We start from the raw sequence: 452644 nt of genomic DNA, 5'->3' as shown, positions 1-452644 counted from the left end.
CCGAGAGCGGCGTACTGGGCGCCGGCGACCTCCCGGGCCGACCTCACGACCCGCCGGAGCAGGTCGTCCAGGGTCAGCTCCGCGACGATGGCGTGGTTGGCCTCCACGAGCTTCTGCAGGCGCGCCGCGGAGGAGTCGTGCGTCCCCGCGGCGGCGTCCAGCACGTCCACTCCTCAGCTACCCAGGTCCTCGACCGAGCTCTGGCTGCTGATCCCCGCATCAACGCCCGCGCATGGTGCGCGTGCCCCCACCTTACGGTTCCCCGGGCAGGGCTGACGACAAACCAGCGGAGTGCCTCGGTCCGCGCGGAAGCGTGGGCGCGACCTGATCGTGCACCCACTTCTCCGGGCGGTCAGGAGGACGGACGGACGTGCGGGAGCCGGGGCAGGTGCCGGCCGCCCGGGCGCGCTCCTCGACCGGCGGTGGCGGCAGCGGGACGTCACCCGGCGGGATCGCTGCGCGCCGCCTTGACCGCCCGCGTCGCCTCCGCCATCGAGACGGGGCGGCAGCCCAGCGCGAGGGCGCGTGCCCGGATTCCCGGCTCGGCCCGCCACAGCGCCAGACCGCGGCGGACGAGCACGGGCAGCGGCTTGCGCCGCTCGGCCACGTCGCGCAGGAAGCGGCGGAGCAGGGTCGCCGTGCGCGAGCGGTCGAGGTAGACCGCGTCCATGGCGACGCCGCTGGCTCGGAGCGGGCCGACGACCTCCGGTGCGAAGACGCCCTCGGCCACCAGCACGGGCGCGTCCTGCAGGTCGACGAGGCGGTGCCCGCTGCGCCGGTTGTGCCCGATGTCGTAGACGGGGACGTCGGCCACGCCGGTCCGGCACAGCGCCACCACCACGGCCACCGCGGCCTCGCCGTCCCAGGAACGGGGGTCGTCCCAGTCGACGATGCCCAGGGTGTGCGGCAGGTCCGGGTGGTCGCCGTCGTGGTAGAAGTCGTCGAGGTTGAGCCGGGGACAGCCGGTGGCGGCGGCCAGCCGCGACTTCCCGCTGCCCGACGCCCCGGCCAGCAGGATGACGGTGCGGGACCCGCGTCCGCGAGCCTCCGGGGCGCCGCCGGCCGGGGTGGTCGGGTGGTCGGCGGCCATCCCCCGATCCTACGGTCGGGTCTCGCGGGGCGTGCCGCCCGTTCCACGGGCGCCCGGTGGACCCCCGTCCGCGGCCGCGTTAATTCTCGGTGACGAACGGCGCGTCGCCGCAGCGGACGACTAGGGTGGCCACAGCTCGGGGTGAGTGTTCTAGGAGCGCGCGATGTCCCGTCCCCCCCGAGCTCTACTCCCGCTGCTCGTCGCCGTCGGTGCGGTGGCCGGCCTGGTCGCGGTGCCCGGCGCCAGCCCGGCCGCGGCGGCCGTGGCCGTGTGCAGCGACCTCAGCACCCCGGTGCAGCACCGCGTCAAACCGGCCACCGGGACCGGCCTGTTGACGACGTCGTCCACCGAGGCCGACCGCGCGGTCAGCGCCTACGGCTTCACCGGCGACCGCGGCACCGCTTTCCGTGCCTCAGCGACGGCCCGGTCGGGCCTGGCCGGGCTGCACCGCCTCTACGCCGCCCGCACGGGCGACTTCCTGTACAGCACCGACGCGAGCGAGGTGCGGCAGGCGGTGTCCGACGGCTACGCCGACCAGGGGGTCCGGTTCCACGTCGCGACGAGCGCGGCGTCCTGCCTCACCCCGGTCGAGCGCTGGACGAAGGGCGGGCGGCACCAGATGGTGACGGCGCCCGCGTCGACGAAGGCCCTGACCGCGGCCGGCTGGCGGAGGGAGCGCGTCGCCTTCTACGCCCGCCCCGCCACCACCGCGACCACCCCGGTCAGCGGTCAGCCGGGCCTGGTCACCAAGCCGATCGCCACCACCAAGGGCACGACCTTCTCCTTCGCCGCGGTGCCCGACACGCAGCAGGAGGTGGTCGGCGCCGGCGACACCCGGATGACGAACCGCTCCAGCTGGGTGCTGCAGCAGAAGCAGATGAGCTTCGTGCTGCAGACCGGTGACCTGGTCAACTGGGACACCCCCGACCACGCCCAGTGGGCCCGCGCCAAGCGCGGCCTCGCCCCCCTGGAGAAGGCGAAGCTGCCCTACACGTTCGCCGTCGGGAACCACGACACGATGGCCACCGGCGTGGGCGGCAGCGCCCGTGACGCCACCCGCAGCCACACCTTGCTGCGGGACACCGACACGTTGAACTCCTACTTCGACGCGGCCGACTTCCGCGGCGTGGGCGGCGCCTTCGAGGCCGGCAAGGTCGACAACGTCTACACCCTCTACAGCGCCGGTGGGCTGAAGTGGATGGTGCTGACGCTGGAGTTCTGCCCGCGGGCCGCCGTGGTCGCCTGGGCGAAGAAGGTCGTCGCGAGCCACCCGACCTACAACGTGATCATCTCCACGCACTACTACCTGACCAAGGCCGGGAAGATCGGCACCACGAACTCGGGCTACGGCGACACCAGCCCCGACTACGTCTGGAAGAACCTGGTCCGGCAGTACCCGAACATCAAGCTGGTCTTCTCCGGCCACGTCGGCAAGGCCCGCAAGGCCCGCGTCGACACCGGGCTGAAGGGCAACAAGGTCTACTCGTTCCTCACCACCATGCACGACCGGGACACCAACCCCACCCGGCTCGTCACCATCGACACCAAGGCGCGGACCCTCAAGACGAACGTCTACGCGCCCAAGGACAAGAAGAGCTGGGCGGAGTACACGCAGACGATCAAGGGGCTCACCTTCGTCCGGTAGGGCCGCCGGAGCTGGTCGTGCGACGTGGCGAGGCGTCCTCACCTCGCCAGGTCCCACGCCGGCCTGGACCACCCGTCAGCTGAAGGCGCTCTCCCCGGTGAGGGCCTGCCCGATGACCAGCTGGTGCACCTCGGAGGTGCCCTCGTAGGTCAGCACCGACTCCAGGTTGGTGGCGTGCCGCATCACCGGGTAGTCCAGCGTGATGCCGTTGGCGCCGAGGATCGTGCGGCACTCGCGCGCGATCTGCAGGGCCTCCCGGACGTTGTTCAGCTTGCCGAGGCTGATCTGACGGGGCTCCAGGCGGTGGTCGTCCTTGAGCCGGCCGAGGTGCAGCGCGAGCAGGAACCCCTTCTGCAGCTCCAGCGCCATGTCCGCCAGCTTGGCCTGGGTCAGCTGGAACGACGCCAGCGGCCGGTCGAAGATCTCCCGGGTGGCCGCGTAGTCGAGCGCGGTCTCCAGGCAGTCCCGGGCCGCGCCCAGCGCGCCGAAGATGATGCCGAACCGGGCCTCGTTGAGGCAGGACAGCGGTCCGCGCAGCCCTGCGACCCCCGGCAGCACCGCGTCGCCGGGCAGCCGCACGTCCTCGAGCACCAGCTCCGAGGTCACCGACGCCCGCAGCGACAGCTTGTGGCCGATCGTCGGCGCGGAGAAGCCCGGCGTGCTGGTGGGGACGACGAACCCGCGGATGCCCCGGGCGCCCTCCGCCTCGTCCGTCGCGGCCCACACCACGGCGACGTCGGCGATCGAGCCGTTGGTGATCCACATCTTGGTCCCGTCGAGCACCCAGCCGTCGCCGTCGCGCTTGGCGCGCGTCCGCATGCCGGCCGGGTTGGACCCGAAGTCGGGCTCGGTCAGCCCGAAGCAGCCGACCAGCTCCCCGCGGGCCATGCCCGGCAGCCAGGTCTGCTTCTGCTCCTCGCTGCCGAAGGCGTGCAGGGCGAACATGGCCAGCGAGCCCTGGACCGAGACCATGCTCCGCACCCCGGAGTCGCCCGCCTCCAGCTCGAGGCACGCCAACCCGTAGGAGACGGCGTTCGTGCCCGCGCAGCCGTAGCCCTCCAGGTGCATGCCCAGCAGCCCCAGCGAGCCCGCGTCGGTGAGCAGGCCGCGGTCGATCTCGCCCCGCTCGAACCAGCCCGCGACGTGCGGCCTCACCCGGGTGCGGACGAAGTCGCGGACCGCCTCCTGGACGTCCCGCTCGTCGTCGCTGAGCAGGTGGTCCACCGCCAGCAGCTCCAGGGGGGTGGTGCGGGTCATCTCGGTCCTCCGGTGGTGGTCGTCGGGCGGGTGGGCGTCATGGCTGCGGTCCTCGGGCGGGTGGTCCTCATGGGCCCGCCCCGCCGCCGGCGAGGGTGAGCGCCGCCTTCTCGATCTCGTCCTCGTCCAGCAGCACGTGCGCGGCCGCCGGCCCCAGCGGGACGAAGCTGTCCGCGCTCGACACCCGGGCGACCGCCCCGCCGAAGCCGTGCTCGACGAGGGCGGTCACCACCCCTTCGCCGACGCCGCCGGTGTGCCGGGTCTCGTCGACCACGAGCACCCGCCCGGTGGTCCGGGCGGCGGCCAGCAGGTCCTCGACGGGCAGCGGGGCCAGCCAGCGCAGGTCCAGCACGTCGGCCCGGACGCCGTGACCGGCGAGCCGGCGGGCCACCCGCAGGCTCATCGGGACGCCGTTGCCGAAGCTGACCAGCGTCAGGTCCGCCGTCGCCGCCGCCCCGGCGGGGTGCAGCCGGGCGGCGCCGACCGGGACGTGGCCGGCGTCGTCGGCGCTCAGCCAGCCGCCGTCGCCCGGGGCGTGCAGGTCGCGGCGGTGGTACAGCGCGATGGGCTCGAGGAACACCGCCACCGTGCCGTCCGTGGCCGCGGCGGCGACGCAGGTGCGCAGCATCGCCGCGGCGTCGTCGCCCCGGCTGGGGCAGGCGAGCACCAGGCCGGGGATGTCGCGGAGCACGCCGAGGGCGTTGTCGTTGTGGAAGTGGCCGCCGAAGCCGCGCTGGTAGGCCAGCCCGGCGACGCGGACCACCAGCGGGTTGGGGAAGCGGCCGGAGGAGAAGAAGCGGAGCGTCGCCGCCTCGCCGCGCAGCTGGTCCTCGGCGTTGTGCAGGTAGGCGAGGTACTGGATCTCGGGGACGGGCACCAGCCCGGCCAGCGCCGCACCCAGCCCCATCCCGAGGATCGACTGCTCGTCGAGGACGCTGTCGAACACCCGGGCGGCGCCGAAGCGCCGGGCCAGGCCACCGGTCACGCCGTAGACGCCGCCCTTGACCCCGACGTCCTCGCCGAACACCAGCACCCGACGGTCGGCCTCCAGGATCGCCGCCAGCGCGGCGTTGACGGACTCCGCCAGGGTCCGGCCGGCCGCACCCGGCGAGGGGCGGTACGCGCGGGCCGCCACGGCCACCCGCTCGGGCCGCCGCGGGGCGAGCGGGGCCATCACCTCCGGCGCCGAGCCGAGCCGGCGGCCCCCGCGCAGCCGGGTGGCCTCGGCGTCGACCGCCGCGCGGGCGGCGGAGTAGCGGCCCAGCAGCTCCGCCGGGGTCCGGCCGAGGCCGGCGAGCACCCGGGCCGTCCCCAGCAGGGGGTCGCGGGCGTAGTCGGCCTCGATGGCCCGTGGCGTCCGGTAGCTGACCTCGGCGTCACTGCCCGCGTGGCCGAGGTAGCGGACGGTCCGCAGGTGCAGGAACAGCGGTCGGCGGCGGCGGCGGACCCGGGCGGCCGCCTCCGCGATCCGCGGCCAGGCGGTGGCCGGGTCGGAGCCGTCGACCGCCCGGTAGTCCAGGCCGGGGCGGGAGCCGTAGGCGTGCTCGACCCAGCCCGCCGGCGTGGGCACCGAGATGCCGTACCCGTTGTCCTCGCAGACCAGCAGCAGCGGGACGTCCAGCCCGCGGTGGGCGGCGTTCAGCGCGGTGCCGACCGCCCCGGTGAGGGTGGAGTGGTTCGCGGACGCGTCACCGAAGGACGCGACGACGACGGCGTCCCGCGGCCAGGGGCAGTCGACGCCCAGGCGGTGCGCCCGGTGCAGCGCGAGGGCCAGCCCGACGGCGCGGGGGAGGTGCGAGGCGATCGTCGAGGTCTGCGGGATGACGGCCAGGTCGGGGTGGCCGAAGACCTTGTGCCGGCCGCCGGCGATCGGCTCGTCGGCCAGGCCCATCACGCCCTGCAGCACGTCCCGCACGGGCGTGCTGCCCGGGACCTGCGCGGCCCGGGCGGCGTAGAAGCCGCCCGAGCGGTAGTGCAGCAGGGCCGGGTCGGTCGGCCGCAGGGCGGCCGCGACGAGGGCGTTCGCCTCGTGCCCCGCCGAGCCGATCGTGTAGAAGCCCTCGCCCTCGGCCTGCAGCTCCCGGGCCACGAGGTCGAGGTGCCGGCTGGTGGCCTGCGCGTCGAAGACGCCCTCCCACCACTCCGCCGACGTGTCAGCGTCGGTGGTCGCCGGGGCGACCACGGGCGCTGACACGTCGGCCAGGGCGGCGCGCAGGTAGGCGTCGAGCGGGTGCACGGGGCTAGCCGGGCAGCCGGAAGGTGGTGTCGGGGACCAGCTCGACGACGTCCATCTGGGCCTTCTGCAGCCGGCCGGAGTAGTCCCAGTTGACCGACTGCCAGCGGGTGAACTGGTCGAGCACCCAGATGCCGGACTGCCGGGAGCCGTTGCCCGACTTCCCGTTGCCGCCGAAGGGCAGGTGCGCCTCGGCGCCGGAGGTCGAGTTGTTGATGCTGACCATCCCGGCCCCGATGCGGTCCCGGAAGGTGAAGGCCTCCTGGGCGTCGGAGGTGTAGATCGCCGACGACAGCCCGTACCCCGGCGCGTTGGCCAGGTCGACGGCCTCGGCCAGCGTCGTGTAGGTGGTGATCCCGACGATCGGGCCGAACGTCTCCTCGGCGAAGAGACGATCGCCCGCGAGCACTCCGTCGACGACCACGGGGTGGTAGAACAGGCCTGCCGCCGGGTCGCCGACGAAGCCGACCCGGGGGTTGTCCGCCGTGATCCGCCCGGCGGCGCCCTGCACGCGGTGGTGGGGCTGCAGCCAGGTCAGGTACTCCTCGTAGCGCTCCGCGAACTTGGCGTCCAGCATCGGCCCCATCAGCACCTCACCGCGCGGGTCGCCCACCGGGGCCGCCGCGACGGCCGCGTTGAACCGGCGCAGGAACTCCTCGTGCACCGACGCGTGCACGATCACCGTGCCGAGTGACGTGCACCGCTGACCGGCCGTGCCGAAGCCCGAGAACAGCGCCCCCTCGACGGCGAGCTCGAGGTCGGCGCTGGGCGTGACGACCAGGGGGTTCTTGCCGCCCAGCTCCAGGCAGGCGGTCTGCAGGTGCCGGCCGGTCAGGGCGCCGATCTCGCGCCCGACCGGGCTGGAGCCGGTGAAGCCGACCTTGTCGACCAGTCCCGCCTCGAGGGCCCGCGTCAGCCCGTCGTAGGTCGCGGCGCCGTCGGCGTGCACGACGTTGAAGACGCCGTCGGGCAGCCCGCCGCCGCGCACGAACAGCTCGTGGAACGCCGCGCTGACCACGGCGGAGTACTCGGCCGGCTTCCAGACGACGGTGTTCCCCGCCAGCAGCGCGGGCACGACGTACCACGACGGCACCGCGACGGGGAAGTTGCCGGCGGTGATGATGGCGACCGTGCCGACGGGCTTGCGGAAGGTGAACAGCTGCTTGTCGGGCATCTCGCTGGGCACCGTCTGGCCGTAGAGCCGGCGGCCCTCGCCCAGGAAGAAGTCGCACGTGTCGACGATCTCGCGGACCTCGCCCAGCGCCTCCGCGAAGGGCTTCCCGATCTCGTCGGTGACCAGCCGGGCGAGCGCCTCGGCGTTCTCCTCGACCAGCCGGCCGATGTGCGCGATGGCCCGGCCGCGGACGGGCGCGGGCACCGCCGCCCACCCCTCCTGGGCCTTGCGGGCGGCCTCGGCGCCCGCCACGAAGGCGTCCGCCTCGGCCAGCACGACCTCGCCGACCACCTGGTCGAGGTGGGCCGGGTTGGTGCTGGCGACGGTGCGGCCGCCGGGCACCGCCGCGCCGGCGACGACCGACGTGACGGGGGTGGCGGGGGCGGTGCGGGTGGTCATCGGGCGGACTCCTGGAGCTGGCGGGTCGAGGCGGCGGTGCGGGCGAGGGACCGGCCGACGGCGGCGACGGCCTCGTCGATCTCATCCTCGGTGATGGACAGGGCCGGACGGAAGCGGAGCGACCGCGCGCCGCACGGCAGGACGATCACGTGCTCGACGTCGTGCAGGTCGCTCAGCACGGCGGCCCGGGTGGCCGCGTCGGGCAGGTCGCAGGCCGCGAACAGCCCGCGGCCGCGGACGTTGTCCACCAGGCCGTGCGTCGCGGCCTGCCGCCGGAGGCCCGCCAGGAGGCGCTCGCCCTTGGGACCCGCCTGCTCGATCAGACCCTCGGCCTCGATGATCTCCAGCAGCCGGCGCGAGCGCACCATGTCGGTCAGCCCACCACCCCAGGTGGAGTTGATCCGGCCGGAGACGGTGAAGACGTTGTCGGGGACCTCGTCGATCCGGCCGCCGGCCATCACCCCGCCCACCTGGGCCTTCTTGCTGAACGCGACCAGGTCCGGCTGGACCCCGAGCTGCTGGTAGGCCCAGGCCGACCCCGTGGTGCCGACGCCGGTCTGCACCTCGTCGAAGATGAACAGAGCGTCGTGGGCGTGCACGATCTCGCGCAGGGCGGCGAAGAACTCGGCCCGGATGTGGTGGTCGCCGCCCTCGCCCTGGATCGGCTCGGCGATGAAGGCCGCGATGTCGTGCGGGTGCGCCGCGAAGGCCCGCCGCGCCTGCTCCAGGGCGTGCCGCTCGGCGGCCTCGACCTCCTCGAGGTGGTCGGCCAGGGGGAAGCGGACGGCGGGCACGTCGATCCGCGGCCAGTCGAACTGCGGGAACCGGTCGGTCTTGCCGGGGTCGGTGTTGGTCAACGACAGGGTGTAGCCCGAGCGGCCGTGGAAGGCGTGCGTCAGGTGCAGCACCTTCGTGCCCAGCCGGCGGTCGCGGCCGGCCGCCTCGTTGTGCCGGCTCTTCCAGTCGAAGGCGGCCTTGAGCGCGTTCTCCACCGCGAGCGCCCCTCCCTCGACGAAGAAGAGGTGGGGCAGGGCCGGGTCGCCCAGGACGCGGACGAAGGTGGCGACGAACTCGGCGTAGGCCGTCGTGTACATGTCGGGGTTGGCCGGCTTGTTGGCGGCGATCTCGCCCAGCTCGGCGAGGAAGGTCGGGTCGTCGGCCAGCCCGGGCGGGTTGATCCCCAGCGGCGCCGAGGCGAAGAACGTGTAGAGGTCGAGGTAGCGCTGACCCGTGCGGGCGTCGACCAAGCAGGACCCACGGCTGCGCCGCAGGTCGACGACCAGCTTCATGCCGTCGGTCAGCACGTGCCGACCCAGCACCTCGTGCACCTCGGCGGGGGAGACGTGCGTCTGCTCGGCCATGGACCCTCCTGACGACAAGATCTACGGCGCTCGGCGAGCGCTGACGCAGATCGTAGCGTCAGACCGGAGAAGCGCGAGACATCGACCCGCCTCCTCAGAGGTCGGCGAGGGCCTGCCCGCGGAGCTCGGGCAGCGCGGCCGCGGCCACCGCGGCCAGCCCGAACACGGCGGCGAACACCACGAACACCAGGCCGGTGCCGCCGGCGCCGCTGAGCAGCGGCACGCAGAGCGGCGCCACCACCGAGGCGATCCGCCCCACGCCGGCGGCCCAGCCCGACCCGGTGCCCCGGAGCGAGGTGGGGTAGAGCTCCGGCGTCACGGCGTAGAGGGCGCCCCAGGCGCCCAGGTTGGAGAAGGACAGCAGCATCCCGGCCGCCAGCACGGTCGCGGTGCTGCCGGCGGTGGCGAAGAGCGCGGCCGCGGCGGCCGAGCCGACCAGGGCGGCGACGAGGGTCCGGCGTCGTCCCCACCGCTCGACGAGCAGGGCGGCCACCGCGTACCCCGGCAGCTGGGCCAGCGTGATCAGCAGCGTGTAGCCGAACGAGCGCACCAGGGAGAAGCCCGACGCGTAGAGCAGGCTGGGCAGCCAGATGAAGGCGCCGTAGTAGGAGAAGTTGACGCAGAACCAGACCGCCCAGAGCGCCGCGGTCCGGCGGCGCAGCGGGCGCGACCAGAGCGCGGCGACGCGGCTGCCGCCCGCGGGGGGCCGGACCCCGGCAGGCTCGGGCTCGGGGGGTGCGGCGGCCACCCGCCGGCCACCGGCGGAGTCCTCGAACCGCCGGACGACCGCCTCGGCCTCGTCGTGGCGGCCCTTCGCCTCCAGGAACCGGACCGACTCCGGCAGCCCGAGCCGGACGAGCACGGCGTAGAGGGCGGGGACGGCGCCCAGCGCGAGGGCCCAGCGCCAGCCGTCGTCGCCCCGCGGCACGACGAGGAAGCCGATCAGGGCCGCCAGCGTCCAGCCGACCGCCCAGAAGGACTCCAGCAGCACGACCACCCGCCCGCGGATGCGGGCGGGCGCGAACTCGCTGACCAGGGTCGACGCCACCGGCAGCTCGGCGCCCAGCCCGAGGCCGACGAGGAAGCGGGACACCAGCAGGGCCGCCAGCGACCAGGAGAGCGCGGACACCCCGGTGAGCAGCCCGTACACCAGCAGCGTGAGGGCGAACACCTGACGGCGCCCGAACCGGTCGGCGAGCAGCCCGCCGACCGCGGCCCCGATCGCCATCCCGGCGAAGCCGATCGAGGCGATCCAGGACGCCTCACCCGGCGACAGCCGCCACTGCACGGTGAGCTGGGCGATGATGAACGACACCAGGCCGACGTCGAGGGCGTCCAGCGCCCAGCCCGCCCCCGAGCCCAGCAGCAGGCGCCGGTGCTCCCCGGTGAACGGGAGGACGTCGAGCCGCTGGGCCCGCGTCGGGGTGGTGCCGGTGGTGCTCACGCCGGCGTCCTCGGCCGGTCGCGCTGCGGCGTCACCCGACCTGCAGCTCGCCCATCGTGTCCCAGCCGCTGCCCTCGACCTGCCGGCTGACAATCCTGGGCGTGCTGGCCAGGGCCGGCTGCAGGTCCTGCATGGCCTGCGCGAAGTGCGGGCTGCTGACGTGCGGGCCGGCGCCGTCGTCGGTGAAGGCCTCGACGAGCACGAAGGTGCGCGGGTCCTCGACGCTGCGCGACCACTCGAACCACAGGTTGCCCGGCTCCTGCCGGGTGGCGGTGGTGAAGTCCTCGACCAGGTCCAGCCAGCGGTCGGTCCACTCCGGCCTGGTCTCGAACTTGACGACGATGAAGTACATGGGGCTCCTCCTGCTCGGGACGGTCGTCCGGGTGTGGCGTCGACGGCTCAGAAGCCGAGGACGGTGCTCATCTCCGCCCGGACCCGGCTCATCCGGTCCTCCGCACGACGCCGGGCCGTGCTGACGTCGGTGCCCGGCGGCTCGCGCACTTCGAGGTAGCACTTGAGCTTCGGCTCGGTGCCCGAGGGCCGCACGACCACCTGGGTCGCGTCGCCGCGGAGCACGACGGCGTCGGTGGGCGGCAGCCCGGCCGAGCCGGGCGCCAGGTCCTCCACCTCGACCGGCTCGCCCGCCAGGGTGGCCGGCGGGGCCGCGCGCAGCCGCGCCATGGCGTCGCGGATGAGGCCGAGGTCGGCGACGCGGACGGAGAGCTGGCTGGTGTGGTGCACGCCGTGCACGCGGGCGATCTCGTCCAGCCGGTCGACGAGGGTCAGGCCCTGCGCCTTCAGGTCCGCCGCCAGCGCGAGCACCCGGACCAGGGCGGAGATGCCGTCCTTGTCGGGGACGGCCTCCGGGTCGACGCAGTAGCCGATCGCCTCCTCGTAGCCGAAGGCGAGGCCCGGCACCCGGCCGATCCACTTGAACCCGGTCAGGGTGGCGACGAAGGGCTGCGCCGACGCCGCCGCCAGCCGCGAGAGCAGCGTGCTGGAGACGACGGAGCAGGCGTAGGTGCCGCGGACCCCGCGACGGAGGGCGTCGTCCCCGAGCAGGGCGCCCAGCTCGTCGCCGGACAGCATCCGCCAGCGGCCGTCGACGACGGTGGCGGCGGCGCAGCGATCGGCGTCGGGGTCGTTGGCCACCACCAGGTCGGTTGCGGCGACCCCGGCCTCGGCGAGGGCCAGGTCGATCGCGCCCGGCTCCTCGGGGTTGGGGAATCCGACGGTGGGGAAGTCGGGGTCGGGCTCGGCCTGGGCGGCGACGACGCGGGGTGCGGGGAAGCCGGCGTCGGCGACCACCTGCGCGACGAGCGACCCGCCGACGCCGTGCATGGGCGTGTAGACCCAGCTCAGCTCCCGGGGCGCGTCCGGCGGGACCAGCGAGGCGACGCGCGCCCGGTAGGCGTCCAGCAGCTCGTCCCCGACGACGCGGTAGGCGTCGCTGCGCGGGACGTCGGCCAGGTCGGTGGCGGCGACCCGCTCGATCTCCGCCGCGATCTCGGCGTCGGCGGGCGGGACGATCTGGGAGCCGTCGCCCAGGTAGACCTTGTAGCCGTTGTCCTGCGGCGGGTTGTGGGACGCCGTGACCACGACGGCCGCCGCGCAGCCGAGGTGCCGGATGCCGAAGGCGACGACCGGGGTGGGCGTGGGCGCGTGGGTCAGCAGTGTCTCGAAGCCGGCGGCGGCGAGGACCTCCGCGGTGTCGCGGGCGAAGACGGCGGAGCCGTGCCGGGCGTCGTAGCCGACGACGACCCGCTGCCCGGCCGCGTCGTGCGCGGTCAGGTAGGCGGCCAGCCCGGCCGCCGCCTGGCCGACGACCACCCGGTTCATCCGGTTGGGGCCGGCCCCCAGCGCCCCGCGCAGGCCGGCGGTGCCGAACGCGAGGCGGCGGCCGAAGGCGTCCTCGAGCGCGGCCCGGGCCTCCGGGTCTCCCTGGCGCGCCCGGCCGACCAGCTCCTCGGCCTCGCGCCGGGTGCCCGGGTCGGGGTCCTGCGCGGTCCAGGCACGGACGGTCCGGGTGAGGGCCTCGAGGTCGGCGTCGCTCACGTCCACGACCTCAGAGGACGGCCGCGAGGCCGGCGAGCAGGCTGCGGAGCTCCGGGCCGGCCGCCCGGCCCGCCTCCAGCACCTCGGCGTGGTGCAGCGGGGTGGGGGAGATGCCCGCGGCGAGGTTGGTGACCAGCGAGATGCCGAGCACCTCCAACCCGGCCTCGCGGGCGGCGATGGTCTCCAGCGCCGTCGACATGCCGACCAGGTCCCCGCCCAGCACGCCGGCCATCGCGACCTCCGCCGGCGTCTCGAAGTTGGGGCCGTGGAACTGCACGTAGACGCCCTCGGGCAGCCCGGCGTCAACGGTGCGGGCCAGGTCGCGCAGCCGGGGGGCGTAGGCGTCGGTCATGTCGACGAACCGGGCGCCGACCAGCGGCGTCGCCGCCGTCAGGTTGATGTGGTCGCGGATCAGCACCGGCGTGCCGGGCGCCCAGTCGCGGTTCAGCCCGCCGCAGCCGTTGGTGAGCACGAGGGTGCGCGCGCCGGCCGCGGCCGCGGTGCGCACGCCGTGCACGACCTGGGCGACGCCCCTGCCCTCGTAGTAGTGGGTGCGGCCGGTGAACAGCGCCGCGGTCTTGCCGTTGGCGGTGCGGACGACGCGCAGCTCGCCACCGTGCCCGACGACCGTCGGCTGGGCGAAGCCGGGCAGCTCGGCCAGCTGGCAGCTGCCGGTGACCTCGCCGAGGTCGTCGGCGGCGGCGGACCAGCCCGAGCCCAGCACGAAGGCGAGGTCGACGCTCTCCAGCGCGAAGCGGTCGCGGAGCGCGGCGGCGGCCTCCTCGGCCAGGGCGTACGGGTCAGTCGGCATGGCGGCAGCCTACGGGTGGGGCCCCGTCGGGCCGACCGGCCACCGGTGGGGTGGTCGGACCGGCAGGGGCTGGGGCCGCCGTCACCAGCCGCTGGTGCAGGGCCGGCCGCGGAGCTCGGTGAGGTAGTCCTTCGGGGCGCCCGCGGCCTCGGCGGCGTCGGCGAGCAGCCCCAGGGTGCGGGCGCTGGGCAGCCCGCCCTCGAAGTCGTGCAGCACGTAGATCCAGGTGGAGAGCTCGCCCTCCAGGGTGTCGACGCGGACGCGCACCTTCTCGTACAGCCCGGAGTTGGCGCTCTCCCAGATGTCGAGGGCCTGCTCGTCGGGCGCCGTGACGTCGTAGAGCCCGACGAAGACGTGCTCCCCGGGCTCCTCGACGACCGTCGGCAGGGGCCCGTCCCAGCCCTCCCCGCCGAAGGTGATCCGCCAACCCTGCAGCCAGCCGGTGCCCCGCAAGGGGGAGTGCGGGCAGCGCTCGGCCATCTGGGCGGGGTCCAGGTTGCTTCCGTAGGCGGCGTAGAGCACGAGCAGGAGGCTATCGGCAGCATCTGGAACACTGGGCAGGTGACTCGCGTGGTGATCGTCGGTGGTGGACCTGGTGGGTACGAGGCCGCCCTCGTGGGCAGCCAGCTGGGCGGCGACGTCACCCTGGTCGACACCGACGGGCTGGGCGGCTCGGCCGTGCTGACCGACTGCGTGCCGTCGAAGACGTTGATCGCCACCGCCGAGGTGATGACGGAGGTCCGGGAGTCCGCCGAGCTGGGGCTGCGCTTCGGCGACGGCGAGACCGGGCAGGCCGACGCCGTGGTCAGCGTCGACCTGGCGGCGCTGAACCACCGGGTGCTCGAGCTGGCGCGCAAGCAGTCCGAGGACATCTGCGAGCGGATCCAGCGCGAGAACGTCGAGCTGGTCATCGGCCGCGGCCGGCTGGACGGGCCCGACCGGGTCATCGCCCAGACCGCCGACGGCGAGCGCAGCTTCGACGCCGACGTGGTCCTGCTGGCCACCGGGGCCCGGCCGCGGCAGCTCGCCTCGGCCCGGCCGGACGGCGAGCGGATCCTCAACTGGACCCAGCTCTACAACCTCACCGAGCTGCCGGAGCGGCTCATCGTCGTCGGCTCCGGCGTGACGGGCGCGGAGTTCGCCAGCGCGTACGACGCCCTGGGCTCGGAGGTCGTGCTGATCTCCTCCCGCGACCGGGTGCTGCCCGGCGAGGACGCCGACGCCGCCCAGGTGCTCGAGGACGTCTTCGCCCGCCGCGGCCTGACCGTCCTGCAGCGCTCCCGCGCCGAGACGGTGACCCGCGACGGCGACTCCGTCACGGTCACCCTCAGCGACGGCCGCGAGGTGGTCGGGTCGCACTGCCTGGTGGCCGTCGGCTCGATCCCCAACACCGCTGACCTGGGCCTGCAGGAAGCCGGGGTCGACGTCAGCGACGCCGGGTTCGTCACCGTCGACCGGGTCTCGCGCACCTCGGCGCGCAGCGTCTACGCCGCCGGGGACTGCACCGGGGTGTTCCCCCTCGCCTCGGTCGCGGCCATGCAGGGCCGGATCGCCATGTGGCACTCCCTCGGCGACGCCGTCTCGCCGCTGGACCTCAAGACCGTGTCGTCCAACGTCTTCACGGCCCCGGAGATCGCCACCGTCGGGGTCAGCCAGACCCAGGTCGACTCCGGCGAGGTGATGGCCCGGTGCGTGACGCTGCCGCTGCGGGGCAACCCGCGGGCGAAGATGCAGGGCAGCCGCGACGGGTTCGTCAAGCTCTTCTGCCGCAGCGTGACCGGCATCGTCATCGGGGGCGTCGTCGTCGCCCCGCGGGCCAGCGAACTCATCTACCCGGTGGCCATCGCCGTCGCCGAGCGGCTGACGGTGGACCAGGTCTCGCAGTCCTTCACCGTCTACCCCTCGATGACCGGGTCGCTGGCCGAGGCCGCCCGCCGGCTGCACGGCACCCGCTCGATCATCAGCTGACCCCCGCCCGGCACGGCGCCCCGAGCCGTCGACGGGCTCACGACGGGCTCGCGGACGCCGGTCCGGTTGCCCCGGCTGGGTACCTTCGCATCCGTGAGCGTGCTGCCGGACGTCGACGCCGCCGCGGCGGTGGCCGACCTGCTGCGGGGTCGGCGCTGGGTCGCCCTGACGGGCGCCGGGATGAGCACGGACTCCGGGATCCCCGACTACCGGGGGCCGACGTCGGTCCGCGCCACCCCGATGCAGTTCCAGGAGTTCGTCGGCTCGGAGGAGGCGCGGCGCCGCTACTGGGCCCGCTCCTACCTGGGCTTCCGCCGGATCGGCGAGGCGGCGCCGAACGCCGGGCACCTCGCCCTCGTCGAGCTCGAGGACGCCGGGCTGCAGGGCGTGCTGACGCAGAACGTCGACGGCCTGCACGCGGCCGCCGGCAGCCGGGAGGTCATCGACCTGCACGGCCGGATCGCCGACGTCGTCTGCCTCGACTGCGGCCACGTCAGCTCCCGTCCGGAGCTGCAGCAGCGGCTGGCCGCGCTCAACCCGCACCTGGACGAGCCGCCGGTGCTGGAGCGCGCCGGGCCCTCCACGGGGGGACGGCGCCCCCAGGCCCCCCCGGTCCATGCGGAGATGCGGCCCGACGGCGACGCCGTCGTCGAGGACTGGAGCGGTTTCGTGCTGGCCGGCTGCGCCGGGTGCGGTGGCCGGCTCAAGCCGGACGTGGTGTTCTTCGGGGAGTCGGTGCCCAGGCCGCGCGTCGAGCAGGCCTACGCGCTGGTCGACCGGGCCGAGGTGCTGGTGGTGCTGGGCTCGTCCCTGACCGTGATGTCGGGCCTGCGCTTCGTGCGGCACCAGACGAAGGCGGGCCGGCCGACGGTGGTCGTCAACCGGGGCACGACCCGCGGCGACGACCTGGCGACCCTCAAGCTCGAGCGCGGCTGCTCCGAGACGCTGACCGGCCTGGTCAGCCGGCTCTGCTGGCGCTGACCGCTGCTGGGTCTCGCACCCCGGCCGTGTGGCTGGCCGGCTGGCTCACCGGCCCGGCCGGAACCCCCGGGCCCCGGTGGGTCCCCCACTTCACACCCCTGGCGACGACTTCACACCCGTTGCACGGGGTGTGACGTGCACCGCAGGGGTGTGAAGTGGGGGACGGACGGGGCCCCGGACGTCCGCCCGCGCCGGACCGCGCCGACCGGCGCTGGCCGCCGCGGGGTGGTGCGACGGGGTAGCGCCGCGGGGTGGTGCGACGGGGTAGCGCCGCGGGCGGTGCGACGGGTCGCGCCGCGGGTGGTGCGACGGGTCGCGCCGCGGGGGCGCGACGGTCAGTCGCCGCCGAAGAGGCCGCCGAACATCTCGCCGATGCCGTCACCGATGCCCTCGAAGCCTTCGCCGATGCCGTCGCCGAGACCTTCCAGGCCCTCCCCGAGGCCACCGAGGCCCTCGCCGACACCGCCGAAGACGTTGCCCATGCCGCCGAAGAGAAAGCTGCCGATCAGCATGCCGGAGAGCATGTCGCTGCCGCTCCACCGGCTGTAGTAGCCCTGGGCCCAGGGGGCGTAGGCCTGGCCGCCCTCCCAGTAGGGCACCCGCTGGGCGCCGACCTGGACGGTGCGGATGTAGGGGTCGGCGCCGGCGAGGACGCGCTCGGCGTCGGCCGGGCAGGCCGGGATCGCCCGCAGCGCACCGCCGGGCGGGGCCCACTGGACGTCCTGGGAGGAGGGTCCGTGGGCGGGGTTGAAGAAGCACGGCGGGCGCTTGGCCGGCAGCGGGCGGCCGGCGACCCGGGCCTTGACGCAGGCGACCGCGTAGCGGCCGTCCTCGAGGATCTCGGTGACGTGCTTGATCTCGTCGGGCCTCTGCACCGCGTCGAGCGAGCTCTTGGAGTCCTCGTAGGCGTCCAGCGCTCGCTGGTAGTCCTGCTGCATCGCCTCGTCCAACGGGTGGCCCGCGACGTCGACGTCCAGGCGCTGGAGCTCCTCGCCGAACTTGGTCACGTCCTCGTCGGCGGCCCGCTTCGACGTCGACAGCTGGGTCTCCAGCTCGGCACGCTTCTGGGACTCCCGCTGGGCGATGGCGCGCCGACGGTACAGCGACGCCCCGCCCACGACCAGGAGGACGATGACGATCAGCACCAGGAAGTCACCCACGGATTCCAGTGTGCCCCGCGGGCCCTCAGCCCTCACCACGGGGCGAGGGTTCTTACCCAGTTTTCAAGGCATCCCCCTGGCCTTCGCGACCCCGCGCGCCCCCGTGGCCCGGGCCGCTGGGGGCCCGCCTCAGGCGTCGACGATGTCGCAGAGGGTGGAGCCGCTCGTCACGGTCGCGCCCACCTCCGCCGCCAGCCCGGTCACGACGCCGCTGCGGTGCGCGGTCAGCGGCTGCTCCATCTTCATGGCCTCGAGCACGACGACGAGGTCCCCGGCCGCCACGGTGTCGCCGTCGGCCACGGCGACCTTCACGATCGTGCCCTGCATCGGCGACGTCAGCGCGTTGCCCGACGGCGCCTTCGACGCCCCCGCGCCGCCACCCCGCCGGGCCGGCTTCCGGGTGCCCTTCGCGGGGGCTGCCGCGACGCCGGCGCCCAGACCCGCCGGCAGCACGACCTCCACCCGCTTGCCGTTGACCTCGACGACGACGGAGGAGCGCTCCGCCGGCTCGTCGGTGCCGGGCGTCCCCGCCCAGGGCTCGATGCCGCCGGCGAACTCGGTCTCGATCCAGCGGGTGTGCACGCCGAAGGTGCCGTCCACGGCGGTGAAGGCGGGGTCGTCGATCACGGCGCGGTGGAACGGGACGACGGTGGGCATCCCCTCGACGACCAGCTCGGCCAGCGCCCGGCGCGAGCGGGCCAGGGCCTCGGCGCGGTCCCGACCGGTCACGACGACCTTGGCGACCAGCGAGTCGAACGCGCCGGGCACGGTCATCCCGGCCAGGTAGCCCTCGTCCACGCGGACGCCCGGGCCCGACGGGGGGCGCCAGGCGGTCAGCGTCCCGGGCGCCGGCATGAAGTTGCGGCCGGCGTCCTCGGCGTTGATGCGGAACTCGATGGAGTGCCCGCGGATCTCGGGGTCGTCGTAGCCGAGCGCCTCGCCGTCGGCCACCCGGAACATCTCCCGGACCAGGTCCAGGCCGGTGACCTCCTCGGAGACCGGGTGCTCGACCTGCAGCCGGGTGTTGACCTCGAGGAAGGAGATGGTGCCGTCCTGGCCGACGAGGAACTCGCACGTGCCGGCGCCGACGTAGCCGGCCTCGCGGAGGATCGCCTTCGAGGCGGTGTAGAGCCGCTCGCGCTGGTCGTCGGTCAGGAACGGCGCGGGCGCCTCCTCGACGAGCTTCTGGTGCCGGCGCTGCAGCGAGCAGTCCCGGGTGGAGACGACGACGACGTTGCCGTGGGTGTCGGCCAGGCACTGGGTCTCCACGTGCCGCGGCCGGTCGAGGTAGCGCTCCACGAAGCACTCGCCGCGGCCGAAGGCGGTGACGGCCTCCCGCGTCGCGGACTCGAACAGCTCGGGGATCTCCGCCATCTCGCGGGCCACCTTGAGCCCCCGCCCACCGCCGCCGAAGGCCGCCTTGATGGCGATCGGCAGGCCGTGCTGCTCGGCGAAGGCCACGACCTCCGACGCGTCGGCGACCGGGTCGGCCGTGCCGGGCACCAGGGGGGCGCCCACCCGCTGGGCGATGTGCCGGGCGCGGACCTTGTCGCCAAGGTCCTCGATCGCGGCGGGGGGCGGGCCGATCCAGACCAGACCCGCGTCGAGGACGGCCCGCGCGAAGTCGGCGTTCTCGGCGAGGAAGCCGTAGCCGGGGTGGACGGCGTCGGCGCCGCTGCGGGCGGCGACGTCGAGGATCTTGGCCACGTCGAGGTAGGTCTCGGCGGGGGTGGCCCCGCCGAGGGCGTGGGCCTCGTCGGCGAGGGAGGCGAAGAGGCTGTCCCGGTCCGCGTCGGCGTAGACGGCCACGCTGCCCAGGCCGGCGTCCTGCGCGGCCCGGATGACGCGGACGGCGATCTCGCCCCGGTTGGCGATCAGCACCTTGCGAATTCCCACGGATCCTCCTCGGACGTCATCGACCGGTCGAGCGGGACGCGGCCGGCAGCTGGTCGCGGCAGGGACCACCTGCGACCGGGCCCGAGGAGTCTAGGACATGACCTCCGCCCCCTCCCCAGGTGCGACGACCGGGGGAGCGAGACCGGGCCGGGGGCGACGAGCGCGGGCGGTCAGCCCACGAAGCGGACCGGGTCGCCCGGGCGCAGCTGGGCCGCCGCGTCCGCGGCCGACGAGGTGAGCACCGCCAGCACCGGGTAGCCGCCGGTGACGGGGTGGTCGGGCCCGAACAGCAGCGGCTGCCCCGACGCCGGCACCTGGACCGCGCCGCGGACCAGCCCCTCCGACGGCAGCTCGGCGGTCACGGTGCGGGCCAGCGCCGGGCCACTCAGCCGGACGGCGACGCGGTCGACGTCGGCGGTGACGGTCCAGACGGTGCCCAGCAGCGTCGTCCAGGCGTCGGCGGCGAACCAGTCGCGGCGCGGCCCCGGCCGGACGGCGAGGCCGGCCGGCGGCGTCGGGGCGGGAGCCCGGTCGGCGTCGGGCAGGGGAGCGGTCGGGGTGCCGACCGGCAGCACGTCGCCGACGGCCAGCGGGGCTGGCCCCAGCCCGGCCAGCACGTCCCGGCTGCGGCTGCCCAGCACCGCCGGCACCGCGAGCCCACCGCGCACCGCGACGTGGTTGCGCAGCCCGCGGGGCGGCGGCTCGACGAGCAGCCGCGAGCCGGTGCGGAGCACGAGGGTGGTGTGGGACGCCGTCGGGGCGCCGTCGACCCGCACCGTCGTCGGCGCTCCGGTGACGGCCACGAACACCGTCGCGGTGGCCCGGACGACGAGGCCTCCCAGGGTGACCTCGAGCGTCGCCGCGCCCTCGTCGTTGCCCACCAGCCGGTTGGCCAGCCGGTGGGCGGCCCGGTCCGCCGCCCCGGAGGGGGAGACGCCGAGGTGCGCCAGCCCCGGCCGGCCCAGGTCCTGCAGCAGGGCCGCCGGGCCGGTCGCCTCGACCACCAGCGCGGCGCTCACCGCGCCTCGAAACGGACCCGGGTGCCGGGCTGCAGCAGGGCGGGCGGCTCGGCGTCGAGGTCCCACAGCCGGGCCGACGTCCGGCCGAGCAGCTGCCAGCCGCCCGGTCCGGCGCGCGGGTAGACGCCGGAGAACGCGTCGGCCAGCCCGACGGCGCCCGCGGGAACCCGGGTCCGCGGCGTCGGCCGGCGGGGGACGCGGAGCCGCTCGTCCTCGCCCACCAGGTAGCCGAACCCCGGCGCGAAGCCGCAGAAGCCGACGGTCCAGGTCTGCCCGGTGTGCGCGGCGACCACCCCGTCGACGCCCAGCCCGGTCAGCGTGCCGACCTCGGCCAGGTCGTCGCCGTCGTAGACCACGGGCAGGGTGACGGTGCGGGCGGCGTCGGGCGGCGGAGCCGTCGACGCCAGGGTCAGCAGCAGGTCCCGCGCCCCGGCGGGCAGCGGGGCCGTCAACCGGAGCAGCAGCGTGCGCGCCCCGGGGACGACCTCGCCGACCTCGGGGACAGCGGCCCGGACCAGGGGCGCGAGTCCCAGCGCGTCGCCGAGGTCGGCGCACTCCAGCAGCACGGCCTCGTCGCCGTAGTCGAGCAGCCGGCGGGCCACCGGGTCAGCCGCCGTCCGGCGCGACGAACGCGGCCAGCTGCACGCCGGCCGACGTCAGGGCGGCGCGCACGGTGGCGGCCATGGCGACCGCGGCGGGGGAGTCGCCGTGGGTGCACAGCGACTCCAGCCGACCCTCCTGCGCCACGGCGACCGCGCGCTCGGCGGCCTCGTCGGGGTCGTGCAGGACGGCGCCCGGCAGCCGGCGGTCGACCAGCCGGCCGTCGTCGGTGTAGGCCCGGTCGAGGAAGTACTCGGGCACCGGCCGCAGGCCCGCCGCGGCGGCCAGCCGGAGCAGGGCCGAGCCGGGCAGCCCCAGCACGGGCAGGGCGGGGTCGTAGGCGAGGACGGCGTCGACGACGGCGCGCGCCTGGCCCTCGTGGTCGACGGTCGCGTTGTACAGCGCGCCGTGCGGCTTGAGGTAGCGGACCCGGCTCCCCGCCACCCGGGCCAGGCCGTCGAGCGCACCGAGCTGGTAGAGCACCGCCGCGGTCAGGTCGTCGGGGGCCATGTCCAGGAAGCGGCGGCCGAAGCCGGCGAGGTCCGGGTAGCCGACCTGGGCCCCGATGGTCACCCCGGCCCGGACGGCGGCCTCGCAGGTGCGGCGCAGCGTCAGCGGGTCGCCGGCGTGGAAGCCGCAGGCGACGTTCGCGCTGGTCACGAGGCCCAGCAGGGCGTCGTCGTCGCCGAGGGTCCAGCGGCCGTAGGACTCCCCGAGGTCGGCGTTGAGGTCGACGCGGGAGGCGGTCACGACGTCATCATGACCGAGCCGGGGCCGGGCCGCCCCCGCTACCCTGAGGCCGTGGCCGACGTGGACCCGGTGATCCCGGACGAGAAGGACTGGACCTGGACCCTGACGCGGCGCTGCGAGGAGTGCGGGCTGGCGGCCGGTGCGGTCGACCCGGCCTCGGTCGCCGAGCGGGCCTACGTCGCCGCGGAGGAGTGGGTGCAGATCCTGCAGTCCCACCCGGCGGTCGAGGCCCGACCCGAGCCGGGCGTGTGGTCGCCGCTGGAGTACGGCGGCCACGTGCGGGACGTGTACCGGGTCTTCGACGTCCGCCTCGCGCAGATGCTCGCCGAGGACGGCCCACGCTTCGCGAACTGGGACCAGGACGCGACGGCGGTGCTCGAGCGGTACGCCGAGGCCGACGCCGAGGTGGTGGCCGGTGAGCTGGAGGAGGCCGCGCAGACCTTCGTCGAGCACGTCCGGGCCCTCCGGCCGGCCCAGCTGGAGCGGACCGGCAGCCGCTCCGACGGCGCGGAGTTCACCGTCGCCACCTTGCTGCAGTACTTCCTGCACGACGTCGTGCACCACCTCTGGGACGTCACCGGGCAGCAGGACGGGGCGGCCTCGCTCCTGGAGTGAGACCGCCCCGACGGACACGGGTCCTAGCGGACGTCGACGCAGTCGGTCGCACTGACCGCCTTGGCGGTCGTGGAGCTGCCCGGGAACACGTACCGGAAGCAGCCGTCACGGCCGGCCTCCACCGTGGTCGCGAGCTTGCCGCCGCCGCTGCTGGTCGCCGTCCCCACGGTGGCCCACGCGCCGCCCGCGGGCTTGAACTGCAGCCGGACGTCGCGCCCGGTGTACCCGGCGTAGCGCAGCGTCTCCCAGTTCGCCCGGGTCAGGGTGCCGGCGACGGTGACCGGCTTCCCCCGGCGGACCGGCTCGGGCGACGCGTTCGCCGTCAGCCGGGCGGCCCGCAGCAGCCGGAACGTGGGTCCGTCGTCGGAGACGACCTTCTTCCCCCAGCGGACGTAGACGCTGGTCCGGAAGGTGCCGGCGTCGCTGTTGGGGAAGGCGCCGGGGTTGATGCGGGCGCCGGCGACGTAGGTGGTGACGCCGCCGGAGGTGCCGACCTCCTCCATCGCGAGCGTGTCGACGAAGTCGGTGGCGGTGAAGACGTCGGTGTCGACGTGACTGACGGCACAGCCGTGCTCGCGCACGGCGACGGTGATCTCCACGCCCTTCGGCTGGCTGGTGCCGAGCACCACGGTGCGGGGGGTGACGGTGGCGTTGACGAGCTCGGGGGCCGTGCACGTGGCGGCCGAGGCGCTGGGCAGGGCCAGCAGCGGGGCGGCGAGGATCGGCAGGGCGGCGAGAGCGGTCAGCGGTGAGCGCATGGCGGCGGTCCTTCTGGGTCGGGTGGCGGTGTCTCCGGTGACCCAGGAGTCCTGGTGGCGGCCGCTGATACACGTCCCGGGCGGGGGCGATTCGCCCGGGACATGCAGATCCAGGGACGGCTCAGCGCACGTCGACGCACTCACCCGGGCTGGCGACGGCAGCCACGGTGCGGCTGCCACCGAACCGCACGCGGTAGCAGCCGTCCTGGGTGGCCTTCACCCCGACCGCGAAGGTGCCACCGGCCTTGGTGGTGACGGTCTTGAGCTTCTTGTAGGTGCCCTTCGGGGTGCGGAACTGCACCTCGACGCGCTGCTTGGCGTAGCCGGTGGAGGTGCCGGCCTCCCAGCGCGCGCGGGTCAGCGTGCCCTTCACCGTCATCGCCCTGCCCTTGGCGATCCGGCCCTTCTTGAGCGCGGAGGAGGTGGCGTCGGCGGTCAGGTCGGCGTCGGCGAGGACGGACGCCGTGGTCGAGCTCCGGGCGGTCTTGGCATCCGGAGCGCTCAGCCCCGCCTCGTCGGCGGCCCAGGCGCTGCTGGACCGGATCTTCCAGGTGCCGGCGTCGGCGTCGTCGAGCTCGGCGGCGGTGAGGTCGAGCCCGCCGACGTAGAAGGTGGTGGTCGCGTTGCCGGCCTCGGCGCTGAGGTCCAGGGTGGCGGTGCCCTTCGTCGGCGAGGTGACGACCGCCCGGACCGGGCCGATGGCGCAGCCGTGGTGCGCGACCGCGACGACGACGTCGAAGCCGCTGGTGCCGGTGGTGTCCACCACGACGGTGCGCGGGGTGACCTGGGTCGTGGTGGTCGGGGTGCTGCAGGTGGCGGCCGAGGCGGGCAGGGCCGTGACGGCGACGGGGGCGGCCACGAGCACGGCGGCCGTGAGCAGCGGGGTGAGACGCATGGGGGTTCCTTCGGCGGGGTCCGGGGAGGGGGGAGGACCGGTCGGGGGAACCGTAGGCGTCGCCGGACCGGGCGGGCCAGAGGCTTGCGACCCGGGTCGGACGGCCCCGCCGGCGCGGAAAAGCGCTGGCCGCGGCCATCGGCGGGGCGTGGGATGGGCGCATGATCCCGCAGGACTGGACGCCGGTGCACCGGCCCGACGACGACGAGCTGGTCGGCTACCTCGTCCCCGGGCGCGAGGGCTGCACCCCGGTGACCCTGTTCGGCCACCCGCTGAGCGGGCCGACCGACGGTGACGAGGCCGAGGCCCTGCTGCTCCGGCGCGGGCTGCCCGTGCTGGCCGACCCGTGGTGGCTGGACGGCGGGGAGGGCGGGGACGGCGAGGGCTACCGGGTGCAGATCATGTCGGCCGACCCCGGGTCGGTGGTGGTGGCGCGGGCCGACTTCGGGTTCGTCGCCCCGGACAGCGAGCGGCACCGGCTGCCGGTGCCGACGGACCGGCTGCGGCCCCACCGCTGAGCGGGCCCGTCGACCGGGCGAGCGGGGTGCTCGGACCACGTGGGTGGAGTACCCGGGAGCAGCACGAAGCGCTCGGTCGACGCGGTGCCGCAGTCATCCGCGCGGACCGGCAGCCTCGGTGCCGGCGCGGACGACGCTGGCCTCACGGGAGGCGGCCTCGAGGCCCGTCCGCGTCGGTCGAGGCGACCGCGACAACCGTGCCGGTGGTCCTGGGCGGAGCGGCCCGCCGGCCTGGGCCGGCGGGCCGACCCCTCAGCGGACGTCGATGCAGTCCCCGGCGCTCGTGGCCGGGGCCGTCGTGCGGCTGCCGCCGAACACGACCCGGTAGCAGCCGTCCCGGGTGGCCTTGACCGGCTTGGCGAAGGTGCCCCCGGCCCGCGTGGGCAGGGAGGTGACCTTCTTGTAGCGGCCGCCGGGCGTCCGGAACTGCAGCTCCACCCGCTCCTTCGCGTAGCCCGCCTCGGCACCGGTCTCCCAGCTGGTCCGGCGGAGCGCGCCCTTGACGGTCAGAGCCTTGCCCTTCTTGATCTTGTTCTTCTTCGACAGGGCCGACGACGTGGCCTCGGCGCTGACCGACGAGGCCCGGAGCACGGCGACCTTGCCCTCGCCCTCCACGGCCTCGTTCTCCAGCTCGTCCTCGCCGTCGTCCTCGCCCTCGTCCTCGCCCTCGTCGTCGCCACGGGCGGGAGCGGTCGTGACCTCGGTCGCGACCGGGGCGTCCCCAGCGGTCCAGCTGGTGCTGGTCCGGACCTTCCAGGTACCTGCCGCAGCGTCGTCGAGGGCCGAGGCGCTGACCGGGACGGAGCCGGTGAACACGGAGATCCCGTCAGCGTCGGACAGCAGGGTCAGCGGCTGGTCGACCTTCGCCCTGGTGGGCAGGGTGAGCAGCGCCTCGGTGCCGGTGAGGACGCAGCCGTTGGCGCGGACGGAGACCTGGACCGCGAACGTGGCGGTGCCGCCGGGGGCGAGGACGATGCTGCGGGGGGCCACCGAGGTCGCGATGACCTCGGGGTTGGTGCAGCCCGCGGCCGATGCGGGCAGGGCGCCGAGAGCGAGCGGCGCGGCCGTCAACAGGGCTGCGGTGACCAACCCGGTGATGCGTGGGGACAAGAGTTCCTCCAGGGGACGGGGTCCGGCGGGGGCCGGACCCGTGGATGCCACCGAGCAGCCTCGTCCCGGTCGACCTGCCGCCCCCAGAGTCCTTCGGCCCCCGGTCCCCGGGCGGAAGTCCCGAGCGATCGGGGTCCTGGGTCAGATCGGCAGCTTGCGGAACAGCGGCCGCGGCACGTGCCGCAGCCCGCTCATCACGAAGCGCATCGGCCTGGGCACCCAGACGAGGTCGCGCTGCTCCCGGACGCCCTCGACCACCGCGTCGGCGACGTCGTCGGCGGTCACCGCGAGCGGGGCCTCCGACAGCCCGGCCGTCATCTTGGTCCGCACGAAGCCCGGACGGACCACCAGCACGCGCACGCCGTGCTCCCGCAGCGCCTCGCCGAGGCCCAGGAAGAAGCCGTCGAAGCCGGCCTTGGTGGAGCCGTAGACGAAGTTGGAGCGGCGCACCCGCTCGCCCGCCACGCTGGACAGGGCCACGATCCGGCCGTGGGCCTGCGCCCGCATCCGGTTGGCCAGCAGCACGCCGAGGTGCACGGGGGCCGCGTAGTTGACCTCGGCCAGCTCGAGCGCCAGCTCCGGGTCGGTCCAGTCCTGCTCGGGGTCGCCGAGCAGGCCGAAGGCCAGCACCGCGACGTCGACGTCCCCGCCCGCGAAGGCCGCCTCGACCGTCGCCGCGTGGGAGGTGTGGTCGCGGGCGTCGAGGTCGACCTCCTCGACGTGGCAGCCCAGGGCGGCCAGCTCGGCGGCGGCGGCCGTCCGCCGCTCGCTCGGCCGGGCCGCCAGCACCACCCGCAGGCCGGGGGCGCGTCCGGCGTACCGCCGGGCCACCGCCAGCGCGATGTCGGACGTGCCGCCGAGCAGCAGCAGGGACTGGGGGGTGCCGAGGGCGTTGATCATCGAGCTCCTGTACGGGGTGGGGGCGGTCCGGGATGGGGCCGGGGTCAGAGGTGGAGGCGACGGGCCAGGTCGGAGTTGAACAGCCCGCTGGGGTCCACCTCGCGACGGACGGCCAGGAAGTCGTCCAGCCGGGGGTACATGGCGCGGAAGGTGTCGGCGCCCAGCCGGGAGTCCTTGGCCAGGTAGACCCGGCCGCCGGCGCCGACGACCTCGGCGTCGAGGGCGTCGCACAGCTTGTCGAGGCCGTGCTCGATCGGCAGGTCGACGGTCAGGGTCCAGCCCGGCATCGGGAAGGACAGCGGCGACGGGTTGCCCGGGCCGAAGCGCTTCAGCACGTTGAGGCACGAGAGGTGGCCGGAGGTGACGATCATCTCGAAGCAGCGGCGGAACGCCTCGGCCTCGGTGAACGGCACGACGAACTGGTACTGCAGGAAGCCGTGCGGTCCGTAGACCCGGTTCCACTCCGCGACGATGTCCAGCGGGTGGAAGAAGGACGTGATGTTCTGCAGCTCGCCCACCCGGTGGGCCGGTGCCTTGCGGTACCAGAACTCGCTGAACGCCTTCGCGGTGAGCCGGTTGACCATCCGGTTGGGGAAGACCTCGGGGATGGTGCCGAAGGACGGCGCGACGAACTTCAGCGGGTCGCGCCGCTTCTTGGGGTCGAGGTCGGCGAGCGTCGCCTTGTCGCCGCGGGTCAGCACGGCGCGGCCCATGTGCTTGCCGCGGGTGACGGCGTCGAACCAGGCCACCGAGTAGGTGTAGGCGTCGTCGCCGTCGGTCATCTTGGCCATCAGGTCGTCGATGTCGCTGCAGCGGTCGGTGTCGACGCTGAAGTAGGCGGTCTCGGTGCGCTGCACCGCGACGGTGGCGCTGATGATCGCCCCCGTCAGCCCCATCCCGCCGATGGTGGCCCAGAACAGCCGGCCGCCCTCGTCGACGCCGGGACTTCCCGTCGGGGTCAGCGTGCGCACCTCGCCGTCGGCGGTCAGCAGGTCGAGGGAGAGCACGTGGTTGCCGAAGCTGCCCTGGGTGTGGTGGTTCTTGCCGTGCACGTCGGCGGCGATCGCGCCGCCGATGGTGACCTGCCGGGTGCCCGGCAGCACCGGGACCCACAGGCCGAAGGGCAGCAGGGTGCGCATCAGCGCGTCGAGGCTGACACCGGCCTGGACGGTGACCGTCGCCGGCTCGGAGGCGGCGTCGACGGCGAGGACCTTGTCCAGCTTGGTGAGGTCGAGGGTGACGCCGCCCGCGTTCTGGGCCGCGTCGCCGTAGCTGCGGCCCAGCCCGCGCGGGGTGACGCCCCGCCCGCCCGAGGTGCGCAGGGCCGACACGGCGTCGGCCAGGGAGTCGATCTGCGCCAGGTGCGACATCGACGAGCCGGCCCGGCCCCAGCCGTGCAGCTCGACGAACTTCTGCGGGATGGCCGGCTGCGACTCCGGCAGGGAGGGGCGGATCGCGGGCACGTCCGGGTCGGCCGCCGTCGCGGGGAAGTCGTTCATCCGAACACCGCCAGGGAGATGGTCACGAGCCACACCAGTCCGATTCCTTGTAGTACGTGGTCGTGCAGGACGACGTCCTCGGGCTCACCGGCGTTCCCGGTGTCCACCTCCAGCGCGTACTGCAGGAGGCCGAGGGTGAACGGCGCGATGGAGATGGCCGTCCAGGGTAGCCCCAGCACGCCGTCCCCCCGGTTCTCGAACGCCCACAGGCTGTAGGAGATCAGCACCATCACCGCGGCGAGCATCCAGGCGAAGCGCAGGTAGGACTCCGAGTAGCGGGTCAGGCTGCGACGGGTGCCGGCGTCGGCCCCCACCGACTTGAGCTCGGAGTAGCGCTTGCCGGCGATCATGAAGAACGAGCCGAAGGCGGCGACCAGCAGGAACCACTGGCTCAGCAGGGTCTCGGTGGCCACCCCGCCCGCGATGGCGCGGAGCAGGAAGCCGCTGGCCACCACCGCCAGGTCGACGACGGGCAGGTGCTTGAGGAACGCCGAGTACAGCACCTGGACGACGAGGTAGACGGCCAGCGTCAGGCCCAGCGCCCCGGAGGTCCAGAAGCCGACGGCGAACCCGAGCACCCCGGTGACCGCGGCCAGCAGCAGCGCGGTCGACGGGCGCAGCTCGCCCGCCGCGATCGGCCGGAACCGCTTGCGCGGGTGCAGCCGGTCCTCCTCGACGTCGCGGACGTCGTTGATCAGGTAGACGGTCGCGCTGATCAGGCAGAACGAGACGAAGGCCAGCACGCAGCCGCGCAGCACGGCGGGCTCGAGGATGCGGCCGCCCGCCAGCGGGGCGGTGAGGACCAGCACGTTCTTGACCCACTGCCGGGGGCGGACGGCCCGCACCGCCGCGGGGACCCGGCTGGGTCGGAGGGCGAGCTGCTGGGTCTCGGTGGTCACGTCGACCAAGGCTATCCGGCCGAGCGCCGGTGACCGTCGCGGCCGCGGCTAGGGTGGTGCACCGTGCGCAGGCTCAGGGCCCCCGGCGGTCCGGGTCGGTGGATCGCCCCGCTGGTCCTCGTGCTGGCGGCGGCCGGCTGCGGGGCGGCGCCGGGCCCCGTCCCGGTGCCCACCCCGGCGGCCACCGCCAGCGCTCCGGCCGCCGTGCCCGCGGACGGGCTGCCGCTGCGGGCCTTCGGCTACACGCACGGGCCTCTCGACGCCTTCTCGCTGCCCCGCAGCGCGCTGCTGGTGGCCTCGGTCGACCAGGCCGACAACGTGACGGCCGTGCTGTCCGCGCCCTCGGGGGCCGAGCTGGCGGCCTACCTGCGGCGGGCGCTCCCCGCCGCCGGCTTCACGGTGACGGCTGGGGCCGACGGCTCCGACCCGACGCTGACCTTCGCCGGCCGGGGTTGGACGGGCAGCGTCACCGCCGCCGACGGCACGGCCGCCGTGCTGCTCCGGCCGGCCTGAGCCGCCTCCTCCCGTGCGGCCTCGCGGTCGCGCGCGCCGGCGACCGGCCGGGACGCGGCGTTGACCACGGCGGCGAGCCGGTCCAGCGCGGCGTCGCCCATCTCGGGGTAGGCGGGCAGGTAGACGACCCCGGCCATCGCCGCCTGCGCCCGCGCGCAGGCCGGGTCCAGGGCGACGAGCGTCGACGAACCGCGGGTCAGGTCGAACCCCGCCGCGCGCCCCGCCAGCACCAGCCCCTCGGGGTCGTCGGCGACGACGGGGAACAGCCAGTGCGTCCGGCGGGAGGCCCGCGCGCCGAGGCGGCGGACGTGCGGGTCGAGGGCGTCCGCCAGCCGTTCCCCGGCCCGGGCGCGGCGCTGGACCCGGACCGGGTCGTCGTGCTCGAGCCGGTGGGCGAGGAGGGCCAGCAGGGCGGTCGAGGGCCGGTGCCGGAGCTGGCCCAGCAGGTCGTCGTCGGCGTAGCCCCGGCTGAGCCGGCGGACGAGCACGTCGTGGTCGCCGGCGACCCTCGCGGCCAGCCGGACGAAGTGCGGGTACACCCGGGGGTGCGCGAGCGCCAGCATGAGGGCCCCGCGGACGAGCTTGGCGGCGTAGGACCGCGTCGGCTGGGTGGGCCAGCCCCCCTGCGCCGCCCGCATCCGGGCCCGCAGGACCGGGTCGCGGACCAGCAGGACCCCGCCGCCGCAGCAGGTGAGCGTCTTGATGGTCCCGAAGCTGTGCAGCACGACGTCGGCGTGCAGGCCCAGGGCGCGGTCCCGGCCGTCGTAGGCCTGGGCGCGGTCCTCCACGAGGAGCAGGCCGTGCCGGCCGGCCACGGCCGCGACGTCGGCCAGGTCGTCGGACGCCCCGAGGAGCTGCGCGTGCAGCAGCGCGCGGGTCCGCGGGGTGATCGCCCGGCGGACCGCGTCGGGGTCGAGCTGCAGGGTCGCGGGGTGCACGTCGACCGCCACCGGCACGTAGCCGTGGCTGCGGACCAGCAGCGGCAGGTGCGGGATCGAGAGCGCCGACAGCAGCACCTCCGAGCCCGCCGGCCAGTCGACGGCCGCCAGCAGCAGGTCGAGGCCGCTCCGCGCGGAGAGGCAGGCCACCACGGCGTCCGGCGGCGACCAGGTGGCGGCGAGCCGGCGCTCCGTCCCGGCCCGGTCGGGCGGCCGCAGGCAGGCCCGGAGGCCGTACCTCAGGGCCGGCAGGTCGACGTCCAACCGCTTGCGCGCCACGCGCACCGCCGTCACCACGGACCTCCCGCCGTCGCCGTCCCCGGCGCGGCCCCGCGCCGGAGGCTCAGCATGGCCCGCGCGGGGCACGGGCGCCAGACCCGGGCCGGGGCGGGGTCCCCCGCCCGGCACCGCGGCGCTACCGTGACCCCGCACGCCGGGACCGCCCCATCCGGGCTCGCCCGCCGGGACCCAGCCGAAGGACCAGCGCATGCCGGACGCCCCCACTCCCGTCGACCCGTTCATCCTGCGTCAGCTCGCCGCCGAGACCGAGGCCCGGGCGCGGGCCACCGAGGCGCCGGTCTCCACCGCCGCCGGCGCTCCGGCGGAGCTGCTGGCCGCGCTGGCCGCCGCCGTCGACGAGCTGGCGCCCACCCTCGTCGCGGCCTCCCACGACCTGGCCGAGCACCCGGAGGTGGGCTTCGCGGAGCACCGCTCGGCCGCCGCGCTCGCCGACCTGGTGGAGAGCCGTGGCATCCCGGTCACCCGGGGAGCCCACGGCCTGGAGACCGCGCTGGCCGCGGAGGTGACCGGGTCCGGCGACGGGCCCACCGTCGCCGTGCTGTCGGAGTACGACGCGCTGCCGGGCATCGGGCACGGCTGCGGCCACAACGTCATCGCCACCGCCGGGCTGGGCGCGTTCCTGGCCCTGGCGGCGACCCGCGACCGCTGGCCCGGCCGGGTCGTCTGGCTGGGCACGCCCGCGGAGGAGGGCGGGTCCGGGAAGGAGCACATGGCCCGGGCCGGCGCCCTCGACGGCGTGGACGCCGCCGTGATGGTGCACCCGTCGAGCTACGACCTGGCGGAGTCGGTCTTCCTCGGCCGCCGGCAGCTCCGGGCGACCTTCGCCGGCATCACCTCCCACGCCTCGGCGCAGCCGTTCATGGGCCGCAACGCCCTCGACGCCGTCAACCTCACCTACACCGGCGTCGCCCTGCACCGCCAGCAGATGCCGCCGAACGACCGGGTGCACGGGGTGGTCACCGACGGCGGCGAGCGGCCGAACGTCATCCCCGAGCGCGCCGAGATCTTGTTCTACCTGCGCAGCGAGTACCCGCAGAGCCTCAAGATCCTGAGCGGGCGGCTGGCCGACATCGCCGCGGGGGCGGCCCTGATGACCGGCTGCGCGGTGGAGCTCAGCTGGGACGACGCCCCGCCCTACCTGCCGCTGCGGACGAACGGGCCGCTCGCCGCGGCCTGGAACCGGCGCTACGGCGACCTCGGTCACGCCATGGTGGCGCCCGACGTGGTGCCCAGCACCTTCGCCGGCTCGACCGACTTCGGCAACGTCTCCTACCGGGTGCCCGGGCTGCACGCCATGGTCAAGATCGCCGACAGCGACGTCTCGCTGCACACCCGGGAGTTCGCCGCAGCCGCGGTCACCCCGACGGCGGACGCCGTGCTGGCCGACGCGGCGCGGGGACTGGCCGCGGTCGCCGCCGACTACCTCGCCGACCCCGACTTCCGCCGCTCCGTCGACGACGACTTCGCCGCCGCCGGGGGCGTCCTCGACGTCCCCGCGTTCTTCGACTGACCGAGGGGCTGGGGGAGCGCGCCCGTCGCGCCCCTTAGGCTCGGTGTCCGGCCCCCGACCAGGAGAGGCGGAGCCGACACCCATGGCGATCGTGCAGCACCTCGAGCGGTACCGCGTGATCGCGGAGACGCTGGCCCGGCACGGGCTGGGCGTGCTGCTCGGCGCGTCCGGCATCGAGCGCTACATCCCGTTCCGGCACAGCATCGCCCGGGTGGCGCACCGCTCGCAGCACAGCTACTCGACGGCCGCGCACGTCCGGCTGGCGCTGGAGGAGCTGGGCCCGGCCTTCGTGAAGCTGGGGCAGCTGCTCTCGACCCGCCCCGACCTGCTGCCGCCGACCTACCTGGGCGAGCTGGCCAAGCTGCAGGACGCGGTGCCCGCGGTACCCGAAGCCACGATCCAGCAGGTGCTGGAGGCTGAGCTCGGCGCGTCGGTCGAGTCCCTCTTCCAGGAGTTCGACCTCAGCCCGCTGGCCAGCGCCTCCATCGGCCAGGCGCACGCGGCGACGCTGCACGACGGCACCGAGGTGGTCGTCAAGGTCCGTCGGCCGGGGGCGGTCGAGCAGGTCGACGTCGACCTGGAGATCCTGCAGAACCTCGCCGCGCAGGCCGCGCGTCGCTGGGAGGATGCTGCCGACTACGACCTGCCCGGCCTGGCCGAGGAGTTCTCGCGCACGCTGCGGGCCGAGCTCGACTACCTGGCCGAGGGCCGCAACGCCGAGAAGTTCGCCCAGAACTTCGCCGACAACCCCGGGGTGCACATCCCGAAGGTCTACTGGGAGACGACGACGACCCGGGTGCTGACCCTGGAGCGGATCCGCGGGCTCAAGGTGAGCGACCTGGAGGCCCTCGACGCGGCGGGCATCGACCGGCCGGCGCTGGCCGCCCGGGCCACCGAGGTCGTCGCGCAGATGATCTTCGACGACGGCTTCTTCCACGCCGACCCGCACCCCGGGAACCTCTTCATCGAACCCGACGGCCGGATCGGCCTGATCGACTTCGGCATGGTGGGCGTCGTCGACGCCGAGCTGCGGGAGCGGCTGGGCGTCCTGCTGGTCGCGCTGACCCGGAAGGACCCGCACCGCATCGCCGCGGCGCTGGCCCGCCTCTCCACCTCGACGCAGCGGGTGGACCTCGGCGAGCTCAGCCGTGACATGCAGGCCATCGTCAAGCTGTACGACGACCTGCCGATCGCCGACATCGCGGTCGGCAAGCTGATCCGCGAGGTGCTGTCGGTGATGCGGCGACGGCACCTGCAGCTGCCGCGGGAGTTCTCGCTCGTGCTCAAGATGGTGGTGATGACGGAGGGGATGGGCGTCTCGCTCGACCCGTCCTTCAACATCGAGGAGGTCCTCGGGCCGTACGCGCAGCGACTCGTCGCCGCCCGGTACTCACCGGCGTCCGTGGCCCGGCACCTGGCCGAGGCCGGCGTCGACGCCCTGGAGATCGCCACCCAGCTGCCCGTCCAGCTGCGCCGGCTGCAGGCCATGCTCGACGAGGGCGGTCCCGAGGTGCACCTGCGGACCGGCGACCTGGAGCCGATCGTCGAGCGGCTCGACTCCATCTCCAAGCGGGTGATGCTCGGGGTGGTCGGCGTCGCCGTCGTCCGCGGGGTCGTCGAGATCGTCACCACCACCCTGCGCCGCAAGCGCGGGGGCGTGCTCCGCTAGCGGCGGGCGGCGGCCCGGGCCAGCAGCTGCAGGGTCGCCTCGCGGGCGGGGGAGCGGTCGGCGGGGTCGGACTCCGACGAGCCGGCGACCGGGTGGACCATCACCTCGTCGACACCGAAGCGGGTCGCCAGCGCGGTCAGCTCGGCCAGCGCGGTGTCGGGGGTGCCGATCACCCAGCGGGTGCGCATCTGCTCGGCGAGGGCGGCGTGCGACTCGGCCAGCACGGTGCGCTCGGCCTCCTCGACGCTCAGCTGCGCCTTGAGCTCGCCGCCGGTGCGCAGCGCGACCATGGCCAGCAGCTGGGGGCGGGCGAGCCGCTCCGCCTCCTCCTGGGTCTCGGCGACGACCACGTTGACCGTGAGGAAGGTCTTCGGGGCGGCCAGCAGCTCGGAGGGCCGGAAGCCGGAGCGGTACAGGTCCATGATCTGGGCCGTGCCCTCGCCCGAGAAGTGGTGGGCGAACACGTAGGGGAGGCCCTTGGCCGCGGCGAGCCGGGCCGAGTAGTCGGACGAGCCGAGCAGCCACACCTCGGGGACCCCGACGGCCTGCGGGGTGGCGCGCAGCGGGTAGCTGCGGCCCTGCACCTGGAGGCCGACGCCCTCGGGCTCCAGCATGGCCAGCACGTTGTCGACGACCTCGTCGAACCGGTTCGCGTCGGCGGTCTCGGGCCCGTTGTGGCGCAGCGCGTAGCTGGTCACCGGGTCGCTGCCCGGGGCGCGGCCGATGCCCAGGTCGATCCGGCCCGGGTGGGCGGCCTCGAGGAGGGCGAACTGCTCGGCGACGACCAGCGGGGCGTGGTTCGGCAGCATCATCCCGCCGGAGCCGATCTTCATCCGGGCGGTGGCCGCGGCCAGGATCGCGATCAGGACGGGCGGGTTCGTGGACGCGACCGCGGCCATGTTGTGGTGCTCGGCGACCCAGTAGCGGTGCACGCCGGCGGCCTCGGCGGCCTGGGCCAGCGCGATGGTGGCCCGCAGGGCCTCGGCGGTCGTCTGGCCCCCGCGCACGGGGATCAGGTCCAGCACGGAGAGCGTCAGCGGCCGGTCGCCGGTCGGGGTGCCGGGGGGGTTCGGGGCGGAGTTCAGCAGCGTCGTCACCCCAGGGCCAACCGGAGGCCGGGAACCGCTATTCCCCGCCCCCGGTGGGCGCGGCGGAGGTCAGACGTCCGAGCGACCGGCGCCCGTCGGCTCGTCCATGCCGTCGGTCCGCACCCCGGCGGTGCCCGGGGGCAGCGGCGTCGGGTCGAGCGGGTCCACGGAGGCGACGGGGGTGGCCGGGGCCTCGGTCGCGTCGAAGGAGGTCGTCACCGGCTCGTGCACCGGCGGCGTGACCGGGACCGCGGCCTCGGCCTCGGCCGCCGACTTCTTGGCGCTGGCGGCGGCCGCGCCGGCCGCGACGGCCGCGGCCGCGGCGGCGATGCCCACCCCGGTGGCGACGGCCTTGCCGGTCACACCCGCCTTGCCGTCGTCACCGCGCGAGGCGGCGGCGCGCTCGACGCCGGGCGTCCCGACGTGGCCCTCGCCGGCGACGGTCCCGCGCCAGGCGCCGGTGGCGTAGCCCTCCGCCTCGACGAAGGCCTTGAAGCGCTCGAGGTCGTTCTTGGCCTGGCGCTCGACGACGTCCAGCTTGTCGCCGATCTTCTCGACCACGCCCTCGGGCTCGTACTCGAGGAACAGGTTGACCCTGGTGCGACCACCCAGGTCCTCGAAGGTGACGGCGCCGGCGTTCGTGGCGCCCTCGACGGCCGCCCACGCGACGCGTTGGTCGGGGACCTGCTCGAGGACGCGGGCGTCCCACTCACGCCTGATGCCGGCGATCTCGGCGACCCAGTGCATGCGGTCGTCGCCGAGCTGGGTGACGCTCTCCACGCCGCCCATGAAGTGGGGGAACTCGGCGAACTGGGTCCACTGGTTGTAGACCGTGCGGACGGGGAGGTTGACCTCGATGGACGTGTCGACGGTGGTCGTCATGTCGCTCCTTCGGCTCTGCGGATGATCTTCCCAGGATCACCTACCCGGTACCCGCACGGTCATCGGGGTCAGCGCCGGGCGCCCGCCTCCAGCACGTCCTTGGCGATGCGGGCCAGGGTGACGGCGCCCACCGCGCGGAACGGGTGCAGCGGGTCGGGGTCCACCGACCCGGTCGGCCCGCCGAGCTCGGTCGGCGCGAGCGCGCTCATCACCACGTAGGCGTCGTGCGGGTCCCAGCCCCGCTCGTCGACGAGCACCGAGAACAGCGACTCGTACGCCATCGTGATCGACTCCTGCACCGGGTCGCCGAGGCCGACGCAGACGTACTCGGTGCCGGTGTCCAGCTGCGGGCCCCGGATGCTCCGACCCTTGACCACGTCGACGCTGACGGTGGCCCGACCGGCGATCTCGATGGCCACGAACGAGGACTCCCCGCGCGCCATCACCGCGTGGATGTCCCCGACGCTGAGCAGGGCCCCCGGCACCTGCACCGGCAGGTAGACCGTCGTCCCCGGGCCCGCGTCGGTGAGGTCCATGTTGCCGCCGGTGGGCAGGGTCGGCATCACCGTCGAGCCGTCCCGGTCGGCCGGGGCGAGGCCCAGGCAGCCGATCATCGGCGCGACGGCGCAGTCGAGGGTGGACGTCAGCTGCGCGCGCCCGTCGACGACGGGGATGCGCCGGACGAAGAAGTCCGGCCCCATCCGGGCGGCGAGGGCGCCCGCGCCCGGGATGGACACCGACCAGCCCTGCTCGGCCAGCGCGATGTCGTGGATCGTCACGGCCAGCACGTCGCCCGGCTCGGCGCCCTGGACGAAGACCGGACCGGTGACCGGGTTGATGGTGGCGGTGACCCGGGCGAGGTCGCCGAACTCCTCCATCTGCGCGTAGGCGAGGTCGTCGGTCTCGAAGGTGATCCGGTCGCCGGCGCCGGCGGTCACCGTCAGCACGGGCGGCTGCGCCGCGCTGAAGGCGGCGGAGGCCTGGTCCTTGGTGAGGAGGTGCTCGCTCACCGGGCGACCTCGCTCTCGGCCTCGCGGAACGGGTCGGCGGCGTGCTCGGCGAGCACGCCGGTGCCCTTGCGCGTGTAGTAGAGGAGGACCAGCGCGCCGACGGCGAGCCAGATGACGCCGCCGATCTTGGCCAGCGGGTCGGCGTTCCACAGCACGAACCCGATGATCGCGAAGCCGAGCACCGGGACCACCCAGTGCAGGAGCACGTTGCGGCTGCGGCGCTTGACCGCGTAGTAGCCCACCACCGAGACGTGCAGCAGCAGGAAGGCCGTCAGGGCGCCGAAGTTGACCAGCGCGGAGATGACGTCGATCTGGCCGACGAACAGCAGGCCCAGCACCAGGGTCAGCCCGCCGACGACGAGGATCGCGCGCTGCGGGGCCTTGGTCTTCGGGTTGATGTGGGCGAGGAAGCGGGGCAGCCGGCCGTCGCGGCTCATCGAGAAGAGCAGCCGCGAGGTGGCGCTCTGGGCGGCGACCGCGTTGGCGATGCCGACGGCCAGCGCGTTCATCGCCAGGAAGGCGACCTCCCAGCCGCTGCTGCTGATCGAGCCGACGATCGAGAAGAAGGCGTTGTTGACCTCGTCCTCGCCGAACTCGGTCACCCCGGGCACGAGCATCGCGGCCAGCCAGGTCTGCGTGACGAAGAACAGCGCGACCAGGACGAGGCCCGTGATCATGGCGATGCCGGCCGAGCGGCGGCCGCCCTTGGCCTCCTCGCTGAGCGTGGCGATGCCGTCGAAGCCCAGGAAGCTCAGCACGGCGATGGACAGGGCCGCGGCGGCCAGCCCGGGCGTGAACAGGTCCGCGTTGAACAGCGGCGTGGTGGTGAACTGCGCTCCGCCGACGTCCTTGGCGATGGCGACGACGGCCATGATCACGAAGATCACGACGAAGATCAGCTCGGCCGCGAGGAACAGGCGGTTCACGACCGCGGTGAAGGAGATGCCGACGTAGTTGATCGCCGTGTTTACCAGCAGGAACACGACGATCCAGACGGGCTTGGGCACGCCCGGGAAGATGCCGCCCATCGACTCGGCGGCGAACACGTACAGCAGGGTGGGGACCAGCAGGTAGTCGAGCAGGATCGTCCACCCGGCGAAGAAGCCCAGCACCGGGTGCAGGCCGCGACCGACGTAGGAGTAGACGCTGCCGGCGATCGGGAACGCCTTGGACATCTGGGCGTAGGACAGGGCGGTGAAGATCATCGCCACCAGCCCGATCAGGTAGACCAGCGGGACCATGCCCTTGGACTCGTTGTAGACGACGCCGAAGATCGCCCACGGGGCGATCGGCACCATGAACACCAGGCCGTAGACGATCAGGTCGGTGGTGGAGAGCGTGCGGTTCAGCTCCTGGCGGTAGCCGAACTCGGCCAGGTCACGAGAACCCTGGTCGGTGGGGTGAGCGGTCATGGACGTTCCCTCTCGAGGGCGGGCGGACGGGTCACCGGTCGCTCGACAGCGGGTCGGCCGGTGCGGGTGGGGCGGCGTGCGGACGTGCGGGTGGGGGAGGTCAGTCGTGCGAGCGGAGGAAGCCGCCGACCACGCGGCGGAACTCCTCGGGCTCCTCGACGTGCGGCATGTGGCTGGACTCGGCGAAGACGTGGCTGCGGACGTCGGGGATGCGCTCGACGAAGGGCGCCCAGACCTCGGGCGTGGCCTCGTCGTGGCGGCCGGCGACGACGAGGGTGGGGACGCCGATGCCGCCGAGGCGGTCGACGACGCTCCACTCCCGGAGGCTGCCGATGACGTGGAACTCGCTGGGCCCGTTCATCGTGTGGTAGACGGTCGGCTCGGCCTCGATCTGGTCGAAGCTGGCGGTCACCTCCAGCGGCATCGGCTGCACCCGGCAGACGTGCCGCGCGTAGAAGACGTCGACGGCGGCGTGGTACTCCGCCGAGTCCGTGGTGCCGGCCGCCTCGTGCTCGTCCAGGGTGCGCTGCACCTCCTCGGGCAGCCGGGCCCGCAGCCCGTTGGCCGCCGCCAGCCACAGCGGCATCGAGGCCGGGCTGTCGCAGATGGTCAGCGAGGCGATGCCGGTGTCGTCGGCCAGCACGACCTCGGGGCCGAGCATGCCGCCCCAGGACTGGCCGAGCAGGTGGAACCGGGAGATGCCCAGCGCCTCGACCACGGCGCGCAGCTCGCGGACGAAGAGGTCGACGGTCCAGAACCCGGGGTCGGCGTCGGGCAGGTGGCTGCTCCGGCCGCAGCCCAGCTGGTCGTAGTGCACGACCGCGCGGCCGTCCTCGGCCAGGTCGGCGATCCGCAGCGTGTAGTCGTGGGCGGCGCCCGGGCCGCCGTGCAGCACCACGAGCGGCGCCCGCTCGGCGTCGGGATCGAGGTGGCCGGTGACCCGGTACCAGGTCTGGTGGCCCTCGAACGCGACGTGGCCGGTGGTCACCGACAGCTCTTCTAGACTGCTCATCCCTGCCCTCCCGAGGAGCGGTCGCTCATCGCCGCGCAGTCAAACACGCCAAAGGTGTGGTCACAATACCTTTAGAGCCGGAGGACCACCTGGTGGACACCGACGACCACCGGCCGATCGCCGACCCGGACCCGGGTCTGGTCGGCCTGACCCGCGCGACGATGGCCGGCAGCGTCGCGGAGCGCCTGGTCACCGCGATCGCCGTCGGCACCTACTCACCGGGCGAGCGGTTGCCGCCCGAGCGGGAGCTCGCCACCCGGTTGGCCGTCAGCCGGGACACCGTGCGCCAGGCCCTGCAGCGGGTCGCCGAGCTGGGGCTGGTGGAGTCCCGGCGCGGCCGCGGCGGTGGCACGTTCGTCACCGCGGTCGCCTGGCACGAGGTCGCGCCGGCGGAGGCGCGGCGCACCCTCGAGGTGGAGCTGCCGCGGCTGCGGGAGCTGTTCGACTACCGCTGCCTGGTCGAGGGGATGATCGCCCGCGCCGCGGCGGAGCGCCGGACCGACGAGGACGTGGTGCAGCTGCGCGCCACGCTCGAGGAGTTCCGCGCGACGGCGGACGACATGGCCGGCGCGCGGGCCCTCGACCGGCGCCTGCACGGCCTCGTCTGCGGCGCGGCGCAGAACCGGCACCTGGTGGCCCTCAGCGCCCACCTCACCACCGCGGCGACCCTCGGCTTCGGCGCCGAGCCCTACGACCCGGACTTCTTCGTCCGGGCGCTGCACGAGCACGAGGAGCTGATCGGCGCCGTCGTCGACCGCGACGCGGAGCGGGCGCACGCGGTGGCCTCGGCCCACTTCGCGCTGACCTACGTGACCATGGAGCACAGCCTGCGGCGGGCCGTGGAGGGCTGACGCGGACCGGAGCGCGCGGCGCGGCAGGATGGGAGGGTCAGCCTGCGACCGAGGAGGAAGCGTGCCCAAGACGACGAAGACCGGCAAGGTGATCACCGACGAGCTGCCGAGCACCCTGCAGCGCTCGGACGAGAAGGCCCAGGCGACCTACGCCAAGACCCACGACTCCGCCCTCGGCACCTACGACGGGGACGAACGGGCGGCCAACCAGGTGGCCTTCGCCGCGCTCAAGCACACCCACGAGAAGGTCGGCGACCACTGGGAGCCCAAGGACGAGAACGGCCCGTCGGACGCGCAGGCCGAGGGCAACCGCGACACCCACCGGGAGACCGCCGGCGGCGTCGACGCCAACGCCTCGAAGAAGCACCTCTACGAGCTGGCCACCCGGCTGGAGATCAAGGGGCGCTCGACGATGAGCAAGGACGAGCTGGTCGAGGCGCTGCAGAAGGCGAACGACCGGGCGAGCGCGAAGGCGCTGCGGGACGCGTCCAGCTCGTGACGCCCGGTGTCCGCCCGCACCAGCTCGTCCTCCTCGGCGCCACCGGCTTCGTCGGACGCCTCGTCGCCGCCCACCTGGCGCGCTACGCCCCGCCGGGCCTGCGGATCGCCCTCGCCGGCCGGTCGGCGGACCGGCTGGAGGCCCTCCGCGACGAGCTGGGCGGCCGGGCGGCTGCGTGGCCGCTGCTCACCGTCGACGTCGACGACGGCCCGGGCGTGACCGACCTGGCCCGCTCGACCCGCGTCCTGCTCAGCACCGTCGGGCCCTACCTGCACCGCGGCCTGCCCGTGGTGGAGGCGTGCGCCGGGGCGGGCACGGACTACGCCGACCTCACCGGGGAGACGCTGTTCGTCCGGCGCAGCATCGACGCCGCGCACGCGGCCGCGCGCGCCAGCGGGGCCCGGATCGTGCACGCCTGCGGTTTCGACTCCGTGCCCTCCGACCTCGGGGTCGGGCTCACCGCCGCGCGGGCCGCCGCCGACGGCGCGGGCACGCTGACGGCCACCGTCCTGCACGTCCGGTCGATGCGCGGCGGGTTCAGCGGCGGGACGGTGGACTCGCTGCGCCAGCAGGTGCTGGAGACGGTCGCCGACCCCGGGGCCCGGGCCCTCGTCGGCCGGGGGGACGCCCTGCTCGACCAGCCGCGGCGGCGTCCACGGGCGGTCCAGGGCCGGCACCGGCCCGTCTCCCGCGACGCCGGCACCGGGCAGTGGCAGGCGCCGTTCGTGATGGGCTCGTTCAACCGGCAGGTGGTGGTGCGCAGCGACAGCCTGGCCGGCTTCCCGTACGGGCCCGAGTTCCGCTACCGGGAGGTGGTCGACACCGGCCGGGGCCTCCGCGGGGTGGCCGGGGCGGCGGCGCTGTCGGGCGGTGCGGCCGCGCTGGTGGGCGGCCTCGCGCTCCGCCCCACCCGGGCGCTGCTCGACCGGCTGCTGCCGGCGCCGGGCGCCGGCCCGCGCAAGAGCACCCTGGCGGGCGGCCGGTTCCGGGTCGAGATCGAGGCGGGGACGACGAGCGGCGCCCGTTACCGGACGGTGGTGGCCGCGCCGCTGGACCCCGGCTACCAGGGCACGGCGGTCATGCTGGGGGAGTCCGGGCTCAGCCTGCTCCTGGACGAGCTGTCCGGTCCGGGCGGTGTGCTCACCCCCTGGGTGGCGCTGGGTCCGGCGCTGGCCGCCCGGCTGCGGCACCACGACTTCGTGCTGGAGACGACGCGGCTCTGACCCTCAGCGCCAGAGGTCGGTCCAGGCCACGCCGAGCCCGGCGAGCATCTCGCGCAGCAGCGGCAGGCTGAGCCCGACGACGTTGTGGTGGTCGCCCTCGACCGCCCGGACGAAGGGGCCCCCCAGCCCGTCGACGGTGAACGCCCCCGCCACCTGCAGCGGTTCGCCGGTGCCGACGTAGGCGTCGACCTCGGCGTCGGTGAGGTCGGCGAAGTGGACGGTGGTGGACCCGACGGCGCTGCTGGTGCGGGCGGGGTCCCCGAGGACCAGGACGTGGTGACCGGTGTGCAGCACGCCCGAGCGGCCGCGCATCGCCCGCCAGCGCCGCGTCGCCTCCGCCGCCGTCCCGGGCTTGCCCAGCGGCTCCCCGTCGAGCTCCAGCATCGAGTCGCAGCCGAGGACCAGCACGGGGCCGTCTCCCGAGGGGGGCAGGGTCGCGGCGACGGCCTCGGCCTTCAGGACGGCGAGCCGGCCCGCCAGCGCGGCCACCGACGCCGCGCTCACGGTGCTCTCGTCCACGCCGGAGACGACGACCTCCGGCTCGACGCCCGCGGCGCGCAGGGTGGCCAGCCGGGCGGGCGAGGCGGAGGCCAGCACCAGCCGCGGGGGCGTCGTCGCAGGGGTCGTCACGGCGGTCAGCGTAGTTCGTCGGCCCAGGTCGACCACCGGCCGTCGGGCGCCCGTCGGCACCTGGTTAGCGTGAGGCCATGGACTACGTGAACCTCGGGACGACGGGGCTGCAGGTCTCGCGGATCTGCCTCGGCTGCATGAGCTTCGGCGAGCCGGAGCGGGGCAACCACGCCTGGACCCTGCCGGAGGACCAGAGCGTGCCGTTGCTGCGGCAGGCCGTCGAGGCGGGCATCACCTTCTTCGACACCGCCAACGGCTACTCCGCCGGCAGCAGCGAGGAGATCGTCGGCCGGGCGCTGCGCGACCTCCTCCCGCGTGAGCAGCTGGTGCTGGCCACCAAGGTGTTCGGTCAGATGGCCGACGGGCCGAACGGGGGCGGGCTGTCGCGGAAGGCCATCCTCTGGCAGGTCGACGAGAGCCTGCGCCGGCTCGGCACCGACTACATCGACCTCTACCAGATCCACCGCTGGGACCCCAGGACGCCGGTCCTCGAGACCCTGGAGACCCTGCACGACCTGGTGCGGGCGGGCAAGGTCCGCTACCTCGGGGCGTCGTCGATGTGGGCCTGGCAGTTCTCGAAGGCCCAGTACCTGGCCCGGATCCACGGGCTCACCCCGTTCGTGTCGATGCAGGACCACTACAACCTGCTGAACCGCGAGGAGGAGCGGGAGATGCTGCCGCTCTGCGCCGACCTCGGCGTCGGGGTCATCCCGTGGAGCCCGCTGGCCCGGGGCAAGCTCACCCGGGCGTGGGACGCCACGACGGCACGCAGCGAGACCGACGAGTTCGGCAAGAGGCTGTACCGCGACGAGGACCGCGGCATCGCCGAGACGGTCGCGGCCATCGCGGAGGAGCGGGGCGTCTCGCGGGCGCAGGTGGCGCTGGCCTGGGTGCTGGCGAACCCCGTCGTCACCGCCCCGATCATCGGGGCGACCAAGGCCGGCCACCTCGACGACGCCGTCGCCGCCGCCGAGCTCGTGCTGAGCGACGAGGAGATCACCCGGCTCGAGGAGGGCTACCAGCCCCACGCCGTCGCCGGGTTCTGATCCGCGGGCCGCCGGGCCGGTCGGCGTCAGGCCACGATGTCGCGCACGGCGCCGGCGAAGCCCGGGAGGGACGTCACCAGGACCACGCCGACGCCCACCCGGAGGAGCAGGACCAGCGTCCGGGTCGGGACGAGCGAGGAGCGGACCAGCCAGCTGCCGAGGAGGAGCAGGACCGCGACGCCGAGGAGCACGGCCGCCGCGTCGAGGGGACGAGCCGAGGACATCGCGAGGGTGACGACCAGCACCAGCGGTGCCCAGACCAGCGCGCTCCACCGGGGCAGGGGCAGCAGCCGGCTGAGCCGTGCGGTGAAGGCGGCCGCGGCGACGCCCGTGGCCAGCGCGAGCAGCGCGTAGACGGCGACGGCGAGCCACCCCGGCCCGAGCAGGGCGAAGTCGACGTTGTCCGGCCGCAGCGGTTCGAGGACGGAACCGAGGGCGATGAGCAGCACAGCGCCCAGGCACAGCCCACCCAGCACGCCCCGCGGGAGCGCCCGGTGCAGGAGGAGGTGGGCGAGGGCCGCGAGCAGGCCGGCCGGGACCGCGCCGAAGACGACGAAGCCGAGGGTGCCCTCGAGCGAGATGTCCCCGACCACCTCGCCGGCCTCGGTCAGCCGGCCGCGGGCCCCCGGTGACGTCGCCGCCAGGAGGCGCATGGCGAGCCGGCCGCCCGGACCGACGACGAGGACCGCGACGGCGAGACCGCTGAGCAGCACGAGCGTCGCGAGCCAGAGGTAGAGCCGCAGCTGGGCGACCAGCGACGGGGCCGCGCCGCCCGGCCGCCAGCCCGCCGGCAGCGTCACCGAGAGGTGCCGCCACCGTGCGGCGAGGACGAGGGCCGCGAGCAGGACAGCACCGAGCACCAGCATCAGCGCCATGGCCCCACGATGGCACCCGGCGGGCCGGGCCGCACCCGATCCGACCGACTGGTCAGCGCAGGGTCAGCGGCGTCCGCCGCCGAGCAGGCCGCCCAGGAGGTCCGTCACCCCGCCGCCGCCCGCGCCCTGACCGGGCTGGCCGCCGCCGAGCAGACCGCCGAGCACGTCGGCGACGCCACCACCGCCGCCGGCCGCGCCACCGGTGAGGCCGCCGAGCACCGACCCGAGGAGCCCGCCGCCGGCCCCGCCGCCCATCTGCTTGGCGAGGTAGGACAGCACGATGGGGGCGAGGATCGGCAGCAGCCGCTGCACGAGGTCGCTCTGGCTGCCGCCGCCCAGGGTCCCGCCGAGGGTCTGGGCGACCCCGTCGGTGTGGCCGCCGAAGATGTTCCCGACGATCTTGCGGCCCTCGCCCTCGTCCACCTGGTCGAGGTCGACGCCGCCGTCGACCAGGGCGGACGAGTGCTGGCCGAGCGCACCCTCGAGGGAGGCGGCGCCGGCGGGGTCCTGGGCGTTCGCGTGCAGTCCGCCGAGCAGGGCCGGGATCGCCTGCCGGGCGGCGGCGCCGGCGGTCTGCTCGTCGGTGCCGAGCTTCGCGGCGAGCTGGCTGAGGGGGATCTGCTGGAGGATCTCGTCGACGGCGCTCACGCTCGTCCTTCCGGTGGGCTGCCCGACTGGCAGCGGACCGGGCCACGCTAGCGAGGGCCCGAGCCCGGTCCCCACCGGGTCAGCGCGGCCGGGCCGACCCCACCCAGGCGCCGGGTCCGGGGGAGAGCGGCGGCCGGCCCTCCCGGGCGGCGGCCGCCCAGGCCGACCGGACGGGCGGGACCGCCACCGGCGCAGCGGCGGCGGCGCCGGCGGCCGCGGTCAGGGCGACGACGAGCGCCGCCAGCTCCTCGTCGCTGGGTGAGCCGGCGACGACGCGCCACCGCGGTGCGGTGTCCTCGGGGCCGCTCACAGCGGGATGTTCCCGTGCTTCTTCGGCGGCAGGGTCTGCCGCTTGGTGCGCAGCAGCCGCAGGACCCGGGTCAGCTCGACCCGCGTCTCGTGCGGGCTGATGACGGCGTCGACGTAGCCGCGCTCCGCCGCGATGTAGGGGTTGGCCAGCTCGTCGTCGTACTCGGTGATCAGCTCGGCGCGGCGGGCGTCGGCGTCCGGGTGGTCGGCCAGCTCGCGGCGGTGCAGGATGTTCACGGCACCCTGGGCGCCCATCACCGCGATCTGCGCGGTCGGCCAGGCCAGGTTGAAGTCGGCCCCGAGGTGCTTGGAGCCCATGACGTCGTAGGCGCCGCCGTACGCCTTCCGGGTGATGACGGTGACCAGCGGCACGGTGGCCTCGGCGTAGGCGTAGATCAGCTTGGCGCCTCGGCGGATGATGCCGTTCCACTCCTGGTCGGTGCCCGGCAGGAACCCGGGCACGTCGACGAAGGTGAGCACCGGGATGTTGAACGCGTCGCAGGTCCGGACGAAGCGGGCCGCCTTCTCCGACGCGTCGATGTCGAGGCAGCCGGCGAAGTGCAGCGGCTGGTTGGCCACCACCCCCACGCTGCGGCCGTCCACCCGGCCGAAGCCGATCAGGATGTTCGGGGCGAACAGCTCCTGCACCTCGAGGAAGTCACCCTCGTCGAGGACGCGGCGGATCACCTCGTGCATGTCGTAGGGCTGGTTGGGGGAGTCCGGGATCAGCGTGTCGAGGTCGCGGTCCTCGTCGGTGACGTGCGGGGCCGGGTCGTGCTCGACGACCGGGGGCTCCTCCAGGTTGTTCTGCGGCAGGAACCCGATCAGCGCCTTCACGTACTCGATGGCGTCGGGCTCGTCGACGGCGAGGTAGTGCGCGTTGCCCGACCTGGTGTTGTGCGTCCGGCCGCCGCCGAGCTCCTCCATGGTGACGTCCTCCCCGGTGACGGTCTTGATCACGTCGGGGCCGGTGATGAACATCTGCGACGTCTGGTCCACCATCACGACGAAGTCGGTCAGGGCGGGGGAGTAGACGTGACCGCCCGCGGCGGCGCCCATGATCAGGGAGATCTGCGGGATCACCCCGCTGGCGTGGGTGTTGCGGCGGAAGATCTCGCCGTAGAGGCCGAGGGAGACGACACCCTCCTGGATGCGGGCGCCGCCGCCCTCGTTGAGCCCGATCAGCGGGCAGCCGGTCTTGAGCGCGAAGTCGATGATCTTGACGATCTTCTCGCCGTACACCTGCCCGAGGCTGCCGCCGAAGATCGTCACGTCCTGGCTGAACACGCAGACCGGGCGGTCGTCGACGGTGCCGAAGCCGGTGACCACGCCGTCGCCGTAGGGCCGCCGCTCGGCCATCCCGAAGGCCGTCGAGCGGTGCCGGGCGAACTCGTCCAGCTCGGTGAAGGAGCCCTCGTCCAGCAGCAGGTCGATCCGCTCGCGGGCCGTCAGCTTGCCCTTGGCGTGCTGCTTCTCGACGGCGGCGGCGGACCCGGCGTGGACGGCCTGCTCGATCCGGGCGTCCAGGTCGGCGAGCTTGCCCGCGGTCGTGTGGATGTCCAGTGCGGGGTTGGCGTGGTCCATAGGCGGCACCCTAGCCAGTCACCGCGGGCCGCCGCGCTCCGATCCCGTCCCGGGACGGCCGGTGGCCGGGGCGTCGAGCGGGTGCTCCGGCGGCGCTAGGGTCGGCGCGTGCGGGGTGCCGGGTGCTGAGCGGGGACGTGCTGGACGCGGACGTGCTGCGGCGCGAGCTGGTGCGCCCGGGCGGGCTGTGGAGCACCGTCGACGTGGTCGAGCGGACCGGCTCCACCAACGCCGACCTGGCCGCGCGCGCCCGGGCCGGCGCCCCCGCCGGGAGCGTGCTGGTCACCGACTTCCAGGACGCCGGGCGGGGTCGGCTGGGCCGGACCTGGGTGGCGCCGCGGGGGACGAGCGTCGCGATGTCGGTGCTGCTGCGGCCCGCCGACGTCGACCCGGCCCGCTGGACCTGGCTGCCGCTGCTGGCCGGGCTGGCCGTGGTCGAGGCGCTGCGCCGGGCCGCCGACGTCCCCGCCCTGCTCAAGTGGCCGAACGACGTGCTGGTCGACGGCCTCAAGGTCTGCGGCATCCTGGCGGAGCGGGTCGAGACGCCGACCGGCCCCGCCTGCGTGCTGGGGATGGGCGTCAACGTCTGGCTGGCGGCCGACGAGCTGCCGGTGCCGACCGCGACCTCGCTGGCCCTGCTGGCCCAAGCCCGGGACCCCGGCTCGCGGCCCCCGTCGCGGAACCTGGTGATCGCGACCGTGCTCGCCGTCCTCGAGCTGCTCTACCAGCGCTGGGAGGGGCTGGACGACGACGCCCCCTTCGCCGCGTCCTACCTGCAGCGCAGTGCCACCCTGGGCCGTCAGGTCCGGGTGCACCTGGCCGACGACGTGACCGTCGAGGGCCGGGCGGAGGCGCTGGACGCGGCCGGCCGGCTGGTCGTGCGGACCGCGACCGGGGTGAGGACCTTCGGCGCCGGCGACGTGGTGCACCTGCGCAGCTGAGCGGGCGTTGGTCTCCATCGGGTCTCGGTGGGCTGTCGGATTGCGCGGATGCCGGCCCGGGTGGCTAGCCTTCCGAGAACACCGCGGTCGGGGCTCCTCGGCGTCTCCCGCCCGGGTGCCCGGACCGTCGACCTTGGAGCTGTACCGCTGTGCGACCTCGCAACCGTCTGATCCCGGCCCTCGTCGGCGCGCTCGCGCTGGCCCTGGTCACGCCGGCGCTGTCGCTGGTGGCGCCGTCACCGACCCTGCCGGAGGCGGTCGCGGCCACCGACACCTACAAGGTGGCGCCCGGTCTGACCTTCAACGACCCGACGGGCAGCCTGGCCAAGCACCGCCGGATCATCGACAAGGTCGAGGACGCGATCGACCACGCGCCGACCGGGTCCCGGATCCGGATGGCCCAGTACCTCTTCGACCTCGACAGCACCGCCGACGCGCTCGTGCGGGCCTACGCCCGCGGCGTCAACGTGCAGCTGCTGATCGACGACTACCCGATCTCCCCGCAGACGCAGCGGATGCGCAAGACCCTCGGCACCAACAAGAAGGCCAAGAGCTACGTCGCCCGGTGCGTGAACAGCTGCATGTCCAGCAGCACCTCGGTCATGCACGCGAAGTTCTTCCTGTTCTCCCAGTCGGGGGTCTCCAAGACCATCTCGATGGTCAGCTCGGCGAACCCCTACACCGGCAACAGCAGCGTCAGCTGGAACAACATGCACACGATGGTGGGCGACGCGAAGCTGTACGCCTCGCTCGACCAGTACTTCACCGACATGCTGGCCGACCGCGACCGGCCGAACTACTACCGGACGACGACGAGCGGCAAGAACAAGCTCTACTTCTTCCCGCGCCTCGCGGTGAAGGGCACCGCCGACGTCCCGATGCTCGACGTGCTCAACCACGTGCACTGCACCGGCATGTCGAAGAGCTACGGCAGCGAGGGCCGCACGGTGGTCCGGATCGAGCAGTGGGGCTGGAGCGCCGCCCGGCTCGACATCGCCCGCCGGGTGTGGAAGCTGCACGACCAGGGCTGCAAGGTCTCGGTGATCATCAACGGCTTCAACATCAGCCCGAAGGTCCTGCAGGTGCTGCTCAAGCGGAGCACCCGCACCGGCCAGATGACGGTCTACGACGCCGGCATCGACCAGAACAAGAACGGCAAGCGCGACAAGTACATGCACCACAAGGTCCTCATGGTCAACGGCCGGTGGTTCAGCCAGAGCAAGAAGGTGGTGTACACGGGATCGGCGAACTTCACCGGCACCGCCCTGCTGGCCAACAACGAGCTGATCATGCGGGTGATCGACAACAAGACCTACGACGCCTACCACAGCAACTTCAACTACATCCGGAACAACTGGGTCAAGCGCATCACCAAGGCCCCGCCGGTGCCGGCCACGACGTCCTCGAAGGTGGCCGCGACCCGGGTGGAGCGCTCGCTGGAGAGCCGGCTCGCCACCGCGCCGGACACCGTCGACCCGGCCCAGGTCCCCGTCGACCCGGCCCAGGACCGGGCCCGGCTGGCGCCCACCGAGCCCGCGGCCGCCGAGCCCGGCGGGAGTCGCTGACCCCGCGCGGACGGCCCCGGGGTGGTGCGCTGTGCCACCCTGGGGACGTGGGACTGCCGCCGAAGCTGCTCGGGACCGACGAGTACGAGGTCCTGCACACGCGCACGCACGCGAAGGCGATGGTGCTGCCGGCGGCCGCCCTGGTCCTCGTCGGCGCCGGGGTCGGAGCCGGCGCCGCGCTGGTCCCGGGGGAGTGGCGGCCGGCGGGCCAGCTGGGGATCGCGCTGCTCGGCCTGCTGCTGGCGCTCTGGTGGACCGTCCTGCCCCTCCTGCGCTGGCGGACGACGACCTACACCCTGACCAACCGGCGGCTGGTCACCCGCAGCGGGATCGTCAGCAAGACCAGCAAGGACCTGCCGCTCAGCCGGGTCAACGACGTCTCCTCCCAGCGCAGCCTCAGCGACCGGCTGCTGGGCTGCGGCACCCTGAACGTGCAGACGGCCAGCGAGGCCGGCGTCATCGCCCTGGTGGACGTCCCCGAGGTGGAGCACGTGCACCAGACCATGACCCAGCTGCTGTTCGGGGCCGACGACGAGAGCCGGCCGGCCCACGCCTGAGCGCGCCCCCCACCCGCGCCACGCGACGCCGGGGGCGTCGGCCGGGCGACGTTACGATGGCCGCGGCCGGCCGGTCGCCGACGGCCGGGACGCACCGACCCCGAGGACGCCCGTGGCCGACCACCTCCCGCTGCCGCAGCCGGTCGCGCTGCCGCTGCGCGAGCCGAGCACCCCGCTGGGCCTGCGGACCCAGCTGGTCCGCTTCGTGCTCACCGGTGGGCTGTCGGCCGTCGTCGACTTCGGGCTGCTCGTGGCCCTGATGGCCCTCGGCCTGGGCCACACCGCCGCGAAGGCGCTGTCCTTCGTCGCCGGCACCACCACCGCGTACCTGATCAACCGGCGCTGGACGTTCCGGGCCGAGCCGTCCCGGCGCCGCTTCCTGGCCGTCGTCGTCCTCTACGCCCTCACGTTCGCCCTGCAGGTCGGGCTGTTCAGCGTCCTGTTCGACCGGCTGACCGCGGCGGGGCTCAGCCGGCTGGCCGTGCAGGTGGCCGCGTTCGTCGTCGCCCAGGGGGTCGCCACCACCGTCAACTTCGTGGTGCAGCGGACGCTGATCTTCCGGCTGCCCTGACCGCTGTCGGGTGGTCCCCCGGTGGTCGCCGCCGCGTTGGCTAGGCTTCCGGCCCGTGACCACCCCCACCAGCCCCGGCCCCCGCCCCTTCGTGGTGGGCATCATCGGCGGCGGCCAGCTCGCCCGGATGATGTACGAGGCCTCCATCGGACTGGGCGTCGACGTGCGGCTGCTGGCCGAGGGCCCGGACGTCTCCGCCGCCGGCGTGGTCCACGACGTGACCGTCGGCGACCACACCGACCCGGCCACCGTGAAGGCCTTCGCCGTCGGGTGCGACGCCGTCACCTTCGACCACGAGCACGTGCCGGCCGGGCTGCTGCGCGAGCTCGAGGACAGCGGCGTCGTCGTCCGGCCGGGGCCGGCCGCCCTGCTGCACGCCCAGGACAAGGCCGTCATGCGGGAGCGGCTCACCGCCCTGGGCCTGCCCTGCCCGGCCTACCGGGTCGTGCCGGACGCGGCCGCGCTGGTCGCGTTCGGGGACGAGCAGGGCTGGCCGGTCATCGCCAAGACCTCCCGGGGCGGCTACGACGGCAAGGGCGTCTGGAAGCTCGCGTCCGCGGAGGACGCCGACCTGCCCTTCGCCGGCCTGGCGCCCGGCGTGCAGGTGGTCGCCGAGGAGTTCGTCGACTTCGCCCGGGAGCTGAGCGCCCTCGTCGTCCGCTCGCCGTCCGGGCAGGCCGTCGCGTACCCCGTCTCGGAGTCCGTGCAGCGCGACGGCGTCTGCGTGGAGACGGTGACGCCGGCCCCCGGCCTCGACCCCGAGCAGGCCGTCGCGGCCGAGCTGCTGGCCCTCACGGTGGCGCACGAGCTGGAGGTCGTCGGGCTGCTCGCCGTCGAGCTGATGCAGCGCCGCGACGGCAGCGTGGTGGTCAACGAGCTGGCGATGCGACCGCACAACACCGGTCACTGGACCATCGACGGCGCCCACACCTCCCAGTTCGAGAACCACCTGCGGGCGGTGCTGGACCTGCCGCTGGGCGACCCGGCCACCCGGGCGCCCTGGACCGTGATGGCGAACGTCCTCGGCGGGGCCGTCGACGACCTGCCCTCGGCCCTGCTGCACTGCTTCGCCCGCGACCGGCGGCTCCGCGTCCAGCTGTACGGCAAGTCCGTGCGCCCCGGCCGCAAGGTCGGCCACGTCACCACCTACGGCGACGACCTGGACGAGACGCGCAAGCGGGCCCGGCACGCCGCCGCCTACCTGATGGGGGACCCCGATGCCTGAGACCAGCAGCGCGCGACCGGCGCCGCGCGGGGCTCCACGGGTCGGGATCGTCATGGGCTCCGACTCCGACTGGCCGGTGATGGAGGCCGCCGCGGCCGCGTGCGCCGAGTTCGGCGTGCCCTACGAGGCCGACGTCGTCTCCGCCCACCGGATGCCTGACGCCATGCTCGCCTACGGGCGGGACGCGCACCCGCGCGGGCTGCAGGTGGTCATCGCCGGCGCGGGCGGGGCCGCGCACCTGCCCGGCATGCTGGCCGCCGTGACCCCGCTGCCCGTCATCGGGGTGCCGGTGCCGCTCAAGCACCTGGACGGGATGGACTCGCTGCTGTCCATCGTCCAGATGCCCGCCGGCGTGCCCGTCGCCACCGTCTCGATCGGCGGCGCCCGGAACGCCGGGCTGCTCGCCGTCCGCATCCTCGCCGCCGCGGACCCCGCGCTCGCGCAGGCGATGCTCGCCTTCCAGGACGCGCTGCGGGCGGCCGCCGAGGCCAAGGGGGCCCGCGTCCGCGGTGCCGCCCCGGGGGCCTGAGCCGGTGGCGAGCCCGGTCACGGACGGCCTCGCCGGCGTCGGGCTGCTCGGTCGCGGGCTGGCGCTGATCGCGCGGCGGCCGCGGCTGTTCCTGCTCGGCGCGCTGCCGCCGCTGGTCACCTCGACGCTGTTCGTGGTGGTCCTCGTGCTGCTGGCCACCCGGGGCGACGCCGTCGTCGGCGCGATGACCGGCTTCGCGGACGGCTGGTCCGCCGGACTGGCCGCCGCCGTCCGGGTGCTGGTCTCGCTGGGCCTGCTCGGTGGCGTCGTGCTGCTCATGGTCATCTCGTTCACCACGCTGACGCTGACCCTCGGCGCCCCGCTGTACGACCTCATCTCCGAGTTCGTCGACCGCGAGCTGCCCGCTCCGCCCACCCCGCCGGAGGACGGCTGGGTCTCCTCGCTCGGCCGCGGCCTGCGCCAGTCGGTGGGACTGATCGCGGTGTCGGCCGGCTGCGCGGTCGCGCTCTTCGCCGCCGGGTTCGTCCCGCTGGTGGGCCAGCTGGCCGTGCCGGTCGTCTCGGCCCTGGTCGGCGGCTGGCTGCTCGGGATCGAGCTCGTCGGGTCCGCCCTCGAGCGGCGCGGGGTGCTCACCCTCCGCGGCCGACGGGAGCTGATGCGACGGCGACGGTTCCGCGTGCTGGGGCTGTGCGTGCCCACGTTCCTGCTGCTGGCGGTGCCCTTCGTCGGTGTGGTCGTGTTCCCGGTCGCCACCGCGGCCGGCACCCTGCTGGCCCGCCAGCTGGTGGGCGAGTCGACGACGGACAGCCAGCCGCCGCGGTCAGCCGGCTGAGGGCGGCGGGGCCGTGCTGCCCCGCACCACCAGCTCCGGGGTGGAGTCCAGGTGGGCCGACGGCGGGGTGCCCTCGAGCAGGTCGAAGAGCCGTCGACCGACGTTCGCGCCCAGCCCCATGACGTCGTGGCTCATCGCCGACAGCTGCGGGTGGGTGATCTCGCAGAGGGCCGAGTCGTCCCAGGCCAGGATGCTGACGCCGTCCGGCACCGCGACCCCGAGCTCGGCCAGCGCGGACAGCGCCGAGACCGCCATCAGGTCGTTGTCGAACATGATCGCGGTGGGGGCGTCCGGGGCCTCGAGCAGCGCGCGGGTGCCCTTGCGGCCGCCCTCGGCGGAGAAGTCGGCGACGTGGATCTGCCCGGCGGCCCCGTGCGCGGCGGCCGCGGCCAGGAAGGCCCCGTCCCGGATCTGCACGTGGCTGAGGTCGTCGAGGCCGCTGACCCGGGCCACGCGCACGTGCCCGAGCGAGACGAGGTAGGCGACGGCCGCGTCCATCGCCGCGGTGTCGTCGGTCCAGACGGTGGTGAAGGAGTCCGTCACGCTCGGGTCGCCCACGAAGACCGCCGGCAGCTCCAGCTCGGTGAGCAGCGGCAGCCGCGGGTCGTCGCCCCGCACGTCGACGACGACCACGGCGTCCACCCGCCGCTCCGACGACCACTTCCGGTAGGTCTCCAGCTCGCTGTCGAGGTCGACGCACACCTGCAGCAGGAGGGCGTAGGACCGCGTGCTCAGCACCGACTCCAGGCCGGCGACGAACTCCATGTAGAACGGCTCGCTGGCCAGCGTGCGGGGGTCGCGGGCCAGGATCAGGCCGAAAGTGTCGGTCCGGGAGCCGGACAGCAGCCGGGCGGTCCGGTTCGGCGCCCAGCCCAGCTGGTCGGCGACGGCGAGGATGCGCGCCCGCGTGGCGGCCGAGACCCCGGGCCGGTTGTTCAGGGCGTAGGACACCGCTCCCTTGGACACGCCGGAGCGGCGGGCGATCTCGTTGATCGTCACGCGGCTCACAGGCACCGTCCCTCTCACAGCTCGGTGCCGACAATGTACCGACTGAACCGGTTTTGGTAACGTCGCCCGCGATCGGCCCCCGCGCGGGACCGCCGCGGCCGGACGTGGAAGAGTCGGGGCAGGCCTCCTCAGCGCGGAGTGCCGACCGACGTGTCCGTCAGTCGAAAACTGACCCCCAACGCAGGAGGACCATGACCGACCAAGACCTGTCCGTGCAGCTGTACACCGTGCGGAACGCCCTGAACGAGGACTTCGACGGCACCCTGGAGCGCATCGCCGGCTTCGGCTTCACCCAGGTCGAGCCGTTCGGCTTCACGAACTACCTCGACGGTCTGCGCAAGCTCGGCCAGCACGGCCTGACCGCACCGACCACCCACATGGGCCTCGTGGTGGACGCCGACCTCGACGCGATCTTCGCGGCGGCCTCGGAGCTGGGCATCGGCACCGTCATCGAGCCCGCCGTGCGCGCCCCGCAGTGGCAGGACGTGGACGGCATCAAGGCCACGGCCGACAGCCTCAACGCCGCCGCCGCGAAGGCCGCCGAGCACGGCCTGAAGGTCGGCTACCACAACCACTGGTGGGAGATCGAGAAGGACTTCGACGGCCAGCGCGGTCTGGAGGTCCTGGCCGACCACCTTGCGCCCGAGGTCGTCCTCGAGGTCGACACCTACTGGGCCCACGTCGGGGGCGCCGACGTCCCCGGCCTGCTGCAGCGGCTGGGCGACCGGGTCGTCGCGCTGCACGTCAAGGACGGCGACGGCAGCACCGACAACAAGAAGCAGGTGGCCGTCGGCGCGGGCTCGCTGCCCGTCTGGAGCTTCATCGACGCCGCACCGGACGCGCTGCGCGTCATCGAGCTCGACGACTCCGAGGGCGACCTGCTGGACGCCGTCCGCGACAGCCGCGCCTACCTCACCGCCGGAAAGGACGCCTGACATGACCGCCACTCCCACCACCCGCACCGGGCCCGTCGGCATCGGCATCATCGGTGCCGGCGTCATCTCCGGGACCTACATCGAGAACCTCACGAGCTTCGCCGACACGAAGGTCGTGGCGATCGCCGACAAGATCACCGAGAAGGCGCACGCACGGGCCGAGGAGTTCGGGATCCCGGCCGCCGGTGACAACGCGGTCGTCCTGGAGCACCCGGACGTCGAGCTCGTCGTCAACATCACGACCCCGGACGCGCACGCCGAGGTGGCCGCCCAGGTCATCGCCGCCGGCAAGCACGTGTGGAACGAGAAGCCCCTGGCCCTGGACCGCGAGGCCGGGCGGGGGACCATCGAGGCCGCGGAGAAGGCCGGTCTGCGGGTCGGCTGCGCACCCGACACCTTCCTCGGCAACGGCCTGCAGAAGAGCCGCGAGCTGCTGGAGTCGGGCATCATCGGCACCCCGCTGACGGCGCTGGTCCTGCTGCAGAGCCCCGGCCCGGAGTCCTGGCACCCGGACCCCGCGTTCCTCTTCCAGTACGGCGCCGGCCCGCTGTTCGACATCGGCCCGTACTACCTGACGGCGCTGGCCCAGTTCTTCGGGCCCGCCCGCCAGGTCGCGGCCACCGCCTCCAAGGCGCGGGCGACCCGCACCATCGGCTCGGGCCCCAAGGCGGGCGAGGTGTTCGACGTGACGGTGCCCAGCCAGTACTCCGCGCTGGTGCAGTACGAGTCCGGTCAGTCGGCGACGATGATCTACTCCTTCGACTCCGCCCAGACCCGGACGCTGCTGGAGATCACCGGCACCGAGGGCACGATGCTGGTCCCCGACCCCAACATGTTCGAGGGCGAGATCGCCGTCCGCCGCCTCGGCGAGGACGACTTCACCGTCGTCGCCGAGACCACCGCCCTGTCCTCGCGGGGCACCGGTGCGCTCGACATCGCCCGGGCCATCCGTGAGGGCCGGCCGCACCGGGCGCAGGGCGCCCAGGCGTTCCACGTCCTCGACACGATGGTCGCCATCGCCGAGTCGGGCGAGCGGGGCGAGTTCGTCGCCGTCGACAGCAGCTTCGAGAAGCCCGCGCTGCTCCCGGAGGACTGGGACCCCAAGGCCGCGACGGTCTGAGGTCAGCAGGACGCCCGGTCGCCCGTGAGGGGTGGCCGGGCGTTCGTGCGTCCGGGGGTGCGGGGTGAGCCGGTTCCCGTGCCCTGAGCCTGTCGAAGGGCCTTCGACAGGCTCAGGCACGGCAGGGCTCAGGCCGCGGCAGCAGGCAGGCCGCGGGAGGGCGCTACCGCCCGACGACGTCGTTGACGGAGCGGAGCACCGGCTTCGTGGTCAGGGCCGCCTCGTCGACGTCGGGGCCGGTGACGTGGAAGGTGTGCCGCTCGCCGGCCAGCAGGGTGACCAGGCCGGAGTCGACGCGGGCGCCGGCGTCGAGCCGGTCGGGGAACAGGGCCAGGTCCTTGGCCAGCGCCGACGCCGTGACGGTGACGGTGCAGCCGCCGGACGCGTGCGCCACCTCCACCTCGTAGGCGCGGTCGGGCTCGGCCAGGACCAGCTCGGTGTCCTCGACGAAGTAGCCGTACGCCGTCGTCATCCCCTCGGCGCTGGCGGTCAGCACCTCGGCCCGCGGGTCGGCCGGGGCCAGCAGGTCGGCGTCCAGGGCCACCGCGACGGCCGAGCGGGCGTCCAGGTGGAACGGCACGCGCTGCTCGGCGAGCACCGGCGTGCCGGCGCCGGTGGAGCGGCGGGTGAGCACCAGCTCGCCGTCCCAGACCCCGCTGCTGTCGTTGTGCGCGACCAGCGTCAGGACCGGCACGCCGTGCTCGTCCGGCCGGGGCTGGAAGGTGGCGAGCCGGTCCGCGTAGACCCGGCGCAGCGCGTACCACAGCGGTTTGCGGATGCCGTGGCTGTCGACGGCGGCCCAGGAGACCACCGGCCAGTTGTCGTTGAGCTGCCAGACGACCGCACCGCGGTTCAGCGGGTAGAAGCTGCGGAAGTGCTCGATCCCGAAGGCGACGGCGCGGGCCTGGTTGAGCGAGGTCAGCCAGTGCCAGTCGTCCATGTCGGCCCGGCCGTCCCCGTCGACGGGCCACCGCGGCAGGTGGGCGCCCAGCCCGCGCTCCAGCTTGAGGTTGCCCTCGTGCGCCTTCTGGTGGACCAGCATCTGCGCGCCGTAGGGGTCCAGCGGCTCGTCGTGCACCACCGAGGTGAGCGTCGACCAGGCGGCCGGCCCCTGGAACCCGAACTCCGAGACGAAGCGGGCCGGGTAGTCGCGGTAGTGGTCGTAGTCCAGCTGGTTCCAGACGTCCCAGATGTGCAGGGTGCCGTTGCGGTGGTCGTTGGGGTGCGCGTACTCCATGAACGAGTACGGGCTGCCCGGGCTGTAGGGCGTCCGCGGGTCCAGCTCGGCGACGATCGCGGGCAGCAGCCCGGTGTAGTAGCCGTCGCCCCAGGTGCGGCCGGCCAGCGGCGTCCGCCAGCCCCACTCGACGTAGCCCCAGAGGTTCTCGTTGCCGCCGTTCCACAGCACCAGGCTGGCGTGCTGCGAGAGCCGGGTGACGGCCTCACGCGCCTCGGCCTCCACCTCGCTGCGCAGCGGCTCGTCCTCGCTGTAGGCGGCGCAGGCGAACAGGAAGTCCTGCCAGACCAGCACCCCGGCCTCGTCGCAGGCCCGGTAGAAGTGCTCGCTCTCGTAGATCCCGCCGCCCCAGACCCGCAGCAGGTTCATCCCGGACGCCACGGCCTCGGCGACCCCGGTTCGGTAGGTGTCCGCGGTCAGCCGGGTGACGAGCGCGTCGTCGGGGATCCAGTTCGCGCCCTTGACGTAGACCGGCTCGCCGTTGACCGCGAGGACGAACCCGGTGCCGTCGGGGTCCGGCTCGGTGGTCAGCGTGACCGCGCGGAACCCGACCCGTCCCGACCAGGTCGCCAGGGTTGCGTCGGCGCCGCCGAGCTCGACGGTGACGTCGTGGACGGCCTGCTCGCCGTACCCGCGCGGCCACCAGGCCGCGACGTCGGCGAACCGCTGCACGACGACGACGCTGTCCTGGCCCGGCTGGGCCAGTGCCTCCGCCTGCTCCGTGCCCACCCGCACGCTCACCGGCACGGGTGCGACGGCGCCGCCGGCCCACTGCAGCTCGACGTGGGTCTCCAGGACGCCCTCGGTGCCCTCCAGCGTGGCCAGGGGGCGGACCGCGGCCAGCCGGACCCCGCTCCAGGACTCCAAGCCGATCGACTTCCAGATCCCGGCGCCGGCGAGGTCGGGGCCCCAGTCCCAGCCGTACTGGCTGGCCGCCTTGCGCAGGGCGTTGAAGGGGTGGCCGTAGGCGCGCGGCCGGTCGCCCAGCTCGGCCGCCAGCCGCTCGGCGCCCGTGACCGGCGCCTCGAAGCGGACCTCGAGGGTGTTGGTGCCCTCGACCAGCACGGCGCCGACGTCGACGCGGTGGCTCCGGTGCTCGTTCGCCGTCCGGGCGACCTCGGTGCCGTTGAGCAGCACCGTGGCCAGGGTGTCGAGCCCGTCGGCGACCAGCTCGTGGTGGTCCTCGGGGCCGCCCGACCAGGTGAACGTGGCGCGGTAGGACCAGCCCGTGCGGCCGATCCACGCCAGCGCGCCCTCGTGGTCGCCGTCGAACGGGTCGGGGATCAACCCCGCAGCCAGCAGGTCGGCGTGCACCTCGCCGGGGACGGTCGCCGGCACCGGCGCGGCCCCGACCGCGGCCCAGCCCTCGGGCACCGGCCCGAGCGCGGACAGGGTCCAGGCGGTGCCGCCGACCGAGTCGAGGGTGGTCCGGCGGAGGGGCCGCGCCGTCGCGGTGGTGGGGTTCGCAGTCACCATCGGCACGTTACTTGACCGGTTCAGCAGGCGTCGAGCGTGCCCGGGCCGTCGCCCCGGACCCGTCCGCCTCCGCCCACGGCTCCACGGCGCCGACGGGCGGCGACCGGGCCGGGTCGGGCGCCCGCGACTCAGTCCTCGGCGACGCCCAGCCCGGCCAGCACCAGGTCCGGGTGGTTGCGGCGGACGGTGGCGAGCCGCCAGGTGTTGGTGAAGAGGGCGATGGTCGTGCCGTCCGAGCCGGTCGCCACCTCGACGTTGCTCTCGGACCCCAGCACGTCCAGGGCGGCGGGCACGGTGCGCTGGGCGACGGTGTGCGCCAGCGGCTCCAGGCTGACCGGGCAGTTGAACTCGTGGGTCATCCGGTCCGCCACGACCTCGTACTGCATCTGCCCGACCGCCCCGAGGATCGGCTGCTGGGGGCCGCGGAGCTGGGAGGTGAGCAGCTGGATGACCCCCTCGCGGTCCAGCTGGCTGAGCCCCTTGTGGAACTGCTTGTGCTTGCTGGTGTCGCGGGCGTTGACCACCTGGAAGTGCTCGGGCGCGAACCGGGGGATCGGCGGGAACTCCACCGCCCGGTCCAGGTACAGCGTGTCGCCCGGGCGCAGCGCGTTCGCGTTGACCAGGCCGACGACGTCGCCCGGCCAGGCGAGGTCGACCGTCTCCCGCTCCCGGCCGAAGAACTGGTGCGCGTACTTGGTGGCGAACGGCCGGGCCGTCGGCTGGTGGGTCAGCGTCATGCCCCGCTCGAAGACACCGGAGCAGACGCGGATGAAGGCGATCCGGTCGCGGTGCGCCGCGTTCATGCCCGACTGGACCTTGAACACGAAGCCCGAGAACGGGTCGTCGACCGGGCGCGGGTCGCCGGCGGTGTCGCGCCGGGCCTCGGCCGCCGGTGCGTGCTCGACGATCACGTCGAGCAGCCGGCCGATGCCGATGTTGAGCACGGCGGCGCCGAACAGCACCGGGGTCGTGGCGGCGGCCAGGAACAGCTCCTGGTCGTGGCCCTCCAGCAGGCCGACCTCGTCCTCCGCCGTCGCCCAGCGGGGCCCGACGAGCTCGGCGGCCCCGGACGGGTCGACGAGGTGCTCGGCGGCGATGGTGGCGCCGCCGGCGGTGCGGGTGAACTGCGCGAGCTGCCCGGTGCGGCGGTCGACCAGGCCCGCGAAGTCACCGGCGATGCCCACCGGCCACGTCAGCGGGGTGGGGACCAGCCCGGTGCGCGTCTCGATCTCGTCCATCAGGGCCAGCGCGTCGAGCCCGGGCCGGTCCCACTTGTTGATCATGGTGATCACCGGGAGCTTGCGGCGGCGGCAGACGTCGAACAGCTTCATCGTCTGGGCCTCGAGGCCCTTGGCCGCGTCGACCAGCATGATCACCGAGTCCACCGCGGCGAGCACCCGGTAGGTGTCCTCGGAGAAGTCGGCGTGCCCCGGGGTGTCCACCAGGTTCACGACGACGCCGTCGTGCTCGAACTGGACGGCGGCCGAGCTGATCGAGATGCCGCGCTGCTGCTCCATGCTCATCCAGTCCGAGACCGTCGCCTTGCGGCCGGCCTTGCCGTGGGTCGCCCCGGCCCGGCCGATGGCGCGCGCGTGCAGCAGCAGGGCCTCGGTCAGGGTGGACTTGCCGGCGTCGGGGTGGGAGATGACGGCGACGACGCGGCGCCGGGCCGCCTGACGGCCGACCTCGCCGGCGTCGGGCAGGACAGCAGTCGCGGTATCGAGCACCGCACGACTCTACCCGTCGGGGACGACCGGCGACCGGTCAGCGCGGGCGGTCAGCGGGAGGTGGTGGGCGCCGGCGTCCGGCGCGTGAGCTTGTCGATCGTCGCCTGGTCGGCACCGAGCCGGCGGAGCGAGGACGCGAGCTTGCGGGTGGCACTCACCGACTGCACGGCGGGTCGGGTGATGACCGACGCGCGCGCCTTCTTGATGTTGCCGGGTGACATGGGTGTCGCCTTCCCTCCGGGTGGCTCCGATGGTACGCCTCAGCCGACCTGCTGGAGGAGGGCCTGACCCGTGAAGTTCAGCAGCCCCAGCACCTCGTCGCTGCTGAGGGCGTCCAGCCGTCCCTCCGGGCCGTCCAGGGCGAGGCAGCCGACGACCCGCGAGCGCGGACCCGAGTCGTCGATGATCGGCGAGGCGACGACGACGGCGTACTTGTCCCGGACGTCGAGGTACTCCTCGTGCTCCAGGCCCATCCGCAGGTCCTCGGGCACCTGCCGCCACTCGGCCGCCGTCGGCTGGCCCAGGTCGGCCGACATCTGCGCCAGGTCCACCGCGACCACCTCGCCCTGCGTCACGCACGCGCCGATGACGCCCTTGCCGGGCCGCCACGCCACGTCGGAGCTGACGGGCCGGCGGGAGGCGCGGACGCGGTGCACCCGCCGCAGCTCGGGGCGCCAGGGCCACCACCAGGCGTGGTCGGTGCGGTAGACGGCGATGCCGAGGTCGCGGTAGTCCAGCGGCGGCACCACCTGGTCGACCACCGCCCACAGCGTCGCCGTCAGGGTGATCTCGGCGAGCTCGCGCCGTCGGCCCGACCGGCGCTCGCGCCAGTCCCGCCAGGCCGCGCCGATCGTGGCCACCGCGGCCAGGGTCGCCGAGACGACGACGCAGGCGAGCACCACCGCGGCGGGGACCGCGAGCAGGTCGGCGCCCTCGAGGCCCAGGACCACCGCCGCCACGGCCGCGAGCAGCGCCGCGACCGTCTTCGCCACAGCCTTGGTCATCCGCGTGCTCCTCGATCCGTGCTGCCCGAGCCGGGGGAGGAACGGGCACCGAGGACGCTACGGGGCGGCACTGACAGGGCACCCGACCCGGCGGCCAGGGCTCAGCGCGCGTACCGGTCCAGGTCGGAGGTGTCGCCACGGGCGATGTCGTCGAACATCGCCCGGGCCTCCTCCTCGTCCCAGAGCACCGCCGAGCCGGCCGACGTCGAGGCGTCGGGGTCGGCGATCGGCACGGTGAGCGTGAGGCCGTCGCCGGCGGCGACGGTGCGCATGGCCAGGGCCAGCGTGCCGACCTGCCACAGCGAGGTGTCCTCACCCAGCCGCACCGACCGGGCGGACGCGTTGCAGAGCCGCCAGTACCGGACCGGGTTCAGCACGGTGGCCGGTGAGGCCGCCTTCGAGGCGACGGCGGCGAGCATCTCGCGCTGCCGCTCCACCCGGCCGAGGTCGCCGCGCGGGTCGGCCTTGCGCATCCGGACGTAGCCGAGCGCCGTCGTGCCGTCCAGCTCCTGGCAGCCCTTCTCCAGGTCGAGGTGGCTGTCCTCGTCCTCGATCGCCTTCGGCAGGCACATCTCGATGCCGCCGAGCGCGTCGATGACGTTGACGAAGCCGCCGAACCCGATCTCGAGGTAGCCGTCGACCCGGAGCCCGGTGCTCTGCTCCACGGTCTGCTCCAGCAGGGGGGCGCCGCCGAAGGCGAAGGCGGCGTTGATCTTGTTCTGACCGTTCCCCGGGATGTCGACGAAGGAGTCCCGCGGGATCGAGATCAGCGCCGGCTGCCCGCCCGGCGGCACGTGCAGCAGCATGATCGTGTCGGTCCGCTGGCCCTCCGTGCTGCCCGTGCCGAGCTTCTTCTGCTCGGCCTTGCTCAGGCCCTCCCGGGAGTCGGAGCCGACGAGCAGGAAGGTCTGGCCGGGCTGGTGGCCCGGGCGGTCGCCGCCGGGGGTGTCGTCGACCCGTCCCACCTGGCTCCAGGCGTAGGCCGGCACGCCCACCAGCCAGACCAGCGCCAGCACCACGAGCAGGGCCAGCGTCCGCAGCGTCGTGCGGGCCGGGTGCCGACGCCGTCCGGTGCGTCCGGTCCGTCCGGGCGGGGCGGCGGCCGGCGCCGGTGGTGGTGCGGCCGGCGGTCCGGACGGCGGGGCCCAGGGCGTCCGGCCGGGGTCGGGCGCGTCGTGGCCCGGTGTGGTGGCCGGGCCGGGCCGGGGGGCCGGGGCCGGCGCGGGCGGCGTCCAGGAGGGGGCCGGGCGGGCGTCGACCGGGCCTTCCGCGTCGGGCGGCAGCACCCGCGTCGGCTCGGGCCCGTCCGGCCGCGGCGAGCGGCCGTAGAGCCAGTCGAGGTCCTCGTCGCGGCTGCTCGGCATGCCCCGAGGGTACCGGGGGGCCCCCGCACCGAGGGTGCGAAAGGAGCCTCGCCCCGGCGTGGCACGGGCGGCCCGACCGCCGGCCGCGCCCATACTGACTGCGGCCTCGCGCGCCCTGCACGCCCGTCGGGCAGGTCGTCGCGCCGGTCGCCTTCCCCGCAGCCCACGAAAGGCCCCCAGGTGTCGATCAGCACCGCGGAGGACCACCTCCCGACCACCCTGCACACCCCCCAGCAGCGCAGCGAGCGCGTCAAGCTGCGCCGGGGGCTCACCTTCCTCGGCATGACCCTGGTGCTGCCCGGGTCCGCGCAGATCGCGGCGGGCAACCGGGCGGTCGGCCGGATCGCGCTGCGGGTCTGGATCGGTCTCTGGGTGCTGCTGGCCCTGGTCGCGCTGCTGGCGCTGGTCTGGCGCAACGGGGCCATCGCCCTCGTCACCAGCGGCGTCACGCTCCGGCTGGTCCAGGTGGCCCTCGTGGTGCTGGGCCTGGGCTGGGGCCTGCTCCTCGTCGACGCCTGGCGGATCAGCCGGCCGCCGGAGCTGGCCCGACGGCACCGCCTCGGCTTCGCCGTGCTGAACCTCGCCCTGGTCTTCACCGTCGTCGGCGGGCTCCTCGCCTCGGCGTCGATCGTCTCCTCCCAGCGGGACCTGATGGCCTCGGTCTTCGCCGGAGGCGGTGACCAGGAGGTCAAGCACGGCCGCTACAACGTGCTGATGCTGGGCGGGGACGCCGGCGCGGACCGGGTGGGGCTGCGGCCGGACAGCATGACGGTGGCGAGCGTCGACGCCGAGACGGGCCGGACGGTCCTGATCAGCCTGCCGCGCAACCTCGAGGACGTCCCGTTCCCGGAGTCCTCGCCGCTGCACGCGGAGTTCCCGCACGGCTACACCTGCGCCGACCACTCGTGCATGCTCAACGCGGTCTACACCTACGCGACGGAGCACCCCGAGCTGTACCCCGGCGTCCGCAACCCGGGCGCCCAGGCCACGGTCGAGGCGATCGAGGGCGCGACCGGGCTCCAGATCAACTACTGGGCGCTCATCGACCTCAAGGGCTTCGAGGACCTCGTCGACGCCGTCGGCGGCATCACCATGGACGTCTACCGCCGGGTGCCGATCGGCGGCGGCAGCACCAAGATCCACGGCTACGTCGAGGCGGGCAAGGACCGCCACCTCACGGGCCGGGAGGCGCTGTGGTTCGCCCGCTCGCGCGCGGACTCCAGCGACTACGACCGGATGGTGCGGCAGAAGTGCGTGATGAACGCGATGCTCGACCAGATGGACCCGGCCACGGTGCTGACGAACTTCAACAAGATCGCCGCGGCGGGCCAGGAGGTGGTGGCCACCAGCGTGCCCACCACCGAGGTCGGGACGATGATGGACCTGGCCCTCAAGGCCAAGAAGCTGCCGACGTCGAGCCTCGCCGTGGTGCCGCCGCTGATCCAGCCGGGGGCTCCCGACTTCGACGTCCTCCGCGGTGCCGTGGCCGACAAGATCGCCGCCTCGGAGGCCAAGGACGCGCCGAAGCCGGTCGCCACCGCCACCGCCAGCAGCCCGGCCCCCAGCAGCGCCAGCACCGCGCCGAAGAAGAAGAAGCCGGCCGCCAGCAAGGGCGCGGACACCGACGACCTGACCGCGGTCTGCTCCGCCTGAGCCGGACGTCCCGAGCGGCGACGTGGGCCCGCCGGGGCGCGTGCTCCGGGCCGCACCCGGCGGGGCTGACAGGATGACCCGATGAGCGCACGCAGCTGGCCCGGGGTCAGCGTCGTCATGCCCGTGCTGAACGAGGAGCGGCACCTCGCGGCCGCCGTCCAGCGGGTCCTCGACCAGGACTACCCGGGCGAGCTCGAGGTCATCCTGGCCGTCGGGCCGAGCCGTGACGCCACCCACGAGATCGCCGCGCGGCTCGCGGCCGACGACGACCGCATCCGGGTCGTCGACAACCCCGCGGGGCGCACCCCGCACGCCCTCAACCTGGGTGTCGCGGCGGCCCGGCACGACCTGGTCGTCCGGGTCGACGGGCACGGCGAGCTGACCGACGGCTACATCGCCCGCGCGGTCGAGCTGCTCGAGGAGACGGGCGCGGCCAACGTCGGCGGGGTGATGGACGCCCAGGGGCACTCGGCCTTCGAGCAGGCCGTCGCCTCGGCCTACACCACCCGGCTCGGCCTGGGCGGCACCGCCTTCCACCTGGCCGACTCACCGGCCGGGGAGGCCGAGACGGTGTTCCTCGGGGTCTTCCGCAAGGAGGCCCTGGCGGCGGTGGGCGGCTTCGACGAGACCATGCACCGGGCGCAGGACTGGGAGCTCAACTACCGGTTGCGGGGGAGCGGGCGGCGGATCTGGTTCTCCCCGGAGCTCCGGGTCACCTACCGGCCGCGCTCCTCCCTGCGGGCCCTGGTCCAGCAGATGTACGACACGGGCAAGTGGCGCCGCGAGGTCGTGCGCCGTCACCCCGAGACGGCCAACCTGCGCTACCTGGCGCCGCCGGTGGCGGTCACCGGCATCGCCGTCGGCACGGTCGCCGGCCTGGTCGGGGAGCTGGCGGGGTCCCGGCTGCTCAAGGTCGGCTTCGCCGCCCCCCTCGGCTACCTGGCGATCGTCGTCGTCGGCGCCGCGACCGCCGGGCCGATGCCGGCCCGGGCCCGCGCCTGGCTGCCCGTGGTCCTCGCGGCGACCCACCTGTCGTGGGGGACCGGCTTCCTGGTCGGGCTGCGCCGCACCCGTCCCTGACGTCGCGCACGAGCAGGCACGCCACCGGGCTCCGACCCTCCCGGGAGCCGTGCGGCCTCTCGTCCGCAGCGGCGTCCAGACCGGCCGCGACGCCGACCAGCAGCGGGCGGACTGGTCCTCCGGGCCAGGCCGGGTGCGGTTCCCCGAGGGCGGCCGCTGACGTCGCTGAGGAGCCAGACCCGCTCTTGACCCTTTGTCCGAACAATTGATTGACATCGGCCGGAGGCAAGCCCTAGGTTCGACGAGGACCGCGCTCACCGAGCCGGTCCGTCCCGGAGGAGAGACATGAGCAGCGACGCCCAGCCCGCCTCCCTGCCGTCGCAGGGCCCGGTGGACGGACCCCTGGAGGTGCTGACCTTCGGGCGGGCCGGGGTGGACATCTACCCCCTCCAGGTCGGTGTCGGGCTGGAGGACGTGCAGACCTTCGGCAAGTACCTCGGGGGCACCACCGCCAACGTCGCCGTCGCGGCCGCCCGGCTGGGCCACCGCACCGGCATCATCACCGGCGTCGGGGACGACCCGTTCGGCCGCTACGTGCGCCGGGAGCTGCGCGACCTCGGCGTCACCGACACGCACGTGGTGACCAACCCGACCTACGCGACGCCGGTCACCTTCTGCGAGATCTTCCCGCCGGACGACTTCCCGCTGTACTTCTACCGCAAGCCGACCGCGCCGGACCTGCAGGTGCGCCCCGAGGACCTGGACCTGGACGCCGTCCGCGCCACGGCCCTGATGTGGCTCTCGGTCAGCGGCCTGAGCGAGGAGCCGAGCCGGGCGTCCCACTTCGCCGTCCTGGAGGCCCGGGCCCGTCGGCCGCACACCGTGCTGGACCTCGACTACCGCCCGATGTTCTGGGCGACGCCCGGGCACGCGAGCGAGCAGGTGCAGAAGGTGCTGCCCCAGGTGACGGTCGCCGTCGGCAACCGCGAGGAGTGCGAGGTCGCGGTGGGGGAGACGGACCCGGAGCGGGCGGCCGACGCGCTGCTCGCCGCCGGCGTCGAGCTCGCCGTCGTCAAGCAGGGGCCCAAGGGCGTGCTGGCCAAGACCCGGTCCGGCGAGCGCGTGGAGAGCCCGCCCCTCCCGATCACGCCGCTCAACGGCCTCGGGGCGGGCGACTCGTTCGGCGGCTCGCTCTGCCACGGGCTGCTGGCCGGCTGGCCGCTGGAGAAGGTGCTCGCGCACGCCAACGCCGCCGGAGCCATCGTGGCCTCGCGGCTGGAGTGCTCGACCGCCATGCCCACCGAGGCCGAGATCGAGACCCTGCTCGCCGGCGGTGACCCGAACGCCGACCTCGACCTCGCCCACGCCAACCACGTCGTGGCCGGCCGGTGAGCGCCGTGACGACCGCGCTCCGCCCGGGCTTCGTGGCCTCGGTCGGGGAGATCAACGAGGTCCGGGCCCGCGAGCCCCAGCGCATCGCGCAGCTGCTGGCCGGTCGGAGCCGGCGGCCGGAGGTCTTCGGGGTCGACGGGCGGCTGATGATCCTGGCGTGCGACCACCCCGCGCGGGGTGCCCTGGCCGCCGCCGGTCGACCGACCGCCATGAACGACCGGCGGGACCTGCTGGCACGGCTCGCCACCGCTCTCGCCCGGCCCGGGGTCGACGGACTGCTCGCGACGGCGGACATCGCCGAGGACCTGCTGCTCCTCGGCGCCCTGGAGGACAAGCTCGTGTTCTCCTCCATGAACCGCGGCGGGCTGCAGGGCGCCACGTTCGAGCTGGACGACCGGCGCACCGGCTACGACGTCCAGGGCACCGTCGAGGCCCGCTTCGACGGCGCCAAGATGCTCACCCGCATCGACCTCGACGACCCGGGCACCGTGGCCACCCTCGAGCAGTGCGGCCAGGCCGTCACCGAGCTGAACCGCGCCCGGCTGGTCGCCCTGGTCGAGCCGTTCATGTCCCGGCGCGTCGACGGCAGGGTCGCCAACGACCTCAGCCCGGACGCGGTGATCAAGTCGGTCCACATCGCCCAGGGCCTCGGGGCCACCAGCGCCTACACCTGGCTGAAGCTGCCGGTCGTCGAGGAGATGGAGCGGGTCATGGACGCGACGACCCTGCCCACCCTGCTGCTCGGCGGCGACCCCGACGGCGCGCCGGACGAGACCTACGCGCGCTGGCAGGCGGCGCTGGCCCTGCCGTCGGTCCGCGGTCTGGTGCTCGGCCGGACCATGCTCTACCCGGGCGACGACGACGTGACCAAGGCCGTCGACACCGCCGTCTCGATGGTCCGGTGAGCGGAGTGGGCGACCTGTTCCTGCCCGCCGGCCGTGCGGCCCGGGGCGACTACGACGTCGAGGTCACCCCGGCGTCGGCGTCCTGGGGCTACTCCAGCCTCCGGGTTCTGACGTTGCCGCCGGCCGGCACGCACACGCTGCACACCGGCGACGCCGAGGTGGTCGTGGTGCCGCTGAGCGGCGCGGTGGCCGTCGAGGTGGACGGGGCGCACCTCGAGCTCGACGGCCGGCCCGACGTGTTCGCCGGGCCCACCGACTTCGCCTACCTGCCCGTCGACCAGGTGGCCACCCTGCACTCCGCGGCCGGCGGCCGCTTCGCGCTCTGCGGCGCCCGCACCGACCGGGTGCTGCCCGTGCGGTACGGGCCGGCGGCACAGGTGCCCGTCGAGCTCCGGGGGGCCGGCCAGTCCAGCCGCCAGGTCCGCAACTTCGCCACCCCCGAGGCCCTGGAGGCCGGCGCGATCATCGCGTGCGAGGTGATCACGCCCGGCGGCAACTGGTCGTCCTACCCGGCGCACAAGCACGACGAGGCCACGGCCACCGAGTCCGAGCTGGAGGAGATCTACTACTTCGAGATCGCCTCGGGCCCGCACGGCGAACCCGGGCTGGGCTTCATGCGCACCTCCTCCTCGCCGGGGCACCCGATCGACCTCCTCGAAGAGGTCCACGACCGGGACACGGTGCTGGTACCGCACGGCTGGCACGGTCCCTGCGTCGCCGCCCCCGGCTACGCCATGTACTACCTGAACGTGATGGCTGGTCCCTCGCCGGAACGGGCCTGGCTCATCTCCGACCACCCCGACCAGACCTGGGTGCGCGGCACCTGGGCCGAGCAGGACGTCGACCCCCGACTCACCGCTGCCGAGGAAGGCTGAGCATGTCGCCCGTCGAGACCGTCCCACCCGCGGGGGGACGACCCCCCCGAGCGCCCCCGCGACGACGATCAACCTGACCGTCGCCCAGGCGATGGTGAAGTTCCTCAGCGTCCAGTACTCCGAGTCCGACGGGGTGGAGCAGAAGCTCTTCGCCGGCTGCTTCGGCATCTTCGGCCACGGCAACGTGGCGGGGTTCGGGCAGGCGCTGCTGCAGGCCGAGCTCGAGGAACCCGGCGCCCTGCCCTACGTGCTGGGGCGCAACGAGCAGGCCATGGTGCACAGCGCCGTCGCCTACGCGCGGATGAAGGACCGGCGTCAGACCTGGGTGGTCTCCACCAGCGTCGGCCCCGGCGCGACGAACATGGTCACCGGTGCGGCCCTGGCCACGATCAACCGGCTGCCGGTGCTGCTGGTGCCCGCCGACACCTTCGCCGACCGTGCGGCCTCGCCGCTGCTGCAGGAGCTCGAGCAGCCGTCCGCCGGCGACCTCACCGTCAACGACTGCTTCCGGCCCGTCTCCCGCTACTTCGACCGCGTCTGGCGGCCGGAGCAGCTGCCGGCGGCGCTGCTGAGCGCCGTGCGCGTGCTCACCGACCCGGCCGAGACCGGCGCCGTCACCGTCTGCCTGCCCCAGGACGTGCAGGCCCAGGCCCACGACTGGCCGGTGGAGCTGTTCGAACGCCGGGTCTGGCACATCGCCCGGCCGCTGCCGGAGCGCTCCGTCCTCGCCCGGGCCGCCGACATCATCCGGGACGCGGAGCGGCCGCTGGTCGTCGCCGGCGGCGGGGTGCACTACTCCGGTGCCGTCGACGCCCTCGCCGCCTTCTGCGAGGCGACCGGCATCCCCGTCGGTCAGAGCCAGGCGGGCAAGGGCACCCTCCGCTACGACCACCCCCAGTGCCTGGGCGCGATCGGGTCCACCGGCACGACGGCCGCCAACGCGGTGGCCGCCGAGGCCGACGTGGTGATCGGGATCGGCACCCGCTACTCCGACTTCACCACCGCGAGCCGGACCGTCTTCCGGGACCCGGACGTGCAGTTCGTCAACGTCAACGTCGCCGGGCTGGACGCGGTCAAGCACGCCGGCCTCGGCGTGGTGGCCGACGCCCGCGAGGCGCTGGAGTCCCTGACCGGGCTCCTCGACGGCCACCGCGTCGACGACGCCTACCGGGACCGGTACACCGCGCTGGACGCCGCGTGGGACGCGCAGGTCCAGTCGGTCTACCTGCCGGCCACGCCGAACGCGGGCGCCGACGGGAAGCTCACCCAGGCGGAGGTGATCGGCCTGGTCAACGAGCTGTCCGACCCCCGCGACGTCGTGGTCTGCGCGGCCGGCTCGATGCCCGGCGACCTGCACAAGCTGTGGCGGACGCGCGACCCGAAGGGTTACCACGTCGAGTACGGCTACTCCACGATGGGCTACGAGGTCGCCGGCGGCATCGGCGTCCGGCTGGCCTGCCCGGACCGGGACGTCTTCGTCATGGTCGGCGACGGCTCGTACCTGATGATGGCCACCGAGCTGGCCACCGCGGTCCAGGAGGGGGTCAAGATCATCGCCGTCCTGGTCCAGAACCACGGCTACGCCTCGATCGGCTCGCTCTCGGAGTCACTCGGCTCGCAGCGCTTCGGGACGCGGTACCGCTACCGCAACCCGGCGTCGGGCCGGCTCGACGGCGACGTCCTGCCGGTCGACCTGGCCGCCAACGCCGCCAGCTTCGGACTCGAGGTGATCAGGACCTCGACCGCCGCGGAGCTCGCCGACGCCGTCAAGGCCGCCAAGGCGTCCGCGGGGGCCTGCGTGATCCACGTCGAGACCGACCCGCTGGTCAGCGCCCCGGACTCCGAGGCCTGGTGGGACGTGCCCGTGAGCGCCACCTCGACGCTGGACTCGACGCAGCGGGCGCGGCAGGTCTACGAGCCGCACAAGGCCACCCAGCGGCCGTTCCTCCGTCCCACCCGCTAGCACCCCGAGATCACCTTCAGCGCAGAAGCAGGAGACGCAGTGGCATCGAAGATCACCATCGGCACGGCCCCGGACTCGTGGGGGGTGTGGTTCCCCAGCGACCCGGAGCAGGTGCCGGCCAGCACCTTCCTGCGGGAGGTGGTGGAGGCGGGCTACGAGGCGATCGAGCTGGGCCCGTACGGGTACCTGCCGAGCGACGCGGCCGAGCTCCAGGAAGCCCTGGACGAGCACGGCCTCACCGTCCTGGCGGGCACCGTGTTCTCCCACCTCCACCAGCCCGGCGCGTGGGACTACACCTGGAAGCAGGTGACCGACGTGGCCGCGCTGACCCAGGCTGTCGGTGGCGAGCACATCGTGGTCATCCCCGAGCCGTGGCGGGACCACAAGAGCGGTGCGCCCAAGGAGGACCCCGAGCTCAGCCCCGAGCAGTGGGACCTGTTGACCAGCCAGACCGACGAGCTCGGCCGCCGGGTCCTCGAGGAGTACGGCCTGCACGTCCAGTTCCACTCGCACGCGGACAGCCACGTCGGGTACCAGCCGGAGATCGAGCGCTTCCTCGAGGGCACGGACCCGGCGTACGTGAACCTCTGCCTCGACACCGGCCACGTCGCCTACTACGGCGGCGACTGCCTCGAGCTGATCGGGAGGTACCCCGAGCGGATCGGCTACGTGCACCTCAAGCAGGTCAACCCCGAGATCGTCGCACGCGTGCTGGACAAGGACCTCTCGTTCCCCGAGGCGGTCCGGATGGGCGCCATGATCGAGCCGCCGCTCGGCGTCCCGGCGATGGGCCCCCTGCTCGACGCGCTCGGCGGGCTCGGCCGCGACATCAGCGGGATCATCGAGCACGACCTGTACCCCTGCGCCCCTGACGTGCCCCTGCCGATCGCCAAGCGCACCCGCACCTACCTGAGCTCCTGCAGCGGAGCGCACCTCGAGATGGGAAACCGCTGATGCCCGCGACGAGCACGGACCTCCGCATCGCCGTCCTGGGCGTGGGCATGATGGGCGCCTTCCACGCCGACGCCCTGAGCAGCCGCATCCGCGGCGCGCAGGTCACCGTGGTCAGCGACTTCTTCGCCGACAAGGCGGCCGAGGTGGCCGGGCGGGTGGGTGCCCGCGTGGACAGCGACCCGATCGCGGCGATCCACGCCGACGACGTCGACGCGGTGCTGATCGCGAGCCCGGGCAAGGCCCACGACGAGCAGGTCAACGCCTGTCTCGACCGCGGCATCCCGGTGCTGTGCGAGAAGCCGCTCACCACCGACGTCGAGTCGGCCTACGGGATCGTGCAGAAGGAGGCGGCGCTGGGCCGGCAGCTGATCCAGGTCGGCTTCATGCGCCGCTACGACGCCGAGTACGTGGCCCTGAAGAAGCTGATCACCGACGGGGAGCTCGGCAACCCCCTGCTGGTGCACTGCATCCACCGCAACCCGGACGTGCCGGAGCACTTCAACTCCGAGTTCATGATCCGCGACTCCGTCGTGCACGAGGTCGACGTCGCGCGCTTCCTGCTGGACGAGGAGATCGCGAGCGTCGAGGTGATCGCCGGTGTCGCCACCAGCGCCGCGCCGGCGGGCACCCACGACCCGATGCTCGTGGTCTTCCGCACGGTGTCCGGTCGGGTGGTCACCGACGAGATCTACGTCCGCTCGGGCGTGGCCTATGAGGTGCGGACCGAGGTGGTCGGCGAGCGCGGCAGCGCCCTGATCGGGCTGGACCAGAACCTCGTGGTCAAGCGGACCGACGGCCGCTGGGGTGGCTCGATCGCGCCGGGCTTCGTGGAGCGCTTCGGCGCCGCCTACGACCTCGAGCTGCAGCGCTGGGTGGACGCCGCCCGCCGCGGCACCGTGGACGGGCCGGGCGCCTGGGACGGCTACGCCGCGGTCGCGGTCTGCGAGGCCGGGGTCGAAGCGGTCCGGACCGGCCAGAAGGTCCCGGTCGTCCTGGGCCCCCGTCCCGACGCCGCCGGGTCGGACGCCCCGTCGGCCGACATGGGGACCTCCAGCCAGCCGGGCATCGCCGAGTCCAGCGCCGGGATCACCGCCCCGGACCTGGAGGCCGCCCGATGAAGCTGGCGCTGGACCCGCAGATGTTCTTCGCCACGCACAGCGTGTGGGAGCTGCCCGACGTCGTGGCCGGCCTCGGCTACTCCTGGATGGAGCTCTCGCCGAAGGCGGACTTCATCCCGTTCTTCAAGCACCCCCGCGTCGACGACGCCGGCGTGCGGAAGCTGAAGAAGGTGGCCGCGGACGCCGGCGTGGGCATCGCCTCGCTGCTGCCCGTGCTGCGCTGGTCCGGCCCCGGTGAGGACGAGCGCGTCGCCGCCGTCCGGGCCTGGCGGCGCACCATCGAGATCGCCGTCGACCTCGGGGTGGACACCCTGAACACCGAGTTCAACGGGCGACCGGAGGCCGCCGAGCACGCCGAGGCGCAGTTCTGGAGGTCGATGGACGAGCTGCTGCCGCTGTTCGAGCGCGAGGGGATCGCGCTCGTCCTGGAGCCGCACCCCGACGACTTCGTCGAGGACGGCCTGGACGCGCTCGGCCTGGTGCGGGGGCTCAACCGGGACTGGGTCGGCTTCCTCTACTGCACCCCGCACGCCTTCCACCAGGGCCACGACCCCGCGACGGTCATCGCCGCGGCCGCCGAGAAGCTGCGCCACGTGCACCTGGCCGACGCGTTCGACCACACCGCCTCGCACGGCCTGCGCTACATCACCAACCCGCCGGGCAACGCGGTCCGGGTGCACCAGCACATGGAGATGGGCCGGGGCGAGGTCGACTTCGACGCCGTCTTCGCCGCCCTGGCCGCCGTCGGGTTCGACGGCGTGCTCTCCAGCTGCGTCTTCGGGTTCGAGGAGGACGCCCGGGGGGTGTCCGAGCGACAGCGGGACAGGACCGTCGCGCTGGTCGAGAAGCACTTCGGGGACGGCGCGGGCACCGCGCTGCTCCCCACCGCCAACTGAGACCGACGAAGGGCTAGGACATGGCAACCACGCTCCACCACTGGATGAACGGCGCGACCTTCGAGGGCAGCGGGGGCCGTTTCTCCGACGTGACCGACCCCGCGACCGGTGAGGTGAGCGCGCAGCTGGCCCTGGCCGCTCCCGAGGACGTCGACGCCGTGGTCGGCGCGGCGGCCGCCGCCTTCCCCGGTTGGCGGGACACCTCGCTGGCCCGCCGCACGCAGGTCCTGTTCGCGTTCCGCGAGCTGCTCAACGCCCGCAAGGGCGAGCTCGCCGCCATCATCACGTCCGAGCACGGCAAGGTGCTGTCCGACGCCCTCGGCGAGGTCAGCCGCGGTCAGGAGGTGGTGGAGTTCGCCTGCGGCATGCCGCACCTGGTCAAGGGCGCCTTCACCGAGAACGCCTCCACGAAGGTGGACGTGCACTCGGTCCGCCAGCCGCTGGGCGTGGTGGGGATCATCTCCCCGTTCAACTTCCCGGCCATGGTGCCGATGTGGTTCTTCCCGATCGCCATCGCGGCGGGCAACACCGTGGTGCTGAAGCCGAGCGAGAAGGTGCCGACGGCGTCGCTGTGGATGGCCCAGCTGTGGAAGGAGGCCGGCCTGCCGGACGGCGTCTTCAACGTGCTCAACGGCGACAAGGTGGCCGTCGACGGGCTGCTGACCCACCCCGACGTCGCCTCGATCTCGTTTGTGGGCTCGACGCCCATCGCGCGGTACGTCTACGAGACGGGCACCAGCCACGGCAAGCGCGTGCAGGCCCTCGGCGGGGCGAAGAACCACATGCTGGTGCTCCCGGACGCCGACCTCGACCTGGCGGCCGACCAGGCGGTCAACGCGGGCTACGGGTCGGCGGGGGAGCGCTGCATGGCGATCTCGGCCGTGCTGGCCGTGGGCACGGTCGCCGACGAGCTGGTGGCCAAGATCAAGGAGCGCACGGTCGGGCTGCGGACCGGGGACGGTCGCCGTGGCTGCGACATGGGTCCGCTGGTCACCGCTGCGGCCCGCGACCGCGTGAGCGGTTACGTCGACGCGGGCGAGGCCGAGGGGGCGACCCTGGTGGTGGACGGGCGGACGGTGCAGCCGGACAGCGACGGTGCCGGCTTCTTCGTCGGGCCGACGCTGTTCGACCACGTCACCCCCGACATGAGCATCTACACCGACGAGATCTTCGGGCCGGTGCTGTCGGTGGTCCGGGTGGACAGCTACGCCGAGGGGGTGGCGCTGATCAACGCCAACCCCTACGGCAACGGCACGGCGATCTTCACCAACGACGGCGGGGCGGCCCGCCAGTTCCAGAACGAGGTCAACGTGGGCATGATCGGGATCAACGTGCCCGTCCCGGTGCCGATGGCCTACTACTCCTTCGGGGGCTGGAAGAACAGCCTGTTCGGTGACAGCCACGCCCACGGGGTGGAGGGCGTGCACTTCTTCACCCGCGGCAAGGTGATCACGTCGCGCTGGCTCGACCCCAGCCACGGCGGCCTCAACCTGGGCTTCCCCCAGAACGACTGACGGGCCGGTCCTCAGGCGTCGGCGCGCTCGTCGGCCTGGATCCTGGCCAGGACGGCCTCATCCGCCGGCCCGTCGACGACGACGCTCGAGCCGCCGGCCACGAGCGGTCGCAGGACCGCGGCCAGCGCCGTCGGCCAGGGAGCGGTCGGACGGACCAGCCGCCGACCGGCCGGGCCGGCGTCCACCGCGACGAGCTCGGCCTGGCTCAGCCGGCGCTCGGGGTCGGACCAGGCCGCCGAGGGGCCCGGCTGGGCGACGGCGGCGTACACGTCGGACTGCCCCCGGACCTCGAGCGCGTAGTCGAGCACGGGGGCGGGCAGGGCCGCGCCGAAGGGCAGACCCAGCGGGTGCAGCGAGCAGGCGACCACGTCGACCGCGGAGCCGGCGTGCTCCTCCCAGGCCGGGCCGGTGACCACCAGGGCGGCGCCGTCCGCGTCGCCGGCGGCGACCTCCGCCCCCACCTGCCAGCAGGCGAGCTGCCACACCGCGGTCACCCAGTGGCCGGGCGCCTCGCCGGCCAGCACCAGGTGGACGACGTCGCCCGCCGCGACGCCCAGCTCGTCCAGCAGGTGGCTGGTCTTGTCGACCCAGTTGAGCAGGGTGACGGCCGAGAGCTCGGTCCGGGCCCCCGTCGCCGGCTGGTACCAGGTGAGCAGGGGGTCGGCGCCGGCCGTCCGCGCTCGTCGCCGCAGCAGGCCGCTGACCGTCTCGCTCATCGGAGGATCCTAGCGACGGCGGCGCAGATCACAGGGCGTTGTGGTCGTCGTGACCCCGGACCGCCGCCGGCGCTCGCTAGGGTTCGGCCCATGCGTCACGTCCTGATCATGGCCGGCGGCTCCGGCAAGCGGCTCTGGCCGCTGTCCCGCCAGGACATGCCCAAGCAGCTGCTCAAGGTGCTCGGCGGCAAGAGCCTGCTCCGCATCGCCTTCGAACGGCTGGACGGGGTGGTGCCTCCCGAGCAGGTGCTGGTCTGCACCGGCGCCGACTACGCCCACGTCGTCGCCGCGGAGCTGCCCGAGGTGCTCGCGGAGAACATCCTGGGCGAGCCCGAGGGCCGCGACTCCCTGAACGCCGTCGCCTGGCCGGCCGCGGTGCTCGCGGCGCGGGACCCCGAGGCGGTCGTCGCCGTGGTGACGGCCGACCAGATCATGCACCCGGTCGAGAGCTTCCGGGCGGCGCTGGAGGAGGGCTTCGCGGTGGCCGAGGAGGACCCGCTGGCCCTGGTCACGTTCGGCGTCGTGCCGACCTCGCCGCACACCGGCTACGGCTACCTGCGGCACACCGACGCCCTGCCGGGTCGCCCGGAGGTGCGGGACGTCGCCGAGTTCAAGGAGAAGCCGGACCTGGCCACGGCCGAGGCCTACCTGGCCTCGGGCAGCTACTGGTGGAACGCCGGGATGTTCGTCTGGCGGGCGTCCACCCTGCTGGAGCAGCTGGCGCTGCTGCACCCCGACACCCACGCCCAGGTCGTCGCGCTCGCCGCCGAGCCCGACCGGCTGGCGGAGATCTACCCGCGGCTGCTCAAGATCAGCGTCGACTACGCCGTCATGGAGCCGGCGAGCCAGGGACGCGGGTCCGGGCACGTGGTCGCCGTCCGGCTGCCCATCACCTGGCACGACGTCGGCGGCTTCGCGTCGTTGTCGGAGCAGCTGCCCCGCGACGCGCACGGCAACGCCACCCAGGGGGTCAGCGTGCTGGTGGACGCCCGCGACAACGTGGTGATCAACCACGCCGAGGACGGCCGGCTGGTCGCCGTCGTCGGGCTGAGCGACACCGTCATCGTGCAGACGCCGCAGATCACCCTGGTCTGCCCGGTCGACCAGGCCGAGCGCATCAAGGAGCTGGTTGCCGAAGTGACGGGCCGCTTGGGGCGCGAGTACGCGTGATCGCCTGACCCCGCTGCAACTCTGACCTCGCTCCGCCCGGTCGCGGATCTCGCTCGGGCCCGCTGACTTCCTCCCTCCCGGGCAGGACTAAGAGCGTGTCCTGCCCGTCCGGTCGTCTCGACAGGCGTGAGATCCGGGTGCATGGTCCGGCGGGCCGCGGGCTCGGCGAGCGAGGAGCAGCCGACCTCAAGCTCCGTTGGGCTCCGGGGAGTTCGTGACCGGGAACTGGGTCATGAAGTCGGCGATGGCCGCGCCGCTGACCTGGCCGCAGGCCTGCCGGACGCCCTGCTGCTTGGTGGTGTCGGCCGGGTTGGCCCCGTCGGCCGTCCAGCGGGTCATGACGACCTCCTTGCCCTCGGGGAAGGGGCCGCCGTCGGCCTCGGACCAGGGGGCGGCGATGAACTTGTCCGCCGGGTCGTAGTCGTCGCTGCCGAAGGTCTTGGCGATGTCGCTGAGGGCGTCGACCTGGTCCTGCGGGGCCTCCGCGCGGTACCAGACGACGGTGTAGCCGTGCTCGAGGTTGTGCACGAGCGTCTCAACCGCGGGCCGGTCGGCGGTGGTGTAGAAGTGCTTCGTGAACGGGGCCGGCGTCGCGTAGTGCGAGCCGGAGTCCGGCGGGAACCGGTCGTAGGTGACCTGGGTGCCGTCGGCCACGTGCTCCTGGTTGCCGGTCGCCGGGTTGGTGGCCACCGGGTCGCAGCCGGCGGCCGCGGCCGCGGGGCCGAAGTCGGTGATGGTGGCGTTGCGGGCCCGGTAGTCGTCGACGAACAGGTAGATGGGGTAGGCCAGCAGGGCCAGGGCCAGCACGCCGCAGATCGCGAACAGGCCGATGCTGCGGCGGCGCTGCTCGGCCTTGCGGGCCACCTCGAACGAGGCCAGCCGGTCGCGACGGCTGGCGCCGGGCGCGGGCGTGGGGGACTTGGCCACCGGTTCTCCTCCAGGGCCCACCGGTGCGCGGGGGCGTGGTGGGGTCGACGGTTCACGAGCGGCAGGACGGGTGCCCCGCGCGCTGGACGGCCGAGTCTAACCGCTGGACCTGGGTGGGGGCCCGCTCGCGAGCGCGCCGACCGGCACCGTCCCGGCGCCTCTCAGCGGAGGTCGGCGGCCAGCAGGGCGCGGACCAGCGCGACCGCCTGGGCGCCCAGGGGCTCCCCGTCCGGCGCGGTCCCGGCCAGCACCGCCGCCGTCCGGTCGGGCTCGTTCAGGGCCAGCACCTGCTCGTAGCGCGCGGCCTGCCCGGTGGCCGTCAGGGCGGCCAGCAGCACCGCCTCGCGCGCGCCGTGGGAGAACATGTCCAGCTCCGGGTCGCGCACCAGAGCGCGGGCGGTGCCGTCCGGGCCGCCCGCCGGCTCGACGAGGTGGCCGAGCCCGCGGACCACCGCGACCGGCCGGCCGGCCAGCTTGCCCTTGACCAGGTCGGCGGCCCCGGCCACCTCGTCGGCCACGGCCATGGCGGTCACCTTGAGGTCGTTGCCGTAGTCGTCCTGCCGGCCGGCGTAGCGCAGCAGCACGCGCAGTCCTGCCGCCCCGATCGCCTGGTCGGTCTGGCCCTCGCGCCAGGCCCGGCCGGCGGTGTCGGAGACGACGACGGCCAGCGCCAGGCCGGTCCGTGCCGTCAGGGCGGCCAGCAGGGCGGCGGCCTCGGCGTCCGGGTCGGCCGGCAGCACCAGCACCGTGCCGGCGGCCACGTTGGAGGCGTCGACGCCGGCGGCGGCCAGGGTGAGGCCGTGCCGGGTGCGGACGATCCGGGTCGGGCCCCGGCGGGCGACGGTGCGCACGGTCTGCTCGTCGACAGCGGCCTCCCGGTCGGAGCCGGGCCGGGTGAGCCCTGCCGCCTTGCTCAGCACCTTGGAGGTGAGGACGACGACGTCGCCGTCGAGGAGGGGGCCGTGCTCGTCGGCGGCGACCGTGCGCAGCACCAGGTCCGCCAGGTCGGTGCCGGCGGCGACCTCACCGGCGCCGTCCGGCGCGAAGACGGTGATCACGCCGCGGGCGCCGATCCCGTCGGCAGCCGGTCCAGCGCGTGCCGCACGAAGGCGGCCGTGGCGTCGGCGTCGGCCATCACCAGGTCGGTGGTGGTCACGGCCAGCCCGCCGCCGGTGACCTCGGCCGCCGAGCCGGCGTCGCGGTCGTCCATCACCCACAGGTCCAGCACCCCGCCGGCGTCCCGCGACCCGTAGTGCAGCCCGACGGCGGCGGCCTCGACGGCCACCCCGATGGCCGGCAGCAGCCGGTGGGCCATCCCGAGCACCGGCGCCCCGCCGAGGATGCCGGCGAACCCGACCACGGGGGCGGGGGTGGCCCGCAGCGCCGCCCGCAGGCCCGGGACGGCGAGGATCGGGCCGATGGAGACGACGGGGTTGCTCGGCGCGACCAGCACCAGGTCGGCCGCCGCCAGCGCCGCCAGCACCGCTGCGGTCGGGCGGGCCGCCTCGATGCCGACGCGGACCACCTCGAGCGCCTCGGGCACGGCGTGCAGCCGCACCCAGTACTCCTGGAAGTGCACGGCCCGGCGGCCGGCGGGGGAGTCCGGGTCGGGGATGACGACGTGGGTCTCCACGCGGTCGTCGCTCATCGGCAGCAGCCGGAGGCCGGGGTCGTCGGCCAGCCAGCGGGCGCAGAGCGCCTGGGTGACCTCGGTGAGCGGGTAGCCGGCCTCGAGCATCTGGGTGCGGACCAGGTGGGTGCCGAGGTCCAGGTCGCCGAGGGAGAACCAGCTCGGCTCCAGCCCGTAGGCGGAGAGCTCGCCGAGCACCCGCCAGCTCTCGTCGAGCCGGCCCCAGCCGCGCGCGTCGTCGCCGCCACCGCCGAGGGTGTACATCATCGTGTCGAGATCGGGGCAGACCCGCAGCCCGTGCAGGGTGATGTCGTCCGCGGTGTTGCCCACCACGGTGATCGTGGCCTCCGGGTGAGCCCGGCGGACCCCCTGCACGAACTTCGACCCACCCACGCCACCAGCCAGCACCACGATCTGCACCGACCCAGTCTCCCAGAGCGGCCGGCCCCCGCCGGACGGGCGGCCGCGGCCGGGCCCAACGGCCCGGGAGCGCCGCACTACTGTGACCGGCATGGAACGGGTGCAGCGGTGGCGCGAGCCCGCGGTCGTCGTGCTGTTGCTGGTGCTGCTCGTGCGGCTGCTGCTCGTCGCGGCGTTCGCCGTCGCCACGCTGCGGCTCGGGGTGAACGCCGCCCCCGACGCGGCCTACCTGGCCAGCCGCCAGCTCGCGGACCCGACGCCCTACGTCGTGCTCGCCGGGCTGGTGCTGGCCTGCCACCTCCGGCCGGTCACCGCGCACGCCCGCACGCTGGCCCGGGCCGGTCTCGGGGTGGCCGGGGTGGGCCTGCTGCTCGTGCTGGTCCTGGCCGTCTACGGCTACACCACCTACGCGGCGCCCTTCAGCCAGCTCGACCTGGCCGACCGGCTGGCGGCGGCCGTCGTCCCGCTGCTCTCGGTGCTGCTGCTCGGGCTGCTGGCCACCCGGCCCCGGCCGGCCGGTCAGCCGGCCCTCACCGCCGGGTCGGAGCCGTCCGAGGGGCGGTCCGAGGAGGACGGGACGGCCGCGACGCCAGCTCCCGACCCGGCCCTGGCGCCCACCTGGTCCCCGGACGTGGCCTCCGGCGCCGCCTGGACCACGGCCGGCGACGCCGCGTCCGGCCGACCGGCGACGGGCTGGGGGACCCCGACGGGGACCGGCTGGGAGGTGCCGCCCGCCCTCGGGGCCCCGGCCCCCGACGCCGAACCCGCTGACCAGGGCGATCCTGCACCGGCCCCCGGGGAGGCCCATCCCTGGGGCCGGCCCGCCCCGTAGCACGTCGGAGGGCCCCGGTACAGCCGGTCCCTCTACCTCATCCGCACTTGACGAACCGGTATTGACAGGCATGTAATTCCACCAGTGTCATTCACCGTACTGGCCCGGCTCGCCCCTCTGGTCCCCCGACCGGAGACGACGCCGGTGGGGGCTGCCAGGGTGGGTGGGTGGCCGCGCCGACGCCCTCACGGCCCGCGAAGTCGTGGTGGTCGGGTGCACACACAGATGCGGGGTCGAGGAGACACAGATGACAGAACTGGCACAGCTCATGCCGGAGCTGGTGGACGACGTTGACGACGAGGGCGTCCTCGGCTGGCAGGAGCGCGCACTGTGCGCCCAGACGGACCCCGAGGCGTTCTTCCCGGAGAAGGGCGGCTCCACCCGGGAGGCCAAGAAGGTCTGCCTCTCCTGCGACGTGCGCGGCGAGTGCCTGGAGTACGCGCTGCAGAACGACGAGCGCTTCGGCATCTGGGGTGGCCTGAGCGAGCGCGAGCGCCGCAAGCTGAAGAAGCGCGCCGTCTGAGGCGGGGCGTCTGACGCCGGTCGCCCGGAGTCGTCGTCCGTGGTGACGCACGGCTCCATCGCCTAGGGTGGGGGCCGCCCGACCGGGCGCCCCGGCCCGTCGCTCCTCCTGCGGAAGCGCGCTGACCAGGGGTAACACTGCGACGAGGACCAGAGGCAGCGCTCAGCGGATGGACAGCACGACTGGCAGCGGACCTCGGACGGACCGGCGGCGGAACGGTGACGAGGATGCCTTCGCCGCCCTGCGCTCCGGCCCCTTCGGCGCCTCGGCCGACGACTCGGACCCCTGGTCCTGGGCTGCCGAGGAACCGCTCCCCGCGGCCACGCGGGACGTGTCCTCGGCCCACGTCACCGCTGTCCTGGTCGCCTTCGACGCGGCCCGGTGGCTCGGTGCCACCCTCGACGGCCTGGAGGCCCTGACCCGACGGCCCGAGCGGCTGATCGCCGTCGACAACGGCAGCGACGACGCCACCCGCACCCTGCTGGAGCGGGCCCGGGACGCTGGCCTGCTGCACGCGGTCTACGCCGGCCGGCGGGGGAGCGGGTTCGGCGACGCCGTCCGCTCGGCCCTCGAGCAGGACCGCGCCGCCGTGCTCCAGGACAGCGGGACGCGGCTGCTCCGCCCCGGCACCGGCCACGAGAGCCGCTGGCTCTGGCTGCTGCACGACGACGCCATCCCCGCCCCCGATGCGCTGCAGCAGCTGCTGGCCCACGTGCTGGGCGAGCGGATCGACATCACCGGGCCGAAGCTCCTGCTGCCCCGGCGGCGGCAGGCCGGCCAGCAGATCAGCGAGGTCGGCGTCAGCATCTCGGGCACCGGACGGCGCGAGCTGGGCGTGGACGTCGGGGAGATCGACCAGGGCCAGCGCGACGAGCCGGTGGAACGGTTGGGCGTCTCGACCTGCGGGCTGCTCATCCGGACGGCGGTCTGGAACGACCTCGACGGCCTGGACCCGGCCCTGCCCGTGTTCCGCGACGGCGTCGAGCTGGGCTGGCGCGCCCACCTCAACGGCTACCGCGTCGTCACCACCCCCCAGGCCGAGATGACCCACCGGCAGGTGGGCCGGGCCGGGCTGCGGCCGCGTGGCGTCGCCGGTCGGCGCCCGGGCCGGCTCGACCGGCTGCTGGGGATGGTCGTCGTCGCCGGGCACGCGCCCGCCCGCTCGCTGCCGCTGGTCTGGCTCCGGCTGGTCTGGAGCTGCCTCGTGCACGCCGTCGGCTACCTCGTCGGCAAGGTCCCCGGCCGCGCGCTGGACGAGGTGCTGGCGCTGGCCTCCTTCGTCGCCCACCCCGGCCGCATCCACGCCCTGCGCAAGCGGACGGCCACCATCGAGCCCGCGCCGGGCACCGCGGAGGTCGTCCAGGCACTCCGGCCGCCCTGGTGGAGCAGCCTGCGGGTCGCGGCCGAGGCCGTGAACGGTGCGCTCTCCGACCGCTACCGCTCGGTCGCCGGTGACGTCGAGGGCACCAGCCTCGACGAGCTCACCGGGGACGACTTCGCCACCGTCGCCGAGGACCGCTCCCGCAACCCCTGGCTGAGCCCGGTGGTGCTCACCCTGCTGCTGACCGTCGTCGGCAGCCTCGTCGCCGCGCGGGGCGTTCTCGGCACGGGGTCGCTGGCCGGGCCCGCCCTGCTGCCCGCGCAGCAGACCCTCGGCGCGCTGTGGGCCTCGGTGTGGGACCCGGTCCCCGGCGCCCCCGGCCAGTCGAGCCCGCCGTGGCTGGCGCTGGCCGCCGTGGCCTCGACCGTGCTGGCGGGACGCCCCGAGTGGTTCACCACGCTGATGGTCGGCGCGGTCGTCCCGCTGGCGCTGCTCGTGGCCTACCCGGTGGTCCGGCGGGTGGTGGCCGACCGCCGGCTGCGGCTCTGGGTCGCGCTGACCTACGCGCTGCTGCCCGCCCTGCTGGGCGGCACCAACCAGGGCCGGCTCTCGCTGAGCGTCGTCGCCCTCACGCTGCCGCTGCTGGCCGCCGCCGCGCGGGCGCTGGTGCTGCGCCGGGTCCGCACCCCCGAGGCGTGGCGCGGCGCCTGGGGCGCGGGCGTCGCGCTGGTGGTCCTCGTCGCGTTCGAGCCGTCGCTGATGGTCTTCGCCCTGGTCGCGGGCGCCGCCGGGGCCATCGCCCTGCGCCGCACCCCGCGCAAGATCGGCCGGATCGGCATCGCGCTCGGCCTGCCGCTGGTCGTGCTGCTGCCGTGGTGGCCGAGCCTGATCCTGGAGCCGGGCCGGCTCCTCGTCGGACCCGACGCCGCCCTGCAGGGCGCTCCCGCCGCCCCCGAGGTGTGGCAGCTGGCGCTGGGCCGCGACGTCGGGCCCGGGCTGCCCCCGCTGTGGCTCGGCGCCGTCGTCTTCGGCGTGATCTGGGCGCTCGCGCTCGGTGGCCTGCTCCGCCGCTCGGAGCGCAGGCTCGTCGTCGTCTGCTGGTTCGCGGCCCTGCTGGCGCTGGCCCTGGCCGTCGTGCTCTCCCGGCTGGTCGTGCCGGTGCCCCCGCTCGGCGCCGAGGTCCGGCCGTGGGTCGGCCCGCACCTGCTGGTCGCCTTCGGCGCCCTCGCCCTGGGCGGCGCCGCGGGGGTGGACGGCCTCTCGCGTGACGTCGGCCGGCGCAGCTTCTCGTGGCTGCAGCCGGCGGCCGTGCTGGGCGGCGTCGCCGTGGCCCTGGTCACGGTCGGCGGCGCGGCCTGGTGGATCTGGGCCGGACTGGCCGGACCCGTCGACCGGGTCGGCCTGGAGGCGCTGCCGCCGTACGTCCGCAACGCCATGGTGGGCGACACCCGGGCCCGCGTGCTGGCCGTCGACCTCGCGGGCGACGACGCCCGCTTCGCGGTGCTGGCCGACCGTCAGCTGCGCCTCGGCGACGCCGACCGCGGCGGCACGTTCGGCGGGTCGAGCGCCGCGCAGCAGCAGGCGCAGGACCTCGTCGTCCGCCTCGTGGCCGGCACGGCCGACTCCGACATCGCGCCGCAGCTGGCCGACCTGGGGATCGGCTACGTCTGGGTGCGGGGCGCGACCGAGGAGGAGGGGGCCCGGATCGACAACACTCCCGGCCTCGGCGCGGCCAGCGGCGACGACGGCGCCGTCGTGTGGCGGCTGGAGCCCCCGGTGAGCCGCACCACGGTCGTCGACGGGACCGCTCGGACCCCGGTCGCCGGCGCCCCGCTGGTGCTGCCGCCCGGGGCCGAGGGCCGTCAGCTGCTGCTCGGCGAGGCCGCCGACCGCCGGTGGGAGGCCAGCCTGGACGGGCGGCCGCTGACCCCGGTCGTGGCCGGCTGGCAGCAGGGGTTCGTCCTGCCGGCCGCCGGGGGCCAGCTCACCTGGTCGCTGCCCTCGGTGTCCCACTGGTTCCTGTTCGCCCAGGGACTGCTGCTCGTCGTGGCCGGCGTGCTGGCCGCGCCCGCGATCCGACGTCCCGAGGTGCGCGACCCGGCCAAGTCGGCCCGGCGTGCCGCCACCCTGGCGGAGGTCAGCTGATGTCGGACTACACCGGGTCGCGGCTGCGCGACCGGCCCTCCCTGCGCCGGGCTGTGATCTGCCTCGTCGTACTGCTCGGGCTTGCCCTGGTGGTCGGCGGTGGCACGCTGCTGGACGCGCGCAGCGCGAAGCCCGCCGCGGCACCGACCGCCGCCGTCGGGCGGACCAGCTCCGTCTGCACGGTCGGCTCCGCCGACGCCCTGCCCACCCCCTCCCCGGCGCCCGGCGACACCGCCAGCCCGTCCCCGGAGCCGGGCAGCACCCCGTCCGACCCCGCGTCCACCCCCTCGGACCCCACGTCCACCCCGTCCCCCAGCACCTCCGCCGACGAGGACGCGCCCACCAGCACCGTCTCGGCCGTCACCGTGCGCCGCGGCGCGACGCCCGGCCCGGGCACGCTGACCGGCGCCCCGCTCGCCGGCGGCAGCGGCGACCTCGAGGTCACCGCCGCCGGCACCGGCGCTCAGCAGGCCCGCGTCCGCACCCCGCTGCTGCTGACCGGGGAGGGTGCGCTGGCCACCGCCGGCAGCGGCGCGGTCACCAGCCTGACCGGGGAGGGGGAGAGCTCCGGCCTGATGGCGGCGCCCTGCCTGCTGCCGGGCACCGAGCAGTGGTTCGTCGGCGTCGGGTCCTCCGACAGCGACCGCACCGAGCTCGTGCTCAGCAACCCCGACGACGCCTCCGCCGAGGTCGACCTGCGCTTCTACGGCCCGCAGGGCCGGGTCGTCGTGCCGGGCAGCCCGGGCGTGGTGGTCGCCGGCCGGTCCTCCCGCGCCCTGTCGGTCTCCAGCCTCGTCGACGACGACGGCCCGCTCAGCGTGGCCGTCCGGGCCAGCGAGGGCCGCGTCAGCGTCGCCGCCCGGCGGATCCGCACCGACGACCTCAAGCCCGCCGGCGCCGACTGGCAGATCCCCTCGGTGACGCCCGGCCCCGCCGTCGTGGTGGCCGGCGTGCCGGGTGACGCGGGCCCGCGCTCGCTGGAGGTCGTCAACCCCGGGCCCGACCGGGCCTCGGTCTCGGTCGAGGTGCTGGGGCTCAGCGGCCCCCTCGCGCCGGCCGGGGCGGACGTCGTCGAGGTCGCGGCGGAGAGCACGGCCAGCGTGCCGCTGGAGTCGGGGCTGGCGGGGGAGTCGGCCAGCGTCCGGCTCAGCAGCACCACCCCCGTCAGCGCGGCGGTCGTCTCCACCAGCCGCCGGCCCGACGCGCAACCCGACCTCGCCGTCCAGTCGGCCCTGCCACCGCTCGTCCGGCAGGGCGTCAGCGCGGTCGCCACCACGACGGACTCCGCGGCCAGCGAGCTGGTGCTCAGCAACGGCGGCGACACCGACGCCGCGACCACCTTCTCGGTGGTCAGCTACACCGGCGTCGTGCTCCGCGAGGACGAGATCCTGCTCGCCGCCGGCAGCACGGCCACCCGCCGGCTCACCTCACCCGGGCCCAGCTACGTCGTGGTCGACGTGCCCGACGGCTCGGCCGTGGTCGGCTCGGTGACCCTCACCCAGCCCGACGGTGACGTCGCGGGTCTCGCCACCCTGCCGCTGGTCTCGCCCGACGTCGCCAGCCGGGCGCCCTCGGTCGAGCAGGACCCGGCCGTCGCCCGCTGAGGTCCTGGCCCGGAGGCGGGCCGGACCTGCCGAGGTCTGAGCTCCCCGGGGGCCCTTCGACAGGCTCAGTGCACGGGGTGCGGCTCAGTCGTCGTCCTCGTCGCTGAGCCCGTCGGGGTCGAGCTCGTCGACGCTGCGGCCGGTCAGGGCGGCCAGCTGCTCGACGACGGTGCGGTGCACCAGGAGCTGCAGTCCGCGCCGGCTGCTCGCCCGGTGCTCGAGCGGGCGCCGGTAGACCACCAGCTGGGCCGCCCGGTCGGGGGTCGCCTCGACGGCCAGGGCGAGCGGCACGTGCGGTCCGGACCAGGACGGCTCGAGGGTCGGCACGTCCTCGATGCCGAAGGCGACGTCGGCGACGGCGTCGGGACTGGCCCGCGCCACCCGCTCGACGGCGGCGTGGACGGCCTCGTGGAAGGCCTCGGCGGGCGTCGCGGGCCGGGGCGGGTTGGCCCGGCGGCCGGCCAGCGGGTTCGGGGCGGCGAGGGGCCCCCGGAGGCCTCGGCCGTGACGGTCCCGGCGGCGGTTCGACATGGCCCTCACTCTAGGTCCGCAGCGCGGCGCGGGAGCTCCGGACGGGCGCGGCGGGGACGCGCGTGCCCACCCCGCGGCGCGTCCTCGGCCGCGCGGCGGTTGCTCAGGGCGCGGCGAGGAACGGCCGTGGAGTGGCGCGCGGCCCCCGGCCTCCGGGGTCTCGCCGACGGCCGCCCCGAGGACGCGGGCACGCGAGCCTCCCGCCGCCCCGGACCGGGGGCGGTAACGTCGCGGAGGTGAGGTCACGAAGGTGTTCGCGGTCGGGGTGCTCGGAGCCGGCGACCTCCACCCTGACCTACGTCTACAGCGACTCGACGGCCGTGCTGGGCCCGCTGGCCACCCAGCGCGAGCCGCACTGCTACGACCTGTGCCGCCCGCACGCGTCGGCGCTGTCCGCCCCCCGCGGCTGGGAGGTCATCCGGCTCGCCGCCGACCCGGACCCCCGGCCCAGCAGCGACGACCTGCTGGCCCTGGCCGACGCCGTCCGCGAGGTGGGGCTGTCCTACGACCCGCTGCCGGCGGGCGAGGAGCCCGTCCGGGCCCGGCCGGGCATCGTCGAGCTGCGCCGCCGCGGGCACCTCACGGTGCTCGCCGACCCCGACGCCTGAGGCGCCACCCGCGGAGAGGGGGCGGCGAGCGCGAGCCGCGGGAATCAGTAGAGTGCCGCTCGATGATCACCCAGGAAATCTTCAAGGCGAACGACATCCGCGGCATCACCGAGGGACCGGACCCCCAGTGGGACGAGGCGGGGGCGTTCGCCATCGGTGTGGCACTGGTCGACGTGCTCGGGCTGCCTCCCGGCGCCCAGCTGGTCCTCGGCCGGGACATGCGCGTCAGCGGTGAGCGGATGTCGGCCGCCTTCACCGACGGCGTGCTGAGCCGGGGCGTCGACGTCCTCGACATCGGCCTGGCCAGCACCGACGAGCTGTGGTTCGCCTCGGGCCGGCTGGACCGGCCGGGCGCGATGTTCACGGCCAGCCACAACCCGGCCGCCTACAACGGCATCAAGTTCTGCCTCCCCGGCGCCCGGCCGATCGACCCGGCGCAGCTGGTCGAGATCGCCGAGCGCGCCCAGGGGACCCCGCCCGGGCCGGCCGCGGCGCGGGGCACCCGGACGGAGCAGGACCTGCTGCCGGCCTACGCCGAGCACCTGCTCTCGCTGGTCGACCTCAGCGGCATCCGCCGGCTCACCGTGGTCGCCGACGCCGGCAACGGGATGGCCGGCCACACCCTGCCCGCCGTGCTGGGCACGCTGGACCTGGAGCTCATCGGCCTCTACACCGATCCCGACGGCACCTTCCCCAACCACCAGCCGAACCCGCTGGAGCCGGAGAACCTCGTCGACGCCCAGAACGCGGTGCGCGAGCACGGCGCCGACCTCGCCCTCGTCTTCGACGGCGACGCCGACCGCTGCTTCGTCATCGACGAGCGCGGCGAGGTGGTCACGCCCTCGACGGTGACGGCGATGATCGCGCGGGCCGAGCTGCAGCGCGAGCCCGGCAGCACCGTCGTCTGCAACAAGATCACCTCGTGGTCGGTGCCCGAGATCGTGCAGGAGCTGGGCGGGGAGATCGTCATCACCCGCGTCGGCCACACCTTCGTCAAGGCCGCGATGGCCGAGCACGACGCGATCTTCGGCGGCGAGCACTCCGCGCACTACTACTTCCGCGACTTCTGGGGGGCCGACACCGGCATGCTCGCCGCCCTCCACGTGCTGGCCCTGCTCGGCCACGGGGACGAGCCGCTGTCGTCGCTCAGCGCCGCGTACACCCGCTACGTGCCCTCGGGCGAGCTGAACTCCACCGTCACCGACGCCCCCGCCGCGATCGCGCGCGTCGAGGAGGCCTTCACCGGCCGGGGCCAGGCCGACCACGTCGACGGCCTGACCGTCGCCGGGGACGACTGGTGGGTCAACGTGCGCCCCAGCAACACCGAGCCGCTGCTCCGGCTGAACGTGGAGGCGCGCACGGGGGCCATGATGGAGTCGCTGCGCGACGAGGTCCTCGGGCTCATCCGGCGCTGACCGGCGCCGCGCCACCGAGCACGCGCAGCACCGAGCACCCGTCACCGGGCCCACCGCACGACCGAAGGAGAACGATGGCTGTCGAGCTGGCTCCCGAGCTGCTGGAGATCCTGGCCTGCCCCAACTGCCACGGCGCCCTCGCCGTGGACCACGAGCGCGAGGAGCTGGTCTGCCTGGCGGCCGACTGCGGCCTGGCCTACCCCGTCCGTCAGGGCATCCCCGTGCTGCTGATCGACGAGGCCCGTCGACCCGACGCGGGCTGACCGCCGTGTTCGAGGACGCCCTGCTGGAGGACCGCTCCGCGCTGGACGCGGCCGACCCGGTGCTGCGCCGGCTCGCCGAGGCCGGCGCCCGGGTGCGCCGCGAGGCCGCCGACGCCGAGCGCCCGCTCGCCACCCTGACCAGCGACGTCCGGCCGCGGGCCGTCATCGCCGCGGGGTCGGAGGCCCGGCTGGTCCGGGCGGTGCTGGAGCCGGTCTGCCCGGTGCCGTTCGTGGCCTGGCCGGCCTACGGCCTGCCCGGCTGGGTGGGCGCGCTCGACCTCGTCGTGGTGATGGCCAGCGGCGGCGCCGAGACCGGCCTGGTCGCCGGGGTCCACGAGGCCGTCCGGCGCGGCTGCCAGCTGCTCATCGCCTGCCCCGAGTCCTCCCTGGTCGCCGAGCACGCGGCCTCCCGCTTCACCGTGCTGCTGCCCACGTCGGCCGCCGACCCGCTCTCGGCCGCCGTGGTCACGCTCGCCGGCCTGCACCGGCTGGGCCTGGGTCCCGCCGTCGACCCCGACGCCGTCGCCGACGCGCTGGACCAGGTGGCCGCCGACTGCTCGCCCTTCCTGGACGTGTCCGAGAACCCGGCCAAGGACCTGGCCGTCAGCCTGGCCGAGGCCCAGCCCCTGGTCTGGGGCGGCACCGTGCTCGCGGCCCGGGCGGGCCGCCGGGTCGCCGAGGCGCTGCGGGCGGCCAGCGGCCGGGCCGCGCTGGCCGCGCACGCCGACGAGCTGCTGCCGATCCTGGAGTCGCAGGTGCCGCGCGACCCGTTCGCCGACCCGTTCGAGGACGCCGCCGACGCCGACCGCCGGCCCGCCCTCGTGCTGCTCGACGACGGCAGCCAGGAGAGCCTGGTGCGCCGGGACCTCAACCGGCTCCGGGCCGCGGCCGAGCACCAGGACATCCGTGTCTGCACCGTCAGCCAGCACCACGGCTCGGACGTCGAGCGCTACGCCCGGCTGATCCAGACGGGCATGTTCGCCTCGGTCTACCTGGCCGTCGGGCTCGGCCGCTACGTCGAGGTCTGAGCTCACCCTGCGACAGCACCCCCGCCGGGTCTGAGAGGATCCGTGCGTGAGCACCGAGGGTGGGACCAAGGCTGTCGTCGCGGCGCTGGCCGCGAACCTGGCGATCGCCGTGACCAAGTTCGGCGCGTGGCTGCTGACCGGCGCCTCGTCGATGCTGGCCGAGGCCATCCACTCGCTGGCCGACTCCGGCAACCAGGTGCTGCTGCTGGTCGGCGGGAAGCGCTCCCAGCGGTCCGCGACGGCGGAGCACCCCTTCGGCTACGGCCGCGAGCGGTACATCTTCGCGTTCCTGGTCTCCATCGTGCTGTTCAGCATCGGTGGTGTCTTCGCGCTCTACGAGGCCTACCACAAGTACGAGGAGGTGCACGCCGGCGAGGGCGGCGACCTCGTCGACAGCCGCTGGTGGTGGGTCCCGCTGGCCGTCCTCGGCGCCGCGATCATCGCCGAGTCGCTCTCGTTCCGGACCGCGGTCCGCGAGGCGAACAAGGCCCGCGGGCAGCAGAGCCTGGGCCGGTTCATCAAGTCGGCCAAGGCCCCGGAGCTGCCGGTGATCCTGCTGGAGGACTTCGCCGCCCTGCTCGGGCTGGCGTTCGCCCTCTTCGGGGTCGGGCTCACCCTCATCACCCGCAACGGCATGTTCGACGTCGTCGGCACCGCGGCGATCGGTGTGCTGCTGGTCGCCGTGGCCATCACGCTGGCGTACGAGACCAAGAGCCTGCTGCTCGGAGAGTCGGCCAGCCCGGACGCGGTGGGCCGGATCGAGGGCGCCATCGCCGGCACGCCGGGCGTCGAGCGCCTCATCCACATGAAGACCCTGCACATGGGCCCCGAGGAGATCCTCGTCGCCGCGAAGATCGCCGTCCCGGCCGCGGGGACGGCCGCCGAGATCGCGGACGTGATCGACGCGGCCGAGCGGGCCATCCGGCAGGCCGAGCCCATGGTCACCTCGCTCTACCTCGAGCCCGACGTCTTCCGCGCCGACTACACCCCCGACCCGCGCCCCGACCGGCCCGGCGCTCCCGCCCACTGAGCCGGTCCGGCCGTCCGGCCGCGGTGCGCCGCTGTCGGTGGCAGCCCCTAGGCTGGTCGTCATGGACTACCGCGTCGCAGATCTGACCCTGGCCGAGTACGGCCGCCTCGAGATCAAGCTCGCCGAGCACGAGATGCCGGGGCTGATGGCCATGCGCGAGCAGTTCGGCGAGTCGAAGCCCCTGGCCGGCGCCCGGATCGCCGGGTCGATCCACATGACCACCCAGACGGCGGTGCTGATCGAGACGCTGGTGGAGCTGGGGGCCGAGGTGCGCTGGGCCAGCTGCAACATCTTCTCCACCCAGGACCAGGCCGCGGCGGCCGTCGTCGTGGGTGACGGCACCCCCGACGCCCCGGCCGGCTCGCCGGTGTTCGCCTGGAAGGGCGAGTCGCTGGAGGAGTACTGGGACCAGACGCTGGAGATCCTGCGCTGGCCCGACGGCAAGCTCGCCAACATGATCCTCGACGACGGCGGAGACGCCACCCTGCTCGTGCACCGCGCGGTCGAGGCGCTCAAGACCGGCGAGGTGCCCGAGGCCGAGGACGACGACCCGGAGGAGCTGCACGTCATCATCGCGCTGATCAAGCGCAGCCTCGCCGAAGGGGTCGACTGGCTCGCCATCGGCAGCGCCATCCAGGGCGTCACCGAGGAGACCACCACCGGGGTGCACCGGCTGTACGAGATGTTCCGCGGCGACCAGCTGCTGTTCCCGGCCATCAACGTCAACGACTCGGTGACCAAGTCCAAGTTCGACAACAAGTACGGCACCCGGCACTCCCTGGTCGACGGGCTGAACCGGGCCACGGACGTGCTGATCGGCGGCAAGACGGTCGTCGTCTGCGGCTACGGCGACGTCGGCAAGGGCTGTGCCGAGGCGCTGCGCGGCCAGGGCGCCCGGGTGATCGTCACCGAGGTCGACCCGATCTGCGCGCTGCAGGCGGCGATGGACGGCTTCCAGGTCCTCACCCTGGAGGAGGCCCTGCCGAGCATCGACATCTTCGTCACCGCCACGGGCTGCCTCGGCGTCATCACCGCCGACCAGATGAGCCGGATGAAGAACCAGGCGATCGTGGCCAACATCGGCCACTTCGACAACGAGATCGACATGGCCGGGCTGGCCAAGCGGTCCGACACCACCCGCGTGCGGATCAAGCCGCAGGTCGACCAGTGGGTCTTCGACGCCGGGACCGAGGACGAGCGCTCCGTCATCGTGCTCAGCGAGGGCCGGCTGATGAACCTCGGCAACGCCACGGGGCACCCCAGCTTCGTCATGAGCAACTCCTTCACCAACCAGGTGCTGGCCCAGATCGAGCTGTACACCAAGCCCGACGAGTACCCGATCGGGGTCTACGTGCTGCCCAAGCACCTGGACGAGGCCGTCGCCCGGCTGCACCTCGACGCCCTCGGGGTGAAGCTCACCGAGCTGACCGAGAAGCAGGCCGACTACCTGGGCGTGCCGCTGACGGGGCCCTTCAAGTCCGACCAGTACCGCTACTGAGGCAGGCTCGCAGGTCCGGACGGGGCCGGACGTCGTCGTCCGGCTCCCGTCCCCGTCTGTGCCCGCCGGGCAGGTCAGGGAGGTCGTCGTTGAGCACCAAGGTCGCGCTGGAGCACCGCACCACCTACCGGTTCGACCGGGCCGTCGGCCTCGGCCCGCACGTCATCCGGCTGCGGCCCGCGCCGCACACGCGCACCCCCGTGGTCGCCTACTCCCTGGCCGTCAGCCCGGCTGACCACTTCCTCAACTGGCAGCAGGACCCGTTCGGCAACCACCTCGCGCGCGTGGTCTTCCCGACGCCGGCCGACACCCTCGACATCACCGTCGGTCTGGTGGCGGACCTCGCCGTCCTCAACCCCTTCGACTTCTTCGTCGAGCCGTACGCCGGCACCTACCCCTTCCGCTACGACGACGAGCTGACCGCTGACCTGCAGCCCTACCTGGGCCGGCCGGACACCGCCACCAGCCCGGCGCTCTCCGGCTGGTTGGACACCCTGCGCGCCGGCACCCCCGCCGGCCGGTCGACCGTCGACGTCGTGGTCGCGCTCAACACCGCGGTCCACACCGGCGTCGCGTACTCGCTGCGGATGGAGGAGGGCGTCCAGACGCCCGAGGAGACCCTGACCCGGGCGGTCGGCAGCTGCCGCGACTCCGCCTGGCTGCTGGTCGCCGCGCTCCGGCACTTCGGGCTGGCGGCCCGGTTCGTGTCCGGCTACCTCGTCCAGCTCGCGCCCGACGAGCCCGCCCCGGGTGCCCCGGCGGAGGACGTCGCCGACCTGCACGCCTGGGCCGAGGTCTACCTGCCCGGTGCCGGCTGGATCGGGCTCGACGCGACGTCGGGCCTGCTCGCCGGCGAGGGCCACATCCCGCTGGCGGCGACCCCGCAGCCGTCGTCGGCGGCCGCGATCACCGGCGCGACCGAGCCCGGCGACACCCGGCTGGAGTTCTCCACCACCGTCGTCCGGGTGCAGGAGGACCCACGGGTCAGCCGCCCCTACGCCCCGGACCAGGTGGTGCACCAGCAGCGGCTCGGTGAGCACGTCGACGAGCGGCTGACGGCCGCCGGGCTGGAGCTGACCATGGGCGGGGAGCCCACCTTCGTCTCCCTGACGGACCGCACGTCCCCGGAGTGGACCGTCGCCGCGGACGGGCCCGACAAGCGACGGCTCGCCGACGGGTTGGCCCGCCGGCTGGCGGAGCGGTACGCGCGCGGTGGTCTGGTGCTGCGCAGCCAGGGCCGCTGGTACCCGGGCGAGGAGCGGCCGCGCTGGGAGATCGGCCTGGTGTGGCGCAGCGACGGCCAGCCGCTGTGGCGCGACCCGGCCCTGCTCGCCGACCCGCACGCCCCGAGCTCGCCGACGGCGGACGCCCCGGCCCGCGCCGCCGCGCTCGCCGCCCGGATCGCCACCGGGGCCGGGCTGCCCGCGGCGCAGGCCCAGCCCTGCTTCGAGGACCCGTTGGCCGCCCTGGTCGCGGAGGTCCGGCAACCGGCCGGGCCCCGTCCGGACGCCGACGCCCCGACCCCCGACGCGGCGCTGGTGGCTGCGCTCGACGCCGGCGAGACCGGGCCCGTGGCCTGGGCGCTGCCGCTGGCCCCCTCCTGGTTCGGCGGCGACTGGGCCAGCCCGACCTGGCGGACCCGGCGCGGCCGGCTCGTCCTGTCGCCCGGCGACTACCCGGCCGGGATGCGGTTGCCGCTGGACGGGCTCTCCTGGCGGGACCCGGACTTCCCCGGGGAGGCCGGCTCCACGAGCCCCGACGAGCCGCTGCCCGACGCGACCGAGGGCCTGCGGGCCGTCGCCGCCGACCCCGACGAGGTCACCGTCCGGACCGCCCTCGTCGTGGAGGCCCGCGACGGCGCCGTGCACGTCTTCCTGCCCCCGCTGGAGCGGCTCGACCGGTTCGTCGAGCTGGTCCGGCTGGTGGAGCAGTGCGCGGCCGAGCTGGGCACCCCGGTGGTGCTCGAGGGCTACGGACCGCCTCCCGACCCGCGGGTCCGCACGCTGGGCGTGACGCCCGACCCGGGCGTCGTCGAGGTCAACCTGCACCCGACGTCGAGCTGGGCCGAGCTCAGCGAGCTCACCCGCACCCTGCACCGGCTGGCGCACGAGGAAGGGCTGGGCGCCGACACGTTCGCCCTGGACGGGCGGCACACCGGGACCGGCGGCGGCAACCACCTGACGCTCGGCGGTCCCACCCCGGCGCGCTCGCCGATGCTCCGCCGGCCCGACCTGCTCGTCAGCATGCTCACCTACTGGCAGCACCACCCGTCGCTGTCCTACCTGTTCTCGGGCCGCTTCGTCGGCGCCACCAGCCAGGCCCCGCGCGCCGACGAGGGCCGGCCCGAGGCGGTCTACGAGCTCGAGACGGCGTTCGCCGAGATCGCCGCGCTGCCCGCCGACGACCTCCGGCCCTGGCGGGTCGACCGGGCGCTGCGGCACCTGCTCACCGACCTCACCGGGAACACGCACCGCTCCGAGTTCTGCGTCGACAAGCTGTGGGACCCCGACGCGACCCGCGGCCGGCTCGGGCTGCTCGAGCTCCGCGCCTTCGAGATGCCGCCGCACCCCGACATGGCGCTGGTCCAGGCCCTGCTGGTCCGGGCGCTGGTCGCCCGCTTCGCCGAGGAGCCGTACACGGGACCGCTGGTGCGCTGGGGACCCGCCCTGCACGAACGCTTCCTGCTGCCGCACTTCGCGCTGGCCGACGCGCACGACGTCGTCGCCGACCTCCGCGCCCACGGGTTCGACGTCGACCCCGGCTGGCTCGCCCCCTTCGCCGAGTTCCGCTTCCCGCGGGTGGGCGTCGCCGTCGTGGGGGCGGCCGACGGCAGCACCGTCGAGCTGGAGCTGCGGCAGGCCATCGAGCCGTGGGCCGTGCTGGGCGACGGGGCGGCGTCGGGCGGGACCGCCCGCTACGTCGACTCCTCGACCGAGCGCCTCCAGGTCGCCGTCGCCGGTTTCGTGCCCGAGCGGCAGGTGCTGACCTGCAACGGGCGCCCCGTCCCGCTGGCGCCGACCGGTACCTCGGGCCGCTACGTCGCGGGGATCCGCTACCGGGCCTGGAAGCCCTGGTCGGCGCTGCACCCGACCCTGGACGTGGACGCCCCGCTGCACCTCGACGTGGTGGACCGCGCGGCGCGCGTCTCCCTCGGCGGCGCGACCTACCACGTCGTCCCGCCGGGCGGGCGCGCCTACTCGTCGCCGCCGGGCAGCGCGCCGGAGGCGGAGGCCCGCCGGGCCCGCCGGTTCGAGGCCCTCGGGCACACCCCGGGCACCATCGACGTCGCGGCCCTGGACGCCGAGACCGGCTGGCGGGCCACCACGCCGCAGGACCACCCGTTGACGCTGGACCTGCGCCGACGGCCGCCGACCGGGCGGGAGCGGCGACCGTGACGCTGCTCGACCGCTACCTGGCCACCGCCGGCCAGGGCGACGTCCTCTCGCCCGAGCCCGGCTTCGACGAGCTGGCCGCCCCCGACGGCACGGCGCGACGGGGGTGGACCAGCCTGCTCGGGGGCCTCGACCGCTTCGTCGAGGGCGACCTGGCGCACGCGCAGCGCGAGGTCGCCCGGCTCCTCGAGGACGACAACGTCACCTACACCCCCAGCCCGGGTGCGTCCACGTCGGTGGTGGACGACCCGGCCCCCACCGCGGCGACGGCACTCACCCAGCCCCGGCCGTGGCGGCTCGACCCGGTGCCCCTGGTCCTCGACGACCGCGAGTGGGCGGTGCTGGAGGCCGGGGTCGTGCAGCGGGCCGAGCTGCTCGACGCGGTGCTCGCCGACCTCTACGGCCCGCAGCGGCTGCTCGCCTCCGGCGACATCCCCGCCGCCGTCGTCCTCGACCACGCCGAGTACCTGCGGCCGGTGGTGGGCACCACGGCCCTGGAGAACCAGCGGCTGTTCCTCACCGCCGCCGACCTGGGCCGGGACGGGACGGGCGGTTGGAAGGTGCTCGCCGACCGCACCCAGGCGCCGTCGGGGGCCGGGTTCGCCATGGTCAACCGCCGCGTGGTCTCACGGGTGGTGCCGGAGCTCTACCACGCCGCCCACCTGCACCGGCTGACCCCGTTCTTCCAGGCCATGCGAACGGCGCTGGTCGAGTCGGCACCCCCGACGGTGGAGGCTCCGCGGGTCGTCCTGCTCAGCCCCGGCCCGCACAGCGAGACCGCCTTCGACCAGGCCTTCGTCGCCTCCCTGCTCGGGTTCCCGCTGGTCGAGGGGAGCGACCTCACCGTCCGCGACGGCCGGGTGTGGATGCGCGGGATCGGCCGGCCCGAGCAGGTCGACGTCATCCTGCGCCGGGTCGACGCCGTCTGGACCGACCCGCTGGAGCTGCGCTCGGGCTCGCGGCTCGGCACGAGCGGGCTGCTGGAGTGCGTGCGCCGGGGCACCGTCAGCGTGGTCAACACCCTCGGCTCCGGCATCCTCGAGAACCCGGCCCTGCTGCCGTTCCTGCCCCGGCTCAGCGAGCGGCTGCTCGGCCAGCCCCTGCGGCTGCCGTCGGTCGACACGTGGTGGTGCGGCGACCCGGAGGGCCGCGCCCACGTGCTGGCCCACCTCGACGAGCTCGTCGTCCGGCCCATCAGCCGCGACGCCGGCCGCAGCGTCGTCGGCGCGGCCCTGACCGAGGTCCAGCGGCAGCGGCTGCTCGCCCGGATCGACGCGGCACCGCACCGCTTCGTCGGCCAGGAGGTGCTGCCGCTGTCGTCGACGCCGACCGCGGCGTCCGAGCGGCTGGTCCCGCGCGACGTCGTGCTGCGCTCCTTCGTCGTCCGCAGCGGCACCTCCTACACGCCGATGCTGGGCGGGCTGGCCCGGGTGGCCGACCAGGATGGTGACCGGCACGGGCCGCTGGTCACCGCGCCCGACGGCGGGCTGGCCAAGGACGTCTGGGTGGTGAGCAGCGAGCCCGTCGTCGCGACCCGGGTGGTCGTGCCGCGGCAGGCCGCCGGGCACCCGCGGAACGCCCAGGCGCCGGCCGCCATGGTGCCGCGCGTGCTGAGCGACCTGTACTGGTTCGGCCGCTACGCCGAACGGGCCGAGGACCTGCTGCGCCTGGTGCTGGCCGCCCGGACGCTGGCCATCGAGACCGACCTGGACACCACGCACGGGCGGGCGCTGGAGGTGCTGCTGCAGGCCGTGACCCACGTGAGCACCGCCTACCCGGGCTTCCTAGCCGGCGCCGAGCTGATGCCCGAGCTGCGCGCGATGCTGCTCGACCGGCACCGCCTCGGGACCGCGGCGCAGTCCCTGGCCGCGCTGTCGCTGGCCGCCCAGGGCGTCCGCGACCAGCTGTCGGAGGACGTCTGGATGGTGCTGGCGGAGATCGACCGGGCGCTGGCCGCGCTCGCCGCCAACCCCTACGACCAGGGCCTGCAGCTCGTCGACGCGAGCGAGCGGGTGCTCTCCAGCCTGCTGGCGCTGGCGGGGATCGTCAGCGAGAACATGGTGCGCGACGCGGGCTGGTCGATGCTCGACTCGGGTCGGGGGATCGAGCGCGCCCTCCAGGTCGTCGCGCTGCTCCGGGTGACCGTCGGGGAGGTGCGGGCGTCCGAGACGGAGCGGATGGTCGCGGAGGCCGTGCTGACGGCCTCGGAGTCGATCGTCACCTACCGGCGGCGCTACCGCGGCCGCTCCGGGGTCGAGGCGCTGGTCGAGCTGCTGGTCGTCGACCAGCACAACCCGCGGTCGGTGGCCTACCAGCTCGCCCGGGTCCTCGCCGACCTGCAGGGGCTGCCGGCGACGTCGCCGACGGCCCGGCCCCTCCGGCTGCTGGAGACCCTCGTCGAGAGGGTCCGGACGGCGGACCCGGCGGCCCTGGTGGCGCCCGAGCGCGGGCGGCGGCCGGGACTGGAGCAGTTCCTCGCCGACCTGCACGACCAGCTCCGCGACGTCTCCGAGGCGGTCCGGACCCAGTACCAGCAGCAGCCGCCGACGCAGCAACCGCTCGCCGACACGACGTGGGGAGGCGGGGCGTGAGGCGCTACCGGATCCAGCACAGCACCACCTACACCTACGAGGCCGACGTCACCGCCAGCTACGGCCAGTTCCACCTGCGGCCGCGCGACCTCGGCTGGCAGCGCTGCCTCAGCCACGAGATCACCGTCGACCCGGCGCCGGGCGACCTGTTCGTGCACGACGACCTGTACGGCAACGCCAAGTCCTACTTCCACGTCACCGAGCCGCACCGCCGGCTGGTCGTCACTGCGGTCAGCCACGTCGAGGTGGATCGCGGTGGGCCCGACGAGGAGTCGCTGGCCGTCCCCTGGGAGCAGGCCCGTCCGGCCGTCCGGCCGGAGCAGCCGGACGCGTGGTCGGCCACCGACTTCACCTTCGCCTCGCCCTACGTGGAGGTGCCGCCGGGGATCGAGGAGTACACCCGGGTGTCCTTCACGCCCGGCCGGCCGCTGGGGGAGGCCGCCGTCGAGCTGATGCACCGGGTGCACGACGACTTCACCTACAAGTTCGGCTCGACGTCGGTGGGTACCACCGTCGCCACGTTGCTGGAGCTCCGGACCGGCGTCTGCCAGGACTTCTCGCACGTCATGCTGTCGGGGCTGCGCTCCCTCGGCCTGGCCGGGCGCTACGTCAGCGGGTACCTGGCCACCCGTCCGCCGCCCGGCAGGCCGCGGCTGGTCGGCGCCGACGCCAGCCACGCCTGGGTGGGCTGCTGGGTGCCCGGTGGCGGCTGGCTCTACCTCGACCCCACCAACGCCAAGGTCATCGACGAGTCCCACGCCACCGTCGCCTACGGCCGCGACTACGGCGACGTGCTGCCGGTCAAGGGCGTCATCTTCACCGAGTCCCAGCACTCGACGATGAAGGTCTCCGTGGACATGGCGCCGCTGGACCCGGCGGGCTGAGGTCGGCCGGGGCCAGGAGCAGCCTGGCTCGGGCGCCGCCGCGGCAGCCCTGCGCGGCGAGGTGTGGTCGCCCACGCACGTCGCTCGCCCCGACCCCTCGGGAGGTCGTCGAGCGCCGGCCCTGGAGCGGCGGCGCGCAGGGGCGGGTGCCTCGGACGCGGAGCCCGGTCCGGTAGACCCGGGCGAGAGGTCGGTGAGCGCGGCCCACCAACCGGGCCCAATGCCAGATCGCCGGGGACGAAAGCCTCTCTGCGCCACCTCTGGATCTCCTTAGGGTCGAGTCAGGGATGAGCGCTTCGTCGATGGCGCCACCTACTCGGGGCGCCCGGCGGCACCAGCGCCGGCGCGGACAGCACCACTCCGAGAGGTCTCGCCATGCCGCCCTTCCGCGCCTCCGCGCCGTTCTCCCGACGCCTCGGCCTCCTGGCCACCGGTGCCGTCGCTGCTGCCCTGGTCGTGCCCGCACCGGCGGCCGAGGCCGTGACGACCTACAGCCTCGTCTCCCTCGCGGCCACGGTCTCGGGTACGAGCGTCCAGGCCACGACGACGGTCAAGGCGGCCAGCACCACGAGCGCGCAGAGCTTCGGCGTCTGCGTCCGCGACAGCGCCGGGGCCGACCGGGACTACCCGGGCCGCGCCGCGACGATCACGAGGACGGGGACGACGTGGAGCGGGAACCAGGTCCTCAAGCCCGGGACCTACACCTACTTCGCCTGCCTCCAGGTCGCGGGCCGCTGGTACAGCGCTGGCACCTCGAAGTCGTTCACCGTGGCCGGGGCCGCGGCCACCCCGACGCAGGCCAGCCCGACGCCCGCCCGTCCGTCGCCGACCGTGGTGCCGACGGTCTCGCCGTCTCCGACACCGCCGCCGACGGTGACCCCGTCCCCGACGGTCGCGCCGACGCCGGCCCGTCCGTCTCCGACGGCGGCGCCGACGGTCTCGCCGTCCCCGACGGTCGCGCCGACGACTTCCACCCCGTCGTCGGCCCCGGTGCCCACGCCGACCCCGACGTCCGGTCGATGGAGCCAGAGCTACAGCCAGACCTTCGACACCCCGGCTGCGCTCGGACAGGTGGGCGCGGTCTACGGCGGCTCGATGCGGGGGTACTCGGGCTTCAAGGACACCAGCGGTAAGGGGACCTACGCCCCCGACAAGGTGCTCAGCGTGTCAGGCGGCGTGCTGGACTACCACCTCCACTCCGAGGGCGGCGTCCCTCTGGTGGCTGCGCCCGTCCTGGACGACTGGAACGGCCAGACCTACGGCCGCTACAGCGTGAGACTGCGACACGACGACCTCCCGGGCTACAAGATCGCCTTCCTTCTCTGGCCCAGCTCTGACCAGTGGAACGACGGTGAGATCGACTGGCCGGAGGGTGACCTCAGCCGCGGGACTCGGATGTCGCCGGCCTCGGCGGTCAAGGGCAGCTACGCCGCGTCGACCGGCACCATGACGTTCGACCCGCCCAGCCGGGTGTACGCCCCGACCGACGCCAGCGGGTGGCACACGGCCACGACGGAGTGGACTCCCGGGCTCGTGCGCTTCCTCTGGGACGACGTCGAGGTCGGGAGGACGACGCTCCCGTCGGGTGTCCCGACCTCGGCCTTCCGCTGGACCCTGCAGGCCGAGACGTCGATCTCGGGTCCTGCGCCGGCTGCGACCGTGGCCGGTCACCTGCAGATCGACTCGGTGACCAGCTGGAAGTACCTCGGCTGAGCAGGCCACCACGCCGCAGGCCTGCGGTGCGCGTCGGCGCAGGGGTCGTGCCCACGGGGCGCCGGTGGGTCCGCCACGGGTCCGCCCGAGTGGCGGACGGGGGATCAGCGGTCGGCGGGCCCGGCCGCGAAGACGTGCGGGCAGAAGCGCTCGGTGAGCGTGGCGAGCGGACGCCCGCTCCCGGCCGACCGCATCAGGTAGGTCCGGCCGAGGACGCGGGAGGTGGGCCGGAGGTCCGCGTCGAGGCGGTCGGCGCGGGGTCCGGCGGCCAGGAACCCCCAGCGGTGCAGCTCGCGGAGCACCGGCACCTCGTGGTCCCGCAGCAGCCGGCCGATCGGCTGGGCCGTCGTCGCCAGCGCCGTGACCACCGCCGGCGGCAGCGCGTCGTGCAGGGCGACGACCTCCGCCCCGCCGTGGACCCGGCCGCTGGTCCCCCTCAGCAGCACCTCGCGGACGAGCAGCCTGGTGCCGGGCCGAGCCCCGAGGTCGGTCACGGCGGCGGTGACGTAGCCGTCGAGGTCGGGGCCGTCCTCCTCGGCGAAGGCGAGGGAGCTGACCGGCTGCCGCGGCTCGTCGCCGTCGGGCACGATGACCGGCCAGTTGCCGTCGACCACGACGTCGATGCGTTCCCCGGTGAGGATCTCCAGCGAGGTCGTCGTCAGGCCGTCGCCGCGCAGCACCAGCTGCTCGACCCGACCCAGCCCGGGCACCGCGTCGCTGGCGCCGCCGCTCGCGGGCCGCTCAGGGCGCCGTCGGGCGTGCTGGCGGTCGTCCAGCCGCGCCGCCCTCGACGTCACGGTGCCGTGCCGAGCTCGCCGTCCAGGACCTCGGCCAGCTCGGTGGCCCACGGCTCGCGGAGCAGCGAGCTGTGCTCCGCGGGCAGGTCCACGAAGCGGGTGGGTCCGGTGAGCACCGACGTCCAGCTGTCGGGGCCGTCCGGGTTGCCGTCGGCGCTGACCACCAGAGCCCGGTGCCCGTAGGGCCGGAGCTGGTAGCGCCGCATCGCCAGGTTCCCGTGGTCGAAGAAGGCGTCGAACTGGTGCTGACCCGAGAAGGGGACGATCCCGGCGGCGTAGGCCCGGGCGTGCCGTCCCCAGTCCGCCAGCACCGGGAGCCCGTCCGGCAGCACCCGGTCGCGAAGGGCGCGGAGCCGGCGGCGGACGGGTCCGCCGGCGGGCGGCGTCGGCTCGGCGAGGGTCTCGTAGACGTAGGTCGGCTGCTGCCCGGCGCTGCGCGGCAGGTAGGTGTCCAGCAGCGCGACCAGCGCGACCTCCTCGCCCGCGGCGGTCAGCCGCTGCGCTGCCTCCAGGGCCAGCAGGCCACCGAACGAGTGACCCACCAGGACGTAGGGCCCCTGGGGCTGGATGACGCGCACCAGCTCGAGGAAGCGGTCGACGGCCGACTCGACCGTCCAGTCCGGGAAGCCCCGCCGCTCCAGCCCGTGCGCCTGGAAGGCGTACACCGCGTGGTCCTGCAGGTGCCGCGACAGCGGCAGGAAGCTCAGACCGAGGGCCCCCGAACCGGCGAAGCAGAAGACCGGACCGCGGGAGCCGCCCGAGCGGAGGGTGACCACGTCCGGGTGGGTCGGCAGCGTGGCCGCCCCCAGCGTCGCCCGCCGGGTGAAGGCGCGCAGCGTGGGCGCCTCCACCACGTCGGTCGAGACCAGCGCCACCCCGAGGTGCTCCTGCACGCTCTGCAGCATCTCCTCGACCGAGAGCGAGTCCCCGCCCAGCGCCATGAAGTCGTCGTCGAGACCGATGGTCTCCAGCCCCAGGACCTCCGACCACAGGTCGGCGACGACGATCTCCCACTGGGTGACCGGGGGCGCCGACGGCGCCACCAGGGCCGCCGCGGGCAGCTGCGCCCGGTCGACCTTGCCGCGCTCGTTGCGGGGGAGGGCCGGCAGGTTCACGACCGTCGTCGGCACCATGTACTCGGGCAGCCGGTCCCGCAGCCGGCGCCGCAGGGCCGCGGGCGACTGCGTCCGGGTGCTCGACTCCGGCACCACGTAGGCGACCAGCCGGGTGGCCGCCGGGGGCTGGGCCACGGCGACGACCACCGCGTCGGCCACGCCCTCCTCGGCCATCAGGGCGGCCTCCACCTCGCTCGGCTCCACCAGGTACCCGCGGACCTTGATCGCCGCGTCGGCCCGGCCGAGCAGCACGAGGCCGCCGTCCTCGTCGAGGCGGGCGAGGTCGCCCTGGAGGCAGCTGGGGCGCCCGTCGGACCAGACGCCGAACTTCGCGGCGTTGCTGACGTCGTCGCGCCAGTAGCCGCCGGACAGGTAGTCGGAGACCACCACGAGCTCGCCGGCCTCACCGGGCTCGGCGGGGGTGCCGTCCTCCCGTCGGATGACGACCTCCTTGCCGCCCATCAGGGTGCCGGCCGGGACCGTGCCCACCGGCGCCGGCTCGCCCGGCGGGAGCTCGAACATGGAGAGCGTGCCCACCTCCGACGAGCCGGTCCAGTTGACGTAGGTGGTGCTCGGCAGCAGGTGGGCGCGGGCTGCCGCGACGTCACCGCCGCTGATCGCCTCACCGACGGTCGAGACCAGCCGGAGCGAGGACAGCACGGCGTCGTGGTCGAGGGCGCCGACCAGCGAGCGGAGCAGGTGGGGGGTGCAGGCCAGCACACTGAGGCGCTCGTCCTGGACCCAGCGGACGAGGCCGCGGGTCCCGCCGTCGCGCGGGTCGTAGCTGAACACCCCGGCGCCGTTGAGCAGCGCCACGAAGAGCAGCGAGAGCCCGGCCGCGAACCCGTACGGGAGGACGAGGGCGACCCGGTCCTCCGGCGTCAGCCGGAAGCGGCCACCGTTGGTGGTGACGTCGTTGAGGAGCTGCTGGTGGGTCTGCAGGACGCCCTTGGGGCGGCCCGTGGAACCGGAGGTGAAGACGATCGCCGCGGCGTCCCGGCCCGCCCGGAGCGGGGCACGGTCGGGGGCCCGGTCCTGCGGCTCCGCGGACGGGGCGACCAGCCCGTCGAGGTCCAGGACCCCGCCCGCGGGAAGACCCACCTCGACGGCCGTGCCCACCAGGTCCGCCGCCGCCAGGCAGGCGTCCGCCCCGGCGAGCTCGACGACCGTCCGCAGCCGGTCGGGTGGCAGGTGCGGGTCCAGCGAGACGACGACGCGGTCGGCCTTGAGGATGCCCAGCAGCCCGACCAGCCCGGCCGCGTCCTGGCGGGACAGCAGGGCGACCCTGCTGCCCGGCCCGCCGGCGTCCAGCGCCAGCAGAGCCGTCGCGACCAGGTCCGAGGCCCGGTCGGCCTCGGCGTAGGTGTAGCTCGCGCCCGGGGACCGCAGCGCCGGCCGGTCGCCGAACCGTTCCACCGCCCCCGCCCAGCTCTCGACCAGGGACCCCCCGGTCGTCGTGCCGGTCAGCGTTCCCACCGTGCTCGTCGCTCCCACGACCCACCCAACTTCCCCACAGACATCTCACAGGACGTCGACATCCTAGGAAGAAGGACCGGCTCCCGCCGCCGTTTGGACTGTGACCTGGTCGGCGCTGCGCCGCCCGGTCGCCCGGGCGCCGGGCGGGCCTCAGTCCTCGTCGCCGCCCTCGGACATCCCGGCCCAGATCTCCTGGCACTCGGGGCAGACCGGGAAGCGCTCCGGGTCGCGGCTGGGCACCCAGACCTTGCCGCACAGCGCGACGACGGCGGTGCCCATCACCATGGCCTCGGTGAGCTTCTCCTTGGGCACGTAGTGCGAGAAGCGCTCGTGGTCACCCTCCTCGAGGCGCAGGTCTTCACGTTCGGCGACGCGCTCGTCGACGATCGTCTCGGCTCCCGGGCTCAGCTGCTGGCTCACGCCGTCAGTCTAGACAGGAAGCCGCTGAGGTGGAGGATTCCCGGAGCCGGCCCGGGAGGTGGTGGACTGGGCCGGTGACGACCCGCGGTACCGAGCACCCCGACTCCGACCAGACGTCGACGGTGCGCCCCGCGGGAGCTCCGGCAGCGCCGGCGGTGTCCCAGCGCCGGCTGGTCGTCGGGGTCTGCGCCACCATCGTCGCGGTCGCCTTCGAGTCGATCGCGGTCGCGACGGCGATGCCCGTGGCCGCGCGCGACCTGGACGGCTTCGACTACTACGCCTGGTCCTTCTCCGTGTTCGTCATCGGCATGCTGTTCGCCACCGTGGTCGGCGGTCGCCTGGGGGACCGGATCGGACCGGCCAAGCCCCTGCTGGTGGGGCTGGCGGTGTTCGCCGTCGGCCTGCTGGTGGCCGGTTCCGCGACGACGATGGGCCAGCTGATCGGCGGCCGCTTCGTCCAGGGCCTCGGCGGCGGGGTGCTCAACGTGTCGATCTTCGTCTGCGTGGCCCAGGTGTTCGGACCGCAGGACCGGCCGCGGATGTTCAGCTACATCTCGACCGCCTGGGTGCTGCCCGCCTTCGTCGGCCCCCCGGTCTCCGCCTGGTTGACCCACCAGCTGAGCTGGCACTGGGTCTTCTTCGCGGTGCTGCCGCTGGTCGTCCTCGGCGGGGCGCTGGTGCTGCCGACGATGCTCCGGCTGATGCGCTCCTTCGAGCCCACCGTCCCGGCTCCGGGCGCCCGCCCGCCCGCGCCGCTCTGGTCCGCCGTCGTGGTGTCGCTGGCCGCCGCCGCGCTGCAGCTGGCCGGGCAGCGGCTGGACCTCGGCGGCCTGGCGCTGCTCGTCGGCGGCCTGGCCGGCCTGGTGGCCGGCCTGCCGCGGCTGATGCCTCCGGGCTTCCTGCGGTTCCGGCGGGGCATCTCCGCGGTCATCGTGGTCCGCGGCCTGCTGCCCGGTGCCTTCTTCGGCGGCGAGGCGTTCATCCCGTTGATGCTCGTCGAGCAGCGGGGCGTGGCCCTCGTGCTCGCGGGTGCGACGCTCACCGTCGGCGCCGTCGGCTGGACCACCGGCTCCTGGATCCAGTCCCGGCCCTGGCTCCGGCTGCGGCGGGACCGGCTGATCACCGTCGGCTGCCTGTCCGTGGCCCTCGGGCTGGCCTCCGTCGGCACCCTGGCGTTCCTGCCGGTCGTGCCGTTCTGGCTCGCCGGCGTCGGCTGGGTGTTCGCCGGCTTCGGGATGGGCCTGTCGGTCTCCAGCACCTCGCTGGCCGTCATGACCCTGTCCGAGGAGGCCGAGCAGGGCCGGAACGCGTCCTCGCTCAACCTCTTCGACGCCCTCGGGTCCAGCGTCTTCGTGGGCATCGCTGGCTCGCTGTTCAACGCGCTGCGGCCCGGCGGCGACCTGCCGCTCACCTTCGGTGTGCTGCTGCTCACCATGATGGTGATCGCGGTTCTCGCCGCCCTGACCAGCCTGCGGATCGGCGTCGTGCGGAACGAGTTCGCGCCCCGCTGAGGGGCCCTCGACGCGCGCGCGGGGTGCGGGACCGGCCGCCCTCAGGTCCTAGACTCTGGGGAATGTCTGCCCGGCCCGATCCCGCGTCCCCCGCGGGGGCTGCCGCAGCCATCGCCGCTTCCGGGCTGCCCCCGGCCTTCCCCGCCCGAGCCGCCTGGGGCACCGCCAAGAGCCTCCGCGCCTGGCAGGCGGCGGCGCTGCAGCGGTACTTCGACGAGGACCCCCGCGACTTCCTGGCGGTCGCCACCCCGGGCGCCGGCAAGACCTCGTTCGCCCTCGCGCTGGCCCAGACCCTGCTGACCCGCCGCCAGATCGACCGCATCATCATCGTCGCGCCGACCGAGCACCTGAAGACCCAGTGGGCCGAGGCCGCGCACCGCGTCAACCTCGCCATCGACCCGAGCTTCGGGGTCAAGCAGGGCCGGACCAGCCGTGACTACCAGGGCATCGCGCTGACCTACGCCGGCGTCGCCGTCAACCCGCTGGCCCTGCGGATCCGCACCGAGGGCTTCAGGACCCTCGTCATCCTCGACGAGGTGCACCACGCGGGCGACGCCCTCAGCTGGGGCGAGGCCGTCCGGGAGGCCTTCGAGCCGGCCGCCCGACGGCTGATGCTGACGGGGACGCCCTTCCGCTCCGACACCAACCCCATCCCGTTCGTCCGCTACGAGGCCGACGGCGCGGGCGTGCTGCGCTCCAAGGCCGACTACGGCTACGGGTACGGGGAGGCGCTCGCCGACGGCATCGTCCGGCCCGTGCTCTTCATGGCCTACTCCGGTGACCTGCACTGGCGGACCAGCGCCGGCGACGAGATCTCCGCCCGTCTGGGCGGCCCGCTCACCAAGGACCTGGCCAGCCAGGCGCTGCGGACGGCGCTGGACCCGCAGGGCTCCTGGATCCCCGCCGTCCTGAAGGCCGCCGACACCCGGCTCAGCGAGATCCGCGCCCACGTCCCCGACGCGGCCGGCCTGGTGATCGCCACCGACCAGACGGCGGCCCGGGCCTACGCCTCGCTGCTCAGGTCCATCACCGGCAGCGCGCCGACGCTGGTGCTGAGCGACGAGCCGCAGTCGAGCAAGAAGATCTCCGCGTTCACCGAGGGCGACGCCCGGTGGATGGTCGCGGTCCGGATGGTGTCGGAGGGCGTCGACGTGCCCCGGCTGGCGGTGGGGGTCTACGCCACCTCCACCGCGACCCCGCTGTTCTTCGCTCAGGCCGTCGGCCGGTTCGTCCGCGCCCGCAGCAAGGGCGAGACGGCCTCGGTCTTCGTGCCCAGCGTGCCCAACCTGCTGCTCTTCGCGTCGGAGATGGAGAAGGAGCGCGACCACGTGCTGCGCTCCCCGAAGGAGGTCGACGAGGCCGACCTGCTGGTGGAGGCCGAGCGGACCGAGAGCGAGCGGGACCTGCCGGAGGGGGAGTTCACCGCCCTGGGCAGCGAGGCCGACTTCGACCGCGTCGTCTTCGACGGTGCCGACTTCGGGCTCACCACCCAGTCGGGCAGCGACGAGGAGATGGACTACCTCGGGCTGCCGGGGCTGCTGGAGCCGGACCAGATGAAGGACCTGCTGCGCCGGCACCAGGCCAACCACCTGTCCCGGGCGCCGCGCGAGGCGGCGACCGAGCAGGCGCCGTCGGCCAGCACGCACGAGGAGCTCCGCGCCCTGCGCAAGGAGCTGAACGGCCTCGTCGCCGCCTGGCACCACCGGACCGACCTGCCGCACGGTGTGGTGCACGCCCAGCTGCGGTCGTCCTGCGGGGGTCCGCCGACCGCCATCGCCAGCGCGGACGAGCTGCGCGAGCGGATCGAGCGGATCCGCGCCTGGGCCGTCACGGGGCGGCGCGCCTGAGGGCACCGCCGGCCCGGACCTCGGGCCGCGGTCAGAGGCCCGCCTGGGCCAGGTCCGCGACCCGGTGCTCCCAGATCCAGTCCACCCCCTCCTGGGCGCGGTCCTGCAGGTAGTCGAGGTCGACCGCGTTCCCCAGCAGCAGGAGCCGCCGGAGACCGGGATCGGCCACGGGCCGCAAGGGCACCCGGGGCACCAGCCGTCCGTGCGGGTCCACCCGCAGGTCCCGCGGCCAGACCTCCTGCAGGGCCACCAGCCGGGGACCCCGACCCGCCGGGGCGACGAGCAGGTCCGCCTCCAGGCCCCGGCCGCCGGCCGCCGGCTCGACCCGCTGCGGCCCGAAGCGGAACGACCCGGGAACCAGCGCGGGGGTGGAGCGGGTGCCGGGCTGCTGGGTGTAGCCCCGGTCCTCCAGCCAGCTCCGCAGCAGGGTGCGCCGGTGGTCGCGCAGGGCCTGCCGCAGGATCTGGTCCGCGACGGCGTCGCAGCGCCGGTCGGCGACCAGCATCGTGACGTGGTCCCGGTCGGCGGCGGTGCGCCCGGCGCCCACCAGGACCGGGTCGACGCAGTGCGTCAGCACGCGGCAGATCCGGCCCAGCTGGGCGTCCAGGTCACCCGAGGAGATGCTGCTCGGCAGGCGCCCCTGCTCCAGCGCGTGGATCACCGGGCGCTCGGCCCGGGCGAGCTCCGCGAGCCGCTCCCGCGCCATCGGCGGTGCTGTCGTCATCCGCAGCGTCGCGAGGTGCTGCGGTCGGCGCCGCAGCAGCGCCGGGGACAGCGCCTGCAGGCCGTCGGTCTCGTCGAGCAGGGCCGTAACCTCGTCCCGCGCGGCCTCCCGGGCCACGCGGTAGGCCAGCCGGCCCCCGGTCGCGTACCAGGCCTCGAAGGCGAGCTGGGCCGCCGTCAGGTCGGGTCGCCACCGGGCGGGTGTCCCGCTGTTGATCATCGTGCCGCTCCTCCGTCGCGTCGCGTCGCACTGCTCCGTGTCGGGGCCTCGTCCCGGCGCGCGACCGCGCAGGGTCGCCCCGGCCGCGTCGGGACGCAGCCGGGATGCGGCCCCTCGTCGGGAACCCATCCTCAGCGGCTCCGGGACGACCTGACGGGCGTTCGGGTGAACGTTGGATAACGCTTGTCGTGGCCTCGGGGGAGCCCGCCGGACACCTGTGGTTTGTCTGTGTGAGGCAGGACACCTCATCGGGCATAAAACTCACCTGAGAGATCGACCGTTGAAGGTTAGAGTTTCGGCAACGGTGTCAACGGGGGTTGGGCACCGCAGCTGGAGCGAGGACGTGCGGCCCGGACAGGGTGGCGTGCCGGCCCGGCGAGGGACGGGGTGGTCCCGCAAGAACCCCCGCGGGGACTTACACGGGGGATTCAGATGTTTCGACGCAACACCACCGCGCCCACGATCACGATCGTGGTGCCGGTGAAGAACGAGGCGGCCAACCTGCGCGAGGTGCTGCCGCAGCTGCCGGCCGTGCACGAGGTCATCCTCGTCGACGGCAACTCCGTCGACGACTCGGTGGCGGTGGCCCGCGAGGTCCTGCCCGCCATCCGGGTCGTCCGGCAGACCCGCAAGGGCAAGGGCAACGCGCTGGCCGCCGGCTTCCTGGCCGCGACCGGCGACATCATCGTCATGTTCGACGCCGACGGCTCGGCCGACCCGGCCGAGATCCCGGCCTTCGTCCAGGCCCTGGTCGACGGCGCCGACTTCGCCAAGGGCTCGCGCTTCGCGGCCGGCGGCGGCAGCGAGGACATCACCCGGCTGCGCTCCGCGGGCAACCTGGGGCTCAACCTGGTGGCCAACCTGGCGTTCCGGACGAAGTTCTCAGACCTCTGCTACGGCTACAACGCCTTCTGGCGCGACCTGGTCCCGCAGCTGGACCTGCCCGCCCTCGAGCTGCCGGCGCCGGAGTCGGGGATGCTCTGGGGCGACGGCTTCGAGATCGAGACGGTGATCAACTGCCGGATGGCGGCCGCGAAGGTGCAGATCACCGAGGTGGGCAGCGTGGAGCTGTCCCGCATCCACGGGGAGAGCAACCTGCGCACCTTCTCCGACGGCTTCCGCGTGCTGCGGACCATCGGGGCCGAGTACCGCCGCGCCCGTCGCCAGGGCCGGCAGACCGACGTCATCGGCATCGAGGCCGCGCGGAGCTACCTGCACCCGCGCACCGACCTGATCGAGGACGCCTCGCCCGTGCTCGTCGCCGTCCCCGCCGGGGAGCAGACAGCCTGAGGGCCCCTGAGCCGACGTGCCTGAGCGCAGCCATGCCGCTCGGCACGTCATCGGCCGCGCCCCGGCCCCCCCGGCTGCGCGGGGACCTGCCCCCAAGCCAGGTCCGACGAGGGTCCGCTGTGCAGAGGCGGACCCTCGTCCCGTACCCCTCGCCGGGCCAGGGTGCGCGTGGAGCGGGCCGGTGCCCCTGAGCACATCCGGCCGGTCCGGGCCGTCGTGGTGCCGTGGTCGGTCGTCGCCGTGGTAGAACCGGACATGCCGATCGTGGTCCGACGGCGGGGCACGGCTGCCGAGAGGCGGACGCCCGGTCCAGGACCGAGGTGCTCGGGGGAACGGGCGTCCACCTGGACGCGTGCTCAAACAGTCTGCAACCCGAGAAGGATCCTCCCCATGACGTCTGTCACTGCCGCTGTGGTGGTGTGCGCCTACACCCTCGAACGCTGGGACGACATCACCGAGGCCCTGGCGTCGGCTGCCCGCCAGGATCGAGCGCCCGACGAGCTCTGGCTCGTCGTCGACCACAACGACGAGCTGTTCGAGCGAGCCGGACGTGAGCTCGTCGCGGTGCACCCCGAGCTGAAGGTGCTGCCCAACCTCAGGACCCGGGGACTCTCCGGAGCCCGCAACACCGCTCTCGAGCACGTCACGACCGACATCGTCGTGTTCCTGGACGACGACGCGGCTGCCGCGACGACGGACTGGCTGGGACGGCTTCTGGAGCCCTACCGCGACGAGAGGGTCATCGCCGTGGGGGGGTCGGCCGTCCCGCGGTGGCCCGAGGGTCAGGGACGACCGCGGACGCTGCCGGTGGGCCGCGGGACCGCCCGTGGAGAGCTGGACTGGGTGGTCGGCTGCACCTACCGGGGGCAGCCGGAGACGCAGCAAGGCGTCCGCAACCTCATGGGGTGCAACATGTCCTTCCGGCGGGAGGTCTTCACCGCGGCCGGGGGTTTCGGCGAGCACCTCGGACGCGTGGGCAAGACCCCCCTGGGATGCGAGGAGACCGAGCTCTGCATCAGGGCCCAGCGGACACGCTCGGGCAGCTCCATCATCTTCCAGCCGACAGCCGAGGTGCGTCATCACGTCAGCCTCGACCGGCTGACGTGGCGGTACCTGCTGCGTCGCTGCTATGCCGAGGGTCTGTCGAAGGCGGCCGTCTCCCGGATGGTGGGTCAGGACCAGGCGTTGAGCACGGAGCGTCGCTACGCGTCGCGCGTGCTGCCCGCCGCCGTGCTCCGAGAGGTCGCCTCAGCCGTCAGCCCGGGACCGGGGCACCGCGGTCCTCACCTCCACGGGGCCGCCGCGGTCGTCCTCGGTCTTGCCGCCACCACGATCGGCTACGTGCGGGGTCGGGCGAGCTCGCTCGACGCGGCCGCAGCACCCGTCCCCGTGCTGCGGCTCCACGACCGCGCGCCCACGGAGCCGGCTTGAGGCCGGGGGAGCGGGCATGCCCCGGCTCGAGCCGGCCAGACCGCGACGGATCCGCGCCGGGGGGTGCCGGCTCCTGGTCCTCGCCGCGCTGCTCAGCGCGTCCGCCTGCGCCACCACCGGTCCCAACGTGGCGGGAGCAGCGGTGGTGACCGCATCCTCGTCCGAGACGGCTGCCGGGCAGACGCCCGATCGGGCGGTGGACGGGATGGTCGGCGGCGACCCGACCAACCCGACGACGGCGTGGGTGTCGAGGACGACCGACGGGAGCTGGCTCGAGCTCCGGTGGCCGACCCCGCAGACCATCGACCACGTCCGTCTCCACGACCTCCCCAGCGACCAGGACGGGATCACCGCAGCCTTGCTGACCTTCGACGACCGGAGCGCGGTGCGCGTCGGCGCCCTGCCCAACGACGGCGCCGGCCTGACCGTCCGCTTCGCCCCGCGGACGACCGCCACCCTGCGGTTCAGCGTGGAGCAGACCGTGCCGGGGACCGCGCACGCGGGACTCGCCGAGATCGAGGTCTACACGACGGACCGCTCGACGGCCCCTGCGACGACGGCAGGGCCGGCCTGCCCGAGAGGATCCGTGGTGGACGTCCTCGCCCACGCCGACGACGACCTCTTGTTCATGAGCCTCGAGCTGCAGGCTGCGCTCGAGGCCGGCCAGTGCCTGCGGACCATCATCCTCACCGCTGGCGACGCCGGGCTCGGGCCGGAGTACTGGCGGGAGCGGGAGGCCGGGTGGAAGGCCGGGGTCAGCGAGCTCGCCCAGGTCCCCGACCAGTGGACCAGCACCGAGGTGGACCTGGCCGGGGGGTCGGTGACCCTGGAGACGTTGCGGGCCGACCCCCGCGTCACCGTGTACTTCGTCCGCCTCCCGGACGGCAACCTGGACGGGTCCGGGTTCCCGGCGCACGGCTCCACCAGCCTGGCCCAGCTCTGGGACGGAGACGTGGATGCCGTGTCCACGGTCGACGGGACCTCCACCTACTCGCGCTCCGACCTCGTCGAGGTGCTGACGGCCCTCGTGGACGACGCCGCCGCCACGGAGGTGAACACGTTGGACCCCCGTCGGAGCCCGACGGACCACAGCGACCACCGCTCCAGCGCCCTGTTCGCGCGTGCGGCGCTGGACGAGGTGACGGCGCGCCCGCAGGTCACCGGCTTCCGGGGGTATCCCATCGCCGAGGAGCCGTCGAACGTGGGCGGGTCGGCGCTCAGCCGGAAGAGGACGGCGTTCTGGGCCTACGCGGCTCATGACGACCTGACCTGCGGCAGTGCCCAGGCGTGCGAGGGCAAGCCCGAGTCCGCCTGGCTCACCCGCGAGTACCGGGTGCCGCAGTGAGCCCCGAGTCGAGCACGACCGCGCCGCGGCTCGCGTGCGTCGTGCTGGCGCACGCCGACCCGCGGCACGTCAGGCGGCTGGTGGCGGCCCTCGACCCGTTCCCGGTCTTCCTGCACTGCGACATCTCCGCGCCCGAGGCGGTCTTCGCGGAGATGACGTCCGATCTGCCGGCGCGCTGCCGGGTGCTGCCCCGGATGCGCACCGGATGGGCACGCTGGGAGAACGTGGCCGCCGAGCTGGAGGGGTACCGGGCGGCCCTGGCGACGGAGGCCACCCACGTGGCGGTGCTCACCGGCAGCGACTACCCGTTGGCCTCGACCGACGAGATCGACGCGCTGCTCGCCCGCCATCCCGGCCGGTCCTTCGCGCGGTACCACCCCTTGCCCTATGACCAGTGGGGTCGCAGCGGCGGGATGGACCGGCTCCGGTACCGGCACTGGGTGAGGGGGAAGCGGATGCTCCGCCTCCCGGTCCCGCGGCGGCTGCCCCGGGGCCTGACCTTCGCCGGCGGCTCGCAGCTGAAGGTGCTGGCCCGCGAGCACGCGGCGGCCGTGCTCGAGGTGGCTGACCGTCGTGCCGACCTCGTCCGATTCTTCCGGCGCAGCTGGATCGCGGACGAGAGCTTCGTCGGGACGGTGCTCTCCACGCCGAGCCTCGTCCCGGGATGGGACCGGGAGCACGTGGCGAGCTGGCTCTGGTACATCGGCTGGGACGGGTCCAGGCGCAAGAGCCCGCCCTGGCTGGGACGCGAGGACTGGCCGGCCCTGGAGCGGCACGCCCGTTCGTCGGAGGGTGGGGTCCACCCGGTCTTCGCGCGGAAGTTCTCGAGCGACCAGGACACCGGGGTGCTCGACCTCATCGACCGCGAGCTGCGCCACGCAGAGCCCGGGGAGGTGTCATGACGGTCCCGGACTCGAGCGCCGAGGCGGGGGCCGGTCTGCCGCCCAACCCGGCTGCGGCTGAGATAGGGCTCACGGAGGGGTCCAACCGGCAGTCGGGCCTCTTCGGCCGTGGTCTGCTCTACGTCGTCGTCTTCTCGTTCCAGACGTTGGCGGCGACCATCGTCTCGCCCGTGCTGGCCCACCTGATCGGGCCGGAGGAGTTCGGCCGCCTGGCCTCGGCGATCGCGCTCTACCAGCTGCTGAGCGTGCTGTGCGTGCTGGGGCTGGACCAGGCGCTGGTGATCCAACGGGCCGAGGACGGCGACAGCCGGTCCGCCCGGTCCCTGATCGCCATCAGCTTCGCCCTCACCACCGCCGTCGTCCTGGTCACCGCGCTCACGTCCCCCCTGTGGAGCGAGGCGTTCGGGTTCACGTCGTCCTCCTCGTTGCTGGTCGCGACGTTCCTCTGGACCGGCCCGGGTGCCGCGGTCCAGGTCATGCTCTCCATGCTGCTGTCGGAGGACCGGCTCAAGGTCTTCACCGTCGTCAGCGCCATCTCCGCCATCGGTGGACAGCTGGTCGGCGTCCTCCTCCTGGTGCTGGTCAGCCGGGACGCCACGACCTACGCCTGGGGCGGGGTGGCCAGCCAGTTCGCCGCCATGGCGATCGGCATCGTGATCACCCGCCCTCGCCCGCGCGGACTGCTCGACCTCCGGTTGGCCCGGCGGGCGCTCACGCTCGGAGCCCCCCTGGCGGTGGGGGCGATCGCGGCCTTCGTCCTCAACGCGGGCGACCGGATCGTGATCCAGCGGTTGCTCGGGCCCGCCGAGGTCGGCAGGTACCAGGTCGCGTACACGGTCGGCTACGTCGTGGTGCTGCTCATGGTGTTCGTCAGCCAGGCCTGGACGCCCCGCTTCGCGGCCATCCGTGACCGGGAGGAGCGGCTGGCCCTGGCCGAGACCGCCCGGAACGAGCTCTACCGCCTGCTGCTGCCGCTGGTCCTCGGGATCAGCCTCGGCGCCCCGCTCGCGCTCCGCGTGTTCGCCCCGGCCAGCTTCGCCCCCGAGACCCTGACGCTGGTCGTCTTCCTGGTCGCGGTGTCGGCGTTCCCGGTCGCCGCCAGCGGGGCCAGCGGCCGCGAGCTGATCACCCTGCGTCGCGGCAGGTCGATCGCGGCCGTCGCCTGCATCGCCGCCGTCGTCAACATCGGTCTGAACCTGCTGCTCGTCCCGCGCTTCGGCATCGAGGGCTCGGCCGCGGCGACGGTGCTCGCCTTCGGCCTGACCGCGCTGCTCCAGGCGCGGTGCCTGCCGCGGTCCCCGCGCTGGCCCCGCACGTCCGGCCGGATGGCGCTGGCCATCCTGGGCTGCTGCCTGTTCGCGGCGGTGACCACGCAGCTGCCGCAGACGTCGGGCTGGATCATCGCCCGCATGGTGCTCGGCCTGGCGTGCGTGCCGTGGCTGCTGCACCGGCTCCGGATCGCCCGCAACCCGCCGCCGGAGATCGCATCAGCCCCCGGAGCGGAGTCCTCGACCGCCGACGCCCTGCCGTCCGGCCGGCCGACGGAGGGCTGACGATGACCACCGATCCACGAACTCAACCGGAGGAAGGTGCTGCTGTGGCGGCCACTGCTGGACCTGGACCCATCCGCATCGAGATGGTCGATCTTGAAGGCCCGCTGCCCGATCTCCGGGTGGAGGGAGACGTCACCCAGGTCTGGGTGGTCGGGCGGAGGGCCGGTGTCCCGCAGCTCATCGTCGAGGTGGACCTCAGCGAGGGTCCCGAGGCCGTCGCTGAGCAGCTCCGACCGATGGCGGAGTCGGTCGGCGCGCTCGGCCTGCTGCCCGGCGGCGTCGACGAGTCGGCTCTGCCGCGGATCTCCGTCGTCGTCCCCTCGATCATCGCCCGCACGGATGAGCTGCGCACCTGCCTCGACGGGTTCGGGAGCCTCGAGTACCACGACTTCGAGATCATCCTCGTCGACAACCGGCGCGAGCTGCCGGCCGACGACCCTCTGCCGGGTCTGCTCGCCGGGCGGGAGGGGGTGCGGTCCGTCCGAGCACTGCGGCCCGGGATCTCGGCTGCCCGCAACGCCGGCATCGCGGCCGCCACGGGCGAGATCGTGGTGTTCACCGACGACGACGTCCACGTCGACCGCCGGTGGCTGCGGGCGCTGGGCGAGCGCTTCGTGCGCCAGCCGGAGCTGGAGGCCGTGACGGGACTGATCCTGCCCGCCGAGCTGGAGACCCCGGCGCAGATCTTCTTCGAGCGGTACTACGGGGGCTTCAGCGGCGAGCGGACCTTCGCCCCGCTGACTCTGACGGCCACCCGTCGTCCCCTGGGTCGGAGCCGGGTCGTCGTGCGTGACGTCACCGGCCACGAGGTGCGCACCTTCGCCATCTACGGCGTCGGCGCCTACGGCGCGGGCGCCAACATGGCCTTCCGCAGATCGACGCTGCAACGCCTCGGCGGGTTCGACCTCGCCCTCGGGACCGGGACCCAGGCGCGCGGGGGCGAGGACCTCGCCACCTTGATCGACGTCCTCTGGGACGGAGGCTCGATCGGGTACGAGCCGGCGGCCGTGGTGCACCACAAGCACCGGCGCGAGTACGACGAGCTGGTGCACCAGCTGCGCGGCAACGGGCTCGGGTTCACCGCGATGCTGACGTCGCTCGTCCTCCACGACCCGCGCCATCTCCTGGCTCTGGGCGGTCAGCTGCCCCTGGCCCTCCGTCGGATGGGGAGCCAGACGCTCGCCCGGCTGAGCGGTCGGCGCGCCGGCGCCGAGGAGGCCGCCGGGGGCCCGGATCTCTACCCGAAGGAGCTGGTGCTCCGCGAGCTGCAGGGGATGCCACTGGGGCCCTCGGCCTACGTCCGGAGCCGGCGGTCGGCGACGCGCTGGTCCGCCGAGCACCCTGAGGTGGCGGAGGCGGAGAGGTCGAGTGCGCTCGGGGCCGCTGGGACCAGGCGCTGATGGCCGACCGGTTGGCGGAGCTGGCGGGTCACCTCCGTCAGGACGCCCGCATCGCGGGCTCCCACCTCCTCCTCACCGTCCTGGGGGGGTCGATCTACCTCCCGCCGACGGTCCGGAAGCTGATCTACCGCCGTGCCGGCGCTCCGGTGGAGTCCCCGCCCGGGTTCGGTTTCCGGTTCGCCGGCCGTCCCGCCAACCTCCGCGTGGGCCCCGACGTCTACTTCAACCAGCGCGTGTTCATCGAGGCCGTCGGACCGGTCGTGATCGGCAGCGGCTGCGCGTTCGGGATGGAGGTCATGGTGGTGACCAGCCACCACGAGCTCGGCACCGACGGGCGGTGGTCGATCGAGGCCACGGGTCGTGGGGTCACCATCGGCGACCGGGTGTGGGTCGGTGCGCGGGCGATGATCCTGCCGGGGGCGGTCGTCGAGGACGACGTGGTGATCGCCGCCGGGGCGGTGGTGACGGGCCGGTGCCGCTCCGGCGGGGTGTACGCCGGGGTCCCCGCGCGTCGGATCCGCGAGCTCGTGCCCGCACAGGCCCCGCCCCGGGCCTAGCGGCGGTACTGCTGCAGGACCCCCTCGAGGGCGTCGACGTGGGCCTCCGCCGGGAAGCGCTCCGCCACCCACCGCACGCAACGGTCCTGCAGGTCGGGGTCGCGCGCCCGCCAGCCCAGCGTCGACACGAGGGTTGCGGCGAGCGCCTCGGCGTCGCGCGGTGGGACCAGGAGGTGCGCCATCGGCCCGGTGAGGAGCTCTCCGACGGCGCCGACGTCCGACGCGACCACGGGTCGTCCGGTGCTCAGCCCTTCGAGCACCACCCGGCCGAACGCCTCGGGCAGCCAGCTGGGGAAAGCCACGACGTCGCTGGCGTGGAGGAAGGGGACCACGTGGTCGGTGATCGGGAAGCGCCGGTAGGACGAGACCGGCAGTCGTCGGAGCTCCGCCTCGACCGCTGCATCCGGGCGGCCGGAGCTGGCGTCGACGAGCACCAGGACCGCTGCTGGCTCCGCGGTGAGGACCTCGTGCCACGAGGCCAGCAGCGTGAGCAGGCCCTTGCTCGTGGTCATCTGCCCGTAGGACAGCACGACGGGCACCCCGGGCTCCAGGCCGAGCTGTCGGCGAGCCTGGTCCTGCTCGGTGATCCCTCCCGCCGGGTACACCCGGGGGTCGACCGCGTTGTGGATGCGTGTGATGCGTTCCGGGGCCACCCCGCGCTCGATGTAGCTGTCGCGCACGAAGTCCGACACGGCGATGAAGTGGGCGACGCCGGCTCCTGCGACCCTCATCCTGCGGTAGACCGGTGGCCCGTGCAGATGGGCGACGACCGGCGCACCGGCTGCGCGCGAGGCGACCTGGGCCCACACCAGGTGCTCGGCCCGGTTCAGCCACACGACGTCCGGCCGCTGCTGTCGCACCCAACGGGCGGACCGCCGGAAGCCCGCCAGGTCCCGCACCGCGTGGCGAGGGGAGAAGTCGAACGCGTAGGGACCGGCCAGCTCGCTGCCGAGGGACTCGTAGGCGGGACGCAGGCTGCCCTCCTCGCTGAAGGCCAGGTCGACCCGGTGGCCGCGGGCGCTGAGCGCGCGGCTGTCCTCGAGCGTGCAGATCTCCACCCCGCCCAACGGATCCAGGCTCCTGGCGTGGGCGACCACGTGCAGCGGCGGGCCCGCGGCCGTCCCGTGGCGGTCGCCGACGCCCGCGATGGGATCCTCGGCCCTCACGAGTCGGCTTGGCGCGAGGCCGGCGTGGTGGACGGCCCGGTGCCTCGCGCGTGGTCCTCGTCGACCCGGACCAGACGAGCCGGGTTGCCCACGACCACGCCGCCGGCCGGCACGTCAGCGAGGACGAGGGCGAGAGCCCCCACCCGGGCCCGGTCCCCGACGTGCAGGGCGCCGACCACGACGGCACCGGCGCCGAACTCGACGCCGTCGCCGGCACTGGCGACGCCCTTCTCGCTGCCGTCACGCCGGACGACGTTGCCGATGGTCACGTTCTGGCGCAGCACGCAGTCGGCTCCGAGCCGCACCCCCGGGTTGAGCACGATGCTGTGGGGGTGGAAGACACGCAGCCGAGGTCCCACTTCCAGCTCGGCGGGCAGCTCGACGCTGCAGACGAGCGAGGTCACCAGCCGGTACACCACGTTGAGCCGGCGCCCGGTGGCGCCCCAGCGTCGGTGAGACCACTGGGCGAGCCTGAACCAGGCGAGGATCAGCTGGGAGTCGCGGTAGCCGTCGTTGACCTCCCAGTCCTGGAAGACCCATCGACGCAGCTCCCGGGCCGTGCCGGTCTGCGGGTTCCTCATCCACCACCTCGTCGGTCCGCTCGGCCCCCGGAACGCGCTCATGCTAGCGCGGGTGTTCCCCGCGCGGCCCCGATCAGGGCGACGACGCCCCGGGAGCCTCGGGAGAGCCACTATCCTGGGTGCCGGCGCGGGGGAACCGCGTCGTCCATCCTCGGGGGGCACACGATCGCGCGCTCGGCCGACACCGTCGTCAACCGGCGATGGACCTGGCTGGCGGCCGCGGTGGTCGGGCTGCTGGTGGTCATGGTGCTCCTGCCCCGCTACATCGACCCGAGGACGAGCTTGCCGGTGGACGACCTCCCGGGCTGGCGTCAAGTGGTCGCGGAGGACTTCGACGCCGAGGTGCCCCTCGGTGGGTTCTCGAGCTCGCCCTACAGCCCGGGGTTCTCGGCCTACGACGGCTTCGCCGACACCTTCGGCCATGGTCGCTACGACCCGGCCGAGGTGCTGTCGGTCCAGGACGGGTCCCTCGACTGGGACCTCCACACGTCCGAGGGGGTCCACCACGTCGCCGCGGTCGTCGTCACCGTGCCCGGGAGCGGCTGGGGCCAGACCTACGGCCGGTACTCGGTCAGGTTCCGCAGCGACGCCGTCCCGGGCTACAAGCTCGCCTTCTTGCTGTGGCCCGACACGGACCGCTGGGGCGAGGGCGAGATCGACTTCCCGGAGGCGCACTCGCTGGACTCCGACGCGGAGATCGTGGCCAACCTCTACCGCACGGGCGACGGGGCCGACACGCCCGGCACCAGTGCGGGCTTCGACAGCGGCGTCGCCGTCGCGGACAGCGGCTGGCACGTCGCGACCGTCGAATGGCTGCCGTCCAGCCTCACGTTCGAGCTCGACGGCGTCGTCCTCGGCACCAAGACCGCCGGGGTGCCGAGCACCTCCATGCACTGGGTCCTGCAGGTCGAGACCGCCGAGTCCGGCCCGGACGACTCGGCCCGGGGCCACGTCCAGGTCGACTGGGTGGCGGCGTGGTCACCGGAGTGAGGTCTGGTCAGCGCAGCTCGTAGATCCGCACGGCACCGGAGTCGTAGACCTGCCGGTCCTGGGCCTCGGCGCCGATCCGGGCCTCCAGCGCAGCCAGCTCGCCGGGAGCGTAGGTGCCGTGCTCGGTGTCGTAGCGGTACTGGTTGTCGGAGAACACCACGAAGAGCCGGTACGGCTCGCCGGGGTCGGACAGGTCGGCCGCGATCCGCCGCAGGTCCTGCTCCTCGAGGGGCTGGGGGAAGTAGCGCTTGTAGTCCCCGAGTGAGCCGTCGAGGCTGAGGTTGTCGTAGCGGGGACCGACCAGCAGCGGGAAGGCCGGCGAGGTCGTGAGGACGACGTCGCCGCGGCGCACCTGGCCGTCGATCCACTGCGCTGCGACGACGTCGGACCGGGGCACCCGGTAGTCAGCCTCGGGCTGGAAGTAGCTGAGCACGAACAGAGCGGTGAGCACCCCCACGAGGGTCGGCAGCACGACGCGGGTCGGCAGACGCGGGGCCCGCTCGGTGGGCCAGAACGCCCAGGCAGCGGCCATCGCGCACCAGGGGAGCGAGAACAGGTAGACGCGCAGGCGACCCTCGCCGCCGTAGGACTGGCCCGCCAGCACCAGGACAGGGGCCACCATCAGCCAGGCCACGACCAGGGCGGAGCGGACGCCGCCCCAGCGGACGCGGCGCACGAGGCCGACCAGCGCGGTGAGGTAGACGACGGCGGAGATCAGCTGGGTCCCTCGCGCCTGCCAGACCGCGCCGGGCAGCAGGGTGGAGCGGTCGACGGCCGAGTACACCGCGTTGGCGACGGGGTCGAAGCCGCTGAAGAGTCCGAAGTGGGACTGCACGTAGTCCAAGTTGGGCACCAGGTAGGCGAGCGTGATGACGCCCATCCCGACCACGAGGAGGACCGGTCGCAGGTAGCCCAGCACGAACAGCGGGCCCAGCGCCAGCAGGATGAGGTAGGGCGTCAGCTGGTGGCTGGCCACCACGGCGGTGAAGGCGCCGAGCACGGCGACCACGACCCAGGCACGGTGCACCAGCGCCGGGGACCCCAGGGCGACTCCCAGACGGTCGTCCGGAGCTCCGTCGACCGCCGGCCGCGCACGCAGCACTCTGCCGACCGTGCGCTCCAGCCACAGGCCCAGCCGCCCGGGCGGGCGGCTCATCGTCGTGATGACCATCAGGCCGATGAAGAGGTAGAGGGTGTAACCCAGGGCCTGGGGCGCGAAGTAGTTCTGCGCCACCCAGTTGGTGGTGCAGAAGAGGGTGGTCGCCGTCCAGCACCAGCGTCGGTCGCGGGAGAGGGCGCGGGTGAGGGTGAGCACCAGCAGTGCGTCGACCAGGGCGAACCCGGGTTCGGCCAGGCCGGCCCAGTCGACCGGGTCCTGCAGTCCCATCATCTCGCCCAGCTGGGCTGTGAGGGCGAAGAAGCCCGGCCAGCGCTGGTAGATGTCGATCGCGGGGTTGACCGAACCGTTCGCCTCGAGGTAGCGCGTGACGGCGATGTGCTTGTAGACCCAGGGCAGCCGCGGCGCGTCCTCGATCAGGGCCGCCGTGCCGTAGAGGATGAGCACGACGAGGGCGAGATGGGCGGCCATCCAGCCGTCGCGCAGCGGTCGCCGGCTGAGCAGGCCGGTCACCACGCTGCCCAGCGCCAGGACGAGCGCGACGAACCAGGCGACCGGGAAGGCGGCGAGGAGACCCCACTGGTCGAGGTTGCCGGTTCGAGTCTGGCGCAGCGCCACCAGCCAGAGCCCGGCAGCGACCACCAGGAGAACACCGAGGACGACGTCTGCGGTCCAGCCGGGGCGACCTCCGGGGGGCGTCGACGTGGCCCGGACCGGCGGTTGCGCCTCGGTGGGACGGGTTGCGGCGGTCATCGCTGCCCCCGGGTGACTCTGACCCAGTGGCGGCCGAAGGAGACGATGTCGTCGACGTCGACCGGGGTCCGCAGATCGGGCGAACAGCGCCGAGGTGCGCCATCCGGTCCGGTCACGCTGGTGCCGTTCGCCGACCCGAGGTCGACGACGTAGAGGTGGGCAGCGTCGAGCTCGAACCGCAGGTGCGAGCGCGAGACCGTCCGGGTGTCGTCGCCGATGCCCAGAACCCGGCCCGCACGACCGTCGGGGTCACGGCCGATGAGCAGCGAGTCGGTCACCTCGACCACCCGGCCGTCGTCGAGCACGACCGCCCAGGGCCGCTCGACCAGGGGTGCGGCGTCGGGGGCTGTCGTCTCGACCGCGCCGGCGGGTCGGACCCTCGACGCCGGGGGAGCCCCTGCGGCCGACCGCAGCTCTCGGACGAGGATGACGCCGGCGCTGAGGGCGAGGACCGTGCAACCGGCCACGACGGGGTGCCACGTCCTGGTCCAGATCATCGCCAGCGCCACGAGCGTCTCGACGGCGAGGCTCAGGGACACCGCGGTGGCCGCCCGGACCCATCCGTCGACGGCGCCGACCCAGGGCAGCAGGGCCAGTCCTGGGGCGCTCAGCAGGGCCGCGGCGACGACGACCGCCCGCACGGGACCGGACACGTCAGCAGCGGCGAGGACGAGTGCGACCAGCGCGAGGAGAGCCACCACGAGCGAAGCCCTGCCCTCGCCGCGGGCGATGTCGGACGGCGGTCTCCACCGCGCAGCTGCCGTGCTCAAGGCGATCGTCACTCCTGTCGCTCGTTCCGAGGTCCCCGAGCGCCGCGATCACCGCCGACCTGCGGAGCGGTCCCGTCGCCGTTCGGCGGGTCGCTCACGTGGCCCAGTATGACCCACCCGCCGGCCGTGACGGCCGTCCGCACCAGATGTCAGGGCGCGTACGCGTACATCGTCACCCAGTCGACCTGGACATGGCCGCTGACGGCGCTGCTCGGGGAGGGCCCGCCCACCGCTGTCTCGACCTGCAGCACCGGGTGGAAGCTCGTGGTCGGGACGCCCGTGGTGAGTGTGCCCAGGGCCTTGCCGTCGAGGTAGTAGGTGAGCTTGTTCGGAGACCACTCGGTCGTCGCGACGTGCCAGCCGGAGCCCGCGGCGTCGGTGGTCGTCCTGAAGCCCGTGCTCGGACCCGGGGTGCCGGTCGCCGTGTTCCCGCGCTGGTAGAGGTTGGCGTAGATCCTGTTGCCCTGCTCGAGAGAACCCACCTCGGGGAAGTCCACCTCGCCCTCGCCCCAGTTGTCGGAGTCGGGCCAGAGCATGAACGCGAGCTTGTAGCCGGGCAGCTGGTCGCTCCGGAACCGCACGGAGTAGCGGCCGTACCGCTGGCCCCAGCCCGTCGAGGGGTTGATCGGCACCATCGCTGCGACGTTGTGCTGTCCGCCGGCGGTGTGCACGTACCAGTCGAGGGCCCCGCCCGTGGTCGACATGACCGCGGCCGGGTTGTACCGGCCCCGGCCCGAGGTGTCGTTGTAGCCGGAGTAGGAGTACCAGCGACGGCTGTACGCGGGGTTGGACAGCAGGGACCCCCGCCCGGCACTGGTCGCGAAGTCGTCCTTGAAGACCTGCCGCCATCCCGGGAGGTCACCCGTGGGCATCGTCCCCGTCGTTCCCGCCAGGGCGCCGCCGACCGTGAAGCTGACGACATCCCCGACCGCGGACCACTGCGTCCCGACCTGGACGCATGCGAAAGCGACGTAGGAGCCGGCGCTGAAGGACCTGCTCCCCGAGTAGGCGGTGCCCGTCGTCGTGATCCGGGTGTTCTGCTGGTAGGGGAAGTCGACGACGGCGCCCGCGCTGCTGCGGGCGCAGACCGTGAAGCGGGAGGCCGTGACAGCAGGCGACGCCTTCAGCGTGACCCGAGCCGTGACGGAACTCCCGTTGACCGTCGTCCCCAGACCAGAACGGGTGAAGCTGCTGGCCGCCTGCGCCGGGTCGGCGGCGGAGGCCACGAGCAAGCCGGCGACGGCTGTCCCCAGCATCCGGGGCCAGAGCCGCCCACGTGGTCGGGCAGGACGCTGCGGGTCGGTGCTCGTCATCCAATCGCTCCCTCGAGTGTGGAAGACCCGTGTTGCTGCTCGAGCAGCACTGCTTCGCTTCGGCACAGCCGCTTCCGTGGACAGTGTGTCGACCGGCCATGGCGATGTCGAGTCCCGCACGCCGCCGTCTCGGGGTCCGAGCCGGTGATCCCCGGCTGTCCGGGGCCGCCGTGCGAGGATCGAAGCGTGCCTGACAGAGACACGCAGCCAGCGCCCCCCTTCCTCCCCGTGCCCGTCGGCGACCTGGACCTGAGCCGTCCCGGCGAGGCCCCGACGCCCAACGCCGCCGGCCAGGTGCTGGCGCTCGTCCGGGTCCACGGCGTCCCCGTCGGGACCCTGGCCCTCCTCGAGCCCGGCGAGGGCGGGCCCGTCGACCTGCGGGCGCTCGCACTCGAGCGGCTGGGCGACGCGGTCGCCGCGCACCTCGCCGCCGACGGTCTGGCGGGGGCCGGCCCGGACGCCCTCCTGGACCCGACGGTGGTCTGCGCGGCCGCCCCGGTCGCGGACGACGTCCGCGTCAGCGTGGTCGTCTGCACCCTGGGCGAGGACCCCCGGCTGAAGCAGACGGTGGCCTCGGTGCTGGCGCAGACCCATCCCCACCTCGAGCTGGTGGTGGTCGACAACCAGCCCGCGTCCGGCCTGGTGCCCGCGCTGCTGCAGGACGTCGACGACCCCCGGCTCCGCGTCGTCGACCAGCCGCGCCGAGGGCTCTCCGCCGCGCGCAACGCCGGCGTCGCCGCGGCCACCGGTGAGCTGGTGGCCTTCACCGACGACGACGCCTTCGCCGACCCCGGGTGGCTGGCCCGGCTGGTGCGGCCCTTCGCCGTCGACCCGGCGGTGGTGTGCACCACGGGGCTCGTGCTGCCGGCCGAGCTCGCCACCCCGGCGCAGCTCTGGTTCGAGGAGTTCGGCGCCTTCGACAAGGGCTTCGTGCCCACGGTCTGGTCGACGCGACCGCCGCCGCCCGCCGTGGCCGCGCTCGGCGCCCGCGGGGACGGCGGCGTCCTCTTCCCCTACTCCGCCGGCGTGTACGGCTCGGGCAACAACATGGCGTTCCGGCTCGACTGGCTGCGCGGGCAGGCGCTCTTCGACGAGGCCCTCGGCGCGGGCAGCCCGACCCGCGGCGGGGAGGACCTCGACGCGTTCCTGGCCGTGATGTTCGACGGCCGCGCGCTGGTGTACGAGCCCGCCGCCGTCGTCCGCCACCACGCCCGGGCGGACATGGCCGCGCTGGAGCGCCAGATGTACGGCTACGGGAGCGGGATGGCCGCCGTGGTGGTCAAGCACGCCCTCCGGCCGCGACGGGCCCTCGAGATCGGCCGCCGGCTGCCGGCCGGGTTCCGCAAGCTGCTCGCGCCCGGCTCGGAGAAGAACGCGGGCCGCAGCGACCAGTTCCCGGCCGAGCTGGGCCGCTCCGAGCTGCGGGGGTACGCGGCCGGCCCCCTGCTCTACGTCCGGGCCCGGCGCGCGGCGCGGCGCTGAGCAGGACCTACGGGGGCGTCCCGCGGTCCCGGTCCGAGCCCAGCACGGCGCTGAGGCGCTCGCGCCACGTCGGGTGGGTGCGGAAGTGGCGGCAGGCTCCGGGCGCGCACAGCGCGCAGTCGGTGCCGCGACGGTAGTGCTCGTGCGCGGCACCGGGGTGCCCGCAGACGCAGGTGCCGGTCAGAGCACGCATGGACAGGCCTCCTCAGGTCCCCGCGGTACTCGAGGCGCTCAGAAGCATAGGGCAGCCGAGCCCGCTCCCGGACCGGTCGACGCCGGGTCCCGGCCGGCCCGTCCGACGGGTGTGCCGGACACCCGTGGAGCGTCCGGGATCGGCTAGTTTGTGCCGTCCCGTCCCGACCAGGTGACCCTGCCGGGAGCACCGGCTCCGACCCTGAGGACGCACATGAGGATCTCCGTCATCGGGTGCGGCTACCTCGGTGCCGTGCACGCCGCCTGCATGGCCCAGCTCGGTCACGAGGTGGTCGGGGTGGACGTCGACGCGGCCAAGGTCGAGGCCCTCGCCTCCGGCTCCGCGCCCATCTTCGAGCCGGGCCTGGAGGACCTCCTGCAGGCCGGGGCGGCGTCCGGGCGTCTCACCTTCGCGACCGGCACCGCGGCCGTCCGCGGGGCCCGGGTGCACTTCGTGGCCGTCGGGACGCCGCAGCGCCGCGGGGAGAACGCGGCCGACCTCAGCTACGTCGACGCCGCGATCGAGGGCCTCCTGCCGCACCTGGCTCCCGGCGACCTGGTCGTCGGGAAGTCGACGGTGCCCGTCGGCACCGCGGCCCGGCTGCAGGAGCGGCTCGACGAGGCGGGCAGCGGGGCGGTGCTGGCCTGGAACCCGGAGTTCCTGCGCGAGGGCTTCGCGGTCCGGGACACGATCAGCCCGGACCGGCTGGTCTACGGCGTGCCGGCCGGGGAGCCCGGCGAGCGCGCCCGGACGCTGCTGGACGAGGTCTACGCCGACGCGCTCGGCCGCGGCACCCCGCTGATCGTCACCGACTACGCGACGGCCGAGCTGGTCAAGGCCGCCGCGAACGCCTTCCTGGCCACCAAGATCTCGTTCATCAACGCGATGAGCGAGATCGCCGACGCCGCCGGCGCGGACGTCACCGCGCTGGCCGACGCGCTCGGCCACGACGTCCGCATCGGCCGGCGCTTCCTCAACGCCGGCATCGGCTTCGGCGGCGGCTGCCTGCCCAAGGACATCCGCGCGTTCACGGCCCGGGCGGAGGAGCTGGGGCGCGGGGAGTCGGTGGCGTTCCTCAAGGAGATCGACGCGATCAACCTGCGGCGCCGCCAGCAGATGGTCGACATGGTCGTCGAGGCGCTCGACGGCAGCGTGTTCCAGAAGAAGGTGACCGTCCTCGGCCTCGCCTTCAAGCCCGAGTCCGACGACGTCCGGGACTCGCCGGCGCTCGACGTGGCGGTCCGGCTGCACGGCCTCGGGGCGCACGTCGTGGCGACGGACCCGGCGGCGATCCCCACCTCGCTGCGGCTGCACCCCCAGCTGGGCTTCGCGACGGACACCCGGGACGCGCTGCGCGGGGCCGAGGCCGTCGTGCTGGTGACGGAGTGGCCGCAGTACCGCGACCTCGACCCCGTCGAGGTCGGCGGCCTGGTGGCCTCGAGGCTGGTCCTCGACGGCCGCAACGTGCTGGACGCCGCGGCCTGGCGAGCGGCGGGCTGGACCTACCGGGGGATGGGCCGGCCCTGACGGCGGCCGCCCGGGCCCCTTCGCGCGCCGTGCGCTCCCGGATGCGTGACCCTGCCCACGGCCCCGCGGTCGTCTGAGGTCGCACCGGTCGGGTACTCGAGCAGGTCCGCACCAGCTACAGGAGCACCCATGCAGACCAATGTCATCTCCCGCTCGCTGCACGACGTCGGCCTCTCCGCCTGGTTCGGCGGCACCCTCGCCAACGCCGTCGCGTTGAACCGTGCCGCCTCGGCCGCCGGCGACGCCCGCTCCACCGGCGCCGTCTCGAACGCCGGCTGGGACGCCTGGACCCCCGTCAACGCGGCCGCCATCGGCGCCCACCTCGTCGGCTCCGTCGGCCAGCTCGTCGGCAACAGCGAGCGCCTGGCCAGCCAGAAGGGCGTCCTCGCCATGTCGGTCGTCAAGACCGTCGTGACCGTCGCCGCGCTCGGGGCCACCGGCTACAGCCGGGTGCTGGGCCGCAAGGTGTCCGACCACGGCGCCGTCCCGGCCGCGTCCGGCACCGAGCCGGCCGCCACCACCCCGCCGGAGGTCGCGAAGGCGCAGAAGCAGCTCCAGCTGCTGCAGTGGGTCATCCCCGCCCTGACCGGCACCCTGCTGGTCGTCAGCAGCTACGCGGGCGAGCAGCAGCGCCCCACCTCGGTCCTGTCCGGCGTGACGGACCGGCTCAAGCTCGGCCGCTGACCACACCCCACCCGACGGGCGGAGGCACCGGACCCATGTCCGGTGCCCCCTGTTTGGGCCACCCGCACCCGGGTAACCTGCAACATCGGGACGGCGTTTACACCGTAAACAGCGGTGACCGCGAGGCCGTCCCAGGAGGAGCACCATCGTGAGCTTGACCACTGACCAAGCACGCACGCTCGCCGGTTCCGGCGGCAACGTCGTCTCCACCGACGGTGGCAAGATCGGCGGGATCGGCCAGATCTACCTGGACGACTCCACCGGTGACCCGACCTGGGTGACCGCGAAGACCGGTCTGTTCGGCACCAAGGAGTCCTTCGTCCCGCTCGAGGGCGCCAGCGTCCAGGGCGACGACGTCGTCGTGGGCTTCGACAAGGACAAGGTCAAGGACGCCCCGCGCGTCGACCCCGACGGCAACCTCTCGCCCGACGAAGAGGACCAGCTGTACGCGTACTACGGCCTGGGCTCCGGCTCCGGCGGCGCCGGTTACGCCGACTCCACCTCCGGGACCGGCACCGAGACGGGCATCGCCAGCGGCTACGTCGAGAACGCCTCCGACGCCGACTACACCGAGACCGCCACCACCGGCGGCAGCGGCACCGGGACCGGCTTCGCCGCCGGCACCGGCACCACGGACCGTGACGACGACGTCGACAGCAGCCGCGGCGCCGTCGGCCACGACACCTCGGGCCCGACGACCGACGAGGCCATGACCCGCTCCGAGGAGCAGGTCAAGGTCGGCACCACCACCCGCGAGACCGGTCGGGCCCGGCTGCGCAAGTACGTCGTGACCGAGAACGTCACCGAGACCGTCCCGGTCAGCCACGAGGAGGTGCGGCTCGAGCGCGAGCCCATCACCGAGGCCAACCGCGGCGACGCGTACGACGGTCCCGCCATCAGCGAGGAGGAGCACGAGGTCGTCCTCCACGCCGAGGAGCCGGTCGTCCAGAAGGAGGCCGTCCCGGTCGAGCGCGTCCGCCTCGACAAGGAGACGGTCACCGACCAGGAGACCATCTCCGAAGAGGTGCGCAAGGAGCAGATCGAGCTCGACGGCGACGCCGACACGAGGCGCTGACCTCGGTTCTCGGAACCGCAGATGCTGCCGTCGCTCCCCTACCCTTGGGGAGCGGCGGCAGTTCCGCGTCCGGAGCCGGCACGAAGGGCCCGGCACGAGCGAGGACCGCGCCACGGATCACGAGGAGAACCCATGAGCAGCGCAGTCAACCCCGGTCCCGGCACCGGGGAGCGCCGTCCCGGCACCCCGGGCGGCGCGACGGGCCACCAGGAGCTGGTGGCCCGGCAGAAGGAGCAGTTCGGCGGGATGAAGTTCGGCTGCTCGTTCTTCGGGTGGCTGACCGCCACCGGGACAGCCGTCCTGCTGACCGCCCTGCTGGCGGCGGTCGGCGCCGCGCTGGGCGTCAACGGCATCTTCGGTGCCCAGCCGGCCGACAGCCAGATCCGCACCATCGGGCTGGTCAGCGGCATCGTGCTGCTGGTCGTCGTCCTGGTGGCCTACTTCGCCGGCGGCTACGTCGCCGCGCGGATGGCGCGGTTCAGCGGCGTCAAGCAGGGCCTCGGCGTGTGGCTCTGGGCGCTGATCTTCACCATCGTCGTCGGGGTGCTCGGCTTCATCGCCGGCAACCAGGTCGACCTGCTGAGCCGGGCCAGCGGCCTGCCGCGGCTGCCGGTGGACGGTGACGCGCTGGCCGGTGGCGGGATCATCACCGTCGCGGCGATCGTCCTGATCAGCCTCGTGGGCGCCCTGCTCGGCGGGCTCGCCGGCATGCGCTACCACCGTCGCGTGGACCGGGCGGGCTTCGAGGAGGCCTGAGCCCCGCACGCCCGACGCACGACGCGCCGGTGGTCCCCGCGGGGACCACCGGCGCCGGCGCGCCCGGACCCCGGCGGGCTCAGCCCGAGGGCAGGACGGACGAGCGGACCCGGGGCCGGGCGGCAGCGGCGAACCAGCCGCGGCAGAGCAGGACCGCCAGCGCCAGCTCGACGGCGTCGCCCGCGTAGTACATGACCATCGCCCCGGCCTGGACGGTCGCCGGGTCGACGGCGGTCGGCGGCGCGGCGTACAGCGACTTGGCGAGGACCCCGTGCGCGGCCATCGCGACCACCAGGGCGATGGCCCGGTGGCGGTGCGAGCGGCGGTGGGGGAGCGGGTCGCGGCCCACCAGCACCGCGGCCAGCAGGTAGCCGGCCAGCACCAGGTGGACGTGCACCAGCAGGTGCACGCCCGCAGACGTGTGGGTCCAGCCCAGCAGCGGCGTCCGGTAGAGGAGCCACAGCCCGCCGAGGTCGAGCAGCACCACGGTGGCCGGCTCGGTCAGCACCCGCAGCGGCCGGCTCCGCAGCACGCCGCTCAACCGGCGGGCGGCCGGCACCGGCAGGGCCCGCAGGGCCAGGCTGACGGGCGACCCGAGGGCCAGCAGCAGCGGTCCCAGCATGCCGACCAGGACGTGGGCGACGGCGTGGGCGCGGAAGTCGCCCGGCCCTCCACCGTCCCCGTGCGCGGCCGCGGCGAGCGGTCCGCTCGTGCCGACCGCGACGGCGAGGGCACCGGCCAGCCAGCACAGCGTCCGGCCACGCGGCCAGGACCGCCGTCCGGCCTCGCGCCGCACGGCCACCAGGTAGCCGGCGACGGCGGGCACCGCGAGCAGCAGCACGAGCACGGCGGTCGGGTCGGGACCGTGGCTCCCGTGCTCACCCACCGGCAGCGGCGCGGCGGTCCCGCCGGCCGACGACGACCCCGGCCACCACCAGCGCGACGGCGACGACGTCCCACGCCAGGTCGTAGGGCGCCAGGTCGACGTCGTAGCGGATCTGGTGCAGGCCCAGCAGCTTGTGCTGCACCGTGCCGTCGTAGAGCTGGAAGGCTCCCGCGCCCACCAGCAGCCCACCGACCCAGCGCGCGGTCACCAGCTCCGCCCGCCGGCGCAGGGCGGCGAACCAGAACAGCCCCGCCACGACGGCGAACCACCCGAAGGCGTGGAACAGCCCGTCGGAGACCAGGCCGGCCTCGGGCGTCGAGCGGTCGTAGAAGTGGTGCCAGTGCAGCAGCTGGTGGAAGACGGTCTCGTCGACGAAGGCGGCCACCCCCACCCCGACCAGGGCCCCCGACCACCAGCTCGCCGCACGCGGCGTGCGGGTCGGTCGGGTCTGCGGGACGGCCTGGCTCACGGGATGCTCCTCGGGTGCGGTCGGTGACGCTCGGTCTACCCGGTGCCTCCCGGGCCCAACCTCCGGCGAGCCGACCGCGCGCGACCCCGGCCCGCGGCGCCACCGGTCCGGTGACGCCGCCCGGTCACACCGCCCGGGCCGGCGCCATCAGCCGCTCCAGCGTCACCCGGGCGCCGTGCTCGTGCAGCGAGGTCAGCGTCTCCAGGTAGGGGCCGGTGAAGCCCGGCTCGTCGACCAGGTCCCCGAACAGCCGCCGGTTGGCCACGAAGGCCAGCGGTTCGTCCTGCTGCCGACGGGCGGTCGCCGTCAGCTCCTCGGCCAGCCGGTCGACCACCTGGATCGGCTCGCCCTGCTCGTCCACCGCCTCGGCGTACCGGGCCCAGCTGGCGACGACCGCGGCCGCGAGCCGGGTGCCGCGGCCGGCCGCCAGGTTGATCCGGATCACGGGCAGCAGCCACTTGGGGATCCGGTCGGAGCTCTCGGCGCACAGCCGCGCCACCGTGTCGCGGACCGCGTCGTTGGAGAAGCGGGCGATCAGCTCGCTCTTGTAGGCCTCGAGGTCCATGCCGGGCACGGGCGGCAGGGTCGGCGTGCCCTCGTCGTCCATGTAGGCGCGCAGGAACCGGGCGAAGAGCGGGTCCTGCGCCACCTCGTGGACCAGCCGGTAGCCGGCGAGGTGGCCGAAGTAGCAGAGCGCCTGGTGGCTGGCGTTGAGCAGCCTCAGCTTCATCAGCTCGTAGGGTTCGACGTCGGCGACGACCTGGACCCCGACCTCCTCCAGCGGCGGTCGGCCCAGCGTGAACTGGTCCTCCAGCACCCACTGGGTGAACGGCTCGCACACAACGGGCCAGGCGTCGTCGAGGCCGAAGCGGGCGGCGATCTGCACCTTGTCGTCCTCGGTGGTGACCGGGGTGATCCGGTCGACCATCGAGTTGGGGAAGCGGACCTCCTCCCGCACCCAGGCGCCCAGCCCGGGGTCCCGGAGCTCGGCGAAGGCCGCGAAGACCTGCTGGGCCATGTGCCCGTTGCCGGGGATGTTGTCGCAGGACATCACGGTGAACGGGGGCACGCCCCGGTCCCGGCGGCGGGCGAGCGCCTCGGTGACGAGCCCGAACGTGGTGGCCGGCGCCGCGCCGGGAGCGAGGTCGGCCTGCACGGCCGGGTTCTCGGCGTCGAACTCGCCGGTGACGGGGGAGAAGTTGTAGCCGCCCTCGGTGACCGTCAGCGAGACGATCCGGGTGGCGGGGTCGGCCATCTTCTCGATGACGGCCTCCGGGTCGTCCGGGGCAAAGAGGTAGTCGACGATCGAGCCGACCACCTTGGGGGTCCAGCTGCCGTCGGGGGCCTTGAGCACCAGGGTGTAGAGGCAGTCCTGCGCGGCCATGGCGTCCCGCATCCGCGCGTCGGCGGCCATCACGCCGACGCCGCAGATGCCCCAGTCCAGCGCCTTGCCCTGGTCCATCAGCCGGTCCAGGTACATCGCCTGGTGCGCCCGGTGGAAGCCGCCGACCCCGAAGTGCACGATCCCCGCCGTCACCGCCGACCGGTCGTAGCCGGGCACGGGCACCTCGAGCGCGCCCAGCTGGGCGGTCTCGAGATGGGTGAGGGCACCAGCGGTCATCGTCGACTCCTCGGTCACGGGCGGGCAGAGCCATGTATAACGCAGCGGCCCCTCCGATGCCCACCCCGACGGGCCCGGGTTGCTCCGGCTGCCCGGACGGCCGGGCACCCCGACCGTCCGGCCTCGCGGGCCCCGCCGACGGCTGGCGGCGGGCGCTCGGGGGACCGCCGGCGGCCCGTCGCGTCGGGCGGCCGGAGCGGCGTCGCTCCCTAGGATGGAGGGGTGTCTGGTATCCCCGTCGGCAGTCCTCCGGTCCCGCCCGGCCGCCACGCGGCCCCGTCCGGCTGGTACGCCGACCCGCTGGACGGCGCTCAGGAGCGGTACTGGGACGGCTGGCAGTGGGCGCGCACCACCCGGCCCCGCGAGGGCGCCGCCCCGGCGGGCCCGTCCCAGCCCGGGTACCCCCAGGGTCAGCAGCCGGACCAGCCCCAGCAGCAGGGCCACCCGCCGCAGCAGGGCTACCCGCCCCAGCAGGGGTATCCGGCCCAGCCGGGCTACCCGGCCCAGCCGGGCTACCCGGCCCAGCCGGGCCACCTGCCGGCGGGCTACCCGGGCCAGCCCGGTGGGCGCCCGGGGCAGGCGACCTTCACGGCCGACGGCGTCCCGCTGGCCGGCTGGTGGTGGCGGGTGCTGGCCGCGGTCGTCGACGGGTTCGTCGTCGGCCTGCTGGTCACGCTGGCCACCCTGCCGTTGCTGCTGCCGGTGCTGGAGCGGGTCTCCGCCTACTTCGCCGAGGCGGTGGCGGCAGCGGAGCGGGGCCTGCCGCAGCCGGTGCTCGACCAGCAGAGCCTGATGTCCACCGGCGACCAGCTGCTGCTGGCGCTGGCCTCCGTCGGGCTCACGTTCGTCTACCACGCGGTGTTCCTGCGCTGGCGCGGAGCGACGCCCGGGAAGCTGCTCTGCTCCCTGCGGGTGGTCCCCGTCGACGCGGGCCGCAGCCCGGGCGGGCTGGACTGGCGACGGTCCCTCACCCGGGCCCTGGTCTGGGCCGCCCCCGGGCTGAGCCTGCTGCTGGGGCCCTTCCAGCTGCTCGACGCGCTGTTCCCGCTCTGGCAGCCCCGGCGCCAGGCGATCCACGACCTGCTGGCCCGGACGCAGGTCGTCCGCCGCTGAGCCGTGGGGCCCCGGCCGACGACGGTGGCACCGACCTCGGCGTCCGGCGTGCCGGGGGCCACGGTCGTGACTATATTGAGCGCAGGCCGGGGCGCCGGGAGGTCGCACGTCCCCGCCGTCAGCCTTCCCCTTCCGTCTGCCCGTCCAACCAAGGGTGCCCGTGCCTCGACCGCGTCGTGTGCTGCGTCCGGCCTGCCTGGCCGCCGTCGCCGCGCTGGCCTGCGCCCCGGCTCTGACGACCGCGCCCGCGCTGGCCGACGTCACCGACGGCACCCTGAGCGTCACGGTGGCCGTCGACCTGGACGCCGACGGGAGCTACGACCCCGAGACGGACGGCCGGCAGGCCGGCGTGCACGTCACGGTCGCCGACGCCGGCGGTGGCACCGTGTCCGGCAGCACCGACGACGAGGGCCGCTTCGTGGTGGAGCCGACGGCCCAGCTCGCCGGGGGCCGCTACTTCGTCACCGCGCAGGTGCCGGACGGCCTGGGGTTCGTGCCGGCCGCGCCCAGCGACTCCTTCGCCCCCTTCAGCTCCACCGTCGACGTGAGCGCGGGTAGCCAGTCCGTCACGCTCGGCGTGGTGGCCGCCCCTCCGACGGCCGAGCCCACCCCCACCGAGCCGGACCCCACCCTCCAGGTGAGCGAGGAGCCGGAGCCCGCCGTCCCCGAGACCCGGCGGGTGGTCGAGGAGGAACCGCGCTTCGCGGTCGGCGACCGCGTCTGGGACGACGGTGACGGGGACGGCCGCCAGGACGACGGCGAGCCGGGGCGCGGCGGGGTGAGCGTCCAGCTGCTCGACGGGGACGGCGGTGTCGTCGGGTCGACCACCAGTGACGGTGACGGCCACTACCTCTTCGACGACCTGCCCGCCGGCACCTACGCCCTCCGCTTCGCGGGTCTGGGGGGCGGTTCCAAGCTCAGCCCGGCCGGCGTCGGTCCCGCGGCCGCGGACTCCGACCCCGACTACACCGGCGTCACCCCGTCCTTCACCCTCGACCGCGGGGAGGGCGACGTCCGCCCCGTCGACGCCCGGGACGGACTCCGCGCCGACTACCTCAACGCAGCCGTCGACGCCGGGGTGGCGCCGTTGCGCTTCGCCATCGCCTCGGTCGTCTGGCAGGACCTCGACGTCGACGGCCTGCTCGAGCCCGCCGAGCCCGCCGGCCGCGCCCGGGTCCTCCTGCTGGACGGCACGCGCGTCGTGGCGACCACCACGACCGACGACCAGGGCCGCTACCGGTTCTCCGGGCTGCGGGAGGGCTCCTACCGGGTCCGGTTCGCCGACCTGGGCGCGCACCGGGTGCTGACCCGGCAGCGGGTCGGCAGCAACCGGGCCGTCGACTCCGCCCCGGACCCGGTGACGGCGACGTCGGAGCCGTTCCGGCTGGCGCAGGGCACGGCCGACCTGGTACCGGGCTCGGAGGTCGGTGACGCCGACGCGGACTTCGTGCTCACCTCGGTCAACGCCGGCACGGTCGGCAGCTACACCATCACCAACCGGGTCTGGCGCGACCGGAACGGCAACGGCGTCCGGGACGCGGGCGAGCCGGGCGTCGCCGGAGTCGTGGTGGAGCTGCTGGACGGCGCCGGCGACGTCGTGGCGACGACCCAGACGGCCGCCAGCGGACGCTTCAGCTTCGACCGGCTGCCCGAGGGGCAGTACCGGCTCCGGTTCCCCACGCTGCCGCGCGGTCTGCACTTCACGACCCCCCGGGCCGGCACGGATCCCACCACCGACTCCGACGTCTACGGCAACGCGCTGACGGCCCCGATCAGCGTCGGCGAGGGCAACCCCGTCGAGACGCAGGTGGCCGCCGGGCTCACGACGTCGGCGACGGCCGCCGCGGGGACCGCACCCCCGCCGGCGACGCCGACCGCCACCGCCGCCACCGCCGCCACCCCGACCGTCGCCAGTCCGGCGGCCGCGGTCGCCGGCAGCGGCGCCAGCCCGCTCCTGCCGGCCCTGGCGGGCCTGCTGCTGGTCGCCGTGGGCGCCGGCGTCCTCCTTCGGGCCCGGCTCCGCCGCCGCTGACCCTCAGCCGGCGTGGAGCGCGCCCAGGGCGGTGAGGTCGGCCAGGGCCGCCCCCAGGTCGGTGCTGACCGCCCGGAGCCGCCGTCGGACCCGGGTCGCGGTGGCGGCGTCCCAGCGGGCCAGGCCGGCCCGCACTCGCCCCGGGTCCGTCCCGCTCAGCAGCGCCGCGGCCTCGGCCGGCTCGGCGCCGTCGACCAGCGCCTCGACCAGCATGGCCAGCCCGAGCACCGCGAGCCCCGGCCGTCCGGTCCCCGGCGGCAGGACGACGGCGAACGGCAGGTCGGCCTCGACCAGGACCGACAGCCGGTCGGCGAGCGCGACCGCGTCGGCGCCGGCCGCCGCGGTCACCCGGGCGAGCAGCCCGGCCGCCTCGACGGCCTCCACCGCCCGCACCCAGCCGGGGACCGCCGGGAGCTCGACGAAGACCGCCACGTCGGTCAGGGTGGCGGCCGCCGCCGCGACCCGGCCGACGGCACCGCTGAGGTCGTCCAGGTCGCGCAGCACCGTCTCCACGGCCTCGACGCGCAGCCCCGACGCCGACCGGCCGGCCAGCGCGGCCACGCCGCCAGCCCCCCCGGAGGCCTCGACGGTCACCGGCCAGGCCGCCGACCCGGGCAGGGTCGCCCGGACCCGGCCGGTGGCGACGAGCGCCGTGTCGGGCACGACGAGACGGCCGACGGCGGCGGCGTGCCCGCCGTCGCGGTGCCGGGCGTGCTCGGCGACGACGGTCGTCGGGTCCGTCCCCGGGGCCGGGCGGTCGTCGAGCAGGTGCTCCAGCAGCGTTGTGGTGACGGCGTCCATCTCGGCAGACTAGAGCCGGGCCGGGCGTCGGCCCACCCGCGGGAGGAGCCGGGATGGGCGCGACGTACGACGCGGCGCAGGCCGCGGCGGCGCTGGAGCTGCTGCGCGGGCTGTGCCTGGCCCTGCCGCGGGTGACGGAGCGGCCCAGCCACGGCGGTCCCGCGTTCTTCGCCGATCCGCGCTGCTTCGCGATGTTCCTCGACGACCACCACGGCGACGGCCGGCTGGCGCTGTGGTGCGCGGCGCCCGACGGCGTCCAGGCCGAGCTGGTGGTGCTGGAGCCCGACCGCTTCTTCCGACCGCCCTACGTGGGTCACCGCGGCTGGCTCGGCGTGCGGCTGGACCAGGTCGAGCGCGACGAGCTGGCGGCCGTGGTGCTGGACGCGTACCGCTGCACGGTGTCGGCGCGCGGCCGCCGTGAGCTGGACGCGCGCACGTCCCAGCAACGCCGCGGCCCGAGCGCTCAGCCCGGCAGGACCGGGTAGCGGACCCCGGTCAGCTCCTCCGACGCGGTCCAGAGCCGGGCGGCCAGGGTGCTGTCGCTGGCTTCGGCGCTGCGGCCGACGAGCGTCGGGTGGCCCCGCATCTCCGACCGCCCGTCCGGACCGACGTAGCTGCCGCCCGGGAGGTCGGCGACCGCGGCGTAGAGGGTGGGCAGCGCGCCCTGGGCGTCGGACTGGGCGAAGATCCGGTTGGCCGCCCCGGTCAGCAGGTCGAGGAACCGGCCGTGCCCGCCCTGCAGGTTGGTGGCGGCGTAGCCCGGGTGCGCGGCCAGCGCGCGGACGGGGGAGCCGTCGGCCACCAGCCGGCGCTCGAGCTCCAGGGTGAACAGCAGGTTGGCCAGCTTCGACTGCCCGTAGGCGCCGTAGGGGCTGTAGCGGCGGCGCTCCCAGTTGAGGTCGTCCAGCACGACCCGGCCCCGGCGGTGGAGCCCGGAGGAGACGGTGACCACCCGGTCCGTCACCGCGGGCAGCAGCAGGTTGGTCAGCGCGAAGTGGCCGAGGTGGTTGGTGCCCAGCTGCATCTCGAAGCCGTCGGCGGTGCGCTGCTGCGGCACGGCCATCAGCCCGGCGTTGTTGACGAGCACGTCCAGCGGGCCCGACCAGCCGTCGGCGAAGCGGCGGACCGAGGCCAGGTCGGCCAGGTCCAGCACGCGGACCTCCACGTCACCGGTCATCGCGCGGGCGGCCTCCTCGCCCCGGCCCCGGTCCCGGACCGCCAGCACCACCCGGGCGCCGACGGCCGCCAGGGCGGCCGCGGTCTGCCGGCCGAGCCCGCTGTTGGCCCCGGTGACCACGTAGGTGCGGCCGGTCTGGTCGGGCAGGTCGTCGGTCGTCCAGCGCGTCATGGCGCCACTGTAGGTCGGCCGGGACGGCCGGTCCCGTCGTCGTCGGCGAGGCGTGGACGGGTGGTGGGTCTGCCCGCCCCCGTCCACGGCTCTCCGGCGGGGAGGGGCCGAGGCTCAGCGGCGCACCTCGACGCCGGCGGCCCGGAGCTGGGCGAAGGTCGCGTCGAGCCGTTCGGGGGCGACGGCGGCGGTGAGGCCCAGCAGCACGGTGGTGCGGAAGCCGGCGGCCGCCGCGTCGAGCGCGGTGGCCCGGACGCAGTGGTCGGTGGCGATGCCGCAGATCTCGACCTGCTCCACCCCGCGCTCCCGCAGGAAGGTCGCGAGCGCGGTCCCGTCGGCGGACCGGCCCTCGAAACCGGAGTAGGCGGCGGCGTGCTCGCCCTTGTCGAAGACGGCGTCGAACGGCCGCGCGGCCAGCGCGTCGTGCAGCTCGGCCCCCGGGGTCCCCACGACGCAGTGCGGGGGCCAGCTGTCGACGTAGTCCGGGGTCGCGGAGAAGTGGGCACCCGGGTCGACGTGGTGGTCGCGGGTGGCGACGACGGTGCCGTAGCCGGGTCCCGACGCGAGCAGCGCCTCGATCGCGGCCGCCACGGCGGCACCACCGGCCACCGCCAGCGCACCGCCCTCGCAGAAGTCGCGCTGGACGTCGACGACGAGCAGCGCGGTGCTGCTCCCGCCCGCGGCGCCGGTCACCGGCCCGCCGGCGCGTACGGGTTGCCCTGCACGGCGCCGGCCCCGGCGTAGACGGTCTCGACCACCGGCTCCCCGCGCGACATCTTGAGGGCCTCGAGCGGCAGCTCGGCGCGGGCCCGGCGGTGCCGGTCCCGCGCGGTCTCCAGGGACTCCCGGCCGACGATCTCGCCGTCGGTGACCAGCGGCACCAGCAGCTCCCGGTCGTCGGAGTCGTGCCGGGAGACGGCGCCGATGCCGACCAGCTCGGCCTCCGCCACCCCGGCCCGCGACAGCCGGCGGACGGCGTACTTCCGGCCGCCGACGGAGATCTTGTCGGCGCTCTTCTTGGCCACCGGCGTCATCGGGGCGCCGGGCTCGTCGGACTCGGCGCGGGCCACCAGCTTGTACACGAACCCGCTGGTCGGCGCGCCGCTGCCGGTGACCAGGGCGGTGCCCACGCCGTAGCCGTCGACGGGGGCACCGGACAGGGCGGCGATCGTGAACTCGTCGAGGTCGCTGGTGACGATGATCCGCGTGCCGGTCGCCCCGAGGGAGTCCAGCAGCGCGCGCACCTGGGTGGCCATCAGGGCCAGGTCCCCGGAGTCGAGCCGGACGGCGCCCAGCCGGCCGCCGGTGAGCTCCACCCCGGTCCGGACGGCGGCCTCGACGTCGTAGGTGTCGACCAGCAGGGTGGTGTCCTCCCCGAGCGCGGCGATCTGGGCGGCGAAGGCGGCCCGCTCGTCGGCGTGCAGCAGGGTGAACGAGTGGGCCGAGGTGCCGCGGGTGGGCACCCCGTAGCGGCGACCGGCCTCGAGGTTGGAGGTGGCCTCGAACCCCGCGACGTAGGCCGCCCGGGCGGCGGCGACCGCCGCCAGCTCCTGGGTGCGCCGCGAGCCCATCTCGATGCACGGCCGGTCGCCCGCCATCGCGGTCATCCGGGAGGCGGCGGAGGCGATGGCCGCGTCGTGGTTGTAGATGCTGAGCAGCACCGTCTCCAGCACGACGCCGGCGGCGAAGCTGGACTCGACGACGACGATGGGGGAGCCGGGGAAGTAGATCTCGCCCTCCGGGTAGCCCCAGATGCTGCCGTCGAAGCGGAAGTCGGCCAGCCAGTCGGCGGTGCGGTCGTCGACCACGGACGCCCCGCGCAGGAACTCCAACGACTCGGTGTCGAAGCGGAAGTGCTCCAGGGCCCGCAGCGCGCGGCCCACCCCGGCGACCACCCCGTAGCGGCGGCCGGGCGGCAGCCGTCGGGCGAACAGCTCGAACACGCACGGCCGGTCGGCCGTCCCCGCCTGCAGGGCGGCCTGCAGCATGGTCAGCTCGTAGTGGTCGGTGAGCAGGGCGGTGGTCGGCACCTCGCGGGGGCCCCACGCGGCGACGGCGGCGGGCGCCGGGTCCGGGACGGTCACGGGGGCAACCCTAGCCAGCCCGGTGCCGGTGCCGGTGCTGCCCGGGGTGGGCCACAATGGGGGCCATGTCCGGAACCGAGGGGGTGCCCGTCGTCCCCGCCGGGGGGACGGCGGTCGTCGAGCGTCCGCTCGAGCAGACGACGCCGCAGACGCCGTGGGTCACCATCGTCTGGGACGACCCCGTCAACCTGATGTCCTACGTCACCCACGTCTTCGTGACCTACTTCCACTACTCCAAGAGCAAGGCCGCGAAGCTGATGATGCAGGTCCACAACGACGGCAAGGCGATCGTCTCCAGCGGCTCGCGCGAGGAGATGGAGCGCGACGTCGGCGCCATGCACGAGTACGGCCTGTGGGCGACGATGGACCGAGCCGATGACTGAGCCGGCCCGGACCGCCGGGGCGACCGCCGCGTGAAGAAGTTCAGCCGCCGTCGCGGGGTGGTCAGCACCTCGCTCAGCAGCTACGAGGTCGAGCTGCTGACATCCCTGGTCAACCAGCTCGTCGAACTGGTCTCCGACGGCGAGCCCGAGCACTTCAGCGCGACGGGGGCGAGCAGCGACCCGTTCGAGCGGCTCGTCCGCGACCTGCAGGCCGAGCCCGACGCCCCCGAGGTGTCCGACGACCCGGTGCTGCGCCGGCTGTTCCCCAACGCCTACCCGCACGACGCGTCGGCCTCGTCGGACTTCCGCCGCTTCACCGAGCGCGACCTGCGGGGCAAGAAGGTGGACGACGCCCGCGTGGTGCTCCGCGACCTGGAGCAGACCGCCGGCGGCAGCCGCGACCTGCGGGTCGACCCGGCCGACGCGGGGGCCTGGCTGCGCACCCTGACCGGGGTCCGGCTGGCCGTCGCGACCCGGCTCGGCATCACCGACGCCGAGAGCGCCGAGGAGCTGGCCGAGCTGCCCGACGAGGACCCGCGCAGCTACATGATGAGCGTCTACGACTGGCTCGGCTTCGCGCAGGAGACCCTGATCGCGTCCCTGTGACCACGGGTCCCGCGGCGGGGGCCGGCACCCGGCACCCCCCGCTGGCCCCCCACTTCACACCCCTCCGGTGGTCCGCGCACCCTCGGCACGGGGTGTGAAGTACGTCGACGGGGTGTGAAGTGGGGGACGAGGCCCTGCCCCGGCACCAGCCCCCGGCAGCAGCCGCGGGCGCCCGGCCGGGCGCCCGGACCGCGGCGCGGTGAGGTCGCCCGCACCCTCGACCTCACCGGGCGCCGGGTGACCTCTCGGGAATGGTGAGGCCCGGAACGCCTCTGTAACACATCTCACAGTAATGTCTCGCCATGACTACTCCAGCGGTCGAGGACGTCCAGCGGCACAGCGAGCTCAAACGCTCGATCACCGGCAAGCAGCTGTACTTCTACGTGGTCGGCGACGTCCTCGGCTCGGGGATCTACGTGCTCGTCGGCCTGGTGGCCGCGGCCGTGGGCGGGGCCTTCTGGATGGCCTTCCTCGCCGGCGTCGCGATCGCCGCCATCACCGGGCTCGCGTACGCCGAGCTGGTCACCAAGTACCCCCAGGCGGCGGGGGCGTCGCTCTACATCAACAAGGCGTTCCGCAGCCCCCTGCTGACCTTCTTCATCACGATCTGCATGCTGTCGGCCAACATGGCCGCGGTGGGCTCGCTGGCCTCGGGCTTCGTGCGCTACTTCAGCGGGGTCGTCGGGTTGTCCGAGGAGTCGATCTGGGGCGCCACCGTGGTCGCGCTGGTCTTCGTCGGCATCATCACGGTCATCAACCTCATCGGGATCACCGAGTCGGTGGTGGCGAACGTCGTGATGACCTTCATCGAGCTCACGGGCCTGGTCATCGTCGTGATCATCGGGGTGATCGCCCTGGTGGAGGGGGTCAACAGCCCGTCGGTCCTGCTGCAGTTCAGCGCCGAGGGCTCGCCGGTGATCGCCGTCCTGGCCGGCGTCTCGCTCGCCTTCTTCGCCATGACCGGGTTCGAGAACGCGGCCAACGTGGCCGAGGAGACCATCAACCCGTCCCGCGCCTTCCCGCGGGCGCTGATCGGCGGCATGCTGACCGCGGGCGTGGTCTACGTCCTGGTCTCCATCGCCGCGGCCCTCGCGCTCCCCATCGACGTGCTGGCCGGCAACACGCTGCTCGAGGTCATCCGCGCCGACCTCTTCTTCATCCCGGCGACGATCATGATCGTCGTCTTCGGGCTGATCGCCATGGTCGCCATCAGCAACACCACGCTGGTCACCGTGGTCGCCCAGTCCCGGATCCTGTACGGGATGGCCCGCGAGGACGTGGTGCCGTCGGTGTTCGCCAAGGTCCACCCGACGCGGCGCAGCCCCTACGTGGCCCTGCTCTTCGGCGCCGCGGTGGTCGGTGCCCTGCTGGTGATCGGCGCGGCGATCCGCGCGAGCCAGGCGGGGCTCCCCGAGGAGCAGCAGCTGGACGTCGTCGACCGCCTGGCCACCATCACGGTGGTGTTCCTGCTCTTCATCTACGCGCTGGTGATCGTGGCCTGCCTGAAGCTGCGCGGCCAGGACGAGACCTCCGACACCTACCGGGCCAGCACCCCGCTGCTGGTCATCGGCATGCTCGGCAACCTGGCCGTGCTGGCCTACACCCTGATCGACGACCCGGCGGCGCTCCTGTGGGTGGCCGGCCTGCTGGCCGTCGGTCTGGTGCTGTTCCTCGCCGAGAAGTTCTTCGGCCACAAGAAGGACGGACCCCGCGGCCCCGGCGCCGCGGACCCGCAGGCCGTCGACCCGTCCTCCTCCACCCACCAGGAGATCTGAGCCATGCACTGCATCGTCACCACCGACGGCTCCCGCGCGTCCCTGGTCGGGGCCAAGCAGTTCAAGTGGATCGCCGACTCCCGCGAGATCACCGACGTGACCGTGATCGCGGTCGTGAGCCCGTTCGCCGCGGTGCCGTTCGCCAACGAGATCGGTCCGCAGGGGTCCACCGAGCTGACGGACCTCAGCTTCCAGCACGAGGCGCAGACCGCGGTCGACCTCGTGGCGGCCACGTTCGACGGCTGGGGGCCGGCGATCCACAAGCAGGTGCGCAGCGGCTCCCCGGCCCAGGAGATCGTCCGCGCGGCCGAGGACCTCGGCGCCGACCTGATCTCCATGGCCGCGGGCAGCCGGGGCCTCACCCCGACGATCCTGCTGGGCAGCACCGCCTCGCGGGTGCAGCACTCGGCGCCGTGCCCGGTGCTGATCTGCCGGCCCACGCCCCGCAGCGAGCGCGCCACCGGCTGAGCCGGGCCGCCCGGCCGGGCCCGTGGGCGGACGGGCCCGGTCTAGTGTGCTCGGCATGAGCGACGCGCTGGACCTGCCCGGCCTGGGTTTCCCCCTGACCCCCTCGTCGCCGGGGGTGTGGCGCACGGACGAGGACGGCACCGTCGTCGCCGAGGCCCCCGGGCACACCGACCTCTACGTCAACCCGGGCGGGTCCGGCTCGGCCGACGCCGAGTCGCTGCTGAACGCCGCCACCCTGCTGGGCTCCCCGCCGGCCGGGGACTTCCAGCTCAGCGCCCGGGTGTCGGTCGACTTCGCCGCCCAGTTCGACGCCGGCGTGCTGCTCCTCTGGCTCGACGACACGCACTGGGCCAAGCTCTGCTTCGAGCGGTCACCGGCCGGCGAGCCGATGGTGGTCTCCGTGGTCACGCTCGGGCTGTCCGACGACGCGAACTCCTTCGTCGTCCCCGAGCGCTCCGTGTGGCTGCGGGTGTCCCGCGTCGACCGGGTCTACGCGTACCACGCCTCCACCGACGGGATGGACTGGGCGCTGGTGCGGGTCTTCAGCCTCGGCGACGCGCTGGCCGAGCACCGGGTGGGCCTGGAGGTCCAGTCGCCCACCGGTGAGGGCTGCACGGTCCGGTTCGAGTCCCTGCGCTTCGTCGAGGACCGGTTGGCCGACCTCCGCGACGGCTCCTAGCTGTCGGTCCTCGCTCCGCGTGGCCGGTCCTCGCCCCGAGCGGAGCAAGGACCGGCTGCACCCCGTCGCCGATCCGTGGACTGGAGTGGGCATCCGCGTCCGAGCGGGGCGAGGACCAACCACTAGGCTCGCCGCCGTGCTGAGGATCGCCCGTGCCCACGTGGACGCCATGGTGGCCCACGCCCGTGCCGACCACCCGGACGAGGCGTGCGGGGTGGTCGTCGGACCGGCCGGCTCCGACGTGCCCGCCCGGTTCGTGGCCATGACGAACGCGGACCGCTCGCCGACCTTCTTCCGGTTCGACCCCACCGAGCAGCTGCGGCTCTACCAGGCGATGGACGACGCCGACGAGGAGGTCGTGGTCGTCTACCACTCCCACACCGCGACGGAGGCCTACCCGTCGCGCACCGACATCGCCTACGCCTCCGAGCCGCAGGCCCACTACGTCCTCGTCTCGACCGCCGAGTCGGGAGCCACCGAGGGCCCGGTGTCGGTGCGCTCCTACCGCATCGTGGACGGCGTGGTCACCGAGGAAGAGCTCACCATCACGGAATAGGCCCCTGGCGGCCGCTGTTGGACCGGAGGTCGTGCGCAGCGCGGCTGTGCGGCGAGGAGAGGTAGGACCATGACGGTAGAGGTGCGGATCCCGACGATCCTGCGGACGTTCACCGGCGGCGAGAAGGCCGTCCAGGGTGCGGGCGCCACGCTGGCGCAGGTGATCGACGACGTCGAGAGCCGCCACCCCGGGCTGAAGGCCCGGCTGGTGGAGTCGGACAACCTGCGGCGCTTCGTCAACGTCTACGTCAACGACGAGGACGTCCGGTTTACCGGCGGGCTCGAGGCCCCCACCGTCGACGGCGACATCGTGGTCGTCCTGCCGGCCGTGGCCGGCGGCGCCTGAGCCGCGGCCACCCCGTGACGCGCTACCACTCGCTGGCCGACTCCGTCGGGAACACCCCGATGGTGGGCCTGCCCGCGCTGTCCCCGAGCGACCGCGTCCGGCTGTGGGCGAAGCTGGAGGACCGCAACCCGACCGGGTCGATCAAGGACCGCGCCGCCTTCAACATGATCCGGGTGGCCGAGGCGTCCGGGCAGCTGAAGCCGGGGGCGACGATCCTCGAGCCGACCAGCGGCAACACCGGCATCTCGCTCGCCATGGCGGCCAAGCTCGGCGGCTACCGGATGATCTGCGTGATGCCGGAGAACACGTCGGTGGAACGTCGCCAGATCCTCGCCATGTGGGGCGCGGAGATCGTGTCCTCCCCGGCCGCCGGCGGCTCCAACGAGGCCGTCCGGGTGGCCAAGGAGCTGGCGGCCGAGCACCCCGACTGGGTGATGCTCTACCAGTACGGGAACCCGGCCAACGCCGAGGCGCACTACCTGACCACCGGCCCCGAGATCCTCGAGGACCTGCCCGAGGTCACCCACGTGGTCGCCGGGCTCGGCACGACCGGCACGCTGATGGGGATCGGCCGCTTCTTCGCCGACAAGAAGCCCGACGTGAAGATCGTCGCGGCCGAGCCGCGCTACGGCGAGCTGGTGTACGGGCTGCGGAACCTCGACGAGGGCTTCGTCCCCGAGCTGTACGACCCGCAGTACGTCACCTCGCGGTTCTCCGTCGGCTCCCGCGACGCGATCCGCCGGGTTCGGGAGCTGCTCGAGCGGGAGGGCATCTTCGCCGGCCTCTCCACCGGCGCCATCGTCCACGCCGCGCTGGCCCAGGCCGCCCGGGCCGAGAAGGCGGGGGAGTCCGCCGACATCGTCCTGATCATCTGCGACGGCGGCTGGAAGTACCTCTCCACCGGCGCCTACACGACGGACCTGGACGCGTCCGAGGACTTCCTCGACACGCAGGTCTGGGCCTGACCCTCCGCTCCCCGGGCCCGTCGAGCGCCGTTCCCTGAGCTCGTCGGGAGGGCCTCGCTCGTCGAGCCGGACCACCGCTCCCCGAACTCGTCGCAGGGCCTCAGCGGGGTCAGCCGGAGCCGCGCCGTCTCAGCCAGCCGGCCAGTGCGGGTCGCGGCCGGCGCCGCCGAGGAGCCGGTCGAGGAGGGGCGCGTCGGCGGGGACCGGGACGACGGGGCCGAAGAGGCCGTCGCGGGCGGCGGGGTCGTCGGGGGTGCCGGACACCAGCTGCCAGGCGGCCTCGAGGTTGGCCGGGGCGACGTGGAAGGACTGCCCGGTCGCCACCGCGAGGTCCCAGCCGTGCAGGACCAGCTCGTCGTTGGCCACCAGGCCCAGCACCGCTCCCGGCATCTCGACGCCGCCGGCCACGGCCGTCCCCGACCAGGCCTCCGGCTGGTGCCAGGCGGTGACCAGCGCGTCCAGCCGGGCCGGCAGCTGCTCGCGCCAGGCGTCCGGCAGCCGCAGCGCGGCGGGCGACGGTGCGGTCCGGGTGGTCGGGCCGTCGACCTTGGCCGCGGCGTCGGCGAAGGCCACCGACAGGCCCAGGACGTGGGCCAGCAGCTGGTGCACCCGGATCTGGCAGGGCGTCTCGCCCCCGAGCTGGTCGTCGGTCAGGTCCGCCGCCAGACGGGCGATCTCGGCCGCGGGCGCGCGGAGGTCCAGCAGGGTCGTCTGCGGTGAGGTCATGCGGGGTCAGACCGGCCCCTAGACTCATCGCCCGTGACCGTCGACGCCGGACCCGCAGCCGGGCGGGGCACCGAGGCGCCGGTCGGGATCTTCGACTCCGGCTTCGGGGGGCTGACCGTCGCCCGGGCCGTGATCGACCAGCTGCCGCACGAGGACCTCGTCTACCTCGGCGACACCGCGCGGTCGCCCTACGGCGAGCAGCCGATCGCCAGCGTCCGCGAGTTCGCCCTGGAGTGCCTCGACCACCTCGTCGACCAGGGCGTCAAGGCCCTCGTCATCGCCTGCAACTCCGCCAGCGCCGCCGTGCTCCGGGACGCCCGCGAGCGGTACTCGGTGCCCGTCGTCGAGGTGATCCTGCCCGCGGCCCGCCGGGCGGTGGCGGCCACCCGCAGCGGCCGGGTCGGCGTCATCTGCACCCAGGCGACCGCGACGTCGGAGGCCTACGACGACGCGTTCGCCGTCGCCCCGCAGGTCGAGCTGCTGACCGTCGCCTGCCCGCGCTTCGTCCCGTTCGTCGAGGCCGGCGTGACCGGCGGGCCGGAGCTGCTCGCCTGCGCCGAGGAGTACCTCGCGCCGCTCCGCGCGGCCCGGATCGACACCCTGGTCCTGGGCTGCACCCACTACCCGCTGCTCACCGGTGTGCTGTCCTACGTGCTGGGCGACGGCGTCACCCTGGTCTCGAGCGCCGACGAGTGCGCCAAGGACGTCTACGCCGTGCTGACGCGGCGTGGCCTGACGCACGACCAGCCGCGGGCCGCGTCGCACCGCTTCCTCACCACGGGCGACCCGGCGGCCTTCGAGGGCGTCGGGCACCGGCTGATGGGTGGTCTCGTCAACGGGGTCGAGCAGTTCGCATGAGCGAGGAGGCGGCGTGGAGCTGACGGTCGTGGGCAGCAGCGGATCGGTGTCCGGCCCGGACTCCCCGGCGTCCAGCTACCTGGTCCGTGCCCCCTTCGAGGGTGGCACCTTCGCCCTGGTGCTGGACCTCGGGCCGGGGTCGATGGGGGCGCTGTACCGCTACCTGGACCCGCGGGACGTGGGCGCCGTGGCGCTCAGCCACCTGCACACCGACCACTGCCTCGACCTCTGCGCGTTCTACGTGGGCGCCCGCTACTCACCGTCGGCGCCCTGGCCCTCGATCCCCTTGCTCGCCCCGCCGGGTGCCCGGGAGCGGCTGGTCGCGGCCTACCGGGTGCCCGGGGAGGACGCCGTCGAGGACGACCCGGAGACCGGCATCGGCGCGCACTTCCAGCACCGGGACTGGGCGCCGACCCAGCGGGTGGGCCCGTTCCGCCTCGACGCCGCACGGGTCGTCCACCCGGTCGAGACCTACGCCGTCCGGGTCACCGAGGAGGTGCCCGACGGCGGCAGCCTGGTGTTCAGCGGCGACACCGGGCCCTGCGAGGCGCTGGTCGAGCTGGCCACCGGGGCGGACCTGCTGCTGGCCGAGGCCTCGTTCCGCGACGTGCCCGGCAACCCGCCCGACCTGCACCTGACGGGCCGGGAGGCCGCCGAGGCCGCCCACCGGGCCGGCGTCGGCAGCCTGGTGCTCACCCACATCCCGCCGTGGCACGACCGCGACGCGGTGCTGGCCGAGGCGCTGCCGCACTTCGACGGCCCCGTCGCGCTGGCCGCGCCGGGGGCCGCCTGGACCATCGGGCCACGCTGACGGCCGCGTCGGGAACTGTCGTCGCGTCGAAATAGAGTGCGGGCATGACCTCACGAGCCGACGGACGCGACCTCGACCAGCTGCGGGAGGTGCGCTTCACCCGCAACTGGCTCAGCCAGGCCGAGGGCTCCGTGCTGGTGGAGTACGGCCAGACCCGCGTGCTGGTCGCCGCCAGCGTCACCGAGGGCGTCCCGCGCTGGCGCAAGGGCTCGGGGCTCGGCTGGGTGACCAGTGAGTACGCGATGCTGCCCCGCGCCACCAACACCCGCAACGACCGGGAGTCGGTGAAGGGTCGGATCGGCGGCCGGACGCACGAGATCAGCCGGCTGATCGGCCGCAGCCTGCGCGCCGTCATCGACTACAAGGCGCTGGGCGAGAACACGATCGTGCTCGACTGCGACGTGCTGCAGGCCGACGGGGGCACCCGGACGGCCTCGATCACCGGCGCGTACGTGGCGCTCGCCGACGCCGTCGCCTGGCTGCGCGGGCGGGACGCACTGGCCGGCGAGCCCCTGGTGGACAGCGTCGCCGCGGTCTCGGTCGGGGTCGTCGGGGGCACGCCGATGCTGGACCTCTGCTACACCGAGGACTCCGCCGCCGACACCGACATGAACATCGTGATGAGCGGCGCCGGCACCTTCATCGAGGTGCAGGGCACGGCCGAGGGCGCACCCTTCGACCGCGGCGTCCTGGACGAGCTGCTCGACCTCGGCACCGCCGGGTGCACCGAGCTGGCGCGGCTGCAGCGGGCTGCGCTGGAGGCCTCCGTTGCCTAGCCCGGCCGGAGCGCAGGTCGTGCTGGCCACCAACAACGCCAAGAAGCTGACCGAGCTGCGGCGGATCGTGGCGGGGGCGGCGCCGGACGTCGAGGTATTGGCCCTGGCCGACGTGCCCGGCTACCCGGAGCCGGCCGAGACCGAGCAGACCTTCGAGGGCAACGCGCTGCTCAAGGCCCGGGCCTGCGTCGCCGCCACCGGCCTGCCGGCCGTGGCCGACGACTCGGGCCTCGCCGTCGACCGGCTGAACGGCATGCCGGGGGTCCGGTCGGCCCGCTGGTCGGGGGCCGACGCGACCGACGCCGCGAACAACGCGCTGCTGCTGCGCCAGCTGTTCGACCTCGAGGGACCCGAGCAGCGGCGCGGCCAGTTCGTCTGTGCGATGGCGCTGGTGCTGCCCGACGGGACCGAGCACGTCCGGCTGGGCGTCATGCCGGGTCACCTCCGCAGCGCACCGGCGGGCGAGAACGGCTTCGGCTACGACCCCCTGTTCGTGCCCGACGGGCACGACCGGACGACGGCCCAGCTGGAACCGGCCGCCAAGGACGCCATCAGCCACCGGGGCCGGGCCATCCGGGCGCTCGTGCCCGTGCTGGTGGACGAGCTGCGCCGGACCGGTGCGGCCGTCCCGGAGGAGGCGCGGTGAAGGCCTACCTCGACCTGGTGCGGCACGTGCTGGAGACCGGGGTGCCCAAGGGGGACCGCACGGGGACCGGCACGCTCAGCACCTTCGGCCACCAGATGCGCTTCGACCTGTCCGCGGGGTTCCCGCTGGTCACCACCAAGAAGGTGCACGTGCGCTCGGTGGTCGCCGAGCTGCTGTGGTTCGTCTCCGGCTCCACCAACATCGGCTGGCTGCACGAGCAGGGCGTGACCATCTGGGACGAGTGGGCCGACGAGGACGGTGAGCTGGGCCCGGTGTACGGCTCGCAGTGGCGTTCGTGGCCCACGCCCGACGGCCGGCACGTCGACCAGCTGGCGGCCGTGATCGGCTCCCTCCGGTCGAACCCGGACTCCCGCCGGCACCTGGTGAGCGCCTGGAACGTGGCGGAGGTGGACCACATGGCCCTGCCGCCGTGCCACACGCTGTTCCAGTTCTACGTCGCCCCGCCGCCCGCGGGGGTGCCGGGCGGCCGCGGCCGGCTGTCGTGCCAGCTCTACCAGCGCTCGGCCGACGTCTTCCTCGGCGTGCCCTTCAACATCGCCTCCTACGCGCTGCTCACCCACCTCGTCGCCCAGGTCTGCGAGCTCGACGTGGGGGAGCTCGTCCACACGCTCGGCGACGCGCACCTCTACGTGAACCACCTGGACCAGGCCCGGCGGCAGCTGGAGCGGGAGCCCCGACCGCTGCCGCGGCTGGTGCTGAACCCGGACGTCCGCGACATCGACGGCTTCACGATGGCCGACGTGGCCGTCGAGGGCTACGACCCCCACCCGGGCATCAAGGCCCCGATCGCGGTCTGAGGCGTGGACCAGCAGCGCGCGCAGGTGGTGGCCGTCGTCGCCGTCGCCCGGAACGGCGTCATCGGCGCCGGCCCCGACATCCCCTGGCACGTGCCGGGGGACCAGGCGCGGTTCAGGCGGCTGACGCTCGGCCACCCGCTGGTGATGGGCCGGCTCACCTACGACGCGATCGGCCGTCCGCTGCCCGGCCGCACCACCCTGGTCGTCAGCCGGGACCCGTCGTTCGCCCCGGCCGGGGTGGAGGTGCACGACGACGTGGACGCCGCCCTCGACCGGGCCCTCCAGCTGGACCGCGAGCTCGTGGTGGTGGCCGGCGGCGGCCAGGTCTACCGGGCGGCCTGGGGGCGGCTGGACGCGCTCGAGGTCACCGAGGTCGACGCGGAGCCGGCGGGCGACGTCTTCTTCCCGGCGGTCGACGCGGGGGAGTGGGCCGAGACCGCGCGCGAGCAGCACGAGGGCCACGCCTTCGTCCGCTTCGAGCGCCGGTCCACCCGCGCCCGGGGGTAGGCTGCCGCCCGCGCCGGAGTGGTGGAACTGGCAGACACGCAGGATTTAGGTTCCTGTGCTCCATGAGCGTGAGGGTTCGAGTCCCTTCTCCGGCACACCGACTCCTCGACCGCCTCCGGCGTCGACCGGCGGAGGGATCAGAGGCCGAGCTCGCGCCGCAGCTTGGCGACGTGGCCGGCCGCGCGCACGTTGTACTGCGCCACCGCGACGGTGCCGGTGCCCTTGGCGTCGACGTCCACCACGAAGGTCGAGCGGATGACGCCCTCGACGAGCTTGCCGTAGAGCAGCTTCTCCCCGTAGGCGCCGTAGGCCCCGAGGGTGGTGCGCTCGGGGTCGGACAGCAGCGGGAAGACCACGGACTGCTGGTCGCGGAACTCGGCGAGGCGGGCCGGCGCGTCGGGGGAGATGCCGAGGACGTGCAGACCGGCGGCGCTGAGGTCGTCCATGGCGGCGGTGAAGTCGACGGCCTGGGTCGTGCAGCCCGGGGTCATGGCGGCGGGGTAGAAGTAGACGATGACGCGCTGCCCCGCGAAGTCCGCCAGGGACACGTCCCGGCCGTCGGCGTCGGAGAGGGTGAAGTCCGGTGCGGTGTCGCCGGCCGACAGTCGGGTCGTCATGGCTCGACCTTAGCGAAGGACCGCCCGGCCCTCGAACGCGAGGCCGGCCGCCGGAACGGGGCGTGCAGCGCCCCCGGACCCCCTGCAATACGCTGGCCCCCGGACACGGCAGCCGCCGCGTCCGTGACCGCACCTCCGAGGGGATCACCCACGTGGCCAGCAGCCGACCGGACCGGGACGCCGACCAGATCCAAGCCGACCTGGGGGCCACCCGCGACCGTCTGGCCGCCGGTATCGAGGCCCTGATCGACCAGGTCCACCCGCAGCGGGTGAAGCAGCGCCAGGTGGACGGCGCGAAGCGCTTCCTGCACACCGAGATCGAGAAGGCGAAGAGCCTCGTCTTCAACGCCCGCGGCGACCTGCGCACCGAGCGGGTCGGCATCGTCGGTGGCGCCGTGGCGGGTGCGGTCACGCTGCTCGTCGTGCTGCGCACCGTGGTGCGCCGCCGCCGCGGCTGAGCCTTGCCCTCCTCGGAGACGTCGGCGGAGGAGCCCCTGCCGCTGCGGATGCTGCACGACCGGGTCCTCGTGTCGACCGACGCCGAGGCCGGGGAGCGGCGCAGCGGCGGCGGCATCCTGATCCCCGCCACCGTCGCCATCGGCCGGCGCCTCGCCTGGGGCCAGGTGGTCGCCGCCGGCAGCTCGGTGCGGGTGGTCAAGGTGGGCGACCGGGTGCTCTTCGACCCCGAGGACCGCGCCGAGGTGGAGCTGCGCGGCCGTGACTACGTCCTGCTCCGCGAGCGTGACCTGCACGCCGTCGCGGAGGAGCGCCGGGCCGACGGCCAGACCGGTCTGTACCTCTGACCCGGGCGCCCTCCTCCCGACCGCGGGTGGGCATGGTGGCCGCTCCGGCAGGAAAGCGTTACCCCGGCCCGCCGATCGGTAACGAATCGCAACGTTCCACCCGAGGACTTGCCGAATTAGGACGTGCACCATCTAGATTGGCGCCGTGGTGCCACCGTATGGGCGCCATCTCGACAACGAAGTGAGGCCTGTATGACTTCCGCTCGTCCCGCGCGGCGCGTCCTGATCGCCGCTGCATCTCTCACCGCCCTGCTCGCTGCCGCCGCGTGCGGTGGCAGCAGCGACACCCCTGCTGCCGGCGGCTCGTCCGCCCCCGCGGTCGACCTGTCCAAGAAGGGCCCCATCGAGTACTGGCAGGGCAAGGACACCTCCGGCAACGTCAAGAACATCATCGCCGCCTGGAACAAGGACCACCCGGACGAGAAGGTGACCCTGCGCGAGCTGCCGGACAACGCTGACCAGCAGCGCCAGCAGATGATCCAGAACACGCAGATCAAGGACACCAAGATGGCCGTCCTGAGCGTGGACGTGGTCTGGACCGCCGAGTTCGCGGCCAACGGCTACGTCATCCCGCTGCCGGCCGACCAGTTCCCGACCGACGACTTCCTCCCCACCACGGTCGACAGCGGCACGTACTTCAACAAGCTGTACGCCTACCCGACGTCCTCCGACGGCGGCCTGCTGTACTACCGCAAGGACCTGCTGGACAAGTACAGCCTGAAGCCGCCGACCACCTTCGACGAGATGAAGACGGCGTGCAAGACGATCAAGGACGGCGAGGGTGACGCCAACCTGAACTGCTTCGCCGGCCAGTACCAGAAGTACGAGGGCCTGACGGTGAACTTCGCGGAGGCCGTCAACGGCGCCGGTGGCGTCGTCGTCGACGACGAGGGCAAGGCGAACGTCAACACCCCCGAGGCCAAGGCCGGCCTGGACGCGCTCAAGGGCATGTTCGACGACGGCACCATCCCCAAGGGTGCGATCACCTGGCAGGAGGAGCAGGGACGCCAGGCGTTCCAGGACGGCGAGCTGATCTTCCACCGCAACTGGCCGTACATGTACGCGCTGGCGCAGAAGACCGACGGCTCGTCCAAGGTCGCCGGCAAGTTCGACGTGGCCCCGCTCCCGGGTGTCACCGGTGCCGGCGTCTCCAGCCTCGGTGGTCACAACTTCGCCATCGCGGCCAACGCCGAGAACAAGGGCACGGCGGCCGAGTTCATCAAGTACTGGGGTTCGGCGGAGGTGCAGAAGTCCAACGTCATCGCCACCTCGGCGGCGCCGACGCGGAGCGCGCTCTACACCGACCCCGACGTGCTGAAGAAGTACCCGTACATGCCGATCCTGCTCAAGTCGATCGAGACGGCGAAGCCGCGGCCCAAGGCCGTCAAGTACGGCGACGTCACCCTGGCGATCCAGGACGCCGCGTACGGCGCCCTGCAGGGCCAGACCGACAGCGCTGCCGCCCTCTCCGGGCTGCAGACCAAGCTCGAGGGTCTCGTCAAGTAACCAGTGGTTCCCGACGGATCCCGGTGCCGCTCCGCGCGGCACCGGGATCCGCCGCCTTTCGCAAGGGGAGGTAGGCAGCATGGCAACCGCAACCGCGGAAGCACCCGTCCGCTCGGCACCGGGGGACGGACACAAGCGGAAGAAGAACGCGCTCAGCGACGGTCAGGGCCGGTTGGCCTGGATCCTGCTCGCACCGACGCTGCTGGTCATCATCGTCGTCGCGGGGATCCCCGTGCTGATGTCGATCCGCGAGTCCTTCTTCCAGACCAACTCCGGGGTCGACCCCAACACCGGCCTGGTGGCCGGCGGGGAGCGCTTCTCCGGGCTCGAGAACTTCACGGCGATCTTCAGTGGTCAGGACACCGTCAGCGGGTCCTACGGCCAGCTGGGCCGCTTCATCAACGCCTTCCTCAACACCACGCTGATCACCGTGGTCGCCGTGCTCGCCGAGACGATCCTCGGTGTCGCGATGGCGCTGATCATGGCCAAGGCGTTCAAGGGCCGCGGCATCGTCCGCGCGGGCATCCTCGTCCCGTGGGCCATCCCGACGATCGTGTCCGCGCTCATGTGGAAGCTGATCTTCGACGAGGCGGGGGTGGCGAACCGGATCCTCGGCACGCAGATCCTCTGGCTCGCCGACTCCGCGTCCTCCTTCTGGGCCGTGGTCATCGCCGACGTCTGGAAGACGGCGCCGTTCATCGGTCTGCTGACCCTGGCGGGCCTGCAGACGATCCCGGCCGAGGTCTACGAGGCCGCCAAGGTCGACGGCGCGACCGCGTGGCAGCAGTTCGTCCGGATCACGCTGCCGATGGTGCGGCCGACCCTCGTGGTGGCCGTGCTGTTCCGCACGCTCGACACGCTCCGGATGTTCGACCTGCCCTACGGCATGATCGGCCCGGGCAAGTACCGGGTGGAGACGCTGTCGATCTTCGCCTACCTGGAAGCCAACGCGGGCCGGTACGGGCCGGCCGCGGCCTACGCCATCGTGCTGTTCGTCTACGTCCTCCTCATCGCCTTCCTCTTCGTGAAGATCCTGGGGGCCGACGTGATCGGTGACAGCGCGCCGAAGAAGGCCAAGAAGAAGAAGGGCGACCAGGACGCCGCGACCGGCGCCGTCCCGGCGCTGCAGCAGATGGGGGGGAACCACTGATGGCCACCGCAGTCGGAACCACCACGGAGCACACCTCCCCGGACCAGGTCGCCGTGCTCGCACGGTCCAAGCCCAGCGGGAAGGCCCGGTTCGGGGTCGTCGCCAGCTACATCGGCATGGGCCTGATCGTCCTCTACTGCATCCTGCCGTTCTACTGGATGGTCGTCTCCTCGCTGCGGCTGCCGACCGAGGGCCGTAGCACCGAGTTCATCCCGAACCCGGTCTCGGTGGACAACTACGGCGGCGTCTTCGCCGGCGGCAACAACTTCGGGCGCTCGCTGATCAACTCGTTGATCGTGTCGGGGACGACCACCATTTTGACCCTGGTGTTCGGCATCGTCGCGGCCTACGCGCTCGCCCGCCTGCAGTTCCGGGGCAAGGGCGCGGTGCTGTGGGTGATCATGGCCTGCTCGATGTTCCCGCTGATCATCCTGATCCCGCCGCTGCTCAAGATGTTCTCCTCCACGGAGCCGTTCACCTGGTTCCCGTACTGGGTGAACACCTACCAGGCCGTGATCATCCCGGGGCTGAGCTTCGGCCTGCCGCTGGCCGTGTGGAACCTCACGGCGTTCTTCAAGCAGCTGCCGGTCGAGCTCGAGCAGGCAGCCATGGTCGACGGCTGCACCCCGGGTGTGGCCTTCCGCAAGGTGATCCTGCCGCTCGCGGCGCCGGGTGTCTTCACCACGGCGATCATCGTGTTCATCGGGGCCTGGAACGAGTTCCTGGTCGCGCTGACCTTCCTGCCCGACCCGGCCAAGCAGACCGCCACGGTGGCGATCAGCAAGTTCACCGGCGTCACCGGCTTCGACACCCCCTACGGCACGATCATGGCCGCCGGTGTGGTCGTGACGGTGCCCCTGCTCGTCGCGGTGCTGATCTTCCAGCGCCGCATCGTCGCCGGCCTCACGGCAGGTGGCGTCAAGTAGCTCCGGTCGCACCCTGACCAGCAGGCTGGCGCCGACGCGGACCCCCGCGTCGGCGCCAGTTCTGCGTCCGGGGCGGCTCGTCCTCGGGCGCGAGCCGGATCACTACGCCCGTTCGACGGGGTGCGCGCCGCTGCGGGCGGGGTCGAGGTCCGGACCCTCCTCGCCCTCGGGCGTCGGCAGGGGCCGGGCGGCCTGCCGGGCGGTGCGCCGGTCCCGGTGCCAGCCCCAGAGCCGGTGCAGCTGGGTGACGAGGAGACCCACCGAGACGGCGAACGCGATGGCCACGACCATCGCCCACACGGGGTGGTTCGCGATGCGGCCGCCGATCGAGCCCAGGGTGGAGTAGATCCCCGCCCACAGGGCGCAGGCGACCATGTCCATCAGCATGAAGCGGCGCACCGGGAATCGGGACAGGCCGAGCGCGATGATCACCGGGGTGCGGCCCCCGGGGATGAGCCGGCCGGTGACCACCGCGTTGAACGCGTTGCTGGTGAGCGCCTCCTGGGCGGCGGTGACCCGGCTGCCGAAGCGGTGCCGGCTCAACCAGGCCTGCAGCCGACGCCGTCCCCAGCGGGCCTCGAGCAGCATCACCGTGTCACCGAGCACCGAGCACACCCAGGTGATCACGAAGATCAGGAGGATGTTGAGCTCGGAGTGCGCCGCGTAGGCGGCCGCCCCGCTGACCATCTCACCGGTGGGCACGAAGGGCAGCGCGGACCCGATCAGGACCGACAGCGCCAGCACCAGGTGCGCCTTGAGCCCGTTCACGCCCACACCGTACGCGCCGGTACCGCCGGGGACGTCCAGGACCGGCCGGCGGCACGACGGGTCAGCGCTCGACCTGCACGTAGCGGTGCCAGGACTCCGTGCGGTAGCTCGTGCGCCAGCCCAGGGCGAGGTAGAGGCCGTCGGCCCCGGTCGAGGAGTCGGCGTCGACCTCCAGTCCCACCCGGTCGCGGTCCCGGCGTGCGGCGTCGGCGATGACCGTGTGCAGCAGCGCCTTCGCCACCCCGCGGCCCCGGGCACGCCGGTGCACGCCGATGTAGTCGACGTAGCTGCCGTAGCGACCGCCGGCGTCGGGGGGCAGCACCGAGCTGATCAGCGCCCCGCCCGCCTGCTCGACGCCGTCCACCTCCACCAGCGCGATCCACCAGTGGTCCCACCGGTGCCAGGGGTCCTCCTGCAGCCGCACGACGAACTCGGCGAAGCCCTCGCGGTAGGAGTTGAAGTGGTCGGCGAAGGACTCCTCGAGCACCTGGTGCACCAGGTGCAGGTCCTCGGCCACCGGCAGCCCGTTGGCGTGGGCGCGGACGCGGCGGACGGTCACGCCCGGTCGCGGGCCGGGCAGCACGCCCGGCTCGGCCTCGCCCGGCTCGACCGGACGGCTCATCTGCAGCCAGGTCCGCACGCAGCGGTAGCCGGCCCGGGCCAGCCAGCGACGCTGCCGCTCGTCGTCGGCGCGGGTGCCCGAGTCGAGCTGGGTGGAGGGCACCCGGCGGAGCATCGCGGTCGTCACGCCGGCAGTCTCGGCCCAGGCGAACAGGGCCGCGGCGACCTCGTCGTCGTGGGGCGTCCCCGGGAGCACCATCACCTCGACCTCGGTCCGGCCGGCGGCACGGTCGTGCACCACGGCCCAGGCGACGGCCGACCCCTGCGGGTCGGTGACCATCAGCTGGCGGCGGGTCCAGGACGCGGGGCCGACGACGACGGCCTCCACGGTGGAGGTGTCGGCCGGCGCGGAGGTCGCCGGTGCGCCGTCGGGGCCGCGGCGGGTGGCCTCCCGCAGGCGGGCCAGTGCGGCGACGTCGTCGTCCCCGGGGGGACGCGCGCCCCAGCCCGTCGGGAGGGCAGACGCGTCCAGCGGGACGCCGAGAGCAGTCACCGGACCAGTCTCGCAGCCGGGGCGCGGGCCGCCCTCAGGCCGTCCAGCCGAGCAGGGCCTCCCCGAGGCTCATGGCCCCGAACCACCCCAGCGCGGCGACCACGGGCAGCGGGACCACCCACCACGGGCGCCCGCGGAACCAGACCGTGCCGAGGACCAGCAGGGCGGCCCAGAAGGCGATGAGCAGCACGACGGCCCACAGCGGCGCCAGCAGGCCCGAGGCGAAGAAGAACGGGGCCAGCGCGAGGAGGGCCAGCAGGGCCACGGCGGCGATCACGTGCCGGGTCGTCAGGTAGCTGCGCAGCGGGCTCTCCCGCGGAACCGTCCTGTCCACGCGATCAGTGTGGCAGCGGACGGGCCGCGGCGTCGACGTCCCGAGCGGCCGGGGTTCGCCCGGTGACCGGCCGCTCGTTCCCGGGTGCGACAGCCGGGAATAGGACGGTCGGTGGGGCGCTTGGTGCTGACGTGGAGACACCTGCCTGGGCGACGTTCCCGCATCCGGTCAACGAGCTGGCCGCCCGGACGGTGGCGGGCGGCGTCGCGCTGCTGACGGCCGTGACGCTCGCGACCCAGGCGTGGTGGCTGGTGCCGCTGCTCGTGCTGGGCTTCGCCGCGCGGGTGCTGGCCGGACCCCGCTTCAGCGTGCTCGGCCGGCTGGCCACCCAGGTGGTCGCGCCCCGGCTGGGGCCGGCACGGATGGTGCCGGGACCGCCGAAGCGCTTCGCCCAGGCCATCGGCCTGGTCCTGACGGCCGTCGCCGTGGTGGCGGCGGCCGCCGGGACCACCGCCCTGACGGCCGTGCTGCTCGTGATCCTGCTGGTCTTCGCCCTGCTGGAGTCCGTCGTCGGCTTCTGCGCCGGCTGCTGGGTGTTCGGGCTGCTGATGCGCTGGGGATGGGTCAGCGAGGAGACCTGCGCCGACTGCCAGGACATCGGGGCCCGGTACGGGCGGCAGCCGGCCGGGCGGTCCTGAGCCCGAGCCGGCCGACCGCCCGGTCGTCCGGACGGCTCAGCTGACCCCGGCGTCGCGCCAGCTGTGGCTGGGCGTCCAGCCGAAGAGCTCCCGCATCCGGTGGCAGTCGAAGGCCGAGCGCGGGTCCTCGTAGTCGTCGGCGAAGCGGTCGTACCCGTCGTAGTACTCCGCCATCAGGTCGCGGAGCCCGCGCTTGGCCCGGGTGTCGGCGGCGGCGATCAGGCACACCTCGTGACCGCTGCTCGTGCCCTCGAGGGCGGCACGGTAGGCGGTGCCGACGTCGCGCGCGTCGATGTAGCTCCAGAAGTTGGCCTGGTTGCGGCTCGGGTCGTCCCACTCGGCGGCGAACTTGCCGTACTCGTCGGGCGGGATGACGTTGTTGATCCGCAGCCCCACCCACGCCGTCTGCGGGAAGCGGACGGCCAAGGAGTCCGCGATCACCTCGCTGAGGTACTTGCTGAGGGCGTAGGCGTTGGGGGAGGCGTGCCGCTCGCCCTCGTCGAAGGGGATCCGGGCCGGCACGACACCGTCGGTCAACAGCCCGGTGGCCATCTCGCTGGAGGCGTAGACGAACCGGGAGACGCCCGCGTCGCCCGCCGCCTGCATGAGGTTGTACGCGCTCAGCACGTTGTTGCCGAAGACGTCGATCTGGGCCTGCCCGCTGGGGGCCGGGTTCGCGGCGAGGTGGCAGACGGCCTCGGGGCGGAACTGGAAGAGGGCGTCGTAGACCTTGCCCGCGTCCGTGAGGTCGACGCGGCAGAACTCGCCCGGGAGCTCCAGCTCCGGACGGGTGGCGACGTCGAAGTTGACCACCTCGTGCCCGGCGTCGGCCAGCGAGCGGACCACCCACTGCCCGGCCTTGCCGGTTCCTCCGGTGACGACGACGCGCATGCTGAACTCCTCGAGATGGGACGGACGTGCTCCTGGCCTGGCACGTTAGCCGGAGGGCCGGGCGGGTGCGTCGGCGCCCGGTCCCCAGGGCTTCGCGGTCGCCTCCGACGGCGTCGGCACCGCGGTGAGGATCGCGGCCGCGAGCGACACGACGACGGGCAGCGCGATGAGGCCGAGCCGGTCGGCGCGGGTGGCGACGGGGTTGTCGATCCCCGGTCGCGCGCCGAGCCACCCGACGGCGGCGACGCCCGTCAGCAGGGCGGCGATCACGCGCACGCGCTGGTGGCGGCGTGCGCGGGCCGGCAGGACCGGGGGCGGCAGGACGACCGCCACGACGGCCGGCTGCACCGCCGCGACGCCGAGGTTGAAGCCGAGGAGGGCGGACGCGAGCCGGGTGCCGGTGAGGTCGAGCTCCAGGAGGGCTGCGGAGAAGGCGTGGCCGTGGACGAGGCCGCAGCCACAGGCGACGAGAGCCTCGCGACCGGGAACCGGGGCCGCGCGGCGTGGGCGGCGGCGACCAGGATGCTGACGGCGATGAGGGCCCCGAGCGCCAGGGTGACGGAGTGGCCGAGGGTGGTGCCGCCGACGCGGCGGACAGCCGTCCTGACGCCGGCGGGGCGGGCCCAGCGGCGACCGGTCGCCAGCAGCGGGAGCAGGACGACCACGTCCGGGCCGACGGCCCCGGGCGCGCTCTGTCGTGCTGGTGAGGATCGGCGACGAGGCCGGACCGACGGGGCGGTGACCGCTCCCGGTGTGAGGAGGACTGCTGGTGCGCCGCGAGGGAATCGAACCCCCAACCCGCTGATTAAGAGTCAGCTGCTCTGCCTGTTGAGCTAGCGGCGCGCGAGGTCAGACATTACCAAACCCGGCCGCCAGGGTGAAATCGCGTCAACCGCGGGCCCAGCGGGAGTCCACCGTGATGCGGACGAGGTGCCCGATGAGCAGCCGCGGGGCCCGGACCCCCAGCTCGCGCCGGTCCAGCACCCCGGTCGCACGGATCCCGGCCTGCTCCCGCCCCGCCTCCGTCGCGGTCACGGACACGGCGAGCGGCGTCGAGGTGCCCCGGGCGCTCAGCCGGCCGTCGACCCGCCACCCGGACCCGGCCGGCGTCATCGCCGTCGCGTCGAAGGCGAGCTCTGGGTGCCGGTCGACGTCGAGCAGCCGCGGCCTGCGGAGGTCGGCGTCGCGGCGCCACGAAGCCGTGTCCAGACCGTCGAGGTCGAGCACGACGTGCACGCCGTCCACCACGCCGCCGGCGTCGACGTCCACGGTGCCCTCGCGGAGGGGGATCGTGCCGGTGACGGTGCGGAACCCGAAGTTGGCGACGGCGAACACGGCGGTGCTCGCCTCCGGCAGCAGGTGCCACCGCCCCGTCGGCAGTCCGGTGGTGGTGGTGACCTGCGGCTCAGCGGACACCGGAGGCCCCCACGGAGGAGTCGAGCAGCGCGGTGACCGCCTCGCCGGCGGTGGCGTCGACGACCGACCAGGTCTCGATCCGGCTCGGCCCCGGCAGCAGCACCGGGTCCTCGCCCGGCAGCAGCTCGGTGGCCATGATCAGCTCGCCCCCGCGGTGGAGGGCCTCGGTGCTCTGCGCGACCGTGATGATCATCTCGGCGCCGTCAGGGCGGCGCAGCACGAGGTTGACCGCGAGCGCCTGCTGCAGCTGCGCGTCCTGGCGCAGCGCCGGCTGGATGCGCTCGCGGTTGGCGACGTCGCTCGCGGCGACGAGCTCGGCGCTGCGGGGGCCGTCGAAGGTGGTGATCTGGGCGTACATCGGGACTCCTCTGGGGTGGTGGTGGGAACCGCTCGGTCAGGCCACAATGGCGCCACGGGCGCGCGCCCCACATCCGTGCAGGTACGCAACCCGGTACTGGTTCCCGCTGCTGAGGAGGCGGTCGGGTGGGGGTCCTGGTGGGGCGGGAGGCGCCGCTGGCGCTGGTGCAGCGGGCCCTGGTCGACGCCCGGGACGGGCACGGCGGGCTGCTCGTGGTGAGCGGCGAGGCCGGGATCGGCAAGTCCCGGCTGGTCGAGGCCGCGGAGGACCGGGCGCGGGGGCTCGGGCTGGGACTCGCCCGCGGGCGGGCGGTGGACGACCCCGGCTGCCCGCCGCTGTGGCCGTGGACCCGGCTGGCGCGGGACCGGCCGGCGCTCGAGGCGGCGCTGGCCGCGACGCCGCTCGAGGGCGTCTCCGGGGCCCAGGCGCGGTTCCGGCTGTGCGTCGCGGCCACCGATGCCCTCCTCGCCGAGGCGCGGACGGCCGGGCTGCTGGTCGTCCTCGAGGACCTGCACTGGGCCGACGCCACGTCGTTGCTGCTGCTCCGGCACCTCGCGCCCGAGCTGCCGCACTCCGGGGTGCTCGTGCTCGGCACCCACCGGGACGGGGCGGCGCGCGGCCTCGGCGAGCTGCTGCCCGGCCTGGCGGGTGCCGCCACCCACCTGCGGCTGGACGGACTGACCCCGACCGACGTGGCGCAGTGGGTGGCCGCCGAGCCGGCGCTCGCGGGACGGCCCGCCCTGGCCCCGGCGCTGCACGCACGCACCCGGGGCAACCCGCTGCTCCTCCGCCTGCTGGCCGACGCGCTGGCCGGGTCGGACGTGTCGACCGGTCCGGACCTCGACCAGCTGCTCGCCGCCCGTGCCGACCTCCGTTCGCTGGTGGCGGGCCGGGTGCGGGCCCTGACCCGGGACGCCCGCAGGGTCGTCGAGGCGGCGGCGGTCACCGACCCCCTGCTGGAGCCGTCGCTGCTCGCCGCGGCGACGGGGCTGTCCCCCGGCGCGGTGCAGCAGGGCCTGGCCGAGGCCGGCCGCGCCGGCGTCCTGCGGGTCAGCGGCAGCGGCGAGGGGTGGGCGTTCACCCACGCCCTCGTCCGGGACGCCGTGCACGGCGACCTACCCGCCGCCCGGCGGTCCGAGCTGCACCACCGGGCGGCCCGCGCGCTGGAGGCGGTGGTGCCGGCTGCCCCCGCGAGCGTGGTGGCGTCGCACTGGGAGCGCACGGCGGTGCCGGCAGCGGTGGAGCGCCGCGCCGACCACTGGGCCGACGCGGCGCGGGCCGCCCTGGCCGCGCACGCCTTCGACGAGGCGGCGACGGCGGCCGACCGTGCGGTGGCCGCTGCCCGGGAGCTGGCCCACCGTGGGGAGCCGGCGCGGTTGGGGGCGGCGCTGCTGCTGCAGGCCCGCTGCCTGTTCGCCGCGGCCCGGGTGGACCTCGACCTGCTCGCCTGCCTGGACGAGGTGGTGGCCACGGGGGAGCGTGACGGCCGGCTGGACCTCGCCGCGGCCGGCGCCCTCGTCGTGCACGGCGTCGGGACCCCGGCGGTGTGCGCCGCCGTCCGGGGTCTCGCCGAGCGGGCGCTGGCCCTGGGCCTGCGCACGATGCCGCTGCCGCCGGACTGGCCGGTGCTGCGGTCGCGGCTGATGGCGCAGGTCGCCGTCGGGGCCGCGGAGGCAGGTCTGGGACCGCCCGCTGCGGACCTCGCCGCCCGGGCCCTCGCCGCCGCGGAGGCCACGCAGAACCCCGAGGCGGTGCTGGAGGCGCTCGCCGCCCGGCACCTGAGCATCACCGTCCCCGACCGGGTCGAGGAGCGGATCCGGCTGGGCCGGCGGGCCGTCGCCCTCGGCGTCTCCTCCGACCAGCCCCTCGGCGAGCTCTGGGGGCACCTGTGGCTGGTCGACGCCGCCCTCCAGCTCGGCAACCTCACCGAGCTGGCCGCGGAGCTCGACCAGGTCGACCGGGTCGCGGAGCGTCGCCAGTTCCCGGTGGCGCGGTGGCACCACCGGCGGCTCTGCGCCACCCGGGCCGCGCTGCTGGGTGACTTCTCCGCCGCCCGGGCGTTCAACCGGGAGGCCGGGGCGCTGGCGGAGCGGATGAGCGACCACGCGGGCGCGGGCCTGCACCACGCCTTCGCGAGCGAGCTCGCGGTGCTGCGGGGCGATCCGGCCGAGCTGACCCTGCCGCTCGAGGAGGTGCTGGCCGGGGCCCCGTCGATGCCCCTCGTGACGGTCTCGATGGCGCTCGTCTTCGCGGCGACGGGAGACCGGGAGCGGGCGGTCGCCCTGCTCGCCCCCTGCCGGGACCTGCCCCGGACGCTGGCCGTCGGACCCCGGTGGGCGCCCACCCTCGCCATCCTCGGGTTCTGCGCGGTGCGGCTCGAGGACGCCGGTCTGGCCGGGGAGGTGTACCCCCTGCTGCGTCCCTTCGCGGCCTACTACGCCGCCGACGGCTCGGGCGCCGTCTGGAGCGAGGGGGCGGTGGCGCGTGAGCTCGGCGACCTGGCCCTGACGGCGGGCCGGCCGGCCGACGCCGTCCGGCACCACCGTGACGGGCTGGCCCTCAACCTGCGGATCGGCGCCCGGCCCTACGTGGCGCTGAGCCGCGCCGGGCTGGCCGAGGCGCTGCTCGCGGACGATCCGGGTGCTGCCGAGCGGGTGGAGGCCGGCCGGCTGCTGCGCCAGGCGGGCGCCGAGCTGGCGGCCCTCGACATGCCGGGTCCCGCCGCCGCCGTCGCCCGGTCCCTGGCCCGCCTCGACGCCGCAGCCCCGTCCGGGCCGTTGTCGGCGCGCGAGGAGGAGGTGGCCGGATGGGTGGCGGCGGGGCTGTCGAACCGGGCGGTCGCCGCGCGCCTGCACCTGTCCGAGCGGACGGTCGAGACCCACGTCCGCAACATCTTGACCAAGCTGGGTCTCCACAACCGCACCCAGGTGGCGGCCTGGCACAGCAGCCGGGAGGTCGCGGGGCGTCGGGGCTAGCCGGCCTCCTCGAGGACGGCCATGGCGGCGTCGTGGCCCCCGAGCCCGCTGACCGCGCCGCCCCGGACGGCGGCGGAGCCGCAGAGCAGCACGCCGGGGTGCCTGGTGGCGACGCCCCAGCGCTCGGCCGCCGTTCTCGGGGCGGCGCCCTCGGCCAGCCAGGGCCAGGCCAGGTCGCCGTGGAAGATGTGCCCGCCGGGCATCCCGAGCTCGACCTCGACGTCGAGGGGCGTCATCACCTCGACGCACGACCGCCCGTGGGCGTCGCGGGCCAGGCAGTCCTCGAGCGGCTCCGCGAGCACGGCCTGCAGCGAGCGCAGCGCGGCGGCGCCCACCTCGGCGCGCCGGCCGTCGGGGTCGGCGGCGAAGAGCCGGGCCGGGGTGTGCAGGGCGAACAGGGTGAGGGTGTGGGCCCCGGCGGCCCGGAGCTCCGGGCCGAGGATCGTCGGGTCGGTGAGGCTGTGGCAGTAGGCCTCGACCGGCAGCGGGTCGGGCACCCGACCCGACTCCGCCTCGGCCCAGGCCTCGTCGAGGCGGGCGTAGCCCTGCGCGAGGTGGAGGGTCCCGGCGAAGCCCGTGGCCGGGTCGAGCCCGGAGCGGAAGCGGGGCAGCCGTGCCAGCACGAGGTTGACCTTGGTCTGGCTGCCCTCGGGTCGGACGGCGGCTCCCGCCCCGAGGCCGGGCAGCGCGGCCGGCGCGCAGCCGACCAGCACGTGCGGGGCGTGCACGGTGCTGCCGTCGGCCAGCGTCACGGTCGCCCCGCCCTGCGTGTCGGGTTGCAGCGCGGTCACCCGGGCGCCGGCCCGGAGCTCGGCGCCGGCGGCCCGGGCGACCCGTTCCAGCTCGGCGGCGACCCGGCCCATCCCGCCGACGGGCACCTTCCACTCCCCGGTGCCGCCGCCCACCACGTGGTAGAGGAAGCAGCGGTTCTGCCGGAGGTCGGGTTCCCCCGCCCGGGCGAAGGTGCCGATCAGGGCGTCGGTGAGGACCAGCCCGCGGAGGGCGTCGTCCACCAGGCTCGCCTCCACCAGCTCCCCGACCGGGGTCTCGACGAGAGCCCGCCACAGCGCCGGCTCCACCTGCGCGCGGACGTCCTCCAGGCGGGGGAGCGGACCGGTCAGGGTCGGGGCGACGACCCGGGCGAAGGCGGTCAGCCGCTCCTCGAGGTGCTGCCAGCGGGCGTGGTCGCCGGGGGACCAGGCGGCGAAGGACGCGTCGGTGGCCGGACCCGGCACCCGCTCGACCAGCAGGCCCCGGTCCTCGACCGGGGTGTAGGACGCCACCCGGCGGGACGCGAGCTCCAGGTCCAGGCCCAGCTCGTCCACCAGCGTCTGCGGCAGCACCGAGACGAGGTAGGAGAAGCGGGACAGCGACGCGTCGACGCCCGGGAAGGGCCGGCCGCTGGCGACGGCGCCGCCGAACCGCTCGGCGGCCTCCAGGACGACGACGCGCCGACCGGCCCGGGCGAGGTACGTCGCGGCGACGAGGGCGTTGTGACCCCCGCCGACCACGACGACGTCGTGGCGGTCCGGGTCGGTCGGCGTCACCGTCGGACCGTCAGGCCAGCCCGCGGGTGCCGTTCAGCCGCTCGAGCTCGTCGGGCGACAGCTCCAGGTCGGCCGCCTTGGCCGAGTCGGTGATGGACTCGGGCCGGCGGGCGCCGGGGATCGGGATGACGTGCTCACCCAGCGAGAGCTCCCAGGCCAGCACGACCTGCTGCGGGCTGACGCCGTGGGCCTGCGCCACCTCGGCGAAGGGGGCGAAGTCCTCACCGACCTTGCGCGCGCCGCCGCCGGTCCCGCCCAGCGGGCTCCAGGGCAGGAAGGCGACGCCGTGCTCACCGCAGAAGTCCAGCTCGTCCTTCGAGGAGCGGAACCGGGGCGAGAACTCGTTCTGCACGCTGACCAGGCCGCCGTCGCCGAGGACGTCGATCGCCACCTGGATCTCCTCGACGTTGGCGTTCGAGATGCCGATGCTCGTGACCAGGCCCTCGTCCCGCAGCTTCGCGAAGTGGCCGATGACCTCGCCGTAGACCATCCAGCGGTCGGGGCGGTGCCACTGGTAGAGGTCCAGGACCTCGACCCCGAGATTGGTCAGCGACTTCTGCACGGCCGATCGGAGGTACGCGAGGCTCCCGTCCCGCCCCCACTGCTCGCCCTCGCTGCGGGTGATGCCGCCCTTGGTGCCGATGACGACGCCGGAGGTGTCGCCGCCCCAGCTCTTGACGGCCTTGCCGACGATGAGCTCGTTGTGGCCCATCGTGTCCCAGGTGGGGCTGTAGATGTCCGCCGTGTCGATGAAGGTGACACCGGCGTCGAGCGCGGCGTGGACCGTGGCGATGGCCTGGTCCTCGTCGGGGACGTTGTTGTCGCTGTTCATCGAGACGGGCATGGCGCCGAGGCCGATGGCCGACACCGTGAAGGGTCCGAGTTTCCTGGTCTGCATGCCGGCGAGGCTAGCCAGCCCTTCGACGGGCTCAGGGCGCGGGGGTGCGGGCGGGGCTCCGGGCGCTGGTCGGGTGGCGGTCCCGGCTCAGCGAGCCGTCCGCCGCACCGCCGCCAGCCGCTGCCGGCGGAGCTCGGCGATCTCCGGCCGGTCGAGCGGGGCCAGCGGCTCGCCGAGGGCCAGCTCGAGGACGTGGTCGGCCAGCGCCGGGTTGCGGGCCAGCACCGGGCCGTGCGGGTAGGTGCCGACGACCGTCCCGGCCACGGCGCCCTCCGTCCCGTCGCCGCAGTTGCCGACGCCGACCTCGACGGTGGCCAGGGGTGTCGCCCCGGGCCCCAGGACCGTGTAGCCGCCGTGGTTCTCGAAGCCCGTCAACCACTGGGCCTCGCCGTCGCCCTCGTGGCCGCGCCACCGGCTGAGGACCTCGCCGACGGCGCGGACCGGCCCGCGGGTGGTGGTGACGTCGAGGAGTCCGAGCCCGTCGATCTCCCGGTCGTCGGGTCCGTCGGCGACGGTGAACGAGCGCCCGACGATCTGGTACCCGGCGCACACGGCCAGCACGGCAGCCCCGCGGTCGACGGCTCGGTGCAGCCCGCCGTCGGCCCGCAGGGCCTTGACCGCCGAGATCTGGGCCGCGTCCTCACCGCCGCCGAGCAGGTAGACGTCACCCGTGTCGGGCAGCGGCTCGCCCGGCTCGACCGTGCTCAGCACGGCGTCGAAGCCGCGCCACGCCAGCCGCCTGGCCAGCACGGTGGCGTTGCCGCGGTCGCCGTAGATGCCCAGCAGCGACTGGTAGACCAGCACCACCTCGACCCGGCGACCGCTGCCGGGCTCGACGCCCCGGACTGCCGTCATCAGACGCCCCCCATCTTCCGCAGCCGCTGGAACGGCGTGTAGGTCGCGACCACGTCGACCGGTTCCGGATGCCCGGCCAGCGCCTGCGCCAGGTCGGGCACGGCCCGGAACTCCACCCCGGCGTAGGACAGCCGGACGGCGAGGTCCTGGGCGCGCGGCCCGGTGGCGACCACCGTCCGGCCGGCGAGCTGCTCGTACTCGACGTCCCAGAGCCAGGACACGTCCCGGCCGTCGGCGGCGGCGGAGTCGATGGCCAGCACCACCGTCGAGCTCTGGGCCAGCGGCAGCGCCTCGGCCCAGCCGGCCGGGTTCTTGGCCAGCAGCAGCCGGGCCGTCGTGCCGCCCACCTGCATGGTGGCGAACCGGCCGGCCGGCGCGGTGACGGTGCGCATGCCCGCGAGGGCGGTGGCGGCGGGCACGCCCAGCAGCTCGGCGGCGGCCAGCGCGCAGGCGGCGTTGCTGACGTTGAAGGAGCCGGGCACGTTGAGCTCGGGCAGCCAGACCTGGCCGTCGGGACCCACGATCGTGCCGTCCTGCACCCGGTAGCTGGCGGTGGGCTGCCGCAGCTCGCAGCCGGAGCAGTGCCAGTGCCCGCCCCGGCCGCCGGTGTGGTCGGGCTGCTCCCGGACCAGAGCCGAGCCGCAGTTCGGGCAGAGCGACGCGTCCTGCGTCCAGGTGGTGGCCGTGTCGACCCAGACGACCCGGCGCGCGGTCTCGGCCGCCCACACGATCAGCGGCTCGTCGGCGTTGGCGACGACGACCGGACCCTCCTCGCCGGCGGCGGCGAGGGCGTTGCGCCAGCTGCGCCCCAGGCCCTTGATCTCGTGGTGGCGGTCCAGCTGGTCGCGGCTGAAGTTCAGCAGCACCAGCACCTCGGGCCGGCCCAGCCGGACGACCTCGGCGACGACCCGCTCGTCGGTCTCGAGCACGGCCGTGGTGGCGCGGGGGTTGGCGCTGAGCGCGGAGGCGATGCCGAAAGCTAGGTTGGCGCCGTCGGCGTTGTGCACCAGCCGGGAGGCGTCCTCGCCCAGCTGGGCGCGGACGGCGGCGGCGAGGAAGTGCGTCGTCGTCGTCTTGCCGTTGGTGCCGGAGACCATGGCCACCCGCTTGCCCCGCAGCAGCTTGGCCAGCGCCGCCGGGTCGAGGCGCATCATCACCTGCCCCCGGATCGACGCCCCGGTGCCGCGGCCGGCGACCCGGCTGGCCACCTGCGCGAGGCGGCCCGCGGTCGTCGCGGCGAGCAGCCGGGCCCGGCCGGCGCGCCCGGGAGGCGCCTGGAGGGCGTGCTGGGCTGGCGGTGACGCGGACATGGTCACCATCATCGCCGGGACCGGACCCGGCGGACGACGCGGCGCGGCGGCGCCGCCCTGTCGGGTGGCTCACGTCCTGCCGCGGCCGGCCCGTGGGCGCTGGCTAGGGTGAGCACGACGAAGGGGGGAGAGCCGTGGCCGGTGTGGCCTGGGTGTTCGTGGGCGCCGCGGCGGTGGCGCTGCTGGTGGCGCTGCTGGTGTTCCTGGTCCCGCTCGGCCGTCGCGGCGGTCCGTCCCGCGGCGCCCCGGGTCCCGGGAGCACCGCTCCTGTCGGTCCGGCCGACTCGCTGGCCCGCGGGTTCAGCTACCTGCACGTCTCGCCCCGCACGGCCGTCCGCCGGGCCGGCGTGCACGAGCGGCTCGCCCGCGCGTTCGTCCGGATCGACGCGGTCGACCCGCACGAGGCGCCGCGCCGGATCGGTGAGGCGCTGCTGCAGGCCGGCCTGGCCGACACCCCCGCTCCCGCACCTGCCGTCCCCGCACCTGCCGCCCGCCCCGACGCCCCGTCCCGCACCGACCGCGGCCCGTCCCGTCCCCGAGAGAGCCCGCATGAGTGAACGACCCACCGGCAACGACCGCTACAAGGACCCGTTGCAGGTCTACGCCGAGGCGGACCCGCAGACCCGGGCGGTGATCGAGAAGGAGCTGGACCGCATCGACCTGCTCGACCAGCGCGACGCCCAGCTGAACGCCCGCGGGCTCAACTACGGGGTCGTCGTCACCCTCGCCTTCCTGTTCTCGTGCGTCTACCTGGTGGCCACCGGGCACGGGGTCGAGGGCACCGTCCTCGGCGTCATGTTCATCGCCGCGCTGGTCGCGATCCTGGCGGTCGGCCGCCGCCGCTGACCCGGGGCCACCCGGCGGAGTGGACAACGTCCGGCCCGGCCAGGAGGGTTGAGGCCATGAGCCCTGACCGCCTGCTGTCCGAAGTCCCCGACGCCGACGTCGAGCCGGCCGCCCCGGCCGCCCTGGTCGTGGGTCACGACGGGTCCGACTGCGCGTCGCGGGCCCTGGAGACGGCCCTGCAGCTGGCGACCGAGCTGGGCGCCGCCGTCGCCGTCGTCCGGGCGTGGTCGATGGTGACCGCACCCCGGCCCGAGGGGTGGACCTTCGGCACCGTCCCCTCCACCGACGAGCTGGCCGCGGCCGTCGAGGCGGAGCTGCAGGCCGACGTGGCACCCCTGCTGCAGCGTTTTCCCGACGTCGAGGTCACCCACCGGGCCTACCACGCGGGGCCGGTCCGGAGCCTGATCGAGGCGTCGCGGGACGCGCGGATGCTGGTGGTCGGTTCGCGCGGGGTCGGGGGGCTGCGCGAGATGGTGCTCGGCTCGGTCAGCGACCAGTGCGTGCGCTACGCGTCCTGCCCGGTGCTGGTGGTGCGCGACCGGTCGGAGGACTGAGCGGGCACCGGCCCCGGCGCACCGCCCCTGGACGCACGCAGCCCCTGACCGGAGCGGTCAGGGGCTGTCGTGCGCATGGGGTGAGTGACGGGACTTGAACCCGCGGCCACCTGGACCACAACCAGGTGCTCTACCAACTGAGCTACACCCACCATCGCCCCGGCACCAGGCGCAGGGGCGTCGAGAAGTGTAACGGTGACCGACCCGGAAGCCGAAATCAGCCGGACGCGGCCCCGCCGGCCCGGGTCAGGGCGCCCTCGTGCCGGCTGGCGATCTCCTTGGCGGTGGCGCTGTCCGGGCCCGGCCGCGGCACGAACACGGCGTCGCGGTAGTAGCGCAGCTCCTCGATCGACTCCTGCACGTCCGCGAGCGCCCGGTGGTTGCCGGACTTCGCGGGGGAGGAGTAGTACGCCCGGGGGAACCAGCGGCGGGCCAGCTCCTTGATGCTGGACACGTCGACGTTGCGGTAGTGCACGTGGCCCTCGAAGGCCGGCATGTCGCGGGCCAGGAAGGCCCGGTCGGTGCCGATCGTGTTGCCGGCCAGCGGCGCCTTGCGGGGCTCGGGGACGAACTCGCGGACGTAGGCCAGCACCCGCTCCTCCGCCTCGGCCATCGTGAGCCCGCCGGCGAGCTGCTCCAGCAGGCCGGACGAGGAGTGCATGGTGCGGACGAAGTCGCCCATCTGCTCCAGGGCCTCGTCGCTCGGCTTGATGATGACGTCCACGCCCTCGCCCAGGACGTTGAGCTCACCGTCGGTGACCAGCGCGGCCACCTCGATGAGCGCGTCACCGCCGAGGTCGAGGCCGGTCATCTCGCAGTCGGCCCACACCATCAGCTCACGCATCCCTGCAGCCTACGGCGCAGGAGGGCGGCGCCCACCTCGGCCGCGCCGCCCGGCGCCCGGACCGGCGGCGTAGGCGGGGACCCAGCGGGCCAGCCAGCCCGAGCCGACGACGGTCAGCGCGCCCATCGCCATGGTCGCCACGGCCAGCGGCGCGACCAGGCTCACGGCGCTGATCAGCAGCGGCCCGGACGCGTTGCCGAGGTCCGCGCACAGCCGCCAGCCACCGAGGAACTGGCTCTGGTGACCGGCGGGGGAGGCGTCGGCCCCGAGGGTCATGACGATCCCCGCCGAGATGCCGTTGCCGAGGCCCATCAGGCAGGCGACCGCCCCGATCCCGACGGCGGTGCTGGTCAGCGGGAGCAGCAGGAAGCCGAGCCCGAGCACGAGCATCGACGGCACGGCGACGAACACCCGGCCGAACCGGTCCATGATCGCCCCGCCGGGGTAGAACAGCAGCATGTCGACGCCGGCGGAGACGCCGTAGATGATGCTCGTCGTCGCGGCGTCGAGGCCCTGCGACTCCGCCCAGAGCGGGACGATCGACTGCCGCGTCGACCGGGCGGCCGAGATCACCATCACCCCGAGGCCCAGGGTGAGCAGCACCCGCCGGTACTCGGCCAGCACCGACCAGACGGAGCGGTGCCCCAGCCCGGCGGCGGCCCGCTCGGTGCGGCTCGCCCGGGTGACGTCGGGCAGGAAGGCGGTCAGCACCGCGGCGGACAGGCTCATCAGGGCGGCGAAGCCGTAGCCCGCCCGGATGTCGAAGGCGGTGACGAGGGCCGCGCCGATGAAGGGGCCGATGAACAGCCCGATCCGGAAGGTGCCGCCCAGCGTCGAGAGCGCCCGCGCCCGCATCCGCACCGGCACCACCTCGGTCAGGTAGGCCTGCCGCGCCAGGCTGAACACCGCGCCCGCCAGCCCCGTCACCAGCACCGCGAGCGCCAGCAGGACCAGGGAGCGGGCCAGGAACGCGCCGACCAGGGCGACGGCGTCCAGGGCGCAGGCGCCGATCAGCGCGCGCTGCTCCCCGACCCGAGCGGCGAGCGCGCCCGCGGGCAGGTCGCCGAGCAGCTGACCGATCCCGGCGAGCGCGACGACGAGGGCGGCGACGGTGACGCTGGCGCCGAGGTCGCGCGCGGACAGCGCGACGAGCGGCAGGATCGCGCCCTGCCCGATGGACACCAGCACCGTGGGCCCGTAGGCGGGGACGGCGAGCGAGCGCCAGCTGACGGTCTCGGGTGGGGCGTGGCCGACCGGCGGGCGCTGGGGAGGTCGATCGGGCCCGCTCATGCGGCCGAACCTACGTCGCGGGCTCCGCCGTGGAACCAGCCGCGTCCCGGGCCCCGCGCAGGAGCAGCCGCTACGATGCCCGGACGGACGAGGGAGCAGGAGCTCACCCGGCCCCCGTAGCTCAGAGGATAGAGCAGCAGCCTTCTAATCTGACGGTCGTAGGTTCGAGTCCTACCGGGGGCGCAGATCCACCCTGTTCCGGCTCAGCGGCGTCCACCGGTCGGCGTTCACCACACGCGGACGCGTGAGGCGCCGGAGACGAGGGTGCTGAGCGGCCCAGCCGGGTACGCGTTCGACGAGGTCTTGTCCGCCGCGACCAGATCGGTGGCCAGGACGGCCGGGGAGCCGTCGGGCTCCTCGAACTCGGCGTCGACGAAGCGGACCCGCTCGAGGTCGAGCCCGCTGACCACCGGCACGCGGGCGTCGTCGAACGCCGCGGGCAGGTGGCACTCGAGGAAGACCTCCCCGCCCTCGTCGACGACCCGGGCGGAGGCATCGCCGTCGGGGAGGACGGTTGCCCCGGTCTCGGCCTCGAAGGGCCGAGCTCCGGAGGCGTACACGTTGTCGCGGATGTAGACCGGCTGCTTCACGCCGGTGAAGCGCTCGTGGTCGCCCTTGGTGGGGTCGGACACGAGCTCCAGGTAGGCCTCCAGCGAGGCCGGGTGGCCGTCGTAGCCGGATGTGCCGTACCCCACCTGTCGGCGCCCCGGCCGGGTCGACCCCGGTCCGTAGGCCCGGGCCGGGTCGTCGCCGAGGAAGAGGTTGCCGATGTAGCGGTCGTCGCCGCCGACGATGGCGGCGTAGCCGGCCACCTGGGTGCTGTGCGGGACGTGGTAGGGCGTCGGTCGCTCGACGATCGGGTCGAGCGACACGGTGCCGCAGAAGAGGTTGTTCACGAAGGCGCCACCCTGGCTGAACAGCTCCAGGGACACGCGCGACGCGAGGACGTTGTGGTCGACCAGGTGGGGGCCGTGGCTGACCTCGATGAACAGGTCGCGGCTGTTGGCGTAGTACAGGTTCCGCGTCACCCGGGTGCCCTGGGTCTGCCAGTCCAGCCAGGTTCCCAGCGAGCAGTCGTGGATCCGGTTGTGGCGGATGACCACGTCCAGGGCGGCGTGGAGCTTGATGCCGCCGATCTCGTAGCCGTAGAACTCGCGCTTGACGGCGATGTTGTAGATGTGGTTGTCCTCGATGGTCGAGAACGCGCAGCCGAGGTGGCCGACGACGCCGTTCTGGCCGCAGTCGTAGATGGTGTTGCGTCGCACGACGTGCGAGCCGATGTGCTCGCGGTCCCAACCGATCTGGATCGCGGCGAACACCGACTCGAGCTGGTACTGGTAGCCGGGCTTGTCGCGACGCAGCGTGGCGAAGTTGTGGCCGGTCGACTTCTCCTTGCCGAGGGAGACCGCCGAGCACTTGGCGTCGTGGATGACGTTGTCCTCGATGATCCAGCCCTTGGCCCAGTTGGGACCGATCAGGCCGGGCTGGTCGGCGGTCGGGGGAGCCCAGGGCGTCGCCGCCTGAGCCAGCTCGAAACCGCGGACGGTGATGTAGTCGACGTGGTGCTCGGTCGGGTAGAAGACCGAGCGCCGGACGTTGACCTCGACGAGCTCGTCGTTCGGGTCCGTGCCGGGGAAGTTGGCCCAGATCGTGGTCTCCTCCGCGCTGACCTCGGCGTACCAGACCAGCTGGGTCTGCGCGGTGTCGCGGACGCGGTCGAGCGTGCCGGTCCAGTGGTCGACCACCTGGGTCCGCAGTGGCGGGTCCGTGACCTCGTCGACGCTCGCGACCTCGTAGAAGCTGGTCCCGTTCAGGTACACGTCGCCGAGGTGCTTCTTGGGGACGGACTGGTCGGCGTAGACGATCCAGTCGCCGTCGACCTCCTCGGCGAACGGGTTGGAGGCGCCGAACAGGGTGTTCGGCACCGCGACCGTCCACACGTCGCCACCGACCCGCTCCCAGCCGGTGACCGGTTCGGAGCCCTTGATCACGACGTGCTCGCCCGGGGCGGCCGTGTAGGTGATGCGCCGCCGGTCGCTGAGCCCGCCCCGCCGGGGCTGCACCCACTCGCGGTACTCCCCGCCGTGGACCACGACGGTGTCGCCGGGCCGGGCCAGCTCCGCGGCTCGGTTGATGGTCCGGAACGGTGACTCCGCGGAGCCGTCGGCGCGGTCGGATCCGGTGGTGGCGACGTGGAGGTCAGAGCGCACGTGAGCGCCTTTCGTGGTCGGTCTCCGCAGGGTCGGGACGCCTGGGTTCGAGGTCGGCGGTCGGTCCAGCGGTGGGCGGTGGTCGTAGTGTCTGGTGCCATGCCCGGCGACGAGCCCGTTCTGCACACGACGACGGGGCCGCGGCGACGGTCCGAGCTGGGGCTCATCCTCCCCCACGAGCACGTCTTCGTGGACCTCCGCACCCCCGATCACCCGGGCCACGGGGAAGCGGTCGAGGCCGAGGTGGTCGCGTTGATGGCGCCGCAGGTCCGGGCCGCCCGGGATCTCGGGGTCACCGCACTCGTCGAGTGCTCGACCGGGGGCGTCGGGCGACGCGTCGACCTCGACCTGGCGGTCTCGAGGGCAACCGGCCTGCCCATCGCCGTCGCCACCGGCATCTACCGGGAGCCGTGGGTGCCCGGCTGGGCGCGCGCGGCGTCGTCGGTCGAGCTCGAGGAGTGGATGAGCGGCGAGCTCGACGACGAGGTCGCCGGGACCGGCGTCCGCGCAGCCTGGATCAAGCTCAGCGCCGGTGACGACGGCATGACCGCGCTGGAGGAGCGCATCCTCCGAGCCGCCGCCGCCGCGGCCCGGCGGACGGGCGCGACGATCGGGAGCCACACGATCCGCGGCCGGGTCGCCCGCGAGCAGCTGGAGGTCCTCGACCGCGCCGGGGTCCCCGCCGGACGCTTCATCTGGATCCACACCCAGGTCGAGCCCGATCACGCCCTGCACCTGGAGCTGGCGCGCCGGGGCGCCTGGCTGTCCTACGACGACGTGGGGTCGCGCGACGACGCCACGGTGGTCGCGATGGTGCTGCGCGTCCTCGAGGCCGGCTTCGGGTCCCAGCTGCTGCTGAGCCACGACTCCGGCTGGTTCGACCCGGCCCAGCCCGGCGGCGGTACGCCGCGCGGGTACACCCACCTGATGACCAGCCTGATCCCCGCCCTGCGGGCCGCGGGCGTCGACGACGCCACGATCGACCAGCTGACGCGCGACAACCCGTTCGCGGCCTACGCGCGCTGAGCGCGACCGCCAGCCGGTCCGCGGCCCGCCGCCACCGGGCGGACCTCGGCACGGGGCGGGGCGGGGCGGGGCGGGGCGGGTCCCGGCCCTGAGCTCCGCGGCGCTCCCTCGTCCGCGCGGCGCCAGCAGCCGCCGCGGCGCCGAGCAGACGCCGCGAGGTCGCCGGGCGCTGCACCGCTACTGTGCAGCCATGGCGACCTTGACGCTCCCGGGCGGGCCCACGCTCAGCTACCGCGAGTGGGGCCGTCCCGACGGGGCGGTGGTCCTGCTGCTGCACGGGCTGGGCAGCTCGAGCTCCAGCTGGCGGCACCTCGCCCCCGTCCTCGGCCGGCACTTCCGCTGCATCGCCCCCGACGCCCGCGGCCACGGGGAGTCGGAGTGGACCGCCGAGTACTCCTTCGAGCTGTTCCGCGACGACGTGGTCGGCCTCATGGACGGTCTCGGCATCCTGGGCGCGATCCCGTACGGGCACTCCATGGGCGCGCTGACCGCCTACCTGCTGGCCGCCACCCATCCCGACCTGGTGCGGATGATGGTGCTGGAGGACATGCCGCCGCCCGACCCGGCCGAGCCCCGCCGCCCCATCCCGCGGCAGCACGACCCGGCCGCCGACCACGACTGGCGGGCCGTCATCGCCGTCAACCGGTGGCGCAACCAGCCCGCGCCCGGCTGGTGGGAGCACGCCGACACGATCGGCACCGAGACGCTCGTCCTCGGCGGGCTGCGCAGCCACCTGCCGCAGCAGCGGCTGCGCGAGCTGGCCGAGCGGCTGCCGAACGGGCGCTACACCTCGCTCGACCTCGACCACAGCATGCACGAGCAGCGCCCCGGCGAGGTGCTGACGGTCGTCGAGCCCTTCCTGCAGCCCTTCGCCAAGTAGCGCGGGGGCTGCCCGCCCGTTGGGTAGCCTGGCGCCATGTCGGTGGCCAGCAGCGAGAGACGGGCGCTCGCGCGCGGTGACCGGCGGGCCTTCGCGCGCAACGGCCTCCCGGCCGAGGTCGACCCGGCCACCCCGCTGCCCAAGCGGCTGCTGCGCAGCCGGCTCTTCTGGCTCAGCGTCGTCGTGCTCCTCGGCTACCTCGCCTGCGCGGCGCTGCTGTACCGCCAGGTGGTGCCCGACCAGGAGGTCCCGGGCGGGACCGTCCCCGGGCTGGGCACCGAGGCCCTGCCCATCGCGGCCAAGTACGCGGCCATCACCGCCGTCCCGCTCTCCCTGGTCTTCCTGTGGGCCGACCGCTTCCGCCCGCAACGGATCTGGGTCTGGCTGATGACGTTCGGCTGGGGCGCCTTCGTGGCGACGTTCATCTCCGCTCAGGTCAACACCTGGGCGGCGTCCCAGCTGAGCATCGCGGGCGACGGCGACCCGGCCACCGGGCCGCGGGCGGCGATCTTCGTCGCGCCGTTCGTGGAGGAGGCGGCCAAGGGGACCGTGCTCTTCTGGTTGGCCATCCTGATGCGCTACCAGTGGGTGAGCCGGCTGAGCGGGATCGTCCTCGCCGGCCTGTCCGGGGCGGCCTTCGCGTTCGTCGAGAACATCCTCTACTACGGCCGCGCCTACCGGTACGCCGCGCGGACCTTCGGCCAGGTCCCGCCGCTGGAGGCGCTGCAGCAGCTGTTCCTGCTCCGCGGGGTGCTGACCTTCTTCGGCCACCCGCTCTTCACGTCGATGCTGGGCATCGGCCTGGCCGTCGCCCTGCGGTCCAAGAGCAAGACGGTGCGGGTGGTCGCACCGCTGGCGGGCTACCTGGGCGCCGTGTTCCTGCACATGGCCTTCAACACGACGGCCTCGCTGACCCAGGGGCGCAGCCAGTTCTTCGTCTACCTCTTCGTGGCCCTTCCCCTGGTCGTCGGCCTGGTCGTGTTCGTCGTCCGCCAGCTCCTCCGCGAGGGCCGGCTGATCCGCGACCGGCTGGTCGACTACGTCCGCGTCGGCTGGCTGCCCGAGGGCGACCCGGCCGCCCTGTCCCGGCTGCGGACGCGCTCGAAGGCGGTGTGGCACGCGCTGTTCCTCGGCCCGGACCCGCTGCTGGCGACGCTGCGGATGCAGCGGGCGGTGACCGAGCTGGCCTACCTGCGCGACGCGATGGTGCGCGGGCTGGTCGACCAGACCGGTGTGCAGCGCGAGAAGGCGCTGCTGGGCCGCATCCGCGCGCTCCGGTCGCTGGCCGTCACCCAGCCGACCGGCCGGGCCGCGTACCCGTCCTTCCGGCGACGCCGCGCGGCCGAGGCCGTCGGCGGCTACGCACCCGCCAGCTACCCCGGACCCGCGGGCCTCGGCGGCAACTACCCGGCCCCGGTCATGACGGCCGCCGCGCCGCCGCCGGGAGTCCCCCCGTCAGCCACCGCACCCCTGGGGCAGACTGCTACCCAGTACTCCGAGGTCGACCCGACCTGGAAACCCCCCGGGGAGTAGCACGCAGAGGAGCCCGATGGCCAGCAGGCAGCCGACGCCGCTGGAGTCTGCGCTCTCCGACCTCCGACAGGCGGTCGGCCCGGTCACGTTCCCGCTGCCGCTGGCGCGGGCGGCCGAGCAGCAGCAGGCGGTCGCCGAGATCACCCGGCAGCTGGACGACTACGTGCTGCCCCGGCTGGCCACCATCGACGCGCCGCTGCTGGCCGTCGTCGGCGGCTCGACCGGCGCCGGCAAGTCGACGCTGGTCAACTCGCTGGTCGGCCGCCGGGTCACCACGCCCGGCGTCATCCGGCCGACCACCCGGGCTCCCGTGCTCGTGCACCACAGCAGCGACGCGCGCTGGTTCGCCGACGACCGGATCCTGCCGGGCCTGGCCCGCTCGACCGGCAGCCGCAACGACGCCCAGTCGCTGCAGCTGGTGACCGACGACTCCATCCCGGCCGGCCTCGCCCTGCTGGACGCCCCGGACATCGACTCGGTGGTGAGCGAGAACCGCGCCCTGGCCTCCCAGCTGCTGGCGGCGGCCGACCTCTGGCTCTTCGTCACCTCGGCCGCCCGCTACGCCGACCAGGTGCCCTGGGACTTCCTGCACGCCGCCGCCGCCCGCAGCGCCGCCGTCGCCGTCGTGCTCGACCGGGTGCCGCCGCGGGCGATGCACGAGGTGCCGCCGCACCTCGGCCAGATGATGAGCGAGCGGGGCCTGCAGGGCTCGCCGCTGTTCGCCGTCCCCGAGACCAGCGTCGACGCCGACGGCCTGCTGCCCGTCGCCGCCATCCAGCCCATCCGGGGCTGGCTGGCCGCCCTCGCCGCCGACCAGAGCAGCCGCATCCAGGTGGTGCAGCGGACCCTCGACGGGGCCATCGGCGCCCTGGTCACGCGGACGCCCGAGCTCGCCACCGCCGTCGAGGACCAGGTGGAGGCGCTGGACCGGCTGCGGGCCGAGGTCGACCACTCCTACGCCGAGGCCGTCCGCACCGTCCAGGTCCAGACCACCGACGGCACCCTGCTGCGCGGGGAGGTGCTGGCCCGCTGGCACGAGTTCGTCGGCACCGGGGAGTTCTTCCGGGCGCTCGAGCAGAAGGTCAGCTGGCTGCGGGACCGTGTGGTTGCCGCGTTCAAGGGCCAGCCGCCCGAGGTCGACAACCTCAAGGTGGCCGTCGAGTCGGGCCTGGAGTCGCTGGTCCGGGGCGAGGGCGACGCCGCCGCGGAGCGTGCCGAGGCGTCCTGGCGGGCGAACGCGGCCGGCCGGGCGCTGCTCGAACGCAGCCGTGACGACCTGACGCGCGCCTCGCCCGCGTTCGACCGGGCCGTCGAGCGGACCATCCGCGACTGGCAGGGGGCCGTCCTCGACCTCGTCGCCGACGAGGGCATGGGGCGGCGCTCCCAGGCCCGCTTCCTGGCCTTCGGCGTCAACGGCATCGGCGTCGCGCTGATGATCGTCGTGTTCGCCCACACGGGCGGCCTGGTCGGCGCCGAGGTGGGCGTCGCCGGCGGCACCGCCATCCTGGCCCAGCGGGTGCTCGAGGCGGTGTTTGGTGACCAGGCCGTCCGCCGGCTGGCCGAGACCGCCAAGGAGGAGCTCGACAACCGGATCGAGGGGCTGATGGCCACGGAGCTGCTGCGCTACCACGCCCTGCTGGACGCCACGCCGGTCGACCCCGCCGCGCCGGCCCGGCTGCGGGCAGCGGCCGACGCCGTCCAGCGCGCCCGCGCCGACGGGCTGCCCTCGGCGTCCGTCCGGGACGAGGCGGAGCCCGCGCTGGGTGCGGCGGAGGAGCGTCGGGCCATCGCGGCACCGACCGTCAGCCAGGTGCCCTACACCGCCGACCTCGAGGCCGACGTCCTCGACGCCGAGCTGGTGGAGCCGGCTCCGGTGCGGCGCGAGGACCTGCGTTGACGGCGAGGACGCGCTGATGGCCGGCAAGGGCGTGGCCCTGCTGCGCCGACCGGACGAGACGGCCCGGCTGGTCACCCGGGTGCGCGCGCTGGGGGAGGCCGCCGACCTCTGCGAGGGCCGCGTCGACGCCGACGCCGTGCTCGAGGCGCGCCGCGTCGTGACCCAGACGGACCGTCGGCTCGCCGTCTCGGGCGCGGCCACCGTCGTCGCCCTGGCCGGCGCCACCGGCTCGGGGAAGTCGAGCACCTTCAACGCCCTCACCGGCACCGACCTGGCCACCGTCGGGGTCCGGCGCCCCACCACCTCCACGGCGCTCGCCTGCAGCTTCGGCGACGACTCCGCCGAGGAGCTGCTCGACTGGCTGGCCATCCCGCGCCGGCACGCCCTCGAGGCCGACCCGCGGCTGGCGACGGGGCTCGACGGGCTCGTGCTGCTCGACCTGCCCGACCACGACTCCACCGAGGTGGCGCACCGGATGGAGGTCGACCGGCTGGTCCAGCTGGTCGACATGCTGGTGTGGGTCGTCGACCCGCAGAAGTACGCCGACGCCGCCCTGCACGAGCGCTACCTGAAGCCGCTCGCCTCCCACGTCGACGTGATGATGGTCGTCCTCAACCAGGTGGACACCCTCACCCCCGAGCAGCAGGACCAGTGCCTGCGCGACCTCCGCCGGCTGCTGGCCAGCGAGGGCCTCGGTGCCGCCGAGGTGCTCGGCGTGTCCGCCCGCACCGGCGAGGGCCTCGACCAGCTGCGCGCCCGGCTGGGCCGGCGGATCGCCGACAAGCGGGCCGCCGCCCGACGGCTCGCCGCCGACGTCGAGGCCGCCGCCGCCGGGCTGGTCCGGGCGTCGGGGGAGGAGAAGCTGCCGACGCTGTCCGCCGGGACCGTCGACACGCTGACCACCCAGCTGGCGCAGGCGGCCGGTGTCCCCGTGGTCGTCGAGGCGGTGGACAAGGCCTGGCGGCTCCGCGGCGGCCTCGCCACCGGGTGGCCCGTCCTCGCCTGGCTGGCCAAGTTCAAGCCCGACCCGCTCCGCCGCCTGCACCTGGACCGGCTGGGGGCCGGCGGCCGCCGCAGGGAGATCGACCCGTCGGGCGTCGGACGCACCTCGCTGCCCGCCACCACCGGGGTGCAGCAGGCCCGCGTCGACACCGCGCTGCGCTCGCTGGCCGACACCGCGTCGGCCGGCCTGGGCCGCGGCTGGGTCGACGCCGTCCGCTCCGCTGCGCGCTCCGGCCAGGGCGAGCTGCCCGACGCGCTCGACCGCGCGGTCGCCGGCACCGACCTCGACCTGGCGGGGCACCGGCGCTGGTGGCAGGCCGTCCGGGTGCTGCAGTGGGTGCTGGTCGCGGCCGTCGTCGCTGGGCTGGTCTGGCTGGGGTCGGCCTTCGTGCTGGCCTACCTGCGGCTGCCCCCGCTGCCCGACGTGCTGTGGTGGGGCCTGCCCGCGCCGACCGTGCTCACGCTCGGCGGGGTGGTGGCGGGACTGCTCGTCGCGGCCCTGTCCCGGATCGGGGTGGTGGTCGGCGCCCGGCGCCGCGCGCGCCGTGCCCGCCTGGCCCTGCGGCGTTCCGTCGCCGCCGTGGCCGACCGGCTGGTGGTCGAGCCGCTCCGGCTGGAGCGGCAGCGCTACGACGACGCCCGCGTCGCGCTCGACCGGGCCCGGAACGCCCGCTGAGCCTGCTGCCCGGAACGCCCGGGTCGGCCACCGCTCCCTGGACCTGTCGAAGGGCCGTCGCGCCCCGGGCGCAGGACCGCAGGGGCGGGGTATCAGTCCCGGAGGCCCGTCGACCGGCTCCGGGAGCGGGGCCCTTCGACCGGCTCAGGGAACGGGCGCGGCGAGGATCCGGCGGGCCGCCTCGACGGCGGCCGCGCGCTGCTCGGCGGGGGAGGAGACCTGGTCCTCCGGCCGGACCGGTGTCTGCACCCAGGCGTGGGCCACGGAGAACAGCAGCTCGAGGAGGTCCTCGGGCCGCCAGCCGGGGTCGACCCGGCCTTCGCGCTGGGCCTGCTCCAGGGCCTCCAGCTTGCGGCGCGGGACGGCCTCGTCCGGCAGCCGGTACGGGATCCCCTCGAGCCGGGCCCAAGTCAGCATCCGCAGGTGCTCCGGGTGCCGGGCCGACTCGTCGAACACGGCGCCGACGAAGCCGGCGACGTCGGCCGGGTCGAGGGTCACGGCGGCGTGGAACTCCGCCGCGTCGGCGTCCAGGACCGCCTGGAAGAGCGTGACCTTGTCGCCGAAGTAGGCGTAGAGACGTTCCTTGCTGGCACGCGCCTCGGCGGCGATCCGGTCGACCCGGGCGCCGGCCAGCCCGCGCTCCGCGAACTCGGCCCGGGCGGCCAGCAGGACGCGGCTCCGGACGTCGGCGGTCGTGGCGGTCATGGGTCCAGGCTAGACCAGTCGAACTAGTTCGTTTGACCCGCGGCGGTGGGTCCCCCTACGCTGAGGTCTCCGCCTGCTCTACCCGAGGGATCCCCGTGTCCGTTTCCACCCGTCTCCGCACGTCCAGCGACGGGACGGACACCGCAGCTCCGGCCGGTCGGCGCCGCTGGCTCGTCCTCCTCGTCGTCGCCCTCGCGCAGCTCACCGTCGTGCTCGACGCCACCATCGTCAACATCGCGCTGCCGGCCGCGCAGGCCGACCTGGGCATGTCCGACGGGCAGCGGGGCGCGGTCGTGACGGTCTACGCGCTCGCATTCGGCGCCCTCCTGCTGCTCGGCGGCCGGATCGCCGACTTCTGGGGGCGCAAGCGCTCGTTCATCGTCGGCATGGGCGGTTTCGCGCTGGCCTCCGCCCTCGGCGGGGTGGCCACCTCCGGAGAGATGCTGCTGGCCGCCCGCGGGCTGCAGGGCGCCTTCGCCGCGCTGCTCGCCCCGGCGGCACTGGCCGTCCTGTCGGTCACGTTCCCCTCGGGCCGCGACCGCGTCCGCGCCTTCGCGGTCTACGGCACCATCGGCGGCGGTGGCGCCGCGGTGGGCCTCGTGCTGGGCGGCGTGCTGACCGAGTTCCTGAGCTGGCACTGGTGCCTGCTGGTCAACGTCCCGATCGCGGTGGTGGCCATCGTGGCCGCCCTGCCGCTGCTCCAGGAGAGCCGGGCCGAGGGTCACAACCGCTACGACGTGCCGGGCGCGGTGCTGGTGACGGCCGGGCTCGCGTCGCTCGTCTACGGCTTCTCCCGCGCCGAGGGCGGCTGGGGCCGCTGGGACACCGTGACCTTCCTGGTGCTCGGCGTCCTGCTGCTCGCCGCGTTCGTGCGGGTCGAGAGCCGCACCGCGCACGCGCTGCTGCCGATGCGCGTCCTGGCCGACCGCACCCGGGGCGGCGCCTACCTGGTGTCCGTCCTGGTCGGGGCCGCCCTCATCGGCGCCCTGCTGTACCTCACCTTCCACTTCCAGCTGGTCCTCGGCATGACGCCGCTGCGGGCCGGCCTGTCCTCGCTGCCCATGACCGGCGCCATCGTGTTCACGGCGCCGGTCGTCTCGAAGCTGCTGGGCACGGTCGGGCCGCGCGTCCTGATGACGGCGGGTCCGCTCGTCGCCGCCACCGGCCTGCTGGTGATGAGCCGGATCACCGTCGACGGCTCCTACGCCGCGCAGGTGCTGCCCGGCCAGCTGCTGCTGGGCGTCGGCATGGCGCTCGTCTTCGTGCCGCTGCAGAACGTCGCGCTGCTCGGCATCGAGCCGCGGGACGCCGGCGTCGCCAGCGCCGCCGTGACCGCCACCCAGCAGATCGGCGGCTCGATCGGCACGGCCGTGTTCACCGCGGTCTACGCCGCCGTGGTCACCGCGGCCGCGGGCGCGCAGGGCCCCGACCTCGCCGCCCTCGTCGACGGCTACGCCTGGGTGTTCCGCTCCGCCGCGATCGGCCTCGTCGTCGCCGCGCCCGTGGCCTGGACGATGATCCGGGTCGACCGGCGGAGGTTCGGCGCGACCGAGCCGGCCGCGCACCTCGGCTGAGCCTCCCGGGCACCCCGTCGCCGTCGAGGCACCCTCTCCAGGGGGTGCCTCGACGCGCACCGGGTGCCCCGCGCGCGGCCGGCCGGCTCGAGGTCGAGCCGGTCACCTCGCGCTGGCATACTGGGCGGCTGCGGGTCGCCGTCCACCGTCGCGCCCCGACCCACGACACGGCCCCGCCCCCACGACACCGCACCACCCCCGCACGCGACAGCAAAGGTCCGGCTCCTCATGCCTGAGTTCATCTACTCGATGCACAACGTCCGCAAGGCGCTCGGTGACAAGGTCGTCCTCGACAACATCACCCTGTCCTTCTACCCGGGCGCGAAGATCGGCGTCGTCGGCCCCAACGGCACCGGCAAGTCGACGCTGCTCAAGCTGATGGCCGGGATCGAGAAGCCCAACAACGGCGACACGATGCTGGCCAAGGAGGCGACGGTCGGCATCCTGCTGCAGGAGCCGCCGCTGACCGAGGGCAAGACGGTGCTCGAGAACGTCGAGGAGGCCGTCGCCGACATCAAGGCGCTGCAGCGCCGGATGGACGAGCTGGGGGTCGCCATGGGCGAGCCCGACGCCGACTTCGACGCCCTGATGGCCGAGATGGGCGACGTGCAGACCGAGCTCGACAACCGCAACGCCTGGGACATCGACTCCCAGCTGGAGCAGGCGATGGACGCGCTCCGCTGCCCGCCGCCGGACGCGCTGGTGGACATCCTCTCCGGTGGTGAGCGCCGCCGGGTGGCCCTGTGCAAGCTGCTCCTGCAGCAGCCCGACCTGCTGCTGCTCGACGAGCCCACCAACCACCTGGACGCCGAGTCGGTGCACTGGCTGGAGGGCCACCTCAAGTCCTACGCCGGCGCCGTCCTGGCCGTGACCCACGACCGGTACTTCCTGGACAACGTCGCCGAGTGGATCCTCGAGATCGACCGCGGCAAGACCCACCCCTACGAGGGCAACTACTCGACCTACCTGGACTCCAAGCGGGCCCGGCTGCAGGTCGAGGGCAAGCGGGACGCCAAGCGCGCCAAGATCCTCGAGCGCGAGCTGGAGTGGGCCCGCGCCAACCCGAAGGCGCGGCAGGCCAAGAACAAGGCCCGGCTGGCCCGCTACGAGGAGATGGCGGCCGAGGCCGACCGCAACCGCAAGCTGGACTTCGAGGAGATCAACATCCCGGCCGGCCCGCGGCTGGGCAGCACCGTGCTGGACGCGGACAAGCTGGTCAAGGGCTTCGGCGACCGGCTGCTGTTCGACGGCCTCAGCTTCTCGCTGCCGCGGGCGGGCATCGTCGGCGTCGTCGGCCCGAACGGTGTGGGCAAGTCCACGCTGTTCCGGATGATCGTGGGGGAGGAGACCCCGGACGCCGGTGCGCTGCGGATCGGCGAGACGGTCAAGTACTCCTACGTCGACCAGAGCCGCTCCGGCCTGGACGAGACGAAGAACGTCTGGGAGCTCGTGTCCGACGGCCTCGACTACATCAAGGTCGGCAGCTTCGAGGTCCCGTCGCGGGCCTACGTCGCCTCCTTCGGCTTCAAGGGCCCGGACCAGCAGAAGCCCTCGGGGGTGCTCTCCGGCGGTGAGCGGAACCGGCTGAACCTGGCCCTGACGCTGAAGATGGGCGGCAACCTGCTGCTCCTCGACGAGCCGACCAACGACCTGGACGTCGAGACCCTGCAGTCGATGGAGGACGCGCTGCTCGAGTTCCCGGGCTGCGCCGTGGTGATCTCGCACGACCGGTGGTTCCTGGACCGCGTCGCCACCCACATCCTGGCCTGGGAGGGCGACGACGAGGACCAGGCCCAGTGGTTCTGGTTCGAGGGCAACTACGCCGACTACGAGGCCAACAAGATCGCCCGGCTGGGTGCCGAGGCGGCCCGACCGCACCGGGCGACCCACCGCCGCCTCACCCGCGGCTGAGGTTAGGGTCGACCTGTCGACCCCACCGAGGAGCCCCGCGTGCCCGACGTCCCGCCCGAGGACCTGCCCGACCCCGACCACGTGACGCCGGACGGGGTGGACGACGCCACGGTCGACGCGCTGGGCCAGCTCAGCGAGGCGCTCGAGACGGTGGAGCGGGCCCGCGGCCACCTGTACTCGTTCCACCAGCTGACCGGTGAGGCGGACATCGCGCTGCAGGGCGCTGTCGAGGCCCTGCGCGACGCCGGCCACGGCGAGGTGGCCGAGCGGGTCGACCGGGAGCTGGTCGGCCGGAACGTGCTCCAGGGCCGCTGGACGTTCCAGGTGGTCGAGGACTACGACGACGGCTACTGGTCGCTGTTCCGCACGCTGGAGAAGGACGCCCGCGACCGGCTGGCCGGCGGTCGGCGGCACCTCTTCGAGGCCCGGTTGAAGCAGGCCGGGCGCACCCGCGGCGAACCCGGTCACGAGGCGACGCCGGCCGGCTGACGCGGCACGGGGTGTTCCTGCACCTGTCCGCCCGGCGCGGCCGTGGCTAGCGTGCGGCTCACCGACGACCGAGGAGCGGCCATGACCCCGTCCGGAGACCTGTCCCTGCTGCGCGACCCGGTGGCCCAGGAGCTGCTGGCCTCGAAGGTCCCCGCGCGGCTGGCCTACACGTGGACGGACGGCTCACCCCGCGTCGTGCCGATCTGGTTCCACTGGGACGGGACGGCCGTCGTGATGGGCACGCCCGGCCGGGCGCCCAAGCTGAAGGCGCTGCGGCGGCGACCGCAGGCGGCGCTGACCATCGACACGGAGGGCTTCCCGGCCCACGTGCTCTCGCTGCGGGGTGAGGTGGAGGTCCAGGCGGTCGACGGCCCGCCCGCCGAGTACGTGGCGGCGGCCTGCCGCTACCTGGGGGAGGAGCAGGGCCGGGCCTGGGCCGCGCAGCTGGAGGGCAAGCCGATGGCGCGGCTCCGGTTCGTGCCCCGCTGGGCCACCGTCCTCGACTTCGAGACCCGCTTCCCGAGCGCACTCTCCGCCTGACCGGCGGGCCGGGCAGGACCGGCCGGCGCGACCGCACCGAGGCCGATGGGTCGCGCGCGACCGACATGGCTACAGTGGCGGCCGGACCCACTCCCGACCCCACACGAAGGACCACAGCCTTGAGCGACCTCGCCCCCCACCAGAACGTCAGGTTCGACCGCAACGGCACGACGATCAGCGGCTACCTGCAGCTGCCGCCCGGGGGGAGCGGTCCCGGCCTGATCGTGATCCAGGAGTGGTGGGGCCTGGACGACCACATGGTCGCGATGGTCGACCGGTACGCCGCGGAGGGCTTCGTCGCCCTGGCCCCGGACCTCTACGGCGGCCGGGTGACCCACGGCGTCGACGAGGCCGGCGAGCTCTCCGGCGCCCTCTCCGAGGTGGAGGCCGCGGCCGCCCTCGCCGGGGCGGTGGACTACCTGCAGGAGCAGCAGGCCGTGACCTCGGAGAAGGTCGGGGCCGTCGGCTACTGCATGGGCGGCGGGTTCGTCCTGCTGCTGGCCACGGAGCGGCCGGACGCCATCGGCGCCGTCGTGCCCTACTACGGCGTCGGTCACCTGCCGGGCTCCTACGCGGCGATCAGCGCGCCGGTGCAGGGGCACTACGGGGAGGAGGACGCCATGTACCCCGCCGACCAGGCCCGCGCCCAGGAGCAGCAGATCCGCGACGAGGCCGGCGTGGAGGTCGAGTACTTCTACTACCCGGCCGGGCACGCCTTCGCCAACGACGACGACCACCTCGGCACCTACGACGCCGAGAGCGCCGCCCTCGCCTGGCAGCGCACGCTCGAGTTCCTGCACCGCCACCTCGGCTGACCTCCTGGCGGATCGACCACCGTCAGGGTGGTCGGTCCGCCGGCAGGGCCTCGACCCGCGGCGTGCGGGCTCACCTCCTGACGGTGACGGCCACCTTCGCGGTCCCGGCCGCCACCTGGGAGGTGCCGCCGTAGGACACGGTGTAGGTGTGCTTGCCCGCGGCGACCTTGGTCGCCGTCCAGGTCGCCTTCCCGCTCGTGACCACGAGGCCGGACTTGAGCGTCCTGGTGCCCTCCCTGACCGTCACGGTCCCGCCCAGGCCGGTCTGGCCGCTGGCCTTGACCGCGATCGCGACGGTCACCTTCCGCGACGACGGCGAGCTCGCCCGGAGGGTCAGGACGGGCGCGACCTTGGCCTTGACCGTCGTGGCCAGCGTCGTCGTCGCCGGCTTGACCGCGGTGGTGCCGCTGTAGCGGAGCGTGTAGGTGTGCCGGCCGCTGGTCAGGCGCTGGCCGGTCCAGGTCGCCCGCCCGGCGGTCACCGGCAGCCCGCTGACCACGGTCTTGGTGCCCTCGGCGATCGTCACCGTCCCGCCCGACGCGGGCTGGCCCGCCGCGGTGACGGCCGCGGCGACGGTCAGGACGCCGACCGACGGTGACGTCGCCGAGGCGGCGACCGTGGTGGTCGCCCGGTCCCCGACGGTGGCCACCGTGGTCACGCTGGCGGGCGCGACACGGCTGGAGCCCAGGAACCGCACGGTGTAGGTGTGGGCCCCGGGCCGGAGCCCGCTGGCGGTCCAGGCGGCGCGGCCGTCGGTGACCGCGACCGGGGCGCCGACGAGGGCGGTGCCCTCCCGGACCTCCAGCCGGCCGTCCGGGCCCTGCTGCTCACCCTTCCCGGTGACGACCACGTCCAGCGCGAGCCGGCCCGGGGCCGGCGAGGCGGTCCGGACCTCGAGCTCGGCCTGGACGGGCCCGCCCACGCTGACGGCGGCGGCGGGGGAGGTGGCGGGGCTGACGCGGGCCGTGCCGCGGAAGCGGACGGTGTAGCTGCGGTCGCCCGGCGTGACCCCGCTCAGGGTCCGGGTGGCCCGGCCCGCGGCGAGGGGGACGGCCGGCGCGACGACCGTCTCGCCCTCGAGGATGTCGACGGTGCCGCTCGGGGCCGGCTCGCCGGCGGCCGCCACGGTCACCGACAGCCGGACCTCGCCCTGGTCCGGGGAGGTGGCGGTGACGCTGACCGAGGCGGGCGTCGTCACCAGCGTCGTCGGCTCGGAGCGGTCGACCACGGGTGCCCGCCCCGCCACGCGGCCGGTGGCCTCGACCCGGATCGCGGACCCGGTGTCGGCGGAGGTCAGCAGCAGCGCCGTCCCGGTGGCGTCGGGGATCGCCAGGTCGCCGCGGAACCACTGGTAGGTCGTCGTCGTGCCGGGCAGCGACCAGGCGGGCGCCACCGCCGTCAGGACCTGGCCGACCTGCGTGGTCCCGGTCACCGCGACCTCCGTCGTCGCCTCCAGGGGCAGGTCCGCGTCGGGGTCGAACAGGGCCACGGTGTAGCGGTAGGGGGAGATCGGCTCCCCGCGCTTGAGGATGCCGGTGACGGTCACGGTGTAGTCGCTGGCCGCGGAGCCCTCGGGTCGGGCGATCGCGCCGACGTCGAAGACCAGCGAGCCGAAGGTGGGGTCGACCGGGGCCTGGGTGACGGCGACCTCGCCCGCCGGCCCGGTGACGCCGACGGTGGCCCGGCTCAGGTCGTAGTCGGGGTCCCAGGTCGTGAACGACCAGCGGCCGCCCGGCTCCAGGGGGGCGGGGACGTAGCCCGCGGAGGGCCAGCTGGTGTAGCGGGGAGCGGTCGTGAAGCTCTTCTCACCGGCCACCCACAGCGCGTTGGCCGTGCCCACCGTGCCGTTGCCCATCGTGGCCGTCCGGGGGTTCTGCAGCCACCAGCGGTGACCGGCGGCCCGGTTGCCCTCCCCGGCGTCGTCCATGTAGCCGCGGACGACGTCGGCCCCCGCGTAGCCGAGGGCGAGGTTGGAGCGGGCGGCGGCGTCGGCCCCGTCCTCGCTGAAGCAGACGGCGCTCCGCGCCGGCGCGTGGCTGAGCTGGTTGTTCGCGTAGCCGATGAGGGCGGCCTTCTGGGCCCGGGCCGAGTAGTCGGCGTCGAAGGTGACCGGGGCGACGCCGCTCAGGGCGCGGAAGTAGTTCACCAGGTCGCGGGTGGCGTTCTGCAGCGCCGCGGGTGTGCCGCCGGCCCGGCAGGTGGTGCGCAGGTCGGTGGCCGCCGCCGGCGCGCGGACGGCCATCGCCGGCAGGTAGACGTCGTGGTAGACCGCCGCCACGGAGGCGCGGTCGCGCGGGTCGACCGCGGCGACGGTCGACGGTGCGGGGGCAGGCGCCGCCTGGGCGGGGGCCGGGCTCAGCACCAGCAGACCGGTGAGCAGGAGGGGCAGGCCCAGGGCCAGGGAGCGCGCGCGAACAGGGATGGCTCGGGGGATCGCCAACATGGCCCGAAGTCTGTCAGCGAAGTGGAGGAACGCCGCCATCCGGCCGAAGAGTCAGGACCAAAGTCCCGGCCCTGGTCAGGAGGGGTGAGGGCGGGTCAGGAGCTCCGCCAGGGTGACGGCTCGGCGGCCCGCGAGCTCGGCCAGCTGGGTCCGGCAGGAGAACCCGTCGGCCAGCACCACCGCGTCCGGTCGGGACTCGACGGCGGGCAGCAGGTCGTGCTGGGCGACCTTCACCGAGACGTCGTAGTGGCCCTTCTCGGCACCGAAGTTGCCGGCGAGGCCGCAGCAGCCGCCGACCGTGGTCACCGTCGCGCCCGAGGCGGCCAGCAGGTCCGCGTCGGCCTTCCAGCCGATCACCGAGGCGTGGTGGCAGTGCGGCTGGGCGACCAGCTCGACCCCGCTCAGGTCGGGGGGACGCCAGCCCTCCGTGCGGGTGAGCAGCTCGGCCATCGTCAGCACGCCGGCGGCGAGGTCGCCCACGCGCGGGTCGTCCGGCAGGAGCTCGGCGGCGTCACTGCGCCACACGGCCAGGCACGACGGCTCGAGCCCGACGACGGGCGTCCCGGCGGCGACGTGGGGGTGCAGCACGTCGAGCGCCTCCCGCAGCTGCCGACGGGCCCCGTCCCGCTGACCGGTGCTGATCCAGGTCAGGCCGCAGCAGGCGTTGCGCTCCAGGAACTCCGGGGCGTACCCGGCCTGGGTGAGCAGGGCCACCGCGGCCTCGACGCCCTCACCGGTGAAGCAGTCGGAGAACGAGTCCACCCAGAGGACGACGCGTCGGCCGCCGCTCGCCGGCACGTCGACCCGGTCGCGGGCGGCGCGGGTCGCGAACCGGGGGAGCGCGCGGCGCTGGTCGACGCCGGCGCTCCAGCGCACCACCCGGCGCAGCCCCGGGGTGGCCATCGTGGTGTTGATCAAGGTCGAGAGCGCGCGGTTGCGGGTGATCATGCGGCCCCAGCGCGGCAGCCAGCCCAGCGTGTAGTGGCTGCGCGGCCTGATCTTGCCGCGGTAGGTGTGGTCGATCACCTGCGACTTGTACGACGCCATGTCGATCCCGGTGGGGCAGTCGCGCGCACATCCCTTGCAGGACAGGCAGAGGTCGAGGGCCTGGTGCACGGCGGGGGACTTCCACCCCATCGTGATCACCTCGCCGTTGATCATCTCCTGCAGCACCCGGGCGCGCCCGCGGGTCGAGTCCTTCTCCTCGCGGGTGGCCTGGTACGACGGGCACATCACGCCGAGCCCGGGGGTGGTGTTCGCCAGGCACTTGCCCACCCCGGAGCAGTTGTGCACCTCCTGCGCGAAGTGGTCGACCTTGCCGACGAGCGCGACGGCGCGCAGGTCGGCGTCGAAGGGGCGGGGGTCGACGAGGACCCCCGGGTTCAGCAGGTCGTCGGGGTCGAAGGCGGCCTTGACCTCGCCGAAGAGGCGGATGGCGTCGGCGGAGTACATGGCCGGCAGCAGCGACGAGCGGGCCCGGCCGTCGCCGTGCTCGCCCGACATCGAGCCGCCGTAGCGGGCGACCAGGGCGGCCGCCTCCCGCAGGAAGGCGCGGTGCACGGCGTCGCCGCCGGCGGTGGTCAGCGGGAAGTCGATGCGGACGTGCACGCAGCCGTCGCCGAAGTGGCCGTACGGCAGCCCGTCCAGCCCGTGGCTGGCGAGCAGGGCGTCGAAGTCGCGCAGGTAGCTGCCCAGGTGCTCGGGCGGGACGGCCGCGTCCTCCCAGCCCGGGTAGGCCGGGGACGCGAGGCTGACGCCCGCCAGCCCGGCCCCGTCCTCGCGGATCTTCCACAGCGCCAGCGCCTGCCGGGGGTCGTCGACCACGAAACCGTCGAGGGCCTGCCCGTCGGCCAGCACCCGCTCGGCCCGGGCGCGGACCTCGGCCGCGTCGTCGCCCACCACCTCCACGAACATCCAGCCGTCGCCCCGGGGGAGCGGCGGCACGGCCGCCTCGCCGTGGGTGCGCCGGACGACCTCGACGATCCGCCGGTCGAGGCCCTCGGCCGCCGTCGGCCGGTGCGGCAGGATCGCCGTCGCGGCGTCCCCGGCGTCGGCCATCGAGGCGTAGCCGAGCGCGACCATCAGCTTGTGCGGGGAGTCCTCGACCAGCCGGACCGTCGCGCCGAGGATGACCCCCAGGGTGCCCTCGGTGCCCGCGAAGAAGCGGGCGACGTCGAAGCGACGCTCCGGCAGGAGGTGCTCCAGGCTGTAGCCCGACACCTGCCGCCCGAAACGGCCGAACTCGGTGCGGATGGTGCCGAGGTTGGCCCCGACCACCTTCTTCAGGGCGGTCAGGCTGGCGAAGGCGTCGACGCTCTCGGTGCCGTCGAGCCGGAGGCGCTCGCCGCTGCCGGTCAGCACGTCGAGGGCGACGACGTTGTCGGCGGTCCGGCCGTAGCCGAGCGCCCGCGGCCCGCACGCGTTGTTGCCGATCATCCCGCCGATGGTGCAGCGGTTGTGGGTCGACGGGTCCGGTCCGAACCGCAGCCCGTGCGGGGCGGCCGCGACCTGCAGCGAGGACTGCACGACGCCGGGCTCGACGGTCGCGGTCCGGGCGCCGGGGTCGAGCGCGGTGATCGCGGTGAGGTGCCGGGCGGTGTCCAGCACCAGCCCCGGACCCACGGCGTTGCCGGCGCACGAGGTGCCCGCGCCGCGGGTCGTCACCGGCATGCCGACGGCCCGGGCGGCGTCGAGCACGGCGACCGCCTCCTCGACCGTGCGCGGGTGCGCGACCGCCTGCGGCACGACCCGGTAGAGGGAGGCGTCGGAGGAGTAGAGCGCGCGGGTGAGCTTGGTGGAGTCCAGCGTGTGCGGGACCCGGCGGCGGCGGAGCTCGGCCCGGAGGTCACCGACCTCGGGCAGCTCGGCGACCGGGTTCGGCAGGCTCACGGCGTTCGGCATGTCGACTGCATGCTAGTCGCCGGCGTCGTGCCCACTCCGGCCGCGAGCGGGGGTGGACGACGAGCCCGGGGTCAGTCGTCGCTCGCGGCCAGCACCGCGGTGAAGGCCCGGCCGACCGCTCGGTAGTCCTCCGCGGTCATCGCCTCGACGAAGTTCCGGCGCACGGCCTCGACGTGGGTGGGGGCCGCGGACTCCAGCAGCGCGAAGCCCTCGTCGCTCAGGTGCGCCCAGACCCCGCGCCGGTCGGTCGGGCAGCTGGCCCGGTCGACCAGCCCGGCGGCCTCCATCCGCGACACCGTGTGGGTGAGGCGGGACCGGGACTGGTGCACGGCGTCGGCCAGCTCGGACATCCGGACCCGGCGCTCCGGCGCCTCGGACAGCGTGACGAGGATCTCGTACTCGCCGAGGTCGAGGCCGAACGCGCGCAGGTCGGCGTCGAGCCGCTCGGCGAGGCGGGCGCTGCCCAGCAGGTAGGCGCGCCAGATCCGCTGCTGATCGGCGTCGAGCCAACGAGGTGCGGTCTGGGCGCGGGGCATGACCGCGAGTCTAGCCGAGATGTAGTTGACATTTCAATCAGACGGGGCCACACTGGATCTCAGTTGAACCATCAACTCAGTGCCGGGCTCCGTGTCGGCACCCCGTCCCTCCTGAGGAGAACAGCATGACCACCGAACTCGTCGGATCCGGCCTCGTCGCCGGCACCTGGACCGTCGACCCCAGCCACTCCACCGTCGGCTTCACCGTCCGGCACCTGATGAGCAAGGTCCGCGGCACCTTCACCGACTTCTCCGGCACGATCGTCACCACCGACGACGCGACCGCCAGCTCCGTCGAGGTCGCCATCACGAGCGCGTCCATCACCACGAACAACGAGCAGCGCGACGGCCACCTGCGCTCCACCGACTTCTTCGACGCCGAGGCCGGCCAGCAGCTGGTCTTCGTCTCCACCGGCGTGGTCGAGGGCCCGGACGGGCACGTCATCACCGGCGACCTGACCATCAACGGCCGCACCCGCCCCGTCGAGCTGGCCGCGGAGTTCCTCGGCGTGGCCGTGGACGCCTACGGCGTGACCCGGCTCGGTGCCGAGGCCAGCACCACGATCAGCCGCAAGGACTACGGCGTCGACTTCAACGTCCCGCTTGAGGGCGGCAAGCTGCTCATCGGCGACAAGATCGACATCAACCTCGAGATCGAGGCCGTCCTCGCCTGAGGACCGCCGCCCGCGTCAGCGTGCGAGCCGGCGAGGTGACGGCACCTCGCCGGCTCACACGATCTGCAGCGAGTCGACGGCGGCCAGCACCTCCGCGACCGTGACGGCGAGCAGCGCCGGGTCGGGCTGGTCGGTGAAGGGGGAGGAGCCGCGCAGCGCGGCATGGGTGAGGGCGACGTGCGGTCCCGGCGGCGGGCCCCAGTGCTCCGGCGGGGCGGGCCCGAAGACGACGACCGAGGGCCGCGCGTAGGCCGAGGCCAGGTGCCCGGCACCGGTGTCGGCCGTCACCACCAGCCGGGCCCCGGCCACCAGGGCCGCGAAGTCCAGCAGCGGCAGCCGTCCGGCGAGCACCGCGGCCGCGGGCAGCCCGCCGACCTCGGCCACCCGGCGGGCCCGCTCCACGTCCCGTGCGCCCCCTGTCACGACGACCTCCAGGTCCCGCGCCCGCAGCGCGGCGGCCACCGCGCCGAACCGCGCCACGGGCCACTCCCGCGAGCCGAAGGCGGCACCGACGTGCACGACCACCGCCCCGGGGTGCGGGCTCGGCAGGTCCGGGGGCCGCAGGGCCAGGTCGAGCGGGTCGGCCGGCATCCCGTGCGCGGTGACCAGGCTCGCCCAGCGCTCGCGCTCGTGGACGTCCTCCGGGTGCTCGGGGCCCTCCCAGCCCGGCGCCCGCCAGCCGACCAGCCGCTGCGGCCGGACCGCCTCGCAGACCGCCCGGCTGCGCGGGCCGTGCCCGTGCAGGTCGACCGCCGCCTCCACCCGACCGGGTGCGAGGTCCAGCGGGGCCAGCTCCACCGTCGGGAGCAGCACGTCGACGGCGTCGGCGAGCTCCACCACCGGCTCCAGCCAGGCCGACGTCGCCAGCACGACGCGCGCGTCGGGTCGGGCCCGGCGGATCCCGCGCAGCGCCGGGACCGCGACCAGCAGGTCGCCCAGCCCCAGGGCGCGCAGCACCAGCAGCTCCGGGCGCCCGTCCGGCTCAGCCAGCCTGTCCACGTGCGCCTCCCGTCCTCGCGGCCGCGCGCCGTTCCTGCACCGCATCGGCCAGCAGCGCCCGCACGTCGGTCAGCACGCGGCCGGGGTCCACGTCCGCGACGATCGACGGGTCGTGCTCGCAGCGCTCGGCCGTCCAGCCCGGCTCGCTCAGGTCGCGTCCGCAGACGGGGCACCGGGTGGTGAACCCGACCTGGATCCGGTGCCGGCTGCGGCTCAGCGGTGCCGCGGTGACGACGTTGCCCACCCAGTAGACGCCGGCGGTCCGGGTCCCGACGGCCGCGGCGACGTGCCGGGGGCCGGAGTCGTTGCCCAGCACGACGTCCGCCGCGGCGAGGGTGCCCACCAGCTCGCCCAGCGTCTGCTCACCGGCGCGGGAGGTGAGCAGGCCGGCCGGGTCGGCGACGCTCGCTCGGAGCTGCTCGGCCAGGGCGACCTCCGCGGTGTCCCCGACGAGCTCCACCCGGACGCCGTCGGCGACCAGGGCTGCGACGACGGTGGCGAAGCGCTCGACGGGCCAGTGCCGGCGGGGGTCGCTGGCGCCGGGGTGCACGACGACGGTGGGCGGACCCGTCCGCGTCGCGTCCCGCTGGGCCCGCTCGACCGCGCGCAGCCGGAGCCGTGGCTCCAGGCTGGTCGGCACAGCGCCGGCCAGCGCCACCACCTCCAGGCCGCGCAGCACCTCGTGCTGCAGGTGCAGGAAGGGCCGGGTCCGCTCCAGGGCCGGCGCGTCCTCCGTCGCGCTGCCCACGGTGTGCCGGGCGCCGAGGCCGAGCAGGAACGGGTTGGAGTTGCGGCCCCCGCCGTGCAGCTGGACGGCGAGGTCGACGTGCTGCTCGCGGAACCACCGGCGGAAGGCCGTCGTCGCCGCCGGGTCCTCGGGTCCCGCTCGCAGGCCGGGGTGCACCGGTAGCTCGACGAGGGCGTGGAACGGGGAGGGCCGGCCCCCGAGCAGGGCCAGGTGGGCGGGCGTGCCGATCAGCGTCAGCTCGGCGCGGGGGTAGGCCGCGGCCAGCGCCTCGGCGGCGGGCAGCGACTGGACGAGGTCACCGATGCCGCTGCCGCGGAGGACGGCGATGCGGCGCACGCCGGGGAAGCGGGGTCGGCCGACCCCCACCCAGCTCTCGGTCCCGTCCACCCGCACCTCCGCTCGTCGCCGACGCAGGGGGATTCTGGTGCACCTCCGCTACGGTCGCTGCACAGGGCCACCCACTTCTCCTCCTCGGGCCCGTCGAGGCGCGGAGAAGTGGGTAGGAGGAGGGGACATGGGGAGCGAGACCAGGACCGGCCCCGCCGTCGCCGGTCGCGGATCGGCGGCGGCGTGACCACCCCCTCGGCTGCGGCGGACGCCGTCACCCCGGACCTGCCGCTGACGCTGCGCGACCGCGCGCCGCGGGTCGTCGTGGTGGGCGACGTGATGCTCGACCGCTGGTGGGTCGGCTCCAGCCGCCGGCTGTCGCGGGAGGCCCCGGCGCCGGTGGTCGAGGTCAGCGGACGGCACGAGGCGCCGGGCGGGGCGGCCAACACCGCGATGAACCTCGCCGCGCTGGGGGCCGACGTGCGGCTGGTCGGCCTGGTGGGCGCGGACGAGGCCGGTCGGGCGCTGCGCGCGCTGCTGGAGCGGGCCGGCGTGGAGGTCAGCGGGCTGCTGGACCCACCCGACGTGGCCACGGTCACCAAGACGCGGGTGGTGAGCGACGACCAGATGCTCGTCCGGATCGACGACGTGCCGCCCCTGGTGCTCACGCCGGCGCTCGAGGAGGAGCTGGCCACCGCCACGGCGAAGGCGCTGGTGGAGGCCGAGGCCCTCCTCGTCTGCGACTACGACTCGGGGGTGCTGCTGAGCGCCGTCCAGTCCGCCGTCGGCCGGCAGGCCCGGCCGCCCCTGGTGGTGGTCGACGCCCACGACCCCGCGCCCTGGGCGGCGCTGCGACCCGACGTGGTCACGCCGAACGCGGAGGAGGCGTTCCGGCTGCTCGGCCGCGCGGTGCCCCACGACGGCACCCGGATGGCGGCGCTCACCGCGGCGGCCGCGGAGCTGCGCACGCGGTCCGGGGCGGCGTCCGTGCTGGTCACCCTCGACCGTGACGGCTCGATGCTGCTCACCGGCGACGCCGACGGCCGGCCCTTCCGCACCCCGGGCTCGCCCCGGGCGGAGAAGCAGGCCGCCGGGGCGGGGGACACCTTCGTCGCCGCCCTGACGCTGGCCCGGGCCGCGGGCACCTCGCTGGAGGTCGCGGCCCGGCTGGCGCAGGCCGCCGCCGACGTCGTCGTCCAGCGGTTCGGCACCTCCGTCTGCTCCACCGACGAGCTGGTCGAGCACCTCGGCGTCGGGGACGCGGCGCTGGACGAGGAGACCCTGCTCCGCCGGGTCGCCGCCGACCGGGCGGCGGGCCGCCGCATCGTGTTGACCAACGGCTGCTTCGACGTGCTGCACCGGGGCCACACCACCTACCTGCAGCAGGCGGCGCAGCTGGGGGACGTGCTGGTCGTCGCCGTCAACAGCGACCGCTCGGTCCGCCGGCTGAAGGGGCCCGAGCGGCCGATCAACGGCGAGGCCGACCGGGCCGGCGTGATCGCCGCCCTCAGCTGCGTCGCCCACGTCACCGTGTTCGACACCGACACCCCGGTGCCCCTGCTGGAGCGGCTCCGGCCGGACGTCTACGCCAAGGGCGGCGACTACCGGCCCGAGCAGCTGGTCGAGGCCGCGGTCGTCGAGTCCTACGGCGGCGAGGTGCGGATCCTCGACTTCGTGCCCAGCCAGTCCACCACCGACGTGGTCGGGCGGATCCTGGCCCGCCGCGGCCAGCCGCTGCCCGACTGAGCCGGACTTCTGGCGGCTGGACCACCGGGACGGTGGTCAGACCGCCAGAAGTCCCACCGGCCTCAGCCGCGGGCCAGCATCCGCGCGATGTCGTCGGCGAAGCGCACCTCGGAGTCGTCCTGCGGCGCGTAGCCGACGACCTCGCGGGCGTTCGTGATGCTCCAGAAGGTGCGCGCGTTCGCCGAGACGCCGTAGAAGATCTGGAACGGCACGCCGAAGCGGTCCTCGACCGAGGGGGCCTCGACCGAGCGCGTGAACAGCTGGGCCAGGTCGCGGGCGCTGATGTAGCCCGCGATGTCGCGCAGGTAGCGCTCCAACGGCCGGTCGGCGAAGTCGGCGGCGTCGATCTCCCGCGGGGCGACGATGCGCACCAGCACCACCTCGACGGCCCTCCCCAGCGCACCGCAGGCGTAGAGGAAGCCCAGGGACTCGTACGCGGCCTTGGCCCAGCCGTAGTAGGTGTCCGGGCGCGGGTAGTCCTCGGGCCCGACCCGGTCGATCCGGTGCTGCGCCCACGGCTGCTCGTACCACTTCGACGCCTGGTTGGTGCTGGCCGCGACCACCCGGCGGACGCCCGCCGTCCGGGCCGCCTCGAAGACCCGCTGGGTCATGTCGACGTTGCGCCGCTCCTCGGCGTAGCTGGGCTCACCGGCCGGCCGGACGTAGCCGCAGTGCACGACGGTGTCCACGCCCTCGAACAGCGCGTGCAGCTCCGTGTCGTCGACGGCCAGCAGGTCGACGAGCTCCACGCCCTCGACGACCTGGCCGTCGCGGTCGGTGGCGCGGACGTCGACCAGCCGCAGGTCGTAGGCCTCGCGCAGCGCCGGCAGCAGCTGCCCCGCCACCGTCCCCGTCGCCCCCGTCAGCAGGACCCGTCGTCTCCCGGTGCTCATCGGGCGACCGTAGTGCAGCGGCCGACGACGGCGCTCCCGGGGCGTCGGCCGGCCCCCGCGGAGGCCCGGGAGCGAGTAGTGTCGCTCCTACCTACTGACGGGTAACTTGGAGGCCGCGATGAGGCGCACCATCTTCGACGAGGACCACGAGGCGTTCCGGGACACCTGCCGGACGTTCGTCGACCGGGTGCTCCGGCCCGACCAGGAGAAGCACATCGCCGACCACGGCTTCGGCCGCGACGTCTGGCTGGAGATGGGCCGGCTCCACCTGCTCGGCCTCGCGGTGCCGGAGGAGTACGGCGGGATGGGCCTGGACGACCCGCGGTTCTCCATGGTGCTCAGCGAGGAGCTCTCCAAGCTGTCCTTCGCCTACCCCTCCTGCGTCGGGATCCACGCCGACTGCGTCGCCCCCTACCTGGTCGACCTCGGCACCGAGGAGCAGAAGCGGCGCTGGCTGCCCAGGTTCTGCACCGGCGAGCTGCTGACGGCCATCGCCATGACCGAGCCCTCCGGCGGCTCCGACCTGGCGGCGCTCAAGACCCGGGCCGTCCGCGACGGTGACGGCTGGGTGCTCAACGGCTCGAAGACCTTCATCACCAACGGCTGGTCCGCCGACCTGGTGGTCGTCGCCGCCCGGACCAGCCCCGAGAAGGGCGCGCGCGGCATCACCCTGTTCGCCGTCGAGACCGGCATGCCGGGCTTCGAGCGGGGTCGCAAGCTGGACAAGGTGGGCCAGCCCGAGTCCGACACCGCCGAGCTGTTCTTCGCCGACGTGCGGCTGGGGCCTGAGCAGGTGCTCGGAGAGGTCGACGGCGGGTTCGTCGCGATGATGGAGCGCCTGGTCACCGAGCGGATCGGGGCCGCGGTCTACAACCTGTCCCACGCCCGGCAGATCCTCGACGAGACGCTGGTCTACGTGCAGGAACGGCAGGCGTTCGGCCAGCCGATCGGCACGTTCCAGGCCAACCGTTTCACCCTGGCCGAGCTGGTCACCACGGCCGACGTCACCCAGGCCTTCGTCGACGCCTGCGTGATGGAGCAGGTGCACGGCCGGCTCACCGCCGTCGACGCCGCCAAGGCGAAGTGGTGGACGGCGCAGGTGCAGAACGACATCCTCGACGCCTGCGTCCAGCTGTGGGGCGGCTACGGCTACATGAACGAGTACCGGGTCACCCGGGCCTGGGCCGACGCCCGGGTGTCGCGGATCTGGGCCGGGTCGAACGAGATCATGAAGGAGCTGATCGGTCGCGACCTCGGGCTGGGCGGCCAGCCCGTGAAGGCCCGGGCCCACTGATGCCCGACGCCGTCATCGTCGCCGCCGGCCGGACGCCCATCGGCCGGGCCGTCAAGGGCTCGCTCGCCTCCGTCCGGCCCGACGACCTCGCCGCCGGGGTGGTGCGGGCCGTGCTCGACCAGGTGCCCGCCCTGGACCCCGGCACCCTCGACGACCTCTACCTCGGCTGCGCGGAGCCGCGCGACGAGCACGGCGGCAACCTCGCCCGCCGGGTCGCCGTGCAGCTCGGTCTGGACGGCGTCCCGGCCGCGACCGTCAACCGGTTCTGCGCCTCGAGCGTGCAGACCGCGCGGATGGCCTTCCACGCGATCAAGGCGGGGGAGGGCGACGCCTTCGTCTCCGGCGGCGTGGAGTGCGTGTCCAGGTACCGCGGCTTCGGCTCGGCCGGCGTCGACGCGCCCGAGACCCACCACCCGGCCTTCGCGACGGCCGAGCAGCGGACCCTCGACTCCGCCCGCGACGGCCGCCCCTGGCACGACCCGCGGCAGGACGGCGAGCTCCCCGACGTCTACATCGCGATGGGCCAGACGGCGGAGAACGTGGCCGGCCTGCGCGGGATCACCCGGCGCGAGCAGGACGAGTTCGGGGTCCGCTCGCAGAACCGGGCCGAGCAGGCGATCGCCGACGGCGTCTTCGACACCGAGATCGTCCCGGTGACGCTGGCCGACGGCACCGTCGTGCGGACCGACGACGGCCCGCGGGCCGGGGTCACCCTGGAAGGCGTCGCGGGCCTCAAGCCGGTCTTCCGTCCCGACGGCACGGTCACCGCGGGGAACTGCTGCCCGCTCAACGACGGGGCCGCGGCGGTGGTGGTCATGAGCAGCACCCGCGCCGCCGAGCTGGGCCTCACCCCGCTGGCCCGGATCGTCGCGACGGGCGTCAGCGCGCTCAGCCCGGAGATCATGGGCCTCGGGCCGGTGGACGCCAGCCGCCGCGCGCTCGCCCGGGCCGGCATGGCGATGTCCGACGTCGACCTCGTCGAGATCAACGAGGCGTTCGCCGTCCAGGTGATCGCCTCCCAGCGCGACCTCGGCATCGACCCCGACCGGCTCAACGTGCACGGCGGCGCCATCGCGCTCGGCCACCCCTTCGGCTCGACCGGGGCGCGGATCATGACCACCCTGCTCAACGCCATGGTCCGCCGGGACGCCCAGCTGGGGCTGGAGACCCTGTGCGTCGGCGGCGGGCAGGGGATGGCGATCATCCTCGAGCGGCTGTCCTGACCGAGCTCCGGCCGTCGGCCGCAGCCTGAGAATCGGCTGTGGTCGGCGGCGCGGGCCGGCGTGCGCCGCCGGGCCCGATACGCTCAGGGGAAGCCCTCACCGTGGCAGGCCCGATCCTGAGCGTGCGCGGGGGGCGCCCAACTCAGCGAGGTGGAACACCATGACCGAGTCAGCGCTGCTGGCCTCCCGTCACCCCAGCGTCGCAGCGATGCTGGTCGACCAGGTCCGGGCCAAGGGCGGCCGGGAAGCCCTGCGGTACCTCGACGGTGACCGGTGGGTCTCCCTGACCTGGCAGCAGACCCAGGACCGGGTGTTCGCGCTGGCGGCCGGACTGCTCGCCCTGGGCGTCGGCCCCGAGGACCGCGTCGCGATCAACAGCGGGACCCGGGTGGAGTGGATCCTCGCCGACCTCGCGGTGATGTGCGCGGGTGGCGCGACCACCACCGTCTACCCCAACACCCAGCACGAGGACGTCAGCTACATCCTGGCCGACTCCGCGTCGAAGGTGGTCTTCGCCGAGGACGAGCTGCAGGTGTCGAAGGTGCTCGACCACCTCGACGAGCTGCCCGAGCTGACGACGATCGTGCAGATCGACGGCTCGCCGGCGCACGAGCGGGTGATCAGCTGGGACGACCTCGCCGAGCGCGGCCGCGCGCACCTCGCCGACCACCCTTCCGCCGTCGACGACGCCATCGCCCCGATCGGGCCGGAGCACCTCGCCACCCTCATCTACACCTCGGGCACCACCGGCCGGCCGAAGGGCGTCCGGCTGGTGCAAGACAACTGGACCTACCTCGGCGCTGCGCTCGAGGAGTTCGACATCATCGAGGCGGACGACCTGCAGTACCTGTGGCTGCCGCTCAGCCACGTCTTCGGCAAGGTGCTCATCGCCGCCCAGCTGCGGCTCGGCTTCGCCACGGCGGTCGACGGCAACATCGAGCGGATCGTCGAGAACCTCGGGGTGGTGCAGCCCACCTTCATGGCCGGCGCCCCGCGCATCTTCGAGAAGGTCCGGGCCAAGGTGATGACCTCGGCCAGCTCCGGCGCCAAGGCGAAGATCTTCGACTGGGCCTTCGCGGTCGGCCGGCGGACCACCCCGGTCCGGCTGGCCGGGAAGAAGCCGACCGGGCTGCTCGCGGTCCAGTACGCGCTGGCCGACCGGCTGGTGTTCAGCAAGATCAAGGCCCGGATGGGCGGCAAGATCAGGTTCTTCGTCTCCGGGTCGGCATCGCTGAACCGGGAGGTGCAGGAGTGGTTCTACGCCGCCGGCCTGCTGATCCTCGAGGGCTACGGGCTCACCGAGACCGGGGCCGCCACCTGCGTCAACAACCCCCGCGCGACGCGCTTCGGCACCGTCGGCCCGCCTCTGCCGGGCACCGAGGTCAAGATCGCGGACGACGGCGAGATCATGATCAAGGGCGCGGCGGTGATGCGCGGCTACCACCACCTCGACGAGGCCACCGCCGAGGTGCTGCACGGCGACTGGTTCGCCACCGGCGACATCGGTGAGCTGGATGATCATGGCTACCTGCGGATCACCGACCGCAAGAAGGACCTGATCAAGACCTCCGGCGGCAAGTACGTCGCGCCGCAGAAGGTGGAGGGCACGCTCAAGGCGGCCTGCCCCTACTTCAGCCAGGTGCTGGTGCACGGCGAGGGCCGCAAGTACATCACCGCGCTGATCACGCTCGACCCCGAGGCGCTCGAGGGCTGGGCGTCCGAGCACGGGGTCGAGCACGGCGACGGCCAGGACCTGGCGCAGCACCCGCAGGTGCGGGAGATGGTCGAGGGCTACGTCGCGACGGCGAACAAGCGGCTCGAGCGGTGGGAGACGATCAAGAAGTTCGAGATCCTGCCCGACGAGCTCAGCGTCGACGGGGGCGAGGTCACGCCCAGCATGAAGATCCGGCGCAAGGCCGTCGAGGGGAAGTACCACGACCTGCTGGAGAGCATGTACGACAAGGTCTGAGCCCGCCCCGGGACCCCCTGGCCCGGGCCGGTCCTCGTGGCCTGAGCCTGTCAAGCCCTTCGACAGGCTCAGGGAGCGGTGGCCGGTCAGGGAGCGGTGGGCCGGACTAGGACCCGCCCGCCTCGGTGAAGATGACCGAGCGCGCCTCGACGGTGCGGTCGGGCACCGTCGTCGGGGCTTCCAGGTGCACCGCCCCGCTGGGCAGCAGACCGGCCGCGCCCCGGCGCTCCATCACCCGCCACTGCGCGGCGACGTCCTCCCCGGCGTGCGCGGGGGGCAGGAGGTGCCAGAAGTCGAAGCCGCCCGACTCCACCAGGGCCGAGCGGCGGAACAGCGTGCAGGCCCCGATCCAGGCGATCTTGTAGGGCAGCCAGCCCTCCCGGGGCACCGGGACGCGCTCGGCCACGTGCACGAGGTTGGCGGCGCCGTGCAGCGAGGCCCGGGCGATCTCGGGGCTGTCGTCGCGCAGCCGCTCGGGCTGCACGGGGCCCTCCCAGGGCTCGAACGGGGTCTGCTGGTGCGGTCGCCGGTCGTCGAGGAAGCTGAGGCCCATCGGCGCGGTGCCGACGAAGCCGCAGCCGAGCCGCTCCAGCGCGTCGGACAGCCGGGCCAGCGTGCCGGGCTCCAGCCACACGTCGTCGTCGAGGAACAGCACCTGCTCGGCGGCGGAGGAGTCCAGCAGGAACTGGCGGTGCTCGGCCAGCCCCCGGCGGGGGAGGTGCTGGACCACCCGCACCTCGCGGCCCTGCGCGCGCAGCACGCGGACCATGGCCTCCACGGCCGGGGCGTGGTGCGCGGAGCCGTCGTCGGACTGGTCGCTGATCGTCACCCGGAAGGGCGGGTCGTCCTGCGCCGCCAGGCCGGCGAGCGTCACGGCGAGCTCGGCCGGCCGGTCGAACGTCGGCACGAGCACGTCGACGACCGGGCGCTGCGGCACGACCGGACGCGACCAGTCGCCCGACCAGCGCCGGGACGGCTCGGGTCCTGAGGTCGACATGCCCAGCCCCTCCCGCGCTGGGGCCCGGCGGCCCCTCCAGGGGGGCGGTACCTCTTCCGCCCGGGCCCAAACCGCCGCGGCGACGGGGGAGCGCGACGCCGGCCGGGTCAGCGGCCGCTGAGCCGGGCGAGCACCGCCGGGTAGTGGCCGTCGACCTCCGCGAAGCGCAACGGCTTCACGCGCTCGACCAGCACCTGCTCGACGTCCGGCTGGTCGGCCAGGATCGCCATCACCTCGTCGAGGAACGCCTCGAGCGGCATGGCGGTCGGGTCCTCGGCGAGCCGGTCCATCAGGCCCGTCTGCACCGCGGGCGGCACCAGCTCGACGACGGCGACGCCGGTCCCGGCCAGCTGGACGCGCAGGCTCTCGGTGAGGGAGTGCACGGCCGCCTTGGTCGCGCTGTAGGTGGGCGTCCCGGGCAGGGGCACGAAGGCCAGGCCGGAGGAGACGGTCATCACCGTGGCCGTCGGCTGCCGGCTGAGCACGGGCACGAAGTGGCTGAGCAGCCGGAGCGGGCCGAGCAGGTTGGTGGCCACGGTCCGCTCGGCGGTGGCCAGGAAGTCGGGTGAGGTCAGGTCCTCGGTCTGCATGATCCCGGCCATGATGACCAGGCCGTCGACCGCCGGGAACCGCCTGGTCACCTCGGCGGCGGCGCTGGCCACCGACGCCGGGTCGGTGACGTCGATCTCGACGGCGGCCAGCCGCGGGTCCTCGGCCACCACGGCGTCGAGCTGGGCGCGCCGCCGGCCCCCGACGACCACGGTGTTGCCCGCGTCGGCGAAGCGCCGGGCGAGGCCGAGGCCGATGCCGGAGGTGGCGCCGGGGATGAACAGGGTGTTGCCGGTGGTGCGCATGCGTCGTCCTTCGGGTCGGGGCGGTGAGCGGCTGCTCGGCACCGACTCTCCGGCGGCCCGCGACGCGGGACAAGGGGAGCGCTCATCCAGGGACCGGCACTCCCTGGTCCGGCGTCGGGATCGGCACCAGACTGGCGGCGTGGACCGGGACGGGCTGGCGGACTTCCTGCGACGTCGGCGCGAGACGTTGCGGCCCGGCGACGTGGGCCTCCCCGAGGGCGCGCGGCGGCGGGCGCCGGGGCTGCGGCGCGAGGAGGTCGCCGGGCTGGCGGGGATGTCGACCGACTACTACGCCCGCCTGGAGCAGCGCCGCGGTCCGCAGCCGTCGGGTCAGCTGCTCGCGGCGCTGGCCCGGGCGCTGCGGCTCACGCTCGACGAGCGCGACCACCTCGTCCGGCTCGCCGGGGAGAACGCGCCCGCGCGGGTGCGCCGCGGCGAGCACGTCAGCCCGGCGCTGCTGAGGGTGCTCGACCGGCTGGAGGACACCCCCGCCCTGGTGCTCTCCGACCTCGCGGACACCCTGGTGCAGAACCGGATGGCCGCGGCCCTGCTGGGCGACCACAGCCGCCACACCGGCCTGGCGCGGAGCGGCTACCACCGCTGGTTCACCGACCCGGACGAACGGCGGCTCTACCCCGAGGCCGACCACGCGCACCAGAGCCGCCTCCAGGCGGCCGGGCTGCGGGCCGCCCTCAGCCGCGGGGGGCCGGACCGGCGGGCCGCCGAGCTGGTGCGCCGGCTGCTGGCGACCAGCCCGGAGTTCGCCGAGGTCTGGGAGCGCCACGAGGTGTCGGTCCGCTTCGACGACCACAAGACGCTGGTGCACCCCGAGCTCGGGGAGCTCGAGCTCGACTGCCAGGCGCTGTTCACCGAGAACCAGGCCCAGGTGCTGCTGGTCCTCACCGCCGCGAACGGGACGCCCACCCACGACAAGCTGCAGCTGCTCTCGGTGATCGGCTCGCAGTCCTTCGCCTGAGCGCGCCCGGGTGCCGGTGCTCAGGTGCGCGGCCGGTGCCCCCTGATGGCCGCGGCCACGGCGGTGGCGTAGGCCTGCTGGCCGCGGGCGTTGGGGTGGAACGTGGCCGGGTCCGGCTGCAGCGGCGTCGTCGACGTGAGCAGCACCCCGTTGAGCCAGCGGGCGCCGGAGCCGCAGACGTTGTGGCTGGTGAAGGCGTCGGCGACGTCGACGAAGGTGGCCCGCACGCCGCGGTGGCGGGCCTGCTCGACCCCGGTCCGCAGGGCGGCGTTCAGGCCGTCGGCCTTCGACCGGATCCAGCGGACGTCCGCGCCGCTCACGTACAGCGGGGCCTGCACCGCCCCGGCCTGCACCGAGCCCACCCGGCAGCCGTAGGTGTCGAAGCCGGTGAGCCCGAACAGCCGGGGGTAGCCCGTCACGTACACCTGCGCCCGCGGCGCCCTGCGCTGGACCTCGACGAGCACCTGAGCCAGGCTCAGCCGGCCGGGCCCGGTCGGGGCGGCGCCGGCCAGCCCGGCGGTCGCCGCGGCGACCCGGCCGTCCAGCAGCTCACGGCACCCGGGACGGCCCGGGACCACGGCCTGGAGCTCGGGGACCGGGGTGTAGGTGCACGCCCCCAGCACCGAGGCGAAGCCGACGTCGTTGCCGCCGACGGTCAGGGTCACCGTCCGGGTGCGCCGGCTGAGCGCGGTGACCTGGGCCGGCACGCCGTCGCCCGGACGCAGGTCGGCGACCACGTCGCCGGTCACCGCCCCCGAGCAGGCGACCGAGCGGATCCTCCGGACGGCGGGGCGCCGGCCCTCGTCGAGCAGCTCTGGGTAGGCCAGCGGCGAGCGGTGGCAGCGGTTGGTGGCGGTGTCGGTGCCGGCCCGGTAGGGGGCCAGACCCTCGCCCGAGGCGAAGGAGTCCCCCAGGGCGACGGCCCTCGGTGGGGCGGCCTGGGCCGGTGCGGCCACCACGGCCGAGCCGGCCAGGGCCAGGGCGACGGTCGCGACGACGGCCCGGAGCGGGCGGGTGCGGCGGGTGGGGTGGGATGCGGGCAGCGGCACAGCAGATCCGTTCGTCAGCGGTGAGGAGCACGGGGCGCGGCGCGCCTCAGCATCCTCGTGGCCGGCGCGTCGCGCAAGAGCGAGCCAGCCGGGCCCGGGCGGTGCTGGGGTCGGGCCGCCCCGGCCGGGTCTGGCAGCATGGCCCGGTGACCCGGCACCGCTACCGCAGCCCGATCCGCTGGGGCGACCTGGACGCGCAGGGGCACGTCAACAACGCCGCCTTCCTCGACCACCTCCAGGAGGCGCGGGTCGACTGGCTGCTGGCCGGCCCGCCCGAGATGGCCCACCTGCTGCAGGCCGGGGTGCTGGTCGTCAGCCACCAGGTGGAGTACCTCGCGCCGGTCGGCTACGGCGAGGAGCCGCTGCTGGTCGAGCTCTGGGCCGACACCGTCGGCGCGAGCCGCTTCACCATCGCCTACGACGTCTGGGACGGCGAGGTGCTGGCCGCGCGTGCCCGCACCGCGGCCACCCCCTTCGACCTGGCCGGCGGCGGGCTGCGGCGGCTGGACCCGGGGGAGCGCGCCGCCCTCCAGGCGGTGCTGGAGCCGCCGGTGCCGCTCCGCCCCCTGACCCGTTCGGCCGTCGTCGAGCCGGCGTCGCACTACCCGCTGCTCGTGCGCTGGTCCGACCTCGACTCCTACGGCCACGTCAACAACGTCAAGTACTTCGACTACGTCCAGGAGGCGCGGATCGTCCTGATGCACGCCACCCTCGACTGGCAGCCGGAGGACGTCTGGGTGGTGGCGCGGCAGGACCTGGAGTATCGCCGGTCGATGGACCTGCAGCCGGAGCCGTACGACGTCGTCACCTCGGTGAGCGCCGTGGGGACCCGCTCGTTCACCCTGGCCGTCGAGATCCGGAACTCGCGCGACGGCGGGCTGCACGCGACCGCCCGCACGGTCGTGGTGGGGGAGCGGCCGCTCACCCCGGCGCAGCGGGCGGCGCTGGCCCGCTGGGCGGCCGTCGGCGTGGCACCGCACCACTAGGGTGGCGATCATGACCACCACCTCGGCGCCGAGCGACCAGACCCGATCCCTGCTGCTGCGTGAGCACGAGGTCGCCGTGGAGCCGGCGCCCGTGCCGGAGCCCGGGCCCCACCAGGTGCTGATCGAGGTCGCCGCCGTCGGCATCTGCGGTTCCGACGTGCACTACTACGAGCACGGCCGGATCGCCGACTTCGTCGTCGAGGCGCCGCTGGTCCTGGGCCACGAGGCGTCCGGCACGATCCGCGCGCTGGGGGCCGAGGTCACCGACCGGACGGTCGGCCAGCGGGTGGCCATGGAGCCGCAGGAGACCTGCGGCCGCTGCACCCAGTGCCTGGCGGGCCGCTACAACCTCTGCCCGCAGGTCCAGTTCTTCGCGACCCCGCCCGTCCACGGAGCCTTCGCCCAGTACGTCGTCCTCGACTCCTCGCGCGCCCACCCCGTGCCGGACGAGATCAGCGACGAGGCCGCGGCGCTGATCGAGCCCCTCTCGGTGGCCGTCTGGGCGGCTCGCAAGGCCCGCATCGAGCCGGGGGACCGGGTGCTCGTCACCGGGGCCGGACCGGTCGGCCTGCTCTGCGCCGACGTGGCCCGGGCCCGGGGTGCGTCCTGGGTGGGGGTCAGCGACACCAACGACACGCGGCTCGAGGTCGCCCGGCAGCGCGGCGCGAACCAGGTGGCCAACGTCGCCTCCGCCCCGCTGGACCAGCAGGTCGAGCCGGTCGACGTCATCCTCGAGTGCAGCGGCGCGACGCCGGCGGTGCAGGCGGCCTTCGGCGTCGCCGCCCCGGCCGCGCGGATCGTGCTGATCGGGATGGGGGCGCCGGACATGCAGCTGCCGGTGGCCACCATCCAGATCAAGGAGCTCGAGGTGACCGGCGTCTTCCGCTACGCCAACTGCTACCCGGCCGCCATCGGGCTCGCGGCCAGCGGTCTCGTCGACCTCGACGGGCTGGTCACCGGCAAGTTCGGGCTGGAGCAGGTGGAGGCGGCGCTGACGGCGTCCCGGACCGACCCGCACAGCTTGAAGCCGGTCGTCTACCCGGGGACCGCCCGCTTCTGAGCGGTTCGTGTGGCGAGTTCGGGGTCGATGTCGACCCCGAACCCACCACACGACCGGTTGCCTACAGCTGCAGGCCGCGGGCCGCGCCGGCGGGGCCGTCCATCCGGTTGACCATCGAGTACGCCGCCCGCTCCAGGTAGCTCCAGAGCTCCTGGGACTGGGCCGGCGTGAGGTGGTCGAGGGAGTCGACCGCGTCCCGCATGTGCCGCAGCCAGCGGTCGCGCATGTCGAGGGTGACCTCGAACGGCATGTGCCGCATCCGCAGCCGGGGGTGGCCGCGCTGCTCGCTGTAGGTGGTCGGGCCGCCCCAGTACTGCTCCAGGAACATCCGGAAGCGGGTCTCGGCCGGGCCGAGGTCGTCCTCGGGGTACAGCGCCCGCAGCGGTGGGTCGCCGGCGACGCCCTCGTAGAAGCGCTTGACGAGGGCCACGAACGTCTCGTGCCCGCCGACGGCGTCGTAGAAGGTCTGCAGGGGCGGTGCTGACTCGGTCATCGCCCCCATCATCCCCCACCGGACCACCCCGACTTCCTGGCCGGCCGGCCCGTGGCCGCGGGCGGGCTGGCAGGATGAGTCGCGCCCACCCGACCTGAGTCGGTCGGGTCCGACACACACGAGGAGATGCCATGGCTACCGTCCGCACCGCAGAGGCCCACTGGGAAGGCTCGCTGATGGAGGGTCAGGGCGAGGTCGAGCTCGTCACCTCCGGCGTCGGCAGCTTCGAGGTCAACTGGGCCTCGCGCGCCAACGAGTCCGACGGCCGCACCAGCCCCGAGGAGCTCATCGCCGCCGCCCACTCCACCTGCTTCTCGATGGCCCTCTCGCACGGCCTCGCGCAGGCCGGGAACGCGCCGACCTCCATCGACACCACCGCCGACGTGACCTTCCAGGCCGGCGAGGGGATCACCGGGATCAAGCTGACGGTCAAGGGCGTCGTCCCCGGCCTCACGCCGCTCCAGTTCGAGGAGGCGGCCCAGGACGCCAAGAAGAACTGCCCGGTCTCGCAGGCGCTCACCGGCACCACCATCACCCTCGAGGCCAGCCTCGTCGAGGCCTGATCCTCCTGTCACCGGGGTCCGCGTCCGCCCCCGGGCCCCGGCCGGCGCCCGAGCCCGTGCCCGCCGCCCGAGCCTGTCGGAGGCCCTTCGACAGGCTCAGGGCGCGGGTCGGGCTCAGGGCGCGGACGGGCTCAGGGCGCGGGTCGGCTCAGGGCGCGGGTCCGGGCTCAGGGCGCAGGGGTGGCCGGCTCCTCGACCACCGGCGGCCGGCCGGCACCGCCCTGGGAGTAGTTGCCCACCCGGAGCACCTCGCCGTTGCGCACGTACCAGACGGTGCCGTCGTCGTCGCGGAGCGAGGTCACCCGCAGCCCGATCGCCTCGACCGTGCCCGAGGCCTTCTCCAGGTCGACCCAGTCGCCGACGCCCAGCTGGTCCTCGATCAGCATGAACACGCCGGAGATCAGGTCCTTGATGATGTTCTGCACCCCGAACGCCACGGCCACGCCGGCCACCGACGCGCCGGCCACCAGCGTCGTGATCTGGTAGCCCAGCTCGGTCAGCACGGTCAGCCCCGTGACGAGGATGACCACGAAGGTCACGAGGCTCTTGGCCAGGCTGCCCAGCGCGCCGATCCGCGCGTCCCGGCGCTGGGGCACCGCGTCCGGCGCCTCGAACAGCACCTGGGCCGCCTTGAACCGGGTGACGGGGGCCCGGCCCACGGACTGCCGGACGGCGCGGTCGACCAGCCGGTGCACCACCACCCGCGCGACCACCGCCACCAGGAGCAGGAACGCGATCCGCAGCGGGACGAAGGCGGCGACCTCGGCCGCGGTGTCGGGGAACCAGGTGGGCATGGCGGCCAGCCTAGGGTCGCGGAACTGTCAGCGGCGGCACCGACAATGCGGTGGTGAGCAACCACACCGTCGGCCAGAGTGGGGCCGTGCCCCCTCCCGCCGCACCCTCGTCCTCGCGGGCCGACGCCGGCGGTCGTGCCCCGGTGCAGGACGGCCCACCCGACTGGCGCCTGCTGCTCGCCGTCACCACGACCGTGCTCGCCTGGGCCTCGGCCTTCGTCGTCATCCGGTTCGTCGGGCCCGTGTTCTCCCCGGGCTCGCTGACGCTGGGCCGGCTGCTGGTGGGCAGCGCCGTGCTGAGCGTGGTGGTGGCCGGGCGGCGCAGGGTCCGGCTGGGCCGGCGGGACTGGGGTCTCGTCGCCCTGATCGGCGTGGCCTGGTTCGGGGTCTACAACGTCGCCCTCAACGCCGGTGAGCAGCACGTGGACGCAGGCACGGCCGCGATGCTGATCCAGGTCGCGCCCATCCTCATCGGCGTGCTGGCCGGGTTGCTGCTGGGAGAGGGCTTCCCGCGGGCGCTCGTGGTCGGCGGCCTGGTCGCGTTCGCCGGCACGCTCCTGATCGGCGTCGCCACCAGCACCGGGGACGCCGACCTCGTCGGCGTGCTGCTCGTGCTGCTCAGCGCCGTCGTCTACGCGGTCGCCATGGTGGCCCAGAAGGTGGTGCTGCGCCGGGTGCCCGGGCTCCAGGTCACCTGGCTGGCCTGCCTGGTGGGCACCGTCGCCACCCTGCCCTTCGGGCCCACGCTGGTGACCGAGGTGCGGCAGGCGCCGACGTCGGCCCTGCTCGGCGTGCTCTACCTCGGCGCGGTCCCCACCGCGCTCGCCTTCTCGACCTGGGCCTACGCCCTCAGCCGCACCAGCGCGGGCCGGCTCGGCGTGACGACCTACGTCGTGCCGCCGATCGCCATCGCCCTCGGCTGGCTGTTCCTGGAGGAGGTGCCGGCCCTGCTCGCCGTCGCGGGCGGCGTGATCTCCCTGGTCGGGGTGTCCCTGGCCCGGCGGCCGACACGTCCTCCCGTTCCCGGGACCGCGGCCTGAGGGCTACCGGGCCTGCCCGGACCAGAGGTCCTGCAGGGGGCCCGCGGCCCCGGCCGGGCCAGCTCCTCGTGCAGGCAGGTGACCGCGATGGCCGGTTGCCGGTCCTCGGCGACCACCAGCCGACGGCGCGGGCACGGACGACGCCACCGGCGTGCAGGCGACCAGGCCCAGCGCGGCCACCAGAGCGACGGCCCTGCGCCGTGCCGGCCCGGTCATCCCCACCCCCGAGCACGAGCATCGTCGCCTCCCCGGGCCCGGGGAACGGACCGGAACTGGTACTTGCGCTCGGCGTCGGGGAGCGCGTCCCGGCAGCGCCCCCTCACGCCGTCCCGGGCGGCTGGTCGGCCCGTCGACCCGGCAGCCGGGCTGCGGCGCTGGCCACGCCGAGCCAGCTGTGCGGGTTGCCGTCCCAGCACCAGCCCAGCTTGGGGCTGCGGCCGGAGATCCAGAGCGCCGGCACCCGCCGGTCGCCGCGCCGGGAGCCCGACAGCATGAAGCAGCGGTTCTTCTCCAGCACGGCGGGGAAGGCGCGGACCAGGGCGATCCCGTCGCCGATGGTCAACGGCGTCCGACCGCGGCCGAGCAGGACGGGCAGCGCCTCCTCGGGCCGCACCCCGCAGAACTCCTCCCCGCGCTCGACGCCGACCAGCGCGCAGAGCCGGGCGGGCGGCGGACCGACCTCCGCGATGGGGCGGTAGCGGGCGAGCCCCTCCTCGCCGTGGTTGCGGTCCAGCACCCCGACGTCGCTCCGTCCGGCCAGCCGCAGGTCGAGCACCTGGCGCTCCGCCGCCGCCAGGTCGTGGGCCAGGTCGCCGCTGGAGGGCACGAGCACGAACGGCACGGCGGACGTCGTCGCCGCCGGCAGGTGCAGGGCGCGCAGAGCGGGACGGAGACGGTCCAGCGCCGCCGCCAGCGCGTCGGCGTCCAGCCGGGCGTCGTCCGCGGCGCCGCTGTCCAGCAGCAGCTGCCGCTGCCGGTCCAGCTCGGCGTCCAGGTCGGTCCCGGCGGGTGCTCCCAGGGTGGCGTGCGGCATCGTGCTCCTCCTCGTGGACGGGTGGGTCAGCGATCAGGTCCGGGTCCGGGCTGGCAGCGGGGGCACCACCAGGTGCGGCGCCGCTCCGGGTCGCCGGTGACCTCGGCGGCGACCTCGACCGGGGTGCGGCAGCGTCGGCAGGGCTGGCCGCTGCGCCCGGCGACCCAGTGGTCCTCGCCGCGGCGGCTGTGCCCGGTGGTCACCTGGTAGGCGCCGGGCACGAGGGCGGAGTGCTTGAGCGCGCGGGCGGCGAGCCGCAGCAGCGCGGGCAGGTCGACCTCGCCGACCGGGGTCCAGGGGCTGTGCCCGCGCAGGAAGCAGAGCTCGTTCACCCAGAGGTTGCCGAGGCCGGCGACGTTGCGCTGGTCGAGCAGGGCGGCGGCCAGCGGGCGGGCCGGGTCGGCGGCCAGCCGGGCCGCGGCCTCGGCGGGGTCCCAGTCGGCGCGGAGCGGGTCCGGTCCGAGGTGGCCGACCACCCCGTGCTCGTCGGTGGTGCGGACCAGCTCGACGACGGGCATGGAGATCCCGTAGGCCGTCGAACCGGCGCGGGTCTCGAGCAGCACCCGGACGTCGGGCAGCAGGTCCCGCGGCAGCCGCCGGCCCGGCCGGGTGACCGTCCAGGAGCCGTCCATCATCAGGTGGGTGTGCAGCGTCAGCCCCGAGTCGAGCCGGGTGAGCAGGTGCTTGCCGTGCGTGTCGATCCCGGTGACGGTGTGCCCGGCCAGGTCGTCGGTGGCGTGGGCCGGCACCCGGAGCTCGCCGCGGACCAGGGGCTGGCCGACGAGGGCCGGCTCCAGCTTCCGGGCGACCTGGTAGACGCTGTCACCTTCAGGCACCGCGCCATTGTCCTCGCCGGGCCAAGGGGCCGCGTGCCCGCTCCACCGGGGCGGCCGTGCCGGGGCCGGCACGCTCTGGCTACGGTGAGCACCCACCGAGCGAAGGAACGCAGCCGTGACCAGCACCACCCCCGCCACCGAGACCGTCGTCGTCGTCGCCGTCTTCACCGCCGCCCCCGGGAAGCTGGACGCCCTGCGCTCCGCCCTCGTCGAGGCCATCCCCGGCGTGCACGCCGAGGCGGGCTGCGAGCTGTACGCGATCCACGACGCCCCCGACGACCAGATCTACATGCTCGAGAAGTGGACCAGCGTCGACCTGCTGGACGCCCACGGCCACGGTCCGGCCGTCGCCCGCCTGCAGGAGCTCACAGCGGGCCTCACCGTCGCCCCGCCGCAGGTCCTGCGGATGACCCCGATCCCCGCCGGCACCGCCGAGCAGGGCCTCCTCTAGCCCGCCCGTGCCCGCCCGCGGCCGGCCTAGTTGGGCGGCACCTGGCGCAGGGACGCCGCGGGCGCCGGTGCCTGCGCGGTGAGCGTGCCCGCGTCGCCCAGCGGCGCGCCGTAGCAGCCGAGCAGCTGCCCGGCCGCGGGCCAGAACCCGTCGTCGACCGCCGGCAGGTACCAGGCGAGCGCCGGGTCGGACCCGTCGACCTCCGCGGACGCCGGCGGGTCGGCCGGCGGCCGGTACGGGTCCGGACCCGCGGGCGTCGGGTCCGCCTGCTCGGCGAGCGCCCCGACCATCCGGCTGACGGCCGCCCGACCCGCCTCCCGGCCGCGGGTGAACTGCGCGTACTGCGGGTCGCGGAGGGCCGCCTCCACCCGGGCGTGCAGCCGCGCGAGGTTGTCCAGACCCGCCCGCAGCCGCAGCCACTGGTGCCGCTGCCACTGGCCGTCCGCGGCGAAGCGGCGGCGCAGCCGGGCCCCCGCCACCGCGCCCCGCAGGGCCAGCGCCGCGATCCGGTCGCGGGGCATGAAGAGGTTGGAGCCACCCTCGTCGGGTCGCTGCCGCACCCACGCCACCCGGCCCTTCGAGGCGGGCAGGAACGTCTGGGCGGTGTCCCGCCAGGTGCGGGCCGTGTCCACCACGGCCGCCAGGAACCCGAGCAGGCCGGCTCCCATCGGGGCCGGCACCCCGTGGGACGCCTGCTGGTCGCTCGGCAGGTAGACGTCCTGGTGCCCGAACCCGCGGGGGTGGGCCCCGAGGTTGATGCCGACGGTCGGCCAGCGCGGCAGCACGCTGTCGAAGAAGTGGATGGGGAAGTTCGAGGTCACCCCGCCGTCGGTGAACCACAGCTCCTGCACCCAGGTGCTGCCCGGTCCGTCGGCCGGCCCGGCGGGGTACCGGAGCCGGGTGCCGGTGTGCCGCAGCGCCCCGCCGAAGTCGTCGCGCACCGCCACCGGCGCCGCCGCCCGGTAGAGGTGCAGGGCCTCGAAGAGGCCGGGGAAGGCCAGGCTGATCCGGACGGCGAAGACCACCGGGAGGTCGGCAGCGGCGGGCAGCGGGTGCAGGTCGCCCAGCAGGGCGCCGGAGTCGAGGTCCCGCCCACCGCGCAGGGGCGGCCCGGCGGTCAGGGCGTCGACGACGTCGGCCGGGAACACCCCGGTGAGCTCGCCGCGCGACACGTAGAGCTGCTCGCCGCCCGGCGGGAGCGGGAAGCGGTAGGGCACCCGGTGGACGAGCTCGCTGGCCATCAGCTCCAGGTTGACCATCCGGTGGTCCGGCTCCGCCCCGGCGCGGTCGAGGGCCGCCGCCAGCGCGGCCGGCCGCTCGCCGGCCGCGGCGTAGCGCGCGTCCCAGAGGTGGCCGAAGCGCAGCACCTCCGAGGTACCGGCCAGCTCCCGCAGGCAGCGGTCCAGCCAGTCGACGAGGTTCAGCGGGACCGTCACCCGAGGCATCCCCATCAGCCGCGCGAAACGGCCGTCCAGGTAGCCGGTGTCGGCCGACCCGTCCGGGCGGGTGCTGCTGCCGGCGACGAGCCCGAAGCGGTGGGTCTTCGCCCGACCCAGCAGGCCCAGCACGCTGACGGCGACGCTGCCCAGCACCAGCAGCGCGCCCGCCAGCCAGGCCAGCACCGAGCGGGCCAGACCCAGCCACCGCCAGGTGTCCGAGGCCAGCGGGAGCCCGACGACCGCGACCAGCCCGACGGCGGCCAGTCCCAGCAGCAGCGCGGTGCTGCGGTTCACGGGGGGCCGCGGCGGAGGGGGCAGGGGCTCGCGCAGCGCGGCGGGCGCGGCCACCCGACGGGGCGGCGTGCGGGAGACCAGGGCCGCGGCCAGGCCGAAGACGGTGAGGGTGAGCCCGAGCAGCCAGCCGGCGGCGACCAGGTAGGCGGTGCCGGGGTCGGGGGCCGGCGGGCCCTCCACCAGCCAGGTGCCGACCGAGAGCAGGGCGGGCAGTCCCAGCAGGAAGACGAGGCAGACCGCCCGGTTGCCGGCGCCGAAGCTGGTGGCGGCCAGCAGGGGCAGGGCCCAGGACCGCCGGCGCATCACCGCCGCGACGAGCCGGAACAGGGGCAGCGCCGCCCGCTTGGGCTTGAAGAGCTGGGCCGTCCGCAGCTCGTCGGGCGCGCCCGGCGGGTCGTCGACCTGGCTCAGCCAGGCGATGACGTCCGCCAGCCCGGCGAACCCACGGCGGACGTGGCCGGCCGCGGCCGCCGACGGGGCCGGCCGGGCCGGGGGTGGGGGCTCGTCGCGCAGGTCGGCGGTCGCGCGGCCCACCTCCGCGGCGGCGGCGAAGGCGGCGGCGATCGCCCCGGCGGAGGCACCGCCCACGTTGCGCAGCCGGAAGTCGCGGGCGATCTCGCAGAGCGCCAGCGGGTAGATCACGCCACTGGTGGTGCCGCCCTTCATCGTCACGTCGATGCTCGTGCGCAGGTAGGCCTGCTGCGCGGGGGTGGCGCTCCCCGACCCGGGACCGACCGCGGCCAGGGCCTCCGCGGGGGAGAGGTGCAGCACGGGGCGGAGCACCGGGTCGGCGTGCAGCGTCGCCGTGTAGGCGGCCGGGTCCCGCAGCCCGGGCCGCACCGGCCCCGTCGCCCACAGCCAGCCCGGCGGCTGCTCCCGGTCGTGGCCGGGCGGCAGCGGGGCCTCGGCGAACGGCTGGTCCGGGTGCCCCTCGTCCAGCAGCCGGCGCAGCTCCGCCAGCGCCGCCGTCCCCGTCATGACCGCCATCGGACCGCTCCCGCCCGACCACCCCCGTGGCCTCCCCCCAGCAGAGCACGTCGACGCCGCCGGGGATACCGGTCGGACCGGCCGTGCTCAGCAGGTGACCGGTCAGCCCTGGGGGGCGACCCGGCCCAGCAGGGCCAAGGTGGCGGCCACGACCGTGTCCCGGCGGTAGGTGAGGGCGTACTCGAACTCCCGCTCGTCGTCCGGGCCGTCGGTGTGCAGGTCCCGGGCCAGCAGGGCGGCGCTGAAGTGCGGGCTCAGCACGGTGACGTCCCACTCGTCGCGCAGCGGGTCGCCGGGGTCGAGCGTGGCGCCCCGCACGCCGGGGGCCGGCTCGGTCGCCAGCCCGTCGCCGAGGGCGCAGACGAAGGCGGTCTCGCGGGCCAGCGCGGCGTAGCGCCGGGCGGTGTCGGGCGTGAACTGCCGGCGGTGCTGGAAGGTGGCCGCCACCACGCACGTCTCACCCAGCCGGCGGGCCTCGCGCTCCAGCTGGATGCTCAGCTGCACCAGCAGCCGCTTGGTCGAGCGGCGCAGGACGGTGCCGGCCGGGAGCAGGTCGAAGGGCGTGACGGCGGGCTCGTCGGCGGCGACCGGCGCCGCGGCGGGCAGCGCCAGCGGGCGGACGTCCACCCCGCCCGGGCCGGTGGGCCGCTCCGTGCCCCGGCCGAACAGCCAGCCCTGGCCGAGCGTCGCCCCGAGCGCCTCCGCGGCCCGCCGGTGCTGCTCGGTCTCGATGCCCTCGGCGAGCAGCAGGGCGCCGCTCCGCTCCGCGTAGGCGTTCACGGCGTTCATGATCTCGGCGACGGCCCGGTCCGGTCGCTGCTGCACCAGCCGGAGGTCCAGCTTGACGACGTCGGGCCGGACCACCTCGAGGAACGCCAGCGACGCCGACTCGGCCCCGACGTCGTCCAGGGCGACGCCCCAGCCCAGCTCGCGGACGCGCTGCACCGTCTTCAGCAGCTCGGCGGGGCGGGCGGTGAGGGCCCGCTCGGTGATCTCGAGCACCAACCGCAGGTCGCCGGGCGCCCGCTCCGCCAGCGCCACGAGGTCGGCCAGCGGGGCCCGTTCCAGCACCTCGGGCTCGACGTTGACGAACAGGGTGAGCGGCGCGACCAGCCCGTGATCGACGCCGCCGCGCACCGCGGCCAGCCGGCAGGCGGCGTCCAGCTCGGCCAGCAGGCCGTGCCGGCGGGCGGCGGCGAAGAGGTGGTCGGGGCGCTCCAGCGGGCCGACGGGCCCCCGGGCCAGCGCCTCGTAGCCGACGAGCCGGCCGGTGGTGAGCTCCACGAGGGGCTGGTACACCGAGCGCACGGCGCCCTCGTCCAGCACCCGCTGCAGGACGGCCAGCGAGGTGGCCGGGTCGTCGGTGCCGAGCAGCGCGGTCATCGGGGTCCTCCAGGACTGGCGACGATCCCGAGGGCTCTCAGCCTAGGCGGTCGCCGTCACCGGCGGCGCCAGCGCGCTCAAGTCCGGCGGTAGGTGGCGCGCCCGGCCCAGAAGGTGGCCACGACGGGGTCCGGCAGGTCCCGCCCGTGCCACGGGTTGTTCCGGGACAGCGAGGCCGAGGCGGCCCCGTCGACGACGGCACGGGCGGCCGGGTCGACCAGCGTCAGGTTGGCCGGCTCCCCGAGGGCCAGCGGCCGGCCCTGCCCGCTCAGCCGGGCGATCCGCGCCGGGACGGTCGACATCCGCGCCGCGACCTCCGCCCAGCCCAGCCGGCCGGGCAGCACCATCGTCTCGAGGACCACCGCGAGCGCCGTCTCCAGCCCCAGCATGCCCGGTGCCGCGTCGGCGAAGGCGTGCTCCTTGTCGTGCCGGGCGTGCGGGGCGTGGTCGGTGGCGACGACGTCGACGGTCCCGTCGGCCAGGGCGTCGCGCAGCGCGACCACGTGCTCGTCGGGGCGCAGCGGCGGGTTCACCTTGTAGGTCGGGTCGTAGCCGGCCAGCTCGTCGGTGGTCAGCAGCAGGTGGTGGGGGGCGACCTCGGCCGTGACGTCGACCCCGCGGGCCTTGGCCCAGCGGAGCACGTCGACGGTCTCGGCCGTCGAGACGTGGCAGACGTGCAGCCGCGAGCGGGTCAGCTGGGCCAGCTGCACGTCGCGGGCGACGACGGTGGACTCGGCGACGGCGGGCCAGCCGGGCAGACCGAGCCGCCCGGACAGCTCGCCCTCGTGGCAGCAGGCGTCCGGGCCGGCCAGCCGCGGGTCCTGCGCGTGCTGGGCGATGACGCCGTCGAAGGCGCGGACGTACTCCAGCGCCCGCCGCATCAGCCGGGCGTCGGTGACGCAGTGGCCGTCGTCGGAGAAGACCCGGACGCCCGCGGCGGAGCGGGCCATCAGCCCCAGCTCGGCCAGCTCGGCCCCGGCGAGGCCCTTGCTGATGGCGCCGACGGGCACGACCTGGGCGTGCCCCTCGCGCCGGCCGAGGGCGGCGACGTGCTCGGCCGCCTCGGCGGTGTCGGTGACCGGGTTGGTGTTCGCCATGGCCAGCACCGCGGTGAAGCCGCCGCGGGCCGCGGCGTCGGTGCCGGTGGCGACGGTCTCCGCGTCCTCGCGGCCCGGCTCGCGCAGGTGCGTGTGCAGGTCGACGAGGCCCGGCAGCGCGACCAGGCCGTCGGCGTCCACCCGCTCGGCGTCCGGGCCGGCGGTGGCGGGGTCGGCGAACCGGCCGTCACGCAGCAGCAGGTCGGCGCGGCCGGCACCGAGCAGGTCGGCGCCGGTGACCAGCACGTCGGGCATCAGAGGTCTCCTCGAGGGGTCGCCGGGGCGTCCTCGCCGCCCAGCAGCTGGTACAGCACGCTCATCCGGACGGCGACACCGGCCGCCACCTGGTCCAGGACCAGGGAGCTGGCCGCGTCCGCCGCGTCGGCGGAGATCTCCAGCCCGCGGTTCATCGGCCCCGGGTGGCAGATCGCCGAGCCCGGCCTCATGGTGGCGAGCCGCGCCCGGGTGAGGCCGTAGCCGACGGTGTACTCGCGCGGGGTGGGGAAGTAGCCGCCCGACATCCGCTCCCGCTGCACGCGCAGCATCATCACCGCGTCCGCCTCGGGCAGGACGGCGTCGAAGTCGGTGCTGGTGGTGACCGGCCAGCTCTCCACGCCGGACGGCATCAGCGTCGGCGGCGCGACCAGGGTGACGTCCGCGCCGAGGGTCTGCAGCAGCAGCACGTTGCTGCGCGCCACCCGGGAGTGGGTGACGTCGCCCGCGATGACGACGTGCTTGCCGGCGAAGGTGTCCAGCCCGGGCTCGGTGCTGCGGAAGTGCCGGCGCAGCGTGAACGCGTCCAGCAGGGCCTGCGTGGGGTGCTCGTGGGTGCCGTCACCGGCGTTGACGACGTGCGCGTCGACCCACTGAGCGGCCTGGCCCGGCGCCCCGGACGCGCCGTGCCGGATCACCAGGGCGTCGACGCCCAGGGCGGCGACGGTGAGCACGGTGTCGCGGAGCGACTCGCCCTTGGAGGCGGACGACCCCTTGGCGCTGATGTTGATCACGTCGGCGGAGAGCCACTTGCCGGCCAGCTCGAAGGAGGAGCGGGTACGGGTGGAGTCCTCGAAGAAGAGGTTGACGACGGTCCGGCCGCGCAGCGCCGGCAGCTTCTTCACCGGCCGGGCCTGCACCTGGGCCATCTCCTCGGCCAGGTCCAGCACGTCGGTCGTCTCGGCCAGGCTCAGGTCGGCGGCGGACAGCAGGTGCCGCATCAGCGGGTCCCCTCGTCGTCGGGCGTGCTGAGGTGGGCGCCGGCACCGTCGGCCCCGCCGTCGGTGCCGGGGGAGATGGTGACCTCGTTGACGCCGTCGGTCTCCTCGAGACGGACGCTGACGCGCTCGTCGGCCCGGGTGGGCAGGTTCTTGCCCACGTGGTCGGCGCGGATCGGCAGCTCGCGGTGGCCGCGGTCCACCAGCACCGCGAGCCGGACGGCCCGCGGGCGGCCGAGGTCGCCCAGCGCGTCGAGGGCGGCCCGGACGGTCCGGCCCGAGAAGAGCACGTCGTCGACCAGCACGACGACGGCGTCGTCGACGCTGACCGGCAGCCGGCTGCGGCCGACCGCGCGGGTGGGGTGACGGCGCAGGTCGTCGCGGTAGAGGGTGATGTCGAGGGCGCCGACGGGGATGGCCACGCCCTCGACGTCGGCCATCGCCCGGGCCAGCCGCTCGGCCAGCGGGACGCCGCGGGTGGGGATGCCGAGCACGAGCAGGCCCTCGGCGCCACGGTTGGCCTCCAGCACCTGGTGGGCCATCCGGGCGCAGGTCCGGGCGATCTGGTCGGCGTCCAGGACCAGGCGTGACGCGGTCGCAGCGGGCTCAGCCACCGACGTGATCCTCCTCAGGCACCGTGCTCGGGGTCTTCCCGCCCGCAACGACCGCAGGTGTGCTCGGCGGGGCTGGCCCTCCCGCTACGGTAGGAGGGTGAATCAGCTCCTGAGCATGCTAGTGCCTCTGGACACCCTGCCCGGTTGGCCCGAGGCGCCCAGCCCCTCGGTCCTCCAGGTGCTGGGGCTGCTGGTGGGGGCGCCGCTGCTGGTCATCGCCGTCATCGCCGTCCTCTCACGGGTCCACCACGCCGTCAAGGGCAACGTGGGCACGCCCGGCGTGGCCAACCAGCCGATCTGGGTCAACGGCGAGCGGGTCGAGCCGTCCATCCAGAGCCAGGACGCCCGCGACTCGATCGAGGCCGGCCACCGCGCCGTCACCGACCGGGCCGAGCGGGACGCGCGCGAGCAGGACGAGCGCGACGGCCAGGACGAGCAGCTCGGCCAGGCCCGGCGTGCGCAGCGGGACGACGAGGCGACGACGGGTGGCGCCGGTGCCCGCTGGTGAGGTCCTCGACCACGTCGAGAAGCGCCGCCTGCAGCGCGCCGTCGAGGTCGCGGAACAGCTCTCCGGCCTCACCTTCTCCGTCTACGTCGGGCCGGGCGAGATCCCGGTGCGCCGGCACGCAGAGCGGTTGCACGCCGCCCTGAGCGACGCCGACGACGCGGTCCTGGTGTTCTGCGACCCGGCCGGCCGGGCCCTGGAGATCGTCACGGGCCGCGACGCCCGGCGCGTGCTGGACGACTTCGACTGCCGGTTGGCCGCGGTGTCGATGCAGACGTCCTTCCTGGCCGGCGACGTCGTCGGCGGACTGGTCAACGGCGTCCAGCAGCTGGGCCAGTCCGCCCGGCACCCGGAGACGCTGCACACCTCCCGCCTCTCCTGAGCCCGCCCGCCGGCCTTCGACAGGCTCAGGCCGCAGGGTCGACGTCGCCTGCGCGTTCCCTCGACCCGCGAGAGCCCCGGTGGTCGCGTCCCCGCGCACTCGCGGGGTGCAGGGCGCCGGCCGTGGGGGCTCCGACCCGCTCCTCGTTCCCTGAGCTCGTCGCAGGGCCGTCGACCGGCCCGGGCCGCGGGGGTCTCAGCCCGGCGTGCGCTGCAGGAAGGCGTGCCAGAGGTGGAGGGTCGCGTAGGAGCGGTAGGGCGACCAGGCGTCGGGGTCGGCCGAGCCCAGGGTGGCGAGCTCGCGGCCGACGATGAGGTCCGAGACCAGCAGCACGTCGGGGGCGTGCCAGACCCGCATCAGCACGTAGTCCGCGGTCCACGGGCCGATGCCCGGGCAGGCCAGCAGCTGGGCGCGGGCCTCGGCGGGGTCGAGGGCGGGATCCAGCACCAGCCGGCCGTCGAGGAGCCGCTCGGCGACCCCGACCAGCGCCCGGCCGCGCGCCCGCGGCATCGGCAGCGTCGTCGGGTCGACCGCGGCGAACTGCGCCGGGGTGGGGAAGAGGCGGTCCAGGCCCGGCCGCCCCGCCGGCAGGGCCGACCCGAGGCGTCCGCTCAGCGCCGCACCGTGCGTCCGGGCCGCGGCCAGCGAGATCTGCTGCCCGATCAGCGTGCGGACCAGCATCTCCGCCGGGTCGAGGACGCCCGGCACCCGCAGCCCCGGGGTGGCCGCGACCAGGCCGGCGAGCGCCGGGTCGCGGGCCAGGTGGGCGTCGACGACGGCCGGCTCGGCCGCGGCGTCGACCAGCTGCTCGACGCGACGGACCGCCTCGGCGTGGTCGCGGGGGTCCGCGTCGACCGCCAGCGCCAGCCGGCCGTCGGCCCAGCGGAGGTCCAGGGTCGCCGGACCGTGCGCCAGGCCGAGCGTCCGGGCGTAGTGCACGGAGCCGTCGGGCGCGACACCGCCGTCCTCCACCCCGGCCACCGCGTGCCGGAGCAGGAAGTCCAGCAGGGCGCCGCCGGCGAAGGGGGCGGGGACCCCGACGGCCACCGCCCGGTACCGGTCCGACGGCGGGTCCTCCGCCGCCGGACCCGCCGTGGTGCTCAGGCGGCCTCGACCTGCTGGCAGGCCAGCGCCCGCACCGTCTCGTCGCGGCGCTCGAGGATGATCCGGCGGACCGACGGCGCGATCTCGGCGTCGGCGAGCCAGCCGTCGAGCCGCTGCAGGAAGGGCTGCTGGTCCGTCGGCCACGGGAACAGGTTGCGCAGCGCGCTCTTGCGCAGCGCGACGCCCTTCGTGGCCCAGACGCCGCGGCTCGCGGAGATGTCCTCGGCGAGCTGCAGGTAGCGCTCGACGTAGGGCGCCAGCACCTCGTCCTGCTGGCGCTGCCAGAAGCCGAGGCAGATCGCGCTCTGCTGCGCGTTGGGGATCGTGTCCTCGTCGACGGCCAGCCGCCAGGCCTCGGCCTTGGCCTCGGCCGTCGGCCGGGCAGCCCGCGCGCCCGCGGCCCGCTCCTGCCCCGTCACCGACCCGTCGGAGCGCTCCTCGGCGGCGATCAGCGCCGCGTCGGCGCGGCCCAGACCGGCCAGCCGGCTGACGACCGCCCAGCGCAGGTCCTGGTCGACCTCCAGCCCGGCCGGGACGCCGCGTCCGTGCAACCAGCCCTCGACCTCGTCGGCGCACTCCGGGTCGCGCGCCGACCCGACGTAGGCCCGGGCCAGCGCCAGCTGGTGGTCCGAGCCGGCCGCGGCGGCCTGCAGCAGGGCGCGGAGGCCCTGCTGCCAGCTCGTCGCCGTCGCCGTGCGGGTCGACAGCGGGGTGTAGCTGCCGACGACGGCGGCCGCCTGGCCGAGCAGGTTGTTGACCACGGTCAGGTCGGACTCGTGCGCCAGCCCGCGGAGCACGAGGTCGAGGTGGGCGGCGCCGGGCAGCTCGGCGTCCCGGGTCGCGTCCCACAGCGCCTGCCAGCCGACGGCCCGGGACAGCGGGTCGGCCAGCCCGGGCAGCGCGGCGAGCGCGGTGCGCGTGGAGTGGGCGTCCAGCCGGACCTTGCTGTAGGTCAGGTCCTCGTCGTTGGTGAGCAGCAGGTCGGGCAGCGGGCGGCCGACCAGCGCGGGGACCTCGGTGAGCTCGCCGGACACCTCGACCTCGACCCGGTCGGAGCGGGTCAGGGTGTCGCCGTCGCGGCGGTAGAGGCCCACGACCACCCGGTGGTCGCGCAGCGTCGGCCAGGACGGGTGGGCGCTCTGCCGGAGGGCGGCGGAGGTGATCCGGCCGTCCTCGGTGCCCAGCTCGAGGGCCAGCAGGTTGACGCCGGGCTGCTCCAGCCACTGCGCCGACCAGGCGCCGAGGTCGCGCCCCGAGGCCTCCTCCAGGGCGCGGAGCAGGTCGTCCAGCGAGGTGTTGCCGAAGGCGTGCTCGGCGAAGTACGTGCGCAGGCCCGCGAGGAAGGTCTCGCGGCCGACGTAGCCCACCAGCTGCACCAGCACCGAGCCGCCCTTGGCGTAGGTGATCTGGTCGAAGTTCGACTCCACGGCCTCGAGGTCGGGGATGTCCGCCGCGACCGGGTGGGTCGAGGGCAGCTGGTCGCCACGGTAGGCGTTGGTCTTGAAGCCGTGCAGGAAGCGCGCCCAGACGGCCGTCTGGTCCGGCGCCAGCTCGCTGACCGCGAAGTTCGACGCCCAGGTGGCGAACGACTCCTTGAGCCACAGGTCGTCCCACCAGCGCATCGTCACCAGGTCGCCGAACCACATGTGCGAGAGCTCGTGCAGGATCGTGTCCTGGCGGCGCGAGCGGGATGCCGCGGTGACGCGGCTGCGGAAGATGTACTCGTCGCGGAAGGTCACGCAGCCGACGTTCTCCATGGCGCCCGCGTTGTACTCGGGCACGAAGACCTGGTCGTACTTGCCGAACGGGTAGGGGAACGCGAAGCGGTCCTCGAACACGTCGAAGCCGTCGGTGGTGATCCGGAAGATCTCGTCGGCGTCGAGGTGCTCGAGCAGGGAGGCGCGGCAGTAGATCGACATCGGCAGCTCACCGGCCACCGCGGCGTAGCTGGAGGACACGCTGACGTAGTCGCCCGCCACCAGCGCCGTCAGGTAGGTGGAGATCGGCGCGGTCTCGCTGAAGCGGTGCCGGTCGAACCCCTCACCCGCCGGCTCCCGCTCCAGGGCGTGCCCGTTGGACACCACCACCCAGGGCGCGGGCGCGACGACGCTGATGGTGAAGCGGGCCTTGAGGTCGGGCTGCTCGAAGCAGCCGTAGACGCGGCGGGCGTCGGAGGACTCGAACTGCGTGTACAGGTAGGTGCGGTCGTCGACCGGGTCGACGAAGCGGTGCAGGCCCTGGCCGCTGCGGCTGTAGCGGCAGACGGCGACCACGGTCAGTTCGTGCTCGCCGGGGGTCACCTCCAGCGGCAGCCGGGACTCCGCGAAGCCGGCCGGGTCCAGCGCGACGCCGTCGAGGGTGGCGCTGCGGACCGACGACGCGATCAGGTCGAGGTGGGTCGAGCCGGTGCCCAGACCGGTGAAGGCGATCGTGGTGGTGGAGACGAACTCGCGCACCGGGTCGGGCAGGCCGGCCCCGGAGAGGTCGACCTCGACCGCGTAGCGGGAGGTGCGCAGCAGGCGGGATCGGGCCTGCGCCTCGGCGCGCGTCAGGTTGTCGGGGAACATGCGTGCGATCTTGTCACGCGCCACCGACGGCACCGCCCGCCCCGGGCGGGCTCGGCTCAGTCCCGGCCGCGGGCCGCGGCGGCGGTCATCAGTCCGGTCCAGCTGCCCGCGGCCCCCAGGTCGTCGTCGAGGCCGAGCGAGTCCAGCACCGCCGCCACCCCGCGCCGGGTGGCGGCGTCCCAGCGCCCGGTCAGCTCCACCGGCTGCGCCCACAGGTAGCGGCAGACCGCCTGCACGACGTCGACTTGGACGCCGGACCGGGGGCTGAACGTGGGGTCGCCGTCGCCGGAGCGCCCGTTGTCCACGTGCACGTGGTTCGCGTGCTGGGCGTCGTAGAGGTAGGTGAGCACGTAGGAGAAGCGGGCGTGCAGGCCGGCCGCCAGCGCCCAGTACCGGCGGCGGGCCTCGTCCAGCCGTGCCCCCTCCAGCGAGCGCCAGCGGTCCTGGCGGCAGGAGACCTCGGACCCGTCGGCCAGCCGCACCCGGGCCAGGTCGAAGGCCCGGCCGGCGTGGTGCCAGGAGTCGCAGGCGGTGCCGCCGTCGGTCCAGCTGCCGTAGGTGCGGAGCTCCTCCGGCGCTGCCGGCAGCACGTCGGCCAGCCCGCCCGCCCAGTCCTCGAGCCGGGTGAAGAAGCCCGTGTCGAAGCGGAAGGCGCTGCGCCGCTGGTCGGGCTCGTAGACCAGCGGCAGCCCGGCCACCGTGCGGTGGGACGCCAGCGCCGACCGGGGCACGCAGGTGGCGCTCGCGCCGCGCTCGGGGACGCCGGCCCCGGGGTCGGGCACCGTGCCGCAGGCCGCCGTCGCGCCGATCGCCAGGGCGGAGCCGAGCCCCGCACCCAGGCCCAGCAGGCGGCGACGGGTCAGCGGCTCGGGCACAGGGCCAGGGTAGGGAGCGGCCCAAGCGCGGAGCGGGTGAGCGCGTCGCTCAGAGACCGAGGAAGGCCCGCACCCGCGTGCCGAGGTCGGCGGCGCCGGCGTCGCTCGGGTGCAGGAGGTCGGCGTAGCGGGGCGGCTGCTGGGCCGACGCCTCCTCGAAGGTGTCGCCCCAGACCCGGCTGAGGTCGCAGAAGCCGACGTCGACGTCGGCGGCCACGGCGGACCAGCGGTCGGTGTAGTCGGTGTACGTCGGGGTGCCGGCGCGGTGCAGCGTCGGGCTCGAGACGGGCGGGAAGCACAGGGCGACGTCCCCGCCGGTGGCCTGCTGCCGGGCGACCAGCCGGCGCAGGTCGGCCTCGACGGCGTCCAGGGGGCGGCCCGCGTTGTAGTCGTTGGCCCCCAGCTCGACCAGCAGCAGGTCCGGGGCCAGGGTGTCGACGAAGGGCAGGCCGAAGAAGCTCTCCCGCGCCGGGTCGTCCGGGCCGAGGAACGTCTCCAGCGACTCCCCGGCCACGGCCAGCCCGTCGACGACGTACGGGGCCGTCCCGGTCGTGGTGCCGAGGGCGACGAGGTGGACCGGGCCGCCGCGGGCCCACACCCGGACGGTGTGGGTGCCGGGGGAACCGAGGTCGACCTCGCTCACCAGGTGGCCGGGGACGCGCCCGCCCCGGGGCTGGACGTCGGGCGCCGGACCGCCGCCGACGACGTTGCGCAGCGCCACCGGCTCGCCGCCGTCGACCGAGACCAGCTGCTGGCTGCGGCCGCCCGGCTGCGCCAGCACCAGCGTGGTGAGGGTGCGGCCCTCGGCCGTGAGCTCCACGTGCGCCCGCGCCCCGTCCGTGCCGCCGTCGGGCAGGGCGGCGCAGGTCCGCCGGAAGAGGCCGGCGGCCACCTTGGTGACGGGACCGTGCACCACGAGCCGCGGGTCCCAGCCCCGGTTCTGCGGCGTGACCGGCCACTGCTGCTGGTTGAGTAGCAGCCAGCCGGTGCCGCCGGCGCCGTAGGTCCGGTCCAGGTCGGCCCGGAGCACGCCGACGAAGCTGTGCAGCGGTTTGGGCGAGGAGCTGCCGGAGCCGAAGGCCACGGAGTCCCCGAGCACCGCGATCCGCCGGGGCCGGCCGGGCGTCGCCGTCCGCAGCCGCTGCTGCCAGGGTGCCGGCTCGGCGGGGGGACCGGCGGTGCAGCCCACCAGCCCGGCGGCGGCCAGCGCCCCGCCCCAGCCGAGCAGTCGGCGCCGGTCCAGGCGCAGCGGGGGAGCGGGCACGGCGACCACCCTAGGCACGAGGAGCACCCGGTGGGGGCGGCGCAGCGCCGACCGGGGCCCGGCACCCGTCTGCCAGACTGCGGGCATGCGCGTACACATCGGCACCGACCACGCCGGCTTCGACCTCAAGAACTACCTGGTCAGCGCCCTCGTGGCCGACGGCCACGACGTGGTCGACCACGGTCCCGACGCCTACGACGCCGAGGACGACTACCCCACCTACTGCATCCCCGCCGCCGAGGGCGCCGTCGCGGAGCCTGGCTCGCTGGGCATCGTCATCGGCGGCTCCGGCAACGGGGAGCAGATCGCCGCCAACAAGGTGGTCGGCTCCCGCGCCGCGCTCGCCTACGACCGCGACACCGCCAGCCTGGCCCGCCAGCACAACGACGCGAACGTCGTCGCCATCGGTGCGCGGATGCACACCGAGGAGGAGGCGCTGGAGCTGGTCCGGCTGTTCCTGGCCACCCCGTTCAGCGGGGACGAGCGGCACGCCCGCCGGATCGCCCTGCTCGCCGACTACGAGCGCACCCGGACGGCCTGAGCCGGCCGTGGACGCCCGGTCGGACCGGTCCTCAGGCGGGGGTGCGGCTGGGCCGCCGCCCGTCGACCCGGGCCATCAGGTCGGCCAGCACCTCCAGCGCCAGCTGCTCGTCCCCCGCGTCGGGACGCGACACGTCCCGAGCCCGCAGCGCACGGTCGAGGGTCACCAGGCCGGAGACACCGTCCCGCCCGAAGTCGCGCGGCCAACCGTCGCGCCACTCGTGCTGGTGTCCGCCATGGGCTCCCCCGCCGTGCGCTCCCGAGGGCCTGGCCCCCGGTGCCACCGCACCACTCATGACCCCCACGCTAGGCGAGCGTGCTGGAGCCCCCGGGGATCGAGACCAACTCGTTACGCCGCGCGTCGCGCCGGACCGGGGCCCGGGGTGGAGCGGTGAGCGCCCTCACGTTCCCCTGCGGCGCGGCCGAGGTCGCCGTGGGGCCCGACGGCACCGTCACCGCGACGCTGCCGGGGGCGGCGCCGACCCTGCTGGTGACCGGCGGCCTGCTGGTGCACGCCGCCGACGGACGCCCGCTGCTGCCCGGGCCGCCGGAGGTCCGGGCCGACGAGGACGAGGTCGAGCTGGCCTGGTCGACCGGGGCGCTCACCCTGGTCGTCCGGCACACCTTCGCCGTGGGCTGGGGGCTGCGGGTGGCCCTGAGCGCCGGCGGGGAGCAGGCCATCGACCTCAGGGACCCGCTGCTCACGTGGCGGACGCCCGACGACCGGCCCGCCTGGGCGCTGGCCGCCGGGGCCGCGGGCAGCTACGCCGTGCTGCCGGCCGACGGCGCCGGCCCGCTGCTCGGCGGGGTGCTGCGCAGCGGTGCCCTGCCCGCCGTCGACCCGGCCGGGCTGCACCTCGGGCCGGTCCGGCTGGCCGCGGGCGCCCGCTACGTCGTCCAGTGGCAGTGGGACCTGCACCCGGGACCGCGTGGCCTGAGCCGCGGCCGCCACCCGCAGGTGCCGCGCCGGCTCGACCTCGCCGTCGACGAGGTGGTGGTCGTCGAGGCGACCGAGGACGAGGCGCTGGTGCTGCCCGACGGGCTGGAGGCCGAGCACGCCCGCGGTCAGGTGGAGCTCAGCGGCGTCCAGCCGGGCCGCTACCCGGTCGAGCTGCGGGCGGCCCGCGGGACGACCGCCTACGAGCTGCGCGTCGGGCCGCCGCTCGAGACCCTGCTGGCGGACCGGGCGCTGGTGGCGCTGGAGCAGCCGCGCACCGCGGCCGGGATCGTCCGGCTGGCCGACGGGGACGCCGCGCTCGCGGTCCAGCGCGCGCTCGCCGCGGCCGTCCTGCCCGACACCGAGCTGGCCGAGGAGGCGCTGGACCTGCACACGGCCAGGCTGCCGGACGGGGACGCCCTGGACCCGCGCACCGTCGGCTACCTGTGCGGTGAGCACACCCGGACCGGCGACCCGGCCCTGCTGGAGCGGGCCGAGCGGGCGGTCCTGGTGGCCGCGTCACCGGAGCCGGGGCTCGGCCTGGCCGCCACGCAGCTCTGCCTGGCCCTGCTGCTGGCCGGCCGGCCGGTGGCCCCGGTGCTGCAGCACCTCGCCGGGCTGGCGGCCGCCGCTGACCGGCGGGCGTCAGCCGCTCCGCTGGTGGCCCAGGCGTCGCTGCTGGAGCTGGAGGTGGTCACCACGGCCCGCCGTGGGCCGGCCGACGGCGCCGCGGGCTCCGTCCGCGTCCGGGAGCGGGTGGCGGCCCTCGGCGGCTGGCTGGGCGCCGGCCTCACCGGGCGGGCGGTCCGGCCCCTGCCCGTCGACCAGCTGGCGCACCTCTGCGCGGTGCTCGCGCTGCTGCCGGAGCCGGCCGCCGCCGTGCACCGCACCCGCTGGGGCTGCACGGCGCACGTGCTGGCCGCGGGCGGTCGGGTGTCGGTCCTGGAGCGGGTGGCCTGGGACGGGGGTCCCGAGGCGGGACCGGCCCTCTCGTGGCTGCTGCTCGGCACCCGGGCCGACTGAGCCCCGTCGGGGCGTGGGGGAGGATGCTCGGCACCGGACAAGACGATCTGCCCCGGCGGTGCCCGCCGTGGGGCGCGGCCGGCCTCCGAAGGGACGAGAGCGATGACGAACCCGCCGAGCACCGGTGCGGGGGCCTCCGCGGGCCTCGCGCTGGTCGCCGAGCTCTGGTACCCCGAGGCGCCCGACCTCGGCGACCCCGCCCTGCTGGCCGCGCTGCGGGCGGTCCGGCCGGGCACCGAGCAGCAGGAGGGCTCGTTGAGCGTCCCGCACCCGCTGGCGGACCCCGAGCTGCCGCCGCTGGTCACCGTCGTGCTGCCCGGCTCACCCCTCGGCCAGGAGGGCAAGACGCTGCCGGACGTCAGCCAGACCTGGGCCTGGGCCGACGCGGAGGCGGCCGTCGCCCCCTGCCGCAGCAGCGTCCTGGTGACCGAGGTGCTGGCCGCCGGCCGCACTGCCGCCGAGCGGGTGACGTCGCTCGGGGAGGTCGTGGCCGTGCTGGTCGCCCACACCGCGCCGCGGGCCCTGCACTGGGCGCGCAGCCAACGGGTCAGCGACCCGGCGACCTTCGGGGCCGGCGACCTGGACGGGGTGATCAACGTCCGGATGGTCGGCGACGCCCGGGACGAGGACGCGCTCGCCATGGACACGCTCGGCCTGCACGTCTTCGACCTGCCCGACGTCCAGTGCCACTTCCGGGACCGGGAGCCCGGCGAGATCGCCGAGCTCCTCTTCGCCACCGCCGTCTACCTGTTCGACACCGGCGACGTGATCGAGGACGGCAACACCATCTCCGGGACCGACGGCGAGGGCCGCTACGTCTGCTACCGCGAGGCCTCGCTGCTGGACCCGGCCCGCCTCGTCCTCGACGTCGACCTCGGCGAGCCCTGGTCCGCCGGCCGACGGGACCGCACCGCCTGAGCCGAGCGCCGCCCAGGGCTGCGCGCGGTTGCGTGACGAGGCAGAGTGGGGCCGTGGACGTCAGCATCCGATCGATCGAGACCGTGGTGCCCGCCACCGTCCTCACCCAGCCCTCCGTCCGCGACCTCTTCGCCGCCCAGCCCGGGCTGTCCCGGCTGCGGCAGCGGATGGTGGGCGTGGTCTTCGACGCGGCGGCCATCGAGACCCGGCACACGGTGCTCACCGAGCTGGCCGGCGACGGGACGGCCGGTGCGGGATTCCTGGACCCGGCCACCGGCGCGCTCCGGCCGCTGCCCACGGGCCGGCGCAACGCCGTCTACCGGGAGGCCGCCGGCGAGCTGTTCGTGGCCGCGGCCAAGCAGGCCCTGGCCGCCGCCCCGGGGCTGCTGCCCGCCGACGTCACGCACGTCGTCACCGTCTCCTGCACCGGCTTCTACGCCCCCGGCCCCGACATCGAGGTGGTCCGCGCGCTGGGCCTCGACCCGGGCGTGCAGCGCTACCACCTCGGCTTCATGGGCTGCTACGGCGCCTTCCCGGCCCTGCGGGCGGCCGCGGACTTCTGCCGCGCCGACCCCGCGGCGGTCGTGCTGGTCGTCGCCGTCGAGCTCTGCACCCTGCACCTGCGCAACCCGGAGGACGCGGACACCGTCCTCAGCTGCTCCCTGTTCGCCGACGGCGGGGCGGCGGCGGTGGTGACGGCGCGGCCCGCCCCGGCCGGCACCCCGCTGCTGGACCTCGACGCCTTCGGCTCGGCCCTGGTGGTGGAGGGCGAGCACGACATGGCCTGGACCATCGGCGACGAGGGCTTCGAGATGGTGCTCAGCGGCCAGGTGCCCCGGCTGGTCGGCGCCCACGTCCGTGACGCCCTCACCCCGCTGCTGGGGCCGGGCGGCGACGGCTACCCCGGCGTCGACCGGTGGGCGGTGCACCCCGGCGGGCGGAGCATCCTCGACCGGGTCGAGGCGGCGCTGGAGCTGGCGCCGGAGCAGCTCGCCCCCTCCCGGGAGGTGCTGCGCCGCTACGGCAACATGTCCAGCGCCACCGTGCTGTTCGTGCTGCGGGCGCTGCTCCAGGAGGCCCCGGCCGGGGCCGGCCGGGTCTGCGCGCTGGCCTTCGGGCCCGGGCTGAGCGTGGAGAGCGCGCTGCTGACCCGGCGGGACGCCGCATGAGCGCCCCCGGGCCGCCGGGTGCGGGGCCGACGGTGAGCGTGGACCTGCGCCGGCGCGACACCGCCGTGCTGGAGCTGATGGACGACCCAGCCTGCGACGAGCAGGCGCTGCGCCGCACCTACGCCCGCTTCCGGACCGTCAACCGGCTGGTCGCCGGTTGGCGGCGCACCTACCGCGCCCTGCTGCGCCCCCGGCTCTCCACGACCCGCACCACGACGCTGCTGGACGTCGGGTTCGGCGGCGGGGACCTCGCGCGGGCGCTGGCGGGCTGGGCGCGCGCCGACGGTCTCCGGCTCCTCGTCGACGCCGTGGACCCCGACCCGCGCGCGCTGGCCTTCGTCCGCGACCAGCCGCCGACCGCCGGGGTCCGCTACCGCGCCGCGGACACGACGGGGCTCGTGGCGGAGGGGGAGCAGTTCGACCTCGTCACCTCCAACCACCTGCTGCACCACCTGGGTCCGGACGTGCTGGCGAGGGTGCTCGACGAGAGCCGCCGGCTGGGGCGGGAGCTGGTCGTGCACAGCGACCTGCGGCGCAGCCGGGCGGCCTACCTGGGCTGGTCCGTCGCCGCCCGGCCGGCGGCCCGCGACTCGTTCCTGCACACCGACGGGCTGCGCTCCATCCGGCGCAGCTACACCCCGGCCGAGCTGGCCGCCGTGGTCCCCGACGGCTGGGTGGTGCAGCCGCAGCTGCCGTTCCGGCTGCTGCTCACCTGGGGCGCGGGTGGCTGAGCTGGCGCGCCCGCTGCTGCGCGCCGCCGGGGCGAGCTACCTGGCGAGCTGCGCGCTGGGCACCGGCGTCGCGACCGGCGTGCTGCGCACCGGCCGGGCCCGCTGGGTGCACCACGCCCTCTACGTCGCCACGTCGACCCTGACGGTGGCCGCCCTCGCCGCCACCGGCCGGGAGCGGGTCCGGGCCGGCTGGTGGTTGCTGCCCGTCGTCGTCCCGCTGGCGGTCGTGCCCTACGCGGGCACCCGCTCCTGGCGGCACGTCGCCGTCGCGGCGTCGGCCGCACCCTTCTACGCGGCCGCACTGGCCGCAGACCGTGAGTGAGCATGGAGTTCCTCGACGTCGTCCGCCGACGCAAGACCACGAACGGGCCGTTCCTGCCCGACCCGGTCCGCCCCGAGCACCAGCAGCTGCTCATGGAGGTGGCCGGCCGGGCGCCGTCGCAGCTGAACAGCCAGCCGTGGCGGTTCGTGATCACCGAGGACCGCGCCGTCGTCGCGCAGGTCGCGTCGATCAGCGGCGAGAGCATGACCGAGGCCATGTCGAACGGCACCTTCTTCGAGCGCTACAAGCGCTACTTCCGCTTCTCGGCCGAGGAGATGGAGTCCCGGCGCGACGGGATGCTGTTCGACAAGCTGCCGGCGCCGCTGCGGCCCTTCACCAAGCAGGTCTTCACCGCGCGCGGGCAGCGGCTGATGAACACCCTGCGGGTGCCGCAGACGCTGGGGGAGGAGAACCGCAAGCTGGTCGCCGGCTCGCCGCTGCTGCTGGGGGTGATGCTCGACCGCGCCGAGTACCGCCCGGGCGAGCTGTCCTCCTTCTACTCGGTGTTCAGCATGGGCGCGGCCCTGGAGAACGTCTGGCTGACCACGGTCGAGCTGGGCATGGGCATCCAGTTCATCTCCTTCCCGATGGAGGTGCCGGGCCAGTGGGCGCGGATCGAGAAGATCTTCGGCGTCCCCGACGAGCTGGAGCTGATGGCGGTCTACCGGCTCGGCTACCTGCCTGCCGAGCAGCGCCGGCCCGCCATCGACTGGTCCAGCCACCAGCGCAAGCTCATCTCCCAGTACGTCTTCCGCGACTCCTGCGCGACCCCCCAGCAGGGCTGGGACGACGTGGGCCGGCCACCCCGCTGAGCCCGGTCGACGGGCGACCGCTCCCGGAGCCTGTCGAAGGGCCGCTAGTCGTCGCCGGCGCGCAGCCGGCGGCGCGCGGACAGCAGCTCCATCTCGGGACGGGCGGCGACGCTGCGCTCGACGGCGTCGAGGACGTCGACGAGGTGGCCCTGCTCGCCCGCCACCGCCACGACGCCGACGACCGCCCGACGGTGCAGCTCGACGTGGTCGACCTCGGCGACGGCCACCTCGAAGCGCCGTCGCAGCTCCGAGAGCAGCGGCCGGACCAGCGACCGCTTCTCCTTGAGCGAGTGCACGTCCCCGAGCAGCAGGTCCAGCTCCAGCGATCCCACCCACATGGCCACGCGCCGATCGTACGAGGCCTACGGTGCCTCCATGGCGCGCTACGCGGTCGACGCGGTGACCCTCCTGCACGTCGTCACCGCCGGGGTGGAGGTGCACGCGGCGCACCAGCTGGTCGCCCCGAACGCGGTGCGCTCCCAGGCCCTGGCCCTGCTGCTGACCGCGGTCCGGAGGGGCGAGCTCGACGAGGAGTCGGCCCTGCGGCGCCACGACCGGGTCACCGAGCTGAAGCTGCGGCTGCTCGGGGACCGGGTCTCGCGGCGGACCGCCTGGCGGATCGCCCGCGAGCAGGGCTGGGACACCCTCGTCGAGGCCGAGCACCTCGCCGTCGCCCGGCTGCAGGCGGACGCGCTGGTCACCGTCGACCCCGCGCTGCGCCGCCGGGCCGAGGGCATCGTGCCGCTGGCCCCGGTCGAAGCCCTGTCCCGCCCGCAGCTGTGAGGAGTCCGGCACGCCCTCACGCGGTGACGGTGTGGTGAGTTCGGGGTCGTCATCCACCCCGAACTCACCACACGATGCGAGGGACGGGCCCCGGCCCCGGCTGGCAGACTCCGGCAGATGGAGCTCCCCGCCGACGGGCACGTGCACAGCGAGTGGTCCTGGGACGCCCTGCAGGGCTCGATGGAGGGCACCTGCCGGCGGGCGGTGGAGCTGGGGCTGCCGGCGGTCACCTTCACCGAGCACGTCGACCTCACCCCGTTCCGGGCCGGCTCCCTGACGGAGTCCTTCGCCCCGCTGGTGGCCGACGGGGTGCTGACCGCGCCCCGGCTGGACGTCGCCGGCTACCTCGCCTCGGTCGAGCGCTGCCGGGACCGGTTCCCGGACCTGCGGGTCCGCACCGGGATGGAGGTCGGCCAGCCCCACCGGCACGCCGCCGAGCTCGCCGGGCTGCTGGCCGAGGGGGCCGTCGACCGCGTCCTCGGCTCGTTGCACTGCCTGCCCGACGGCGACGTCTCCGCCGAGCCGTTCACCCTGATGGTGGACCGCCTCGCCGGTGACGTGTTCCGGGAGTACCTGGCCGAGATCCCACGGATGGTGGCCGGTTCGGAGGCCTTCGAGGTGCTCGCGCACCTCGACTACCCGGTCCGCTCCTGGCCGCAGGACGGCCCGCCCTTCGACCCCCGCGACTTCGAGGACGAGCTCCGGCAGGCCCTCCGCGCGGTCGCCGCGGGCGGTCGGGCCCTGGAGATCAACACCACGCTGCCGCTCCACGACACCGTCCTCGGCTGGTGGGTCGACGAGGGCGGGGAGCGGGTGACCTTCGGCAGCGACGCGCACGAGCCCGAGAAGGTGGGGTCCGGGCTCGCCGCGGCGGCCGCGCGGGCGCGGGCGCACGGCTTCCGGCCCGACACCCGCCCCGAGGCGCCCTGGTTCCGGACCTGACGCCAGGTCTCCCCGGTGCGGCATTGGTATGAGTCCGGACCATTGACGGCCCGGACGGCCGCCGCCAGACTGAGCGCGTCGTCGCCGCCCCCTTCGAACGGAGCCCGCATGAGCGTCGAGAGCAACCCTCAGCACGCCGACCTGGACGACGACGCCCGGCACCTCGCGGAGCTGGGCTACACCCAGGAGCTGCACCGCGGCATGTCCGCGTTCTCGAACTTCGCCGTCTCGTTCTCCATCATCTCGATCCTGGCCGGCTGCATCACCTCCTACGGCATCGCGCTGCGCTCCGGCGGGCCGTCGACGCTGGTGCTGGGCTGGTTGATCGTCGGCGTGCTCGTGCTGGCCGTCGCGGGCGCCATGGCCGAGGTCTGCTCGCGCTACCCGACCGCCGGCGGCCTCTACTTCTGGGCGGGCCGACTGGCCAAGAAGAACAAGCGCGAGTGGGCCTGGTTCACCGGCTGGTTCAACTTCCTCGGGGAGGTCGCGGTGACCGCGGCCATCGACTTCGGCTGCGCCACCACCTGGATGGCGTTCATGAACCTGGTCTGGGGCGTCGAGGCGACACCGGTCCGGACCTTCGCCCTGTTCGTGGCCATCATCGTCGTGCACGGCCTGCTCAACACCTTCGGCGTCAACCTGGTCAGCCTGCTGTCCAACGTGTCGGCCTGGTGGCACGTGGGCGGCGTGCTGGTGATCGTCGCGGCGCTCTGGGTCCTGCCCGAGAACCACCAGTCGGTGTCCTGGACGCTGACCGGCTTCCACAACGAGACCGGCTGGACGTTCCTGCCCTACGTCTTCCTGATGGGCCTGCTGATGGCCCAGTACACCTACACCGGCTACGACGCCTCGGCCCACGTGGCGGAGGAGACCAAGAACGCCTCGGTGGCCGCACCCCGGGGCATCGTGACCAGCGTGCTGGTGTCGGTGATCGGCGGGTTCATCCTGCTCTACTCGATCACCGCGTCGATCACGGACCGCAGCGAGGAGGGTCTGGCCAAGCTGTCGGAGTCCGCGACCGGCCTGCCGCCCGCGCAGATCTTCCTCGACTCGCTGGACAACCCGACGGTCGCGAAGTTCCTGCTGTTCATCGTCTGCGTCGCCCAGTTCTTCTGCGGGATGGCCTCGGTGACGGCGAACTCCCGGATGTCCTACGCGTTCTCCCGCGACCACGCCCTGCCCGGCTCGCGGATCTGGTCCAAGGTCAACCCCCGCACGGGGACCCCGACCAACTCGATCTGGCTCTGCGTCGCGCTGTCGGTCATCCTGGCCTCCCCGGCCCTGGTCAGCACGACGGCCTACTTCGCCGTCACCTCGATCGCGGTGATCGGCCTCTACATCGCCTACGTGGTCCCCGTGCTGCTGCGCCGGCTCAACCGCGACTTCACCCCCGGCCCCTGGAACCTCGGCCGCTTCAGCGGGCTCGTCGGCTGGGTCGCCGTGGTCTGGGTGGTGGTCATCTGCATCCTCTTCGTGCTGCCGCCGGTGGCGCCGGTCGACGTCAGCACCTTCAACTACGCGCCGGTGGCCGTGCTGGTGGTGCTGGCCTTCGCGACGATCTCGTGGTTCGTCGGCGGCCGGCACACCTTCATGCTCGACGCCAAGGACACGCCGACCAGCCCCGAGGCCGAGAAGGTGCTGGACAGCTGAAGCGTGAGCGCGGAGCAGGGGGCCGGGGCCGGCCTGGCGGCCGTCGTCGTCGGTGCCGTCCGGAGCCGGCACGCGTTCGAGGACTGCGTCGAGCGGCTGGCGACGGCGATCCGGCTGGGCGTCTACCCGCACGGGACGGCGCTGCCGCCGGAGCGGGAGCTGGCCGTCGCCCTGGGCGTCTCCCGGGCCACCCTGCGGGAGGCGATCGCCGGGCTGCGGGCCGCCGGGATGGTCACGACCACCCGCGGCCGCGGCGGCGGGACCGTCGTGCTGCACGAGCCGGCGACGCCGGGGGCGGGGGGCCGCGCCCGGCTCCGGGGCCGCCGCGACGAGCTGCTGGACGACCTGGTCTTCCGCCGGGTGGTGGAGCCGGGGGCGGTGCAGGTGGCGGCCGGCCGGACGCTGAGCGGATCGGAGCGGGCGCTGGTCGTCGGCTCGCTGGCCGAGGTGGCCCGGGCGAGCGACCCGGCCGAGCACCGGCAGGCGGACTCCCGGCTGCACCTGGCCCTGGCCACGGTGGCCGGCTCGCCGCGGCTGGTCGAGGCGGTCACCGCGGTGCAGGCCGGGCTGCACGACATGCTCGTCGCGATCCCGGTGCTCCGGGTCAACATCGAGCACTCGAGCGCCCAGCACGCGGCCATCGTGGCGGCGGTGCTCGAGGGTGACGGCGTGCGGGCGCGGCGGGAGATGGAACGGCACTGCGACGACACGGCCGCGCTGCTGCGCGGACTGCTGGACTGACCGGCGACGCGGGACGAGGACGAGGGCGGGGACATGGAGAAGGGGACGGCGGACATGAGCCAGCTGAGGAACGACCGGCACCTGAGCGTGCACGACCTCCGGCGACGCATCGCGGAGGGCGACCTGGACACGGTGCTGGTGGCGTTCACCGACATGCAGGGCCGGCTGCAGGGCAAGCGGATGCACGCCGCCTACTTCGTCGACCACGTGCTCGGCGCCGGCACCGAGGGCTGCAACTACCTGCTCAGCGTGGACATCGACATGAACACCGTCGACGGCTACGCCATGGCCAGCTGGGAGTCCGGCTACGGCGACATGGAGTTCGCCCTCGACCTCGACACGATCCGGCTGCTGCCGCACCTGCCCGGGACGGCGATGGTGCAGTGCGACCTGGTGACCCTCGACCACGGACCGGTGCCGCAGTCCCCGCGGACCATCCTGACCACCCAGCTGGCCCGGGCCGCCGAGCTCGGCTACGTCGCGCTGGCCGGGACCGAGCTCGAGTTCATCGCGTTCAAGACGCCGTACGAGGAGGCCTGGAGCTCCGGCTACCGCGACCTCGTCCCGCTCAACCAGTACAACGTCGACTACTCGGTGCTGGGCACCTCCCGGGCCGAGCCGCTGCTGCGGGCCATCCGCAACCACATGTACACGGCCGGGATGGACGTCGAGTCCGCCAAGGGGGAGTGCAACCTCGGCCAGCACGAGATCGGCTTCCTCTACGCCGACGCCCTCACCACCGCCGACAACCACGCGGTCTACAAGACGGCCGCCAAGGAGATCGCCGCCCAGCAGGGGATGTCGCTGACCTTCATGGCCAAGTACGACCAGCGGGAGGGCAACTCCTGCCACATCCACCTGTCGCTGCGCGGTGCGGACGGCGAGACGGTGTTCTGGGAGGACGGCGCGCGGAGCGAGCTGTACGACCACTTCCTCGCCGGCCTGCTGGCCACCATGGCCGACTTCACCCTGCTGTACGCGCCGAACGTCAACTCCTACAAACGGTTCGCCGCCGGCTCCTTCGCCCCGACGACGATCGCCTGGGGCCAGGACAACCGGACCTGCGCCCTGCGCGTGGTGGGCGCGGGGAAGGGCGCCCGGGTGGAGAACCGGGTGCCCGGCGGTGACGTCAACCCCTACCTGGCGCTGGCCGCCATGATCGCCGGCGGCCTGCACGGCATCGAGCACCGGCTGGAGCTGCCGCCGGAGCTGACCGGCAACGCCTACACGTCGGGTCTTCCGACGGTGCCGCGTACGCTGCTCCAGGCCCGGGACGCCTTCGCCGGCTCCGCGGTCGCCCGCCAGGTCTTCGGCGACGAGGTCGTCGACCACTACACGAACATGGCCGACGTCGAGCTCGCCGCCTTCGACGCCGCCGTCACCGACTGGGAGCTGCGCCGCGGCTTCGAGAGGATGTGAACCCGATCGTCGAGACGAGTGCCGCCCCACGCGCGGCAGCGAGCAGCTTCACGCTGGTCGACCCCGCCACCGAGCAGCGCATCACCGAGGTCGCGATGGCCGACCTGGCCCGGACCGACGCGGTGATCGAGGCCGCGGCGGCCGCCGCTCCCGCCTGGGCCGCCGTCGCGCCGGGGGAGCGGGCCCGGCTGCTGCGCCGCTTCGCGGCCGTCGTCGACGACCACGTCGAGGAGCTCGCCCGCCTGGAGGTCCGCAACGCCGGCCACACCATCGGGAACGCGCGGTGGGAGGCCGCCAACGTCCGCGACGTCCTCAACTACTACTCCGCCACCCCGGAGCGGCTGTTCGGCCGGCAGATCCCGGTACCCGGCGGCATCGACCTCACGTTCCACGAGCCGCTCGGCGTCGTGGGCATCATCGTGCCCTGGAACTTCCCGATGCCCATCGCCGCCTGGGGGTTCGCGCCCGCGCTGGCCGCGGGCAACACCGTCGTGCTCAAGCCGGCGGAGTACACGCCGCTGACCGCGCTCCGGCTCGCGGAGCTGGGCCTCGAGGCGGGGCTGCCCGAGGGCGTCCTCACCGTCCTGCCGGGGGCGGGTCCGGTGGTGGGTCAGCGCTTCGTCAGCCACCCGCTGGTCCGCAAGGTCTGCTTCACCGGCTCCACCGCCGTCGGCAAGCAGGTGCTGGCGGGGTGCGCCGAGCAGGTCAAGCGCTGCACGCTGGAGCTCGGCGGCAAGAGCGCCAACATCGTCTTCGCCGACGCCGACCTCGCCCAGGCCGCCGCCGCGGCCCCGGGTGCGGTGTTCGACAACGCCGGCCAGGACTGCTGCGCGCGGTCCCGCATCCTGGTCCAGGCCTCGGTGCACGCGGAGTTCCTCGACCGGCTGCAGAGCGCCGTCGAGGCCTTCGTCGTCACCGACCCGTCCGACGAGGCGGCCGAGATGGGCCCGCTGGTCTCGGCCCGGCAGCGGGACCGCGTGCAGGGCTACCTCGACGAGGTGGACGTCGCCTTCGCCGGCTCCGCGCCGTCGGGGCCCGGCTTCTGGGTGCCGCCGTCGGTGGTGCTGGCCACCGGCCCCGGGCAGCGGATCTGGCGCGAGGAGGTGTTCGGCCCCGTCGTCGCCGTGCTGCCGTTCGCCGACGAGGCGGAGGCCGTCGCACTGGCCAACGACTCCGAGTACGGGCTCTCCGGCTCGATCTACACCGCCGACCTCGGCCGGGCCCTGCGGGTGTCCCGGGCCGTCCAGGCCGGCAACCTCAGCGTCAACTCCCACTCCTCGGTCCGCTACTGGACGCCGTTCGGCGGCTTCAAGCAGTCCGGCCTCGGCCGCGAGCTGGGGCCCGACGCCCCGCACGGCTTCACCGAGGAGAAGAACGTCTTCCTCAGCGACGGATGACGACGACCATGATCACGCGGGCCCGACCATGATCACCGATCATGGTCGGCCGCGCACCCCCACGACGCACGACGAAGGAGCACGAGCATGACCGGACGGGTCCAGGACCGGGTGGCGGTGGTGACGGGCGGTTGCTCGGGCATCGGCCTGGCCAGCGTGCAGCGCTTGGCTGCCGAGGGAGCCCGGGTGGTGATCGGCGACCTCGACGACCGCCGCGGGCCCGACGTCGCGGCGTCCGTCGACGGCCTCTACCTGCGCACCGACGTGACGAGCGCGGAGGACGTCGACGCCCTGTTCGCCGCCGCCGCGGACACCTACGGCTCGGTGGACATCGCCTTCAACAACGCCGGCATCTCCCCGCCCGAGGACGCCTCGATCCTCGACACAGACCTCGACGCGTGGCGCCGGGTCCAGGAGGTCAACCTCACGAGCGTCTACCTGTGCTGCAAGGCGGCCCTGCCGCACATGCTGGCCCAGGGGCGCGGCTCGATCATCAACACGGCGTCCTTCGTCGCCGTGATGGGGGCGGCCACCTCGCAGATCTCCTACTCCGCCTCCAAGGGCGGCGTGCTGTCGATGAGCCGCGAGCTGGGCGTGCAGTTCGCCCGGCAGGGCGTCCGGGTGAACGCGCTGTGCCCGGGACCGGTGAACACGCCGCTGCTGCAGGAGCTGTTCGCCTCGGACCCCGAGCGGGCGGCCCGCCGCCTGGTGCACGTGCCGCTGGGTCGGTTCGCCGAGCCGGTCGAGATCGCCAACGCCGTGCTGTTCCTGGCCTCCGACGAGTCCAGCTTCATGACCGCCAACACCTTCCTGGTGGACGGCGGGATCAGCGGCGCCTACGTGACGCCGCTGTGAGCACCACCGCCCAGGCCGGGCTCCCGCCGGTGATCGGGCTGAGCTCCTACCGGGTCCAGGCCGACTGGGGCGTCTGGCACGCCCAGGCCGACCTGCTCAACTCCCTCTACGCCCGCTCCGTCGAGGCCGCGGGCGCCGTCGCGGTGCTGCTCCCGCAGCACGGGGACCGCGCGGCGGGGGTGGTCGAGCGGCTGGACGGGCTGATCATCAGCGGCGGCTCGGACGTCGACCCGGCCCGCTACGGCGCGGACCGGCACCCGCAGACGCAGGCCGCGCGGCCGGAGCGGGACGCCTGGGAGCTGGCCCTGCTGGACCGCGCGGCCGCGCTCGGCACGCCGGTCCTCGGCATCTGCCGGGGGCTGCAGGTGATGGCCGTGCACGCGGGCGGGACGTTGGAGCAGCACCTGCCGGACGTCGTCGGGCACGACCAGCACTCGCCGGGCGGCGACGCCTACGGCTGGGTCCCGGTGGTGACGGCCGCGCGGTCGACGGTCCGCGCCCTGGTGGGGGCCGAGCTGCAGGTCAACTGCCACCACCACCAGTCCGTCGTGGCGCACCCGGGCCTGGTGGCCACGGCGCACGCCGCCGACGGCACCGTCGAGGCGCTGGAGGACCCGGAGCGGCCCTTCTGGTTGGGCGTCCAGTGGCACCCCGAGCACGGCGACGACCACGGCCTGTTCCGCGGCCTGGCCCAGGCCGCTCTCCGTCACCGCGAGGGCTGACCCTGCGCCCGAGCTCGTCGGAGGCCCGCCGACGCTGAGCCGGCGGCCCCTCCTCACGCCACCGGTGTGCCGCCCCGGAGCCGCAGGTGCGGGTCGTCGACGCCGAAGGTGCGCACGGGGCCCGGTCCGCTGGTGCGGGTCTCGAAGCGGACCGTGACGCGGCCCAGGCCGGAGCCCCAGACCCAGCCCGGCCCGTGCTCGTCGTGCTCGACGTCGGCGCCCGGGGTCCAGCCCGACCGTCGTGGCGGCTCGGGGTGCTCGACCGGAGCGGCTCCGGCGAGCCCGGCCGGGTCGGCGGCGGCGCCGGCGGCCGCGACCTCGGCCTCGGCGAACAGGTCCTCCTGCAGCACGTCGGTCAGCCCGGCGACGCCGACCCCCAGCAGCCGGACGCCGTCGGTCACGTCCACGCCCGCCAGCAGCGACTGCGCCACCGACGCGATCACGTCGGCGCGGTCGGTGGCGCTGAGCACGGTGCGGGAGCGGGTGATCGTCGAGAAGTCGTGCCGGCGCAGCTTGAGGGTGACCGTGCGGGCGAACAGGCCGGCGGCCGTCAGCCGGCGGGCGACCTGGCGGGCGTCGCGCTGCAGGATCGCGGTGAGCTCGGCGACGTCGGTGAGGTCGCGCTCGAAGGTGTCCTCGGTGGAGATGGACTTGGCCTCCCGCTCGGCCTCCACCGGGCGGTCGTCGCGGGCGTGCGCCAGCGCGACCAGGGCGGTGGCGGCGTTGCGGCCCAGCACCTGCGCCAGCTCGTCGACGTCGACGGCCTGCAGGTCGCCCACCCGGTGCAGCCCGACCCGTTGGAGCTTGTCCACCGTCACGGGCCCGACGCCGGGGATGACGCCGACGGCCATCGGCGCGAGCAGGGCGACCTCGGTGCCCGGCTCGACGATCCAGCTGCCGTCGGGCTTGGCCAGCTCGCTCGCGATCTTGGCCATGAACTTCGAGGTGCCCACCCCCACCGAGGCGGTGAGCCCGTCGGTGGCCTCGCTGATCGAGGCCCGCAGCGCGTCCACCAGCCGCTGCAGGGTGGCGGTGTCGTAGTCGGGCACCGACTCGGCGGTCCGCAGGTCGACGAAGGCCTCGTCCAGGCTCAGCGGCTCGACCAGCGGGGACAGCGCGCGCAGCCGGTCCATCACCCGGCCGCTCGCCTCCCGGTAGGCGTCGAAGCGGCCGCCGAGGAAGGCCGCGTGCGGGCAGCGGCGGCGAGCCTCCCCACCGGGCATCGCCGACCTCACCCCGAACACCCGGGCCTCGTAGGAGGCGGTGGCGACCACGCCGCGCGCCCCCACCCCGCCGACGACCACCGGCTTGCCCCGCAGCGAGGGCTTGTCGCGCTGCTCGACCGAGGCGAAGAACGCGTCGAGGTCGAGGTGCAGCACGGAGGCCTCGGGTCGCACGGGGCCATTCTGCCGTCCCCGGGGCGCCTGGCCCGCCGATCCCCGGTGGCGACGTCGCGCCGCGGCCGGGGAGGATGGGCGCGACATGGACCAGACCGCGCACCTCCTCGCCGCCTACGACGACCAGCTGCGCACCGACGCGGAGACGACGGGGGCGCTGGCTGTGCGGGTCCTCGGCCCGCTGCACCTGGCCACCTTCGCCGGCGGCCGCGGCTTCGTGACCTACCGCGACCTGGGCGGCGCGGGCCCCACGACGATCGGCGCGCTGGTCGCGGAGGCGCTCGACCACCTCGTCCGGGACCCCGCCGTCACCCGGGTGGAGTGGAAGACCCGCGGTCATGACCAGGCGCCGGGACTGCACGACGCCCTGCTCGAGCACGGGTTCCGGCCGGAGGAGCCGGAGTCGATCATGGTGGGCGCGGCCGAGCTGCTCGCCGTCGACGTGACCCTGCCGGTGGGCGCCACGCTGCGCCGGGTCAGCACCGAGGCCGACGTCCGCGCGGCCAGCGCGGTGCAGGACCTGGCGTTCGGGGACCCGGTCTCCGACGAGCGGGCCGGGGACCTGCTGCGCCGGCTGGACCTCGACGACGAGCTGGAGCTCTGGGTGGCGGAGGTGGAGGGCCGGGTCGTGAGCGCCGGCCGGCTGGAGCCGGTGCCGGGCTCGGAGTTCGCCGGGCTGTGGGGCGGGGCGACGCTCGCCGGCTGGCGTGGGCGGGGCCTCTACCGGGCGCTCACCGCCGCCCGGGCCCGGTCCGCGCTCCGGCGGGGGCAGACCCTGCTGCACAGCGACTCGACCGCGTCCTCGCGGCCGATCCTGGAGCGGGCCGGTCTGGTCCGGGTGTCGACGACGACGCCCTACCAGTGGCGCCGCTGACCCGGACCGCCGGACCGGCCCCCTCAGCCGCCCTCGGGCCGGCGGGCCGCGAGCCGGTCGTGCCGCTGCTGGGCGGCCTGCGCGCTGCCCAGCCCGAGGCCCTCGGCGATCTGCACCCAGGTGAGCCCCCGCCCGCGAGCCATCACCAGCAGGCCGAGCTCGGTCTCGTCCAGCTCGGCCCGGACCTGGGGCAGCAGGGTCAGGGCGGCCAGCAGGTCCTCGCCGTCCACCCGCGTCTCGCCCTCGAGGTGGCCGACGGTGCCGGCGGCCAGCAGCTCGACCAGGCGGACCGCCTCCTGGGGCAGCAGGGTCGCCGAACCGGCCTGCCGGGCGCGGGCGCCGTCGGTGGCGGCGTGCCGTTCGGCCAGCCGGAAGAGGGCGGCCGGGGCGCGTCGGCGGCGGCGGTCCTCGGCGGTCGGGGCGGTCCGGGGGTCGGTCATGCCGACAGCCTCGCGTTTCAACACATCGTTGTCAACGAATTATTGAGGCTCGCGAGCTCGGGCCGCCGGGCGGGCCGACCAGTGCGCTGCTGGTACGCGGTCCGGCCGGCCGTCCACTGCTACCGTGGCGTCCTCGGGGACCGACACTGGCGCCACGCGCCTGAAGGAGCCCCGGTGACCCCTCGATCCACCTCCCGTCTGGCCGCGCTGGCCCTGGTCACCTCCCTGGTCGGAGGCACCCTGGCGGGCTGCGGCACCCCGCCGTGGGACGAGGGCGAGGAGCAGGCCGCCCCGGCGCCGTCCGCGTCGGCCACCCCCACCGCCAGCCCGAGCCCCAGCCCCACGCGGTCGCTCGCCAACGACCTGGCCAAGGGCTCGGCCAAGCGGACGCTGAACGCCGGAGGGGTGGAGGTGGCGGTCAACTACTACTCCGACGTCCCCCTGGACCAGTGGAGCCCCGAGGCCACCAAGCCGCTGAAGGTCTCCCTCACCGCCTCGTTCCCCGACGGCAGCGAGCAGGACATCTACCTGCGCTCGGTCCAGGCGCGCGTCGACGTCGCCGGGGCGGACGGCCCGTTGCCGGCCGCGGAGTCGATCACCGACCAGGCCGACGTCGACCCCGGGTACCTGGTGACCGAGCCCAGCTCCTACAGCGACGTGCTGACCCTCCCGGCGGTGGACGCGGCCGCGCGCTCGGTGACGCTCAACCTGACCTACGAGCTGCTCGCCCAGAGCGCCCCGAAGTCGAAGCGCTACCTCAAGCAGACGGCCAGCGACACGCTGCGGATCGCGCTCGCGCACGATTAGGACGGGCCGGAGCAAATCCTGAGGTCCATGGTCGATACTTCAACTCATGCGCACGGCCGGGCGGGCGCTGCCGACCTCGTCGGCGTCGCCCGGCCCGTTCACCGCCGGGGTGCGCTGAGGCGGTGCGGCCTAGGGGTTGGTGGGGGCGATGAGTCGGGGCGCTCCCACCAGCCCCTTCCTGTTCCCGGCGCGGCCGGAGCCCGCGGCCCGGCTCAGCCGCGCCGACCGCCGACGGCGGTGAGGACGGCGTTCGCGTCCCGACCCTTCATCCGGGCCATCGACCGCGCGGTGCTGCCGTACTCGATGGTGATGGCCGCACCCGCGTGGTGGGCGTTGAACCAGCCGGTCATCGTCCCGTGGCACGAGCCGTGGCAGTCGAGCCGGCGGGTCTTGATGCCCAGGCCCTTCGAGAGCCGGTTCATCAGCCGCCGGTCCTTCACCCCGTAGCTGTCCACCCCGATCAGCGGCTGGTGCCAGGAGACGACGTAGCGCGGGTCCACCCGGTCCAGGAAGCGCATGGTGACCTTGGTCTCCTGGGCCGAGACGGCCTTCGGCCCGGAGTTCGCGCGCTCGATCCAGCGGTGCGGGAAGTTGCGGTTGAGGTCGACGCCGCCCCGCAGCCAGCGCCGGTCCCGCACCAGCCCGTCGGGGTTCAGCACCGGGACCACCCACAGGTCGACGCCCTTGATCTTCCTGCCCTCCAGCAGCCCGCGGGCGACGTACTGGCCGAAGTTCTCCTCACCGTGCATCGTGGCCAGCACCACGACGACGGGCTTCCCGGGCTGGCCGGCCCGGTACGCGCGGATCGCGCGGCCCTCGGCGGACGTGCCGATCGTCTCGCGGTGGTACCAGGTGCGGGGACCGGTCGCGGCGTCGACGGCGCGGTCGAGGGCCCGGTCCGTCGCCGCGGTCACGGTGCCGCTCGCGCTCAGCCCGGCCTTGCGCTGCAGCGCGCGGACGGCCGCGCGGGTCGAGTCGCCGAAGAAGCCGGTGTTCAGCTCGGCCTTCAGCAGGCCGGCGGCGATGAGCCGGTTCTGCAGCGCCCGGACGGCGCTGCTCCGCTGGCCGTAGCGGGGGGCCGCGGAGGCGGCGGCGACCGCGCTGACCGGTGCCGGGGCGGCCGGGGCCGGTGCAGCGGGAGCGGCGCCCGCCGGACCGGTCGGCAGGCTCACGGCCAGGCCCAGCAGCAGGGCGGTCACGGCCGTGCGGGCACGGCGGACGGGGGCGGGACGGTGCATGGTTTCCTCTCGGCAGGCGCCCCCCGGGCGACGGTGTGCTGGCAGTATCGCCGAACCACGCCCGCTCCGCTGCCCGCGCTGCACGCCAGCGTGCCGCAGGGCCGGCCACGGACCCCGCCGGGACGGCGAGGCGGGGGTGGGGGCCGCAGGTCGGTAGGTTGACCCCGCGGCGCCGGGGTAACTCCCCGGGGGGCGGCGCTGCCCGCGACGCATCGAACGACCACGAGTGCAGAGGTTTTGAGACATGGATATCTGGCCTGGAAGGCCCTACCCGCTGGGTGCGACCTACGACGGCAGCGGCGTGAACTTCGCGATCTTCTCCGAGGCCGCCGACAAGGTCGAGCTCTGCCTGATCGACGAGTCCGGCGCCGAGACGCGCCACGAGCTGGTGGAGGTCGACGGCTACGTCTGGCACGCCTACGTGCCGAACGTGCAGCCGGGCATCCGCTACGGCTACCGCGTGCACGGCCCCTACGACCCCGCCCACGGTCACCGGAGCAACCCGGCGAAGCTGCTGCTCGACCCCTACGCCAAGGCGATCGACGGGCAGATCGACGGCGACGAGTCGCTGTTCAGCTACCGCTTCGACGACCCGGACGCGTTCAACGCCGACGACTCGCTCGGCCACACGATGCTCTCGGTGGTCACGAACCCGTTCTTCGACTGGGGCCACGACCGGCCGCCGCGCCACGAGTACCACGAGAGCGTCATCTACGAGATGCACGTCAAGGGTCTGAGCATGACCCACCCCGACGTGCCCGACGACGTCCGCGGCACCTACGCGGGCATCGGGCACCCGGCGATCATCGAGCACCTGACGTCCCTGGGCGTCACCGCGGTGGAGCTGCTCCCCGTGCACCAGTTCGTCAACGACTCCCACCTGGTGGACCAGGGCCTGTCGAACTACTGGGGCTACAACACGATCGGCTTCCTCGCCCCGCACAACGGCTACGTCAGCTCGCCGGCGACGGGCGCGCAGACCACCGAGTTCAAGGCGATGGTCAAGGCGCTGCACGCGGCCAACATCGAGGTCATCCTCGACGTGGTCTACAACCACACCGCGGAGGGCAACGAGAAGGGCCCGACGATCGCGTTCCGCGGGATCGACAACGTCAACTACTACCGGCTGGTGGACGAGGACAAGAGCCACTACTACGACACCACCGGCACCGGCAACAGCCTGCTGATGCGCAGCCCGCACGTGCTGCAGCTGATCATGGACTCGCTGCGCTACTGGGTCACCGAGATGCACGTCGACGGCTTCCGCTTCGACCTCGCCGCCACGCTGGCCCGGCAGTTCCACGAGGTCGACAAGCTGAGCGCCTTCTTCGACATCATCCAGCAGGACCCGGTGATCTCCCAGGTCAAGCTGATCGCGGAGCCCTGGGACCTGGGCGACGGCGGCTACCAGGTGGGCAACTTCCCGCCGCTGTGGACCGAGTGGAACGGCAAGTACCGCGACACCGTCCGCGACTTCTGGCGCGGGGAGCCGGCCGCCCTGGCCGAGTTCGCGTCCCGGATCACGGGGTCCAGCGACCTGTACAACCACTCCGACCGCCGCCCGACCGCGTCGATCAACTTCGTCGTGGCGCACGACGGCTTCACGCTGCGCGACCTCGTGTCCTACAACGAGAAGCACAACGACGCCAACGGCGAGGGCGGCAACGACGGCGAGAGCCACAACCGCTCCTGGAACTGCGGGGTCGAGGGCGAGACCGACGACCCGGCGATCCAGGCTCTGCGGCTGCGGCAGCAGCGGAACTTCATCACCACGATGATGGTCAGCCAGGGCGTGCCGATGCTCGCGCACGGCGACGAGCTGGGCCGTACCCAGGGCGGCAACAACAACGTGTACGCGCAGGACAACGAGCTCTCCTGGGTCGACTGGGACCTCGACGGCGACCAGAAGGGCCTGCTCGACTTCACCTCGGCCGCCATCGCGCTGCGGAAGGCCCACCCGGTGCTGCGGCGCCGGCGCTTCTTCGGCGGCGACGCCGCCCGTGGCGGGCAGAGCGAGCTGGGCGACATCGAGTGGCTGCGCAACGACGGCAACGCCATGGACGACGGCGACTGGAACTCCGGCTACGCCCAGAGCCTCATGGTGTTCCTCAACGGGGACGCCATCCCGGAGTCCGACGCCATGGGCCGCCGGGTGGTGGACGACCACTTCCTGCTGATGTTCAACGCCTCGGGCGAGGACATCTCGTTCACCGTGCCGCCGGAGCCCTTCGGCAACCACTGGGTGGTCCAGCTCGACACCGGCGACGGCCTCGTCGGACCGATCGTCGACGCGCCGTGGGACGCGGGCACCGAGCACGTCGTCGCGCCGCACTCGATGGTGGTGCTGTCCACCGAGGTGGTGCCTGAGTCCGAGCGCCAGGCGGCCGCCGACCGCGCGACGGCGGCGTCCTCCAGCGTCGCCAAGCGGTCGGAGAACCCGCCGCACGCCATCAAGCCGACCCCGGCCCAGCCCTAGGGGAGGCGCCCGGGCCCGACGACCGCGGTCGGACCGGGGCACCGACGAGCAGACCAGCAGGGCCCGGGCGCTCCGCCCGGGCCCTGCTGGGTCTGACGGCGTCGGGCTCGGACGGCCTCGGGGTCAGAAGGCGTCGCCGGTCCGCCAGGCCATCTCCTGCAGCGTCCAGGTGTTGCCGTCGGGATCGCCGAAGTAGGCGTACCGCACGCCACCGCCGACGTCGACGACCTCGTCGACCGCGACGCCCCGGGCCACCAGCTCCGCGCGCACCCGCTCGATGTCGGCCACCACCAGGTGGAGGGCCTTGACCGTGCCCGGGGGCATCTCCGTGATCGGGCCCAGGCCGGTCCCCACCACGATCGAGCAGGCCGAGCCGGGCGGGGTGAGCTGCACGACCCGCATGCCCGGCGCGGGCTGGACGTCGACGTCGAGGGCGAACCCCAGCTGCTCGGTGTAGAAGGCCTTGGACCGGTCGACGTCGGCGACCGGGACGGGGACGAGCTCCAGCTTCATGTCCATGCGGGCGACCCTAGAGCCCCTCCCCGGTGCGCGGGCGCGCCAGCCCTCAGCCCACGTGCACGTGCGGGCGCCGGCTCCGGTCCCGCTCGGCCTGCCGCAGCACCTCACGGGTGACGGGGGCGATCTCGCCGTTGCCCAGCAGCAGGAACCGCGCGAGGTTGACCAGCGGGTTGCCCTCGGTCCACTCGAAGTAGACGTGCGGGGAGCGGCCCGTCTGGTCCCGGATCTCCAGCAGCAGCGCGGCCAGCGCGTTCGGGACCGTCGAGCTGGTGGCGGTGAGCACCCGGTAGCGGCCGTGCCGGACCTCCCCGTGCACCTCGAGGGTGCTCTCGAAGTCCGACGCGTCGGCCACGGTGATCTCGACGAAGACCACGTCGTCCGCGCTGCCCAGGTCGTTGTCGCGGCTGACCTGGCGCAGCTTCTCGCTGTACTCGGCCCGGTCGCGCCGGTCCGGCTCGTGGGGCACCAGCCGGATGGTGCGGCGGGCGCAGTCGCGGACGAAGCGCTGCGCCGGGGCGTCCAGCACCACCGCGTCCACCCGCAGCTCGAAGGAGCGGCTGAGCCGGGAGACCAGCGAGACGGCGACGATCGCCGCGATGAACACGGCGGCGATCCGGACGCCGTCGGGGCGCTCGACGACGTTGGCGGCCGTCGTGTAGAGGAACACGAGGGCGATCACGGCGAAGGCGACGGTCCGCTTCCGCTGCCGGGCCCGGCGGGCGGCCAGGGTGACGGCGATGGCCGCGGAGGTGATCAGCACCAGCACGCCGGTGGCGTAGGCACCGCCCTGGGCGTCCACGTCGGCGTCGAAGATGACGGTGATGGCGAAGGCGGCGGCGGTGAGGATCAGCACCAGCGGCCGGACCGCGCGGGCCCAGTGCGGGGCCATCCCGTAGCGCGGCAGGTAGCGGGGGATGAGGTTGAGCAGCCCGGCCATGGCCGACGCACCGGCGAACCAGAGGATGGCGATCGTGGAGGCGTCGTAGACGCTGCCCACCACCCCGCCGAGGTAGTCGTGCGCGAGGTAGGCGAGCGCACGGCCGTTGGCCCCGCCGCCCGGCTGGAACTCGGCCGCCGGGATCAGCAGGGTGGTCACGAAGCTGCTGGAGACCAGGAACACGCTCATGGTCAGCGCGGCCGCGGTGAGCAGCCGCTTCGCACCGGCGACCCGGCCGCGCGGGTGCTCCTCGTCGTCGCCCGGGGCGCCCTGGATGTGCGGCATGACGGCGACCCCGGTCTCGAAGCCCGAGAGGCCGAGCGCGAGCTTGGGGAAGACGAGCAGCGCGACGGCGACCACCACCAGCGGGCTGGCGTGCGACGTCGTGAGGGCGGTCTGCCAGTCGGTGACCAGGGACGGCTGGGTGACGACGTGGTAGAGGCCGACGCCGATCACCACCACGTTGAGCGCCAGGTAGACCGCGACGAGGCCGACGGCGATGCCGATCGCCTCCTTGAACCCCTTGAGGAAGACGCCGCCCAGCAGGGCCAGCAGCACCAGCGTCACGGGCACCTCGTGCCCCTCGAGCAGGGCGGAGAGGTGCGGGTTCTCGACGAGGTGGGCCGAGGCGTCGGCCGCCGACAGCGTCATGGTGATGAGGAAGTCCGTCGCCGCGAAGCCCAGCAGCACGAGGACGAACAGCTTGCCGCCCCAGAACGACAGCAGCCGCTCCAGCATGGCGATCGAGCCCTCGCCGTGCGGGCTCTCCTCGGCCACCCGGCGGTAGACCGGCAGCGCGCCCAGCAGGGTCAGGGCGACGAGCACCAGCGTGGCCAGCGGTGACACCGCGCCGGCGGCCAGCGCGGCGATGCCGGGCTGGTAGCCGAGGGTGGAGAAGTAGTCGACACCGGTGAGGCACATGACCCGCCACCAGGAGTGCTTCCGCTCGGTGTCGGCCGGGTGCGCGTGCGGGCCGGGGTGGCCGCGGTGGCGGTCGGCGAGACCCTCCAGCAGCCAGGCGCGGACGGGTCCGCGGGGGGTGGGGGGCGTGGCGGCGGTGGTGGTCCGCGCGGCCGGTGGGGCCGTGGTCGTCATGGTTCTCCTGCGTCGGTGGTGCCTGCTCTCCGACGCTAGGCCGGGCGGCCCGCGCAGCACGGGTCGTCGGCGTCAAGATCGCGTCAAGGTTCCAGGCCGGCGTAGAAGGCCAGGTGTGCGCGGGCCGCGGCCGCCCAGGTGTGGCCCCGGGCGAAGGCCTGCCCACCGGGCAGCGGGCCCGCGTCGAGGGCCTCGCGGAGCGCGGCCGCGATCGTGCCGGGGTCGGAGCCGTAGCGGACGTGCGGCCCGAACACCTCGGTCAGCACGGGCAGCTCGCGGACGACCACGGGCACCCCGGCGGCCAGTCCCTCCATCGCCGCCAGCCCGAACCCCTCCTGGGTGGAGACGAAGCCCAGCGCACCGCAGCCGGCGACCAGGGACGGCAGGGCGTCGTGGTCGACGGGGCCGAGGACCTGGGGCCGGACCCCGAGGGCCTCGGCGCGCTCGTCGAAGGCGGCCCGGTAGCCGCGGTAGTCGAACAGGGTCTCCCCGCCGGCCACCACCAGCTGCAGGTCCGGCTCGTCCCTCCGCAGCAGGGCGACGGCCTCCAGCAGGTCGAGGCTGCCCTTGCGCGGCTCGATGCCCCCGACGGCCAGCACGTAGCGCCCGCCGACCTGCTCCCGCCAGCGCCGTCGGCCGGCGGCGTCGTGGGCGGCGGCGGCGAACCGCTCCGCCTCGACGCCGTTCCCGATCACGGTCGGCCGCAGGCCCCAGCCCTGCTCGACCTCCCGCGCCACCGCGGCGGAGACGCAGACGTGCGCGAAGGGCCGGACGACGGCGCGCTCGTGGCAGGCGGCCAGCTCGGGGGTGGTGAAGTGGTCGAGGTGGTGGATGGTGCGGACGCAGCGGTCGACGGCGTTGGCGCTGATGCAGTCCTGGGCGTGCACGACGTCGTAGCGCCCGCCGGCGGCCCGGTGCTCGTCGAACGCGGCGCGCAGGGTGGCGATGGAGCGGACGATGCGCGCCCCGACCTCCTCGTCCTCGAGGGCCGGGAGGTCGACCACCCGCAGCCGGACGGCCGGGTCGACCGGCCGGAAGAAGGCGGCGTCGCCGCCGCGGCCGAGGGTCCACACGGTGACGTCGACGCCCAGGGCGGCGAGGGCCTCGGCCAGGGCCAGGGTGTGCACGACGCCGCCGCGGGGCCGGGTCGAGTAGGTGAGCAGCGCGACCCTCACGCGGGCACCGGGCCGTCCAGCCGGTAGGCGGAGGGCCGGCGCTCGTCCAGGTGGGAGAGCACGCGCCGGGCCCGGTCCACCTCCGCGTCGACGTCGACGTCGGCGCGGGCCAGCGCGCCCTTCGACCAGGTCCGGGCCAGCACGTCGCCGCCGGGCCCGACGACCTTGGCCTGGCCGAGGAAGCGGAGGTCGCCGAGCACCCCGGTCTGGTTGGCGGAGGCGAGCACCACCTGGTTCTCCGCCGCGCGGGCCGCGTCGTACAGGTCGAAAAGCCGGGACTGCCGGTCCTCGGTGATCCGGGCGGCACGGTCGGTGACGCTGGCCGGCCAGGCGGAGAGGGCGGCCACGACGCGGGCGCCGTCGAGGGCGAGCGTCCGCGTGGACTCGGGGAACGTCTTGTCGTAGTCGACGAGCAGGCCCAGCCGGCCGACCGGGGTGTCGAAGGCGGCGAAGCCGTCGCCGGCCGCGTAGGCGAAGTGCTCGCCGGCGGGCTGGTGGACCTTGCGGTGGTGACCGAGGACGCCGTCGCCGCTCAGGCAGACGGCGGCGTTGTAGCGCAGCCCGTCGGCCAGCTCGCAGAAGCCGACGCAGACGGTGAGCGGGCCGGCCAGCCGGCGCAGCGTCGCCAGCTCCGGCCCGTCCAGGGTCAGCGTCGGCGGCAGGTCGTCGAGGCCGGGGTGGCGCAGGTCGGGGATGTAGCCGCCCACGGTCGCGCCGGGCAGGACGAGCAGGTCCAGCCCGTCGCGCCGGGCGGACGCGATGATGCCGGCCAGCTTGGCCAGGGTGCGGTCGACGTCGCGGCCGAAGTGGCCGGCGACCGCGCCGATGCGGGTGAGCGCCACGCTCAGCCCAGCGCGGCCTGCGGCGTGCGCGCCCGAGCCGCGAGGTGGGCGACGACGTGCTCGGCGTCCCGGTCGACGCCCGCGAAGCGGCCCGAGCCCCAGGTGTGCAGCCACGGCAGACCCAGGAAGTAGAGCCCCTCGACGGCCGTCACCCCGCGCTCGTGGCACGGCTGGCCCTCGCCGTCGAACACGGGCACCCGGAGCCAGCGGTAGTTGCTGGTGAACCCGACCGCCCAGACGACCGACGTGACCCCCTCCGCCGCCAGGTCGAGCTCCGTCGACTCGACCTCGGGACGCCAGACCGGGGTGTAGCGGGGCTCCGTCGGCGCCGCCAGGCCCAGCGCGGCGATGTGCCGGTCGATGGCGTCCTTGATCGAGTCCGCGACGGCGTCCGCGGCGTCCAGCGACGCCTCCAGGGTGGGCGCGATCTCCAGCCGGCCGCCGGTGCAGCCGACGAGCCGGCCGTGGAGCCGCATCCCGTCGAGGGCGAAGGCGCGCAGGTCGATGTCCCGGCCGCCGTCGCGGCCGGTCACGTAGTGGTTCGTCTTCTCCCGGGCCGCCAGCCCCCCGGGCTGCTGCTGGACGGGGACGTCGTAGGTGCCCATGTCCTCGAGCCAGGCGACGCAGTCGCGGCCCCGGTAGAACCGGGCGACCCGCGGCGCCGAGCCGACGACGAGGTGGACCCGGCGCCCCTCGAGGTGCAGGTCCTCGGCGATCTGCGCGCCCGACTGGCCGGTGCCGACGACCAGCACGGCCCCGGGCGGCAGCGCGTCCGCGTTGCGGTAGGCGGACGAGTGGACCTGCACCAGGTCGGCGGGCAGCCGGTCGGCCAGCCGCGGCACCCGCGGGTCGTGGTAGCCGCCCGTGGCCACGACCACCTGGTCGGTGTGCAGGACCTCACCGGCCCCTGAGCCTGTCGGGCCGTGCCCTGAGCCTGTCGAAGGGCGCAGGCCCACCAGGAAGCCGCCGTCCGCGTCCTGCTGCACCGAGGTGACCGTGACGTGCTCCCGCAGCGGGGGGTCGACCAGCCGCACGTAGTCCGCGAGGTAGGCCACCACCTGCTCCCGCGTCATGAACCCGTCGGGGTCGGGACCGGGGTAGGGGAAGCCGGGCAGCCGGCACTGCCAGTTGGGGGTGACCAGGGTGAAGTGGTCCCAGCGGCTGTCCTGCCAGGCGTGCGCGGCGGTGTCCCGCTCCAGCACGACGTGCTCGACCCCGTGCCGGCTGAGGTACCAGCTGGCGGCCAGGCCGGCCTGGCCGGCGCCGACGACGACGACCGGGACGTGCGACGGGCTCGCGTCGAGGGTGCTCACGCCGCCCGCTCCGGTCGCAGCGCCGTCACCTCGACGTCGCCGTCCAGGCCGGCCGCGCGGGCCTCGATGGCGGCGAGCGAGGCGGCGGCCCGCGAGCAGGGCACCCCGTAGCGGGCCCGGACCCGCTCGCTGGCCGTCTCCAGGGCCGTCCGCGAGCGGGCGACGAACTCCGCCACCGGGTACCGGCCGCCCGCCTCCAGGTGGTCGTGCACGACCAGGGAGGGGGAGTAGCTGACGAGCTCGTGGCCGTCGGGCCAGCGGCTGGTGAACGTCATCTCAGGCATAGGACGGCTCCGGTCGCGCGGCGGGCTGGTAGTCGCCCAGGACGGCGTCGAGCCGGTAGGCCGAGGGCCGGCGGTCGCGGAGGGCGTACATCCCGCCGCGGGTGGCGGCGAGCTCGCGCTGGACGTCGACGGTGGCCGTGGCGAGGCCGGGGCCCACGCCGGTCGCGGCCAGCACCTCACCGCCCGGCCCGACCACCTTCGCGTTGCCCACGAAGCGCAGCGAGCCGAAGGTGCCGGCCTGGTTGGAGGCCACCCAGACGACCTGGTTGTCCAGGGCCCGGGCCTGGTCGTAGAGGTCGTGGCGCTTCTTCCAGCGGTCGTCCTCGAGGTCGGCCGCCGTGGCCGTGCGGGCCGCCGGCCAGGCCGACAGGGCGGCGATGATCTCGGCGCCGTCCAGGGCCAGCGTGCGGGAGGCCTCCGGGAACGCCTTGTCGTAGCAGATCAGCATGCCCATCCGGCCGACGGGGGAGTCGAAGGCGGCGAAGCCGTCGCTCGCGGCGTAGCAGAGGTTCTCCCCGAGCGGCTGGTGGACCTTGCGGTGGGTGGCGAGCACCCCGTCCCCGGTGAGCGCGACGGCGGTGTTGTAGGTGTCGGCGCCGGCGGCCTCGCGGAGGCCGACGAGCACCAGCATGTCGCCGGCGAGGCTCGCCACCCGGCGCAGCTCGGGGCCGTCCAGCTCCAGGGCGGGGGGCAGGTCGCGGGCCCGCCGGGCGCGGGTGGCGGCGTCGTCGCCCGCGTTGCCGAGGCTGGGCAGGTAGCCGCCGAGGCACGCCTCGGGCAGCACGAGCAGGTCGGTGCCGCGCTCGCGCGCCTCGATGGCGATCGTGGCGATGGCGGCGTAGGCCTCGTCCAGGTCGCGGCCGAAGGCGGCCGAGACGGCGGTGATGACGGTGGCGCCCCGCGCCGGGGCTGTGACGGTGGCGCCCCGCGCCGGGGATGTGACGGTGGCGCCCCGCGCCGGGGATGTGACGGTGGCGCCCCGCGCCGGGGATGTGGGCGTGGCGCCGTGCGCCCGGTTCGTCGTGGTGCTCATGCGGGTCCTAGTCCGGTGACGTGGGGGGAGAGGGCCTCGGTGAGCCGGCCGTCGGGCCAGCGCAGGGTGACCCCGGGGGAGTCGTGCAGGGTGCCGCAGACCCGGGAGGTGGCCGGGCCCGCGGGGGCGGGCTCGGTGCCGGGGACGTCGACGGTGAGCATCGCGGAGCCGGGGAAGCAGGTCAGCCAGTCCCCGGCCGTGGTGCCCTCGGGGCGGGGGACGTCGGCGACGTCGAGGGTGGCCCCGCAGCCGCTGGCCTCGGCGAGCATGCCGAGGGTGCCGACGACCCCGGCCATGCTGACGTCCTTGGCCGCGGCCGGAGCGGTGCGGGCGACGAAGGAGCCCATCGCCTGCAGCTCGGCGGTGGAGCGCCCGCTGGTGGAGTCCCACTGCAGCCCGGTGTAGCCGTGCCTCCAGCGGCCGCCGAGGTCGGCGGTCAGCCGGACCTCGTGGCCGGGCCGGCCGCCGCCTCCGGGGACGGGCGTGGCCGTCCGCCCCAGTGCGGTGACGGACAGCGCGGCGGGCACGCCCAGCTGGGTGTGGCCGCCCAGCACCGGGACGTCCCAGGCGCGGGCCGCGGCGGCGAGCCCGTGCACGACCCTCGTGGCGAAGGAGCGGTCGCGGGCCCCGAGGCTGTCCAGCAGCCCCACCGGCTCCGCGCCCATGGCGCCCAGGTCGTTGAGGTTGACCAGGACGGCGCACCAGCCCGCCCACTCCGGGTCACGCTCCACCATCGACGGGATGATCGCGTCGGTGACCGCGACCAGGTCGCTGCCCGGCACCGGGGCGCCGTCGTCACCGCGGAACCCGGGACCGCCGAGTGCGGCGTCCCCCCGGGCGAGGGCGCCCAGGGTCACGCCCAGCGGGGCCTTCGTCCGCGCGACCAGGTCCGCGACCCGGCGCACCGGCCAGGTCATCAGCACGTGCGGGTGCCCGTGCACCAGCGCGTCGTCCAGCCGCAGCCAGCCGAGCCGGCTGAACAGGCGGGAGTTCTGGGGCTGCACGTGGGCGTCGAAGCGCAGCACCCCCCGGGCCTCGGCGTGGGCGCAGGCGGCCCGCACCAGGGCCGAGCCGACGCCCAGGGCGTGGCCGCGCGCGTCCGGCCGGACGGCCAGCCGGCTGCCCGTCCACCAGCCCGCGTCGACGGCCGTGGCGGGGGCCAGCCGGACGGTGCCGAGGACGCTGCCGTCGTCCGCCCGGGCCACCAGGGTCACCGCCCGGGGGTCGTCGTCGACGTCGTCCCGGTCGTGCCGGGCGAAGAGCCCCTGCTCGGCGACGAAGGTGGCGTGCCGGAGCCGGGCGGCCGCCTCGAGCTCGGCCGCCGTCCCGGCCTCGGCCACGGTGACGGCCGGGGCGGCCGGTGCGGCGCCGACCAGCCCGCGGGTGAGCACCTCGACGTCGAAGGTCATCAGGCCCCCGCGCTCTTGAGCGTGCTGCACGCCCCGCAGGCCGCGCAGCCGGCCTTCTGCCCCGCCGACGTCATCCCGGCCGCGACCAGCAGCCGGGCCACCCGGTCGGTGACGTCCGCGACGACGGCCGGGTCCGGCGCGGTCGCCCCGTCCACGGTGGTGGCGAGCGTCCCGGCCAACGGCCGGAACGGCACGACGAACGGGTACACGCCCAGGGCCACCAGCTCGGCGGCCCCGGCGACCAGGGCGTCCGGGTCCTCCCCGAGGCCGACGATCAGGTAGGTCGAGACCTGGTTGCGGCCGAACACGCGGACCGCCTCGGCCCAGGCGGCCCGGTACTCGTCGAGGCTGACGCCGCCCTTGCCCGGCATCCAGCGGCGGCGGACCTCGTCGTCGAGCGACTCGACGTGGATGCCGATGGAGTCGGCCCCGGCCTCGCGCAGCTCGGTGATCGTCGCGAGGTCCCCGGGCGGCTCGCACTGCACCTGCACCGGCAGCCAGGGCACCGCGGCCTTGACCGCCCGGACGCAGCGGGCGAGGTGGGTGGCGCCGCGGTCGCGGCCGGCGGAGGTGCCGGTCGTCATCACCATCTGCCGGACGCCGTCGTGGGCGACCGCGGCGGCCGCGACCTCGGCCAGGTCGGCCGGCTTCTTGACCGCCACCGTGCTGCCCGCGGCCAGGGACGCCTCGATGGCGCAGAACCGGCAGCGCTGGTCCTCGGCGTAGCGGACGCAGGTCTGCACGACGGTGGTGGCCAGCACGTCCCGGCCGTGCAGCCGGGCGATCTGCTCGTAGGGGACGCCGTCGGCGGTGGCCAGGTCGTAGAACCGGGGGCGTTCGACGAGGTCGACGTCCAGGCCGATGTCGGCGCCGTCGAGGGTGATCCGGCCGCGCTCGTCCAGGAAGTAGGGGCTGGTGTCGTTGATCGGCAGCGCGGCGCTCAGACCGTCGATCAGCACGTGGCCGTCGTCGCTGGGGCCGGCGCCGGCGACCCGGCTGACCGGGGTTCGGCCGCGGACGCCCAGGACCGCCAGGTCGACGCGGGTGCTGGTGCTCATGGCTGCTCGGCTCTCCTGCGGAGGCCGGCGCTCAGACCATGTAGGTGGAGTTGATGATGGCGCCCTTGTTGGCGTAGTGGATGACGGCGTCCTGCACGTCCAGCGGGTGGCAGGGGATGACGCCCTCGATCAGGTCCTCCTCGCGGCCGCCGTGCAGGGCCAGGCCGAAGCGGCAGCAGAAGACGGTGCCGCCCTCGCCGATGAAGGTCTCGATGGAGTTGTTGAGGTTCTGCTCGCCCGGGAAGGCGGAGTCACCGGTGGTGGGGAAGCCGCGGGTGGCCAGGCAGTTGATCGAGCCGGGACCGTAGAAGTAGAGGACGGACTCGAAGCCCTTGCGCAGCGCGCGGGTGGCCTGCAGGACGGCGACGAAGCTGACCGAGGACTCGTGGGCGATGCCGTGCACCAGGGTGAAGTAGGACTGGCCCTCCGACGCCTGGTAGTCCGGGAAGACCTTGGTGCCGCCGTAGATGCTGCTGCCCTTCGGCAGCGACGGGTGGGGGATCTCGGCGAGGGACGTGGCGATGTTCGCGGTGACGGTGTCGTCGAACTGGGGCATGGCGGGGCCTCCTGAGGCAGGTGCGGGAGAGCGCGGAGCGGCTGGGCGGGCACGCCGGAGCGGCGCGGGCGGCGGGCGCCCGGCCGTCCGTCGGCCCGGGGGAGAGGAGCGGTCCGGGCGAGGCCCCGGGCCGTACGTCCATCGTCGGCCCGCACCGATGTCCGGGTGGTTACAGCCGGAACAAGCCCCCGTGACGGCGGTGACGATCCCGCGTCGGACGGCTCACCGGCCGCCGCCGGTCCCGTCGTGGAGGCGTGAGGGGGTCGCCGCGGGCCCTCTCCCCAGGAGGTCGCGCGGGTCAGGCGGTGGGCAGGCCGACGCCGGTCAACCGGGCCACGGTCGCGAGGAACTGCTCCTGGAGGTCGACGTCGGTGGCGGCCGGGTGGGGCTCGCGCAGCCGGCGGCGGTGGAGGTAGCGGCCGGTGACCCGGGCCTCGGCGTCGTCGCTGGTGGCCAGCCACACCGAGGTCTCCGCGCCGGCGGGCAGCTCGTCGGTCGCGCCGGAACCGCCCATCCGGGTCTTGATCCACCCCGGGTCGACGGCGTTGCTCAGGGTGCCCGGCCAGTGCCGGGCCACGGCGAGGGCCAGCACGACGTCCCAGAGCTTCGAGTCGGAGTAGGCCTGCATGCCGTTCCAGGGCCGGCTCGCGAAGTCGAGGTCGTCGAGGTGCGGCTCGCCCTGGGCCTGGAGGCCGGAGGTGAGGTAGACCAGCCGGGCGGGGGGCGGCGCCAGCGCGGTCAGCAGGTAGGGCGCCAGCACGTTGACCTGGAAGATCAGCTCGTGGCCGTCCTCGGTCAGCCGGCGCTCGTCCTGACCGCCGACCCCGGCGTTGTGCACGACGGCGTCCAGCGGGCCGAGCGCCGCCACGGCCTCGCCCAGCGCGCGGGTCGAGGCGAGCGAGGCCAGGTCGCCGACGACGACGTCCGCCGCCCCGGGCACGGCGGCCCGGGCCTGCTCGGCCCGCTGGTCGCTGCGCGCGTGCAGCACCACCCGGTGCCCGCCCGTCACCAGGTCGAGGGCGGTCTGCCGCCCGATGCCGTCGCTCGAACCCGTCACCAGCACCGTCGCCATCACGCCACTCCCGTCCGTCGTGCCTCGGCCATCACGCGGGCAGCCTACGAGACGGCCGACGCCGACGTGTCAGACGCCAGCGGGGCCTGGCCCCGCCCCGCTCCGGCCGGTCGGGGCTCAGGCGGAGGCGACGACCGGGACGTCGGCCCCGCGGAGGCGGACCTCGTCGACGCCGCGGTTGGCCAGCTGGTCGGCGCGCTCGTTGCCCGGGTCGCCGGAGTGGCCCTTGACCCACACCCAGGTGATGGTGTGCCGGGCGACCTCGGCGTCGAGGGCACGCCACAGGTCCTCGTTCTTGACCGGCTTCTTGGCCGAGGTGCGCCAGCCGTTGCGCTTCCAGCCGGGCAGCCAGTCGTTGAGGCCGTTCATCACGTAGGTGGAGTCGACGTGCAGGGTGACGTCGGAGGGCCGGGTGAGGGCCCGGAGGGCCTCGATGACGGCGGTCAGCTCCATCCGGTTGTTGGTGGTCACCTGCTCGCCCCCGTACAGCTCGCGCTCGAGGTCGCCCGACCGCAGCCAGGCCCCCCAGCCACCGACCCCGGGGTTGCCCTTGCAGGCTCCGTCGCTCCAGATCTCGATCGCACTCACCGGCTCATGATCGCAGGTCGCGACCCCCGGACCGTCGCTCGCCGGGCCCGGCTCTTCCGGTCGGCGTCCGGCTGCGCGAGCATGGCCGGATGAGCACCTTGAGCGGGCAGCAGGTCGCCGACGCCGGTCTGGAGGGCTGGGCCAACCTGCTCGGCGGGCTGCAGACCCGGGTCGTCACGCCGGACTTCGCCGCTGGGCTGGCCCTGGTGGACGCCATCGGCGCGGCGGCGGAGGAGATGGACCACCACCCCGACCTCGGCCTGCGCTACGCCCACGTCGACGTCCGGCTGACCAGCCACGACGTCGGCGGCATCACCGACCGCGACCTCCGGCTGGCCCGGCGGATCACGGAGCTGGCCGCCGCGGCCGGGCTGCGCACGGCCGCGGCCGGGGCCACCCGGCTGGAGCTGGGGCTGGACAGTCCCGACGCGGCCGCCGTGCTGCCGTTCTGGGGTGCCGTCCTCGGGCTGGCCGACCAGGCGGGCCGCGGCGACGAGCTGGTGGACCCCGCGGCGGCGCTGCCGACCGTCTGGTTCCAGCGGTCCGGCAGCGAGGAGCCGCGGCAGCGCTGGCACCCCGACCTGTGGGTGGACCCGGCCGAGGTGCGACCGCGGATCGCGGCGGCGGTCGCGGCCGGCGGCACCCTGGTCGACGACGCGGAGGCCCCCGCCTTCTGGGTGCTGGCCGACCCCCAGGGCAACCGGGTCTGCCTCTGCACCTGGCAGAGCCGGGACTGAACTCGACGCCCGGCCGCAGTTCCCGGGTGCCGCCCTCGCGGCCGGCGGCCCGCGCCTCGTAGCGTCGGGTCATGCGCCTGGTGACCTTCAACATCCTGCACGGACGCAGCCTCCGGGACGGGCAGGTGGACACCGGCCGACTGGCGGAGGCGATCCGTCGCCTCGACCCCGACATCCTGGCCCTGCAGGAGGTGGACCGCGCCCAGGAGCGGTCGCACCACGCCGACCTGACCGACGTCGCGGCGGCGGCGATGGGGGCGGTCGACCAGCGCTTCGTGCCCGCCCTGGCCGGCACCCCCGGCGCGGCCTGGGTGCCGGCGGCCGACCCCGACGACCCGGGCACCGCCGGGTACGGGGTGTCGCTGCTGTCCCGCCACCCGGCGACGGCCTGGCGGGTGCTCCGGCTCCCGCGCATCCCGTTCCGGGTCCCGCGGACGGGGCCGCACCGCTGGCCGCAGCGGCTGGCCCCGGAGGAGCCGCGGGTCGCCGTGGCGGGCCGGTTCGCGACCCCGGAGGGCCCGCTCACCGCGGTGTCGACGCACCTGTCGTTCGTGCCCGGCTGGGGGCAGCTGCAGCTGCTGGCGCTCCGCCGGGCGCTGGCCGCGGTGGACGGACCGGTGGTGCTCCTCGGCGACCTCAACCTGCGGGGCCGCCAGCCCGAGCGGCTGACCGGCTACCGGCCGCTGGGACGTCGTCCCACCATGCCGGCGGGCCGGCCGGACCACCAGATCGACCACATCCTGCTGCGCGGCGAGCTGGGTCCGGTCCGCCTCGTCGACAACCCGGAGATGGAGCTGTCCGACCACCGCCCGCTCGTCGTCGAGCTCGGTGCGCGGCGGGGGTGAGCGTCGCGGGCCGCACCCTGCTGGCTAGGCTGGACGACCGTGCGGGGCGAGCGCGCCGGAACCGGCGCCGCCTCCGACGACGAGGAGGAACCACCATGGGGACCGTTCCCACGATCGACCTGAACAACGGCCAGACCATCCCGCAGCTCGGCTTCGGGGTCTACCAGATCGACCCGGCCGAGACCGCCGACGCGGTCCGCCAGGCGCTGGAGATCGGCTACCGGCACATCGACACGGCCGAGATGTACGGCAACGAGAAGGGCGTCGGCCAGGGCGTCCGCGACGCCGGCCTGGACCGCGACGAGGTGTTCATCACCAGCAAGCTCAACAACGGCTTCCACGCGCCCGACGACGCCCGCCGCGCGTTCGACCAGACCCTGGTCGAGCTCGGCACCGACCACGTGGACCTCTTCCTCATCCACTGGCCGCTGCCCACCCTCTACGACGGCGACTTCGTCTCCACCTGGAAGACGCTCGAGGAGTTCTACCACGACGGCCGGGCCCGCTCCATCGGCGTCTCCAACTTCCAGGTCAACCACCTGCGCCGGCTCGCCCAGGAGGCCGACGTGGTGCCGGCGGTCAACCAGATCGAGGTGCACCCCTACCTGCTGAACGACGAGGTGCGGGCCTACGGCGCCGAGCACCACATCGCGACCGAGGCCTGGTCGCCGATCGCGCAGGGCGGGGTGCTGCAGGACCCGGCGATCGTCACCATCGCGGAGCGGGTCGGCAGGACGGCGGCTCAGGTGGTGCTGCGCTGGCACGTGCAGCGCGGCGACATCATCTTCCCGAAGTCGACCACGCCGTCGCGGATCCGGGAGAACTTCGAGATCTTCGACTTCGAGCTGACCGCCCAGGACGTGACCACGATCTCGCTGCTCGACCGCGGCGACGAGGGTCGCACGGGTGGGCACCCCGACACCATGGACTACGTGCCGGCCTGAGCCCCGCTCAGCGCAGGTGGTCCCGACCCTCGTCGCCCGCGGGCGACGGGGGTCGTGCGTCGTCCGGGGCCAGCGGGCGGACCGTGCCGGCGAGCAGCGCGGCCAGCCCGAGCAGCGCGGCCGTCACGGTGAGGGCGCGGAGGACCCCGACGTGGTCGCCCAGGAAGCCGATCAGCGGGGGCCCGGCGAGGAACGCCGTGTAGCCGATCGAGGCCACGACGCTCACCCGGCCGGCCGCCCGCCGCGGGTCGTCCGCCGCCGCGCTCATCCCCACGGGGAAGCCCAGCGCCGTCCCGAGCCCCCACAGCACCGCCCCCACGGCGGCCAGTGGCAGGACCCCGCCGAAGACCACCAGCAGCAGGCCCACCAGGGCGACCAGGGCCGACGTGCGGACCGTCGCGACCCGGCCGAACCGGTCGATGAGCCCCGGTCCGAACCAGCGTCCCGCCGTCATCGCGGCCAGGAACGCGGCGAAGACGAGGGGTCCCGCGACCGGCGGCGCGCCGTACCCGTCGAGGACGGCGACCGCCAGCCAGTCGTTGCCCGTCCCCTCGGTGAAGGCCATGCAGAGCACGAAGACGCCGACCAGCAGGGTGCGGGGCTCCGTCCACGCCGCCAGCGGGTGGCGCGCCCGGTCGGCGCCGTCGCGGTCGGCGTCGGGGGTCCGGGTCTCGACCGGCAGGAAGCGCCGGGTGCCCAGCGGGACGGTGAGGCCGACGACGAGCGCCGCGGCGACCAGGTGCACGGTCACGGGGACGTCGAGGGCGACCATCGCGGCCCCGCCGAGCGCGCCGACCACCGTGCCGACGCTGAAGCCGGCGTGGAAGCGCGGCATGATCGCCTGCCCGAGGCGCTGCTCGACGGCGGCGCCCTCCACGTTCATCGCCACGTCCCAGGTGCCGTTGCCGAACCCGATGAGGAACAGCCCGAGGACCACCGGCAGCACCCCCGCCCGGTAGCCCAGCCCGACGACCACCAGGCCCGCCGCGACGCAGCAGGCCATCGCGGTGACCGTCCGCGCCGTGCCCAGCCGGGTGACCACGACGCCGGCGAGCGGCAGCGCGACCAGCGAGCCGAGGGCCACGGCCAGCAGCACGAGCCCGAGGGTGGAGGGGGACGCCGCCAGCGCGTCGCGGACCTGGGGGATCCGGGACGCCCAGCTGGCGAACCCGAAGCCGCTCCCGATGAAGGCGATGTAGGTGGCGTTCCGCGCCGACAGCACCTCGGCGGGGTGGGTGGGGAGGGTGCGGGTCGGTTCCATGTCCGGAGCGACGCTACCGGTCGGCGTCGACCGGGCGGCGTCGACCGAGCGGGCGGCCGGGGCGCGCCGGGGGCGCCCGCGAGCCGGCCCTGCCACGATGGGGACGTGCGCCGGCTCCCGATCCTCGACCTCCTGGTGAAGGTCGCGCTCGTGCTCCTGCTGGTCTCGGCCCTGCTCGTCCCCGACCTGTCCGGGGTCAAGGAGAAGGCGGGCACCGCACGGCTGGTCGTGTACCCGCTGGGGCTGCTCGCCGTCCCGCTGTGGTGGTGGGCGTGGGGACGTCGCCGGGCGGCGCGCACCGGCCGGCCCGGCTTCCCCTGGTCCGCTGACCTCCTCGTCAGCCTGCCCTGGCTGCTGGACACCCTCGGCAACCGGCTCGACCTGTTCGACTCCGTGAGCTGGTGGGACGACGGCATGCACTTCCTCAACTGGGCGCTGCTGACCGGCGGTGTCCTGCTGGCCTGGGCGCCGCGCGGGGTCCCCCGCGGGCTGGTGGTGCTGGCCGGGCTGGCCTTCGGGATGGCGGCCGCGCTGCTCTGGGAGCTGGGGGAGTACGCCACCTTCCTGCGCACCTCCCCGGAGCTGCAGACCGCCTACACCGACACCCTCGGGGACCTGAGCCTCGGCTCGCTCGGGGCGCTGGTGGCCGGGCTGGTGGTCGCCTGGACCCGGCCGCGCGCCGAGGCCGCCGCGCCGGTGCGGGAATCTGCCGGCGCCCGTCCGACTTGAGGGGGACGTGACCCAGCGAGCAGCCGAGCAGACCGCCGGCGCGACGACGGCGGAGCCCTCCTGGACGCCGCGGCTGGCCGCCCTCGCCGTCGCGGCCGCGGTGGCCGTCAGCGTCATCTACATCCCGCAGTCGCTGCTGACCGACGTGGCGGGCGACCTCGGCGTCAGCCCGGGGGCCGCCGGCCTGGTCGCCACGGCCGTCCAGGCGGGCTACGCGCTGGGCATCCTGCTGCTGGTGCCGCTGGCCGACCGGGTGCACCCCCGCCGTCAGGTCACGGTGCAGTCGCTGCTGCTGGCGGCCGCCCTGGCGCTCTCGGCCGTGCTGCCCACGGTCGCCGCGGTCGCCGCCGGTTTCGCCGTCGTCGGCCTGGTGGCCAACATCGCGCAGGTGATCATCCCGGCCGCGGGCCGGCTGGCCCCCGTCGCGCGTCGCGGCACCACCACGGCCACCATCGTCGGCTCGTTGTCGGTCGGGATCTTCGGCGGCCGGATCGCCGCCAGCCTGGTCGTCGAGGCCTTCGGCTGGCGCTGGGTCACGGTCGGCTTCGCCCTGCTGGTGCTCGCCACCGTGCCCTTCACCCGGCGGGCGCTGCGGGACGCGCCCGTCCCGGCCGAGGCCGGCACCCCCTACCCGCGGCTGCTGCTCGACACGCTCGCGCTGGTCCGCCGCAGCCCGGAGCTGAGCCAGTCCGCGCTGCTGCAGTTCTTCGTCTTCGCGACCTTCAACTCGGCCTGGACGGTCATGGTGCTGCACCTGACCGCGGAACCGTACGGCTGGAGCGTCCGGACCGCCGGGCTCTTCGGCCTGGTCGGCCTCGCGGCCGGGCTCACCACGCCGTTGGCGGGCCGCCTGGTGGACCGCTTCGGCACACTGCCCGTCGCCGGCGGGGCGCTGGCGGTGATGCTGGTCGCCATGGCCGCGGTCGTCGTCGACGCGGACCGGCTGGTGCCCTTCGCCCTCAGCATGTTCGCCGCGACGGCGGCCAGCCAGCTGCACCAGTCGGCGCACCAGAACCGGGTGCTGGCGGTGGACCCGGGGCGGGCGGCCCAGGCCAACACCGTCTTCATGTTCTTCGTCTTCCTCGGTGGCTCGACCGGGGCGTTCCTCGGCCCGGCGGCCTACGCGGCCGGCGGGATGGCGCGCGTCGGGCTGGTCTGCTGCGGGCTGCTGGTGCTCGCCCTGGCGGCCTGGGCCGCCCTGACCCTGCACACCCGGCGGGTGGCGCGGGCGGCGGTGCTGGCCGGCTGAGACCGGCGGAGAGCGGGTGACGAGAATCGAACTCGCGTAGCCAGTTTGGAAGACTGGGGCTCTACCATTGAGCTACACCCGCGGGGCTGACGAACCCGGTCATCCAACCACACCGGCCCGCCCCCGAGCACATCCGCGGAGGCCGGGGCCGCACGGTCCTGGTCGGGGCGACAGGACTCGAACCTGCGATCTTCTGCTCCCAAAGCAGACGCGCTAGCCACTACGCTACGCCCCGGTGACGACCGTCGGGGAGACGGCGTCGAGGCCTGAGTGTAGGGCACCCGCGGGGGTCGACCAATCCTGGTTTTGGCCGGTCCGGCCGCCCGGAAGTAGGATGACCGTTGCTCTAGACGAGCCGTGACTCGGGGCGCTGTCTGACGACGCCCTGGGACGAAACCCCAATCCAGGAGTGACAAGAGTGCCCAGCACTGTCGAGCAGCTGAGCCCCACGCGGGTCAAGATCACCGTCGAGGTGCCGTTCACCGATCTCAAGCCCAGCATGGACAAGGCGTACGCCGAGATCGCCAAGACCATCAGCATCCCCGGCTTCCGCCGCGGCAAGGTGCCCCCGATGGTCATCGACCAGCGCTTCGGGCGCGGCGCGGTGATCCAGGAGGCGTTCAACGACTCCTGGATGCGCTTCTACGGCGCGGCGGTGGCGGAGAACCAGCTCGCCCCGCTGACCCAGCCCGAGGTCGAGGTCACCAAGCTCGAGGACGGTGACCTGATCGAGTTCACCGCCGAGGTGGACGTGCGGCCCGAGTTCGACCTCCCCGACTTCGCCACGCTGACCGCGACCGTCGACGCCCTCGAGGTGCCCGACGCCCAGGTCGACGAGCAGATCGACGTGCTCCGCGGCCGCTTCGGCTCGCGCGAGACCGTCGAGCGCGCGGCCGCCGACGGCGACATCCTCACCATCAACCTGGTCGCCACCCAGAACGGCGAGGCGCTGCCCGACGCCACCGCCGAGGACCTCGAGTACACCGTCGGCTCCGGCCAGATGCTCGACGGCCTGGACGAGGCCGTCACCGGCCTGTCCGCCGGGGAGTCGACGACCTTCACCTCCACCCTCGTCGGCGGTCCCCTCAAGGACGAGCAGGCCGACATCGAGGTGACGGTCACCAAGGTGCAGGCCCAGGAGCTGCCGGAGGCGGACGACGAGCTGGCCCAGCAGGCCTCGGAGTTCGACACCATCGGCGAGCTGCGCGCCAGCATCGCCGACCGGCTGACGGCGATGGCCCGCCTCGACCAGGCCGGCCGCGCTCGCGACGCCGTCCTCGAGGAGCTCATCTCCCAGCTGGAGATCGACGTGCCGGAGAACATCCTGGCCTCGGAGACCGACGCGCGGAAGCAGCAGATCACCGCCCAGCTCGCGCAGGCGCAGCTCAGCCTCGAGCAGTACCTGAGCGAGGCGGAGGAGGGGCAGACGGAGGACGAGTTCTGGGCCGACGTCGACACCCGCTCCACGCAGGCGCTCAAGGCGCAGATGATCCTGGACAAGGTCGCCGAGGAGCGCGCGGTCAGCGTGGACCAGAACGACCTGACGCAGCACATCATCCGCAAGGCGCAGCAGGACAACGTGCCGCCGCAGCAGGTCGCCGACCACCTGCAGGAGCACCCGCACCACATCGACGAGTACATGACGGAGATCCGTCGCGGCAAGGCGCTCGCGCTGATCGTCGAGTCGGCCACGGTCACCGACAGCAACGGCGCCCCCGTCGAGCTGGCCAACCTCCGGGAGGACGGCACCATCGCCGAGCCCGGCGAGGAGACCGAGGTCGTCGAGGGCGAGGTGCTCGACGGGACGGCCGGCAGCACCGACGTCGAGGACGCCCCCGTCGCCGAGGAGGAGCAGGCCCAGGCCTGACCCCCCGCTCCACGCGCAGCACCGCAGAGCCCCCGTCCGGCAACGGACGGGGGCTCTGTGCTGTTGGTCCTCGCTCCGCTGTGCTGTTGGTCCTCGCTCCGCTGTGCTTTCTGTCCTCGCTCCGCTGTGCTTTCTGTCCTCGCTCCGCTCGGACGCGGATCGGGCTGTAACCGCTGTCGACGTCGTCGTGCGTGAACGAAAAGCGTGTTCACGCGCTCCTCCTCTCGACAGCGGCGCCCGCTCCGTGTGCCCCGGCCGTCTGTGCTTCCTGTCCTGGCTCCGCTCGGGGGCGGATCGGGCTGTGACCCCTGTCGACGTCGTCGGACGTGAACGAAAAGCGTGTCCACACCCTCCTCCTCTCGACAGCGGCGCCCGCTCCGTGTGCCCCGGCCGTCTGTGCTTCCTGTCCTGGCTCCGCTCGGGGGCGGACCGGGCTGTGACCCCTGTCGACGTCGTCGGACGTGAACGAAAAGCGTGTTCACACCCTCCTCCTCTCGGCAGCGGCGCCCGATCCGTGTGCCCCGGCCGTCTGTGCTTCCTGTCCTGGCTCCGCTCGGGGGCGGATCGGGCTGTGACCCCTGTCGACGTCGTCGGACGTGAACGAAAAGCGTGTCCACACCCTCCTCCTCTCGACAGCGGCGCCCGATCCGTGTGCCCCGGCCGTCTGTGCTTCCTGTCCTGGCTCCGCTCGGGGGCGGATCGGGCTGTGACCCCTGTCGACGTCGTCGGACGTGAACGAAAAGCGTGTCCACACCCTCCTCCTCTCGGCAGCGGCGCCCGATCCGTGTGCCCCGGCCGTCTGTGCTTCCTGTCCTGGCTCCGCTCGGACGCGGATCGGGCCTTGACCCGGTCCGTGCACGCGGTGTCGGGGTGACCTGAGGGTGGCCGCACAAGCCTGCGCAGATCCTGAGCCGGGGCCGACGTCGGCCACAGCCCCCGCCGAGGTCGGACCGGCATCGTTCTTCTTGCCGGTGGACGAGGGGGATCCCCGGCGAGAGGCCCGCAGGAGCGCAGATCAGGGGGAGCGCCACCGAGGGCCGAGGAACGGCGCAGGTGCAGGACGGACCAGGTCAGGGGGAGGCCCGTCCGCACCGACGTCGAGGCGGACGGCGCGGCCGTGGCTCCGATCAGGGGGAGAGCCACGCCCGCCCTCCCCGGCCCTGCGCGCGGGCCGCGGCACGCTGCGCCGACAGCGAACAACAGCGGCGGGCACCCCGGGTTGTCCGTGCTGCGCGGTAGGTTCGTCGACGTGAACGCACACTCCGAGTACCCAGGGCAGGCGGGCGTCATCCAGCCCCGAGCAGCCAGCCGCAACGGCATCGGCCTCGACGACAACGTGTACCAGGCGCTGCTGCAGAACCGCATCATCTTCCTCGGCTCCGAGGTCCGCGACGAGAACGCCAACGCGATCTGCGCGCAGATGCTGCTGCTGAACGCCGAGGACCCGCACCGCGACATCTACCTCTACATCAACTCCCCGGGTGGTTCGGTCGACTCGGGCATGGCGATCTACGACACCATGAACTGGATCTCGAACGACGTCGCGACCGTGGCCATGGGTCTGGCGGCGTCGATGGGTCAGTTCCTGCTGTGCGCCGGGACCAAGGGCAAGCGCTACGCCCTGCCGCACAGCCGGATCATGATGCACCAGCCCTCCGGCGGCCTCGGCGGTACGGCGAGCGACATCCGGATCCAGGCCGAGCAGTCGCTGCACATCAAGACGGTCATGCAGAAGCTGATCGCCGAGCACACCGGCCAGACGCTGGAGCAGATCGAGGCCGACTCCGACCGCGACCGCTGGTTCACCGCCGAGGACGCGCTGAAGTACGGCCAGATCGACCACGTCTACGCCTCGGCCGCGCAGATCCCGTCCTCCCAAGCCCCCAACCAGTAAGGAGCGTGCGATGAGCAACGCATCATTCGGCGCGCCCCGTGCCGAGGGTCAGCCGTTCGCGCCGACCATGGACTACTACATCCCGCAGTGGGAGGAGCGCACGTCCTACGGGATGCGGCGCATCGACCCCTACACCAAGCTGTTCGAGGACCGCATCATCTTCCTCGGCACCCCGATCTCGGACGAGATCGCGAACGCGGTGATGGCCCAGCTGCTGTGCCTGCAGCAGATGGACGCCGACCGCGACATCGAGATCTACATCAACTCCCCGGGCGGCTCGTTCACCGCACTGACGGCGATCTACGACACGATGCGCTACATCAAGCCCGACGTGCGCACCGTCTGCCTCGGGCAGGCCGCCTCGGCCGCCGCGGTGATCCTGGCCGCCGGCACCAAGGGCAAGCGGCTCGCCCTGCCGAACAGCCGGATCCTGATCCACCAGCCGGCCACCGAGGGTGGCTACGGCCAGTCCTCCGACATCGAGATCCAGGCGCGAGAGATCCTGCGCATCCGGTCCCTCATGGAGGACATGCTGGCCACCGACACCGGCAAGAGCACCGCCGAGGTCAGCAAGGACATCGAGCGGGACAAGTACCTGACGGCCGAGCAGGCCCTCGAGTACGGCATCATCGACGAGATCCTGACGTCCCTCAAGGCCGTCGACGCCTGAGCCCAGGCCGGGTCCCGCGCCCGGCGACGAGGTCCTCCACAACGTCGTCGGGTCGGGTTAACCTGACTCCTCCGGCCGACCCGCGGGTTGCCGGGCAGCACCGAGGAAAGGAAGCACCGTGGCGCGCATCGGAGAGAGCGGTGACCTGCTCAAGTGCTCCTTCTGCGGGAAGAGCCAGAAGCAGGTCAAGAAGCTCATCGCCGGTCCAGGTGTCTACATCTGCGACGAGTGCATCGATCTCTGCAACGAGATCATCGAGGAGGAGTTCTCCGAGGGCACCGAGGTGGGCCTGCTGGAGGAGCTGCCGAAGCCGCACGCGATCCGGGCCTTCCTCGACGGCTACGTGATCGGCCAGGGCGGCGCGAAGAAGGCGCTCGCCGTGGCTGTCTACAACCACTACAAGCGCGTCCAGGCGCAGGCGGCCAACCCCGCCCGTCGCGTCGAGGACGACGGCGTCGAGCTCGGCAAGTCCAACATCCTGCTGATCGGCCCGACGGGCTGCGGCAAGACCTACCTGGCGCAGACCCTGGCCAAGATGCTCAACGTGCCCTTCGCCATCGCCGACGCGACGGCGCTGACCGAGGCCGGCTACGTCGGCGAGGACGTCGAGAACATCCTGCTCAAGCTGATCCAGGCGGCGGACTTCGACGTGAAGAAGGCCGAGACCGGCATCATCTACATCGACGAGGTCGACAAGATCGCCCGCAAGAGCGAGAACCCGTCGATCACCCGGGACGTCTCGGGCGAGGGCGTCCAGCAGGCGCTGCTCAAGATCCTCGAGGGCACCTCGGCCAGCGTGCCGCCGCAGGGGGGCCGCAAGCACCCGCACCAGGACTTCATCCAGATCGACACGACCAACGTGCTGTTCATCGTCGGCGGTGCGTTCTCGGGGCTGGACCACATCATCTCCAGCCGGGTCGGCAAGCGGCCGCTGGGGTTCAACAACGACTCGGCCACCCGCCGGCCCGAGTCCGAGGACCCCTTCGAGGACGTCCGGCCCGAGGACCTGGTCAAGTTCGGCCTGATCCCGGAGTTCATCGGCCGGCTGCCGATGATCGCGTCGGTCAGCCCGCTGGACCACGACGCGCTGGTCCGGATCCTCGTCGAGCCGAAGAACGCGCTGGTCAAGCAGTTCAAGAAGCTCTTCGAGCTGGACGGCGTCGAGCTGGAGTTCAGCGAGGACGCCATCGAGGCGATCGCCGACCTCGCGCTGCTGCGCGGGACCGGCGCCCGCGGCCTCCGGGCCATCCTCGAGGAGGTCCTGCTCAACGTCATGTACGACGTCCCGAGCAGTGACGACGTCGCCCAGGTGATCATCACCGCCGAGGTCGTCAAGGACGCCGCCCTGCCGACGCTGGTCCCGCGGGAGAAGCTCGCCAAGCGCGAGCGCCGCGAGAAGTCCGCCTGAGCGCAGCTGCCCTGACGACCTGGTCGGTCACCGGCCCCGGCCGGCACGTCCCCGCACCCGCGGCGGCGCGCCGGGCGGGGCCGGTGCTGGTTCAGGTCCCGCCCTCGAGGTGCTCGAGGAAGTCGACGAGGTCGGCCCACAGGGCGGTCCGCGAGGCCGCCATGGCGTTGTTGGCGCCCGAGGGTCCGGGGAGCACGAAGGCGGGCACGCCGGCTACGGCCCAGCCCAGCTCGCCGTAGCCCCGGGGGAGCCGCTCGTCCGCGCCGCGGGCGTACCAGGTGGCCGCCGTCTTGCTGACGAACGCGACCACCCGGGGGCCGGCGGCCCGGACGGCGGCGTCGAAGGGTGCGCGGTGGACCGCCATCTCCGGCTCGCGACCGGCGATCTCCACCCGCTCGATCACCAGGTCGGTCAGGCCGACCCCGTGGTCCAGCAGGCGCTCGGCCCGGTCCGGGGAGAGACGCTCGGTGACCAGACCGCTGTCGTGGGCGAGGGCCCAGAACTGGTTGCCCGGTCCCGCGTAGTACCGGGCGGGACGGCGGCCGCGGCCGGTGGTGCCCGCGACCAGCACCCGGAGCCCCGGGCGCAGCAGGGAGCGGTCGGGGGCGGTGCTCATCGGGTCAGGTGCGGCCACGGTCGAGGTCCGCGGGGTGCAGGAGGACGACAGCCGAGGACGGGCCGTCGGCCGTCGTCCTCCCGCAGTTCCGCTGGCGTCAGCCGTTGACGGCCGAGGCGAGCGAGGCGAGGGAGGACTCCATCGCGTCGGCGCTCACCAGCGGGAAGCCGATCTTCTTCAGCAGGTCCTTGTCCGTGACGTGGGTCCAGTCGTAGGTCAGCGACACCTCGGTCTGGTCCGAGCCGTCGGCCTTGAGCTCGTAGAGCCACTCCCACCCGGGGGGCTCGGTGCCCGCCGGGGCGGTCTTCCAGGCGATCAGCGTGTTGGGCTGGAAGCCGGTGACGTGGTTGTCCACCTGGTACTCCCCGCCCATGTGGTCGCCCTCCATGTTCATCCGGAAGGTGTCGCCCACGGCGCTGATCCGCTGCGGCTTCACCGCCGAGCGGATGAAGCCGGAGCCGTCGAACTCCGTGTGCCGCCCGGGGTTGCTGAGCAGCTCGAAGATCTGCGCCGCCGGGGCGTTGATGGTGCGCGTGGCCGTCTGCGTCGTCGTCATACCGGCCAGTCTGGCCCGTGCCCGGGGACGCCGGTGCACCGGGGCCTGTCGTGCACGACCCATCCACCTGCTGGACGGTCGGGAAGAGGACCGACCCCCGCCGGGGTTGCACCCGACATGAAGGCCATCGTCTACACCACCACAGGTACCCCGTCCGTCCTCGACCTCGTCGACCGGGAGCTGCCCGAGCCCGGGCCCTCCGAGGTCCGGGTCAAGATCGCCGTGTCCGGCGTCAACCCGACCGACTGGAAGTCCCGGGTCGGCGGCGGTCCCGGCCAGGAGCTGCCGTTCCCCGAGGTCACCCCGAACCAGGACGGGGCCGGCACCGTCGACGCCATCGGCGCGGAGGCCGCCGACCTGGCCCCGCTGCTCGAGGTCGGTGACCCGGTCTGGACGTTCCTGTCCCAGCACCAGCGCGCGACCGGCACCGCCCAGGAGTACGTCGTCCTGCCGGTCGAGCACGTCGTCGCGCTGCCGGAGGGCGTCTCGCTCGACGTCGGCGCCTCGCTCGGCGTCCCGGCGATGACCGCCCACCGGGCGCTGACCGTCTCCGAGCAGGGTCCGTCGCGGCTCGCTCCTGGGGCGCTCGACGGCAAGGTCGTCCTGGTCGCCGGGGGAGCGGGCGCCGTCGGGCACGCCGCGATCCAGCTGGCCCGCTGGGCCGGCGCCACCGTCGTCACCACCATCAGCAGCGACGCCAAGGCGGCGCTGGCCACCGCGGCCGGTGCCCACCACGTCGTCAACTACCGGACCGGGGACGCCGTCGCCGAGATCCAGGCGGTGGCCCCCGACGGGGTGGACATCGTCGTCGAGGTGGCGCCCGGGCCCAACGCGGCACTCAACCTCGCCGTCCTGGCCAACCACGGGACGGTGGCCTACTACGCCAACAACAACGGCGACGGGGTCACCCTGGACGTCGTCCCGCACTTCGCGAAGAACATCCGCTACCAGGGCCTGCTGCTCTACACCGTCGGCGAGGACGCCCTGGCCGTGGCCGCGGAGGACATCACCGCCGCCCTGCGCGACGGCGCCCTGCCCGTCGGCGAGGAGTTCGGGCTGCCGCTCACCCGGTTCCCGCTGGAGCAGACGGCGGAGGCCCACGCCGCCGTCGAGGCCGACACGGTCGGCAAGGTGCTCATCGACGTCGCGGGCTGATCTCCGGCGCCGCTGCCCCTACGCTGCCGTCCGTGGTCGATCACCAGGGGCGGGAGCGGTTGGGGCGGACGGGCGTGCGGGTGACCCCGCTGGGATTCGGCGCCGCGGCCCTCGGCAACCTCTACGCGCCCGTCACCGACGAGGACGCCCGCGCCGCGGTCGACGCCGCCTGGGGCGCGGGGATCCGCTACTTCGACACCGCCCCGCACTACGGGCTCGGGCTGTCCGAGCGACGCCTCGGGGCGGCGCTGGCCGGCCGGCCGCGGGACCAGTTCGTCGTCTCCACCAAGGTGGGCCGCCTGCTCGTGCCCAACCCGCACCCCACCGGGTCGGACCGGGAGCACCAGTTCGCCGTCCCGGACACCCTGGCGCGGGTGCGGGACTACTCCGCCGACGGCGTCCGGCGGAGCCTGGAGGCCAGCCTGGAACGGCTCGGGCTGGACCGGGCCGACGTCGTCCTGGTGCACGACCCCGACGACGCCCTCGACCAGGCCCTCGGCGAGGCCGTCCCCGCCCTGGCCGCGCTGCGCGACCAGGGCGTCATCGGGGCGGTCGGCGTCGGCATGAACCAGTGGCAGGCGCTGCGCCGCTTCGTCCTCGAGAGCGCGGTCGACGTCGTCATGGTCGCCGGCCGCTGGACCCTCGTCGACCGCAGCGCCGAGCCCCTGATGACCGCGGCGGCGGAGCGCGGCGTGTCCGTGCTGGCGGCGGCGGCCTACAACTCCGGGCTGCTGGCCTCGGCCCGGCCCGCCGACGACGCGACCTTCGACTACGGCCCGGCGCCGGCGGAGGTGCTGGCCGACGCCCGCCGCTGGGCGGACCGCGCCGAGCAGCACGGCGTCGCGCTGCCCGACCTGGCCCTGCAGTTCCCGCTGCGGCACCCCGCCACCGCCGCGGTGGTGGTGGGCCTGCGCTCAGCGGCGGAGGTGGCCGCGGCGGTCGAGCGGATGAACCGGCCGATCGCCGAGGCGGTCTGGGCGGAGGGCTGACGGTCAGCGCGACCGGCGGTCGTCCCCGTGAGCCCGTCCCCGGCCCTCCGGCCGGCTCAGGAGCCCGTGGTGCGGAGAGGGCTCAGGCGGCGGTCGCGGCCCGGAGCCCGTCGACCAGCGGGGTCGTCGGCCGGCCGATGAGCCGGCGCAGGTCGCCGGTGCTGGTGTCGGCCAGCGTCCCCTCGGCGGTGTTCGCGTCGAGGGCGGCGACGAAGCCCGCGGTGGCCTCGTCCAGCCCGGCCGCGGTGAGGGCGGCGACGTGCTCGTCGGTGCTGAGGTCGCGGTACTCGACCGGGCTCCCGGTCACCTCGGTGATCGCCGCGGCGAGCTCCGGCCTCGTCCAGGCGACGTCCCCGGCCAGCTCGTACACCCGGTCGTCGTGCCCGGCGCCCAGGGCGACGGCGGCAGCCGCCTCGGCGTAGTCCTGCCGGGCGGCGCTGGCGGTCCGGCCGCCGTGCGCACTGCCCAGCAGCACCCCCGACTCCGCCGCCTGGCTGACCTGATCCGCGTAGTTCTCGTGGTACCAGTTGTTCCGCAGGATGGTGAAGGCCAGCCCGGAGCCGACGATGACCTCCTCGGTCGCCTTGTGCTCCGGGGCGAGGACCAGCGGCGTGGTGTCGGCGTGCGGGGCGCTGGTGTAGACCACCCGCGCGACGCCGGCGGCGCGGGCCGCCTCGACGACGGTGGTGTGCTGGCGCACGCGCTGGCCCACCTCGCTGCCCGAGACCAGCACCAGGACGTCGACGCCCGCCAGAGCGGCCTCCAGCGCCGCCCGGTCGTCGTAGGACGCCACCCGGGTCTCGACGTCTCGACCCAGCACCTCGGCCGCCTTGGCGGGGTCGCGGACCAGGGCGACGACGTCGGCGCCCTGGGCGCGCAGGGACGCGACGACGAGGCGGCCGAGGTGGCCGGTGGCTCCGGTGACGGCGGTGGTGGGCATGGGCGGGCTCCTCGGTCAGTTGAAACTTATACTGACCGCCAACCGGCAGACGGCGGGCGTTATTCCGCCGGCCGGTCGTCCTCCGCCAGCGTCACCCGGACGGCCAGCGCGCCGGCCCCCTCCACCCAGCGGACCGGACCGCTGATCCGGCCGACGGCCCGCAGGTCCGCCTCGACCGCCTGCAGCCGTGCCAGGGCGTCCGACGGTCCCGAGAACTCGGCCGCCGCGACGTCGGTGCGCATGGACACCTTCGCCTGCGACTTGGCACCCCGGATCTCCACGAGCGCGCTCGAGACCGCCGTCAGCACGGCCGGGTCGCCGTCCACCGCCAGCTCGGACCGGGTGGGCCAGCTGGCCGTGTGGATGGAGCCGTCCTTCCACCACGACCACACCTCCTCGGTCGCGAACGGCATGATCGGCGCCAGCAGCCGGAGCATGACGTCGAGCGCCAGGGCCAGCGCGGCCTGCGCCGAGCGGACGGCGGGGTCGGTGGGGTCGCCGTAGGCCCGCTCCTTCACCAGCTCGAGGTAGTCGTCGCAGAACTGCCAGAAGAACTGCTCGCTGACCTCCAGCGCGCCGGTGTAGTCGAAGGCGTCGAAGGCCCGGGTCGCCGCCCCCACCACGTCGGCCAGCGCGGCCAGCACCGCCCGGTCGACCGGCTCGGTGACGGCGGCCAGGTCGGGGTCGCTGCTGATCCCCAGCACGAACCTCGACGCGTTGAGCACCTTGGTCGCGAGCCGGCGCCCCACCTTCATCTCCCGCTCGTCGAACGGGGAGTCCAGGCCCGGCCGGGCCTTGGCGGCCCGCCAGCGCACGGCGTCGGAGCCGTAGCGCTGCAGGATGTCGGTCGGCACCACCACGTTGCCCTGGGACTTGCTCATCTTCTTGCGGTCCGGGTCCATGACGAAGCCCGAGATCATCGACCGCCGCCAGGGCAGCGAGTGGTTCTCGAAGTGGGCGCGGACCACGCGCGAGAACAGCCAGGTCCGGATGATCTCGTGCGCGTGGGTGTTGAGGTCCATCGGGAAGGTGAGCTCGAACAGCTCCGCGTCCCGCTCCCAGCCGCAGACGATCTGCGGGCTGAGCGAGGACGTCGCCCAGGTGTCCATGACGTCGGGGTCGGCCATGAACCCGCCGGCGACCCCCCGCTGCTCGGCGGTGTAGCCGGCCGGCACGTCGGAGCTGGGGTCGACCGGGAGCTGGGCCTCCTCGGGCACCAGCGGGTGCGCGTAGTCGGGCTCGCCGTCCGCGTCGAGGGCGTACCAGACCGGGAACGGCACCCCGAAGAAGCGCTGCCGCGAGATGAGCCAGTCGCCGTTCAGCCCGCCGACCCAGTTGTCGTAGCGGTACTTCATGTGCTGCGGGACCCAGGCCAGCTCGTCGCCGCGCTCCAGCATCGTCGCCTTGAGCTCGGCGTCGCGCCCGCCGTTGCGGATGTACCACTGCCGGGTCGACACGATCTCCAGCGGCTTGTCGCCCTTCTCGTAGAAGCTCGCCTTCCGCTGCGTCGGCTTCGGCTCCCCGACCAGGTCGCCGGCGGCGCGCAGGGCGGCCACGACGGCCTCGCGGGCCGAGAAGGTCGTCTTGCCGGCCAGCTCCTCCCAGTCCACCGTCTCGGGCAGCCACGCGGGCTTGTCCCGCAGGATCCGGCCGTCGCGGCCGATGATCACCCGGGCCGGCAGCTGCAGCTCCCGCCACCAGGTGACGTCGGTCAGGTCGCCGAACGTGCAGCACATGACCAGGCCCGAGCCCTTGTCGATCTCGGCGGCGGGGTGCGCCAGCACCGGCAGCTCGACGCCGTAGACCGGCGAGGTGACGGTCTGGCCGAACAGGTGCGCGTAGCGCTCGTCGTCCGGGTGGGCGATCAGGGCCACGCAGGCCGGGATCAGCTCCGGCCGCGTGGTCTCGACGTGGACGGGCCCGCCCCCGGCGTGGAAGGCGACCCGGTGGTAGGCGCCCGGGTAGTCGCGGGCCTCCAGCTCGGCCTGGGCGACCGCGGTCTGGAAGGTCACGTCCCACAGCGTCGGGGCCTCGGACATGTAGGCCTCGTCGCGGGCGACGTTGCGCAGGAACGCCTTCTGCGCCACGGCCACCGAGTCGTCGGAGATGGTCGTGTAGAGCGAGGACCAGTCGACGCTCAGCCCCACGCGACGCCACAGGTCCTCGAAGCTGCGCTCGTCGACGTGGGTGAGCTCGTGGCACAGCTCGACGAAGTTGCGCCGGCTCACCGGCACCTGGCGCTTGGCGTCTGGCTTCTCGGGCGGGCTGAAGTCCGGGTCGTAGGGGACCGAGGGGTCGCAGCGCACGCCGAAGTAGTTCTGCACCCGGCGCTCGGTCGGCAGCCCGTTGTCGTCCCAGCCGATGGGGTAGAACACGTGCTTGCCGGTCATCCGCTGGTAGCGGGCCACCAGGTCGGTGTGGGTGTAGGAGAACACGTGGCCGACGTGCAGCGAGCCGGACACCGTGGGGGGCGGGGTGTCGATGCTGAACACCTCGGCGCGCGACGTGGGACGGACGAAGGCGTAGGTGCTGTCAGTCCGCCACTGCTCCACCCAGCGGTCCTCCAGGCCCTCCAGGGCCGGCTTCTCCGGTACCCGGGCGCTGCCGCGGGGGCTCGCGTCGGTACGGGGGTCAGCGGTCTGGGTCATGGTGCTGATCCTAGGAGAACCCGGCGGTACCGCCCGCACGCCTTTCGGGCGCGGGCCGGTGCGGCCCGGGCCGTCGCCCCCTGCGCCGCCGCGGTGGCCGGAGCGCCACAGGTCCCCGCGGTGGCGGGCCCTAGACTCGTGGGGCCATGTCGATGCCCCAGAACGCCGCGCCGCAGACCCACGCCGAGATCGTCGCGGCCCTCACCCGCCGCTGGCCCGAGCACCGGGTCGCGCCCAGCCTCGGCCGGGTGCAGGCGCTCACCGGCCTGCTCGGGGACCCGCAGCACGCCTTCCGGGTCATCCACGTCACCGGCACCAACGGCAAGGGCAGCACCACGGCGATGATCGAGTCGCTGCTCCGCGCCACCGGGCTGCGCACGGGCCGCTTCACCAGCCCGCACGTCACGGCCGTCAACGAGCGGATCGCCATCGACGGCGAGGCCATCTCCGACGAGCGGTTCGACGCCGTCTGGCGCGAGATCGAGCCGCTCGTCGCCCTGGTCGACGAGCAGCTCCTCGACGGCGTCCCCATGACCTTCTTCGAGATCATCACCTGCATGGCCTTCGCCGCGTTCGCCGACGCCCCCGTCGACGTCGCCGTCATCGAGGTGGGCCTCGGCGGCACCTGGGACGCCACCAACGTCGCCGACGGCGACGTCGCGGTGATCACCCCGATCGACCTCGACCACACCCGCCTGCTGGGCGAGACGGTGACCGAGATCGCGACCGAGAAGGCCGGCATCATCAAGCCCGGGGCCCAGGCGATCCTGGCCGGGCAGTCGCCCGACGCGGCCGCGGTCCTGCTGGCCCGCTGCGCCGAGGTGGGCGCCCTCGCCCAGCGCGAGGGGCTCGACTTCGGGGTGCTCGGCCGCCAGCTCGCCGTCGGCGGGCAGGTGGTGCGGCTGAACGGCGCCGAGGGACCCGTCGACGACGTCTTCCTCCCGCTGCACGGCGCCCACCAGGCGGCCAACGCCGCGCAGGCCCTCGCCGCCGTCGAGGCCTTCCTCGGCCTCAAGGCCGTGAACCCCGACGTCGTCCGCGAGGGCTTCGCGCAGGTCGTCGTCCCCGGCCGGCTCGAGGTCGTGCGCCGTGGTCCCGCCGTCGTGCTGGACGCGGCCCACAACCCGCACGGCGCCCGCGCCACCGCTGCCGCCCTCACCGAGGCGTTCGGCTTCAACCCGCTCGTCGGCGTGATCGCCGTGATGGCCGACAAGGACGTCCGCGGCCTGCTCGAGGTCTTCGAGGAGGTCATGAACGAGGTCGTCGTCACCACGGTCGCCTCGACCAGCCGCGGGATGCCGGCCGACGAGCTGGGCGAGGTCGCCGCCGAGGTGTTCGGGGCCGAGCGGGTCACCGTCGCGCCACGGCTCGACGACGCCCTCGAGGTGGCCCTGGGGCGCGCCGAGGGCGAGGGTGCCGGGACGCCCGGCGTCGTCGTCACCGGCTCGGTGGTGCTGGTGGGCGAGGCGCGCGCGCTGCTGGTCACCGATGCACCACCGACGGTGCCGACGCCGGCGTCCGACCTCGACGACGACTGGGACGACACGGCCGAGGACGACGAGGACGACGAGGGCGTGGACCCGTACGACGGCTTCCTCCCCGGGGCGGGCTCGCGGTGAGGCTCAGCCCGAAGAACCCGATGGGCGTGGTGCTGCTGTCCGTCCTCGTCTTCGAGTTCATCTTGTTCGGGCTGGCGGTCCCGGTGATGATCCTCATCTCCGACGTGCGGCCGCTGACCGCCGGCCTGTGCGCCGGCGGGGCCGCCCTGCTGGCCCTGGTCTCCGCCGGGCTGGTGCGCCGCCCGGCCGGCTACCCGCTGGGCTGGCTGACCCAGGTCGTCGGCCTCGCGCTGGGGCTGCTGACCCCGGCGATGTTCGTCGTCGGCGGGCTGTTCCTCGCCCTGTGGGTGATCACCTTCGTGCTGGGCCGGCGCCTCGACGAGCAGGGCCGGGCGCGCGCGGCCTGACCGTTCGACGGGATCCGGGCACGGAGTCGACCCGCGGCCCGTCCCGCTAGGGTGCAGCCCATGACTGCCGTCGCCGAGGTCCCCACCCAGCGCTCCTTCGTCCTGATCAAGCCCGACGCGGTCCGCCGCGGGCTGGTCGGGGCCGTGCTCAGCCGCTTCGAGGCGAAGGGGCTGTCCGTCGTCGCCCTCTCGATGCGCCAGGTCACCGAGGAGCTGGCCGACGAGCACTACGCCGAGCACCTCGACCGGCCGTTCTACCCGCCGCTGCGCCGCTTCATCACGTCCGGGCCGTCGGTGGCCCTGGTCCTCGAGGGCGACGAGGCGATCGAGGTCGTCCGCAGCCTCAACGGCGCCACCGACGGCCGCAAGGCCGCCCCCGGCACCATCCGTGGCGACCTCTCGCTGTCCAACCGCGAGAACCTCGTGCACGGCTCGGACTCCCCGGAGTCGGCGGCGCGCGAGATCGCGCTCTGGTTCCCCGAGCTCGGCTGACCCGGCACGACGGGTGAGCGCGCGGTGAGGGCCTCCGACCCGGTCGTCGTGGTCGGCGCCGGGCTGGCCGGGCTGGCCTGCGCGCAGCGGCTGGTCGAGGCCGGTGTGGACGTGCTGGTCCTCGAGGCCTCCGACGGGGTCGGCGGGCGGGTCCGCACCGACGTCGTCGACGGCTTCCGCTGCGACCGCGGCTTCCAGCTGCTGAACCCGGCCTACCCGGTGCTGCCGCGGGTGCTCGACGTCGCCGCGCTGGACCTCCGCACCTTCCGGGCCGGCGTGGTGGCGGCGACGACGCACGGCCCCGCCGTGCTGGCCGACCCGCGGCGGGAGCCGGGGCTCGCCTGGGCGACGCTCACCGCGCCGCTGGGCAGCCTCCTCGACAAGGTGCTGTTCGCCCGCTGGGCGGCGACGTCCCTGCTGCCCGTCCGGCGGCTGGTGCGCCGGCCGGACCTGACCCTGTCGGAGTCGCTCGACCGCGCCCGCGTCCACGGCCCGCTCCGCTCGGGCGTCGTCGAGCCGTTCCTGGCCGGGGTGCTGGCCGAGCGCGACGGCAGGACCTCGGCGAACTTCGTCGCCCTGCTGCTCCGCTCCTTCGTCCTGGGCTCCCCGGCCGTGCCGGCCCTCGGGATGGGCCGGCTGCCCGCCGCCGTCGCCGACCGGCTGCCGGCCGGCACCGTCCGGCTGGGCGAGGCGGTCCGGCAGGTCGACGCCCGTGCGGTGCACACCGACGCCGGCACGCTCGGCGCCCGCGCGGTCGTCGTGGCCACGGACCCGCCGACGGCCGAGCGGCTGACCGGCGTCCGTGCCCCGGCGATGAAGGCGCTGACCACCTTCTGGCACACCGCCCCCGAGCCGCCGACCGGCGCCCGGCTGCTGCACCTGGACGCCGAGCGTCGCGGCCCGGTGCTCAACACCGCGGTGATGACGAACGTCGCGCCCGCCTACGGACCGCCGGGCCGCCCCCTGGTGGCCACCACCGTGCTGGGCGACGACGGCTCGGCCGCGGCCGAGCGGGACGCCCGCCGGCACGCCGCGTTGATCTACGGGGTCGACGCCGCCCGCTGGGAGCTGGTGAGCACCTCGGTGGTGCCAGGCGCGCTCCCGGAGCAGCCGCCGCCGCTCGCCGTCCGGCGACCGGTGACCACCCCGGGCGGCGTGCACCTGGCCGGTGACCACCGCGACACGGCGTCGATCCAGGGGGCGCTGGTGTCCGGGCGGCGGGCCGCGACGGCCGTCCTGGCGGGTCTCGCCGAGCGCTGACGCCGAGGGCAGCGCCGCCCCGAGCCGGTAGGCTTCGAGCCCACCACGCCCCGCCCCGAGGACGGAAGGCCCTCCGTGACCCTCCTCATCGCCGTGCACTTCGGCGTGGGCCTGCTCGCCCCGCTGCTGCTCCGCCGGCTGCGGGGACGGGCCTTCTTCCTGCTCGCCCTCGCCCCGCTCGCCGCCTTCGTCTGGACCCTGGCCCAGGGCCCCGCCGTGCTGGCCGGGGAGGTGCTGACGGAGGGGTTCCGGTGGATCCCGGCGCTGGGCGTCGACGTCTCGTTCCGGGTGGGGCTGCTGCAGTGGGTGCTGGTGCTGGTGGTCAGCGGGATCGGTGCGCTGGTCCTCTTCTACTGCCGCTGGTACTTCGGCGACGAGGACCCGCCGACCCGCACCGGGGCGGTGCTCGTCGCCTTCGCCGGGGCCATGACGGGCCTGGTCACCTCCGACGACCTGATCGGGCTGTACGTCTTCTGGGAGCTGACGACGGTCTTCTCCTACCTGCTGGTGGGCCACAACCCGACGTTCGCGGCCAACCGGCGGGCCGCGCTCACCGCGCTGGTCGTCACCACCACCGGCGGCCTGGCCATGCTGGTGGGGATCGTGCTGCTGGCCGTGCGCTACGACAGCTACAGCCTCTCCCGGGTGCTCGAGGGCGCGGCGGCCTCGGGCGTCGACTCGCCCCTGGTCGTGGTGGCGGTCCTGCTGGTGCTGGTCGGGGCGCTCTCGAAGTCGGCGCTCGTGCCGTTCCACTTCTGGCTGCCCGGGGCGATGGCCGCCCCGACCCCGGTCAGCGCGTACCTGCACGCCGCGGCGATGGTCAAGGCGGGCGTCTACCTGGTCGCCGTGCTGGCGCCGGTGTTCGGGGGCACCCCCGGCTGGCGCCCCGTGCTGCTCACCCTGGGTGCGGCCACCATGCTGCTCGGCGGCTGGCGGGCGCTGCGCCAGTACGACGTCAAGGTGCTGCTGGCCTACGGCACCGTGAGCCAGCTCGGCTTCCTCGTCGTGCTGATGGGGATCGGCACCCGGGCGGCCGCTCTCGGCGGGCTGGCGCTGCTCGTCTCCCACGCCCTGTTCAAGGCCACCCTGTTCCTGGTCGTCGGCATCGTCGACCACAGCGCGGGCACCCGCGACCTGCGCAAGCTGGCCGGCGTCGGCCGGGCCATGCCCGTCGTCGCCGTCGCGGCCGCCGTGGCCGGCGCCTCGATGGCGGCCGTCCCGCCCACCCTCGGCTTCGTGGCCAAGGAGGCGGGGTTCGAGTCCCTGACCTACCTGGTCGCCCACGGTGACGGCGACGGCACCGGCTGGCCGGTGCTGCCGGCGGTGCTGCTGACCGCCGCGCTGACGGCCGGCTCCGCCCTGACCACCGCCTACACGCTCCGCTTCTGGTGGGGCACCTTCACCAGCACCGCGAAGCAGGCCTACGTCGACGCCGACGGCGCGGAGGAGGACGTCCGGCCGCACCACCCGGTGCCGCGGGGGTTCGCCGCCGCGCCCGTCCTGCTGGCCGCGCTCGGCCTCGCCGGCGGCTTCGTCGGGCCCCGGCTGACGGAGGCCTTCGGCGGCTACGTCGCGCAGTTCGCGGTGGGGGAGGAGAGCCACGGCCTCGCGCTGTGGCACGGGTTCAGCGTGCCGCTGCTGCTCTCGGCGCTGGCGCTGGCGGGCGGCGTGCTGCTGTTCTGGCAGCGGCACCTGATCGCCCGCGCGCAGTCGACGTTCCCGGCCGTGCTCGAGGCCGAGGAGGCCTACCAGAAGACGATGCGGGGCGTGGACCGGCTGGCCGTCGAGGTCACCGCCGTCACCCAGCGCGGCTCGCTGCCGATCTACCTCGGGGCCATCCTGCTGGTGGTGATCGCCCTCCCCGGCGGCGCGCTGCTGGTGCTCCGCGACTGGCCCGCCGGCGTGCGGGCCTTCGACACCCCCGCGCAGGTGCTGGTCGGCGTCATCATGGTGGTCGCCGCCTTCCTGGCCGCGACCTCCCGTGGCCGGCTGCGCGCGGTGCTGCTCGCCAGCGTCACCGGCTACGGGGTCGCGGTGCTGTTCCTGCTGCACGGGGCGCCGGACCTCGCGCTCACCCAGACCCTGGTCGAGACGGTCACCCTGGTCGTCTTCGCGCTCGTGCTGCGCAAGCTGCCCAAGTACTTCACCAGCCGGCCGCTGCAGGCCAGCCGCTGGTGGCGGCTCGTGGTCGCCGTCACCGCGGGTGCCGTGGTGTCGCTCATCGGGCTGGTGGCCGCCGGGGCGCGGGTCGCGACGCCGGTCTCGGCGGACTTCCCCGAGGCCGCGTCCACGTTCGGGTACGGCGACAACATCGTCAACATCACCCTCGTCGACATCCGCGCCTGGGACACCCTCGGCGAGATCGCCGTGCTGGTCGTGGCCGCGACGGGCGTGGCCAGTCTGATCTTCCTCCGCAGCCGCTACGCGGCGCTGCCCACCCGACCCGACGCCGGCCCCCGGCCGCGGGCGGGGACCGGCGGCGCGGGCCGGACCACCTGGCTGCGCGGCGGGGAGACCCTGTCGCCGCTGCGCCGTTCCATCATCTTCGAGGTGGTCACGCGGGTGCTGTTCCCGGTGATGGTCGTGGTCTCGGTCTACCTCCTGATCGCCGGCCACAACGCCCCGGGCGGCGGGTTCGCCGGCGGGCTGGTGGCGGGCATGGCCCTCGTCATCCGCTACCTCGCCGCCGGCAGCCGCGAGCTGGACGAGGCCGCCCCCGTCGACGCGGGCCGGGTGCTGGGAGCCGGCCTGGTGCTGGCCGGGCTGAGCGCCCTGGCCCCGCTGCCCTTCGGTGGCCGGATCCTGCAGAGCTACGACATCGGCGTCGACTTCGGCCGGCTGGCCGAGGTGGTCACGCCGCTCGGACCGTTGCCGCTGCTCGGCTCGCCGCACCTGGTCACCTCGGTGTTCTTCGACGTCGGCGTCTACCTCGTCGTCATCGGCGTGATGCTGGACCTGGCCCGCAGCCTCGGCTCCGGCATCGACCAGCACGAGGCCGAGGACCGCGCCCCGGTGCCGCAGGCGGGGCTGCACGCGCGGGCGGCGACGTCGGCGCGCCCGGTGCCCGCCGCGGCCGGGCGGGAGATCGTCCGATGAGCCCCAACCTCACCCTCGTGCTGATCTCCGGCGTCCTCGTGGCCGCCGGGGTCTACCTGCTGCTGGAGCGCTCCCTGACCCGCATCCTCATCGGCGTCCTGCTGGCGTCCAACGGCGTCAACGCGATGTTCCTCGTGGCCAGCGGGGCCGCCGGCGGCGCCCCGATCATCGGCGTCACCGACCCGGCGCAGATGAGCGACCCGCTGCCGCAGGCCATGGTGCTGACGGCCATCGTCATCACCCTCGGCGTCACCGCCTACCTGCTGGCGCTGGCGTACCGCAGCTTCCAGCTGAACGGCCACGACGAGGTCGCCGACGACGTCGAGGACGCCGCGATCCGCCGGCTGGCCGAGGCCGACCTGGCGTCGGACTCCTACGACGAGGACGACGACGGCCACCCGGACGAGGTCGGCCAGGGCACGGGCGACGAGGAGGGCGAGCGGGTCCCCGCGCCCGACCCCGAGGCCGAGGACGCCCCGGAGGTGGAGCGCGGCGACGAGGCCGGGGCGGTCGCCCGCGGCGAGCCCGACGCCGCCGCCGACCTCAGCCGACCTGCGGGGGAGGCCCGATGAACAACCTCGTGCCCCTGCCGGTGCTGCTGCCGATCCTCGGCGCCGGCCTCGCGCTGGCCCTCAACCGGCGTCCGCGCGCCCAGCGCCTGGTCTCGACCGTCGTCATGGTGGCGGTGGTCGCGGTGTCCGGCACGCTGATGCACCTCACCGACCGGCTCGGGCCGATCGTGCTCTGGGTGGGCGCCTGGCCGCAGCCCCTGGGCATCGCCCTCGTCGCCGACCGGCTGTCCGCCCTGATGCTCGTGGTCAGCTCGGTGGTCACGCTCCTGGTGCTGCTGTTTTCGATGGGCGCCGACGAGGAGGAGCGCAAGCGCGAGACACCGGTCTCGATCTTCCACCCGACGCTGCTCGTGCTGTCCGCCGGCGTCTCCAACGCCTTCCTGGCCGGCGACCTGTTCAACCTGTTCGTCGGCTTCGAGATGCTGCTGTTCGCCTCCTACGTGCTGCTGACCCTCGGCGGCACGGGGGAGCGGGTCCGCGCCGGCAGCACCTACGTCGTGGTGAGCCTGCTGTCCTCGACGCTGTTCCTCGTCGCGCTGGCGGCCGTCTACGCCGCCACCGGCACCGTCAACATCGCGCAGCTCGCGCTCCGGCTGCCGGCGCTGCCGGACGGCGTCCAGCTGGTCCTGCAGCTGCTGCTGCTCACCGTCTTCGCGATCAAGGCGGCCGTCTTCCCGATGTCGGCCTGGCTGCCGGACTCCTACCCCACGGCCCCGGCGCCCGTCACCGCCGTCTTCGCGGGCCTGCTCACCAAGGTCGGCGTCTACGCCATCATCCGCACCCAGACCGTGCTGTTCCCCGACAGCCACCTGACCGGCCTGCTGCTGTGGGCGGCCCTGGCCACCATGGTCGTCGGCATCCTCGGCGCCATCGCCCAGTCCGAGATCAAGCGGATGCTCTCGTTCACCCTGGTCAGCCACATCGGCTACATGGTCTTCGGGATCGGCCTGGCCAGCGTCTCCGGCTACGCGGGGGCCATCTTCTACACCGCCCACCACATCACCATCCAGACGACGCTGTTCCTCGTCACCGGGCTGATCGAGACCCGCGGCGGCAGCACGTCGCTCAACCGGCTGGGCGGGCTGGCCGCGGCCTCGCCCGTGCTGGGTGTCCTGTTCTTCGTCCCGGCCATGAACCTCGCCGGCATCCCGCCGCTGTCCGGCTTCGTCGGGAAGGTGGGGCTGCTGGAGGCCGGGGTGCAGGCCGGCGGCTTCCTGCCGCTGCTGCTGGTGGGCGGCTCGGTGCTGACCAGCCTGCTGACCCTCTACGCCATGGCCAAGGTGTGGAACCGCGCCTTCTGGCGGCCCCGCACGGCCGAGCCGGACGCCCTCGAGCTGGTGGCCGGCGAGGCGGACGGCGGCGGGGTCGTCGCCCCCGGCACGGGCGCGCGGCTGGCCGCCGCCGGCGAGCGGACCCGGACGCGACTGCCGCGGCCGATGGTGGCCACGGCGGTCGTCGTGGTGCTGCTCGGGGTCGGCCTCACCGTCGTCGCCGGCCCGCTCTACGGGTACGCGGAGCGCTCGGCCACCGACATCGTCGACGGCCTCACCTACGTGCGCGCGGTGCTGCCGGAGGGGGTCCGGTGAGCACCGAGCAGGCGGAGGCGGCGGGCCGGACGCCGCCGACGGCACGCCCCCGGCGACGCGTGAACCCGGTCAACGTCGCCGTGCTGACGGTGGTGTGGGTGCTGCTGTGGGACGAGGTCTCCCTGTTCCTCGTCCTCACCGGGGTGCTGGTGGCCGTGCTGGTCGGCCTGGTCTTCCCGCTGCCGCCGATCGACCTGCACGGCCGCTTCCGCCCCGCGCGGGGTCTCCGGCTGCTGGTCCGGCTGCTGGTCGACGCGTTCCGGGCCAGCGTCGACGTCGTCGCCCTGGCCTTCCGCTCCGGCACCGTGCCCCGCAGCTCGATCGTCCGTGTGCAGCTGCGCAGCCGCTCCGACCTCTACCTGACCCAGACCGCCGAGCTGGTCTCGCTGGTGCCGGGCACCCTCGTCCTGGAGGTCCACCGGGCCAGCAGCACCCTCTACCTGCACGTGCTGGGCGCCACCGACGACGCGGCGATCGAGACGGCCGTCCGGGCCGTCCTGGACGCCGAGGCCCGGGTGCTGCGGACCTTCGGCTCCGCCGAGGAGGTCGCCGCCCTCGAGGAGGGCCGGCCGCAGCCGGGCCTGCCCACGCGTGCGGGAGAGGGGTCCTGATGGTCGACCAGGTGGTGGTGGTCATGGTCGCGGCCGGGGCGCTGATGCTGGCGGTGGCCGCGGTGCTGACGGTGGCCCGGATGTCCCGCGGTCCGAGCAGCCTCGACCGGGTGGTGGCCGCGGACGTGCTGATCGCCGTGGTCATCGCCGCGCTGGCGCTGGAGGCGGTCCTCAACGACCACAGCACGACCCTCCCGGTGATGCTGGTGCTCTCCCTGCTCGGCTTCGCCGGCTCGGTGAGCATCGCCCGCTTCGTCGCCGACCGGGACAAGGCGACGCGCTGGGACGTGGAGAGCCAGCAGCCGCCCGCGGACCCGGGGACCGGCGCGGAGGAGGGGCGGTGACCGCCGCGGTCCTCGACGTCGTCGGCGCCGGCTGCGTGCTGCTCGGCGCGTTCCTCTGCCTCACCGCGGCCGTGGGCCTGGCCCGGTTCCCCGACGTGCTGAGCCGGATGCACGCGGCCACCAAGCCGCAGACGCTGGGGCTGATCCTCGTCGCGACCGGAGTCGAGCTGTCCCTGCGCAGCTGGGCGGCGTTCGGCACCGTCGTGCTGATCGCCGCGCTGCAGCTGACCACCGCCCCGGTGGCCGCGCACCTGGTGAGCCGCACCGTCTACCGCAGCAACCAGGTCCGCCGGGACCTGCTGGACCGCGACGACCTCGCCGAGGACCTGGCCCGGGCCGGCTTCACGCTGGGTCCCGCGCCCGAGGAGGGACGCGACGGCCCCGCCGACGGCCGTTAGCCTGGACGCACCATGACTGCCCCAGCACCGGAGACGCCCGCACCGGACACCTCGGCCCCGGAATCCCTGTTCCCCCGGCTGGAGCCGCTGCTGGCCCGGGTGAGCAAGCCGATCCAGTACGTGGGCGGCGAGCTGAACAGCGTCACCAAGGACTGGGACGCCACCGAGGTCCGCTGGTGCCTCAGCTACCCCGACGCCTACGAGGTCGGCCTGCCCAACCAGGGCGTCGCGATCCTCTACGAGGTGCTGAACGAGCGCGACTGGATCCTCGCCGAGCGCACCTACGCGGTGTGGGCAGACCTGGAGCAGCTGATGCGCGAGCACGGGGTGCCGCAGTTCACGCTGGACAGCCACCGCCCGGTCGGCGCCTTCGACGTCTTCGGGCTCAGCTTCGCCACCGAGCTGGGCTACACCAACATGCTGACCGCGCTGGACCTGGCGGGCATCCCGTTGCACGCCCGCGACCGGCGCGAGCACGACCCGGTCGTGCTGGCCGGCGGGCACGCCGCCTTCAACCCCGAGCCGATCGCCGACTTCATCGACGCCGCCGTCCTCGGCGACGGCGAGGAGATCGCCCTCAAGATCTCCGAGGTGGTGCGGGAGTGGAAGGTCGAGGGGCGGCCGGGGGGCCGCGACGGGCTGCTGATGCGGCTCGCCGCCGGCGGCGCGGTCTACGTGCCCAAGTTCTACGACGTCGACTTCCTCCCCGACGGCCGGATCCAGCGGGTCGCGCCCAACCGCAGCGGCGTCCCCTTCCGGATCACCAAGCACACGGTGATGGACCTGGACGCCTGGCCGTACCCCAAGAAGCCGCTGGTGCCGCTGGCGGAGACCGTCCACGAGCGGTACTCGGTCGAGATCTTCCGCGGCTGCACCCGCGGCTGCCGCTTCTGCCAGGCCGGGATGATCACCCGCCCGGTCCGGGAGCGCAGCATCGACACCATCGGCGCCATGGTGCAGGGCGGGATCGAGGCGACCGGGCTGGAGGAGGTCGGCCTGCTCAGCCTGTCCAGCGCCGACCACTCCGAGATCGCCGAGGTCACCAAGCAGCTCGCCGACCGCTACGAGGGCACCAACGTGTCGCTGTCGCTGCCCAGCACCCGCGTCGACGCGTTCAACATCGACCTGGCGAACGAGCTCTCCCGCAACGGCCGGCGCTCGGGGCTCACCTTCGCGCCCGAGGGCGGCTCCCAGCGGCTGCGGCAGGTGATCAACAAGATGGTCACCGACGACGACCTGATCCGCACCGTCGCGGCCGCGTACGCCAACGGCTGGCGGCAGGTGAAGCTCTACTTCATGTGCGGCCTGCCGACCGAGACCGACGAGGACGTGCTGGCCATCGCCGACCTCACCAAGCGGGTGATCGACACCGGCCGGCGGGTCAGCGGCCGGCGCGACATCCGCTGCACCGTCTCCATCGGCGGGTTCGTGCCCAAGCCGCACACCCCGTTCCAGTGGGCCGCGCAGTGCGACGCCGACGTCGTCGACGCCCGCCTCACCAAGCTGCGCCAGGCCGTCCAGCGGGACAAGCAGTACGCCAAGGCCATCGGTTTCCGCTACCACGACGGCAAGCCGGGCATCGTCGAGGGCCTGCTGAGCCGGGGCGACCGCCGCGTCGGCCGGGTCATCGAGGCCGTCTGGCGCGACGGCGGCCGCTTCGACGGCTGGAGCGAGCACTTCTCCTACGAGCGCTGGATGCGCTGCGCCGCGGAGGCGCTCGCGCCCTACGGCGTCGACGTCGACTGGTACACCACCCGCGAGCGGGACTACGCCGAGGTGCTGCCCTGGGACCACCTCGACTCGGGCCTGGACCGCGACTGGCTCTGGGAGGACTGGCAGGACGCCCTCGACGAGGTGGAGGTGGAGGACTGCCGCTGGACCCCCTGCTTCGACTGCGGGGTCTGCCCGCAGATGGACACCTCGATCCAGGTCGGCCCCACCGGCAAGACCCTGCTGCCGATCGCCGCGGTGACCTCCCGCCTGAGCTGACGCAGCCGGTGGCTGCGGGCGGACGGCAGCCAGGTCGCCCGGCCGGGGCTGTCGCCACCCCGCAGATGCGTCGTCCCGCCGTTGGCCGGGAATGACGGTGCGGCCGGGCCGCCCGCGTGCCTAGGGTGGCGGCATGACCTGGTCGGAGATCACCACCGTCGACGAGCTCACCGGCCTGCTGGGCGAGCCGACCGCGCGGGCGCGGGACAAGGGCCGGACCGCCCTGCACGAGCTGGACCGGCAGTGGCTGGCCGCGTCGCCGTTCTGCCTGCTGGCCACGGCCGACGCCGAGGGGCGCTGCGACGTCTCGCCCAAGGGCGACCCGGCGGGCGGCCTCGTCCACGTCCTCGACGACCACACGCTGGCCATCGCCGAGCGGCCGGGCAACCGGCGGGTCGACGGCTTCCGGAACGTGCTCGCCAACCCGCACGTCGGGCTGATCTTCCTCATCCCCGGTCGCGGGGACACGCTCCGGGTGAACGGGCGGGCCCGCCTGGTGTCCGACGCGCCGTTCTTCGACACGCTGGTGGTGAAGGGCCACCGGCCCCTGGTCGCGCTGGTCGTGGAGGTGGAGGAGGTCTTCCACCACTGCTCCAAGGCCTTCCTGCGCTCCCGGCTGTGGGACCCGCAGAGCTGGGACGACCCGGTCCCGCCGCGGCCGGTCATCGCCCAGGCCCTGGAGGCGCGGGAGGAGACGTTGGAGGCCCTGACCGCCTACTACGGGCCCGCGTACGCGGAGAAGCTCTACCGCTGAGCCCAGCGCCGCGACGGCAGCGCCGAGCAGGCCCGGACGGTCCGGGCGGCGAGGCGGAGGCCGCCGTCGCGCACCCGGACCGGGCCGACCCGGGCGGCCCTCAGCCCGCCTGACCGCTGGCGGCGATGTAGGTCCCCACCCGGTCAGCGGGGTTGAGCAGCACGGCCGGGGCCAGGCAGCGCTCCGGGACGGCGAACCGGTCGCGGATCCGGGCGTCGCCGTCGGTGTCGTAGGCGACCGGCCCGACGGTGTCGACGACCTTCCCGTTGCAGACCAGGCTGGCCGAGATCGTCGTGACCGGGTTGGCGCCGGTGCTGGTCAGCACCAGGTCCCGGACGCGGACCTCGACCCGGCCGTTGGCCTTGACCTTGACGCTGCTGCGGCTGACCGACCAGTCGGCCCCGCCCGGCGCGACGCCCGCCAGGTCGGCGTCGGTGGTGAGGCTGCCGATGAGCTGGGCCGAGAGCAGGGTGCCCCGGGCGTGGGTCTGCCGGTAGTGGTGCCCGTCGTCGGCGACGGCAGGCGCCGCGCCCGCCACCAGGATCAGGGCGGCGGCGCCGATGGCGAGACGGCGGTGGGTGGTGGTGGGCATGACGACCTCCTGGTCGACCGGTCACCCGACGGCGCCGGTCCTCGTGGATGGGTGGGCCCGTCCGTCACGACCGCCCTAGAGGACCGGTGCAGGCCGACGACGCCGTGGCTCCACCCCGGGAGACGACGTCGCGGGGCCGCCGGTTCGACCGTCGGCTCCACCCGGTCGGCCGGACCCGGGCCAGTAGGGTGGTCGGCCATGGCGACACGGACCCAGCCGGAGCAGCAGGCACCGCCGGTGCAGCGGCTGCGCGTCCGCTACGCCAAGCGCGGCCGGGCCCGCTTCACGAGCCACCGCGACTTCGGCCGGGCCTTCGAGCGGGCGCTCCGCCGCGCCGGCGTGCCGATGGCCTACTCCTCGGGCTTCAGCCCGCACCCGCGGATCGCCTACGCCAACGCCTCGCCGACCGGCGCGGCCAGCGAGGCCGAGTACCTGGAGATCGGGCTCTCCGCCACCTGCGACCCCGCGAAGGTCCGCGACGCGCTCGACGCCGCCCTGCCGCCGGGCCTGGACGTCGTCGAGGTGGTGCCCGCCACGCCCGGCGCGCTGGCGGACCTGCTGACGGGCTCGCTCTGGGCCCTCGACCTGGCGGGTGTTCCGGAGCCGGTGCTCGACGCGGCCGTCGCGCGGTTCCTCGCCGCGGACGAGGTGCAGGTCCAGCGGATGACGAAGAACGGGCTGCGGCACTTCGACGCCCGCGCCGCCGTCGTCACGCTGGTCCCGGCGGCGGGGGAGGAGCCCGTCGGCCCGCCCGCCGTCGGCAGCCGTCGACTGCTCGTGACCCTCGAGCACACCGTCCCTGCCGTGCGTCCCGACGACGTGCTGGCCGCCCTGGTAGCTCTCGCGCCCGAGGCCGCACCGACCGCTCCCGCGGTGCTGACCCGGCTGCGGCAGGGCGTGCTCGACCGTGGGACCGGGCTGGTCGTCGAGCCCTGAGGGGCGCACCGGTCGCGTCGGCTCGCCGGGAGGTGCGGTGAGGTGTGGGATACTCGGTCACGACCGGGCACTCCGAGCTGACCCAGCGAGGGTCCCGGCCTCGACGAGTCCGTGGTGGGGTGACAGGCCACCACGCTGGTGAGGACCTCAGGTCTCCACCGCGACAAGCCGGTCCGAGCGTGTGACGACGGCCGTGCCTGACCGCGGGAGTCCCGGCTCACCACGTCGGTCCCCGTCAGCTTCCGCAGCCCGGCCTCCGGCCGGAGCGGCGAACGAGAAGTGCGCCCCCCGCGCACCAGAGGAGTCCGGATGCTCGACCACGAGCCCGACACGCACGAGCCCACCGAGGGCACCACCCCGACCACCGAGCAGCCCGCCGCTGCCCGGCCGCGCCGCCGCCGGGCCGCCAGCCGACCGGCCGGACCGCCGGCCGGCGCCGCCGCCCCGGCCGTCGTCAGCGAGACCACCCCGGTCAGCGAGACCCCGGTCCCCGAGGCCGCACCGGCCCCCGAGGCCACCCCGGTCACGGCCGAGTCGTCCACCGAGGTCCCCGCGGGGACCGACGCGCCGCTGCCGGCCAAGAAGACCCCGCGGAAGGCCGCCGCCAAGCGCCCCGCCAAGAAGGCGGCGGCCAAGCCGGCCGCGACGGACGACGCCCCCACCGCCGAGCCGGTGGCCGAGACGGTCGCCGAGCTGCCGGTCGCCGAGACCCCGACCGCCGCGGACCTGCCGTCCGAGTCGCCGGTCGAGGCCACGCCCGAGGCGCCCGTCGCCCGCAAGCGCGCCCCGCGCAAGCGCGCCACCAAGAAGGCCACGGCGCCCGCCGCCGAGTCCTCCGCCGACGACCTGGTCGCCGAGGCGGCGGTCCCCGAGGCCCCCGCCGTCGTCGAGGCCCCCGCTGCCGAGACGCCTCTGGTCGACGAGGAGCCCGCGCCCGCGCTGCCGCCCGAGCCGGTCGAGGAGCCCACCACCGGCGCCTGGGCCGGCGAGGAGGCCGCGTCCGAGGTGCCCGCCGCCCTCCAGCAGCTGGCCGAGGCGATCGCCCGTGACGGCCAGCCGGCCGACGCCCCCGAGCAGGCGCTCGAGGAGACCCCGGCGCCCGACCTGGCCGCGCTGGAGGAGTCCCCGCTCGACGTCCTCGAGGACACCGTCGACGACACCCAGGTGCAGGCCGACGACACCGCCCCGGCCGACCCCGACCAGCACGTCCCGCCGTCCGACGCCGAGCAGGCGGACCCGGAGACGGCCGAGGACGACGAGGACGGCGACGAGGACGAGAGCCGTGACGGTGACGGCTCCCGTCGTCGTCGCCGCCGCCGCGGTGGCCGCCGCCGGCGTCGCACCGGTGGCGACGAGGACAGCGCCGAGGGCGAGGACGACGCCCCCGAGGCGCCGACCACCGCTGTCGACGAGACCGTCCCGGCCGCCGAGGGCACGTCCGAGGCATCCGCCGACGGCGAGTCCGACGACGAGGACAGCAGTGACGCCGAGGAGAGCGACGGCTCGCGCCGCCGCCGTCGGCGTCGGCGTCGTCGCGGCGAGGACACCGGCAGCTCCGCCGACGACCCGGGTGAGGTCGTCGTCCGCGTGCGGGAGCCGCGCAAGAACACCAGGTCCGCGAGCTCGGAGGTCACGGGCATCGAGGGCTCGACCCGGATGGAGGCCAAGCGCCAGCGCCGCCGGGACGGTCGCGACGCCGGCCGTCGCCGCGCGCCGATCCTGTCCGAGGCCGAGTTCCTGGCCCGGCGCGAGTCGGTCAGCCGGAAGATGATCGTCCGGCAGGCCGACGACCTCTCCCAGATCGCGGTGATCGAGGACGACATCCTCGTCGAGCACTACGTCGACCGGGACTCCGCGGCGTCGCTGATCGGGAACGTCTACCTCGGCCGCGTGCAGAACGTGCTGCCGTCGATGGAGGCCGCCTTCATCGACATCGGGCGCGGCCGCAACGCCGTGCTCTACGCCGGCGAGGTCGACTGGGACTCCTTCGGCGCCGAGGGCCAGGGCCGCAAGGTCGAGCGGGTGCTCAAGTCGGGCCAGACGATCCTGGTGCAGGTCACCAAGGACCCCGTCGGGGCGAAGGGCGCGCGGCTCACCAACCACGTCTCCATCCCCGGCCGCTACATCGTCTACGCGCCCAGCGGTCACCTCTCCGGCATCTCCCGCAAGCTGCCCGACACCGAGCGGCGCCGGCTCAAGGAGATCCTGGCCGACCTCATCGGCGAGGCGAGCGTCATCGTGCGCACGGCCGCCGAGGGGGCGAGCGAGGAGGAGCTGGTCCGCGACGTCAACCGGCTCAAGGCGCAGTGGGCGGACATCGAGAAGAAGGTCAGCTCCGGGCAGTCGCCGCAGCAGCTCTACGGCGAGCCCGACCTCACCGTCCGGATCGTCCGCGACCTGTTCACCGAGGACTTCTCCGAGCTGATCATCCAGGGCAACGGCGGGCCGAACGACGCCTCCGTGGCGGTCGAGTCCTACGTGACGCACGTGGCCCCGCACCTCCAGGAGCGGATCAGCACCTGGGACCCCGAGACCCAGGGCGACCTGTTCGCCGCGTTCCGGCTGGACGAGCAGATCGCCAAGGGCCTGGAGCGCAAGGTGTTCCTGCCCTCGGGCGGCTCGCTGGTCATCGACCGCACCGAGGCGATGACCGTCATCGACGTCAACACCGGCAAGTTCACCGGCAGCGGCGGCAACCTCGAGGCCACCGTCACCAGCAACAACCTGGAGGCGGCCGAGGAGATCGTCCGCCAGCTCCGGCTGCGCGACATCGGCGGCATCATCGTCATCGACTTCATCGACATGGTGCTGCCCGCCAACCGCGAGCTGCTGCTCCGCCGGCTGGTGGAGTGCCTGGGCCGCGACCGCACCCGGCACCAGGTCGCCGAGGTCACCAGCCTCGGCCTCGTGCAGATGACCCGCAAGAAGATCGGCACCGGCCTGGCCGAGGCCTTCACGAGCGAGTGCCCGCACTGCCACGGCCGAGGCGTCGAGATCCACGACCTGCCGGTCGAGTCCCAGCGCCAGGCCGACGGCGGTACCCGCGACTCCGGCCGGGGTGACGCCAACCGCGGTGACTCCGGTCGCGGCGGCCGCCGCGGCGGCGGCAACCAGGGTGGCGGCTCGGGCGGCGGGAACGGCGGGCGCGGCGAGAGCAGCGGCCGCGGTGACGGCGGCGGGCGCGGTGAGAACGGCGGCCGCGGCGACGGTGGCCAGCGCCAGCCGCGACCGAGCGCTCCGTCCGTGCCGGCGCCGGTGGCCGCGGTCTCGGCCGACGAGGTCGCCGAGGTGACGTCAGCCCCGGCGGCCGAGGCCCCGGTCGAGGCCTTCGTGCCCGACGCCGCGACGACCGACACCGCGACCAGCGACACGGCGACGACCGGCACCGCGACGACCGACGCCCCGGCGACGGCGGCTCCGGAGCCGACCAGCGAGCCGGCCCCCGCGGCCGAGCCCGAGGAGCGGCCGCGCGGCCGGCGCGGGGGCACCCGCCGTCGCGCGGTGCGCGAGCAGGGCGCGCCGAGCGTCTCCGCCACCCCGGCGCCGGCGGCCACCGTGGCCGACCCGCAGGCGGCCCCGGCCGCCGACCCGCAGGGCGAGCCCGTCCCGTCCAGCTGAGGCACGCCCAGGACGCCGCACCCACCCGGGTGCGGCGTCCTGCGCGTTCCCGGCAGGAGGACATACTGGCCGCCATGAGCGTGGACTCCCCGGCCCGGACCCCGCTCGTCGTCGCCGTCATCGGAGCCGGCCCGTCCGGCATCTACGCCGCCGAGGCGCTGACGGCGCAGTCCGCGGTGCCCGTCGAGGTGGTGGTGCTCGACCGGCTCCCGGTGCCCTTCGGGCTGGTGCGCTACGGCGTCGCCCCGGACCACCACAGCATCCGCTCCATCCGGAACACCCTCGAGCGGACGCTGGAGCGGCCGGGCGTCGCGTTCTACGGGGACGTCACCATCGGCCGCGACGTCACCGTCGAGGAGCTCCGCGGCGCGGTCGACGTGGTCCTGTACGCCTACGGCGCCGGGTCCGACCGCCGGCTGGGCATCCCCGGTGAGGACCTCCCCGGCAGCCTCGGCGCCCCCGAGTTCGTCAACTGGTACTGCGGCCACCCCGACGTGCACCCGGACGCCCACACCGAGGCCGACCCCGGCGGGACCGCCGACGCCGACCCCGGCGCGCAGATCGCCCGCCTGGTCCGGGAGTCCCGGACGGCCGTCGTCGTCGGCGTCGGGAACGTGGCGCTGGACGTCGCGCGGGTCCTGGTGAAGTCCGCCGACGAGCTGGCCGACACCGACATGGCGGAGGAGGTGCTGGCCTCGCTGGCCGGCAAGCGGGTCGACACCGTGCACGTCCTCGGCCGGCGCGGCCCCGCCTACACCGCCTTCACCACCAAGGAGCTGCGCGAGCTCGGCCAGCTGCCGGACCTGGACCTGGTGGTCAGCGCCGAGGACCTGGAGTTCGACGCGTCCAGCCTCGCCGTCGTCGGCCAGGACAAGGTGGCGGCCCGGAACGTGGCCGTGATGCGGGAGTGGGCGGCGCGGCCGCCCACCGGGGCGTCGCGGCGGATCGTCCTGCACTTCTGGACCCGGCCCACCCGCGTCCTCGGTGAGGACCACGTCACCGGCGTCGAGCTCGAGCGGACGGTGATCGGCTCCGACGGCTACGTCGACGGCACCGGCGAGCTCAGCACCGTCGAGGCCGACCTGGTGGTCCGCTCGGTCGGCTACCGGGGCGTCGCGCTGCCCGGGGTCCCCTACGACGCCAGCACCGGCCGGGTGCCGCACGCCGAGGGCCGGGTCATCCGGGACGACGGCTTCTCACCGGACGAGTACGTGACCGGCTGGATCAAGCGCGGACCGACCGGGGTGATCGGCACCAACAAGTCCGACGCCGTCGAGACCGTGGCCTCGCTGCTGACCGACGTCGACGCCGGCCGGGTGGTGCCGCGGGGCCGCTCGGGCGCGCTCGACCGGCTGCTCGTCGGACGGGGCCTGCACGCCCTGGACCTGCCGGCCTGGCACCGGATCGACGCCGCCGAGGTGGCGCTGGGCACCAGCCACGGCCGGCTGCGCACGACGCTGGCCCACCGCGTCGAGCTGCTGGCGGCCGCCCGGCATCCCGGCGACGACCCAGCCTGACGGGGAGCTCAGCCTGACGGAGCTCAGCCTGACAGGGAGCTCAGCCTGACGGGGGCCGGTACCGCTCCCGCCGCCGGCGCAGCAGGTCTGCGGCGTCGGTGACCGTGGTGTCACCGCGCCGCCGCAGCGCCCCGCCGGGGGCCGGCAGCGCTCGCCGCCGGCCGTCCGCCAGCTCCAGCGCGGCCCAGCGCGGGGGCTGCGCGGTGTCGACCCGGACCCCGGTGATCTGCGCCCAGGGGTAGCGGTGCGTGCCGATCTCGCGCACCTCCACGCCCTCGTCGTCGACCCGCACCCGGGTCCGGGCGGTGACCACGCCGGCGGCCACCACGGCCAGCAGGAGCACCAGGTAGCCGATGACCAGCAGGGCGTCGGAGCCGTCCCGGGCCCGGGCCGGGTCGGACAGCCGGCGCAGGCCGCCGACCGCGATCCAGACGACGGCCGCCAGCGGGGCCAGCCGCAGCAGCAGCGGCGGCCCGCCCAGCCGCCAGGCCACGGGCTCCGGCGCGGCCGAGGGCGTCGAGCTCACCGGGGCGCCGGAGGGGCGACGAGCTTGCCGAGCAGGGCGCCGAGGGTGTGCGCGGGGTCCTCGGTGACACCGGCGTGCACCGGGGAGGGCTGCACCACCGTGCTGCGCGGCGCGGTGAGCCGGCCGAAGGTGTGGGCGAGCCCGGTCCCCTCGCGGGCGGTGCCCTCGGGGTGCCGGCACGCGGTGACGACGGCCTCGGCCGAGGTGCGGACCGCGTCCAGGTCGACCTCCTCGGCGAGCGCGCGCAGCCGCACGTCGTCGACGACCACCGAGGCGTGCAGGTAGTCCAGGCCCTGGCAGTAGAGGATGACGCCGACGTTGACGAACTCGCCGCGGTCGATCCGCGGCACCGCCCGCAGCACGGCGTACTGGAACGCGTGCCGGCTCACGGCAGCCACCGCTCGGCCGCGTCCAGCCGGGCCAGCAGGTACTCCCGGTAGACCTCGCGGGCGGTCGGCGCGTCGTGCGGGGCCCGCGGGTCGGGTCGCGTCGGGTCGGGCTGCAGCCACGGGTCGGGCACCAGCGCGAGCACCTCGGCCAGCAGGGCGGCGTCCACCCGGGCGCGCAGGTCGTCGTGCACGCTGCGCGGGTCCCCGACGCCCACGAGCACGTGGTCGGCGTAGTTGTAGGTCGAGGCGGCGAAGGCGGCGACGTCGCCCCAGGCGTGGTGGAAGCGCAGGCAGGCGCCGTGGTCGATCGCCCACAGCGCCTTGTGCCAGATCAGCAGGTTGGTGTTGCGCCGGCTGCGGTCGACGTTGGCGACGAAGGCGTCCAGCCAGACCACCCGCGACGCGGTCAGCGGGTCGACGGCGAAGGTGGTGTCGTAGCCGACCGAGCCGGGCAGGAAGTCGACGGCGAGGTTCAGCCCGGCGCTCCGGCTGACCAGCTCCTGCACCTCCTCGTCGGGTTCGCGGCGGCCGATCTCGGCGTCGACGTCGACGAGGGCGAGCTCGGGGACGGGGATCTCCAGCGCCCGGGCCAGCTCGCCGACGACGATCTCGGCGACCAGCGCCTTGGGACCCTGGCCGGCGCCGGTGAACTTCACCACGTAGGTGCCGAGGTCGTCGGCCTCCATCAGCGCCGGCAGCGACCCGCCCTCCCGGAGCGGGGTGAGGTAGGCCGTGGCGGCGATCCGGGGGAGCACGGGTGACACAGTAGTGGCGGGCGCCGGCAGCACGCGGCACGCCTCGTTTGACCCTCGTGGGGCGGCCACGTAGCCTTGACCCTCGGTGTGCGCTCGTCGTGATCGCGTGCACGCCTCACCGGTGTGATCGGATCCGGCCCTCGGGGTCGGAGGCGTGGTCACGCCGCCGATAGACTTCCGGAAGACATCGAAGAGAGTAGGTCAGGCGTGTACGCAGTCGTGCGTAGTGGCGGCCGCCAGCACAAGGTCAGCGTGGGCGACGTTCTCGAGATCGACAAGACCGACAGCGCGGTGGGCGAGAGCCTCAACCTGCAGCCGTTGATGCTCGTCGACGGCGAGTCCGTCCTCTCGACGGCCTCGGCCCTGAGCTCGGTCACCGTGACCGCCGAGGTGCTCGGCGCCACCAAGGGTCCGAAGATCCACATCCTCAAGTACAAGAACAAGACCGGCTACCGCAAGCGCCAGGGACACCGTCAGCACTACGTCCAGGTCCGCGTCACCGGTATCGAGAGCTGAGGCAGACATGGCACACAAAAAGGGCGCATCCTCCACCCGCAACGGTCGCGACTCGAACGCCCAGCGCCTCGGCGTGAAGCGCTTCGGCGGCCAGCTGGTCAACGCGGGCGAGATCATCGTCCGTCAGCGCGGGACCCACTTCCACCCCGGTGACGGCATGGGCCGCGGCGGCGACGACACCCTCTTCGCGCTCCGCCCGGGGCACGTCGAGTTCGGCACCCGGCGTGGCCGTCGCGTCGTGAACATCCTCCCGCTGGACGTCCCGGCCCCCGCGGAGGTCGCGGTCTCCGCGTAGCCAGCACCGCACAGCTCGACCCGTACGACCGGAAGGGTGGCCCGATCGGGCCACCCTTCCGTGGTTCCACCAGCAGGACTCGCGAACAGCCGTTCCGGGACCACCCCCACCCGTACGCGGAACCGTACGCACGAGAGGAGCGCGGCATGGCGATCCCCAGCTTCGTCGACCAGGTCACGCTGCACGTCTACGGCGGCAACGGCGGGCACGGGGTGGCATCGGTCCACCGCGAGAAGTTCAAGCCGCTCGGCGGCCCCGACGGCGGCAACGGCGGGGACGGCGGCTCGGTCATCCTGCGGGTCGAGCCCGGCCTGACCACCCTCGTCGACTACCACCGCCAGTCCCACCGGCGCGCGACCAACGGCCAGCCCGGCCGCGGCGACCACAACAACGGCGCCAACGGCGAGGACATCCTCCTCGGCGTCCCCGACGGCACCGTGATCAGCGACGCCGACACCGGCGAGCAGCTGGCCGACCTGACGGGGGAGGGCGCCGAGCTGACGGTGGCCCGCGGCGGCCGCGGCGGGCTCGGCAACGCCGCGCTGGCGTCCGCCAGCCGCAAGGCTCCCGGCTTCGCCCTGCTGGGCGAGGAGGGCGAGACCCGGACCGTCGTCCTCGAGCTCAAGGTCGTCGCCGACGTCGGCCTGGTCGGCTTCCCGAGCGCCGGCAAGTCCTCCCTCGTCGCGGCCATCTCCCGGGCCCGGCCGAAGATCGCCGACTACCCGTTCACCACCCTGGTGCCGAACCTCGGCGTCGTCGTCGCGGGGGAGACCACCTACACCGTCGCGGACGTGCCCGGGCTGATCGAGGGCGCCAGCGAGGGCCGCGGCCTCGGCCACGACTTCCTCCGCCACATCGAGCGGTGCGCCGCCCTGGTGCACGTGCTCGACTGCGCCACCTTCGAGCCCGGCCGGGACCCGCTGAGCGACCTCGACGTCATCGAGGCCGAGCTCACCGCGCACGGCGGGCTGGAGGACCGGCCTCGGCTGGTCGCGCTCAACAAGCTCGACATCCCCGACGCCGCCGAGCTCGCCCAGCTGGTGATCGCCGACCTGCAGGCCCGCGGGCTGCAGGTCTTCGAGATCTCCACCAAGAGCGGGCAGGGCCTGCAGGCGCTGACCTTCGCGATGGCCCAGCTGGTCGCCGCGCGGCGGGCCGCGATGCCCGCGCCGGCCCCGAAGCGGATCGTGCTGCGCCCGCCGTCGGTCGGCGGCAAGGGCGCCGAGTTCACCATCAAGGCCGAGGGCGAGCTCTGGCGGGTCCGGGGCGAGAAGCCCGAGCGCTGGGTGCGGCAGACCGACTTCAACAACACCGAGGCCGTCGGCTACCTCGCCGACCGGCTCAACCGGATCGGCATCGAGACCCGGCTGCTGGAGCTCGGCGCGCGCGCCGGGGACACCGTCGCCATCGGCGGGGACGACGCCGTCGTCTTCGACTTCGCCCCGCAGGTCGACGTCGGCGCCGAGATCCTCAGCCGGCGCGGGGAGGACCAGCGCTTCACCGAGGAGCGGCCGGCCATCCGCCGCCGCCGGGACAAGGACGCCGCCTACCACGCCGCCGACGACGAGGTGGAGGGCGAGTACACCTTCACCAGCCTCGGCGACCTCGCCGACGACGCCCCCGCGCTCGACCACGGCGACGACGGGGTGCGCGAGCGCTGATGGGCACGGGTGACCGGCGCGCCGCCGTCGCCGGCGCGGCCCGCGTGGTGGTCAAGGTGGGGTCCTCCTCCCTGACCACGCCCGAGGGCGGTATCGACCCGGCCCGGATCGAGGCGCTCGTGGACGCGCTGGCCGCCGCCCGCGCGGCGGGCCGCGAGGTGGTGCTGGTCTCCTCCGGGGCGATCGCCGCCGGGCTCGCCCCGCTGGCCCTGCGCAGCCGGCCCCGCGACCTCGCCACCCAGCAGGCGGCCGCGTCGGTCGGCCAGGGCCTGCTGATGGGCTACTACACCCACCTGTTCGCCGCGCACGACCTCGGCGTCGGCCAGGTGCTGCTGACGGTCGACGACGTGACCCGGCACGGCCACTACCGCAACGCGTTCCGCACCTTCGGCCGGCTGCTCGAGCTGGGGGTCGTGCCCATCGTCAACGAGAACGACACGGTCGCCACCCACGAGATCCGCTTCGGCGACAACGACCGGCTCGCCGCGCTGGTCGCCCACCTGGTGCACGCGGACGCGCTCGTGCTGCTCAGCGACGTGGACTCCCTCTACACCGCCAGGCCGAGCGAGCCCGGCGCCCGGCGGGTCGTCGAGGTGCACGGCGAGGAGGACCTGGCCGGGCTCGACGTCTCCGCCAGGGGCTCGGCCGTCGGCACCGGCGGCATGGTCACGAAGGTGGAGGCGGCCCGGATCGCCACCACCGCCGGCATCGACGTCGTGCTGACCAGCGCCGCCCAGGTCGCCGCGGCGCTCCGGGGCGAGCCCGTCGGCACCTGGTTCCACCCGACCGGCAAGCGCCGGCCCACCCGGCTGCTGTGGCTGCGGCACGCCAGCGACGCCCGCGGCTCGCTCCGGCTGGACGCAGGCGCCGTCCGTGCGCTGGTCGAGCGGCACGCCTCGCTGCTGCCGGCCGGCGTGACCAGCGTCGACGGTGCGTTCAGCGCGGGGGAGCCGGTGGACCTCGTCGGACCCGACGGTGCCGTCGTCGCCCGCGGCCTCGTGAACTACGACGCGGACGAGCTGCCGGCCCTGCTGGGCCGCAGCACCCGCGAGCTGGCGGCCGAGCTGGGCGCCGGCTACGACCGCACCGTCGTGCACCGCGACGCCCTCGTCGTCTTCGACGAGGTGCCGGCCCGGACGCCCACGATCTGACGCCAGAGGCCTGCCGGACGCAACAACCGGTCGCCCAGAGGTCGCACCACCGCCAGGTTGCGCGCTCGTCGGTGGAGCCCGGACCGCTCCCGCCGGTATAGGGTCGGAGCACTTTCCAGTCCGACGCCCCTCCCCGGTTCAGCCGACGCTGGTCTCCCGGGGGGGTGGCCGCACCCACGAGGTGGACGTTGACCATCCCCAGAACCTTCCAGAAGACGCTGGCGGTGCTCGCCTCCCTGGCCACCGTCACCGCGCTCGCCTCCTGCGCGCAGAGCGAGCGCGACGCGGGCTCCGACACCAGCGCCGACGCCGGCAGCAACGCCACGTTCGTCTTCGCGGCGTCCTCCGACCCGGTCATGCTCGACCCGGCCATGGCGAGCGACGGCGAGACCTTCCGGATCTCCCGGCAGATCTTCGAGGGCCTCGTCGGCGCCAAGCCGGGCACCACCGACGTCGAGCCGCTGCTCGCCACCAAGTGGACGCCGTCCGCGGACGGCAAGAGCTACACCTTCGACCTGCGGGAGGGCGTCAAGTTCTCCGACGGCACCGACTTCAACGGCGAGGCCGTCTGCGCCAACTTCGACCGCTGGTACAACTGGACCGGCGTCAACCAGTCCGAGAACATCAGCTACTACTACAACAGCCTGTTCAAGGGCTTCAAGACCGGCAAGACCGGCGGCGTCTACGACAGCTGCGAGGCGCCGAGCGCCAACCAGGCGGTCGTCAAGCTGGCCAAGCCGTTCGCCGGCTTCGTGCAGGCGATGACCCTGCCGGCGTTCTCGATGCAGAGCCCGGGCGCGCTGACCCAGTACAACGCGGACAAGACCGAGGGCACGGAGGACGACCCGCGGTTCTCCGAGTACGCCACGGCCCACCCGACCGGCACCGGGCCCTACCTGTTCGACACCTGGGACCGCGGCCAGCAGGTCACGCTCAAGGCGAACCCCGACTACTGGGGCGAGAAGGCCAAGACGGCCACCGTCATCGTGCGGACGATCAGCGACGCCAAGGCCCGCACCCAGGAGCTGCAGGCCGGCAACATCGACGGCTACGACCTGGTCGGCCCGGCCGACATCCAGCCCCTGAAGGACGACGGCTTCCAGATCGTCAACCGGCCCGCCTTCAACATCCTCTACCTGGGCATGAACCAGAAGAACAAGGCGCTGCAGGACGTCCGGGTCCGCCAGGCGATCACCTACGCCATCGACCGCGCGGCCGTCGTCAAGTCCTCGCTGCCCGAGGGCTCCGAGCCGGCCATCGAGTTCATCCCGCCGACGGTCGCGGGCTACAACGACCAGGTCGAGGCCTACCCCTACGACCTGGACAAGGCCAAGCAGTTGCTCGCCGACGCGGGGCAGTCCGACCTGGAGCTCAAGTTCGCCTACCCGACGGGGGTCTCGCGGCCCTACATGCCGGCCCCGGAGGACACCTTCGCGGTGATCAAGAGCCAGCTCGAGAAGGCCGGCATCAAGGTCACCCCGGTCGCCGCCAAGTGGAGCCCGGACTACCTCGACATGATCCAGGGCGACGCGGGCGTCGACAAGCACGACATCCACCTGCTCGGCTGGACCGGCGACTACGACGACCCGGACAACTTCCTGGGCGTCTTCTTCGGCCGCAAGTCGAGCGAGTGGGGCTTCGACAACAAGAAGCTGTTCGCCGACCTGGCGGCGGCCCGTGAGCTGCCGACCCGCGAGGAGCAGGTCCCGGCGTACGAGAAGATCGGCGCCGAGATCGCCGACTACGCCCCGGGCGTCCCGCTGGCCCACCCGGCCCCGTCGCTGGCCTTCGCGCCCGGCGTCCAGGGCTTCGTGGCCAGCCCCGTCCAGGACGAGGTGTGGAACAACGTCACCGTCAGCAAGTGACCGGCGGCCCGCCCCGACCCCGCGCGGGTCGGGGCGGGCCGGCACGGTGACCGGGGGGTCCGGCCCGTGCTGAGGTTCACGATCCGTCGGCTGCTGCTGCTGGTCCCGGTGCTGTTCGGGCTCAGCCTGCTGCTGTTCGCCTGGGTGCGGGCGCTGCCCGGCGACCCCGCCCGGGCGCTGCTGGGCGAGAAGGCCACCCCCGAGTCCATCGCCGCCGTCAACGCGCAGTACGGCTTCGACAAGCCGCTGCTCACCCAGTACCTGACCTACACCGCCCGGCTGCTGCAGGGCGACTTCGGCACCTCACCGCGGACCGGTCTACCGGTGCTGGGCACCTTCCTCGAGCGGTTCCCGGCCACCGTCGAGCTGAGCCTCGCGGCGCTGCTGTTCGCCGTCGTGGTCGGCATCCCCGTCGGGTTCCTGGCCGCGACCCGGGCCGGGGGGTGGCTGGACCGCATCTTCGTGGCCGGCTCGCTGCTCGGGGTCGTCGTCCCCGTCTTCGTGCTGGCCTACCTGCTCAAGATCGTCTTCGCCGTGGGGCTGCCCGGCCCGCTGGGGGCGCTGGCCGTGCTGCCGACGTCCGGGCGGCAGGACGCGCGGATCGACGCGACCCACATCACCAACTTCTACGTCCTCGACGGGCTGCTGACCCGGGAGTGGGACGCGTCGTGGGACGCCCTCGTGCACCTGGTGCTGCCCGGCATCGCCCTCGGCTGCATCCCGCTGGCGATCATCGTGCGGATGACCCGGGCGTCGGTGATCGACGTGCTCAACGAGGACTACGTCCGCACCGCGCGCTCGAAGGGCCTGGCCCGCGGGCTGATCACCCGGCGGCACGTGCTGCGCAACGCCATGCTGCCCGTCACCACGACCATCGGCCTGCAGACCGGTGCGCTGCTGGCCGGGGCGGTGCTGACCGAGTCGGTGTTCGCGTTCAACGGGATCGGGTCCTACCTGTTCGACGCCATCAGCGGGCTCGACTTCGCCGTGCTGCAGGGCTTCATCCTCTTCATCGCGGTCATCTACGCGTTGATCAACCTGGCCGTGGACCTGCTCTACGGCGTCATCGACCCGCGGCTGCGTGCCGCGTGAGGGGGACGACGTGACCGCGCTCGACACGGTGGCGCCCGACCGGCCGCAGGCGCTGGCCGAGCTGATGGGCGACGGTGCGGCGGACGACCGCGGCACCAGCCTCTGGCGCGGGGCCTTCCAGCGGCTGCGCCGCAACCCGAGCGCCATCATCGGCGCCGTCATCGTGGCCCTGTTCGTGCTGGTCGCCGTCTTCGCGCCGCTGCTCACCCCGTACCGGCCGGCCAGCACCGAGTGGATCGAGGAGGTGACGCCCAGCAGCGTGCCCGGCCGCTCCGCGGACCACCCGCTGGGCCTGGACTCCTTCGGCTCCGACCTGCTCACCCAGCTGCTCTACGGCGCCCGGGCCTCGCTGATCATCGGCGTCGTCTCCACCGCCCTCGGCCTGCTCGGCGGGGCGGTGCTCGGGACCCTCGCCGGTGGGCTCGGCGGCTGGGTCGACACGGCGGTGATGCGGGTGGTGGACATCTTGTTGTCGATCCCGTCCCTGCTGCTGGCCGTGTCGATCGCCGCCGTCCTCGGGCAGCGGCCCAGCGCGATCATGATCGCCATCGGCGCCGCCCAGGTGCCGATCTTCGCCCGGCTGCTGCGCGGCTCGATGCTGGCGCAGCGCAACCAGGACTACGTGCTCGCCTCGGTCTCGCTGGGCCTGCGCCGCCGCACCATCGTGATGAGCCACGTGCTGCCGAACTCGCTCGGACCGGTCATCGTGCAGGCGACGCTCAGCCTGGCGACGGCGATCATCGAGGTCGCGGCGCTGTCCTACCTGGGTCTCGGGGCGCCCGACCCCGCCACGGCCGAGTGGGGCCGGATGCTGGTCAAGGCCCAGGACCGGCTGCAGAGCGACCCGCACCTGGCCCTGCTCCCCGGCCTCTGCATCGCCGTCACCGCCCTGGGCTTCACGCTCTTCGGCGAGGCGCTGCGCGAGGCGCTGGACCCGAAGTCAAGGAGATGACATGAGCACGTCGACCACCGGGGTCCAGGACCGCACCCTCGTCCGCCGCTCGGCCCGCGGGCCGGTCAACCGCAACGAGGTGCTGCTGGAGGTCAAGGACCTCCGGGTCACCTTCCAGCGGCGTGGCGGCCACCCCACCCGCGCCGTCGACGGGGTCTCCTTCGCCGTCAAGCCCGGGGAGGTCGTGGGCATCGTCGGGGAGTCCGGCAGCGGCAAGTCCGTCACCTCGATGGCGGTGATGGGGCTGCTGCCCAGCCGCGGCGTCCAGGTCAGCGGGCAGGCCCTCTACCGCGGGCAGGACCTGCTCACCCTGCCGGCCGGCCAGCTGTCGGACCTGCGGGGGCGCGAGCTGGCGATGGTCTTCCAGGACCCGATGAGCTCGCTCAACCCGGTCGTCCCCGTCGGCACGCAGGTGACGGAGGTGCTGCTGCGGCACCAGGACATCAGCCGTTCCGCCGCGCGCGACGAGGCCGAGGACCTGCTGCGCCGCTGCGGCATCCCCGACCCGGGCCGTCGGCTCAAGGAGTACCCCCACCAGCTGTCCGGCGGCATGCGGCAGCGCGCGCTGATCGCCATCGCCCTGGCCTGCAAGCCGGCGCTGCTGATCTGCGACGAGCCGACGACGGCCCTCGACGTCACCATCCAGGCCCAGGTCCTCGAGCTGCTCAAGGAGCTCGTCAACGACCTCGGGACCGCCATGGTGATGATCACCCACGACCTCGGCGTCGTCGCCGGGCTGTGCGACTTCGTCAACGTGATGTACGCCGGCCGGGTGGTGGAGGCGGCGCCCCGCCGGGAGCTGTTCGGGCACCCGCGGCACCGCTACACCGAGGGCCTGCTCGCCTCGATCCCGCGGCTGGACGCCCCCCGCGGCGAGCCGCTGCGGCCGATCCCGGGCACGCCCCGCGACGTCCTCGGCTGGTCGCAGGGCTGCGCCTTCGCGCCCCGGTGCCGGCACGCCGCCGACGACTGCATCGTCGCCGACCTGCCGCTCGAGCCGTTGGGCCGGCTGGCCCACGAGGTGCGCTGCGTGCACCCGGCGGCGGAGGCGGCCGGTCCTGCGCACACGTCGTCCGACCTGTCAGCGGCGGTGGTCGCCGGGACGACCACCAACGCTGACAAGTCGGGCCTGGACGAGGGGGAGCGTCGATGAGCGAGCCGCTGCTGGAGGTCTCGGGGCTCAAGGTCCACTTCCCGATCAAGCGCGGGCTGGTGTTCGACCGGACGGTGGGCCACGTGCGCGCCGTCGACGGCGTCGACCTGCAGGTCCGGCGCGGGCAGACCTTCGGGCTGGTGGGGGAGTCGGGCTGCGGCAAGTCGACGCTGGGCCGCGCCATCCTCCGGCTGGAGGAGCCGACCGACGGCCAGGTCCGCTTCGACGGCGAGGACCTGCGCGACCTCGGGCCGGAGCCGCTGCGCAAGATGCGACGGCGGATGCAGATGGTGTTCCAGGACCCGCTCTCCAGCCTCGACCCGCGGGCGTCGGTGGAGAGCCTGCTCACCGAGCCCCTGACCGTGCACGGGCTGGCCGAGGCCGACCGCCAGGAGTTCGGCCGCGACTCCGCGAGGAGCCATGCCGCCAAGGCGTCGTCGATGCTCGACGTCGTCGGGCTGCCGGGCTCGGCGCTGGCGAAGTACCCGCACGAGTTCTCCGGCGGTCAGCGGCAGCGGATCGGCATCGCCCGGGCGATGATCCTCAACCCCGACCTGGTGATCGCCGACGAGCCCGTCAGCGCCCTCGACGTCTCGGTCCAGGCGCAGGTGATCAACCTCCTCGAGGGCCTGCAGGACCTGCTCGGGCTGACCTACCTGGTGATCGCCCACGACCTCGCCGTCGTCCGGCACATCAGCGACGTCATCGGCGTGATGTACCTGGGCACCATCGTCGAGCAGGCCGACAGCGACGACCTCTACGCCGAGCCGCTGCACCCGTACACGATCGCGCTGATGTCGGCCATCCCGATCCCCGACCCCGACGTCGAGGACCGGCGGGAGCGGATCCTGCTGCGCGGCGACCTGCCCAGCCCGGCCAACCCGCCGTCGGGCTGCCGGTTCCACACCCGCTGCCCCTACCGGCAGCCGACCCGCTGCGACACCGAGGTGCCCGCCCTGCGTGCGGTCGAGGGCACGGAGGGCCGGCTGGTGGCCTGCCACTGGGCCGAGGACATCCGCAGCGGCGCCGTCCACGTCGCCGACCCGACCCTGCTGGTGGAGCCCGACGTGCCGGTGCCCGTCGCCGGCGCCCGGGGCTGACCGTGCTGTTCTTCGACCAGTACGACTCGCAGGTCGGGGTGCTGGGGGTGCTCGGCGGGCCGGCCGGGCTGCGCGGCCTCGGCTGGGGGCTCGCCGTCAGCGGCGCGTCCACCGAGCCCGACGAGACGGTGCAGCAGGTCGTCGGTCAGCTGCGGGAGTACTTCGCCGGCCAGCGCCGGGAGTTCGACCTCCCGCTGGACCTGCCGCGGCTGGAGCCGGCGACGCGCGCCGTGCTCGACGCCCTGCGGACGATCCCCTGCGGGACGACCATCACCTACGGCGAGCTGGCGGCGCGCAGCGGCACCGGTCTGCCGGCCCGGGCGATCGGCTCGATCATGGGCGCCAACCCCGTCCCCCTGGTGATCCCGTGCCACCGCGTCGTCGCCGGCGACGGCCTGGGCGGGTACTCCGGGGGCGAGCCGGGCCAGGAGATCGCCACCAAGCGCTGGCTCCTCGAGCACGAGGGCGCCCTGCCGCCGACCCTGCTCTGAGCGGTGGTCCCACCGCGACCCGCGCCCGGGCAGCAGTGCTGCGGGCGCCGGGCAGCAGTGCGGCGGGCACGGCCGGGCACAGCGGGCAGGCACGGCCGGGCAGCAGTGCGGCGGGCGCGGGCGGGCTTCCGCGGCCGCCGACCCCCACCCCCGGCTGGTCCCCCACTTCACACCCCGTAGACCGGCTTCACACCCCGTGCACGGGGTGTGAAGTCCACCGCAGGGGTGTGAAGTGGGGGACCGGGCTCAGGCCCGGGCCCGCGCAGCCGCGGCCGTCACCGCGCAGCCGCGGCGGCCACCGCGGACCTGCCCCCGACGGCAGGGTCAGAGGTAGAAGCCCTGCAGCTTCGGGTCGTCCCGCGGGGGCTCGGTGGGCAGGTCGGCGGCGACGAGGGTGCGGATGTCCTCGACGGTCGGGTCGGTGAGGGCCACCAGGCGCTCGGCCTGGATGGAGACCGCCTCCTCGAAGACGTTGCGGATGAAGCGGCCGTTGCCGAAGCCGGGCGGGTGCGGGTCCGGGATCAGGGCGCGGACCCGCTCCTCGACGCCGGGGCCGACCTCGAAGCCGGCCTGCCCGGCGACCAGCCGGAAGATGGCGAACAGCTCGTCGTCGTCGTAGTCGTCGAAGGTCAGCGTCTTCGGGAACCGCGACGCCAGCCCCGGGTTGGACGAGAGGAAGCGCTGCATCTCGCGCGGGTAGCCGGCGACGATGACGACGACCTCGTCGCGCCGGTCCTCCATCAGCTTGAGCAGCGTGGAGACGGCCTCGACGCCGAAGTCGCGGTGCGAGTCGTGCGGGATCAGGGCGTACGCCTCGTCGATGAACAGCACCCCGCCCGAGGCCTTGTTGAACATCTTGCGGACCTTCGGCGAGGTCTGGCCGATGTACTGGCCGACCAGGTCGACCCGGCTGGCCTCCACCAGGTGACCGTTGGACAGCGTGCCCAGCTGGGCGTAGATCCGGGCCAGCAGCCGGGCCACGGTGGTCTTGGCCGTCCCCGGGTTGCCGACGAACACCATGTGCCGGGAGCGGTGCCGGTCGGGCATCCCGGCCGTGGTCCGCAGCTGGTCGGCCCTGGCCTCGGCGACCAGCCGACGCACCTGCTCCTTGATCGGGGCGAGCCCGACGAGGTCGGCCAGCTCGCCCTGCGGGTCGCCGATCTCCACCTCGGGGACGCCGGTGTCGTCGTCGAGCTCGTCCTCCTCGGCTTCGGAGCCCAGCGGTCGGGGCACCCGGACGGCGGGGGCCACCCGGCCGGCCGGGACGGGGGCGCTGCCGAAGGACCCGACCATCGGGTTGGCGGCGGGCCGGAAGGTGAACAGCTCCTCGACGTCGGTGACGAAGCCGATCGTGTCCGGGGCGGCCGACGGCGTGGGCGGCCCGGGCAGCCCGGCGACGACCCGCGACACCTGGGCGGCCATCGCCAGCCAGGCGCGGCAGGCGTCGATCTCGCCGGCGAGCAGCGTGCGGGCCAGCCAGCCGCGGTTGGCCTGCAGCCACTCCACGGCGTCGAAGCCGTGCTGGCGCACCTCGAAGGCCTGGCTGATCTCCTCGAACTGCTCGGAGCCGACGGCGACGGCGAGCCCGGCGGGCAGCGTGTCGACGTTGTCGCAGAGCGCCATCGAGGCGACGACCTCCGCCAGCGTCTCCGGCCGGCTGGTCACCCGGCTGAGGTGCTGGTGCGCGGCCTGCAGGCCCTGGTAGGACCAGGAGAGGGCCGCGCCCCAGCCGCCGATCTCCGGCAGCACCTCCTGCTCGGCCTCGGTCATCAGCGAGTGCCGCCACAGCCGGGCGACCTCGGGGAACGGGGCGGTGGTGTGGAACTCGCGCAGCTCCCGGGTCTGCAGCACGCGCTCGTAGATCCCCAGCAGGGCCTCCGCCCGGGGGCGCAGCGGCCCGATCTCGCTCAGCAGCCGGACGCACTCCTGCGACAGCTCCAGCGCCCCGCGGCGGGCGGTCGGGTCGTTGCCCGCGTACTTGTAGAGGAAGAGCGGCCACTCGCAGTCGGTCATGTACCAGTTGCGGGCCACCATCGGCTCCCGCCGCTGGGTGGGGGAGAGGTACTCGTCGACGAGCTGCTCGGGGAACTGCGCGAACTCCCCGGCGAAGATGGCGACGTAGCCGCCCAGCGACATGGCGAGGTTCTGCAGGAAGGGGGCGACGTCACGGGTGTGCTCGGGCCAGCTCGTCCAGTTCTGGGTGGCGCCGGCGCGGGGGTCCTCCACCAGCTCCCGCACCCGGCTGCGGGCGTGGTCCCACCAGCCGGCGGGGATCGGCCAGGGGTGGGCGGGGCCGACGACGTCGATGTACTGCCGCCCCGACATCAGCACCGCCAGATGCTCCGGCAGAACCAACCGTGTCAACGTCCCGCTCCTGTCCCCGAAAAACTCCGTCGCTGCCGACGGACCCCCCGCTCCCGGGTAGGTGCATCCTTTCATCCCCTGACCCCGGCGCGGGCCCGGATGGGTCCGGGCTGGGGATGAACCGTGATCCACGGCTCACGGCAGCGGGGAGCGGGCGGGCCCAGGAGAGGACCGCGACGGACGGACCGGACCCCCTCCCGGGCCCGCGACCGGCTGGTGGACCGGCCCGCCGTCAGGCGCGGTGGCTCCGGCGTGGCGCGCTAGATTGGCGTCCGTGACCGTGCTCGAGCAGACCACGCGGGCCCGGGCGGCGGCCCTGGAGCTGGCCGGCGCCACCCGGGCCGTCAAGGACCGGGGCCTGCACGCGATGGCCGACGCGCTGGGCAAGGCCGAGACCGCCGTGCTGGAGGCGAACGCCGCCGACGTCGCCCGTGCCGAGGCCGCCGGCACCACCGCCGCCCTCGTCGACCGGCTGCGGCTGACCCCGGACCGGGTCGCCGGGATGGTGGAGGGCCTGCGCGACCTCGCCGTGCTGCCCGACCCGGTCGGGGACGTCGTCCGCGGGTGGACGAACCCGAACGGCGTGCAGGTGCGGCAGGTCCGGGTGCCCCTCGGCGTCGTCGGCATCATCTACGAGGCCCGGCCCAACGTCACCGCCGACGCGGGGGGCATCTGCCTGAAGTCCGGCAACGCGGCCCTGCTGCGCGGCTCCAGCTCGGCGGCCGCGTCCAACGCCGCGGTCGTCGAGGCGCTGCGGGACGGGCTGGTCGAGGCCGGTCTGCCGGCCGACGCGGTCCAGCTGGTGCCCGGCCCGCGCTCGGTGACCGACGAGCTGATGGCCGCCCGCGGGCAGGTCGACGTCCTCATCCCGCGCGGCGGGGCCGGCCTGATCGAGCACGTCGTCCGCTCCAGCCAGGTCCCGGTCATCGAGACGGGGGTGGGCAACTGCCACCTCGTCGTCGACGCGTCGGCCGACCCGGCGATGGCCCTGGAGATCCTGCTCAACGCCAAGGTCCAGCGGCCCTCGGTGTGCAACGCCGTCGAGACGCTGCTGGTGCACGCGGACGCCGCGGCGACGTTCCTGCCGCTCGCGCTGCCGGCCCTGGCCGCAGCCGGGGTGACGGTGCACGGCGACGGCCGCGTCGCCGCCTTCGGCGAGGTGGTCCCGGCGACCCCGGAGGACTGGGAGACCGAGTACCTCGCGCTGGACCTCGCCGCCGCCGTCGTGGACGACCTCGACGCCGCCCTGGCCCACATCCGTCGCTGGAGCACCGGGCACAGCGAGACCCTGGTCACCGCGTCGCAGAGCGCCGCCGTTCGCTTCACCGCCGAGGTCGACGCCGCCGCCGTCCTGGTGAACGCCTCCAGCCGGTTCGTCGACGGCGGTGAGCTGGGCTTCGGCGCCGAGGTCGGCATCTCCACCCAGAAGCTGCACGCGCGCGGTCCGATGGGGCTGGCCGAGATGACCTCCACCAAGTACGTGCTCACCGGCTCGGGCCAGACGCGGCCGTGAGCGCGGAACGGACGGCTGCGGCCGACCGGTAGGCTCGACCCATGACCCTGGGACTTCTCCCGCTGGAGACCGAGCTGCCGCTCCCGCCCTTCGCCTTCGGCCTGATCGCCTTCGGCCTGCTCGTCCTGCTGCTCGCCGTCACCGTGGCGATCGGCAAGGGCCGCCCGCACAGCTAGGTGAGTTCCCAGCAGTCGTCGCTGCCGCGCGCCACCGGTCTCGCCCGCACCCGGGCGGAGGACCCCGACCACCGGCACCGCCTGGGGGTGATGGGTGGCACCTTCGACCCGATCCACCACGGCCACCTCGTCGCCGCCAGCGAGGTCGCCAGCCGTTTCCGTCTCGACGAGGTCGTCTTCGTGCCGACCGGTCAGCCGTGGCAGAAGGCCGACCGCGAGGTGTCCTCGGCCGAGGACCGCTACCTGATGACCGTCATCGCGACGGCCTCCAACCCGCGCTTCACCGTGAGCCGGGTCGACGTCGAGCGGGACGGTCCCACCTACACCGTCGACACCCTCGAGGACCTACGTGCCGAGCGGGGTGAGGACGTCGACCTCTTCTTCATCACCGGTGCCGACGCGCTGACCCAGATCCTCACCTGGCGGAACTCCGACCAGCTGTTCGACCTGGCCCACTTCGTCGGCTGCACCCGGCCGGGGGTCGAGCTCGACACCACCGTCATCGACCAGCTGCCCCGTGACCGGGTGACGGTGATGGAGATCCCGGCCCTGGCCATCTCCTCCACGGCGTGCCGCAAGCGGGTGCACGACCAGGAACCGACCTGGTACCTGGTGCCCGACGGCATCGTCCAGTACATCGCCAAGCGCGGGCTCTACCGCCCGTGAGGACCGAACCCGGTCTACCGACAGGAAGAAGATCGTGACCGCTACCGACCGTGCCCTCGAGCTCACCCGGAAGGCCGCTGAGGCCGCCGTGGACAAGCTCGGCACCGACCTCATCGCCTACGACGTCTCCGACCAGCTGGCCATCACCGACGTGTTCCTCGTCATCACCGCCAGCAACGAGCGCCAGGTCGGCGCCGTCGTCGACGGCGTCGAGGAGGCCCTGCGGGCGCTGGACGCCAAGCCCGTCCGCCGCGAGGGCGACCGCGAGCAGCGCTGGGTGCTGCTCGACTACCTCGACCTCGTCGTCCACATCCAGCACAGCGACGAGCGCAAGTTCTACGCCCTCGAGCGGCTGTGGAGCGACTGCCCGGTGATCCCGCTCGGGCTCGACGAACGCCGGTGACCGCCTCCCGCATCATCGTCTGGCGGCACGGCCGCACCCCCTGGAACGTCGAGAACCGCTTCCAGGGCCAGGCCGACATCGGGCTCGACGACGTCGGGCGCGAGCAGGCCGCCCGTGCCGCCGCCGCGCTGGCCGTCCTGGAGCCGGCCGTGCTGTGGGCCAGCGACCTCAGCCGCGCCCGCGACACCGCCGGCGCGCTCGCCGACCTCACCGGGCTGCCCGTGACCACGGACCGCCGGCTGCGGGAGATCCACGTCGGCTCCTGGGAGGGACTGCTCGGCGAGGACGTCGAGCGCGTCGACCCCGAGGCGTCCCGCCGGCTCCGCGCCGGCGAGGACGTCCGGCGCTCGGCGACGGGGGAGAGCCCGACCGAGGTCGGGCTCCGGGTCGCGGAGGCGCTGCGGGACCTCGCCGACGCCGCGCCCGACGGCAGCACGGTCGTCGCGGCCAGCCACGGACTGGCCGGCCGGGTGGGCGTCGCCGAGCTCGTGGGGCTGCCGCCCGAGCACCGCCGGCTGCTCGGCGGGCTGACCAACTGCGCCTGGGTGAGCGTCGACCGCCACCGGTCCGGCCGCTACTGGCGGATCGAGCAGTACAACGCGACCGCGCTGGAGCCCAGCGACCCGCTCGAGGACCGGCTCGATTTCGCGACGCGGGTGGCGGCAGGCTAGTATTTCGGGGTCGTCAGGGGCACCGGCCGCACGGTCGGAGGCTCCCGAAGACACCCGCGAGGGGCTTTGGCGCAGTTGGTAGCGCGCTTCCATGGCATGGAAGAGGTCAGGGGTTCGAATCCCCTAAGCTCCACCATCAACACCGCTGACCACAGCGATCTCGACCTCACAACTGGTTCCGCTGAGCGGCCAACGGATGACCTTGACAGCCACACTGACAGCCAAAGTCATCCGACATCGTCCTTGAAGATCGAGTCCATCGTCCGGGCGCCCTTAGTCAGAACCGGGCGCAGTTCCTTGCGGTAGACCTTCTCCGTCGTACGCGTGTTCGCGTGCCCCACCAGGTGCGCGATGTCCTCGATCGGCACGCCGGAGTTCGACAACAACGAGACGAAGCTGTGCCGGAGCTCGCGCGGGGTCCACTTCTCGGAGTCCAGACCCGCTGCTTTCGCGACAGCACGGAACGAGCGGCGGACGTTCGCGGCGTCCAGCTCAGTGCCCCACGAGGTGCAGAAGACCAGGCCCTGTTCGACCCACCGCGGCCCTGCCTGCAGTCTCGCCTCGCGCTGCAGCTGGCGGTGCGTGCGAAGGGCGTCCCGGGCGCGATCGGGCAGCTCGAGGGTGCGACGCGACCGCGGTGTCTTGGTCTCTCCACCCCGACGCACCGATCGCCAGACCTCGATCGACGGCGGGTCCCCGTCCAGGTCAAGGCGCGCCCACCTCAGCGCTCGCAGTTCCTCTGTCCGGGCCCCGGTCAGCAGCGAGACAACCACGTAGGCGTACATCGCAGTGCCTTCGGCCGCAGCGAGCACGGCGCGCGCCTGATCGAGGGTCAGCGACTTCGACGGACGGCCGACGGTGCCTCGCGGTGGTTGGCACAGCAGCGCCACATTGCGCCGGACCAGCTCGCGCGCCTGAGCACGGTGAATCGAACTTCGCAAGATCGACAGCAGCCGCACGACGCTGTCCGTCGAAAGAATCCGCGCCTTCTCGGCCAACCACGCGTCAACCTCCTCAGCAGTCAGCTCGAGGAGTCTCCGAGAGCCCAGTGCCGGGATGACGTGCTTCTGTGCCATGATCCGCCGGTTCTCGACCGTGCTCGGTTCCCGCCCGACGAGCCCGTACTGCAGCCACGACTCGACTGCCTCCCGGACGGTGTACCCGCGCTGCTCGATGGGAAGACCGTCCGACTGGTCGCGGCGCAGCGCCATCAACTTCGCCTTCGCCTCAGTCTTGGTCTTCGCGCTGATGTAGGCACGGCGCCGCTTCCCCAGCGGCGTGAAGCCCAGATCAACCGTGGCCATCCATCGCTGGCGCGAATCGTTCCAGTAGAGAGCGCCCTCACCCCGGCTACGCCGCGTGACCATGGCCTGCCTCCGCGACCAGCCGAGCGACATACGCCGTGATCGACTCCGCCGGCACCAACCGACGCCGGCCAACGGTGACGGTGAGCAAGCGGTCGGACCGGATCAGCTCGTAGATCTGGCTCCGGCTCAGGTTCAGCATCGCCATCGCCTCGGTCACGGCATACAGCACCCGCGCTGGCTGGGCCATCTGCGTCATGGTGGTCGTTCCTCTCGTCATCAGGTGGTGCTCGGTCTCCCCGACAGGTCAGGGTCTGGTCCCCGAATCGGTCGTCAAGGGCCCTTCGGATCCTGCGGATTCGCTGCGCTCACCCTTGACGACCGATTCGGGGACCAGAAGATCGGCGGCCATCGAGGAGCCCGAGCAAAGTGGTCGCTCAGCCGGGGTCGGTCGGGGGAGCGGTTGCCGGACGGTTGTCCACAAGGGGTCCAGCTGCTTTCGCGGCTTCGTACTGTTCCCGCCATCTGTGCCGTTCGGCGATGGAGGCGAGAAGAACGCGGGCGTAGGTGCGTGCGTCTGGACGGGTGTCGGTCCAGACGAAGCGCGGCGATCCGTCAGACAGGGTGACGGCAGCGGCGAGTCGTTCGGTCTCAGGGGCGACCAGCCCGGCGGCCAGGAGCGCCTCGCGGACCACGGTGGCTCGGTCGGCCTTGTGCTCAGCCAGGCGCTTGCCGGACCACTGGCGGGAGACGAGGACGCGCCGCCCGCCGAGGCCGAGGTGCTCGCGGTCGTGCGCCTTCGATGCACACCGTCCGGGCTGCAGACCGGGCCCGGCGGCATCGGGCTGGATGCCGTAGCGAAGCCAGTTGGCGCACCGTTCTGAGCAGGGCAGGAAGCGCAGCTCGGCATGCAGCCGGTCGGCGTGGGCTTCGGCGGCCGGATCAGGGCCGCCCTCGCTCGTGTGCGTATCGGCGACAGCTTTGGTCAGGTACTTGGTCAAGTAGCGCACAGCCCGGTCAGCGTCTTCACTCGGGGCGATGATGCCCGCCATGTCGACCTGCCGCCCGAACCGCATCACATGCACCGGCTTCGCCTCCGGGTCAGCGGCCAGCCGGTCGAGAGCCTGATCCCAAGTGGGCAGCACCTCCCCGGTGTCTGCGTCGACATAGGATTCGCCGTCCCAGACCGGGGTCCGGTGGACGTAGACGGGACGGTCGAACGAAGGCCACCACAGCTGCAGATAGGTCGCCGCGACCACCTCCCGGATCGTCGCCCTCGGGATCGCGCCGCGGAGGGCTGCGTGCAGGTGCGGGACGAGGCGGCGTTGAGGTTCGACGGCGCCGAAGTACTGCACCTTGTAGCCGGCGGCGCGTCGGAGGTTCTGCCAGAACCGGTCGACCAGCCGGGCGAAGTGCAGCGCATCAAGCGCCTGCCGCCGGTAGTTGTAGTTCGGTGGGTCGGCGGGGACCCCGGCCGAGGTGACCGCGCCGTAAGAGGGCATGGTCAGGGTCAGGAACATGCTGGGCCGGTACTCCCGGCCGTCCGCGGTTGCAAAGACCCGGCCGACGGTCCGGTTCTCCTGTGGCACACGGGGGAGGTCGGGGGCATCCTGCCGCCGCCGCGTGGACCTGACCCGCCGATCGAGGTCGTCGTCGGCCTGGTCCTCGTCCTGGTCGTCACGCGGCGGTGCGGGGCAATGCTCGGGTTCGTCGGTGCGGTGCCAGCCTGCGGTGCACTGCTGCATGCGAAGGACCCGGGCCTTGTACGCGCAGGGCGGGCATACCGCCTCCCGGGTGGACCCGCAGGGGAGTGCGACGACGTCCTCGGTGTCGTCGTGGCGGTCGTGGACGCGGCGGAGCAGCGGTCGGATGCACACCTTCTGCGACAGGGCGAGCTCACGAGCCATGTCCGCGGTGATCACCGGGCCGTCCAGCACCGACATCATGCTGCACCGCCGGGCAGCAACTGCAGGGCCGGCGCGGCCAGCTGCGCGATGTCTTGGTCGGTGACGTTGGAGAATCGCACCCGGACGGGTTCCGCGGAGCCGTCGACGGTGACGTAGCCGACGCCGGGAAGGCTGTCGGGAATCAGGTCGGCCTGGGCACCGCGGTTGCGGGCGCCGGGCCCGAGGACGAGGTTGACCTGTTCGGCTTCGTTGAGTCGCAGCGCGATCCGGGTGGGGAACAGATCCCGCATCGGAAGGACGTCCTTCCGAGGGTCTTGCACTGCCCCCACCACGACGACCCCCACCGCCCGGCCCTGGGAGAGCAGCAGTCCGAGGGCGGCTTCGATGCGCTTCTTCGCGGTCCGGTCGGTCACCCAGCCGGTCAGCGCCGCGAGCTCGTCGACGACCAGGACTACGAGTGGCTCGCTGGTAGACGGCTGGTGGAGGCGGGTGACGCCCCGGAGCCTGTCCTGACGACGACGCATCAGCGCAACCGCGTCCTCGAGCACCTCGGCGAACGTGGCTTCGTACCCGGCGGCAGCATCGGAGTCGCCGTGGGCGAAGCGGGCGAACAGGCTCCGGCCGCCTGCGAGTTCCATTCCGCCCTTCGGGTCGACCGCCCACACGTTGACCAGGCCGGACCGGATGAGCGGGGCCAGGTGCAGCAGGAGGGACCAGATCACCGATCCCTTCCCGGCTCCGGTGGCGCCGACGACGAGGACGTGGGAGCCGACTAGCTGCAGTCGCCACGTCCGGCCGTCCTCGGCCAGCGCCAACGGCAGTCCCGCGGTGAGGACCTGGTCCTCGATCGGGAGTGGCTCGACCACCTGGGTGAGCGGGTCCGCGGTGAGCAGGCAGACCTCGACGTGATGCGGGCGCTGCGGCACCGAGTGGACGCGGACCGCGGTCGCGCCGAACGTCTGAGCAAGCCGGTCCGAGACCGCGGCGTAGTCCTCGACGGTCTGGCCGGGCAGCATCCGCACCCGCACCCGGTCGACCGACAGCGTGCTCGTGACGGTGAGGACGGTCGGGTTCCACAGCGTGCCGCGCCAGCTCGTGGTCAGGCCGGCGGTGTCCATCGCCGCCGCCCAACGGTGCCGGTAGACGAACCAGCCCCGCCACCAGCTGCGAACCGGCAGTCGCAGCCAGATGAGCCAGCGCTGAGGCCACAGGAGACGACCAACCAGCAGCAGTAGCGCGAGAACACCGACTGCGCCCAGCAGGAGCAGCGGCGACGCCGACCACAGCAGCACCCCGACCACGACGAGGACCAGGCCGCCGAGTGCTGCTGGGGTCGCCGCCGTGACCACCACGAGGCGCCACAGCCGGCGGAGCAGCCAGCCCGACGCCACCAGGCCAGCGCTGACCCGGACGGCTGGGGTGCGCACCTGGATCGGTTGGTCGGACCGTGCCGAGGACAGGCCGGCCATCAGAGGCCCGTCACTGCATCGGACAGCCACGCCCCGACCGCCGCCACACCCGCGTACAGACCGTCACCAATCGGCGTCGCCCCGAGCACCAATCCGAACAGCACGCAGACAACCACCACGACCGGTCGAGCGGTCTTCATCTTCACCAGCGCCGCCACGATCAGCCCGAGGATGATCGCCGCCCCCACGACGCTCACGCTGCAGCCTCCACGTCAGCGCGGCCGGCCCTGCTGACCCGCTTGTTGGTGAGGAGGGCGACCACCAGGGCCACCAAATGCCGGTCGACCCCGCGCAGCCGGCCCTGCAGTTGCGTCAGCGGCACCGCGTCCAGGCAGAACCAACCGAGCCGGCCACACGGCTGCACCCACGGACACGACCGCTGGATTAGCCGGCCGTCCGCCACCAAGGCCAGCAGCTCAACCGCCGCCGCATCCGTCGCCGAACCCGCCGACCAACGACGCAGCCCCACCAGCACCTCCGAGGACACCTCAGGCCGCCTTGCCGGTGTCAGCGAGCCGCTTCGGCGCCGCAAGACCGGTCGCCTTCAAGCTGTAGGCGATCCGTGGCCGGGCCCCCCGGTCGTCCAGCCACGGCATGACCGTCAAGCCCTCCAGCACCACAGGCCGGACCGGCACCCCTTCCACCGCCGACGGCGGCACCGGCTGGACCGCTGCGGCGATCTTCACCCGGAACGTCCGCTCCCGCGCCTCCGGGTCGAAGTCCATGACGTCGACCTGCCACAGCGGCAGACCCGACACCTTGTCTCGGGCCTGCACCCGGCGCTCCTTCGTCGACGCCTCGAAGTCATCCGAGGACGTCACCGCCCCCACCACACCCAGTCCGTGCGGGAACAAGTCCGCACACGCCACCCTGAAACCACCCTGCATCGCCATGCCACGCCTCCTGATCGGTCGCGCTGTTTGCGCTGAACCAACCTTCGGCAAGGACTACAGCAACACCCCACACTCCGGTACTACCCGCACGAAAGTGCGGGTCGAGGCGTCGCCTAGCTAGCGGGCTGCTGCCGGCAGACCATTCGCCCAACCAGTTACCCAAGCGGGGCTGAACCGGGCGGTGACTTCTTCGCCAGTGCCGGAGCGGAGGGGTCCGATCGCACCGGTTCTGCCGGTCGACGGGTCTAGGAACGTCACATTGAGGTGGCTTAGCCATGTGGTCGTCTCCGCCCACGCCGGATGGTCAATCAGACGTTCGCTGATCATCGGAATGACCAAGAGGGGGAGCTGCTGCCCGATCGCATCGTTGAGCACGCCGAGCGCCGGAGTGTCTGAGATTCCACTTCGCAGCTTGTTCAGCGTGTTGAAGGTGCCAGGCGCGAGAACGACCGCTGATGCGGGTCGGGGACGCGGTGTACCAGGTGAGCGGTCTGCTACTGCCCTGCTCACGGCTGCCAGCGCGCCTGTGTCTACCCAACTGATCGCATTCACCGAGGTGGTGGCAGTGACGTCCCAGCCAGATGCCGTCAGGTGTGCGGCGAGATCGTGGGCCCGACGTGCCAGGGGTGCCGCACAGACCACCAGCTCAAGTCGTCGCTCCTGCACGACTAATCGAGAACGCCGGCGCGAACGGCGAGGTCATGAAGCATGGTGGTGCTGCTCTTGGAGCGAGCCAGCATCTCCCTAATGTGTTCCCGAACCAGCGGGTTGTACCGCAGCAGTTGCGGGGCGATCTTCTCGGCTTCCAGTAAGTGCAACGTTGCCTCCGAGTCGCGCTTGCCCTGTGCGTTCGCCCAAGCCAGCTCGACGTGCAACTGTGCCCGCCGTCCGGTCAACCCATTCGGCAGCTGGTCCAGATGCACTAGTGCGGCGGCTGCAAGAGCTTCGCCGGGGTCGCCAAGCTCAGCCGCAACCGACACCCGGTGAATAGCCACGTTGGTGGGTCCAAACGCAGTCCAGCCGTAGTTCGCGTCCCGGCCGAGCAGTTCCGCGAGAACGGTCGCCTGGTCGAGTCGACGCAGAGCCTCGTACTTCTCAGTTCGGCGCGCGGCGATGACCGCGGTCAGCAACCAGAGTGACCCGGCGGCCGACAACAGATCGGGGTTGTCCTCGATCCCCGGCGCAGCAATCGGCTCCACCAAGCGCAGCGCCAGCGCCTCCGCATCCTCCACCTGATCGGCCCTGAGCAGACCGGCAACCACCTGGTACCCAGTCAGGAGCCGATCGGCTTCTGAGTCCCCATGCATCGCAGCAGACGCAGCTCGATCTGCAGCCAGCATGGCCAACTCCGCGGCACCGAGCTTGCAAAGGAGCTTCGCCGCCAGGAGGTACCCGGATACGTAGATCTGGATCGCATCGAGAGCGTGAGGCTGCGGGCGCCGATCAAGCACATCAGCAGCAGTCAACAGGCCGGTCAGGTTGGTGGCGGCACGCGCGTACCGAGCGCCCTGGTAGTCGGTGTGCCCATCGGTGATCGCAACCTTCAGATCAGGCAACGACACGTCTGCTTCGGCGAACGGGAACAGATGGGCATAGCCGTTCAGGTAGTGCCGGACCTCCGACAGCTCGTCAGGCGACGACGTGCCGTTCGGAGCGAACTTCCAAGGCCTGCCGAGCAGAGCCTCGACTTCCACATGAAGCACCTCGGCCAGATCCATGAGGACTGGCAGACGATCAACAGAGCGCACCCCGCGCTCCACCTGGCTGAGCCAGGACTCCGATCGACCAATCAAATTGGCGAGGACAGCTTGGCTCAGGCCCCGCCGTCGCCGTGCAATAGCGACCCGCTCACCGATCGATGCGCTCACCATGGGTCAAGCGTTCCACACTGCCCCTCTGGCTATCAGTAGGCGCAAGAGGCGTGAGCTCGTCGGCGCTCCTCCCGGCAACTGCAGAGCACAGCCGGCACGGCCTTCCGCGCCCTGCCTCCTAGTCAGCAAAGCTCGTCCAAGAGCACCTTCTAGCCAGTCTGACCTGCCACCGGGCGCAGAGTAAGACGGATGGGCAGAGGCTGTATGTGGCAACAGCGACCAGGCTCTGACCGACTGCGCGAGAGCCGACCCTCGCCGTGGAGGCACGCAAGCCGACCGTCGTGCGGGACGCGTGCAGTGGCCGAGCGTGCAGCGGTTGGCTCCGCGCGTCCCGTGCCGAACCCTGAGCCTCTCCAATCACGGCCGCACCGTCGGCGTGAGCTCTGAGGCTCAGTCCCGTGCGTGCCTCCAGAGGTCATTTTCCCTGAACGTACAACCTTGCTGGTGCTTTCTACCGCCGTCTTCCGGGACCCGTGTCCCGCCCGTACCGTCTAGCGCACGAGGACTCAGGGTTCCCCGCTTTGAGAACCCGAGAGCCCGGGCGCGTCCACCCTGTGAGGCGCCCGGGCTTGCTCAGGCTCAGTTGGAGCGCGACGGCGCACCGTTGGTTGCTCACCCTGAGCCCAAACCGCGAGCAGGCCTGGAGGTAGCCTCACCAGATGGGACTAAAGTCCTAAGTTCTGTCGTCCGCGATCTTATGGCGTGCGCACCAGCCCTAGGGTCTGCGAAGGCCTCGCGCGACACCTGGGGAGGGATCCGCTGCGAGGTTCAGGCCGGCAGCCCGCCTGACGTCGGGCTGCCGGCCGTCTCCGGCCCAATTCATCAGCGCGAGGGGAGGGAACGCGCTGGCGTGAGCCGATCGCGAAGCGGCGCCCCCTGCGCTTCGGTGTCCGACCCTACCTACGGAATCAGTTGTCTGGGCACAGTAGGAATATGCCGGGTGGAAATCAATCGCTGCACGCACAGCGCCCGTGTAATTGTTTCCGTTCGCCCCGAGGCGCGACCCCACTGGGTTGTCCGTCGCGCGCCACTTATTCGGGCGCTAATTATTCGAGTCTGGGTGGTGGGGGCGCAATCTACTACCAGGCCTGCGAGCTCTGCCCCCGGAACTGGGATGCTCACCGGCATTGCGAACAACCTGCCCTCCACACCGCGGCAGCCTGACGGTCTGCCGCCCAGACTTTCAGGTCAGCGACGTGGTGGGCGGCGGCCGCCAAGTCGCCTTCAGTCCAGGGGGCGCCACGAGGACGGGACTGCTGTGGTGGCCATCAGCGCAGCCGAGGTCGACGCCGGCCTGAGCGCGACGCGCGATATTGTCGCTCTCTGGGACCACGACTAGGACGCCGAATCATGATCCAGCATCTGAGCAGCCTCAGCCCCGACACGGCAGCTCTCGACGACGTGAGCGCTTCGGTGCGTGCGCTGATGACTGGCTCTCTCAGGTCGTTCCGTCGTTTCTCGGCTTGACCGTCACCATGGTCGGCGTGGTCGGCAAGCTGACCTTGACCATCGTCGACCCCGCTGCTCAGCAGCCGCCGGCCACGTCGCTTCGGTTCTCGATGCTCGGCTCCTGCTCACAGCTGTGCGTAACCGTCTACGCGCACCAGCCGGGCGCGCTGGTCGACCTCGATGCTGACCTCAGCTATCTCAGTCGAGCACCAAGCTCAGGTGATCGCGCCCTCGTTCCGGCCGCCGTATACCTCGACCGAGATCCCCTACCCGCAGTGCTGACGCCGCGACTGGCCGGGTCGGACGAGCTCTCAGCCGTCAACCGAGCCGAAGGTGTCCTGATCGGCCTGGGCATCACCCCCGACCGGGCTCCCCGGCAACTGCGGCAGCAAGCTGCTTCCGCCGGGGCGCAGCTTCCTGAGTACGCCCGTCAACTGTTGGAGGCCTCCGCCACCAAGCCTCAATAGAGGACGGTCCCTCGCGGGTTCTCACCTGAACCTAGATACCTACTCCGGCCGCCGATAATCTGGCCGAGCAGACCCGCTGACTGTGTCCCGAATCCGGAGTCTGTGGCAGGCGCGTAGTTAGAGGTGCGGCCGGAGGGCCTGTCACGAGGGAGGGCTGGCGATGGACGACGAGCGGCGTGTGGCGGCTAGCTACGACCTGGCGCAGACGTTGAGCGGGTTGGCGCAGTCGTTGCAGGCCGCGTCAGACACGGCGGGGATGCTCGACGGTCTGGTCGCGGCTGCGGCGACCCACATCCCGGGTGTGGACGAGGCGTCGATCAGCGTGGTCCAGGCCCGTCGACTGGTGGTGTCTGAGCATCCGTCGAGTGAGCTGGCGGCGCTGGTCGACGCCGTGCAGGTCGAGGTGGGGGAGGGGCCCTGCCTGGACGCCCTGCACGAGGAGCGGATGGCGTGGGTGCCCGACGTTGCCCAGGAAACTCGGTGGCCGCAGTTTGCTGGCCGGGCTGCCGAGGTTGGGGTGGGCAGCGTGATGGCGTTCCAGCTGGCGGTGGAGGGTGAAGTTCTTGGCACGCTCAACCTCTACGCCTGCCGGCCGCACGCCTTCGGCGAGGAGTCGGAGCAGGTTGGGCTGCTGTTCGCCAGCCATGCCGCCGTAGCCATGGCCGCCGCCAGAGACCGCGACCACCTAATGGAGAGCCTGGCTTCCCGTGACCTCGTCGGGCAGGCCAAGGGAATCTTGATGGAGCGGTACAAGATCGGCTCAGTCGAGGCGTTCGCCTTACTGGTCCGGGTCAGTCAACACACCAACACCAAGCTCCGCAACGTGGCCGCCGAGCTCGCCCGCACCGGCCAGTTCGGGCAGTTACCCGACGAGACGTCCCAGGCTTCCTGACCCGGGTGGTTCGCAGGCCCATGGACGGGTGGTCTCGGCAGACGGGGACCCGACCGCCGAGCGCCCAGATCGCTTGGGGGCGACCGACCAGGTGAACCGGCGACGTGCGGGTAGATGGGGGGTGGGTTCGCGCGAAGAGCGCGAAACCTAGGTCGAGGGGTTCAGCAGCGCAGCCTTCCCGGCTTGTCCGCCAGCGGCCGTCAACGCAGCCGGCGCGCCGCAAGCCAACCGGTTGTGCGAAACGCACGCAAGCCGACTGGTTGTGCGGAACGCACCTCGTGGCCGACCGTCTTACGGGGCGCCCTTCGGTTCTTGGAGGCTGCGGCCGCGTTGCCTCTGGCTCCCGCCCCCTGCTGGTGCGACGATCCGGGGATGAGAACTGACCGGGTCGCGCGGATCGGGATGACGTCGCTGACGAGCGCTCTGGTGATGCTGCTCGGTGCATGCAGTGCCAGCGAGACCGCTACCCCCGCAGCACCAAGCGCCGCCGTCTCCGAGGCCGCACCAGAGGCACAACCCCCAGCCGTGCGCCCGAGGTCGACGACCAGCGACCCTGCCGCTCGGGACACGAGCGGTGCATCGTTCGGCGTGGACAAGGTGTCTTGGCCGGCCACCACCCAGGGGGCCCTCAAGCTCCTGAACGCCCTGCCTCAGACCTTCCGTGGCGAACCGCTGGAGGTCTTCTCTTCTCCGACCGAGGAGGAGGAGGAGTACGGAGCCAGCGCCTCGGCCCAGTACGGCGACGACAACTCGATCAGCGTCACCGACGAGTACACCACGACGGACACCGAGTCCGGCGAGCCGGAGCTCTTCACCGCCGAGCAGCTCCTTGCAGCCAGCTTCGGGCTCGTCTTCGCCTGCGCCAAGCGCTCCTACCGCGGCACCATCAAGCCACTTGAGGGCGGTCAAGGCCCAGGGTATGACTCGCCGGCACGGTCGTCGAAGACGAACTGGTTCTCCTGCCGCATCGATGGTGCCGAGGGCGACGACGACTTCACCGGACATGCCGTTGGATGGACCAGCAAGAAGGCTGCCTGGCTGGTCATCGCTGAGGACGAGAAGGCCGCGCGGACGATCATCGCCGGACTCGAGGCCTCATCCAAGTAGGCAAGCTGGCGATCGTTGAGGAGGCGCGTGGACCGACGACATTTGCTGAATGCTGGGTTGCGGTCGGCCGGTCCTCCACATCCATCGCCGAGACCAGTACGAGAGCAGTCCAACGGTAGGAGTGGCTGCGCCACTCCAAGACGTACCCCTAGACCGGTGCCACCCCCAGGCTCGTCGGGGCCGCACCCAGACGTGACGGGTCGTGCCCGTGATCGCGTACCGCCGGTCCTTCCGCCGCTGCCCAACCCGCCTATTGGAACGTGTGTTCGATGGAGAGATAGATTGCCCCGACCGCCGAGCGGAGGGGAGCAGGCCGGTTCGGCGCCACCCGTGGCACAGGCCGCCGATGTGGGCAAGGTTGCGAGGGTATCGAATCAGGGTCGGTGGCAACGCGTGCTGCTCGACGGCCCTTGCCCAGGCCGACTGGTCGGCGTGGCGGCCGCTCTGGATCGTCATCTAGGACGCCGGGCCACTCGAGTCGAGCTGAATGCGGCGCGCCGCACTGCCTCTCGCATGGCCGCGGATGGCCGCCTGTCAGTACACCTAGTGCGGGTGCATCCGGGACAACGAGCGGGCGGCGGCGTGTTCATGGTTGCCGCTCGGCCCAATGTCGAGGTCGACGGGCACCGGTTGCAAGAGGCCGCGCGCGGCCGAACCGCCGCCGCCAGTGATCCAGCAGGCGCAGAGCGGGAACGCCAACGCACCGCTCACCATGCTGACCAGGCCGCCACCCTCCTCAAACAGGCCGCCGAGCATGCCCTCGCAATGAACGTCGACCAACTGCCACCCGACCAGGCCGTCCAGGTCGACGGCCGACTAGCTGCGGCGCTCTCGGGGTCAGGCGCTACAGCGACGGCTCCAACGACGCAGAGGCCACGCCGCCAAGACTCGGTGAAAGGACGCAGGCGGGCCTGATGGAGACCGAGCCAACAGGCCGGCCAAGGGTCACCAACTCACAGCTGCTTCAGCTTCGCAGCTGGGGAGCTAGTCACCGTCAGATCGCTTCCATGCTCGGGCTACGCCGCAATACCGTCAGCATCCGACTCAGCCGAATCGACCGGGCCCGCCGCAAGCAGCAACAGGCCAACCTCACAGTTCGGCTCAGACGAACCGGTCGACCGGTGCTGACATCTGCCGCTCCGATGCGAGCGACCGCGTCCTGCAGGGCCCGAGCGCGACTCAGTGGCGATCAGCGGAAGCAGAGCGGGACGCCCGCCGCGGCACTTCGACGGGCTCGCCTTGCCGAATCTGGCTCTACTAGATCAAGGGCCTCGCTGCGCTCGGCCTGCCAACGCGTGTCCTCGCTCCGCTGCGGGCCGCGCCGGCACCAGCATCATCGCGAGACTGCGTGAACCGAGCCGAGGAGGCGATGGCTCAACCGTCATCGATTCGGCCATGGGCGCCAGCTACGGGTGGTCCGATCTCGAGCGACTGTGGAAGCGGCGACCGGACTATCGTTCGACGGGCATTTTGGCGCCTAGCTCCCGATCTAGAATCTAGGACAACCAACCCTCAGGAGGGGCGAGCGTGACACAGGCACGAACCGAAGCGGACCAGCGCAAGGTTTTCGTGATTCACGGGAGAAACGAGGCTGCCCGGCGAGGAGTGTTCGCCTTTCTCCGCTCGCTCGGCCTGGAACCGATCGAGTGGTCTCGCGCAATCGCCATGACCGGTAAGGGCTCACCTTATATCGGTGACGTGCTCAATGTCGCGTTCGGGCAGGCACAGGCCGTCGTGGTTCTACAGACACCTGACGACGTCGCTCACCTTCACGAGTCCCTCACCTTTCCCGGCGATGCCGATACGAGTCCCCAGATGCAGCCTCGTCCCAATGTGCTTTTCGAGGCCGGGATGGCGCTAGCGCGCGATGAAGACCGCACCATTATCGTTGAACTCGGCCAGATTCGGAGCTTCAGCGACATCCACGGGCGTCACGTCGTGCGCCTCAACAACTCGGTCGAGCGGCGGCAAGACCTCGGAACCCGGCTACGCACAGCAGGGTGCCTAGTGAATCTCGACGGCACGGACTGGCACACCGAGGGCGATCTCACTCCTCCGGCGACCCCAGGAGGCGGTCTCCCGCTTGGCCGAAAACTTCCTTCCTCGCAGACCTCAGGTCAACCTCGTCTAAGCGTGACATTGAGCAAAACCAACAAAAGCACCCAGCGGATGACCCTCACGAATCATGGACCGGGCGACGTCTACGACTTGGACTTTGAGCTGGTCGACGATAGGGAGGGGACGCGCGAGTGGCGGGAAGAAGGCTTTCCCGTGCCGAAGCTGCCGGCCGGAAAATCAGTGAGTGCCGCTAGATACCTCACTCTTGCATCCAGCACGCCACCATATTTTACGGTCTTGCTGACCGGCAGAACGGCCGACGGCGTCGAAGTGCGGCAGGAGGAGTTTGTCGGTGAATGACAACCATGAGATCAAGGTCTCGATATCGATCCCGCAGGATTCAGACGGTTTCATACGCCGAGAGTGTCCGCACTGCATGCAGCAGTTTAAGTGGCACGACGGACCGGCTAATGAAGAGGCTGAGCACCAAACCTCTCCGGTAGCTTACAGCTGCCCATTGTGTGGACAACCGGCCGCACTGGACTCTTGGCATACCACTCAACAGGTAAAACTCATCCAACAGATTGCAATGCCTCAAGCCATGGCAGTCATTCAGGATGATCTGGAGGCAATGTTCCGCGGAGTCAAGGGCATGACCTACAAGCGAAGTACTGGCGAGACCTTCGAAGCGCCTGTGCCGTTGACAGAACCCGATGACATGGTCATCGTCGCATCACCGTGTCACGGCTACGAGCCGGTGAAGGTTCCTGAGGAACACACCGGACCGCTGTTCTGTCTGGTGTGCGGATCAGCCTTCGCTGTCTAGCTACTAGTTGACCGCCCCCCCACGGCGACTCCCCTCAGGTTCCGCAGAGTCAACCAAGCGCAGCAGGCCGACCTTGTGCGCTGGTTGGTCGAGGGCATGAGGGCCTCACGACGGAGCGAAAGTGTAGTAGCCAGTGCAAGCCAGCGCAAGGTATCTCGGGACCCAAGGCCGCTTGCGGGCTCTGGTCGACTGTCGTCAAGCCGTGGGCGCTGGCGTGCTGTCTTCGGGCTCAGACTTAGCGAGAGCAACGGGGTCAGCACCGCAATTCACATACACCCGCACTATCCGCCCGTCGTGTTTCTCGCCAAAGACTCCGTAGAAGCCGTCGCCCCACCCGCTCTGAAACGCGACCCCGGCACCGACTTCGCCCGTGTCGCGATACAAGAGTTCGCCGTAACCCCGCGACAGGGTGGCCTGGCAGGCGCCGTTGTAAGAGTACTTGAAAGTCTCCGGTGGCTCCGGATCGGGAAGTTGGGCCAGGCGACCCGACACAATGAGATCCTTCGGCGCCGCGCCGCCCAGGATTTCGAGCGGCTGATCGAAAGCGGCGAAGTCTTCTCCTTCCGTCAAAATCGCGCCCGTCTGAGTGTCGCGGTACGACCGTCGGCTTAGATAGGGCTCGGACTGCCACTGATCATCGACGTAGAAGGGGTCCGTGATCATGAGCTGGCCACTGTCGACGCCAACTGTCCCTAGGAACACCACTTCCATCTCGACGACGCCATCCTCCCTATCCGCTAGGTATTCCAGGTACTCCTCATACTCGGGGTCGTCGGGGTCGGGTTGCTCCATTGCCAGCACTGCGCGGAAGCCTTTAGTCTGATCGAGATCTCGTTGCAGCAGCTTCACCTCCTCCGTGACCCTCTGCAACTCCTCGGAGCCCATGTTTTTATCGTTCGTCAATCTTGCAATCTCGTCCTCGCGAATGGAAATGCGGTCTGCTAAGACACGCTCGACGGCCTCGGGGCTGCGCTTCTCCAGTTCGACGGCTTTCTCTCGCCAGTAGTCGACTTGCTTGCTGGCCAGGGCCCGCTCCGCATCTTTAGTTCCTATCGTCGCCTTCAAGTTCTCGAAGTACATCTTCCAAACAATTCCGCCAGTGACGATCGCCCCAGCGTTCAGAACTATCTGAACCCACTCCGTCACCGAATCAACAAGCGCCATGGTCGGGCTCCTCTCGCCTCCATCCGATATGGGTAGCCTAAGCCGCGCCGAGGCGGTCGGCACCCCGCCTGCGGCTGGTGACAGCAGCCGCGACAGCAGACCGGTCGCGTTACGACGGACCGGCCCTCACTGAAGGGTGGGAGATCCCAGAGGCTGCGGCCGCGAATGTTCGATCCCTCTGCCTCCGGCGCTTGTCCTCCGGACCCAGGGTGCTCTCTTGCTCCCCGTTCTGCGTGGCAGCGCCGCGTCGCCCCGACCCGCAGGGTTGCAACGGCACAAGATGGCCATGACGGCCAGACTGACAGCCAATCGTCATGCAAACGGGCATCACCGGGGGAACTCGCACGGACGAGATCGAGTTTGTCGAGGGCCGCGGCCAGAGCTACGGGCTGACACAGAAGCGACCACGCGACGGCAGCCACCAGTCCTCACCACTGCTGCCAACGGATACCTTCCGGTCAGGATGCGTCGCTGAGGGCAGCCGACAGCGGCAAACGTTGAGGCTCAGCCGGCCGGGCGCGGCAGTACCTGTACTAGTCGGGTCGAAATCAGCGAGTTGGAGCCATCGACCGACAGCCAGGCTGACAGCCAATCGCCACCGCAACGGGCGCTCAGGAGGGCACGCGCACGCACGTGGGCGAGCGTGGCTCCCTTCGGCCCGAGCGAGACGGGCTGCGATGGCATGGAAGAGGTCAGGGGTTCGAATCCCCTAAGCTCCACCATCAACACCGCTGGGCACAGCGATCTCACTCCCGTGGTGGGCCCAGGCCCGGACCACCCCGTGGCCCGCAGATCAACCCCCCGGATGAGGGTGCTGCTGACGGCGCCACGGCGCTGACACTTGAAGCTGAGAGCCACCCGCGGTGGCTGGCCCCCTCCAGCACCGCGGTGGTCGTCTCATCGGAGCGCGCCTCCTGGACCACGGACCCCCTCCTGTGGTCCGAGGCGATCGCTCGAGAGGGCTCACCGCTCGGCGGTGAGCCCTCCTCCGGTTGCGCGGGACGGGCCCGGGCGACACGACCAAGGCGGGCCAGGTCGGGATCGTCGCGGTGCGGCAGGATCTGACGCGTGGTCTCGACCTCGTCGAGGCCACTGGAGAGCGTTCGAAGGAGGGCTCGATGGACGTCGCCGCAGTCAGCCAGGAGATGGAAGAAGCGCGCGTCACCTTCCACGCACTCGTCCGGCACGCGACTGCGACCGACCTCCGGCTCCGCACCGCCGGCACCCGCTGGACGAACCGTCAGCTGCTGTTCCACATGGTGTTCGGCTACCTGGTCGTCCGCACCCTGCGACCCTTCGTGCGCGGCTTCGGCCGGCTCCCGATCACCTGGAGCCGCCGCTTCTCCGCCGCTCTGCACGCAGTGCGCCGGCCGTACCACCTGGTCAACTACCTGGGCTCGTGCGTCGGCGGCACCCTCCTGAGCCCGTCCCAGTCCGCTGCCCTGCTCGACCGGGCGATCGCCGTCCTGCGGCACGGCCTGGCGACGGAGACGGAGCAGGACCTGGCACGGCGCATGGCGTTCCCCGTCTCCTGGGACCCCTACTTCCGCGACACGATGAGCCTGCTCGACGTCTACCACTTCGGCACCCAGCACTTCGAGCACCACCGACGCCAGCTCACGCTCGACGACCAGCCGCGCTAGCTGCACCGGCTGCTGGCCGACTCTCGACCCACCCGCGGGCGCAGCCGCGCGTGCTGAGTTCCCGTCGTCCGGTCGACGCGGTGGCGACGGGAACTCAGCACTCGTCCCGGCCAGGGGGCGCGGGTACGCCACCGCGCTTAGACTGCGAGGTGCCGCAGGCTCGTCGTGTCGGGTCAACCAGGACCTCTCCGTCCGAGGTGAACACCGACCGCTCCCTCCGGAGCTAGAGACGACGTTCTCGTGCCCGTTGACCCTCACCGCCCCGCCCCGCCTGCCGCCGTCGCCCGCCTCGCCGCAGCGGCGCCCTCGAGGATGGGTCCGGATGCCTGACCTCGAGGAAGCCGCCGCTGTCGCAGCGGCGAGGACGACCGCCGGTGCGCCCAGCCTGGACCTGGCTCGGCGCAACCGCTTGTTGAACGAGCTCTCCGACGCCGACCTCACCGAGCTGCTGCGGGAGGCGACCGCGCCCACGCTCGACCTGGGCACGGTGCTGTACGAGCCCGGCCGGCCGGTCACCGCGGTCCACTTCCCGCTGACCGGGGTCATCTCCCTGGTCACCGATCTCGGGGACCTGGTGGTGGAGGCCGCCACCGTCGGGAACGAGGGCATGTCGGGGATCTCGGTGTTCCTGGGGGCCCAGGCGCCCACCGAGCGCGCCAACGTCCAGGTCGGCGGCCGCGCCATCGCCATCGGCGCCGACGCGTTCGACCGCGGCGCCGCGTCCGTCGACGGCCCCCTGTACGCGATCATGCGCCGCTACACCCAGATCCTGTTCACCCAGCTGGCCCGGAACACCGCCTGCAACCGGGTCCACACCGTCGAGCAGCGCGCCGCCCGATGGCTGCTCGCCACCGCCGACCGGATGGACACCCCGACCTTCGGCCTCACCCAGCACTTCCTGGCCCAGATGCTCGCCGTCCGCCGGGCCTCGGTGAGCAGGATCGCCAGCACCTTCGCCGCCCAGGGCTGCATCCGCTACACCCGCGGCACCCTGACCATCCTCGATCGCGCCCAGCTGCGGACCCACGCCTGCTCCTGCTACCAGGCCGTCCGCGACGCCACCGACCGTGCCCTCGCCGCCGGATCCACCCCCGCCTCCTGACGGCCGACCGGGCGGCGTCCGAACGTCGGCGATGCACCCGCACCTCGGGACGCCGGCCGTCGGCCGTCGGCCCTTGCTCCGGATGCGTGCGGTGGAGCGCCCTCCTTCTGTACCCTAGGTGACATAGCCGGCGGGACGGGCGTCGAGCTGGAGCTGCGGGTCCCCCTGGCGCCGGGCACGGGTCGATGCCGCCACGGGCACGCAGCGCAGCTCGTCGGTGTGCGCGCCGGACGCCGGCTGGGCCTCGCGCTGACAGCCCCGAGCGAGATTCGAGGTCAACCCGCCATGACCCGCACCGATGGTGCCGACGCTCCCACCGTCGACCCCGGCCCGCAGCCCGCACCCCTGCCCTGGTCCGGGCGGGCGGAGCAGGACGGGGAGGCCGTGGACCTTGAGGCCAGTGTGGCGGCGCTGTCGCGGCTGGCCGCCGGTCGGCTGGGGCTGGAGGAGCTGCTGCGGGAGGTCGCGACCTTCGCCGTCCACGCCATCCCCGGCGCCGACGGGGCGGGGCTCACCCTGCTGCAGGACGACCGCTCCGACACCGTCGTCACCACCACCGACCTCGTCCGGCAGGTGGACGAGATCCAGTACAGCCTGGGTCAGGGGCCCTGCATCACCGCCGCCCAGGAGGGCGAGACCGTGCTGTCCGGCTCCCTCGGCGCCGACCCGCGCTGGCGCCGGTTCGGTGGCAGCGTCGCCAGGCTCGGGGTCCACAGCGCTCTCTCCCTGCCGCTGATCACTCCCGACGGGGTGGTCGGAGCCATCAATGTCTACGCCCTGGCCAAGAACGCCTTCGACGTCCGCGCGGCCACCCTCGGCGAGCTGTTCGCCGTCCCGGCGGCGATCGCGGTCCAGAACGCGCAGGTCCTCGACCGGACCCGGCGGCTGGCCGCCCAGCTCGAGCACGCCGTCCAGAACCGCGGCGCCATCGACCGCGCGGTCGGCATCATCATCAGCCGCGCCGGCGTCGGCCCGGACGAGGCCCTCGCCCGCCTGCGCCGACTCAGCCAGATGGAGCACCGCAAGCTCGCCGACGTCGCCGACAGCGTCGTCGACGAAGCGGCTGCCCGCGCCCGCGCCCGCGCGCGCTACAACCTCTGACGGCGGGCGGTGAGCCGTCCGGGACGGCTGAGGTGGTGGGAGGGCGCGCCGCTCGGGGGAGCTCGTCGCGGCGGCCCGACGAGGCCGCACCACGGACCGACGCCGGCGCGGCTGATGATCAGGGCGCCGTCGGGCACGCGTGCACGCCCGGGCTGCCCCGGGCCTCCATCGAGGTGTGTCAATATTGACGAGTGTCCAACTCTGCCGTCCTCAGCCCGGTCGAGGCGGTGGCGTGCTGTTCGCCGTTGTCGCGGGAGCCGATCAGCCAGTCCCGGGCCGAGCAGATCGCGCCGCTGCTGAAGGCGCTCGCGGACCCGGTGCGCCTGCGGTTGCTGTCGATCGTGGCCTCCCACGAGGGTGGTGAGGCCTGCGTGTGCGACCTGACCGACTGCTTCGCGCTGTCGCAGCCGACGATCAGCCACCACCTCAAGGTGCTGCACGACGCCGGGTTGCTGGACCGCGAGAAGCGCGCGACGTGGGTGTACTACCGCGCCCGGCCCGCTGCCCTGACCGACCTGGCCGCCCTGATCACCCCGGCCGCCGGGTCAGCCACGTCGAGGAGCTGCTGATGAGCGCCCCCACCTCCGAGCTGGCCACCGGCGCGCAGGAGACCCCCGCCCGGCTCTCCACGACGGACCGGTTCCTGCCCGTCTGGATCATCGCCGCGATGGCCCTCGGGCTGCTGCTGGGCCGTTTCGTCCCCGGCCTCGACCAGGCGTTGGAGGCCGTGAAGGTCGGATCGGTGTCCCTGCCGATCGCGGTGGGGCTGCTGGTGATGATGTACCCGGTGCTGGCGAAGGTCCGCTACGACGAGACCCACCGGGTGCTCGCCGACCGTCGCCTGCTGGTCACCTCGCTGGTCATCAACTGGGTGCTGGCGCCGGCCTTCATGTTCGTGCTGGCGTGGGTGTTCCTGGCCGACCTGCCCGAGTACCGCACCGGGCTGATCATCGTGGGCCTGGCCCGCTGCATCGCCATGGTGCTGATCTGGAACGACCTCGCCTGCGGCGACCGGGAGGCTGCCGCGGTGCTGGTGGCGATCAACTCGGTGTTCCAGGTCGTGGCCTTCGGTGCGCTGGGCTGGTTCTACCTGCAGCTGCTGCCGTCCTGGCTGGGCCTGCCCACCACGTCGGCGGAGTTCTCGGTGTGGTCGATCACCGTGAGCGTGCTGATCTTCCTCGGCCTCCCGCTGGTCGCCGGGTTCCTCACCCGGACGCTGGGGGAGCGGCGGCTGGGCCGGGACGGGTACGAGGCCCGGGTGCTGCCCCGGATCGGGCCCTGGGCGCTGTACGGCCTGCTGTTCACGATCGTGATCCTGTTCGCTCTGCAGGGCGACTCGATCGCCTCCGAGCCGCTCGACGTGGCCCGGATCGCGCTGCCCCTGCTGGTCTACTTCGCCGTCGTCTTCACCGCCAGCCTGCTGATCGGCCGGGCGCTGAGGATGGGCTACCCGCGCGCCACCACGCTGGCCTTCACCGCCGCCGGCAACAACTTCGAGCTCGCCATCGCCGTGGCCATCGCCACCTTCGGGGTCACCTCCGGCCAGGCCCTGGCCGGCGTCGTCGGCCCGCTGGTCGAGGTCCCCGCCCTGGTCGCCCTGGTCTACGCCAGCCTGTGGGCGCGTCAGCACCTGTTCCCTGAACCCGCCGCCCCGGACGAGCGGGCGGCACCGACTGGAGGAGCACGCCGATGAGTGAGCGTCCCAGCGTCCTGTTCGTGTGCGTCCACAACGCCGGCCGGTCCCAGATGGCCGCCGCGTTCCTCGCCCACCTCTCCGGAGGCCGCGTGGACGTGCGGTCGGCCGGCTCCGAGCCGGCCGACCAGGTCAACCCGGCCGCTGTCGCCGCGATGGCCGAGCTGGGCATCGACATCACGGCCGAGAAGCCGAAGGTCCTGACCGACCAGGCCGTCATCGCCTCGGACGTCGTGATCACCATGGGCTGCGGCGACACCTGCCCGTTCTACCCGGGCAAGCGGTACGAGGACTGGGTGCTCGACGACCCGGCCGGCCGGGGTGTCGACGCCGTCCGGCCCATCCGGGACGAGATCCGCCGCCGGGTCGAGTCCCTCGTCGCCGAGCTCCTCCCGGCCACGGCGGGCTGACCGCGGCCCCGCCCGCCGTCCGCCCCCGGCGGTGACGCCGTCGAGAGGAGCGTTCAGGGGTGTGGTGGTCGCGTCGGTCGGGCTGGGGGGACGGACCCGAGACTCAGCGCCGCAGCGGCCAGCCCGACCCCGGCCATGGCGAGGAGCATGGCGGCGTAGCTGCCCAGCAGGACGGCCAGCGCGGCGCCGAGGAACGGGGCGACGGCGGTGGTGAGGGTGAGCGGAGCGGCGAGGACGCCGCTCAGCGTGCCGTAGTCGCGCGCTCCCCACCGGTCGGTGACCGCGGTCGCCTGCAGCAGGGTGACGATGCCCCGGACCATGCCGGCCGCGACCGCGGACGCGATCAGCGACGGCAGCCAGCTGAGCACCCCGAGCAGCCCGGTCGTCAGGGCGACCGTCCCGAGCACCACGAGCGTGCGGGCGCGGACACCGAGGCGGCGAGCGAGGGGGGCGTGGCTGAGCCGGCCCAGCACCTGTCCGACGCCACCGACCCCCAGGACGACGGCCGCGGTCCCCGGCCCGATCCCACGCTCACCGAGCAGCGGCACCAGGTTCACGACCACCACGTAGGAGGTCAGCGACGTCAGGCCGAACGACACCACCAGCGTGAGGAAGGCCCGGCTGCGGAGCACCCGCCGGGGCGCGTGCGCGTGCGCGGTCGCCGACACCGCCGCGGGTGGTCGCGGCGGCCACGCGAGCCGGAGTCCCCACCCGTGCGCCGGCACGGTGACCACCGCCAGCAGGCCGGCCAGCGCCAGGTAGGTGCTCCGCCAGTCCAGCCGCGAGGCGAGCCCGGCGGTGACGGGGGCGAAGATCGTGCTGGCCAGCCCGGCCGCCAGCGTCAAGATCGTGAGGGCGTGGACGCGCCGGTCGCCGTACCAGCGGGTGAGGGCGGCGAAGGCCGGCGGGTAGAGCACCGCGCTCATCGCCACCCCCGACACCGCCCACGCGGTGACGAACCAGCCGAACGACGGCGCCAGCGCCACCCCGACGACGGAGACGGCGGCCAGCGCAGAGCCGAGGGTCATCAGCCACCGCGGGCCGTGCCGGTCCAGCCAGCGTCCGACGCCGATCCCGAGGACGGCGGAGACGACCAGCCCGAGGGAGAACGCGGCGGTCAGCCGGGTCAGCGACCAGCCGGTGTCAGCGCTGATCCGTCCCGCGAGGACCGGGAAGGCGTAGTAGAGGATGCCCCAGCTGGTGGTCTCGGTGACGCACAAGGTGACCAGGACCCGGTGGAGCCCGCCACGCTGCGGCGTGACGGGCTCCGTGGTCGGGGCGGAGACCATGCGCTGCGCCGGTCAGGGTGCGCTGAGCAGGGTCCCGGTGCTCACCAGCTGAGGTCCCGACGTCTGGCTGACCGGGGCCGGTCCGCAGCAGCCGCCGGACGCGGCGCCCTCGGGGTCGTCGAACAGCCCCGCGCCGCCGCAGACCCCGGTGTCGGGCAGGGTCAGCTCGACCCGCGCTGCGCCCGCGTGGTCGCCCGTGAGCTCCGCGACCACGCTGCGGACCTGCTCGTAGCCGGTCAGGGCCAGGAACGTCGGCGCCCGCCCGTACGCCTTCATCCCCACCAGGTACAGGCCTGACTCGGGGTGGGCGAGCTCCGCCGCGCCGTGCGGGCGGACGCTGCCGCAGGAGTGCAGGTTCGGGTCGATCCCGGCGGCCAGCTGACGCGGTGCCTGCAGCACCGGGTCGAGGTCCAGCCGGATCTCCGACAGGAACGACAGGTCCGGTCGGAAGCCGGTGAGCACGACCACCTGATCGGCCGGCTCCAGGCGGCGGCCGTCCTCGCTGACCAGCACCACCCCGGCGCCGGTCTGCTCGAGCGCTCCGGTCCGGAAGCCGGTGACCATCCTCACCCGGCCGTCCTCGACCGCCTGGCGGGCGCGAGCGCCGAGCGCACCGCGCTGCGGCAGCTGGTCGGCCGTCCCTCCGCCGAAGGTGTCGCCGACCAGCCCGCGGCGCAGGACCCAGGTCACCCGGGTGCCGGCCGCGGGGGCCGCGGCGAGGTCGTTGACCGCCGTCAGGGCGGAGTGCCCGCTGCCGACCACGACGACGTGCCGGCCCGCCCACGACGCGACCTGCGCCGGGGCCGGCGGGCGGTAGGTCAGCCGACCTGCAGCGGCCGCCGCGCGCTCCCCGAGCGCCGCCACCCCGTCGGCTCCGGCCGGGCTCGGCTGCCCCCAGGTGCCCGAGGCGTCGATGACGGCCCGGGCCTCCAGCCGCGACTCCACGCCGTCGGGGTCGACCAGGTGCACCGTGAAGGGCTGGTCCTCGCGACCGGCGGTGACCAACCGGTCCCGCCCCCGCCGCGACAGGCCCGTCACCCGGGCGCCGTAGCGGACGCGGTCACCCAACGCCTCCGCGAGCGGCGCGAGATACCGGGACACCCACGCCGCGCCGGTCGGGTAGCCCTCGGTCGGGGCGGTCCAGCCGGTCGGCTCGAGCAGCCGGGCCGCGGCCGGGTCGACCAGCTCGGGCCACGGCGAGAACAGCCGCACGTGCGCCCACTCCAGCACCGCTGCGCCCGGGCCCGCCCCTGCCTCGAGGACCAAGGCCTGCGCGCCCCGCCCCACCAGGTGGGCCGCGGCCGCCAGACCCTGCGGTCCGGCACCGATGACCACGACAGGGAGCTCGTCCACCCGTCCCACCTCCACCTATCGAAAGAAGTCGATGCGACGACTCTAGCCACACATCGATCGATGTCAATACGAGTGGCATACTCGGAGCGTGCCCACCACGCTGCCGCTGCTCGCCGACGACGACGTCGCCGGCTGCTGCTCACCGCTGACCGCCGGCGTGCTGGACGACGTGGCCGCGGAGCGGCTCGCGCGCGTGTTCAAGGCGCTCGGCGACCCGACCCGCGTGAGGCTGCTCTCCCTCATCGCGGCCGCCGGGGACGACGGCGCCTGCGTCTGCGACCTCGTCGAGCCGGTCCGGCTGTCCCAGCCCACCGTCTCCCACCACATGCGCCAGCTCGTCGACGCCGGTCTGATCACCCGCGAGCAGCGCGGCCGGTGGGCCTACTACCGCCTCGTCGACGGCGCTCTGACCGCCCTCGCCGCCGCCCTGGCTCCCGCCACGGCCAGCTGAGCTGGTCCGAGCGCTCTGCTGCTCCGACGCGCACCTCGGCCAGGCCGGCTCCCTCACCCCGCGCGGCGGTCAGTCGCCCGGGCCCTGCTCGACCGGCACCTGCGTGGTGGCGATCGTGTGGGCGGCCTGGGCGACGGCGCGCGTGGCGGCGGAGAGCGTGCCGTCGAGGTAGGTACCGGGGACGTCGCGGCGTGCCCCGGGGTCGTCGAAGGCCGCACCGGCGTAGAACACGGCGACGGGCAGGGCGGCCACGGCCTGCAGGGCCCTGACGGCCGGGGTCCGGTAACGCGGGAGGTGCGAGGCGACGACGACGACGTGAGCGGGGGGCTGCCGAGCGGCCAGGACCAGCGACGAGATCGGTGTCTGGGCGCCGAGGTAGCGGCAGTCGAACCCCTGGTCGGTCAGCAGCACGGCGAAGGCCTCCAGGGCGAGGGTGTGCTGGTCGTCCGGGCCGCAGGCCAGCACCACCGTGCTGGCGCGGCGGGGCGGGCCGGCCTTCAGCTGCTGAGCCGCCAGCCAGCCCTGCAGGGCGCCGGCCAGGAGGTGCTCGTGAGCCACGTCGCTGCGGCCGTCGGCCCACCGCCGCCCGATCTCCTGCAACGCCGGGAGGACCACCTGCTCCAGAGTCACCGGCAGGCCGTGGTGGTGGCAGGACTCCTCCAGTGCGTCGACGACCCCCTGGGTGTGGAGCCGGTGCGTCGCGGCCACCAGCCGGTCGACGACCGTGGCCGGCGGAGCGGCGAGAGCGGCCGTCACGAGGGCCGCGGCCTCAGCCGCTCCACGCCCGGCGGCGATCTCGTCCCGCATCCGCGTCAGGGCCGCGACGTCCACCGCGCTGTAGCGGCGCTGCCCGCCGGGGCGGTGCCGTCCGGTCGGGAGCTGGTAGCGCCACTCCCACGCGCGGATGGTGGGCGCCGGCACACCCAGGGCGCGGCTGACCGCGCCGATGGTCGGGTTGTCCTGACCGGCTCCGCCTTGCTCGTCGTCGGACTTGTGCATCAAGGGCCTCAGATGCATGATGTGGGCTGCTGGCCACCTTGTCGAGGGAAGTCCGGGTCGACCGGCCCGGTGCGCCGCACCAGCCGGGGCCCACGCCGGTGCAGGAGACTGGGCGCATGGCTGCTGAGCACGAGCAGAGCGACCGGTTCCGTGGCGCCCGCATCCACCTGAGCGATCTCACCGGCCTCGAGATCCGCGACTGCGAGGTCGGCGGTCTGAGGATCGTCGACTGCTACGGGAGCGACGTGCAGCTGGGGGGCGACTTCGGGCGCGTCGTGGTCAACGACGTCGAGGTCACGGCGTACGTCGAGGCCGAGCTGGACCGGCGCCACCCGGCGCGGGTGCTGGCGCGTGAGGCCACGACCGTCGCCGGGTACCGGGCGGCGTGGGAGGCGGTCGAGACGACGTGGCGGACGACCCTCGACCGCGCCAGGCGCCTCCCCGAGCCCCGGCTGCACGAGCAGGTGGACGGGGAGTGGTCGTTCGTCGAGACGCAACGGCACCTGCTGTTCGCCGGTGACGCCTGGCTCGGCAACGCGGTGCTGGAGGAGGAGGGGCCCTACCACCCGTGGGGCCTGCCCGCGGGCGGCATGCCCGCCGACGCGAGCGCGGCCCTGGGGCTGGACCTCGCCGCTGCACCGACGCTGGAGGAGGTCCTCGGGCCGCGGCTCGCCCGGATGGCGGTGATGAGGCGGGTCGTCACCGGCCTCACCGAGGCCGAGCTCGACCGGGTCTGCGGTCGCAAGCCGGCGGACCCGTACCCGGACCAGGAGTACGTGGTGCGCCGCTGCCTGCGGGTGGTGCTCAAGGAGGAGGCCGAGCACCACCGCTACGCCGTGCGCGACCTCGACGAGCTCGCGGCCGAGGGCTGACCCCGGGGGGAGGACCAGGAGCGGCCGCTCCCGCGACGCCGTCTCGCGTACCGGCTGCCGAGCCGACGTCGCCCCCCTAGGGTGGCTCACGGGTCACGGTTCCACGGCTCCTGGACCGACACCGCGTTCGCCGCCCGGACTCGACGCCGGGGCGCCATGGTGCCCGGCTCCTGGGCGGCAGGGGCCGATCCTCTGGTGCACCGATCAGGAGCAGGTGGATGGCGATCGTCCGGGAGCCCGTCGAGGCGCGGAGCACGGTGCGCCGGGCCGTCGCGGCTGCGTGCATCGGCAACGCGGCCGAGTGGTACGACTACGCCGTCTACGGGGCGTTGGCGACCGTCATCGGCGCGGTGTTCTTCCCGGCGGCGGACGCGGCGACCGCTCTCTCGGCCGCGTTCGCCGTCTACGGGACCGCTCTGGTCCTCCGGCCGGTCGGGGCGGTGGTCTTCGGCAGGCTGGGCGACACGCGCGGCCGGCGCTCCGTGCTGGTCGTCGTCATCCTGCTGATGACCGGCGCGACCGCAGGGGTCGGCCTCCTGCCGGGGTACGCCAGCATCGGTCTGGCGGCGCCGGTCCTGCTCGTGCTGCTCCGGGCCGCCCAGGGGGTGGCGGTCGGCGGCGAGGTCGGGGCCGCCGTCGTCTTCATCCTCGAGAGCGCGCCCAGCTCCCGGCGGGGGCGGACCGCGTCGTGGCACACCGCGACCATGGCGCTGGGGATCGGGACGGGGATGGGAGCGGCCGGTCTGCTCTCGGGCCTCGTCGGTGACGCCGGGAGCTGGCCCTCCTGGTGGCGCATCGCCTTCCTGCTGGCGCTGCCCCTCGGGCTCACCGGTCTCTACCTGCGCCGCCGGGTGCCCGAGACCGACCCCTTCGCACGGCTGCAGGCGACGTCACGGCGGCTCGACCACCCGATTCGCGAGCTCTGGCGGCGTCACCGACCCGCGATGCGGCGCGGCTTCTGCCTGGTCGCCGCCGGATCAGCGGCCTTCAACACCTTCTTCATCTTCGTGCCGAACCACCTGGTCGTCGAGCACGGGGCCGCGCTCACCCGGACGTTGCTCGGGACCGCCGCGACCCTGGCCGTGGCGGCCGGTGCCGCCCTGGCGCTCGGCGGTCTGTCCGACCGGGTGGGCCGCCGCCCCGTCGTCCTCGGCTGCTGTGCCGCCCTGGTGGTGCTGGCCGTCCCGGCCATCGTCATCGCCACCCGGGGTTCGCTGCCGGGCGTGATGGCGGCCCAGCTGCTGGTCGGCCTGCCCGTCGTCGGGATCCTCGCGGTCGCGATGCTGGGCGAGGCCTTCCCAGCCCCCGTCCGATCCACGGGCGTCGCCGTCACCGCCGGCGTCGCGACCGCCCTGGTCGGCGGGACCGCGCCGTGGCTCGCGCAGGTCCTCGTCCGGACGACCGCCGGCGAGACGGCACCCGGCCTCTACGTCGCCGTCATCGGCGTCGTCGCCCTCGGGGCGGTCCGGCGCTGGCCGGAGACGGCCTTCCGGGGCCTCCCCTGACGTCGACGCGAGCGCTGCCGGTGCGTCCGGACGAACGGGTCAGGGTCAACGACCCCGCGTCGACCGGTGGTGCGACGCGGCCGCAGGTGGGACGTCAGGCGGCGCCGGCGTCCCACCCGGCGGTGACGACCCGGGACCGTGGGCGACCAGACCCGACGAAGGTCGGCTGGTGGCGCGGGTCGCGCACGGCGCGGGCCTCGACGATGGTCTCGCTGACGGAGCGCCAGCCGCTGTTGCGGGTGACGCCGGGAACTCGGCTCGTGTTCACTGATCGGTCCTCGACACTGCTGTGCATCTCCCTCGGGATGGCAGCCGTCGGCTGCGGAGCGGCTACGGGTCCCGGAGCTGAGCCGACGCTCGTCAGCCCGGCCGCCGGTGCCGTGTCACCGCTTCAGGTGGGTGACCCGTCACCACCCTGGCGAAGGGAGCGGTCGCCGCGAGGACGGGGTCATCTCAGTCGGTGCCGCGCGGTGTCCGCGGCGTGATCTCCACCTCATCTGGTACCCAGGGGGCCGGCGGCGAAACGGAGTCGGTGGCCACCGAGGGGTCCCGCGACGCCCTCGGACGGACGAGCCGACGCCGGGCAGACGCGGTCCCGCCCACGGTCGAGCGCGGGGTCAGCCGGGCCCCCGACCGGCCCGGACGCTGGTGCCCCGCCCTCGAAGTCCGGGGCGGGGCGCGCAGGGTCTCGTCGACCCAGTCGTCGAGGGGACGAGGGGACGGACCGGAACGGTCTCGGGGTCAGCGTCGTCGGCTGGCGCGGGCGGGCCCGCGGCGCTCCTCGGGGGTGAGCCCGCCCCACACGCCGTCGGTCACGCCGGCGCGGAGGGCCCAGTGCAGGCACTCCTGCTGGACCGGGCAGCTCTGGCAGATGCGTCGGACCTCCTCCAGCGCCGCCCAGCGTGCGCCGGCGGTCCCGGGCGGGAAGAACAGGTCGGGGTTCACGTTCTGACAGGAGGCGCCGGTGCGCCAGTCGCCGGCGAGCTCGTCGCGGTGGGTGAGCAGGGGACGCATGGGTTGTCCTCTCGGGGGGCTGGGGTGGGTGAGCGCTCAGCTGGGGAGCTCGCCGGTGTGGTTGAGGGCCTCCGCCACGTCACGGAGCTTGATGTTGCGGTCCTGGGAGAAGGTGCGCAGGAGCTCGAACGCCCGCGCGGCGGTCAGGTGGTAGCGGTTCATCAAGATGCCGGTCGCCTGACCGGTGCTGGTGCGGCTCTCGACGGCGCGCAGCAGGTGGTGCCGTTCGCTGACCGCCCGCAGGGCGAGCCCGGCGTGCCGGGCGAAGAGCACGGCCAGCTCGCGGGAGCTGGTGAAGGCGTTGTCGTCCGCGGCGTACCAGACCAGCCGGGTGGGTCGGCTGGAGCGCGGGCTGTCGAGGTCGGCGACCAGGAGGGAAGGCCAGGGGGTGGTCCGGGTTCCGTCGCCACCGGAGGTCTCCAGGCGCCGCATCCGGCGTCGCTCGAGGTCGGTGACCGGTGACCGTTCCACGAGGTGTTCGTCGGCCAGCTGCTTGCACAGCAGGTCGGTGACGGCCGGGTCGGCGTCGGCGCCGGACTGCAGCCGGTGGAGGACGGGCGTCGGTCCGCGCTGGGCGTGGACGAGGACCAGCACCCCGTCGGCGGTGAGGAGACGCAGGGCCTCGCAGGCGATGACGTCGAGGACGGCCCCGGGGTCGGTGCTGTCGTGCATGCGGGTGGCGGCGTCGAGGAGGGCCGCGGCCACCCGCAGCTCGGACGTGCTGCTCGGCGCGTGGTGGCTGGTGCTGCTGACCTCGGGGCTGGTGGACCTCCGGCCCGCCGAGGTCACGGCCTGCTGCGCTGGTGGTGAGGGATCGATCTGCGACAGATCCATCTGCCGGGCCTCTCGGCCGTCACTCGCGGTAGGGGCGGGCGGCTTGTGGAGGCGGCGCAGGCGGTCTCACAAGTTCCGATTGGCTGGGTCTCAGCTCCTTCATCATGGCCCATGACGCCCGGGAGAGCAAGGGGGCGGGCCTCCGGCCGGCGATACGGTCCTCGCGGCCGAGGAGCCGGTGGGCGTAGGCCAGGGGCGTCAGGCCGGCGACGCCGGCTCGGGTGCGGAGGGCCTGGGGGGCGGTGCCGGGGTCCTGGCCCCGGGCGATCAGGATGCCGGCCGCACGGTTCAGCGCCGCGAGGTCCTCGAGCCCGGTGACGAGCACCCCGCTGGTCACCAGCGGCAGGTCGCCGTCCAGCTCGATGGTGACGGCCCGGGTCCGGCTGCGGTCGAGGACGTAGGTCAGGTCGGCGGCGAGGTCGACGAAGGCCCCCGGCACGGTGCTGTAGAAGGCGGCCTTCCCTCCCGGCTCGTAGGCCGGGGACAGCAGGGGGAGCGGGAGGCCGAGCGACGTCCGGGTCGCCTCGGCCCGCTCGGCCGTGACCGCGGTCAGCGTGACGGGATGACCGGAGTGGACGACCGTGAGCCGCAGACCCGCGTGGCCCGGCACCGCACCGTCGAGGGCGGCGGAGAGGTCGGCGAGGTTCGGACGAGGTGGCCGGGGTCGCTGCCCAGGCAGCTGATCAGCTCGTGGAGCTGGCTGAGGAGGTCGCGGTGGTCCAAGGGGCTATCTCCGAGGGAGCGGATCCGGCCGCCGGATCAGGCCTGCGTGAGCCCGGTGCTGGCCAGCGTGGGTCGGCACGACGGACCTGGCTGCGCGCGACCACCACCTGGACAGGACGCGGTCGCCACCGTCGCTCAGGGCCGGCGCTGGGACCGGGCCCGGCGGACCGCCCCGTCGATGAGGTTCTCCGCGATCGTCAGCAGCTTGGCGTGCTCGTGCTGGCTGAGGGACCGCAGCCGGTTCAGCGCCTCGTCCTCGCTCACGCCGCTGCGGCTCATCACGATGCCGACGGCCCGCTCGATCACCATCCGCGTGTCGAGGGTGGCCTGCAGCTGAGCGGCCAGCCGACGGGTCTGCTCGAGGACCTGGGCGTTCTGCACCGCGATGGCCGCCGGGGCGGCGAACATCTCACCCAGGGCCGCCGCTCGCTCGTCGAACACGTCCTTGGAGCGGGCGTAGACGTTCATCGCCCCCACCACCCCGTCCGGGGTGAGCAGCGGCAGCGACACCACGCTGTGCACGCCCAGCCGGGCGACCCCGCCACCGAACCGCCGCCACCGGACGTCCGCGCCCAGGGACCCGGAGATCACCGTCCGCGCCTCGGCGGCGGCCATGATGCACGGCCCCTGCCCGATCCCGTACTGGATCGCGTCGATCTCGGCCACGAAGTCCGCGGTGGTCACGATCGTGTCGCTGCGCCCTTCTTCGAGCAGCGTCAGACCTGCGCCGTCCGCGCCCGGGATGGCCTGCACCGCCAAGCCGGCCACCCGGGTCAACAGCTCCACGAGCGGCAACCGGTTCGACGCCAGACCCGAGAGCCCGGCCAGGCTCTCGCGCAGGTCCTCCTCCTCAGCCCCGCGTTCCTCGACGGCACGCTCCTGCTCCGCGCCGCTGCCCTCGGTCGTCATGCACCACCACCCACCTTCCGCGGAACCACCAGGACGCTGAGTGTGCCCGACGCGTGGACCCGGTACGCCATCCGGGGCTCGGCACCGGCCGCAGGGCGGGGACGGCCCCCGCTGCGCAGCGCTCGTGCTCGTGCCGACCCCCGCACCCCATCCTCCGCCTGTCGGCGGATCCGCGCACCCCCGTGACGGACACGATCGGGGTCCGACTCGCGGGCGCCGCGGCGGCCTGGGTCCGGTCCCCTACAGTGGAGGTGTTGTAGCCGCACAGCCGGCCCGGGAAGCCTGGAAGCCGCTCCGCCGCCTCCAGGTCACGCACTTGTTGCCGCCGTCCGGACTCCACCAGGCGTGCCCGCCCCGAAAGACGCCGTGACCGTGCCCACGTCCCCTCCGCAGCTCTGCCCTCCCCCGGAACCACCCGGGCCCGGTCGTCGGCCGGCGCCGCTCGACGGTCCTGCCCAGCACCGGAGGGGACGACCGTGAGCGACCCCGGACAGCCGACGACCACCCCTGCGGTGGAGGGCTTGGCAGGCCTGCTGCTGCAGCTCGGCGGCGTGGTGCTGTCGGCCGAGACCCTGGAGACGGCGGTCGCGCTGGTGACCAGGCTGGCCGCGGTGACGATCCCCGGCACCGCCGGGGCCGGGGTCACCCTGGTCGACAGCCGGGGTCGCCGGACCACCGCGGCCTCGGACCCGCTGGTCGGGGAGGCCGACGCCCTCCAGTACGCGTTCGACTCCGGCCCGTGCCTGACGGCGTGGAGCGAGCGGGTCACGGTCCGCATCGACCGCCTGGACAGCGAGGAGCGGTGGCCCCGGTGGACCGCAGCCGCCGCCGAGCTGGGCATCAGGTCGATGGTCAGCCTGCCGCTGGTGGCCGACGACGTCTCCGTCGGGGCGATCAAGGTCTACTCCCGCGAGGCCGGGGCCTATGACGCACGGGCCGAGGCCGTGCTCGGGCTGTTCGCCGAGCAGGCCGCGGTGCTGCTCACCAACATGTTGACCCTGTCGGACGCCCGGCAGCTCAGCGCGCAGCTCAGCGGTGCGCTCCAGCGCCGTGACCTCATCGGCCAGGCCACGGGCGTCCTGATCGGCCGCGGGGCCGGCGACCGCGAGACGGCGTTCGCCCTGCTCGTGGAGGCGTCGCAGCGTTCCGACCTGAAGGTGCACGAGGTCGCCGCCCAGCTGGTGGCCTCGGCCGCCGCTCCCCGCCTCGACGCCCCGCCCCCGCCGTCCCCGTCCGACGGGGGTGTCCCGGATGGCTGAGCCCGCCGGCGCGCCCGCGCCGTCGCCCGAGCGGTACACCCTGTTCGAGGCGGCGTGGCAGCGCACTGCGTGCCCGTTGAGCCAGCTGTGGGTCGAGTACCTGGGCCTCGGCGGCACCGTCGACCTGTTCAGCCTCGACGCCTTCCTGCACGGGGTGATGCCGCTGGCCCCGGTCCAGCAGGACGTCCTCGCGAACGCCATCAACGAGCAGCTCGACGACCTCTACCGGGCGGCGAAGGTGCCCTACCTGCACACCCTCCACGCCTCCCCGGTCGGTCGTGACCCGCTGACGGTGCTCGACGAGCTCTTCGACCGCTGGTCGCACGGCAGCGCCGACCCGGCCTGACCGCCGCACCCGCGGACGAGGCGCGCCCGGCCGCGCTCGGGTCGGTCACGACGAGGGTCCGGAAGCCTACGATCCCGGCATGCCGCTCCGCTCGCCCGCCCACCGACCCCGGGCGCTCCGGGCGGGGGCGACGTCCGCGGTCCTGCTCGCGCTCGCCGCCTGCGGGACCACCCCCGCCTCGTCCCCGGCGCCCTCGTCCGGCACCTCGGCGCCGCCCGCCGCGAGCAGCCCCACGGCGCCGACGGCAGTCCCCACGCCGGCGGACGGGGAGCAGTCGGCGTCACCCCGCCCGGCGCCGACCGTCACGCCGACGCCCACCGCCACCCCGACGCCCACCGCCACCCCGACGCCCACCGCCGCCGGGAGCGCGTCCCCCGCCCCGGCCCCGGTGACCCGGCGCAAGCCCGGGTGGGCGCTGGACCGCATCGACCAGCGCACGCGGACCCTCGACGCCCGCTACACCGTCACCCACCAGGGCCAGGGTGTGACGGTGTACGTGGTGGACGGCCTCTTCGACGTGAAGAACCCCGAGCTGGGCGGCCGGGCGTCGGTCGGGCTGAAGAGCGGGCGCGGCTGCGCGCTGGAGGACGGCACCGACCACGGGCTGTTCGTCGCCGGCATCATCGGCGGCCGCCGGACCGGCGTCGCCCAGCGCGCGCGCCTCGTGGCGGTCGGGGCGCTCAACGGTTGCGAGGGCGGCTCCGGCGACGAGACCGAGGCCCAACAGCGGGCCCGCGTCGTGCGGGCGCTCACCTGGGTCGCGAAGAACGGGCGCCGTCCCGGCGTCGTCAACCTCTCCCTGAACGTGGACGCGCCGGCCCCGACCGTTGCCGCCGCCGTGCAGGCGGTGGTCGACGCCGGGCTCACGGTCGTCGCCTCGGCGGGCAACCGCGGCGAGGACGCCTGCCGCTTCCCGCCGGCCGGTCTGCCCTCGGTCGTGACCGTGGCCGCCTCCACCCGGCAGGACCGCGACGCCGGGCTGAACCACGGCCGCTGCGTCGACCTGTTCGCCCCCGGCGAGGATGTCGACTCGGTCGTGAACGAGGGCCTGGACCCCGACCGGGTCGTGACCAGCGAGGGGGCCGCCACCTCCTGGGCGGCGCCGTACGTGAGCGGTGCGGCGGCCCTCTACCTGTCCGCCCACCCGGAGGCCTCGCCCGCCCAGGTGGAGCGCTGGCTGGTCGGCCACGCCACCCGCGGGGCGCTGCGCGGCAACCTGCACGGCTCGCCGAACCGGCTGCTCCACGTCCGCGGCCTCTGAGCCGGCCGGGACCCGGGGGTCGCCGGCCTGGGAGTCCAGGGCGAGGTGCCGCATGGCGACCCGCGGTCAGAGGTGGAAACCGGTCTGCCGCGGGGTCGGGACGCGCGGGGCCAGCTCGGCCCGGACCGTCGCCCCGACGGCGCTCGGCCGGCGGTCGGGCAGCCGCACGCGGAGGCCGTCCGGGTCGCGGGACCACACCACGTCGCCGTCGTGCCCGAGCACCGTGACCGCGGCCACCTCGCAGGTGAGGAGCCCGGCGTCCCGGCCCCAGCTGCGGACCAGCAGCCGGTCGTCGTCCGGCCAGGCCAGCGCGGTCGCGTAGACGAACTCACCCTCGACCCCGTCGCGGGAGGTGAAGCGGAGGTCGGCGGCGGTGTAGGAGGGGGAGGAGGAGTCGGTGAAGTAGCCGCTGCGCTGCTCGCTCGGCCCTTCGGCGGCGATCGTCCACGGCCGGGTGCCGTAGACGGCCTCCCCGTGCACGCCGAGCCAGACGCCGATGCTGCGCAGCAGCTCCTGCTCGGTCTCGGCGATGGTGCCGTCCGGCTTCGGGCCGATGTTCAGCAGCAGCACGCCGTTCTTGGCGACGACGTCCACCAGCTCCGTGATCAGCTCGGGGGCGCCCTTGTAGTCGTGGTCCTCGATCCAGGACCAGGAGTTCCGCGACACGGAGGTGTCGTTCTGCCAGACCCGGGGGTGGATCCCGTCGAGGGCCCCGCGCTCGATGTCGAACACCGCCGTCCCCGGACGGAACGCCGCGTACTTGTACTGGATCACCACGCCGCGGCCCCAGCGGGCGGCGCTGTTGTAGTAGTACGCGGCGACCTTGCGCAGCCACGGTTCGAAGGACGGCTGCTCGATCCACCAGTCGAACCAGAGCACCTGGGGCTGGTAGCGGTCGACCAGCTCGATGGTGCGCAGGAACCAGTCCAGCAGGAACTGGTCGTTGGGCTGCATGGTCTGCGGCTGGGCCGGCCCGTAGAAGTCGGCCGTCTCGGGGTCGAGCACGTCGGACGGGACGTGGGTCCCGCCGTTCATGAACCACCAGTGCTCCGCCCGGTGGCTGGAGGCGCCGAAGACCAGGGACTGCCGCCGCGTCGCCTCCGCCAGCTCGCCGAGGACGTCGCGCTTCGGCCCCCGCTGCACGGCGGTCCAGCGGCTGCGGTCCGACGCGTACATCTGGAACCCGTCGTGGTGCTCGGCGACGGGGACGACGAACTGGGCGCCGGCCTGGCGGAACAGCTGCGCCCACGCGGCGGGGTCGAAGTCGGCGGCGGTGAGGTCGTCGACGAAGTCCTTGTAGCCGAACTCGTCGTGCGGTCCGTAGGTGGTCCGGTGGTGCTCGAACTCGGGGGTGCCCTGGCGGTACATGTTGCGGGCGTACCACTCGTTGCCGAAGGCCGGGACCGCGTAGACGCCCCAGTGGATGAAGATCCCGAACTTGCCGTCGACGAACCAGCGGGGTGGTTCGTAGCCGGCGAGCGACTCCCAGGTGTCGTCGAAGGGTCCCGCGGCGATGACCGCGGCGACCCGCTCCAGCTCCTGCTGGTCGTCCATGGCTGCTCCTCGTCGGCCCGGTGGCGGCGTGCTGGTCAGCGCCGGCGCCAGGGGAAGCGGACGGCCACCGGGCCGGCCCCCGGCTCCGCGACGTCGACCTCGGCGCCGTCGTCGGTGGCGCTCACCGTGGCCCGGCCGGTCAGCACCGCACCGGCGGCGCCGTCCGCGGCCGTGGGGTCGAAGGCCAGGGGGGTCGTCCCGGTCCGGTCCACCAGGGCGACGAGCCCGTCGGGGGTGTCCAGCCAGCGGGTCCACGGGTCGTCGCCGTTGCGGGCGACGGCCGGATCCACCCGGGTCGCGGAGCGGAGGGTCTCCCCGACGTCGGCCGTCCAGCGGCCGAGGTCGCGCAGCGACTGCTGCTGGAGGGCCGGGATCTCGCCGGCGGCGGTCGGGCCGACGTTCAGCAGCAGCCGCCCGCCGCGGGAGACCACGTCGGCGAGCAGGGTGGCCAGCTGGTGGCCCGAGAGGACCACCGACTCGTCCTCGACCTGGTTGTAGCCGAAGGAGAACCCGAGGCCGCGGCACTGCTCCCAGTCGGTGTCCACCTCGACCGCGGTGCCGTGCTCGTACTCGCTGGTGCGGTAGTCCCAGTGGGTGTCCCCCCAGCGGTCGTTGACCACCCCGTCGGGGTTGCCCGCGTAGAAGTCGCGGAACAGCTCGTGCAGCGACCAGGCGCCGGTCCGCTTGCCGGCGTCCGGCCAGTTGATGTCGTTCCAGAGCACGTCGGGGGCGTAGCGCTGCACCAGGTCGCGGACGTGCAGCAGCGCGTAGCAGTTGTAGGCGGCGTCGTTCGGCCGCAGGCTGGAGACCTCGGCGCCGGAGGTGTGCGGCGGGAAGCTGGTGGTGCTCCAGTCCAGCCCACCGGAGTAGTAGACGCCGAACCGCATCCCGGCCGCCCGGACGGCGGCGGCGAGGTCGCCGACCAGGTCGCGGCGCGGTCCCCGGTGGACCGTGTTGCGGGTGCCGGTGCCGGGCGCGTCCCACAGCGCGATCCCGTCGTGGTGCTTGGTGGTGGGGACGACGTACTGGGCGCCGGCCTCGGCGAACAGGGCCGCCCAGGCCGCCGGGTCGAAGCGGTCGGCGGTCCAGGCGTCGAGGAAGTCGTCGTAGGGCGCGTCGCCGTAGGTCTGGTGGTGGTGCTCGGCGGCGGGGCTGCCGGGGATGCGGATGGTGTTGGCGTACCACTCGGCGTAGGCGTTGTGGGTGAACCACTCCTCGTCCGGCACGGCCCCGAGGGCGCCGCTGGGCTCGGCCCAGGCGGGGACGGAGTAGGCGCCCCAGTGGATGAAGATGCCGAGCTTGGCCCGGGGCAGCCAGGCCGGCAGTGGACGGGCGAGGTCGGACCAGATCGAGCTGGTGCCGGCGGGGTCGGCGGTGCGGTCGGCGGTGGGCCGGGTCTCGGTCGTCATCGGGGCTCCAGGGTGGGGGGACCGGGTTCGGGTGGGGTGCGGTGGACGGGGCTGGACTGGAGGCGTACCTCCTCGGCGGCACGGGCGCTCCAACCGGGCGGCAGGGCGCGGACCCAGGCCTCGACGCCGGCCACGTGGACGGTCGCGGCCGCCCGGGCCAGCTCGGGGTCGCCCGCCTCCAGCGCGTCGACGATGGCCTCGTGCTCGGCCAGCGTCCGGTCGAGCGCGCCGGGGACGGTCAGCCCCCGCCAGGTGCGCATCCGCACGGTCGGGGCGGTGAGCCCGTCGAGCAGGGCGACCAGCAGCTCGTTGCCCGAGGAGAGCGCGATCTCGTGGTGGAACTCCCAGTCGAGCTCCACGGCCTCACGGGCGCGGTCCTCGGTGAGACCGGGTCGGATCAGGCCCCGCAGGTGCGCGATGTCGTCGGCGGTCACGCGGGCGGCCGCCAGCGCGGTGGCCGCGGGCTCCAGCACCCGCCGGACGCCCACCAGGTCGGCCATCGTGTCCTCGCGCTGCAGGTCCATGGCGAGGCCCAGGGCGTTGAGCAGCAGCTCGGGCCCCAGGCTGGTGATGTAGCTCGCGTCGCCCTGCCGGGTGTCGATCACCCCCAGCAGCGTCAGCGCGCGCACCGCCTCCCGGAGCGAGGTCCGGGAGAGCCCCAGCTCGGCGGCCAGCTCGGACTCCGGCGGCAGCTTGTCGCCGGGGGCCAGCTCGCCGGTGAGGATCATGTGCCGGATCCGGGTGATGGCGTCGTCGGTGACGCTGGTGCGGGTCCGCTTCTCCCGTCCCGGTAGGAGCGTCCCCCGCGGCACGCGGCGGGTGGGCGGTCGGTCGAGGCTCACCGGCCACCCAGCCCGGACAGCGCGATGCCGCGCACCAGGTACTTCTGCAGCACGAGCACGAGCAGCACGGTCGGCACCATGGAGATGGTCGCGGCGGCCATCAGCAGCTCCCAGCGCTGCGCCTGCTGGCCGAGGAAGAGCTGGAGCCCGAGGGGGACGGTCATCATGCTCGTGTCGTTGACGATGATCAGCGGCCACAGGAAGCTGTTCCAGAAGCTGATGAAGGTGAAGACCGCCAGCACGGCGAACGCCGGCGCGGCGATCGGCGCGATGATCTGGGTGAGGATCCGCACGTGGCCGGCGCCGTCGATCTTGACCGCCTCCTCCAGCTCGATCGGGATGGTCAGGAAGAACTGCCGCAGCAGGAAGGTGCCGAACGCCGTGAACGCCCACGGCAGGATCAGTCCCTGGAAGGTGTTCACCCACCCCAGCCGCTGCATGATCAGGAACATCGGTATCACGATCACCTCCTGCGGCACGATGAGGGTGCTGAGGTAGAGCACGAACAGCTGCTCCCGCATCCGGAAGTGCAGCCGGGCGAAGGCGTAGGCCGACATGGCCGAGGCGACCAGCGTGATCACGGTGCCGAGGCCGGCGACCAGCAGCGTGTTGAGGATGAAGCGCCCGAACGGCAGGAAGTTCCACGCCTCCACGAAGTTGCTGAACACCAGGTGCTCCCCGAACGGGCGCGGGGGCACCGTGAACACCTCCCCGCCGCTCTTCAGGGCCGACAGCACCATCCAGATGATCGGCAGCAGGAAGACCAGGGCCACGACGCTCAGCAGGGTCTGCGAGACGACCGCCGTCACCCGGGAGCCGCGCCGGCGCGGTCGTCGGGTGGGGGCGGGGGAGCCGGCCGGGTGGGCCGGTCCGGCGGCGGACGCGGGAGCCGCGCGGAGGTCACTGGTCATAGTTGACCCACTTCTTCTGGCCGACGAACTGGAACACGGTGATCGCGAGGATGATCAGGAACAGCACCCAGGCGACGGCCGAGGCCAGCCCGAGCTTGAAGAAGCGGAAACCCTGCTCGTAGAGGTAGAGCACCATCGTCGTCGTCGTGTTGCCCGGGCCACCGCCGGTGAGCACGTAGGCCTGGGTGAACACCTGGAAGGACGAGATCAGGGTCAGCACCACCGCGAAGAAGATCGACGGGGTGAGCAGCGGCAGGACGATCTTGAAGAAGCGGGCGAAGGTGCCGGCCCCGTCGATCGCCGCCTGCTCGGTGAGGGTGGCCGGCACCGCGTCGAGCGCGGCCGAGAAGACCAGCATGTTGTACCCGAAGCCCTGCCAGATGGAGAGCAGGACGACGGCGGCCATGGCCCAGGTGGTGGAGCCGAGGAAGTTCGGCGCCTGCTTCCCGAACCAGGTCTGCGACAGGGAGTCGACCAGCCCGTTGGGCGACAGGATCAGGGAGAAGATGGCGGCGTTCGCCACCACCGGGGTGACCGCCGGGATGAAGAAGATCGTCCGGTAGGCGCCCCGGCCCTTGATCCGGGGGCTGATCCAGACCGCCAGCCCCAGCGAGACCACGATGTTGAGCGGGACGTAGAGCACGACGAACAGCAGCGTGTTGAGCACCGCGGTGTGGAAGGCCTCGCTGGCCAGCAGCGTCTCGTAGTTCTTGAGGCCGGTGAAGGTGTGCCGGCCGAAGACGGGCCAGTTGTAGAAGCTGAGCGCCACCGACGCCACGATCGGGAACGCGGTGAAGGCGAGCAGGCCCAGCAGGCTGGGGGCGAGGAACCCGGTGGCCGCGGCCCCGTCGCCTCGTCGGCCACGCCGGAGCTCGGCCGCGCTGACGGTGGCCGTGCTGGTGATCGTGCTGACGGGCAGTGCCATGGACGTCCTCCGGGTCGGTGGGCGGGCCGCGGGGTGCGGCCGGGGAACCTGCGGGGGCCGGTCCCGTCGGCGCCGCGGCAGCGCCGTCGGCGGGACCGGCCCACCAGGCTCAGGAGGCGCCCGCCGCCTGCGTCTGGCTCAGCAGCTCGTCCACGGACCCCTGGCCGTTGTAGGTGGCCACGGCCTGCTTGGAGTAGACCGTCGTCACCTGCTGCCAGGTCGGGGTGGTCTTGAACGGCACGGAGTTCTGCAGGGCGTAGTCCATCACCGGCTTGACGTCCTCGGTCTTGTTGCCCTCGTACCAGGCCTGCTGGGTGGAGATCAGGGCCGGGTAGGCCCGGCCCTGCTCGGCCAGGTAGGTCTCCGCCTCGGCTCCGGTGATGACGCTGATCGCCTTGAAGGCCTCGTCCGGGTTCTTGCAGCTCTGCGTGATGCCGAAGCCCGAGCCGTCGGACCAGGTCTTGGAGCCGGCCGCCCCCGCCGGCATGGGCGCGATGCCGACGTCGAACTTGGCCAGCGCCCGGGTGTTGATCAGCGACCACGGCCCGTCGGGGGCCATGTAGGCGTTGCCGGACAGGAACTGGTTGGCGGCGGCGGACGAGGAGTTGGCGCTCGGCACCTGGGCGGCCACCTTCTCCTCGGTGATCAACCGGGTGTACCACTCGGCGGTGGCCTTCCACTCGGCGTTGTCGACGGCGAGCTGGCCCTGGTCGTCCACCGCCGCCTTGCCGGACTGGCTGAGCACCCACGGCATCAGGTCCCCGATGTCGCTGCGCGCGAAGTAGCCATACTTCGGGGCCTTGGTCAGGGTCTTCGCCGCGGTCGTGAAGTCCTCAGTGGTCCAGCCGATCTTCGGCTCCGCCAGCCCGGCCGCCTTGAACGCGTCCTTGTTGTAGAACATCACGTAGGGGCCGACGTCGTAGGGGATGGCGACCTGCTGCCCCTCGTACTTCAGCCCGTCCATGATGCTGGGCACGTAGTCGGCGGCCTTGACGCCGCTCTCGGCCATGTAGTCGTCGAGCGGCAGCAGGAAGCTGCCGAACTGGGGTGCGCGTTGGCCCTGCAGGCCGACGATGCAGGCCGCCTGGCCGCTGGCCGCCTCTGTGGTGAGCTTGGTCCAGAAGTCGTTGAAGGGCGTCGTCTCGAACTTGATCGTGATGTTCGGGTACTTCGCCGTGACCATGTCGCCGACCTTGATCCAGGCGTCCTTCTCGACGTCCGAGCCCGACCACATGAACCAGGTCAGCTCGACCGGCTGGTCGCCGGAGCCGGAGCCCGAGGAGCTGGGCTCACCACCTCCGCTGCACCCGGCGAGCATCACCGCGGCCGTGGCCGCGGTCGCGATCTTGAGGAACCGAGATTTCCGCACAGCACTCCTTCGAGCAGAGACGTCGTCGTCCCGCCGGCCACGCCGGTGGTGGGGAGTGAGGTGGGTCACACCTCAGACCTCGTAGGTCTGATCGTCGGGCGGTGGCCGCGTGCTGTCAAGGGTCGGGCGGGACGTCGTGGTCGACGCCCGGCGCGACCGGACCGAGCCCCTCGCGGCAGCCTCGCGGCGGCCGGGCGGGCGCGACGGCAGCCCCTTGCGGTGGCAGGCGCTCCGGGCCCACACTGACGCCAGAGATCGGAGGACTCCGGTCCGAGAGCGCCGTCGTCGCCGGCGGCGCAGCACCGGCGGGGGGGCTCCGCCGGCCACCAGGGCGCCCGTCGGGCCGGCCCGGAGAGGACAGCGGTGGAGTACGCGAAGCTCGGTCGCTCGAACATGACCGTCAGCAAGATCTGTCTCGGCACCATGCACTTCGGACCCAAGGCCACCGAGGAGGAGTCGCACGCCATCCTCGACCGGGCGCTCGAGCTGGGCATCACCTTCGTCGACACCGCCAACGTGTACGGCGGCGAGGCCGGTCGGGGCCGGTCGGAGGAGATCATCGGCCGGTGGTTCGCCAGCCGGCCGGGGGCGCGCGACGAGGTCGTCCTGGCCACGAAGGTCTACCACGCGATGGGGGACCTCGGGATCGCGCGGGAGGAGGCCGGGTTCTCGGCGTACAAGGTGCGCAAGCACCTGGCCGACTCGCTGCGCCGGCTGCAGACCGACCGCGTCGACCTCTACCAGGTCCACCACATCGACGAGCGCGTCTCGGCCGAGGAGCTGTGGGGCACCTACGAGCGCGTCGTGGCCGACGGCAGCGTGCTCTACGCGGGCTCGAGCAACTACTCCGGGTGGGGGCTGGCCCGGGCCCAGATGCAGGCGTGGCAGCGGGGCTTCGTCGGCTTCGTCTCCGAGCAGACCCAGTACAACCTGCTGAGCCGGGTGCCCGAGATGGAGGTGCTGCCGGCGGCCGAGGCGTTCGGGATCGGGGTCATCGTCTACATGCCGCTGGCCGGCGGGCTGCTCACCGGCAAGACGGCGTCCTTCGACGGCTCGCGCACGCAGCAGGTGGAGGCGGAGTACGGCATCTCCCTCGGACCCGAGAACCGGCAGTTCGCCGACTTCACCGCGCTGTGCCGGGAGCTGGGGGAGCCCGAGCACGTGGTGGCGACGGCGTGGGTCCTGCAGCACCCCGCGGTCACCTCGGCGATCGTCGGGGTCCGCACGGTCGCCCAGCTGGACGGCCTCGACCGGGCGGCGTCGCTCGAGCTCGACGCCGCCGCGATGGGCCGGCTCGACGACCTCTTCGACATCAACCGGGGTCGACGGATCGGCCGGGGCCGCTCACCGGCGGCGCACGCCTGGTGAGAGCCGGCACCGGCGGGTAGGGGCGGCCCGAACCGCCGACCGCTCGCGTGGCTGGGGCAGGAGCTCCGGGGACGTCGGTGCTGGCAGGATCCAGCCGTGCAGCTGACGCCCCCGGACCCGGTGACCACCGCGCGCCTGCGGCTGCGTCCGCTGACGCCTCGCGACGTCGACGCGCTGCTGACCTACCGCGGCGACGCCGACGTCTGCCGCTACCTCCCGTTCGAGCCGATGACCCGCGAGGTCCTGCTGAGCCGGCTGGCCGGTGACCTCGGGCGGACCCGGATCACCGACGAGGGGCAGGCCGTGACGCTGGGCGTCGAGGACCGGGGCACGGGCCGGCTCGTGGGGGACGTGGTGCTGTTCTTCCGCAGCCGCGAGCACGCCGGCGGGGAGATCGGCTACGTCTTCCACCCCGACGCCCGCGGCCGCGGCTACGCGACGGAGGCGTGCGCGGCCCTGCTGGCGCTCGCCTTCGACGACTTCGGGCTGCACCGGGTCGTCGCCCGGCTCGACAGCCGCAACCACGCCTCCGCCCGGCTGGCCGCCCGGCTGGGGATGCGCCGGGAGGCCCACTTCGTGCGCAACGAGCTGTTCAAGGGCGTGTGGTCCGACGAGCTCGTCTTCGCCATGCTCGTCGAGGAGTGGGCCACCTCGCCCGCCCGCGCCGCCCTCGGCAAGCACTGAGGTCAGGCGTCGCCCAGCCAGGCCAGCAGCCGGCCGCGCGACCAGCAGCGGCCCAGCGCCTCCGCCTGCGGGGCCGAGCCGTCGAGCACCACCAGGCCGAGGATGCTGTGCCCGGAGGCGGGGCGGTCGCCGAGGGTCGGCACGGTGGGCGCCACCCCGACGCCTTCCGCCGACACCCAGGCCACCGGCCGGCCCGCCGACGCCTCCTCGAGGTGCTGCAGGAAGCGGCGGCGTCCGGCGGGCGTGACCGCCGACAGGGCCCACGTGGTGGTCACCACCGGCAGGGCCCCGGCCGGGACGCGGGCCAGCGCGGCGGGCAGCAGGTCGACGACGTCGCCGCGCAGCAGCACCGGCGGAGCGCTGGCCAGCAGCGCCATCTCCGCGTCGAGCCGGGCGCGCCGCCCGGGCTGGTCCGGTCCCAGGCAGGCGCGCAGCCACCGGACGTCGTCGGCGTCGGTGACGTCCAGCGGGTCGCGGTCGACGCCGACCCGGGCGACGACCTCCGGGAGGTCCCGTGCGGGGAGGGGCCGGTCGCCGACGACGGACACGGTCAGCTGGACCGGGGAGGCCGGGTCGCCGAACCGCTGGCCGTTGCTGGCGGTGACGCCGACCCGGCCCACGTCCAGGTCGAACCCGGCCGAGCAACCCACGTCGACCAGTCCGACGGCCCCGGCGCCCAGCCGGTGGGCCGCTTCGGCGATGGCCGGGTGCAGCACGGCGCCGCGCCCCGTCTCGTCGGTCCGGACCGGCCGGCGCCCGGCCACGGCCAGCACGGCGTCGGTCCTCCGCAGCACGACCTCGGCGGCGGCCTCGGCGGCGGCGTCGGCGTCGAGGGCGGCGCAGGCCGCGGCGAACGCCGGGGCGCGCCCGGCGAGGGCGAGGTCCTGGACGGCGGCGAGGACCCGGGCGGGGCCCCGCTGCCGGGCCGGCGCCGCAGCGAGGGCCCGCAGCACCGCCGGCGAGGTGCTCAGGGCGAGGGCGACGTGCTGGTGCAGCGGCGACCGGCCCGCGGCGGGGACCGCGCCGAACCGCCGGTAGGCTCGGGCGAGCGCCGCGTCATCCCCGGGCACGGGGCTCCCTGACCGTCCGCCGTCGCATCAGCGCGATGCTAGCGAGGGGCCGGCGGAGGGGGTGGGCGGGCCGGCCCGAGCGTCACCTCACCCGCGGACGAGGGCCGCGAGCACGGAGCGCGCCGAGGTGGGGCGGTGACCGATGACCGCCTCCAGCGTGGGGTCGGTGACGGCGAACTCCCCGCGGCGGGCCGCCCGGTACAGCCCCAGCGTGAAGTCGGCGGCCGCCGGCGGCATGCCCCGCTCGACGGCGCTCTGCCGCCACGGGTCGTCGGGCACGACGACCCGCGTGACGGTGCGCCCGGTGAGCTCGGACAGCACGGCGGCCACCTGCTCGAGGTCGAGCATCTCGGGCGCGGTCAGGGGAGGGGTGACGCCGTCCAGGACGCCGTCCTCGGTGAGCGCGACGGCTGCGGCCTCGGCCAGGTCGGCGTGCGCGGTCCACGACACGGGCCCGTCGGCCGGTGCCGCCAGCTGCCCCGTCTGCACCGCTCCGGCGGTGAGGAACTCGAGCGTGCTGGCGTAGAACCCGTTCCGCAGGGCGGTGAAGGGGACGCCGAGGCCGGCCAGGTGGTCCTCGGTCGCGGCGTGCGTCGGCTGGGCGGCGAAGAGGGAGTCCCGGGACGCGGCCTGGTGGCTGGTGTAGAGGATGCGCTCCGCTCCGGCGGCCCGGGCGGCGTCGAGGGCGGCGAGGTTCGCGGCGACCGCGCCCTCCCCGCGGATGGCGGCGGAGACCACCAGGACGCGTCGCGCTCCCTCGAAGGCGTGCTCGAGCGAGGCCGGGTCGGTGAAGTCACCGGCCCGGACGCGCACCCCGCGTGCGGCGAGGGCCCCGGCCTTCGTGACGTCGCGGACGCTGACGCCCACCTCCGCGGCCGGCCGGCGCTCGAGCAGCTGCTCGACGATCAGGTTCCCGAGGTGCCCCGTGGCACCGGTGATGACGTCCATGCCGTCCTCCTGTCCGGTAGCGCTGGTATTTAGCGCCGATATGCAGAAGACGCTACCACCGGAACGGCAAGCGCTAACACCGAACTGTTACCGTTGGTCCGTGGTGGACGTGGAGGGGGCCCGGCCCCGGGAGGACGTCCGGACGCGGATCGTCGCCGCGGCGGCGCAGCTGCTGGACGAGGACGGCGCGGACGCGGTGACCACGCGGGCCGTCGCCCAGGCGGCGGGGGTGCAGGCGCCGACGATCTACCGGCTCTTCGGCGACAAGGACGGGCTCGTCGACGCCGTGGCCGAGCACGTGATGGCCGCCTACGTCAGCACCAAGACCGCGGCGTCCGAGGCGGGCAGCGGGGACCCGGTGGCCGACCTCCGCGCGGGGTGGCGCACCCACGTCGAGTTCGGTCTGGCGAACCCCGAGCTGTACGCCCTCATCGGCGCGGGCGGACGGGGGGCCCGGTCGCCGGCGACGCTCGCGGGCATCGAGGTGCTCCGCGCCCGGGTCCGTCGGCTCGCGAGCGCCGGCCTGCTGCGCGTCGACGAGCAGCGGGCGCTGATGATGATCCACGCCGCGGGGCACGGCACCGTCCTCGCGCTGCTGGCGGTCCCCGAGGCCGACCGGGACCCGGGGCTGCCCGGGGCCATGCTCGACGCCGTGCTCGGCCGCCTCCTGGTGGGCACGCCCGCGGTACCGGAGGCGACGACGAGCGCCGTCACGGTCGCCTTCGCGACGGTGCTGCCCGACCTCCCCGGGCTGAGCGATGCCGAGCGGGCCGTGCTGGGCGAGTGGCTCGGCCGCGCCCTGGCCGGGCTGCGGGACCCCGGTCCGGCGGAGGCGGGCTAGCGGTAGGGCGCCCGCTCGGCCGACCCGCGGTCGTCCAGCTCCTCGTTCAGCGCGTGCGCCAGCACGTTGTGCTCGTGGTCGCCCAGCTCCGTCATCCCGGTGAGGTAGGCCTCGACCTCGTACTGACCGGCGTTGCCGCCGAGCGCGAAGTAGGCCAACCAGAGCTCGGAGAGCCGCAGGTCGGCGCGGGAGTAGACCGCGGCGAGCGCGGCTCGGTCCTCCTCCTGGGAGCGCTCCGCCACAGTTCCTGCCTGCCCTTCACCTCGGCGCACGACCCGATCGTGACCTGCGCCGTCATGGACCGGTCGAGCGGTTCGTCCGGAGCACGCTGCGTTCGAGGAAGGCACGACGAACAGTCCCCTGGTGCGCGCCCCACGGTAGCCCGCGACCGTCCGGAGCAGCACACCGGTGCTCGGCGGCCCGCCCGGGCGGGCCGGTCCGGGCCGGGGTGGCGCGGACGCTCCGGACCGGACCGGCGGCAGGGCCGTCGGCTAGACTGGGCGGACTGTTGCTGCCCTCCCGGATGGCAGAACAACCGACGGACCTGTTCCTCGGCATGGGGTTGGCTCGCGAGAACCTTCTGCAGTGCTCGTGCCTGGCGTGGTCAGCGCCGGTGCGGGGCCACCAGCGCGACCCGGTCAGGACCTCGGGCTCGCGCGCCAGCGAAGGCAGCCACCACTGAACGACGACGACCCCACCACGCCGGACCTGACGACGGCCTACGCCGAGCTCAGCCACGTCGCCCTGGCGGACCGGCCTGCGGACCAGATCTTCGAGGAGATGACGGGCGTGGCCCGGCGCGTGCTCCCCGAGGCCACCCAGGTGTCGGTGACGCTGCTGGTCGAGGACCGCGCCCGCACGGCCGCCTCCAGCGGTCCGCTGGCGCTCGAGCTCGACCTCCGGCAGTACGCGGACAGCAGCGGCCCCTGCCTGGACGCCGCCGCGTCCGGGAGCACCGTCCAGCTGACGATGGACGAGCCGGACGGCCCCTACCCGGGCTTCCGGCGCGCCGCCGCCGGGGCCGGCGTGACCCACTCCCTGTCGGTCAGCATCCCCGCCGGAGGCCGCTTCACGGGCGCCGCCCTCAACGTGTACAGCGAGGGCCACGGCCCCTTCGGCCCCGACACCGTGCGGACGGCGGAGACGCTGGCCGCCTTCACGGGCTACGCGCTCGCCGCCCGCCGGCCCACCGAGGCGGCCGTCAGCGCCGCCCGGCTGCAGCAGGCCCTGACGTCGCGGGCCCTGGTGAAGCAGGCCCAGGGCGCGCTGGCCGAGCAGCTGCGCTGCTCCCTCGACCAGGCCTTCACCCGGTTGACCGAGCTGGCCGAGCAGCAGGGCGTCCGGGTCCACGACGTGGCCCGGGTCGTCGTCGACCAGCAGGCGGGTCCGCCGGCCGCCGGCTGAACCACCGCCGCGACGGCGGCGACCCGGCCACCACCCGCCTCGTGGATCCGGCCGGAGCACGGTGAGAGGCTGACGGCGTGCTGAGCGCCCGACGAGCCACCGCCGCGGACGTCGAGCAGCTGCTGCTGCTCGACGCCGTGCGGGCCTGGGCCGCCGACCGCGGCGCCGCCCAGCTGGTGGTGGTGACCGCGCACCTCGACGAGCCGGAGCGTGCTGCCCTGCGCAGCAGTGGCCTGACGGTCGCGTCCGAGTGGTGGGCGGGTCCGCTCTGACCCGGCCTGCCCCGCACCGGGGTCCGCACGGCCTGCCGGGGTCCGCGCTGACCTGGGCGGCGGCGCTGGCCCCGTCCCGGGTCGTTCGCGTCGACGCCGTCGCCGGGGGCATCACGGCCACCAAGTGGGTCCTGCACCTCGCCGTCGGCGACCCCGTGGTCCTGCGCTGGTCCGACCCCCGGGTCTGGGGCGCGGTCGGGCGCGAGCACGTCCGGCGGGAGGCGCTCGGCTGCCGGCTGCTGGCCGGCACGGGGCTCCCGGCGCCGCGGCTCCTCGGCAGCGACCCGGCCGGGGTGCACGCCGGCGGGCCGGCGAACCTCCTCAGCTGGCGCCCGGGCCACGTGCGGCTCGACCGTCTCGGGCCGGCGGCGATCGACGCCTGGGCCGGTCTGGCCGCCGCCGTCCACCGGCAGGCCGTGCCGCCGGAGCGCCGGCCACCACCCGCCTCCTCCCGCGTGCCGCCCGCGCCGCTCGTGCCGCCCGTGCCTGGCTGGACCCGGCGGCCCGCCCTCTGGCGGCGCGCCGTCGACGTCTGGGCGGCCGGCGCCCCGGCGACGCCGGCCGGGCTGCTGCACCGGGACTTCCACCTCGGCAACACCCTGTGGCAGGGCGACGCCGTCAGTGGCCTGGTCGACTGGGCCGAGACCTCCTGGGGGCCGGCCGACCTCGACGTCGCCCACGCGTGCTGCGACGTCGCCATGCTGCACACGGCCGCCGACGCCGAGCTCTTCCGGGCGGCGTACCGGCGGCACGGCGGCCGCCTCGACCCCGACCCGGACGCGGCCCGGTTCTGGGTGGTCAGCGACATCCTCGGGTTCCTGCCCGACCCCGCCCACATCCTGGCCGGGATGGCCGACCGCCGCCCCGACCTCACCCCCGAGGCCGTCCGGCGCGGGCTGGAGGACCTGCTCGCGCTCACGCTGGGCTGACGACCGGCCCCGCCGGCCTGCCCGCGCGTCACGCGCCGGGGCAGGGGCCTCTCCCGGTGCCGGGGTCCTCGCCGTCGGCCGAGTCGCTTGTCAGAGCCGTCCGTAGGCGCGCAGGGTCTGCAGCGCCTCGAGGGTCACCGCCCCCCGGGTCTCCCAGACGACGGCGGGGTTCCAGTGGTCCCAGCTGAAGTCCCACCCGCCGTCGGCGGCCTGCCCGGACTCCAGGGCGTCGAGGGCGGCGTCGAGGGTCTTGGTGTCGTAGAGCCGGGCGCCCGCGTGGTCCGGCCACGGCGCCACCGTCAGGGGCTCGAGGTCCTCACCCTCGACGCCGCCGCCGACGACGACCCGACCGTCGGCGGGCACCAGCGCGCGGAAGGCGTCGAGCACCTCCTCGGCGCGCCCGCGGTCGGGGGTCGCGTCGAGGAAGTCGACGGCGTACTTGAACGCGTAGGCGTCCCGGTCGGGGGTCGCCCCGCGGACGCGGGCCCAGCAGAACTCCTGGGCGCCGTCGAGCCAGGGGTGCTCCAGCCGGAGGCGCAGCGCGGCGGCCGCGACCTGGACGGTGGCCAGCAGCGAGGACTCCGACGAGGGCTGCATCCACGCCGCGGCCGGCTGGCCCGCCGCGGTGGTCAGCAGGAACGGCACGCCGCCGTCGTCGCCGGTCACCGTGGCCAGCCAGTCCAGCGTGCCGAGCGCCAGCTCCCGGCGCGGCGCCGAGTCCGGGAGCAGGGCCAGCACCTCGAGGGCGTAGCGGACGGGGATCGGCTGGCTGGTGGGGGAGCGGGTGTCCGGGTCGAGGCCGCCGATCCCGCCGTCGGGGTTGCGGTAGGCGGCCAGCGCGGTCAGCACCAGCTCGGCGGGCGCGCCGTCCACCAGGTGCTGGAAGCGACGGCGGTCGACCAGCCGGGCGTGGCTGTGGACGAAGGTGCGGGCGGCGTCGAGGTCGGTCACGGCACCAGCATCGCGGTCCGGGGCCCGGCCGGCCAGGGGTGCGCCGGTCGTCGCCGGCCTGGTCCCGCCCCCGCGTGCTGCGGTGTACTGGGGCCCGGCCCGCCGCGTCCCCGCGGCGCGGGCGGGCCGCGACCCCGACAGCCCGGCGGAGGAGCCCGAGATGACCGCAGCACGCGAAGCCCTGGCCGACCGGGTGCGGGCCGCCCTGCCTGCCGACCGCCCGGTGCGGGAGGTGTCGATGTTCGGCGGCCTGTCGTTCATGGTGGCCGGCAGCATGGTCGTCGCGGCCGGCCGCGACGGCGACCTCCTCGTCCGCACCGACCCCGCGCGCCACGCCGAGCTGCTCGACGTCGTCGGGGCCGAGCCCGCGGTGATGGGAGCCGACCGGCCGATGGGACCGGGCTGGGTCAGGGTCGGCCGCGACGGCCTCGCCGACGACGCGCAGCTCGCCTTCTGGGTCCAGGTCGGCCTCGACCACCTCGACCACGGTCGGTCCCGGCCCGCCGGTTGAGCGCTCCTGGTGGCCTCGGGGTCGAGCACGACACCGAGCTCACCACGAGACGACCGGGAGCGGACCCGGGCCGACCTCCACCGCGAGGGCGATCTGCGGCCGCCGCTGAGGTTCTCCTGAGGCGGTGCGGAGCGTGCTCCCGTGCTGGGGAAGTGCTGAGCGGAGGTGCCCTCGGAGCCTGAGCCCGGGTGGAGGTCGGCGGGCCAGAGTTCTTCTCACCGGCCCGGGACACGGGCCGGGGAGCCGGCCGGGGGGCAGCTCGACACCCGCCCGACCCGCCCCGAGGAGCCCGCCATGACCGCCACCGCCAAGACCGCCCGCCCGTCGCACCGGGCCGCCAGGATCGCCACCCTGCTGGCCGTGCCCGCCGCGATCGCGGTCTCGGGCCTGGTCGTCTCGCAGGCCTCCTACTCCGCCTACTCCGCCACCACGGTGAACCCGACCAGCAACTGGGCCACCGGCACCGTCGTCCTCGCTGACGACGACAACAACACCGCCGCCTTCACCGCCACCAACCTCAAGCCCGGGTCGACCGGCACCCAGTGCGTCGTCGTCACCTCGAAGGGCAGCCTGGCCTCGAAGGTGAGGCTGTACGCCACGAACGCCACCACGACCAAGGACCTGGCCGCGAACATCGACCTGAAGGTCAGCCAGGGCACCGGCGGCAGCTTCGGCTCCTGCACCGGCTACACCCCGCTCGCCTCCGGCGCCGACGTCTACACCGGCACGCTCGACACCTTCGGGCGGACCGCGACGGGCTACGCCACCGGGGTCGGCGAGTGGGCGACGGCCGGCGGCAAGGCCGAGGAGTCCCGCACCTACCAGATCACCTACACGGTCAAGGCTGGTGCGCCGGACACCACGCAGGGCGGCACCGCCGCCGCCGGACTCACCTGGGAGGCCCAGAACAGCTGACCCGGTGCCGGTCCGGGTCCCGTCGGGGGAGACCGGGAGGCACCCACCGCAGGGCCGTCGACACCACCGGTGCCGGCGGCCCTGCGGCGTCCGCGGGCCCCGCCGCACGGGCCGTCCTGACCGTTGCGCCCGACCGCGCACGGGTCGAGACTGGCAGCCAGCAGGGCAACGGTGACCTCGGGGGGTGCCGCCATGGCCGACCCGGACGCGGGCGCGGGCGTCGACGATCTTCGACGTCTGCTGCGCGAGCGCGCCGACGCCGCCGAGCAGCTGACCGCCACCAACGAGATCCTCACCGCGCTGGGCCGCTCCGCCGACCCCGACGCCGTCCTGGACACCATCGTCAGCAGCGGCCGCCGGCTGTGCCGGGCCGACGCGGCCCAGGTCTACCTCGCCGACGGCGACCACTTCGTGCTGGCCGCCTCCGTCGGGCTGACACCGGAGTTCATCGAGCACCTCACCCGGCACCCGCTGCGCCGGGACCGGGCCAACCTGGTGGGCCGGGCCACGCTCGACCGGACGGTCGTGCAGGTGCCCGACGTGCTGTCCGACCCGAAGTACGGCCGGCCCGACGTCCAGCAGCTCAGCGGGCTGCGGACCTCCATCTCGGCACCCATGCTGGTGGAGGGCGTGGTGGTGGGGACCCTGTCCCTCTTCCGCACCCAGGTGGACCCGTTCGACGAGCGGGCCATCGCGCTGCTGGAGGCGCTCGCCGCCCAGGCCGCCGTGGTGGTGCGCACCGTCGACCTCGTGCGCGCCCTGGAGGGCCGACAGGCCGAGCTGAGCCGGCGGGTGCAGCAGCTGGAGTCGCTCAGCGAGGTGAGCCAGACCGTCAGCTCCAGCCTGGTCCTGGACGAGGTGCTGGCGACGGTGATCGCGAACGCCGTCCGGCTCTCGGGCTGCGACGGCGGCTCGATCATGGAGTACCTCGAGGAGGAGGGGAAGTTCGTCGTCCGGGCCGCGCACGCGACCGACCCCGCCCTGCTCGAACGGCTGCGCTCGGCCTCCATCGGCCTGCACTCCACCCTCGTCGGGCGCGCCGCCCGGGAGGGCCGGCCGATCGCGGTCCCCGACCTCGCGGCGGTCGAGGCCGACCCCCACCTGGAGGTGCTGCGCGACGGTGGCTGGCGCTCGATGGTGGCCGTGCCCATGCTGCGGGGCGGGGCGATCCTCGGCGCCCTGGTGGTGCGCCGCCGGATCCCCGGCGACTTCACCCCCGAGATGCTGGAGTTCGTCGAGACCTTCGCGGGCCAGTCGGCGCTCGCCGTCTACAACGCGAAGCTGTTCCGGGAGCTGGAGCGCCGGACCGCCGAGCTGCAGGTCGCCAGCCAGCACAAGTCGGACTTCCTGGCCAGCATGTCCCACGAGCTGCGGACCCCGCTGAACGCGGTGATCGGCTTCTCCGAGGTCCTGCTGGACCGGCTGTTCGGGGAGCTGAACGAGCGGCAGGACGAGTACCTGCGCGACATCCTCTCCTCGGGGCGGCACCTGCTCGAGCTGCTCAACGAGATCCTCGACCTGTCCAAGGTCGAGGCCGGCCGGATGGAGCTGGAGCCGTCGACGTTCGCCGTCCGGACCGTGCTGGAGGACGGGCTGTCGATGGTCCGTGAGCGCGCCGGGCAGCACGGCATCACCCTGGAGCTGGTCGTCGGCGACGACGTCGACCTGGTGGTGGCCGACGTGCTGCGGTTCAAGCAGGTCCTGCTGAACCTGCTCAGCAACGCGGTGAAGTTCACCGGCGACGGCGGGCGGGTCCGGGTGGACGTGGAGCACGTCGGCGACGACCTCGAGGTGCGGGTCACCGACAGCGGTCCCGGCATCCGCGCCGAGGACCGGGAGCGGATCTTCGAGTCGTTCCAGCAGGGCCACCGCGGCGTCCGCGAGGAGGGCACCGGTCTGGGGCTCACGCTCTGCCGGCGCATCGTCGCCCTGCTCGGCGGCCGGATGTGGCTGGACTCCGAGCTCGGCGTCGGCAGCATCTTCGGCTTCACGCTCCCGGTGGGGGGCGACCCGGCTCCGGGGGCGGCCGGCGACGGCGAGTCGGCCCTGCTGCTGGTCGAGGACGACCGGGCCTCGCTCGACCTGCTGGCCGTCTACCTCGACCGGCCAGGCGTGCGGCTGGTCCGGGCCCGCGACGGCCGCGAGGCGCTCGACCTGGTCCGCCGGCTCGTCCCCAGCGCCGTCGTCCTGGACATCCAGCTGCCGGGGGTGGACGGCTGGGAGGTCCTGGAGCAGCTCCGGTCCGACCCGGCGACGGCCGGGGTGCCCGTGGTCGTGGTGTCCATCCTGGACGAGCGGGCCCGGGGGCTGGCGCTGGGCGCCGCGGACTACCTGGTGAAACCGGTGCGCCGGGACGAGCTGGTCGGGACGCTCGTCCGGATCGGGGCCCTGCCGCGGAGCGCGGCTGACGTGCCGCGCCCGGCGGCCCGGCTGCGGGCAGGGGCAGCGGGATGAGCGGCGCCCGGATCCTGGTGGTGGAGGACCACCCGCTCAACATGAAGCTGGTGCGGGACGTGCTGGCGGTCGCCGGCTACGAGGTCGTCGAGGCGCGGACGGGGGAGGAGGCGCTGGTGGCGGCCCGCCGGCAGCCGCCGGACCTGGTCCTGATGGATCTCCAGCTGCCGGGCATCGACGGGACCGAGACGCTGCGGCGGCTGCGGGCGGCGGGCGGGCTCGGCGCGGTGCCGGTGGTCGCGGTCTCCGCGTCGGCGATGCAGGGTGACCGCAGCCGGGTGCAGGAGGCCGGTTTCGACGGGTTCATCGGCAAGCCGCTGAGCATCCGCGCCCTCCCCGGGCAGCTGGCGGGCTTCCTCGGCGGGCGGGCGTCCGGTGGCTGAGCCGGTGACGGTGCTGGCCGTGGACGACGAGCCGGTGAACCTCCGGCTGATCGACGCCGTCCTCAGCCCGCAGGGCGAGCGGGTCCTGACGGCGCGGAGCGGTGAGGAGGCGCTGGAGCTGCTGCGCACCGCGGACGTCGACCTGGTGCTGCTCGACCTGGTGCTGCCGGGGCTCGACGGCTACGAGGTCTGCCGCCGGATCCGCTCCGACCCCGCCACCGCCTTCCTGCCGGTGGTGATGATCACCGCCAGCGGGCAGCAGCAGAAGCTCCCCGCGCTGCAGGCGGGCGCCGACGACTTCGTGACCAAGCCCTTCAACCAGACCGAGCTGATCACCCGGGTGCGCTCGCTCGCCCGGGTGAAGCGGTACCACGACACCATCGCCCGGCAGGCGGCCGAGCTGGCGGCGTGGAACGCGGAGCTCGAGCAGCGGGTGCAGGCCCAGGTCGACGAGCTGGAGCGGATCAGCCGGCTCCGGAGGTTCCTCGCGCCGCAGGTCGCCGACCTCGTCGTCGACTCCGGCGGCGCCGTCCTGGACAGCCACCGCCGTGACGTCGTCGTCGTGTTCTGCGACCTCCGCGGCTTCACCAGCTTCGCCGAGGCGACCGAGCCGGAGGAGGTGATGGAGGTCCTCGCGAGCTACCACGCCGTCCTCGGCGAGCTGGTCTTCGCCTTCGAGGGCACGCTCGAGCGCTTCACCGGCGACGGGGTGATGATCTTCTTCAACGACCCGGTGCCGTGCGAGGACCCGGGCGGCCGGGCCCTGCGGATGGCGCTGGAGATCCGCGCCCGGGTCCGGGCGCTGTCGGAGCGGTGGAGCCGCCGGGGCCACGACCTGGCGCTGGGCATCGGGGTCGCGTCGGGCTACGCCACCCTCGGGCGGATCGGGTTCGAGGGTCGCTCCGACTACGCCGCGATCGGCAGCGTCACGAACCTGTCCGCCCGGCTGTGCTCGGTGGCCGGACCGTGGCAGGTGCTGGTGGCCCCCCGCGTGCTCGCCGACCTCGGGTACGACGTCGTCGGCGAGCCGGTGGGGCCGCTGACGCTGCGCGGGTTCAGCCGGCCGGTGGCGGCGACCGCGGTCGAGGACCTGGAGGACGGCCGGGGAGCCGAGCTGCGGGACGCGCAGACCTGAGGAGGCTGGCAGATGCTGACGGGACCAGGGGCCGACGTGGTGCGGCTGTCGATGCTGGACGAGGCCGAGCGGGAGCGGCGCTTCCGGGTGCTGCAGGAACGCATGCCGACCGTCTGGAGCTCCGTGCGGCAGGGCCACCGCGACGAGTCGGTCGTCGTGCTGCCGTCGACCTCGACCGACCAGGCGAGCGGGCGGAGCGGCAGCCTCGCCCAGGCGTTCGAGGAGCGGCTGCTGTTCCTGCTGCTGCTCCTGCGCCAGCCCGACCTGCGGATGGTCTACATCAGCTCGCTGCCGATCGCGCCCGCCGTGATCGAGTACTACCTGGCCCTGCTGCCGGGGGTGATCCCCAGCCACGCGCTGGCCCGGCTCACCCAGATCTCGGCGGACGACGGGTCGGCCCGGCCGCTGAGCGCGAAGCTGCTGGACCGGCCGCGGCTGCTGGAGCGGGTCCGGGCCGCCATCCCGAACCGGGAGCGGTGCCACCTCATCCCCTACAACACCTCGGCCCTGGAGCGCGACGTCGCCCTCCTCCTCGACATTCCCGTCTACGGAGCCGACCCGGGTTTCGCCCCGCTCGGCACCAAGTCGGGCTGCCGCCGGCTGTTCGGCGAGGAGGGCATCGTGCACCCGCTCGGGCGGGAGGGCCTGCACACGGTCGACGAGGTGGTCGAGGCACTGCTGGAGCTGCTGGACCAGCGGGGCTTCGAGGAGGCCGTGATCAAGACCGACGAGGGCGTGTCCGGCATCGGCAACGCGCTGATCGACCTCCGGGGGGTCGGCACGCTGCCGGCGGAGGCCCGCCGTCGGGAGGTCCGTCGGCGGGTCGAGGGCTTGTGCCCGGAGGCCGGGCTCGCGGCCCGGACCTACCTGGACGCGTTCGCGGCCGGCGGGGGCATCGTCGAGGAGCGCATCGTCGGCGAGCGGCTGGAGAGCCCGAGCGTGCAGCTGCGGGTCATGCCCGACGGCTCCGTCGAGCTGCTGTCCACCCACGACCAGCTGCTCGGCGGGCCGAGCGGGCAGAGCTACCTGGGGTGCGTCTTCCCGGCCGACCCGGCCTACGCCGCCCTGATCAGCGGCCCCGCCACCGTGCTGGCCGAGCGGCTGGCCCGCGAGGGCGTGCTGGGCCGGTTCGCCGTGGACTTCGTGGTCACCCAGGACGCGGACGGGGCCTGGCACAGCTACGCCATCGAGCTGAACCTGCGCAAGGGCGGCACGACGCACCCGTTCCTCACCCTGCAGTACCTCACCGGCGGGAGCTACGACGCCGCCTCCGGACGCTTCCTGTCCGAGACGGGCGTCCCCAAGCACCTGGTGGCCACCGACCACCTGGAGGGCGACGACCTGCGCGCCCTCGCGGTGCGGGACCTCTTCGACGTCGTCGCCCGGCACCACCTGCACTTCGACCTGGGCCGGCAGACCGGGATCGTCTTCCACATGATCAGCGCGCTGACCGAGCACGGCCGGCTGGGGATGACGGCCGTGGCCGACAGCGCGGAGGAGGCGATGGCCCTCTACCAGCAGGCGAGCGCGGTGCTGCTGCGCGAGGCGGCGGCCGCCCGGGAGGAGCTGGCCGTCCCGGGCTGACCCGCCCGCCGGCCCCGGCCGCCGGGCCTCAGCCCAGGGCCGCGGCCGCCCGCTCCACCGGCAGCGCCGCCACGTAGCGCTCGATGAACTGCTCGAAGCCGGCGACGTCGGCCGGGTCCGGGTCGACCGTCTCCAGCGCGGCGTCGGCGAAGACCCGCTCGGCCAGGTAGCCCGTCAGGTCCTGCCCGTCGGTCCGGGACGCGCGGAAGGCGGCCAGCGTGGCCATCCCCCAGGCACCCCCCTCGGCGGCCGCCGCACCCACGGTGACCGGGGTGTCGATGGCGGCGGCGAGCAGCGCCTGGCCGACGCCCTTGGTCTTGAACAGGCCGCCGTGGGCGAACATCCGCTCCAGCCGGGCCCCCTCGTCACGCTGCAGCACGTCCATCCCGATCCGCAGCGTCGCCAGGGCCGAGTAGAGCTGCACCCGCATGAAGTTGGCCAGGGTGAACGTGCTGTCGGGGGAGCGCAGGAACAGCGGCCGGCCCTCCTCGAGCTCGGTGATCGGCTCGCCGGACAGGTAGTTGAAGGCCATCAGACCGCCACCGTCCGGCGCTCCCCGGAGCGCCGAGGTCAGCAGGGTCCCGAACAGCCGGGACGAGTCGACCTCGACGCCCAGGGCGCCGGCGAACTCCCCGAATAGCCGGACCCAGGAGTCCAGCTCACTGGCCCCGTTGTTGCAGTGCACCATCGCCACCAGGTCGCCCGCCGGCGTCGTCACCAGGTCCAGCTCGCGGTGCACCCGGCTCAGCGGCTGCTCCAGCACCACCATGGCGAAGATGCTCGTCCCCGCGCTGACGTTGCCGGTGCGCGGGGCGACCGAGTTGGTGGCCACCATGCCGGTGCCCGCGTCACCCTCGGGCGGGCACATCGGCGCCCCGGCCACCAGGGCGCCCGACGGGTCGAGCAGGCGGGCGCCGTCGGGGGTCAGCTCGCCGGCCGGGTCCCCGGCCGCGCGCACCGTGGGCAGCAGCTCGGTGAGCCGCAGCTCGTGGCCGTGCCCGGCGAGCAGCTCCTCGACCTGCGCGATCATCGCGGCGTCGTAGCCGCCCGTGGCGACGTCGATCGGGAACATCCCGCTGGCGTCCCCGACGCCCAGCACCTGCTCGCCGCTCAGCCGCCCGTGCACGTAACCGGCCAGCGTCGTCAGGTGGGCGACCGCCGCCACGTGCTCCTCGCCGTCGAGGACGGCCTGGACGAGGTGGGCGACGCTCCAGCGGTGCGGGATGTTGTACCCCAGCAGCGCGCTCAGCTGCTCCGCGGCCGGGCCGGTGTTGGTGTTGCGCCAGGTCCGGAAGGGCGTCAGGAGCTCACCGTCGGCGTCCAGCGCGAGGTAGCCGTGCATCATCGCCGAGACGCCGAGGGCGCCGACCGTGGTCAGCGCGACGCCGTGCTGGCGCTGCACGTCCGCGGCCAGCTCGGCGTAGGCCGCCTGCAGGCTCGCCCACACCGACTCCATCGAGTAGGTCCAGCGCCGGTCGACGAACTGGTTCTCCCAGTCCGAGCCGCCCGCGGCCAGCGGGGCGTGGTCCGGCCCGATCAGCACGGCCTTGATCCGGGTCGACCCCAGCTCGATCCCCAGGGCCGTCCGCCCGTCCTCGATGGCCGCCCGTGCATCCGTCGTCATGTCGCTCACGCAGGTCATCTTGCCCGGTCGGCGCGGGTCGGGGGCGCCCGGACCCGCGGCGGTCAGCGCCGCCAGACCTCGCGGGTGAGCCGGAAGAGGCGGAACGGCACCCCGTCGTGCACCACCTCACCGGCCGGGACGAAGCCGAGCCGGCCCACGACCCGCTCGGGGTTGCGGCTGCGGGGGAGGGCGATGGTGACGGCGTCGAAGCCCAGCTCGTCGAAGCCGCGCTGCAGGGCGGCCCGGGTGACGAGCTCGCCGGCGCCCCAGCAGGCCGGCCGCAGCACCAGGGCGAGGTCGGGGCCGTGCTCCTCGCGCTGGAACCCGCCCCAGCCGGCGAAGACGCCGTCGAGCAGCACCGCCCAGGGGCCGTAGCCGGCCGTCTCCCACTGCTGGTCCTTCGACCGCACCCAGGCCGCGGTCGACTCCCGGGTCGTCGGGCCGCCCGCCAGCGGCAGGTGCCGGGCGTTGCGCGGTTCGTCGAGGAGGGCGACGAGGTCGTCGAGCGGGACCTCCGTCAGCCGGACGAAGGTCACCTCCGGGGTGGGCGTCGTCACGGTGGTCACCGTCCTCCCTGTGGAGCGGCGCTCAGGGCGTCCAGCGGGGGCGGTCGTCCCGCAGGCTCCGGAGCTCGGCCTTGCTGGCCACGCCCAGTGTCTTGTACAGCGCCGTCAGCTGGGCCTCCAACGACCGCTTCGACACGTACAGCGACGCCGCGATCGCCTGGTTCGTCCAGCCCTCGAGGACGAGGGTCAGGATCTTCTGCTCCTCCCCGGTCAACGCGGGGGCGCTCCCGCCGCGGACGGCGGGGCGGGCGCCGTAGCGCGCCATCAGCGTGCGCACCTCGACGCCCAGCCCGGCGGCGATGACGGGCCAGCTGAGCCCGGCCTCGAGCGCGGCGCCCACGGACCGGCGGGTCTGCTGCTCCAGCTCCTCGGCCGCGGCGCGGTGCCGGGCCAACCGGGCGTAGACCTCGGACTGCTCGGCCGTGAGGGGCGCGGTCATCGGGCTGGTCGACAGATCAGCGTGCACGGCTACCTCCCGGGGACGGGCCGGCGCGCAGCAGCGCGCCGACGAGCGGTCGGCGGGGCCTGGACCCCACCTCGGCGGCCGGCTCCGGCGGCCTGTGGAGCATTCCGGGGTCGGGGTCGCCCGGGATGCACCCCGGGCCGGACCGGGACCTCGGCCGGCCCGTCGCCGCCCACTCCGCGGCGCCTCCCCGTCGCCGCGGCCCCTGCTGACGCCGCTCGGACGAGGAGAGGCCGGGGAGCCGGCGCTAGAGGGCGACGCCGAACCAGACGAGGGCGAGGTCGCGGTGGAAGCGCAGCGCGATCGCGCCGAGCACCACGAGGTACCAGACGGCGACGACGGTGACCGCGTACGCCTGCAGCCGCCGTCCCGGCCCGGTGAGCCGGACCCCCAGGTGGCCGGCGGCCGCGTTGTGCAGCGTCACGCCGACGACGGCAGGGATCGTGACCGTCCAGACCAGGAGGCACCACAGGCACAGGGCGCCGATGACGTAGAGGCTCTGCGTCTGCAGCCAGGTGATCAGGGCCGCCGCGAGCAGCACCCCGGCCTGCAGGCCGCGCCAGTACCAGCGCGGCAGCGCCGTCCGCCCCAGCAGCAGCGCCCCGGTGACCAGGAGCACCGGGAAGCCGGCGAGCCCCAGCAGCGGGTTGGGGAAGCCGAGCAGGGCGCCGGCCCGCGACGTCATCACGGGCCCGCAGGCGACGAAGGGGCTGAGGTCGCAGGCCAGCGTGGCGTCGGGGTCGGCCAGCAGCCGGAAGCGGTCGACGGTCAGCGCCAGCGCCGCCAGCAGGCCGAGCGCCCCGGCCACGCCCAGCACCACCCCGAGCCAGGGGGCGCCGGGCGGTCGGCCGCCCCCGTCGGCGGCGGTCGCCGCGTCGCGGTCGTCGACGTCCGGCCCGGCGCCCTCGCCGAGCGGGTCAGCCACGGGCCAGCTCGCCGACCCGGTCGAGCAGCTGCTGGCCACCGAGCGTGGGCACCGTCTGGCCGTTCAGCTGCAGGGTCGGCGTGGACCGGACGCCGCGGGCGGCCGCGTCGGCGGTGTTCGCCGTGATCCAGCCGGTGTAGCGCGCCTCCCCGATGCAGTCCAGGGCCGTCCCGGTGACGCCCCGGCTCGCCGCGAAGCGGCGGAACTGGTCGGCGGACCAGCCGTCGGTGGTGGCGCTGTGCTGGGCGTAGAGGGCGGCGTTGACGGCCGGCCAGCGCTGCGGGTCCTCGGCGGCGACGCAGGCCGCGGCGCTGCCGGCGGCCGAGCCGTAGCCCGTGACGATCTGGATGTTGTGGTAGCGGACGGCGACGTCGCCGCCGGCGACCAGCTGGTCCAGCACGGCCGCGTTGGCGGCCTCGTACTCCTGGCAGTGCGGGCAGGAGTAGTCGACCCACAGGTCGACCTGGGCCGGGGCGTCGGCGCGGCCCAGCCGGACGGCGGAGCCGTCGACGGCCAGCGGCACCCGGGCGCCGCCGACGGTGACGGTGGTGTCGACGACGGGCGCGCCGGCCGCGGCGTCGGGCGCGGACCGCCGGCCGACCACCACGGCGGTGGCGACGATGACGAGGACGAGGACGGCGACGGCGGTGACCACCCCGACCTGGACGAGGACGCGGCGCCGGCGGGCGGCGGCGGCCGCCAGCCGGGCCCGGTCACGGGCCTGCTGGCGACGGGTGGCGGAGCCGGCCCCGGGGGCACGGCGGGAGCTGCTGGACATGGGTCTCCTGGGATGACGGTGGGCCCGCCGGGCGCAGCGCAGCAGGGCGTGGCCGGACGGGTGGGGGACGACGGCGACCGGCCCGGCTCGAGGAGCAGGGGCGGCGAGGTCGGGGGGGCGGTCAGGCCAGCAGCGGCGGGCCGCGCGGAGCGGCCGGGGTGTGCGGGCGGCGCAGCGCCGCGGTCGCGGGGGCGGGGGCCGGCAGCGGGACCCGCCGGGTCCCGGCGCGGACCGTCAGGACCGGTACCGCGCGGGCGACCCGGTCGACGGCGCGCCACAACGTGGCCTCGCCCCGCGCCAGCAGCCAGGCGGTGGCGAGCACGGCGACGGCGTGCCCGGCCCACATCGCGGTGTCGGCGGCGGGCGCGCCCGGGGACGGCACGGCGCCCGGCGGGAGGCAGCCCGTCACCGCCGCGTGGTGGGCGTGCGGACCGGCCAGGCAGCCGGCCGCGGTGGCCGGCACGGCGGTGGCGCCGAGGACCACGTGCAGAGCCAGCTGCTCCGCCCCGAGCAGGGCGACCAGCAGGGGGAGCCGCACCCGCCGGGCGGTCGCGGTCACGGCGACCAGGCCGACGAGCAGGGTGAGCACGACGAGCACGCCCGGCGACGGCAGCCGCCCGCCGCCGAGGAGGTGCGCGGTGCCCGCCAGGACCAGCGACGACCCGCCGAGCGCGGCGACCCGGACGAGCCGCCGGACCCCGTGCGCGGGGTGCCGGGGCGCTGCTCCCGTCGTGGTCGGCCGACCCGCGTGGTGCGGGTCGGCGGGGCGGGTCACGGGCCCAGTCTAGGGAGCCCGCACCGGGCCGGGCGGTGCTCGGCCGAGCTCCCCGCCGCACCTGCGGCCCGGTTCCCGGCCCGGACGGCCCCGGGGTGCCATGATCGACGGGTGTCCGACGAGCCCGGGTTCTGGTCCTCGACGGACTTCCCCTACACCTGCCTGCGCGACCGCCACCGCACCGCGACGCTGGCCGAGGTGGTCACCGCGACCGTCCGGCCGGGCGACGTCGTCCTCGACGCCGGCGCCGGGACCGGGATCCTCGCCCTCTACGCCGCCCGCGCGGGGGCGAGCCGGGTGTTCGCGGTGGAGAACGACCCGGTGCTGTGCCGCCACCTGCGCAGCACCGTCGAGCGCAACGGCTACGCCGGCGTCATCGAGGTGGTCGAGGCCGACGTCCACACCTTCACCGCGCCCACCGTGGACGTCGCGCTGATGGAGCTGGTCGAGACGGCGTTGGTCGACGAGGCGCTGGTCTCGGCCTACAACGCGCTGCTCGGGCTGGGCACCGTCGGGCCCGCCACGCGCTCGCTGCCCGCCGGCTACACGACGGCGGTGCAGCCCGTCGTCACCGAGAACGCCTACGACGGCTTCGAGGTCGTCGCCCTGCGTCACGACTGGTCCTTCTACGAGGGCCAGCCGGAGGTCTGGGGCCACTGGCCGTGGTCGCCCGCCGGTCCGGTCACCCCCGTCTGGACGGGGGCCTTCGCCGGCGAACCCGTCGAGCCGCGCGTCGACGTCGTCGTCGCCGTGGACGACCCGGACCCCCGGGTCAACGGCCTGCGGGTGACCGGCGAGCTGGAGATGCCCGACGGCCGGGTGTGCGGGGAGTTCGCGTCGCTCAACGGGCCGAAGGTGCTGCCGCTGCCCGTGCGGCCCGCCGGCTCCCGCGCCCTCCGGCTGGGCTACACGATGGCCGAGGGCCTCGCCGGCCTCGAGGTCGCGTGGGTCTGACCCGGCTCGTCCGGAACCTGGTCGGAGCGCCCGCCGTCCCAGCCGGCGGAGCGCGGGGGGAGACCCGCGCCCACCGACGAGAGCGAGGCCTCCCGTGAGCGGACCCCCACCGACCGGGCCGACGCCACCCCGGCCCGCGTAGCCGGCCGTCCCGGCCTACGGCGAGGGCGCCCCGGCCCGGCCACCCGCTGGTCGGGTCCCTGGGGACCGGCCATCGGAGCCGGAGCCCGACGTCCGTCCCTCGGGTGTGGTCCTGGCGCTCGCGCTCACCGTCGGCTGGAACCTTGTGGCCCTGCTCGGGGTGCTGCGGTTCGGCTGGCCGGCCGGCAACGTGCTGGTGCTGTTCTGGGTGGAGAACGCCGTGCTGGGGGTGGTGACGCTGGTGAAGGTGCTCACCGCGCAGGGCGTCTCGGACGCCGAGATCACCATCAACGGCCGGCCCCGCGAGGGCACGCCGGGCCTGTTCGCGCTGTTCTTCTGCTTCCACTACGGCCTGTTCTGCCTGGTGCACCTGGGCTTCACCGGCGTCGTCGCCTGGCGGGTCGGCCTGGAGCCCAGCTTCTGGCTGCTGGGCCTGCCCGTCGTGCTGCTCGTGCTCCGCTACGCCGTCGAGACCGCCACCAGCTGGTTCGGCACGGGCGGCCAGCGCCGGACGCTCTCCTCGGCCCGCGCGATGGTGCAGCCGTACCCGCGCGTCGTGGTCCTGCACCTGGCCGTGCTGGGGGCCTTCGCCCTGGTGGTCCGCGGCGTCGACCCGGCGGGGCCGCCGTCGTGGGTCGAGGCGCCGGCCGACCTGCTCCCGCTCGGCTGGCGCACCGAGGGCGTCGCCGCGGTGGCCCTGCTGCTCGTCGTGAAGACGGTCGTCGACGTGATCACCACCCGCTGGACCCTCCGGCGTCGTCGACCCGGACGCCCCCGGGGCGACCGGGACGGCCGGTCCCTAGGATCGCGGTCATGACGTCTCCCTCGGTCCTGTTCCTCGGCGGCACGGGCATCATCAGCTCGGCCTGCACCGCCCGCGCCCTCGCCCAGGGCTTCGAGGTGTTCGTGCTCAACCGCGGCACGTCGACGACGCGGCCCGTCCCCGAGGGCGTGCAGACGCTGGTCGGCGACCTGGGCGACCCCGACTCGTTCCGCGCCGGGGTGGGTGACCGGGAGTTCGACGTCGTCGCCGACTTCCGGGCCTTCACCACGGCCGACGTGCAGAGCCGGCTCGACGTGCTCGAGGGCCGGACGGGGCAGTACGTCTTCATCAGCTCGGCCTCGGCCTACCAGACCCCGCCCGGCCGGATGCCGGTCCGGGAGTCGACGCCGCTGCACAACCCGTTCTGGCAGTACTCCCGCGACAAGATCGCCTGCGAGGAGCTGCTCACCGCGGCCTACCGGGAGCGGGGGCTGCCGATGACGATCGTGCGCCCGTCGCACACCTACGACCACACGCTGCTGCCCTTCGACGGCGGCTGGACGGTCGTCGACCGGATGCGCCGCGGCGTCCCCGTCGTCGTCCCCGGCGACGGCACCTCGCTGTGGACGCTCACCCACCACACCGACTTCGCCCACGCCTTCGTCGGCCTCCTGGGCCACCCGGCGGCGATCGGCGACAGCTTCCACATCACCTCCGACGAGTGGCTGTCGTGGAACGAGATCTTCCTGACCGTGGCCCGGGTCGCCGGGCTGGACCCGGAGCTGGTGCACGTGCCCTCCGACGTCATCAACGAGGCCGACCCGGAGTGGGGAGACGGCCTGATCGGCGACAAGGCGCACACGATGATCTTCGACAACACCAAGGTGAAGGGGCTGGTCCCCGACTACGTCGCGAAGGTGCCCTTCGTCCAGGGCGCCCGCGAGATCATGGCGTGGTTGGACGCCGACCCGGCCCGCCAGCAGGTCGACGCGGCGATGGACGCCACGATGGACGCCCTGGTCGAGCGCTTCCGGGTCGCCCGGGCGTGACCACCCCCGGCGCACCCTTCCCGGCCTGGTTCTTCGACCGGGACGACCCGAGCCCCGACGACCGGTTCTACCGGCCGACGCGGCTGGTCACCCACATCGACGACGGGGCGGTGGCCGCCGTCGGGGACCTCTACGCCGAGCTGGGGGTGGACGGCTCGGCGGGGGAGCCGCGGCGGGTGCTGGACCTCATGTCGTCCTGGGTCTCGCACCTGACCACCCCGCCCGCGGAGCTGGTGGTGCTCGGGATGAACGCCGCGGAGCTGGCCGCGAACCGGGCCGCGACGGAACGGGTGGTGCAGGACCTCAACGTCGAGCCGGAGCTGCCCTTCGACGACGCGTCCTTCGACGCCGTGCTGTGCTGCGTGTCGGTCGACTACCTGGTGCGCCCGGTCGAGGTGCTGGCCGAGGCCGCCCGGGTGCTGCGGCCCGGCGCACCGGTGGTGCTGACGTTCTCCAACCGCTGCTTCCCCACCAAGGCGGTGCACGGCTGGCTCGCGACCGACGACGCCGGGAGGTGCGCCCTCGTCGCCGACTACCTCCGCCGCGCCGGTGGCTTCGGCGAGCCGGAGGTCAGCCTCCGGACGCCCTCCACCCGCGGCTACCGCGGCGACCCCCTCTACGCCGTCGTCGCCCGCCGGGTCCCCTCTCCCTGAGGAGCGGCGCCCCCTGAGGGCCCCGCTCCTGAGCCTGTCGAAGGGCCTTCGACAGGCTCAGGCCGCGCGAGGGTCGGGCCGCGCGAGGGTCGGGCCGCGGGAGGCGAGGGGCTCAGGGGACGAAGCGGTAGCCGACGCCCGGCTCGGTGAGGAAGTGCCGGGGACGGCCGGGCTCGGCCTCCAGCTTGCGGCGCAGGTTGGCCAGGTAGACGCGGAGGTAGTTGGTCTCGCGGTGGTAGCCGGGGCCCCAGACCTCCCGGAGCAGGTCGGTCTGGCGGACCAGCTGACCCGGGGTGCGGGTGAGCACCTCCACCAGCCGCCACTCCGTCGGCGTCAGGTGCACGGCGGCGCCGGCGCGGGTGGCGCGCTGGTCGGTGAGGTCCAGGCGCAGCTCGCCCGCCGCGACCACCCGGGGCGGCGTGCCGACCGCCAGCGGGCCGTGCCGCAGGGCGGTCCGGATGCGGGCGAGCAGCTCGTCCATCCCGAAGGGCTTGGTGACGTAGTCGTCGGCGCCGAGGTCGAGCGCCTCCACCTTGTCGTCGGAGGCGTGCCGGGCGGACAGCACCAGCACCGGGACCTCGGCGGACGAGCGCAGCTGGCGCAGCACGCTGACACCGTCCACGTCGGGGAGCCCGAGGTCCAGCAGCACCAGGTCGGGCATCCGCTCGGCCACCACCTGCAGGGCCGAGCGGCCGTCCGCGGCCGTCCCCACCTCGTAGCCGCGGGCGCGCAGGTTGATGCTGAGCGTGCGCAGCAGGGCGGGGTCGTCGTCGACGGCGAGCACGAAGGTCACGCGGTCACCACCGCCGGGGCCAGCGGGAGCTCGACCACCAGCGTCAGCCCGCCGCCGGGGGTGTCGACGGCGGTCAGCCGGCCGTGCATCGCCTCGGTGAGGCCGCGGGCGACGGCGAGGCCGAGCCCCAGCCCGTCGCCGGCGGGGACGTCACCGAGCCGCTGGAACGGGGCGAAGAGCGCCTCCCGCGATCCCGGCGGGACGCCGGGTCCGTGGTCGACCACCCGCAGCTCGACGCCCGGCCGGTCCGGGTCGGGCACCAGCCCGGCCGTGACCTCGACCGGGGTGCCCTCCGGGGTGTGCCGCAGCGCGTTCTCGACGAGGTTGGCGATCACCCGGTCCAGCAGCCCCGCGTCGGCGAGGGCCGGGCGGTCGAGGCCGGCGAGCCGGACCTCGACACGGTCGGCGTCGGGCAGCGGGTCGAGGGCCCAGGCGACGGCGCTGGCCAGGTCGACCTCGGCGAGCAACGGGTTGACCGAGCCCGTCTGCAGCCGGCTGAGGTCCAGCAGGTTGCCGACCAGGTTCTCCAGCCGGTCGGCGCCGTCCTCGACGGTGGCCAGCAGCTCGGCCTCGTCGGCCGCCGACCAGCGGATGCTCGGGTCCCGCAGGCTGCTGGCCGCGGCCTTGATCACCGCCAGCGGGGTGCGGAGGTCGTGCGACACGGCGGCGAGCAGCGCCGTCCGGGTCCGGTTGCCCTCGGCGAGCTCGGCGGCGCGCCGCGCCGCGGCCAGGGCCTCCCGCCGCTCGCGCACGACGGCGAAGTGGGCGGCGAACGCCGAGAGCAGCCGGCGGTCGGCCGCGTCCAGCGGGTGCCCCCGGAAGACGACGGAGACCTCGGGCGTGACGACGATGTCGGCGTCGGCGCCGTCCGGCCCGGTCGGGGCGTCACCGGACGAGGCCTCGACGACGCAGCCGTCGGCCGTGCGGCGCAGGACGGCCGCCCCGCTCATGCCGAACACCTCCGCCACCCGGCCGAGCAGCTGCTCCTGGTCGTCGCCGGTGTGCAGCAGCGCGTGGGAGAGGACGGCGAGCGCGTTCGCCTCGGCCCGGGCGCGGGTCGCCTGCTCGGTCCGCCGCGCGGCCCGGTCGACGACGGAGGCGACGGCCACCCCGGTCAGCAGGAAGACCGCGACCGCGAAGGCGTTCTCGGGGTCGGCGATGGTGAAGGTGCCGGTGGGCGCGACGAAGAAGAAGTTGAGCAGCAGCCCGCTGACCAGGGCGCCGACGACGGCGGGCCACAGGCCGCCGACCAGGGCCGTGCCCACCACCAGGGCCATGAACAGCATCGACTCGCTGGGCAGGCCGTGCAGGTCGGGGGTCAGCCGCAGCAGCCCGGCCAGCAGGACGGTGGCGGGCAGCGCCATCAGGTAGCCGCCGAGCAGCCGGCGACGGCTGACCCGGGCCCGCTGCCGACCGGCCCCGCCCCGATCCCGGGCGTAGGGGTGGGTGACGACGTGCACGTCGATGTCCCCGGACTCGGCGATCACCCGCTCGCCGACGCCGGGCCGCAGCAGCGTGGCCAGCCGGCTCCGGCGGCTGGCGCCGACCAGCACCTGGGTGGCGTTGACGCCGCGCGCGAAGTCGAGCAGCCCCTCGGCCGCGTCGGCGGCGACGACGGCGTGGAAGGTGCCGCCCAGCTCGGCCGTCCTGGCCCGCAGCCGCTCCAGCTCCGCCGTCGACACGCCGCTCAGCCCGTCCCGCCGGGTGACGTAGACCGCCATCCACTCACCGCCCGCGGTGCGGGAGGCGATGCGGGCCGCCCGGCGCAGCAGGGAGGCTGACTCGGCCGCCCCGGACACCGCCACGACGACGCGCTCGCGGGTGGCCCAGGTGGCGTCGATGCCGTGCGCGGAGCGGTAGCGGTCCAGGCCCTCGTCGACCCGGTCGGCCAGCCAGAGCAGGGCCAGCTCGCGCAGCGCGGCCAGGTTCCCCTCCCGGAAGTCGTGGGTCAGGGCGTGCTCGACCCGGTCCGGGGGGTAGATGTTGCCGTGCTCCATCCGCTTCCGCAGCGACTGCGGGCTCAGGTCGACGAGCTCGACGGTGGCCGCGCCCCGCACCACCTGGTCGGGCACGGTCTCGGTCTGCCGGACCCCGGTGATCGCCTCGACGACGTCGTTGAGGGACTCCAGCTGCTGCACGTCGAGGGTGGTGACGACGTCGATGCCCGCGGCCAGCAGCGCCTGCACGTCCTGCCAGCGCCGGGTGTGCGCGTCCGGGTGGGCCGCGCGCCAGGCCTCGTCCACCGGGACGGTGTGAGCCAGCTCGTCGACCAGGGCCACCCGCGGGCGGCGGGCCAGCACCGCGTCGACGTCGAGCTCGGTCACCTCGACGCCGCAGTGGCGCAGCGTGCGGCGGGGGACGACCTCCAGGCCCTCCGCGGCCGCGGCCGTGCGGGCCCGTCCGTGCGTCTCGAGGACGGCGACCACGACGTCGGTCCCGCGCTCCTGCCGGCGGCGGCCCTCGTCGAGCATGGCGCAGGTCTTCCCGACCCCGGGTGCGGCGCCCAGGTGCACCCGGAGCTGACCGACCGCCATGCGCCCAGTCTGCCTCGCCGGGCGGCACGAGCCGCGCACCCGCTCGGCCACCCGTACCCTGACGCGGTGGCGGACGAGCTGGGGCGGGAGACGGTGGACCCCGACGTCGTCGCCCGGCTGCGGGCGGCGGGCTGCGTGTTCGCCGAGGAGGAGGCGGCGCTGCTGGCCGGCGCGGCGCCGGCCGGGCCGCTCCGGGAGGCGCTGGTGACGCGCCGGGTGGCGGGGGAGCCGCTGGAGCAGGTGCTGGGCTGGGTCGCGTTCGCACGCCTGCGGGTGCCCGTGCGGCCGGGGGTGTTCGTCCCGCGCCGCCGCACCGAGCTGCTGGCCGAGCAGGCGGTCCTGGTCACCCCGGGGTCCGGCGTCGTGGTCGAGCTCTGCTGCGGGGTGGCGGCGGTCGGCCTGGTGGTGCTGGCCGCGCGACCCGGCGTCGAGCTGCACGCGGCGGACCTGGACCCGGTGGCTGTCGCGTGCGCCCGGGCCAACCTGGCCGGCCGCGCCGTCGTGCACGCCGGCGACCTGTACGACGCCCTGCCCGCCGACCTCGCCGGCCGCGTGGACGTGCTGGTGGCCAACGCCCCCTACGTCCCGACGGCGGCGATCGCCCTGATGCCGCCGGAGGCGCGGGAGCACGAGGCCCCGATGGCCCTGGACGGGGGGAGCGACGGGCTGGCGGTGCTGCGGCGGGTCGTCGCGGGCGCCCGCCCCTGGCTGGCGCCCGGCGGCCGGCTGCTGGTCGAGTGCAGCGAGCAGCAGACCGGACCGCTGACGGCGTTCGCCGCCGGACAGGGCCTGACCCCCCGGGTGGTGCGGGACGAGGAGCGGGAGGCGACCGTCGTCGTCGCCACGCCGGCCTGAGCGGCCTGCCCGGCTCCTGGCGGGTCGCTCAGCTCGTCTGCGGCACGACGACGAGCCGGTGCTCCCGGACCCCCCGGGCCACCAGGCGCACCGAGATCCGCTTGAACGCGTCGTCGAGGAAGTCCTCGACGGCCTGGCTGGGGAGGCGGAACTCGACGACCGGGATCTCGCCTCCCTCCCGGCCCAGCGCGTCGATGTCGCCCTGGGTCTCGACCTGCTCCGTGACCCGGTCGACCGCGTAGACGCTGGCGGTGGTGGTGTCCTCCCAGATGGTCAGGTCGACCCCCACGATGGTGTAGCGGCCGCGGTCCACGCCGGCCAGCTCGTAGAGGCTCGGCCGGTCCAGGACGGCGTCGGCGTCGTCGGCCGCGGCCGTGCCCACGTAGTCGTTCCAGCGGACCTCGGCCGGTCCCAGCACCCGTCGCTCTGCCTGCATGCCGTGCACGCTCGCACCTCCAGGTGAACGGTCCTCGACGCCCAGGTGAGCGGGAGGCGATGGCGTCGGCGCCGCCGGTCGGGGCGGCCGGCGGCCAGAGTTCACCTGCTGCTCGCCTGGCCGTGCCCCTGCGGCCACGCCGGCGCCGTCCGCGCTGGGTTCAGTCGAGGCACGAGCCTCTCTGCGCCCCCCGCAGACTCCGACCAGGAGCACCGATGCGACTGTCCCCGCTGGGCGCCACGACGGCCGCCCTCCTCTCCCTCGGCCTGCTCTGGCCGACGGCGGCCGCCTCCGCGGCCCCCCGACCGGTCGAGCGCGAGCAGCGCCCGGCCAGCACCGCGGCCGCCGAGCGGCCCCGGACCACGACCACCCCCACCCTCACCGCCCGCGCCACCCTCGCCGCCGACCACCTGGCCGCCGGGCCGCCGTCCGGGGCGCAGGCCACCCCGGCGAACGGCCGGCAGGGCCCGTTCGACGGCCAGGTCATCCCCGGCTTCTCCGGCGTCGTGGCCAACGGCGACGGCACCTACTGGGCGATGCCGGACAACGGGTTCGGCGCCAAGGCGAACTCCGCCGACTTCCTGCTGCGGATGTACCTGGTGAAGCCTGCCTGGGAGACCGCGGGCGGCGGGAAGGGCGCCATCCGCGTCCAGCGGTTCATCTCCCTGCGCGACCCCGACCGCAAGATCGGCTTCCCGATCGTCCACGACCGCACCCGGTCGCGGCTGCTGACCGGGGCCGACTTCGACGTCGAGTCGGTCGTCCGGGTGCCGGACGGCACCTTCTGGGTCGGCGAGGAGTTCGGCCCCTTCCTGCTGCACGTGGACCGGCGCGGTCGGGTGCTCGACGCGCCGGTGCCCTTCGCGGGCGGGAAGTCGCCCGACAACCCGACCCTCGCCGGCGCGGCGGCCGCCGTGCCGCGGAGCCGGGGCTTCGAGGCCATGGCCGGCAGCGCCGACGGCCGCCGGCTCTACCCCGTCGTCGAGGGCGCCCTCACGACCGACCCGGAGAAGCGCCGCCGGGTGATCTCGGAGTTCGACACCCGGGAGAAGCGCTACACCGGCACGACGTGGGCCTACCAGACCGACACCGACGCGAACGTCGTCGGCGACGCGCACATGACCGGCGCGCACACGATGGTCGTCCTGGAGCGCGACGACTTCCAGGGCGCGGCCGCCGTCACCAAGCGGGTCTACGCGGTGGACCTGCGCCGGGAGGACCGCGACGGCTACCTGGTCAAGAACCTGGTCGTCGACCTGCTCGAGATCGCCAACCCCGCGGAGATCGGCGTCGACCGCTCACCCGGCGCCTACGGCGTCGGGCGCACCTTCTCCTTCCCCTTCCAGTCGGTCGAGACCGTCGTCCCGCTGGGCCGGGGCCGCTACCTGCTGGCCAACGACAACAACTTCCCCGGCAACGACGCCCGCTACCCGGGCACGCCCGACGACACGGAGATGATCATGCTGCAGCTGAAGAAGGGGCGCGTCACCGCTCCGTCCACCATGCTGATCGCGCACCGCGGGGCCAGCGGCTACCGGCCCGAGCACACCCTGGCCTCCTACGAGCTGGCCATCGCCCAGGGCGCCGACTACATCGAGCCCGACGTCGTGGCCACCAAGGACGGCCAGCTGGTCGCCCGGCACGAGAACGAGATCGGCGGCACCACCGACGTGTCGGTGCACCCGGAGTTCGCGGGCCGCCGCACCACCAAGGTGATCGACGGCCGCAGCATCACGGGCTGGTTCACCGAGGACTTCACCCTGGCCGAGCTGCGCACGCTGCGGGCCGTCGAGCGGCTGCCGCTCGTCCGCCGCTCCAACACCAGCTTCGACGGGCTCTACCAGGTCCCGACGCTCGACGAGGTCATCGACCTGGCCCGGCACTCCCGGACCGCCGACGGCCGGCGGATCGGGGTCTACCCCGAGACCAAGCACCCCACCTACTTCGCCGACCTCGGGCTGGCGCTGGAGGACCGGCTGGTCGACGTGCTGGAGGACAACGGCTACGCCGGCGCCGACGACCCGGTGGTCATCCAGAGCTTCGAGACCGCCAACCTGCAGCGGCTCTCCCGCCGCACCGACCTGCCGCTCGTGCAGCTGGTCGACTGCTCCGGGGCGCCCTTCGACCTGAAGAGCTCGGGGGACCCGCGGACCTACGCCGACCTGGTGACGCCCGAGGGACTGGCCGAGATCAGCGGCTACGCCGACGCCGTCGGGCTCTGCAAGGACGTGATGATCCCGCGGGACGCCCAGAACCGGCTCGCCGAGCCGACCGACGTCATCCGGGACGCCCACCGGGTCGGTCTCAGCGTCACCGGCTGGACCTTCCGGCTGGAGAACCAGTACCTGCCCGCCGACTACCGGCTGGGTGCCGACCTGAACGCCCCGGGTGACCTGCGGCGCGAGATCGAGGCCTACCTCGCCGCCGGCATGGACGCCTTCTTCACCGACAACCCCGACGTCGGCGACCTGGCGCGGCGCCGGCACGCCGCCGTCACCCCGGCCCCGCGCTCCGGCGTCGAGCGCGTGCAGGCGGTCACGGCGGCGCGCTGATCCCCGACCCGGTCAGCCAGGCGGCGCGGGCGTCCTCCGTCGGAGGGCGCCCGCGTCGTCGTCACATGGTCCTCGCTCCGCTCGGACGCGGTTCGGCGCGGGTAGCGGCTCCAGAAAGCCGCTTAGACTTCTGCGTCGCCCCGGGAGGTCCACCCCCCGGGACCAGCCAGCCCGCCGCCCTACCCGTCCCGGGTGGCGGCCCCCACGCGTGCAGGAGCACCTCATCGACAACCCCGGCCTGCTCTTCGCCGCCCTCGGCCTGGCCGCGTTCGCGGCCGCCCTGCTGCCGCGGCTGCTGGGCCGCGTCCCCGTCTCCATGCCGATGGTGTTCCTCGGGCTGGGGGCGCTCGTCTTCTGGCTGGCACCGGGGCTGCCGACCCCCGACCCGCTGGCCCACCCCGCCGTCACGACGCACCTGACCGAGGTCTGCGTGCTGATCTCGCTGATGGGCGCCGGGCTGGCCCTGGACCGCCCGCTCAGCTGGCAGGGCTGGCGGAGCCCGCGCCGGCTGATCGGGCTGACCATGGTGGCGTGCATCGCCGTCGTCACCCTGGTCGCCGGCACCTGGCTGGGGCTCGGGCTCGCGGCGGCCCTGCTGCTGGCGGCCGTCCTCGCCCCGACCGACCCGGTGCTGGCCAGCGAGGTGCAGGTCGCCGAGCCGGCGGACGAGCCCGACGCGCCGGCCGAGGACGAGGCCCGGTTCGCCCTCACGTCGGAGGCCGGCCTCAACGACGGCCTCGCCTTCCCCTTCACCTACGCCGCCGTCGCGCTGAGCACGGCCGGGCTGGGCTGGGCGGGGTTCGGGCACTGGTTCGGCGTCGACCTGCTCTGGCGGCTGGGGGCCGGCCTGGCCGTCGGGCTGGCGGCCGGCTGGCTGCTGGGCAAGCTGTTCTTCAACGCCCCGCTGCAGCCGCTGCGGCTGGCCGACCACGCCGAGGGCTTCGTCGCGCTGGCCGCGACCTTCCTGACCTACGGCCTGGCCGAGCTGGTGCACGGCTACGGCTTCGTGGCCGTGTTCGTCTGCGCGTGCGCCATCCGCGCGGCCGAGCGCAGCCACGGCTTCCACCGGGTGCTGCACTCCTGGGTGGAGCAGCTGGAGCGGCTGCTCACCGTGCTGATCCTGGTGCTGCTGGGCGGCGCCCTGACCCGGGGGCTGCTGGACGCCCTGCAGCCGCGGGACGTCGTGCTGGTCGTCGCGTTCCTGCTGGTCATCCGGCCCGGCCTCGGCTGGCTCGGGATGATCGGCACGGGCACCGGGCCGCGGGAGCGCGCCGTGATCGCCTTCTTCGGCGTCCGCGGCATCGGCTCCCTGTTCTACATCTCCTGGGCGCTGGAGCACGGGGAGTTCGCCCAGCCGGAGCGGCTGTGGGCGGTGGTGGCGCTGACGGTGGCCGCCTCGGTGCTGCTGCACGGGGTCACCGCCACCCCGGCCATGATGCTGCTCGACCGGCAGCGGCAGCGCGTCGCGCTGCGCCGCCACGGGGACGCCTCGCTGGCCAACGAGACCGCGGTCTGACGCGGCGGCCGCTCACCGGGCGGGGAGGAGGTCCCCCGGTCGAGCGCTGCGCTGGACCGGGACCTACTCCTCGGCGCAGGAGTCGCGTCCACGGCCCGCGCCGACGCGGTCCAGGCGGTCCGACGCGGACCCCTCGGTCAGCCGGGTGAGCACGTCGGTGACCGTGGCCACGGGGTCGCCCAGCTCGGCGATCTCCCGCTGCAGCCGGGCCGCCTCGCGGCGGTAACCAGGGGAGCCCAGGACGCGGCGGACGGCCCGGCGGACCCGGCGGGCGCCCGGGGAGCCCGTCCGCAGGTTCAACCCGGTCCCCGACCACGCGACCCGGGCCGCGACCTCGGGCTTGTCCTCCGTGCTGCCGGCGACCACCAGGGGGACGCCGTAGGCCAGCGCCTGCTGCACCCCGCCGAAGCCACCGTTGGTCACCATCACCGAGGTGCGGGGGAGCAGCTGGTCATAGGGCAGGAACGAGGCCACCCGGACGTTGTCCGGGAGGGGCCCGCCGTGCTGCTCCACCAGCTGCTCGACGGGTCGCCCGCCGGTGGAGGCGACGACGAGCACGTCGTCGCGGGCCAGCCCCCGCAGGGTGGGCACCATCAGCCGGCTCAGGTCGCCGTTGGCCATCGTCCCCTGGGTGACGTGCACGACCGCGCGCCGGCCGTCGAGGTCGCCCCACCACGACGGCAGCCCGCGCGTCCGCCCCGGTACGTCCGGCTGGCCCGGGGCGTCGGTCCGCCGGCCCGCGGGACGCGGCTGGTCCTGCGCGGCGCCGGGGACGACGGGCAGCTGCAGGGGCCCGACGAAGCGGACCGTCGACGGCATGGAGCGGCGCGGGTACTCGATGCCCGGCGTGGCGAGCTGGAAGGTGAGGTCGTAGCGGGTGGCCTGGTCGAAGTAGTTGCCCTCGGGCTCCGGGGCGTCGACGGCCCGCAGCGCCGCCCGGAGCCCCGCCTGGACCGGGCGCAGCGGCCCCCGGTGCAGCACGGTGCTGATGATCCAGTTCCGTCCCAGCCCGTGCACGGTGGTGTCGGGTTGGAGCCCGGCGCCGAAGGGGGCGCAGTCGGCGCTGCTCAGGGCCAGCGGGGTGACCGAGACCCCCACCACCGGCAGCCGCTGCTCGGCCGGGACGCTGAGCAGGGGCAGGGCGCCGAGGAAGGCGGCCTCGCAGACGACGGCGTCGTAGCGGTCCGCGCGCAGCGCGCTCTCGAGGGCACGGTGCTGGGCGGGCAGGGGGCCGACGAACAGCCCGAGGATGTCGTGGCGGCCCGCGGCGACGCCGCGCAGCCGCTGCCGGCCGGGCAGCCAGCTGTCCAGCTGGGCGTCGTCGTAGTCGGCCTCGGCGGGCAGGGGGCGGAACCCCAGCCCGGCGCCGCGCACCGTGGCCGCGTACTTCCGGCCGGTCAGCACCGTGACCCGGTGGCCCCGCTCGACGAGGCCGCGCCCGATGGCCACCATCGGTGTCACGTGCCCGTAGATGGGCGTCGCCGGCAGCAGGAAGTGGGACATGGGAAGGTCGCCAATCTAGCGCACGGCCCCGCACGCGGGCGGGGGCCCGGGCCCGCTCGTCGAGCCGGTCCCGGTGGGCTTCAGCGCCTCCGGCCCGCGCCGCGGCGGCGGCGGGAGAGCAGCAGCCCCGCGGTCACCAGGACCGCGGCGACGACCCGCCAGCGACGTCGCAGCCGTCGGCTGCCGGCCGCCTGCTGCGCGCGGACGGCGGGGGCGACGTGCATCACGCGGTCCGGGGCCAGCCGGTTCAGCGCCAGGTTGAGGGCGTAGTGGTAGCCGTAGGAGACGACGAGCGTGTGCAGCAGCCCCTGGTCCATCCGGCGGGAGGAGGTCAGCACCGGGTTGCCGCCGTCCCAGACCACCCGGCCGACGCGCCGGAGCCGGCGCAGCAGGTCGACCTCGTCACCGCCCTGGGTGAGCCGCGTGTCGTAGCCCGGGAAGCCGTCCCGCCGGAAGGCGACGTTGGTCGCGGTCACGTAGAGCACCCGGCCGGTCAGGGCGTGCACGGCGCCGATCAGCGTGAACCAGCCGACGGGGAAGACCCGCGCCCACCACGGCGGGTCGAGGTAGCGGCACGGGCCGGCCACGGCGACCACGTCCTCGTCGTCGAAGCGCGCGGCCAGCCGGGCGAGCCAGCCGTCCGGGTGCACGGTGTCGGCGTCGGTGGAGACGACGATGGCGCCGCGCGCCTCCTCCGTCCCGCGCTGCCGGGCGGCGCAGACCCCGGGAGCCTCCTCGCGGACCACGCGCGCGCCGTGCCGGGTCGCGACCTCGGCCGTGCCGTCGGTGCTGGCGTTGTCGACGACGACCACCTCGAAGCCGCCCGGGACCTGCTGACGGGCCAGCGAGGCGAGGGTGGCCGGCAGGTAGGCCTCCTCGTCGAACGCCGGGACGACGACGGTGAGGCGGACGGGGTCCGCAGGGGTCACGGGTCAGACCGGCGGCGGGGTGGGCCAGCTGCTGTTGCCCGGGTCGACGCGGGTCAAGATGGCGTCGGTGGCCTCGCGGAGCCGGCGCAGCTGGGTGGCGGTGAGCGCGTCGAACACGAGCTCGCGCACCGCCGTCACGTGCCCCGGCGCGGAGTCGGCCACCTTGTCGAACCCGGACTGGGTCAAGGTGGCGCGGGTGAACCGGCCGTCGTCCGGGTCGGGCTCACGGTGCAGGAACCCGCGGGCCTCCAGCCGCTTGGCCACGTGGGAGAGCCGGGAGAGGGAGGCGTTGCTCAGCGCGGCGAGCTGGCTCATCCGCAAGGTCCGGGTCTCCTGCTCGCTGAGCATGGCCATCACGAGGTACTCGAAGTAGTTGAGGTCCGCGTCGCGCTCCAGCTGGGCGTCCAGCGCCGACGGCAGCTTGACGATGGTCCGGGACAGGCTGAGCCAGGCGGCGCGCTCCTCCGGGTCGAGCCACCGGGTGGCCTCGGCGGCGTTCTGGTCGGGGGGAGCCATGCCCCTCATCCTAGGCAGCGGCGGACGTCCGCGCGCGCCCGGTGGACCGTCGACGGGCCTGGACCGGGCCGTCCCTCCGTGATCACCCGGGCCGCCCGGGCGGCGGCCCGCCGGGGTCCCGGGCCGGGGGCGGGCTGCGTTGTACGCTGCGGCTCGCCGCCCCGTCGACCGCGGGCGGCCCCCGACCCTGGAGCTCCGTCATGCCACCCCGCCCGTCCGGCCCCCAGTACGTGCTCACGCTCTCCTGCGCGGACGGTCCCGGGCTGGTGCACGCCGTCGCCGGGTTCCTGGTGCGCCAGGGGGCGAACATCCTCTCCAGCCAGCAGTACGGCGACCGCGAGACCGGCCGCTTCTTCATGCGGGTGCAGTTCGACTTCGTCGGTCCGGTGCCGCCGCTGGCCGAGCTCGAGCCGGCGTTCGCCGCGGTGGCGGCGGAGCGGGGGATGACCTTCACGCTCGCCGACGCGGCGACGCCGATGCGGACGCTCATCCTGGTCAGCAAGTTCGGCCACTGCCTGAACGACCTGCTGTACCGGCACCGGATGGGCACCCTCAACATCGCGATCCCGCTGGTCGTGTCCAACCACCCCGACTTCGCCGACCTGGTCGCGTCGGCGGGCATCCCCTACGTGCACCTGCCGGTCACCCCGGACACCAAGGCCGACGCGGAGGCGGAGATGCTGCGGCTGGTCGCCGAGCACGACGTCGAGCTGGTGGTGCTGGCCCGCTACATGCAGGTGCTGACCGCGCCGACCAGCCACGCGCTGGCCGGCCGGGCGATCAACATCCACCACTCGTTCCTGCCCAGCTTCAAGGGCGCGAAGCCGTACCACCAGGCGCACGACCGCGGCACGAAGCTGATCGGCGCGACCGCCCACTACGTCAACGACGACCTCGACGAGGGCCCGATCATCGAGCAGGACGTGGTCCGGGTGGACCACCAGATGGCGCCGGAGGACTTCGTGGCCGCGGGCCGCGACGTCGAGACCCAGGTCCTCTCCCGCGCCGTCCGGTGGCACACCGAGCACCGGGTGATGCTCAACGACACCCGGACCGTCGTCTTCCGCTGACCGCGGAGCCCTCAGACCTCAGGCGGCGATGCGGGCGCTGCGACCGGCGGCGAGGCTGCGGCCGTGGGCGCGGGCGTCCTGCTCGGCCTGCTGGCGCAGGTCGCGCGCCAGGTCGGCGAACTGGTCGAGCGCCGGGTTGACCCCGACGAGGGTGAACTCGCTCTCCACCACCTGCAGGTCGAGCTTCCAGACGTCGGCGAGGATTCGCCGCATCCAGCCGGTGGCGTGGTCCCAGCCCTCGCGCGGGGTGCCGGCGGCGTAGCTGCCCCCGCGGACGGTGACGAGGACGGCGGGCTTGCCGGCCGTCGCCGGCTCGGTGCCGGCGGCCATCCGCGGGTCGGCGATGACCAGGTCGGCCCAGGTCTTGAAGTGCTGGGAGACGCCGAAGTTGTAGAGCGGGACGGCGAAGAGCAGGGCGTCGGCGGCCACCAGCTCGTCGACGGCCTGCGCGGCCAGGGCGGCGGCGTCGCGCTGGGCGGGCGTGCGCTGGTCCTCGGGCACGTAGGCGGCGGAGACCGCGTCGGCCCAGACGGTGGCGGGGACGGGCTCGCTGCCGACGTGGCGGCGGAGCACGGCGTCGTCGGGGTGCGCGCCGAGCCACTCGTGCTCGACCAGGTCGGCGATCTCGCGGCTGTGGGAGCCCTCGACACGGATGCTGGCGTCGAGACGGAAGAGGGTCATCTGTACTCCATGGGAGAGAGCAGGTAGCCGTGTGCTACCAACTAGGAAAAACCTAGCACGCCCTCCCAGCGGGCTCGGCCGGTAGCATCGGGGCATGAGCCAGCTCGCCGAGGACGCCACCGCGTCCTCCGTCGGGGCGGAGCGCGCGCACGCGTGCACCGCCGACCTGCGGCGGGCCTTCGACTTCCTGGGCAAGCGCTGGAACGGCGTCCTGCTGGGCACCCTCGTCGACGGCCCGATGGGCTTCGCCGACCTGCGCCGGGGCGTCGGGTCCATCACCGACTCGGTCCTCTCCGACCGGCTCGCCGAGCTCGTCGGCGCGGGCCTGGTGGAGCGCACGGTGACCGACACCCGTCCGCCCGGGGTCAGCTACGCGCTCTCCGCCTCCGGACGGGCCCTCACCCCGATCCTGCACGAGCTGGGCAGCTGGGCCGCCGACGCGCTGCCCGCCTCCTCCTGCTGACCGCTCCTGCCCGTGACCTCGCCGCAGGGCACGGTGTCGACCGGATCACGGTCGGCACACGTTTCGCACCCGGTACGGCGTGTCCTGTTGCGTCGGGACCCTTCGGGGCTTTCGTCCCTGGCGACGCGCGCGGGGCCGCGCCTAGCGTGATCGGTGTTCGGGGACCGGTCACCGCGCGGCGGTGCGACAGCGAGGAGCTCCCCGATGACCCGACCACTGGTCCGACGCCTGGCCGCCTGGACGGCCGCCGCCGGGGTGCTGGCCGGCGGCCTCCTCGGGGCCGTCCCGGCCGAGGCCGGCACGCTCACGGGCACCACGACGACGAGGACGGCCATCCGCAGCACGGCGTCGGCGAAGGGGGTCGTGCTGGGGACGTTGGAGCGGGGCCAGCGGATCCCCACGACGAAGAAGGCCGTGCACGGCTGGGTGAAGGTCCGGTTCCGGGCCGGGACGGCCTACGTCGCCGCTCCCGCCATCACCACGCGGACCACCGGGCTCCCCGCCGCGCCGACGCGGCTCACGGGGACCAAGATCGCGACCGCCCGGCTCAACGTCCGCGCCCGGGCCGCGGGCTCGGGCACCCTGGTCGGCCGGATCGACGAGGGCGCGTCGCTCAGGCTGACCGGCACCGTGCGCAGCGGCTACGCCGAGACGACCTTCGCCGGCCACCGGCGCTGGGTCTCGGTGCGCTACCTGGCGACGGCGGCGAAGGCCCCGACGACGAAGCCCGACGACGCGGCCCAGAAGGCCGTCGCCTACGCCCGGGCCCAGCTGGGCAAGCCCTACCGGTACGGCGCGGCGGGACCGACGAGCTTCGACTGCTCGGGCCTGACGTCGAGCGCCTGGAAGGCGGCCGGGGTCGCCGTCCCGCGCACCTCCCAGCAGCAGTTCGCGGCCGGCCGTGAGGTCGCCAAGGCCGACCTCCGGCCGGGTGACCTCGTCTTCTTCTACGGCGCGAAGCCCAGCCACGTCGCGATCTACGTCGGTGACGGCCAGATCATCCACGCCCCGCGCGCGGGGCGGGACGTCGAGTACAGCAAGGTCGCCTTCATGCCCTACAGCGGCGCCCGCCGGCCCGGCTGAGCCGCGGGCCCGCGGCGGCGGGACTGTCAGAGCCGGCTGCTTCACTGGGTCGGTGAGCCTCACCCTGCCCCTGGAGGAGCGGCGCCCGCGGCGCCCCGCCCAGCCGCTGCTCGACGTCCGCCGCATCTACGCCGAGCCGGCCGCGCTGGAGCTGCCGCGCGGCCAGCAGGTGCTGCAGCGCTGGCCCGGCGCCGAGATCACCGAGGTCGCCAGCCACTGGCAGATCCCCGAGCTGCACGGGGACGAGGCCAACGTGGCCCGCTGGGTGCGGATCAAGACCGAGGCGCTCGTGCTCGGGGTCAAGAAGTCGCTGGCGGCCCGGCCGAACGGGCGCTCGTCGGACTTCATCGCCCCGTCCACCGCGAACGGCTGCGCGATGGCGTGCGCCTACTGCTACGTGCCGCGGCGCAAGGGCTACAGCAACCCGATCACGACGTTCGCCAACATCGAGCAGATCACCCGCTACCTGGACCGTCACATCACCCGGCAGGGGACCAAGACCACCCCCAACCAGTGCGACCCGACGGCCTGGCTCTACGACATCGGCGAGAACAGCGACTGCGCCGTCGACGCCACCATCAGCGACAACGTCGCCGACCTCGTCGCGCTGTTCCGTCGCCGGCCCACCGCCAAGGCCAGCTTCGCGACCAAGTACGTCAACCGCGACCTGCTGGAGCTCGACCCGCAGGGTCGCACACGGGTCCGCTTCTCGCTGATGCCGGCGACGATGGCCAAGCTGGTCGACGTCCGCACCACGCCGGTGGCCGAGCGGATCGCCGCGGTCGACGACTTCGTGGCCGCCGGGTACGAGGTGCACCTCAACTTCTCCCCGGTGATCGTCGCCGACGGGTGGCTGGAGCAGTGGACCGAGCTGTTCGCGCAGATCAGGGACGGCGTGGGCCCGACGGCGCGCCGTCAGCTGGCCGCCGAGATCATCTTCCTCACCCACAACGAGCAGCTGCACGAGGTCAACCTCGGCTGGCACCCCCGGGCCGAGGAGGTGCTGTGGCGCCCGGAGCTGCAGGAGACCAAGCGCTCCGAGAACGGCGCCGTCAACGTCCGCTACCGCAGCGGGGCCAAGCGCGGGTATCTCGACCAGCTCCAGGAGGCCCTGGCCCGGACGCTGCCCGCGTGCACCGTCCGGTACGCCTTCTGAGCCGTTCCGCATCTGCGGGCTCCGCAGCGACGAAGTGCGGGGGACGACACGGCGGCGGAGGCACCGCGGCCGACGGAGGGAGTGCCCGTGGACGAGCAGGCAGCACGTGTGGTGGTGGTGACCGGCGCCTCGAGCGGGATCGGGCTGGCGACGGCCCTGGACGCGGCGGGGCGGGGGGACCACGTCGTCCTGCTCGCCCGCGGCCCCGCGGCGCTGGCCGACGCCGCCGAGCAGTGCCGGGTGGCCGGGGCCGCGTCCGCGCTGGACCTGCCCACCGACGTGGCCGACGACGCGGCGGTGCAGCGGGCGTTCGCGGCGGTGACCAGCCGGTACGGCCGCGTCGACGCCGTCGTGCACTCCGCAGGGCTGGTCGCCTACGGCCGGCTGGAGGACGTGCCCGCCGCCATCTTCGACCGCGTCGTGCAGACGAACCTGCTCGGCTCGGTGAACGTCGCGCGGGCCGTGCTGCCGGGGATGCGCGAGGCCAACGCGGGCACGCTGGTCCTGATCGGGTCGCTGATCGGCTACATCGCCCCGCCGTACATGTCGGCCTACGCGGTGAGCAAGTGGGGGGTGCGCGGGCTGGCCCGGCTGCTGCAGGTGGAGAACGTGGACCGCGACGGCGTGCACATCTGCCACCTGGCCCCGGGCGGCATCGACACCCCGATCTACCTGCAGGCGGCGAACTACCTGGGCTGGGTCGGCCGGCCGCCGCCCCCCGTCGTCAAGCCCGAGCGGGTGGCCCGCGCCGCACTGCGGCTGCTCGACCACCCGCGGCCGCGGATCCAGGTCGGGCCGGTGAACTGGCCGACCATCTGGGGGTTCAACCTCTTCCCCGCGGTCTTCGACCGGATCGTCACGCCGCTGTTCGAGGTGGCGGCGACCGATGTCCGGCAGGCGGCCGTCGACGTGCCGGGCAACGTCCCCGCGCCCGTGCCGGAGGGGAACAGGCTGCGCGGCGGCCAGGGCAGTCCCGTAGCGTCGATCGCGGCAGGGCTCCGAGCCCGGCTGGGCCGCCGTGGGCGGCGCTGAGCGGAGGAGGACGGCTGTGGCGGGACCGGGGAGCAAGGACGCCGTCGTGATCGGGGCGGGGCCCAACGGCCTGGTGGCGGCGAACCTGCTGGTGGACGCCGGCTGGGACGTGCTGGTGCTGGAGACCCAGCCCGAGGTGGGCGGCGCCGTGCGCACCGACACCGACGTGGCCGAGGGCTTCGTGCACGACGCCTTCAGCGCCTTCTACCCGCTCTCGGCCGCGTCGCCGGTCATCCCCTCGCTGCACCTGGAGGAGCACGGGCTGCGGTGGGCGCACGCCCCGGCGATCCTGGGGAACCCGCTGCCCGACGGCTCCTGGGCGATGCTGCACCGCGACGTCGAGGACACCGTCGCCGGCCTGGACGCCCACGCCGCCGGGGACGGTGACGCCTGGCGCCAGCTCTACGACGACTGGGTGACCATCGGGCCGTCGCTGGTGCAGGCGCTGCTCACCCCGTTCCCGCCCGTCAAGGGCGGGCTCGCGACCCTGGCCCGGCTGCCCCGGGTCGGCGGGCTGGACTACGTCCGGACGCTGCTGGAGCCCGCGTCGACGATGGGCGGCAAGCGCTTCGCCGCCGAGGCCGGCCAGCTGCTGATCGCCGGCAACGCCCTGCACGCCGACATCCCGATGGACGCCTCCGGCTCGGGCCTGCTGGGCCTGCTGCTGGCGATGAGCGGCCAGACCGTGGGCTTCCCGGTGCCCGAGGGCGGGTCCGGCCGGCTGACCCAGGCGATGGCCGCCCGGCTCCGGTCGAAGGGCGGTCAGATCCGGACCAGCACCCGCGTCGCCCGGGTGCTGGTGGACCGCCGCCGGGTCCACGGGGTGGTCACCGCCGACGGCGAGCGGATCGAGGCGCGGGCCGTGGTCGCCGACGTGGCCGCCACCGCGCTCTACGGCGAGCTGGTGGACTGGTCGGAGCTGCCCTCCCGGGTGCGGCGCGGCATGGAGCGCTACGAGCACGACCCGGGCACGATCAAGGTCGACTGGGCGCTCTCCTCGACCGTGCCGTGGGAGAACCCGCCGCCCGTCGCCCCCGGCACCGTGCACGTGATCGACTCCATGGACCAGCTGAGCCGCACCCAGACCCAGATCACCAGCCACAGCGTGCCGTCGGACCCGTTCCTGCTGGTCGGGCAGATGACGACCTCGGACCCGACGCGGTCCCCGGCCGGCACCGAGGCGCTGTGGGCCTACACGCACGTGCCGCAGGTGACCCACCGCGACGCCGGACCCGACGACATCACCGGCCGCTGGGACCGCGACGAGTGCGAGCGGATGGCCGACCGGATGCAGGCCCGGCTCGAGAAGTACGCGCCCGACCTCGCCTCGCGGATCATCGCGCGCCGGGTGATGGGACCGCACGAGATGCAGGCCCGGGACGAGAACCTGGTCCAGGGCGCGCTCGGCGGCGGCACGGCGAACTTCCACCAGCAGGTGATCTTCCGGCCCATCGCCGGTCTCGGCCGCGCGGACACCCCCGTCCGCGGTCTGTTCCTGGGCTCGGCCTCGGCGCACCCCGGCGGGGGTGTGCACGGCGCTCCCGGCGCCAACGCCGCCCGCGCCGTCGTCGCCGCGGCCCGCACCGGGCGCCTCTGACCCCCTCGCGTCGACGGTGACAGCGGCAAGGCGGCCCGCGAGGACCGAGGCCCGCGGCCGGTCCGTGGCCTGAGCGCGTCGAGGGCCCTTCGACGGGCTCAGGGCGCGATGGCCGCGCCGGTCAGTGCTGGGCGGCGATCCGGCCCTCGGCCAGGAAGCGCAGCCGGCGGAGGGTCTCGACGTTGCGGACGTGGATCAGCGGCTGCCGCGCCGCGGACGGCACGAGCCGGCCGGGACCCTCGACCGCGTCCTCGTCGATGGTCATCCGGCAGCCGTCGGGGGTCGGTTCCACCTCGAGGACCACCCGGGCCGAACCGAGCGGCCAACCACGGGCCTTGAGCACCATCCGGCGCGGCGGGTCGTACTCCAGCACCGAGGTGGAGTCGTCGATCAGCACGGGCCAGATCCCGAACGAGTGGTGGATCTTGGCGCCCGCGGCGGGCCAGGCCGGCTCGACGTCGCGGATCCGCGAGGCGCCCACCACCCAGCTGGGGTACAGCCAGCCGTCGGCGAGGACGGCGAAGACGTCCTCGGGGGAGCAGGACGCGGTGTCGGTCGTGGTGGCCATGCGTCAGTGTCCCACCGGCCGCTGCACGCCGACCGACCGGCCGCCGCCGCCCGGGGGGGCGGCGGCCGCCGGACCGCCGGCAGCCCGGGACCGCGGGGGAGCTCCTGCCGGTGCTGGTGCCCGTGGTGCGGCCACCAGCACCGGCAGGCCCTGGGGGAGGGGTCGGTCAGCCGGCGGGGCGGGGGAGCGGCTGCGGCTGCACCCCCACGGCGGCGCCGACCTGGGGGTCCAGGTCGGCCATCTCCTCCTCGCTCAGCAGGCGGGACCGGATGAGGAACCGGAAGCCGGTCGGAGCCTCGAGCGAGAAGCCCGCCCCCCGACCGGGTACCAGGTCGATGGTCAGGTGCGTGTGCCGCCAGTAGGCGAACTGCTCCTTCGACATCCACACCGGCACCGGCTCCGGGGTGCCGGCGTCGATCTCGCCGAGGAACTGGTCGGCGTCACCGGTGATGAAGTCCCCCAGGGGGAAGCACATCGGCGCCGACCCGTCGCAGCAGCCGCCGGACTGGTGGAACATGAGCGGACCGTTCTCCTCTCGGAGGCGGCGGATCATCTCCGCCGCCGCCGGGGTGACCGCCACCCGCGAGGTGTCCGCCTGCGGGGGCTGGTCCATCAGAAGAAGCCCTGCTTGTTCGGGTTGTAGGACACCAGCATGTTCTTGGTCTGCTGGTAGTGGTCGAGCATCATCAGGTGGTTCTCCCGGCCGATGCCCGAGGACTTGTAGCCGCCGAACGCCGCGTGCGCGGGGTAGTGGTGGTAGCAGTTCGTCCACACCCGGCCGGCCTGGATGTCGCGGCCCGCCCGGTAGGCGGTGTTGGTGTCGCGCGACCAGACGCCCGCGCCGAGCCCGTAGAGGGTGTCGTTGGCGATCGAGATCGCGTCCTCGTAGCTGTCGAAGCCGGTGACCGAGACGACCGGGCCGAAGATCTCCTCCTGGAAGACCCGCATCTTGTTGTGGCCCTGGAAGATCGTCGGCGCCATGTAGTAGCCGCCGGACAGGTCGCCGCCGAGGTCGACGCGCTCGCCGCCGGTGATGATCCGGGCGCCCTCCTCGGACCCGATCTGGATGTAGGACAGGATCTTCTCGAGCTGGTCGTTGCTGGCCTGCGCGCCCACCATGGTGTCGGTGTCCAGCGGGTTGCCCTGGATCATCGCCTTGACGCGGTCGGTGGCCGCCGGCAGGAACTGGTCGAGGATCGAGTTCTGGATCAGCGCCCGGCTGGGGCAGGTGCAGACCTCGCCCTGGTTCAGCGCGAACATCGCGAAGCCCTCGAGCGCCTTGTCGTAGAAGGCGTCCTCGGACCGGGCCACGTCCTCGAAGAAGACGTTGGGGCTCTTGCCGCCCAGCTCCAGCGTCACCGGGATGAGGTTCTGGCTGGCGTACTGCATGATCAGCCGGCCGGTCGTGGTCTCGCCGGTGAACGCGATCTTGCGGATGCGCTTGGACGAGGCGAGCGGCTTGCCCGCCTCGGTGCCGAAGCCGTTGACGACGTTGAGCACACCGGGGGGCAGCAGGTCGGCGATCAGCTCCATCCAGAGCATGATCGAGGCCGGCGTCTGCTCGGCGGGCTTCAGGACGACCGCGTTGCCGGCGGCCAGCGCCGGGGCAAGCTTCCAGGTGGCCATCAGGATCGGGAAGTTCCAGGGGATGATCTGCCCGACGACGCCCAGCGGCTCGTGGAAGTGGTAGGCGACGGTGTCCTCGTCCAGCTGGGAGAGGTTGCCCTCCTGGGCGCGGATGGCTCCGGCGAAGTAGCGGAAGTGGTCCACGGCCAGCGGCAGGTCGGCGGCCAGCGTCTCCCGGACGGGCTTGCCGTTGTCCCAGGTCTCGCCGACGGCGAGCAGCTCGAGGTTCTGCTCCATCCGGTCGGCGATCTTGTTGAGGATGACGGCGCGCTCGGCGACCGACGTCTTGCCCCAGGCGGGCGCGGCGGCGTGCGCGGCGTCCAGCGCCAGCTCGATGTCCTCGGCGGTCCCGCGGGCGACCTCGCAGAAGGTCTTGCCGGTCACCGGGGAGGGGTTCTCGAAGTACTGACCCTTGACCGGCGGCACCCACTCGCCGCCGATCCAGTTCTCGTAGCGCTCCTTGTAGGAGACGACGCTGCCGTCGGTTCCGGGCTGTGCGTAGATCGTCATCGTTGACTTCCTGGTCGGGCCAGCGGGGTGGCGGTGGACGAGGACGCGCGGGACCTGCCGGTGCGCGGGTTCGAGCGTCTCAGCGCGACGCTAGGCCCGACGAGGTTGCAGCAACGTTGCGCGTTGTCTGTCCTCGCTCTGTGCTCGTCTGTCCTCGCTCTGTGCTCGTCTGTCCTCGCTCCGCTCGGACGCGCTCCGCGCTCTGACCGCCGGTGTCGTCGTCGTGCGTGAACGAAGAGCGTGTTCACGCTCTTCTCCTCCATCCGGCGGCGCGCGGAGCGGTGGTGGTCGGGGGCCGCGGCGTTGCCTGCCGTTGCTGAGCCCGACCTGCGCCGGGATCACCGGCGGCTCAGGCCAAGACCCCGTCCAGGCGGTCGACGTGTGCGGCGACCTGGGCGTAGCGGGGGGACCGGGGTGGGAGGGCGGCGAGCGCGGCCGCCCAGATCTCGTAGTCGCCGTGGCCGTGGGCGGTGTCGGCGAAGGAGAGCAGGGCGTCCGGGTCGCCCTGCGCCAGCAGGGCCGAGCGGAGCAGCATGTGCAGCTCCTCGCGGAGCTCGGCGACGGCGGGCGCGGTCGAGGTGGGCAGCAGCGGTCCGGGGTAGGCCGCGACCGCCTGCCGCACCCGACCCGTCGCGAGGTGCCCGCGCAGGACGGTCAGGTCGGAGGTGAGGCCGTCGTCCACCCGGTAGGGCCGCGAAGCCAGCCGCAGCGGCCCGAGCAGCGTCCGCAGCCGCGACAGCTCGGCCCGGACGGTCACCAGCGAGAGCTCCTCCTCGCTGAGGGCGACCGCCAGCTCGGCGGCGCTGAGCCCGGCCGGGTGCTCGGCCAGCAGCAGGAGGATCTCGCTGTGCCGCAGGCTGAGGGTGGTCGAGGTCTCGTCGTGCGTCAGCCGCGCGCCCCGCTGGCCGAGCACCCGCAGCACCGGCGGCTGCCGCAGCGGCGGGCTCCACCCCCGCTCCATCACCCGCCCCGCGCGGCGCGGCGCCAGCCGCTCCAGGGCGAGCTCGGCCTCGACCGCGGCGACCGTCGCCCGGACCAGGGTCAGGGTCTGCGGCGTCACCACCTCCGGACCGCCCGTCAGGTCGAGCACCCCCAGGATGGCCCCGGTGTCGGGCTCGTGGATCGGGGCGGCCGAGCAGCTCCATTCCGCCGCCGAGCGGGTGAGGTGCTCGGCGCCGAGGATCTGCACCGGCGTGCCGAGGGCCAGCGCCGTGCCGGGCGCGTTGGTGCCGGCCGCCGTCTCGCTCCAGTCGGCGCCGGCCATGAAGTGCACCCGCTCGGCCTTGGCGAGCACCGCGCGGGCGCCCTCCACCCAGAGCAGCTGGCCGGCCGCGTCGCTCACCGCCACCAGCAGCCCGGCGTCGGCCGCGGACTCCAGCAGCAGCCGCCGGATCACCGGCATGGCGGCGGCCAGCGGGTGGCCGGCGCGCAGGTCCGCGAGCCGGTCGTCGGCCAGCCGGATGGGCGGAGCGCTCAGCTCGGGGTCGACGCCGTGCCCCACGCTGCGCCGCCACGACTCGACCACCAGGGGCCGCAGCCCGCGGTCGACGTGCCCGGTGCTCAGGAAGTCGTCGTGGGCGGTCCGCAGGTAGCGCGACCGCCACCTCGGGTCCGAGCCCGGCGGCAGTGCCAGGCCGCTGGAGGGCTCCATGGCGGCCACTGTAGCCGCGGTCCGGCGGGGGCGGGGCCGGTCGGAGCAGCCGTGCGGACCCGGTGGCGGTGGCCCGTCCGGCGGGCCGGACGCCGCTCTTAACCGCGCCGGAACCGCTGTGTAACCCCTGGTCACGATGCTGAGGACGACCTGCGACGCGGCCGGTGGCGGCCAGCCGAGTCCTCTGCTCCTGGCCCTGCCGGGGCGACGTCCACCCTCGTCCCCCAGGAGCACCGCATGACCTCAGACACCCGGCCGGAGGGCGAGGTGGTGACCGCGGCCGCGCCACCGGTCGCCCCCGGCGCCGCAACGCCGCTCGACGCGAGCGCGGCCACCAAGGAGACGCTGGAGGACTACACCCTCCGGTTCGCCCCCCGCCACTACCGGCGCTGGTCGACCGGGGTCGTCGCGGTCTCCGCGCTCGGCGGGATCGCCTACCTCGCCGACTTCGCCATCGGCGCCAACATCGGCATCTCCTACGGCACCACGAACGCGCTCTGGGGGATCGCCGTCTTCGCCGTCGTGATCTTCCTGACCGGCTTCCCGGTCGCCTACTACGCGGCGCGCTACAACCTCGACCTGGACCTGATCACCCGCGGCAGCGGGTTCGGCTACTACGGATCGGTGGTCAGCAACGTCATCTTCGCGACGTTCACCTTCATCTTCTTCGCGCTCGAGGGTTCGATCATGGCCCAGGGCCTGCAGCTCGGCCTCGGCGTCCCGCTGTGGGCGGGGTACGCGGTGTCGACCGTGATCATCTTCCCGCTGGTGGTCTACGGCATGAAGGTGCTGACCAAGCTGCAGCTGTGGACGACGCCGCTGTGGCTGGTGCTCATGGTGGTGCCGTTCGTCTACCTGGTGGTGGCGCACCCGGAGTCGGTCGCGTCGTTCTTCGCCTACCAGGGCGAGAACGGCCAGGGCGAACCGAACCTGGGCTCGGTGATGCTGGCCGCCGGGGTCTGCCTGTCCCTGATCGCCCAGATCGCCGAGCAGATCGACTACCTGCGCTTCATGCCGCCCCGGACGCCGGAGAACTCGCGCCGCTGGTGGCGGGCGGTGGTCCTCGCCGGACCGGGCTGGGTGATCTTCGGGGCCGTCAAGCAGGTGATCGGGCTGTTCCTGGCCGTCTACATCATCGCCCACGTGGCCGACGGGGCCGCCGTCGCCAACCAGCCGGTGCACCAGTTCCTGGAGATCTACCGCGACATCATGCCGGCGCCGGTGGCGCTCGGCCTCGCCGTCGTGCTGGTGGTGATCAGCCAGGTCAAGATCAACGTCACCAACGCCTACTCGGGCTCGCTGGCGTGGACCAACTCCTTCACCCGGATCACCAAGCGGTACCCGGGCCGGCTGGTCTTCCTGGGCTTCAACCTGCTGATCGCCCTGGTGCTGATGGAGGCGAACATGTTCGACTTCCTCAACACCATCCTCGGGTTCTACGCCAACTGCGGGATGGCCTGGATCGTCACGGTGGCCTCCGACATCACCTTCAACAAGTACCTGCTGAAGCTCAGCCCGCTGCAGCCGGAGTTCCGCCGCGGGATGCTCTACGACGTCAACCCGGTCGGCTTCGGGTCGATGCTCGTCGCGGCCGGCGTCTCCATCCTGGTGTTCTTCGGCGGGCTGGGGGAGGGTCTCCAGCCCTACTCCCCGCTGGTGGCCATCGGACTCGCCCTCGTCCTGCCGCCGGTGCTCGCCGTGGCGACGCGGGGCCGCTACTACCTGCGCCGGGCCGACCCGGCCGACCCGCTGCGCTCCGACGACGGCCTGGACCTGCCGGTGCTCGACGAGCACGGCAACCCGTCCGACGCGGTGCTGACCTGCCACGTCTGCCGCCAGGACTACGAGCGGCCCGACATGGCGGCGTGCCAGACGCACGGAGCGGCGGTCTGCTCGCTCTGCCTCAGCACGGACAAGGTCGCCGACCACGTGCTGCCCGCCCAGCCGGCGGTGCGCTGACCGCGCCGGGACCGGGCGCCCCGGGTCACACCGACCCGGGGCGCTCCGCCGCGTCGGTCCGGCCGCGTCCCCGCCCGCTGTCGGTCAGGAGACCTCCGGGGCGTTCACCCTCAGCAGCGCCCGCCAGGTGGCGGTGTTGACGTTCCCGCTGCTGGTCAGCCGCTGCCCGGTCTGGAACTTCTTCACCGCCGACCTGGTGGCCGTGCCGTAGCTGCCCGTGGCGCTGACCCCCAGGGCCTTCTGCACGGCCGTGACGGCCGGCCCGCGGGCGCCGGGACGCAGCCGCACGCCCGAGTAGGTGGTGAGCGCCCTGAGGGTCGCCGAGGCGCCCTCGGGCGGCGTCACCCGGGGGTGCCGCGGGCAGGGGGTGGGGCGCGGCCCGGCGTAGGGGAGCGCCCAGTTCAGGTCCTTCGCCCGGCAGGGGCCGTAGTCGGTGGCGGCGACCTCGCCGGTCCAGTAGGAGGTCCGCTTCATCGCCCCGGCCCAGGTGAGCGAGAGGTGGACGTGGTCGCGGTGGCAGGTGCTGTCCCAGCCCTTCTCCGGGTGGTCGGCGCAGGAGGAGTAGGCCCGCCAGCCGCGCTCGGCCGAGTACGCGCCCCAGATCTTGCCGTTCCAGATGATGTACATGACCCCGAGCCGGCGGGCGTTGGCGTGGGCGTTGCCGTCGGCGTCCGTCGCGGTCAGCCAGCTGATCAGGGCCTTGGCCTGGGCCGCCTCCTTCCTCACCCGCACGGAGTTCATCCAGTCCACCGCGCGGCCGTCGTAGTGCTCGCTGGTGTCGGCGCCGCAGGTCCTGGCGCTGCCGAACCTGGTGCCCGGGTAGGTCGTGGTCAGCAGCGTGCCGAGCGCCACCGCGCCCGGCTTGGCCGTCGGGTCGCAGGAGGTGGCGGGCACATAGCCCGAGAGCGGCTCGATCCCCGCGGGGAGCGACGCCGGCACCGGGGGGTTCGGCGTGGCGGCGGAGGCCGGGGTGGCCGCGCCGATCCCCGCCGCGAGCGTGAGCGCGGTGAGGAGTGTGGCGGCCCAGCGGGCAGGCCGGAGCAGCGAGGAGGTCATCGGGGGGTCTCCAGAGGGGACGAGCGGCCGGGCGACGACCGCGGGACAACCCCGAGGCCTCCACGGTAGGTGCCGCTGAGGGGCGGCCACCAGGGCCGGAGGTCCCAGACCTCGGTCCCTCGCCGCGCCACCGGCTCGGGGTCCGCGGGAGGATCGACCCATGCTGACCCGGCGCACCCTCCTGCTCGGTTCGTCCGCGGCGGCCCTCGGGGCCGCGGTGGGGTGCAGCGCCGACCCGGTCCCGGCGACCGGCCCGTCCGCCGCGGATGGGTCCACGTCCGGGTCGACGCCACTGCCGCCCGGGCCGGCCTCGCCGGCGGGCCGGTCGGCCTCCGCGACCCCGACCCGGACGACGCCGAGCCCGAGCCCCACGCCGAGGGTCCCGCGGCACCCCACCCCGGTGCTCGACGACGTCGTCGCCGACGGGCTCGACGTCCCCTGGGGGCTGGTCTTCCTGGCGTCCGGGGACGCCCTGGTCGGCGAGCGCGGGACGGCGCGGCTGCGCCGGGTCACCCCGGGCGGCCGGACGCGCACGCTGGGCGAGGTGGCCGGCGTCGTCGCCCCCACCGGTCTCGGCGAGGGCGGGTTGCTGGGGCTGGCCCTGGCCCCGGGCGACGAGGAGACGCTCTTCGCCCACATCACCACCGCCGACGACGACCGGGTGGTGCGGATGAGCCTGCGCGGTGGCCGGCTGGGCCGGCCCCGGGTCGTGCTGGCCGGCATCCCCACCAGCACCCACCACCACGGGGGACGGCTGCTCTTCGACCGCGGCGGCCGCCTGCTGGTCTCGACGGGCGACGCCGAGCAGCGGGACCTCGCCCAGGACCGCGGTTCGCTGGCCGGCAAGATCCTCCGGCTCCGGCCCGACGGCCGCGCCGCCGCGGGCAACCCCTTCGGCAACCGCACCTGGTCCTACGGCCACCGCAACGTCGAGGGCCTGGCCTTCGACGACGCGGGCCGGCTGTGGGCCACCGAGTTCGGGGACAAGGAGGCCGACGAGCTCAACCTGGTCCGGGCGGGCCGCGACTACGGGTGGCCCGACGTCGAGGGCCGTGCGGAGGGCTCCCGGTCCACGGCACCGGCCGCGACCTGGTCGCCGACCAGCACCTGCTCCCCGGCCGGGGTGGCGATCGCGGGCTCCACCGCCTTCGTCGGCGCGCTGCAGGGCCGCTGCCTGTTCGCCGTCCCGCTGGACGGCACCCGGGCCGGCCGGCCGCGGGCCTGGTTCGCCGGCGAGCACGGCCGGCTGCGGACCGTGGCCCTGGCGCCGGACCGCACGCTGTGGGTGACCACCAGCAACACCGACGGCCGGGTGGACCCCGGCCGGGACGACGACAAGATCCTCCGCCTCCGGCTGACGTGAGCCGGGTCGGGGGAGCCGGCGGGGGCTGCGGGGCGCCGAGCGCTCCCGGCCCGGCGCGAGCCGGCGACGAGGTGGGAGTGTCGAGAAGATGCTCGGGGGTTCATCTCCTCGACACTCGTGATGACCGTACCGAGGAGTGGGACCCACCGCAGCCGTCGAGCCTGTCAGCTTTAGGACATGTCCTATACAGGACACCGCTCTGTCGCGTCCGCGGCGACCGTCCTACGCTACCAGCGTTGGTTCGCTGGGACGTGAGGACCATCGGGGGATCGGACACCGTTTCAGTAGAGAGGACGGGTCGTCAGGCGGGGACGCCGGACGGCCCGTTCTCCCGTTCCGGGAGGTGTCGGGTCCCGGGCACCCCTCCGAGTGCGGCCTGCATCCGGCGCACGGCGTCGATGCGGGCCCCGGACAGCGCCGCGTCCGCACCGAGGGTGGACGTGCGCAGCTCGGTCGGGACCGCAGCCAGCCCGGCGAGGGCGGCGCGCACCCGCGAGGAGAAGCCGTCAGCGCCGCCCCACGGGCCGCCGAGCACGACGGCGCGCGGGTTCAGCAGCGCCGTGACCGAGGCCAGCGCGCCGGCCACCGCCCGGGCCAGCTGGTCGCCCGCCTCCCGGTCCGGCGCCGACCGGGAGGCCAGCACGGCCAGCACGCGCTCCACGTCCAGCGCGGGTGACCCGGGGAGCAGCAGACCCTGCGCCGCCAGGGCGGCGACCAGCCGCACGCCGCGCCCGTCGGGGCCGACGGTCAGCACGTGCGCCAGCTCCCCGGCCAGACCCCCCGCGCCGTGCCGGACCGCACCCCCGCTCACCGAGGCCGCGCCGATCCCGGGGCCGAGGTAGACGAAGAAGAACTCGTCGAGGTCGCGGGCCGCACCCTCGGCGTGCTCGGCGAGGGCGGCCCAGTTCACGTCGTTGTCGATCCGGGGCGCGACGTCGAGCAGCGGGGCCAGCAGCTCCCGTGGCGCCAGCTCGCCCAGCACGAAGGGGGAGTCCGGCAGGGCCACCAGCCGGCCGGTGGCCTGGTCGACCGGGCCCGCCACGCTGACGGAGACGGTCCGCACCGGCCCGGTGGCCGCGGCCACGGCCGCTCGGACGGTGTGGCCCAGCAGGGGGCCGAGGTGCTCGGCGTCCGTGGGCACCGCCACGGCGTGCCGGAGCCGGCCGGTCGGCCGGCCCGTCACGTCGTAGCTCTCCACCTGGACGCCGTCCGGGCCCACCGAGACGGCCAGCGCCGTGGCGGCGTCGCGCCGCACCCGGTAGAAGGTGCCGCTGGGCCCGCGCTTGCCCGTCTGCTGCCCGGACTCCTCGAGCAGCCCGCCCTCGACCAGCCGGCGCACGCTCTCGGAGATGGTCGGCTTGGAGATCCCCGTCCGGGTGGCCAGCTCGGCGCGGGTGAGCGCCCCGCCGTCCAGCAGCCGGGCCAGCACGTGCTGGTCCGTCAGCTCGCGGAGCAGCGCGAGCCGCGGCAGCTGCCGGCCCTCCTCCAGCGTCACCGGCCCTCCTCCAGCGTCGTCGACCTCTCCCGTCCTCGCTCGACCTTAGTGGTCAGGAGTCCTTGCGGAAACGGTCGGGCTGGCGGTAAAGTCCGTCTCACACTCCAATAAGGAGTCCTTACCAATACTGGAGGTTCGACGATGAGCACCGACACCCCGACGGGTCTGCCGCACTGGGAGACCATCCCCGAGGACATCCCCGCCGCGACGGTGGCGATCAAGCGCGCCCTGCGGGCCCGGATCGAGGCGTCCGGGCGCAACGTCGCGGACGTCTTCGCCGAGGTGGAGGAGCACATCCGCGCCGAGGTCGCCGACATCGCGGCGACGAAGGCCCGCGGTGAGGAGGTGTGGCCGGAGATCGACTACGCCGACATCGAGGCGGGCACGGTCAGCGAGGCGCAGCTGGCCCAGCTGGCCCGGCGCGGTTGTGCGGTCGTCCGCGGCCACTTCCCGCGGGCCCAGGCGGAGGACTGGGACCGGGCGGCGGTCGACTACGTCGACGGCAACCACTTCTTCGACCACTACACCGGCCCGGCCGACGACTTCTTCGGCACGTTGTCGATGTCCAAGCCCGAGATCTACCCCATCTACTGGTCGCGCTCGCAGATGGAGGCGCGGCAGTCCCCGCGGATGGCCACGGTGCAGTCCTTCCTCAACGCCCGCTGGACCCACGAGTCCGAGGGGCAGGTCTGGTTCGACCCCGACGTCGACACCATGTACCCCGACCGGATCCGGCGCCGCCCGCCGGGCACGAACTCGGGCGGGCTGGGCACCCACCTCGACCCCGGGACGCTCGACCTCTGGATGTCCGAGGGCTACCAGCGGCACTTCCGGCACCTGTTCTCGGGTGATGTCGCCGCCTACGACCCCTGGGACGCGGCCTACCGCACGGAGGCGGTGCAGTACCCGGGCTCGACGATGTGCTCGGCGTTCCGCACCTTCCAGGGCTGGACGGCGCTCAGCGAGATGGACCACGACCAGGGCGTCCTGCACACGGTGCCGATCCCGAAGGCGATGGCCTACCTGATGCTCCGGCCGCTGCTCGACGACGTGCCCGAGGACGAGATGTGCGGCGTGCAGCCGAACCGGACGTTCCCGGTCAACGAGAAGTGGCACCCCCTGCTGCTCGAGGGCCTGTCGGGCATCCCCGACGTGCGGCCGGGCGACTCGGTCTGGTGGCACTGCGACATGATCCACGCGGTCGCGCCGGTCACCGACCAGCAGGGCTGGGGCAACGTCATGTACATCCCGGCCGCCCCGCGGTGCGCCAAGAACGAGGCCTACGTGGCGGGGGTCCGCGAGGCCTTCCTGGCCGGCCGGAGCCCGGGTGACTTCCCCGTCGAGGACTACGAGGCGGAGTGGCCCGACCGGTTCGCGGTCGAGGACCTCAACGCGATCGGCCGACGCGGCCTGGGCCTGGAGGCCGCGCCGGTCTGAGCCTCCGGGCCGGGTGGTCGGCTCAGCCGAGCCGCTCCACCCGGTACGCGGTGGCCGGGGTGTCCCGGGCGGCCCGGCAGGTGAGCCGGGCCGGCGGCCGACGCACGGCGAGCACCTCCGCCCGGAGGGCGCCGGGCAGCCCCGCCACCCGTAGGTCGACGACGGTGCGCGACCCGGCGGCACCGGCCGGCCCCTGGGTCTGCGAACCCGTGACCACCACCGCGCCCGCGGCGAGCGGCCCGTAGGCGGCGTGCGCGGCCACGACGGCGGCCTGCTGCGGCGGCGTGAAGCGCGACATCCCCCGCAGGTGCTCGGTCTGCACCCGGCCCGCCTGGTGCGCGGCCACGGTGGCGACGGCGGTGGTCGCGGTCAGGCCCCCGTAGTAGTAGCCGTCGGGGAGCACGACGACGTTGGGGGCGAAGCGGTCGCCGCCGACGTGGCTGCACTCCCAGACCTGACCGGGGTGGACCTCGGCCAGCGCCGCCGCCACCGGCCGGCCCCGCACCGCGCAGCACGTGTCGTGCACGCCGTGCGCGCAGACCAGCACCACAGGAGCCGACGGACCGGTCAGGGCCGGGTCCGGGTCGGGCGCCGCCAGCGCGGCGAGCGCGCCCGCCAGCTCGGCGTCGGAGCGCCAGCGGCCCTCGACGGTCCCGGTGGTGGGACCGGTGAGCAGCCAGGTCCGCCCGTCCGGCACCGCGGTGCGGCCGGGTCGGCGGATGAGCAGGACGCGCGTCGCCGTCCGGGCGGCGGCCGCGGTCAGCGGACCCAGCACGCCGGGGTCGATCCCCGAGCCCGCCACCGCGTCGACCCGCCACGGTCCGGGGTGCTCCAGCAGCAGCCAGCGCCGGGCGGGCGGGGCGGTCCCGACCACCGGGTCACCCCGCTGGTCGGCCGCGTCCGCGCAGCGCGGCGGGACGACCGGCCCGCCCGTCGGAGCGGGCAGGCTCACCCGGCGACGACCAGCCCGCCGAGCACCAGCCGCCGGGCCAGCTCGTCGCCGAGCTCCGCGGCCGTGGCGCTCCCGGTCTCCAGCAGCCGGCGGACGGCGGGCAGGTCGACCGCGTCGACGACGAGGTCGGCGGCCCGGCTCCGGACCACGCCGCCGGTGCCGCGGGCCACCAGCCGGGCGGTGAGGTGGGCGCGCAGCACCAGCACGGTGCCGGGCTGCAGGTGCTCGGCGGTCCGCAGCTGGCGCAGCGGGCCGACGGGCGCGGCCCGCTGGCTGGCCCGGGCGCTGCCGTGCAGGACGTCGGAGAGCCGCTCCAGGTCGGCCGAGCCCAGCGCCGCCACCAGGGCGGCCCGGACCGCGTCGACGTCGTCGGCCAGGTCGTCGGGCCGGCCGAGGTCGACCCCCAGGGGCAGCGAGCCGCGGACGGCTGGGTCGCTGGCCACCGTGCGGAGTGCCTGCTGCAGCAGCTGCTCGGCGAGCGCGTAGCGGGTCCAGCTGTGCACGCCGATGGTCAGGTGGGTGCTGACCCCGCCCAGGGCGGTCGCCGCGTGCAGGAAGCCGCGCGGCAGGTACAGGCAGTCACCCGGGCGGAGCACCGCCTCGAGGAGCGGCTCCTCGGCGGCCCGGGCGGCGACGGCCGCCTTCCGGTCGCTCCAGGGCTGGTCGCGCAGCGGCGACTCCAGGACGGGCGCGTGGATCTGCCAGCGCTTCTCGCCCTCGATCTGCAGCACGAACACGTCGTGGACGTCGTAGTGGTTGCTGAACCCCTGGTTCTGCGGCGGCGTGACGTAGGCGTTGGCCTGCACGGGGTGGCCCAGCTCGCCCGCCAGCTGCTGGCAGAACGCGAGGACCGGCGGCCAGACCCGGTGCAGCGCCTGCAGCACCATCGTCGAGCCGTCGGCGAACAGGTCCACCAGCTTGTCGTCGCTGACCTGGTCGGCGACGCCCGCGCCGACCCCGCCCGGGGCGGTGAAGGAGCGCTCGGCCAGCGTCGTGCCGTTCTTGGCCACCCGCAGGAACGGGGTGCGCAGGCCCCGCTCGGAGACCAGCTCGTCCACGGCGTCGGCGCTCAGCAGGTCGCTGAAGTCCTGCGGCAGCTCGGCGGCGGTGGACAGCAGCGCCCGGCGGCCCCAGTGCTCCCGCGCGAAGGTCTCCGCGTCGAGGGCGACCAGCCGGGGGAGCACCGCACGCCCGGCGCGCGCGCCGGGCGTGCGGTCCGCCCCGTCCGGTCCGCCCGCACCGCTGTCGACGCCCGGGCCCGCGGCCCGGGCGTCGACGGAGGAGGTGGTGTGGTTCAAGGAAGGCCCAGCGCTCAGTGCGCGTCGCCGTCGGCTCCACCGTCGGAGACGCCCGGGGTGCCGTCCGCGCCGCCGTCGGCCGGACCCTCGGCGCCACCGTCGGCGCCGCCGTCCGCGCCGCCGTCGGCTCCACCGTCGGAGACGCCCGGGGTGCCGTCCGCGCCGCCGTCGGCCGGACCCTCGGCACCGCCGTCAGCACCGCCGTCCTGCACGCCCGCGGTGCCCTCGGCGCCGCCGTCCGCGGGACCCTCGGCTCCGCTGTCGGCGCCGCCGTCCGCGCCGCCGTCCTGGATGCCGGTGATGCCGTCAGCGCCGCCGTCGGCCGGTCCCTCGAGGTCCGCCGCGCCCTGGCTCGGACCCTGCGTCGATTCGCTCATCGATCCTCCGTCTCGTTCCCCCCGCCGGGGTGCGGGTGGGGTCTCGGGCGCCGTTCGGGGGCGCTCCGGCACCACTGTCGCACCCGCCGCCAACCGCGCCCCCGCCGGGGTCCGGGGGCTCCGCGGCCCCCGGCCGGTGTCAGGGGTGCCGACTAGCATCGCGGGCGTGCCGGTCCCGAGCAGCGTGCCCTCCTGGGACTCGCTGCTGGGGAACCAGGCGATCACCGCCATGGTCGGCAGCGAGGCCTTCGCGCGCGCCCTCGTCTACGCCCGGTCGGGCCGGGTGCACGACGTCGAGCTGGACGAGGACGCGATGACGGTCTCGGGCCGCGTCCGTGGCAGCTACCGCGACGACTACGCGGTCACGGTGCACCTGGGGGCGTCCCGCTCGGGCGCGACGACGGTCTACCGCGGCCAGTGCACCTGCCCCGTGGTGCTGGACTGCAAGCACGCCGCCGCCGTGCTCGTCGTGGCCCGGACCAGCACCAAGCTGCGCGAGCAGGTGGACCGTCCGGAGTGGGAGGTGGCCCTGGAGCGGCTGCTGGCCGCCCCCGACCCGGAGCCGGTGGAGACCGCCGCGCCGCTGGGCCTCGAGTTCGAGGTCGAGAAGATCCCGGCCTACCGCGGCTACGCCGGCCGCCAGGACCTGCGGATGCGGCCGGTGCGGCAGGGGCGCAGCGGCGGCTGGGTGCGCAGCGGCATCTCCTGGGAGGACCTGGACTTCGTCGCGCGCTCCTACCGGGCCGAGCACCGCGAGCTGCTCCTGCAGTTCCGCGCCGCCGCCGGTGCCGGCGCCCGCTACGCACTGCCCCGGACGCCGTGGCTGTCGCTGAGCACCGTCACCAGCGCCTTCTGGGCCCTGCTCGACCAGGCTGCGACGGCCGAGCTCGACCTGGTCACCGCCAAGCCGCTGCTGGGCCCGCTGCGCACCACCGAGCGGGCCTCGGTCACCCTCGACGTGCGCCGGGCCGGGGCCGCCGGCCTGCTGGTCGGGCCCCGGGTCGTCCTCGCCGGTCGCCGCCTGGACCTGCCCTCGGTCGGCGTCCTCGGCGAGCCCGCGCACGGCGTCTTCACCGTCTCCACCGACGCCGAGGGCACCGAGCGGTTGCTCGTGTCCCGCCTGGAGTCGCTGCTGAGCCGGGAGCTCCGCCAGCTCGTCGTCGACGCCCGGCCGCTGATGGTGCCCGCGCGGGACGAGGAGCGGTTCCTGGCCGAGTTCGCGCCGCCGCTGGGGCACAAGGTCGGGCTCGGCTCCACCGACGGCTCGGTCGCGCTGCCCGAGCGGGTCGTGCCCGGGCTGGCCCTGCGCGTGGCCTTCCAGCCCGGGCACCGGGTCGCCCTCGCCTGGTCGGTGCGCTACGGCCACGGCGACCGGGCCCGCGAGCACGCCCTCGACGAGCCGGTCGGCCGGCCCGGGCTGCGTGACCCGGTGGCGGAGGCCGCGCTGGTGGAGGCGCTGCCGCTGCCCTACGCCGAGCTGCCCGTCCTGGCCGCGCCCGGCTCGGCGCCGCCCCGCCCGGCGGCGCGGGCCGAGCTGGAGGAGCCGGCCGCCCTCGTCTTCGTCGACCGGGTGCTGCCGCTGCTCGAGCAGGCGGGCGTCGCCGTCGAGCTGGAGGGGGAGGTGGTGGCCTACCGGCGCAGCGACGCCGAGCCGGCCGTCGCCGTCTCGACGCGGGAGCGGGACGGCAGCACCGACTGGTTCGACCTGCACATCGAGGTCACCCTGGAGGGCGAGGCCGTCCCCTTCGAGCAGCTGTTCGCCGCGCTGACCCGCGGCGACGAGCTCCTCGTCCTGGAGACGGGGGTCTACTTCTCGCTCGACCGGCCCGAGCTGCACCGGCTCCGCGACCTGATCGAGGAGTCCAAGGCGCTCACCGAGGACGAGCACGACGACGACCCCGGCCTGACCATCAGCCGGGCGCAGGCGAGCCTGTGGCAGGACCTGGTGGGCCTGGGCTCGGTGCTGGAGGCGTCCACCCGCTGGACCCGGGCGGTCCGCGGGCTGGCGGGGGTGCTCGACGTCGCACCGGTCGCCGATCCGGCGGGCCTGCGCGCGGAGCTGCGGCCCTACCAGCGCGAGGGGTTCCGGTGGCTGGCCCACCTGGAGGCGCACGGGCTCGGCGGCGTGCTGGCCGACGACATGGGGCTCGGCAAGACGCTGCAGGTCCTCGCCCTGGTCGCCCACGCGCGGGAGCGCGGTCCGGGGCCGCCGTTCCTCGTGGTCGCCCCCACCAGCGTCGTGACCAACTGGTCGCGCGAGGCGGCGACCTTCACCCCGGGCCTGCGGGTGGTCGTCGTCGGGGAGTCCGAGGCCAAGCGCACCCGGGGCCGGGGCGGCGCCGAGCGGTCGCTGGCGGCGCTGGTGACCGGGGCCGACGTCGTCGTCACCTCCTACGCCCTGCTGCGCATCGACGAGGAGGTGTGGGCCGCCCAGCCGTGGGCCGGTCTGGTGCTCGACGAGGCGCAGTTCGTCAAGAACCACCGCTCCAAGACCTACCTGAGTGCCCGGCGGGTGGCCGTGCCCTTCACGGTGGCGGTCACCGGCACGCCGCTGGAGAACACGCTGATGGACCTGTGGGCCCTGCTCTCGCTCACCGCACCCGGGCTGTTCCCCGACCCCGACCGCTTCACCGCCTACTACCGGCGCCCGATCGAGCGCGCCGGGGACCGGGACAGGCTGGCCCAGCTCCGGCGGCGGATCCGGCCGCTGGTGCTGCGCCGCACGAAGGAGAGCGTCGCGCCGGAGCTGCCGCCCAAGCAGGAGCAGGTGCTCGAGGTGGTGCTGCAGCCGAAGCACCTGCGGATCTACCAGACCCACCTGCAGCGGGAGCGGCAGAAGGTGCTCGGCCTGCTCGAGGACGTCGAGGCCAACCGCTTCACCATCCTGGGGTCCCTGACCCGGCTGCGGCAGCTCAGCCTGGACCCCGCGCTGGTCGACCCGGAGCACGCCGGCGTGCCGTCGGCCAAGACCGAGCTGCTGGTGGCCGACCTCGAGCAGCTGGTCGCCGAGGGGCACCGGGCGCTGGTGTTCAGCCAGTTCACCAGCTTCCTCGCCCGGGTGCGGGAGCGGCTCGACGCCGCCGGGATGGCCTACGCCTACCTCGACGGCGCCACCCGGGACCGCGACGCGGCGGTGCAGCGGTTCCGCGGCGGGGAGGCGCCGGTGTTCCTGATCAGCCTCAAGGCGGGCGGTTTCGGGCTCAACCTGACCGAGGCCGACTACTGCTTCCTGCTGGACCCGTGGTGGAACCCGGCCGCGGAGGCGCAGGCCGTGGACCGCACGCACCGGATCGGGCAGGACAAGACGGTGATGGTCTACCGGATGGTCGCCAAGGACACGATCGAGGAGAAGGTGATGGAGCTGAAGGCCCGCAAGGGCGCGCTCTTCAGCTCGGTGCTCGGCGAGGACGCGCTGGCCGGCGCCCGCCTGACCGCCGACGACATCCGTGCGCTCGTCACCGGGTGACCCCCGCGCGTCCAGGCCGTGTCCACTACTGGTCACTGACCGGAAGCGGACACGGGTCTCGACAACCCGTGCGCGGCAGCACCTAAAATCGATTTCAGTCGCCGGCGGGGCCACCTCGGCGGCCGGTCGCCGATCGGGTCCGCGTCCGGAGCTCGCCCCTGGGGGAGGGAGCACGGACGCGACCCGACGCCCCGGCCGGGCCGGACACGGCGCAGCGCTCGGGAGCACGTGTGCCTCCCACCCCGGCAGGGGTGGGAGGCACACGGCTGTCCGGGCGGGGTCGCGACGACCTACCAGGCGTAGTCCTCCGGGGCGGTCTTGTGGCCCGGGAAGATCTCGTCGAGCCGCGCGAGGGCGGCGTCGTCCAGCCGGATCTCGACGGCCCGCAGGGCGCCGTCGAACTGCTCCGGGGTGCGCGGCCCGATGATGGGGGCCGTGACCGCCTTCTGGTGCAGCAGCCACGCCAGCGCCAGGTCGCCGGGCTGGTGACCGAGCTGCTCGGCGAAGTCCTCGTACGCCGTCAGCTGGTCGCGGTGCTCCTCCAGGCTCTGGGCGGAGCGGCCCTCGAGGCGCCGCTTGCCCTCCTCGGTCTTCTTGACCACACCGCCCAGCAGCCCGCCCTGCAGGGGCGACCAGGGGATGATGCCGAGGCCGTAGTGCTCGGCCGCCGGGATCACCTCGAGCTCGATGTCGCGGACCAGCAGGTTGTAGAGCGACTGCTCGCTGACCAGCCCGACGCTGTTCCGCTTCTCGGCGGCGGCCTGGGCCTGCGCGATGTGCCAGCCGGCGAAGTTGCTGCTGCCGGCGTAGAGGATCTTGCCCTGCGTGATGGCGACGTCGATCGCCTGCCAGATCTCGTCCCAGGGGGTGTTCCGGTCGATGTGGTGGAACTGGTAGACGTCGACGTAGTCGGTCTGCAGCCGCTTGAGGCTGGCGTCCAGGGCCCGGCGGATGTTGAGGGCGGAGAGCTTGCCCTCGTTGGGCCAGGTGCCCATGTCGCCGTAGACCTTCGTGGCCAGCACGGTTTTCTCGCGACGGTCGCCGCCCTGGGCGAACCACCGACCGATGATCTCCTCGGTCCAGCCGCGGTGGCCCTCGCCGCCGTAGCCGTTCGCGGTGTCGAAGAAGTTGACGCCCTGCGCGTGGGCGGTGTCCATGATGCCGTGGGCGACCGTCTCCTCGGTCTGCGGACCGAAGTTCATGGTGCCGAGGCAGAGACGCGAGACGCTGAGGCCGGTACGGCCGAGGTGGGTGTACTCCATGCCCCCTAGCGTGACACCTTCGTTACACAAGGTCACGAGCGGGTGGGGCCCCGAGGTGCTGCAGGTCACCGTGCCGGCGCAGCCACTCCACGCCCTCCCGGACGGCGACGTCGGGCTCGCCAGGGGTGAACCCGAGCAGTCGGCCCGCCTTCGCGGGCGAGGCGAACTGGCTGCGCCACAGGTGGTCCCAGCTCTGCTCGGCGAACGCCGTGGGGGTGGCCGCCCGGAACTCGTCCCAGCCGACGGTGCGGGTGACCGGCTCCCGGTCGAACCAGCCGGCCGCCACCTCCAGCAGGCCGCGGACGGTCATCGCCCGCGCCGCCGTGGCGTGGAAGACCTCGCCGTGCGCCGCGGCCGGCTGCTCGAGGGCCAGCTGGAAGGCCACCGCGACGTCGTCGGCGTGCACGTGGTGCAGCAGCTCCGACCCGGTGCCCGGCACCAGCACCTCCTCACCGCGCGCCAGCCGCTCCCACACGCCGTGGTCGAGGTTGCCCAGCGGGGTGATCGGCGCCCACCCGGGGCCGCTGATGTGGCCCGGGTGCAGGGACGTCGTGGGCAGCCCGCCAGCCGCCGTCTCCTCCTGCAGCAGCCGGGCGATCGCGTCCTTGCCGACGCCGTACTCCCCGACGGGGTGCCGCTCGTCGTCCTCCGTCAGCGGGATGCGGGAGCTGGGTCCGTGCATCCAGATCGAGCCGCAGTGCAGCAGGTGACCGGTGCGGCCCCGGAGGGCGTCGACGAGGGCCACGGCCGAGGCGGGGGTGAAGCAGATGAGGTCGACGACGACGTCCGCCTCCAGCCCGGCGACCCGCGCCCCGAAGGTGCCGTCCGCGTCCTCGGCGTGCCGGTCCACCGCCACAGCCCGGACCTCGGCCCAGGCCGGGTCGTCGGTGTAGGGCCGGGACCCGCCCCGGCTGAGGTTGAGGACCTCGTGGCCGGCCCGGACCAGCCGGGGCAGCAGGAAGGAGCCGATGTGGCCGGAGCCGCCGATCACCGCGATGCGCATGGGCAGCAGTCCACCACGTCCCGGTTGGCGCCGCCCCCGGGCGTCGTGACAAGGTGATCTTGAGCCAATCCTGAGGATTACCTGCCCCAATACCGAGAACGGGCAGAGACGCTCCCAGCAGACTCCTCCATGTCGGGACTGGGGGAGTCCTGATCCAGGGCCTCAGGCCCTGTGCACATCGAGGAGGACTGCAGATGGACACCATGGCAGGCCGGCTGGTCGAGCGCCCTGGTGCCCTGGCAGTCCGGTCCGGACCGCTGGTCGGCGCCCGAGGGGACGCGGCCGGTCACGGCGAGGGACGGGTGCACGGGGTCGAGCAGAGGTGGTCGCCAGCGCGGCCCGGTTCGGGGGAGCCAGGGCAGGCGCTGCTGCGGTCGCCAGGGAGGAGTCCGGCCCAGCCGCTGGACTCCCCTCTGGGCAACGGCTCGTCCGCGAGGACGAGCCAGGTGCGGGGCCGCGGTCCGGTCGGGGGGACCGGTCGTGGTCCGGGTGTCAGGTCGACTCGGGGGAGCGCCTGATGCCGGCAGGGGAGGCCGGGAACGGTCCCGACCTGTCGCACGGGGAGCGGTCCGTCCACCCGCACGGGCCGCGGGACCGGTCGGCCGAGGCGCCCCAGGCGTCGCGGCCGGCCGCTCCTACCCGCGAGTGGCAGATGACGCCGCAGGAGCAGGACATGATGGCCTGCTTCCGGCAGGACTACCTGGACCTGCTCGACGGGCGCGTGGCCACCATCGAACGCCTGGTCGTGGACCACGAGGTGGAACCGGCGCACGTCGCGCTGCTCAGCCTGGAGTCGAGCAGTGCGATGGTGGGGGCGAGCGGGCTCGCCGCCGCCGTCCGCCAGCTGCGGACGGCCCTGGAGGGAGGCGGCACCGAGGAGCTCGAGACGCTCACCGCACGGATGGCCGTCGAGGCGGCCGAGGTCGCCCGGCGCCTCGGCGAGCCGGTCGCGTAGACCGCACGGATGACACCGACGGCCCGGTCCGGGAGGACCCGGCCGTCGGTCGCGTCCGGCGGTGCGGGAGGTCAGCGACGGGCGGTGGAGCGGCGGGCGTCGGCCAACCGGTAGCCCACCCCGCGCACAGTCTCGATGAACCGGGGCGCGCCGACCGGGTCGTTCAGCTTGCGGCGCAGGTTGGCCATGTGCACCTCGACCGCCCGCTTGTCGGAGTCGGACACGTAGCCGGTGGTGGCGTAGTCGCCGCGCAGCTCCAGGGCGAGGGCGTCCTTGCTGATGACCCGGCGGGCCCCTTGCATGATCGCCAGCAGCAGGTCGAACTCGCTGCGGGTGAGCTCGACGGTCGAGCCGTCGACGTCGCAGAGCCACATCTCCTCGTTGATCCGGAGCCCGTTGTGCTCCAGCCAGCCGGCCTCGTCGTCGTGGTCGTCGACGGCGGCCGTCCCGCCGCCCGGTGCGGCGCCCGGGGCCGCCGCGGGGACGGCCGCCGGGGCCGGTCCGCCGGACTCCGTCAGCCCGGGCAGGTGGTACCGGCGCAGCATGGCCTCGATCCGCGCCCGCAGCTCGCGCGGTCGGAAGGGCTTGGTGAGGTAGTCGTCGGCCCCGGCGTCGAGCCCCATCAAGGTGTCGATCTCCTCGTCGCGCGCCGACAGCATGATGATGTAGGTGCTGCTGAAGGCGCGGATCTGGCGCGCGACCTCGAACCCGTCGATGCCGGGCAGGCTGATGTCCAGGGTCGTGACGATCGGCTGGTGGGACCGCACCGCCTCGATGCCCTCGGCGCCGGTCCCGCTGGCGTGGCAGGTGAAGCCGGCCTGGGTGAGGATCGCGCTCAGCAGGTTGCGGATGTCCGCGTCGTCCTCGATCACGACCGCCACCCGGCCCGCCGGCTGGTTCGGCAGGGTGGTGGGGGAGGACCCGGTGGTCATGCTCATGACGGTACCGACCGTTCTGGAGGTGGGCACGTCGTCGCGGCGGGCGGACCCGGGGGGACCGGACGACGTGGGGCCGGACCCGGGCCCGGGGCGGGTGGTGCTCACGTGAAGTCCAGGGTGTAGTAGTACTGCCCGTCGGCGCGCTCCGGCGCGTGGCCGGTGACCCGCTCGAACGCGTCGGCCAGCCGCTGCCCGAGGGGGAGCGTGTCGACGTTGAAGGCGCACATGTCGTAGCCGCAGACGGCGCGGTCGGCGAGCGGGTCCCGGATGCCGATCTCCACCATCTGCTCGAGGAAGCGGGCGTGCCGCTGGCTGGGGTGGGTCAGCACGAAGCCGAAGTACCAGACCGCGTCGCGGGCCCACTGCTCCGGGTAGCGGTCGGCGAAGTACTCGGGGCTGATCCATGGGACCGTCTCCAACCGGCGGGTCATGGTGCACATCCCCACCGGCCGGTCGTCGGCGTCCCAGGCCACGTACTTGATGACCGCCTCGTCGACCATCTGGGTGGCGAACTCGGCCTCCGTCAGCACCTGCCGGGCCATCGCGCGCGTGCGCAGGGGGCCGAAGGCGGCCTCGTAGAGCTCGTAGAAGGCCAGCGCCATGCCGGGCTCGACGTGGTACTCCCGGGTGAAGCGCCACTGGCCGTGCTGACCGAGGTCCTCGGTCCGGTCGGCGCGGGCGAGGCCCTTCACCGGGCAGCGCCCGGGACGGGGGCCGGGTGCCAGCCGGCGGTCTGGTAGCTGGCGACCACCAGGGCGGCGACCGGGGCCGCGGTGCAGGTCGCCGAGGCGACGAGCCGGCCGCCCTCGACGTAGTCCTGCTCCCGGTTCTCCATCATGGCGCCGAGGGTGGCGCCCAGGTGCGCGTGCAGGTCGGCCTCGGTCGTGCTGCTGTGCTCCACGAACAGCCCCGCGCCCGAACCGTCGGTCTGGAGGGCCCAGGCCATCCCCGCCCAGGCCTGGGCGCCCGGGGTGGTGGCGTAGGAGGCGGCGTAGACGCAGTACAGGAGGTCGCCGTGACGGCCCTTGAGCTGGTCAGCCGGGGGCACGACGTCGACGGCGGCCCCGACGGGGATCACCGAGCTGAGCGGCAGCAGGTTGAAGTTCGCCAGGCCGGCGGCCACCAGCGCGGCGTCGAAGGCCGCCAGCCTCGTGGGCCCTTCCGCCCGGCTGCTGCTCATCCGGATCCGCAGCTGCGTCAGCGCGGGGTGCCCGGCCCGGTGGTCGGGGGCTGGTGGGGTCGAGACCTGGACCTGCGATGACGGCACGGTGTCCTCCTGGGGGGCTGAGGGCTTGTCGGGGCGGGTGGCACGGCGCTCCGCGGCGGTGCGGGTCGGCGGGGGCGGGCTCGACGGGAGAGGGCTGGACGGTCGCCTCACCCGGCGGGGGCCGGGTCGGGCACGCGGTCGCGGGCCTGGAGGGCGGCCTCGGCGGTGCGGGGCGGGCTGGCGTGCGGGGCCGCCAGGGACGCGGGCAGGGTGAAGCGGAAGGCCGCTCCGCCGTCGTCGTTGTTCCGCGCCCAGATCCGGCCGCCGAGCCGCTCGACGATGCTCCGGCTGATGGCCAGCCCCAGCCCGGAGCCGCCCTTCTCCCGGGCGTCGGAGGAGTCGACCTGCTGGAAGCGGGCGAACACGGCGTCCAGCTTGTCCTCGGGGATCCCGCGGCCGGAGTCGGAGACCTCGAACTCGACGAAGCTGCCCCGCCGCACGCTCTGCACCGTCACCTCCTGGCCGGGGTCGGAGAACTTGATGGCGTTGCCGAGCAGGTTCAGCAGGGTCTGCACGACGCGGTCCTCGTCGGCCCGCACCACGCCCTCGGCGTGGACCACCCGCAGCGCCACGCCGGCCTCGGTGGCCAGCACCGACGCCTGCTCGAGGGCGGTCCGCACCAGGCCGGCCGCCGGGAGGTCGTGCAGCTCCATCGGCAGGGCGCCGGCCTCCATCCGCTCCAGGTCGAGGATCTCGTTGATGAGCCGGGTGAGCCGTTCGCTGCTGACCAGGGCGATGTCCACCATCCGGCTGGCCGCCGGCGTCAGCGCGCCCAGCGCCCCGCCCGCCAGCAGGCCGAGGGAGCCGCGGATCGCGGTCAGCGGCGTGCGCAGCTCGTGGCTGACCATCGAGACGAACTCGTTCTTGAGCCGGTCGACCTCCCGGCGCTGCGTGACGTCGCGGAACACCACGACCGCGCCGAGGGTGGCCCCGTCGTCGGTCAGCGGGGTCGCCGTCACCTCGACGGGGATCTCCAGCCCGTCGGCGCGCAGGTAGCTGTCCTCCTCGGCGCTGGTGACCAGGCCGTCGCGGATCGCCTCCACGATGTAGCAGCTGTCCGCCGGGTAGGACACGCCGCTGGGTGCGGGGGCGTGGAACGTGGCGTGCGCGTCGTGCCCGATCAGCTCGAGCGCCTCGTAGCCCAGCGCGTCCGCGGCCGCCGGGTTGACGAACGTGATCAGGCCGAAGCGGTCGACGCCGTAGATGCCGTCCCCCACGGAGTTGACCAGCAGGTCGCTCTGCCGGGTCACCTGCCGCAACGAGCGGGTCCGCTCGACCACCCGCTGCTCGAGGGTGCGGCGCAGCTGCTCGTTGTCGATGACGAGGAAGAACTGCCTCCCCAGCACGGCGAGCAGCACGACCGCCCAGAGCACCCCTGAGACGAAGTTGACGCGGACCTCCTCGACGCCGACGAGGCTGAGCAGGGCGGCCAGCAGGAAGACGGTGAAGACGGTGGCCGTCCCGATGACCGGGGAGCTCTCGACCTGCCCCTCGTCCTGGCGGGCGTCGGGGGTGGAGGCGTTGGCCACCGACCACGCGATCAACGCGTAGCCGGCCATCCAGCCGAGGTCGACGGGGGTGCCCAGCTCGAAGCTCCCGGTGCCGACCAGCCGGAGTGCGTACAGCAGGTCCGAGATGGCGTACAGGGTGAAACCGATGGCGGTCGCGCCGAGGACCGACCGGTCACCGCGCGCGCTGCGCATGAACAGCAGCGTCGCCAAGGTGGCGACCACGATGTCGATGACCGGGGCGATGAGGTTGACCACGGCGACGACCGGGTCCATCGCGGCGACCTGCGACCAGGTGCGGATGGACACCACGGCCAGGATCGAGCCACCGACGACGACCCCGTCCAGCAGCATGCGGACGAGGTCGGTGCCCCGACGGCGGGCCAGCGGGAAGGTGATGACGCCGGCCGCGGCCAGCAGCAGCGTCGCGAGCAGCGTGATGTCGCTGGCGGAGATGGTCTGGCGGTCGCGCTGCGCGCCGTTGAGCATCAGGCCCAGGTTGCCCAGCGCCGCGCTCAGGCAGGCCAGCGACCAGAGGTGGTAGGCCCGTCGCCGGAGGCCGATGCTGCGCGTGGCCCGGTAGCGGCACGAGATGCAGGCGGTCAGGCCGACGCCGACCAGGGCGCAGCCGCTGATGAGGGTCCTGACCTCGGCCGGGAGGTCACTCGACAGCAGCGCAGCTAGCACCAGGGAGACGAGCCCTGTGATCGCGCTGAAAACACCGAATCGCCAAGCCCCCGAACCTTGGAGACGCCCATGGCTCTCCATGGACGGTGACGCTACCACTGGCGCGCGGCTAGCATGCTCGACACGAGTGGACCGCGGCGCGCACGCGGCGGCGGGCCGGAGGTGAGGGCGAGGATGGGCGGCGACGTGGCGCTCCTGGGACGGTGGGCGTGAGAGCACGGCGAGTGCTGGTCGTCGACGACGACGACCTGCTGCGCGAGGTCGCGAAGGTGTCGTTGGAGATGGTCGGCGGCTGGGAGGTCCTGACGGCGAGCTCGGGCGCCGAGGCGGCCGAGGTGGCGCTCCGCGAGCGGCCGGACGCCCTGCTGCTCGACGTGATGATGCCGGGCATGGACGGACCGAGCACCGTGGTGGCCCTGCGCCGGGAGCCCGCCACCCGCGACATCCCGGTCATCTTCCTGACCGCGAAGGTCGGCGGCGAGGGGCACCAGCAGTGGGAGCACCTCGACGTGTCTGGTGTAATACCGAAGCCCTTCGACCCGATGAGCCTGCCGGCCGAGGTGGCGCGGCTGCTCGGGTGGTGAGACGGAGGACGACGCGTGGTACCCGAGCAGCCCCACCCGGATCCCGACGACGCCCTGCGGGCCCTGATGCGCACGCTGGCCGCCTCCGCACGGGAGGCCAACCTCGCCCGGACCGCCGTCCTCGAGGAGGCGCAGGCAGCGCTCGAGGCGGGTCGGCTGGACGCCGAGCACCGGGAGGCCGCCGTGGCGGCCGCGCACCAGGTGGTGGGCTCGGCCGGCACCTTCGGCCGGCGACGCTCCTCCGTGCTGGCGGCCGACCTGGAGCAGTGGTTCCGGGACGGCCCGCCCGCCGGCGGCGACGCCGCGGGCCGGGAACGGGTGCGGGCCCAGCTCGCCGAGCTGCGGACGGACCTGACCGCGGCCGGCGATCACCAGGACGAGGTCTGACCCACCCGGCGCGCGGCGGCGGGCGCGGCCGCGCGGCGGCGGTGCAGCAGCCAGGCGGCCAGCACCCCGCCGACGGCACCGCCGAGGTGGGCCTGCCAGCTGATGCCGGCGGCGCCGGGCAGCACGCCCCAGATGAGGCTGCCGTAGACGAGCAGCACGGCCAGCCCGACGAGGACCTGGATCGGGCGACGTGACCACACCCCGCGGACGACGAGGTAGGTGAGCCAGCCGAAGACGAGCCCGCTGGCCCCGAGGACCACCGTGCCGGCCGGGGTCAGCAGCCAGGCGAAGAGTCCCGACGACACGATGCTGGTCAGCGAGGACAGCAGCCAGCGCGCGACCCCGCCGAGCAGCACGAGGAAGCCGAGCACGGCGAACGGGACGGTGTTGCTGAGCAGGTGCTCGAAGCCGGCGTGCAGGAACGGTGCGGTGAAGATCTCCGGCAGCCCGTCCAGCTCGCGCGCCTCGATGCCGTAGGCGTCCAGCGCGCCGCCGCTCAGCTGGTCGACGACCTCCAGCAGCCACAGGGCGGCGAGCAGGGCCACCATCACCAGGGCCGCACGGGCGGGGCGGACGATCTCCTGCTTCACGGTGCTCCTCGGGGCCGGGGTCCGCCGGCGCGGTCTCGGACCTCCAGGGTGCCCCGGCGGTTCAAGCGGCGGGTCGGCCGGCGGGCTGGCCGGCGGTCCGGCTGGTCCGTCCGGGGGGTCAGCCGAGCACGGTGGTGCCCAGCAGCCGGCCGATCGCGAACGTCGCGGCCAGCGCGACCGCGCCGCCGACGACCACCCGCAGGGTCGGCCGCAGCAGAGGACTGCCGCCCAGCCGCGCGCCGGCGGCCCCGGTCAGCGCGAGGGCGACCAGGACGGCGATGACCGTCCCCAGGACCCGGGAGGCCTGCGGGAGCAGCAGCACGGCGAGCATCGGCAGCAGGGCCCCGGCCACGAAGGCGGCCGCCGAGGCCCCGGCGGCGTGCCAGGGACTGACCAGGTCGTCCCGGTCGATGTTCAGCTCGGCCTCCAGGTGGGCGCCGAGGGCGTCCTGGGCCGTGAGCTCCTCCGCGACCGCCCGGGCGGTCGTCGGGCTCAGCCCGCGCGCCCGGTACAGCTCGGTCAGCTCGTCGAGCTCCGCCTCCGGCATGGCGGCGAGCTCGGCCTCCTCCTTCGCGATCAGCGTCCGCTCGCTGTCCCGCTGGCTGCTCACCGACACGTACTCCCCGAGCGCCATCGACACCGCGCCGCCCACCAGCGCCGCGGCGCCGGCCGTCAGCACCGGGGCGAGCGCCGGCGTCGCGCCGGCCACCCCGACCGCGACCGCGGCGACGGAGACGATGCCGTCGTTGGCGCCCAGCACGGCCGCGCGCAGCCCGTTGAGCCGGTTGGCCAGGCCGGAGGCGTGCGGCTCGTCGACGTGACCGACGTCGCCGGCCGGCTGGTGGCGGCTCAGCGGACGGGCTCCGGGTGCACCCGCAGCCGCACCCGCGTGGTGCGCTCCTCGTCGGGCTGGACCCACGTCGTGGTGGCGGACGCCCGCCGGGCCTCGTGGAGGCCGTGCGCTGGCCAGCCGGTGCCGGGGGTGAGCGCCAGGAAGTAGCCGCGGGAGTACCAGGGGAAGCCGTGCCGGCCGCCGGCCTCCATCGAGTACCAGAGGTAGGGCCAGCTCTCGTCCCAGGTCAGGTCCAGGCCCACCCGGCGGTCGGGGCTGCGGACCGTGACGGTGGGGGTGTCGAAGTCGGCGAGGTAGGCCAGCCGGGTCTCGTCCGCGTCGGGGCCGGGGAGCCGCGACAGGTTGACCACCGTGCGCTGGCCGTGCGACCGGGGCCAGGGCATCAGGTCGTCGTAGCTGGTGCTGATGCTGAACCGGGGGTCGGGGTGCACCGTGCTGGCCGAGGTCGCGACGCTGCTGCCGGGCCCGACGAGGTCGCCGCCCAGGGCCAGCTGCGAGCCCCACATCAGCTCGACGGCCTCGCCGCCGACGTTGTGGACCGTCTCGTCGAGGACGACCTCGCCGCCCTCCAGCGCGAACCGCTTGCGGAGCGTGAAGGGGGAGCGGACCAGCCGGCCGGTCAGCACCAGCGCCTCACCGTCCACCGCCCAGTCCAGCCAGGTCAGCCGGGCCTCCCCGTGGTGGCCCCACTCCACCCCGCCGACGACGGCGGTGTCGCCGCCGTTGGGGAACAGCGTCTGCCACCCGCCGGGGTAGGTGTCGACCATCTGCGCCTCGGAGCTGCCGGGCAGCGACCAGGCACCGCGGCGGCGGAGCCCCCAGGGGGTGCTCCAGAGCAGCGAGGCGTCGTCGGAGCGGCGACGGAGGGCCGTGACGGTGCCGCCCAGCGCGGGGACGACGTCCAGGCTGACCGTGTCGTCGCTGAGCCGGAGGACCTCCCAGTCGTTGACGGTGAGCTGCTCGATCTGCACCCGCAGAGCCTAGGCCGTGTCGCGCGCTCCACCGGGACACGGAGCCGCGCCGCGGGTCAGTCGGTGATCCGCAGCGCCGTCACCGAGCCGGCGTCGTCGCTGAGCACCAGGGTCACGACCTGGCGGGAGACCTCGAAGACGACGTCGCCCCGGACCAGCTCACCCGGACCGAGGGTGCCGTAGCCGATCGAGCCCGGGCCGCCGCTCACGGGGGAGGGCTCGACCAGGGTGCCGGTGGCGTCGAACAGCTGGAAGGAGTCCGGGCCGTGGTCGACGGTGCCGGTGGTGCAGGACAGCTCGACGCTCAGCCGCAGCCGGTCGGGGCTGCCGCTCTCCCAGGTGTGCTCGCGGACCGCCAGCTTCCCGGTGCCGTGCGCGCCGGTGAAGAGGATGGTGTCCCGGTCGGGATCCGCCGGGCTGGGCGCCGGCCGGCTCGTGCTGGCGGGTGCCGGGACCGCCCGGGTGTCGGCCCGCCAGGCGGCCAGCGTGCCGAGCGCGGTCACGGCGGCAACCACCAGCACCACGACGGCGGTGACCACGGCGGGCCGGCGGGACGTGGGGACGTCCCCGGCGGGCCGCAGCGGGGGCGTCGGCGGAGGCGGTGGGGCCGGGGCGACCCGTGGGGGCGGCTGGGCGAAGTCCGGCGTGCCCTCCGAGCTGCGGCCCAGGCCGTCAGCGCTCCCCGGCCGCTCGCTCATCCGGCCACGGTAGCGCGGTCCGGCCCGGTCAGCGGCGCGCCCGGCGACGCTCCGTCCACAGGTCCCCGGCGGACCGGCGCGCCGTCCCCAGGGGGGCCGGGCGGCGTGCGGTCGGCGCCGCCGTCCGGAGGGTGGCGGCATGACCGTCCACCGCCCGCAGCCCCTGCCCGACCGGCCCGCCGCCTCCCGGGGCCGGCCGCCGGACCCGCACCGCCTCCGGGTCCGACGGCCCGCAGACTTCCTGGCCGTCATCCCCTACCTGCTGGGTTTCCACCCCGAGGAGTCGCTGGTCGTCGTGCTCTGCCGCCGGGGCCGGGTGCTGCTGACGGCCCGGCTGGACCTCCCGCGCCCGGCCGACGCGCCGGGGGTGGCGGCGCAGGTGCGGCAGCTGACCACCCAGCACGGCGTCGACGCGCTGGTGCTGGTCGGCTACGGGGACGACCAGGGCGCCACCCGGGCCACCCTGGAGCAGGTCCGCACGGGCGTCGTCGGGGCCGTGCCGGTGCGCGAGGTGGTGCTGGTCAGCCGGGCCCGCTGGTGGTCGCTCAGCTGCACGAGCGGCTGCTGCCCGGCCGGCGGCGCGGTGTTCGACCCCGACGCCCACCCGCTGGCGGCGGAGGCGGTCTACCGGGGGCTGGTGGCCGGGCGGAGCCGTGCCGCGCTGGTCGAGCTGGTCGGGGGGCCGGGCCCCGACGCGCTGCCCCGGCTCCGCGGGCTGGTGGGGCTGGCCCGCTCCCGCTGGGCCGGGGTGGACCGGCCGACGGCGGCCGCCGCCCTGGCCGCCGCGGTCGAGGCCGCGGTGGCTGGTGGCGGGGCGGTGGACGAGGAGGTCGCCGTGCGGCTGGCCGTGCTGGGACTGGACCTCGCCGTGCGCGACGTCGGCTGGGCCCTGATGAGCCGGTCGGCCGCGGAGGGGCACCAGCGGCTCTGGGCGCAGGTGGTGGCCGTGGCGCCACCGGAGGTCGCGTCGGCTCCGGTCGCCCTGCTCGGGGCCGCGGCCTGGATCGGTGGCAACGGCGCCCTGCTCAACTGCTGCGTGGAGCGGCTGGAGCGCGACGACCCGGGCTGCACGCTCGGCCACCTGCTCGCCGAGCTCAGCGAGCGGGCGCTGCCGCCCAGCCTGTGGGACGAGATGGTCGGCGGCCTGCGCGCCGAGGTCGGCGCCGTGGCCGGCGTCCCGGGGCTCCACTAGGTTGCCTGGGTATGACGCGTTTCGTGGTGTGCGGGGAGACCCTCATCGACCTGGTCCAGGACGAGCAGAGCTCGGACGACACCTTCCGGACGACCTGGCTGGCCCTCTCCGCGGGCGGTCCGATGAACTCCGCGGTCGCGCTCGGCCAGCTGGGCGACGACGTGCACTTCCTCGGCCGGATCTCCGACGACGCGTTCGGGGGCCAGCTGCGCGGCCACATCACCGGTGCCGGCGTGCAGCTGGACCTGGCCACGGAGTCGTCCCAGGCCACGTCCATCGCCGTCGTCAGCCTCGACGCCGAGGGCGTGGCCAGCTACACCTTCCACTTCGACGACACCGCGAACTTCGGCTGGCGGGCCGAGGAGCTGCCCGTGCTGCAGGCGCAGGACTGGCTGCACATCGCCTCGCTGTCCTGCGTCGTCAGCCCCGGCGCCGAGGTGCTGCTCGCGTGGATGGCGTCGGTGCCCTCCGGTGTCTCCTACGACATCAACGTCCGGCCGACGGTGATCACCGACCCGGAGGCCTACTGGGCCAAGGTGCAGCCGTGGCTGCGCGCCGTCGGGCGCCGCCGCGGGGTCGTCAAGGCCAGTGACGCCGACATCGAGTTCCTCGCCCGGGCGGGTCTCGCGGGCGACCCGGTCGCCATCGCCGCCGGCTGGGTGGAGGAGTACGGCCTGGGCCTGGCCGTGGTCACCCTGGGCGCCGGCGGCGGGCTCGCCGTCGAGCCGGGTGGCGCCGTGACCCGGGTGCCCGGGTTCCCGACCGAGGTCGTCGACACGGTCGGGGCCGGGGACACCTTCATGGCCGGCTTCCTCGACGGCCACGCCGAGCGCGGGCTGGGTCTGGCCGAGTCGCTGCGCCGGGGCGCCGCGGCGGCGTCGATCGTCTGCTCCCGGCAGGGCGCGCAGCCGCCGACGACGGCCGAGGTCGAGGAGCTGCTGGCCCGCGGCTGAGGGGCCGCGCCGGCCGGCCGCGCTCCCGGCCCCTGGGCTCGTCGCCGGGCCCGTCCACCGGCCGCGCTCGCGGCCCCTGTGGGCGTTCGAGGGCCACCCCGCTCGGCAGCACCCGCGCGGGGTCCGGTCGCCGGGACCGGGCGCCGGCGGACCTCAGCAGCCGGCGACGGCGGCGGGGCGGCCGGGACCGGCGGCGGCCCCGAGCCCGCGGAGGGCGGCGCGCGCCCGCTCGGCGTCCGGTCGGGCCCCGTCGGCCTCGGTGAGGTAGAAGGTGTCGATCGCCAGGCCTGCGAGCGTGCTGGCGTGCGCCGACCGGATGGAGAGGCGCTGCTGCGCCACCGCCTCGCCCAGGGCGTAGAGCAGGCCCGGTCGGTCCTGGGTGCGGACCTCCACCACGACGGCGCTCTCGCTGGCGTCCTCGACCAGCTCCACCCAGGGTTCGGCGACGGGATCGGCGGACAGCGACCGGGCCTCCCGCCGACGGACCGGGGCCAGCACCGTCGTGTCGCCCTGCTCCAGCCGCTCCAGCTGCTTGACCAGGAACGCCGGGTCGGGCACGTCGGTGGTGAGCTGCTTGTCCACCCGCCAGGTGTTCACCGCCACCCCGTCCACCGTGTGCAGCACCGCCGAGCGGACCTGGACACCGTGGCTGGCCAGCAGGCCGGCGGTCTCGCTGAACAGGCCGAGCCGGTCCCGGGCCGCGACCAGCAGCTGCAGCCCGCCCGGCTGCGGCTCCACCCGCACCCGCGGGCGCCCGTCGAGCGCCACCGACCGGGCCAGCCCGACGTCGACGAGCCGGTGGATGTCGACCCGGCGCGAGGCCTCGGCGCTGTCGTCGGCCACGAGCAGTCCCTCGACCTGCTCGGCGAGGCTGTTGATCAGCTGGGCCCGCCACGGCGACCAGGCGGCCGGGCCGGCCGCCCGGGCGTCGGACTCGGTGAGGTAGCGCAGCAGGTCCAGCACGTCGGCGCGGCCCCGCACCGCCGCGACGAGGGCGGCCTGGGTGGCGGGGTCGGCGTGGTCGCGCTTGGTGGCCAGCGCGGCGAGCGTGAGGTGGTGCTCCACCAGCAGCTCCACCAGCTCGGCGTCCGCCGGCGGCAGCCCGATCGCCTCCACCGCGGCCCGCGCGATGGGGGCGCCCACCGCCGCGTGGTCGACGCCGGCGCCGGGGATCTTGCCGATGTCGTGGAACAGGCAGGCCAGCAGCAGCAGGTCCGGCCGCTCGACCTGGGTGAGGTGGCGCTGCGCCTCGGCCACCGTCTGCACCGAGTGCCGGTCCACCGTGTGCCGGTGCAGCGGGTTGTGCTGCGGCCGGGCGGAGATGGTGGCCCAGGAGGGGATCCAGCGGCTGATGCAGCCGGCCAGGTCCAGCGCCTCCCAGACGGGGATCAGCTGCGGCCCGCTGGACAGCAGCTGCAGCAGGGCCTCGCGCGCGTCCGCCGGCCAGGGGGTGGGCAGCGCCAGCGCGTGGTGCCCCAGGTTCTCGGCGGTGACCGGGGACAGCACCAGCCCGCGGGACGCGGCGAGGGCGCCGGCCTGCAGGCCGGTCGCGGGTGCCGCCGGTGACGCCGTGCGCCCCAGCGCCACCTCCCCGCCGTGCACGATCAGCCCGTGCTCGGCCTCGGTGTAGTCCGGGCGGCGCTCGCGCCGGCCGAAGGCCAGCACCCGCCGCTGCGGCACGGCGGCCCGGGCGCTGCGGGCGGTGAGGTCGACGGCGTGCCCGATCCGGCGGGCCGCGAGGCTGACGCCGCGGTGCAGGTCGTCCGGGTCGGGGAAGCCGAGCCGCTCGGCGACGGCGTCGACCTCGGCGGCGACCAGCCGGTCGAGCGTGCGACCGGAGCTGACGTGCAGGGCGTCGCGGACGTCGAGCAGCTGGTCGTACGGTCCGCGGACGCCCGAGTGCGGCCGGTCGGTCAGCCAGGTGGCGGCCAGCGCGCGCAGCATGGCCATGTCCCGGAAGCCGCCGCGGGCCTCCTTGAGGTCCGGCTCCAGCAGGTAGGCCGCGTCCCCGTAGCGGGTGAGCCGCTCGTCCAGCGAGGCCAGCAGCTCCGGCAGGCGCTTGCGGGCGCCCGCCCGCCAGGCCCCGATCAGGGCGGTGCGCGCCCCGCTGACCAGGGCGGCGTCTCCGGCCACGACCCGCAGGTCGAGCAGCCCGACGCCGGCGCTCAGCTCCCGGGCAGCGACGTCGGCGCACTCGGCGGGGGTGCGGACGCTGTGGTCGAGCTTCACGCCGCTGTCCCACAGCGGGTACCAGAGGCTGGTGGCCAACCGGTCGGTGGCGGCCGTGTCACGCCCGTCGTGCAGCAGCACCAGGTCGACGTCGGAGCGCGGGCCCAGCTCGCGGCGGGCCAGGCTGCCGACGCAGGCGAGGGCGGTGCCGGTGGCCGGTCCGCCCACCTCCGCCCACAGCTCGACGAGCGCGTCCTCGACGCACCCGGTGAGCAGACGCCGACGATCCGGCCCGGACGTGGTTGCCCACCCGGACCGGATCGCGACGTCGAGGCGCTCGTTGGTCAGGTCACGCTTCAGAGCGCGTCCAGCCCGCGCTCTCCGGTGCGCACACGGACGATGTCGTCCACGGGCACCGACCAGACCTTGCCGTCACCGATGCGGCCGGTCCGAGCGCTCTTGACCAGGACGTCGATGATGTCTTTGGCATCCTCGTCGTCCACGAGCACCTCAAGTCTCACCTTCGGGACCAGGTCCACGGTGTACTCCGCGCCGCGGTAGACCTCCGTGTGACCCCGCTGGCGGCCGAAACCGCTGGCCTCGCTGACCGTCATGCCCTCGATCCCGAAGGACTCCAGCGCGGTCTTCACCTCGTCGAGCATGTGCGGCTTGATGATCGCGGTCACGAGCTTCATGCGGTGGCCTCCTCGTCGTGGTTGATGTCCCCGTCCGCTCGACGGGGGGCGGTGGTACCGGAGAGGGCGCCCCGCAGGCTGGAGGTCAGGTTGCCCAGGTCGTAGCCGGTCTCGGCGTGCTCGGCGTTGTCGATCCCCGCCATCTCCGACTCCTCGTCCAGCCGGAAGCCGATGGTCTTCTGCAGGGCGAAGCCGATGATGAGGGTGAGGACCAGGCTATACACCAGCACGGCGAGCGCACCGACGGCCTGGCGCCACAGCTGGTCGACGCCGCCGCCGTAGAACAGCCCGTCGACCCCCGCGGGGGCCTCGGCGGTGGCCAGGAAGCCGATCGCCAGGGTGCCCCAGAGGCCGCCCACGAGGTGGACGCCGACGACGTCGAGGGAGTCGTCGTAGCCCAGCTTGTACTTCAGGCCGACGGCCAGGGCGCAGAGGACGCCGGCCACGAGACCGACCAGGATGGCGCCGACCGGTGAGACGGCTGAACAGGCCGGGGTGATCGCGACCAGGCCCGCCACCACGCCGGAGGCCGCGCCCAGCGACGTCGGGTGCCCGTCGCGGATCTTCTCGGTCACGAGCCACGCCAGCGCGGCAGCGCCGGTCGCGACCATCGTGTTCACCCAGACGGTGGAGGCGGCGGCGTTGGCGGTGACGGCCGAACCGGCGTTGAAGCCGAACCAGCCGAACCACAGCAGGCCCGCGCCGATCATCACGAGGGTGAGGTTGTGCGGCCGCATGGGGTCGCGCCGCCAGCCGACCCGCTTGCCCAGCACGAGGGCCAGGGCCAGGCCCGCGACGCCGGCGTTGATGTGCACGGCGGTGCCACCGGCGAAGTCGATGGCCTTCAGGTTGTTCGCGATCCAGCCGCCGACGTGCTCACCGGCGGAGAAGTCGAACACCCAGTGGGCGACCGGGAAGTAGACGATCGAGGCCCAGATGCCGGAGAAGATCATCCAGGTGGAGAACTTGGCGCGGTCGGCGATGGCGCCGGAGATCAGGGCCACCGTGATGATGGCGAAGACGGCCTGGAAGCCGACGAAGGCCATCGCGGGGTAGGTGGCGATCTGCTCGGGGTCCGCGACCACCGTGACGGTGTTGTCGGTGCTCATCAGGCCCTTGAGGCCGAGGTACTGCAGCGGGTCGCCCAGCAGGCCCCGGCCGACGTCGTCGCCGAACGCCATCGAGTAGCCGTACAGCACCCACAGCACGGAGATGAGAGCCAGCGCCCCGAAGCTCATCATCATCATGTTGAGGACGCTCTTGGCCCGGACCATGCCCCCGTAGAACAGGGCCAGACCCGGGGTCATCAGCAGCACCAGGGAGGCTGAGGTCAGGATCCACGCGGTGGTCCCGGTGTCGATCTCGAGTGGTGTCATGTTGCTTCTTCCGGTGAAGGAACGGGTGGGTGGACGTCCGCCGGGCTGGATCGGTGGACGCTGGTGGGGGACACGTGAACTCTGTCCGGCTCGTGTTGCGGCCGGGGCGCTGACGGTTACACCGGTGTGACAGTTCCCCCCGTCAGGTGACGAGCGTGTTTCGTGCGGTGACGGTCCGGAGTCGGGGACCTCACATCCCCGCGCCGCGGGGGCGTCCCCGTAGGATCGGCAGCCGACGACGGGGGGGCCGCAGCCCCCCAGGAGGAGGACCGATGGCCTGGTTGGTGACCGGAGGGGCGGGCTACATCGGCGCGCACGTCGTCCGCGCGTTCGTGCAGGCCGGCACCCCGGTGGTGGTGCTCGACGCCCTGACCAGCGGCCACCCGCAGTTCGTGCCGGCCGACGTGCCCTTCGTCCGCGGGACGATCCTCGACGGCGACCTGGTGCGGCACACCCTCGTCGAGCACGAGGTCACCGGTGTCGTGCACCTCGCCGGTTTCAAGTACGCCGGGGTCTCGGTGACCCGGCCGCTGCTGACCTACCAGCAGAACGTGACCGGCACGGCGACCCTGCTCGAGCAGATGCAGGCGGTCGGGGTCGACCAGCTCGTCTTCTCCTCCTCCGCCGCCACCTACGGGACGCCCGACGTCGACCTGGTGACGGAGTCGACGCCGACCTCGCCCGAGTCCCCGTACGGGGAGTCGAAGCTGATCGGGGAGTGGCTGCTGGCTGACCAGGAGAAGGCGGCGGGTCTGCGGCACACCTCGCTGCGCTACTTCAACGTCGTCGGCTCGGCGACCCCGGAGCTCTACGACACCAGCCCGCACAACCTGTTCCCGGTCGTGCTGAGGCTGCTGGCGGAAGGTCGGACGCCGCAGATCAACGGCGACGACTACCCGACCCCGGACGGCACCTGCGTCCGCGACTACATCCACGTGGAGGACCTGGCCGCCACCCACCTGGCCGCCGCGCACGCGCTGGCCGACGGTCGCCCGCTCGAGCGGGTCTACAACCTGGGCAGCGGCGACGGCGTCTCGGTGCGGCAGATCATGACCACCATCGCCGAGGTGACCGGCCTAGACTTCGAGCCCGTGGTCGCGCCCCGGCGGTCCGGCGACCCCGCGCGGATCGTCGCCTCCGGCGAGCTGGCCGCCCGCGACCTGGGCTGGCGGATGACCCACGACCTGCGGTCCATGGTGGCCAGCGCCTGGGAGGCGCAGCAGCGGGCCGCCGCCCGCTGACTTCCGGTCAGACCACCCGGACGTCGGCCAGGTCCGCGCCGAGCGCCCGCGCGGCGGCGGCCGCCGGCTCGGCCAGCTCCGCCTCGTCCGGCGCCCGGCAGCGGCTGAGCGGCCGGACCTCGACCCGGACCGAGGAGCGGACGGCCACGGTGCGCCAGGTGGCCACCAGCCGACCCTCGCGGAGCACCACCGGCGCGAACTGCCCGTTGGCCTTGGCCCACACCTCGACCAGCTGCTCGGCGTCCAGGAACCGGGTGCGGTGCCGGCCGTGGAAGCCGACCAGCAGCGCGTCGAACTCGGGCAGCAGCCGGACGCCGACGGGCCCGGGACCCTCCGGGCCCGGCTCCGCCAGGTCGACGAAGGTCTCGCCGTCCGGCCCGTCGAGCCGGACCAGCGCCTCGCCGAGGTCCGCGACGGCGGTGTCGACCGCCCCCAGCGTGGTGCCGCAGAAGAACGCCAGGTCGGCCCGGGTCGCCGGCCCGACCGCGCCGAGGTGCACCCGGACCAGGCCGGCCAGCGCCACCGCGAAGGTCGGCTCGGGCAGCCCGGGGACGACCGAGCGGGCGCGCCGGTGCAGCACGTCCGTCCGGGTCTCCCAGCGCTGGTCGGGCGGCCGTCGCAGCAAGCCGCTGTGACCCCAGAGCAGGGCGGCCACGGGGCTGGCGGTCACCGACGCGGCCACCGCCGCCGACTCGTGCACCGCGAGCCACGCCCCGGCGTGCTCCACCACCTCGGTCCGGGGCCGCCAGGCGTCGGCGGCGAAGGCCTCCAGCTCGGCCAGCAGCTCCTCCGGCGTGACCCGGCTCAGCCGGAGCTGGGCGGCGACCATGCCGCGCCGCCCCCGCCGGGCGACCGCGTCCAGCCCGGGGTACTGGGCGACGACGCCGGTGTGCACGGTGCCGCGGAGGCTGCTCGTCTTCAGCAGCCGGTGCTCCTCGAACAGCCGGCGCACGGTCGACCGCTCGACCCCGGGCAGCCGGGAGGCCGCGGTGAGGAAGGGGGAGCGCGGCACCTGGGACTGGACGGGGCCCAGGCGGTCCAGCAGCTCGAGCACCGCGGCGTCGTCCACGCCGCTGACGACGGGGAACTGCCGGACCAGGGTGCGACGGGCCAGCTCGTCGGCGCTCAGCCGGGTCATGGCCCGACGCTAGCGCCAGCGACGACGTCAGCGCGGGCGCGTGACCAAGGCCTCGTGCTGAGGGGAGCGGAAGACCTGCGATGAGCGGCGTGGGCTGGGACCAAAGACCCGAATATGACCCGATTAGCCGCGCAGGAGCCCTTCTCGCTTTCCTGTGCTGAGAAGTCTTGATTCACTTCTCCTGCTGGCCAGATGGCTGCACCACAGGGGTCCGATCGGGGCGGAACCATCGACTCAAGGAGTTCTCATGACCCGAGCGTACGTACACCTGCTCGCCCTCGCCACCGTCGCCGGCTACCGCCTCGAGAAGCACTTCGAGGACCGCAAGGACCGTGGCGCCACCGCCGTCGAGTACGGCCTGCTGGTCGGTCTGATCGCCGTCGTGATCATCGTCGCCGTGACCGCGCTCGGTAGCCGCCTCAACGTCCTGTTCCGCGGCATCGTCACCTCGCTGGGCGGCACCACTCCCTGATCTGCCGGGGTGGCCCCTGGCTCTCGTCGCGTGCGGCTCGACCTCCGGGCGAGTCGCACGCGGCCGAGGCGGCTCCACCCCAGGTCCTCGGCGTCCGACGACGGGGCGCCCGACCAGGGAAGGGCGCGCAGCGCTCGGGATGACGAGCCTCCGGGCCTGTCACGTCGCCAGCTCGCCCCTGCTCCCGCCAGGCCGGTCCTCAGACCGTCCTGCCGATCACCCGGATGCTGCGACCCAGCGGATCCGCTCCGGGACCCGACCACCGACTCGAGGAGTTCCCATGACCCGTGCGTACGCACACCTGATGGCTCTCGCCACCGTTCTCGGCCACCGCTTCGAGGACCGCGAGGACCGCGGTGCCACCGCCGTCGAGTACGGCCTGCTGGTCGGCCTGATCGCCGTGGTGATCATCGTCGCCGTGACGGCCCTCGGTGGCCGCCTCGACACCCTGTTCCGCAGCGTCGTCACCTCCCTGGGCGGCACGACCCCCTGACGTCCACGGCGGCCCCGGCCTCCGTCCGCCCGGTGCGCCCTCGACCTCGTGACGAGCCGCGCTGGACCCCCACCCCGAGCAGGAGAGCGATGACCGTGAGCGGAGGCGAGCGTGGCGCGGCTGCCGTGGAGTTCGCCCTCGTCGTGCCCCTGCTCGTCCTCCTCGTCCTGGGGATCGCGGAGTTCGGGCGGGCCTACTACCTGCAGACGACCCTCTCGGGCGCGGCGCGCGAGGGCGTCCGGGTGATGGCCCTGAGGAACGACACCGGGCAGGCCCGGACCGCGGTCCGCAACGCCGCGAGCCCGCTGGTGCTGAGCGACGCCCAGATCGACGTCACGCCCGGCTCCGGCACCTGCCTCTCCACCGCGACGAGCTCGCCGAACGCCACCGTGACCATCCGGTACACCATGACGTTCGCGACCCAGCTCATCGGCACGACGCTGGACCTGCAGGGCAAGGGGGTCATGCGGTGCGGAGGATGAGGGACGAACGTGGTGCGGTCGCCGTGGTCGTCGCCCTGCTGATGGTGCCCGTCCTCGGGTTCGCGGCCATCAGCCTCGACGTGGCGGGCCTGTGGTGGGAGAAGCAGCAGCTGCGGAGCGGGGCGGACGCCGGGGCCCTGGCCATCGCCCAGGACTGCGGGAAGGCGGGCCCGGCCTGCTCGGCACCGGCCGGCACCGCGCAGCAGATGGTCACCCTCAACCACCCGCGGTCAGCGGCGACCGGAACGGTGACGAGTCTCTCGGCGGGCCGCGTCACCGTGCGGGCCAGCGCGACCCGGACCCACGTCTTCGCCCCGGTCCTCGGCGTCGACTCGACACAGGTCAGTGCCGAGTCCACCGTGGCCTGGGGCTTCCCGTCGGGCGGCCGGGCCGTCCTGCCCCTCGCGTTCTCCTGGTGCGAGTGGATGCAGCAGACCGGCGGCGGGCTGCCTTCTGGTTCGACCCCGCACACCGTCTACCTGACGAAGACCTCGGGGACCGTCGACTGCACGGGGCCGTCCCGCAACGTCGTCCCGGGCGGGTTCGGCTGGCTGACCGCCGACAGCGGCACCTGCAGCGCCACCACGGCGCTCGGCGACGTCGTGATGAGCGATCCGGGCAACTCCGTGCCCAGCGGGTGCTCGACGACCAGCGTCGCAGCGCTCCGGAGCAGGAACGTGCTGCTGCCGATCTTCGACTCGTCCGCGGGGACCGGCTCGGGCGCCAGGTACCACATCTTCGGGTACGCCGCCTTCATCATCACCGGCTACGACTTCGGGGGCCAGTACTCCTGGAACAGCCCCTGCAACGGCAACGCCCGGTGCATCCGGGGCTACTTCGCCGGGTTCGTCGACCTCACCGAGTCGTTCACCTACTCGCCCACGGCGCCCGCCCTCGGGGCCGCCGTGGTCGACCTCATCTCCTAGGAGCTCCCCATCAGACGTCGTGTGCTGGCTGCCGTGACCGCACTCCTGCTGGCCGTCGTGGGCGGGCTGCTGCTGCTCGTGTACGTGGCCAAGGCGGACCAGCGCGCGGTGGCCGGGCTGCAGCCCGTCCGGGTGCTGGTCCTCACCAAGGCCGTCCCCGAGGGCGCCACCAGCAGCGAGCTGGCCGCGGCGTTGGAGGAGCGGCAGCTGCCCGGGACCGCGGTCGCACCCGGCGCCGTGACCAGTCTGAGCGAGCTGCGCGGACGGGTGGCGACGACGTCCCTGCAGCCGGGGGAGCAGCTGCTGCTGAGCCGGCTCGCCGACCCCGCAGCCCTCGAGGCGGCCAAGGGCGTCACCGTCCCGGAAGGTCTCCACCAGGTGTCGGTGACGCTCGAGCCGCAACGGGTGGTCGGCGCGTCCCTCGCCCCGGGTGCGACGGTCGGGGTCTTCCTCTCCACGAAGGACAGCACCCGGCTCACCCTGCAGAAGGTGCTGGTGACGGCCGTGCAGGGCGGCGCCGTCGGCGCGGAGGGTGGGGCCGCCCCCCAGTCCACACCGCTGACCGTGACGCTCGCGCTCTCGGGTGCCGACGCCCAGAAGGTCGTCTTCACGGCCGAGCACGGCACCATCTGGTTGTCCTCCGAGCCCTCGGACGCGCCCTCCACCCAGACGTCGGCCACGACCGAGAAGAGCCTGTACTCATGACCCGCATCGTCGTCTGCACCGCCTCGGCCGACCTCCTGGAGCACCTGCGGGCCCCGCTGGCCCCCTTCGGTGAGCGCTACCAGCTGGTCACGATGCCGGAGGTCCCCACCCCCGCCGACGCCGGCGTGCTGTGCCGCGACGCCGCGGAGGGCCCGCCCCAGGTGGTGGTCCTCGACTGCGCCACCGCCGGCACCGGGGTGACGCTGGAGCTGGCGGCCCGGCTGGACGAGCTGTGCCCGAGGATCAGCGTGGTGCTGGTCAGCGACGCCGGCGCCGAGGTGGCCCTCGCGGCCATCCGCGCCGGCGCGACCGACATCCTGCACCCGGCCGCCGACGCCCGAGAGGTCGTGCTGGTGATCCAGCGTGCCGCCGAGCTGGCGGAGGTGCGGGCGGCTCAGCACCGGGGAGGGCCGCCGGCCGCGGCCCTGCCGAGCACCGGACGGGTGATCAGCGTCGTCTCGCCGAAGGGTGGGGTGGGCAAGACGACGGTCGCCACCAACCTCGCCGTGGGGTTGGCGAGGACGGCACCGCAGGCCACCGTGCTGGTCGATCTCGACATCCAGTTCGGCGACGTGGCGAGCGGGCTCAACCTCGACCCGGAGTACTTCCTGCCTGCGGCGGTCAGCGGAGCGGCCAGTCGCGACACGATGGTGCTCAAGACGTTCCTGACGCTGCACGAGACCGGCCTCTACGTGCTGGCGGCGCCGGAGTCGCCGATCGAGGCGGACGGCATCTCGGCTGACGACGTGCGGGGACTGCTCCGCACGCTGGCGACCGAGTTCCGCTACGTGGTGGTCGACACCGCGCCCGGGCTGTCGGAGCACACGCTCGCGGCGATGGACGAGACCACCGACCTCGTCCTGCTCAGCAGCATGGACGTCCCCGGCCTGCGCGGGCTGCGCAAGGAGCTGGAGACGTTGCGGACCCTCGACCTGCTCGGGCAGCGGCGGCAGATCGTGGTCAACTTCGCCGACCCCGCCACCGGTCTCAGCGCCGCCGACATCGAGGCCACCATCGGCGCGCCGGTCGACGTGATGCTGCCCCGGTCCAAGGCCGCACCCGCGTCGGTGAACCTCGGCGTGCCCCTGCTGCAGAGCGGGACACGCGATCCGATGACCCGGCAGCTCCGCACCCTCGTCGGCCGGCTGAGCGACCACGAGGCGGGCGGGAAGCCGGCCAGGCCGCTGCCGGGCTTCCGGGCGAAGCCCAGCGGCCCCACCCCTCGCCGGGCCGCTTCCGGCTGGTTCCGCCGACCCCGGGCGGTGGCGTCATGACGCTGACCGACCGCATGCAGGCTCTCCGCGGCGGCGGTGGTGGCGGCGACGTCCGTCCTGCCCACGAGGCCGTCCCTGCCGCAGCGGCGGCGCCGTCGCAGCCCGTCGCCGCAGCCCCGGTCGTCGCGGTCACCCGCACGTCCGAGGCGTCCGGCAACGAGGCGCTGACCAGGCTCAAGGACCGCGCGGTGAGCGCCCTCTTCGACCGGATGGGTGCACGGCTCAACGACCCGACGCTCAGCGAGAACCAGCTGCACGCCCTGGTGCGGACGGAGCTGAACCACGTCGTCGAGCAGGAGAAGGTCCCGCTCAGCGGTGAGCAGCGCCAGCGGCTGATCGCCGACGTCGAGGACGACGTGCTCGGCCACGGGCCGCTGCAGCGACTGCTCGACGACCCCACCATCACCGAGATCATGGTCAACGGACCCGACCTGGTGTTCGTCGAGCAGAACGGCAAGCTGACCTTGAGCAGCGCCCGGTTCACCTCGGAGGACCAGCTGCGCCGGGTCATCGAGCGGATCGTCTCGCGGGTCGGTCGGCGGATCGACGAGTCCTCGCCGCTGGTGGACGCCCGGCTGTCCGACGGCAGCCGCGTGAACGCCGTGATCGCCCCGATCGCGTTCAGCGGGTCCTCGCTGACCATCCGGAAGTTCGCCAAGGACCCGTTCAAGGTCCACGACCTGATCAGCTTCGGGACCCTCTCCCCGGAGATGGCCGAGCTGCTCCGCGCCTGCGTCGAGGCCCGGCTGAACATCATCGTCTCGGGCGGGACGGGGACCGGCAAGACGACGCTGCTCAACGTCCTCTCGTCCTTCATCCCCGAGGGCGAGCGGATCGTCACCATCGAGGACGCGGTCGAGCTCCAGCTCCAGCAGACGCACGTGGTCCGGCTGGAGAGCCGGCCGCCGAACGTCGAGGGGCGGGGCGAGATCGGCATCCGGGACCTGGTCCGCAACTCCCTCCGCATGCGCCCCGACCGGATCGTCGTCGGCGAGGTCCGGGGCGGGGAGTCGCTCGACATGCTGCAGGCGATGAACACCGGCCACGACGGTTCCCTCTCCACCGTGCACGCCAACTCGCCCCGGGACGCCGTCGCCCGGCTGGAGACCCTGGTGCTGATGGCCGGCATGGACCTGCCGCTCCGGGCGATCCGGGAGCAGATCGCCTCGGCGGTGGACGTGGTCGTCCAGCTGACGCGGCTGCGCGACGGGACGCGCCGGGTGACCGCGGTCACCGAGATCCAGGGCATGGAGGGCCAGACGGTGACCATGCAGGACGCGTTCCTGTTCGACTACTCCGCAGGGGTCGACGCCCACGGCCGCTTCCTCGGCAAGCCGGTGTCGACCGGGATCCGGCCCCGGTTCACTGACAAGTTCGCGGACCACGGCATCACCTTGTCGCCGCGGGTCTTCGCCACCCCGCGGACCGGGCCGGGTCCGCGGTGACCGGGTCCCTGCCCTGGGTGGTGTGGCTCGGCGTGGGCGCCTGCACCGTGGCCCTGGCGTGCTTCGCCCTCCCGCTGCTGGCGCCGCGCCCGGTACGGCTGCCCCTGGACCGGCGACGACCACCCCGTCAGGAGGAGGCGACGGCGCTGAGCGGGGCCACCGCCGCCGCGACCTCGCTGATCGGTCGCGTGCTGAGTCGCCGAGGATGGAGCCGCACGCTGGCCGTGGCGCTCGAGCAGGCCGGCGTCAAGCTCGCGCCTCAGGACGCTGCCCTCTTCCTCGTGGCGGCCGTGCTCGTCGGCGGGGCCCTGGGGGTCGTCCTCGGTGGCGTCGTCGTCGGCCTGCTGCTGGCGGTGCTCGTCCCGGTGCTGGCGAAGGTCTGGCTGGGCAGCCGGGCGCGGAAGCGCCAGCGCGACTTCGCCGACCAGCTCGACGACTCCCTGCAGCTGATGGCCAGCAGCCTGCGCGCCGGTCACAGCCTGCTCCAGGCGCTGGCGTCCGTGGCGTCCGAGGCCGAGGAGCCCACCTCCGAGGAGTTCGCGCGGATCATCAACGAGACCCGGGTCGGCCGCCAGCTCGGCAGCGCGCTGGAGGAAGCGGCGCGGCGGATGCAGAGCGAGGACTTCGTCTGGGTCATCCAGGCGATCGCCATCAACCGGGAGGTCGGCGGGAACCTGGCCGACGTCCTGGACGGCGTGAGCGAGACCATCCGGGAGCGCAACCAGATCCGGCGACAGGTCAAGGCCCTCGCCGCCGAGGGGAAGCTGTCGGCCGTCGTGCTCATGCTGCTGCCCTTCGGCATCGCCGGTTTCCTCCTGATGTCGAACCCCGCCTACATGGTGAAGTTCACCGAGAGCTTCGCCGGCTACGCGATGATCTTCGTGGCCGTGGTGCTGCTGGTGGTGGGTGGGCTCTGGCTCCGCAAGACCGTCCAGGTCACGTTCTAGGAGCACCACGCACCTCATGCCTCCGCTCCCGCCCCTCGCCCTGACCGCCGTCGCGCTGCTGGCGTCCGGCGTCGCCCTGCTGGTCTGGACCGTCCTGTCCCGTCCCCACGTCGACAAGGCCGCGCTGGCCAACCTCCGGCGTGGGCTGAGGCTGCCGACCGGGGAGCAGGAGGTGGCGGGCGGGCAGGCGTCAACCCTGGCCCAGCTGGCGCACCGGCTGACGCCGCCGGGCCGGCGGCGCGTCCTCGAGCGCCTGTGGAGCCGGGCCGGCCGGCCCGCAGCCTGGCCCGTGCCGCGGCTCGTCGTGGCCAAGCTGGTGCTGCCGCTGGTCGCGCTGGCGCTCAGCCTGCTCTACTTCACGTCGAAGCCCGGCACGCTCGCCCTGCTGGTCGGCGGCGGCGTGACCGTCGTGTGCCACTTCCTGCCGGAGCTGCTGCTGCACAGCCGCGCCCAGGAGCGCGGCCAGCAGATCACCCTCGAGCTCGCGGACACCCTCGACCAGATGACCATCGCCGTGGAAGCCGGGCTCGGGTTCGACGGGGCCATGGCCAAGGCGGGCCAGAACGGCCAGGGGCCGCTGGCCGAGGAACTCGTCCGCACGCTGCAGGACATGCAGCTCGGCCAGTCCCGACGCGACGCCTACGAGGCGCTCGCCGGGCGGACCGACGTGGTCGACCTGCGGCGGTTCGTGCGCGCGGTGATCCAGGCCGACAAGTACGGCGTCGCGGTCGCCGAGGTGCTGCGCACCCAGGCGGCAGAGATGCGGTTGAAGCGTCGCCAGCGGGCGGAGGAGAAGGCCATGCAGATCCCCGTCAAGGTGATCTTCCCGCTGATGCTCTGCATCCTGCCGGTGCTGTTCATCGTCCTGCTCGGCCCGGCGGCGATGGACATCGTCGGCGCCTTCAGGTGAGGGGCGCCCCAGCCGGCCCCGGCCGGGGCGTTCGAGGCCCAGTGCTCGTGCGGCCGACCGGTCCCGGACGCAGGAGAAGTCGCGACCTGCCTGCTCGGGGGTTCAGGTAGGTCGCGACTTCCGCCCCCCACATCGCTCGACCCCGACCGTTCATTACCGGACTGCGGGATCCTTCTCGGCGCCCTCACCCGCCGACCGCTGCGGAGCGCGGATCAGGGTCGTGGCGGGGCGGGCCGGTGGTCTACCATGGGGCCCATGAACCGCGCTCTCCTTGCCTAGCCGCGTAGGCGATCCCTACGCGGCCACCCCTCGCGCCGACCCGGCGGGGGGTTTTTTTCTGCCCGGGAACGGGCGCGGAGAGCGACTAGGGAGTGAGCAGCAGTGACCGACCAGCTGGAGCAGACCGGGACCACCGGACGCGACGACGACGGGACGGGGGAGACCCGGCCCGGCTACGACGCCGTCGCCGCGCAGACGCGTTGGCAGAAGTTCTGGGAGACCGACCAGACCTTCACGCCGAAGGACGACGGGTCGGCCGAGCGCCGCTACGTCCTCGACATGTTCTCCTACCCCTCCGGTGACCTGCACATGGGCCATGCCGAGGCCTACGTGATGGCCGACGTCGTCTCCCGCTTCCTGCGGCTGCGGGGCTACGACGTGCTGCACCCGATCGGCTGGGACTCCTTCGGCCTGCCCGCGGAGAACGCGGCGATCCAGCGCGGCACGCACCCGGCGGAGTGGACCTACGCCAACATCGAGACCCAGGCCACCTCGTTCCGCCGCTACGGGCTGAGCGTGGACTGGTCCCGGCGGCTGCACACCTCCGACCCCGAGTACTACCGCTGGACGCAGTGGCTGTTCCTGCGCTTCCGCGAGCGCGGGCTGGCCTACCGCAAGGCCAGCTACGTCAACTGGTGCCCCAAGGACCAGACCGTGCTGGCCAACGAGCAGGTGGTCCAGGGAGCGTGCGAGCGCTGCGGCACCGTGGTCATCAAGCGCCAGCTGACGCAGTGGTACTTCAAGATCACCGACTACGCCCAGCGGCTGCTGGACGACATGGACCAGCTGCAGGGCGGCTGGCCCGACCGGGTGCTGACGATGCAGCGGAACTGGATCGGCCGCTCCGAGGGCGCGCACGTCGACTTCAGCGTGGAGGGCGGGCCGGAGGACGGCCGCGTGGTCACCGTCTTCACCACCCGACCGGACACGCTGTACGGCGCGACGTTCTTCGTGGTCGCGCCCGACGCCGCGCTGGCCGGCGAGCTGGTCACCGACGAGCAGCGGCCCGCGTTCGAGGAGTACCTGGCCCGGGCCCAGCAGGCCACCGAGATCGAGCGGCAGGCCACCGACCGGCCCAAGACCGGCGTCTTCCTGGGCGTGCACGCGGTCAACCCCGCCAACGGCGAGCGGTTGCCCGTCTGGGCGGCCGACTACGTGCTGGCCGAGTACGGCACCGGCGCGATCATGGCGGTGCCCGCCCACGACGCCCGTGACCTGGAGTTCGCCCGGACCCACGACCTGCCCGTCCGCCGGGTGATCGACACCGGCGAGCCCGACCCGGCGGAGTCCGGCGTCGCGACGACGGGCGACGGCACCTACGTCAGCTCCGGCGAGCTGGACGGCCTGGAGGGCAAGGAGGCGGGCGTCCGCCGGATGGTCGAGCGGCTGGAGGCCGACGGCGTCGGCGCGGGCGCCATCACCTACCGGCTGCGCGACTGGCTGCTGAGCCGCCAGCGCTACTGGGGTGCGCCGATCCCGATCATCCACTGCCCCGACTGCGGCGAGGTCGCCGTGCCCGACGACGAGCTGCCGGTGGAGCTGCCCTACCTGACGGGGTCGGCGCTGGCCCCCAAGGGGACGTCCCCGCTGGCCGGTGCCCCCGACTGGGTGGCGACGACGTGCCCGCGGTGCGGCGGCCCGGGGCAGCGCGACACCGACACCATGGACACCTTCGTCGACTCGTCCTGGTACTTCTTCCGCTACTGCTCCCCGGGCTACGCCGACGGGCCGTTCGACCCCGACGACGTGCGCCGGTGGATGCCGGCCGCGCAGTACGTCGGCGGCGTGGAGCACGCGATCCTGCACCTGCTGTACATGCGCTTCTTCACCAAGGTGCTGTTCGACATGGGGCTGGTGGACTTCGTCGAGCCGACGCAGCGGCTGCTGAACCAGGGCCAGGTGATCAACCAGGGCCGGGCGATGAGCAAGTCGCTGGGCAACGGCGTCGACCTGGGCGCCCAGATCGACCAGTTCGGCGTCGACGCCGTCCGGCTGACCGTCGTGTTCGCCGGCCCGCCCGAGGACGACATCGACTGGGCCGACGTCTCACCGGCCGGCTCGCTGAAGTTCCTGCAGCGGGCCCACCGGCTGGCGCAGGACGTCACGAGCGCGCGCGGCACCGACCCGGCCACCGGCGACCGGGCGCTGCGGCGGGAGACCCACCGGCTGCTGGCCGAGGTCGAGCAGCTGGTCGAGGGCCAGCGCTTCAACGTCGCGGTCGCCCGCGTCATGGAGCTGGTCAACGCCACCCGCAAGGCGGTGGACTCCGGGCCGGGCGCCGCGGACCCGGCCGTCCGGGAGGCCGTCGAGGCCGTCACCATCGCGCTGAGCCTGGTGGCGCCCTACGTGGCCGAGGAGATGTGGGAGCTGCTGGGGCACGAGCCGTCGGTCGCGAACGCGTCCTGGCCGGTCGTCGACCGTTCGCTGCTGGTCACCGAGTCGGTGACCTGCGTGGTGCAGGTGCAGGGCAAGGTCCGGGCCCGGCTGGAGGTCACCCCGGACGTGACCGAGGACGAGCTGCGGACCCGGGCGCTGGCCGACGACGGCGTGGTCCGGGCCCTGGCGGGCCGCGAGGTCGCCAAGGTGATCGTCCGGGCGCCCAAGCTGGTCAGCATCGTCCCCGCCTGAGCAGCGAGGTGCGTGCGAGCTCCCGGGGTGACTGCACCTCGTCAGCCCGCGCGCTCCGGGCGGGGGCGGGGTGCCGGGGCCCGGTCAGCCGCGTGCGGCGACCACCGCGACCACGCCGCGGTGGTCGGTCCCCGGCACCTCGACGGTCCGGAACGCCGTCGCGGTCAGGTCGTCGCTGACCAGGACGTGGTCGATGGCGATCAGCGGCGGGACCCGCCCCTGCGCCGGGTAGGTCGGGTTCCAGCCCGCCCCGACGAGGTCGTCGCTGTCCCGGAAGCCGTCGCCCAGCAGGCGGCGGAGGCTGGGGTGGCTGTCCACGGCGTTGAAGTCGCCCGCCACCACCGTCCGCGTGCGCGGCAGGGCCAGGCGCACCTGCTC

At 74.2% G+C, this 452644-nt stretch carries 424 protein-coding genes and 7 tRNA genes (2 of these 431 cut by a window edge); 234 read left to right on the top strand and 197 right to left on the bottom strand.

Features of this window, described 5'->3' with window-relative positions; all coding sequences use genetic code 11:
* Together BLT72_RS16820 and BLT72_RS16815 are read right to left on the bottom strand one after the other, a co-directional pair.
* Nucleotides 1-164, bottom strand: the start of a protein-coding gene (locus BLT72_RS16820; RefSeq protein ID WP_172826098.1) for a sensor histidine kinase. It extends 1480 nt beyond the left edge of the window; 164 of the gene's 1644 nt are visible here — the first part of the coding sequence; the start codon lies at nucleotides 162-164; its stop codon lies beyond the left edge, outside the window.
* 275 nt (nucleotides 165-439) lie between these two features.
* Complete coding sequence (locus BLT72_RS16815; protein WP_091414254.1) at nucleotides 440-1090, bottom strand: uridine kinase family protein; 651 nt, start codon at nucleotides 1088-1090, stop codon at nucleotides 440-442.
* 163 nt (nucleotides 1091-1253) lie between these two features.
* Here BLT72_RS16815 and BLT72_RS16810 point away from each other — a divergent pair, with 163 nt between their 5' ends.
* The gene (locus tag BLT72_RS16810; RefSeq protein ID WP_091414252.1) at nucleotides 1254-2735 is read left to right on the top strand and encodes a metallophosphoesterase family protein; all 1482 of its coding nucleotides are present in this window, start codon (nucleotides 1254-1256) and stop codon (nucleotides 2733-2735) included.
* 75 nt (nucleotides 2736-2810) lie between these two features.
* Here BLT72_RS16810 and BLT72_RS16805 read toward each other — a convergent pair whose 3' ends face one another.
* The 9 genes from BLT72_RS16805 to BLT72_RS16765 form a co-directional block, all read right to left on the bottom strand.
* Entirely contained in the window at nucleotides 2811-3992 is a 1182-nt protein-coding gene (locus BLT72_RS16805) for an acyl-CoA dehydrogenase family protein (RefSeq protein WP_091414250.1), read from the bottom strand.
* A gap of 67 nt (nucleotides 3993-4059) precedes the next feature.
* Entirely contained in the window at nucleotides 4060-6228 is a 2169-nt protein-coding gene (locus BLT72_RS16800) for a thiamine pyrophosphate-dependent enzyme (protein ID WP_091414249.1), read from the bottom strand.
* Nucleotides 6229-6232: 4 nt separating this feature from the next.
* Nucleotides 6233-7798, bottom strand: coding sequence for an aldehyde dehydrogenase family protein (locus BLT72_RS16795; RefSeq protein ID WP_091414247.1), 1566 nt, complete (start codon nucleotides 7796-7798; stop codon nucleotides 6233-6235).
* Nucleotides 7795-9159, bottom strand: a complete 1365-nt coding sequence (lat, locus tag BLT72_RS16790) for an L-lysine 6-transaminase (protein ID WP_091414245.1) — start codon at nucleotides 9157-9159, stop codon at nucleotides 7795-7797. The genes BLT72_RS16795 and lat overlap by 4 nt, the downstream gene beginning before the upstream one ends.
* A gap of 94 nt (nucleotides 9160-9253) precedes the next feature.
* On the bottom strand, nucleotides 9254-10603 hold the full coding sequence (locus tag BLT72_RS16785) for an MFS transporter (RefSeq protein WP_091414243.1): 1350 nt from the start codon (nucleotides 10601-10603) through the stop codon (nucleotides 9254-9256).
* Nucleotides 10604-10634: 31 nt separating this feature from the next.
* Nucleotides 10635-10955: a putative quinol monooxygenase gene (locus tag BLT72_RS16780; RefSeq protein ID WP_091414242.1), complete on the bottom strand. Its 321-nt coding sequence runs from the start codon at nucleotides 10953-10955 to the stop codon at nucleotides 10635-10637.
* A gap of 47 nt (nucleotides 10956-11002) precedes the next feature.
* Nucleotides 11003-12658, bottom strand: a complete 1656-nt coding sequence (locus tag BLT72_RS16775; protein WP_091414240.1) for a phospho-sugar mutase — start codon at nucleotides 12656-12658, stop codon at nucleotides 11003-11005.
* 10 nt (nucleotides 12659-12668) lie between these two features.
* Nucleotides 12669-13469 carry a purine-nucleoside phosphorylase gene (locus BLT72_RS16770; RefSeq protein WP_091414238.1) on the bottom strand — a complete coding sequence of 267 codons (801 nt, stop codon included), beginning with the start codon at nucleotides 13467-13469 and terminating at the stop codon, nucleotides 12669-12671.
* 81 nt (nucleotides 13470-13550) lie between these two features.
* Nucleotides 13551-13991 (bottom strand): gamma-glutamylcyclotransferase family protein, encoded by a 441-nt coding sequence (locus BLT72_RS16765; protein ID WP_091414236.1) that lies wholly within the window; start codon nucleotides 13989-13991, stop codon nucleotides 13551-13553.
* A 39-nt stretch (nucleotides 13992-14030) separates the two neighbouring features.
* On the opposite strand from BLT72_RS16765, the gene BLT72_RS16760 reads away from it, so the two are divergent.
* Together BLT72_RS16760 and BLT72_RS16755 are read left to right on the top strand one after the other, a co-directional pair.
* Nucleotides 14031-15437: an NAD(P)H-quinone dehydrogenase gene (locus BLT72_RS16760; protein WP_091414232.1), complete on the top strand. Its 1407-nt coding sequence runs from the start codon at nucleotides 14031-14033 to the stop codon at nucleotides 15435-15437.
* A 93-nt stretch (nucleotides 15438-15530) separates the two neighbouring features.
* Entirely contained in the window at nucleotides 15531-16418 is an 888-nt protein-coding gene (locus tag BLT72_RS16755) for a Sir2 family NAD-dependent protein deacetylase (protein WP_231930103.1), read from the top strand.
* A gap of 335 nt (nucleotides 16419-16753) precedes the next feature.
* On the opposite strand, the gene BLT72_RS16750 is transcribed toward BLT72_RS16755, so the two are convergent.
* The 5 genes from BLT72_RS16750 to BLT72_RS16730 form a co-directional block, all read right to left on the bottom strand.
* Complete coding sequence (locus tag BLT72_RS16750) at nucleotides 16754-17578, bottom strand: hypothetical protein (protein ID WP_091414230.1); 825 nt, start codon at nucleotides 17576-17578, stop codon at nucleotides 16754-16756.
* A 129-nt stretch (nucleotides 17579-17707) separates the two neighbouring features.
* Nucleotides 17708-19474, bottom strand: coding sequence for an acetyl/propionyl/methylcrotonyl-CoA carboxylase subunit alpha (locus tag BLT72_RS16745; protein ID WP_197677072.1), 1767 nt, complete (start codon nucleotides 19472-19474; stop codon nucleotides 17708-17710).
* A gap of 170 nt (nucleotides 19475-19644) precedes the next feature.
* Nucleotides 19645-20493 (bottom strand): 5-oxoprolinase subunit C family protein, encoded by an 849-nt coding sequence (locus BLT72_RS16740; RefSeq protein ID WP_091414228.1) that lies wholly within the window; start codon nucleotides 20491-20493, stop codon nucleotides 19645-19647.
* On the bottom strand, nucleotides 20490-21095 hold the full coding sequence (locus tag BLT72_RS16735; protein ID WP_197677071.1) for a 5-oxoprolinase subunit B family protein: 606 nt from the start codon (nucleotides 21093-21095) through the stop codon (nucleotides 20490-20492). Before BLT72_RS16735 ends, BLT72_RS16740 begins: the two co-directional genes overlap by 4 nt.
* Nucleotides 21096-21099: 4 nt before the next feature.
* The gene (locus BLT72_RS16730) at nucleotides 21100-21843 is read right to left on the bottom strand and encodes a LamB/YcsF family protein (protein ID WP_091414226.1); all 744 of its coding nucleotides are present in this window, start codon (nucleotides 21841-21843) and stop codon (nucleotides 21100-21102) included.
* A 51-nt stretch (nucleotides 21844-21894) separates the two neighbouring features.
* Between BLT72_RS16730 and BLT72_RS16725 the strand changes: the two genes are divergently transcribed.
* Nucleotides 21895-22458, top strand: coding sequence for a DinB family protein (locus tag BLT72_RS16725; RefSeq protein ID WP_231930102.1), 564 nt, complete (start codon nucleotides 21895-21897; stop codon nucleotides 22456-22458).
* A gap of 23 nt (nucleotides 22459-22481) precedes the next feature.
* Here BLT72_RS16725 and BLT72_RS16720 read toward each other — a convergent pair whose 3' ends face one another.
* Nucleotides 22482-23216, bottom strand: coding sequence for a hypothetical protein (locus BLT72_RS16720; protein WP_091414222.1), 735 nt, complete (start codon nucleotides 23214-23216; stop codon nucleotides 22482-22484).
* A gap of 121 nt (nucleotides 23217-23337) precedes the next feature.
* A complete protein-coding gene (locus tag BLT72_RS16715) occupies nucleotides 23338-24111 on the bottom strand; it encodes a hypothetical protein (RefSeq protein ID WP_091414220.1) in 774 nt (257 codons plus the stop codon).
* 161 nt (nucleotides 24112-24272) lie between these two features.
* Here BLT72_RS16715 and BLT72_RS16710 point away from each other — a divergent pair, with 161 nt between their 5' ends.
* Entirely contained in the window at nucleotides 24273-24629 is a 357-nt protein-coding gene (locus BLT72_RS16710) for a hypothetical protein (RefSeq protein WP_091414218.1), read from the top strand.
* A 252-nt stretch (nucleotides 24630-24881) separates the two neighbouring features.
* Here BLT72_RS16710 and BLT72_RS16705 read toward each other — a convergent pair whose 3' ends face one another.
* From BLT72_RS16705 to BLT72_RS22330, 5 genes are all read right to left on the bottom strand, one after another.
* Nucleotides 24882-25739, bottom strand: a complete 858-nt coding sequence (locus BLT72_RS16705; RefSeq protein WP_157720546.1) for a hypothetical protein — start codon at nucleotides 25737-25739, stop codon at nucleotides 24882-24884.
* A 141-nt stretch (nucleotides 25740-25880) separates the two neighbouring features.
* Nucleotides 25881-26639, bottom strand: coding sequence for a decaprenylphospho-beta-D-erythro-pentofuranosid-2-ulose 2-reductase (gene dprE2 / locus BLT72_RS16700; protein WP_091414214.1), 759 nt, complete (start codon nucleotides 26637-26639; stop codon nucleotides 25881-25883).
* Between the two features lie 44 nt (nucleotides 26640-26683).
* On the bottom strand, nucleotides 26684-28138 hold the full coding sequence (gene dprE1, locus BLT72_RS16695) for a decaprenylphosphoryl-beta-D-ribose oxidase (protein WP_091414212.1): 1455 nt from the start codon (nucleotides 28136-28138) through the stop codon (nucleotides 26684-26686).
* The gene (locus BLT72_RS16690) at nucleotides 28135-29037 is read right to left on the bottom strand and encodes a decaprenyl-phosphate phosphoribosyltransferase (RefSeq protein WP_091417684.1); all 903 of its coding nucleotides are present in this window, start codon (nucleotides 29035-29037) and stop codon (nucleotides 28135-28137) included. The genes dprE1 and BLT72_RS16690 overlap by 4 nt, the downstream gene beginning before the upstream one ends.
* Before the next feature lie 362 nt (nucleotides 29038-29399).
* Nucleotides 29400-30782, bottom strand: coding sequence for a DegT/DnrJ/EryC1/StrS family aminotransferase (locus BLT72_RS22330; protein WP_172826097.1), 1383 nt, complete (start codon nucleotides 30780-30782; stop codon nucleotides 29400-29402).
* 193 nt (nucleotides 30783-30975) lie between these two features.
* Between BLT72_RS22330 and BLT72_RS16675 the strand changes: the two genes are divergently transcribed.
* Both BLT72_RS16675 and BLT72_RS16670 read left to right on the top strand, forming a co-directional pair.
* Entirely contained in the window at nucleotides 30976-32298 is a 1323-nt protein-coding gene (locus BLT72_RS16675; protein ID WP_091414208.1) for a M20 family metallopeptidase, read from the top strand.
* 82 nt (nucleotides 32299-32380) lie between these two features.
* A complete protein-coding gene (locus BLT72_RS16670; RefSeq protein WP_091414207.1) occupies nucleotides 32381-33967 on the top strand; it encodes an ABC1 kinase family protein in 1587 nt (528 codons plus the stop codon).
* Here the strand turns inward: BLT72_RS16670 and BLT72_RS16665 are convergent.
* The 5 genes from BLT72_RS16665 to BLT72_RS16645 form a co-directional block, all read right to left on the bottom strand.
* Nucleotides 33964-35064: an LLM class flavin-dependent oxidoreductase gene (locus tag BLT72_RS16665; protein WP_231930100.1), complete on the bottom strand. Its 1101-nt coding sequence runs from the start codon at nucleotides 35062-35064 to the stop codon at nucleotides 33964-33966. The genes BLT72_RS16670 and BLT72_RS16665 overlap by 4 nt on opposite strands.
* Before the next feature lie 60 nt (nucleotides 35065-35124).
* Entirely contained in the window at nucleotides 35125-35937 is an 813-nt protein-coding gene (locus BLT72_RS16660) for an SRPBCC family protein (RefSeq protein WP_091414205.1), read from the bottom strand.
* Nucleotides 35938-36005: 68 nt separating this feature from the next.
* A complete protein-coding gene (locus tag BLT72_RS16655) occupies nucleotides 36006-36947 on the bottom strand; it encodes an acetamidase/formamidase family protein (RefSeq protein WP_091414203.1) in 942 nt (313 codons plus the stop codon).
* Nucleotides 36944-38359, bottom strand: coding sequence for an APC family permease (locus tag BLT72_RS16650; RefSeq protein ID WP_091414202.1), 1416 nt, complete (start codon nucleotides 38357-38359; stop codon nucleotides 36944-36946). The genes BLT72_RS16655 and BLT72_RS16650 overlap by 4 nt, the downstream gene beginning before the upstream one ends.
* Before the next feature lie 100 nt (nucleotides 38360-38459).
* The gene (locus BLT72_RS16645; RefSeq protein ID WP_091414200.1) at nucleotides 38460-39371 is read right to left on the bottom strand and encodes a proline iminopeptidase-family hydrolase; all 912 of its coding nucleotides are present in this window, start codon (nucleotides 39369-39371) and stop codon (nucleotides 38460-38462) included.
* Nucleotides 39372-39463: 92 nt separating this feature from the next.
* Here BLT72_RS16645 and BLT72_RS16640 point away from each other — a divergent pair, with 92 nt between their 5' ends.
* The 3 genes from BLT72_RS16640 (at nucleotide 39464) to BLT72_RS16630 (ending at nucleotide 41944) form a co-directional block, all read left to right on the top strand.
* Nucleotides 39464-40222: a FadR/GntR family transcriptional regulator gene (locus tag BLT72_RS16640; protein WP_091414198.1), complete on the top strand. Its 759-nt coding sequence runs from the start codon at nucleotides 39464-39466 to the stop codon at nucleotides 40220-40222.
* Nucleotides 40223-40283: 61 nt separating this feature from the next.
* Nucleotides 40284-40721: a ChaB family protein gene (locus BLT72_RS16635; protein WP_091414197.1), complete on the top strand. Its 438-nt coding sequence runs from the start codon at nucleotides 40284-40286 to the stop codon at nucleotides 40719-40721.
* Nucleotides 40718-41944: a saccharopine dehydrogenase family protein gene (locus BLT72_RS16630; protein WP_091414195.1), complete on the top strand. Its 1227-nt coding sequence runs from the start codon at nucleotides 40718-40720 to the stop codon at nucleotides 41942-41944. The genes BLT72_RS16635 and BLT72_RS16630 overlap by 4 nt, the downstream gene beginning before the upstream one ends.
* A gap of 3 nt (nucleotides 41945-41947) precedes the next feature.
* On the opposite strand, the gene BLT72_RS16625 is transcribed toward BLT72_RS16630, so the two are convergent.
* Nucleotides 41948-42574 (bottom strand): Maf family protein, encoded by a 627-nt coding sequence (locus tag BLT72_RS16625; RefSeq protein ID WP_091414193.1) that lies wholly within the window; start codon nucleotides 42572-42574, stop codon nucleotides 41948-41950.
* A 77-nt stretch (nucleotides 42575-42651) separates the two neighbouring features.
* Between BLT72_RS16625 and BLT72_RS16620 the strand changes: the two genes are divergently transcribed.
* Nucleotides 42652-43620 carry an aldo/keto reductase gene (locus BLT72_RS16620; protein ID WP_091414192.1) on the top strand — a complete coding sequence of 323 codons (969 nt, stop codon included), beginning with the start codon at nucleotides 42652-42654 and terminating at the stop codon, nucleotides 43618-43620.
* 26 nt (nucleotides 43621-43646) lie between these two features.
* Here the strand turns inward: BLT72_RS16620 and BLT72_RS16615 are convergent, their stop codons facing one another.
* From BLT72_RS16615 to BLT72_RS16600, 4 genes are all read right to left on the bottom strand, one after another.
* Nucleotides 43647-44495: a hypothetical protein gene (locus tag BLT72_RS16615; protein WP_091414190.1), complete on the bottom strand. Its 849-nt coding sequence runs from the start codon at nucleotides 44493-44495 to the stop codon at nucleotides 43647-43649.
* A 63-nt stretch (nucleotides 44496-44558) separates the two neighbouring features.
* Nucleotides 44559-45143: a DUF937 domain-containing protein gene (locus BLT72_RS16610; protein ID WP_091414188.1), complete on the bottom strand. Its 585-nt coding sequence runs from the start codon at nucleotides 45141-45143 to the stop codon at nucleotides 44559-44561.
* Nucleotides 45144-45222: 79 nt separating this feature from the next.
* A complete protein-coding gene (locus BLT72_RS16605; protein ID WP_091414186.1) occupies nucleotides 45223-45453 on the bottom strand; it encodes an acyl-CoA carboxylase epsilon subunit in 231 nt (76 codons plus the stop codon).
* Nucleotides 45450-47036 (bottom strand): acyl-CoA carboxylase subunit beta, encoded by a 1587-nt coding sequence (locus BLT72_RS16600; RefSeq protein ID WP_091414183.1) that lies wholly within the window; start codon nucleotides 47034-47036, stop codon nucleotides 45450-45452. Before BLT72_RS16600 ends, BLT72_RS16605 begins: the two co-directional genes overlap by 4 nt.
* Before the next feature lie 122 nt (nucleotides 47037-47158).
* On the opposite strand from BLT72_RS16600, the gene BLT72_RS16595 reads away from it, so the two are divergent.
* From BLT72_RS16595 to BLT72_RS16565, 7 genes are all read left to right on the top strand, one after another.
* Nucleotides 47159-47977: a biotin--[acetyl-CoA-carboxylase] ligase gene (locus BLT72_RS16595; RefSeq protein WP_091414181.1), complete on the top strand. Its 819-nt coding sequence runs from the start codon at nucleotides 47159-47161 to the stop codon at nucleotides 47975-47977.
* 149 nt (nucleotides 47978-48126) lie between these two features.
* Nucleotides 48127-49542 carry a phospholipase D-like domain-containing protein gene (locus tag BLT72_RS16590; RefSeq protein ID WP_091414179.1) on the top strand — a complete coding sequence of 472 codons (1416 nt, stop codon included), beginning with the start codon at nucleotides 48127-48129 and terminating at the stop codon, nucleotides 49540-49542.
* Between the two features lie 47 nt (nucleotides 49543-49589).
* The gene (locus BLT72_RS16585) at nucleotides 49590-50099 is read left to right on the top strand and encodes a PH domain-containing protein (protein ID WP_091414177.1); all 510 of its coding nucleotides are present in this window, start codon (nucleotides 49590-49592) and stop codon (nucleotides 50097-50099) included.
* 112 nt (nucleotides 50100-50211) lie between these two features.
* Nucleotides 50212-50670 carry a GtrA family protein gene (locus tag BLT72_RS16580; protein ID WP_280949227.1) on the top strand — a complete coding sequence of 153 codons (459 nt, stop codon included), beginning with the start codon at nucleotides 50212-50214 and terminating at the stop codon, nucleotides 50668-50670.
* A 55-nt stretch (nucleotides 50671-50725) separates the two neighbouring features.
* Nucleotides 50726-51895: a 5-(carboxyamino)imidazole ribonucleotide synthase gene (locus BLT72_RS16575; RefSeq protein ID WP_280949226.1), complete on the top strand. Its 1170-nt coding sequence runs from the start codon at nucleotides 50726-50728 to the stop codon at nucleotides 51893-51895.
* A complete protein-coding gene (gene purE / locus BLT72_RS16570) occupies nucleotides 51888-52424 on the top strand; it encodes a 5-(carboxyamino)imidazole ribonucleotide mutase (RefSeq protein WP_091414176.1) in 537 nt (178 codons plus the stop codon). The genes BLT72_RS16575 and purE overlap by 8 nt, the downstream gene beginning before the upstream one ends.
* 4 nt (nucleotides 52425-52428) lie before the next feature.
* Nucleotides 52429-53217, top strand: coding sequence for an EI24 domain-containing protein (locus BLT72_RS16565; protein WP_091417670.1), 789 nt, complete (start codon nucleotides 52429-52431; stop codon nucleotides 53215-53217).
* Here the strand turns inward: BLT72_RS16565 and BLT72_RS16560 are convergent.
* Entirely contained in the window at nucleotides 53206-54225 is a 1020-nt protein-coding gene (locus tag BLT72_RS16560; protein ID WP_091414174.1) for a LacI family DNA-binding transcriptional regulator, read from the bottom strand. The two genes, BLT72_RS16565 and BLT72_RS16560, sit on opposite strands and share 12 nt — an antisense overlap.
* Nucleotides 54226-54416: 191 nt before the next feature.
* On the opposite strand from BLT72_RS16560, the gene BLT72_RS16555 reads away from it, so the two are divergent.
* Complete coding sequence (locus BLT72_RS16555; protein WP_172826096.1) at nucleotides 54417-55160, top strand: sugar phosphate isomerase/epimerase family protein; 744 nt, start codon at nucleotides 54417-54419, stop codon at nucleotides 55158-55160.
* A gap of 1 nt (nucleotide 55161) precedes the next feature.
* Nucleotides 55162-56280 carry a Gfo/Idh/MocA family protein gene (locus BLT72_RS16550; protein ID WP_091414171.1) on the top strand — a complete coding sequence of 373 codons (1119 nt, stop codon included), beginning with the start codon at nucleotides 55162-55164 and terminating at the stop codon, nucleotides 56278-56280.
* Between the two features lie 163 nt (nucleotides 56281-56443).
* Here BLT72_RS16550 and BLT72_RS16545 read toward each other — a convergent pair whose 3' ends face one another.
* The 5 genes from BLT72_RS16545 to BLT72_RS23370 all read right to left on the bottom strand — a co-directional run bounded on the left by BLT72_RS16545 (nucleotide 56444) and on the right by BLT72_RS23370 (nucleotide 63088).
* A complete protein-coding gene (locus BLT72_RS16545) occupies nucleotides 56444-58990 on the bottom strand; it encodes a glycoside hydrolase family 2 protein (protein WP_231930098.1) in 2547 nt (848 codons plus the stop codon).
* Between the two features lie 131 nt (nucleotides 58991-59121).
* The gene (locus BLT72_RS16540) at nucleotides 59122-60720 is read right to left on the bottom strand and encodes a peptide chain release factor 3 (RefSeq protein ID WP_231930096.1); all 1599 of its coding nucleotides are present in this window, start codon (nucleotides 60718-60720) and stop codon (nucleotides 59122-59124) included.
* Nucleotides 60721-60770: 50 nt separating this feature from the next.
* A complete protein-coding gene (locus BLT72_RS22325; RefSeq protein ID WP_157720544.1) occupies nucleotides 60771-60941 on the bottom strand; it encodes a hypothetical protein in 171 nt (56 codons plus the stop codon).
* Between the two features lie 39 nt (nucleotides 60942-60980).
* Nucleotides 60981-61724 (bottom strand): hypothetical protein, encoded by a 744-nt coding sequence (locus BLT72_RS16535; RefSeq protein WP_091414168.1) that lies wholly within the window; start codon nucleotides 61722-61724, stop codon nucleotides 60981-60983.
* Nucleotides 61725-61825: 101 nt separating this feature from the next.
* Nucleotides 61826-63088, bottom strand: a complete 1263-nt coding sequence (locus BLT72_RS23370) for an LCP family protein (RefSeq protein WP_091414166.1) — start codon at nucleotides 63086-63088, stop codon at nucleotides 61826-61828.
* A gap of 180 nt (nucleotides 63089-63268) precedes the next feature.
* Between BLT72_RS23370 and BLT72_RS16525 the strand changes: the two genes are divergently transcribed.
* The 10 genes from BLT72_RS16525 to BLT72_RS16480 all read left to right on the top strand — a co-directional run bounded on the left by BLT72_RS16525 (nucleotide 63269) and on the right by BLT72_RS16480 (nucleotide 75378).
* A complete protein-coding gene (locus BLT72_RS16525) occupies nucleotides 63269-64741 on the top strand; it encodes an LCP family protein (RefSeq protein WP_231930094.1) in 1473 nt (490 codons plus the stop codon).
* Between the two features lie 81 nt (nucleotides 64742-64822).
* Complete coding sequence (locus BLT72_RS16520; RefSeq protein ID WP_091414164.1) at nucleotides 64823-65821, top strand: glycosyltransferase family 2 protein; 999 nt, start codon at nucleotides 64823-64825, stop codon at nucleotides 65819-65821.
* 285 nt (nucleotides 65822-66106) lie between these two features.
* Nucleotides 66107-67153: a 5-dehydro-2-deoxygluconokinase gene (iolC, locus tag BLT72_RS16515; RefSeq protein ID WP_091414162.1), complete on the top strand. Its 1047-nt coding sequence runs from the start codon at nucleotides 66107-66109 to the stop codon at nucleotides 67151-67153.
* A gap of 32 nt (nucleotides 67154-67185) precedes the next feature.
* A complete protein-coding gene (locus BLT72_RS16510) occupies nucleotides 67186-68058 on the top strand; it encodes a Cgl0159 family (beta/alpha)8-fold protein (protein ID WP_425349250.1) in 873 nt (290 codons plus the stop codon).
* The gene (iolB, locus tag BLT72_RS16505) at nucleotides 68055-68933 is read left to right on the top strand and encodes a 5-deoxy-glucuronate isomerase (protein WP_091414161.1); all 879 of its coding nucleotides are present in this window, start codon (nucleotides 68055-68057) and stop codon (nucleotides 68931-68933) included. The genes BLT72_RS16510 and iolB overlap by 4 nt, the downstream gene beginning before the upstream one ends.
* A 67-nt stretch (nucleotides 68934-69000) precedes the next feature.
* Nucleotides 69001-70896: a 3D-(3,5/4)-trihydroxycyclohexane-1,2-dione acylhydrolase (decyclizing) gene (gene iolD / locus BLT72_RS16500; protein WP_197677410.1), complete on the top strand. Its 1896-nt coding sequence runs from the start codon at nucleotides 69001-69003 to the stop codon at nucleotides 70894-70896.
* 39 nt (nucleotides 70897-70935) lie between these two features.
* Complete coding sequence (locus BLT72_RS16495) at nucleotides 70936-71850, top strand: TIM barrel protein (protein WP_091414157.1); 915 nt, start codon at nucleotides 70936-70938, stop codon at nucleotides 71848-71850.
* A complete protein-coding gene (locus BLT72_RS16490; protein WP_091414155.1) occupies nucleotides 71850-72968 on the top strand; it encodes a Gfo/Idh/MocA family protein in 1119 nt (372 codons plus the stop codon). Before BLT72_RS16495 ends, BLT72_RS16490 begins: the two co-directional genes overlap by 1 nt.
* Nucleotides 72965-73864 (top strand): sugar phosphate isomerase/epimerase family protein, encoded by a 900-nt coding sequence (locus BLT72_RS16485; protein WP_091414153.1) that lies wholly within the window; start codon nucleotides 72965-72967, stop codon nucleotides 73862-73864. The genes BLT72_RS16490 and BLT72_RS16485 overlap by 4 nt, the downstream gene beginning before the upstream one ends.
* 20 nt (nucleotides 73865-73884) lie before the next feature.
* Nucleotides 73885-75378 (top strand): CoA-acylating methylmalonate-semialdehyde dehydrogenase, encoded by a 1494-nt coding sequence (locus BLT72_RS16480; protein ID WP_091414151.1) that lies wholly within the window; start codon nucleotides 73885-73887, stop codon nucleotides 75376-75378.
* A gap of 11 nt (nucleotides 75379-75389) precedes the next feature.
* Here the strand turns inward: BLT72_RS16480 and BLT72_RS16475 are convergent, their stop codons facing one another.
* Nucleotides 75390-76094, bottom strand: coding sequence for a TIGR03089 family protein (locus BLT72_RS16475; RefSeq protein ID WP_091414149.1), 705 nt, complete (start codon nucleotides 76092-76094; stop codon nucleotides 75390-75392).
* Nucleotides 76095-76184: 90 nt separating this feature from the next.
* Between BLT72_RS16475 and BLT72_RS16470 the strand changes: the two genes are divergently transcribed.
* Entirely contained in the window at nucleotides 76185-77264 is a 1080-nt protein-coding gene (locus BLT72_RS16470) for a mannose-1-phosphate guanylyltransferase (protein ID WP_091414147.1), read from the top strand.
* 186 nt (nucleotides 77265-77450) lie between these two features.
* Here BLT72_RS16470 and BLT72_RS16465 read toward each other — a convergent pair whose 3' ends face one another.
* The 3 genes from BLT72_RS16465 to cofD form a co-directional block, all read right to left on the bottom strand.
* A complete protein-coding gene (locus BLT72_RS16465; protein WP_157720543.1) occupies nucleotides 77451-78191 on the bottom strand; it encodes a DUF3105 domain-containing protein in 741 nt (246 codons plus the stop codon).
* A gap of 161 nt (nucleotides 78192-78352) precedes the next feature.
* Entirely contained in the window at nucleotides 78353-79249 is an 897-nt protein-coding gene (cofE, locus tag BLT72_RS16460; protein WP_172826095.1) for a coenzyme F420-0:L-glutamate ligase, read from the bottom strand.
* Nucleotides 79246-80241: a 2-phospho-L-lactate transferase gene (cofD, locus tag BLT72_RS16455; RefSeq protein ID WP_091414143.1), complete on the bottom strand. Its 996-nt coding sequence runs from the start codon at nucleotides 80239-80241 to the stop codon at nucleotides 79246-79248. The genes cofE and cofD overlap by 4 nt, the downstream gene beginning before the upstream one ends.
* A 91-nt stretch (nucleotides 80242-80332) precedes the next feature.
* On the opposite strand from cofD, the gene BLT72_RS16450 reads away from it, so the two are divergent.
* The 4 genes from BLT72_RS16450 (at nucleotide 80333) to BLT72_RS16435 (ending at nucleotide 86666) form a co-directional block, all read left to right on the top strand.
* Nucleotides 80333-81073: a hypothetical protein gene (locus BLT72_RS16450; RefSeq protein WP_157720542.1), complete on the top strand. Its 741-nt coding sequence runs from the start codon at nucleotides 80333-80335 to the stop codon at nucleotides 81071-81073.
* Between the two features lie 268 nt (nucleotides 81074-81341).
* Nucleotides 81342-81596, top strand: a complete 255-nt coding sequence (locus BLT72_RS16445; protein ID WP_172826253.1) for a WhiB family transcriptional regulator — start codon at nucleotides 81342-81344, stop codon at nucleotides 81594-81596.
* A 169-nt stretch (nucleotides 81597-81765) separates the two neighbouring features.
* Entirely contained in the window at nucleotides 81766-85062 is a 3297-nt protein-coding gene (locus BLT72_RS16440; protein ID WP_091414139.1) for a glycosyltransferase, read from the top strand.
* A complete protein-coding gene (locus BLT72_RS16435) occupies nucleotides 85062-86666 on the top strand; it encodes a DUF5719 family protein (RefSeq protein WP_091414137.1) in 1605 nt (534 codons plus the stop codon). Before BLT72_RS16440 ends, BLT72_RS16435 begins: the two co-directional genes overlap by 1 nt.
* 84 nt (nucleotides 86667-86750) lie before the next feature.
* Here BLT72_RS16435 and BLT72_RS16430 read toward each other — a convergent pair whose 3' ends face one another.
* Nucleotides 86751-87197, bottom strand: a complete 447-nt coding sequence (locus tag BLT72_RS16430; RefSeq protein ID WP_091414135.1) for a metallopeptidase family protein — start codon at nucleotides 87195-87197, stop codon at nucleotides 86751-86753.
* 236 nt (nucleotides 87198-87433) lie between these two features.
* Between BLT72_RS16430 and BLT72_RS16425 the strand changes: the two genes are divergently transcribed.
* The 10 genes from BLT72_RS16425 (at nucleotide 87434) to BLT72_RS22320 (ending at nucleotide 101619) form a co-directional block, all read left to right on the top strand.
* Nucleotides 87434-87805, top strand: a complete 372-nt coding sequence (locus BLT72_RS16425; protein WP_091414133.1) for a DUF3499 domain-containing protein — start codon at nucleotides 87434-87436, stop codon at nucleotides 87803-87805.
* 62 nt (nucleotides 87806-87867) lie between these two features.
* Nucleotides 87868-89220 (top strand): phosphohexomutase domain-containing protein, encoded by a 1353-nt coding sequence (locus BLT72_RS16420; RefSeq protein ID WP_091414131.1) that lies wholly within the window; start codon nucleotides 87868-87870, stop codon nucleotides 89218-89220.
* Between the two features lie 74 nt (nucleotides 89221-89294).
* Nucleotides 89295-89483 (top strand): Trm112 family protein, encoded by a 189-nt coding sequence (locus BLT72_RS16415; RefSeq protein WP_091414129.1) that lies wholly within the window; start codon nucleotides 89295-89297, stop codon nucleotides 89481-89483.
* A gap of 5 nt (nucleotides 89484-89488) precedes the next feature.
* Entirely contained in the window at nucleotides 89489-90511 is a 1023-nt protein-coding gene (locus tag BLT72_RS16410) for an SIS domain-containing protein (RefSeq protein WP_091414127.1), read from the top strand.
* 46 nt (nucleotides 90512-90557) lie between these two features.
* Nucleotides 90558-91541 (top strand): cation diffusion facilitator family transporter, encoded by a 984-nt coding sequence (locus BLT72_RS16405; RefSeq protein ID WP_091414126.1) that lies wholly within the window; start codon nucleotides 90558-90560, stop codon nucleotides 91539-91541.
* A gap of 61 nt (nucleotides 91542-91602) precedes the next feature.
* Nucleotides 91603-93039, top strand: coding sequence for an adenosylhomocysteinase (gene ahcY, locus BLT72_RS16400; protein WP_091414124.1), 1437 nt, complete (start codon nucleotides 91603-91605; stop codon nucleotides 93037-93039).
* An 89-nt stretch (nucleotides 93040-93128) separates the two neighbouring features.
* Nucleotides 93129-96434, top strand: a complete 3306-nt coding sequence (locus BLT72_RS16395) for a transglutaminase family protein (protein WP_091414122.1) — start codon at nucleotides 93129-93131, stop codon at nucleotides 96432-96434.
* Nucleotides 96431-99022 carry a circularly permuted type 2 ATP-grasp protein gene (locus tag BLT72_RS16390; RefSeq protein ID WP_172826094.1) on the top strand — a complete coding sequence of 864 codons (2592 nt, stop codon included), beginning with the start codon at nucleotides 96431-96433 and terminating at the stop codon, nucleotides 99020-99022. Before BLT72_RS16395 ends, BLT72_RS16390 begins: the two co-directional genes overlap by 4 nt.
* The gene (locus BLT72_RS16385) at nucleotides 99019-99906 is read left to right on the top strand and encodes a transglutaminase family protein (RefSeq protein ID WP_091414118.1); all 888 of its coding nucleotides are present in this window, start codon (nucleotides 99019-99021) and stop codon (nucleotides 99904-99906) included. The genes BLT72_RS16390 and BLT72_RS16385 overlap by 4 nt, the downstream gene beginning before the upstream one ends.
* A gap of 375 nt (nucleotides 99907-100281) precedes the next feature.
* The gene (locus BLT72_RS22320; RefSeq protein WP_157720541.1) at nucleotides 100282-101619 is read left to right on the top strand and encodes a glycoside hydrolase family 16 protein; all 1338 of its coding nucleotides are present in this window, start codon (nucleotides 100282-100284) and stop codon (nucleotides 101617-101619) included.
* Between the two features lie 104 nt (nucleotides 101620-101723).
* On the opposite strand, the gene BLT72_RS16370 is transcribed toward BLT72_RS22320, so the two are convergent.
* The 3 genes from BLT72_RS16370 to BLT72_RS16360 form a co-directional block, all read right to left on the bottom strand.
* On the bottom strand, nucleotides 101724-102416 hold the full coding sequence (locus BLT72_RS16370) for a chorismate pyruvate-lyase family protein (RefSeq protein ID WP_091414114.1): 693 nt from the start codon (nucleotides 102414-102416) through the stop codon (nucleotides 101724-101726).
* The gene (locus tag BLT72_RS16365; RefSeq protein ID WP_172826093.1) at nucleotides 102413-105007 is read right to left on the bottom strand and encodes an alpha/beta fold hydrolase; all 2595 of its coding nucleotides are present in this window, start codon (nucleotides 105005-105007) and stop codon (nucleotides 102413-102415) included. Before BLT72_RS16365 ends, BLT72_RS16370 begins: the two co-directional genes overlap by 4 nt.
* Before the next feature lie 150 nt (nucleotides 105008-105157).
* The gene (locus BLT72_RS16360) at nucleotides 105158-105427 is read right to left on the bottom strand and encodes a DUF3039 domain-containing protein (RefSeq protein WP_091414110.1); all 270 of its coding nucleotides are present in this window, start codon (nucleotides 105425-105427) and stop codon (nucleotides 105158-105160) included.
* Between the two features lie 74 nt (nucleotides 105428-105501).
* Between BLT72_RS16360 and BLT72_RS16355 the strand changes: the two genes are divergently transcribed.
* On the top strand, nucleotides 105502-106938 hold the full coding sequence (locus BLT72_RS16355; RefSeq protein WP_157720540.1) for an MFS transporter: 1437 nt from the start codon (nucleotides 105502-105504) through the stop codon (nucleotides 106936-106938).
* Nucleotides 106939-107000: 62 nt separating this feature from the next.
* Nucleotides 107001-108785, top strand: coding sequence for a DEAD/DEAH box helicase (locus BLT72_RS16350; RefSeq protein WP_091414107.1), 1785 nt, complete (start codon nucleotides 107001-107003; stop codon nucleotides 108783-108785).
* A gap of 31 nt (nucleotides 108786-108816) precedes the next feature.
* Here BLT72_RS16350 and BLT72_RS16345 read toward each other — a convergent pair whose 3' ends face one another.
* Nucleotides 108817-109728: a XamI family restriction endonuclease gene (locus tag BLT72_RS16345; RefSeq protein ID WP_157720539.1), complete on the bottom strand. Its 912-nt coding sequence runs from the start codon at nucleotides 109726-109728 to the stop codon at nucleotides 108817-108819.
* A 432-nt stretch (nucleotides 109729-110160) separates the two neighbouring features.
* On the opposite strand from BLT72_RS16345, the gene BLT72_RS16340 reads away from it, so the two are divergent.
* The 7 genes from BLT72_RS16340 (at nucleotide 110161) to BLT72_RS16310 (ending at nucleotide 118206) form a co-directional block, all read left to right on the top strand.
* Nucleotides 110161-111018, top strand: coding sequence for a glycosyltransferase family 2 protein (locus BLT72_RS16340; RefSeq protein WP_091414102.1), 858 nt, complete (start codon nucleotides 110161-110163; stop codon nucleotides 111016-111018).
* A gap of 390 nt (nucleotides 111019-111408) precedes the next feature.
* Complete coding sequence (locus tag BLT72_RS16335) at nucleotides 111409-112449, top strand: glycosyltransferase family 2 protein (protein WP_091414100.1); 1041 nt, start codon at nucleotides 111409-111411, stop codon at nucleotides 112447-112449.
* A 16-nt stretch (nucleotides 112450-112465) separates the two neighbouring features.
* Nucleotides 112466-113794: a DUF7402 domain-containing protein gene (locus BLT72_RS16330; RefSeq protein WP_091414098.1), complete on the top strand. Its 1329-nt coding sequence runs from the start codon at nucleotides 112466-112468 to the stop codon at nucleotides 113792-113794.
* On the top strand, nucleotides 113791-114696 hold the full coding sequence (locus tag BLT72_RS16325; RefSeq protein ID WP_091414096.1) for a beta-1,6-N-acetylglucosaminyltransferase: 906 nt from the start codon (nucleotides 113791-113793) through the stop codon (nucleotides 114694-114696). Before BLT72_RS16330 ends, BLT72_RS16325 begins: the two co-directional genes overlap by 4 nt.
* Nucleotides 114693-116249: a lipopolysaccharide biosynthesis protein gene (locus BLT72_RS16320; RefSeq protein WP_091414094.1), complete on the top strand. Its 1557-nt coding sequence runs from the start codon at nucleotides 114693-114695 to the stop codon at nucleotides 116247-116249. The genes BLT72_RS16325 and BLT72_RS16320 overlap by 4 nt, the downstream gene beginning before the upstream one ends.
* 83 nt (nucleotides 116250-116332) lie before the next feature.
* On the top strand, nucleotides 116333-117649 hold the full coding sequence (locus tag BLT72_RS16315; protein ID WP_157720538.1) for a glycosyltransferase: 1317 nt from the start codon (nucleotides 116333-116335) through the stop codon (nucleotides 117647-117649).
* Entirely contained in the window at nucleotides 117649-118206 is a 558-nt protein-coding gene (locus tag BLT72_RS16310) for an acyltransferase (RefSeq protein ID WP_091414090.1), read from the top strand. Before BLT72_RS16315 ends, BLT72_RS16310 begins: the two co-directional genes overlap by 1 nt.
* Here the strand turns inward: BLT72_RS16310 and BLT72_RS16305 are convergent.
* A complete protein-coding gene (locus tag BLT72_RS16305) occupies nucleotides 118203-119372 on the bottom strand; it encodes a glycosyltransferase family 4 protein (protein ID WP_091414088.1) in 1170 nt (389 codons plus the stop codon). The genes BLT72_RS16310 and BLT72_RS16305 overlap by 4 nt on opposite strands.
* Nucleotides 119369-119953, bottom strand: coding sequence for a serine acetyltransferase (locus tag BLT72_RS16300; RefSeq protein WP_091414086.1), 585 nt, complete (start codon nucleotides 119951-119953; stop codon nucleotides 119369-119371). The genes BLT72_RS16305 and BLT72_RS16300 overlap by 4 nt, the downstream gene beginning before the upstream one ends.
* A 288-nt stretch (nucleotides 119954-120241) precedes the next feature.
* On the opposite strand from BLT72_RS16300, the gene BLT72_RS16295 reads away from it, so the two are divergent.
* The gene (locus BLT72_RS16295; RefSeq protein WP_157720537.1) at nucleotides 120242-120943 is read left to right on the top strand and encodes a glycoside hydrolase family 16 protein; all 702 of its coding nucleotides are present in this window, start codon (nucleotides 120242-120244) and stop codon (nucleotides 120941-120943) included.
* Nucleotides 120944-120950: 7 nt separating this feature from the next.
* On the opposite strand, the gene BLT72_RS16290 is transcribed toward BLT72_RS16295, so the two are convergent.
* The 3 genes from BLT72_RS16290 to BLT72_RS22315 form a co-directional block, all read right to left on the bottom strand.
* The gene (locus BLT72_RS16290; RefSeq protein WP_157720536.1) at nucleotides 120951-122813 is read right to left on the bottom strand and encodes a hypothetical protein; all 1863 of its coding nucleotides are present in this window, start codon (nucleotides 122811-122813) and stop codon (nucleotides 120951-120953) included.
* The gene (locus BLT72_RS16285; RefSeq protein ID WP_091414080.1) at nucleotides 122810-123514 is read right to left on the bottom strand and encodes an FHA domain-containing protein; all 705 of its coding nucleotides are present in this window, start codon (nucleotides 123512-123514) and stop codon (nucleotides 122810-122812) included. Before BLT72_RS16285 ends, BLT72_RS16290 begins: the two co-directional genes overlap by 4 nt.
* Nucleotides 123515-123732: 218 nt before the next feature.
* Nucleotides 123733-124896, bottom strand: coding sequence for a glycoside hydrolase family 16 protein (locus BLT72_RS22315; RefSeq protein ID WP_157720535.1), 1164 nt, complete (start codon nucleotides 124894-124896; stop codon nucleotides 123733-123735).
* A 186-nt stretch (nucleotides 124897-125082) separates the two neighbouring features.
* On the opposite strand from BLT72_RS22315, the gene BLT72_RS22310 reads away from it, so the two are divergent.
* A complete protein-coding gene (locus tag BLT72_RS22310; protein ID WP_157720534.1) occupies nucleotides 125083-126378 on the top strand; it encodes a glycosyltransferase family 2 protein in 1296 nt (431 codons plus the stop codon).
* A gap of 7 nt (nucleotides 126379-126385) precedes the next feature.
* Here the strand turns inward: BLT72_RS22310 and BLT72_RS16275 are convergent, their stop codons facing one another.
* Nucleotides 126386-126571, bottom strand: a complete 186-nt coding sequence (locus BLT72_RS16275; RefSeq protein ID WP_091414078.1) for a hypothetical protein — start codon at nucleotides 126569-126571, stop codon at nucleotides 126386-126388.
* Nucleotides 126572-126784: 213 nt separating this feature from the next.
* Between BLT72_RS16275 and BLT72_RS16270 the strand changes: the two genes are divergently transcribed.
* The 4 genes from BLT72_RS16270 to BLT72_RS16255 all read left to right on the top strand — a co-directional run bounded on the left by BLT72_RS16270 (nucleotide 126785) and on the right by BLT72_RS16255 (nucleotide 130613).
* Entirely contained in the window at nucleotides 126785-128098 is a 1314-nt protein-coding gene (locus BLT72_RS16270) for a UDP-glucose dehydrogenase family protein (protein ID WP_091414077.1), read from the top strand.
* Between the two features lie 129 nt (nucleotides 128099-128227).
* Nucleotides 128228-128782, top strand: coding sequence for a hypothetical protein (locus BLT72_RS16265; protein ID WP_091414075.1), 555 nt, complete (start codon nucleotides 128228-128230; stop codon nucleotides 128780-128782).
* A 148-nt stretch (nucleotides 128783-128930) separates the two neighbouring features.
* The gene (locus tag BLT72_RS16260) at nucleotides 128931-129857 is read left to right on the top strand and encodes a YsnF/AvaK domain-containing protein (protein WP_231930093.1); all 927 of its coding nucleotides are present in this window, start codon (nucleotides 128931-128933) and stop codon (nucleotides 129855-129857) included.
* A gap of 132 nt (nucleotides 129858-129989) precedes the next feature.
* The gene (locus tag BLT72_RS16255) at nucleotides 129990-130613 is read left to right on the top strand and encodes a hypothetical protein (RefSeq protein WP_091414074.1); all 624 of its coding nucleotides are present in this window, start codon (nucleotides 129990-129992) and stop codon (nucleotides 130611-130613) included.
* Between the two features lie 79 nt (nucleotides 130614-130692).
* Here BLT72_RS16255 and BLT72_RS16250 read toward each other — a convergent pair whose 3' ends face one another.
* The 3 genes from BLT72_RS16250 to BLT72_RS16240 all read right to left on the bottom strand — a co-directional run bounded on the left by BLT72_RS16250 (nucleotide 130693) and on the right by BLT72_RS16240 (nucleotide 133589).
* The gene (locus BLT72_RS16250; protein ID WP_157720533.1) at nucleotides 130693-131499 is read right to left on the bottom strand and encodes a cytochrome c oxidase assembly protein; all 807 of its coding nucleotides are present in this window, start codon (nucleotides 131497-131499) and stop codon (nucleotides 130693-130695) included.
* Nucleotides 131492-131968 (bottom strand): DUF2243 domain-containing protein, encoded by a 477-nt coding sequence (locus BLT72_RS16245; protein ID WP_091414072.1) that lies wholly within the window; start codon nucleotides 131966-131968, stop codon nucleotides 131492-131494. The genes BLT72_RS16250 and BLT72_RS16245 overlap by 8 nt, the downstream gene beginning before the upstream one ends.
* A gap of 124 nt (nucleotides 131969-132092) precedes the next feature.
* Nucleotides 132093-133589: a mannitol dehydrogenase family protein gene (locus tag BLT72_RS16240; protein ID WP_091417655.1), complete on the bottom strand. Its 1497-nt coding sequence runs from the start codon at nucleotides 133587-133589 to the stop codon at nucleotides 132093-132095.
* A 222-nt stretch (nucleotides 133590-133811) separates the two neighbouring features.
* Between BLT72_RS16240 and BLT72_RS16235 the strand changes: the two genes are divergently transcribed.
* Nucleotides 133812-134702, top strand: a complete 891-nt coding sequence (locus BLT72_RS16235) for an RDD family protein (RefSeq protein ID WP_091414071.1) — start codon at nucleotides 133812-133814, stop codon at nucleotides 134700-134702.
* A 160-nt stretch (nucleotides 134703-134862) separates the two neighbouring features.
* Nucleotides 134863-136734: an SdrD B-like domain-containing protein gene (locus BLT72_RS16230; protein WP_157720532.1), complete on the top strand. Its 1872-nt coding sequence runs from the start codon at nucleotides 134863-134865 to the stop codon at nucleotides 136732-136734.
* 3 nt (nucleotides 136735-136737) lie between these two features.
* Here BLT72_RS16230 and BLT72_RS16225 read toward each other — a convergent pair whose 3' ends face one another.
* Nucleotides 136738-137535 carry a hypothetical protein gene (locus BLT72_RS16225; RefSeq protein WP_091414068.1) on the bottom strand — a complete coding sequence of 266 codons (798 nt, stop codon included), beginning with the start codon at nucleotides 137533-137535 and terminating at the stop codon, nucleotides 136738-136740.
* Nucleotides 137536-137588: 53 nt separating this feature from the next.
* Between BLT72_RS16225 and BLT72_RS16220 the strand changes: the two genes are divergently transcribed.
* Nucleotides 137589-138020, top strand: coding sequence for an MmcQ/YjbR family DNA-binding protein (locus BLT72_RS16220; RefSeq protein WP_091414067.1), 432 nt, complete (start codon nucleotides 137589-137591; stop codon nucleotides 138018-138020).
* Here the strand turns inward: BLT72_RS16220 and BLT72_RS16215 are convergent.
* The 3 genes from BLT72_RS16215 to BLT72_RS16205 form a co-directional block, all read right to left on the bottom strand.
* Nucleotides 137999-138883, bottom strand: coding sequence for an oxidoreductase (locus BLT72_RS16215; protein WP_091414066.1), 885 nt, complete (start codon nucleotides 138881-138883; stop codon nucleotides 137999-138001). The genes BLT72_RS16220 and BLT72_RS16215 overlap by 22 nt on opposite strands.
* 114 nt (nucleotides 138884-138997) lie before the next feature.
* On the bottom strand, nucleotides 138998-139576 hold the full coding sequence (locus tag BLT72_RS16210; RefSeq protein WP_091414065.1) for an isochorismatase family protein: 579 nt from the start codon (nucleotides 139574-139576) through the stop codon (nucleotides 138998-139000).
* A complete protein-coding gene (locus BLT72_RS16205; RefSeq protein ID WP_231930660.1) occupies nucleotides 139573-140871 on the bottom strand; it encodes a nicotinate phosphoribosyltransferase in 1299 nt (432 codons plus the stop codon). The genes BLT72_RS16210 and BLT72_RS16205 overlap by 4 nt, the downstream gene beginning before the upstream one ends.
* Before the next feature lie 152 nt (nucleotides 140872-141023).
* Between BLT72_RS16205 and clpS the strand changes: the two genes are divergently transcribed.
* The 8 genes from clpS to BLT72_RS16165 all read left to right on the top strand — a co-directional run bounded on the left by clpS (nucleotide 141024) and on the right by BLT72_RS16165 (nucleotide 146744).
* Entirely contained in the window at nucleotides 141024-141350 is a 327-nt protein-coding gene (gene clpS / locus BLT72_RS16200; protein ID WP_425349212.1) for an ATP-dependent Clp protease adapter ClpS, read from the top strand.
* Between the two features lie 30 nt (nucleotides 141351-141380).
* Nucleotides 141381-141956, top strand: a complete 576-nt coding sequence (locus BLT72_RS16195) for a DUF2017 domain-containing protein (RefSeq protein WP_091414062.1) — start codon at nucleotides 141381-141383, stop codon at nucleotides 141954-141956.
* Nucleotides 141957-142258: 302 nt separating this feature from the next.
* A complete protein-coding gene (locus BLT72_RS16190; RefSeq protein WP_091414061.1) occupies nucleotides 142259-143731 on the top strand; it encodes an APC family permease in 1473 nt (490 codons plus the stop codon).
* Nucleotides 143732-143734: 3 nt separating this feature from the next.
* A complete protein-coding gene (locus BLT72_RS16185) occupies nucleotides 143735-144199 on the top strand; it encodes a universal stress protein (protein ID WP_091414060.1) in 465 nt (154 codons plus the stop codon).
* A 55-nt stretch (nucleotides 144200-144254) separates the two neighbouring features.
* Nucleotides 144255-144878 carry a DUF1349 domain-containing protein gene (locus BLT72_RS16180; RefSeq protein WP_091417654.1) on the top strand — a complete coding sequence of 208 codons (624 nt, stop codon included), beginning with the start codon at nucleotides 144255-144257 and terminating at the stop codon, nucleotides 144876-144878.
* Between the two features lie 136 nt (nucleotides 144879-145014).
* Complete coding sequence (locus BLT72_RS16175; RefSeq protein ID WP_091414059.1) at nucleotides 145015-145434, top strand: M67 family metallopeptidase; 420 nt, start codon at nucleotides 145015-145017, stop codon at nucleotides 145432-145434.
* Nucleotides 145435-145503: 69 nt separating this feature from the next.
* Nucleotides 145504-145779, top strand: a complete 276-nt coding sequence (locus BLT72_RS16170; protein WP_091414058.1) for a MoaD/ThiS family protein — start codon at nucleotides 145504-145506, stop codon at nucleotides 145777-145779.
* Nucleotides 145780-145793: 14 nt separating this feature from the next.
* Nucleotides 145794-146744 carry a PLP-dependent cysteine synthase family protein gene (locus BLT72_RS16165; protein ID WP_091414057.1) on the top strand — a complete coding sequence of 317 codons (951 nt, stop codon included), beginning with the start codon at nucleotides 145794-145796 and terminating at the stop codon, nucleotides 146742-146744.
* Nucleotides 146745-146873: 129 nt separating this feature from the next.
* On the opposite strand, the gene BLT72_RS16160 is transcribed toward BLT72_RS16165, so the two are convergent.
* Nucleotides 146874-147470 carry a TIGR03086 family metal-binding protein gene (locus tag BLT72_RS16160; RefSeq protein WP_091414056.1) on the bottom strand — a complete coding sequence of 199 codons (597 nt, stop codon included), beginning with the start codon at nucleotides 147468-147470 and terminating at the stop codon, nucleotides 146874-146876.
* 33 nt (nucleotides 147471-147503) lie between these two features.
* Here BLT72_RS16160 and murI point away from each other — a divergent pair, with 33 nt between their 5' ends.
* The 7 genes from murI (at nucleotide 147504) to BLT72_RS16125 (ending at nucleotide 151981) form a co-directional block, all read left to right on the top strand.
* A complete protein-coding gene (gene murI / locus BLT72_RS16155) occupies nucleotides 147504-148328 on the top strand; it encodes a glutamate racemase (protein ID WP_091414055.1) in 825 nt (274 codons plus the stop codon).
* A 13-nt stretch (nucleotides 148329-148341) separates the two neighbouring features.
* Nucleotides 148342-149139, top strand: coding sequence for an MBL fold metallo-hydrolase (locus BLT72_RS16150; protein ID WP_091414054.1), 798 nt, complete (start codon nucleotides 148342-148344; stop codon nucleotides 149137-149139).
* A 44-nt stretch (nucleotides 149140-149183) separates the two neighbouring features.
* The gene (gene rph, locus BLT72_RS16145) at nucleotides 149184-149915 is read left to right on the top strand and encodes a ribonuclease PH (protein WP_091414053.1); all 732 of its coding nucleotides are present in this window, start codon (nucleotides 149184-149186) and stop codon (nucleotides 149913-149915) included.
* Entirely contained in the window at nucleotides 149908-150561 is a 654-nt protein-coding gene (rdgB, locus tag BLT72_RS16140; protein WP_091414052.1) for an RdgB/HAM1 family non-canonical purine NTP pyrophosphatase, read from the top strand. Before rph ends, rdgB begins: the two co-directional genes overlap by 8 nt.
* Nucleotides 150558-151379 (top strand): thymidylate synthase, encoded by an 822-nt coding sequence (locus tag BLT72_RS16135; protein ID WP_091414051.1) that lies wholly within the window; start codon nucleotides 150558-150560, stop codon nucleotides 151377-151379. The genes rdgB and BLT72_RS16135 overlap by 4 nt, the downstream gene beginning before the upstream one ends.
* A gap of 3 nt (nucleotides 151380-151382) precedes the next feature.
* Nucleotides 151383-151886, top strand: a complete 504-nt coding sequence (locus BLT72_RS16130) for a dihydrofolate reductase (RefSeq protein WP_231930092.1) — start codon at nucleotides 151383-151385, stop codon at nucleotides 151884-151886.
* 12 nt (nucleotides 151887-151898) lie between these two features.
* Nucleotides 151899-151981: transfer RNA gene (locus BLT72_RS16125), tRNA-Leu, on the top strand.
* 42 nt (nucleotides 151982-152023) lie between these two features.
* On the opposite strand, the gene bcp is transcribed toward BLT72_RS16125, so the two are convergent.
* Nucleotides 152024-152503 carry a thioredoxin-dependent thiol peroxidase gene (gene bcp / locus BLT72_RS16120; RefSeq protein WP_091414050.1) on the bottom strand — a complete coding sequence of 160 codons (480 nt, stop codon included), beginning with the start codon at nucleotides 152501-152503 and terminating at the stop codon, nucleotides 152024-152026.
* Nucleotides 152504-152565: 62 nt separating this feature from the next.
* Between bcp and BLT72_RS16115 the strand changes: the two genes are divergently transcribed.
* The 5 genes from BLT72_RS16115 to BLT72_RS16095 all read left to right on the top strand — a co-directional run bounded on the left by BLT72_RS16115 (nucleotide 152566) and on the right by BLT72_RS16095 (nucleotide 156888).
* Nucleotides 152566-152961 (top strand): DUF3618 domain-containing protein, encoded by a 396-nt coding sequence (locus tag BLT72_RS16115; RefSeq protein WP_157720531.1) that lies wholly within the window; start codon nucleotides 152566-152568, stop codon nucleotides 152959-152961.
* Between the two features lie 48 nt (nucleotides 152962-153009).
* On the top strand, nucleotides 153010-153306 hold the full coding sequence (locus BLT72_RS16110) for a GroES family chaperonin (RefSeq protein WP_091414048.1): 297 nt from the start codon (nucleotides 153010-153012) through the stop codon (nucleotides 153304-153306).
* 192 nt (nucleotides 153307-153498) lie between these two features.
* Nucleotides 153499-154812 carry an ABC transporter substrate-binding protein gene (locus tag BLT72_RS16105; protein ID WP_091414047.1) on the top strand — a complete coding sequence of 438 codons (1314 nt, stop codon included), beginning with the start codon at nucleotides 153499-153501 and terminating at the stop codon, nucleotides 154810-154812.
* A gap of 79 nt (nucleotides 154813-154891) precedes the next feature.
* Nucleotides 154892-155962 (top strand): carbohydrate ABC transporter permease, encoded by a 1071-nt coding sequence (locus tag BLT72_RS16100; protein WP_157720530.1) that lies wholly within the window; start codon nucleotides 154892-154894, stop codon nucleotides 155960-155962.
* A gap of 116 nt (nucleotides 155963-156078) precedes the next feature.
* Complete coding sequence (locus tag BLT72_RS16095) at nucleotides 156079-156888, top strand: carbohydrate ABC transporter permease (protein ID WP_231930657.1); 810 nt, start codon at nucleotides 156079-156081, stop codon at nucleotides 156886-156888.
* Between the two features lie 102 nt (nucleotides 156889-156990).
* Here the strand turns inward: BLT72_RS16095 and BLT72_RS16090 are convergent, their stop codons facing one another.
* The 3 genes from BLT72_RS16090 to BLT72_RS16080 form a co-directional block, all read right to left on the bottom strand.
* Nucleotides 156991-157656, bottom strand: coding sequence for a DedA family protein (locus BLT72_RS16090; RefSeq protein WP_091414046.1), 666 nt, complete (start codon nucleotides 157654-157656; stop codon nucleotides 156991-156993).
* 61 nt (nucleotides 157657-157717) lie between these two features.
* A complete protein-coding gene (locus BLT72_RS16085; protein WP_197677069.1) occupies nucleotides 157718-158770 on the bottom strand; it encodes a GNAT family N-acetyltransferase in 1053 nt (350 codons plus the stop codon).
* 34 nt (nucleotides 158771-158804) lie between these two features.
* A complete protein-coding gene (locus BLT72_RS16080; protein ID WP_231930091.1) occupies nucleotides 158805-159104 on the bottom strand; it encodes a hypothetical protein in 300 nt (99 codons plus the stop codon).
* Nucleotides 159105-159235: 131 nt separating this feature from the next.
* Here BLT72_RS16080 and BLT72_RS16075 point away from each other — a divergent pair, with 131 nt between their 5' ends.
* Nucleotides 159236-159742 carry a DUF4395 domain-containing protein gene (locus BLT72_RS16075; protein WP_091414045.1) on the top strand — a complete coding sequence of 169 codons (507 nt, stop codon included), beginning with the start codon at nucleotides 159236-159238 and terminating at the stop codon, nucleotides 159740-159742.
* 36 nt (nucleotides 159743-159778) lie between these two features.
* Here BLT72_RS16075 and BLT72_RS16070 read toward each other — a convergent pair whose 3' ends face one another.
* From BLT72_RS16070 to BLT72_RS16050, 5 genes are all read right to left on the bottom strand, one after another.
* Nucleotides 159779-160633 (bottom strand): NAD-dependent epimerase/dehydratase family protein, encoded by an 855-nt coding sequence (locus BLT72_RS16070; RefSeq protein ID WP_091414044.1) that lies wholly within the window; start codon nucleotides 160631-160633, stop codon nucleotides 159779-159781.
* A gap of 45 nt (nucleotides 160634-160678) precedes the next feature.
* Nucleotides 160679-161260, bottom strand: a complete 582-nt coding sequence (locus tag BLT72_RS23365) for a HupE/UreJ family protein (protein ID WP_280949263.1) — start codon at nucleotides 161258-161260, stop codon at nucleotides 160679-160681.
* Between the two features lie 140 nt (nucleotides 161261-161400).
* Nucleotides 161401-161476, bottom strand: a tRNA-Lys gene (locus BLT72_RS16060).
* Between the two features lie 45 nt (nucleotides 161477-161521).
* Nucleotides 161522-162049, bottom strand: coding sequence for a YceI family protein (locus tag BLT72_RS16055; RefSeq protein ID WP_197677068.1), 528 nt, complete (start codon nucleotides 162047-162049; stop codon nucleotides 161522-161524).
* Nucleotides 162039-162407 (bottom strand): hypothetical protein, encoded by a 369-nt coding sequence (locus tag BLT72_RS16050; protein WP_091414042.1) that lies wholly within the window; start codon nucleotides 162405-162407, stop codon nucleotides 162039-162041. Before BLT72_RS16050 ends, BLT72_RS16055 begins: the two co-directional genes overlap by 11 nt.
* Before the next feature lie 125 nt (nucleotides 162408-162532).
* Here BLT72_RS16050 and BLT72_RS16045 point away from each other — a divergent pair, with 125 nt between their 5' ends.
* On the top strand, nucleotides 162533-165382 hold the full coding sequence (locus BLT72_RS16045) for an ATP-binding protein (RefSeq protein ID WP_091414041.1): 2850 nt from the start codon (nucleotides 162533-162535) through the stop codon (nucleotides 165380-165382).
* On the opposite strand, the gene BLT72_RS16040 is transcribed toward BLT72_RS16045, so the two are convergent.
* The 4 genes from BLT72_RS16040 to BLT72_RS16025 all read right to left on the bottom strand — a co-directional run bounded on the left by BLT72_RS16040 (nucleotide 165379) and on the right by BLT72_RS16025 (nucleotide 169833).
* Nucleotides 165379-166929, bottom strand: coding sequence for a phytoene desaturase family protein (locus BLT72_RS16040; protein WP_091414040.1), 1551 nt, complete (start codon nucleotides 166927-166929; stop codon nucleotides 165379-165381). The two genes, BLT72_RS16045 and BLT72_RS16040, sit on opposite strands and share 4 nt — an antisense overlap.
* Nucleotides 166930-166939: 10 nt before the next feature.
* The gene (locus BLT72_RS16035) at nucleotides 166940-167827 is read right to left on the bottom strand and encodes an aldo/keto reductase (RefSeq protein WP_091414039.1); all 888 of its coding nucleotides are present in this window, start codon (nucleotides 167825-167827) and stop codon (nucleotides 166940-166942) included.
* An 87-nt stretch (nucleotides 167828-167914) separates the two neighbouring features.
* The gene (locus BLT72_RS16030) at nucleotides 167915-168682 is read right to left on the bottom strand and encodes a type 1 glutamine amidotransferase (protein ID WP_091414038.1); all 768 of its coding nucleotides are present in this window, start codon (nucleotides 168680-168682) and stop codon (nucleotides 167915-167917) included.
* Nucleotides 168682-169833, bottom strand: coding sequence for a MurT ligase domain-containing protein (locus BLT72_RS16025; protein ID WP_197677406.1), 1152 nt, complete (start codon nucleotides 169831-169833; stop codon nucleotides 168682-168684). Before BLT72_RS16025 ends, BLT72_RS16030 begins: the two co-directional genes overlap by 1 nt.
* A gap of 293 nt (nucleotides 169834-170126) precedes the next feature.
* Here BLT72_RS16025 and BLT72_RS16020 point away from each other — a divergent pair, with 293 nt between their 5' ends.
* The 3 genes from BLT72_RS16020 to BLT72_RS16010 are packed head-to-tail and all read left to right on the top strand — an operon-like array spanning nucleotide 170127 to nucleotide 171392.
* On the top strand, nucleotides 170127-170549 hold the full coding sequence (locus BLT72_RS16020; protein WP_091414036.1) for a hypothetical protein: 423 nt from the start codon (nucleotides 170127-170129) through the stop codon (nucleotides 170547-170549).
* Nucleotides 170542-170838, top strand: a complete 297-nt coding sequence (locus BLT72_RS16015; RefSeq protein ID WP_091414035.1) for a hypothetical protein — start codon at nucleotides 170542-170544, stop codon at nucleotides 170836-170838. The genes BLT72_RS16020 and BLT72_RS16015 overlap by 8 nt, the downstream gene beginning before the upstream one ends.
* 56 nt (nucleotides 170839-170894) lie before the next feature.
* Nucleotides 170895-171392 carry a universal stress protein gene (locus BLT72_RS16010; RefSeq protein WP_091414034.1) on the top strand — a complete coding sequence of 166 codons (498 nt, stop codon included), beginning with the start codon at nucleotides 170895-170897 and terminating at the stop codon, nucleotides 171390-171392.
* A gap of 76 nt (nucleotides 171393-171468) precedes the next feature.
* Here the strand turns inward: BLT72_RS16010 and BLT72_RS16005 are convergent.
* The 3 genes from BLT72_RS16005 to BLT72_RS15995 all read right to left on the bottom strand — a co-directional run bounded on the left by BLT72_RS16005 (nucleotide 171469) and on the right by BLT72_RS15995 (nucleotide 173526).
* Nucleotides 171469-171544 (bottom strand) — tRNA-His (locus tag BLT72_RS16005).
* Nucleotides 171545-171609: 65 nt separating this feature from the next.
* Complete coding sequence (orn, locus tag BLT72_RS16000; protein ID WP_197677405.1) at nucleotides 171610-172227, bottom strand: oligoribonuclease; 618 nt, start codon at nucleotides 172225-172227, stop codon at nucleotides 171610-171612.
* Nucleotides 172228-172245: 18 nt separating this feature from the next.
* Nucleotides 172246-173526: an MFS transporter gene (locus BLT72_RS15995; protein WP_091414032.1), complete on the bottom strand. Its 1281-nt coding sequence runs from the start codon at nucleotides 173524-173526 to the stop codon at nucleotides 172246-172248.
* Between the two features lie 110 nt (nucleotides 173527-173636).
* Here BLT72_RS15995 and BLT72_RS15990 point away from each other — a divergent pair.
* Nucleotides 173637-173709, top strand: a tRNA-Arg gene (locus tag BLT72_RS15990).
* Between the two features lie 44 nt (nucleotides 173710-173753).
* On the opposite strand, the gene BLT72_RS15985 is transcribed toward BLT72_RS15990, so the two are convergent.
* Nucleotides 173754-175736, bottom strand: a complete 1983-nt coding sequence (locus tag BLT72_RS15985; protein WP_091414031.1) for a right-handed parallel beta-helix repeat-containing protein — start codon at nucleotides 175734-175736, stop codon at nucleotides 173754-173756.
* 99 nt (nucleotides 175737-175835) lie between these two features.
* On the opposite strand from BLT72_RS15985, the gene BLT72_RS15980 reads away from it, so the two are divergent.
* From BLT72_RS15980 to BLT72_RS15960, 5 genes are all read left to right on the top strand, one after another.
* Nucleotides 175836-176762, top strand: a complete 927-nt coding sequence (locus BLT72_RS15980) for a phosphotriesterase family protein (protein ID WP_091414030.1) — start codon at nucleotides 175836-175838, stop codon at nucleotides 176760-176762.
* Nucleotides 176763-176952: 190 nt separating this feature from the next.
* Entirely contained in the window at nucleotides 176953-177642 is a 690-nt protein-coding gene (locus tag BLT72_RS15975; protein WP_091414029.1) for an alpha/beta fold hydrolase, read from the top strand.
* Between the two features lie 36 nt (nucleotides 177643-177678).
* Nucleotides 177679-179175: a PrsW family intramembrane metalloprotease gene (locus BLT72_RS15970; RefSeq protein WP_091414028.1), complete on the top strand. Its 1497-nt coding sequence runs from the start codon at nucleotides 177679-177681 to the stop codon at nucleotides 179173-179175.
* A gap of 16 nt (nucleotides 179176-179191) precedes the next feature.
* Nucleotides 179192-181072: a GTPase domain-containing protein gene (locus BLT72_RS15965; protein ID WP_091414027.1), complete on the top strand. Its 1881-nt coding sequence runs from the start codon at nucleotides 179192-179194 to the stop codon at nucleotides 181070-181072.
* Between the two features lie 16 nt (nucleotides 181073-181088).
* Nucleotides 181089-182750 carry a GTPase gene (locus BLT72_RS15960; RefSeq protein WP_091414026.1) on the top strand — a complete coding sequence of 554 codons (1662 nt, stop codon included), beginning with the start codon at nucleotides 181089-181091 and terminating at the stop codon, nucleotides 182748-182750.
* A 144-nt stretch (nucleotides 182751-182894) separates the two neighbouring features.
* On the opposite strand, the gene BLT72_RS15955 is transcribed toward BLT72_RS15960, so the two are convergent.
* Nucleotides 182895-183455: a TetR/AcrR family transcriptional regulator gene (locus tag BLT72_RS15955; RefSeq protein ID WP_091414025.1), complete on the bottom strand. Its 561-nt coding sequence runs from the start codon at nucleotides 183453-183455 to the stop codon at nucleotides 182895-182897.
* Nucleotides 183456-183550: 95 nt separating this feature from the next.
* Here BLT72_RS15955 and BLT72_RS15950 point away from each other — a divergent pair, with 95 nt between their 5' ends.
* The 5 genes from BLT72_RS15950 (at nucleotide 183551) to BLT72_RS15930 (ending at nucleotide 188784) form a co-directional block, all read left to right on the top strand.
* Entirely contained in the window at nucleotides 183551-185029 is a 1479-nt protein-coding gene (locus BLT72_RS15950; protein WP_197677067.1) for an MFS transporter, read from the top strand.
* 228 nt (nucleotides 185030-185257) lie between these two features.
* The gene (gene ettA, locus BLT72_RS15945) at nucleotides 185258-186940 is read left to right on the top strand and encodes an energy-dependent translational throttle protein EttA (protein ID WP_091414023.1); all 1683 of its coding nucleotides are present in this window, start codon (nucleotides 185258-185260) and stop codon (nucleotides 186938-186940) included.
* 39 nt (nucleotides 186941-186979) lie between these two features.
* Nucleotides 186980-187429: a hypothetical protein gene (locus BLT72_RS15940; RefSeq protein WP_172826092.1), complete on the top strand. Its 450-nt coding sequence runs from the start codon at nucleotides 186980-186982 to the stop codon at nucleotides 187427-187429.
* Nucleotides 187430-187510: 81 nt separating this feature from the next.
* The gene (locus tag BLT72_RS15935) at nucleotides 187511-187969 is read left to right on the top strand and encodes a pyridoxamine 5'-phosphate oxidase family protein (protein WP_091414022.1); all 459 of its coding nucleotides are present in this window, start codon (nucleotides 187511-187513) and stop codon (nucleotides 187967-187969) included.
* A 119-nt stretch (nucleotides 187970-188088) separates the two neighbouring features.
* Nucleotides 188089-188784 carry a dienelactone hydrolase family protein gene (locus BLT72_RS15930; RefSeq protein WP_197677066.1) on the top strand — a complete coding sequence of 232 codons (696 nt, stop codon included), beginning with the start codon at nucleotides 188089-188091 and terminating at the stop codon, nucleotides 188782-188784.
* Nucleotides 188785-188854: 70 nt separating this feature from the next.
* On the opposite strand, the gene BLT72_RS15925 is transcribed toward BLT72_RS15930, so the two are convergent.
* The 3 genes from BLT72_RS15925 to BLT72_RS15915 all read right to left on the bottom strand — a co-directional run bounded on the left by BLT72_RS15925 (nucleotide 188855) and on the right by BLT72_RS15915 (nucleotide 194664).
* Complete coding sequence (locus tag BLT72_RS15925; RefSeq protein ID WP_157720529.1) at nucleotides 188855-191227, bottom strand: Ig-like domain repeat protein; 2373 nt, start codon at nucleotides 191225-191227, stop codon at nucleotides 188855-188857.
* A 75-nt stretch (nucleotides 191228-191302) separates the two neighbouring features.
* Nucleotides 191303-194128 (bottom strand): FAD-binding and (Fe-S)-binding domain-containing protein, encoded by a 2826-nt coding sequence (locus BLT72_RS15920; RefSeq protein WP_091414019.1) that lies wholly within the window; start codon nucleotides 194126-194128, stop codon nucleotides 191303-191305.
* Between the two features lie 71 nt (nucleotides 194129-194199).
* Nucleotides 194200-194664: a MarR family winged helix-turn-helix transcriptional regulator gene (locus BLT72_RS15915; RefSeq protein WP_091414018.1), complete on the bottom strand. Its 465-nt coding sequence runs from the start codon at nucleotides 194662-194664 to the stop codon at nucleotides 194200-194202.
* A gap of 125 nt (nucleotides 194665-194789) precedes the next feature.
* Between BLT72_RS15915 and BLT72_RS15910 the strand changes: the two genes are divergently transcribed.
* Nucleotides 194790-195338 carry a YceI family protein gene (locus BLT72_RS15910; RefSeq protein WP_091414017.1) on the top strand — a complete coding sequence of 183 codons (549 nt, stop codon included), beginning with the start codon at nucleotides 194790-194792 and terminating at the stop codon, nucleotides 195336-195338.
* Nucleotides 195339-195392: 54 nt separating this feature from the next.
* Here BLT72_RS15910 and BLT72_RS15905 read toward each other — a convergent pair whose 3' ends face one another.
* Both BLT72_RS15905 and BLT72_RS15900 read right to left on the bottom strand, forming a co-directional pair.
* The gene (locus BLT72_RS15905; protein ID WP_231930089.1) at nucleotides 195393-196337 is read right to left on the bottom strand and encodes a glycosyltransferase family 9 protein; all 945 of its coding nucleotides are present in this window, start codon (nucleotides 196335-196337) and stop codon (nucleotides 195393-195395) included.
* Nucleotides 196321-197472 carry a glycosyltransferase family 9 protein gene (locus BLT72_RS15900; RefSeq protein ID WP_197677065.1) on the bottom strand — a complete coding sequence of 384 codons (1152 nt, stop codon included), beginning with the start codon at nucleotides 197470-197472 and terminating at the stop codon, nucleotides 196321-196323. The genes BLT72_RS15905 and BLT72_RS15900 overlap by 17 nt, the downstream gene beginning before the upstream one ends.
* 183 nt (nucleotides 197473-197655) lie before the next feature.
* On the opposite strand from BLT72_RS15900, the gene rfaE2 reads away from it, so the two are divergent.
* Entirely contained in the window at nucleotides 197656-199158 is a 1503-nt protein-coding gene (rfaE2, locus tag BLT72_RS15895) for a D-glycero-beta-D-manno-heptose 1-phosphate adenylyltransferase (protein WP_197677064.1), read from the top strand.
* Between the two features lie 62 nt (nucleotides 199159-199220).
* On the opposite strand, the gene BLT72_RS15890 is transcribed toward rfaE2, so the two are convergent.
* A complete protein-coding gene (locus tag BLT72_RS15890; protein ID WP_091414015.1) occupies nucleotides 199221-200051 on the bottom strand; it encodes an NAD-dependent epimerase/dehydratase family protein in 831 nt (276 codons plus the stop codon).
* Between the two features lie 118 nt (nucleotides 200052-200169).
* On the opposite strand from BLT72_RS15890, the gene BLT72_RS15885 reads away from it, so the two are divergent.
* The 3 genes from BLT72_RS15885 to BLT72_RS15875 all read left to right on the top strand — a co-directional run bounded on the left by BLT72_RS15885 (nucleotide 200170) and on the right by BLT72_RS15875 (nucleotide 204537).
* On the top strand, nucleotides 200170-201345 hold the full coding sequence (locus BLT72_RS15885; RefSeq protein WP_091414014.1) for an acyl-CoA dehydrogenase family protein: 1176 nt from the start codon (nucleotides 200170-200172) through the stop codon (nucleotides 201343-201345).
* A complete protein-coding gene (locus tag BLT72_RS15880; protein ID WP_091414013.1) occupies nucleotides 201345-202568 on the top strand; it encodes an acetyl-CoA C-acetyltransferase in 1224 nt (407 codons plus the stop codon). The genes BLT72_RS15885 and BLT72_RS15880 overlap by 1 nt, the downstream gene beginning before the upstream one ends.
* A gap of 160 nt (nucleotides 202569-202728) precedes the next feature.
* Complete coding sequence (locus BLT72_RS15875) at nucleotides 202729-204537, top strand: AMP-dependent synthetase/ligase (protein ID WP_091414012.1); 1809 nt, start codon at nucleotides 202729-202731, stop codon at nucleotides 204535-204537.
* 106 nt (nucleotides 204538-204643) lie between these two features.
* On the opposite strand, the gene BLT72_RS15870 is transcribed toward BLT72_RS15875, so the two are convergent.
* Together BLT72_RS15870 and BLT72_RS15865 are read right to left on the bottom strand one after the other, a co-directional pair.
* Nucleotides 204644-205534 carry a glycosyltransferase family 2 protein gene (locus BLT72_RS15870; protein WP_091414011.1) on the bottom strand — a complete coding sequence of 297 codons (891 nt, stop codon included), beginning with the start codon at nucleotides 205532-205534 and terminating at the stop codon, nucleotides 204644-204646.
* Nucleotides 205535-205641: 107 nt separating this feature from the next.
* The gene (locus tag BLT72_RS15865) at nucleotides 205642-206388 is read right to left on the bottom strand and encodes an SDR family oxidoreductase (RefSeq protein ID WP_091414010.1); all 747 of its coding nucleotides are present in this window, start codon (nucleotides 206386-206388) and stop codon (nucleotides 205642-205644) included.
* Between the two features lie 139 nt (nucleotides 206389-206527).
* Between BLT72_RS15865 and BLT72_RS15860 the strand changes: the two genes are divergently transcribed.
* A complete protein-coding gene (locus tag BLT72_RS15860) occupies nucleotides 206528-207364 on the top strand; it encodes a helix-turn-helix transcriptional regulator (RefSeq protein WP_091414009.1) in 837 nt (278 codons plus the stop codon).
* 20 nt (nucleotides 207365-207384) lie between these two features.
* On the opposite strand, the gene BLT72_RS15855 is transcribed toward BLT72_RS15860, so the two are convergent.
* Entirely contained in the window at nucleotides 207385-208413 is a 1029-nt protein-coding gene (locus tag BLT72_RS15855; RefSeq protein ID WP_157720528.1) for an SGNH/GDSL hydrolase family protein, read from the bottom strand.
* Between the two features lie 146 nt (nucleotides 208414-208559).
* On the opposite strand from BLT72_RS15855, the gene BLT72_RS15850 reads away from it, so the two are divergent.
* Together BLT72_RS15850 and BLT72_RS15845 are read left to right on the top strand one after the other, a co-directional pair.
* Entirely contained in the window at nucleotides 208560-209399 is an 840-nt protein-coding gene (locus tag BLT72_RS15850; protein WP_157720527.1) for an acyl-CoA thioesterase, read from the top strand.
* A 10-nt stretch (nucleotides 209400-209409) separates the two neighbouring features.
* On the top strand, nucleotides 209410-210459 hold the full coding sequence (locus BLT72_RS15845; RefSeq protein ID WP_091414007.1) for an NAD(P)-dependent alcohol dehydrogenase: 1050 nt from the start codon (nucleotides 209410-209412) through the stop codon (nucleotides 210457-210459).
* Nucleotides 210460-210520: 61 nt separating this feature from the next.
* Here BLT72_RS15845 and BLT72_RS15840 read toward each other — a convergent pair whose 3' ends face one another.
* Entirely contained in the window at nucleotides 210521-210952 is a 432-nt protein-coding gene (locus tag BLT72_RS15840; protein ID WP_091414006.1) for a globin, read from the bottom strand.
* A gap of 131 nt (nucleotides 210953-211083) precedes the next feature.
* Between BLT72_RS15840 and BLT72_RS15835 the strand changes: the two genes are divergently transcribed.
* Complete coding sequence (locus tag BLT72_RS15835) at nucleotides 211084-211515, top strand: OsmC family peroxiredoxin (protein ID WP_091414005.1); 432 nt, start codon at nucleotides 211084-211086, stop codon at nucleotides 211513-211515.
* Nucleotides 211516-211682: 167 nt separating this feature from the next.
* Here the strand turns inward: BLT72_RS15835 and BLT72_RS15830 are convergent, their stop codons facing one another.
* Nucleotides 211683-212309, bottom strand: coding sequence for a mechanosensitive ion channel family protein (locus BLT72_RS15830; RefSeq protein ID WP_091414004.1), 627 nt, complete (start codon nucleotides 212307-212309; stop codon nucleotides 211683-211685).
* 53 nt (nucleotides 212310-212362) lie between these two features.
* On the opposite strand from BLT72_RS15830, the gene BLT72_RS15825 reads away from it, so the two are divergent.
* Nucleotides 212363-213349 carry a DMT family transporter gene (locus tag BLT72_RS15825; RefSeq protein WP_231930088.1) on the top strand — a complete coding sequence of 329 codons (987 nt, stop codon included), beginning with the start codon at nucleotides 212363-212365 and terminating at the stop codon, nucleotides 213347-213349.
* Between the two features lie 319 nt (nucleotides 213350-213668).
* Here the strand turns inward: BLT72_RS15825 and BLT72_RS22795 are convergent, their stop codons facing one another.
* Both BLT72_RS22795 and BLT72_RS15815 read right to left on the bottom strand, forming a co-directional pair.
* Nucleotides 213669-214382 carry a DUF5701 family protein gene (locus BLT72_RS22795; RefSeq protein ID WP_197677063.1) on the bottom strand — a complete coding sequence of 238 codons (714 nt, stop codon included), beginning with the start codon at nucleotides 214380-214382 and terminating at the stop codon, nucleotides 213669-213671.
* Nucleotides 214383-214408: 26 nt separating this feature from the next.
* Complete coding sequence (locus tag BLT72_RS15815) at nucleotides 214409-215218, bottom strand: DNA-formamidopyrimidine glycosylase family protein (RefSeq protein ID WP_091414003.1); 810 nt, start codon at nucleotides 215216-215218, stop codon at nucleotides 214409-214411.
* A gap of 115 nt (nucleotides 215219-215333) precedes the next feature.
* Between BLT72_RS15815 and BLT72_RS15810 the strand changes: the two genes are divergently transcribed.
* Complete coding sequence (locus BLT72_RS15810; protein WP_091414002.1) at nucleotides 215334-215669, top strand: putative quinol monooxygenase; 336 nt, start codon at nucleotides 215334-215336, stop codon at nucleotides 215667-215669.
* A gap of 26 nt (nucleotides 215670-215695) precedes the next feature.
* Here BLT72_RS15810 and BLT72_RS23360 read toward each other — a convergent pair whose 3' ends face one another.
* From BLT72_RS23360 to pyrR, 5 genes are all read right to left on the bottom strand, one after another.
* A complete protein-coding gene (locus BLT72_RS23360) occupies nucleotides 215696-218389 on the bottom strand; it encodes a patatin-like phospholipase family protein (RefSeq protein ID WP_091414001.1) in 2694 nt (897 codons plus the stop codon).
* Between the two features lie 102 nt (nucleotides 218390-218491).
* A complete protein-coding gene (locus BLT72_RS15800) occupies nucleotides 218492-219772 on the bottom strand; it encodes a sensor domain-containing phosphodiesterase (RefSeq protein WP_091414000.1) in 1281 nt (426 codons plus the stop codon).
* 77 nt (nucleotides 219773-219849) lie between these two features.
* On the bottom strand, nucleotides 219850-221124 hold the full coding sequence (locus BLT72_RS15795; RefSeq protein ID WP_091413999.1) for a dihydroorotase: 1275 nt from the start codon (nucleotides 221122-221124) through the stop codon (nucleotides 219850-219852).
* Nucleotides 221124-222083, bottom strand: coding sequence for an aspartate carbamoyltransferase catalytic subunit (locus BLT72_RS15790; RefSeq protein WP_091413998.1), 960 nt, complete (start codon nucleotides 222081-222083; stop codon nucleotides 221124-221126). The genes BLT72_RS15795 and BLT72_RS15790 overlap by 1 nt, the downstream gene beginning before the upstream one ends.
* A complete protein-coding gene (gene pyrR, locus BLT72_RS15785; RefSeq protein WP_157720526.1) occupies nucleotides 222083-222694 on the bottom strand; it encodes a bifunctional pyr operon transcriptional regulator/uracil phosphoribosyltransferase PyrR in 612 nt (203 codons plus the stop codon). Before pyrR ends, BLT72_RS15790 begins: the two co-directional genes overlap by 1 nt.
* Nucleotides 222695-222809: 115 nt before the next feature.
* On the opposite strand from pyrR, the gene BLT72_RS15780 reads away from it, so the two are divergent.
* The gene (locus tag BLT72_RS15780; protein ID WP_157720525.1) at nucleotides 222810-223202 is read left to right on the top strand and encodes a hypothetical protein; all 393 of its coding nucleotides are present in this window, start codon (nucleotides 222810-222812) and stop codon (nucleotides 223200-223202) included.
* Entirely contained in the window at nucleotides 223189-223581 is a 393-nt protein-coding gene (locus BLT72_RS15775) for a DUF5130 family protein (protein ID WP_091417635.1), read from the top strand. The genes BLT72_RS15780 and BLT72_RS15775 overlap by 14 nt, the downstream gene beginning before the upstream one ends.
* A 195-nt stretch (nucleotides 223582-223776) precedes the next feature.
* On the opposite strand, the gene BLT72_RS15770 is transcribed toward BLT72_RS15775, so the two are convergent.
* The 4 genes from BLT72_RS15770 to BLT72_RS15755 are packed head-to-tail and all read right to left on the bottom strand — an operon-like array spanning nucleotide 223777 to nucleotide 229391.
* A complete protein-coding gene (locus BLT72_RS15770; protein ID WP_157720524.1) occupies nucleotides 223777-224628 on the bottom strand; it encodes a DNA-3-methyladenine glycosylase family protein in 852 nt (283 codons plus the stop codon).
* A 53-nt stretch (nucleotides 224629-224681) separates the two neighbouring features.
* The gene (gene pepN, locus BLT72_RS15765) at nucleotides 224682-227252 is read right to left on the bottom strand and encodes an aminopeptidase N (protein WP_091413995.1); all 2571 of its coding nucleotides are present in this window, start codon (nucleotides 227250-227252) and stop codon (nucleotides 224682-224684) included.
* 56 nt (nucleotides 227253-227308) lie between these two features.
* Entirely contained in the window at nucleotides 227309-228127 is an 819-nt protein-coding gene (locus BLT72_RS15760) for an extensin family protein (protein ID WP_091413994.1), read from the bottom strand.
* Nucleotides 228128-228176: 49 nt separating this feature from the next.
* Nucleotides 228177-229391: an SGNH/GDSL hydrolase family protein gene (locus tag BLT72_RS15755; protein ID WP_091413993.1), complete on the bottom strand. Its 1215-nt coding sequence runs from the start codon at nucleotides 229389-229391 to the stop codon at nucleotides 228177-228179.
* An 85-nt stretch (nucleotides 229392-229476) separates the two neighbouring features.
* Here BLT72_RS15755 and BLT72_RS15750 point away from each other — a divergent pair, with 85 nt between their 5' ends.
* Complete coding sequence (locus BLT72_RS15750; RefSeq protein ID WP_091413992.1) at nucleotides 229477-229932, top strand: ribose-5-phosphate isomerase; 456 nt, start codon at nucleotides 229477-229479, stop codon at nucleotides 229930-229932.
* A gap of 31 nt (nucleotides 229933-229963) precedes the next feature.
* Here the strand turns inward: BLT72_RS15750 and BLT72_RS23355 are convergent, their stop codons facing one another.
* Nucleotides 229964-230098 (bottom strand): hypothetical protein, encoded by a 135-nt coding sequence (locus BLT72_RS23355; protein WP_280949225.1) that lies wholly within the window; start codon nucleotides 230096-230098, stop codon nucleotides 229964-229966.
* A gap of 224 nt (nucleotides 230099-230322) precedes the next feature.
* Here BLT72_RS23355 and BLT72_RS15745 point away from each other — a divergent pair, with 224 nt between their 5' ends.
* From BLT72_RS15745 to BLT72_RS15720, 6 genes are all read left to right on the top strand, one after another.
* Nucleotides 230323-231891: a hypothetical protein gene (locus tag BLT72_RS15745; protein WP_091413991.1), complete on the top strand. Its 1569-nt coding sequence runs from the start codon at nucleotides 230323-230325 to the stop codon at nucleotides 231889-231891.
* A 102-nt stretch (nucleotides 231892-231993) separates the two neighbouring features.
* Complete coding sequence (locus tag BLT72_RS15740) at nucleotides 231994-232809, top strand: DUF4261 domain-containing protein (protein WP_091413990.1); 816 nt, start codon at nucleotides 231994-231996, stop codon at nucleotides 232807-232809.
* A gap of 53 nt (nucleotides 232810-232862) precedes the next feature.
* Nucleotides 232863-233978, top strand: a complete 1116-nt coding sequence (locus tag BLT72_RS15735; protein ID WP_091413989.1) for a type III polyketide synthase — start codon at nucleotides 232863-232865, stop codon at nucleotides 233976-233978.
* Entirely contained in the window at nucleotides 233975-234709 is a 735-nt protein-coding gene (locus BLT72_RS15730) for a methyltransferase domain-containing protein (protein WP_091413988.1), read from the top strand. Before BLT72_RS15735 ends, BLT72_RS15730 begins: the two co-directional genes overlap by 4 nt.
* Nucleotides 234702-235031, top strand: coding sequence for a hypothetical protein (locus tag BLT72_RS15725; RefSeq protein WP_197677062.1), 330 nt, complete (start codon nucleotides 234702-234704; stop codon nucleotides 235029-235031). The genes BLT72_RS15730 and BLT72_RS15725 overlap by 8 nt, the downstream gene beginning before the upstream one ends.
* 2 nt (nucleotides 235032-235033) lie before the next feature.
* Entirely contained in the window at nucleotides 235034-235843 is an 810-nt protein-coding gene (locus tag BLT72_RS15720) for a nitroreductase family protein (protein WP_091413987.1), read from the top strand.
* Nucleotides 235844-235887: 44 nt separating this feature from the next.
* Here the strand turns inward: BLT72_RS15720 and BLT72_RS15715 are convergent, their stop codons facing one another.
* A complete protein-coding gene (locus BLT72_RS15715; protein WP_091417629.1) occupies nucleotides 235888-236181 on the bottom strand; it encodes a DUF503 domain-containing protein in 294 nt (97 codons plus the stop codon).
* 37 nt (nucleotides 236182-236218) lie between these two features.
* Between BLT72_RS15715 and BLT72_RS15710 the strand changes: the two genes are divergently transcribed.
* From BLT72_RS15710 to BLT72_RS15675, 8 genes are all read left to right on the top strand, one after another.
* Complete coding sequence (locus BLT72_RS15710) at nucleotides 236219-236626, top strand: PIN domain-containing protein (RefSeq protein WP_091417625.1); 408 nt, start codon at nucleotides 236219-236221, stop codon at nucleotides 236624-236626.
* 117 nt (nucleotides 236627-236743) lie between these two features.
* Nucleotides 236744-237568, top strand: a complete 825-nt coding sequence (locus BLT72_RS15705) for a PHP domain-containing protein (protein WP_091413986.1) — start codon at nucleotides 236744-236746, stop codon at nucleotides 237566-237568.
* Nucleotides 237569-237676: 108 nt separating this feature from the next.
* Complete coding sequence (locus BLT72_RS15700) at nucleotides 237677-239218, top strand: amino acid permease (RefSeq protein ID WP_091413985.1); 1542 nt, start codon at nucleotides 237677-237679, stop codon at nucleotides 239216-239218.
* Nucleotides 239219-239221: 3 nt separating this feature from the next.
* The gene (locus BLT72_RS15695; RefSeq protein WP_091413984.1) at nucleotides 239222-239959 is read left to right on the top strand and encodes a FadR/GntR family transcriptional regulator; all 738 of its coding nucleotides are present in this window, start codon (nucleotides 239222-239224) and stop codon (nucleotides 239957-239959) included.
* 54 nt (nucleotides 239960-240013) lie between these two features.
* Complete coding sequence (locus BLT72_RS15690) at nucleotides 240014-241378, top strand: glutamine synthetase family protein (protein WP_091417622.1); 1365 nt, start codon at nucleotides 240014-240016, stop codon at nucleotides 241376-241378.
* Nucleotides 241375-242775 carry an aldehyde dehydrogenase family protein gene (locus tag BLT72_RS15685; protein WP_231930087.1) on the top strand — a complete coding sequence of 467 codons (1401 nt, stop codon included), beginning with the start codon at nucleotides 241375-241377 and terminating at the stop codon, nucleotides 242773-242775. Before BLT72_RS15690 ends, BLT72_RS15685 begins: the two co-directional genes overlap by 4 nt.
* An 87-nt stretch (nucleotides 242776-242862) precedes the next feature.
* Nucleotides 242863-243630, top strand: a complete 768-nt coding sequence (locus tag BLT72_RS15680; RefSeq protein WP_091413983.1) for a 3-oxoacyl-ACP reductase — start codon at nucleotides 242863-242865, stop codon at nucleotides 243628-243630.
* Nucleotides 243627-244352 (top strand): gamma-glutamyl-gamma-aminobutyrate hydrolase family protein, encoded by a 726-nt coding sequence (locus BLT72_RS15675; RefSeq protein WP_091413982.1) that lies wholly within the window; start codon nucleotides 243627-243629, stop codon nucleotides 244350-244352. The genes BLT72_RS15680 and BLT72_RS15675 overlap by 4 nt, the downstream gene beginning before the upstream one ends.
* Before the next feature lie 53 nt (nucleotides 244353-244405).
* On the opposite strand, the gene BLT72_RS15670 is transcribed toward BLT72_RS15675, so the two are convergent.
* Nucleotides 244406-245749 (bottom strand): DNA polymerase IV, encoded by a 1344-nt coding sequence (locus BLT72_RS15670; RefSeq protein WP_091413981.1) that lies wholly within the window; start codon nucleotides 245747-245749, stop codon nucleotides 244406-244408.
* An 85-nt stretch (nucleotides 245750-245834) separates the two neighbouring features.
* Between BLT72_RS15670 and BLT72_RS15665 the strand changes: the two genes are divergently transcribed.
* Entirely contained in the window at nucleotides 245835-246623 is a 789-nt protein-coding gene (locus tag BLT72_RS15665; protein WP_091413980.1) for a GNAT family N-acetyltransferase, read from the top strand.
* 23 nt (nucleotides 246624-246646) lie between these two features.
* On the opposite strand, the gene BLT72_RS15660 is transcribed toward BLT72_RS15665, so the two are convergent.
* A complete protein-coding gene (locus BLT72_RS15660; protein WP_091413979.1) occupies nucleotides 246647-247063 on the bottom strand; it encodes a DNA-binding protein in 417 nt (138 codons plus the stop codon).
* Between the two features lie 174 nt (nucleotides 247064-247237).
* Here BLT72_RS15660 and BLT72_RS15655 point away from each other — a divergent pair, with 174 nt between their 5' ends.
* Entirely contained in the window at nucleotides 247238-247870 is a 633-nt protein-coding gene (locus BLT72_RS15655; RefSeq protein ID WP_091413978.1) for a hypothetical protein, read from the top strand.
* Nucleotides 247871-248082: 212 nt separating this feature from the next.
* Here the strand turns inward: BLT72_RS15655 and BLT72_RS15650 are convergent, their stop codons facing one another.
* On the bottom strand, nucleotides 248083-249108 hold the full coding sequence (locus BLT72_RS15650) for a M14 family zinc carboxypeptidase (RefSeq protein WP_091413977.1): 1026 nt from the start codon (nucleotides 249106-249108) through the stop codon (nucleotides 248083-248085).
* Nucleotides 249109-249352: 244 nt separating this feature from the next.
* Between BLT72_RS15650 and glgX the strand changes: the two genes are divergently transcribed.
* Nucleotides 249353-251584: a glycogen debranching protein GlgX gene (gene glgX, locus BLT72_RS15645; RefSeq protein WP_091413976.1), complete on the top strand. Its 2232-nt coding sequence runs from the start codon at nucleotides 249353-249355 to the stop codon at nucleotides 251582-251584.
* A 123-nt stretch (nucleotides 251585-251707) separates the two neighbouring features.
* On the opposite strand, the gene BLT72_RS15640 is transcribed toward glgX, so the two are convergent.
* From BLT72_RS15640 to rnhA, 12 genes are all read right to left on the bottom strand, one after another.
* Nucleotides 251708-252103, bottom strand: a complete 396-nt coding sequence (locus BLT72_RS15640; protein WP_091413975.1) for a VOC family protein — start codon at nucleotides 252101-252103, stop codon at nucleotides 251708-251710.
* A gap of 46 nt (nucleotides 252104-252149) precedes the next feature.
* Nucleotides 252150-254135 carry an APC family permease gene (locus BLT72_RS15635; protein WP_091413974.1) on the bottom strand — a complete coding sequence of 662 codons (1986 nt, stop codon included), beginning with the start codon at nucleotides 254133-254135 and terminating at the stop codon, nucleotides 252150-252152.
* Nucleotides 254136-254218: 83 nt separating this feature from the next.
* The gene (locus tag BLT72_RS15630; protein ID WP_091413973.1) at nucleotides 254219-255310 is read right to left on the bottom strand and encodes an MSMEG_0565 family glycosyltransferase; all 1092 of its coding nucleotides are present in this window, start codon (nucleotides 255308-255310) and stop codon (nucleotides 254219-254221) included.
* On the bottom strand, nucleotides 255307-256152 hold the full coding sequence (locus BLT72_RS15625) for a carbon-nitrogen hydrolase family protein (RefSeq protein WP_091413972.1): 846 nt from the start codon (nucleotides 256150-256152) through the stop codon (nucleotides 255307-255309). Before BLT72_RS15625 ends, BLT72_RS15630 begins: the two co-directional genes overlap by 4 nt.
* Nucleotides 256153-256154: 2 nt before the next feature.
* The gene (locus BLT72_RS15620) at nucleotides 256155-257465 is read right to left on the bottom strand and encodes an MSMEG_0569 family flavin-dependent oxidoreductase (protein WP_091413971.1); all 1311 of its coding nucleotides are present in this window, start codon (nucleotides 257463-257465) and stop codon (nucleotides 256155-256157) included.
* The gene (locus tag BLT72_RS15615; RefSeq protein ID WP_231930086.1) at nucleotides 257462-257740 is read right to left on the bottom strand and encodes an MSMEG_0570 family nitrogen starvation response protein; all 279 of its coding nucleotides are present in this window, start codon (nucleotides 257738-257740) and stop codon (nucleotides 257462-257464) included. Before BLT72_RS15615 ends, BLT72_RS15620 begins: the two co-directional genes overlap by 4 nt.
* 1 nt (nucleotide 257741) lies before the next feature.
* Nucleotides 257742-258782, bottom strand: a complete 1041-nt coding sequence (locus BLT72_RS15610) for a carbon-nitrogen hydrolase family protein (RefSeq protein WP_091413969.1) — start codon at nucleotides 258780-258782, stop codon at nucleotides 257742-257744.
* On the bottom strand, nucleotides 258779-260191 hold the full coding sequence (locus tag BLT72_RS15605) for an MSMEG_0567/sll0787 family protein (protein ID WP_091413967.1): 1413 nt from the start codon (nucleotides 260189-260191) through the stop codon (nucleotides 258779-258781). The genes BLT72_RS15610 and BLT72_RS15605 overlap by 4 nt, the downstream gene beginning before the upstream one ends.
* On the bottom strand, nucleotides 260191-261249 hold the full coding sequence (locus BLT72_RS15600; RefSeq protein ID WP_091413966.1) for an MSMEG_0568 family radical SAM protein: 1059 nt from the start codon (nucleotides 261247-261249) through the stop codon (nucleotides 260191-260193). The genes BLT72_RS15605 and BLT72_RS15600 overlap by 1 nt, the downstream gene beginning before the upstream one ends.
* 31 nt (nucleotides 261250-261280) lie before the next feature.
* Complete coding sequence (locus tag BLT72_RS15595; protein ID WP_091413965.1) at nucleotides 261281-261805, bottom strand: MSMEG_0572/Sll0783 family nitrogen starvation response protein; 525 nt, start codon at nucleotides 261803-261805, stop codon at nucleotides 261281-261283.
* 298 nt (nucleotides 261806-262103) lie between these two features.
* Entirely contained in the window at nucleotides 262104-262877 is a 774-nt protein-coding gene (locus tag BLT72_RS15590; protein WP_091417614.1) for an SDR family NAD(P)-dependent oxidoreductase, read from the bottom strand.
* Between the two features lie 117 nt (nucleotides 262878-262994).
* On the bottom strand, nucleotides 262995-263465 hold the full coding sequence (gene rnhA, locus BLT72_RS15585; protein WP_172826091.1) for a ribonuclease HI: 471 nt from the start codon (nucleotides 263463-263465) through the stop codon (nucleotides 262995-262997).
* 89 nt (nucleotides 263466-263554) lie between these two features.
* On the opposite strand from rnhA, the gene BLT72_RS15580 reads away from it, so the two are divergent.
* The 3 genes from BLT72_RS15580 to BLT72_RS15570 all read left to right on the top strand — a co-directional run bounded on the left by BLT72_RS15580 (nucleotide 263555) and on the right by BLT72_RS15570 (nucleotide 265991).
* The gene (locus tag BLT72_RS15580) at nucleotides 263555-264202 is read left to right on the top strand and encodes a 4a-hydroxytetrahydrobiopterin dehydratase (RefSeq protein ID WP_091413964.1); all 648 of its coding nucleotides are present in this window, start codon (nucleotides 263555-263557) and stop codon (nucleotides 264200-264202) included.
* Between the two features lie 71 nt (nucleotides 264203-264273).
* Nucleotides 264274-265047: an endonuclease/exonuclease/phosphatase family protein gene (locus BLT72_RS15575; RefSeq protein WP_091413963.1), complete on the top strand. Its 774-nt coding sequence runs from the start codon at nucleotides 264274-264276 to the stop codon at nucleotides 265045-265047.
* A gap of 95 nt (nucleotides 265048-265142) precedes the next feature.
* Nucleotides 265143-265991, top strand: coding sequence for an aldo/keto reductase (locus BLT72_RS15570; RefSeq protein ID WP_091413962.1), 849 nt, complete (start codon nucleotides 265143-265145; stop codon nucleotides 265989-265991).
* Nucleotides 265992-265998: 7 nt separating this feature from the next.
* On the opposite strand, the gene BLT72_RS15565 is transcribed toward BLT72_RS15570, so the two are convergent.
* Complete coding sequence (locus BLT72_RS15565; RefSeq protein ID WP_091413961.1) at nucleotides 265999-267252, bottom strand: MFS transporter; 1254 nt, start codon at nucleotides 267250-267252, stop codon at nucleotides 265999-266001.
* Between the two features lie 105 nt (nucleotides 267253-267357).
* On the opposite strand from BLT72_RS15565, the gene BLT72_RS15560 reads away from it, so the two are divergent.
* A complete protein-coding gene (locus BLT72_RS15560; RefSeq protein ID WP_091413960.1) occupies nucleotides 267358-267981 on the top strand; it encodes a DUF2238 domain-containing protein in 624 nt (207 codons plus the stop codon).
* Nucleotides 267982-267988: 7 nt separating this feature from the next.
* Nucleotides 267989-269230: an MFS transporter gene (locus BLT72_RS15555; protein WP_091413959.1), complete on the top strand. Its 1242-nt coding sequence runs from the start codon at nucleotides 267989-267991 to the stop codon at nucleotides 269228-269230.
* Between the two features lie 11 nt (nucleotides 269231-269241).
* Here BLT72_RS15555 and BLT72_RS15550 read toward each other — a convergent pair.
* Nucleotides 269242-269312, bottom strand: a tRNA-Gly gene (locus BLT72_RS15550).
* Nucleotides 269313-269389: 77 nt separating this feature from the next.
* Nucleotides 269390-269465, bottom strand: a tRNA-Pro gene (locus BLT72_RS15545).
* 183 nt (nucleotides 269466-269648) lie between these two features.
* Here BLT72_RS15545 and tig point away from each other — a divergent pair.
* The 4 genes from tig (at nucleotide 269649) to clpX (ending at nucleotide 275069) form a co-directional block, all read left to right on the top strand.
* Complete coding sequence (tig, locus tag BLT72_RS15540; protein WP_091413958.1) at nucleotides 269649-271097, top strand: trigger factor; 1449 nt, start codon at nucleotides 269649-269651, stop codon at nucleotides 271095-271097.
* Between the two features lie 1288 nt (nucleotides 271098-272385).
* Complete coding sequence (locus tag BLT72_RS15535) at nucleotides 272386-272991, top strand: ClpP family protease (RefSeq protein WP_091417609.1); 606 nt, start codon at nucleotides 272386-272388, stop codon at nucleotides 272989-272991.
* Between the two features lie 10 nt (nucleotides 272992-273001).
* Complete coding sequence (locus BLT72_RS15530; protein WP_280949224.1) at nucleotides 273002-273661, top strand: ATP-dependent Clp protease proteolytic subunit; 660 nt, start codon at nucleotides 273002-273004, stop codon at nucleotides 273659-273661.
* Nucleotides 273662-273779: 118 nt separating this feature from the next.
* The gene (clpX, locus tag BLT72_RS15525; protein ID WP_091413956.1) at nucleotides 273780-275069 is read left to right on the top strand and encodes an ATP-dependent Clp protease ATP-binding subunit ClpX; all 1290 of its coding nucleotides are present in this window, start codon (nucleotides 273780-273782) and stop codon (nucleotides 275067-275069) included.
* 91 nt (nucleotides 275070-275160) lie between these two features.
* Here the strand turns inward: clpX and BLT72_RS15520 are convergent, their stop codons facing one another.
* Both BLT72_RS15520 and BLT72_RS15515 read right to left on the bottom strand, forming a co-directional pair.
* Entirely contained in the window at nucleotides 275161-275685 is a 525-nt protein-coding gene (locus BLT72_RS15520) for a mismatch-specific DNA-glycosylase (RefSeq protein ID WP_091413955.1), read from the bottom strand.
* A 97-nt stretch (nucleotides 275686-275782) separates the two neighbouring features.
* Nucleotides 275783-276241, bottom strand: a complete 459-nt coding sequence (locus BLT72_RS15515) for an SRPBCC family protein (RefSeq protein WP_091413954.1) — start codon at nucleotides 276239-276241, stop codon at nucleotides 275783-275785.
* 117 nt (nucleotides 276242-276358) lie between these two features.
* Between BLT72_RS15515 and BLT72_RS15510 the strand changes: the two genes are divergently transcribed.
* Nucleotides 276359-277396 (top strand): NADPH:quinone reductase, encoded by a 1038-nt coding sequence (locus tag BLT72_RS15510; RefSeq protein WP_091413953.1) that lies wholly within the window; start codon nucleotides 276359-276361, stop codon nucleotides 277394-277396.
* Between the two features lie 32 nt (nucleotides 277397-277428).
* A complete protein-coding gene (locus tag BLT72_RS15505) occupies nucleotides 277429-278385 on the top strand; it encodes an aldo/keto reductase (protein WP_172826090.1) in 957 nt (318 codons plus the stop codon).
* 82 nt (nucleotides 278386-278467) lie between these two features.
* Here BLT72_RS15505 and BLT72_RS15500 read toward each other — a convergent pair whose 3' ends face one another.
* Both BLT72_RS15500 and valS read right to left on the bottom strand, forming a co-directional pair.
* A complete protein-coding gene (locus BLT72_RS15500) occupies nucleotides 278468-279325 on the bottom strand; it encodes an NAD(P)H-binding protein (RefSeq protein WP_091413952.1) in 858 nt (285 codons plus the stop codon).
* Between the two features lie 59 nt (nucleotides 279326-279384).
* Complete coding sequence (valS, locus tag BLT72_RS15495; RefSeq protein ID WP_091413951.1) at nucleotides 279385-281973, bottom strand: valine--tRNA ligase; 2589 nt, start codon at nucleotides 281971-281973, stop codon at nucleotides 279385-279387.
* 146 nt (nucleotides 281974-282119) lie between these two features.
* On the opposite strand from valS, the gene BLT72_RS15490 reads away from it, so the two are divergent.
* From BLT72_RS15490 to BLT72_RS15435, 12 genes are all read left to right on the top strand, one after another.
* Nucleotides 282120-283592 (top strand): bifunctional folylpolyglutamate synthase/dihydrofolate synthase, encoded by a 1473-nt coding sequence (locus BLT72_RS15490; RefSeq protein ID WP_091413950.1) that lies wholly within the window; start codon nucleotides 282120-282122, stop codon nucleotides 283590-283592.
* Nucleotides 283589-283939, top strand: coding sequence for a DUF4233 domain-containing protein (locus BLT72_RS15485; protein WP_231930085.1), 351 nt, complete (start codon nucleotides 283589-283591; stop codon nucleotides 283937-283939). Before BLT72_RS15490 ends, BLT72_RS15485 begins: the two co-directional genes overlap by 4 nt.
* 60 nt (nucleotides 283940-283999) lie before the next feature.
* On the top strand, nucleotides 284000-284431 hold the full coding sequence (ndk, locus tag BLT72_RS15480; RefSeq protein WP_091413948.1) for a nucleoside-diphosphate kinase: 432 nt from the start codon (nucleotides 284000-284002) through the stop codon (nucleotides 284429-284431).
* Nucleotides 284432-284455: 24 nt separating this feature from the next.
* A complete protein-coding gene (locus BLT72_RS15475) occupies nucleotides 284456-285691 on the top strand; it encodes an NAD(P)/FAD-dependent oxidoreductase (protein WP_091413947.1) in 1236 nt (411 codons plus the stop codon).
* Nucleotides 285692-285766: 75 nt separating this feature from the next.
* Entirely contained in the window at nucleotides 285767-288787 is a 3021-nt protein-coding gene (locus BLT72_RS15470) for a Na+/H+ antiporter subunit A (protein ID WP_091413946.1), read from the top strand.
* Nucleotides 288784-289359: a Na(+)/H(+) antiporter subunit C gene (locus BLT72_RS15465; RefSeq protein ID WP_091413945.1), complete on the top strand. Its 576-nt coding sequence runs from the start codon at nucleotides 288784-288786 to the stop codon at nucleotides 289357-289359. Before BLT72_RS15470 ends, BLT72_RS15465 begins: the two co-directional genes overlap by 4 nt.
* Complete coding sequence (locus BLT72_RS15460) at nucleotides 289356-290945, top strand: Na+/H+ antiporter subunit D (protein WP_091413944.1); 1590 nt, start codon at nucleotides 289356-289358, stop codon at nucleotides 290943-290945. Before BLT72_RS15465 ends, BLT72_RS15460 begins: the two co-directional genes overlap by 4 nt.
* The gene (locus BLT72_RS15455; RefSeq protein WP_091413943.1) at nucleotides 290942-291556 is read left to right on the top strand and encodes a Na+/H+ antiporter subunit E; all 615 of its coding nucleotides are present in this window, start codon (nucleotides 290942-290944) and stop codon (nucleotides 291554-291556) included. Before BLT72_RS15460 ends, BLT72_RS15455 begins: the two co-directional genes overlap by 4 nt.
* Nucleotides 291556-291900, top strand: coding sequence for an MrpF/PhaF family protein (locus BLT72_RS15450; RefSeq protein WP_091413942.1), 345 nt, complete (start codon nucleotides 291556-291558; stop codon nucleotides 291898-291900). The genes BLT72_RS15455 and BLT72_RS15450 overlap by 1 nt, the downstream gene beginning before the upstream one ends.
* On the top strand, nucleotides 291897-292298 hold the full coding sequence (gene mnhG / locus BLT72_RS15445; RefSeq protein ID WP_091413941.1) for a monovalent cation/H(+) antiporter subunit G: 402 nt from the start codon (nucleotides 291897-291899) through the stop codon (nucleotides 292296-292298). The genes BLT72_RS15450 and mnhG overlap by 4 nt, the downstream gene beginning before the upstream one ends.
* A gap of 12 nt (nucleotides 292299-292310) precedes the next feature.
* Nucleotides 292311-294287 carry a TIGR03960 family B12-binding radical SAM protein gene (locus BLT72_RS15440; RefSeq protein ID WP_091413940.1) on the top strand — a complete coding sequence of 659 codons (1977 nt, stop codon included), beginning with the start codon at nucleotides 292311-292313 and terminating at the stop codon, nucleotides 294285-294287.
* A gap of 133 nt (nucleotides 294288-294420) precedes the next feature.
* Nucleotides 294421-295041: an MSMEG_1061 family FMN-dependent PPOX-type flavoprotein gene (locus tag BLT72_RS15435; RefSeq protein ID WP_091413939.1), complete on the top strand. Its 621-nt coding sequence runs from the start codon at nucleotides 294421-294423 to the stop codon at nucleotides 295039-295041.
* A 100-nt stretch (nucleotides 295042-295141) separates the two neighbouring features.
* Here the strand turns inward: BLT72_RS15435 and BLT72_RS15430 are convergent, their stop codons facing one another.
* On the bottom strand, nucleotides 295142-295633 hold the full coding sequence (locus BLT72_RS15430; RefSeq protein ID WP_091413938.1) for a hypothetical protein: 492 nt from the start codon (nucleotides 295631-295633) through the stop codon (nucleotides 295142-295144).
* Nucleotides 295634-295831: 198 nt separating this feature from the next.
* Here BLT72_RS15430 and BLT72_RS15425 point away from each other — a divergent pair, with 198 nt between their 5' ends.
* The 3 genes from BLT72_RS15425 to BLT72_RS15415 all read left to right on the top strand — a co-directional run bounded on the left by BLT72_RS15425 (nucleotide 295832) and on the right by BLT72_RS15415 (nucleotide 301704).
* A complete protein-coding gene (locus BLT72_RS15425; RefSeq protein ID WP_091413937.1) occupies nucleotides 295832-296569 on the top strand; it encodes a TIGR03936 family radical SAM-associated protein in 738 nt (245 codons plus the stop codon).
* 309 nt (nucleotides 296570-296878) lie between these two features.
* Nucleotides 296879-300187: an Rne/Rng family ribonuclease gene (locus BLT72_RS15420; protein ID WP_091413936.1), complete on the top strand. Its 3309-nt coding sequence runs from the start codon at nucleotides 296879-296881 to the stop codon at nucleotides 300185-300187.
* Nucleotides 300188-300261: 74 nt separating this feature from the next.
* The gene (locus BLT72_RS15415) at nucleotides 300262-301704 is read left to right on the top strand and encodes an FAD-dependent oxidoreductase (RefSeq protein WP_091413935.1); all 1443 of its coding nucleotides are present in this window, start codon (nucleotides 300262-300264) and stop codon (nucleotides 301702-301704) included.
* Between the two features lie 40 nt (nucleotides 301705-301744).
* Here the strand turns inward: BLT72_RS15415 and BLT72_RS15410 are convergent, their stop codons facing one another.
* Genes BLT72_RS15410 through BLT72_RS15400 form a run of 3 tightly spaced genes read right to left on the bottom strand, consistent with a single transcriptional unit; the run spans nucleotide 301745 to nucleotide 303374 of the window.
* Entirely contained in the window at nucleotides 301745-302230 is a 486-nt protein-coding gene (locus BLT72_RS15410; RefSeq protein WP_091413934.1) for a PH domain-containing protein, read from the bottom strand.
* A complete protein-coding gene (locus BLT72_RS15405; RefSeq protein WP_091417603.1) occupies nucleotides 302227-302619 on the bottom strand; it encodes a DUF3037 domain-containing protein in 393 nt (130 codons plus the stop codon). The genes BLT72_RS15410 and BLT72_RS15405 overlap by 4 nt, the downstream gene beginning before the upstream one ends.
* The gene (locus tag BLT72_RS15400; RefSeq protein WP_172826089.1) at nucleotides 302616-303374 is read right to left on the bottom strand and encodes a HipA family kinase; all 759 of its coding nucleotides are present in this window, start codon (nucleotides 303372-303374) and stop codon (nucleotides 302616-302618) included. The genes BLT72_RS15405 and BLT72_RS15400 overlap by 4 nt, the downstream gene beginning before the upstream one ends.
* A gap of 207 nt (nucleotides 303375-303581) precedes the next feature.
* Between BLT72_RS15400 and rplU the strand changes: the two genes are divergently transcribed.
* The 10 genes from rplU to BLT72_RS15350 all read left to right on the top strand — a co-directional run bounded on the left by rplU (nucleotide 303582) and on the right by BLT72_RS15350 (nucleotide 313650).
* Nucleotides 303582-303890: a 50S ribosomal protein L21 gene (gene rplU, locus BLT72_RS15395; protein ID WP_091413932.1), complete on the top strand. Its 309-nt coding sequence runs from the start codon at nucleotides 303582-303584 to the stop codon at nucleotides 303888-303890.
* A 7-nt stretch (nucleotides 303891-303897) separates the two neighbouring features.
* Nucleotides 303898-304185 carry a 50S ribosomal protein L27 gene (rpmA, locus tag BLT72_RS15390; RefSeq protein WP_091413931.1) on the top strand — a complete coding sequence of 96 codons (288 nt, stop codon included), beginning with the start codon at nucleotides 303898-303900 and terminating at the stop codon, nucleotides 304183-304185.
* A 146-nt stretch (nucleotides 304186-304331) separates the two neighbouring features.
* The gene (gene obgE, locus BLT72_RS15385; protein WP_091413930.1) at nucleotides 304332-305846 is read left to right on the top strand and encodes a GTPase ObgE; all 1515 of its coding nucleotides are present in this window, start codon (nucleotides 304332-304334) and stop codon (nucleotides 305844-305846) included.
* Entirely contained in the window at nucleotides 305846-306997 is a 1152-nt protein-coding gene (proB, locus tag BLT72_RS15380; RefSeq protein ID WP_091413929.1) for a glutamate 5-kinase, read from the top strand. The genes obgE and proB overlap by 1 nt, the downstream gene beginning before the upstream one ends.
* A 188-nt stretch (nucleotides 306998-307185) precedes the next feature.
* The gene (locus tag BLT72_RS15375) at nucleotides 307186-308862 is read left to right on the top strand and encodes an ABC transporter substrate-binding protein (protein WP_172826088.1); all 1677 of its coding nucleotides are present in this window, start codon (nucleotides 307186-307188) and stop codon (nucleotides 308860-308862) included.
* Between the two features lie 66 nt (nucleotides 308863-308928).
* Nucleotides 308929-309954 (top strand): ABC transporter permease, encoded by a 1026-nt coding sequence (locus BLT72_RS15370; protein WP_091413928.1) that lies wholly within the window; start codon nucleotides 308929-308931, stop codon nucleotides 309952-309954.
* A 10-nt stretch (nucleotides 309955-309964) separates the two neighbouring features.
* Nucleotides 309965-310906: an ABC transporter permease gene (locus BLT72_RS15365; protein WP_197677060.1), complete on the top strand. Its 942-nt coding sequence runs from the start codon at nucleotides 309965-309967 to the stop codon at nucleotides 310904-310906.
* Between the two features lies 1 nt (nucleotide 310907).
* The gene (locus tag BLT72_RS15360) at nucleotides 310908-312059 is read left to right on the top strand and encodes an ABC transporter ATP-binding protein (protein ID WP_091413927.1); all 1152 of its coding nucleotides are present in this window, start codon (nucleotides 310908-310910) and stop codon (nucleotides 312057-312059) included.
* Nucleotides 312056-313159, top strand: a complete 1104-nt coding sequence (locus BLT72_RS15355; protein WP_091413926.1) for an ABC transporter ATP-binding protein — start codon at nucleotides 312056-312058, stop codon at nucleotides 313157-313159. Before BLT72_RS15360 ends, BLT72_RS15355 begins: the two co-directional genes overlap by 4 nt.
* A 2-nt stretch (nucleotides 313160-313161) precedes the next feature.
* Nucleotides 313162-313650 carry a methylated-DNA--[protein]-cysteine S-methyltransferase gene (locus tag BLT72_RS15350; protein ID WP_197677059.1) on the top strand — a complete coding sequence of 163 codons (489 nt, stop codon included), beginning with the start codon at nucleotides 313162-313164 and terminating at the stop codon, nucleotides 313648-313650.
* 324 nt (nucleotides 313651-313974) lie between these two features.
* On the opposite strand, the gene BLT72_RS15345 is transcribed toward BLT72_RS15350, so the two are convergent.
* Nucleotides 313975-316014, bottom strand: a complete 2040-nt coding sequence (locus tag BLT72_RS15345) for an AAA family ATPase (RefSeq protein ID WP_091413924.1) — start codon at nucleotides 316012-316014, stop codon at nucleotides 313975-313977.
* A gap of 274 nt (nucleotides 316015-316288) precedes the next feature.
* On the opposite strand from BLT72_RS15345, the gene BLT72_RS15340 reads away from it, so the two are divergent.
* The 6 genes from BLT72_RS15340 to BLT72_RS15320 all read left to right on the top strand — a co-directional run bounded on the left by BLT72_RS15340 (nucleotide 316289) and on the right by BLT72_RS15320 (nucleotide 319579).
* Entirely contained in the window at nucleotides 316289-317527 is a 1239-nt protein-coding gene (locus BLT72_RS15340) for a glutamate-5-semialdehyde dehydrogenase (RefSeq protein WP_091413923.1), read from the top strand.
* Nucleotides 317528-317568: 41 nt separating this feature from the next.
* Nucleotides 317569-317703 carry a hypothetical protein gene (locus BLT72_RS23350; protein ID WP_280949223.1) on the top strand — a complete coding sequence of 45 codons (135 nt, stop codon included), beginning with the start codon at nucleotides 317569-317571 and terminating at the stop codon, nucleotides 317701-317703.
* Nucleotides 317704-317724: 21 nt separating this feature from the next.
* Nucleotides 317725-318369, top strand: a complete 645-nt coding sequence (gene nadD / locus BLT72_RS15335) for a nicotinate-nucleotide adenylyltransferase (protein ID WP_280949262.1) — start codon at nucleotides 317725-317727, stop codon at nucleotides 318367-318369.
* 34 nt (nucleotides 318370-318403) lie between these two features.
* Nucleotides 318404-318772, top strand: a complete 369-nt coding sequence (gene rsfS / locus BLT72_RS15330) for a ribosome silencing factor (RefSeq protein ID WP_091413922.1) — start codon at nucleotides 318404-318406, stop codon at nucleotides 318770-318772.
* Nucleotides 318769-319443, top strand: a complete 675-nt coding sequence (locus tag BLT72_RS15325) for a histidine phosphatase family protein (RefSeq protein WP_091413921.1) — start codon at nucleotides 318769-318771, stop codon at nucleotides 319441-319443. The genes rsfS and BLT72_RS15325 overlap by 4 nt, the downstream gene beginning before the upstream one ends.
* Nucleotides 319444-319503: 60 nt before the next feature.
* Nucleotides 319504-319579: transfer RNA gene (locus BLT72_RS15320), tRNA-Ala, on the top strand.
* Between the two features lie 91 nt (nucleotides 319580-319670).
* On the opposite strand, the gene BLT72_RS15315 is transcribed toward BLT72_RS15320, so the two are convergent.
* The 9 genes from BLT72_RS15315 to BLT72_RS15275 all read right to left on the bottom strand — a co-directional run bounded on the left by BLT72_RS15315 (nucleotide 319671) and on the right by BLT72_RS15275 (nucleotide 326887).
* Nucleotides 319671-320810 carry a tyrosine-type recombinase/integrase gene (locus tag BLT72_RS15315; protein ID WP_091413920.1) on the bottom strand — a complete coding sequence of 380 codons (1140 nt, stop codon included), beginning with the start codon at nucleotides 320808-320810 and terminating at the stop codon, nucleotides 319671-319673.
* The gene (locus BLT72_RS15310) at nucleotides 320794-321006 is read right to left on the bottom strand and encodes a helix-turn-helix domain-containing protein (protein WP_172826087.1); all 213 of its coding nucleotides are present in this window, start codon (nucleotides 321004-321006) and stop codon (nucleotides 320794-320796) included. The genes BLT72_RS15315 and BLT72_RS15310 overlap by 17 nt, the downstream gene beginning before the upstream one ends.
* Nucleotides 321007-321184: 178 nt before the next feature.
* Entirely contained in the window at nucleotides 321185-322684 is a 1500-nt protein-coding gene (locus tag BLT72_RS15305; protein ID WP_231930084.1) for a replication initiator, read from the bottom strand.
* Nucleotides 322685-322689: 5 nt separating this feature from the next.
* A complete protein-coding gene (locus tag BLT72_RS15300; RefSeq protein WP_197677058.1) occupies nucleotides 322690-324081 on the bottom strand; it encodes an FtsK/SpoIIIE domain-containing protein in 1392 nt (463 codons plus the stop codon).
* Between the two features lie 41 nt (nucleotides 324082-324122).
* Nucleotides 324123-324320, bottom strand: coding sequence for a hypothetical protein (locus BLT72_RS15295; RefSeq protein WP_091413917.1), 198 nt, complete (start codon nucleotides 324318-324320; stop codon nucleotides 324123-324125).
* Complete coding sequence (locus tag BLT72_RS15290) at nucleotides 324317-324610, bottom strand: hypothetical protein (RefSeq protein ID WP_091413916.1); 294 nt, start codon at nucleotides 324608-324610, stop codon at nucleotides 324317-324319. The genes BLT72_RS15295 and BLT72_RS15290 overlap by 4 nt, the downstream gene beginning before the upstream one ends.
* A 1-nt stretch (nucleotide 324611) precedes the next feature.
* Nucleotides 324612-325016, bottom strand: a complete 405-nt coding sequence (locus BLT72_RS15285) for a hypothetical protein (RefSeq protein ID WP_091413915.1) — start codon at nucleotides 325014-325016, stop codon at nucleotides 324612-324614.
* A gap of 117 nt (nucleotides 325017-325133) precedes the next feature.
* Nucleotides 325134-325658 carry a flavoprotein gene (locus BLT72_RS23600; RefSeq protein WP_425349249.1) on the bottom strand — a complete coding sequence of 175 codons (525 nt, stop codon included), beginning with the start codon at nucleotides 325656-325658 and terminating at the stop codon, nucleotides 325134-325136.
* Nucleotides 325659-325684: 26 nt separating this feature from the next.
* Nucleotides 325685-326887 carry a helix-turn-helix domain-containing protein gene (locus BLT72_RS15275; protein WP_091413913.1) on the bottom strand — a complete coding sequence of 401 codons (1203 nt, stop codon included), beginning with the start codon at nucleotides 326885-326887 and terminating at the stop codon, nucleotides 325685-325687.
* Between the two features lie 1463 nt (nucleotides 326888-328350).
* On the opposite strand from BLT72_RS15275, the gene BLT72_RS15270 reads away from it, so the two are divergent.
* From BLT72_RS15270 to BLT72_RS15260, 3 genes are all read left to right on the top strand, one after another.
* Complete coding sequence (locus BLT72_RS15270) at nucleotides 328351-328803, top strand: hypothetical protein (RefSeq protein WP_157720523.1); 453 nt, start codon at nucleotides 328351-328353, stop codon at nucleotides 328801-328803.
* 160 nt (nucleotides 328804-328963) lie between these two features.
* The gene (locus tag BLT72_RS15265) at nucleotides 328964-329695 is read left to right on the top strand and encodes a GAF and ANTAR domain-containing protein (protein ID WP_091413911.1); all 732 of its coding nucleotides are present in this window, start codon (nucleotides 328964-328966) and stop codon (nucleotides 329693-329695) included.
* A gap of 372 nt (nucleotides 329696-330067) precedes the next feature.
* Nucleotides 330068-330802, top strand: a complete 735-nt coding sequence (locus tag BLT72_RS15260; RefSeq protein WP_091413910.1) for a hypothetical protein — start codon at nucleotides 330068-330070, stop codon at nucleotides 330800-330802.
* A 543-nt stretch (nucleotides 330803-331345) separates the two neighbouring features.
* On the opposite strand, the gene BLT72_RS15255 is transcribed toward BLT72_RS15260, so the two are convergent.
* Nucleotides 331346-331558, bottom strand: coding sequence for a hypothetical protein (locus tag BLT72_RS15255; RefSeq protein WP_091413909.1), 213 nt, complete (start codon nucleotides 331556-331558; stop codon nucleotides 331346-331348).
* A gap of 771 nt (nucleotides 331559-332329) precedes the next feature.
* Between BLT72_RS15255 and BLT72_RS15250 the strand changes: the two genes are divergently transcribed.
* Complete coding sequence (locus BLT72_RS15250; protein ID WP_091413908.1) at nucleotides 332330-333220, top strand: TIR domain-containing protein; 891 nt, start codon at nucleotides 332330-332332, stop codon at nucleotides 333218-333220.
* Nucleotides 333213-333686, top strand: coding sequence for a hypothetical protein (locus BLT72_RS15245; protein WP_197677057.1), 474 nt, complete (start codon nucleotides 333213-333215; stop codon nucleotides 333684-333686). The genes BLT72_RS15250 and BLT72_RS15245 overlap by 8 nt, the downstream gene beginning before the upstream one ends.
* A gap of 195 nt (nucleotides 333687-333881) precedes the next feature.
* Here the strand turns inward: BLT72_RS15245 and BLT72_RS15240 are convergent, their stop codons facing one another.
* On the bottom strand, nucleotides 333882-334850 hold the full coding sequence (locus BLT72_RS15240; RefSeq protein ID WP_091413907.1) for a hypothetical protein: 969 nt from the start codon (nucleotides 334848-334850) through the stop codon (nucleotides 333882-333884).
* 1118 nt (nucleotides 334851-335968) lie between these two features.
* Between BLT72_RS15240 and BLT72_RS15235 the strand changes: the two genes are divergently transcribed.
* The 6 genes from BLT72_RS15235 to BLT72_RS15210 all read left to right on the top strand — a co-directional run bounded on the left by BLT72_RS15235 (nucleotide 335969) and on the right by BLT72_RS15210 (nucleotide 340799).
* Complete coding sequence (locus tag BLT72_RS15235) at nucleotides 335969-336493, top strand: DinB family protein (RefSeq protein ID WP_091413906.1); 525 nt, start codon at nucleotides 335969-335971, stop codon at nucleotides 336491-336493.
* Nucleotides 336494-336815: 322 nt separating this feature from the next.
* A complete protein-coding gene (locus BLT72_RS15230; protein ID WP_091413905.1) occupies nucleotides 336816-337595 on the top strand; it encodes a Crp/Fnr family transcriptional regulator in 780 nt (259 codons plus the stop codon).
* 285 nt (nucleotides 337596-337880) lie between these two features.
* Nucleotides 337881-338696 (top strand): GAF and ANTAR domain-containing protein, encoded by an 816-nt coding sequence (locus tag BLT72_RS15225; protein WP_091413904.1) that lies wholly within the window; start codon nucleotides 337881-337883, stop codon nucleotides 338694-338696.
* A 191-nt stretch (nucleotides 338697-338887) separates the two neighbouring features.
* Nucleotides 338888-339265, top strand: a complete 378-nt coding sequence (locus BLT72_RS15220; RefSeq protein ID WP_091413903.1) for an ArsR/SmtB family transcription factor — start codon at nucleotides 338888-338890, stop codon at nucleotides 339263-339265.
* Nucleotides 339265-340389 carry an ACR3 family arsenite efflux transporter gene (gene arsB / locus BLT72_RS15215; protein ID WP_091413902.1) on the top strand — a complete coding sequence of 375 codons (1125 nt, stop codon included), beginning with the start codon at nucleotides 339265-339267 and terminating at the stop codon, nucleotides 340387-340389. The genes BLT72_RS15220 and arsB overlap by 1 nt, the downstream gene beginning before the upstream one ends.
* Complete coding sequence (locus BLT72_RS15210) at nucleotides 340386-340799, top strand: arsenate reductase ArsC (protein ID WP_091413901.1); 414 nt, start codon at nucleotides 340386-340388, stop codon at nucleotides 340797-340799. Before arsB ends, BLT72_RS15210 begins: the two co-directional genes overlap by 4 nt.
* A gap of 53 nt (nucleotides 340800-340852) precedes the next feature.
* Here BLT72_RS15210 and BLT72_RS15205 read toward each other — a convergent pair whose 3' ends face one another.
* Together BLT72_RS15205 and BLT72_RS15200 are read right to left on the bottom strand one after the other, a co-directional pair.
* Complete coding sequence (locus BLT72_RS15205; protein ID WP_091413900.1) at nucleotides 340853-342088, bottom strand: MFS transporter; 1236 nt, start codon at nucleotides 342086-342088, stop codon at nucleotides 340853-340855.
* 12 nt (nucleotides 342089-342100) lie between these two features.
* The gene (locus BLT72_RS15200; protein WP_091413899.1) at nucleotides 342101-343441 is read right to left on the bottom strand and encodes an NAD(P)-binding domain-containing protein; all 1341 of its coding nucleotides are present in this window, start codon (nucleotides 343439-343441) and stop codon (nucleotides 342101-342103) included.
* Between the two features lie 88 nt (nucleotides 343442-343529).
* On the opposite strand from BLT72_RS15200, the gene BLT72_RS15195 reads away from it, so the two are divergent.
* Nucleotides 343530-343892 (top strand): ArsR/SmtB family transcription factor, encoded by a 363-nt coding sequence (locus tag BLT72_RS15195; protein ID WP_091413898.1) that lies wholly within the window; start codon nucleotides 343530-343532, stop codon nucleotides 343890-343892.
* Between the two features lie 69 nt (nucleotides 343893-343961).
* Here the strand turns inward: BLT72_RS15195 and BLT72_RS15190 are convergent, their stop codons facing one another.
* Nucleotides 343962-344909, bottom strand: coding sequence for a MerR family transcriptional regulator (locus tag BLT72_RS15190; protein ID WP_091413897.1), 948 nt, complete (start codon nucleotides 344907-344909; stop codon nucleotides 343962-343964).
* A 98-nt stretch (nucleotides 344910-345007) separates the two neighbouring features.
* Here BLT72_RS15190 and BLT72_RS15185 point away from each other — a divergent pair, with 98 nt between their 5' ends.
* Together BLT72_RS15185 and BLT72_RS15180 are read left to right on the top strand one after the other, a co-directional pair.
* Nucleotides 345008-345763 (top strand): DinB family protein, encoded by a 756-nt coding sequence (locus tag BLT72_RS15185; RefSeq protein WP_091413896.1) that lies wholly within the window; start codon nucleotides 345008-345010, stop codon nucleotides 345761-345763.
* A 218-nt stretch (nucleotides 345764-345981) separates the two neighbouring features.
* Nucleotides 345982-347268, top strand: coding sequence for an MFS transporter (locus BLT72_RS15180; protein WP_091413895.1), 1287 nt, complete (start codon nucleotides 345982-345984; stop codon nucleotides 347266-347268).
* 94 nt (nucleotides 347269-347362) lie between these two features.
* Here BLT72_RS15180 and BLT72_RS22305 read toward each other — a convergent pair whose 3' ends face one another.
* The 5 genes from BLT72_RS22305 to BLT72_RS15160 all read right to left on the bottom strand — a co-directional run bounded on the left by BLT72_RS22305 (nucleotide 347363) and on the right by BLT72_RS15160 (nucleotide 350748).
* The gene (locus BLT72_RS22305) at nucleotides 347363-347536 is read right to left on the bottom strand and encodes a hypothetical protein (RefSeq protein ID WP_157720522.1); all 174 of its coding nucleotides are present in this window, start codon (nucleotides 347534-347536) and stop codon (nucleotides 347363-347365) included.
* A gap of 473 nt (nucleotides 347537-348009) precedes the next feature.
* A complete protein-coding gene (locus BLT72_RS15175) occupies nucleotides 348010-348282 on the bottom strand; it encodes a WhiB family transcriptional regulator (RefSeq protein WP_091413894.1) in 273 nt (90 codons plus the stop codon).
* Between the two features lie 36 nt (nucleotides 348283-348318).
* A complete protein-coding gene (locus tag BLT72_RS15170; protein WP_091413893.1) occupies nucleotides 348319-349116 on the bottom strand; it encodes an ANTAR domain-containing protein in 798 nt (265 codons plus the stop codon).
* 19 nt (nucleotides 349117-349135) lie between these two features.
* The gene (locus BLT72_RS15165) at nucleotides 349136-349726 is read right to left on the bottom strand and encodes a hypothetical protein (protein WP_091413892.1); all 591 of its coding nucleotides are present in this window, start codon (nucleotides 349724-349726) and stop codon (nucleotides 349136-349138) included.
* 248 nt (nucleotides 349727-349974) lie between these two features.
* Nucleotides 349975-350748, bottom strand: a complete 774-nt coding sequence (locus tag BLT72_RS15160) for a GAF and ANTAR domain-containing protein (protein WP_091413891.1) — start codon at nucleotides 350746-350748, stop codon at nucleotides 349975-349977.
* 476 nt (nucleotides 350749-351224) lie between these two features.
* Between BLT72_RS15160 and BLT72_RS15155 the strand changes: the two genes are divergently transcribed.
* The 3 genes from BLT72_RS15155 to BLT72_RS15140 all read left to right on the top strand — a co-directional run bounded on the left by BLT72_RS15155 (nucleotide 351225) and on the right by BLT72_RS15140 (nucleotide 353614).
* On the top strand, nucleotides 351225-352007 hold the full coding sequence (locus tag BLT72_RS15155; RefSeq protein ID WP_091413890.1) for a GAF and ANTAR domain-containing protein: 783 nt from the start codon (nucleotides 351225-351227) through the stop codon (nucleotides 352005-352007).
* Entirely contained in the window at nucleotides 352000-352353 is a 354-nt protein-coding gene (locus BLT72_RS15150) for a hypothetical protein (RefSeq protein ID WP_091413889.1), read from the top strand. Before BLT72_RS15155 ends, BLT72_RS15150 begins: the two co-directional genes overlap by 8 nt.
* A 79-nt stretch (nucleotides 352354-352432) precedes the next feature.
* Nucleotides 352433-353614 carry a S8 family serine peptidase gene (locus BLT72_RS15140; RefSeq protein ID WP_157720521.1) on the top strand — a complete coding sequence of 394 codons (1182 nt, stop codon included), beginning with the start codon at nucleotides 352433-352435 and terminating at the stop codon, nucleotides 353612-353614.
* Nucleotides 353615-353680: 66 nt separating this feature from the next.
* On the opposite strand, the gene BLT72_RS15135 is transcribed toward BLT72_RS15140, so the two are convergent.
* The 6 genes from BLT72_RS15135 to BLT72_RS15110 form a co-directional block, all read right to left on the bottom strand.
* Nucleotides 353681-355168, bottom strand: coding sequence for an alpha-L-fucosidase (locus BLT72_RS15135; protein WP_091413886.1), 1488 nt, complete (start codon nucleotides 355166-355168; stop codon nucleotides 353681-353683).
* Nucleotides 355169-355203: 35 nt separating this feature from the next.
* The gene (locus BLT72_RS15130) at nucleotides 355204-356577 is read right to left on the bottom strand and encodes an alpha-L-fucosidase (protein WP_091413885.1); all 1374 of its coding nucleotides are present in this window, start codon (nucleotides 356575-356577) and stop codon (nucleotides 355204-355206) included.
* A complete protein-coding gene (locus BLT72_RS15125) occupies nucleotides 356574-357419 on the bottom strand; it encodes a FadR/GntR family transcriptional regulator (RefSeq protein ID WP_231930083.1) in 846 nt (281 codons plus the stop codon). The genes BLT72_RS15130 and BLT72_RS15125 overlap by 4 nt, the downstream gene beginning before the upstream one ends.
* Nucleotides 357416-358330 carry a carbohydrate ABC transporter permease gene (locus tag BLT72_RS15120; protein ID WP_091413884.1) on the bottom strand — a complete coding sequence of 305 codons (915 nt, stop codon included), beginning with the start codon at nucleotides 358328-358330 and terminating at the stop codon, nucleotides 357416-357418. The genes BLT72_RS15125 and BLT72_RS15120 overlap by 4 nt, the downstream gene beginning before the upstream one ends.
* Complete coding sequence (locus BLT72_RS15115; RefSeq protein WP_091413883.1) at nucleotides 358320-359255, bottom strand: carbohydrate ABC transporter permease; 936 nt, start codon at nucleotides 359253-359255, stop codon at nucleotides 358320-358322. The genes BLT72_RS15120 and BLT72_RS15115 overlap by 11 nt, the downstream gene beginning before the upstream one ends.
* Before the next feature lie 109 nt (nucleotides 359256-359364).
* Nucleotides 359365-360624: an ABC transporter substrate-binding protein gene (locus BLT72_RS15110; protein ID WP_091413882.1), complete on the bottom strand. Its 1260-nt coding sequence runs from the start codon at nucleotides 360622-360624 to the stop codon at nucleotides 359365-359367.
* A 363-nt stretch (nucleotides 360625-360987) separates the two neighbouring features.
* Between BLT72_RS15110 and BLT72_RS15105 the strand changes: the two genes are divergently transcribed.
* Both BLT72_RS15105 and BLT72_RS15100 read left to right on the top strand, forming a co-directional pair.
* Nucleotides 360988-361992, top strand: a complete 1005-nt coding sequence (locus BLT72_RS15105) for an aldo/keto reductase (protein WP_091413881.1) — start codon at nucleotides 360988-360990, stop codon at nucleotides 361990-361992.
* Nucleotides 361993-362088: 96 nt separating this feature from the next.
* A complete protein-coding gene (locus tag BLT72_RS15100; protein ID WP_091413880.1) occupies nucleotides 362089-362676 on the top strand; it encodes a GNAT family N-acetyltransferase in 588 nt (195 codons plus the stop codon).
* A 2-nt stretch (nucleotides 362677-362678) separates the two neighbouring features.
* Here the strand turns inward: BLT72_RS15100 and BLT72_RS15095 are convergent, their stop codons facing one another.
* Together BLT72_RS15095 and BLT72_RS15090 are read right to left on the bottom strand one after the other, a co-directional pair.
* Nucleotides 362679-363746 (bottom strand): DUF2332 domain-containing protein, encoded by a 1068-nt coding sequence (locus tag BLT72_RS15095; protein ID WP_091413879.1) that lies wholly within the window; start codon nucleotides 363744-363746, stop codon nucleotides 362679-362681.
* An 87-nt stretch (nucleotides 363747-363833) separates the two neighbouring features.
* Nucleotides 363834-364694, bottom strand: a complete 861-nt coding sequence (locus BLT72_RS15090) for an NmrA family NAD(P)-binding protein (RefSeq protein WP_091413878.1) — start codon at nucleotides 364692-364694, stop codon at nucleotides 363834-363836.
* A gap of 100 nt (nucleotides 364695-364794) precedes the next feature.
* Here BLT72_RS15090 and BLT72_RS15085 point away from each other — a divergent pair, with 100 nt between their 5' ends.
* Complete coding sequence (locus tag BLT72_RS15085) at nucleotides 364795-365535, top strand: TetR/AcrR family transcriptional regulator (protein ID WP_231930082.1); 741 nt, start codon at nucleotides 364795-364797, stop codon at nucleotides 365533-365535.
* Here BLT72_RS15085 and BLT72_RS15080 read toward each other — a convergent pair.
* Nucleotides 365532-365807: a hypothetical protein gene (locus BLT72_RS15080; RefSeq protein WP_157720520.1), complete on the bottom strand. Its 276-nt coding sequence runs from the start codon at nucleotides 365805-365807 to the stop codon at nucleotides 365532-365534. The genes BLT72_RS15085 and BLT72_RS15080 overlap by 4 nt on opposite strands.
* A 313-nt stretch (nucleotides 365808-366120) precedes the next feature.
* Here BLT72_RS15080 and BLT72_RS15075 point away from each other — a divergent pair, with 313 nt between their 5' ends.
* From BLT72_RS15075 to BLT72_RS15070, 3 genes are all read left to right on the top strand, one after another.
* Entirely contained in the window at nucleotides 366121-366939 is an 819-nt protein-coding gene (locus tag BLT72_RS15075) for a GAF and ANTAR domain-containing protein (protein WP_091413875.1), read from the top strand.
* Nucleotides 366940-367016: 77 nt separating this feature from the next.
* The gene (locus BLT72_RS22300; RefSeq protein ID WP_157720519.1) at nucleotides 367017-367211 is read left to right on the top strand and encodes a hypothetical protein; all 195 of its coding nucleotides are present in this window, start codon (nucleotides 367017-367019) and stop codon (nucleotides 367209-367211) included.
* Nucleotides 367193-368140, top strand: coding sequence for a phosphotransferase family protein (locus BLT72_RS15070; RefSeq protein WP_157720518.1), 948 nt, complete (start codon nucleotides 367193-367195; stop codon nucleotides 368138-368140). The genes BLT72_RS22300 and BLT72_RS15070 overlap by 19 nt, the downstream gene beginning before the upstream one ends.
* Nucleotides 368141-368230: 90 nt before the next feature.
* Here the strand turns inward: BLT72_RS15070 and BLT72_RS15065 are convergent, their stop codons facing one another.
* A complete protein-coding gene (locus BLT72_RS15065; RefSeq protein WP_091413873.1) occupies nucleotides 368231-369091 on the bottom strand; it encodes a hypothetical protein in 861 nt (286 codons plus the stop codon).
* Between the two features lie 160 nt (nucleotides 369092-369251).
* Between BLT72_RS15065 and BLT72_RS15060 the strand changes: the two genes are divergently transcribed.
* The 6 genes from BLT72_RS15060 to BLT72_RS15035 all read left to right on the top strand — a co-directional run bounded on the left by BLT72_RS15060 (nucleotide 369252) and on the right by BLT72_RS15035 (nucleotide 376073).
* On the top strand, nucleotides 369252-369602 hold the full coding sequence (locus BLT72_RS15060) for a TfoX/Sxy family protein (protein WP_091413872.1): 351 nt from the start codon (nucleotides 369252-369254) through the stop codon (nucleotides 369600-369602).
* A 294-nt stretch (nucleotides 369603-369896) separates the two neighbouring features.
* The gene (locus BLT72_RS15055) at nucleotides 369897-370517 is read left to right on the top strand and encodes a hypothetical protein (protein WP_091413871.1); all 621 of its coding nucleotides are present in this window, start codon (nucleotides 369897-369899) and stop codon (nucleotides 370515-370517) included.
* A gap of 192 nt (nucleotides 370518-370709) precedes the next feature.
* Nucleotides 370710-372971 (top strand): GAF domain-containing protein, encoded by a 2262-nt coding sequence (locus BLT72_RS15050; RefSeq protein WP_091417582.1) that lies wholly within the window; start codon nucleotides 370710-370712, stop codon nucleotides 372969-372971.
* On the top strand, nucleotides 372968-373354 hold the full coding sequence (locus tag BLT72_RS15045; protein ID WP_091413870.1) for a response regulator: 387 nt from the start codon (nucleotides 372968-372970) through the stop codon (nucleotides 373352-373354). The genes BLT72_RS15050 and BLT72_RS15045 overlap by 4 nt, the downstream gene beginning before the upstream one ends.
* Nucleotides 373347-374489, top strand: coding sequence for an adenylate/guanylate cyclase domain-containing protein (locus BLT72_RS15040; protein WP_091413869.1), 1143 nt, complete (start codon nucleotides 373347-373349; stop codon nucleotides 374487-374489). The genes BLT72_RS15045 and BLT72_RS15040 overlap by 8 nt, the downstream gene beginning before the upstream one ends.
* Before the next feature lie 12 nt (nucleotides 374490-374501).
* Nucleotides 374502-376073 (top strand): peptide ligase PGM1-related protein, encoded by a 1572-nt coding sequence (locus tag BLT72_RS15035; protein ID WP_091413868.1) that lies wholly within the window; start codon nucleotides 374502-374504, stop codon nucleotides 376071-376073.
* 28 nt (nucleotides 376074-376101) lie between these two features.
* Here the strand turns inward: BLT72_RS15035 and BLT72_RS15030 are convergent, their stop codons facing one another.
* From BLT72_RS15030 to BLT72_RS15005, 6 genes are all read right to left on the bottom strand, one after another.
* The gene (locus BLT72_RS15030) at nucleotides 376102-377697 is read right to left on the bottom strand and encodes a xylulokinase (RefSeq protein ID WP_091417579.1); all 1596 of its coding nucleotides are present in this window, start codon (nucleotides 377695-377697) and stop codon (nucleotides 376102-376104) included.
* A 62-nt stretch (nucleotides 377698-377759) separates the two neighbouring features.
* Nucleotides 377760-378263 (bottom strand): GNAT family N-acetyltransferase, encoded by a 504-nt coding sequence (locus tag BLT72_RS15025; protein WP_197677055.1) that lies wholly within the window; start codon nucleotides 378261-378263, stop codon nucleotides 377760-377762.
* A gap of 22 nt (nucleotides 378264-378285) precedes the next feature.
* Nucleotides 378286-378702: a helix-turn-helix domain-containing protein gene (locus tag BLT72_RS15020; protein WP_091413867.1), complete on the bottom strand. Its 417-nt coding sequence runs from the start codon at nucleotides 378700-378702 to the stop codon at nucleotides 378286-378288.
* 271 nt (nucleotides 378703-378973) lie between these two features.
* The gene (locus BLT72_RS15015) at nucleotides 378974-379651 is read right to left on the bottom strand and encodes a vitamin K epoxide reductase family protein (protein WP_157720517.1); all 678 of its coding nucleotides are present in this window, start codon (nucleotides 379649-379651) and stop codon (nucleotides 378974-378976) included.
* On the bottom strand, nucleotides 379644-380429 hold the full coding sequence (locus BLT72_RS15010) for a DsbA family protein (protein ID WP_091413865.1): 786 nt from the start codon (nucleotides 380427-380429) through the stop codon (nucleotides 379644-379646). Before BLT72_RS15010 ends, BLT72_RS15015 begins: the two co-directional genes overlap by 8 nt.
* Before the next feature lie 121 nt (nucleotides 380430-380550).
* On the bottom strand, nucleotides 380551-381204 hold the full coding sequence (locus BLT72_RS15005) for a hypothetical protein (RefSeq protein WP_197677054.1): 654 nt from the start codon (nucleotides 381202-381204) through the stop codon (nucleotides 380551-380553).
* A gap of 111 nt (nucleotides 381205-381315) precedes the next feature.
* Between BLT72_RS15005 and BLT72_RS15000 the strand changes: the two genes are divergently transcribed.
* From BLT72_RS15000 to BLT72_RS14985, 4 genes are all read left to right on the top strand, one after another.
* Nucleotides 381316-382158 carry a 50S ribosomal protein L11 methyltransferase gene (locus BLT72_RS15000; protein WP_231930080.1) on the top strand — a complete coding sequence of 281 codons (843 nt, stop codon included), beginning with the start codon at nucleotides 381316-381318 and terminating at the stop codon, nucleotides 382156-382158.
* A 247-nt stretch (nucleotides 382159-382405) separates the two neighbouring features.
* Entirely contained in the window at nucleotides 382406-383116 is a 711-nt protein-coding gene (locus tag BLT72_RS14995) for a DUF6498-containing protein (RefSeq protein ID WP_091413862.1), read from the top strand.
* Nucleotides 383113-384111, top strand: coding sequence for an SDR family oxidoreductase (locus BLT72_RS14990; protein ID WP_091413861.1), 999 nt, complete (start codon nucleotides 383113-383115; stop codon nucleotides 384109-384111). Before BLT72_RS14995 ends, BLT72_RS14990 begins: the two co-directional genes overlap by 4 nt.
* Nucleotides 384108-384764 (top strand): methyltransferase domain-containing protein, encoded by a 657-nt coding sequence (locus BLT72_RS14985; RefSeq protein ID WP_091413860.1) that lies wholly within the window; start codon nucleotides 384108-384110, stop codon nucleotides 384762-384764. Before BLT72_RS14990 ends, BLT72_RS14985 begins: the two co-directional genes overlap by 4 nt.
* A 112-nt stretch (nucleotides 384765-384876) precedes the next feature.
* On the opposite strand, the gene BLT72_RS14980 is transcribed toward BLT72_RS14985, so the two are convergent.
* On the bottom strand, nucleotides 384877-385557 hold the full coding sequence (locus tag BLT72_RS14980) for a response regulator (protein WP_091413859.1): 681 nt from the start codon (nucleotides 385555-385557) through the stop codon (nucleotides 384877-384879).
* On the bottom strand, nucleotides 385554-388091 hold the full coding sequence (locus tag BLT72_RS14975; protein WP_091413858.1) for a DUF4118 domain-containing protein: 2538 nt from the start codon (nucleotides 388089-388091) through the stop codon (nucleotides 385554-385556). Before BLT72_RS14975 ends, BLT72_RS14980 begins: the two co-directional genes overlap by 4 nt.
* Before the next feature lie 66 nt (nucleotides 388092-388157).
* Here BLT72_RS14975 and BLT72_RS14970 point away from each other — a divergent pair, with 66 nt between their 5' ends.
* Nucleotides 388158-388946: a putative protein N(5)-glutamine methyltransferase gene (locus BLT72_RS14970; RefSeq protein WP_231930078.1), complete on the top strand. Its 789-nt coding sequence runs from the start codon at nucleotides 388158-388160 to the stop codon at nucleotides 388944-388946.
* 28 nt (nucleotides 388947-388974) lie between these two features.
* Here BLT72_RS14970 and BLT72_RS14965 read toward each other — a convergent pair whose 3' ends face one another.
* The gene (locus BLT72_RS14965; protein ID WP_091413857.1) at nucleotides 388975-389382 is read right to left on the bottom strand and encodes a hypothetical protein; all 408 of its coding nucleotides are present in this window, start codon (nucleotides 389380-389382) and stop codon (nucleotides 388975-388977) included.
* A gap of 215 nt (nucleotides 389383-389597) precedes the next feature.
* Here BLT72_RS14965 and BLT72_RS14960 point away from each other — a divergent pair, with 215 nt between their 5' ends.
* Nucleotides 389598-391934: an esterase-like activity of phytase family protein gene (locus BLT72_RS14960; protein ID WP_091413856.1), complete on the top strand. Its 2337-nt coding sequence runs from the start codon at nucleotides 389598-389600 to the stop codon at nucleotides 391932-391934.
* Nucleotides 391935-392142: 208 nt separating this feature from the next.
* Nucleotides 392143-393450, top strand: a complete 1308-nt coding sequence (locus BLT72_RS14955; RefSeq protein ID WP_231930076.1) for a cation:proton antiporter — start codon at nucleotides 392143-392145, stop codon at nucleotides 393448-393450.
* 63 nt (nucleotides 393451-393513) lie between these two features.
* On the opposite strand, the gene BLT72_RS23345 is transcribed toward BLT72_RS14955, so the two are convergent.
* From BLT72_RS23345 to BLT72_RS14940, 3 genes are all read right to left on the bottom strand, one after another.
* On the bottom strand, nucleotides 393514-394953 hold the full coding sequence (locus tag BLT72_RS23345; protein WP_091413855.1) for a glycosyltransferase: 1440 nt from the start codon (nucleotides 394951-394953) through the stop codon (nucleotides 393514-393516).
* 80 nt (nucleotides 394954-395033) lie between these two features.
* On the bottom strand, nucleotides 395034-395882 hold the full coding sequence (locus tag BLT72_RS14945; protein WP_091413854.1) for a glycosyltransferase family 2 protein: 849 nt from the start codon (nucleotides 395880-395882) through the stop codon (nucleotides 395034-395036).
* A 3-nt stretch (nucleotides 395883-395885) separates the two neighbouring features.
* Nucleotides 395886-396398: a MarR family winged helix-turn-helix transcriptional regulator gene (locus BLT72_RS14940; protein WP_091413853.1), complete on the bottom strand. Its 513-nt coding sequence runs from the start codon at nucleotides 396396-396398 to the stop codon at nucleotides 395886-395888.
* Between the two features lie 200 nt (nucleotides 396399-396598).
* Between BLT72_RS14940 and purU the strand changes: the two genes are divergently transcribed.
* Nucleotides 396599-397468, top strand: coding sequence for a formyltetrahydrofolate deformylase (gene purU, locus BLT72_RS14935; RefSeq protein WP_091413852.1), 870 nt, complete (start codon nucleotides 396599-396601; stop codon nucleotides 397466-397468).
* A gap of 18 nt (nucleotides 397469-397486) precedes the next feature.
* Here the strand turns inward: purU and BLT72_RS14930 are convergent, their stop codons facing one another.
* Nucleotides 397487-398149: an FMN-dependent NADH-azoreductase gene (locus BLT72_RS14930; RefSeq protein ID WP_091413851.1), complete on the bottom strand. Its 663-nt coding sequence runs from the start codon at nucleotides 398147-398149 to the stop codon at nucleotides 397487-397489.
* A gap of 94 nt (nucleotides 398150-398243) precedes the next feature.
* On the opposite strand from BLT72_RS14930, the gene BLT72_RS14925 reads away from it, so the two are divergent.
* The 5 genes from BLT72_RS14925 (at nucleotide 398244) to BLT72_RS14905 (ending at nucleotide 403480) form a co-directional block, all read left to right on the top strand.
* A complete protein-coding gene (locus BLT72_RS14925; RefSeq protein ID WP_091413850.1) occupies nucleotides 398244-398612 on the top strand; it encodes a winged helix-turn-helix transcriptional regulator in 369 nt (122 codons plus the stop codon).
* 204 nt (nucleotides 398613-398816) lie between these two features.
* Nucleotides 398817-399695 (top strand): C40 family peptidase, encoded by an 879-nt coding sequence (locus BLT72_RS14920; RefSeq protein ID WP_091413849.1) that lies wholly within the window; start codon nucleotides 398817-398819, stop codon nucleotides 399693-399695.
* 52 nt (nucleotides 399696-399747) lie between these two features.
* Nucleotides 399748-400851, top strand: a complete 1104-nt coding sequence (locus tag BLT72_RS14915; protein WP_231930074.1) for a spore photoproduct lyase family protein — start codon at nucleotides 399748-399750, stop codon at nucleotides 400849-400851.
* 87 nt (nucleotides 400852-400938) lie between these two features.
* On the top strand, nucleotides 400939-401883 hold the full coding sequence (locus BLT72_RS14910) for an SDR family NAD(P)-dependent oxidoreductase (RefSeq protein WP_157720514.1): 945 nt from the start codon (nucleotides 400939-400941) through the stop codon (nucleotides 401881-401883).
* A 16-nt stretch (nucleotides 401884-401899) separates the two neighbouring features.
* Nucleotides 401900-403480, top strand: a complete 1581-nt coding sequence (locus tag BLT72_RS14905; protein ID WP_091413847.1) for a phytoene desaturase family protein — start codon at nucleotides 401900-401902, stop codon at nucleotides 403478-403480.
* Between the two features lie 121 nt (nucleotides 403481-403601).
* Here BLT72_RS14905 and BLT72_RS14900 read toward each other — a convergent pair whose 3' ends face one another.
* The 4 genes from BLT72_RS14900 to BLT72_RS14885 all read right to left on the bottom strand — a co-directional run bounded on the left by BLT72_RS14900 (nucleotide 403602) and on the right by BLT72_RS14885 (nucleotide 407835).
* Nucleotides 403602-404048 (bottom strand): SRPBCC family protein, encoded by a 447-nt coding sequence (locus BLT72_RS14900; RefSeq protein ID WP_091413846.1) that lies wholly within the window; start codon nucleotides 404046-404048, stop codon nucleotides 403602-403604.
* Nucleotides 404049-404214: 166 nt separating this feature from the next.
* Nucleotides 404215-404661, bottom strand: coding sequence for a DUF779 domain-containing protein (locus BLT72_RS14895; protein ID WP_091413845.1), 447 nt, complete (start codon nucleotides 404659-404661; stop codon nucleotides 404215-404217).
* Complete coding sequence (adh, locus tag BLT72_RS14890; RefSeq protein ID WP_091413844.1) at nucleotides 404661-406184, bottom strand: aldehyde dehydrogenase; 1524 nt, start codon at nucleotides 406182-406184, stop codon at nucleotides 404661-404663. Before adh ends, BLT72_RS14895 begins: the two co-directional genes overlap by 1 nt.
* 349 nt (nucleotides 406185-406533) lie before the next feature.
* Complete coding sequence (locus tag BLT72_RS14885; protein ID WP_091413843.1) at nucleotides 406534-407835, bottom strand: GAF domain-containing protein; 1302 nt, start codon at nucleotides 407833-407835, stop codon at nucleotides 406534-406536.
* Between the two features lie 237 nt (nucleotides 407836-408072).
* Between BLT72_RS14885 and BLT72_RS14880 the strand changes: the two genes are divergently transcribed.
* Nucleotides 408073-409794 carry a purine-cytosine permease family protein gene (locus tag BLT72_RS14880; RefSeq protein WP_231930073.1) on the top strand — a complete coding sequence of 574 codons (1722 nt, stop codon included), beginning with the start codon at nucleotides 408073-408075 and terminating at the stop codon, nucleotides 409792-409794.
* A gap of 84 nt (nucleotides 409795-409878) precedes the next feature.
* Here the strand turns inward: BLT72_RS14880 and BLT72_RS23135 are convergent, their stop codons facing one another.
* On the bottom strand, nucleotides 409879-410850 hold the full coding sequence (locus BLT72_RS23135; RefSeq protein ID WP_157720513.1) for a peptidoglycan-binding domain-containing protein: 972 nt from the start codon (nucleotides 410848-410850) through the stop codon (nucleotides 409879-409881).
* A gap of 160 nt (nucleotides 410851-411010) precedes the next feature.
* Between BLT72_RS23135 and BLT72_RS14870 the strand changes: the two genes are divergently transcribed.
* Nucleotides 411011-412213 carry a PQQ-dependent sugar dehydrogenase gene (locus BLT72_RS14870; RefSeq protein ID WP_091413841.1) on the top strand — a complete coding sequence of 401 codons (1203 nt, stop codon included), beginning with the start codon at nucleotides 411011-411013 and terminating at the stop codon, nucleotides 412211-412213.
* 301 nt (nucleotides 412214-412514) lie between these two features.
* On the opposite strand, the gene BLT72_RS14865 is transcribed toward BLT72_RS14870, so the two are convergent.
* On the bottom strand, nucleotides 412515-413708 hold the full coding sequence (locus tag BLT72_RS14865; RefSeq protein WP_091413840.1) for an ROK family transcriptional regulator: 1194 nt from the start codon (nucleotides 413706-413708) through the stop codon (nucleotides 412515-412517).
* 141 nt (nucleotides 413709-413849) lie between these two features.
* Here BLT72_RS14865 and BLT72_RS14860 point away from each other — a divergent pair, with 141 nt between their 5' ends.
* Complete coding sequence (locus BLT72_RS14860; RefSeq protein ID WP_091413839.1) at nucleotides 413850-415145, top strand: DUF1479 domain-containing protein; 1296 nt, start codon at nucleotides 413850-413852, stop codon at nucleotides 415143-415145.
* Between the two features lie 22 nt (nucleotides 415146-415167).
* On the opposite strand, the gene BLT72_RS14855 is transcribed toward BLT72_RS14860, so the two are convergent.
* Genes BLT72_RS14855 through BLT72_RS14845 form a run of 3 tightly spaced genes read right to left on the bottom strand, consistent with a single transcriptional unit; the run spans nucleotide 415168 to nucleotide 417772 of the window.
* Nucleotides 415168-416097, bottom strand: a complete 930-nt coding sequence (locus BLT72_RS14855; RefSeq protein ID WP_197677053.1) for a ferredoxin family protein — start codon at nucleotides 416095-416097, stop codon at nucleotides 415168-415170.
* A complete protein-coding gene (locus tag BLT72_RS14850) occupies nucleotides 416094-417395 on the bottom strand; it encodes a cupin domain-containing protein (protein ID WP_231930072.1) in 1302 nt (433 codons plus the stop codon). The genes BLT72_RS14855 and BLT72_RS14850 overlap by 4 nt, the downstream gene beginning before the upstream one ends.
* A gap of 14 nt (nucleotides 417396-417409) precedes the next feature.
* Nucleotides 417410-417772, bottom strand: coding sequence for a hypothetical protein (locus BLT72_RS14845; protein WP_091413838.1), 363 nt, complete (start codon nucleotides 417770-417772; stop codon nucleotides 417410-417412).
* Nucleotides 417773-417938: 166 nt separating this feature from the next.
* Between BLT72_RS14845 and BLT72_RS14840 the strand changes: the two genes are divergently transcribed.
* Nucleotides 417939-421238: a DEAD/DEAH box helicase gene (locus BLT72_RS14840; RefSeq protein ID WP_231930071.1), complete on the top strand. Its 3300-nt coding sequence runs from the start codon at nucleotides 417939-417941 to the stop codon at nucleotides 421236-421238.
* Nucleotides 421239-421528: 290 nt separating this feature from the next.
* On the opposite strand, the gene BLT72_RS14835 is transcribed toward BLT72_RS14840, so the two are convergent.
* Both BLT72_RS14835 and BLT72_RS14830 read right to left on the bottom strand, forming a co-directional pair.
* Nucleotides 421529-422500, bottom strand: a complete 972-nt coding sequence (locus BLT72_RS14835) for an aldo/keto reductase (RefSeq protein ID WP_091413837.1) — start codon at nucleotides 422498-422500, stop codon at nucleotides 421529-421531.
* 22 nt (nucleotides 422501-422522) lie between these two features.
* The gene (locus BLT72_RS14830; protein WP_091413836.1) at nucleotides 422523-423503 is read right to left on the bottom strand and encodes an NAD-dependent epimerase/dehydratase family protein; all 981 of its coding nucleotides are present in this window, start codon (nucleotides 423501-423503) and stop codon (nucleotides 422523-422525) included.
* 517 nt (nucleotides 423504-424020) lie between these two features.
* Here BLT72_RS14830 and BLT72_RS14825 point away from each other — a divergent pair.
* On the top strand, nucleotides 424021-424458 hold the full coding sequence (locus BLT72_RS14825; RefSeq protein WP_091413835.1) for a hypothetical protein: 438 nt from the start codon (nucleotides 424021-424023) through the stop codon (nucleotides 424456-424458).
* Nucleotides 424459-424529: 71 nt separating this feature from the next.
* Here the strand turns inward: BLT72_RS14825 and BLT72_RS14820 are convergent, their stop codons facing one another.
* The 4 genes from BLT72_RS14820 to BLT72_RS14805 form a co-directional block, all read right to left on the bottom strand.
* Nucleotides 424530-425390 carry a response regulator transcription factor gene (locus BLT72_RS14820; protein WP_091413834.1) on the bottom strand — a complete coding sequence of 287 codons (861 nt, stop codon included), beginning with the start codon at nucleotides 425388-425390 and terminating at the stop codon, nucleotides 424530-424532.
* A gap of 107 nt (nucleotides 425391-425497) precedes the next feature.
* Nucleotides 425498-426088: a hypothetical protein gene (locus tag BLT72_RS14815; RefSeq protein ID WP_091413833.1), complete on the bottom strand. Its 591-nt coding sequence runs from the start codon at nucleotides 426086-426088 to the stop codon at nucleotides 425498-425500.
* The gene (locus tag BLT72_RS14810; RefSeq protein WP_197677051.1) at nucleotides 426085-426663 is read right to left on the bottom strand and encodes a pyruvoyl-dependent arginine decarboxylase; all 579 of its coding nucleotides are present in this window, start codon (nucleotides 426661-426663) and stop codon (nucleotides 426085-426087) included. The genes BLT72_RS14815 and BLT72_RS14810 overlap by 4 nt, the downstream gene beginning before the upstream one ends.
* 107 nt (nucleotides 426664-426770) lie before the next feature.
* Nucleotides 426771-428858: a sensor histidine kinase gene (locus BLT72_RS14805; RefSeq protein ID WP_172826085.1), complete on the bottom strand. Its 2088-nt coding sequence runs from the start codon at nucleotides 428856-428858 to the stop codon at nucleotides 426771-426773.
* A gap of 209 nt (nucleotides 428859-429067) precedes the next feature.
* Between BLT72_RS14805 and BLT72_RS14800 the strand changes: the two genes are divergently transcribed.
* The gene (locus tag BLT72_RS14800) at nucleotides 429068-429442 is read left to right on the top strand and encodes a response regulator (protein WP_091417546.1); all 375 of its coding nucleotides are present in this window, start codon (nucleotides 429068-429070) and stop codon (nucleotides 429440-429442) included.
* A 15-nt stretch (nucleotides 429443-429457) separates the two neighbouring features.
* Nucleotides 429458-429829: an Hpt domain-containing protein gene (locus BLT72_RS14795; protein ID WP_091413831.1), complete on the top strand. Its 372-nt coding sequence runs from the start codon at nucleotides 429458-429460 to the stop codon at nucleotides 429827-429829.
* On the opposite strand, the gene BLT72_RS14790 is transcribed toward BLT72_RS14795, so the two are convergent.
* The 4 genes from BLT72_RS14790 to BLT72_RS14775 all read right to left on the bottom strand — a co-directional run bounded on the left by BLT72_RS14790 (nucleotide 429811) and on the right by BLT72_RS14775 (nucleotide 432941).
* Nucleotides 429811-430377: a rhomboid family intramembrane serine protease gene (locus BLT72_RS14790; protein WP_091417543.1), complete on the bottom strand. Its 567-nt coding sequence runs from the start codon at nucleotides 430375-430377 to the stop codon at nucleotides 429811-429813. The genes BLT72_RS14795 and BLT72_RS14790 overlap by 19 nt on opposite strands.
* A 160-nt stretch (nucleotides 430378-430537) precedes the next feature.
* Nucleotides 430538-431338: a VIT1/CCC1 transporter family protein gene (locus BLT72_RS14785; RefSeq protein WP_231930069.1), complete on the bottom strand. Its 801-nt coding sequence runs from the start codon at nucleotides 431336-431338 to the stop codon at nucleotides 430538-430540.
* Nucleotides 431269-432243, bottom strand: coding sequence for an aldose epimerase family protein (locus tag BLT72_RS14780; protein WP_091413830.1), 975 nt, complete (start codon nucleotides 432241-432243; stop codon nucleotides 431269-431271). The genes BLT72_RS14785 and BLT72_RS14780 overlap by 70 nt, the downstream gene beginning before the upstream one ends.
* A 56-nt stretch (nucleotides 432244-432299) precedes the next feature.
* Nucleotides 432300-432941, bottom strand: coding sequence for a DUF4352 domain-containing protein (locus BLT72_RS14775; protein WP_091413829.1), 642 nt, complete (start codon nucleotides 432939-432941; stop codon nucleotides 432300-432302).
* Between the two features lie 139 nt (nucleotides 432942-433080).
* On the opposite strand from BLT72_RS14775, the gene BLT72_RS14770 reads away from it, so the two are divergent.
* On the top strand, nucleotides 433081-434133 hold the full coding sequence (locus BLT72_RS14770) for a DUF4192 domain-containing protein (protein WP_091413828.1): 1053 nt from the start codon (nucleotides 433081-433083) through the stop codon (nucleotides 434131-434133).
* 11 nt (nucleotides 434134-434144) lie between these two features.
* Nucleotides 434145-435086, top strand: coding sequence for a PfkB family carbohydrate kinase (locus BLT72_RS14765; protein WP_091413827.1), 942 nt, complete (start codon nucleotides 434145-434147; stop codon nucleotides 435084-435086).
* Nucleotides 435087-435239: 153 nt separating this feature from the next.
* On the opposite strand, the gene BLT72_RS14760 is transcribed toward BLT72_RS14765, so the two are convergent.
* From BLT72_RS14760 to BLT72_RS14750, 3 genes are read right to left on the bottom strand one after another with little or no spacing between them, the layout of a single operon-like run.
* Nucleotides 435240-437576 (bottom strand): [protein-PII] uridylyltransferase, encoded by a 2337-nt coding sequence (locus tag BLT72_RS14760; RefSeq protein WP_280949261.1) that lies wholly within the window; start codon nucleotides 437574-437576, stop codon nucleotides 435240-435242.
* 35 nt (nucleotides 437577-437611) lie between these two features.
* Nucleotides 437612-437950, bottom strand: a complete 339-nt coding sequence (locus BLT72_RS14755) for a P-II family nitrogen regulator (RefSeq protein WP_091413825.1) — start codon at nucleotides 437948-437950, stop codon at nucleotides 437612-437614.
* Nucleotides 437947-439326 (bottom strand): ammonium transporter, encoded by a 1380-nt coding sequence (locus BLT72_RS14750; RefSeq protein WP_172826084.1) that lies wholly within the window; start codon nucleotides 439324-439326, stop codon nucleotides 437947-437949. Before BLT72_RS14750 ends, BLT72_RS14755 begins: the two co-directional genes overlap by 4 nt.
* Before the next feature lie 272 nt (nucleotides 439327-439598).
* Here BLT72_RS14750 and galE point away from each other — a divergent pair, with 272 nt between their 5' ends.
* On the top strand, nucleotides 439599-440567 hold the full coding sequence (galE, locus tag BLT72_RS14745) for a UDP-glucose 4-epimerase GalE (protein ID WP_091413824.1): 969 nt from the start codon (nucleotides 439599-439601) through the stop codon (nucleotides 440565-440567).
* Between the two features lie 7 nt (nucleotides 440568-440574).
* Here galE and BLT72_RS14740 read toward each other — a convergent pair whose 3' ends face one another.
* A complete protein-coding gene (locus BLT72_RS14740) occupies nucleotides 440575-441705 on the bottom strand; it encodes a DNA glycosylase AlkZ-like family protein (RefSeq protein WP_091413823.1) in 1131 nt (376 codons plus the stop codon).
* A gap of 247 nt (nucleotides 441706-441952) precedes the next feature.
* Here BLT72_RS14740 and BLT72_RS14735 point away from each other — a divergent pair, with 247 nt between their 5' ends.
* From BLT72_RS14735 to leuS, 10 genes are all read left to right on the top strand, one after another.
* A complete protein-coding gene (locus BLT72_RS14735) occupies nucleotides 441953-442177 on the top strand; it encodes a Flp family type IVb pilin (RefSeq protein WP_091413822.1) in 225 nt (74 codons plus the stop codon).
* Between the two features lie 280 nt (nucleotides 442178-442457).
* Nucleotides 442458-442670: a Flp family type IVb pilin gene (locus BLT72_RS14730; RefSeq protein WP_231930068.1), complete on the top strand. Its 213-nt coding sequence runs from the start codon at nucleotides 442458-442460 to the stop codon at nucleotides 442668-442670.
* 89 nt (nucleotides 442671-442759) lie between these two features.
* Nucleotides 442760-443152 (top strand): TadE/TadG family type IV pilus assembly protein, encoded by a 393-nt coding sequence (locus BLT72_RS14725; RefSeq protein ID WP_091413821.1) that lies wholly within the window; start codon nucleotides 442760-442762, stop codon nucleotides 443150-443152.
* Nucleotides 443149-444078, top strand: a complete 930-nt coding sequence (locus tag BLT72_RS14720; RefSeq protein WP_091413820.1) for a Tad domain-containing protein — start codon at nucleotides 443149-443151, stop codon at nucleotides 444076-444078. The genes BLT72_RS14725 and BLT72_RS14720 overlap by 4 nt, the downstream gene beginning before the upstream one ends.
* Nucleotides 444079-444111: 33 nt before the next feature.
* The gene (gene cpaB / locus BLT72_RS14715) at nucleotides 444112-444783 is read left to right on the top strand and encodes a Flp pilus assembly protein CpaB (protein ID WP_197677050.1); all 672 of its coding nucleotides are present in this window, start codon (nucleotides 444112-444114) and stop codon (nucleotides 444781-444783) included.
* Nucleotides 444780-446057, top strand: a complete 1278-nt coding sequence (locus BLT72_RS14710) for a CpaE/TadZ family protein (RefSeq protein ID WP_091413818.1) — start codon at nucleotides 444780-444782, stop codon at nucleotides 446055-446057. Before cpaB ends, BLT72_RS14710 begins: the two co-directional genes overlap by 4 nt.
* Entirely contained in the window at nucleotides 446054-447502 is a 1449-nt protein-coding gene (locus BLT72_RS14705) for a TadA family conjugal transfer-associated ATPase (RefSeq protein WP_091413817.1), read from the top strand. Before BLT72_RS14710 ends, BLT72_RS14705 begins: the two co-directional genes overlap by 4 nt.
* The gene (locus BLT72_RS14700; RefSeq protein ID WP_091413816.1) at nucleotides 447499-448449 is read left to right on the top strand and encodes a type II secretion system F family protein; all 951 of its coding nucleotides are present in this window, start codon (nucleotides 447499-447501) and stop codon (nucleotides 448447-448449) included. Before BLT72_RS14705 ends, BLT72_RS14700 begins: the two co-directional genes overlap by 4 nt.
* Before the next feature lie 16 nt (nucleotides 448450-448465).
* Nucleotides 448466-449359, top strand: a complete 894-nt coding sequence (locus tag BLT72_RS14695) for a type II secretion system F family protein (protein WP_091413815.1) — start codon at nucleotides 448466-448468, stop codon at nucleotides 449357-449359.
* 393 nt (nucleotides 449360-449752) lie between these two features.
* Nucleotides 449753-452266: a leucine--tRNA ligase gene (gene leuS / locus BLT72_RS14690; protein WP_091417531.1), complete on the top strand. Its 2514-nt coding sequence runs from the start codon at nucleotides 449753-449755 to the stop codon at nucleotides 452264-452266.
* A gap of 84 nt (nucleotides 452267-452350) precedes the next feature.
* Here the strand turns inward: leuS and BLT72_RS14685 are convergent, their stop codons facing one another.
* Nucleotides 452351-452644: the final stretch of an endonuclease/exonuclease/phosphatase family protein gene (locus BLT72_RS14685; RefSeq protein WP_091413813.1), read on the bottom strand. It continues 696 nt past the right edge of the window; only the last 294 of its 990 coding nucleotides appear in the window; the start codon falls outside the window, past its right edge — the gene reads right to left on this strand; it ends in the stop codon at nucleotides 452351-452353.

The sequence above is a fragment of the Friedmanniella luteola genome, from assembly GCF_900105065.1.
GTDB lineage: Bacteria > Actinomycetota > Actinomycetes > Propionibacteriales > Propionibacteriaceae > Microlunatus > Microlunatus luteolus.
Note: the sequence above shows the minus strand (reverse complement) of the source record. Positions and strands in the feature narration are given on the sequence as shown.

Coding starts and splice junctions, on each gene's coding strand:
- BLT72_RS14790 (WP_091417543.1), bottom strand. CDS start 430,377: ATGGTGGCCCTGCTCGCCGCCCTGTGGCTGCTGGAGGTCGTCGACCAG.
- BLT72_RS14735 (WP_091413822.1), top strand. CDS start 441,953: ATGACCCGAGCGTACGTACACCTGCTCGCCCTCGCCACCGTCGCCGGC.
- BLT72_RS16345 (WP_157720539.1), bottom strand. CDS start 109,728: ATGATCAACAGCGGGACACCCGCCCGGTGGCGACCCGACCTGACGGCG.
- pepN (WP_091413995.1), bottom strand. CDS start 227,252: ATGTTCCCCGACAACCTGACGCGCGCCGAGGCGCAGGCCCGATCCCGC.
- BLT72_RS15055 (WP_091413871.1), top strand. CDS start 369,897: ATGACCGCCACCGCCAAGACCGCCCGCCCGTCGCACCGGGCCGCCAGG.
- BLT72_RS15870 (WP_091414011.1), bottom strand. CDS start 205,534: ATGTCGACCTCAGGACCCGAGCCGTCCCGGCGCTGGTCGGGCGACTGG.
- BLT72_RS15010 (WP_091413865.1), bottom strand. CDS start 380,429: ATGTCCAGCAGCTCCCGCCGTGCCCCCGGGGCCGGCTCCGCCACCCGT.
- BLT72_RS16330 (WP_091414098.1), top strand. CDS start 112,466: ATGCCCCGGCTCGAGCCGGCCAGACCGCGACGGATCCGCGCCGGGGGG.
- BLT72_RS16650 (WP_091414202.1), bottom strand. CDS start 38,359: ATGACCGCTCACCCCACCGACCAGGGTTCTCGTGACCTGGCCGAGTTC.
- BLT72_RS16675 (WP_091414208.1), top strand. CDS start 30,976: ATGCCGGACGCCCCCACTCCCGTCGACCCGTTCATCCTGCGTCAGCTC.
- BLT72_RS16660 (WP_091414205.1), bottom strand. CDS start 35,937: ATGACGACCACCGTCGACACGTCCATCGAGGTCAACCTCCCCGTCCGC.
- BLT72_RS15915 (WP_091414018.1), bottom strand. CDS start 194,664: ATGCCCCGCGCCCAGACCGCACCTCGTTGGCTCGACGCCGATCAGCAG.
- BLT72_RS16205 (WP_231930660.1), bottom strand. CDS start 140,871: ATGCTGCAGGCCGCCCTGCAGGCGGGGACGGCCGACCGGCCGTGCGTG.
- BLT72_RS15740 (WP_091413990.1), top strand. CDS start 231,994: ATGACGAACCCGCCGAGCACCGGTGCGGGGGCCTCCGCGGGCCTCGCG.
- BLT72_RS15160 (WP_091413891.1), bottom strand. CDS start 350,748: ATGACGACCGAGGGCAGCGGCGCGGAGCAGGAGCGTGCCGTCGAGGAA.
- BLT72_RS16290 (WP_157720536.1), bottom strand. CDS start 122,813: ATGACCGCCGCAACCCGTCCCACCGAGGCGCAACCGCCGGTCCGGGCC.
- arsB (WP_091413902.1), top strand. CDS start 339,265: ATGAGCGCCCCCACCTCCGAGCTGGCCACCGGCGCGCAGGAGACCCCC.
- BLT72_RS16485 (WP_091414153.1), top strand. CDS start 72,965: ATGAAGCTGGCGCTGGACCCGCAGATGTTCTTCGCCACGCACAGCGTG.
- BLT72_RS15865 (WP_091414010.1), bottom strand. CDS start 206,388: ATGCGCACCACCGGCAACACCCTGTTCATCCCCGGCGCCACCTCCGGC.
- BLT72_RS16050 (WP_091414042.1), bottom strand. CDS start 162,407: ATGTACGCCCAGATCACCACCTTCGACGGCCCCCGCAGCGCCGAGCTC.
- BLT72_RS15235 (WP_091413906.1), top strand. CDS start 335,969: ATGGACGTCGCCGCAGTCAGCCAGGAGATGGAAGAAGCGCGCGTCACC.
- BLT72_RS15450 (WP_091413942.1), top strand. CDS start 291,556: ATGGTCGACCAGGTGGTGGTGGTCATGGTCGCGGCCGGGGCGCTGATG.
- BLT72_RS14725 (WP_091413821.1), top strand. CDS start 442,760: ATGACCGTGAGCGGAGGCGAGCGTGGCGCGGCTGCCGTGGAGTTCGCC.
- BLT72_RS16010 (WP_091414034.1), top strand. CDS start 170,895: ATGAGCCCTGACCGCCTGCTGTCCGAAGTCCCCGACGCCGACGTCGAG.
- BLT72_RS15925 (WP_157720529.1), bottom strand. CDS start 191,227: ATGTTGGCGATCCCCCGAGCCATCCCTGTTCGCGCGCGCTCCCTGGCC.
- rpmA (WP_091413931.1), top strand. CDS start 303,898: ATGGCACACAAAAAGGGCGCATCCTCCACCCGCAACGGTCGCGACTCG.
- BLT72_RS16480 (WP_091414151.1), top strand. CDS start 73,885: ATGGCAACCACGCTCCACCACTGGATGAACGGCGCGACCTTCGAGGGC.
- BLT72_RS15310 (WP_172826087.1), bottom strand. CDS start 321,006: ATGACGCAGATGGCCCAGCCAGCGCGGGTGCTGTATGCCGTGACCGAG.
- BLT72_RS15440 (WP_091413940.1), top strand. CDS start 292,311: ATGACTGCCCCAGCACCGGAGACGCCCGCACCGGACACCTCGGCCCCG.
- BLT72_RS16030 (WP_091414038.1), bottom strand. CDS start 168,682: ATGACGGCAGTCCGGGGCGTCGAGCCCGGCAGCGGTCGCCGGGTCGAG.
- BLT72_RS14830 (WP_091413836.1), bottom strand. CDS start 423,503: ATGCGCATCGCGGTGATCGGCGGCTCCGGCCACATCGGCTCCTTCCTG.
- BLT72_RS16415 (WP_091414129.1), top strand. CDS start 89,295: ATGGCTGTCGAGCTGGCTCCCGAGCTGCTGGAGATCCTGGCCTGCCCC.
- BLT72_RS22320 (WP_157720541.1), top strand. CDS start 100,282: ATGCCGCCCTTCCGCGCCTCCGCGCCGTTCTCCCGACGCCTCGGCCTC.
- BLT72_RS14820 (WP_091413834.1), bottom strand. CDS start 425,390: ATGACCACCGGGTCCTCCCCCACCACCCTGCCGAACCAGCCGGCGGGC.
- purE (WP_091414176.1), top strand. CDS start 51,888: ATGCCTGAGACCAGCAGCGCGCGACCGGCGCCGCGCGGGGCTCCACGG.
- BLT72_RS15360 (WP_091413927.1), top strand. CDS start 310,908: ATGAGCACGTCGACCACCGGGGTCCAGGACCGCACCCTCGTCCGCCGC.
- BLT72_RS16490 (WP_091414155.1), top strand. CDS start 71,850: ATGCCCGCGACGAGCACGGACCTCCGCATCGCCGTCCTGGGCGTGGGC.
- BLT72_RS15690 (WP_091417622.1), top strand. CDS start 240,014: ATGAGCCAGCTGAGGAACGACCGGCACCTGAGCGTGCACGACCTCCGG.
- BLT72_RS16255 (WP_091414074.1), top strand. CDS start 129,990: ATGAGCAGCGCAGTCAACCCCGGTCCCGGCACCGGGGAGCGCCGTCCC.
- BLT72_RS14930 (WP_091413851.1), bottom strand. CDS start 398,149: ATGACCCTCTTCCGTCTCGACGCCAGCATCCGTGTCGAGGGCTCCCAC.
- iolC (WP_091414162.1), top strand. CDS start 66,107: ATGAGCAGCGACGCCCAGCCCGCCTCCCTGCCGTCGCAGGGCCCGGTG.
- BLT72_RS15960 (WP_091414026.1), top strand. CDS start 181,089: ATGGCCGGCAAGGGCGTGGCCCTGCTGCGCCGACCGGACGAGACGGCC.
- BLT72_RS15830 (WP_091414004.1), bottom strand. CDS start 212,309: ATGCCCACCTGGTTCCCCGACACCGCGGCCGAGGTCGCCGCCTTCGTC.
- BLT72_RS16645 (WP_091414200.1), bottom strand. CDS start 39,371: ATGAGCAGTCTAGAAGAGCTGTCGGTGACCACCGGCCACGTCGCGTTC.
- BLT72_RS15115 (WP_091413883.1), bottom strand. CDS start 359,255: ATGGCACTGCCCGTCAGCACGATCACCAGCACGGCCACCGTCAGCGCG.
- adh (WP_091413844.1), bottom strand. CDS start 406,184: ATGACGATCTACGCACAGCCCGGAACCGACGGCAGCGTCGTCTCCTAC.
- BLT72_RS15130 (WP_091413885.1), bottom strand. CDS start 356,577: ATGACGACCGAGACCCGGCCCACCGCCGACCGCACCGCCGACCCCGCC.
- BLT72_RS15520 (WP_091413955.1), bottom strand. CDS start 275,685: ATGAGCACCGCCCCCGACCGCTCCCTGCTGCGCCCGGGGCTCCGGGTG.
- BLT72_RS16160 (WP_091414056.1), bottom strand. CDS start 147,470: ATGACCTCACCGCAGACGACCCTGCTGGACCTCCGCGCGCCCGCGGCC.
- BLT72_RS16445 (WP_172826253.1), top strand. CDS start 81,342: ATGCCGGAGCTGGTGGACGACGTTGACGACGAGGGCGTCCTCGGCTGG.
- BLT72_RS14775 (WP_091413829.1), bottom strand. CDS start 432,941: ATGAGCGAGCGGCCGGGGAGCGCTGACGGCCTGGGCCGCAGCTCGGAG.
- BLT72_RS16670 (WP_091414207.1), top strand. CDS start 32,381: ATGGCGATCGTGCAGCACCTCGAGCGGTACCGCGTGATCGCGGAGACG.
- BLT72_RS15640 (WP_091413975.1), bottom strand. CDS start 252,103: ATGGACATGAAGCTGGAGCTCGTCCCCGTCCCGGTCGCCGACGTCGAC.
- BLT72_RS15590 (WP_091417614.1), bottom strand. CDS start 262,877: ATGGCGACGGTGCTGGTGACGGGTTCGAGCGACGGCATCGGGCGGCAG.
- BLT72_RS16015 (WP_091414035.1), top strand. CDS start 170,542: ATGAGTGAACGACCCACCGGCAACGACCGCTACAAGGACCCGTTGCAG.
- BLT72_RS16070 (WP_091414044.1), bottom strand. CDS start 160,633: ATGCGCGTCGTCGTCACCGGAGGAACCGGCAAGGCCGGGCAGTGGGTG.
- BLT72_RS15275 (WP_091413913.1), bottom strand. CDS start 326,887: ATGGTGAGCGCATCGATCGGTGAGCGGGTCGCTATTGCACGGCGACGG.
- BLT72_RS14750 (WP_172826084.1), bottom strand. CDS start 439,326: ATGACACCACTCGAGATCGACACCGGGACCACCGCGTGGATCCTGACC.
- BLT72_RS16320 (WP_091414094.1), top strand. CDS start 114,693: ATGACGGTCCCGGACTCGAGCGCCGAGGCGGGGGCCGGTCTGCCGCCC.
- BLT72_RS16100 (WP_157720530.1), top strand. CDS start 154,892: ATGGCAACCGCAACCGCGGAAGCACCCGTCCGCTCGGCACCGGGGGAC.
- BLT72_RS16600 (WP_091414183.1), bottom strand. CDS start 47,036: ATGGACCACGCCAACCCCGCACTGGACATCCACACGACCGCGGGCAAG.
- BLT72_RS16300 (WP_091414086.1), bottom strand. CDS start 119,953: ATGAGGAACCCGCAGACCGGCACGGCCCGGGAGCTGCGTCGATGGGTC.
- BLT72_RS15600 (WP_091413966.1), bottom strand. CDS start 261,249: ATGAGCACCAGCACCCGCGTCGACCTGGCGGTCCTGGGCGTCCGCGGC.
- BLT72_RS15090 (WP_091413878.1), bottom strand. CDS start 364,694: ATGGACGTCATCACCGGTGCCACGGGGCACCTCGGGAACCTGATCGTC.
- BLT72_RS15415 (WP_091413935.1), top strand. CDS start 300,262: ATGAGCGTGGACTCCCCGGCCCGGACCCCGCTCGTCGTCGCCGTCATC.
- BLT72_RS15635 (WP_091413974.1), bottom strand. CDS start 254,135: ATGACGACCACGGCCCCACCGGCCGCGCGGACCACCACCGCCGCCACG.
- BLT72_RS15710 (WP_091417625.1), top strand. CDS start 236,219: ATGGCGCGCTACGCGGTCGACGCGGTGACCCTCCTGCACGTCGTCACC.
- BLT72_RS16720 (WP_091414222.1), bottom strand. CDS start 23,216: ATGCGCTCACCGCTGACCGCTCTCGCCGCCCTGCCGATCCTCGCCGCC.
- BLT72_RS15980 (WP_091414030.1), top strand. CDS start 175,836: ATGCCCGGCGACGAGCCCGTTCTGCACACGACGACGGGGCCGCGGCGA.
- BLT72_RS14975 (WP_091413858.1), bottom strand. CDS start 388,091: ATGGCGGTCGGTCAGCTCCGGGTGCACCTGGGCGCCGCACCCGGGGTC.
- BLT72_RS16240 (WP_091417655.1), bottom strand. CDS start 133,589: ATGACCGCTGGTGCCCTCACCCATCTCGAGACCGCCCAGCTGGGCGCG.
- BLT72_RS15180 (WP_091413895.1), top strand. CDS start 345,982: ATGGCGATCGTCCGGGAGCCCGTCGAGGCGCGGAGCACGGTGCGCCGG.
- BLT72_RS15580 (WP_091413964.1), top strand. CDS start 263,555: ATGAGCACCTTGAGCGGGCAGCAGGTCGCCGACGCCGGTCTGGAGGGC.
- BLT72_RS16170 (WP_091414058.1), top strand. CDS start 145,504: ATGACGGTAGAGGTGCGGATCCCGACGATCCTGCGGACGTTCACCGGC.
- BLT72_RS15050 (WP_091417582.1), top strand. CDS start 370,710: ATGGCCGACCCGGACGCGGGCGCGGGCGTCGACGATCTTCGACGTCTG.
- BLT72_RS14695 (WP_091413815.1), top strand. CDS start 448,466: ATGCCTCCGCTCCCGCCCCTCGCCCTGACCGCCGTCGCGCTGCTGGCG.
- BLT72_RS15970 (WP_091414028.1), top strand. CDS start 177,679: ATGTCGGTGGCCAGCAGCGAGAGACGGGCGCTCGCGCGCGGTGACCGG.
- BLT72_RS15150 (WP_091413889.1), top strand. CDS start 352,000: ATGGCTGAGCCCGCCGGCGCGCCCGCGCCGTCGCCCGAGCGGTACACC.
- BLT72_RS15140 (WP_157720521.1), top strand. CDS start 352,433: ATGCCGCTCCGCTCGCCCGCCCACCGACCCCGGGCGCTCCGGGCGGGG.
- BLT72_RS15780 (WP_157720525.1), top strand. CDS start 222,810: ATGCTAGTGCCTCTGGACACCCTGCCCGGTTGGCCCGAGGCGCCCAGC.
- BLT72_RS14755 (WP_091413825.1), bottom strand. CDS start 437,950: ATGAAGCTCGTGACCGCGATCATCAAGCCGCACATGCTCGACGAGGTG.
- BLT72_RS16440 (WP_091414139.1), top strand. CDS start 81,766: ATGGACAGCACGACTGGCAGCGGACCTCGGACGGACCGGCGGCGGAAC.
- BLT72_RS16420 (WP_091414131.1), top strand. CDS start 87,868: ATGATCACCCAGGAAATCTTCAAGGCGAACGACATCCGCGGCATCACC.
- BLT72_RS14900 (WP_091413846.1), bottom strand. CDS start 404,048: ATGGCCACCACGACCGACACCGCGTCCTGCTCCCCCGAGGACGTCTTC.
- BLT72_RS15880 (WP_091414013.1), top strand. CDS start 201,345: ATGCCCGACGCCGTCATCGTCGCCGCCGGCCGGACGCCCATCGGCCGG.
- BLT72_RS23350 (WP_280949223.1), top strand. CDS start 317,569: ATGACCCTGGGACTTCTCCCGCTGGAGACCGAGCTGCCGCTCCCGCCC.
- BLT72_RS14845 (WP_091413838.1), bottom strand. CDS start 417,772: ATGAGCGAATCGACGCAGGGTCCGAGCCAGGGCGCGGCGGACCTCGAG.
- BLT72_RS14885 (WP_091413843.1), bottom strand. CDS start 407,835: ATGGAGCCCTCCAGCGGCCTGGCACTGCCGCCGGGCTCGGACCCGAGG.
- ettA (WP_091414023.1), top strand. CDS start 185,258: ATGCCTGAGTTCATCTACTCGATGCACAACGTCCGCAAGGCGCTCGGT.
- BLT72_RS15730 (WP_091413988.1), top strand. CDS start 233,975: ATGAGCGCCCCCGGGCCGCCGGGTGCGGGGCCGACGGTGAGCGTGGAC.
- rph (WP_091414053.1), top strand. CDS start 149,184: ATGACCTCACGAGCCGACGGACGCGACCTCGACCAGCTGCGGGAGGTG.
- BLT72_RS15515 (WP_091413954.1), bottom strand. CDS start 276,241: ATGACGACGACGCAGACGGCCACGCGCACCATCAACGCCCCGGCGGCG.
- BLT72_RS14710 (WP_091413818.1), top strand. CDS start 444,780: ATGACCCGCATCGTCGTCTGCACCGCCTCGGCCGACCTCCTGGAGCAC.
- BLT72_RS15225 (WP_091413904.1), top strand. CDS start 337,881: ATGACCCGCACCGATGGTGCCGACGCTCCCACCGTCGACCCCGGCCCG.
- BLT72_RS22315 (WP_157720535.1), bottom strand. CDS start 124,896: ATGACGAGCACCGACCCGCAGCGTCCTGCCCGACCACGTGGGCGGCTC.
- lat (WP_091414245.1), bottom strand. CDS start 9,159: ATGGCCGAGCAGACGCACGTCTCCCCCGCCGAGGTGCACGAGGTGCTG.
- BLT72_RS16270 (WP_091414077.1), top strand. CDS start 126,785: ATGAGGATCTCCGTCATCGGGTGCGGCTACCTCGGTGCCGTGCACGCC.
- BLT72_RS15255 (WP_091413909.1), bottom strand. CDS start 331,558: ATGCTCGGCGGCCTGTTTGAGGAGGGTGGCGGCCTGGTCAGCATGGTG.
- BLT72_RS16520 (WP_091414164.1), top strand. CDS start 64,823: ATGAGCGCACGCAGCTGGCCCGGGGTCAGCGTCGTCATGCCCGTGCTG.
- BLT72_RS16095 (WP_231930657.1), top strand. CDS start 156,079: ATGGGCCTGATCGTCCTCTACTGCATCCTGCCGTTCTACTGGATGGTC.
- dprE1 (WP_091414212.1), bottom strand. CDS start 28,138: ATGAACGACTTCCCCGCGACGGCGGCCGACCCGGACGTGCCCGCGATC.
- BLT72_RS14940 (WP_091413853.1), bottom strand. CDS start 396,398: ATGGCTCCCCCCGACCAGAACGCCGCCGAGGCCACCCGGTGGCTCGAC.
- BLT72_RS23135 (WP_157720513.1), bottom strand. CDS start 410,850: ATGACCTCCTCGCTGCTCCGGCCTGCCCGCTGGGCCGCCACACTCCTC.
- BLT72_RS15875 (WP_091414012.1), top strand. CDS start 202,729: ATGACCGAGTCAGCGCTGCTGGCCTCCCGTCACCCCAGCGTCGCAGCG.
- BLT72_RS23360 (WP_091414001.1), bottom strand. CDS start 218,389: ATGGCGGTCATGACGGGGACGGCGGCGCTGGCGGAGCTGCGCCGGCTG.
- BLT72_RS15615 (WP_231930086.1), bottom strand. CDS start 257,740: ATGACGTTCACCAGCCGCTGGCCCGACGGCCACGAGCTCGTCAGCTAC.
- BLT72_RS14770 (WP_091413828.1), top strand. CDS start 433,081: ATGACCGTCCACCGCCCGCAGCCCCTGCCCGACCGGCCCGCCGCCTCC.
- proB (WP_091413929.1), top strand. CDS start 305,846: ATGGGCACGGGTGACCGGCGCGCCGCCGTCGCCGGCGCGGCCCGCGTG.
- BLT72_RS15430 (WP_091413938.1), bottom strand. CDS start 295,633: ATGCCCACCACCACCCACCGCCGTCTCGCCATCGGCGCCGCCGCCCTG.
- BLT72_RS15530 (WP_280949224.1), top strand. CDS start 273,002: ATGAGCAACGCATCATTCGGCGCGCCCCGTGCCGAGGGTCAGCCGTTC.
- BLT72_RS16110 (WP_091414048.1), top strand. CDS start 153,010: ATGCTGCACGACCGGGTCCTCGTGTCGACCGACGCCGAGGCCGGGGAG.
- BLT72_RS15260 (WP_091413910.1), top strand. CDS start 330,068: ATGAGAACTGACCGGGTCGCGCGGATCGGGATGACGTCGCTGACGAGC.
- BLT72_RS14860 (WP_091413839.1), top strand. CDS start 413,850: ATGAGCACCGACACCCCGACGGGTCTGCCGCACTGGGAGACCATCCCC.
- BLT72_RS14965 (WP_091413857.1), bottom strand. CDS start 389,382: ATGCAGGCAGAGCGACGGGTGCTGGGACCGGCCGAGGTCCGCTGGAAC.
- bcp (WP_091414050.1), bottom strand. CDS start 152,503: ATGACGACCCGACTGTCGGCCGGCGACACCGCACCGGACTTCACCCTC.
- BLT72_RS15890 (WP_091414015.1), bottom strand. CDS start 200,051: ATGAGCACCGGGAGACGACGGGTCCTGCTGACGGGGGCGACGGGGACG.
- BLT72_RS23345 (WP_091413855.1), bottom strand. CDS start 394,953: ATGTCCCACTTCCTGCTGCCGGCGACGCCCATCTACGGGCACGTGACA.
- BLT72_RS14730 (WP_231930068.1), top strand. CDS start 442,458: ATGACCCGTGCGTACGCACACCTGATGGCTCTCGCCACCGTTCTCGGC.
- BLT72_RS15185 (WP_091413896.1), top strand. CDS start 345,008: ATGGCTGCTGAGCACGAGCAGAGCGACCGGTTCCGTGGCGCCCGCATC.
- BLT72_RS15790 (WP_091413998.1), bottom strand. CDS start 222,083: ATGCGGCACCTGCTGTCCGCCGCCGACCTGAGCCTGGCCGAGACGACC.
- BLT72_RS16535 (WP_091414168.1), bottom strand. CDS start 61,724: ATGACCAAGGCTGTGGCGAAGACGGTCGCGGCGCTGCTCGCGGCCGTG.
- BLT72_RS15715 (WP_091417629.1), bottom strand. CDS start 236,181: ATGTGGGTGGGATCGCTGGAGCTGGACCTGCTGCTCGGGGACGTGCAC.
- BLT72_RS15700 (WP_091413985.1), top strand. CDS start 237,677: ATGAGCGTCGAGAGCAACCCTCAGCACGCCGACCTGGACGACGACGCC.
- BLT72_RS16350 (WP_091414107.1), top strand. CDS start 107,001: ATGTCTGCCCGGCCCGATCCCGCGTCCCCCGCGGGGGCTGCCGCAGCC.
- BLT72_RS16035 (WP_091414039.1), bottom strand. CDS start 167,827: ATGCAGACCAGGAAACTCGGACCCTTCACGGTGTCGGCCATCGGCCTC.
- BLT72_RS16105 (WP_091414047.1), top strand. CDS start 153,499: ATGACTTCCGCTCGTCCCGCGCGGCGCGTCCTGATCGCCGCTGCATCT.
- BLT72_RS15465 (WP_091413945.1), top strand. CDS start 288,784: ATGAGCCCCAACCTCACCCTCGTGCTGATCTCCGGCGTCCTCGTGGCC.
- BLT72_RS16555 (WP_172826096.1), top strand. CDS start 54,417: ATGACCGACCAAGACCTGTCCGTGCAGCTGTACACCGTGCGGAACGCC.
- BLT72_RS14825 (WP_091413835.1), top strand. CDS start 424,021: ATGCCGGCAGGGGAGGCCGGGAACGGTCCCGACCTGTCGCACGGGGAG.
- BLT72_RS15935 (WP_091414022.1), top strand. CDS start 187,511: ATGACCCCGTCCGGAGACCTGTCCCTGCTGCGCGACCCGGTGGCCCAG.
- BLT72_RS15975 (WP_091414029.1), top strand. CDS start 176,953: ATGGCGACCTTGACGCTCCCGGGCGGGCCCACGCTCAGCTACCGCGAG.
- BLT72_RS16450 (WP_157720542.1), top strand. CDS start 80,333: ATGGAACGGGTGCAGCGGTGGCGCGAGCCCGCGGTCGTCGTGCTGTTG.
- BLT72_RS14720 (WP_091413820.1), top strand. CDS start 443,149: ATGAGGGACGAACGTGGTGCGGTCGCCGTGGTCGTCGCCCTGCTGATG.
- BLT72_RS15425 (WP_091413937.1), top strand. CDS start 295,832: ATGGCGACACGGACCCAGCCGGAGCAGCAGGCACCGCCGGTGCAGCGG.
- BLT72_RS22795 (WP_197677063.1), bottom strand. CDS start 214,382: ATGCCGCACGCCACCCTGGGAGCACCCGCCGGGACCGACCTGGACGCC.
- BLT72_RS15910 (WP_091414017.1), top strand. CDS start 194,790: ATGACCACCGAACTCGTCGGATCCGGCCTCGTCGCCGGCACCTGGACC.
- BLT72_RS15665 (WP_091413980.1), top strand. CDS start 245,835: ATGGACCAGACCGCGCACCTCCTCGCCGCCTACGACGACCAGCTGCGC.
- glgX (WP_091413976.1), top strand. CDS start 249,353: ATGGATATCTGGCCTGGAAGGCCCTACCCGCTGGGTGCGACCTACGAC.
- BLT72_RS14835 (WP_091413837.1), bottom strand. CDS start 422,500: ATGGAGTACACCCACCTCGGCCGTACCGGCCTCAGCGTCTCGCGTCTC.
- BLT72_RS15840 (WP_091414006.1), bottom strand. CDS start 210,952: ATGACCGAGTCAGCACCGCCCCTGCAGACCTTCTACGACGCCGTCGGC.
- BLT72_RS16215 (WP_091414066.1), bottom strand. CDS start 138,883: ATGACGCGCTGGACGACCGACGACCTGCCCGACCAGACCGGCCGCACC.
- BLT72_RS15650 (WP_091413977.1), bottom strand. CDS start 249,108: ATGCACCGTCCCGCCCCCGTCCGCCGTGCCCGCACGGCCGTGACCGCC.
- BLT72_RS15750 (WP_091413992.1), top strand. CDS start 229,477: ATGCGCGTACACATCGGCACCGACCACGCCGGCTTCGACCTCAAGAAC.
- dprE2 (WP_091414214.1), bottom strand. CDS start 26,639: ATGATCAACGCCCTCGGCACCCCCCAGTCCCTGCTGCTGCTCGGCGGC.
- BLT72_RS14765 (WP_091413827.1), top strand. CDS start 434,145: ATGACGCGTTTCGTGGTGTGCGGGGAGACCCTCATCGACCTGGTCCAG.
- BLT72_RS15605 (WP_091413967.1), bottom strand. CDS start 260,191: ATGACCTTCGACGTCGAGGTGCTCACCCGCGGGCTGGTCGGCGCCGCA.
- BLT72_RS15660 (WP_091413979.1), bottom strand. CDS start 247,063: ATGACCGACCCCCGGACCGCCCCGACCGCCGAGGACCGCCGCCGCCGA.
- BLT72_RS15595 (WP_091413965.1), bottom strand. CDS start 261,805: ATGCCCCAGTTCGACGACACCGTCACCGCGAACATCGCCACGTCCCTC.
- BLT72_RS15435 (WP_091413939.1), top strand. CDS start 294,421: ATGACCTGGTCGGAGATCACCACCGTCGACGAGCTCACCGGCCTGCTG.
- BLT72_RS16310 (WP_091414090.1), top strand. CDS start 117,649: ATGGCCGACCGGTTGGCGGAGCTGGCGGGTCACCTCCGTCAGGACGCC.
- valS (WP_091413951.1), bottom strand. CDS start 281,973: ATGACCCAGACCGCTGACCCCCGTACCGACGCGAGCCCCCGCGGCAGC.
- BLT72_RS15490 (WP_091413950.1), top strand. CDS start 282,120: ATGTCGATGCCCCAGAACGCCGCGCCGCAGACCCACGCCGAGATCGTC.
- BLT72_RS15965 (WP_091414027.1), top strand. CDS start 179,192: ATGGCCAGCAGGCAGCCGACGCCGCTGGAGTCTGCGCTCTCCGACCTC.
- BLT72_RS15355 (WP_091413926.1), top strand. CDS start 312,056: ATGAGCGAGCCGCTGCTGGAGGTCTCGGGGCTCAAGGTCCACTTCCCG.
- BLT72_RS15170 (WP_091413893.1), bottom strand. CDS start 349,116: ATGGATCTGTCGCAGATCGATCCCTCACCACCAGCGCAGCAGGCCGTG.
- BLT72_RS16190 (WP_091414061.1), top strand. CDS start 142,259: ATGACTACTCCAGCGGTCGAGGACGTCCAGCGGCACAGCGAGCTCAAA.
- BLT72_RS16430 (WP_091414135.1), bottom strand. CDS start 87,197: ATGTCGAACCGCCGCCGGGACCGTCACGGCCGAGGCCTCCGGGGGCCC.
- BLT72_RS15705 (WP_091413986.1), top strand. CDS start 236,744: ATGGAGCTCCCCGCCGACGGGCACGTGCACAGCGAGTGGTCCTGGGAC.
- BLT72_RS14920 (WP_091413849.1), top strand. CDS start 398,817: ATGACCCGACCACTGGTCCGACGCCTGGCCGCCTGGACGGCCGCCGCC.
- BLT72_RS15285 (WP_091413915.1), bottom strand. CDS start 325,016: ATGGCGATGCAGGGTGGTTTCAGGGTGGCGTGTGCGGACTTGTTCCCG.
- BLT72_RS15510 (WP_091413953.1), top strand. CDS start 276,359: ATGAAGGCCATCGTCTACACCACCACAGGTACCCCGTCCGTCCTCGAC.
- BLT72_RS14705 (WP_091413817.1), top strand. CDS start 446,054: ATGACGCTGACCGACCGCATGCAGGCTCTCCGCGGCGGCGGTGGTGGC.
- BLT72_RS15680 (WP_091413983.1), top strand. CDS start 242,863: ATGACCGGACGGGTCCAGGACCGGGTGGCGGTGGTGACGGGCGGTTGC.
- BLT72_RS15205 (WP_091413900.1), bottom strand. CDS start 342,088: ATGGTCTCCGCCCCGACCACGGAGCCCGTCACGCCGCAGCGTGGCGGG.
- BLT72_RS15240 (WP_091413907.1), bottom strand. CDS start 334,850: ATGGCGCTTGTTGATTCGGTGACGGAGTGGGTTCAGATAGTTCTGAAC.
- BLT72_RS15575 (WP_091413963.1), top strand. CDS start 264,274: ATGCGCCTGGTGACCTTCAACATCCTGCACGGACGCAGCCTCCGGGAC.
- BLT72_RS15030 (WP_091417579.1), bottom strand. CDS start 377,697: ATGACGACGGATGCACGGGCGGCCATCGAGGACGGGCGGACGGCCCTG.
- BLT72_RS16185 (WP_091414060.1), top strand. CDS start 143,735: ATGCACTGCATCGTCACCACCGACGGCTCCCGCGCGTCCCTGGTCGGG.
- BLT72_RS15135 (WP_091413886.1), bottom strand. CDS start 355,168: ATGGACGACCAGCAGGAGCTGGAGCGGGTCGCCGCGGTCATCGCCGCG.
- BLT72_RS15175 (WP_091413894.1), bottom strand. CDS start 348,282: ATGCGTCCCCTGCTCACCCACCGCGACGAGCTCGCCGGCGACTGGCGC.
- BLT72_RS16710 (WP_091414218.1), top strand. CDS start 24,273: ATGATCCCGCAGGACTGGACGCCGGTGCACCGGCCCGACGACGACGAG.
- BLT72_RS16275 (WP_091414078.1), bottom strand. CDS start 126,571: ATGCGTGCTCTGACCGGCACCTGCGTCTGCGGGCACCCCGGTGCCGCG.
- ahcY (WP_091414124.1), top strand. CDS start 91,603: ATGGACTACCGCGTCGCAGATCTGACCCTGGCCGAGTACGGCCGCCTC.
- BLT72_RS15020 (WP_091413867.1), bottom strand. CDS start 378,702: ATGACCGCGCCCCTCACGGCCGAGCAGTCCGAGGTCTACGCCCGGTTG.
- BLT72_RS15610 (WP_091413969.1), bottom strand. CDS start 258,782: ATGAGCACCACGACGAACCGGGCGCACGGCGCCACGCCCACATCCCCG.
- BLT72_RS16815 (WP_091414254.1), bottom strand. CDS start 1,090: ATGGCCGCCGACCACCCGACCACCCCGGCCGGCGGCGCCCCGGAGGCT.
- BLT72_RS16615 (WP_091414190.1), bottom strand. CDS start 44,495: ATGGCGCTGATGCTGGTGCTCGGTGCTGTCCTGCTCGCGGCCCTCGTC.
- BLT72_RS16220 (WP_091414067.1), top strand. CDS start 137,589: ATGGGCGCGACGTACGACGCGGCGCAGGCCGCGGCGGCGCTGGAGCTG.
- BLT72_RS15835 (WP_091414005.1), top strand. CDS start 211,084: ATGGCTACCGTCCGCACCGCAGAGGCCCACTGGGAAGGCTCGCTGATG.
- BLT72_RS15460 (WP_091413944.1), top strand. CDS start 289,356: ATGAACAACCTCGTGCCCCTGCCGGTGCTGCTGCCGATCCTCGGCGCC.
- BLT72_RS16180 (WP_091417654.1), top strand. CDS start 144,255: ATGAGCGACGCGCTGGACCTGCCCGGCCTGGGTTTCCCCCTGACCCCC.
- BLT72_RS15800 (WP_091414000.1), bottom strand. CDS start 219,772: ATGACCGCGCTGCTCGGCACCGACGACCCGGCCACCTCGCTGGCCGTC.
- BLT72_RS14895 (WP_091413845.1), bottom strand. CDS start 404,661: ATGGACCAGCCCCCGCAGGCGGACACCTCGCGGGTGGCGGTCACCCCG.
- BLT72_RS16335 (WP_091414100.1), top strand. CDS start 111,409: ATGACGTCTGTCACTGCCGCTGTGGTGGTGTGCGCCTACACCCTCGAA.
- BLT72_RS15500 (WP_091413952.1), bottom strand. CDS start 279,325: ATGCCCACCACCGCCGTCACCGGAGCCACCGGCCACCTCGGCCGCCTC.
- BLT72_RS16795 (WP_091414247.1), bottom strand. CDS start 7,798: ATGACCACCCGCACCGCCCCCGCCACCCCCGTCACGTCGGTCGTCGCC.
- BLT72_RS15230 (WP_091413905.1), top strand. CDS start 336,816: ATGCCTGACCTCGAGGAAGCCGCCGCTGTCGCAGCGGCGAGGACGACC.
- BLT72_RS16470 (WP_091414147.1), top strand. CDS start 76,185: ATGCGTCACGTCCTGATCATGGCCGGCGGCTCCGGCAAGCGGCTCTGG.
- BLT72_RS15565 (WP_091413961.1), bottom strand. CDS start 267,252: ATGGAACCGACCCGCACCCTCCCCACCCACCCCGCCGAGGTGCTGTCG.
- galE (WP_091413824.1), top strand. CDS start 439,599: ATGGCCTGGTTGGTGACCGGAGGGGCGGGCTACATCGGCGCGCACGTC.
- BLT72_RS15955 (WP_091414025.1), bottom strand. CDS start 183,455: ATGACCGCCACGACCGCCGACGTCCGGAGCCGCGTCCTGCTGGCCGCC.
- BLT72_RS16340 (WP_091414102.1), top strand. CDS start 110,161: ATGTTTCGACGCAACACCACCGCGCCCACGATCACGATCGTGGTGCCG.
- BLT72_RS16435 (WP_091414137.1), top strand. CDS start 85,062: ATGTCGGACTACACCGGGTCGCGGCTGCGCGACCGGCCCTCCCTGCGC.
- BLT72_RS16780 (WP_091414242.1), bottom strand. CDS start 10,955: ATGTACTTCATCGTCGTCAAGTTCGAGACCAGGCCGGAGTGGACCGAC.
- BLT72_RS15060 (WP_091413872.1), top strand. CDS start 369,252: ATGACCGCAGCACGCGAAGCCCTGGCCGACCGGGTGCGGGCCGCCCTG.
- purU (WP_091413852.1), top strand. CDS start 396,599: ATGCCACCCCGCCCGTCCGGCCCCCAGTACGTGCTCACGCTCTCCTGC.
- BLT72_RS16315 (WP_157720538.1), top strand. CDS start 116,333: ATGGTCGATCTTGAAGGCCCGCTGCCCGATCTCCGGGTGGAGGGAGAC.
- BLT72_RS14880 (WP_231930073.1), top strand. CDS start 408,073: ATGACCTCAGACACCCGGCCGGAGGGCGAGGTGGTGACCGCGGCCGCG.
- BLT72_RS15995 (WP_091414032.1), bottom strand. CDS start 173,526: ATGAGCGGGCCCGATCGACCTCCCCAGCGCCCGCCGGTCGGCCACGCC.
- BLT72_RS15315 (WP_091413920.1), bottom strand. CDS start 320,810: ATGGTCACGCGGCGTAGCCGGGGTGAGGGCGCTCTCTACTGGAACGAT.
- BLT72_RS16225 (WP_091414068.1), bottom strand. CDS start 137,535: ATGGACGCCGTCACCACAACGCTGCTGGAGCACCTGCTCGACGACCGC.
- BLT72_RS14960 (WP_091413856.1), top strand. CDS start 389,598: ATGCGACTGTCCCCGCTGGGCGCCACGACGGCCGCCCTCCTCTCCCTC.
- BLT72_RS14870 (WP_091413841.1), top strand. CDS start 411,011: ATGCTGACCCGGCGCACCCTCCTGCTCGGTTCGTCCGCGGCGGCCCTC.
- BLT72_RS23370 (WP_091414166.1), bottom strand. CDS start 63,088: ATGCCGAGCAGCCGCGACGAGGACCTCGACTGGCTCTACGGCCGCTCG.
- BLT72_RS16715 (WP_091414220.1), bottom strand. CDS start 24,111: ATGCGTCTCACCCCGCTGCTCACGGCCGCCGTGCTCGTGGCCGCCCCC.
- BLT72_RS15795 (WP_091413999.1), bottom strand. CDS start 221,124: ATGCCCGACGTGCTGGTCACCGGCGCCGACCTGCTCGGTGCCGGCCGC.
- BLT72_RS15920 (WP_091414019.1), bottom strand. CDS start 194,128: ATGCCGAACGCCGTGAGCCTGCCGAACCCGGTCGCCGAGCTGCCCGAG.
- BLT72_RS15190 (WP_091413897.1), bottom strand. CDS start 344,909: ATGCATCTGAGGCCCTTGATGCACAAGTCCGACGACGAGCAAGGCGGA.
- BLT72_RS15210 (WP_091413901.1), top strand. CDS start 340,386: ATGAGTGAGCGTCCCAGCGTCCTGTTCGTGTGCGTCCACAACGCCGGC.
- BLT72_RS14740 (WP_091413823.1), bottom strand. CDS start 441,705: ATGACCCGGCTGAGCGCCGACGAGCTGGCCCGTCGCACCCTGGTCCGG.
- BLT72_RS15120 (WP_091413884.1), bottom strand. CDS start 358,330: ATGACCAGTGACCTCCGCGCGGCTCCCGCGTCCGCCGCCGGACCGGCC.
- BLT72_RS16620 (WP_091414192.1), top strand. CDS start 42,652: ATGGACTACGTGAACCTCGGGACGACGGGGCTGCAGGTCTCGCGGATC.
- BLT72_RS15420 (WP_091413936.1), top strand. CDS start 296,879: ATGCTCGACCACGAGCCCGACACGCACGAGCCCACCGAGGGCACCACC.
- BLT72_RS15845 (WP_091414007.1), top strand. CDS start 209,410: ATGACCACCACCTCGGCGCCGAGCGACCAGACCCGATCCCTGCTGCTG.
- BLT72_RS16265 (WP_091414075.1), top strand. CDS start 128,228: ATGCAGACCAATGTCATCTCCCGCTCGCTGCACGACGTCGGCCTCTCC.
- BLT72_RS16025 (WP_197677406.1), bottom strand. CDS start 169,833: ATGCGCCTCGACCCGGCGGCGCTGGCCAAGCTGCTGCGGGGCAAGCGG.
- ndk (WP_091413948.1), top strand. CDS start 284,000: ATGACTGCCGTCGCCGAGGTCCCCACCCAGCGCTCCTTCGTCCTGATC.
- BLT72_RS15035 (WP_091413868.1), top strand. CDS start 374,502: ATGCTGACGGGACCAGGGGCCGACGTGGTGCGGCTGTCGATGCTGGAC.
- obgE (WP_091413930.1), top strand. CDS start 304,332: ATGGCGATCCCCAGCTTCGTCGACCAGGTCACGCTGCACGTCTACGGC.
- BLT72_RS16805 (WP_091414250.1), bottom strand. CDS start 3,992: ATGACCCGCACCACCCCCCTGGAGCTGCTGGCGGTGGACCACCTGCTC.
- BLT72_RS16550 (WP_091414171.1), top strand. CDS start 55,162: ATGACCGCCACTCCCACCACCCGCACCGGGCCCGTCGGCATCGGCATC.
- BLT72_RS15720 (WP_091413987.1), top strand. CDS start 235,034: ATGGAGTTCCTCGACGTCGTCCGCCGACGCAAGACCACGAACGGGCCG.
- BLT72_RS15045 (WP_091413870.1), top strand. CDS start 372,968: ATGAGCGGCGCCCGGATCCTGGTGGTGGAGGACCACCCGCTCAACATG.
- BLT72_RS15885 (WP_091414014.1), top strand. CDS start 200,170: ATGAGGCGCACCATCTTCGACGAGGACCACGAGGCGTTCCGGGACACC.
- BLT72_RS14925 (WP_091413850.1), top strand. CDS start 398,244: ATGAGCCAGCTCGCCGAGGACGCCACCGCGTCCTCCGTCGGGGCGGAG.
- BLT72_RS16770 (WP_091414238.1), bottom strand. CDS start 13,469: ATGCCGACTGACCCGTACGCCCTGGCCGAGGAGGCCGCCGCCGCGCTC.
- BLT72_RS15570 (WP_091413962.1), top strand. CDS start 265,143: ATGGGGACCGTTCCCACGATCGACCTGAACAACGGCCAGACCATCCCG.
- clpS (WP_425349212.1), top strand. CDS start 141,024: ATGGGGGCCATGTCCGGAACCGAGGGGGTGCCCGTCGTCCCCGCCGGG.
- BLT72_RS14990 (WP_091413861.1), top strand. CDS start 383,113: ATGACGTCTCCCTCGGTCCTGTTCCTCGGCGGCACGGGCATCATCAGC.
- BLT72_RS16475 (WP_091414149.1), bottom strand. CDS start 76,094: ATGAGCGAGACGGTCAGCGGCCTGCTGCGGCGACGAGCGCGGACGGCC.
- BLT72_RS16810 (WP_091414252.1), top strand. CDS start 1,254: ATGTCCCGTCCCCCCCGAGCTCTACTCCCGCTGCTCGTCGCCGTCGGT.
- BLT72_RS22325 (WP_157720544.1), bottom strand. CDS start 60,941: ATGTCACCCGGCAACATCAAGAAGGCGCGCGCGTCGGTCATCACCCGA.
- BLT72_RS15265 (WP_091413911.1), top strand. CDS start 328,964: ATGGACGACGAGCGGCGTGTGGCGGCTAGCTACGACCTGGCGCAGACG.